This is a genomic window from Weissella thailandensis (assembly GCF_001932615.1).
GTDB lineage: Bacteria > Bacillota > Bacilli > Lactobacillales > Lactobacillaceae > Weissella > Weissella thailandensis.
The window spans coordinates 805,579-1,266,951 of record NZ_CP014332.1; the positions used below are offsets into that span (position 1 = coordinate 805,579).

A 461,373-nucleotide genomic window follows, 5' to 3' on the forward strand; every position below is an offset into this window, starting at 1 on the left:
GGTTCAGCAGGTGATCAGGATAATTGAAAAAGACTTGTTAAGGTAAAGGAATGGTAAAATAAATTGAATATTATACTTCCTGAAATTATCTTAAGAGACAACAAATTTTAATAGTGGATACTAAAATACTACTTTCATTTTCAGCTTGAGGCGTGTACCTCAATTCATGAAATGAAAGTAGTATTTTTTTAGGCCATTATAAAATTTTGGCTGGTACAACAATTTTTTGTGTATCAATGGGTTCTTTATTCAATTGTTTTAACATTAATTCTGCTGAAATACTGCCCATTAGAAATGGATTTTGTGTGATTAATTTTGAGTTTGGGTTAATCGCATGTGCAGTCTTAGTGTCCGCAAATCCTGTTACAGCAACATTGTCATTATCAATGAGCCCATCGAAGGTTAATAATGATACAAACTCTAAGAACCAGCGTTCCTTTAGTGAAAAAATCAAAGTTTTTTCATTGCTGTTTGTTAAAAGATTTTTGATGTTATTATAAATTTTCTTTTTGTTGTAATTTTCTTCAGGAATTTCAACAATTTCAACGTTAGAAATGATTGATTGGATACCTAAAAAACGATCTCGTCTAGTTGAAACACTGTCAATTGGTGACGTTAGAATAATGACACGTGAATAACCAGCATTTTTAAATAGAAGAGTTGCATTTTTAGCACTCTCATAATTGTCAGTTAAGACTTGTGGCCAGATTGATGTGTCAATATTACGGTCAACAATTACGACTGGGGTGTCTGCATTAACATCTGCAAAAATATGCGACATATCACTGTCGTTTGGCTGAAAAATGATGCCATCAAAGTTGTATGTACTTGTTGTTTTAATTATTTCACGCTCTTTTTCTATGCTAGCATTACTATCAAAAAGTACAGCCATATATCCTTTTGATTCTAGAAATGAACTGGCACCTTTGAATAACTCTGTAGAGAAGTAATCGTCAATATTAGAAACTAATACAGCAATTAATTTGCTTGAGTTAGTGACCATTTGTCTTGCAGCAGCATTGGGAATGTAGTGCAATTTCTCAATTGCATTTTTTATATTATTCGCAGTCTGTTCAGACATCTTTTTAAGATTGCCATTTAAATAACGCGAAATAGTAGTTGTAGAAACGCCGGCCAAGTGAGCGACATCTTTCATGTTAGCTTTTCTTTTTCTTTTTTCGTCGACCATAGTTCCCTCCATTAGTCTCATTAATCCTAATTATAAACCAATTTAAAAATAGGTTAAAAAAGGATTTTAATGATATAAACATATCACAATTTATAGCAATTGAGGAAAAAGAAAAAAATAACCAGAATTAATTTAATAAATAAAAGTATTGAAAATGATAATTTTATTTTTGAACAATTAGGTCGTTTTAGGCAAACGTTAAACCAAAAATACATATTTTTTCAATTATTTAATAAAAATTGCTTTTAAATAGCATATTTGAAGCGCTTGCAATTTTTAGGTATAACGTTTACCATAGTGCTTGTAAGGCAAACGTTAAACCAAAAAGAGAGGGCGAGCCTATGGTGTGAAGTATTTGTGTTGATGTTGATAAAAGAGGGTAAATAAATATTTAGATACAAAAAATGGGGGCTATTATGACAGTAATTTTAAATACATGGATTTTTGAGAAAGACGTTAAGCAAGGAACAAACCAAGCGCAACTAGTTAGTCGTGTCAAAGCATTGGGGGCTGATGGTATTGAAGTTCGTCGCGAATATTTTAAAGATTTGGATAGGGAATTTGCACAGGTTGGACAAACTGCTAAAGAAGCTGGCTTAATCGTCAACTACAGTGTGCCAGATGTAGTCTTTTCAGAAGATGGTTCGATTAATCCAAAATTAATGAACTACTTTGAAGAAGGTAAAATTCTGGGAATATCAAAAATTAAGTTTAACACTGGGCATTTTGATAAATTTGATGGTGATTTACAATCAGCATTTAGTGAATTACCACTAGATCAAATTGAAATGAACGTCGAAAATGATCAGACAATTCTGAGTGGTAAAGTTGCGCCGATTAAAACATTTTTGGAGGCAGCTCATGAAGCTGGATATCCTGGAATAGGTTATGTGTATGACCTTGGTAATTGGGCATTTACTCATGGGGATGCTATCGCTAGTGCAGATGCGTTGCGTGAGTCGACAAATTATATCCATTTGAAGAACACAATTAATGTAAATGGTGAATTAAGTACATCAGATGATTTAGATGAAGGCGTTTATGATTGGCGTGATATTTTAACGCATTTACCGCGTGAAGTTTCGTTTGCATTGGAGTATCCAATGGATTCAGACGAGCAGATTAAACAACAAATTAACTTATTGAAAGCCGAGATAGGTGATTAATATGAGTTCGACAATTATTTCAATACTATTATTGATTTCATTTGCCATCTTTATTTTCTACATTTTAAAAGGTGGAAATTTAGTAATTGGCTTCTTCGTAATGGCTATCCTATGGTCAATTATTGGGCTAGTACCTTTCAATACAGCAATTCAAAAAGTTTTTGCTGAACCAGCATTAAACTATGGACCAACAATTATCTATATTGTGTTTGGTTCATGGTTTGGAAGAGTATTGGTTGAAAGTGGCATTGCACCAGCGATATCGGAAGCAACTAACAAGGTCGGAAAAAAGAGACCATTGATTGCCGCAATTTTGGTTATCATCGTAACGGCCTTTATCTTTGTTAGTGCCTACGGTGTTGGATCGGTTATCGCAATTGGTGTTATTTTACTACCAATTCTATTGTCTGTTGGTGTGCCACGTGAAATTGCTTTAATAGCTTTTTCATTGGCTATTGGAGCACCGATGTATGTCAACGTTGTTTTGTACAATCAAATTAAAGCATTCTTTCCAGATGCAGTTTATGGAGGTAAGTATCTGCAATTTGGTTGGACTGCGGCTTTAGTTCAGTTAGCTATTGTGATTATCTTCTTAATCGTGATGAGTAAGAAGTTTAAGCCACAAAACGCAGAAGAAAATTTGAAAGTGATAGGTGCTAGTTTTGGCGATGATGGTCAAGAGACTAAGAAAGTACCTTATATTGCCTACATCGTACCGATTATTCCAGTTGCAATGAATATGTTATTCAAGTGGGATGCAATTCCATCACTTGTACTTTCTGTCATTGTTGCCATGATTTTAACCGGTAAGATGAAGAGCTACAAGGAAACAGTAAACTTCATCAATAGTACTGTCGCACAAGCAATTAGTGACATTTCAGGATTGATTATTTTCTTGATGGCATTAATCATGTTCAGTGGTGCTGCAACATTAAATGCACAACACTTCGAACCACTATTTAACGCAATATTGCCGCATAGTCATTTAATTTTGGCAATTGCACTTGGTGTATTAGCACCGTTAGCTTTGTTCCGTGGTCCATTACATGTTTGGGGAGCTGGTGCTGCAACAGCGGCTGTTTTGACTGGTACCGGATTGTTCAGTGATGCATTCCTGCTTCCATTGTTATATGTACCAACTTTGATGGCTGTTTCAACAGATATCACACAATCATGGAATGTTTGGGGATTAGACTACATGAAGGTTAAGTCAAAAGACTTCTTGAAGTATGGTGTTCCAGTGATGTGGTTAGTTTCAATTATCAATGAAGTACTTGTATACGTATTCTTTGGCTAATTAGAGAGAAAAAGAGGGAAAAAAGATGAGTGAATTTATTACAATTGGTGAACCGTTAGTGACATTTGCGTCAAAGGATGCTGATATTTCATTAGCTGACGCAATTAACTTTCATAAAATTATGGGTGGTGCAGAATTAAATGTCGCAATTGGTGTTTCACGTTTAGGTCATAGTTCAGAATATGTCTCACAAGTGGGTGCGGATCCATTTGGACAATTTGTGAAGAAAACAATTTTAAGTCATAATGTTGGTACAACTTATATTTCCGAGGATGCTGATCATTTTACGGGCCATCAGTTGAAGCAATTAGTAACACAGGGTGATCCAGCAACGTTTAATTATCGTAAAGACTCAGCTGCATGCCACTTAACAGATGAAGTGATTGAACAAGTTGATTTATCTGATGTAAAAATTGCTCATATGTCGGGAATTTTTCCAGCAATTTCAGATGTTGCTGAAAATACTTTTCGCACATTGTTCAAGCGACTAATTGATAAAAACATACTAACGACTTTTGATCCTAATTTACGCCCAACATTGTGGTCATCTAAAGAAAAGATGATTTCAACAATTAACGAACTGGCTGGTATGGCAGATATTGTATTGCCTGGTATGGAAGAAGGTAAAATTCTGATGGGTTCAGATGATCCTGAAAAAATTGCTGATTTCTATCTAAAGGGTGAACGTACTAAGACAGTTATTGTTAAAATTGGTCCATCTGGTGCATATGTGAAGGCGCAGGATGGTGAAAGCTATACTGTTAGTGGATTTAAAGTTGAAAAGGTCGTTGATACTGTTGGTGCAGGTGACGGATTTGCATTAGGTGTAATTACTGCGCTATTAGAAGGAAAATCATTAAAGTCGGCTGTATTGCGTGGTAATGCGGTTGGTGCATTACAAGTACAAACACTTGGTGATAATGATGGTTACCCAACACCAACTGAATTAAAAGAGTTTTATATTAAAGAAGGAGTGTCCGAGGAGTAATGAAATTACAAGTAGCAATTGATAGGGTGTCATTAGATAGAGCGATAGAAATTGCGCGTAGTCTAGATGGTAAGGTAGATATTATTGAGTTGGGGACTTCTATTGTAAAAGATTATGGTCTAGAAGCACTTAAGCAAGCAGATTTTCATCTTGATAGTTCAGAACTTCTCATTGATTTAAAGACAATTGATGAAGGAGAGTATGAATTTAATAAGGGATTTGAAACTTCAGCTGACATTCTAACCGTTATGGGTAGTTCATCAAACGGCACTTTAAAACAAACTTATCAGATTGCACAAGATGTAAAAAAAGATATTTTTATAGATTTGATGGAAATTTCTGATGATAAATTAAATCAAATGCCAGCGCTACCGAATGCTATTTTTGGATTGCACCATTCGAAAGATTCTGTTGAATCATTTGATGCAGTAGATACGATTAAGCAATTTCATAATGAACATTCACAAATTAGCCGTCTAGCCGTTGCTGGTGGTATTGATATTGAACAAGCCAAGAAAATTGCTGAACAAGGTATTGCAGATATTATTATTGTTGGCGGTAAAATCACTGGTACATCTGATCCTGTTAGTGCAGCACAAAAATTTATGGAGGCAATCAAATGAAGTTGATTGAAGAAGTAGTTAGTGAAGTTAATGAAGTTATGTCACTAGTTGATGAAAATCAATTAGAACAAGCGGAAAAATTGATTGATAAAGATAAGCGTATCTTTATTTTAGGAGCTGGACGCTCAGGATTGATGGCAAAAGGTTTTGCGATGCGTCTTATGCATATTGGATATACTGTCTTTGTTATCGGTGAAACAATTACACCATCAATTCAGGCGGGCGATGTGCTAGTCTCAGTTTCAGGATCTGGGAAAACTGGCAGTGTTTTAAATCCAAGTAAGAAAGCTAAGGAAACTGGAGCTACTTTAATATCAGTAACAAGTGACCAGCAATCACCTTTGGGACAGATTGGGGATGCAACAATTGTTGTTCCTGGTGCAACCAAAACAGGTGATGGTCTGAAATCTATTCAGCTATTAAGTACATTATTTGATCAAAGCGTTCACATTACGTTAGATGTTTTGTGCTTAATGGTTAGTCGCCGAGATAATATTTCTAATGATTCAGCTAAAGCAACTCACAGTAATATGGAATAGTAAAGACTAGCCAAAGGGGGGATAGTATGCAAAAAGTTGATACATTATCACGTTTGGGGAATGCTGGTGTTATATCAGTCGTGCGTGGTGAAACAAAAGAAATGGCTTATAAAACGGCATTAGCTTGTATTAAAGGTGGTGTTAAAGCCATTGAGCTGACTTTTACTGCACCATCAGCGGATGAATTAATTAAACAAATTAATGCTGAATTTAGCGATGACCCAGAAGTTATTGTTGGTGCGGGAACAGTGCTTGATGCTATTACTGCTAGAGTAGCTATTATGGCTGGTGCGAAGTTTATCGTTAGCCCGGCATTTGATCGTGAGACTGCTTTTATATGTAATGAATATCAGATACCGTATTTACCAGGTTGTATGACGATTAACGAAATTAAAACGGCATTGCGTTATGGTGCTGATATCGTGAAAGTCTTTCCCGGTAGTTCTGTTGGTAAGAATTTTGTTAAGGCAATAAAAGCACCGCTCCCATTTGTTAATGTCATGCCAACAGGTGGCGTTAACTTAGACAATATGCACGAATGGTTTGATTTAGGCGTTGTAGCAGTTGGAGCAGGCAATGATTTGACAGGAGCCGCATCAATAGGCGATTTCGAAAGTGTAACAAACCGCGCGAAGGATTATCACAAGGTATATTTACAAATTAAAAACTAAACTAGGCAGAATACTAATCTCTTGATAAAAAACAACTTTCCACTTATATAGTAGAAAGTTGTTTTTTTACTATAGAATAACAGTCATCTGTATGGATTTCTCCAAGCAAAACATATTTTATGCTATACTAAAAGTAAGTGGGGGTTCTATGCAGAAAGACGACAAAAAAATAAAAATAAAATTAACCGAACAATTTGAACAATCAGCACTGGTTGGTGGTACACTATGGTCAATCGGATTTTTGAGTAGACGGATTATTAGTCAACAAAAATACCGACAACTAAGAGTGAATGATATTTTTACAGTGGGTAAAGATATCAAAATAAGTGCGGATAGAGTGCTAATGTCGAGGGTTAATTACTTGGTTTGTGATGCTGATCGAACAACCGTAACGTTGATGAAGCTAGATCATGCCGATTACCAACGATTTGTGGTAACAAAAAAATCAATTAAACGCACGTTAATTCGAAAGGATTGGTGAGTTATATGATAAAGAAAAATGTGATTATTACAGGTGCATCCGACGGAATTGGTGCAGCAGCAGCTCGTGGACTGAATAAAGCAGAGTACAATCTCTACTTAGTTGGTCGTAATAAGGTGAAGACCGCTAAAGTTGCTAACGAAGTGGATGCGCCATATTTCACTGCTGATTTTTCACAACTTGATCAGGTTCGACATTTAGCAGAATTATTGCAACGAACTTTAGGTGATCAGAAAATTGATATTTTAGTTAATAATGCTGGTGGTTTGTTTGGGACACATGCATTAACAAATGATGGTTTTGAGCGAACTATCCAAGTGGATTATCTTGCGCCATTTTTATTGACCCAATTATTAATGCCAAACTTTAATTCAGATCAAGCAGTTGTCCTCAATACTTCAAGTATTGCGCATCAGCTGTTTGGTCACATCAATTTGAATGATTTGAATAATAGTCATAAAAAATATAAAGGGAGCAAGGCCTATGGCGATGCCAAACTAGCAAATATTTTGTTTGCCAATGAATTGGATCGACGTTTCCATAAAAATGGTTTATCAGCCGTTTCGTTCCATCCTGGTATGATTCGCACAAACTTTGCTAATGATAAAAAGAGTTGGATGTATCGCATTTATCATACAATGTTGAATAAGGTTGTCATGCAAAGTGCACAAGAAGGAGGCGACACGTTGCGTTTCTTTATTGAAGGCACACCTGGTGAGACCTGGGAGTCAGGGGCTTATTACAATAAACGTAAAAAAGCAAAGAAGGTTAACCCACAGGTCAATGATTTGACCTTGCAACAGCAATTATGGGATAAAACGGAAAAGCTTTTACAGGGTTATATGCAATAAATTTTAGTACAAAAAGTAGTTGAGACATGCGTTGTCTTAACTACTTTTTTAATGTGCGCAAGACTACGGATAGTTTATTATGATAAAATAGAAAAATGTTTTTGTGGCAAAAGTTTGTGAGGTGATTGGGTAAATATGAAATATTTAAAAACATTATTGGCTTTTAGCACGTTCTTTGTGATGGCATTTTGCGTACCTAATCACGCCATTTATGGGCAGACTAATAATACAGTTGTCAGCATGGATTTGAAACAGAATATTCAATTACAAACTGGTAGTGATCAAATCAAAGGGACGATTTATGATGACAATGAGAAAGGGGCGGTTGCCTACACACTCATTGTGAAAAACCAAAAAGACACTTTATTAAAGAAGTCCGTCATTTTAAATCAAGCTTTTACGGCAAAACTATCACGTTCTTTACGCAAAAATGATCATATAACAGTAAGTTTACAAGATAAGTCAGGTCATGCTGTGGCAAATACAAAGTGGATGAAACAAGCTCAGTGGCAAGTTTTAAGTAAGCCGAAGGGAAAAGTTAAGACTAGTAACTGGTCGAATATTTTCAAAAATAGCCGAATTGCGCCCAAAAAGTACCGGGTTGTACAGGCACCAGATACTGGCATGTCCTATTTAAAAAAGCCAAAGTATACTACGGCTAAAAGTAAGTTTTCTACTTTACAAGCAAATGACCGCTCAGTATCACCTATTAAAGGTTATCAGACAGCCTTATTGTTACCGACCGTGTCAACAAAGTTAGTTAACTGGCAATTACCACAGGGTAGTGTCATGCACGGACGTTATTTGTATGTGATGTATGAGTCAGAGAAGCGAAAAAACTATGGCCGCATAGTCCGGTATGATATCCAACAACTGCAAGCACTTGGTGTCTGGCAAAGTGGTCAGGCAGACCGGCTTAGAAGCCTAGAGAAACGAATCAATCAAAACCGTTTTGCGACAACAAATGATGATCGTTTGATTCAGGCAATTAAGGTTGGACCAGAATTTCATATGGGTCATGGTCAGGCGGTTGCCTATAATGCTAAAGATAATCACCTGTGGTTGATAACGTTAGCTAAAAAGTCACGCCAACAACGTCTTGTCAGAATTAAATTAGATACGCTATATCCGAGTGATCAGCACAAATTTACTTTCCGCGACCCTAAGAATCATCAATCATTTCATGGTGAACAAACATTCAGTATGGATGATGATGGTAATGTGGCGATTGTTAGCATGATTTCTAATAAGACGAAGAAGCAGTTAGCTGCTAAGAATATTAAGGCTGGAGATTTAATGTTGTACCGTGGAAACATACGTCACGGTAAACTACAAATGTATATGTCACGGACGGTTGTCAGAAATAAGCCAGGTTACTTTGGTCAATTTTTATCTGTTAATAATCAAGCAGATCAGTTATTTTATCTGACCGATGGCGCTTATTATGCACTTCCTGCTTCGAAGTGGGCGCGCGGTGAATTAAATAAGTCAGATATTAAGAGTGGTGTCTATGTATCGCCAAAGCAAGCAACTAGAGAGTTTGAATCACAATTCTGGGATCAGAATGGTCGTTCTTATTTAATTGTTAATCGTGGTGCAGAAATAATGCATGAAATCCGTTAATTTCATCAGAAATTGCATGATTACGCTTCGCCAATAACATATTTTTGTTATACTTGAAATATTAAACTTAGGGCAGAGGGCAATGGTGTAATATGGGTCGAGCACAAAAAATTAAAAATCGTATCAAAAATTCATCCTTTTTTGGAGGTGCGTACCTGATTACTGTCGGGGCTTTCGTTAAAATTCTACAATTATTTATTAGACCGAACGAAAAACAAATTTTGTTTATCTCTTATAGTGGTCGTCAATATTCAGATACACCAAAAGAAGCCTATAACATGCTGCGCAATGATCCGGCATTTAAGGACTATGAACTTGTCTGGGCAATGAATAAACCAAAAATCTATGTGCAACCAGAATTAGGACGTAAAGTTTCATCTAATTCACCGACCTTTTTCTACCATTTATTAAGGTCTAAATATTGGGTAGCAAATTCTAGTATTGATCGTTTAATTCCATTTAGTCATAAACGAAACATTTATATTCAATTTTGGCATGGTGTACCACTGAAGAGTTTAGGTCATGCCGAAATTGGATTATCTAGATTAGTGCAATATTGGTATGATCATGTACAATTTGATTTTATGTTTACATATGGTGACTATGACCTAGAAAAATTCAAAGAGGTCTTCCCAAAAACAAAAAGATTTGTGGAGCATGGCCAGTTACGTAAAAACATCGTGACCCGTTATCGAGAAAACATAACACCAGAACGGGTAAAATATCAGCTGGGTATTAAATCAGAGAAACCAGTTTTACTTTATGTACCAACATTTAGAGGCTATCAAGCCCGTGAGCAGACAACATTAACGCAGGCAACTTTAGAAAAATTGTCTGAGACCTATACGGTGATTTACCGGGGTCATTATTTTTCAGAGGCTGTTAAAAAAGGTAAAATCATTACGGCAGATAATTATTCACTGTACAAGTTATTTATGATTACTGATGTGTTGATTACTGATTTTTCAAGTGTGTTCTTTGATTTTGCTGTCTATGGCAAGAAAATTTTTCTCTTTCAACCGGACTTTAATGAATATCATGTCCGGCGAGGTGTTTATTTAGATGCCCAAGAAGATCTAGGATTACCTGTTGCATATTCTGAGGCAGAATTGATGACGCTATTACAAGCAGATGAGTATGATTATCAAGTATTAGCAGATATCAGCCAACAGTATAATTCACATAGTGGTGAAGAAGCAGCAACTGCATTAAAGAGTATTTTGATGCATTTATCGTGATACAATGACAAGGACGCTATCAAACTGTTAAAGTTAATAGCGCCCTTTAATTTTAAAAAACAGATAATGATTAAGGAGTAAAAAAATGCATGCTAGTGCAATAAAGAAGGGATGTTATTACCTTATTCCAGGCTTAGTTTTCGCAATTATCTTAGCCTATGTCGGCCGGTTTGGCTTTTTATATGCAGGAGCGGATTTACAATTCCATGCCAGTCGAATATTTGAATTTTATCAACATATCAAAAATGGTAATTTGATACCAGTTATCTCAACATTTTCTGCTAATCAAATGGGTAGTATCGTACCAACTATGTATCCGTCATTCCCGGTTTATATCGGGGCGGTATTGCAATTCATTTTCCCACCAGTCACAGCAATGTATGTGTTGATGTGGGTGCAACTAATGACCCAATTCAGTATTGCTAAGTGGGTCAGTAAAGAATTAGGACTGTCATTAACAGAAAGTACCATGGCAGCGTTCATTTATACCATGGCAACGCCAACGTTATCTCAAGTTATTCAACAATGGTTATTTGGTGAAGTTTGGGCAATGTCGTTTATGCCACTAGTGCTACTGGGATTAATTAGATTGGCCAAGACAACGACTGATAATGTGGTTAAGTTAGACAAAAAAACTATTTCATTGTTAGTCATTGGTTTTACTTTGGTTATCTTATCTCACGTGCTATCATTTGCAATCGTTGCTGGCTATACAGCAATTTTTACGTTATTTTTATTGATTTTCCGAAAAAATCGTTGGAATGTGTTAGCTAATTTATCAGTTGCAGCTGTGATTACGATTCTAATGTCACTGGTATTCTTAATACCATTCATTATTGCCATGTTAGGGAATACATTAGCAACTCCAGCAGCAACAGAGTTAACTATCTGGGCAGCACCAGATTGGCATGAGTTCGTGAAAGCAACCTTTACCATTGCTGCTGATGCCCGTTTTAAAACCAACACAGTTGGGATTATTGCTTTCCTAGCCATCTTCGGCGTGGTATTAACTTGGCGTAAACAGGATCGTTTTACAAAAATTGCGACATTGGTGTCAGTCGCTGTCATTTTTAGTGGCTCAAGTTATGTTTGGAATTATTTATATGATACGAAGCTAGGGGTCATACAATTCCCACACCGTGTCTTCATTATTGCTATCTTCTTGCTTAGTGTCAGCGCAATTTTGGCAATTCGCAACGTCATTGGTAAGAGATGGCTCCAACAAACGATATATATCGGATTAGCATTATTTTCATTCGCTTTTGCCGTATTTAACATCAAATATGGCTTTGTCGATCGGGTCAATGCCTTGGCTGTGCAAACTGATTATAAATCAACAGCGAAGCATCCAGTCAGTTATGCACCCATGGCGAACTTTAAAGTAAACAATGACGACTTCGAAAACTTGATGGGTTATTGGAATACTTATGGTGCATTTGACTACCTGCCTGAGAATGTCGATTTTAATAAATCATTACAGAAAAAGGCAATCGTTCAGAACCATGAGTTACTACAGACCAAAGCAACCTCTGAACCTAATGGCCTGACGTATCAGGCAAAGTTAGCTAAGAATACAAAAACGACCATTCCGATGGTTGGCTATCAGAGTCTAAACTATGAAATTACTGACCAAAATAATCACCAGTATCAATACAAGATAAACAAGAATAAGCAACTGGTTATTAAGACAACGAATCATCAAGTTAGTGAGTTGACCGTTCATGCAAAGACGCCAGTAACGACTTATGTTGCTTGGGTAATTAGTTTAGCAACTGGTGCTGGCTTGATCATTTATATTATCTGGGATAAACGTCGTAAAGCATAATCATAGTATTTTTAGTATAAGCAAGAAAGATTTTTTGTCTTTCTTGCTTTTTTCTTTGCTAGCGCAAGTTTTGTCAGACTAGAAGTGGTAAAGTATAGATATAATTTACAAAAAATTAAGGGAGTAACGGGCATGGAAAATCATAATAATTTGTACCGAACGATGCTATTCGGACTAAGTATATTAGCAGGTGGACAACTGGGTTATGCCACAATTTCTGCTGATGATACCTCATCATCGCAGGCAACAACTAGTGAGCAGGTAACGACTAGTGAAGTGAGTTCCGAATCACCGGAACAAGCAAGTCAAAGTATTCCTGAAACGACGGCACCAGTAAGTCAAAGTACGACGACTGTTAGTTCTAGTCAGGTAGACGAAGCGGGACCGTCTTCAAGTAAAACTGAGTCGACAGACGAACAAGGCGGTTTAAGTAGTCGTGCAATCACACCATCGACGAAAGTTGACCACAGATCAGGTTATGTCTATGCACCAGAAGTTTCGCAAGCTAACGGTGGTTGGAACTGGTTAGAAGATGGCCAGCCATATACAGGCTTTAGAAAATATCAAGGTGCCTATTACTGGTTCCAAAATGGTGTTCGTCAGAATAACCAATGGGAAACAGCTTGGGGTCACAAATATTACGTTGGTGCTAATGGCCGGGCTGTGCAAGGCAAGCAATGGATCAATGGTAAGCGATATAACTTTGGAACTAATGGGACATTTTATTTACGAAATGATGACGTCTCAGGATATATTAACGTACCAGGTGTTGGTTGGCGTTGGTTAGAAAAGGGACAACTTTACTCAGGATTCCGTTATTATATGGGTGCCTATTACTGGTTCCAAAACGGTGTTCGCCAGAATAACCAATGGGAAACTGCCTGGGGCAACAAATACTATGTTGGTGCTGATGGTCGAGCTGTGCAAGGTTTGCGGGTCATTAATAATCAGATTTATAATTTTGGAACTAATAAGACATTTTATCAACGAGCATTACCTTCTGGATACGTCAATGTTTCTGGCTTAGGTTGGCGTTGGATCGAAAATGAACAACTATTCACCGGATTCCGTCATTATAAAGGTTCATACTACTGGTTTGAGAAGGGTGTTCGTCAGAATAATCAGTGGGAGACTGCCTGGGGTAATAAGTACTACGTTGGTGCTGATGGCCGGGCTGTCCAAGGTATTGTGACTATTAATGGTGTGAAACATAATTTTGGTACCAACGGGACCTTTTATGAACGAGATATGCCTAAAAAAGTGGCAAAACCATATTATTATTCACAGTGGGATAAACGATGGTCAAATACTTGGTTAAGTGGTGGTACTTTCGGCGCAACTGGGTGTGTGCCAACTAGTGTAGCCATGGTCCTAAAGGGTTCATATGGTGTTAATGTGACGCCACGTCAAGTTGGAAATCAAGTGAGTCAGTTTCACGAGTCGTATGGTGCTTCGGGACTCGATCTAAAAACAATGGTTAATGCGTATGGACATCAAGCACAAAGTTTAAGTACAGCTAATGCAGTGAAATCAGCCTTGAAACAAGGTAAACCAGTTATTTTCTTCGTGAACGTTGGAATTGGGCATGCTGTTGTAGGTTATGGCTATAATCAAGGAAACACGGAGATTTTTGATCCATATAATCACCAATTTTATAGTGGTTGGAATAGTGTTGATGGCATTTTGAGTAAATTATCAAAGGACTCACAGGATTGGGATGCAGGAACTCCTGCATTTGCAATTAATTAGAGGTGATTAATATGAAACGTAAACATATTTTTTGGAGCATAACTATCGTTGTTATTGTGATTGCCATTTTTGCAATGTATTTTATGTTTAACCAATCAGCGGATGAGGGTTCGCAGGATAATGGGCCTTCCTCAAATACGTCAAGTGTAAAATCTTCTAGTCAATCACAAGGATCAAGCGTTAGTAGTACATCGTTGTCCGGGGATGAAAGCCTGACGTTAGAGACTAGTTCAGAGACAACCAACGGTACTGATGATGAGCAATCAACGGATGATTCTCAAGTCGTAAATGTTCGTGAAGCTCGTATTAAACTTTATGAGGCAGGAATAGATTCTTCAAGCCTCGATGATGCGACGATTACTCAGTATTGGCAAGCAGCCAAGGAACAACAGACTGATTTCCCAGCATATGTTAAAAATCAGTTGAATCAGTAAGCTGACTATTTTTTTAATACATGTAAAATAACTGGTCTTATTTAGATTACCAAATATTGTAATATGATTAGGCACTTACAAAAGGTGTAATTATACAAAATATGAGGTAATTTTTTGATGCACTATTTTAAACAACTGATACTAATTTTAATAATTAGTATCCTCGGTATTGCGGTTTTAGTACATCATGTCTATGCGAATGGTGTGCCAGGCATTACGGCTGGACAAGAAGGGACGCCACGGATGGACTTTGTGGATGTGTCATCATGGAATGGTCGTTTAACAACAGCAGATTTTGACAAGATGAAACAGCATGGTGTTAAAGGAGCCGTTGTTAAATTAACGGAAGGCACTTACTATGTGAATCCAAGTGCTCGAGACCAAATTGCGAGTGCCCAAGCAGCTGGATTGCGCATTGCGGTTTATCATTATTCTAAGTATCAAACACCGGCTAGTGCAGTCAGTGAGGCTGATTACTTTACGACACAGGTCAAAAATTATCAACTACCGAATCATACAGTGTTAGTTGATGACTTAGAGGATGTTGCCACTCGGCAAGGGGATGTCACACAAAATGCGCGATCATTTCGTGACCGTTTAGCAGCTAATGGGTATCAACGCTATATGTTGTATACGTCGCCAAGTTATATTGCAGAAACGCAATTAAAGCCTTACCAATTTGGCTTGCGAAATATTTGGATGGCGTCATATCCATACCAACCAACTGCGAATAATCTTTGGCATACACAGTACGGCGCGTGGCAATGGAACTCAAAAACAAGTTTTCCTGGCGTTGTCGGATTGTTTGATGTGAGTGTTGATTATGGCTCACCATTTTTACAACAAGGTACCAGTACAACAACGACTAGTAAGCAAACAGTAAATAATATTTTCTACTCAACAGGTAAACCAGCAAAGGGCTATCTAAATGATGGTACAGGTTGGTATTGGTTTGAAGGTGGTAAACGTTATACTGGTTTCCGTTACTATAAGGGCACTTATTACTGGTTTAATAAGGGTGTAAGGCAAGGTAATAAATGGCAAACGGCTTGGGGCAAGCGCTATTACGTTGGTGCTGACGGCCGAGCAGTGCAAGGTATTCGTCAAATTGGCGAGTATAAGTATTACTTTGGTAATAACGGGACGCACTTTTTACGCACGAGCCAGCAGATTAAGCTAGGTAAGCAAACGTATTATGCTAACGCGCAAGGCCAATTGACACCGTGGCAAGGTTATGTTCAGTTTAATCGTGGCTGGCAATGGTTCGAGAAAGGATTACCATATACTGGTTTCCGTTTTTACATGGGAACATATTACTGGTTTACGCATGGTTTCCGCCAACATAATCAATGGCAAACAGCTTGGGGACATCGGTACTATGTTGGTGCTGATGGTCGAGCAGTGCAAGGACACCAGAAGATAAATAATCGTGACTATTATTTTGGTAATGATGGGACCTTTTATCTGCGATAAAGTAACTGATAATGGCTATTTTCAGAAGTTTTGAAAATGGCCATTTTTTTATGGATAATAAGAAAAGTTCGCAAGAATTGTTAAAGTAAGCGTATAATGTTACTAGTTAAACTGAATTTAGAAAAGCAGGTTAGAATATAAATGATTACAATTAAGTCACAACGTGAAATAGATGGCATGAAAAAATCCGGTGAAATTATTGCTGGTATGCATAAAGGACTTCGTGAATTAATCAAACCAGGACTTTCAACTTGGGAAATTGAAAAATTTAGTCGTCACTATATTGAAAGCCATGGTGGTCGTGCAGCTCAAATCGGCTTTGAAGGCTTTGAGTATGCTACAACTGTTTCGGTGAATGATGAAGTGGCACACGCTTTTCCACGTAAAAAATTAATTTTAAAAGACGGTGATATCGTTAAAGTTGATACGGTTGTCGATTTAGACGGTTACTACTCTGACTCTGCATGGTCATACGCTGTTGGTAATGTATCAGATGAAGTGAAGCGTCTAATGGCTGTTACTAAAAAAGCACTTTACCTAGGTATTGATCAAGCACAAGTGGGTAACCGTATCGGTGATATCGGTGCAGCTATTGATAAATATGTTACCGATGAAAATGGTTATGGTAATGTCCGTGAGTATATCGGACATGGTATTCAACCAACTATGCATGAAGAACCAGCTGTACCTCATTATGGAACGGCCGGCCATGGTTTGCGTTTAAAGCCTGGTATGACCATAACGATTGAACCAATGGTCAATCTTGGTGGTTGGAAAGTAGAGACCTCTAAGGAAGACGGTTGGACTGTTACGACTGAGGATGGTTCTTGGTCAGCACAATATGAACATGTTGTTGCGATAACCAATGATGGACCAAAGATTTTGACGTCACAAGACCCTGAATATGACGCAAAATATCTATAAAACATTAGCAAACAAGAAGGAGGTTTCGCTGTGTCAGAAACCGGATACTTATTTACCAAACGATTTTTAGATATTTCTGTTTCACTATTTGCATTAATTATTTTATCGCCAATTTTTCTGGTAGTATCAGTATTCTATTTTTTTGGTGAAAATCGTGGACCTATTTTCTATCAACAAAAGCGAATTGGACAGAATCATCATGAGTTTGGTATTTATAAATTTCGCTCAATGGTAGTGGGAGCTGAGGAAAAGCTGTATGCCAACAAAGAACTTTATGCGAAATTTGTTGAAAATGGGTATAAATTACCAACAGAAGAAGATCCTAGAATTACCAAATTTGGTGCCTTTCTACGTAAAACTTCCATTGATGAATTACCCCAGTTTATAAACATTTTGAAGGGTGAAATGAGTATTGTGGGACCACGTCCTGTGGTTGCTAAAGAATTGGTAGAATATGGTCAAGATGTTGACAAATTTTTATCAGTCAAACCAGGTGCAATGGGACTTTGGCAAGCAAGTGGTCGAAGTGAAATTCAATATCCAGAACGCGCGCAACTAGAAATTGGCTATGTTGATCAAGCTGATTTGTGGTTCGATTTCAAAATTTTATTTATGACAGTCATTGCGGTCTTTAGGGGAAAAGGTGCGATGTAAATTTTAAGAATTTATGATAAAACTATAAAACTCGCTACATCTCCTGTATACTGAAACGTAGCGAGTTTTCGCATTTAACTGATTATACTTTAAGTCAGAAATTTTATACTAAGAGGAAATAGTGAAATGGACAATCAATTTACTATAACTGATTTGATCAAGCATTTATTACGCAACGCCTGGTGGATTATTGTATTAGGTATTATTTGTGGTGGTGTGATGTATGCTATGAACAAACAGCCAGCTGTGACGAGTGTTAGTGCTTCACGGGATATGTACGTTGGTAAGGATGATACCAATGCTAAGGATCCAAATTCACGTGTCATGGGAAATTCTTGGATGCTAAAAACGTATCGTTCTATCGGTAAGGATCAGCAAATTATTGATCCCGCTGTGAAACAGTTAAAAAAGCAACATGTTAAAATTACTGCTGGCGAGTTACGTCAAGCAGTGACATTATCAACACCTGATAGCACACTGTTAATCAAGGCAGAAGTACGCGGTGTTAAAAAGGGCAATCAAGCAGTTAAAATGGTGAATGCCTATACGGATTCTTATGCTGCTAACGCGCCTAAGCTAATTTCAACTATGCCACAACCAGAATTGATGTCAGCGCCTAAGAAAGCTCATGTTGATTCGATTGTGTCAGGATCACCTAAAAAGTCAGCTGTCTTTGGTTTGGCTGCTGGTCTGGCAGTAGGGATTGTATTAGCTTTCTTCACGGGTATTTTCAAAAATTTTAAAGCAACAAAAGCTTAAAAAGGGGTGAAATATGGTTAGTTGGTTAATGCCTTTTGCGATTTTGCCAAAAACATATACATTCTTTTTCTTTGATTTATTTTCTCAAATTGCTGTTGTTGTATTTGGTCTGTTTATATTAGTTAAACTATACTTACAGCCTGCACGTTTAGAGGATGTTTTACCGAAAACGACCACTTTACGTATTTGGGGTGTGTTTATTGTTGCTCAACTAATTTTAATGACCTATCAATCATTTGCAGTAGGGTCGACGACACGCATATATGGCTTATTACATGGATTAATGATGTTTATTCAAGTCATCTTGTCGATTTGGATTGCTTATACGATTCAAAAAATGCTTATTCGTAGCTATGCAGATGCCGTAAAGTTTATGAAATCTGTCTTCATTACAATGGCCGTTTATCTTGGCTTAATTGTTTTGCCACAGATTCTCTATCTATTTGGTTTGACATCATTATCTCATTGGGTCAACCCAATTGCGCATCTGTTTGAACGTCATTGGGCAAATCGTGATTTCTATGACAGTGGTAGTTATGTTGCAACCTCAATGCGTGTCAATGGTTTTGAGCCAGAGGCGGCCTATTTAGCATTGTTGGTGGGAATTGCATTCAGTCCATTTTTGTTGATGTTGATACAAGAACCATTGAAAGCATTTAAGAATCGTTGGATTTACTGGACGGCACTGATATTAGGTGCTGCCAGTTTAGGTGTATTGTTGTTAGCAAAGACAACCACGGGTTTCTTATTAATTGGTATTCTAGCGTTAGTATACTGGTTAGCGGCACCCAAAAAACAAAAGATCAGTTTATTTTTCCTAGGAATAATTGCGCTATTAGGCGTAGTGGTTGCATATGTTGCTGTACCAAGTATCCATAGTTTGTTGAATACTTGGATTTTCCAAAAAGGTGGTACGGATAACCGTCTTGGTGGAACAATTGCTTTGATTAAAACATGGCTACAGCATCCATTATTTGGTGTTGGTTATGGCTATGAAGGACAATATATTGTAGATAACTTGCCAGAGTGGTCAAAAAACAATTTTGAGTATATGCAAGTTTATCGCAAGCAAGCTTATCCAATTTTGAATGATCTTTTCGGTTGGCTAGCAAGATATGGTCTTGTCTTCTGCTTAACTTTTGCTTGGCTATTGTTTAGTCTAATTAAGCGTTCCTTAGTTATTTTGAAAAAAATAACCGGTCAATTTGACGAGCGTAGCATGTTCTACCGTATTTCAATTAAGGCATTTTATATGACTGTTGTTGTGGTTGTGGTAGTTAGTGCAGTCACACCATCAAATGTGATGTCATGGCCGATTTTCTTAATGTTGTTCTTTTACTGGCGGGTGGTTCATATCGCTGAGAATGATGTGTTTGCAAAGGAGTCAGAAGAATGAAGATTTTAATTGCAACCCATAAACCATATCAAATTCCTGAAGTTGCAGGATATCAACCGATTATGGTTGGGTCGGCTTTACGTGATGAAGTGCCAACAGGGTATTTGCGTGATGATCAAGGTGAGAATATTTCAGAGTTAAATCCATTTTTTAATGAATTAACCGCATTATATTGGGCAAAGTATAACTTGCAGTACGAAGATGTTATTGGCCTAGCACATTATCGGCGGTATTTTGGTACAAAATCTGGTCATGATTTAGCTGATATTCTGGATCAAGAACAAATATACGCTGCATTAGAACAAGCCGATGTCTTGTTACCAAAACAACGTGATTACTACATTGAATCACAAGAAAAGCATTATTTAAATGCTCATAAAAATGAGCCTTATTTTGCCATGCAGGATGTCATTAAGGAGCAATTCCCTGAATATCTACCTGCTTTTCAACAAATGGGACAGAGTAAGAAGGCGCATCTATTTAACATGGCTATTATGAAACAGGCTGATTTTCAGTCATATACGGATTTTATGTTTGGCGTGTTAGATCAAGTTGCCCGACGGATTCCTTATGAATCATATGAGGGTCAGGACCGGCGAGTGTTCGGCTTCTTGTCAGAACGTTTGATGGATACTTGGTTATATACAAATAAAAAAACGTTCCGTGAGTTCCCGTTGGTAACAACGGAAAAGACGAATTGGCTCGACAAAGGGACCCAATTTTTAAAGCGTAAGTTTTTTAAAGATACAAATAAGAAGGTTCACTTTTAAAACACAATATCCTGGATTTATGGTAAAGTAAGTTCAGGATATTTTTTTATAGATATGTAGAGGAAATGAATAAATGACTTTAAATGATAAAAATTATGATTACTTAGTTGTTGGAGCCGGTCCGTTTGGAGCAATCTTTGCTTACGAGGCTGCGAAACGTGGTAAGCGTTCACTTATCATCGAAAAGCGCTCACACATCGCCGGAAACACTTATACACATACTGATCATGGGATTACTGTCCACGATTTCGGTGCTCATATTTTCCACACGGATAATAAAGAGGTTTGGGAGTACATCAATCAGTTTGCTGAATTCAATGGTTACCAAAACCAAGTGGTGGCTAACTATAAAGGTGAACTTTATAACTTGCCATTTAACATGAACACCTTCTATGAAATGTGGGGAACGAAGACACCCGCTGAAGCTAAGGCTAAGATTGAAGAACAAAAACAAGCTGCTTTAGCTGAATTAGGTGACCGCGAGCCACGTAATTTAGAAGAACAAGCCATTTCATTAATTGGTACAGATATTTACCAAAAACTAGTGAAAGGTTATACAGAAAAGCAATGGGGACGTAAAGCAACAGAACTGCCTGCATTCATCATTAAGCGTTTGCCTGTTCGTTTTATCTATGACAATAACTACTTCAACCATCGTTACCAAGGAATTCCGGTAGGTGGTTATACACAAATCTTTGAAAAGATGTTGGACAACGATTTGATCGATGTTCGTGTCAATGAAGATTTCTTTGATCACAAAGACGAATATATTGCCGAGTTCCCTCGTATCGTTTATACCGGTATGATTGATCAATTCTTTGGTTACAAGTTTGGTGAGTTGGAATACCGTTCAGTTCGCTTTGAATCTGAACTAAAGCAAACAGATAACTACCAAGGTAATTCGGTGATCAATTATACAGATGCAGAAACACCATATACACGTGTAATGGAGTGGAAGCACTTTGATGGTTTGTCAGATGATGGCGTAACGATCATTACCAAGGAGTACCCACAAGAATGGGATCGTTCTAAGGAAGCTTATTACCCTGTTAACGATGAAAAGAATACAAATCTGTATAAGGAATATGCAAAGGAAGCACGTCAGCATAAGGAACAATTTATTTTTGGTGGTCGCTTAGGCCAATATCGTTATTACGATATGGATCAAGTGTTCAATGCTGCCTTCAATACAGTACGTAAAGAGTTTGATATTCCATCAGATTTTAACTTCGCACATGATGAAGAACATTAATTTTTGATAGATTAATAGATAATCAAGGCGCAATCACTCTCAGTGTATTGTGCCTTGTTTTGTTTATAAGAGTTTGATATACAATGACGGGAGTGACATGGAAAATCCAGTTAACGTAAGGAAACAGCATTATTATTATTTGGACATTTTAAATATTGTTGCAACATTTGCAGTGGTATGGTTGCATACATCGGGTTACGCTTTTAATTTTTCACCAAGTGATTCAAAATGGTATCTTAGTGTATTCATTCAGGTACTATTTATTTGGGCAGTGCCAATATTCTTTATGATATCGGGTGCTAACCTACTAAATTATCGTGAACGTTATGATACCAGGACATTTTTGAAGAAAAGAGGGTGGCGAGTATTATTACCGTTCATTATCTGGTCGACTATTTGGTATGCTTGGAATCATTTTATAATGGGGAATCCCGATTGGTCATTTAAGGGACTGATTAATGGCATCGAACAGGACCAGATTCAGCCTATTTTTTGGTTCTTTTACTATATTATTCCAGTGTATATCGCTATGCCGTTTCTATCACTTTTAGCAACGAAAGCTAATAAAAAAGTCGTTGAATATATTATCTGGCTGTATATAATCGGAACTGGCATCATCAACTATGGGTATAGCTTGATACATCGACCATTTAGTCAACTTGTATCAAATATTCCTTTAGCGTTGAGTATGGGAATTGGTATCTTTTTCGTTGGTTGGTATCTGCATAATTTTAAGACATCGGATAAACAACGGCGGATAATATACGGTCTATCTTGCTTGAGTGTGTTATTTATGTTCTTATTGACAGTTTTCCTTTCAATCAGGCATGGTGAAACTGCTCGTGAGGTGTATAACATCTTTTCAATCGGTGGGTTTATCTTGCCGTTAGGTATCTGGTTATTTTTCCAACACCATTTTCCAATGACGTGGCAACCAAATCTTAGAATAGGCTTATGGTTGAAACGTCTTTCTGGAGCTTCTCTTGGCGTATATGTTGTTCACGAATTTATCATTCAAATAGTGACTCATTTTCTACATATCAATCCGGATTCATTATTTCACTTACTGGGATTACCGTTGATTGTCTGGATTATTTGTCTCATTATTATACTTATATTTAAAAAAGTCCCAGTCTTAAACAAAATTATTCCGTAATCAAAAGAAATGATTACAAACAGAGGATGGAACCATGCAAGTCGTTAAAAATTATTTATATAATGTGTTTTATCAGCTGCTAGTTGTTTTAGCGCCCTTAATCACGATGACCTATCTGTCGCACGTATTGGGTGCCGAAGGGATGGGGGTCCAAGCCTGGACTAACTCAATCGTCAGCTATTTTCTGTTGTTTGCGACTTTAGGAATTACACTCTATGGTCAACGTGAAATTGCTTATGTGCGCGATGACATTGACTTGCGTAACAAACGTTTTTGGGAAATTCAATTGTTGCACACCTGTGTTAGTGTGGTTGCGATTATTGTTTATATTGTGTTTGTGTTTTCAATGCGCCATGTTTCGGGTGAATTTAGTCAGAATACCCATCAACTTTATTTACAAACATGGGTCATTGTTTCTGGTTTATTAGATATCTCATGGTACTTCATGGGGTTAGAAGATTTTAGAAAAACGGTTATTCGTAATTCTTTGGTAAAAATTGCGATGGTTATTCTAATCTTTTTGGTTGTTAAATCACCTGACGATGTAAATAACTACATTTTGCTATTGGCGCTGACTCAGGTGGCTGGTAACATTACCATGTGGTTTTATATTCCGGGCCAAGTTAAATTCCCTAAGTTTAAAACATTAGAATTTAAGCAGCATATGTTGCCAACTTTGGGTTTGTTTATGCCGACAATTGCCACGCAGATTTATTTACAATTAAACAAAACCATGTTGCCATTATTCCAGCCAGACTCAATTGGATTATCGGCATTCTATGAAAACGCGGATAAGATTATTAAAGTTTCATTGGCACTAGTGACAGCATTAGGAACGGTTATGTTGCCACGTGTTGCCAATTATTTTTCAAAGGGTAATCTTGCAGCAGTGAATAAAGCCATTTATAAGTCGATGGACTTTGTCACCGCGTTATCTGTACCGTTAATGTTTGGTATGATGGCTTTAGGTCCTAAAATGACCATTTGGTATATGGGACCATCTTTCCTACCAGCTGGTTGGACAATTTCGATTTTGTCACCGATTATTGTCCTGATTGCATGGAGTAACGTTTTAGGAACCCAATATTTAATGCCCATTAGTCGGACAAAGGATTTTACAATGTCAGTGACGATCGGTGCATTAGTAAATATCTTGCTTAATTTTGTGACTATTCCACTTTGGAGTTTGTATGGTGCTGCGGTTGCAACTGTTTTGTCAGAAGGTGTCGTGACCTTATATCAGCTGATAGTCGTTCGTCATGACTTATCGATTAGCACGTTATTCTCCGGAACATGGAAGTATCTGGTTGCTGGGGCAATTATGTTTGCCGTTATTGTACCTATGACAATAAGGCTACAGGCAAATCCGACTGGTACGGTAGTATGTATTCTGGTCGGTGCAATTATTTATTTCGCCATCATTTTCATATTACGTGCCAAACTCGTTACGGAAAGTATTGGTTTTGTAAAAAAATTTATAAAAGATAGGAAATAAGCGGAATTTTGCTATAATAGAATGCAGTAAGATTTCGAAAAGGGGAAGAAATGGCTAAATTATCTTTGATTGTACCGGTCTTTAATGAACAAGACACAGTAAAATTATTTTATGATGCAATAGAAGAGGAACATAAGAATTTTGCCGATTATGAATTAGAATATTGGTTCATTGATGACGGATCTACGGATAACACAATGGACGCTGTGGACAACTTGATTGCAGCAGATAGTCATGTTCACACAGTATCGTTTTCCCGTAATTTCGGTAAAGAATCAGCTTTGTATGCTGGTCTTGAACATGCAACTGGTGAATATGTTGCTGTGATGGATGTTGATTTGCAAGATCCACCATCAATGTTACCGGAAATGTTAGCTGGTGTTTCGTCTGGTGAATGGGATGCAGTTGGTGCCCGTCGTACAAGTCGCGAAGGGGAACCGGTGGTTCGTTCGTGGTTCTCAAATCTGTTTTATAAATTGATCAACTCAATGTCTGATACACACATTGTTGAAGGCGCTCGTGATTTCCGTGTCATGGGTCGACCAATGGTAGATGCTATTTTGAGCATGCAAGAGTACAATCGTTTTTCAAAGGGAATCTTCTCATGGGTTGGTTTTAAGCAAAAATATTTGAATTATGAAAACCAAGACCGTGTTGCCGGTAAGACTTCTTGGTCTTTCTGGGGACTATTTAGATATTCTATTGAAGGATTTATTGACTTTTCACGGGCACCATTGTTGCTTGTGTCTGTTCTAGGTGGTATTGCTTTCGTTTTGGCATTGCTTGGCGCAATCCTTGTTTTCATTCGTGCACTACTATATCCTGATACGTCAGTCTTTGGTTGGCCATCAATGGTCGTTATTATCTTAGCCTTGGGTGGTATCCAACTATTGAGTCTTGGTATCGTTGGTCGTTATATTTCAAATATTTATTTAGAAGTGAAAAAGCGTCCAATCTATGTTGCTAGAAAAGTGAAGTAATCTAAGCATATTTTTAGGTCGCAAATGTATAAATGTAATTGAGCTTTTAAAATAGGTTCTTTTATAAAAATAGTAATAGTTGGGAGACTATCTGATATGACTGTGAGTGCGGTTGTGGTAACGTATAATCGGCTACCAATGTTAAAAGAGGTCATCGAAGCCTTACAAAATTCTGAGACGAAGGTAGATAATATCATCGTCGTTGATAACAATAGTAAAGAAGATACGCAAGAATATCTAACAAGTTTGGGCGATGCTATTCGGTATGTCCGCCTAAAGGAAAATATTGGTGGATCTGGTGGCTTTAATAAAGGTATTCGTTACTTTATGGAAGAAACAACGGATGATTATGTCTGGTTGATGGATGATGACACTGTGCCAACATCAACAGCCTTGACTGAATTGGTCAATTCAGCTAAGAAGATTAACAATCAATTTGGTTTCTTAGCTTCTGATGTTCGCTGGACAGATAATTCACGTGCGTTAATGAATTTGCCATCACCTAAGAAGCGTTTCCATAAAATTTCATTGCATGCAACGGAATTAGAACCACTACGAAATGCAACTTTCGTGTCGGTGATGTTCAGCCGTGAAATGGTTGCAAATATTGGCTTGCCAATTACGGAGTTCTTTATTTGGGGTGACGACATTGAGTATACTGAGCGTTCAGCGCGTGTATTGCCTGGATATATGGTGCCAACTTCACGTGTCATCCATAAGATGGCAAATAACATTGCCTCAAATGTTTCATTAGACACAATCAATCGTGTTCCTCGTTATTTCTATGCATTTAGAAATCAAATGTACTTTAGTCGCCAACGTGGCTTCTTATTGTATATGAGAACACATTTAAAGGTTTTGTATGAAATTTTGAGAGTATTTCTTAACCACAAGCCAAATATGCGTTTGCGTTTGAAGATGATTGTTAAGGGTACTGTTACAGGTTGGTTCTTCCGTCCAAAGGTTGAATTTGCTAAAAATAAAAAAGTTAATCATTAATTAGTTACAGTAGTTAACGCCGTATTTTGACGTTAACTACTGTTTTTTTAACGCTTAATTTTACTGATAAAAAGGCCAATAATATCCATTAGTATAGAAATAATGAATATCATGAGGTATTTACAATGTTAGGAATAAAAACAATTTTAGCGATTGTCGTATGTTTATTAGGAATCAATCATGAACATAACGTGATGGCACACGCGTTGTCTTTTCATACTGGCCATCCAAAACAATATCGTGTATTGACTGCTGTGCGAAAAAAGGATGAACAGTCGAATTTGCCACAATGAACTGAACCCCGTAAGTTGGAGTAATTTCCAAAACTTACGGGGTTTTACTATGTTTTCAAAAGAAGTACAAATTGAAGCAGTCACGATGTACCTACAAGGTATTCCGCCTTATAAAATACGGAAAAAGTTTGGTATTAAAGGAACAGACACCATTCGTAACTGGGTTACTAATATCAAGGAACTTGGTGTCTATGGATTAAACAACGCTAGTCAAAGTAAGACAAATTATCAATATTCCTTTAAAATCAAGGTAATTCAATGGCGACTTGAGCACAAAGCTTCGCTTCCGGTAACTGCTAAGAAATTTCATATTCGTACCCCATCTACCATTTGGCAATGGGAAAGAGCACTGGAATCTGGGCGCCTGAAATCTAATAAGCAAAGGCGGAAGAAAATTATGACTAAGCAAGAAGATAATAAAATTAAGAAACTTGAAGAAGAGAATGAATTACTGCGTATTAAGGTAGCCTATCTGGAAAAACTCGAGGCCTTAGCACAGGAGAAAAAGAAATTACAAACCAAGACAAGGCGGTAGTAATTACTGTGTTAAGGCAAGAATTGAAATGTAAATTGAAGTTAATTCTTCAAGTAGCTGAAATGTCTAGTAGTAGCTACTATGATGCTTGCAAGCGAGCATATAAAGAATATCCTCGTGATTTGATTAATGCCATTACTGCAGTTCGTAATGAAAATCCCGATTATGGTTACCGTCGTGTCACTCAGGAATTGCATAACCAAGGGTTTAATACCAACCATAAGGTTGTATTGAAAATCATGAAAATGAACGGTATTCTTTGTACTGCATTTAACCGAATAACTCGTAAGTACAATTCATATGTTGGCACAGTTGGTCGTATTGCACCCAATCGTGTTAATCGTCGATTTATAACAGACCGCCCTTATCAGAAAGTGCTCACAGATGTTACTGAAATGCGTTGGGGTTCTGGAACAGTAGATGAATGAGCATATTTTACGGCCTATATTGATGTTTATAGTGGTGAGATTCTCACTTGGAATATTGATCTTCATCCAACCGTTGATTTCGTTACGAAACCACTAGATGAACTATTAAATACTAGACCCAAATTAAATTACCGTTTAACAATCCACTCTGACCAGGGATTCCAGTATCAAAATTATGAATATGTCTCACGTTTGCAGAACAACCATGTGTTTCAAAGTATGAGTCGCAAAGCGACCTGTCTAGATAATGCTATGGCGGAGAGCTTCTTTCATCTCTTGAAGGTAGGAACTGTCCATAATAACCATTATCAAAACTATGACGAGCTGAAGTCTGCCGTCAATAATTATATCTATTACTACAACAATAAACGGATTAAAACAAAGCTGGCCGGAAAAACTCCGGTTCAATACCGAAGTCTTTCCGACCAGCTAGTTGCTTAAACTTCTCTCCAATTTTTGGGGTTCAGTTCACAATTACTTTATTTTCAGAATAAAAAAATTTGGATAGTTGGTGACTCGTTGATGGTCGGGTGGGATGGCACAAAGTTATTAAAAGAGAATTGCCCGAAATTTATTTCCCAAGTCAGCCACGCAAGAGTTAATAATGACTACTCTTTTTCTGGTGCGCAAATTAGTGGTAATCAACAGATGCGTACATTCGATCTAACCAATAACGTTTCGAAAATTATTCTGGATCCACAATTCCAGTCTGCAGATATTCTATTGTTGTCGTTAGGTGTTAATGATTTAAATTACAGTGATAATAATATTGGTTATGTGCAGCAACGACTGCAAACGAATATTATGCGATTACATTCAGCTAATTTAAATGTAAAAATTATGGGTTTATTGCCGTTTGAATCATATATGAAAGATAAAAGAAGTTATTATAGATTAGCAGAACTACGAATGGCTCTGACAGAAGTTTACCAATCTTTTGGCATACCGGTCTTGAATTGGCGACAGGCAGGATTTTCGTATGACTATTTTTCTATCAAAGATGGTGTTCATCCAAATAGTATGACTTACAAACTAATGAGCACTACTATTGTAAATTTTATGGTTTTAAACAGATCTGTCATGCCGCTGGATATATCAAATCAGTCATTATTTGTTTCGAATGGTTGGCAAACGAATGAACAAGGACAGCGACAGTATGCCAAAAACAATATTCTGTTGACCGATTGGCAAATAATCGATCAGACTGCTTACTATTTTGATCCAATTACTAAAGCGCTGAAATAAAAAATGGACAGATGGTGACAATCAACGTCTTTGTATAGGCACTGACAAAGTAGTAATAAGGCAACGGATACGCAAGATTTTGCGTAGTTCATTTTCTACAATTAGCACTTAATAATAAAGAGTGCTAAAAAGTGTTGACAAGTTAATATAAGGCGTGTACTATAATAACTGTTAGCACGAAGTAGTTGAGAGTGCTAAGAAAGGTGACGCGTATGTTAACGGAGAGACAGCGGCTAATATTAGCCACAATAATTCGCGATTACGCAAAAACCGGCAAAGCTGTTGGATCTAAAACACTGTTAAGTGAATTAGATCTAGCAGTCAGCTCAGCAACTGTGCGAAATGAAATGGCACTACTAGAGGAATTGGGCTTGCTACAAAAAGAGCACACTTCATCGGGTCGCGTGCCTTCACAACGGGGCTACCGCTATTATGTTGATGAATTAATGCATCAACATCATCTATCAAGAGTTGTTCAAAAATCATTAGAACGTGTATTTAATCGAAATTTCGAAGAGATTGACGATTTGATGCAGACGATGGTAGATGAGTTAGCGAGTCTGACAGGCTATACGGTTGTTGCCCTTAAACCTGAATCAGTTGATATTCGGCTTTCAGGGTTCCGCTTAGTACCCATAAATGGCCAGCAAATCATGGCTATTATTGTTACTAATGATGGACAAGTTACGAGTCAAAGTTTTAGATTACCAGAGGGGATGTCTATTAGAAATCTTGATGATATGGTTGATTATATTAATCGAACGTTAGTTAATCAGCCCATTGTCGAAGTGTTAAGGACATTAACTGGTGATTTACCTTGGCAAATGGAGCGAGTTATTCGTACACCAGTTGCATTTTTACAATTGTTTGGTGACGTATTAGCACGATCGATTCATGATAACGTGTTTATCGGTGGTTATTTAAATGTTCTTGACTTCACCGTTGATTCAAGCTTGCAAGATGTTAAGCAACTATACCAGTTACTTGATTCGGCGCAAGATATGAGACGGGTTGTTGGAACGGCTAATGATGGGGTGATCGTACAAATTGGTGATGAAAATGGTAATAATTTATTATCACCATATAGTCTTGTGTCAGCCACATATCGTGTTGCACAGTATGGTGTTGGTGCCATTGCTATTTTAGGGCCAACATCGATGCGCTATGCTGACATGGTTAGTTTGGTTGATGCGTTCCGCAGTGCTTTATCGCAACAGTTATTAGAATATTATCGTTAGTTAGAAAAGAGGTGTTGACATGTCAGAAGAAAAGAAGACTCCTGAAGAAGAAGTTGAGGTCGTCAATGAAGAAGCGGATGTTGACACTGAAGCTAAAGCTACTGAGGCTGAAGAGCCAAAGACAGAGGCAGACCAAATTTCTGAACTAGAGACAAAGGTTGCCGAAGCCGAAGACAGGTATCTACGTGCCGAAGCTGAGATGCGAAACATGCAATCTCGTTATGCGAAGGAACAAACACAAGCGGTTAAGTTTGCAAATCAAAAGTTAGCTGCTTCAGTTTTGCCAGCTGTAGATAACTTGGAGCGTGCGCTACAAGTTGAAGTCGAAGATGGTGCAGCTAAGCAAATTAAGGATGGGGTTGAGATGGTTTACAAAACGCTAATCTCAGCACTTGAAGAACATGATGTTAAGGCAGTTGGTGAAACTGGCGAAGCATTTGATCCGAACTTCCACCAAGCAATTCAATCAGTACCTGCAGATGATGATCATCCTGCCGATACAATTGCGACGGTTCTTCAAAAGGGTTATGTTTTAGCTGATCGAGTAATTCGACCAGCAATGGTAGCTGTTTATAATTAAACAACTAGTTATTAATTAATATATAAAAAATCTGATCAATAAGAGGTAAATTATTATGTCAAAGATCATTGGAATTGATTTAGGAACTACAAATTCTGCTGTTGCTGTTATGGAAGGTGGATCTCCAAAGATTATCACTAACCCAAACGGTGGTCGTACAACGCCATCAGCTGTTTCATTTAAGAACGGTGAGACACAAGTTGGTGACACTGCTAAGCGTCAAGCAATTACCAACCCAGACACTGTGTTGTCAATCAAGTCACACATGGGTGAAGCTGGTTACAAGGTAACGATTGATGGTAAGGATTACACACCACAAGAAATTTCAGCAATGATTCTACAATACATCAAGAAGTATGCTGAAGATTACTTAGGTGAGACAGTTGATAAGGCTGTTATTACTGTACCTGCATACTTTAACGATGCCCAACGTCAAGCTACTAAGGATGCTGGTAAGATTGCTGGTTTGCAAGTTGAACGTATCGTTAACGAGCCAACTGCTTCATCATTGGCATATGGTCTAGATAAGCTTGACCAAGACCAAAAGATTTTGGTTTACGATTTGGGTGGTGGAACATTTGATGTTTCTGTTCTTGAATTAGGTGATGGTGTGTTCGAAGTACTATCAACCAATGGTGATACACACCTTGGTGGTGACGACTTTGACCAAAAGGTTATTGATTGGTTAGCCGATGGCTTTAAGAAAGAAAACGGCATTGACTTAAAGAATGATAAATTAGCATTACAACGTTTGAAGGATGCTGCTGAAACTGCAAAGAAGACTTTGTCATCAGCTACTGAAGCTCAAATTGATTTGCCATTTATTACAGCTACTAACGAAGGCCCATTGCACTTGCAAACAACTTTGTCACGTGCTCAATTCAACCAATTGACAGCTGACCTGGTAAAGCGTGCTGAAGCACCTGTTCGTAGCGCTTTGAAGGATGCTGATCTTTCAATGGGTGACATTGATAAGGTTATCCTAAACGGTGGTTCAACTCGTATCCCAGCCGTTCAAGAGTCAGTTAAGGAGTTGACTGGTAAGGAACCAGATCACTCAATCAACCCTGATGAAGCTGTTGCTCTTGGTGCAGCTGTTCAAGGTGGTGTGATTACTGGTGACGTTAAGGACGTTGTTTTGCTTGATGTTACGCCATTATCATTGGGTATCGAAACAATGGGTGGTGTCTTCACAAAGTTGATTGATCGTAACACAACGATCCCAACATCAAAGTCACAAACATTCTCAACTGCTGCTGATAACCAACCAGCCGTTGATATCCATGTTTTGCAAGGTGAGCGTTCAATGGCTGCCGATAACAAGACATTGGGTCGTTTCCAATTAGCTGATATTCCTGCAGCTCCTCGTGGTGTACCACAGATCGAAGTTAAGTTCGACATTGACCGTAACGGTATTGTATCTGTTTCTGCTAAGGATTTGGGTACGAACAAGGAACAAAAGATTACCATCCAAAGTTCAGGTTCATTGTCAGAAGATGAAATTGAGCGTATGATGAATGACGCGAAGGCCAACGAAGAAGCTGACCAAAAGCGTAAGGAAGAAGCTGACTTGCGTAACGAAGTTGACCAATTGATTTTCCAATCAGAAAAGACATTGGAAGAAGCAGGCGACAAGTTGTCAGATGATGATAAGAAGCCAGTTGAAGACGGCGTTGCTGATTTGAAGGCAGCCAAGGAAGCTGACGACTTAGAAGATATGAAGGCAAAGAAGGAAGCTTTGGAGAAGGTTTCTCAAGAATTAGCCGTTAAATTGTATCAACAAGCACAACCAGAAGGAGGCAATGACGGAGCCGCACAAGACGGTCAATCAGGTAATGATGATACTGTTGATGGTGACTTTGAAGATGTCTCAGATGATGACAAAAAGTAAAAATTAACGATCTGATCTAAACAACCCTACGTTACGGATCATACGCCCTTGTGAGGATAGCAGCTCACGGGGCGATACATATTTAAATTTTTAGGAGGACTTGCCTCATGAATAATACTGAATTATATGAGCGTTTAGGTATTGATAAAAATGCCTCACAAGATGAAATTAAGAAAGCTTACCGTAAGTTATCTAAGAAATATCACCCCGATATTAACCATGAGGCAGGTGCCGAGGAAAAATATAAGGAAGTTCAAGAAGCTTATGAGACGCTAGGTGATGAGCAAAAACGTGCCATGTACGACCAATATGGTGCTACTGATGGCCAACCTGGTGGCGGCCAAGGTGGTTTCGGCGGCTTTGGCGGTTTCGGTGGCGGTAGTGCCCAATATGGTGACTTCTCTGACCTTGGTGATATCTTTAGCCAAATGTTTGGTGGTGGCTTCCAAAATCCAAATCGCCCTCGTAAAGGACAAGATTTACAATATCGTATGAACTTGACGTTCGAAGAGGCGGTCTTTGGTAAAGATACGACAATTTCGTACACTCGTTCTACTGATGATGGTAAGCAAGAAAGTAAAGAGTTGAAGGTTACTGTGCCAGCGGGAGTTGAAAATGGTCAACAAATGCGCTTATCTGGTCAAGGTGAAGCTGGCTTTAACGGCGGACCTTACGGTGATTTGTTTGTTGTATTCCATGTTGCACCATCTAAGGATGGTTTCGAGCGTGAAGGTGCTACGGTTTATTCACGAATGGGTATTGACTTTGCTACTGCAACATTGGGTGGTGAAATTTCCGTTAAAACAGTAAACGGTGAGGTTAAACTTAAGGTACCAGCTGGAACAGCAACGGAGACTAATTTCCGGTTGCGTGGTAAGGGTGCTCCTCACATGCGTAATAACAACAACAATGGTGATCACATCGTGACATTATATGTTGAAGTGCCAAAGAAATTGAACAAGGAGCAAAAGAAGGCCCTTGAAGCTTTCCGTGAGACAATGACTGGCGAGCATAAAAAAGGATTTTTCGGTTAATAAATAACCACAAGTGACCTTTGTTTAAGGTTGCTTGTTTTTTTATATGTCATAATATACTGATGGATAGGGGTGTGCGACATGCAATTAGGGGAATTAAAAGTATCAGTAAATGGTATGTCTTTAAGTCGTCCAATTGCAACCCGCCTATTTGTCCCTAATTTTGAATCAATTAGAATCGTTGGCAAAGATGGGCACTATTTGATTTTAGAAATAGATAAGAATCAAGTAACAACAGTCAGTGATTTACAGCAGTATCAAGATGATAACTTAGAAATAGTTGTTCGTGATCGTGATCAAGTGTTACACAAAATTTACGGCTACCGCATTATTCAAGATGTTATTGTGTTGGGCTGATTGAGGAAGGAAAGTATGCAAAGACGAATCGGATGGCTTTTAGCAACAATTATCGGCATCGTTGCCATTATTGTTGTCTTAGTATTATATCGTAGTAATGAGCAGCCTACCCGTGTTCGAACGATGGCTGAGGTAAACCTAAAACATAATAAACAACCTTTTGCAAAAAAAGGTAGTGATGATGGTAAGTATGAACCAACGAAAAAAGATTTAGCCAACAAAAACTTTGTCCAAACTGGGCAAATTAAAAAAGTCGGCCAATATCAGATTACCGAGAACGGTCTTGTTCAGAAGTGGGTCGATAGTAAAAAAGTAAATCAAACAATTACTAACGGTACGCTTGACTACAAGATTGAACAAATTAATGTCATCAAAAATACGGCTAGGACACAAAATGCTTTAGTATCTGCTAGACATACATTAAATGATCGAAATATTTCTGATAAGTTTACGACTTTGGTAATTAATTACCGAGTGACTAATAATAACGCAGTGACGGCTATAACACCGGGCATTACAGCGGTTAAGTACCCTGGTAGTACAACGATGTCAGCATTGAGTGGTATTTACAATGATGGTCAGTTAAATACGGCTGGTGTTGTGCCATATAGTACGGTTGTTACAACAACAACCGTTTTGGTACCGAAAAAGGACGTTGCGAACTTAAAGTCACTTAATGTGCAGTTTGCCACGGTAAAAGATTCTGCCGGTAACGAAATTGAAAAACCTTCTGCAGTTAATACAATTACGTTTTAACAAATTGAAACAGCTGTATTAAACCGTTGAAAAATGATAATATTATAAGTAGTATTGACCGTCGTTTTAGGCGGTTTTCTTTTTGAATAAGTTTGATACTTATCCATGAACAGACATTTAAAAAAAGATAAGGAGTTCCTAACTATGCAAATTGAGTTTCTGGGAACTGGCGCTGGTTCACCAGCACACTTTCGTAATGTAACTGGTATTGCGTTACGTTTACTTGAAGAAATTAATGAAGTATGGCTGTTTGACGTTGGTGAAGGAACCCAACGTCAAATGCTACGATCGACCATTCGTCCCCGCAAGGTAACAAAAATATTCATTACACACTTACATGGTGATCATATTTATGGCTTGCCAGGATTACTTTCGTCACGCTCATTTCAGGGTGGTGAAGATGAATTAACAATTTACGGTCCCAAAGGTATTCGACAGTTTGTTGAAGTTAGTTTACGTGTATCACAGACACGTCTAACTTATCCAATTAAATTCGTTGAATTATCAGAAACTGGTGGGGATGTTTTACAGACAGAGAAATTTACAGTGTCTGCATTACCACTAGATCACCGTATCACTTCGTTTGGTTACCGGGTAACTGAACATGCACATCCAGGTGAGCTATTAGTTGAACGCTTGCGAGAATTAAATGTACCCGCTGGTCCGTTGTACGGACAGTTAAAGCAGGGTAAAGATGTAACGTTGGCCGATGGGCGTACGATTCACGGTGCAGATGTTATTGGGGATCCACAACCAGGTCGTTGTGTCGCCATTATGGGTGATACTCGCAAAACAGATAATACGATGACCCTTGCAAGGAATGCCGATGTTTTGGTACATGAATCAACATATGGTAAGGGGGAAGGTAAGCAAGCCCGTAATCACTTCCATACAACGAGTGTACAAGCAGCCGCTATTGCTGATCAAGCGCAGGTGGGTCGATTGCTATTAACGCATATTTCGGCGCGCTATGCTGGTAAGGCTGCTAATGAATTGGCCTATCAAGCGCGAGCTATTTTTTCTAATACCCGTGTAGTCAATGATTTTGACGTTTTTGATGTGCCATTTGGTAAGCAAGGAAATACGAAACCGATGAAATTAACCATAACAAATGAGGTTGAGTAGCAAGGAGGCAGTATGATTAATTCACGTTATCAATGGCATTTTCCTGAGGTAAACAATCAAAAGGCAATTAAAACGCTCAGTGAAACATTCGGCATCACTGAATTGATTGCAAAGATTTTAGTTAATCGAGGTTATGATACCGTTGAAGCTGCGAATGCCTTTTTACGACCTGAGTTGTCAGGCCTACATGATCCATTTTTACTCCATGATATGGATAAAGCGATTGAACGGTTGATGCAAGCCATTGATAGTGGTCAAAAGATTATCGTCTATGGTGATTATGATGTCGATGGTATGACGAGTACGGCCATTATGACTTGGGCATTAGAGTTAATGGGCGCTAACGTTGATTATTTTGTGCCAAGTCGTTTTAGCGATGGCTATGGGCCTAACTTAGCTAATTATCAGAAGTTAGCTGCTGAAGGGATGCAGTTATTAGTGACTGTTGATAATGGGGTTTCAGGAAAAGACGAAATCGCTTGGTTAATGGCACAAGGTATTGATGTTATTGTCACTGACCATCATGAGTTGCCTGAAGAATTGCCAGTAGCGACAGCCATTGTCCATCCACGGCATCCAGAAGGTTCATATCCATTTGGTGGCCTTTCAGGAGCAGGCGTTGCTTTTAAAGTGGTGTCTGCCTTACTTGAAGAGCCTGCCGATGAGGTCTTAGACTTAGCTGCCTTAGGTACTGTTGCTGATGTCATGTCATTGACAGATGAAAATCGTATTATTGTTAAGCAAGGACTTGAAAGTCTAAAGTTAGACCCACGGCCAGGTGTGGCAGCATTACTAGCCGCTGCTGGTACTCAGTTATCGGATATTGATTCTTCAACAATTGGTTTTACAATTGCGCCTCGATTGAATGCACTCGGTCGATTAGAGAATGCAACAACTGGTGTCCAATTACTATTAATGGATGAGCTTGAAGAAGCAAAGCCTTTGGCTGATCATGTCAATGCTTTAAATCAGGAACGACAACAATTAGTCACAAAAATTACGACTGCTGCCCAAGAACAAGCGACGCAGCTAAGCGAAGATCCTGTCCTTGTGGTTGCTGGTGAAAACTGGCATGAAGGGGTATTAGGAATTGTTGCTAGTAAATTGGTCGAACAGACTGGTAAACCAACGATTGTCTTAAATGTGAATGGTGATGAGATGAAAGGTTCTGGTCGTTCAGTGGCTGCCTTTGATTTGTTTACGGCCCTAGACGGACATCGAGATATAATGACGACCTTTGGTGGCCACGCCAGTGCAGCGGGGATGACCGTACCAACCAATAATTTAACAGCTTTAAGAGCTGCTTTACATGATGAGGCAGCACAACAACAGTTAGCTACAGCGCAAAAAGCAGACATGCAAATCGCAACAACGGTAACAGCTGCCGACTTTACCAAGGAAAATTTTGATAATTTACAAGTATTAGCTCCATTTGGTGAAGGTAATCCAGAACCATTATTTATGTTGGACTTACGTGGTGTGAACCAAGTCAAGACCATGAGTGAGGGGAAGCACCTACGTTTTATTGCGCAGACAGATACTGATCAATTACCTGTCGTTGCCTTCGGCTGGGGGAACCAAGCTAGTGCACTTGCCGGTCATTTTTCTTCATTACAGATTGTTGGTACGATGAGCCAAAATTCGTATCGAGGAAATATATCATATCAATTAATGCTACGGGATATGTCAGCAAAAGGGGCGGCTATTTTAGATTGGCGAACAAGCCATCTGACTAAACAAACATTTAGTAAGCCAGTGACTTATGTCTTTTTCAAAGAAAAACATTTACAGCAGCTGGCAGCGTATGTTGATCCTGCAGCTCAGGCGTTGATGTGGCAAGATGCATTGCAAATGTCAAATATACAGACCATGGTACTAGTGGATTTGCCGGATTCATTAGATCAACTGCAAACTTTATTACAAACAAGTACACCTGGCCGACTTGCACCGATGTTTTATGTGCAATCACCAGTTTATCTCCAGAAAGTACCAAGTAAGCAAGTGTTCTCGAATGTCTATAAGTTTGTGCTTTCTTTCAAGGATATTAATTTGCAAACGCAATTTGATGCGATGGTTAAGCATCTGAAAATCTCTAATATGACACTAAAACTAATTTTAAAGGTGTTTTTAGAGGCAAAATTTGTTACAATTGACAATGGTGTTTTGAATGCTGTGCCAAATCCGACACCGATGAAGTTAACACAGACTCAGACGTTTCAGCGATTTATGGCTCAGCGAGATCTTGAACAACAATTAATTTACAGTACAACAGCTGAATTAGAAACTTTATTAATGAAATTAAGTAAGCAGGAGAGCTAGACTGATGTTGGATTTGAATGACTATATTGCCTCTATTCCGGATTTTCCAGAAAAGGGTATAATTTTCCGTGATATCACACCACTATGGGGAAATGCAGAAGCATATGCAGAGGCAACACATCGCATTGCGCATTTTGCAAAGATGCGTGATGTCAACGTTGTGGTTGGTCCAGAATCACGCGGCTTTTTAGTTGGGGCGCCAGTAGCTCATGAATTGGGAACTGGGATTGTCTTAGCTCGTAAGCCAGGCAAATTGCCACGGGAAACAGTTAGTGAAAAATATTCTCTAGAGTATGGTGAAGCTTCTTTGGAAATGCATAAAGATGCGATTAAACCAGGAGAGAAAGTCTTAATTACTGATGATTTACTTGCTACGGGTGGTACAATTGCTGCTACCATTAAGTTGGTTGAATCATTAGGTGGTGAAGTTGCAGGGCTAGCATTTATGATTGAATTGAATGACTTACATGGTCGTGAAAAGCTTGCAGGTTATGATATTTTGTCATTAATGGATTACTAAAATAAGAAAAATTTATGTTTGGTTTTTGGAATATAATTTATAATACTTTTAAGTAATTAAGGGAGCCGGGTTTATATTTATCCGACTCCTTTATGTTTCTATATGGGAGCATCTGGAATGGTGATGAATAGTAAAGATAAAGATAGAACGGTACAAATACTGGCAGGTTTGGCAATTATAATGTTGATTTTTATTAGCATTATCAATCCACAAGATCATAGTATTTTGTATAATTTTTTCACATGGTTAACTTGGCCAACAATTTTCTTTATTGCTGGTTATTATATCAATATTAATTTAAAAATTGGACAATCTATTGTCTTAGCGATTAAACGTTATTTAATACCGTATCTGGTGGTTGGTTTATTAATGATCGTTATTAATAAAGTAGTTCAGCTCCTGCAATTAAACACATGGATCAATGCACCATTCCCGGCAATGCGTACTGGGTTGAAGGCTCTCTTATATGGTAATGGCACACCTGTTACAACTATTTTCGGCTTTTTTGATACAGGAATTGGGTTACTTTGGTTACTAATGGCGTTGTTTGTCGGTACGATTTTAACGGTTCTTATTGCTAAAGTTAAAAAAGTGCCATTGGCAATTTTAATTGTTATTTTGTTAGCTGGTGTTGGGTTTTACCTTGCAACTTTCATTCAAATCCCTTGGTCACTAGAACCAGCATTTATTGCTTTGCCTTTTATGTTGTTTGGTCTTTATTATCATAGATTAGTTAATTGGTCAGCGGGTACTGCAACTATTTTGGCGGCATTGCTAGTCAATCTGACAATGTCAGCTTCAACAGGATTGACCATGGAAGTTGCCTACACACCATTTTGGATTTTGGGTACGTTAACTGCCTTGATCAGCTTGGCTGGATTAGTTGTGATAGCTAATAAACTTGTAAATAGTACTCTACTAGCTAAACTAGCAAACTTATTTATCAATATTGGTAGCTACTTTAGTTTAAGCCTCGCTGTGTTCATATTTATTAAAACAATGATACCGATGAATAATTACATTGGTCGTATATTACCTGCCGGAATGATTAGCTTTATCATTATCTGGTTACTCATGTTAATTATTAGCTTCGTCATTAAGCTCGGTATTGTTAAGACCGTAAATGTCGTTTGTGATCAAAAAGGTGATTGATATGAAAAAGTTTTTAAGTAAGCAACAGTTTAATGGTCCAACATTCAATAATTGGATGAAATTTTTACTTATTGGGCTGTCTTTAAGTGTCTTAACGACTGTTGTTTTACAGTTTGCAATGTATTTTCAAGTGTGGGGGCGTTTTGATCAGACCTTAGATTTGGGCCAAGCTATTTGGACATCTCTTAAGTTTCTAATACGCCCACAAGCATTATTTACGATTCTTGCTTGTTTGATTTTATTTGTATTTATTGTCGTTTTGGTAAACCGTTTATTTGTCGGGATAGCCATTTACTTGACGCTAGCAGTTGTGACATTTGTGGCGGAATACATGAAGATGAAGTCACGAAATGAACCGATTTTATTTAGTGATATGTCAGAAGTTACTGCTGTTGGTGGCTTGACACAAATGGTTGATAAGAACCTATTAATCATTGCGATTGTTGGCATCGTTATTGTTTTTGTTGGTGCTGGGTTACTCGAATTTTGGGTTCATCGTAAAAAGGCTGGCCGTTTCGCGGCATCTATTCAGCGAATGATGATTAAACAAACAGGTACACGTATCGCGGTACTATTAGCAACATTTCTAACGTTGGCAGCGCCTTTTGTCGCCAATGCCGATCAGAATCGTGCGATATTGGATCATTTTAAATATCAGTGGCAGAGTTTTAATACTGGTGAAGATGCGATGCTGAATGGACCTGTCATGACTTTTGTATCTAACATTTCAAGTGTTATTATGCGAGAACCAGCTGGTTATTCAGAAAAATCAATGGCTGCATTAGAAAAGAAATATACAAAATATTCTGACTCGTTAAATAAAACTAGGCAGGATAATCTTAAGGGACAAACGGTGGCTTATGTCTTAAGTGAGTCACTGACAAATCCTGATGAAGTTCCTGGATTAAAATATAAAGGGACTGATGTATTTAAAAATATTAAACAAATACAAAAGGATTCGGTTTTCTCTGGTAGAATGTTGTCTTCAGGTTACGGTGGTGGAACTGCGAATATCGAGTATATGACTTTGGCAGGCTTCCCGTTAGCAACCTTTGCACCAGAAATGGTGGTACCTTATACGCAATTAGTACCAGTTGCTAATGAAATACCAACGATTACCAACTTGTTCCAAAATCGTGAAGTGATTCATCCTTATGTTGGAACATTTTATAATCGTCGTGATGCTTATAAAAAGATTGGTATTCAAAAATTCTATACAACTGATGGTAAGCAATATAAGTATCCAGACAAGTATACGAAGTCTGTTGGTTCTAAGGATAATTATCCTGCCGATAAATCTTCTTATGCCTACTTAACAAAGAAAATTACATCAGCTAATAAGAACAAATCACAGTTCTTACAGTTGATGACAATGCAGAATCATATGCCTTATTCTGCTAATCAGTATCCTGATAGTAATTACAAGATGTCAGAACCAGCGGTTTCAGGTAATACAAAGGAAACTGTCGAGAGTTATATTGCAGGTGTTCATTACACCGATGTAGCCACTAAGAATTTGGTTAATAAACTAGAAAATATTTCTCGTCCAGTGACGCTAGTCTTTTATGGTGATCATTGGCCAGGCGTGTTCACATTTGTTAATCAAGATAAGCAACTAGAGCGTTCTCATGAGACAGACTACTTTATCTACCAAAATAAGGCTGCTCGTGAAAAGAGTAAGGCAAAGACGAATCAAAATCAGCGTGCCTATGCGTCACCAAGTGATTTCCCAGCATTGGCATTAGCAGCAACGAATAGTAAATTAACACCATTCTATGCTTTGCAAACCAAGGTAACGAAAGAATTGCCGGCATTCGCAAACTATACACGTGGTAAATTTGTTGATAATAATGGTCATACCTTAAAAACAAAAGATTTAACTAAGAAGCAGAAAAAGTTACTACATGAATTTAAGTTAGTGCAATATGACTTGAGCTCAGGTGAACATTATCTGTCAAAGAGTTTTACTAAGAAATAAAATAAAGCATCTTGTCAAAAACGCAAGCTACATAAAGTAGGGCGCGTTTGAGACAAGATGCTTTTTATTTTTAGGCTTTTTGAAGTGGGAAGTTACGGTCGACTAATAAGTTATAAATAAACTTTATTTTGAGTAAAATCCATGTGAAACATGTTGTATATAGAATTCTTAATAGCATTAATCCTAGGTAAGCAAATAGACTGTAATCTGAGAACCAGGCTTGTGACGCTAAAAAGTTCATGGCTTCAGTGTCTAATAAGCCAATATCAAGAGAATGGACACATAGTAGAACTAATGAATACTGACCGACATAACTAAGACCTTTAGCAATTTGATGCCAATGCTTTTCAATAAAAAATGCGATACCTAATAGCACGATGGCGCTTCCAAAACCACCAAGGACTGCGATAAACATATTATCAGCCAAACCACGGTTTAATTCATAGCTACCGCTCGTTGCACTCAGCATCCAGCAAATCAGTGAAACTAATAGTATGTATGGATTAGCAAAGATAGTTTTTTGTGAATGGTGCTTAATAAGTTTTGCTAACCAGTAACCAAATAGGTAATAAATTGGAACTTCCAAGGCTGCTTGTAGTGACCAGGGAAAGTAAGCGACCTGAGCTAATGAATAACCCAATCCAAATAGTATAATAACAATCATGAAACGGATGATTTCTTTATTAGACTTCATTAGCCAATGGAAAATAATGTTGGCAAGGAACATGGTTGGTAAGAACCAAACAGCGCCGGCGTGAGACCTCAGTTCAAAACCAAATGGCGATTGACCTGTTGCGCCATTACCATATATAAGTGGAATCAGTGTTTGAAAGTTTAGATAGTGAACGTGTTGGACGATTTCGCCCAAAGCTGTTCGTAAGGTTATATAGAGTAAGGTAACGATGAAAAAGGGAATCAGCAGTGTATTAACACCCGTTTGAACAACATCTTTGATCCTTTTTGAATGATAGAAGTAACCTGAAATGATAAAGAATATCGGCAAATTGGCTGCAAATATAAAATTAGATTGCCAGGTGTCCCATAGACCAGTCATTGAATGACCGATAATCACGAGATAAATCGCTATGGCGCGCGCAATATCAAAGGAGAGATTTCTTTTAGAGGCTGTCATATAATTACCTTTCTGAAATAAAATTACCAAAAATAATATTATCATTTAACTGCTTGATTCAGGGGTGCGGAATCGTGGCCTAGAGTTTGGTAAGCCAATTACCATTGGAGATAATGTTTGGATTGGCGCTAATGTCTTTATTGGGCCAGGTGTCACTATCGGCGATAATGCTATTATTGGTGGCGGTGCTGTGGTTGTGAAAGATATCCCAGCCAATGCAGTCGCCGTCGGGAATCCGGCAAAAGTTATGCGTGACATTACATCCGATGATAAAGACTATTGGGAACAACAAGAACAAGCTTATTATGATAATCGTGACAAGTAAATTTTAGGACTCTGGTGATAGTGACATACTGTTACCAGAGTCTTTTTTTCACAAATAAGTACTTTTTTGGTTTAATAAAAAGTATGTAGTAAATAGCATAAAAATATTAGTTATTGTGTAGCTGGTATTTGGAATGGAGGAGAAAATGACAACCAATGAACTATTGATTCGTTTGTTATTAGCAACACTGGCAGGATTGCTAATTGGGATTGAACGGCAGACTAGGTCAAAATCTGCGGGCCTCCGAACGCATGCCATTGTCAGTTTAGGGGCCGCCCTAATGATGATTGTGTCGCAGTATGGCTTTGCTGCTGTCTTAGGAAATGCTAATGTGAATTTGGATCCATCGCGTATTGCGGCCCAAATCGTTAGTGGAATCAGTTTTCTGGGTGCCGGCATGATTATTGTGCGTAGCCCAGACTTTAATGTAATCGGTGGTCTAACCACGGCAGCGGGAATTTGGACAACTGCTGGTGTGGGGATGGCAATTGGTGCTGGTTTATACGAGGTGGGATTTGCTGCAACATTTATTATTGTTGTTTTGCAGTTAGCATTTCATTATTTTAATGACTTTAATTTACGCCAATCTTTTTCTATTCGAGTTTATTTAACAACAATTGACGACGTCAAAAAGTTACGTGATTATTTGACATCAGAAAATATTTCCAGCAAAGTATCGCGACTAAAAAAGTCGGAAACCGGTTTGACGATTGACTTGACTGTCACGACGCCGCGAAATTTTTCATTAGAGGATATTGGTCAGATAATGGCAGCTACTGACATTGATTTGAGTTGGGAGCTGGGATTATAGACAGGATAAAGGCTAATTAACATAATCACGATAGACGCCAATGACACGGCCGATAATGGTTGGGTTTGCCATCGTAACGGGTTTTAGATTACTATTCTCCGGCTGTAATCGACAATGATTACCTTCTTTAAAGTAGCGGTATACATTTGTTTCATCATTGATTTTAACAACGACGATATCACCATCAAAGGCAGTTTGTTGTTTTTTAACCATCAAATAGTCATTATTTAAAATACCAATATTAAGCATGCTATTACTGCGTTGTTGCTGGATAAAAACATCTTCGTCAAAAGAAAACAAATGTTGGGCCGTTTTTTCAGTGATTGATAGATCCATTTCAGGATCATGATGACCATGTTTTAATAAGGCGATGCCTTGCGGAGTAACTTTGATTGCTCGCGTTTTCTCGGCATCTTTTGTAATCAGACCTTTCTTTTGTAGACGCTCTAAGTGTCCATGGACTGTTGAAGATGACGCTAAACCAACTTTTGCACCAATTTCACGAATAGTAGGCGGATAACCATTGGTTAGTTGTTTGTCATAAATGAATTGCAATATTTCTAATTGTTTTCTTGGCTTCTGTGTCATATGTGGGTAGCTCCTTTGTCATTAAAGAATATTGTACGATAAATATCTGGTTGCGGAAACATTAGTTAACCTGAATATTCTTCAGTAAAATATGTTAAAATGGTAACATTAAATTCAAAAAAAGGTGGAAATAACATGGCTGAGACAGATCACATGATGGCTGTTCGTTCACGAATTAACGAACTAGCCGCAAAAGCAAAATCTCCAGAGGGATTAACAGAGGATGAAGTTGCGGAACGTGCGGATTTGCGGGCTGAATTTTTGGATAATTTTAGAAAGTCTTTCCGTTCTCAAGTAGAAATGCTACAAGTTTATGATGAGAATGGTAAAGAAGTAACCCCTGAAAAGGTGAAAAAGATTCAGCGTGATAAGGGATTACGCGGTAATTAATTGTTCAGGCAGCTAGTCAAATAGCGGATAGTTCGCTATAATGGTACTTGAATATAATTTTGGAGTAATAAAATGAGCACAACAGTTTGGATTTTTATTGTCGTTCTTGCCGCGATAGTTGGCGCTGTCGCTGGTTTCTTCATCGCACGTCGCTCAATGGAGACGTACATTAAGAACAATCCGCCAATTTCAGAAGAAATGATGAAATCTATGATGTCATCAATGGGTCAAAAGCCTTCACAAAAGCGCTTGAACCAAATGATGGCACAAATGAAGAATCAAGCACAAACTTCTTCAAAAAAGAAGTAAGTGGCGATAAAAAGTTGAGTTATAAATGCTCAGCTTTTTTTATTATTATAATTAATAAATAAGTAACGGGGCTGGAACAAAATCAGTGTTCCAGCCCCGTTACTTATTTATTGAAATTTTTACTTAATTTCAGTTTTTTTCTTTGGATTTGGATCAACGTAAACCCAATCAGGATCAATTTCATCATCCAACTTATCAAAGGCAGTTTGTAAATTATCACCTAACTCAGCTGTGGTTTCTTCGTTTATCTTGACACGTTTATCAACATAAATGGGGTCACCAAATGCCATCGTGACATTTTTACGCTTGAATAAGCCTGAAAACTTTACCGGTCCTTGGTAGACAATTGGTACTAAAGGTGCACCAGAAAGCTTTGCAATCATTAGTGCGCCACCTTTCATTTCTTCGGAATGGCGACTACCAGATGGGAACATGATTAGACTTAGTTCGGTCTTCTTTAGGTTCTTTACTGGTGTTTTGATTGCTGATGGACCTGGATGGTCACGATCGACCGAAAAAGCATTGGCATGGACAAGAATCCAGCGTAAAATAGGGTTCTTGAAAAGCTCTTTTTTAGCCATAAAACTAAATTTACGTGGCCGACCTGCCAGAGCGAAGAATAAGGGTTCCCACCAAGTACGGTGTGGACCCACTAAAATATAGTTGCCCTCAGGTAGTTTGTCTGTGCCCAGCAGTTTGTAACGACCGTTGATCAGCCAAACGATTCCTGCAACGACATAACGTATGAATGAATAGAACATGTTGTTCATCCTCCCTAATAATAACGCCTTATTATCCCACACAGTAGGCGCTTTTGGCAAACGGAGACAACATAAGGAGAAGAAATTATGAAAGTTGAACTGTTACCTGACGAACGTATCGATATGTTATATAACGATGACGTACATATTATTCAAAGTAAATCGGTCTTTTCATTTTCACTGGATGCCGTATTACTAGCTAACTTTGCTGAACCACGTAAGAATGGCCGGGGGTTAACCGTTGATCTTGGTGCTGGCAATGGCGCTGTGTCATTGTTTATGGCGCACAAGCTTGCTGGTCAAATTGTTGGCGTAGAAATTCAGGAACGTCTAGCCGATATGGCGCAGCGATCGGTTAAAATGAACGATTTGACTGATAAAATTCAAATTATGAATGCTGACATGCGGGATATTTTTAGTGATATTCGTCCAGGGTCAGCAGATATGGTGGTATCAAATCCGCCTTACTTTACGGTAGATAATGATCATACGGTCATGCACGAAAATAAACATTATGCCATTGCCCGGCATGAATTGATGGCAGATTTGGACCTGGTCACATATACGGCAAAAAAGTTGTTGAAGAACAAAGCCCATTTTTTTATGGTTCATCGACCAGATCGCTTATTTGAAATTTTAGCGTCATTACAGAAAAATCATTTATCACCTAAACAGATTCAATTTGTTTATCCTAAAGTGGGTGAAGCAGCCAATATTGTATTGATTGATGCAATCAAAGATGGCAAGTTGACTGGGGCCAAAATTTTACCACCAATTGTGACGCATAATGCCGATGATACTTATACAGATGCCGTCTGGTCAATCTATGAAGGGCGTCAGCAGCATGAATAAACCTTACTACATGTATGTCCTGTTAACAGCAGATAATATGTTGTATTGTGGTTTTACGGACGATGTCGGTAAAAGACTTGCAACGCATGAAGTAGGTAAGGGTGCTAAATTTACGAGGCCCGCTAAACGGCATCCATTAACACTTGTTTACGCTGAAGCATTTACCACGAAACACGATGCGTTACATGCAGAAGCGATGTTTAAAAAATTAACTCGTAAGCAGAAAGAACACTTTTTGCAAAATCATGGTGTATCACTTGCTAAGAAAACTTTTAATTGACATATTGCGTGAAAGTGAGTAACATTAGTTATTGGTTTTATACCAAAAAAATACGCACTAGTTCTCAATAGTTTGACGGGTGCCCCTTTACCGGGTCGCCAGGCTACATGCGAGGCTAGGTGGAAAAAACATTTGGAGGCAGATACTCATGGCAGTAATCTCAATGAAGCAATTGCTTGAAGCTGGTGTACACTTCGGACACCAAACTCGTCGCTGGAACCCAAAGATGTCAGATTACATCTTTACGGAACGTAACGGCATTTACATTATCGATTTGCAAAAGACAGTTAAGTTGGTTGACCAAGCATATAACTATGTTCGCGATGCAGCTGCTGATGGTGCAACGGTATTGTTCGTTGGTACTAAGAAGCAAGCACAAGACTCAATTGCTGAAGAAGCAACTCGTGCAAACATGTTCTACGTTAACCACCGTTGGTTAGGTGGAACTTTGACTAACTGGAAGACTATCCAAGCTCGTATTGCCCGTCTAAAGGAATTGCGTGCAATGGAAGACGACGGTACTTTCGAACGTTTGCCAAAGAAGGAAGTTTCTTTGCTAATCAAGCAACGTGAGAAGTTGGACAAGTTCTTGGGTGGTATTGCTGATATGCCTAAGATTCCTGATTTGATGTTCATCGTTGATCCTCACAAGGAACAATTGGCTGTGCAAGAAGCACACAAGTTGAACATTCCTATCGTGGCTATGGTCGACACTAATGCTGACCCTGATCAAATTGACGTTAAGATTCCATCAAACGATGATGCAATCCGTGCCGTACGTTTGATTACTTCAAAGATGGCAGATGCTATCATCGAAGGTAACCAAGGTGAAGATTCTGTTGATGAAGCTGAATTTGCAGCTGAAGGTGACAAGCCTGCATCAATCGAAGAATTAACTGACCTTGTAGAAGGTAAGAAGAACTAATTATCTTTTGCTAAGTGACAAAAAGCTTATTCCTATTATGGGAATAAGCTTTTTTTGCGCTCTAGGCAAAACTCATGTAAAATGGTACTAGATATCTAATAAGTGTATAGAAAATCAACATATTTTCGTGTATACTAGTTGAGATAAGATTTAGCATATACAAGGAGACCATAAAATGGCTATTACTGCTTCACAAGTTAAAGAATTACGTGACAAGACCGGCGTTGGTATGATGGATGCCAAGAAGGCATTGGTTCAAACTGAAGGTGACATGGACAAGGCTATCGATGCTTTGCGTGAAAAGGGAATGGCAAAGGCTGCTAAGAAGGCCGATGCTGTTGCTGCTGAAGGTATGACTTACGTTGTTTCAAAGGACAACAAGGCTGCCATCATTGAATTGAACTCACAAACTGACTTTGTTGCTGGCAATGCAGAATTTAACGAGTTGCTACATGCTGTTGCAAATGCAATTGTTGAATTTGCACCTGCAAATGTTGAAGAAGCTTTGGCATTGAAGGTATCTGATGATCAAACTGTTAACGACATGATTATTCACACGACACAAATTACTGGTGAGAAGATCACACTACGTCGCTTTGCAGTTGTTGAAAAGGCCGAGGGCCAAGTATTCGGAACATACTCACACATGGGTGGTCGTATTTCATCACTTGTTTTGATGGATGGTTCTGATGAACAAGTTGCTAAGGATGTTGCTATGCACGTTGCTGCTATTGCACCAAAGTACGTTTCATCTGAAGATGTTCCTGCTGAAGTTGTGGAGCACGAAAAGGCTGTGCAATTGAAGTCAGATGATCTAGCAGGTAAGCCAGATAACATCAAGGAAAAGATGGTCGAAGGTCGTTTGCACAAGTTCTTGGCCGAAATTGCATTGGTTGACCAACCATTCGTTAAGGGTGACGGTAAGGAAACTGTCGCTAAGTACGTTGAGAGCAAGAACAGCAAGGTAGTTTCATTCGTTCGTTACGAAGTTGGTGAAGGAATCGAAAAGGCTGCTAATGATTTTGCTGCTGAAGTTGCAGCACAAATGGGCTAATAGAGACCGAGGCGATTAGAATAATGGCAGATGTAAAGTACAAACGAGTATTGTTGAAGTTATCAGGAGAAGCATTGTCTGGTGAACGCGGCTATGGCATTGATCCAGAAACGGTTAACAATATCGCAGCGGAAATCAAAGAAGTTTATGGACTAGGTGTTGAAATTGCAATCGTTGTTGGCGGTGGTAATTTATGGCGTGGTGAAGCAGGTGCAAAGTTGGGAATGGAACGTGCACAAGCTGACTATGTTGGTATGTTAGGAACCACCATGAACGCCTTGGCATTGCAAGATGCACTTGAATCACACGATGTTCCAACACGTGTACAAACTGCTATTGAAATGCGTCAAGTTGCTGAACCCTATGTCCGTCGTAAGGCAGTTCGTCACTTGGAAAAGGGACGCGTTGTGATTTTTGGTGCCGGTACTGGTTCACCATACTTCTCAACGGATACAACGGCTGCTTTGCGTGCCGCCGAGATTAATGCTGAGGCTATTCTAATGGCTAAAAATGGTGTTGATGGTGTATACAGTGATGATCCTCGTAAGAATCCAGAAGCAACAATGTTTGAAAAGCTAACGCATAAAGAGATTATTGCTAAGGGTCTTAAGGTAATGGACTCTACTGCATCAACATTATCAATGGACAACGATATTAATCTGGTGATTTTTAATATGAACACATCTGGCAACATTAAACGTGTTGTCTTAGGTGAGAATATCGGAACGACCGTGGAGGTAGATTAGAATTATGGCTAATGCAATTATTGAATCAGCAAAAGAACGTATGGACAAAGCTGGCGATGCATTACGTCGTGAGTTAGGTAACATCCGTGCAGGTGTTGCTAATCCATCAATTCTACGTAATATTACGGCAGAATACTATGGGGCAGAGACACCACTTAATCAATTAGCATCGGTAACGGTACCTGAAGCACGTGTATTGTTGATCACACCTTTTGATAAGACAGCTTTAAAAGGAATTGAGCAAGCTATTTTTGCTTCTGATTTGGGATTAACACCAGCAAACGATGGTTCAGTCATTCGTCTGGTTATTCCTGCATTAACTGAGGAAACTCGTAAAGACTTAGCTAAAGAAGTTAAAGCAGAATCAGAAAAAGCAAAGGTTGCCGTTCGAAATGTTCGTCGTGATGCGATGGATGATGCTAAAAAGGCATTAAAGAACAACGACTTGTCTGAAGATGAAGCACATAGCGTTGAAGATAACATTCAAAAAGCAACCGATGCTGCTATTAAGAATGTTGACGAGATTGCTGCTGATAAAGAAAAAGAATTGTTGACGATTTAGTTAATAATTAATTTCCAAAAAGAATTGGGGACAATTGTTCTCAATTCTTTTTTATTTCTTAATAAATTCATTGCTTATTTAACGATTTATTTGTGTATAATGCTTTATAGGTGGAATATACTACACAAAATAACGCCTGTTTTCAGGAGTAGGAATGCCAGCAATTTTTATAGGTGGCAATTAGGGAGGATAGCTCATGGATGACGAGCAAAAAGTATCTCGCTCAACACGTAATAATAAAAAAGGCAAAAAGAAATCGCATAAGGTACGAAATACGATTCTAAGCATTTTGTTATTATTGATATTAGCGGTAGCTGGTTTATTTGGTTATGCATACATGCAAACCAAAGGTGCTGTTGATAAGGCCTATGTTGCGCCGAATATCAAAAAAGCACGTGACGTTTCAGGTGTTCTTAAGAAGGGTAAGCCCATTTCAATTTTGTTATTGGGTACCGATACGGGGGAATTAAATCGTAATTATAAAGGTCGTACCGATTCTATGATGGTTTTGACAATCAATCCAAAAACAAATAAAACAACGATTATGTCAATTCCTCGTGATACGTTGATTGCGATTGATGGTTATGAAAATACATTCCCACAAAAAATCAACTCGGCTTATTCATATGGCTCAGCAGCCACAACGATTAAGACTGTTCAGAAGTGGCTAAATGTCCCAATTGATTATTATGCTTTGGTCAACATGGGTGGTATGGAGAAGGTTGTTAACAAAATTGGTGGTGTAAAAGTAAATTCACCATTAACCTTTGATTTTAACCCAGACACAGCCCATGCTACTGGTAACAATGTTTACAGCTTTACTGAGGGATCAAGTACTTATTCGCATAATGGGCAAACATACTCAAAGATGAATGGTAAGGCAGCGCTAGCATTTTCGCGTATGCGTTATGATGATCCGAAGGGCGACTATGGTCGCCAAACTCGTCAGCGATTAGTTCTTCAGGGAATTACCGAAGCTGCCAAGGATAATCCAACAAAGTTATTGGACTCTGGCTTCTTAAATTCAGTTTCTTCATCAACGCAAACTGACTTAACTTACAATGATATGATTACCATTGCTCGTAAGTATGCGAAGGCAGCTGGCAATATCTCTAATGATAATATTCAAGGAGATAGTTACAGTTTGTCATCTGGTTCGACTGAAGTTGTATCGAGTGATGAGAAACAACGGGCAACAAATGTCTTACGTAAATCATTGGATCTAAAATCCGCTAAAACTGGACCATTATATGGTGGTAATGTTTCAGTGTCTGAAATGAATTCACTTGGTGTACCAACAAATTAATATATTTTAGTGCGAGACAAAGTAGTTGGAACAAAACAATGTTCCAACTACTTTTTTATTTGTCTATACCACTGAATGTTAGCATTCTTAACATAATTCATGACGACCTTTCGATATGTGCTTATACTGATGTTATTATTTCAAGAAAGCGCAGGTGATAAAAATGAATGGTGCAGACGTTGCATGGGTATTAATTAGCGCAGGGTTAGTTTGGTTGATGGTGCCAGGATTGGCATTGTTTTATGGTGGCTTGTCAGAAACACGGACAACAGTTAACACATTGGCGATGGTGATGATTGCAATTGCCGTTGGTGGCGTCATTTGGTTTACAGTCGGTTACTCATTAGCATTTAGTGGGTCAGGCCCAATTATTGGTAACCTAGATGCAGCATTTTTACATGATGTTTCGATGACCAAGAGTACACGTGATTTAGGAATATCTGACGGCCTATTTGCTCTCTTCCAGGGGATGTTCCCGATGATTACCATGGCCATTATTGCTGGCTCAGTAGTTGGTCGGATGAACTTTAAGTCATTTATCCTATTTCTAATTGCCTGGATGTTACTTGTTTATATACCTTTGGCACACATGATTTGGGGTGGTGGTATTCTAGCCCAACATGGCGCCCTTGATTTTGCTGGTGGTGATGTGGTTCATATTTCATCAGGTGTATCTGGTTTGGTGTTAGCCCTGATGATTGGCAAGCGGCGGGTAAATACTGACACAACTGGTAATAACCTAATGGCAACGGTTATCGGCGGTGGATTGCTTTGGTTTGGATGGTTCGGATTTAATGCTGGATCAGCTTTAGCTGCGGATGGGGTAGCCATTGTTGCTTTTACTAATACTAATATCGCAGCAGCGTTTGCAATGTTGACATGGGTTATTCTTGATTTTATTTTATTCAAGCGTGTTCGAATTTCCGGGGCAATTTCCGGTGGTGTTGCTGGACTAGTTGTTATTACACCAGGTGCTGGCTTTGTACAACCAGTTGGTGCCATGTTTATGGGCGTGCTAGTTGCTATTGGTGCTTACTTTGCAACAACCGTTATGAAATATCGATTGGGTTATGATGATACCCTTGATGCATTTGGGTTGCATGGTGTCGGTGGTGTCATTGGTGGTATCTTAACAGGTGTCTTTGCTTCGAAGCCCTTGGCCGGTGTATCAGTTAGTTGGCAAGTCATGGGAACACAACTTGGGGCTATCTTAGTAACGATTATTGCCGTTGTCATCCTAACGTTCATTATTGCTAAGTTGGTGAATTTGATAACACCGTTACGAGTTGATGAAGCTATTGAGGAAGATGGACTGGATTATGACCTGCATGGTGAAGTTAATGCTTAATTTATTGACTTTTTAAGGTAAATAGTTTAGTATTAGTCCACAAGTTAATATTACAGAAATGTAAAGACTATCTTTACATGGAATAAATACTAAGGGAGGTAAATTTATGTTTGGAATTAATATGTTGAACAAAAAAGTTGATCGCGCTGTTCGTGCATATAAAAACATGGATATTCAGCGCCACCCGGATAAGTGCCATCATCATCATGATATGCACTAATTAGGCGATGATTAACTGAGCTCTGACCACTATTGGTCACTTGAGCTGAATATTTAAGAGACTGGAACAACAGGTAATGTTCCAGTTTTTTTATGTCTAAAAATCTTCGGCTATAATTAAGGGAGATTTAAGCATAAATAATTCAAGAATCAAAGACTATACCAATTTATACCAAAAGACAATGTTAAACGTTATAAAGTCATTGACGGATATTAAGCAACGCGTGATAATGGTCATTGAACTTAAAATAATAAACAAAAAAATACTATACCATTAGTGAAAACGTTGTATTAGTAGTATAAGGAGAAAAACATGTTCTGTGGAATTGTTGGATTTACGGGAAATAATTACCAATCAGCACCTATTCTATTAAAGGGATTACAAAAGTTAGAATATCGTGGCTATGATTCTGCTGGGTTATACGTGGCAGATCAGGCTGATGGCACGGATCAACTCGTGAAAGAGAATGGTCGTGTTTCAGAATTAGTAAAATTGGTTTCAGAAAAAAACGTTAAAGGAACTGCTGGGATTGCCCACACTCGTTGGGCAACCCATGGTAGTCCCTCGGTTGCCAATGCTCATCCACACGTTTCTGCAGACGGTCGCTTTTACTTAGTCCATAATGGTGTGATTGAAAATTACCTTGAATTAAAAGATGACTATCTAGCCAACGTGACTTTCCAATCAGATACGGATACTGAAGTTGCTGTCCAATTGATTGATAAGTTTGTTAAGGAAGGGGCAACCACTTTTGAAGCTTTGAAAAAGTTGATTGCTTTGTTAGATAGTAATTCTGCTTATGGTTTCCTATTGATGGATCGTGAAGAGCCTGAGCGGATGTACGTTGCTAAGCAAAAGTCACCTTTGTTGATTGGTATTGGGGCTGATTTTAATGTCGTGACGTCCGATGCTGTAGCGATGCTTGACCAAACCCATGACTTTATTGAATTACATGACGGGGAAGTGGCTATCGTTGATCCAGATAATGTGCAATTATTTAGTGCTGCTGGTGAAGCGATGGATCGTGAACCTTTCCATTTGGATATTGATGCAACCGAGACTGATAAGGGTGCTTATCCATTCTATATGTTAAAAGAAATTGATGAACAACCAGTGGTGATTCGTCACTTGATCTCACGTTACTTACCTAAGGATGGTCAGCCACAAATTGGTGAAGGTATTGTGAAGGATATGCGAGCTGCCGACCGCATTTATATTGTTGCTGCTGGTACGTCTTATCATGCTGGATTAGTGGGTGCTCGTTTGTTCGAACGTTGGTCAGGTATTCCAACTGAAGTACATGTGTCATCAGAATTCGCCTACGAGCAACCATTATTATCAGAAAAGCCATTCTTTATTTTCTTATCACAATCGGGTGAAACTGCCGATTCACGTGAGGTTTTGCAAAATATCAATGCCCAAGGCTTTAAGTCATTGACCTTAACGAACGTTGAAAAGTCAACGCTTTGGCGTGAAGCAACGTATGCGTTACCTTTGATTGCTGGTCCCGAAATTGCAGTGGCTTCAACGAAGGCATATGTTGCGCAAATAACGGTCGAAGCTATTTTGGCCTATGCTTTGGCTTATCGTGAGCAATTAGATGTTGATTTAGAACAAGAATTATCAAAGATTGCGATTGCCATCCAAGGGATCATTGATGACAAAGAGCAAATTCAAGCAGTTGCCCAAGAGATGTTGGTGCCGGCACATCATGCCTTTTATATTGGTCGTGGGGTTGATTCAGCCGTCGTCCTAGAAGCTGCTTTGAAATTAAAAGAAATTTCATATGTTCAAACGGAAGGCTTCGCTGCTGGTGAGTTGAAGCACGGAACATTAGCTTTGATCGAGGAAGATACACCCGTGATTGCGATGATGACGCAACCACGCTTGGCTGGTTTGGTTCGTGGTAACTTAGCTGAAACGCAAGCACGTGGCGCTAAGACTTATACAATTGTGACCCAAGCAGTCGCTAAGCCTGAAGATGACTTGGTTTTGCCAGATATCAATGAATTATTGACACCATTGGTTAGTGTTGTGCCAACACAATTATTGGCGTACTATACATCACTAGGACGTGGCTTGGATGTTGATCATCCACGTAATTTGGCTAAGTCAGTTACTGTTCAATAGAAAAATTATTAAACGTTGATTTGTTTAGACAAATCAGCGTTTTTTATCATTGTATGACGTGTACAATAGAGAATAGGAAAAATGGTTTGGAGGACTAACAATGTATAAAAATTTAGTTACACATAATGGGAAGTTTCATGCTGATGATGTCTTTGCGAGTGTCATTATGACACGTCTTTTCCCGACGCTAACAATTGTTAGAACTCGTGATGAAACAATGACTGGTGATCAAAGCAATTTTGTGTACGACGTTGGTGGTGGTGAGTTTGACCATCATGGGATTGATGATACACGTCAGCATGCTAACGGTGTACCCATGGCTGCTTTTGGTTTGATTTGGCAACAATTTGGGAAACAATACATTGCTGATTTAAATCCAGACTTGGCACCGACAATAACGCAAGCAGTGTACGAGAAAATTGATAGTCATTTCATTGTTGGTATCGATGCCTTAGACAATGGCGTATCAGCATATCAAAGTGAGGTATTCACCGTACCCGATATCATTAATGATTTTTATGAAGAAGATGATGAAGCCAATAGTTTTGACCGTGCGTTGGCTTTCGCAAAAATGATTTTAGAGAACCGTGTGAAGAAAACGATTGCCAAAGAAATTGCCCAACAAGATGTGATTGCACAAGCGACTTTTGCATCGGACCAAATTTTATTCGTCCCAATTTCAGGCCCATGGAAAGACTACGCAGAACAGTTTGATCAATTAGTATTTGCTGTTTTGCCTCGTAAGGACGGTAATTGGATGATTCAAGGTGTTCCAGTTGCTCATGGTAGCTTTGAAGTGAAGCACGCAATTCCTCAAATAAAAGAAGAGGGCATTGTTTTTATTCATCGGACAGGGTTCATGGCCGTGGTAGACACAGCGGAACACGCGTTACAATTGGCTAAAGATGTTTTGAACGGTCGTGAATCTTAATGGATAAATGAATGCTTATTCATTTATAAAAAGTGACTACTTACGGTACAAGTCGTAAAAAAGTTAGGGTGTCTGGTATACTTAGTAATAGTAGAAAAGAGGAGGCCAAACATGAAAATAAATAAGATGCCATCGGAATTTATTGATGCCTTACCGATTTTGGAAACAATCGAAAAGGCAGGTTATGAGGCATATTTTGTTGGTGGATCGGTGCGAGACACAATGCTCAGTAAACCAATTCATGACGTTGATATTGCGACCTCGGCTTACCCTGAAGAAATTAAGAAGATATTTAAACGTACGGTAGATACCGGTATTGAGCATGGTACAGTGATGATCTTAGACCATGGTACCGGCTATGAAACAACGACCTTTCGAACAGAATCAACTTACACCGATTTTCGTCGACCAGATGAGGTGAAATTTGTCAGGTCTTTAGATGAGGATTTAAAGCGCCGTGATTTTACGGTCAATGCTTTAGCCTTAACAAAAGACGGCGAAGTGATCGATTTGTTTGGCGGTGTTCAAGACATGTCAGCACAGGTACTACGTGCGGTTGGTAAACCAGAGGAACGCTTTCATGAGGATGCACTTCGGATGATGCGCGCTGTTAGGTTTGCTGCTCAGTTAGATTTTAAAATTGATGATGCAACACAAAAAGCGATTGCAGAAAATGCGCCTTTGTTAGCAAATATTGCCGTAGAACGGACCAATGTAGAATTTACAAAACTTATGCAGGGAACTTCAGCTAGTTATGGCTTAATTGAGATGATTAAGAGTGGTTTGGTTAATTTTATGCCTGGCTTAGCAAATACTGATCAGGACCTAGCTGCATATGCTGAATTATTACAAAATGCGCAACCTACCGATGATAACCAAGCTTGGTCATTATTGTCATTTGAGTTAGGATTAAGCCCCAAGGATACTGGTGAGTTTTTAAAGCTATGGAAGCAACCAAATGATATGATTCAAACGGCCAAATCAGTCATTACGTTGATGAACAAGTTACGATTAGGTGATGTTAGTGATTGGGATCTATACCAAACGCAAGATGCTATTACGACAGCACTAGCAACGATTAGGCTAAGTGAAGTTACAGCTAACGTTGAAGACTTATCTGTCCGTTATCAGGCACTACCTATTAAGCATAAAAAAGAGTTAGCAATCAATGGTGGCGAATTAATGAAAAACTTGCACCTGACACCGGGACCACTGTTTGGTAAGATCTTGGCAGATTTAGAACACTTGGTTGTTATTGGCGAACAGGTGAATGACAAAGCAGCCTTGCTACAGGCTGCGGCTGACATTGTAGAGAAAGAGAAGAAATAATATAAAATGAAGCAATTAAGGGCAACAAATCTGCATAGTGTTTATGGTGAAAAAACACTGTTAGACAAAGTGTCATTTTTGGTGGAGACTGGCGATCGCGTCGGCATTGTTGGTGTAAATGGGACTGGTAAAACAACCCTATTAAATGCGATTGCAGAAATTGTACCAGCAGATAATGGGAACATAGATACACCGAAGGATTACACAATTGGTTACTTACAACAAGAGCCACCGCTAGATGACAATAAAAAGGTGATGGATGCTATTTTTAGTGGTGCGCAACCGGTTTTCCAACTAATTCGTGATTATCAATCGGCATTAGCCGAATATTCAGAAAATCCAACAGACGAAAAGAAATTGTCTTGTTATACCAAATTAGAGCAGCAGATGACCCAGCAAGATGCTTGGTTGGCTGAGTCAGAAGTGAAAAATATCCTGACACAATTGCATTTACCTAACTTAGACTTGCAAATTTCAGCACTTTCAGGTGGGCAGCGTAAACGTGTTGGTCTGGCACAAGTGCTGATTCAAGCACCTGATTTATTGTTGTTAGACGAGCCAACTAATCACCTTGATTTTGACTCAATCGCTTGGTTGGAAAAGTATCTGGCTAATTATCGTGGTGCTGTAATGACAGTGACTCATGATCGTTACTTTTTAGATAGCGTCACTAATCGTATTTTTGAATTATCATTTGGTAAGTTGTATGAGTATCAGGGTAATTATGAAAAGTATGTCACTGCTAAGGCTGAACGTGTCAGTGCGGAAGCAGTTGCTGAGCATAAGTCAGCACAACTGTATAAAAAAGAATTAGCTTGGATGCATGCAGGGGCCAAAGCGCGTTCGACTAAACAAAAAGCACGTGAAAATGCCTTTGCAGAATTGGAAGACCAACAAGGCACCCGTCAAGTTGAAGGCGAAGTTTCGGTCAATCTTGGTCAAACGCGTTTAGGTAAAAAAGTCATTAACATTGAAAATGCTAATTTAGCCTTTGATCAATTGACTATTTTAAAAGATTTTAGTGAGCTAGTGCAGGGAAATGAACGGATTGGTATTACGGGTCCTAACGGATCTGGTAAATCAACGCTTTTAAATGCGATTGCGGGACAGCAGCCGTTAGATAGTGGTGTGATTGAAATAGGTGAAACAGTTAAAATGGCTTACTACACCCAAATTACCGAACCAATTCCCGAAGATAAGCGTGTGCTTGCTTATTTGAGTGAAGTTGCTGAAGAAGTGGTGGATCAGGACGGTAACCATATCTCAGCAGCCGAGTTATTGGAGCAGTTCTTGTTCCCACCATTTATGCATGGGACACTGATTCGTCAACTTTCTGGTGGTGAAAAGCGACGCCTATATTTGTTGAAATTATTGATTCAACAGCCTAATGTGTTACTACTTGATGAGCCAACAAATGACTTGGATATTGGGACATTAACGGTGTTAGAAGATTATCTACAATCATTTTCTGGAACTGTTATTACAGTTTCCCACGATCGCTATTTCTTAGATAAGATTGCTGACAAGCTTTGGATTTTTAAAGGTCAAGGTGACATCGATCGATATAATGGTCGTTTTAGCGATTATTTGGCCACGTATGGGGCGCCTACGCTTGCAACAACAAAAGAGAGCAAATCGTCTGTTGTTACGGAAGACAAAGCTGATAAAGTTCCAACGCCTAAGAAGAAAAAATTAACTTGGAACGAAAAGAAAGAATGGTCAACGATTGAGGATGATATTGCTCAGTTAGAGACGAAGGTCAGTGATATTGAAGAAGAAATGAATGTGAGCGGTGATGATTTCACAAAACTGGCTGATTTACAAAAAGAATTAGATGAAACTAATGATGCATTAGAAGCAAAGATGACACGATGGGAAGAATTATCTGAACTTGTAGAAGGTGGTGCATAAAATGGCTGAACAAAACTTGATTTGGGCACAAACTTTAGACGGTACAATTGCAATTGATGGACAGGTTCCTTGGCATCAAAAAGCAGATTTGCATTTTTTTAAACAAGCAACGGTGCATGAGGTGGCTTTGATGGGACGTCATACGATGGCTAGTTTTCATGGGCGTCCATTACCGGACCGCTTAAACGTTGTCTTAACGCACAATCAAGGTTTGGAAGTGCCAGAAGGGTTTCGAAAGGTTTACAGTATCGCTGAGGCCGAAAAGCTTGCTGATGATGCTGGCTTGAAATTACAAGTTATTGGCGGTAAGCCTATTTATGAGAGCTTTATGGCCACAGCAGATGCCTTATATGTGACATATTTACAAACCGATTTATCTGGGGATGTTAAGATGCCATCAGTCGATTCAACTGTATGGCAGGGTGAGGTCATTGACCAAGGGCCTGCTGATGATGCTAATGATTATGATTGGCAGTTGGTTAAATATACGCGACGTTAGTTCACTGTGAATTAATTAACATGTGACAAACTAACCATGGGGGCGTAAAATAAGGGTGTAAAACATTTTGGCGGTATGCTAAGAGGTGTCAATATGAAGTATATTGTAGTTTTTGTTTGGACATTTATTTTGGGAGAAGTTCTTGGCTACATTGGTAGTGCGCTTGAAAGTGCAACTTATGATGCAACCATGACTTCTTTGTTCTCAGTGGTTATCGGTATGATTGGAACAATTGCTTATGTGGCAATTTCAAAATCTGCTGCACCGCATGCAGACAAATAATGATCATTAACAAATAAGTAAGAAGGAGATCACTGTCACAGGTGGTCTTTTTTATTTTTAATGGCTATAATGAAATTAAGTTAAAATAAACATTCATCAATTGGAAGTTTTAGAGAAGGAGGCTATTATGGTACCACTGCAAACCATGACGGCATTTAGTTTGTTGCGGAGCCCGATGACCCCTCAACAATTGATAAAGGCTGCCCAAGAAAAAGGCTATCAGGCAGTTGCCTTGACGGATTATAACGTGTTGTATGGTATGTATGATTTCTATCAAGCGGCAAAAAAGGCTGGCATGCAACCGATTTTAGGTTTGACTGCAGAACTGGTTGGCATGCAGTCTTCACAAACGTATCCAATCGTTTTTCTAGTTGAAAACCAAATTGGTTATCACAATTTATTGCAGATTAGTAGTGTCATTAATACACAAGATAATCAGCCAACGTTAACGGATTTAAAGCCATATTTGGCTGGATTATATATTATCTTGCCAAGTATGGGTGAACTAACGGTCGTGCTCGGCACTGAACCAGACAGAGCGACAACTTTAGTTGAAAAGGTGATTTCATTAACTGATGAGACACACGTTTTCTTAGGTATTTCATTGAACATGCGTGAAGAGACCGTGCAATCAATAAAAGAACTAGCAGACCATACCGGCACCCGAATAGTTGCCAATGAGACGGTTTTATATCCTAATGCGTCTGATCAATTTTCAGCCCAAGTGATTCAAAAATTGGGTCAGGGAGAGATTATTGCTAATGTTGGCTTGGCGCAAAAGCAGGCAGCAACAGCTTATTTAAAAGACAGTATTGATTGGTCTAACGAATATGAACGTCGCGGGTTATCTGAAGCAGTCACGAACACAGATTGGATAGCAGCGCATAGCAAGGTCACACTCGAACAGTCAGCAGTGACTGTACCAAAGTATGCCACACCACAGGGTCAATCTTCTAAAGATTATTTGGCTGAATTAGCCACAACGGGACTAACGAATCGATTACATAATTTGGATATTGATCCGGTGCCATACGAAGCGCGATTAAAAGAAGAACTACGAATTATTAATGAACTGGGCTTTGCGGATTATTTCTTGATTATTTGGGATGTTTTAAATTATGCGCACAAAAAATCGATTCGTACTGGTCCGGGACGTGGTTCAGCTGCTGGATCGTTGGTCGCTTATGTGTTATGGATTACGGACGTCGATCCGATTGCTTATGATTTGCTTTTTGAACGTTTTCTTAATCCAGAACGTCATCAAATGCCAGATATTGATATTGATATTCCCGATAATCGCCGTGAAGAGATTTTGGAATACTTACATGAACATTATGGTCATGAACGAGTGGCGCAAATTATTACTTTTTCAACCATGGCTCAGCGGGCGGTGATTCGTGATGTTGCCCGAGTTTTTGGCTTGAATCCTACACAAATCGATAATCTATCAAAGGCAATGCCAAGAGGGACGGCAAATTTACAGGCTTCATACGAAGATTCTTTACCATTCCGTAATGCCTTATTAGATTTGCCCGTTGACGGTGAATTGTTGTATCAAACAGCTTTAAAACTAGAAGGTTTACCACGCAACGCGTCATTACATGCGGCCGGAGTTGTGTTATCTGCTGAACCGCTGGCGAATTACATGCCGGTGCAGATTGGTGATGATGGGCGCCTAGTCACACAACTTCCCAAAGGGCCAGTTGAGGCGCTTGGCTTGTTGAAAATGGATTTTTTGGCATTGTCTAATTTGAATATATTGGATATTGCTATTCGTGAAATCCAAAAGATTCCTGATCATGAGTCGTTTAACATTGCAACGGTCTCGTTGGATGATTCGGCCACATTAAAGCTATTTCAAAATGGTTTGACTAATGGTGTTTTTCAATTTGAATCAGGTGGTATGAAGAATATTTTACGTCAGTTACTTCCTGACAGTTTTGAGGATATTGTGGCCGCAAATGCGCTGTTTAGACCGGGTCCCATGCAAAATATTCCACATTTCGTTGCGCGTAAGCATCAAAAAGAAAAACAAGATGTGCCTGATGCCAGTATGGCCGAAATTTTAGCGCCTACTTATGGCATCATTGTTTATCAAGAACAAGTTATGCGTGTTGCTGAGCGTTTTGCTGGTTTCTCATTGGGTGAAGCCGATTTGCTCCGACGTGCTATGTCAAAAAAAGATCATGATAAAATTGCTGCCATGAAGTCGAATTTTATTGATGGTGCGATGGCGTTACATCATGAGCAACAGGTTGCTGAGCAAGTATTTAGCTATATTGAAACCTTTGCACAATACGGTTTTAATCGTTCACACGCGGTTGCTTACTCGAAGCTGGCTTTTCAATTGGCATATATTAAGGCCCATTTCCCAGCCGCTTTTTATAAGGCAGTGTTAAATGATTCAATTGCTGATCATAAAAAAATTGGTATCTATATTTCTGAGGCGAAATTGCGTCAGGTGACTATTTTGCGCCCTAGTTTGAATCATTCTTGGCAAGGGTACAGTATGAACAAGCAAGGTGAACTCCAAATGGGTTTGGCCTCGATTAGTGGCTTGCGGCGCGACTTTCGGGAGGCACTGATTCAAGAACGACAAGAGGGTGGTCAGTATCGTGATTTAACGAATTTTATTGGCCGTTTACCAAGCAAATATCGTAAAGTTTCTCAGTTAGAACCATTGATTTATGCAGGTGCTTTAGATGGTTTTGGCTTTAACCGCAAAACCCTCTTAGGTTCTATGCAAGGCTATATTGATGCCATTGGACTTGCTGGTGAATCGATGTCATTATTCGAATCACTAACACCGAAAATGCATGAAGTTGATGAATTTCCATTGAATGAGAAGTTAGGTTATGAGCATGATTATTTAGGGGTGTATTTGAGTGGTCATCCGATTGAACCCTATTTAGCTGCCTTGCCTGACTCTCAAAGGACTGATGTTGCTAATTTGACAGTGGGGATGCCTGCAGCCACAGTTATCATTTATATTCAAAATGTTAAGAAAATTCGGACCAAAAAGGGTGATCCGATGGCGTTTGTAGATGGTATCGACTTAACGGGAACACTATCGATTACCATTTTCCCAAAATTATTCAAAGAAATTTCACCATTGTTAGTTAATGAAAAAGTCTTATTAATTACTGGAAAAATTGAACAGCAGCGTGGTCGGGATGCTTTACAGATGATTGCTAATCGTATCGTGAGTGGTGATGAACTTTTGGCACGGACACCAAATTCTGCGGCAATGACGCCAACTGGTCAATGGTACTTGAGGATTATGGCATCGGCTGAAGATGCTGGTGTGATGTCCATATTGCAAACTAACTTGCAACAACACCACGGTGTGAACCCGGTATTACTTGTTTTTGAACGCAATCACCGTAAAATTGCTCTGGATGAAACGTACTGGTTAGCTGATGACGAAAAAACGACAGCGGCGATGCAGGCACTTTTGGGGAAAAATAATGTTGTATTTAAAAAAACACCCTAATTTTTTGGAGAATTATTAAAATTTAAAGCAAAATACAATACAAACAGCTATGAAATGCGTTAGAATAAATTAACTATTCAGAGTGGTAGATGAAAGATACGATGCTGCGGGTATGAATCCCAATCGGCGTGAATCTAAAAACAAAGGATGATTTTTATGGCAGAAGCAAAAAAATTAACGGCACAGGATGTGCATGACTTAATCGCAGATTATATGAACGATGAGCATGTTAAGAAAGTTGATAAGGCTTATCAGTTTGCCTTCCACTTGCATCAAGAACAGAAGCGTAAATCTGGTGAACCATACATTATTCATCCAATTCAGGTAGCAGGGATATTGGCTGAATTACATATGGATCCTGATACGGTAGTTGCAGGTTACCTGCATGATGTCGTTGAAGACACTACGGCAACGCTGGCGGATGTTGAACAGGCTTTTGGGCATGATGTTGCCGTTATTGTTGACGGTGTTTCGAAATTATCACGAATTAAATATAAGTCTTCACGAGAACAATTAGCTGAAAATCATCGTAAATTGTTACTCGCAATGTCACATGATATTCGTGTCATCATTGTTAAATTGGCTGATCGTTTGCATAATATGCGAACCTTATCTGCATTAAGAGAAGAGAAGCAGCGAAGAATTGCCGCTGAGACACTTGAAATTTATGCGCCATTGGCTGATCGGCTTGGAATTATGACCATCAAGTGGGAGTTAGAGGATATGGCCTTACGCTATCTTAACTTTGATGCCTACCATGATATTGCCAAGTCGATGGACTTGCGTCGTCAGGAACGTTTGGAAATTGTTGATGAAGCGGTTGATGAAATTAAACATTCGATTACCGACTTACATTTAGCAAATACCGAAGTTTATGGTCGACCAAAACATATTTATTCAATTTACCGGAAGATGGTTGATAAGAATAAACGCTTCGAAGAAATTTATGATTTATTAGCTATTCGTGTATTAGTTGATACGATTCCTGAAACGTATGCGGTATTAGGGGCAATTCATGCTCGCTGGACACCGATGCCTGGTAGATTTAAGGACTATATTGCGTTACCAAAGGCGAATGGGTACCAATCATTGCACACTTCAGTAATTGGCCCAGGTGGTCGGCCACTGGAAGTACAAATTCGTACGTACAAAATGCATGAAATTGCTGAATATGGTATTGCGGCACATTGGGCTTACAAAGAAGGTAACTTTGCTGGTGCCGATGTGCAAAATGCTGACCAGCAGAAGTTGAATGTGATCCAAGGTATTTTAGAATTACAAGATGATGCCCAAGATGCTGATGACTTTATGGAGTCAGTGAAGGGGGATTTATTTACTGATCGTATCTTCGTGTTCACGCCTAAAGGGGATGTTATCGAAATGCCTAAGGACGCTGGTCCACTAGATATGGCATATACGATTCATACAAATGTTGGTAATCATACCGTGGGTGCGAAAGTGAATGATCGAATGGTCCCATTAGATTTTCCAATCAAGACGGGTGATATCGTGGAAATTTTGACCTCACCCAATGCGCAGCCCAATCGTGATTGGTTGACGATGGTTTCTACGCGGCGTGCCCGTAACAAAATTAGACAATACTTCCGTAAGCAAGATAAAGCCGACAATATTGCAGCTGGTAAAAAGATGGTGGCTGACTGGTTAGAGGATGAAGGTTATAATGTTGAAGAATTAATGCAGCCTGAGAATGAGACCCGTGCCGCTGAGAAGTTACATTATTTAGCTGTTGATGACATGTATGCATCACTAGGATTTGGTGATATCAAACCACAAGGGGTGGCTAATCGTTTTTCTGAAGAGAAACGTGCTGCTGTAGAAGCTGCTCGTCAAGAAGCTGAACAAAAAGCTATTTTAGAGCACCATCAAACCCTTGAGAAGGAAACAAAAGCAGCTAAGAACCAGTCACATCGTGAAGATCGAATCGTGATTCAAGGTGTTGATAATATGTTGGTCCGTTTGGGGCATTGTTGTACACCAATACCTGGTGATGAAGTCATTGGCTATGTTACCAAGGGACGTGGTGTGTCAGTTCACCGCTTGAGCTGCCCTAATTTAAAAGCCGCTGAAGTTCAAGGTAACCGTTTGGTTGATGTGGCGTGGGAGAATCCTGAAGGTAACAATAAAACCGAATATGATGCCGACCTACAAGTTTCAGCGACAAATCGCAATCGATTGCTGAATGATGTGATTCGGATGGTCAATAATACGACCCGTTCACTAAATTCTGTGAATGGTCGGGTCGATCATAACGATGATGTGCGTATTTCGCTTAGTATTGGTGTCAGGAATTTAGAGCAACTTGAATCAATTATGACCAATATTCGAGATGTTAAAGATGTTTACGAAGTAAAGCGAGTATTCAAGTAATGAAAGTAGTACTACAAAGAGCAAAATCTGCTAGTGTATCGATTAATGAGGCTGTTGTTGGTCAAATTGGTGCGGGATACGTATTGTTAGTTGGTATCGCCGATAGTGATACCGAGGCTGAATTAGATTACCTAGTGAGAAAAATAACGAAATTAAGGGTTTTTGAAGATGAAGCTGGTAAGATGAACTTGTCGATTGGAGATGTTGGTGGTCAAATTCTATCAATATCACAATTTACATTGTACGCTGACACAAAGAAGGGAAATCGCCCTAGTTTTACTAAGGCGGGTGCTCCTGATTTTGCTGATAAGATGTACCAGTTATTTAATAAAAAGCTTGCCGATACCGGGCTGACCGTAGCAACCGGTGAGTTTGGTGCAAATATGCAAGTTCAATTAATAAATGATGGGCCAGTCACAATCATCTTTGATACTGAAAATAAGTGAAATGCGTGAATTTAAATAGAAAATACTAGCAAAAAGGAATAAAAACGTGTAGTATTTGTTTCATATTTAAGGTACATGTAAACTGTGCTATGGTATAATATTTATATAAAAAGTAACTATTGTGAAGGGAGTAACATTATGGCAGAAAAGTTAATCCAATTGCGCGTTGAGGACAACGTCAAAGACAAAGCAGATGAAATTTTCAAGTCACAAGGTTTAACCACGCAGACGGCAATTAAAATCTTCTTGACACAGGTTGCGAACACTGGTGAATCACCATTTAGCAATTTGTTTTCACGTAATTTATCAAAGTAAAAAGTAAATAGAATTTCGGTTGGGCGTATGCTTCAAGTTCCTGGGTGGGTAACCAGTTAGGATTGAGGTATACGCTTTTTTTGGAGGTTGATATGGGAATAGTGGTACAATTGATCATCTTAATTGTCGGGACTATTATTTTAGGTCGTGTTGGTCAAAAATTGGGTTTTGCAGAAGTTGTTGGACAATTGGTTGCGGGAATCATTATGGGACCCGCAATATTGCATTGGGTGGCAACAGGTGAAGTTATTTCTTCTTTATCAGAATTAGGTGTCCTATTACTGATGTTCACAGCAGGGCTAGAAACCGATGTTGGTCAGTTACGACGTAATTTAACAGGGGCGACATTAACAGCTGTGATGGGTGTAGTGGTGCCATTGTTATTATTTACAGTTGTTACCTTGATATTAGGTTATCATTACGATATTGCGATCTTTTGGGGGATTGTTTTTGCAGCGACATCGATTTCAATAACCATTAGTGTTCTTGGTGAAGCTGGCCAACTGGGGTCACAAGTTGGGGCAGTCGTATTGGGTGCTGCTGTTTTGGATGATATGCTGGCTTTATTATTAGTTGGTGCCTATGTATTAGTATTTGGTGGTGAAGGATTAAGTATATCGACTTTATTACCAATTATTGTGTTTATTATTGGACTTATAGTCAATCGCTTGGCCAGTTCCGGAAAAATTTTGAAATATTCAAATTTATTAGGCGTTTGGTTCTTCTTCCCAATCTTTTTTGGCTCAATTGGTTTGAACATCTCATTGAATGGTCTGCAGAAAACTTGGCCACTAATCATCGTGTTAACGGTGTTAGCAGTGGCGACAAAGTATTATGGTGCACAATGGGGGGCAAGAATTGCTAAATTAGATAAACCAGCTGCACGAGCAGTCGGTGCAGGAATGGTTTCTCGAGGAGAAATGGCCTTGGTTGTTGCGCAAATTGGGTTAAGTGCAAACCTAATTGCCAAAAATATTTTTGGTGATATGGTCATCGTGATTATTGTTTCAACAATTATTGCTCCGTTGATGCTACGACCATTGTTGAAAAGAATATAGAAATATAAAAATCCGAGACATTTTTTGTCTCGGATTTTTATGCTTTTATATTAAAGCGGATCAATATCATAGCGCTTTGCCCGTAATTCACGCTTTTGTGCTTTGGTTGGCATATACAGGAAGTCAAAATAAGCAGCACGCCAATCATCAAATGATGCCGCTAATGTTGCAATATCTTCAGGGATTTCTTGGCGAGGCACACGATCAAGATCAGGATGCTCGGTAAAATAATTGTCTAACCAGCTGTTGATTTTTTCATGTCCCGCATTTTCAGCCTCAACATTAAACCAATTTGTTGGTTCAGGCTTGATCAGTTGGTCATCAACATCAAATAATTCCATTGTGCCGTGCACTTTAAATGGGCGAATCAAGGTAACTTCCGGATTGAATTTCCAAACAAAGTTACCAGGTGCAGTTTCTTCAACATCTTCCAATTGTACAACGGCACCAGCCATGTTTGATGGCAATCCGGCTTCCTTCAGAGCATATGACGTGACTACTAAATCACCTCGGTGTTCAGTACCAAATGAATAGACGACACCAACTTTGGCTCCCACAAGAATATCGATCAATACCTGGGGTTCCATACCAATTGCTTTCATAAATGATTAAACTCACTTTCAAATTATTAATAACTATTTTAGCAAAAAATATCATTTTTGGTGAGATAAGTAAGAGAATCTAGTTTACATATATCATATCGATGACATATCTGTTAAGATAATTAGATATAGTGAGCAAGATTACTGGCGCTATGATGCTGGTTATGAATAACCTTTACCAGTGCTGTGGCATCGGACTTATAAAATATAGATGCAACTGATGTAAAAGGATGGAGAAAAAATGACACATAAACTTGGTGACGTCGTTACAGCTAAAGTAACTGACGAGAATGATCGTTATTACTATGCACAAATTGACGGTGAAACGTACGAAATTGACAAAACAGAACTAAAAAAGCCATTAAAGGTTGGCGGTTTGGTTTCAGGATTTGCCTATGAAAATGAAAAACACCAATTAGAAATAACCAAGAATCTACCAGAAGTTCGATTAGGACATTATGCTTGGGGAACGGTTACGGATATTCGTCGTGATTTGGGAGTCTTTGTTGACATTGGTTTGCCTAATAAAGATGTTGTGGTTTCATTAGATGAATTACCAACAATTAAGGAACTATGGCCACAACGTGGTGATAAGTTGATGGTTACACTTCGCATTGATAAAAAAGACCGTCTTTGGGGTGAACTGGTGACTTCAGATATTTTGCAGGCGGTGCGAATCCCAGCAAAGCCAGATATGCATAACAAGCAAGTACAAGCAACCGCCTATCGTTTGAAAAAGGTGGGTACATTGGTTGTGACATCGGATTACCACTTTGGCTTTATTCATCCGGATGAGCGTCAACGTGAACCACGCTTGGGTGAGGTTGTATCAGCACGAGTGATCGGTGTACGACCAGATGGTGTGTTAAACCTATCGTTACGTCCTCGCGCATATGAAGCTATTCCTGAAGACGCTCAGATGTTACTTACGTTGTTAGAGCGTTCAACCACGCATAGCCTACCATTCACAGACAAGTCTGATCCAAAGGCCATCAAGAAGTACTTTGGTATGTCAAAGTCACAATTTAAACGTGCAGTTGGTCGTTTATACAAGGAACGTCGAATTACACAAAATGAAAATGGACTTTTCTTAGTAGAAGAAAGTGAAGGCGAATAGGATGAAAGTGCAGGTAGGACCATTTGAAGATGTTTTGGTTGACTACCTTCATTATTTAACCGTTGAACGTGGTTTATCAGCCAATACGAAACATTCGTATCAACAAGATCTTGTGCAATTTTTCGAATACTTAATGGCTGAGAAGTACGATAATTTAGCATCGGTTGACCGTTTTATAATCATGACATTCCTAGGGCAGTTAGAACAAAAGGGTAAGTCGCGTAACACGGTTATTCGGATGGTGTCCACGTTACGTAAATTTTTTGAATTTGCGCAACTGAACAAATTGATAACCAGTAATCCAATGGAACAAGTTGATTCGCCGAAAAAGGCACAACACTTACCTGCCGTATTGACTTTGGAAGAGGTTGAAGCTCTGTTACAAGTACCTGATATAAAGACGCCACTTGGTTTGCGCAATCGAACCATTCTTGAGGTCATGTATGCAACCGGACTACGTGTCAGTGAGCTAGTTAATTTGCGCTTAGATAACTTACATTTGGATTTGGGACTTATTCAAACGGTTGGTAAGGGTGATAAAGAGCGTATCGTTCCTATTGGGGATGTTGCTGTTAAATGGTTAGAAGACTATTTAAATAATAGTCGGCCATTGTTAGGTAAACAACAAGATTCACATATCATTTTTCTAAATGACCATGGTCATCAATTAACACGGCAAGGCGTTTGGAAATTAATTAAGCAATGGGTCAAACAGGCGGGCATTACAAAAGATGTTTCGCCGCATACGTTGCGCCATTCATTTGCTACCCACATCTTAGAAAATGGTGCAGATTTACGAATTGTCCAAGAATTATTAGGTCATGCTGATATTTCGACGACACAGATTTATACTCATATCTCAAACAAAAGATTAACTGAGGTATATGAGAAAGCACATCCTCGTGCTTAATTTAGATTGATTGGAGGAAATGATGTTAATTATTGTACGTAAAGATCAATCGAAAATTGTTATGGGTTTGCTATCCTATAGTCCAAATTTGGCAGATATTGTCGCCGTGCAACGTGAATACGATTGGTATCAATCTGATGATAGCCGGGATATTTTACTGTGGCGTGATGAAAATACACATCACTTCACGGTATTGCTCGGGGTTGCGAGTGTTTACAATTCAGTTGTGATTCGGCGGATTGTGTTTAGTCCGGAAGTACGACCTGACCAAAAGTTAGAACTTGGTAGTAAGATATATCAAGCATTGCAATATCAATACCCAGATCAAGTAATTATGGGATCAATTGCGACGCAAAAATATGTGACGAAATGGCGAGACATGCAATGAGTGAAGAACTAACATATCATTTGGCGGATTTTGATGGTCCATTGGATCTATTACTACATCTTATCCGTGTGAATGAAATGGATATCATGGATATTCCGATTGTGGAAATTACGGCACAGTATTTGGTGTTCTTACATGCAGAACAAGAGCGTAATTTAGATGTTGCTGGTGAGTTTTTAGTGATGGCTGCGACGTTAATGTCAATTAAGGCCAGTTACTTACTACCTAAGACTGATACCTTTCAATATGATGAAGAATTAGCGGAATTTGTTACTGAAGAAGATCCACGAGAGGCATTAATGATGCAATTGATTGAGTATCAACGATACCAACAAGCGGCCGGTGATTTACGTGTTCGGGAAGAAGAGCGCCAGCTACAGTTTTCTAGAGCACCTATGCCAATTCCAGATGATATCGAAGGGGCCCCTTTGCCAGAAGGGTTAGAGTTACATGACTTACAGGATGCGTTTAATCGTCTGGTAAAGAAGCGCTACCGAAAGCAAGTACAGCCACGTTCGGTGAAAAGTGATAATTGGTCAGTTCAACAACAAATGACTAAAATTATGGTACAAATAGACAACAATCAGGTTGTGACGTTTGAGCAGCTTTTTGCGGAGGATGCAGGAAAAGATGAGTTAGTGACAACGTTTATGGCAATGTTAGAACTTGTTCGCCATCAGCATTTGGCTATTATGCAAAATAAATTATTTGGTAATATTGATATTTCACGAGGTAATATACCTTATCATCAAGAAAATAGAGAGGATGAAGAAGCTGATGCAGAATAGCTTACAGCAAATTGAAGGGTTATTATTTGTTGCAGGGGATGAAGGCATTTCGGTGGCCGAGCTGTCAGCAGCTACACAATTCCAAAAACCAGCAGTGACTGGATTATTAGAAGAATTAGCAACTAAGTACGCTGAGGATGATAGTTGTGCATTTCAAATTCTCAAAACAGATGATCGTTATCAAATAGTAACAAAGGCCAATTTATCAGAAACTATTCATCGGTTTTTTACAGCACCGTTGACGACCGCATTATCACAAGCCTCACTGGAAGTATTAGCAATCATTGCCTATAAACAGCCAGTGACGCGTATTGAAGTAGATGAAATTCGTGGTGTCCAATCACAGTCAACGATTCAAAAATTGGTTCTGCGTAATTTAGTTACTGGCAAAGGACGTGCTGACGAGCCTGGTCGGCCGATTTTATATGTTACAACAAGTTATTTCCTAAATTATTTTGGATTAACAAGTTTGGATGAGCTGCCACCATTGGTTACAGCGAAGGCACTAGAAGATTTAGAAAGTCAGCAAGGAGTTACCATACCGTTATTACCATCAGAAGAACAACAATCTTCATTTGATATCACAATTGCTGAATTAACAGATCAATCAGAAAGTAATGAGGAAAAATAATGGCAGAACGATTACAAAAGGTCATGGCTCAGGCAGGGGTGGCATCACGACGCGCTTCTGAGAAGTTGATTACTGAGGGTCAAGTGACCGTTAATGGACAGGTAATTCGAGAACTAGGTACAAAAGTAGAACCCAGCGATCATATTGAAGTGAATGGCACCCCCATTGATTCAAAAGAGAAATTAGTTTATTTCTTATTGGATAAACCACGTGGTGTTGTCACAACTAATTCCGATGATAAAGGTCGTCAAACGGTAACAGATATTGTCGATGAACCAGAACGTGTTTATCCAGTAGGTCGTTTGGACTATGATACAACGGGTGCTTTGTTGCTGACGAATGATGGTGACTTGGCCAACAAGTTGATGCATCCAAAGTATCGCATTGATAAAGTCTATGTTGCTAAAGTCAAGGGAATTCCAACAAATGACGAGTTAGAGAAATTACGACACGGTGTGACAGTGAAAACGGTCCAAAAAGGTCGTCATTATACCTTTAAAGCAGCCCCAGCTTATGCAGAAATTTTATCAAGTGATAAGAAAAAGCATACAGCTATCGTGAAGTTAACAATTCATGAAGGAAAGTATCATCAAGTAAAAGAGATGTTAAGAACTGTCGGTCATGAGGTGATTAAGTTAACTCGTGAGCGTTACGGTATGCTTGACTTAACTGGTTTGACGCCAGGGGAGTATCGACCATTACGGCATGAAGAAGTGCAGGCCTTAAAGTCTGGTCGGCAATTCCGTAAGTCGGCGGGACGTTGGTAAAAGGCTGATTGAATGTCTATTGACATTTATATATTAGAAAGTTAATATAATATTATAACTAAATATCTTCAGGGCAGGGTGTAATTCCCGACCGGCGGTAATTTCGTTTTGACGAAAAAGTCCGCGACCCACAGTTTTGTGGTTGATATGGTGTGAATCCATAACCGACAGTAAAGTCTGGTATGCAGAAGAATTAATGAATTTGACTGATAGAGTCGGTTTTATTTGTGTCGCCCTGGCATAAATGAAACCGTCTTTTTTTCAGTGCGGAGGATTAGGTAGTAATATGAATAAAACGCGTCACTTAACGATCATTGCTTTATTGTCGGCAATATCATTTGTTTTAATGATTTTCCCACAATTTCCAATCTTGCCCGGAGCAAGCTTTTTGAAAATTGACTTTTCGATTGTTCCTGTATTGCTGGGAACTTTACTCTTAGGATTGAAACAGGGCTATACGATTTTAATTCTAAGATCCGTTTTGAAGTTACTGCTTAATAACGAGGGCCCTGGCGATTTGATTGGTATACCAATGAATATTATGGGGATGGCTGTCTTTATGACGATAATCGTGCTAGTCATGCGACGTACGAAATTGTCAAAAGGGCAATTTATGTGGGGGAGCGTATTAGGAACAATTGGCTTAACCCTTGTAATGGTCATTTTAAACTATATTTATGCGGTGCCACTATATGCCATATTTGCAAATTTTGATATTAAAGCAACGATTGGTATGGGACGTTATCTTCTTTGGATGGTCGTGCCTTTCAACTTAATTGAAGGGATTCTTCTGGGTGTGGTCTCAGGTGCTGTCTTTTTCTCATTCCAACGTGTATTAAGTAGTATGCATTCACAATTAAATTAAAGCATGTGGCTTGCACTTATAACGCTATTTTCTTAAACTAGTCTTTAGTAATAGCGAGAGGTGGACCATGTTGTGATAACTGATTTCTTGATCACCCTATTTTCGTCGGTACAACCACGGCGACATCGGGTGATTTTTGGTTTATTAAGGCGTCGTTTAACAGTGTCAACAGAATACTGGGGATTACGCTACCAATTGTTGCCATTTGTTGGTCTGTTTCCTCAATTAGAAAAGACAACTTTTGATGAACAAATTGTAACGCTTATTAAGAATGGTTTGCTTATTGAACAGCAGCCAAATTCCGGGCAGTTATTGTTGACAGATAAGGGGGTAGTTGCCCAGCAGGAATATCATAAGTACCACTATCAAGTGCAGTATATGCCATTAACGACGCAACCTTTAGCAAATATTCGCCAGTTTCGGGAAGCTTTTTGGTTGGCAAATCAAATTATTTCGGAAACAGCTTATCATAATAAGCGCTACTATCCGTTACAAATTGATGTCAAAACCAAAATGTTAGTCAAAAAATGGTATCGTCAGACTGATAAATCGCATTTGATCGATAACTGGTTGATGGCTCTAACCCAATTTTTAAAGCAATTAGATCAGCAAACTGCCAATCAATTTGTGGCGACTTGGGTGGGTCATCAAGTGCCAGGGCGGAATGCTGATCAATTGGGATTACCAGCAACATGGACAACTACCGACTTTTATCTGTGGGAATTTGATTTGTTTATTTTTTGGAGTCAAACCTTACTTCAGTCCAATAGTAACAGTGAGCTAAAACAATTGTGGCAACTGACACAACAGCAGCAGAATTTGTCGCCAAGTGTGCAACTAACATGTCAACAGGTTCACCAGGGATTATCAATGGCAACAATTAGTAAGCAACGGCGCTTGAAAATCGGTACGGTACGAGAACATTTATTAACGGCAGCGGTGTGGTTACCTAAAACAGACTTCCCGTATGACCTATTTTTAACATCGGAAACGTTGCGATATTTACAAGAACATTTAACTGGTAATATTGATGATTGGCAGTTTGCTGATATTCGAACCTCAGATAATCCGGATGAATTTTTCGTTTTTCGATTATATGAAATTTATTTGACCAAGCAGGGAGCGTAAACCATGGCAATGATTAACTTAGATAAAATTTTACAAGCTAAGTTTGGTTTTAAAACTTTTAAAACTGGTCAAAAAGAAATTTTAACTGCCTTGTTAGCCAAACAATCGACACTAGCAATTTTACCAACAGGCGGTGGTAAAACACTGATTTATCAAATGATGGGTGCTGTTCGAGACGGTTTAGTGATTATTGTGACGCCACTACTGTCTTTAATGCAGGATCAAGTGGCCCGTTTGAATTATCTTGGTGAAAAAAATGTGATTGCTTTGAACTCAACATTGACGTTTGAAAATAAAAAGAATGTCTTAAAGCACTTAAAACAATACCATTTCTTGTTCATTTCGCCTGAAATGTTAAATCAAGAGCAGGTGCAAATATCATTAAAACAAGTGCCAATTAATTTGATGGTTATTGACGAGGTCCATACCATGGTGACGTGGGGACAAGATTTTCGACCGGACTATCTTGCATTACCAGCCATTCATAAGCAACTTGATCAGCCGCAGTTACTGTTACTAACGGCTACGGCAACGCCAAGTATGATAACTGCAATTATTGAAAATTTTCGTTCTGTACCGGAAAAGTGGTTTGTCTATCAACAACCTGTTGATCGGCCGAATATATTTTTGCATACTGAGCAATTGCCAAATGAGTTGGAGAAAAAACAACGATTAAAGGATTTGCTACAGACAACGAGTGGACCAGGGGTCGTTTATTTTACTTCACGTAAATTAGCAACAAGTATGGCTGAATGGTTAACTAATGAGACTGGGCAGCGTGTTGTTGCCTATCATGCGGGGATGAGCACGATGGCTAGATACCGTGTGCAACAACAGTTTATGCAAGGTGAAATCGATGTTATTACAGCGACTTCAGCATTTGGTATGGGAATCGATAAAGAAAATATTCGCTTTGTCATTCATTATCATTTGAGTAATGACCTTTCAAATTATTTGCAAGAAATTGGTCGTGCGGGTCGTGATGGTCAACAATCGGCGGCAATTCTTTTATATGTTCCTGGCGATGAAAGCATTCAGTTTAATTTGATTGATCAAACGATTCCAGATTCATATGCAATCAAAAGTTATGTTGAGCAGTCTGAGGTGACCATATTAAACCCTGAACAGATAAGGCTATTAGATTTTTATAAATCTAATCAGCTCACAACGATTGAAATTAGTCGGATTTTTGATAATCGGCGGCGCATCAGACAGAATAATTTGTTATCAATGATCAATTATGCAAAATCTGATGGTCAGTTGCGTCATCAAATCAGCGATTATTTTGGTAATGAAACAGATGGTTTATCGCAAACTGACGAAAGTGTGGGTGTGACAGACTGGCATTCAAAAGAATTGCACTTAGAAAGAAAAGAAGATGGCAAACATCAGTTAAAGGTGTTAAATTGGTCTAAACAGTTAAAAAAACTATTTAATTTACAGTAAAGATTAGGTGTGACACTAACTATTTTAAGGCGGTTAGTGTATTATTAGAGATAGTAAAAAAAGATAGTAAGGAGAGCCACCAATCATGACCGAAAAAAAGGATAAACAACAGCCATGGGAGGCATCTTTTAAAGATGATACAACCAAGCAGTATTCAAGAACGCAAAACCGGCGTAAGTCGCAACGTGTTAGTATGGTTGTCGGGATTTTGGTATTGATTGTTATTGTGTTGTCTTTTGTTCCTGTATATAAATATCTACAAGAATTAAATAAGCCTGCTGATAACACAACAAATACTGAGCTGCCAGTTGCTTCATCAACAAAAACAACAACATCAACGAATAAAGTAACTGATACAGCGAAGTCAGAATCAAAGGCTAAAGTTGCCGCATCTAAGTCATCGAGTGAGGCAGCAGCTAAATCTTCATCCGAAGCAGCGGCTGCAAAGTCTTCATCCGAAGCGGCCGAGGCAGCATCATCGAGTGAGGCGGCAGCAGCCAAATCTTCATCAGAGGCAGAAGCAGCAGCAAAGTCTTCATCCGAAGCAGCGGCATCATCTGAAGAAGAAGGGCAAACAGTATCATTTGATTCTGGTACCTTATATAGCTTTGCCCGTGCCAATAATACAACTCCTGAAGAGTTATATAGTTTGAATCCCGGGTTAACATCAAGCAATTATGCGACTTTCTACGGTAAGGGCTTGAAGGTCAAGTAGAAGTTTTCAAGTACAATAATAAATTTTAAATATAATCGAGTTGGGACATAGTAAATGTCGCAACTTTTTTTATTAAATATGCCTAGTGTTTCCACCGAATTAGGCGTAAAATAGAATAGTAATAAATTGAATAAGGATGTGAATCATGAACCCAATTCAGATTGCAATTGATGGACCAGCTTCGGCTGGCAAGTCAACGATTGCTAAAATCTTGGCTACTGACTTGAATTTTGTATATGTTGATACAGGAGCGATGTATAGAACTGTTACCCTTGCTGCCATTAGAGCAGGTATTAAGTTGACCGATGAGGCAGCGGTCGTCGCATTATTGCCAGAGATTGATATTTCATTTAAGCCAGGTAACCCAGTACAGCGTGTCTTCTTAAATGATGAAGAAGTAACCGATGATATTCGATCAGTTGAAGTGACAGCAAATGTCTCAGCTGTTTCAGCCTATGGGGATGTCCGTACGGCAATGACAGACTTACAGCGTGATATAGCGGCCGCTGGTGGTGTTGTCATGGATGGTCGTGATATTGGTACAACGGTATTGCCGGATGCTGAAGTGAAGATTTTCTTAATTGCTTCTGTCCATGAGCGAGCAGTTCGTCGCTTTAAGGAAAATCAAGCAAAAGGGATGGCTACCACATTAGAAGAATTGGAAACGGCGATTGAGAAAAGAGATTATTTAGATTCTCATCGCGAAATATCGCCGTTGCAGAAAGCATCTGATGCGACAGAATTAGATACTACTGGATTGTCAATTCAAGAAGTAGTAGCTGAAGTAAAGCGCATTATTGAAAATAAATTACGAAATTAATAATCACAACTCAAAAAGATGTAAAAAACACTGGTAATATATATCAAGATTAGGTATAATAACCATTAGAGTCGTGTGACCAGGAGGATATATTGTAATGAACGAAGAGAACAACGAGCTATTGGCAGCTCTTGACAGCGTAGCCGAAGTTAAAGTTGGCGATGTAGTTAAGGGTGAAGTCTTGGCAATTGATGATAATCGTCAAGTTATCGTAGGTATTGAAGGTGCCGGTGTTGAAGGTGTAATTCCTTTGCGCGAATTGACAACTGACCGCGATGCGGACGTAAATGACCTTGTCAAGGTCGGAGACGTGTTGGATTTGGTAGTAGTATCTACTATCGGTTCTGACAAGGAAGGTGGATCATACCTATTGTCAAAGCGTCGTCTTGAAGCTCGTCGTGCTTGGGAAGAAATCGCAAGCAAGCACAGTGTTGACGACATTGTGGAAGCACCAGTAACGCAAGCCGTTAAGGGTGGTTTGGTTGTTGATGTTGAAGGTGTACGTGGATTCGTACCTGCTTCAATGATTGAGAACCGTTTCGTGCAAGATTTGAACCAATACAAGGGTCAAACTATCCGTGCAAAGATTATTGAAATCAACGCAGCAGATAGCCGTTTGATCTTGTCACGTCGTGAAGTTTTGAATGAAGAGCGTTCAGCTGCTTTGGCACGCATCTTTGATGAACTTTCAGTTGGTGATGTAATTGAAGGTAAAGTTGCTCGTATGACTAACTTTGGTGCATTTATTGACCTTGGTGGTGTTGATGGATTGGTACACGTATCTGAAATCTCACACGAACGCGTTTCACAACCTTCAGACGTTTTGTCAGTTGGTGAAGAAGTTAAGGTTAAGGTTTTGGGCTTGGATCCAGAACGTGAGCGTATCTCATTGTCAATTAAGGCTACTCAACCAGGACCTTGGGATACAGCAGCTGAAAAAGCACCAGCTGGTACAGTTCTAGAGGGAACTGTTAAGCGTGTGGTTGACTTTGGTGCATTCGTTGAAGTGTTCCCAGGCGTTGAAGGTTTGGTTCACGTTTCACAAATCTCACACAAGCACATTGCTAACCCTAGTGATGTATTGACAGCCGGTGACAAGGTTCAAGTTAAGGTTTTGGATGTTAACCCAGAACGTCAACGTTTGTCATTGTCAATCAAGGCTTTGGAAGAAGCACCTGCACGCGAGGAAAATGATCGCCCTCGTCGTTCACGTCGCCCTCGCCAATCAGCACCAACTAACTACTCAACTTCTGAAGAAGAAGGTTCAGCAACGTTAGGTGATGCATTTGGTGACATCTTCAAAGATTTCGACTAAGCATTAGAATAGTTTAAAACAGTTAGAGGCTGGGACAGATGTTGTCTCAGCCTCTAATTTTTGTTTCGTATTAATTCATGTTAATATTAAACATAGAGTATACAAATTAACGCGAATTACAATAAATTATGTAATTCAGAAAAGAGGATAATATGGGATTTCCTGTTGTGGCTGTTGTTGGTCGTCCAAATGTTGGTAAATCAACAATTTTTAACCGCATCGCGGGTGACCGAATTTCAATTGTCGAGGATACGCCAGGTATTACACGTGATCGTATTTATACACGTGCGGAATGGTTGACTAATGAATTTCGGTTAATTGATACCGGTGGAATTGACATGGGCGATGAACCATTTATGTCACAAATTGTTCAACAAGCTGAAATTGCGATTGATGAAGCAGATGTTATTGTTTTCATGGTTTCGGCTCGCGAAGGATTAACTGAAGCTGATGAACGTGTGGCTAAAATGTTGTATCGATCAAAAAAGCCAGTTGTTTTGGCAGCTAATAAGGTTGATAATATTGAACAGCGTTCAGAAATTTATGAGTTTTACGCATTAGGATTTGGTGATCCATATCCAATTTCTGGTGCACATGGTACCGGATTAGGTGATTTGTTGGATCAAGTTGTGGCTAATTTCCCAGATGTAGAAGCACCAGAAGAAGATGATGCGGTACGCTTTTCATTTATTGGTCGTCCAAATGTCGGGAAGTCATCATTAGTGAATGCGATGTTAGGTGAGGAACGGGTTATCGTGTCAGACATTTCTGGTACAACGCGTGATGCCATCGATACCCGATTTACTTCAGAAGATGGTGACGAATTTGTTATGGTCGATACGGCGGGAATTCGTAAACGTGGGAAGGTTTACGAATCTACTGAAAAGTACTCAGTCATGCGTGCAATGCGTGCAATTGACGATTCAAATGTCGTGTTAGTTGTCTTAAATGCGGAAGAAGGTATTCGTGAGCAAGATAAGCACGTGGCCGGTTATGCGCATGAAGCAGGTCGAGCCGTTATTATTGTTGTAAATAAGTGGGATACGCTTGAAAAGGATAATCACACAATGACGGATTTTGAAAATCAAATTCGTCAAGAATTCCAATATCTATCATATGCGCCGATTGTCTTTGTGTCAGCTTTGACAAAGCAACGTTTGAATAAATTACCAGCACTAATTAAGCAAGTAAATGATAACCATCGAAAGAGAATTCAATCGGCTACGTTGAACGAAGTTATTTCAGATGCTTTGGCATTAAATCCAACATCAACAGTTAATGGTAAGCGTTTGCGTGTTTATTATGCAACGCAAGTAGCTATCCAACCGCCAACTTTTGTTGTTTTTGTCAATAATCCTGAGTTAATGCATTTTTCATATGAACGTTTCTTAGAGAATCAAATCCGTAAATCATTTGACTTTACTGGAACGCCAATTCACTTGATTAAAAGAGCACGTAAATAAAAATAAACTTAATATTGCATACTTTGCCTTAAATTTTATAAAAATATTTAAGGATATGACAAAAACCTTGCTATATCAACGTTTAAAGGCATTTTTTACTTGTAAGAACCACATAATTATGATATTCTAAGTATCGAAATCTAATTACAGATTCAATTTTAATTTATTGGCAAAACGCCAATATACCTATGCAGGAGGAAAACTAAATGGCTAACAAGCAAGAATTAGTAACTGATGTTGCAACTGCAACTGGTTTGACAAAGAAGGATGCAACTGCTGCAGTGGATGCAGTATTTGCTTCAATCCAAGATACTTTGGCAAAGGGTGAAAAGGTCCAATTAATTGGCTTTGGTAACTTTGAAGTACGTTCTCGTGCAGCTCGTAAGGGTCGCAACCCACAAACTGGTGAGGAAATCGAGATTGCTGCATCAAAGATTCCTGCATTCAAGCCTGGTAAGGCATTGAAGGATGCAATCAAATAAGTTGTATTGAAAAAGAAGTGGTGTTTAACACTACTTCTTTTTTTGTTGTTTTTAGATTAAATCCTCAGTTTTTTGAAACACGTTTATGCTTTCAAATAAAGCTACGCATTCAATATGTATGTGTTTACCGTCGTTAATTTGTGCTAAACTTAAATTTAATTAATTATTGTAAAAGAGGTATTGCGATGGGAGTAGGGAAAATTATAACAATCGCTGGTTCGGATATTTTAGCTGGTGGTGGGGTCCAAGCTGATTTAGCAACATTTAATGAATATGGGTTGTTTGGTTTAAGTGCCATTACAAGTATTGTGACAGTTAATCAAGCTGATTTTGATATTTATGATGTGCCAGTATCTGTGTTGGCCAAACAATTAACATCTCTGAGTCAATTTACAGATATTAAGGGTATCAAAGTGGGATTGTTACCGTCTGTTGATCATATTGATCTAGTCAGCCAATTTATCAAACAATATGCTGGCCAAGTACCGGTCGTTATTGATCCGGTGATGGCGTTTAAAGAAACTGATTCAGTTAATGCGGCAAAATTAGCCACTGCCATCAAGCAAAAATTATTACCACTGGCAACAGTCGTGACACCCAACTTGATTGAAGCTGAGTTATTAACGGAACAATCAATTCGTTCTGGAGCAGATTTATTAACAGCTGCTAAGATGCTCCATACAATGGGACCACAAACCGTGGTGGTCAAGGGTGGTGTGCGTTTACTTGGTGATATGGCAATCGATGCGGTTGTTTCTAATAATACGGAAAAGATGATGCAATTACCAAAAATTTCGCAACCATATAATAATGGGGCTGGCTGTACATTTTCAGCAGCCATTGCCAGTCAGATATCACAAGATGTACCAGTAATAACGGCAATTGACGATGCCAAGGATTTTGTACATGATGGTATTTTGCACGGAGTTCGTTTGAATGATGATTTTAAAGTAGGTAATGTTTGGCAGGCAGCGCGCCGCCATAAGGGGTAGATGAAATGAAAACAAAGCAAATTACTATCGGAGCGGTGTTGATTGCTATCAACATTGTATTAAGTTATGTCGCCAAATTACCAACGCCAACAGGATTCGTTTCTTTAGTAGAAACTGGTATTTTTATTGGTGCTTGGCATTTTGGTCCTAAAATGGGATTAGCCGTTGGTGGTTTAACTGGATTTTTACTAGACTTATTTGCTGGCTATCCACAATGGATGCTTTTTTCATTACTTATCCATGGTGGAGAAGGTTGGATCATTGGACATTATAACGTTGATAAAACAGTGGGTATCCGTGTTTTAGGTAACATCTTAGGTGGTATTACCATGGTTGTGGGTTACTGGGTAGCTGGTAGCTTCTTACTATGGGTCACTGGTGGGTCAAAAATGTCATTACAGGCTGCAACGTTGGCTGGCCTTACAGATGTGCCAGCAAATATTTTCCAAGTTTTGGTTGGATTTATCTTAGCACTTATTGTAAGCGTACCATTACGAAAGTGGATACGTTAATTTAATTATTAAGCGTAATAGGCTGGGTTATTTCCCAGTCTGTTTTTGTTTTCGACAAAATAGTCATTAATTGTTAGATTAGAGGGAATTTTGATTATGAAATTTTTACATACAGCCGATTGGCATATTGGTAAAGAGTTAGGGGGCTATTCACTATTAGCCGAACAGCAAGTTGCTTATCAACAAATTAGGGATTTAGCAATTCAAGAAAAAGTTGATGGTGTGATTATTGCTGGTGACTTATATGACCGCGGTATTGCGCCAATTTCAGCAGTTAATAGTTTAGAGAGCATGCTGAAAGATTTAAATATAACATTTAAAATGCCGGTCTATGCTGTTTCCGGAAATCATGATGGTGCCACACGATTGGGTGCTGGGCGAGAATGGCGGGAAAAGAGTCAATTATATTTAAATACAACGCTGGCTGATGCTTTTACACCTATTGAAACAAAAGATACACAAGTATTCTTGTTACCATTTATTGAGCCTTCAACTGCTCGGGTGCATTACGGCATAACAGAAGATGAAACAGCACAGTATCAAACAATCAATCAAGTCATGCCCCGTATTGTTAACGAAATGGTTGCTAAATTTAAACCAGCAATGAATCATGTGCTGGTGACCCACTATTATGTTGTGGGTAGTAAAAATCAGGATTATGAATTCACTAGTGAAACTAACTCACAAGTTGGTGGTTTACGTGGCTTGGATGATCAATTATTTAAGGATTTTGACTATGTTGCATTGGGTCATCTACATTTAAAACAAGCGAGTCCTAGTGATGTTGTGCAATATTCGGGTTCACCAATCAAATTTAATACGAAAGAAGCCCAATCAGAAAAGGGCGTTTATCTTGTTGAAATCAACGATCATCAAGTGAAAACAAAGTGGCAACCATTAGTCCCTAAGAAGGATTTGATTTTACTGACTGGAACCTTTGATGAATTAGTGACACCAAGTTTTTATCAACAGTATGAACGAGCACATAAAAACTACTTTAGTATTAAGATTAAAGGACCGGTCACATCACCCAATGCGCGGGCAATGCTGGCTGAAATTTATGGTGATGTTGTCGAAGTGCAATATGACTTACCTAAGTTAATGCAGAGTGAAACAAGTATTCCAGAAATTAGTGATGATAATGAATCTGATGATAAAATGATTGCTAATTTTTATGAGTTTGTGACTGGTGAACAACTGAATGATAATCAAAAGAAGCTTATTGATGAGACCTTGAGTGACTTACACCAACAGGAGGAAGATAATTAATATGCGTCCTATCAAATTACAATTAAACAATTTCGGACCTTATGATCATGCCACGATTGATTTTTCAAATTTCACTGAATCTAAACTATTTTTAATTACTGGCGATACGGGTGCTGGTAAGACAACTATTTTTGACGGTATGACCTATGCCTTGTTTGGTGAAGGAACTGGTGAACGACGTCCGGAAGATATGCGTAGTGAATTTGCTGATACGAATTCAGAAACTAAGGTCGTTTTTTGGTTTGAACATAATGGCCGTTTCTATGAAATTAAGCGTACGCCCACACAGTCATTAAAAAAGAAGCGTGGTGCAAAATCAGATTTTGATTTAACCGAACATAAAGCAACGGTTTCTTTGATGGAAGTTGATGATGTCCTCGCAACACCAATTGCTGCACTCGGCGATAAAGCAACCGTTGTTAATGACCACGTCAAAGAATTACTACACTTAAATGCTGAACAGTTTCGTAAAATAATTTTATTACCACAAGATAAGTTTCGAGAATTTTTAAGTGCCCAAAGTGATGATAAAAAGGTCATTTTACGTCAACTATTTGGAACGGCAATCTTTGACCAGTTTACGGATAAATTGAAACAACAACAAAAAACATCTGATAGTCAACTGGAACAACTTGCTTTCCAACGTGACGATAAGTTAAAACAAATTGACTGGCAACAGGATGATATTGATACTATTGCACCAACTGCAGCAGAAAAGTTGACGCTTTTATCTCAGATGAATCAAGCAATGCGCATTGATTTAACTGAACAAGAGAACGACTTGACGAAAGCACGTGAGGAATTAAAAGTTCTACAGCAACGGCAACAAGAAGGTCAACGCGTTGAAAATTTATATACACAATTAACGCAAAAGAATCAGTTATTGCAAGAAAAATATACACAGAAACCGGTCATTGAAAAAAAGAAAACTTGGTGGCAAACTTTGCGTTGGGCCGAATCGCAACGTGAAATCGTTGATAAGCAACAACGACTTACTAAACAATTAGCTGATGAATCAGATAGTAAGCAACAAGTGACAACAGCAAGCAATCAGCTAAAACATAGCCAAACTGTATTGGTAGATCAACAAACAACACTGTATAAACAAAAGGAAAGTATCGCTAACAAGCGCATTGTTTTACAACAAATTCAAAATGATTTACTACCTAAATCTCGTCAATTGACTAAAGCTCAAGATAAGCAAGCACAAGTTATTGCGAAAATTGCATCAGCTGAACAAACTAATCAAAAACTAAATGATCAATTACAAGTAACTGAAAACGAATTAACAGATAAACAAAAGAAGTTGGCTGATAAACAGCAAATTATCGTTAATGAAATTAGTCTGACAAAGCTAACTTCGCAGATACAAAATATGGCAGAGCGGGTCAGTGACTATGAGTCACGGCAATCAGCCTTAGAGTTAGCAGAATTACAAGCAGCAAAATTAGCAGAACAAGTTACAAAGTCAAAAGAGCATCAATCGTTACAATTGCAAAAATTAAAAGAGCAAGAATCATTACGTCGTGATATCTTGATTCAGCAATTAAAACAAGAGTTAAAGGTTGGTGAGCCTTGCTTGATTTGTGGTCAAATTTATCAAGGTCAGCAGCATGAGCATAATCAAGCAGCAACGACAACCTACGCAGATTTAAAAACGGCTATTCAAGCGGTTGAAAAGACAGAGCGTTCAGTTAGAGATGCTGCTGCAGATCTATCTAAAGTAACGACGGCTTATGAAACGAAATTGGCTGATATTAAAAGTGAAAAGGAATGGTTAGATTCACGACAAAGTGAAATTAATCAGACTTATGAACAGATAAAGGCCGATTGGGAATCAGTGTTCGCTTCTTTTAATGAAGCTTTTAGTGAATTGCCAACGATATTTGATAAAGTACAGGTTAACAAAAAAGCACAACTGGCTTTAGTTTTCATGCGTGATACTAAAAAGCAAGTGACATCCTTAGAAAAAGAAGTTGTCAATAAACAACAACAGCTCCAAGCAGCTAAAGAAGATTTGGTCGAAAATAAGCAAATTCTTGTATCGCAACAACAAAATAAGCAAGAATTGACTGATGAAATTACGCAATTAACAGCATCGACCGGGCAATTATTGTCAGTGACCGAGTATGAGCAGAAGGTTCAGCAACTTCAGCATGAGATTAAAAAATATGAAGAAACTGACAATGAGCTACGTGAGCAATTGTTAAGAAATGAAAATAGTCAACAGGAGAAACAGCAACAGTTAGCAAGCATCCAACAAAAATTGGCGCAAATTCAAGCTGATTTAACGCAAGAACAGCAACGTTTAGCAACGGTTATTAGTGAGGGACCAGTTGCAGACCAAGCTGGATTTGATGAATTAATGGGACGTTTAGACCAAGATCCCGATGAAATCAATCAGTTGCATGATGCCGTTATGGCTTACCAGACAAGTATCAAAAGCTTAACGGCAGAAGTCGACGATTTGAAAAAACAAATTGGTAATAAAACCTTGCCGGATTTAGAGAAGTTGCAAATGCTGGTTAATGAACAGCAAGCTTCTGTTGAACAACAAGTGGCTGACTATACGGCAAAGGAAGCTCAGTTAACGCAACAGGTACAGATTGAATATTCTGTACAAACACTACAAGAGCAATGGGCAGCTCAACAATCTGCAGGTAGAGATTTGTTTACCTTAAAAGAAGCCGTTGATGGTAATAATGATAAACGGCTACGCCTTGAAACCTTTATTTTGCGACGCTTTTTATATGACGTATTAGAGTATGCTAATGCCCATTATATAGGTGTCTTGTCGGCTGGAAGATATCAATTTATTTTGTCAAATCGACAGGCTGGCCGAGCCAATCAAAACGGTTTGGATATTGATATTTATGACCAAGATGGTGGCAAAATTAGGGCAACTAGTACGCTATCAGGTGGTGAATCATTCATTGCCGCACTTTCGATTGCACTTTCGATGGCTGAAATCGTGCAGCATCGTGCGGGTGGTGCCAAAATCGATGCACTCTTTATTGATGAAGGGTTCGGCTCATTGGATGAACAGACACTTTCGCAAGCGATGGAAGCCTTAAGTATGGTTGAGCAAAGTGGCCGATTGGTAGGAATTATTTCTCATGTTAGTTCCATGAAACAGCAGATACCACAACAATTATCAGTTAAGAAACTTGGTAATGGTCGTAGTAAATTAACATTGCATATTCTTTAATTAAATTGTAGTTATACAAAAGGTGGTTGAGACAAGATAAATGTCTCAACCACCTTTTGTGCTAAAAATACCAACCATAGGGGACTTCTTTACGAATTTGGTCAATTGCTAATTGGTGTTGCTGATTGTACATTTTAGGTTGTTTAGCTAGTGGTACGAATTCTAATGATAGTGTTTCGTCGCCATCAGCAATTAGCTTGCCACCAGTTTTTTCAACTTCGAACAGGAACATTGGAATTTGGGCTTTGTCACCTGATGGAAAGGTGTGGTGAAAATTGGTATCGACACCAATCAAGGCGGTAATCTTAACGTCAATGCCAGCTTCTTCCTTAAATTCACGAATGAGTGATGTCGGAGCTGATTCGCCTAAATTTTGCATACCACCAACGAGACTCCAACCAACCTCGCCATCACCACGTTGTTCCATTAATACTTTTTGACGCGTATCGTCAAATAAAATACCAGCCACACCGGGCATAATAATTTCTTCATGACCAATTTTGTGACGTAAGTCCTTAAAGTAGTCTTCCATAACCATATAAAATAATGCCCCCTGAATGCTTTGTTGTGCTCATCATAGCATACCGAGGGGAAACTTAAAAAAGCCTGACGTTATGGTACAATTAAGTTATCTATTTTTTATGAGGAGAAATGCATGATTACATCATTTTTAGTTCTGGAAATTACAGCGATTGCGACATTTCTATGGGCAAAAAAACTAAAACTTAGCAAACTGGATTGGTTGGCAGTTGGTATTGTCACCATTATCAATGTTATTTTTATTTATTGGTGGATGCCGGTACCAACACTATCACAATTAGTGATCCCAGTAGCGCTTGAAACCACATTGGTTAGTATTTGGGCGGTTATTACAGGCGCATCATCAGTATTGGTTGAACGCGTAGTAAATGGTAAACGTTCTTTTAGCTTACAAGGGATAAACTTCTGGCCATTTGTTATTCCGCTTATTGCTATTGGTATATCTGTATCTGCCGGTGTCTCAAAGGCACTGACTGTACGACCAATGTATCATTCTGTACAAGCAAAGCATCATAAAGAAGCCCCTTTGACTAAGGATGATCAACCAATTGCTCTGTCAGCACAAGCTGCCGAAAATATGATGAAAAAGGCATTTTCACAAGTACCAGATTCATCAATGTATGAATTGGGTGATTTATCAGCACAATATATTAAAGGTAAGCCTTACTATGTGGCTCCGGTAGAATTTAATGGTTTTGTATCATGGTTTATGAATCGCGAATTACCGGGTTACTTTGTGACATCAGCAACCGATATTAACGACACGGCCCATTTTGTGAAGAAGGATATGGCTTATTCTGAAACCAGTTGGTTTTCACATAGTATTGCTCGTAAAATTTATATGGCAAACCCACGTTATCAACAAGTAGGTGAGCCGATTTTAGAAGTTGATAATAATGGCAAAACTTATTGGGTACAAACACTATTGCGTGTCCGCTGGGCTGGTCAATTGTTATTTGATAATATTCACGTATCAATTACTAGTGCAGATACTGGAAAAACAAAAGTGTATAAAACGAGCGACTTACCAAAATGGGTCGATGTTGGTGTTTCACCAGAGGCAGCGACATTAATGAATCGAACTTATGGTAATCCATATGCCTTTAACTTCCGTCATAAAAATCAAATCAAGCCAACTGAAAATGGGTCTGAAAGTGGTGTGACACCAATGTTTAATGTTAATGGCTCATTATCATATTTTGATGATTTTACAACGGTACGTTCAAATGCCGATTCAGATAAGGGTTATTCATTAGTGGATACGCGAACTGGTCAATTACGCTTCTACACTGGTAAAAATGTTGGTATCATGGATTCTGAAGGGGCAATGAAGGTTGCCAAACAGCTGCATCCCCAAAATAAGTGGCATGGTTCAAATCCTGTGATTATGAACGTTGATGGTACGCCAACTTGGGTCATTTCAATGATGGATAATAATGAACGTTTCCGTGAATATGCCTATATCAAGGGAGCTGACCAAAACATTATTGGTGAAGGTGCGAATGCATCAGATGCACTGGCAGCTTACCGTAATGCACTTGCCGGTAGTGCTCAAACAGCAGCGGCTAGTGATGCAAAAGCCAAAGTCAAAAAGGCTAGCGGCAAGGTTGCACGAGTGAATACCAATGCAACGTTAGATAATAAGCAAGTTGTTGTCTTTAAGCTGGTTGATGATGATATACTATATACTTTGGATCCGTCACAGAAGCAAACAGCTTTGTTGATGCAAACAGGTGATCAGGTTAATTTAAAGGCTAAATCTGTTAAGGGAGCCACGGTAGCGAATGTGGTCTCACTTAAAAATGAGTCACTGAAATAGAAAGAACATGACATTATGGGAAAAGGAACAATTAAATCAAATGATTTTGCTCGTGGTGCGGCAAAAAAAGGTCAGGTAACGGCTGATCAAAAGAAATCAGCACGACAGGCTTTGCTTGCACAAGCAAAGAAAAAGGCTCAAGCAAACAAACATTAATTTTTAAGAAAGGATGGTGTTATGGTAAGTTTTGCAGAACGAATGCTTGATGAATTATCAAGTGGACAATTAGAGGCGGCAAAGAAATCTTTTGCCTCTGCTTTGCGTTATGATGATGACGATACGATTTATTCATTGGCTGAGGAGCTTTATGGGTTAGGATTTTCTAACCAAGCCCAGCGTGCATATAAAAAATTATTAGCTAAATACCCGGATGAGGATCAATTACGGACGTCTTTGGCTGACATTGCCATTGATGAAGATGATACGGACCAGGCACTCATGTACCTATCAGAGATTTCAGAGGATTCAACAGCTTATATTGAATCCTTATTAGTCGCTGCAGATTTGTATCAGTCAGAAGGGCTGGTAGAAGCTGCGGAAGGTAAGTTATTGGCTGCATACCAGCAGGATTCAGAAGAACCAATCATTCAATTTGCACTTGCAGAATTTTATTTTGCCACTGCAAAATATCAAGTGGCCATCCCATATTATCGACAACTAATTAAAAATGGTGAACGGTATTTCTCTGGCTTGGATATTGTGTCGCGAATCGGTGTGGCTTACGCATTAGTGGGAAACTTCGACAATGCGCTGGGTTACCTTGAACAAATCAAAGATGCAGATATGACGCCAGATGTGCGTTTCCAACTTGGTTTAACTTATGCAACAAATCCAGAGAATCAGCAAAAAGCGATTAAAACTTTTACTGAGTTACGTGAAATTGATTCATCATATGCTGGTTTGTATGAACCACTGGCGCAGTTATATTTGAATACGCATGAGCCTAAAAAAGCATTGGTGACATATCAAGAAGGCATTGCGGTCGACCCATTTAATGCTAAGTTCTATCAAGAAGGTGCTAAAATCGCTGCTGAGCTCGATGAAAATGAACAAGCGAATGCCCTTTATAAAGAGGGATTGGAAAATAATCCAGCCGACTCTATTCTGGTTACCAGCTATTCTGATTTCTTGGTGAAAACTGGAAATGATATTGATAACATTAATCTATTGAATGATTTCTTTGACAATGATGATACGGATGTGAATCCACAACTTTATTGGAATTTGGCCCAAAGTTACACAGCCTTAGAAGATTTTGAAATGGCTACTAAGTATTGGCGTGCTGCATTGCCATTCTTTATGGATCAACCAGACTTTTTGAAACCAGCTTATTATTATTTCAGAGGTGAAGGTGAACGTGAGCTTGCCTTACAAGCGTTGCAACAATACGTCAAATTAGTACCTGAGGATTACGACATGGTCGCTACTTTACAAGACGAATTTTAACAAAATAGCATACAGTTCTAATGGGATTATAGACATTAGAACTGTATGCTATTTTTATATGTTTTAGGCTGTTTGTCACGGTGTGTTTAACAATGTATAATATGATTATTAGAAATTAATAAGATATAGAAATGAGGACGGACAATGGACGCTTGGCATTTGTCAAAACGTTTAGCAGCAGTAGCGGATTTTGTACCCGATGGCGCTAGAATTGCAGACATTGGGTCAGATCATGCTTATCTGCCTGCAAATTTATTATTAAATAAACATATTTCATTTGCCATTGCTGGGGAAGTTGCACCTGGTCCCTTGGCAAATGTTGAAAACGAAATAGCACGTCATGGTTTACATGATGTATTGATGCCACGGCTTGCCAATGGTTTAGCGGCAATTAAAACTAGTGATTTAGTTGATACCGTCGTTATTGCCGGTATGGGTGGTCGTTTGATTTGTCAAATTTTAACCGAGGGTGAATTAGATAAATTCCGCTATCATCGGCTCGTTTTGCAACCAAACATTGATATCGATTTGGTTAGATCATGGTTATCTGAAAATGGTTATCAACTAGTCGATGAGGCGGTCGTTACAGATGATGGCCATTACTATGAAATATTGGTTGCAGAACCGGGAAACGTCACTTATTCACTGCGCGAATTGAAGTTTGGTCCCTATAATTTAACTGAACCGTCATCAGTTTGGTTAGAAAAATGGCAGCGTGAAGCCATGCGTATTCGAAATATTATGCGCAAGCTTGAGTCCGCTGATCAATCAGAAAGTGACGCTTACCAAGAATATGCAAAAGAATTGCAAACGATAATGGAGGCAATTGCTTATGCTAGCATGTGATTTAATAGCAAAGATTGAGGACTATGCACCAAAGTCTTTAGCTTGGGAAAAAGATCCAATTGGATTACAGTTAGGTAATCCGAAAAAAGAAATTCATCGGGTGATGACAACGTTAGATGTTCGCCCGGAGGTGGTGCAGGAGGCGATTGATCAGCAAGTCGATTTTATTTTTGCTCACCATCCAATGATGTTTCATCCTGCTAAAAATTTAGACTTATCAGTTCCGCAGAATGCGATGTATGCTGATTTGATTAAACATGACGTTGTTGTTTATGCTGCGCATACAAACTTAGATGCTGCCGTGAATGGCATGAATGACTGGTTGGCGGCAGCATTACAATTAAATGATGTGCAACCCCTCATCCCTAATGATGATGGTCAGACTGGCTTAGGTAGAATCGGCCAGTTGACCGAACCGCAAACTGTGGCCACATATGCGGGTTTTGTGCGTGATTTATTCCAGGTGAAAGCGGTGCGTGTCATCGCTAATGATTTACAACGACCAATCCAAAGAATTGCCGTCTTAGGTGGCGATGGTGGTGATGAATATCCACAAGCATTGGCTGCTGGTGCAGATGCTTACGTCACAGCGGATTTTTACTACCATACAGCTCATGATGTTTTAGCAGATGATTTTGTTGTGATTGATCCAGATCACCACATGGAGGCCATTGCTAAACAACACATGGTTAACTTAATTAAAGATTGGCAAACAGAGAATAGCTGGCATTTAGAAACAGTGTTTGCATCAACGACTAATACCGATCCATATACTTATATTTAATAACAGAGGTGTAACATGACAGAAGAACTTTATCCTAATTTAGTTGATCGTTTTATCGATTACGTTAAAATTAATACCCAATCAAATGAAAATTCAACAACGATTCCATCTGATCCAAAAGAAGTGGCTTTTCTAAAAGATTTAGCTGCTGAGTTAAAGACGATTGGTTTGGAAAATGTCCGGACAATGCCTGATGGTTATGTTTTTGCCGAACTAGCTAGCAATATAGCTAAGGAAGTACCAACAATTGGTTTTATTTCACATGTTGATACAGCAGACTTTAATTCGGAAAATGTGCAACCACAATTTGTGACTGATTATGATGGTCAATCGGAAATCAAGCTGAATGACGATTATTCATTAACAACAGCAGATTTCCCATCATTAAAGAAGTATGCGGGACATACCTTGATTACATCAGATGGTACAACCCTTTTGGGAGCAGACGATAAAGCGGGAGTTGCAGAGATTGTCTCAGCAGCTGAACACTTTATTGCTCATCCAGAATTAGAACATGGTAAGCTGGTCTTTGCTTTTGGGCCTGACGAGGAAATCGGTGTTGGGGCTGATAATTTCCACGTCGCAGAGTTTGGGGCTGATTTTGCCTATACCGTTGATGGTGGACCGCTTGGTGAACTTGAGTGGGAAACTTTTTCAGCTGCGTCAGCAGTTGTTGAAATTCAAGGACGTAATGTTCATCCTGGAACAGCTAAAGATACGATGGTCAATGCCTTGCAAGTTGCTATTGATGTTCATAACGCTTTGCCAGCGGGGGATCGTCCTGAATTAACGGCTGGACGTGAAGGGTTCTTCCATTTACTAAATCTAGCAGGTACGCCTGAAGATGCTCGTATGGATTACATCATTCGTGACCATGATCGTCAACAATTTGAAGCGCGTAAAACATTAATGACCGAGATTGTTGATCGGTTGAATAACCAACTGGGTGTTGATCGTATTAAGTTGACACTAAAGGACCAATACTACAATATGGGAGAGATTCTTAAGGACGATATGACGCCGGTTGATTTGGCGGCTGAAGCCATGCGTGATTTGAAGATTGATCCAATTATTGAGCCGGTTCGTGGTGGGACTGATGGTTCAAAGATTACATTCCTAGGGCTACCAACACCTAACTTGTTTGCTGGTGGTGAAAATATGCACGGTCGTTACGAGTACGTTTCGACGACGGTGATGGCGCAGGCAACTGATACAATTATTAAAATTGCTACTTTGAACGCTGAAAAATAAGCTAAGTAAACTTTAAGTTATCAATGATAGACTCTTACTTACAAGATTGGGGGTTTTAGATGCTTTTTTTAATTATTATGTTAATCATTGGCCTTTGGTGGTGGAAGAGTTCACGTCGAATAAAGCAAACTATCGCTAAAGTGCAAGAACAATCATCTGTTCAGGGTAAACAACAAGCAACGCATGGTGCAAATGTTTTCGATGGTGAATTTGAAGAAATTAAGACGAATCACCGTCCATAAATATTAAAATGAAATTAGTGAAACATGGATTGCTATTAATAAAATAAGAATAATTTAGGCGTCATATACTATATTTTGTGGTATATGGCGCTTTTTTCTGCTACACTAAATGATAAACATCATTATTTTAAATGAGATGTTTATCATAAATCAGGGTGTTAAGGGGAGTTCAATCAAATGGAAAAGTTGTTGATTGCAAACCGAGGTGAAATTGCCGTCCGCTTAATACGTGCAGCAAAAGAACTCGGAATCAAGACAGTTGCTATCTTTGCAAAAGAAGATGAATTTGCTGTTCATCGTTTCAAAGCTGATGAAGCTTATCAAGTTGGTGCGGGTAAAGCACCAATTGCAGCCTATTTAGATATTGCTGATATTATCCGCATTGCAAAGCAAGCAGGTGTAGATGCAATCCATCCTGGATATGGTTTTCTATCTGAAAACGACGAATTTGCTGCTGCTGTGGAAGCAGCTGGCATTAAATTTGTTGGTCCTAAGTCTGAGCATTTAAAGATGTTTGGTGACAAAATCGTTGCTAAACAAATTGCAGCTAAGGCTGATGTGCCAACAGTACCAGGTACAGATCATCCAGTAGCTGACGTGCAAGAAGCGTTAGCCTTTGGTAAGGAGCATGGTTATCCACTATTTGTTAAGTCAGCGGCCGGTGGTGGTGGTCGTGGGATGCGTGTTGTTGACCATGAGGAAGAATTAAAAGAGGCCTTTGAGCGCGCAGCATCTGAAGCCAAACAAAGTTTTGGTAAGCCAGATATTTATTTGGAAAAGTATTTGCGCGATCCGCAACACGTCGAAATTCAAATTTTGGCGGACGAACAAGGTGAAGTGATGCATTTGTTTGAGCGTGATTCATCTATTCAACGTCGTCACCAAAAGATTATTGAATTTGCCCCAGCTGTTTCAGTTTCAGTGGCTATGCGACAACGCATTCAAAATGCTGCCTTACGGTTGATGCGCAGTGTTGATTATCAAAGTGCTGGTACCGTTGAATTCTTAGTTGAGGGTGATGACTTTTACTTTATTGAAGTTAACCCACGTGTTCAAGTTGAACACACAGTCACTGAAGAAGTGACAGGCGTTGATATTGTGAAGTCACAATTATTGATTGCCCAAGGTTATGGTTTGCATGAAACACCGGTAAACATCCCTGAACAGGATCAATTACAAGCAGTTGGTGTGGCTATTCAGTCACGTATTACTACTGAAGATCCAGCCAATAATTTCATGCCTGATACTGGAAAAATTGATTGGTATCGTTCACCCGGTGGAACAGGTGTTCGTCTAGATGCTGGTAATGTTTATGCCGGCGCTACAGTAACGCCTTATTTCGATTCATTGCTAGTTAAGCTAGTGACACATGGTTCGGACTTTGCAGCTGCAGTTGATAAAATGAAGCGCGCATTGAGCGAATTTGTTATTCGTGGTGTTAAAACGAATATTCCATTCCTAAAGAACGTTTTTGCTCATCCAACATTTAGAGCAGCAGCGGCACCAACGACATTCGTTGACAATCATGCCGAATTATTTGAAATTTTGCCAGATAAGGATCCTGAACGTAAGGTCTTGCGGTATGTTGCTGAAACAACGGTTAATGGATTCCCAGGATTGGATCATGATCGACCAAAGATTTATACGTCAACCCATTATGAGCCAACTCAGGCAACGACATTACCTAATGACTTAGTAACCGCCAAGGATGTTTTGGATGCTAAAGGTCCTGATGGCGTGGTTGATTGGTTAAAGCAACAAGATAAAGTATTGCTGACTGATACAACGATGCGTGATGCACATCAATCATTATTTGCGACACGCTTACGAACGAAAGATATGGCGTCAATTGCAGCAGATTCACAGTTAGCCTTACCAAATCTATTCTCAAGTGAGATGTGGGGTGGTGCAACTTTCGATACTGCTTACCGTTTCTTGGGTGAGGATCCTTGGGAGCGTTTGCGCATATTACGTAAGAAAATGCCTCGAACATTAACTCAAATGTTGTTCCGTGGTTCAAATGCGGTTGGTTATCAAAATTATCCAGATAATGTTTTGGAAGAATTCATTAAATTATCTGCTACGAATGGTATGGATGTTTTCCGTATTTTCGATAGTCTTAACTGGCTGCCACAAATGGAAAAGTCAATCCAATACGTACGTGATAATAATAAACTTGCCGAAGTTGCGATGGCTTACACGGGTGATATTTTAGATACCTCAAGAACGAAATACAACTTGAAGTACTATACAGATTTTGCTCAAGAATTAGTGGCACAAGGGGCCCATATTATTGCTATTAAGGATATGGCTGCATTGTTAAAGCCTGAAGCAGCCTATCAATTAGTTAGTGCGCTAAAGGATAAAGTCGATGTACCAATTCATCTACACACCCACGATACTACTGGTAATGGTATTTATACTTATGCCCGTGCGGTTGATGCGGGGGTAGATGTTGTGGATGTTGCAATGTCAACATTTTCTGGTGCAACATCACAACCTTCTATGGGTGCATTGTACTATTCACTAACTGGACATGATCGTCAACCAGAGTTAGATATTCATGCAGCTAATCGAATCAATGACTATTGGGCTGGTGTACGTCCATACTACCGTGACTTCATGAGTGAAACGTCTGGTACTCAGACAGATATTTTTGAGGTTGAAATGCCAGGTGGTCAATATTCTAATTTGCAACAGCAAGCCCAAGCATTACGTTTAGGTGACCGTTGGAATGAAGTGAAGAAGATGTATGTGACAGTCAATAAGATGTTTGGCGATATTATCAAGGTAACTCCTTCATCTAAGGTCGTTGGTGACATGGCATTGTTCATGGTACAAAATGATCTAACACCTGAAAAGGTATTAGCAGATGGTCAATCAATTGATTTCCCACAATCTGTCGTTGACTTCTTTGCTGGTGACTTGGGTCAACCAGTTGGTGGTTTCCCAGAAGATTTGCAGAAGGTTGTTTTGAAAGGTCGTAAGCCAATTACGGTACGCCCTGGTAAGTTAACCGCACCGGCTGACTTTGCAACCAAAGAGGCCACGTTGAAGGAAAAGTTACATCGACAGCCAACGGCTGAAGAAGTTATTTCATATATTCTTTATCCAAAGGTATTTTTGGATTATATGGCTAACAATGATAAGTTCGGCCCAGTGACGGTGCTAGATACACCAACATTCTTCCAAGGTATGCGTCTGGGAGAACGCATTGATGTTAAGATGGGCGAAGGTCAAACGGTTATCTTCCAGCTTGAAGAAATCGGGGAACCAAACGTTGATGGTGTCCGGACCTTATACTTTGATGTTAATGGTACGCCACTAGAAATTGACGTACAGGATGCTAGTGTGCAAACGACAACGGTTGTTCGTCGTAAGGCAGAACCATCAAATGAACATGAACTTGGTGCAACCATGGCCGGAAGTGTCGTCTCAGTTAATGTAGAAAATGGTCAAGCGGTTAAACAAGGTGATACGTTACTTGTTACTGAAGCGATGAAGATGGAGACATCTATTCAAGCACCATTTAATGGAACAATCAAGCATATTTATGTGACTGCCGAAGATATGGTTGACGGTGGTGATCTATTATTGGAGATTGAACCAAACTAAAATTTAATCATGATGAAGAGTGAAAAGTACCCATTAGTAACTAACGGAAACAGGCTTGCTGCTTGGCAAGAAATTCGTTATATTGGTGTTAGGGCTTTTTGCTCTTTTTATTTATCAAAAATTAGCAAATTAAGGAGATAATCATGCAGCCGTGGTGGCAGAAAAAAATTACTGTAGGTGCGGGGATGGTTGGTAGCCTACTATTAATCCTACAGAGCGTTTTAGGAACAATTGTTTGGCCAACGTATAAAATCAGCCAATTTCCTTTAGCCATGTTAACGGCCAAGGGGACTTCTTACGAATATGCGTTTAAAACGTTACAATTAGTGGCTGGTAGTTTAGTATTAGTTACGTTAATCGCACTGATTAAATATGCGGTAGCAACAGAGAAAGTCATGTTTAGTCGAGATTTAAAGCTGTTAGCTATCGTTTGGTTACTTTGGTTACTCGTTCAGTTTCTTTGGCCAATTACCTTAGATGTTGCGATTACAACGACACCAGTATCAATGCGTGATATTGTTTCTGGTCTATTAATTATTGTCATGGCACTGGCGCTGATTCAATTGGGTAGATCTGCTAGGAAAAATAATTTTGAATCATTGCGCAATGCACTGACCTTACTGGGTATATTATATGTTCTGTTTAATTTCCTAGCATACGTCGTTACGGTCATTGGCTGGCCAATATATGGCTTTTTAGACGTTATTGCAAATGATATTTTGGCAGTTGCGATGGGATTTTTGAGTTGGTACTTTATGCGACTCGCTGAGTCTTAATGTTAGCAGGCAGGTTTAAATTTTTTAGGATAAAATACTTGCTATTTACCGAAAAAGTGTGTAATATAAATATTTGTAATTTACTAGCTATATTGTAACGGCGCAAGCTTGGGGATTAGCCCAATGCAGCTAATCCTGTCGTTCAAATTAGTGGTGGGGGGCACCCCGCAAATAAATTCAAGGAGTTATGTTAATGCGCATTAACATTTTATTAGAAGCCGCCGAAACTGGTGAGCGTATCTACTTGACTTCTAAGAACCGTCGTAACACGCCAGATCGTTTGGAGTTAAAGAAGTATTCTCCAAAGTTGCGTCGTGTTACTGTGTTCAAGGAGGTAAAGTAATCATGGCTAAAAAGTCAAAGATCGCTAAGGAAATGAAGATTGAAGCAACTGTAGAGAAGTACGCTGCAAAGCGTGCCGAACTAAAGGCTGCTGGTGATTACGTTGGGTTGTCAAAGTTGCCTCGCAACGCTTCACCTGTTCGTATCCACCGTCGTGACAAAATTGATGGTCGTCCACGTGCCTACATGCGTGACTTTGGTATGTCACGTTTGAAGTTCCGTGAATTGGCACACAAGGGTCAAATTCCTGGTGTTAAGAAGGCTTCATGGTAAAATTTTTACCATAAAGCATTAAAAGAGTATCACTTTATTGTGATGCTCTTTTTTTTGTGTATTCATAAATATTTTTAAGCAAGTGGCCAGCAAAACTTGACAATAAGGTATACAATGGAGATATATTTTTATTGTGAGGTGTGAAAGGAATGTTACAAAAAAAGGTTTTAAATAAACTTCTTGCAAGTGCGTTTGATGTGCCAGTAATGGTGACATACTGGGACGGTAAGACTGAAAATTATGGTGAAGGTCTACCACAAATTCATATCACATTTAATAAGAAACTTGATTTAAAACGTATGGCTAAGGTGCCAACATTAGAATTAGCTGAAGCCTATATGAAGCGTGATATTGAAATCGATGGTAGCATTCAGGAACTGGTTACCGCGGCATATCGTCAGGCGGATAGTTTTTTGACGGATCAAAGTGGTTTTACCGGTTCTTTGATTAGCAAATTTACATCTTCGCATGATAAAGAAACATCAAAAGAAGATATTCAAAGCCACTATGACATAGGGAATGATTTTTATAAAAAGTGGTTAGACAGCACAATGACTTATTCATGTGCTTATTGGGCGCATGATGATATGACGCTTGAAGAAGCACAAATTGCCAAGGTGCATCATATTTTAGATAAATTACATGCTGAGCCCGGTAAAACATTGCTTGATATCGGTTCTGGATGGGGAACACTGATTATTACAGCTGCCCAAGAGTATGGATTGGATAGTTATGGTGTCACATTATCTCAGGAACAATATGATTATACAATGACATGTGTGAAGGAATTGGGCTTGGAAGATAAAGTACACGTGCTGTTACAGGATTATCGTGATATTGACCAACAATTTGACTACATAACGTCAGTTGGTATGTTTGAGCACGTTGGTAAAGATAATCTAGCAGAGTACTTTAAAGACGTTGAAAAATACTTAGTTCCAAATGGTCGTGCACTAATCCACGGTATCACTGGCCAACATTATGGGGCAGGTGTAGATCCATTTATTGAAAAGTACATTTTCCCAGGTGGCTATATTCCGAATGTTGTTGAAAATGTTACCCATGTCTTGGATGCAGGCTTGCAATTGGATGATCTTGAGCCACTACGTCGTCACTATCAAAAAACACTTGAACATTGGGCTGATAATTATCATAAAGTGTTTGATGAAACCGTTAGTGAATATGGTGAAGAGTTTGCACGCATGTGGGATCTATACTTACAAGCTTGTGCAGCATCATTTGAGGCCGGTAACATTGACGTTATGCAGTTCTTGCTAACAAAGGGTGCGTCAGGTCATGATTTGCCAATGAACCGTGCCTTTATGACGGCTAGAGATTAAATATATAGTAAAATAGTTTAAAATAAGTGATTAGTGTATAAAATGATAACTAATCACTTATTTTTATTGGAAAATTCCACGATCGATGTATAAAAATGATAAGGAAAACAACGTATGAAAACACTTGTTTATAAAATTATTAACGATCGCACTTTGTGGGTAACAACAGTCTTGCTCATTTTGGCGTTGTTTGTGGGCCATGTTCAGCTTAACGATATTGATATGCAGACAATTCTTTCATTACTTTCATTGATGATTTTAATCAGTTTATATGAAGGGGAAGGATTGCTAAAGTACGTTGCGCTGACGATTATTAAGAAGTGTCAAACAACTCGTCAGGTGCAGCTCACAGTTTTTCTATTGGTGTTTTTTAGTGCAATGTTTTTAACGAATGATGTGGCTATCATAACTTTTATTCCGATATTTGTTGTCATTGCTCAAAAAATACATGTTAACGCCGTCTTACCAATTATCCTGTTAACTGTATTTGCTAATCTGGGTAGTGCAGTAACACCATTTGGTAATCCACAAAACATCTACTTAGCTAGCCATTATCAGCTACAAATGGGTGATTTTTTTCAGATGTCATGGCCGCTAGGATTAATTAGTTTCTTATTTGTTCTGCTTAGTAGTCTATTTTTTCGATCATCAAATCTGGAACAATTAACACTTGATTTGCCAACTATACGTCCCAAACAGACTAAGTTGTTGATTGCAGGTAGTTTTGTTGTTCTAGCCGGATTGCTGCATTTATTGCCAATTATGATTTCATTAGTTGTTAGTATTCTATTAACATTAGTTATTAACAAAAAACGCTTTTTACAAGTAGACTATGGCATTATCATTTTGTTTGTTGAGCTATTTTTAATAGTCGGTGTATTGAGCCGCATACCAAGCGTAGTATCACTATTTGAAGAATTGACTACAACGGATAATGGCTCATTTATTTCAGGAATTGTCCTTAGTCAATTTATTAGTAATGTGCCAGCGGCTGTCTTATTAAGTGCTTTTACTAGTCGGGTGAATGCTGTGTATTTGGGTGTTTCGATTGGGGGATTGGGAACGATTATTGCATCATTGGCCAATTTATTGGCTTGGCGACAATATCAACGCCAAATTGAAGAAATTAATTACAGCTTTCCGATTAAGTTAATGGTCATTAACTTATTATTATTGTTAATTTTTATCGCGTTAGGCTATGCCATATTAACGGTTGCATAAAAAAGGACATCAACTAACCATTTGAATATGGTTGATTGATGTCCTTTATTTGTATTTATTAGCCATTTGTTACGATAAAACGTTCTTGCTTGTGAGCAGGTGTGATTATTTCGTCAACAATAGCCTTAGCCATTGTGTCGCTAGTTGTTTGTGAACGTCCTTGTTCATCAAATAGCATATCATCTTTACCATAAAGCACCTTATCAGCTAATTCACCAGGCACAAATAATTGACCAGGAGAAACACCCGTCCAGCTAACATTTTTAACATCCTTTAGGAAATTAAATTCGTAAAGTTGGTTTTCGGGAATACTTTGCCAAGCAGCATTGTTTGGGTCAGCTTTGATATCTTCATAAGCAAAATGACGTTGATCACCTGTGCCAACAAATGTACTACCAGCACCTAAGATAAAGATTAAACGTGGTGATTCTGTTTCACGAAGCGTAGCAACTAAATGGGTTGCTAGATCTGTATGTAGATAAGCCTTTTCTGGTGCCGTTGCAAAAGCATCAACGACGACGTCAAATTGTTCTAAATCAGACTTGGTTAAATTGAAAGCATCAGATTCAATCAACTGAATATTTGCACCGAGATTTTGCTTTGCCTTATCTGCATTACGGACAATTGCAGTGACATCAAGGCCTGCTTCTTGCGCTGCCTTGAATGTGGCTGAGCCTGCCATTCCGGTAGCACCGATAATACCAACTTTAGTCATAAAAAACCTCCTGTTTGATAATCATATTTAATTACATTTTATAAGTAAAAAAACGAAAAAGCAAATTATACCCATAATGGTTATGAAAAAATCTCATAATAAGCTAAAATAGTGAGTAGACATTTTATGGTACAAGTATAAAAATGAATAGTTTAGACATAAATATAATGACAAGATTAAGAATAAAGTGAGGAAAATATATGCGTGCATATTTCAATTTAGATGCTAATGATTTTCCGGTCACGGTTGAACATATAGGTGCTGAATGGCCCCAGGACCAAATCATTAGATATCAAGGGTTTCCGCATTTTCATTGGTTGCAAACGGAAAAAGGAGTTGGCAATTTTTGGATTGGCGAAAAGCACCTAATTTTGCCGGAAAAGGCGGGGGTACTAGTATCGCCAGGTGTTCCTCATCGGTACGAATCAGCTAATGTTAATGATAAATGGGAAGTTATATTTGTGACATTCCAGGGGAAATTTGCCGATGATTTCAATCTGCAAATGATGAATCATGATTATGTTTATATTCCCCCTGAAAGAGGGGTTGAGTTTGTTAATCAAGTAGAACAGATTATTGCAACTTTAGAATCAAATCCTGTAGATCATGAATGGGTATCAGCACTATCGTATTACCTATTATTATCGCTTGGACGTGAAGAATCTTATCATGTCAATGTTAACCATCCTGATTTTATTCGCTATGTTAAGCCGGCTATGAACTATATGTCAGAAAATTTTGCAACCAATTTAACGATTACATCGGTTGCTAAGCATTTAAATATGACGCCACAGTATTTAGATCGTTTGTTTCAAAAAATTATGCATTTAAGTCCCCAGGAATACTTGCTCCAAGTTAGGATAAGTCATGCTAAAAAACTATTAGTTTCGCAGAAGCATTTACGAGTGGTTGCAGTTGCCAATGAAAGTGGCTTTCGTGATGCAGCGTACTTTAGCCGTATTTTTAAACGTGAAACAGGGGTTACTCCCATAAATTTTAGAAAATGGCAAACATAAATGCCAAAAAACAGCTTGATACGACTTGAGCATACTTTCAATTTGTCCTTTTTTTTGGTTTAAAATAAGCAAATATACGTTTGAAAGCGCTTTATCATTAATATTGTAGATATGCACAGACGTGCTTTGGAGGAATTATATTATGAAAATGGTAAAACAGTACTTGTCGTACGCGGCAGGAGCGTTTGGTCACGATGCATTTTATGCAACATTAAGTACATACTTTATGATGTTCGTGACAAGTCAGTTATTCAACACCTCGGATGCAGGGTTTAATGACAAAATGATTGGTTGGGTAACTGGTCTGATTGTTGCCTTGCGTGTTGTCGAAATTATCTTCGACCCAGTTATTGGTGGTGTGGTTGATAACACTCGTACTCGTTGGGGAAAGTTCAAGCCATGGTTGGTGGTCGCTGGATTAATTAGTTCAGTACTGTTGATTGTCATCTTTACTGACTTTGGTGGTTTAAATGTTAGCCACCCAGTGCTATACATTATCTTGTTTGGAATTGTATTTATTACACTGGATGGTTTCTATTCATTCAAGGATGTGGCTTTCTGGTCAATGTTACCCGCTTTGTCTTTGGATAGTAAAAAGCGTGAGAAATTCGGAACAATTGCGCGTTTCGGATCAACCTTAGGTCAACAAGGTGTTCAAATTGTTGTTATCCCATTGGTAACATTCTTCTCATTAATCTTTCTTGGATCACATGCTGAAACAAAGACTGGTTGGTTCTGGTTTGCCGTTGTTATTGCGGTAGTTGCATACGGTGGTGTTTTGCTAACTGTATTTGGAACGAAAGAAGAAGATAACATTGTTCGTCAGAATACTGAAAAAGCTGGCATCAAGGCTATCTTTACAGCTGTTGCCAAGAATGACCAATTAATGTGGCAAGCATTGTCATACTTCTTGTTTGCACTAGCTTATGTTTCTACAAATTCAATGTTGTTGTACTACTTCAAGTATGTCATGGGGGCCGGAGATAAGTTCTACTTAGTTGGAATCTTTACCGCCATTGAAGGAATTGTCGCAGTTTCAATTTTCCCAACATTGTCAAAGTTTTTCTCACGTCGTACGATCTTTACGACAGGTGCAATTATCATGTTGATTGGTTATGCACTGTTCCTATTCTCAGCAAATAGCTTACCATTAGTATTAACAGCGATTACGTTGTTCTTCTCACCATATCCAATCTTGTTCTTGGTTGTTTTAATGACAATTACTGATTCTGTTGAGTATGGACAATGGAAGTTGGGAATTCGTAATGAATCAGTGACATTATCATTGCGTCCATTGATTGATAAGTTAGCTGGTGCTTTCGCTAATGGTATCGTTGGTGTCGCTGCTGTTGCTGCTGGTATGACTGGTTCAGCAAAGCCTGAGGATATTACTGATGCTGGTATGCAGTCATTTAACTTGTTTATGTTCTACATCCCAATCGCTTTGATTATTATTTCAGTTCTTATTTACTGGTTTAAGGTAACACTAACTGAAAAGAAGCACGCTGAGATCGTTCGTCAACTTGAGGAACGTTTGCGTAAGGAAGAAGCAGAAAAGAAATAATTTAAAAAAGGAATTTTAAAGGTATTTAATTATGACTCTTACAAAAGAATTAGGTGAATCATTCCAACGTCGTTTTGGACATGCTGCAGAGCACTTTTTCTTCTCACCAGGACGTGTTAATTTGATCGGTGAGCACACTGATTATAATGGTGGTCATGTGTTCCCAGCCGCAATTAGTGTTGGAACATATGCTGCAGTATCATTACGTGATGATGATGAAATCCATGCATTCTCAGCAAACTTTAAAGATGCTGGGATGGTTACTTTCAAAACAGATGATTTGGAACTTCGCCAATATGATAGCTGGGTAAAGTATGTACGTGGTGTTATTAGTGAAATGGGCAAATTAGGCCATGAAGTACCACGTGGGTTTAACTTGGCTATTGTTGGTGATATGCCAACAGCATCAGGTTTGTCTTCATCGGCATCATTAGAATTGTTGATCGGTGTTATGTTGAATGATTTATTTGATTACGGTATGGATACCTTATCATTAGTAAAGCTTGGTCAAGCCGTAGAAAATGATTATCTTGGTTTGCAAACAGGGATTATGGATCAATTTGCGGTTGCCTTTGGTCAAGAAAAGCAAGCTATTTTCTTAGATACAAACACAATGGACTATGAAATGGTCCCATCTGACTTTGGTGATTATGACTTAGTAATCATGACAACAAACAAAAAGCGTGAATTGGTTGATTCAAAGTACAATGAACGTCGTGCCGAGACGCAAAAGGCGCTTGAAGAATTACAAGCAGTGACTGATATCAAATCATTAGGTGACTTAACAACTGATGAATTTGAAAAAATCGTTGATCACATTAGTAGTTCAGTAAATCAACGTCGTGCTCGTCATGCAGTTGCTGAAAATGAACGAACTGTTTTGGCTAAAAAGGCCTTATCAGATCACGATATGAAGCGCTTTGGTGAATTATTGACAGAATCACATAATTCATTGCGTGATGATTATGAAGTGACGGGTGTTGAATTAGATACATTGGTTTCAGCTGCTATGGCACAACCAGGTGTCTTAGGTGCTCGTATGACTGGTGCTGGCTTTGGTGGTAGTGCGATTGCCTTAGTTGCCAAGTCTGAAGCTGATAATTTTGCTGCAGCCGTTGGTAAAGTTTACAACGAAAAGATTGGTTACCAAGCATCATTCTTTGTAGCTGATATTGTTGATGGTACACATGCCTTGTAGGAGGCCGAAGTTTTAAAATGAAGTCATTGAATGAAGAACAAAGTCAAGCCGTAATGAATTTCGTTGCATGGGGAGTTGCCATGCATGCTTATTCAGAAGCCGAAACAGTTTATCGAACAAATTTGGTACTAGCTAAGTTAGGTGTTACGACTATTACGCAGGGCCTAACGGGTAATACGGATACTAATTTAAGCGACTTAGCTGATCAATTGATTGCAATCCAAGACGTTAAGTTTGAAATGGGCTGGCAAGCAGCCATTAATCGTACGGAATTGCTAAACATTGTGACGCCGACACCAGATGTTTTGGCAACTGAGTTTGAACGCTTGTACAAGGTTGATCCTGAACAAGCGGTTAAATATTATTATTTTGTTAGCGAATCAGTTGAAAATGTTAAAGTGAAAGACATTGCTCGAAACATTGCTTTTACCCATAACTCAAAGTACGGGGACATTGAGATTACAATCAATTTGTCAAAGCCGGAAAAGACGACTGCTGAAATTAAGGCCGCTGCTAGTGCGCCGAAAGCTACGTATCCGCCAACTGCATTAGATTATACTAATGAAGGTTATCTTGGTACAGTGACAGCAGCGCCACGTTTGACACACCGTTTTATTCGTGAGAATTTCAGTAATGAAACTTGGGGTTGGCATTATTCTCCATATGCATATTTTGAAGAACACGCCATTTTTGTTAACTTTAAACGACAACCAATGCAGATGGGTCTACGGACATTTACACGTCTAATGCAAATTGTTACGCGGTATCCAATGTACATGGTTGGTTCAAATGCGGATTTGCCAATTGTTGGTGGATCAATTTTGTCACAAGAGCATTATCAAGCAGGTCGTCATGCATTTCCAATGATGAAGGCAGAGGTCAAGCAACACGTTGCTTTGCCTGAATATGAAAATGTTTCAGTTGATGTATTGAATTGGCCAATGACTGCTTTCCGAGTATCCGCAACTGATGCAGCTGATGTTGTGGCAGCTGGTGAATTTATTCGTCGGGCTTGGGAAAAGTATTCTGATGAAAAACTAATGATTTCTGCAACTAGTGATGAAGGTGATCGTCAACATACGGTCACACCAATTGCGCAGTTTAAAGATGGTAAGTACGAGTTGTACTTAGTTCTTCGTGACAATGGGACTTCAGCAGAGTATCCAATGGGAATTTTCCATCCCCATGCCGATGTCCAACACATTAAGCAAGAAAATATCGGTTTGATTGAAGTGATGGGCTTGGCTATTTTGCCAGCACGCTTATTAAAGGAATTGCAGAAGGTTGAAGAATTCTTAATTGATCGTGCATCACTTGATGAAATTGCCGAAGGTCATCGTGATTGGGCACAACAAATTAAGCAAAGTCGACAAGTCAGTCCAGCTACGGTAACAGAAATTGTTCAAGAAGAAGTTGGTAAAGTATTCGTTCGCGTGCTTGAAGATGCTGGTGTCTATAAGGGTGATGCAGAGGGACAAGCAGGCTTGGATCGCTTTATTAAATATTTAGCAAGTATTAAATAATTAGTATTTCTAAAATAAAATCATAAGAGTGACCTTAATTTAAAGGTTCACTCTTATTTTTTTTGATTAAACAGGCTAAAATAGAATCATGAGACAACGAGATGAAAATAAAATATCAGCTTTATCCGAGGCAGCTATTGATTTAGTTGCAGAACAGGGAATTATCAATTTAAGTATTAATAAAATGGCTAAGCGAGCTGGTGTCTCAGTTGCAACGGCGTATGTTTATTATGATAATAAAGCAGATTTGTTGGGGAAATTATTCCAGCAGGTACAAAATTTGCTAATCAACAATATGACAATGCCCGCGGCAGATTTACCAATTAAGGAACAATTTGCGGATATCCTCAGACAGTATGCGGCACGCTTTAAAAATAATGTGAAGGAGGTTGAATTTCTAGCAGCAATGCTAGCAAATCCACAATTTTTACCAGCAGAATTACAGAACAGTGGTTCATTATTAAATAATGAGTTATTGGCCGTTATTACACAGGCATACCGACAACGTTTATTAGTAACAGGTAGTGTTGATTTGATTGTTGCGCAAACGATTCAGCCTATGCAGTGGTTATTACAATCACGTATCCAAAATGGCCTGACAGTTTCTGATGCTGAGGTTGAAGAATTTATTGTGATGGCAACTGGAGCAATTTTTAAGTAATGCAAAAAATTAAGCTAAAATAAATGCACGTTTGATACTTTTCTTATATACTAGGTGTAACGGTTGATTTAAGAGATATCAGCTGATTGAGAACTTTTAGTAAAATTCCACGGGAGGAAGAAACAGAATGACAGCATATGATTATGATGTATTGTATATCGGTAGTGGTCATGGGACGTTTGATGGTGCAGCACCATTAGCAGCTAAAGGTAAGAAAGTAGCTGTTGTCGAGCAAGATCTTATTGGAGGAACTTGCCCAAATCGTGGATGTAATGCCAAAATTGCTTTGGATTCACCTGTCGCTTTGAAGCGTCACTTAGAAGAAGTCCATGGTATTGTCGATGGTGATATTAAAATTAATTGGTCTGAAAACCAAGCACATAAGCACGAAATTATCGCTGGTTTGCCAGATTTCATTCAAGGATTGTTGGATTCTTCAGATATTGATATCCTATTTGGTCGCGGTACCCTTGTTGATAACCATACCGTTAAAGTAAACGGTGAGGAAAAGACGGCTGAAAACATTGTCTTGTCAACAGGTCTACGTCCACATCGCTTGGATATTCCTGGTGATGACCTAGCTCATGATTCAGAAGAGTTTATGAATTTGAGTGAGATGCCTAAGCGAGTAACGATTATTGGTGCTGGTTATATTGCAATGGAATTTGCAACAATGGCTCAAGCAGCTGGCTCAGAAGTAACAGTTGTTTTGCATGGTGACAAGGCCTTACGTGCTTACCACCAACCATACGTTGAAACGGTTATCTCTGACCTAGAATCAAAGGGCGTTAAGTTTGTCCGTGAAATTGAAGTAGAAGCAATCGTCGGTGGTGCAAATGGCTTGGTTGTTCGTGGCAGTGATTTAAATATTGACACTGATTGGGTATTAGATGCTACTGGTCGAATTCCAAACGTTGAAAACTTAGGTCTTGAAGAACTTGGTATCAAGTTTAATGAAAAGGGTATTGAAGTAGATGATCATCTACGTACTTCAGTACCAAATATTTACGCTTCTGGTGATGTGATTGATAAAGAGCAACCAAAGTTGACACCAACAGCAATTTTTGAATCAACATATTTGATGCACACATTTGCTGGTGAAACAACTGACGCTATTCAATATCCAGTAATTCCATCAGTTGTGTTCACTTCACCTCGTATCGCTAAGGCTGGTGTGACTGTTGCTGAAGCTCAAGCAGATCCAGACAAGTACACGATCGTTGAAAATGACTTGTCAGGGGACTGGTATCGTCAAGTTGACAAAGAGCAAATCGGTCATAATACATTGATTTTTGATGCTGATCACAAGCTAGTGGGGGCAACAGAGGTTTCTAACAAGGCAGAAGATGTCATCGATGCTTTGTTGCCAGCTATTGAGTTTAAGTTTGGTCCAGCTGAACTAGAACGCATGGTTTACTTGTTCCCATCAATTGCTTCACAAGCATGGGGTCAATTGTAAGCATACATTTGATTATTGACTAAAATAAGACAATGCCTGAAATTGAAACTTTCGGGATTGTCTTATTTTTTTATGCTGTTTTATTTTTGATAATGATGAATATCATTAATTATTGAATTGTATATAGTTTTACCATAATATGTTTTGAGTAGCACTAGTGTTTTGTGATAAAATCACTTGTGAAGGAGAAAACAAACATGTATCCCAAAAGATTTATTCAGTTATTTATTATATTTTTTATCACAATTTTTATATCATTAGGCATCGTTAGTTTATTTAATGTGAGCGGTTTTTGGCTACAGGGTATTTTGATAACTATTATCGGTTATATTGTTTTAATTATCCCATTAACAACGTTGACCATCTTAAAACAACGGAAGAAGTTTAGTAGCAATACTGATAGTAATAGTGATGAAGTGTTTAACAATACATTAGCTAAAGTAGAAAATGTTTTTGTCCTTGCGACAAAGTCAGAAACGGGGAATTTAACGGCAAGCATTGTCACCTTCAAGCAATCCGCAAGTGATGACAATGTTTTCTTTGTCGTTACTGGTTCGGATACAGAACGTACAGCCAATATTGCTCGTAATGGTGTGGCTGCGGTCACTACTTGGTATGATGAAAAGACAGGCGCACGGTTTAGTTCAAAGCATGTTGCCGCATCTGTCATCGCTGACGATCAAGTGCAAGCAACTTTACAAAAACACCCAGAGATTAAAGCATTAGATGATAATTTTAACAACCATGTCATTATTCAATTAACGCTTGATTCAGCTTTAGTTGAATCATTCCGTGATCAGCCAATTGCCGTATCTTTCTAATCTATACAGGTAGTTGCAATTATTATTTGATAGTGCTATTTTAAATAACAGTGGTTCGTAACCATCCCACTCAAAAAAACTAGGAGTAGAAAATATGGCACAAAAAACTCATCAAATTAGTTCAACAAGAAATATGACAATAACAGCTGTTATCGCCGCACTCTACGTGGTGGCAACTGTGGCACTACCGTTTGCTTCATATGGACCGGTTCAATTGCGCTTTTCTGAAGCCTTTAATCATTTAGCAGTGTTTAATAAACGCTATATCGTGGCTATCACGCTGGGTGTATTTATTGCTAATATTTGGTCGCCATACGGGATTGTTGACATGATTGTTGGTACCTTGCAGACATTGTTGATGTTATCAATTTCTTACTATTTGGCTAAGCATGTTAAAAGTATTGTGGCACGTCTGGCTATTAGTACTGTGGTTGACACTTTGATGATGTGGGTGATTGCTGCTGAACTATACTATATTGCTAAGACACCATTCTGGGCAACATATGCTTGGACCGCATTGGGTGAATTTGGTGCTTTAGTTATCGGAGCAATTATTGTTTACATCATTAGTCGAACGATTGATTTAGAAAAATAATTAAAAAACGAAACCCGTTCATTTTGATGAGCGGGTTTCGTTTTTAATTACTATTCATTTGTAAAACAGCATCAAAGACGGATTGTGGTAATTCAATATCACTCTTTTTCACACCTTGACGACGCATCTGTTGTTGTTTCTTTGATACTTTCGTACCTGAAGCTTGAGCTTTACGCAAAGGCGGCACATCAGCGCGAGCAATTGCTCGTCCTTCAACAATAGCCTGTACTGGCATTGCTTGTAGTTTACGAGGAATTAAATCTTTCAGTTTGTCAACCAGTTCGATACCCATACGATTAGCTTTTAATCGATGGACAACGAAAGTTAGTGCGTCAATTTTGGCATAATCGATAGCAACGTCAATTCTAACTAAATCTGATGGTTGGTATTGATCAAACGTTGTTGAAAGGGTGGCGAAACCATGCGAAACAGACTTTAACTCATTAAAGAAATCATAGGCAATTTCTGAAATTGGCATCCGATAAGTAACTAAGAGCATAGCACCAATGGTTTCCAAGTCAACCAATTCACCACGTCGACCTTCTGCCAAACGCATGACGTCATTTAACATCTCATTAGGCATGGTCATTTTAGCTAACATATAAGGTTCCTCTACTAAAACAATTTGTCCATAATCTGGGAACTGGGTTGGATTTTCAACATAAATTGGTTCGTCTTCATTTTTAACAGTAACGCGATAGGTCGAATTAGGCATAGTGGTCAATACATCTAAGCCAAATTCTTCTTTCAAACGTTCACGAATAATTTGCAAATGGAAGATACCTAAAAAACCACCACGAAATCCCATACCAAGGGCTTCGGATTGTTCGGGTTCGTACTGAAAAGCAGCATCATTCAGAGCAAGTTTTTCAATGCCAACTTTTAAATCTTTAAATTCACTGCCGCGAGGGTAAAGACCAGCATAAACCATGGGCTCCACGTCTTGATAACCAGGTAGGGCGGCCGCAACAGGTTGTTTAGCTAGGGTAATTGTATCTCCAACTTTCACAGCTTCAGGGTCTTTGATACCAGTGACGATAAAACCGACATCACCAGCTCTTAATTGTTTAACTGGCGTCATCAATGGCGCGAATACACCCATTTCCTTAATGCCTGATTTAATTTCGTTGGCCATAAATAATACTTGATCATTGTTATTTAACATTCCTTGAACGAGTCGCGCCTGAACAATGATACCTTTATAAGGATCAAATTTTGAGTCGAAAACTAGGGCTTGTAAAGCTGAGTTTTCATCACCGGCTGGTGCAGGGATGCGGTCACGAATAGTTGTTAAGACTGCTTCAACATTAAGGCCACTTTTAGCAGAAATTTTAATGATGTTTTCTGGCGTAAAGGCATCATCCAAATCACCCAGTTGATTAATAGTTGCTTCAACCTCAGCTGCAGCGGTATCAATTTTGTTGACAATGGGGATGATAACTAGGTTAGCTTCTTTTGCAAGGCGATAGTTAGCAACGGTTTGGGCTTGCACACCTTTTGTCGCATCGACCAGTAATAGAACACCATCGGTAGCTGATAAACTACGTGAGACTTCATAGTTGAAGTCCACGTGACCAGGGGTATCAATCAAGTTATATTGATATTCATCACCGTGATCATCAATGAAATAGTTCCGAACAGTTCGTGATTTGACAGTCACACCATGTGCTTTTTCAACGCTTAAATCATCAAGTAGTTGGTCTTCAGCTTCTCGTTCTGAGATGGTACTAGTCATTTCCATAATACGGTCAGCAAGGGTTGATTTACCGTGATCAATATGGGCAACAATGGCAAAATTGCGAATAAATTTTTGACGTGTAGACATTTTAGCTCCTTAAAATCTATAGTGCTCATATTATACCATTTTCATGAAATGTTACGATTTGATATTTTACTTATTTGGCTTGTTAAATGAAATAGAAATATTTTTTAGTAGACTTTATCTATCTTTCTCTGTTATGATATTAAAATTGGTCTCAAATAAAAATAAAGTTTTAGCTAATGGTTGAGAATTATGAATTCAATGAACTGGTGGTTATAACATTAAGGAGGAAGGGAATTGTCAAAAACAGTTAAAAAGGCTCTGTTTATTTTAATTTTTAGTGAATTTTTAGTTTGTTTAGGGATTTCTATTGTTATTCCCGTCATGCCTTTTTTAAGGAATGAATTAAATTTGTCTGGGTTTGATATGGGGGTCATGAATGCGCTGTTTGCTTTTGCGCAGTTCATTGCTTCTCCAATTATTGGGCGAATTTCTGATCAAATAGGGCGTAAACCGATTATACTATTGGGGTTGTTTTTGTTTACTGTCTCAGAGTATTTATTCGCAATCACCAATCAATTATTGGTTTTTGATGTTTCGAGAATCATCGGGGGTATTTCAGCAGCAATGATTGTGCCAACTGAAATGGCTTTGGCTGCTGATATTACAACAAAAAAGTATCGTGCACGTGCCATTGGTTGGCTATCGGCTGCCTTTTCAGGTGGTCTGATCTTAGGCCCTGGTTTAGGAGGTTTACTAGCCAATATTGATTATAAGTTACCTTTCTGGTTTGCAGGTACTTTAGGAATCATCAGTATGATTGCGATGTATTTCATGTTACCTAAGGAACTTGAACAACAAAATCTGGCTGAATATGAAGTTGATGTGCAAGACAACCTTGAACAGCATGACAATATGATGCAAATATTGGGTAAGTCGGGCATTATATTATTTGTTTTGATACTTGTTTCGTCATTTGGATTGCAAGGCTTTGAAAGTATTTATAGTCTATTCGTTAACCAGGTTCATCATTTTAGTTTGAATAATATCGCTTTGGTCTTGACCTTGAACGGGGCACTATCTTTGTTCTTACAGGTTGCGATGTTCGACTGGTTAGTATCTAAGTTTGGCGAAAAGAATATCATTAAATATTGTTTCTTGTTTTCTTTGATTGGTACGATTTGGATCCTAGTTGCACAGTCAAAGGTGGGTGTCATTTTAGCAACCTTGTTGGTCTTTGAAGCATTTGATTTGATTCGTCCTGCAATCACGACTATATTGACTAAAATTAGCCCACATAATCAGGGTGTTATTAATGGGTTGAATATGTCACTAACTAGTGTTGGTAATGTGATTGGTCCATTAGTTGCCGGTGCATTGTTGGATCTTCACCCAAGTTATCCATATATGATTGTCGCTGTTTTCTTGGCGGTTTCGTTCTTAATCACTTTTATGCTTAAGTTCCCCAGAGAAACAAATGAAAAGACAGTACGTCCGTAGAGTAAATGTTATGAGAGATATCCTTTGTAAAGGATATCTCTTTTTTATTATTTTCTTTTAACTGGTCTAACGAGTGTTTTATTATACGTAATTTTTTACGTCGTTTATGCATAATAAGCGAACTTTATTTTTAATATTTAAAAATAATTAAGCATAAATCTAAAAAATACGAATTAAAATTTAAAGTTAAACTATTAAAGTTAGCTTTATTTTGTTTAATAAAAGTGTTAATATATTTTCCATAGGAGTTGTTGTTGATATTTTTAACCTGGTAATTGGGAGGAAAAGTACAATGGATTTTGCAACTGGAGCAATGGGACCAAGTCGTTTACATTATAGTTTTGAGAAGACAGATGTCACTAATTTTGTTGCTGGGGAATCACAAACAGCGACGCAACCACAGGTCAATGACAAACTGATTGCCCATTTTCATGATCTATGTGAGCGCCACCCAACGTGGACATTTGGTCAAATAGCGAGTGGCTTGCATGTTGATGCAGCAACGTTACGACAAATTGAAATTGTGACAAATAGTCGGTTACGTTCGGCGAGAGCTCGTTAAATAATTACTGAATAATTTATGGGATGTGTTAACCAGTTTAATAACATCCAAAACCCATGACTTTCTGTTTTAAAGGAAGGTCGTGGGCTTTTTTAATCATTTGTTACTTTTTAAGTAAGCGGTTACAATATTAATAGAAGTTTATTTATTAATTTAGTGATAAAAGAAGGATGAGCCGCAGCTATGGAGAATTATATGGAAAAAGCAGTCATCACGTTTGATAAAGCGCAACGGACGTTCCATTTGAGAAATGAAAAAATTTCATATTTAATGTCGATTGAAGAAGGCGGTATTTTAAGTCATTTATATTTTGGTAAACGGGTGACGGGATATCATGGCTCTCGTCATTATCCAAGATATGAACGGAAATTATCTCCTAATCTGGCAGGTCGGCCTGGGGCAGTCGATCGGCATTACTCCAAGGATGTGTTGCCACAAGAATTTGCTGGTAATCAAACCGGTGATTTTAGAAGTCCCGCAATTGTCATTAAATCTGCAGACGGTGTCTTGGCAACTGATTTTCGTTATGATTCATATGAAATTTTCCCAGGGAAACCATCATTGACAGGATTGCCGCAAACATATGTCAAACAAGAGGAAGAAGCACAGACCTTAGCTATTAAATTAAAAGATGCGACGTTAAATGCATCGGTCGTGCTTTACTATACAATTTATGCTAATCGGGCCGTGATTACACGATCAACGCAGGTTTTCAATGAAAGTGAATACTCATTTAGTATTGAAAAAGTCGCTTCGTTACAACTTGATTCTCCAAAACAAGCTATGGAGGTTATTTCGTTCCCTGGCTCACAATTCCATGAGCGCCAGGTTGAGCGAGCACCTTTACGCCAAGACATTACAACATTTAGTAGTCGTCGTGGAGCCAGTTCACATCACATGAATCCATTTGTTATTGCAGTTGACCCTAATACTACAGAACAAACTGGTGAGGCGGTGGGAATTCAACTAGTCTATTCAGGAAATCATCAATTTACTTTTGAAAAAGACTATATTGATCAAGTACGTCTCGTGACGGGGATCAATGAAGCTGGCTTTAGCTGGCAATTAGCACCAAACGAAAGTTTTCAATCTCCAGAAGCGATTTTAGTCTATTCAGATGCAGGCTTGAATGGTATGTCACAGACTTATCATCATTTGTTACGTGAACGGGTTGCTCGTGGTACTCATCAATATCAAGATCGACCAATTGTCATTAACAACTGGGAAGCTACCTATTTTGACTTTAGTGCTAAAAAAATTGAAGCAATTTTAGACGAAGCAGCACCATTAGGAATTGAAATGTTTGTTTTGGATGATGGTTGGTTTGGTCAACGTGATGACGATCGTCGTTCATTGGGTGATTGGTATGAATATACAAGTAAGTTAGCCAGCGGTGGTGGTTTACGTGGTTTAGCTGAAAAGGTACATGCTAAGAATATGGCGTTTGGCTTATGGTTTGAGCCCGAAATGATTTCAGAAAATTCAGATTTGTATCGTCAGCATCCAGATTATGCGATTCGCATTCCTAATCGGCCAATGTCGTTATCAAGAGATCAATATGTGTTGGATTTTTCTCGACCAGAAGTTGTCGACAATATTTACGAACAAATGATTGCGATTCTTGATCGGGTACCGATTGATTATATTAAATGGGATATGAATCGTCATATGACTGAGGTTTATTCTGCTGTTTTGAACAGTGAACAACAAGGAGAAGTTTCTCACCGGTATATACTTGGCGTTTATGACTTAGTAGATCGTTTGACAAAACGTTATCCCGATATTTTATTTGAGGGTTGTTCAAGTGGTGGTGGCCGCTTTGATGCGGGGATGCTTTATTATTTCCCACAAACTTGGACATCAGATAGTACTGATGCTGCTGAACGTATTAAAATTCAATATGGGACAACATTTGGCTATCCGGTTTCTAGTATGACGGCGCATGTCGCAGCAGTGCCAAATCCGCAAACACAACGGACTATTTCATTGCAAACACGAGGAGACGTTGCCAGTTCCGGCGTGTTTGGTTATGAACTTGATGTGCAAAAAATGACCGTCGCAGAGAAGCAATTAGTGAAAGAACAAGTTGCATTTTATAAGGCACACCGGCATCTCATTCAATTTGGTGATTTTTATCGTTTGAAGGATCCATTCCAAAGCAATGAAGCGGCATGGGAATTCGTTAGTCCAGACGGTCATGACGTTTTGGTTTATCATTTTAGACTTTTGGCGTCGTCACAACAGAATTTCACTATCACCAAGCTTGTTGGGCTATTACCAGAAGGAATTTATGTTGATCAAGCAACAGGGGAGCAATTCTCAGGTGATGAATTAATGAATATAGGCCGTTATGATGACCCAACCCAAGCAGGAGACTTTACTTCCCAAGTCAGGTCTTATTATTTAGAAAATTAGCATAACAGGGATGTTCTAAATAGTAGTTATCTATTGTATGATTAAGGTGTATTAAAAAATATTTTTTTGGAGGGTGTCCTAAAATGTTTAATGCGAGCCTAGCGCAGGATGTTTGGAAAGATCCAGGTAAGAATGTATCATTTATTGTTTTGGCATTGAATCGCCAAGATTTGACTGATGAACAAGAGCAAGTTGCAAATTTTGCTGATATGTCACAGGCTATCATCCGTTCAATGCGTATTCGCAAACCAGAAGCAGGTTTACAGGTTGCTATCGGGTTTAGTAATCAGGCATGGGACTACCTGTTTCCAAATGCGAAAAAGCCGCAGGAACTAGAGACCTATCAAACATTAACTGGGGCAGAATATAGCATGCCAGCTAGTGATGGCGACATTTTTTTGCATATTCGCGCGAGTGAAGAAGCGGTCGTCTATGAAATTGTTCGTCAATTTATGAAGCTATTGGCACCAGTTACAACAGTTATCGATGAGACCAAGGGTTTTCGCTACCTAGAAGGGCGTGCGATTATCGGGTTTATTGATGGTACTGAGGCACCAGCCCCTGAGGATGCTGCTGATTATGCAATTATTGGTGACGAGGACTCTGATTTTATAAATGGATCTTATGCATTTGCGCAAAAATGGCAGCATGATATGGCATTTTGGGAAAATCTATCCGTTGAACATCAAGAAAAGGCTGTTGGTCGTCATAAATTTGATGATATGGAATTAGATGATGATGATAAATTGGAAAATGCGCACAACGTTGCTTCTAAATTAGAAATTGATGGCGAAGAACAGAAAATTATTCGTATGAATGTCCCATTTTCTGATCCGGCCATGGATTATACCGGTACTTATTTCATTGGTTATGCTCGCCACTGGCAGGTTACAAAGCAGATGTTAGAGCAAATGCTAGAGAAGTCAGATTTTCTACTAACATTCTCAACATTGTTGAGCGGTCAGTTATTCTTTATTCCTTCAAGAGATACATTGGCGGACATTGCAGATGGTAATTTTTTTAATTAATTAGCATAAAATAAAAAAATAGGTTTGAAGCTGATTCCCAGGTGCTACAGTATGGGTGAAGTTTCAAACCTATTTTTATTTAGCGTAATTTTTCTTGTTTTTTATCAGTTGCGGTATTTTGTTCTGAAAAATCAACAGACACAGTTCCGTTAGCACCACCATTTGTGTTATGCCAAACGGCATTAGTTTGGACTTTACCATTAATCCGGGCAAGGGTTAACGAAGCTGGCTTACCATACTTATTAGTTAAGCTATCTAATGAATCACCATCATGTTCATTACTATCTTTGTCTTCAAGTGTGATGGCGTTGTAGTTAGACATCGTCCATTTTTTAGCCAAATTGATGGTTTTCGAATCTAATATGGTCTTAGAAGTTAATTTGGCAGTTTTAGTTGTATCTTTTTGACTTAAGAAGGTTAGCGTGACACCAGTATAATCGCCAGCTATGTTCTTCCAAGAAACAACAGTTATTGTATAGCCATTAGTCTTTGATTTTGACTTTTTGTCTGGTCGACCATATTTAGCGATAACTTCTTCGTAGCTTGCGCCACCTTGGCCATTTTTATTGAAATCACCAATTTTTAGTTTGTCAAAGGATTTTTTGGTCCATTTACTAGCACTGACATTGCTGTCATGATGACTAGTCGTATTTTGAGAGTGTTCTGAGACAACGACGATTAGGATAATTGCAAGTATTCCCGCAACAACGGTAATAATTTTCTTTTTCATAATTTTATTTATCTTTCTTTTTTGAAATAATCTTAATTAAGAATATCATAAAAGTGATACCCTGTAACGTGTCCTTATTTGTTGTATGATTTAGTAGTCTTCTAGCCGGTCTTTTTGTATAATTTTCATATGTGTTAAACATGATTATAGGAGGTATGGCGGAAATGACTATGATAAATGGTGTCGCTAGTGTGCCGTTGATTCTATTGCTGATATTAACTGTGACTTGTATCACCGCATTAGTGTTAAGTATGCGTCAAAATAAGTTTCGATTATTAAATGGGGTTTTGGCAAATTTTTCAGTAATACTACTTGGAATTACACTAATGTTTTTGGTTGAGCTAATGGATATCCAATGGTTAAGAGTAATTTTTTATGTTGGTGTTATCCTTATTTTGATTCCATTAGCAATTTTATATTCGTTGTTAGGGGTTCTATTACTTTGGAATGCTTGGACGGTATGGCGTCGTGAAAGTCATACATTGGGCAATATGCTTACCTTACTCCTAGGTATTTTAATCATTGTCATTTTACCAATTGTACGGTCTATTGATAGTAGATTACTCAGCAATCAGGCAGTTGGCTTATATGTCACGTTGGTTGAACCAGTTATTCTATATTTGGCTTTTTGGTTCTTGGCATTTATTACGTCGTTTATTTTGACCAGATTATATCGACCGAAATATAATCAAGAATATATTATTGTACTAGGACCAGGGTTACTTAATGGTAAAGAAGTTTCACCATTATTGGCTTCACGGATTCAAATTGCTTTGGATTTTGCTAATAAACAGCAATCCAAAACAGGTCACTATCCCTGGTTAATTTTTTCAGGTGGTCAAGGTGGTGACGAGGAATTACCGGAAGGTGTTGCCATGGCTGATTACGCTAATCATCACGGGGCACAAACGAGCCGAGTTTTAATTGAAGATCAGTCAAAAACGACATACGAAAACATGTTGTTTTCAAAGAAAATATTGCAATCACATGGATTGAATTTAGCGCAAGGTCTATTTGCGACGAGTGATTATCATACGTTTAGGGCAGCTGGTTATGCTCGCTTAGTCGGTTTACAAATAGATGGGTTAGGTGCAAAAACCAGTCGGTTCTTTATTCCTAACGCCTTTATTAGAGAGTATATTGCGCTATTAGCTAATCATAAGGTATTTCATGCTATTTGCTTATCAATTATTCTGTTGATTTCAATTGTGAGTTTTATTGTGGGTAATGGTATTTTCTTCTAAAACTTATGGGGAAGTTGGACTGGCATATTTATAAAGTTGACTTATCAATAATTTGGATGATTAACTAATTAGAGATACATTTTTCATGCTGCCCGGTGTCATCAGTTACTTTGTTAAGTGACTGATGTTTTTTTATTTGGATGGGTTCCGTGTTAGTAACACGGTTTTATTTCAATAAATCACTAATCATTGCGATAGCTTTACGTTTTGGTATTATTAGTTTTTTATGTACACAGAACGTCATCATACGCCATATAAATAATCCCATTAGGTGAATTATAGGCGTAATATATCAGACCTAAAACGGTTTGATATAGATTGTTTAGTATTAGAAACTATTATATATAGTGTCGATATTTACGAGTTTGTTAAATGAAACTTAAATTAATTTGTGTGTTGAGGTATAATACCATTGGATATAAATTAATATACATAGGAGTATTGGGCAGATGGGTAAACAACCAGAAAAAAAGATTTTGAGTACGATTGCGATTATTTTAGGAGTGGTGGCATTAGTGTTATCATGGATTCCGTTCATTAACAACTTTGCTGCAATTGTAGCGGTAATTGGATTTATTTTTGCAATCATAGCATTAGTTGTAAATCGGAAACATAAAAAAGTGTTTGCATGGATAGGGTTAGCAATATCAGTGTTAGCATTTGCATTGGTATTAGGTATTCAATCAACATATGAAGATTCATTTAATGACGTTGAGGAAGAGGCAACGGGTACAGCCTCATCAACTGCTTCATCTGAAAACAAAAAATCAAATGATAAAACAGTTACTGTTGATGGTTTGAAATATGATTATAAGGATTCTAAAACATACAAAGTTAATTATTCTGATTCAAGTTGGAATATTGCAAAAATGACTGTTAATTCTGTAACAGTATACAAGTTAGATGATGGATATGAATATGATTCAGCGAATGATGGTGAATTTGATATTGATGGTTTTGTATCAATAAATATGACTATTAATGCTAATCAGGATGTGAATGCTTATCCTACACAATCTACTGTAAGTTTTGATAATGGGGAACAACACGAGAGCGATACAGGAACATGGGATGGCGAAATTGCTAGTGGTGTTACAAAGTCAGGTAACGTTGTTGTTCCAATTACTTCGCTAGATAAGTCTGATTCTATTTCAACTATGCGTTTAAAGTTCGATGCTGATATTTTAACGGAGGATAGTACTGATGCTGAATACGAAGACGAAAATTCAGAACATAGCTATGACATGACGATTGATCTAAATAAATAGGCAAAATGAGCATTTAGTTAAATAGACTAGGTGCTTTTTTAATGGACGATTATCAAATGAAATGGCTTCAAGATAGTTAATCATGCTGGGGTGCCTCGAATTAAAATTCACGGCTTTCTTTATATACTTACGCCGCGCTTGCTATTCGAGCAGACATGAACGTTAAGCAGCTTCAGTATCAACTAGATCATGATGATATACAGACAACGCTGTCAATTTATACCAACATTAGCTCAGTCAGGCAAGGCGAGAACTGCTGATATATTCACGTCTTTGGTTAATTTCTAGACACCTTTTGCGATAGTTTTTTGACCTTACGCAGATACGTTCTCAACAAATTAACGCATTTAGTATGATATACTGAGCATGTAGATTTATAACCAATGGGGGGTATTATGAAAATTGTTGTGTTAGATGGGTTAAGTTTAAACCCAGGGGATTTAGATTGGCATATTTTAGATCAATTTGGTGACGTTGAAGTTTATGATGCAACACCATATGATGATCAAGATGAAATTATCAAACGTTTAGCAGGAGCAGAGGTTGCTTTGGTGAATAAGGTACCAGTGACGTCGGCAATTCTAGATGCTGTACCTGATTTGAAGGTCATTGCTGAAACGGCCACAGGTTATGACAATATTGATGTGGATTATGCGAAAACAAAAGGTGTTGCCGTCGTGAATGTACCGACCTACGGTACTGATGCTGTAGCCCAATTTACTTTTGCACTGTTACTAGCTGTCACGAGTCGTGTTAAGCAACATGATGATTTGGTTCATGCAGGTGAATGGGCCAAAGCGGGTCGTTTTTCATTTTGGGATGCACCATTAATGGAATTAAAAGGAAAAACACTTGGTTTAGTTGGCTTTGGAAAGATTGCGCAAGCAGTTGCTAAGATGGCCTTGGCATTTAATATGCAAGTTATTTTTTATAACCATCGACCACGTGAAGTATTTGATGATAGCATCAAGCAGGTAGATTTAGAAACCTTGTATGCGGAGTCAGATATTATTAGCCTACACATTCCATTTACACCAGAAATGTCAGAATTCATTAATGCGGAAACGCTTGGCAAGATGAAGGATACAGCAATCTTAATCAATACTGCTCGTGGTAAGTTAATTAACGATGCAGACTTAGCCGCTGCCTTAAATAGTAATAAAATTGCTTATGCTGCATTAGATGTTGCAACGCAAGAACCAATTGATGATGATAGTCCTTTGCTAACCGCGAAGCACTGTTATTTGACACCACATATTGCCTGGGCACCATTAGAGACGAGACAACGTCTGTTAGACATCGTTGTTGCAAATATTCAAAGTTATTTGGATCATAAACCACAAAACGTAGTTAATGATTAATTGAAAATATTGAGAAAAGTGATATACAAAAAAGTATGTCACTTTTTTATTTTTATCCAATAAAACCGTTGGAAGCGGTTACAAATTATGGTAAAGTGGATTTTGTACCTTTGGTGGTGTTGAAAATAGGATAGGCAATATCGATTACTAAACACATACGAGATACATAAAATAGGTGATAACCCTTTAAAGTTTTTGTGAATTTTAGAGGATGCCATAAATAAAAAGCTTTTCTTTGTCTTGACCTTTAATTGTGAAAAATAGTACAATTGTAGGTTGCTAAATTTCACAAATTTTTCGTTTTAAAAGCTAAGAAAAGTGGTATATTATAATTATATATTGTACAACTTTAGGAGGTAGGTTAGTTTTATGTCTACGGTGGAGGATTTAAAGGCCATTGTCGGTAGCCGCAATATTGTGACTAACGCGGCCAAATCATTGCGTTATCGTCAAGGATATCGTTCAGGTTACGGAGAGGCACTAGCAGTTGTTATGCCAGGAACTCTTGTTGAAATGTGGAAGGTTTTGCAAGTTTTGCATAGAGATAATATTATCATTCTTATGCAAGCTTCAAATACTAGTTTGACAGAGGGTTCAACACCTACAGAAGGTTATGATCGTGATGTTGTTATCGTTAAAGGTAGCCGCATGAAAGACTTGCAATTGATCAACCAAGGAAAGCAAGTTATTGCCTTCCCAGGAACAACTTTGTTCAACTTGGAAAAGTCATTGAAGCCATTAAATCGTGAGCCACATTCTGTTATCGGTTCATCAACATTAGGTGCATCAGTTATTGGTGGAATTAACAACAATTCAGGTGGCGCGTTGATTCAACGTGGACCAGCTTATACTGAGTTGGCTTTGTATGCACGAATTGATGAAAATGATGAATTACACTTGGTAAATCACTTGGGTATTGATCTTGGTGACACACCAGAAGAAATTTTGGATAACCTTGCAAACCGTCGTTTTGATTTGAACAAGGTGCCAAGTTCTGATGAGCGTGTTGGACACAACCGTGATTATGAGAAGCGTGTTCGTGATGTGGATTCAGATATGCCAACGCGTTATAATGCAGATCCTAAGGGATTGTACGAAGCATCAGGTGCTGCTGGAAAGGTCGCAACATTTGCTGTTCGTTTGGATACTTATCCATCAGCAGGTCAATCACAAGTGTTCTACATTGGAACTAATTCACCAGCTGTTCTAGAAAAGATGCGTCGTCACATTTTGGCTGAATTTAAGAACTTACCAGTATCAGGTGAGTACATGCACAAAACAGCCTATGAATTGGCCAAGATTTATGGTAAGGATTCATTAATGGTTATCGACAAGCTAGGAACAGGTATGTTACCTACAATGTTCGGTATGAAGGCATCTGCTGAGCGTATGCTTGGTCATGTACCGTTCTTTAAGCCATACTTCCCAGATCGTTTCTTGCAAAAGGCTGGACATTTGTTCCCTAACCAATTGCCAAAGCGTATTGAGGATTATGCGAACCGTTTTGATCACTACGTGCAATTGAAGATGTCAGGAGCAGGTATTGACGAAGCTCGTGCATACTTGACTGAATTCTTCAAGGAAGAAGAAGGTGATTTCTTTGAGGCTAATGCCGATGAGACAAACAAGGCTTCATTGCACCGTTACGTAACGGCATCAGTTCCTATTCGTTACCAAGAATTAAAGCAAGATTCAATTGATATTTTGCCAATTGACGTTGCGCTACGTCGTAATGATGATGACTGGTTCGAGCACCTACCAAAGGAAATTGATGACAAGATCGAATACAAGTTGTACTACGGTCACTTCCTTGATCACGTTATGCACCAAGACTACATTTTGAAGCCAGGTGTTGATGGTCATGAGTTAAAGAAGGAAATGTTGAAGTTGTTTGATAAGCGTGGTGCGATCTACCCAGCTGAGCACAACGTTGGTCACTTGTATGAAGCAGCTCCTGCATTGCTTGAGCACTACAAGAAGAACGATCCAACGAACAGTTTCAACCCTGGACTTGGAAAGTCTTCAAAGAAGAAGTGGTGGGAAATCTACTAATAGCTGAATCTATTAGTTCAGACACTACTGAAATAAAAAATGAAGCAATAGTTGTTATCTCTGTTGAGATGACAGCTATTGCTTTTTTCACTGATTAATATGAGTGATTTTTCATTTTATTTAATCGTATTTTCCTTTTTGTACTTGACAACTCATAAAACTTTGCCTAAACTTAAGGCAATCAATAAGTAGAAAGGACGAAAGAGAATGCAAAAGTCAGTTAATAACAGTTTGAATATGGCTTGGCAAAGCCGACACTTAAGGTCGTAATTCCGATAATGGGTACGATCTGGCAAACAGTTTGTATCCGTGTCGACTTCTTTTTCGTTTGTCAAAGTCTGCATGGTCCAACATAGCAGGCTTTGGCGTAACCATTTTTAGGGTAAACCAGAGTATGCTGGTTTGCCCTTATTTTTTTGTCAAATTTACCTAATAATCTATGAATTGGAGTGAATGAAATGAAACGAATGATTACGTTTATCGGGGCAATCTTAGTTTTCTTAGGGTTTGCCTTGGTAACTCAGCCAGCACAAAATGCAAATAATAAGTTAGCCCAGCACAAAGTAATCAAGGTTGGTATTTTACAATTAGTCAGTCATCCAGCTTTGAATCAGATCCACCAGGGAATTATCAGTGGTTTGAAAGACGAAGGTTTTAAAGAGGGGAAAAACATCAAAGTTAAATTTCAAAATGCTCAGGGAGATCAAAGTAATCTGAAGACGATGGCACAACAATTGGCAAATCGTGATGATATTTTATTTGGTATCGCAACGCCAGCCGCTCAGTCACTGGTAAACGCAGCTAATAAGACAACACCTGTTATGATGGCCGGAATTAGTAATCCAGTTGGCGGGGGGCTAGTTGAGTCAGAAAAGCGTCCTGGTGCGAACGTAACGGGTTCTTGACTCTCCCTTAGATAAACAGTTGCAATTGATACGAGACGTCATGCCACAAGCCAAAAAAATCGGTGTGGTCTACACGTCTTCTGATTCTGGTGGTCAGAGTAATGCAAAAAAGTTTGAAAAGCTCGTTAAAAAAGCCGGCTTACAGCCAAAAATGTATACGATTGCTAATACTAATGATATGCAACAAATTAGCCAACAGATGGCCAGTGATGTTGATGTCATTTATGCACCGCAAGATAACGGTGTTGCTTCATCGATGAAGACATTGGTTAACAATGCAAATCAAGCTGGCAAAGCGGTTTTCCCTGCCGCTGATACCATGGTTGCTGACGGCGGTACTGCTTCTTACGCCATCGACCAACATGACTTAGGTCGTACAGCAGGACATATGGCCGCTAAAGTGATACATGGTAAAAAGCCTGCGAACTATCCAGTCGAATATGTTGTTAAAGGTAAATACGTGATCAATCAAAAACAAGTTGATAAATTAAACATTCAAATACCAGAAAAAATCATGCAACAAGCACACAAAAATGGGAGGGTAATCAAATGAGTTTAATCACATCAAGTATCGGACAAGGGTTACTCTGGGCCATTTTAGGGGTCGCTTTATTTTTGACCTTCAGAATCTTGGATTTTCCAGATATGACGGTTGAAGGAACTTTTCCCCTTGGGGCTGCTGTCACTGTTACTGCCATTACCAACGGGGCTTCGCCTATGTTAGCGACACTGTACGGCTTTCTAGCCGGAGCTGCTGGGGGTCTAATTACGGGTTTGCTATATACCAAAGGTAAGATTCCCATTTTGTTGGCTGGAATTTTAGTTATGACTGGTTCTTTATCGGTCAACTTGCGTATCATGGGCGGATCTAATGTTTCTTTGATTGGGAAAACGACTTTCTTCTCAGCTAACTTTTTCCAAACTTTGCCTAAGTATTTTGACAGCATTATTATTGGTGGCATTACCATTATTAGCATTACTATTTTAGTGATATTGTTTTTAGCAACGAATCTTGGCCAGGCTTTCATTGTAACGGGTGATAATAAGAAGATGGCACGTTCACAGGGAATCAATACTGACAACATGACCATCTTAGGTTTGACATTATCTAATGGTTTAGTTGGGTTATGTGGTGCTTTGATTTCACAAAGTAATGGCTATGCCGATGCCAACATGGGAATTGGTATCATTGTAGTCGCATTAGCTTCGATTATTATCGGTGAAGTAGTATTCGGTGAATTGACCTTAAATCAACGTTTAGTTGCCGTTGCACTTGGTAGTATTATCTACCGTTTTGTACTGTTGTTGGTCTTGCAACTTGGTTTTTCAACCAACGATTTAAACTTAATTTCTGCAATCATCTTAGCACTCAGTATGATGTTACCTAATTTACGCAATGCGTTGCATTTAAATGATATTTTACGAAAGGGGCTCAGTACAAATGACAAGTAGTAATCAAGCAGTTCTAGAATTGAAGGATGTTTCCACGATTGTAAATCGTCATACACCCAATCAAACGAAAATATTAAAGGGCCTAAATTTAACTGTTTATCCTGGTGATTTTATTACCGTCATCGGATCAAATGGGGCTGGTAAATCTACCTTATTCAATACCATTTCAGGTGACATTTTACCAGCTGCAGGCCAAGTCTTGCATAATGAGCAAGATATCAGTCGGACTTCAGTTGAAAAACGGACAAAGTTTTTAAGCCGTGTTTTCCAAGATCCAAAGATGGGGACTGCTCCAAGAATGTCAGTTGCTGAAAATCTACTATTAGCTACAAAACGTGGTCAAAGACGCAACTTACAGTTCCGTAATTTACGTGGGAATAAGGAGCGTTTTAAAAAATTAGCAGCCGGCATGGGAAATGGGTTAGCACAACGCCTGGATACCCCGACTGAGAATTTATCTGGTGGACAACGTCAAGCTTTAAGTTTTTTAATGGCCACATTAAATCGTCCAGATATTTTGTTGCTGGATGAACATACAGCAGCACTTGACCCAAAAACGAGTGCTGCCTTAATGGAACAAACAAGTCAAACAGTCGCTGAACAAAAGTTAACTTGCTTAATGATCACTCATCATATGGAAGATGCCCTAAAATACGGTAACCGTTTAGTAGTATTGCATGATGGGCAGATCACTTTAGATGTTAGAGGCGCTGACAAAGATCAATTGACGATTCAACAGATTATGAATCTTTTCGTGGATTAGCAAATAATAAAAGGATTTTAATAAGGCAGACTAGCTCCAACTGGTCTGCCTTTTGTTTGTTGTTTTTTAAATAAGTTATAGGTAATTTGAAAGCGCTATGCAAGTAGCGTGATGTATTCTATTATTAATATAAACTAATGATGGGGTTGAAAAATTGAGGAGTATTTATGAAACTAAAAAACATCATACAAGGGTTAGTTATCGTTGTGTTGTTAATTGCGGCGGTATATAGTTTGCTTCCTGATAAGCCAAAACACAATCAGCGCTTATCAATTGATGATGGCGGTATTATTTATCAGGGCAGTATGTTTAAACAAAAATTTAACGGGCAGGGAACCGTTAAATTTAAAAATGACGATACCTACGTGGGTCATTTTACTAATGGGCAATTTAATGGGCAAGGTAGATTTATTTCTCATAATCATTGGGAATTTAAGGGCCAGTTTAAAAAGAATTTACCGCATGGGCAAGGCGTTTTAAAAATGAACAAGCAAAGTTATCAAGCAACCTTCAAAAAGGGGGAATTGATCAATGCGCATTAAATGGTTTAGTTTTGTCCGTATTGCCGGTTTGTTAGCAGTATTGTCTTATCACTTCTTTTCGAACGCTTATTCAGGTGGCTTCATTGGTGTTGATATATTCTTTACTTTTTCAGGATTTTTGATTACGGCTTTGATGATTGATGAGTTTGCCAAATCACGTCAGTTCAAATTAATAAAGTTTTACCAACGCCGATTTAATCGCATCGTGCCTCCATTATTGTTATCAATTTTGGTGGTGATACCATTTACATATTTTGTGAGTCCGGATTATATTACTGGTTTAGGTAAACAGGTGGCAGCAGCTATCGGATTTACGACAAATTATTTTGAAATTGCAACTGGTGGTAGCTACGAAAGTAAGTTTATTCCTCATCTATTTGTGCATACTTGGTCTTTAGCGGTTGAAATGCATTTTTATATTTTATGGGGATTAGTAGTTGCGCTGATTGCTAAAAGGCTTCGTCATTCGCAGTTGAGCCAAGGTGAAGCACTGAAGACTTTTCGGGTTCGGTTATCAATGTTGTCGATGATTGTCATTATTATTAGTGTTAGCGTCATGGGGTTGCGGAGCTTCGGTCTAACGGATTACTCGGCCGTCTATTTTTCAAGTTTGACGCATTGTTTTCCCTTTTTTGTTGGTGCACTTACTGCGACATTGACTGGAATTCAATCAATACCACGACGGTTCATGAAACAGTTGAAGCACGCAAAACCATTGACAACAGTCATTGAAATATCGGGAGCATTCATTATTTTGGGTGTACTGGGATACGTGATGACATTTGATAGCCACTTCACTTATTTAGGTGGTCTATTATTGGCAAGTGTTATATCTGCTTTTGCAATTGTCAAAGCACGTACGTTACACCAAGTCACACCAAATATCGATGAGCCTAAGTGGGCGACGTTTATTGCTGATATCAGTTATAGTATGTATTTGTACCATTGGCCGTTATTTGTTATTTTTTCACAAATGACCAGTGTATTTTGGGCAGTTATCTTGACTGTTGCGATTGGAGTGCCTTGCTCAGCAATTTCGTATTATATTATTGAGCCAATTTTGGCTGGTAAGCATCCCCATGCTATCAAAAAAGTGAACACACTACCTAAAGTGAAATCGTTGATGTTATTAGTCACCATTGTTTTATTAGGTGTTACCGGGTATACCATCTATCAAGCGCCAAACTTAACGAGTCTGGAACAACGTTTGTGGACGGGGAGCCTTTATCAAGCACGAGATAATTTGAATACAACGAAAGATGTTGTTGCGGCATCTATTAAGCAACAAAAATTAGCTAAAGAAAATAAAAAAGCGGCCACAATTCCTAAAGGCGTCTCTGTTATTGGCGATAGCGTCACATTAGGTACCCGTGATTATCTACAAAAAAATGTTGCGGATAGCACGGTCGATGCTGCTGGCGAACGTACGATGGATTTGGCCTATCAAGTGATGATGCGAGCACAATCTAATAAAATCTTGCGGCAAAATGTTGTTATCTGTATTGGCACAAATGCCTTAGCGGGTAGTCAAGAACAATTAAATAAATTGGTTCATGACTTAGCGCCTGGTCATCGCTTGATCATTGTAACACCATATGATCGTCGTGCAGATGATACTTGGAATTCTTCAAAATTAGCAGATTTTGAACGGTCGTTACCTCAAAAATATGATTATGTGACGGTTGCTGATTGGCAAAAGAAGGCGCAAAAACATCCAGAGGTCTTTGAAGGTACTGATGGGGTCCATTTTGCAGGTAGACATGCCGGTGATGTTATCTATGCAGAAACTATTAACGAAGGATTACAAACGGCCGTCAAGGGACCAGTAAAGAAATAATGTTTGAAAGGGTCGTAAAAAATGACAAAAAGAATTGCTTTATTATCGGATATTCATGGCAATCAGACCGCGTTAAAAGCAGTGATTGCAGATTTATCTAAGCAAGCTATTGACGACTGCTGGTTTTTAGGTGATCTTGTCATGCCTGGACCGGCAACTAATGAAGTGTTTGAGCTATTAGAAAACATTAATACGTCTGTTTATATTAGGGGGAACTGGGATGATTGCTTTTTAGATGTCCAGCAGAAAAAAGTGGGGGTCCATTTTGATGATCCATCGGACGTTTATATTGGATTACTTGGCCAATATGTGGCTGAACATTTGAAAGTTGACTACCAAAACAAACTAAAATCATTGCCGATTCATACAACCAAAGAGGTTAATGGCTTGTCAATCAACCTGTCACATAATTTGAATACGCTTAATTCAGGACCAGCATTATTAGCAGATGCAGCTACGAGTCATTTTGATGAGTTATTTTTAAACCAGACAACTGATATTGCGGTATATGGGCATGTCCATCATCAAATGTTACGTTATAGTAGCCAAGACCAAATGGTTATTAACCCAGGGTCTGTCGGACAACCATTTTTTAAATATGGACGTTTGAATGCTGATCGACGAGCACAATACGCAATTTTGGAAATTGATGATGCTGGTTTGGCAGAAGTGACTTTCCGCAAAGTGGGTTATGATTTGACCCAAGAATTAGATTATGCGAAAGAATCAGTTTTACCATATTTGAATTTGTATCAAGAAATATTATTTGATGGGGTAGCGCATACTCATGATGATGAGTTATTAGGAAAAATAAACCAACAATATGGTTATGTGGAGTTATTGCAACAGTTAATTAATAAGTAGTAAAAAAGCAAGCGCACAACTTTGTGCGCTTGCTTTTTAGTTTTAAACTGATTGACTAGTCAATCGTAATCTGTTGCTTGTCGCTGTTTTCTGACTTTGGTAATGTAATTTTTAACACACCATCATCAACTTGTGCCTTGATTTTATCTAGCGCAACCTCAGGTAAATAATAACTCCGTTGTACACGACCTTCCGTACGTTCGTGGGTTATGATATTGCCTTTGTCGTCTTTTTCAGTATTAGAAGAGTGTCTTGTAGCGGTAACCGTTAACGTATCACCTTGATAGCTTAAATTAATATCTTTCTTATTAATTCCAGGAACATCTACTGATACTTCATAATGATCATCTAAATCTACAACATCACTCTTCAACTGCTGACTCTCAGCACTAAATGCAGGCATTAGATGATTAAAATCATTAAAGAAGTGATCCCAATCATGAAACATACCATTAAAACGATCTGATAATTCGTTTGCCATAATAACTTCCTCCTAAACTGTGTGATTTAGAGATTGATAAATTTATCACTATCTCTACTTTTATTGTAGGAGTGACATTTTTAGATTGCAAATAATTACACTTTGAGACAGCTAGTTAAGAAATATCAGTCATGCAGAAAAGCTATGTTACAATAAAAAGTATTGAAAATTGATGTACAACGAAGAAGGCTTTTAAAAATGGTAGAAAAAGATGGTGGACTAATGGCTAATCATATGCAAATTCCTTGGAAGGAACTTGCTGATAAAGAAGCCAATCAGTTAGTCATTAATGCATCGCTGAAAGAAAAGACCATTATTGTTGGTCGAGTAGGATTAATCATGCTGTCTTGTGGAACGGGAGCTTGGCGTGTCCGTGAAGCAATGAACACAATGGCACGGATTTTAAAAATATATTGTTCAGCAGATATTGGCTTGATTTCCATTTCATATACATGTTTTGATGGCGTGAATAGTTACACGGAGTCGTTATCATTAAAATCTAGTGGCGTAAATACCGATAAGCTGACTAATATGCAACAGTTTGTGACCATGTTTCAAAACGAAGGGGCTTTCCTGAAAGTAAAAGATGTTCATCGACTGCTGGATCAAATTAATGCCAAAAAAGGTAATTATACACCAGTCTTGCTGGGGTTAGCTGCGGCATTGGCCTGTTGTTCCTTCGTGTTCTTACTAGGTGGTGGTCCTGTAGAAATGTTGTGTAGCTTTTTCGGTGCCGGATTAGGTAATTATACGCGAGCCAAAATGAACGGTAAGCATTTAACTTTGTTTGCCGGTTTAGCTGCGGGTGTTGCAGTGGCTTGTTTAACGTACTTGATCTTTTCACGAGGACTTGAGTTACTTTTCAACATCAATGTGGGTCATGAAGCTGGTTATATTGGGGCAATGTTATTTGCGATTCCAGGATTTCCTTTTATTACTAGTGGGTTAGATTTAGCTAAGTCAGATATGCGGTCGGGTATTGAGCGATTGGTACATGCCGTATCTATCATTGTTATTGCAACACTAGTCGGCTGGTTAGTGGCGTTAGCTAGTGATTTAAAGCCAGACAGTTTTTTACCATTAGGACTAGGTCCATGGTTGATTTGCCTATTTAGAATTCCAGCGAGTTTTTGTGGGGTATTTGGTTTCTCGATTATGTTTAACAGTCCAGTTAAGATGGCTGCAACGGCCGGCTTGATTGGAGCGGTTGCTAACACCCTTCGTCTTGAATTAGTTGACTTAACATCACTTCCTGCGGCAGCAGCGGCTTTCATTGGTGCATTAACTGCGGGTATCTTAGCATCATTATTCCATAAACGAATGGGATATCCCCGTATTTCATTGACCGTACCGGCTATTGTGATTATGGTGCCTGGGTTATACATGTACCGGGCGATGTATTATATTGGTGTGGGAAGTATTGCCAATGGTGCTCAATGGTTCGTTTCGGCTATGATGATTGTTTTGTGCCTGCCACTTGGATTAATTGTGGCTCGCATGATAATGGATCCTGATTGGCGGCATGCCAAATAACTAAGTCATCAATAAATGGGGGGAGCTTATGACAAAACAAAATGATATTAGTGATAATTTAGCAAGTTGGGAAGATCGCGCAAATGTTCACGCAAATGGGGGTTATGGTGACTTAGATGAGTTTGTTAATGATTCATCGGCCATTACTGGTACAGTTAAGCGTGATTTAGATGTGCTACAGCCATTTTTACCACAGCAGTCGCTGACAGGGCAACGATTATTGCACCTACAATGCCATATTGGTAATGATACGATTAGTTGGTGGCGACTAGGCGCACAAGCGGTTTATGGGCTTGACTTTTCACCACGTTCATTAGAATATGCACGTCGGTTAACGAAACAGGCAGGCGCTGCTGTTACCTATGTTGAAAGGGATGCACGTTTCGCATCCACTGCTTTACCAGATAAATTAGGACAATTTGATGTCGTGATAACTAGTGCAGGCACGATTACATGGTTACCTGATTTAAAAGATTGGGCAGAATCAATTGCTGATTTATTAGCGCCCAACGGAATCTTTATGATTCGCGATAACCATCCATTATTATTTGCCCTTGATAATGAGGGGATGACCATAAAGAACGATTATTTTAGTGGTACTGAGTCTTCATATGATGCCGATACTTCATATACAGTTGTGACGGATAGTTCTGAAAAACAAACCTTAACTCATCAACGTAATCATAATTGGGCACATGATTTTCAAGAAATTATTTCAGCATTACGGGAAGCTGGTTTAGTAATTGAATCATTGGGGGAACATCGAGAAACAGATTGGCAAGCACTACCAATGCTTACTTTTGATCGTGATAAAGAAGGATGGGTATTGCCAGCAGGCTATCCACAAATTCCATTAACATTTTCGATAGTTGCTCGAAAAAATTAAGTTGTCATAAAGAAAAAACAGTGTCGAACGTATGATCGTTCGGCACTGTTTTGTGTTACAACTAATTAATTCTTCTTTGCCATGTGATGGATGGCTGTTTCCAACGCTCTTCTTTGAATAAATGATGGATGTTGTTGGGCAGCAATGTGTAGCCCATTGTTAAATTCAACCATCAAGTGCCACTTATGACCATCGGCGATATCTTTAGGAGCACCTTCCGGCAGCAAAACACCTAATTTGATTTTCATACCGTCTTCTGTACCTGTTAGTTGGTGCATTCCCAACATCTTAGTATCCAAGCCAGTGTTCTTTAAGAATGTGTTTCCAGCCATGACGATATCAGCATTTTCTTTAGGTTTTACTGAAAAATCAGGTTCAATCTTGCCGGGCTTTAAGTCAAGATATGAAGGATCCTTATACATACCAAATGTTTCGATAATGACTTGCTTACCAGACTTGTCAGCATCAAAATAGTAATGTTCTGGGTGAATCATTGAAGGCATGTATAGATTGTTTTCTTTGGCTAATTTCTGATTAAACATCATGAATTGTACTAAGGTAATACCATGTACTTCAACGTCAACGTAGGCTTCTTGCATGTTGACACCTTCACGTGAATTATTAGCAATTTCAGTCCACATGTCATCACCACGCACGATTTCAGGTTTAAATAATTCCAAAGTCTTTTCTTTACCAATATCTTCACGAGTTTGTGCTAAAGCTTCTTTTGCTTCAGACAAAGGTAGTCTTAACAAATCCTCGTAGGGGATGACTGTATTATCTTTTTTAATATCAATATTCTTGTCATTGAATATTTTAAAAACATGATGGTACCGACTTAACTCCATATCAAGAATTTCTTCTTCACTAACAGGTTGTCCATCAACAGAAAAGTTAACTGTGTAGTTATCCATAATTATCATGCTCCTTTGTGTTGTTGTGCGATTACTTATTATTTTGTTTATTAATTTATAAGTAAAGTATATAAATTAAGACGATTAATTAACACGTCAACATTTTAAATAGTGTATAATAAAACAACAGTTGTAGAATAAAAGTGGGGGGGATTGTATATGGATTTAAGATTTTTAAGAACTGAAACAATGATAAAGGAAAAATTCATCGAACAATTGTTGGTGATGCCATTTCATGATATGACAGTAACTAAGTTGGCTAAGATAAGTATGATTGATCGAACGACATTTTATACACACTATTCAAGTACATTTGAATTAGCTTCTGCACTAATCGCAGATTACTTAGCACCATTTAAGAGTGCTTTTGAACAAGGGGAAAAGCAAAGGCATTTACAAAGTAGTTTTGATAGTTATAGCTTCTTCTCCGATGAGTTGGTTGATTATTTATTAGACAATAAACAAACCATTCAGTTATTACGAGAAATTTCTTTAGGGAAAATGAGTTTTGATCCGCAACTTCGACAATTATTTGTTGATATTTATTCAAAGATATTTAACCGTAAACAGTCTGATTTTGTGATTTATTTAGTGGTCAGTTTAGCGATGAGTAATGTTGACTTTATTTTGAATGAAGGGCGGTTACCAAAACGTGAAGAGCTGCAGGATGGCATTGATTTAATGTCGGCAGCTATTAATAAATAAAACTCTCAAAGAATTTTTTCTTTGAGAGTTTTTTATATAATATATAGTTAGTAGTAATTAGACGGCATAAACGGCAATTGCTAACAATAATAGGAATACAACCGTTACAAAGGTTGCATTTTGGTATTCTTTAAACTTTAAATGTGTAAAGAAGGCTCCTAGCATAATGATCATCAAGCCAATAGCTGCCCACATCGTTAATACGGGTAGAATACTTGTTGCTTTAGGCAAAATTAGTCCTAAAGCCCCTAACATTTCTGCCGTTCCGATGAACATAATGAGACCTTTTGATTCGAGATGGTCCATTTTTTTCAATTCGGCTTCCTTTTTATTGTATTGAAAAGTCTTAGAATAGCCGGAACTTAAGAACAGTAACGCTAGTAAAATTTGTAAAATCCAAAGTACGATTACCATGGGGATGTATCTCCTTATAAATTATTCATCAATTGTTTTACCGAAGTACATTAATTCCCAGATACCATCGGGATTAACAGCCTCATCAACAATTTTATTGTCTGCATATTTTGTTACCTTGATGGTACCAGTAAAACGTAAATAAGCGCCATCAAAGCCGCTTAACTTGGCTAATAGTTTTTTAATACCGGTCATTTCATCAATCATTTTGAAACCAGAGATAATGTTGTCCATGTTATAAGTCACAACATAGGTATTTTTTTCGCCTTTAACAGTATACTTCAAGTTTTTTTGCACGGGCTTTTTAGTATGCTCATCAATGAAAACATCAGAATCTTCAACGACCATATTACTTTCATCACCACTAATGATTTCACCATGGTCAGCAATCATCATAACGGGGAGTTTGCTATAACCATATGCTTTTTCTGCGGTTGTTTCTGTTGAAATAACTTTATAATCACCAACATCCGCACGACCCCAATACCAATGATGCATCATCTTTATCATCAGTTCATCACCCCAGTTGTGGTCGTGATAGCCTTTACCAGTTATGTCGCTTGTTTGACCATTTGTAGTTAGTGTACCAGTAACGTCAGCGGCAGGGACGGCAGGTAACCAACTAAATTGTTTATCACCAAATAAATTGGCACCAGCAGCAGGACGCCATGAAGAAAGGATGTTTTTAATGGTTAAATCAGCTACGAAACCGTTCTTTTCAAAGTGTAAAGTATATGTTTTTAAATCACCAGTTAGGTAATTTTTGCCGATATGGACATCGCAATAATCAGTACGCGCAGAAAACTCTTGTGCGGTGACATCTTCACGATAACTTGTTGTTTTGCCATCAGTATCAGTTACTTCAAACGATACCCAAGGTTTTAATTCGGTACTTAAATTAAAAGGATCTTTCGTCATAAAGGTGGCAACAACATTACGACCATCTGTTAAGTTAGCGTCAAAATACCACCATTCGAAGTTCTTTTCATCAGCTTTTGTACGCATACCATCTTCTCTAGGAAGAATCGTATTTGGTGTCACATTAAAGCGAGTGTAATCTTCGGGTTTATTTGCTGCACGAGCAATCATCTTTGCCATAAATACTCTCCTTATCAATATCTCTTATTATATGATATCCTTAGAGTAAACGCAGGCTTTACATGTGTCAACTTTTACGTGTTAAGTTTGTCAGAAAACAGAAAGTGTCAAGTTTATGTACGAAGGAAATAACCCAACTGCCCTGCAATCAAAGCAGATGATTGTCAGTGCCATGTTTGAATTACTGCAAGAAGAGAGTTATCAGAATATATCAGTTAAAAAGTTAGCTGACCGCGCAGGATTATCACGACAGACTTTTTATGCGAATTTTGCCAATCGTGAAGAAGTGATTCGTAGTGAATTGAATCGTATCTTTATTGATTATAAGCAAGCAATTGATAAATCCGATAATTCGTCGTCGCAATTGATCTACTTATTTTTTAAATTCTATAAAATGCATGAACAAGAAATTGATGTGTTACTCGCTAACCACCTGGAACCATTATTGACTGAAGTCGCTCGTGAATGCATGAATAGTTTACAAATTTCAGGTGAGAACAATAGGCAATATGTCTATGGTTTTGTTGCCGGTGGATTAACGCAAATTTTGTCTGATTGGAATAAGCAAAATAAAGATTTACCGATTGAAAAGTTGGCAGACCTAACAGTAAGTTTGTTAGATACGTCTACTAGTTAAATAGCATAAAACGTCCCGCTGGTTATTAGAATTTAACCAGCGGGACGTTTTATTCAATAAATAGTCATTAAAAAGCTACTTACCCCATAAGTAATCAGTTAATTTATCGTTAACAACAGGGTTGTTGATGTGTAGGCGACTATGTTGACCACCTTCACCAGTAACCTCAAATTCTTGATATGAACGGGCGCGATCTGAGACCAAGTAGCGTAGCGCTCTTGTTGATTGAACGGTTACCAGTCCATCGGAGCTGGTACCATCCTTTAAATCACCATAGATATTCAGTACTTGGGTATTGATGGGGAAGTTATTTTTGCGTGCAAGTAAGGTGTTATATTCTTCGTGAATAATTTTAGGACGGCCATTCTTATCTAATGAATTTTCATGAGGGGTATCATCCCAAAGACCTGCTAAAGCACCATTTTTGGGTTGATTGGCATGTCCTTTGTCTAAAATACCATTATAAGGACCGGCTAAGACGACCATTTTATTCAGTCTGGGAAGGTTGGGGTCAGCGCCCCAGTGCATCCCGTAGTACACCCATGCATAAGCTCCCATTGAATGGCCAACGGCATTAAAATCTTTGATATTGTACTTATCCTTCAAATAACTAACGATGCGACGTAAACCTTGAGCATAGCGTATTTCACCAACACGGTTATTATCAAACTGTACCAAAATGACCGGATTATCATTGTTACCAGTTAAGCGTCCTTGCACTTGCAATTTATTATCACGTGTCACATGAATGATCATTTCTTCAGTGACAATATTCTGTTCAGTCCCAACCTTAATGAATGATTGTTCAGCACGTAAATTACTTGACCAACCATGCATAAAAATAGTGGGGGTCGTTGACATAACGTAATTTTTAGACGTTTGTGATTGTTGTTGGTATGAAGAAAATGCCCACACAGCACCAACAGCAGATAAGCCAATTGTCACTGGCAAAGCAATCTTTACGCGTTCTGATTTCTTTTCTTCTGCAAGTTGTTGCCTTCTATGATAGAAGTTAGTATTTTTGAATTTGCGGAGCAACCAGGCTAGCAAAATAGGGGCTGCCAAACCAATGATAATTCTAAAATACCAATTATCCGTGAAGACAGTCAACGTCGTTATATCAAAGGCTGCACGATGGTAAAACATGATTATTTCGGTATTTTTTCCAATAAAAGTAATTGGTGCAAAATTACCAAGATGTTCAAGACCTTCGCAAGCAATAAAAACAACAAGACATAGAATTGGTGGAATCACAAAAGCTTGTAGCGCATTGTGGATGTTAGAAGACTTTAACCAAAGGACAAAGTCAAGATTATCCGTGGCATACAAATAAATTAAACCAATGAAGGTTAGCGTACCAACGAAGGCAAACAGTTGCTTGTGATGCCAGTTGATTTTTGGGAATAGTTTAAACACATAATAGCCAAGCAACATCCAAAAGACTGCTAACAAGGCTATTTGTGCATCCCATGGGAAATCAGCACTACCGAAAAATGTAATATCTTGCAGTGCGACACCAAGAGCGAATGAACCAATGGCAATCGCAAATTGTAGCCAAACTTTTTTAACATAAGATATAAGTAAGGTTGTCATGAAAATTGCGAGCATGTAGGTGGTCATATACCAGAAAACACTGAGGTAATTATCAAGCGTACTACCACCATATATTAAACGTCCAAAATAAGAAAAAGTGTATTCCCAAGACTGCTGTCTAAAGAAGTGACTTAAAATAATTAAAATTGCACCATTTAGAAAGTAGGCAATTAATAGGGGTTTAATACGGTGGCCAAATAAATAAGACCAACCTTTAAAGTCATGGCTGATTTTTTTTAGGAAAAAACCACCGATCATGAAAAATAGTGGCATATGCCACCAATAGATGGCGTTGTAGGTAACATCTAAGCCTTTTCCTGCCACATCATTGATAGCATGACCAGTTACGACAGCGATAATTCCAAAACACTTTGCATAATCAGCCCATAAAACTCTTTTCTTTTTTGTTGTTTTGTTTGTATCAATTGTTTCTGTATTCATAAAAAGTTATTTATCCATCCCCTTAAGGCGACTTTTTTACCTAGCAACTAAAATACCGTACTTTTCCAAAAAAAACATTAAAAAAGACTTACATTAGTATCACAGACTGTCAAAAGTATATTATTTTGAAGAAAAATTGATATATTTAGAACCAAAAGATTTGATAAGAAGAATAATATATTTCTTTAGTGTTACGTTGAAAGATCATTTGTTTTCTATATGATTGGACAAATGCGTCGACGAAATTATGTTACATATTTAACAAACTGGGGTTTACGTTTATAATGGAATCATTATGGTAATGAATGATAATTGCACAATAAATTAAGGAGGCTGCCCATGGTTAAATTAATATTGATGCGTCATGGTGAGAGTACGGCAAATATGCAAAATACTTTTACTGGTTGGACAGACGCAGCACTAACAGATACAGGACGTGCACAAGCTAAAGCAGCTGGCCAATTGCTTAAAAAAGAACATATTGAGATAGATGATGTTCACACGTCATTTTTGAAAAGAACCATTACCACAGCTTATATTGTTTGCGATGAACTGATGATTAATTGGATTCCCATCTTTAAAACATGGCGTTTGAACGAACGCCATTATGGGGCATTAGCTGGTTTAGATAAAGATGAAGCACGCCGCCAATTTGGTAAACCACAAGTTGAGCGTTGGCGACGAGGATTTAAAGATTTACCGCCGCAATTATCAGTTAGAGACCACCAGCCCGCCTATGATCGTATTGGTGTTGATGTGCCATTATCGGAAAGTTTAGAGATGACACTGACGAGAGTTCGTGCTTATTGGGATAAAAATGTTGCACCAAGGCTGCAAGCGGGAAACAATGAATTGATTGTTGCCCATGGTAGCAGTTTACGTGTCTTGGTTAAATATCTTGACCAGGTTGCCGATGATGAATTAGATCAAATTGCTGTCCCAAATGCAAAACCAATTATTTATACACTGGATGATCAGTTACAAGTTATTAATAAACAAGTGTTTGACTAAACTGTTAGGTTGTAAGAATAGGGTGACTGGGATGAAATGTATTGAAACGGTTGATGGTAGCGAACTTCATATCCGTGAAGGCGTACTGCATTTGATGGGTAAGCGACGACGTATTGCTAAGGATGTTTGGATTATAGTTGGGGATGAATCTCAAACTAAGGAAGAATATTACGAAACTGATACGCCGAACCGTTTAGGCTTTACGAAGTTTTTGATCATTCCGCGAAATGATCAAAGATTAATTGCCATAATCGAAGAAGTAGGTCTGGATAGAGCAAGTCAGTCAGGTAAGCAACAGTTAATGATTGTTGAACGATAAAGACATAAAAAATGCGAGTGTCATTTATTCATGACACTCGCATTTTTATTTTTCATCTAATTTGAAGGTTGTAATACAACTGGTTGGACCTTGTTTTTATTCTCTTGAATTTCAAGTTCAGCTTGTTGTTTTTGTGCATCATTTAATGTGTCAAAGTAGCCGGCTAGGGTTAATACCATATAAGGTATGGTATAAAAACCAGCTAGACCCAGTGTAACCACTGTCAATAGTACCCACCAGAAGAAACTTAGATGCATAACAAATATCTCCCAGCGATGACCAACCATTAACTGACGTGATTTCGCAATTAATTGGAATCCTTTTAGTGACGGTTCATTGTAACCGATAAATGGGACTAAGATGTACTTATATAATTTCAGGAGATAAACAATAGCGAATACTACGATTAGAGTAATCCCAACTGTTAATAACCAATAAACAAAGCTAGGAACTGGTGTGTAAGTCAAGCTAGAAATAATAATGAGTAAAAACGAAGCTTGCGTGACTAATTGGCCAACAAATACCAGTGCGCCCCAACCAATTAGGAATAAGGTTACCATCCAGACACTTAGCCATAATGTTCTTTGCCAATGTTTTGTCAAATAGGTTTTAAACCATGACTGCATTGGCTGGGCTAGTTCAGAATCATCACGTAATTGTTTAAGTGATTGGTATGATTGTACATACTGTACATAGGTAATAATAAGAATGGCGGCAATTGCCACTACTAGGTTGGTAATTGCTAAGGCTGTTGATGAACTGTGTTCGTCTGCTACATAAGAGACAAAAAGCTCTAAATAAAAAATTAGAATAATTGGGGCTGTTAAACCAACATTTCCCCATAGATCTCTATGTAAAGTCGTTTTTGCTTTCTGTTTTATTTTTTTTCGAATGGCTTTTCTGTCATATGATTCATCCATTTATTTGTCCTCCTGGATTATTTATAGTACCAGGGTAACATAATTCAATTAATTCGTAATATCACTTCTGTTATTCCAAAATATGTGGCATTAGTAAGTGACGATAGCATTAGTCTTAAATGATAAAACGCTAATTTACTTATTGACTTTTAATTTTGTATTAAATATAATAAATGCAACGAAGAAGAGGTAAGTAGTTAAAACTAAGTTGTTCAGAGAGTTGCGTTAGGTGGGAAGCAGCCAATGTTAGTTAATGAAAATGGCCTTGGAGTTTAAGAATTGGCGAGTTATGTGATTAGCCGATTCCGGTAGCGCCCGTTATTGTGCTAGAGTATTACCGCAGCTTTGCGCGTACTCAAATTGAGTGTTCATTTATTTGGACAGAACTCGGGTGGTAACACGATAATTAATCGTCCCGTTGTATTACATCATGTAGTACGACGGGATTTTTTATTTGGAGGAGAAAATTATGAGAAGTGAAATTAAATTTGGACTTGTTTTGGCAACCACTGCATTAGCAACAACGGCTGCCTTACCGGTAGTCAACGCAAATGCTGATACAAAAAAGACCGTGACTGTTGGTGTTGTTGGCGACACATCACGTGAACTTTGGGAAGATATTGGTCAAAGGGCTCAAAAAAAGTATGGCATTAAAATTAAGTTAAAGGAATTCAATGATTATGTAAAACCTAATCAGGCTTTAGCTGATGGTAGCTTGGATCTAAACGCTTTCCAAACAAAAATTTTCTTTGATGACCAAAACAAGAAATTAGGGAATAAACTGAAGTCAATTGGTAAGACCGTCATTGTGCCGATGCGTTTATACTCATTAAAGGCTGACAAAATTAGTGATATTAAGAAGGGGGCAACGATTGTTGTCCCTAACGATGCAACTAATGAGGAGCGTGCCTTAAATGTTATGGTGCAAGCAAAGCTCATCAAATACAACAAGCATGTTACTGATCCAACAGCAAAGAATATTACATCTAATCCTAAAAATTTGAAGATTAAGGAAGTTGATGCTGGACAAGCCGTTTCAGCTTTGCAAACAGCAGATGCAGGGGTTATTAATGGAAACTTTGCCCATGATGCCAACCTAAAAGACAAGGATATTTTACTGACACAAAATTTGAAAAAAGGTGTTGATCCATATGTTAATTTGATTGCAGCACGTAAGGATGAAGCTAATAAGAAAGTTTATAAGCAAATTGTTAAACTTTACCAGACAAAAGAAACGAAAAATGATATTAAAAAGTTATTTGGTAACTCACAATATGCTGCTTGGAATTTAAAGTAAGTTATTTACCAATAAAGACTAGTCGCTGTGAGTCTGAACGGTCCGCATCAAAAGTGTATGTTTCTGATTGAAATTGTTTAAGTTGTGCGACTGTCGTTAAGCTATTTTCTACAATAAATCGAACCATTTCGCCACGTGCTATTTTAGCCAACGTGGCTTTTGTTTTGAGCTGCCCATTTATGAGATGGGCAAAGATAATATCAATGAATTGATCATCATCTTGTAAGTAGGGGGTAATCGTTTTAGCATACTCTTTCGATGCCAGATTGATAATCGGCCCTTGATTACGAACTGCTTGGTATAAACGGTCACCCCAAAACTTATATAGATTCTTAGCACCAGCGACTGGTAAATGGGCACCCATCTCTAATCGATAAGGTACAATCCCATCAAAAGGTCGTAGTGCGCCATAGAATCCAGATAGGATCCATAGTGTTTTTTGCAGGTAGTTTAGCGCAGCTTGGCTCAGAACATTTGGTGCCATATATTGATATTGAATGCCTGAATAGCTTAGGATGGCAGGGGTCAAAGGCTGCTGCAAATCCATGTTTTGCAAATTCTGGTAATTTTCTTGTGTCAGTTTATCGCTAGTTTGCCATAGCTTTTGGGCTTCATCATAGGTCAGATTTTGTAGCGCTTGGAAAATCTGTTCCGTATAATTTAAATAAAGTGGCGTATGAAGCGGTAGAAAATTTGCATCATCGGTAATCATTTTCTTTGCGGGTGCAATAATAATTTGCATGGTAAATTACCTCCAGTTAGTAATTATTTGGTGGCATCAGCATTAACAGTTATTTTAATTTTACTTTATACTTATTATATAAAATATTTTCTATAATCAATATTTATAGAAAAGGTTTAAAATAAAAGAAATCAATCAGGCTGACAGATAAGGTTTGCATAAATTTATCTGTTGCTTTAATCATAACGGATGAGGGAGAAAAATGGCGAGTATTCAAGAAATTGCTAAATTAGCAGGGGTTTCTAAGGCGACTGTGTCGAGAATTTTAAATGAGGATACGTCATTTTCTGTTTCTGAAGCAACTAGAAACCGCGTGTGGCAGATTGCTAATAAATTACAGTACAAATTGTCAGACGTTGCGGTGAGAGATAATTCAGAAAAGCTACACTTAGCATTGGTAAGTGCCGTTTCAGTTGAGCAGGAACTGAGTGACTCGTATTTTCAACAAATCAAACTAGGGTTAACGCAACAAGCAAGCTTATGGGGAATGAAGATTGCTAATGAAATCAGATTGCCTACTAGCGCTGATATTCAATGGGAACGGCTTTCAATATACGGTGCAGTACTTGTTGTGGGCGTTTTAACAGAGGACTTACTGGCCAAAATCTATCAGTATAACCAAAATATTGTGATAATTGATGATTATCGTGATTTTGAAAACTACGATGTTGTGCATAATGATTTCGGCAGACGGACAAAGTCCATTCTAGATTTATTATATCAACGTGGCCATCAAGATATTGCCTTTATTGGTGGTAATAAAAAGTTAATGGCGCAAACGGGCTTATCCGAGATTGATGCTGTTGATGAACGCCAAAGAGCTTATATTGAGTGGATGAAAATCAATAATTTATTAGAGCAAGTTAACCAACAGATTACAGGTTGGGATACAGAAGATGCGGTTGCTGCAACAAAGAAGATATTTCTGAGTGGTAAGCAACCAACAGCAATCGTGACGGGGAATGATCTACAGGCCGTTGGTGTATACCGGGTTATTCAAGAAAAAGGTTACAAAATTCCAGAAGATATTGCTGTTGTCAGTTTTGACGATATTGATATGTCACAGTATTTGTTCCCATCTCTGACGACTGTTCGGCCAAATTCTCGCGAATTAGGCAAGGTGGCCATTAATTTAGTTCGGGATAAGATTGTTGGTGATAGAATGGCAGCAGTACAGGTGACTGTCAATTCAACTTTAGAGATTAGGGAAAGTATTTAGAAAATAATAAATGAGTAAAAAAGTAAACAATCATATATTGTATATACTCGAAACATAATTAAAACAACCAGAAGATAGTTAGTAATCGCATACTAACTATCTTTTTTTGCAGTTTTATCGAAGAAAACAATCTTGCAAATAATAAAGTAAGCGGTTACAATAGTTTTGCGGTTTGGTAAACAAGTAAACACGCTCACTTTACTGCTTTAATTTCGTTAGTTTGTTCGTGGAGGGAACATTATGCAAAATATTAATGGGCAAGAACAACAGAGTGCCTTAAAGAAAATGATATCTCGAACGTCCTATGCTTTTGGGGCATTCGGGAATGACGTTTTTTATGGTACGATTTCAACGTACTTTATCATGTTTGTTACCACACATTTATTTAATTCGGGTGACAAGGTACATGATGACCGGATGATTATGTATATTACAGCAATCATCGCCATGTTAAGAATTGTGGAATTGGTCATTGATCCATTTATTGGAAATTGGATTGATCGTACAAAAACACGTTTTGGGCAATTTAAACCATGGGTGGTTATTGGTGGGACAATCACTTCAATTACCTTGATGATACTATTTACTGATTTAGGTGGATTAAACCAATCACATCCATTTATCTATTTAGTTCTATTTGCTATTTTATATATCACCATGGATGTTTTTTATTCCTTTAAAGACGTTGCTTTTTGGTCAATGATTCCGGCGTTATCATTCAGTTCTAAAGAAAGAGAACGGACTTCATCGTTTGCCAGAATTGGTTCAACACTTGGTGGTGGTTTAGTTGGTGTTGTTGTGATGCCACTTGTACTGTTCTTCTCTGTTAATCCAGCAAATGGTACCGGGGATGCACGTGGTTGGTTTATTTTTGGACTCGTTGTGGCATTAGTTGGTATTGCAACATCTTGGATCGTTGGTTTAGGTACGAAAGAAGTACAATCAGATTTGCGTAAAAACGACTCAGATACGATTGGGTTTAAGCAAATTTTCTCTTCACTAGCTAAAAACGATCAATTGATGTGGATTGCTCTGACCTATGGTATTTATGCCATTGGAATCAATATTGAGAATTCGCTAGTTCTTTATTACTTCACATTTATTTTGGGAAAGTCTACTTTGTTCTCTGTTTTCCAGGGAGTAAATATTGTCATTAGTTTAGTATCCGTTTCAATCTTTCCTAAGTTAGTTGATAAATTCAATCGTCGCCGTGTCTTTGCCGCTTGTATTGGAATTATGCTAGCCGGGTTACTGATTTTTGCATTAGCAGGTCAAAACTTTGCTATGGTTATGGTTGCTGCTGAAATGTTCCAAGTACCCCAAGCAGTTATTTTCTTGGTTGTATTAATGATTATTTCTGACTCGGTGGAATATGGTCAATTGAAATTAGGGCATCGTGATGAGTCATTAACTTTGTCAATTCGTCCACTGTTAGATAAATTAGGTGGTGCTTTGTCAAATGGAATTGTTGGACAAGTTGCGGTTATTGCCGGCATGACAACTGGTGCAACAGCTGCTTCAATTACAGCGGCTGGTCAGTTGAAATTCAAAATTATGATGTTTGCCGTACCAGCATTGCTACTTATCATTGCTTTTGTTATCTTTTGGCGTAAGTCAACACTAACGGAAGCAAGACACGCAGCAATTGTCGAAGAACTTGCTAAGACATGGGGAAAGACAGTTTCTGCTGAAGATAATTCAGTAACGACTGATAATGCTCAAGTGATTGCCATGACATCACCAATTATGGGAACGGTGGTTGATTTGGAGACAGTATCAGACAAAACATTTGCTAGTGGTCAGGTTGGTCAAGGGTTCGCGATTAAGCCACTTGATGGTAAAGTTTATGCCCCCTTTGATGCAACGGTGAAGCGAGTCTTCCCAACGAAGCATGCGATAGGGTTAGTCACTAAAGACGGTGTTGCCGTATTAATTCATATTGGCTTTGGAACGGTTGATATGCATGGTACCGGATTCGTTTCTTATGTAATTGAAGGCCAGGAAATCAAGCAGGGCACGAAGTTGATTGAATTCTGGGATCCAGCGATTAAGAAAGCTGGTTTAGATGATACAGTGGCAGTGGTTGTTACAAATCAAACAGAATTTACGGACTTTGAACAGATACAACCAGCAAACACTAATGTAGAAGCTAACTCGCAAGTCGTCTTGCAGTTTCGTAAAAGTAAAGACTAGTTATTCAGGGGGAAAGTGATGAGTAAAACAGACTTAATAACATTTGATGACAAACAACAAACGTTTCACTTACACAATGATCAGATTTCTTATGTCTTAGGAATTGACGAGGGTGGTGTTTTAGCACATCTCTATTATGGTCAGCGAATTAATCACTATCATGGCCAGTTGAAAAATCCACGGTTAGATCGCGGCTTTTCGGGAAATTTACCCGGTTCGGATGATCGGACATACTCATTAGATGCCATCCTGCGTGAATATAGTTCAGCTGGAGATAGTGATTATCGTGTGCCAGCGATGATTGTTCGTCAGAGTGATGGTAGCCGTTCAGCAATGTTCACTTATGATCAACACACAATTATGATGGGTAAGCCAAAGCTCGAGGGGTTACCAGCTGCCTATACGCAAACTGATGATGAAGCCCAGACACTTGTGATTGAGTTGATTGATAAAGTTAGTCAGCTGAAATTATCACTGAGCTATACAATTTATCGTAATCGGCCAGTGGTCACGCGTTCTGTTCAAGTGATTAATAGAGGTACCGAGAGCGTCCATCTAGAAAAAATTGCTTCAATGGCAATTGACTTACCAGCTGGTGATAAGCAGGTTATTTCTCTACCTGGTTCACATGTGAATGAACGTCACGTTGATCGGCAAGATATTAGTTTTGGGACGAAAGTGTTCCAAAGTCGTCGAGGGACAACTAGCCATCACATGAATAACTTTATTGCACTAGTGGATCGTCAAACAACTGAACAACAAAGTAGTGCCATTGGGTTAAGTTTGGTCTATTCGGGAAATCATAAAGAAGAAGTTAGCAAGGATCCATTTGGTACGTATCGTATTAATATGGGAATTAATGATGATCAGTTTGACTGGTTATTGGCGCCAAATGAAAGTTTCCAAGCACCAGAAGTTATCATGACTTACTCTAATACGGGGCTCAATGGTATGAGCCAAGCCTTGGCTGATTTGCTACAAAATAGGGTGGCTCGAGGAAAGCATCAGAAAGCTTTGCGACCAATTGTTGTTAATAATTGGGAAGCCACGTTTATGGATTTTGATGAAGAACGGTTACAACCACTGGTGGATGAAGCCAAAGATATGGGATTAGAAATGTTTGTCTTAGATGACGGCTGGTTTGGTCATCGTGATAATGATGATTCATCTCTGGGTGATTGGCAGGTATACCAACAAAAGTTTCCTAAAGGCTTACAGCATTTTTCAGATTATATCCATCAGGAAGGATTAAAGTTTGGTATTTGGTTTGAACCAGAAATGATTTCCATAGATTCAGATCTATATCGACAACATCCAGAATATATGTTGCGTGTCCCTAATCGTGAGCCAAGTCCAGCACGTAGTCAATTTGTTTTGGATATGGGTCGGAAGGAAGTCCGTGAAAACATCCATCAACAAATGAAGCAAGTATTAGATAATTGCCCAATTGATTACATTAAGTGGGATATGAATCGAAATTTGTCTGATATTTATTCGAATGATCTACCAGCTGATCAACAGGGTGAAGTCATGCATCGGTATGTACTGGGATTGTATGAACTGTTGGAGGAGCTCACGACCGAGTATCCAGATATTCTATGGGAAGGTTGCTCTGGTGGTGGTGGCCGTTTTGATACCGGTATGCTATATTACATGCCGCAATCATGGACAAGTGATAATACGGATGCTGTTGCTAGAATGCAAATTCAGTACGGTACATCATTGGCTTACCCAATTTCATCAATGACGTCACACGTTTCTGTATCGCCAAATCAACAAACTGGTCGTTTTACTTCATTAGAAACTCGTGGTGCGGTTGCAATGAGTGGGGTGTTTGGTTATGAATTGGATCTAACCCAGATGACTGAAGATGAAAAGCAAGCGGTTAAAGAGCAAATTGCATTTTATAAAGAGATTCGACCAATTATCCAATATGGTAAGTTTAGTCGGTTACTGAATCCAGAAGAAACAAACTATGCCGCTTGGATGTTTGTCAGTGAGAATCAGCAAGATGTCGTCGCATTCTCTTTCAAGATTTTATCAGAAGCACAACCAGCGTATCATGTATTAAAGTTAACGGGGTTGATGCCAAATAAGGATTATCAAAATGTTGAGACTGGTCAGATTATTGGTGGTGATGAACTAATGAATACTGGTTTCTACGAAGAAGTATCGTTTGAGGACTTTGCTTCAAAAATCTATCGATTCAAAATGGTTACGGACTAACAGAACATAAATATATTTCATAATAACGAGAACGGCATCCCCTGAGTTGGAAATACTCGGGGGATGCCGTTCGTTTTTGTAGATAAACTAGTTTTGGTAACTATTTTTCCCATTCATTCTTAAGTAAAGTCCAAATATTGCCATCATGGAAACCATCCGCCAGTAGTTCATTGGCACGAATACAACCATCCAAATGGAAGCCAGCCTGTTGCGCAACATGATTACTGCGCTCATTATCAATAGCTGCGTGGATTTCTATTTTGTTTACGCGATAGTTAATAAATCCTATGTGACACATACCAGACACGGCCCGATGCATGATACCTTTACCAACAAATTTCGTCCCTAACCAGTAGCCGATTTCGGCACTTTTATCCATGCTCCGAAATCGATTAAAACTGATCATACCAGCAGGTTGATCCTTGTAAAGGATAATTGTTGACATAGAATCACCAGTCCCAAATTCTGCTAATGTATCGGATAAAAACTTTTCTTCATCTGCAACAGTTTTAGTATTGTCCACCCATGGTAACCATGTTTTTAATTCATCACGACTTTCATCCATCAAGTGGAATACAGCTTCAGCGTCGATTTTTGGTCTCGGTAAAGCTAGACTAACTTCATTATCAATTTTAAATGTAAACATATTTTTCCTCCGTTGCGATAATTTCCCTGATTAAAATAAAAATAGATTGCGTAACTAATTCTCTTGTACGTAATCACTTTAAAATGCTGTGAACTATTTAGAAATTATTTTATCCATTCGGAACGTAAGACACCATATTTAACTGAATCCCAGTATTGATTTTTCCAAAATCTGACTTGGCGGATTTCAGCTTCTTTTTTAAGTTCTAAACTTTCTGCTAAACCAATCATACGATAGTTGCCTGACCAAGTTGTTAAACCGATGTGGGGGAGAGACGTGTTTTCAAATAATTCATCTATCCATTGTTTTAAAGCCAATTTTCCAATGCCCCGATGCCATTTATCCTGTTTATAAACGACAATGCCTACATCCAACCATTGGTTGAGTGGTTCATCTTCATAATAGGCTGATACCATACCGATCATAGGCTGATACCATACCGATCATTTGATTATCAACCCAGATTATTTTACGCAGGGGGTTTTGTAAGTATTTATTATCTTGATTTAAATTAATAAATGCTTGCTTTTCAGGCAATTTATCATGAAAGTAGGGTCCGTTCCATTTTGTCCACTCGGCGTTAGGATTACTGAAGGCTAGGTTCCAAAAATCTATTAGTTCATCTTGCTTTAGTTCTTTTAATTGTAATTCCATATTGTTCCTTAGATGCTTTATTATTTAAACTGTTTAGTACTAGGTAGCTATTTTTTCCGTAAGTTTATTTCTGCTTTTAATAAGTGGCTAGTATATTTAATAATAAGAATACCATTAATCATTATAATTTTCTTTTAATTGTGTGCCTATTTTTGTAAATAAAAAACCATTTAGAAAATATGGTCAAATACCACAATTTTCTGAATGGTTCAGTTTATCTAGATTTAATTATTCGATTAGTACATGACTGGCTTGATATTAGCAAATTCATAGATACCCCAGTCGCTTAATTCACGGCCATATCCAGAATCTTTAACACCACCAAATGGTACCTCAGCTTGAGAACTTAAAATAGAGTTTATTGTGACTTGACCAGTTTCAATCTGTGAAGCAATTTTCCTACCACGTGCAATATCCTTTGTGTAGATGGCGCCACCTAGACCGTGACGGGAATTGTTTGCAATCTTAACGATTTCATCATCTGTTTGGGCTTGATAAATCTGTGCTACGGGACCAAATAGTTCTTCCTCGTACATTGGATTATCGTCACTCATACCAGTCAAAATTAATGGTGAGAAGCCAGCACCTTCGCCAGGAACTGGCGTTGGGTCACCATACAAAATTTCAGCACCGCCAGCAATCACCTTATCGACTTGATCTTGTAACTGTTGTTGGGCGCTTTTAGATGAAAGTGGGGCTAGTGTCGTCTTTTCATTTAATGGATCCCCTAATTGGTATTTAGCAAATTCTTCTTTTAATGCTTTCAGAAATTCCGGATAAATTTTGGCGGATACAATATAGCGCTTTGCAGCCGTGCAGACTTGTCCAGCATTGGTTAAGCGTGCTTTGGTAGCATCCTTAGCTGCTACAGGAACGTCGACATCATCTAAGACGACAAAAATATCAGTTCCACCTAATTCCATCGTTGACTTTTTCAAATTTTGACCAGCTACCGAAGCAATTTTACGACCAGCATTTTCGGAACCAGTTAAAGCAACGCCTTGTACACGAGGGTCCGCAATAATGTGGTTGATTTGGTCATAATCGGCAAATATATTGGTGAAGGCACCTTCCGGCATGCCAGCATTTTCACAGGCTTCTTGGAAGGCTAACGCGGCTTCTGGCACAATGCTAGCGTGCTTTAAGATGACTGGATTTCCTAAAATGAAATTAGGAGCGAACATACGCATGACCTGAGTATATGGGAAGTTCCATGGTTCAACTGCTAAAACGATGCCAGTACCAGAGAATTCAACTTGCGCTTGCCCATTTGGTAGGTCATTGTATGGTTTTGGTTGCATGAACTTAACGCCATTTTTCGCATAATAACGTGCAAAAGAGCTTGTCTTTGCGACCTCTTGACCTGCTTCTGTTAATAATTTACCCATATTAGTTGAGAGTATACGGGCGTATTTTTCGGTGTTTTTTTCGAATTCATCGGCTAGTTTATTTAGGAGTTTCGTTCGTTCTTGAATGTCTTGTTTTTGTGATTTGTCATAAAAAGCTTGGGCTTTGTCTAAAACAATTGATAGTTGTTGATCGGTTATGTTGTCAAAATCGCGAATTTTTTGTCCATTATATGGATTTACTGCGGTATAACTCATTTATAAATTACCTCCTAAGCGGGGAACTTTTGACTACGACTTCATGATAAAGTTTCTCCTACCTATAATGCCAATTTTTTGCTTATGGGTAGGAGAAAATAAAAAAGGATTATCGTCCTACGAAATAGTAGAACGATAATCCCGTTATATATTAAATAGCAGTTCACTAATACTTTGTTTTAAAATCACGTAATAATACTAAAGATAATACAACAACCAAGTGCAGAATAAAAATGCTGAAAAATGTCGTATTAAAATTAAAACTAGTAATCATAAAACCACCAATTAATGGTCCAAGGGCACGGCCAATTGATCCAGAAAGACTACCAATAGCTTGGATTGTGCCACGATTAGTATCAGTCGCGTAGTGGTTTAATAAACTTGGAATAGCAGTCAAAGCAAGAATTTCACCGATAGAGACAAGCGTAATACCGGTGACAAAACGCCAATAGTCATCAGTGTTAATGATTACCAGATATGACAAAGCAAAAGTTAAAACACCTAAAATAACACGTAATTTATCTGCATTGAACGTCTTTGGGAACAGACGTACGATAAATGGTTGTAAAGCAACAATCTTAATTGTACTGATTGTGAATAGGATGCTGTATTTTTTGACTGAAATACCATTATCGGTCATCAGAACAGAAACATTACTATTCCATTGTTCATAACAAGCCCAAATAATAATCATCGTTAAACTCAGTAACGCAATGTAACCGATTATATGCTTATTAAGTGGACTGTGAACCATAGTGTCTGTTTTAGAATTACGTAAAGTATCAATCGAAACAAATTGCAATTTGATAATAAGTAAAGCCACTAAAAATAGAATTGCTGAGCCACCAAAAACCAACTTAATATTAATACTAAAAAGAATACCCGATAGAAATGTGGCCAGACCCATACCAATATTTGCAGCCCAGTAGCCATTATTGAAGATATTAGCATCATACTTTTGTAAAAAAGCTAAATAACTATTAACCGAGGCGTTTAAAATTCCTAAGCCAGCGCCATATAACGTTAATAAAATTGGATATAACGGCCAATAAGGATAGAGCGCCAAGAGAAATAGTGAAGCGACAATGATCATCCCGCTAATGTACATGAGTGGTTTCGTGTGCCATTTATCAAATAAGCGACCGCCTACCAGATTGCCCAGCGCCATTGCTCCAGAAAAAAGTAAAAGTGTGTAACCGGCAATGACTAAGCTCATGTGGAGCACATTGTGAATATAAAGGGTAGTGACGGGCATAATTAAGCCAATTCCCATATTTACCAACATATTGGTAAATAAAATGTATTTATTTTTCAAGTGAACAACACGACCTTTCGTGACAAAACATGGCTAATGTTTTTTGGTTATCATATTATCATAATTAATGACTGATTCTAACTTAGGAAGTTTATTAAACTTAATGATAAAACGCCAACTAGAACAATCAACAAAAGACTTTTTGTCAGGATCGCTGTAATAACTGTCGGAATTGATGCTAGTAAGTTAGGCAAGTCAATACTTGGTAAATGACCAATATGTTGGATAAATGAACTTTCGAACCATAAGCTAGACATAATAGCAATCGGAACAAAACTTAAAAATTCGATGACTTTTTTTGATAGTGTCATATTTTTTAAAATAACCAAAGGCAGGATTCGCGATAGCCAAGTAGCCAAACCACAGCCAACGATTGTATAAAGGATATAATTAGTTGAAGGCATTTTTAATCACCGCCCCAAAATAACAAGCTAGAATTGTTGATAACAGAATAACCAAATTTGCAGGAATAAAAATGAGACCAAGATAAACGACTACAAGTGTAAAGAGAATCACGATTAATTGGACATTTATTTTTATTGATCGATCCGAGATTATTTGTAAATACAATAAACCAATGAACATTGCTGTGATGGCAAAGTTAAAACCTAATTTTTCAGGATTCGTAATGAGGTTACTCAATGTCGCTCCGAGCAGTGTACCTATTATCCAAGTGACATAGGCAACAATATTTACTGTGTGAAACCAGCGAAAGTTCAGGTGGCTGTCAGTGTAGTTTAATTTGTTCATCCCCAGTGCAAAGCTTTCATCGGTTAGAAAAGTACCAATTAGAATGTTTTTAATCAATGACTCTTTTTTAAAGTAGGGTGCAAGGGTGGCACTCATTAAAATCAAACGTGAATTTACTAAAAGTACAGATAAAATAATTGATAGAATGGGGCTGTGCGTCAATAACATGGTGACGACGACAAATTGGGCAGCCCCCGCATAAACAATGATTGAGATAAGTAAAATAATAAAGACACTTAAACCAGACGATTGGCCAATAATACCAAAAGCAGCACCAATCCCAATATAGCCAAAAATAGTAGGTAATGCTTCTCTCAAAGCTGCTTTGGGTGTTAACGAATTATTCACCGTAAAATCCCCCTTTACTTCTAGTTTGTTCTTTTTATTATTCGTATTGTATAATATAAAAAAACACAATATAAATCCAAATTGACCTAAATGACACGGAGGTTGTTTTATATGGATATTAATAAAGTGATTGCTAACAATTTAATACGAATTAGACAGGAAAAAAATTTAAGCGTTAGTAAGTTAGCGGTATTATCAGGCGTTAGCAAGGGCATACTTTCTCAGATAGAAAATCAAACAACTAATCCTACGATTAATACGATTTGGAAAATTAGTTCAGGACTTAATGTTCCTTATACGGAACTGATGAATGATAGTAGTGATTTCGCAAAAGTCATCACAGAAGATCACACGCTTTTCCAATCTTCTGATGATGGTACGTATCGTATTTTTGGTTATTTTCAAACTAATATACGTAGAGATTTTGAGTTATTCCGAGTTGAATTAGATGCCGGAAAAAAGCATGACTCTGTCGGTCATTCAACGACGAGGGCAGGTTCAAAAGCGGAAGAGTACATATTAGTCGTTCAGGGTGAGTTAACGTTAATAGTTGATGGAGAGACTTTTGTTGTTAAACAAAATGAGGCGATATCCTTCGATGCCACCACAGAGCATCTATATAAAAGCACAGGAAAAGACATGCTAGTCATGACAATGATCAACTATTATTAAACCTTATTAGTCAAAAAGTGATGTTTCGTATGATATTATTTTGGATAACCAATGATTTATCAGAGGAGGTTAATAGATGTTATATCAAGTTGTTTCAAGTGCGAAGATTGAAAATCTTGAAGAAAAAGTTAATGCACTTCTTAAAGATGGTTGGAGAGTTCAAGGCGGTTTTTGTCGCTCATCTGGTAACAATTATCAAGCGATGGTAAAAGAATAAATATAGATTGAATATGAAATAATGATTTGAAAAATGTACTAGCCAAAAGCCACCTGTCAGACAGATGGCTTTTTTAGTTAGTTATGCTTTTTTATCTAAAGATACCTAAAGAGACATGAAACCAGTGATAACAGTTGTGCAGCCGATAATTCATGGTATCTGAGCTGCAAAGGAAGCTAGACATTTTCATAAGATACGATTAGTCTATTAATACCCCTTTATGATATGATTTATTTATATACAAACTTTGGGAAGTACAGTGAAACAATTAAGTTGGGAAGAGTTACTAAAACATAGTTAAGAAGGGAAGGCTTTTGTGCAGAATAAAGTAGAGATTAATGGTGATCAATTAGTTGTCACACCGCAAGGAATAAACAAATTAGCTTCATTCCAAGGTAGTATGACAGTGCCATTAAAACATGTAAAAAGCGCTATTATCGACAACGAAATTTTAAATCAGTATAAGGGATTTAGAGGACCTGGTACGTCAATATCTGGCTATTGGGCAGGTACTTTCACTAAAGAGAAGGAAAAGACTTTTTTTAATATCAAAAAGGGTAATAAACCGGTTGTTATTAACCTAGAAAAAGAAAAATTTACGCGGCTAGTTTTAGGGGTAGATCAACCTGAAAGCTTTGTAGATTTAATTAACAATCAGATAAATTAGTGAGGAAAGTGATTGTTATAGTTTACTTTATCTAATTGTATGCCATTCAACGCATATGGTAATATCTAAGATTAAGATGTTTAAGTACAGTAATCGAGAAAAAAGGTAAATTAAAAAGACTCGTGTGACAACGAGTCTTTTTGTTTATAAGTAGACAAGGTATATGTATCCTAACTCTATGTCGAAGTTAGGAATCTTAACACATTCAGTGGTTTGTCGTATCAATGAATAACGCAAGGAGGGTGTCAAGGCGATCTTTAAGGCGGCCACATTCCAATTTCTTCAAGTTACTGTTACTATATCATTTTCTAGTGTTTAATTGTTGAAAGGCCTTTTACATGTAAAGGGCTAATTATTTGTACGTTAGGAAGATAGACGTTAACTGTTGATATGCTAGAGACATTAAAGAGCGTTGACTAAGTCATCTTCTTCAAAATGAACAATGAAGTATAAACGGTAATCTTTTAAAAGTAAGTTCAAATGGCCAATTACTAATACATGCGTCTGTTTAAAAAAACTTTGAGCAATTAATTAGCCATCTACTTTTCATATTTGTTAAACTGTTATTAGTGAAACAAATCACAATAGGGACAGTCATTTGATATGGGGGATATTAATATGGTTAAAGCATTTGCAAGTCCATCGTACTATGTTCAGGGAAACGGGATACTAGATCATCCCAATAAACACCTCGAGAATCTTGGAGAAAAACCGATATTATTGTGTGATGACATTGTTTGGTCAATTATTGGTAAAAAATTAAATCAAACTTTGGCAACTGATTTCACAGTGACGCATGTGACATTTGGTGGTGAAGCGTCAGAGAAAGAAATTGATCGCGTTGTTGCAATTGGTCAAAAGAATAGCAATGATTTTATCATTGGCCTAGGTGGAGGGAAGACATTAGATACCTCAAAGGATATTGCTGATAAATTGCAAGTCCCTGTTGCTATCTTGCCAACGGTCGCTTCGACTGATGCACCATGTTCAGCGCTATCGGTACTTTATACACCTGAAGGACAATTTACCAATTATGCTTTTTATGATAAAAATCCGGATATTGTTCTAGTTGATACCAAGGTTGTTGCTAATGCACCCGTTCGAAATCTTATTGCTGGTATTGGTGATGCAATGGCTACCAATATTGAGGCACAAGATGTTGCTAGAGGTTATAATAAGTCAATGATTGGACAATCGCCGACGCTTGCATCATTAGCAATTGCACAAACGTGTGAAGATAATTTGTTCGCGCATGCCCATGAGGCCGTTGCCGCAGCAAAAGCTAATGTTGTGACACCAGCATTAGAGACAGTCGTAGAAGCCAATACGTTATTAAGCGGTATCGGCTTTGAGAGTTCAGGATTAGCTGCTGCTCATGCCATTTACAATGGATTTACTGTTCTTTCTGGTGAAAGTGAAAAGATGATGCATGGTGAAAAAGTTTCCTACGGTTATCTTTGTGAATTGGTGTTGGATAATGTGCCGACTGAGGTTTTAAATGAATATATTGATTTTAATCAATCGTTAGGCTTACCAACCACTTTGGCTGACTTGCATTTGGAGAAAGCAACCTATGACGATTTCCTGAAGGTTGGGCAACAAGCAACTATTCCAACGGAAACAATTCATCAAATGCCATTTGATGTAACGGCGGAAGATGTTGCAAATGCGATTATGACAGTCGATAGTTATGTTAGAAATCGGAAGTAGAATAAGTTAGCCGATATAGTGAGACTGAAAATAGATAAATAAATTAGCATATATACTGGTTAAAAAGTCGTTAAATCCGTTGATATAACAAGGGTTTAACGACTTTTATGATATAATAAATTTATGGGTTAAAAGGCGGTGGCTAATCTTTCCGAAAGGGGTTGATGCCTATGGACAAGTGTTCGTAGACTTCAAAATCTAATGAAAGGAGGATTAGCTGAACATGTTTGTTCACGATGCAATATCTTTAATGATATTGTTCGGGAGCTTTTTGTTGGCATTGTTGACATATATCGACAATCACAACAAAAAGTAAGACAAACTAAAAACCGCCCTTAACTTTAGCGAGTGAGGCGGTTTAAAATATATATTTTATACAGCCACCGTTGAAGTAGCCCAGGCCTCGTGTTGGTAGCACGGGGCTTTTTTGTTTACAACTAAATTATAGCATGACTTGTTTTATTGACCAAATAATAGCCTATATTAAGACTAAAGTAATATGTAGCCTAACTCTATGTCGAAGTTAGGAACCTTAACACATTCAATAGTTTGTCGTATCAATAGCGCAAGGAAGGTGTCAAGACGATCCTAATGACCAATAGGGGAAAAGTGAAACTGATCAACCATTTAAAAAAGATAAGCATGGTAATTTTGAAAAAATCCGTCATGCTAATGGTATTATAATAAATCCAAGGATAATCAATAAAGAAATGACGTAACAAGGAAAACAAGAGATTAAACAAATGCATCGGAAGGTACAAGACATGGATGATTTGATTTCACAAAATATCAGTGATGAGTCATTATCTCGGCACATTTAAAATTGCTAGATATATTCGTTAAAGTTAATGATGGAAGCGTTCGCAAATTTATTCCAAGGCATTTTTGACATGAAATGAAAATGATGTAATATATAAATTACAAAGGTAACATATATATTACTTTAGAAAGAGGATTTGATGAAAAATAATGTAAAACAAATTCGAATATCCTCGTCTATTACACAGAAAGATTTAGCAAAAATGGTTGGCATAACAAGACAGACATTAAGCTTAATAGAAAAAGGACAATATAATCCGACTTTGAAGTTAGCTATTGGTATTGCGAAGTCTTTAAATGTAACACTTGACGATTTATTTTGGAATTAGGGGGGAACTATGAATAGAAGGAAAATGGATGAACGCTTAAAAGTTAGAAAAACTAAACTAATCTATTATGTTGCTATAATTCAAAATATAATACTAGCTGCAGAACTGATTTATGAAGCAGTGTCTGAAAGTAAGCCGTTGCGGGAGGTAGTTACTTTTGATAACCCTATGGCAGTTATATTCTTAATTTTTTTCATTCCAGTTTTGGTTATTTCACTAGTCTATGGTGTAAAAAATGACGATGATGATAGAATTGGCCATTTACCTATAATAATTTCAACAATTATTTTGACTGGTCTATTTGCCGTTATTATGTTCCTAATTGATGGATCAATCAGTGCTAGTATGGGCTTAGTGATTTTGATTGTGGGTATCTTTTTATTTCTTTTTTCTGAATTCATTAATTTTTATAGGGAAAATTAATTGATTAGATGTCGTGCAAAATAAGCTAGGAGTAACTAGACTAGCACAATCTAAAGTCTTAATATATACAAATTAAAAATGCGTTGGCTAATTTTCCGAAAAGGGGTTGATGCTATGGACAAGTGTTGTAAGCTTCAAAATCTAATGAATGGAGGATGAGCTGAACATGTCTGTTCACGATGCAATATCTTTAATGATATTGTTCGGGAGCTTTTTGTTGGCATTGATTGATAATCACAAGAAGAAAGGCAAATTAAAAACCGCCCTTAACTTTGACGAGTGAGGCGGCTTAAAACTTATTTTGAATCAGCCACTGTTAAAATAGCTGGGCCTCGTGTTGGTAGCATGAGGCTTTTTCTTTACGTTCAATATAGCATGTTAAGCTAAATCTGATTAAAACTTGGCTAATTTATTGAATCTAGTTTTGAAATCCAATGGTTTATTTAAATAGTTGTGACTGTATGTACATGGTCTATTTTTATACCCACGTATATATTAGTCAAAATATAAGTCTAGTAATTATTTAGTTTTTATTGATAATTAAACTAAGCAACTAAAAGGGGAGTCTAGTTTGATGACAATATTGATTCAAGAAAAACACTATCTTAAACGGTTAGCCAAGTATATTCATAATCGAAAAAACAAATTAATAGCCGAATTTGCTGACAGAAACCAAAAGACAATTAATGATAAACGTGATATTTATCAAACTATAAGTACAAATGATTTAGCCGACTTAGCATTTAGACGAACTGAAAATGAAAAGTCTATTATCAGAATGGAAGATAACCAAAAAGAAATATTAAAGTTGCAAGCAATTGAAGATTCACCTTATTTTGGTTATGTTGAATTTTGTGAAGATGGAGAATCTGAAACGGAGAGTATTCATATAGGATTTCAAGGAATTACGACATCACAATACGAATTTTTAATTTATGATTGGCGCACACCAATTGCATCACTTTATTACGATTATCCAGTTGGTAGAGCAAGCTTTTTTGTGCCAAGTGTTAATAATAAAATAAGCGGATTAAACAAGTATAAAGCGCAAATTATCATTAAAGATCAAATTATTCAAAAAATTTTACCCACTACTGATACGCCGAATGAAGATGCTTTGTTATATGAATTACAACACTCAACTTCTTCAAAAATGAAGAATATTGTTTCTACCATTCAAAAAGAACAAAATGATATTATTCGTTTAGAAACAGGTAAGGATATAGTTATCCAAGGTGTTGCAGGATCTGGTAAGACATCTGTGGCGCTACACCGTATAGCATATCTGCTATTTAAAAAAAGAGGTACTCTAAATGCCGAAAACTTTTTGTTACTAGCACCTTCAAAAGATTTTACCGAGTATATTAATAATGTCTTACCTGAAATGGGTGAAGATATGATACCTGTTAAACAGTTAGATGATATTGCTCTTGATAATCTGACTAACTCTTGGAAAAAGAAAAGTGAGGCAAAATCAGAGTATATCTATCGTATAAATCATGATCGACAGTATAGAAAACGATACATTGGTAAAAGTAACCAAGACGTCATTAAGATTATGAAACAATTTAAAGAAACAATTGATGAAATTAATTTTAATCCACAAGAGATAAAAACACCAACTGGTATGATAGATATTGATCAAATAAATTATCTACATAATCAAGTAAAAGGTTTGCCAATTAGAGAAAGAATCAAGGTATTGACTAACATTCTATTTGAGAAAACAAAAATGAATTATCCAAAGTCGAAACATGCTGAGTCACGTGCACAGTTAAAGTAAGTGATAACAAACATGTTTGTAAATCATAATTTAGAGCAATTATGGCAGAGTTTTAAAAGTTATGCAGGTCAATTTGGGGTGGAATTTGTTAATAAAAAAATTGAGTACGGGGATATCTTCCTGTTAGCGATTTTACAATTAATGTTAACTGATGCCAAAAAGTATTCGGATAGTATTAAGTACTTGATTATCGATGAAATGCAGGACTACTCGGTTGTTCAATACTGGTATATTAATCAAATTTTTTCTAAAGAACAAAAAATGATTCTAGGAGATGAGAATCAACAGTTACTTCCAGGTGGAAGTGATGTCATGCAGATACTCTCAATATTTACTTCGGCTGAAAAGATGACGTTGGAGACTAGTTATAGATCTACTAAAGAAATTATTAATTTTGCTAACGCGTTTACCAATCATAAATTACAAGCTATTAATCGTTCAGGTGAAAAGGTTCAAAAGATAGGTAACCTAAACGAGTTGAAAAAACATCTTTTAAAATTAGATGTTAAGAATCAAACAATTGCTATTGTTTATCCTATCAGTTGGTCAACGGCAAATGTAAATCATTTAGAGCACATGATTAATTCTAATAATGGTAATATCAGTATTATAGATACTGCTGTTGCCAAAGGTTTAGAGTTTGATTGTGTTTTTATGGTGGGGTATTTTGATGACTCGAAGGAGACGTTAGTTAGTCATAACGAAATTTATGTAGCTGCTACCAGAGCTACAAAAGCACTTTATTGGATACCAAATGAAAGTGATTATGAATAAATTTAATATGATTCCTCAAAGAAAAGTTTGCAATGAAATTAAGATCCTCATACTACGGTATGAGGCTTTTTATGTTAATCATGAATAAGATTATTTGATATAACGCATAAATAATTGATTTACAGAAAATGATATTAGGCTTAAACTAACATTGTTAGGAAATAATAAATTATCTAATGAGGTATTGTGATGGATGTACAACAAGTGACAAGCAATGAACTAAGACGAAAAGTGATGGCTATTGATTCCAAAAGCTTTTATGCCAGTGTTGAAAGTGTTGATTGGGGCTTAAACCCGCTGACTTCGTTGTTAATCGTGATGAGTCAACAGGAAAATACCAATGGTGGGTTGGTTTTAGCCGCGTCACCACGGGCAAAAAAGAACTGGGTGTTAAAAATGTGATGCGTCAACGTGATGTACCAGTTGATGATCAGCTATTAATTGTGCAGCCACGGATGAATCGATATATTGCGATGAATAAGAAAGTTGATGAATAAGAAAGTTAATGATATAAAGTATTTGGTCATTGGGAAATGGACGGGGTTGAAGGGCCAATTAATGATTCATTATTAGTGACGTTCGTCGAGCGAAAAACCCGGTTTCAAGTGGCTTTAAAAGCGAAATCCAAACGAGCAGTCGACATTTTAAAAGTGGTGATGCAATTTAAAGACCGTTTTGGCCCTTATGTGAAATCAATCACATGCGATAATGGCTGGGAATTTGTGAATGGTTTGGTCACCAAATATATTCGCCAGTATTTAGGTGATTTGTATATTGCGAATAGTTACGCACCGTATGAACGTGGCACTAACGAGCGCACCAATCGTAATCTACGTGCCAAATGGTATTTTCCCAAAGGCACACGCTTTAGTGATGTTAGTCAACAGCGTGTGGATCAGGTGGTTAAGGAAATCAATAGCAAACCGCTAACACACGCTAATAAACAACAAAAATCACCACAATATTTGTTTAAACGGGCAACTAAGCATTTAAGACAACGCGGACAACGGCCAAGTCAATTAGTGGCTAGTTAATCAAAAACGACTCAGAACGTAGCTAAAACAACACTAAGATAAAGAACGCCTGATTAAAAACTGCATTTTGATAAGGTGGTATTTGGTGTGTCTTAAAATAGTTTCTGGCGAGTCGCAATTAAAAAGCGTACCGAAATTAGGTTTAAAAAGAAAAAAAGCGCATTAAAGAGAAAAAATACCAGTAAAGATTCAAAAAAGACTCAAAAAATGTTGCAAAATGACTTTTGTTATAAAAATGTAAAAAAATGCCGGTAAAACTGGTGCGATAACGTTTACAGTACATAGAAAAAGCCATCAAACAAAGCAACGTTGCATCAAATGCTTGACAGTATTACGTTTATATTTAAGGCAACAAGAGACATGGAACCCTTGGTATTACAGGGTTTGTAATCTTGCTGCCAGTGAAAAAAGTGGAGCAGTTAATGCTTCTACATAACTGATAGCAAAGTCCCTTGTTAAATCATAGGGGCTTTTTTATATGTCCTGATGCCGATGTGTTCGGTTTATTTTTTGGGCTGAACGTATCGAATACAATACTTATAGAAAGGAGGCTTGCCGATGAGCTATGTTGATGAAAAGACGTTAGCTAAGGCATTTCGAGAGTGGCGACGAGAAAATCAATATTCGATGAGAGCAGCTGCTAAAGCGGCTAACATGACCGTACCAGCCGTTCAACGAATTGAACAAGGCGCAATTCCTGAATTAAGAAATCTGCAACGAGTTGGGGCAGTGTTTCATATGACAGGTGGTCAAGTATTTGATAAATACTTTAGCGATATACAAAAAGATCAATAACCTAAGATAACATCACATCGACCAAAATGTAGGATGTTATCAAAAGCTATTGATCTTTCAAATTTAAATAAAATACCCTCTGTTGTTAATGGTACTGGCATACCGTTTGGAACAGATAGTACAAATTGCATTTTTGTAAAAACGATAAAAATGTAGTTGGTTTTAGTGCGCTCTTTTTGACTAAACCATACGTTTATCAGTATAGCATCTTTTGTGTTACTTGTGAAGATATGACCCAAGCCATATCTTGTGGCCATAAGCATTCGGGAATGCCATTACTAATGTCCACAGAGGGGGTGTAGTAACGTTTTTTTATTACACCAACATTAGCCCGAAATAGTTACACAATGCGACGTCGTAATCCTGTATGGGCAGTTGGAGTTCGCATCGCTCACACGTCGTCAGAAGGGTGCCTGAGAACGACGTAGCGGGCGTTTAAAGTAATGTGAAGTTAATGATATTCACTGGTGGTGACAACCATGTAAATGCACAAAAAGGTCAGGGTGGACGTACTGAAAATGGCGTCACACGGCAATCACAATTGATTCATGGTGCTTAGTTCATAATTCGACCGTTTAACTCGAAATGATGTTGTGATTGTGGCTGGGCAGTGCTGGCTTTAAACGTGTGCCAATTCTTGTAATTGGACGACAAAACAGTGATTTTGATCACTCTGATCGAGGTTAGTGTTTTGTTGGGATAGCTCGCTTTAAGGGCGAACTCTCCTAACTAACGCTACGCGTTGTTTTGATGAGTTAAGCACCGGTAGATAACATGAAATGCTTCACCAAATAATGAAAGCTTTGTCGTTAAAGTGAGTAGTTAAAGAGGAGAACAAGGATGTTAGCAAATGATTTTTTATTGAGTCAAAGAGTAAACAAGAGATATGACAAATTAGTAGATATTTTGTGGAGTAAGTGGTTGCTAATTGGTTTATGGCAACGGACTTTCATGAAATGTCAGAAGGGGGCTGTATTAAGTGGGTTTAACGCAGCAGAGCCAGGGAGGTAACGAGGATGGATTTTAAATACATTGCAGTTGATCTAGTGCGTCAACGTATTTTAATAGTAGCTAATTCAATGGCAGAGCTTAATCGATTTATTTTGTCTCAAAGAGGTCAAACGGTTATTCAAAAGCAGGCAGTTTGGATCTATCGAATTGATAGTCAAACGTTAAATCAAGTTCAACAAAAGATGGCACAAACCGGTGCATCATTTGGTCAGTTAGTGCGTCCGACCGAATAAACGGGGGTAGTTTATGTGGGAACAAATGGAGTTGCCGTTGTTTGTTGATGAACCTGAAACCAATATTTATTTTGCTAGGTGTTTGCAAAGTGATGGTTTAGTTGGTGTGGGGCATTTTGTCAGCGTACTAGATAAAGATGAGATACTTGTGGGGCAAGTAATGGTAGCAAAAGATGGTCAATTATTTGTTATTGAAGATGCAGCAGTTGATGAACAGATTTCGTATAAAGATTGCTTAGTTAAGGTAATAAAAACATCACAAAATTTGGAACAGTTTCTAGTAGAAAAGTTGCAAGGTGGTTGCGATGATTTAGAGCATCTTTTTAATAAGTAGGAAGAAAGCAGGGGTAAGTTATGCAAACAAATATTCATGTTGGTCGGCTTGTAAAAGAGTTTGAACTACAAATAGTTGGTGAACAACAAGACATTAAAATGGTGCGATTTGGTTTAGCAGTACAACGTTATTTAAGTAAAAAAGCTCGTACGGATTTTATTTATTATGTGGCATTTGGTAAGACTGCTGAGATGCTTTATCAATATGCAAATAAAAAGGGTGTGCCAATCGAAGTACAGTTCAATATACAGAGTGAAGTGTATGAAATAACAGAGGGACAATCACAATATCGGGCAACTAATGTGGTCACGTCATTCATGCCGTGGACGACGAAACAATCTGAAAAAGAGATAGCTAAAAATGACGGTATGGTTGATGGAAATGAGTCGACTTTGCAAGGACTAAATGGTTTAACAGATGAAGATTTAGAGATTAGGTAGGAGGCTTTAATGCAACATGTCAAAGTGAAGTATAGCGAAAAGCCACACTTGAAAGAAGGGGCTGGATGGTGGAGTAGAACTTGGTATAACTGGCGAGTATGGCGTGGTAACCACAAATATAATCGGTATGATCAACAGCGAAAATCAGTGACAATTAGGTTGCTTGGTTTACTTGGAATTGGTGTTGCAATCATTGCTTATTCAATGATCATGCCGCGTCCATCAGGTACCGTTTCAACTAAGCTTAATCAGGAAATGGCATTCGGCAATCAAGGGGCAAATGTACAGCTGACAGAGAAAAGTTTTAATGAAGATTCTGGGTTACTTGAACTCCATTTTAAGTTTACTGGTAATAACAATGAATCAACTTTATCAGGTATTAACATGAAGCGTTATAAGCTTTCATTTGCAGGTGATCGTTATATTCAATCAGGCCAATCTGAGTATCATATTATCCCAACGTCAGCGAATACAATGGTTGTTCAGTTTGAAAAATTAAAGACGAATTTCCAGGATGTTCGGGTCTTGTTTGAGGATAAAACAGTTGATACTGCGGACATAAATATTGCAACTAATGAGAGTGATAGCTCAGTGAAAAAGACACAATCAAGTGATCAATTAGCAACAGTGATTGTTAATAACGATGATCAATTGCACATGAATAACAAGCTCGATGTAAAGAGTAAAAAGCAGTTAGTAATCGCACAAACGAGTGACAATATTCAAGAACAACAGCGACACATTAAGAAAGATAAAGCAGCAATTAAAAAGTGGCAAACAGCTATTGATGAACAGGAAGAAAATGTTAAATCAATCCGTGTACAAATGAAAGATATGACAGATGATGAACAAGATCAAGCAAGCGAATCAATTGAAACTTATGAGTCGAAAATAACAGACTTTAAGAAAAATATTTCTAACGCTAAAGAAGATATTTCAGACGAAAGAAATAAGATTCAACAATTGGAAAAACAAAAAACAAAGCAACAAAATGGACAGTTAAATGTCCCCAAGTTATCTGAATAAAAGCTTGCGGAATTGACTAATAAAAATGACAATTCCGCAACATTTTTACCTAAATCAGGAGGGTATCACTAGGGTAGCCAGAGGGTTACCAAAGGTGTAGCTATGAGGGTAGCTTTAGGATAGGCGAGGGGTTACCACTAGGGTAGCCAATGACAATGTTTCCAAGGTTTATGAATCCCCGCACAGCGGGACTCCAGAACAACGTCCTGGGATTACCCCTTAACCTGTTAATTATTATTGGTTTATTTTATTTATTATTTTGTCTTGGAAAACAATTCTAATATGCGCATTGAAGCGGAGGTATAGTTTATGGCAAACATTATTCAAGTAGAAGGATTATCTGAACATATAATTAAAGTGTTAAACGATGAATCAGAACGCAATAATGTTTCACGTAATGCACTTTTACAAATTATTATAGATAACTTTGTACAGAACTTAGAACAAGCAAATGCTACTGAGATTTTATTAGAACCATTGCAGGATGTTACTAAACAGTTAAATACGTTGACTCATGCAACGACTGAATCACAACATGCCATTTCAAAAGATTTAATGACATTAAACGATTCAATTAATCGAATGATCCAATATATGTACGACGATTCTTACGGCAGATAGGGAGGTCAGCATGTACAGTTTTCATCATCGTTGGATTCGTCGATTTAGTATCATTTTTGTGATTGTTTTGGCACTGATCATTTTTATAAAACGTGATGCAATTTTAGATAAAATTTTTAATCGCGTTGGAGAATCTAGTGCTGCACCTGTTGCTAAAAATATTGATAATCAATCTAATGACTTAGCTGCAAAAGATTACACGAACCAACAAACAATTCCAGTTGCAAATAATCAACCCGACTTTAAACAAAGTGAATTAGAAACACAAAAAGGGGGTTGGTTAGACCTATCACGACGAGATTGGTTAGGTCGACCAAATCAAGCTAATGCCATGTTAGATAAATCGCGAATGCCAACCGAAAAAAGAAAACGATTAACAGTTAAAACGCCTGGCTATCATGTTTATAAATTTAACCAGACCGGGCAGGAAAACTATCTTTATAATCGGTCACATTTAATTGGTTATCAGTTATCTGGTTTAAATAACGATGCCCGCAATTTAGTTACTGGAACGATGGCATTTAATGCGACTCATCAATATGATCAACAACAGTCAATGGAGGATTACGAGAACGCAGTTGCTGATTATTTGAAACAATCATCTAAACATTTTGTTCGTTATCAAGTAACAGCATTGTATCGAAATGTGGAACGTGTCCCACGTGGTATAGAAATGCAGGCTCAGTCAACTGGTGATGATAGTATCAAGTTCCATGTGTATGTATTTAACAGTCAACCAGGTTGGCAGATTAATTATTATACTGGAACTGCCTTACAAGAAAATGGGGAGAGTAAATAATGCAAACATTAAGTGAATTTCGACAAAAATTAAAGCGTAAAAATCAGAATCGTTTAAAGTATTTAAAAAAGAAATTTAAAAATTATTCGGATGAAGATTTAGATCAACAAGTAGCAGATGAAGTCCATGGCATTATCAATGTTTCGGAAATTTTAGATTACAATCCTACTGACGAAAAGTTATTAAAAAGACAGATTGCTATTAAAACTAGCCGTCAGGAAGTGTGGTATCGCAATGCAATGTCTACTTGGTTATCACAGCATCCAGAGGTCGGGGTAAGTGGTGAAAATAATGCGGGCATGTATCGCTTTGCCTTTACTTTTTTTGTTAATCAAGTCATTCTAAATCCAAAGAATAATAATCTATCGTACGGTGACTTACTGAAAGCAATGGACGAAATAAATGATGTCGATCCAATGCTGAATGAAATTAATTACCAGATGAAAGATTTAAAGGAAATTGCATCGTTTACAGCAGCGATGGAGTATTTAGAAAATGTCACGTCATTTGGCCCAGCTCGTCAACTTGATGATGTTATACAAACAGATATTCGATCAGAGTTAGATGATTCTAATCAATATGCGAAAGACTTTGCTGCTTATCAAGAACGTCGTAAGCAGGATCTAGCTCATAAACAAAAACGTCGTAGTAATGAAGGATTGGAGTTTAAACATGACTAAAACATCATTTGATTTACAAGCAGCGTTGGAAAAGTTACATGAAGAAGATTGGTTGCATCCAGAAGAAAAGGCTTTTAATGATGCTGATGATATTATTGAATCAGAAAAAGATAAAAAATATCAACAAAAGTATTATTGGGTGGCACAATTTTCACACATACTGATTAATCAATTTGACCAAAGTAGCCGTGCTTGTTCACGTATTTTACGGCAGTCGGATCATAAATATATTGCACGTGCGATGGAACGCTTTCCAGAAAGTGACTTTGATAATTTATCAGACATTCAAGAAGCTTTGGATACGTACTGCAAGGAGCAGGGGGTGAAATAACATGGCAAAAACGGGGGGCTTTGCTAATTTTGCAACCGGCGAAAAAAAGATCGGTGCTGTATTGTTACCCACACACTTTACAACGGCATCACAAGCAAATAAAGAAGGTAAACAATTTGGTAATTTAGTTCGAACGTATGCGGCAAAAAGTTCTAAAGTCATGGATGAAAATAATCAGTCACTGGTGGATGTTACTGATGCGGAAATGACCTTAACAGCTAATGATAGCTTTGGATACAGTTCTCGCTTTTCGGCAACGGGTGACGAACACCCATTATTTGATGGGCAGACATTGAACATGACTGACGAGCAGATGGATCGTCTAGAAGATCGTTTAAATACCGCACAGAAAAATGGCAATGTCTTACATGAAATGGCTTTTTCGATGCGTGGTGATTGGTTAGTTGAAAATGGCTTATATGATCCAGAAACTAAGCAATTAGACCAAGATCGATTAAAGCGTGCGGAACAGCATATTGTACAAGATTTATTTGATAAAGGTGGGGCGCAGCCGTTAGGTGAAAGTCCAGATGATGTTATTTGGTTTGGCGCTGTCCATCAAGATACAGATCACTTAAATATGCACATTTGGTATGTTAAAGAATCTAAAGAAACACGACCTAGTATGTTGCATCAATCCGGTGAACCCAAAGGGGTGATAGACTTTAATGTTAAGAAACAAGCAGAGAGTAAATTTCGCTATGAATTAGAATCAGATGCTACTAAAATTAAACGCGCTGATGTCTATGAAGCGGTGGGCAATTATCGTAGCAGCATTAAAAACGATACGTTATCTAAGTTAGATGAAATACATCGTTACACGGCCGACCTTCAGAAAATTTTTGAGGTGTTACCACAAGACTTACGGGGCCGTTGGAAGGCTGGAAATACTGACAGTTTAGTAACTGATGACTCTAGCCGAATGGCACCAGCTAATCGGCAAATGAATCAATTAATTAGTAAGATGCTAGAACATGAATTAAAAGATGAATATCAAGCTTTTCAAGCAACAGCACAAAAGATGGATTCAATGATGACGGAAACACATGGTCAACAGCATCAAGGTCAGCTAAAGTGGTCAGAAAAACAAGACAATCGCTTACGAAAAGAATTAGCTAACGCGATTTATCATCAATTCAACGAAAATTTTAAAGAAAATCCTAATGACCAACAAAGAAAAATTGCCACTGATCAACCATTTCAAAAAGATAAACGCGGTAATTTTGAAAAAATTCGTCACGCTAATGGTATTGATAATGAATCCAAGAATAATCAACAAAAAAATGATGGTAACAAGAAACGGATGGTGCATGACAAAGCAGTCGCCCCTATGGGAAAGATGAATAAAATTGCCAAGAAAATGACGCAACAAGGAAAACAAGAGATTAAACAAATGCATCGGATGTTAGAGGAGATGGATGATTCGATGTCACAAAGTATTAGCGATGAATCATTATCTCGACACATCTAAAATTGTTATATATTTACTTAAAAATCTTTTTCGAAAGTGTTGATGTGTTCGTAGACCTCAAAATTTAACGAGAGTAAGGTAAGCTAAATACGTCTGTTTTTCCAAGTAATTTCCTTGATAGTACTATTTGGGAACTTCTTGTTGACGAATATTGGTAATCACCATAAAAAGTAAAACAAATGAAAAGCCGCCCTTTGCTTTGATGGATTGGGGTACACCTCAGGTATGGCGGTTTTAATAATTAATATAATATATTAAGTTAGCTATCGTTTCAGTAGCCAAAGCCTTGTGTTGGTAGCATGAGGCTTTTTGTTTACAAGTAAATTATTTTAATAACAAAGGTTGCAGACTATTTTTGTGCTTTTAACCTTTATCGGTTGCTAATCAATTATAATTTGGGGTGATGCACACGGTGATGTTCGATGCAGGTCTGCATTTTAATATTTCAGATGCCCGTTCAGTTGATCATGACGGTGGTATCTTACCTTATTCACAATTAAAGATATGACGATTCAAGCTTGGTCACCATTCCAATACGGTATGTTTGAAGGTCACTTTGTGGATAATGACAAGTTTCCCGAGTTGAATGCAAAATTACAAGAAATTGCGGATAATCATCAGTCAACTAAGAATGGGATTGCTGTTGCATTCATTTTGACAATGCCGGCAAATATGCAGGTTGTTTTGGGTTCAATGACACCAAGTCGATTGACAGAAATGATTGATGGTCGTGATGTCCAATTGACGCACCAAGAGTGGTATGACATTTACTTTGCAGCAGGGAATGATTTACCATAAAAACGGGCTATAACTATAATATAATATAATAGAAAATATAATATCGGAAAACCAGATGCTCGTCACAGCATCTGGTTTTTATTAATCATATTTAATATGCAGAGAAAAATTTTTTCTTTTTAATGGGTGTTTCGTTAAATCTGACTAATGGATCACCATTGATTAATGCTTTGGCATTGTCATCAAATGCATGACTACGACGTGAACCATATTCTTTTTTTAATTTAGCAAAGGCATCACCCATTTCATAAGTTCTATCAGGTAAGTGGTGGGCATCAGAAGCAATTATCTGAGCCAGTCCATTATCTAAAATATCTTCTGAAAATCGTTGAACAGCTTTACCAAAGGTACCAACATATGAACTAGCAGTTACCTGGGAATAGGCACCATTATTAATCATGTCGTAAAGCAGTTCAGGATGGGCCATTAATTCCGTGTTGCGTTCGGGATGAACAATCACCGGTGTTAAACCACGTTCCTGTAAGTTAAATAACATTTTTTTTGTGAAAGCAGGTACATCATGAGATGGAAACTCAATGAGGATATATTGCCCCTGCTCATCCGTGGTTAAGATATCATGGTTATCAATTAATGATAGTAAATTTCCATTAATACGGACTTCTTGCGAAGGAAATACAGTGAGAGGGATTTGATTTTTATCTAATTCAGCTTGAAACCAGTCCGTTAAATCTATGACATTGTTGGCATGATTAATGTAGTGTCCATTCATATGATGTGGCGTTAATAAAGCGTGCGTAATGCCATCGGCCACTGCATCACGTGCCATTTGTAGCGAAGTGTCTAAGTTTTCAGATCCATCATCAATACCGGGTAATAGATGGCAATGAATATCAATCATAGTAATAATCCCTTCCTTTTTGTTATTAAGATTAGTATAGCGTATTTGAAGTCCTTAAAATATAAAATTTCATAAATTTGGCTGTGTCAAATTTATTTAACCTTAACTTAAAAAATAGTATACTTAATTTTGAACTTATACTAAACTAAGATAATAGATATAAGAATAATGGATAGGTGGATGTTTTATGGATAACATAATCGATATTAAGCGACTATGGTTAATTTTACGAAAAAATATGCTATTGATGATTGTATGGGGAGTTGTTTTTGCTGGTGCAGCCTTTGGTATTTCAAAGTTTGTTATTCAACCAGAATATAGTTCATCCGTAGCGTTATTGGTTAATCGGAAACAGGACCAGAACGATGGGGCACAATTTCAGAATCAACAAGCTGACGTACAGATGATTAATACATACAAAGATATCATTACTCGTCCGGTTATTCTGGGAACAGTTGTCAAAAATTTAACAACAACTAATAAACAATTAATCTCAAAAGCGCAGCCTGCAACGTATAAAAAGTTAGCTGATGGATCAGAGGTTATTGATAAGCAAGCCAAGCCAGCCGAATATAAGGTGGTTGATGCGAAGTATGATAAGTCCGAAATCAATAAAGAGAACTTGTCTAAAAATATTTCAGTTTCTAATCAAGAAAATTCTCAAATATTTACAGTTAATGTAACCTTGGAAGATAGTAAATTAGCACGTGATGCTGCTAATGAAATAGCGGAGGTTTTCAAGCAAAAGGTTTCATCAATTATGAGTGTGTCTAATGTTTCGGTTGTCTCAAAGGCAGTCAATAATAAAACTCCAGTATCACCAAACGTTAAGTTGATAACTTTAGTTGGCTTGATTGTTGGAATTTTTGTCGGTTTTGTTTGGGGTCTAATTAAAGAATTGACAGATCGTACGATAAAAGAGGTTAGTTTCTTAACAGATGAATTGAAATTAACTAATCTCGGACAGGTTAACTCAATTGGAAAAATTAAGAATATCGATGAAGTTGTTAACACCGTTCCGAAGAATGAAAAATCAAGTCGTTCACGTAGTAGTCGTCGAATTTAAAAAAATTAAGAGGTTGTTATGGGGTTATTTAGGAAAAAAGATGGTAACAAAGATACCAGGACACAAGATAAAGGTGCATCGTTAGTTACGGTTGTTGAACCTAAGAATGTTATTTCTGAACAATTTAGGACATTGCGAACTAACATTGAATTTGCAGGTGCATCGTTAGAGACATTACAAGTTGTCATGTTTACTTCTGCAGAAATTTCTGATGGAAAAACGACAGTATCAACAAATACGGCAGTTACCTGGGCACAAGCTGGTAAGAATGTACTATATGTGGATGCCGATATGCGGCGTTCAACAGCACAGTCAACATTTAAGGTTTCCAATGGTCATGGGTTAAGTACAATTTTATCATCTGCTGAACAGCCTAAGGATGTTGTCCAAACGACTTTTGTTAAGAATTTAGAGGTATTAACGGCGGGACCTACACCACCTAATCCAGCGGAATTGCTTAATTCAAAACGTATGGCATCCTTAATTGAATGGATGCGTAATAATTATGACATTGTTGTTTTAGATGTACCTCCAATTATGGCAGTGTCAGATGCACAAGTATTGTTGCCGTTGATTGATGGTGCCGTTTTAGTTACGATGATGGGCAAAACTATGAAGGCCTCTATAAAGCGAACGGTTGAAACACTTAGGTTAGGGGAAACCAAGATTTTGGGTGTTGTTGAACGTATTAAGAACGATAAAGATGATATTGGATATGGTTATGGGTACGGGTATGACGGGTACGTAGGTACGAAAGATAAATAATCATACAAGAGGAGTATGTATGTATAAAGGTATTAAGGTGATAATAGATCAATCCTCAGCTTTATGCTTAGGAATTATTTTGTTATTGCCTATGGGCATAATTGCAATATTAGTAAAGGTAACGTCTAAGGGACCAATTTTATTTAAGCAAGAGAGATACGGTGTTTACTCTAAAAAATTCGTGATTTATAAATTCAGAACAATGTATGTGGAGGCTCCAGAGGTATCCAATCAGGAATTTAAAAATCGTAATGATTTTTTAACTCCAATTGGAAGGATATTAAGACATCTATCCTTAGATGAACTACCACAAATTTTTAATGTGATTAAAGGCGATATGAGTTTTATAGGTCCCAGGCCTTTAGCAGAAAGTGATGTAAACGTCATTAAAATGCGTGAAAAAAATGGAGCTAGTCAGGTTAGACCGGGTATAACGGGGTTAGCCCAAGTTAATGGTCGCAACAATATTACGGATGAAGACAAGGCAGCTTTCGATGGAACTTATGCAGAAGGGCTTTCTTTAAATACTGATTTAAAAATTTTGTTTCGTACAATTTGTAATGTTTTGTTAGAAAAGGATATTGATAAGGACTCAATTGACTTAAAGAATAAGGGTGAACGTAAATTATGAATAAAGAACCTTTAGTTAGTATTATAATGCCTCTATTTGAGACTGAAGAATATTTACAAGAAACAATAGATTCAGTATTGGACCAAGTATATAAAAATTGGGAACTTATTATAATTGATGATTGTTCAAGTGATAATTCTTTCAAAATAGCATTAGATAATTCAAAAAAGGATGAACGAGTTAAAGTATGTCGGCAGAAGAACAATTCAGGTGCTGCCGAGGCTAGAAATAAAGGGGTGAAAATTGCTCAAGGTAGCTACTTGGCGTTTTTAGACAGTGATGACATTTGGGAGAAAGACAAATTAAATAGACAAATTCATTTTATGATGGAAAATAATGTTTATTTTACTTGTTCATATTATGGAAAAATTGATGAAAATAGTCAAAACTTAGGTATTATAAAGAAAACTCCTAGTGAAATGGACTACAATCAATTATTGATTGATTGTCCAGGTAATTCTACTGTGGTATACAATGTAGCAAAATTAGGGAAAACATATATACCAAATATAAAAAAAAGAAATGACTACTTAATGTGGTTAAAAGTTATAAAAAAAGTAGAATTAATTTATACTTTACCGGATGTACTGGCATATCATAGAGTTAGGTCAGGATCTATCTCTCGGAATAAGTTAAGTTTAATAAAATATCATTGGTATATATACACGAAGCTGGAAAAAATTGGGTACATCAAGTCTTTTTGGGTATTGAGTATACTAATCTTACGGGGTATTAAGTTTAAACTGATTAAATAAAAAAGGAAAGAATATCAATGCAGGTTTTTGTAGCAATTTGTATTTTAATATTGATGTTTATTAGCATCATAATCAACAGAAAAATTTTGCATAGTAGTTTTATGGAACCTACTTTTCTGTTTTCAAATATATGGTTATTTTTTTTGTTTTCCAGTTTGGCTTTTGTTAAATTTGAATACAATTACCATGGAGTTTTTTATATAACGTCACTTTGTTTGGTTGGGTTTGTATTAAATTTATATATAGGGAAAGTAGTTGGTGAAAATGTAAAAAAGAAAAACTTTATAGGATTTAATATACATAAAAGTAATTTTATTTTACTTGGTGTCGTTTCTTTAGGGATGTTAGTACCCTTCTTAAATATTCGATTAAATGGGTTTTCAATCAGCAGTTTTTTAAGCTTTGATGATTTTTTAGAAATGAATAACCAAATGGCCGTAAATAGGTATAACGGAGCGCATAAAACCAGCACTGTTATGCAAATTTTGATGGTATTCGAATATCTATCCCCTATAATCGGAGGGTATCATTTTGCATCTGTAAATAATAAAAAAAATAAGCTATTAGGTTTATTAGGATTTTTGCCTGCATTATCGAATATTTTGGTTCAGAATACAAAGAGTGAATTTTTGAGTAGTATGTTCTTCTTTGTGTCATCGATGATGATTGCTAATGTTTATTTAGGTAAAGATTTTCGTATAAAATTTAGCAGTTTGGTTAAATGGACTTTAACACTTTTGGGTGCATTGTCAGGTTTGATTCTAACAATGCTATTTAGAATTGGAGAGATAACTTCACAGAATGTTCATACTGTATTAAATAAATTTCTAATATATGCTTTTGGCCATGTTCCCACATTTGATTATTGGTTAGGAAATTACCATGAAACATTTGGTCATGGACTAGGAATAAATACCTTTATAGGTATTTTTAATTTTTTGGGTATTTCAACAAGGATAAGAGGGGTATACTCTGAATATATTATAGTCGAAGGATTCCCAGCAAATATTTACACAGTATTTAGGGGATTGATTGAAGATTTTGGCGTGATAGGGTCCTTTATATTTTTTTCGTTTATTATGGGAATTGTAATATTTTCGTACTACTCATTGATTAAAAGAAATAACATATACTTATCATCGTTTATATTATTGAATGGTTATTTTTTTGTTTTTTATGGGTTTATTATTAGTCCATGGAGTTATATGAGCTATATATTGGCGATGTTTTTATTTTTACCCTATTTAATTATTGTGAGGTCGTCTAAGTGAATAATGTAAAAGATAGTAGTTTTATTAAGGATATAATTATTACGTTTTCGGGGCAGATTTTTGTTCTATTATCTAATTTTTTAATCAATAAAATGGTGGCTATTTTTGTTGGAGTAAACGAATTTGGAGTATTCAATATTGCCAAGAGATCTGCAACAGTTATCGGTTTCTTCATTTTGCTAGAATTGGGGATCAGTATTCCAAGATATTATTCGTTGTATTTAAAAAATAACCCTAAAAAAGCCTACGAATACTATCAATTAGGTATCTATATACTACTAACTATGGCTGTTTTTATTTCGGCTATAATATTTTTTAATCAGGAATTGGTGGCTTCCTATATTTTTGGAAGTAGAGTTTTTTCAAAGTATATAATTCCATTATTAATTTATTCTATTGGAATAGCTGCCAATACTTTTATTTTTTCTGCTTACCGTGGAGAGGAACGCTTCTATACTTATACTGTTATACAATTATTGACTCAAGTTATAAATGTCATAATAGTTTATATCGCTAAAGATGATGGGATTGAAACTATATTAACGGCTTGGGGGTCTTCAAATATATTATTAAGTATAGTATTTATGTGTTTATTTACTCGTCTGAATTCAGAATTTAAAACATTTAAAATTGTTAATTTATATAGCAAAATAAAAGAATTATTGATTTATGGAATTCCTAGAATTCCAGGTGAGATTATACAATTTTCTTATTATTTAATTCCATTAATGATAATAAATCAAAGGTTTGGAAAGCTTTCTTCAGGATTTTTTGCTGCATCTACAGGTATACTTCAAGCATTTTTACCATTGTTTAGTTATGTAGGAATCGTTTTACTACCAAAGGTTAGTAAAGCATTGATGGAGAAAAAAATGGGGTTAGTGAAAAAACAAGTTAGATATCTATCTATTTTATACCTGTTATTTTCATTCATTGTAGTTTTTTTTGGAATCATCTTTTCAAAGCAAATAATGCAGATACTATACTCAAATGAGTATACAGAACAATTAAATATAGCGAAGATTTTATTAATAACATTAATTCCAAGAGCCCAATTCTTATTATTGCGCAATCCAATAGATGCGATTTCCGTTAGGCCAGTCAATACAATTAGTTTATGCTTATCATTTCTTATAATGCTATTGATAATGTTCTTTTCGAATAGCGTTACATTAATGGCATGGTCTTTTGTAATTTCAGATTTAGTACTTGCGGTATTGAGTATGATTTTTTGGAGTTTTATGGTAAATAGAAAATCGGGAGCAGAAAATGAGTAATAAGGCAATTGTGTTTATAGTTTTGGTTTATGGTAATTATTCGGATTTAGAAAGATTTAATTCATCGATCCCCTTTCAGTCTAATGACTTTAAAGTTATTGTTGTTGATAGCTTTAAAGATATGAAATCAACAGAGGAAGGGGAAAAAATTGCTCATAAAATTGGAGCAGATTTTATTAAAGTACCTAATAAAGGGTATGGAGCTGGTAATAATGCGGGAATAAATTATTCACAACAATTTCAATATGATTATTTATTTATTTCTAATCCAGATATTGAAATAAATAACTTATCGCTTAATGAAATCGGTGATGATGAGATTGTAGGTCCTAAGGTAGTAACGGATTCGGGAAAGAACCAGAATCCATATTATTATAAGAAAGAAAAAATAGGATTTAGGCTATTGAAAAGGTATGCTTATTATGACAGGTCGTTGTGGTACTATACGTATTTGATAAGCAATAAAATTTCAAAGAAGGTTCAATCTCTATACTCTAAGAGAAAACAGGGAAAATTACCTGTTTATGCATTACATGGTTCCTTCTATGGTATGAAGAAGGAAACGTTGCACAAATTGATGCCAGTTTTTGATGAACGTATGTTTTTGTATTCTGAAGAAGATCACATTGCAGAACTGGCAAAGAGTAAAGATGTTACGATGATGTACAATACTAATTGGAGTGTATATCATCATGAGGATGGAAGTGGCACTGTAAAGAACAAAGCAAAAAACAAACTGATACGTGAGTCATTAAAAGTTTTTTTTGAAAATTGGGATTAATATTATAATAAGGAGTTAAAAATGAATATTACAATTGCTGGTACGGGCTATGTGGGGTTGTCGTTGGCTACATTGTTAGCACAACATAATAAAGTGATTGCTAAAGATATAATACCTGAAAAGGTCGATTTAATTAATAATAAAATTTCACCAATTGTTGATGCGGAAATTTCCAATTTTTTAAAAAATAAAAATCTGGATTTGACCGCAACATTAGATTCAACTTTTGCTTATAAAAATGCAGATTTAGTTATTATAGCTACACCTACAAACTATGATGAAAAAGTAAATTATTTTGATACATCTAGTGTCGAAGAGGTAATTGACGAAGTGTTAAGTTTGAATCATGATGCTTTAATTATTATAAAGTCAACTATACCTGTTGGATTTACCGAATCTATGAAATCTAAGTTTGGAACAGATCGTATTATGTTTTCCCCAGAATTTTTGAGAGAGGGTAAAGCGTTATATGATAATTTGTATCCTTCAAGAATTGTTGTGGGTGAAAGTGTTGAAAAGGGAGGCATTTTTGTAAAATTACTACGCGATGCAGCCATTAAAGAGGATATACCTGAGTTTTATTTAACGAGTACAGAAGCAGAAGCTGTAAAGTTATTTTCTAATACCTATTTAGCTATGCGAGTGTCATATTTTAATGAATTAGATTCTTATGCTGAAGTGAAGAACATGAATAGTAAAAATATTATTGATGCTATTAGTGCTGATCCAAGAATTGCAAAAGGGTATAATAATCCATCGTTTGGGTATGGGGGTTACTGCCTTCCTAAGGATACAAAACAATTATTGGCAAATTACAAAGAAGTTCCTAACAATTTAATTAAGGCTATTGTTGATAGTAACAGTACTCGTAAAGATTTTATTACTAAACAAATTTTGGAAAGGAAGCCTGATGTTGTTGGTATTTATAGATTAACTATGAAGGCAGATTCTGATAATTTCAGATATTCTGCAATTCAAGGGGTAATGAATCGACTTGATGCAGCTGGAATTACAATGATTATTTATGAACCAACATTAACAGAGAATCATTTTAATGGAATAGATGTTATTTCTGATTTAGTAGAGTTTAAGCAGAAATCAGATGTCATCTTAGCAAACAGATTTTCAGAGGATTTGGAAGATTCGAGAGAAAAGGTGTATACAAGAGATATTTATCGATATGAATAAAAATTTCATATTTTTAACAACTAGTTTTTTAGGATTACGATTTGTAATCTATATTTCAAGTCGTGCATTAGTACAATAATAGGAGTCTACTATGAAGGGGATTATTTTAGCTGGAGGATCAGGCTCTCGGTTATATCCAATAACGAAAGCAACCAGTAAACAATTAGTGCCAATATATGATAAACCAATGATTTATTATCCAATGTCAGTTTTGATGTTGGCAGGTATTAAAGATATATTAGTGATTTCTACTCCTGAGTACCTTGGACAATTTAAAGACTTATTTGATAATGGTCAGGAACTTGGATTGAATATTCAATACGCTGTACAAATGAAGCCACGTGGATTGGCAGATGCCTTTATTGTCGGAGCTGATTTCATTGGTGATGAGACGGTTGCTTTGGTACTAGGTGACAATATTTTTTATGGTGCAGGTTTGTCCCAACAATTACAAGATGCCGCCTCTAAAGAAAAAGGGGCAACGGTTTTTGGCTATCAGGTTAAGGATCCGGAGCGTTTTGGAGTTGTTGAGTTTGATGAAGATGGTAAAGCACTGTCAATTGTTGAAAAACCAGAACAACCAAAGTCTAATTATGCTGTAACGGGGCTTTATTTTTATGATAATGATGTTGTGGATATTGCTGCAAACATAACACCATCAGCTCGTGGGGAAATAGAAATTTCCGATATCAATCAGGCCTATCTTGATCGTGGCGACCTAGATGTTCAAGTAATGGGACGGGGTTATGCGTGGCTGGATACTGGGACGCATGATTCGTTATTGGAAGCTTCTTCTTTTATTGCTACTATTCAAAAGCAACAAAATTTAAAAGTAGCTTCACTAGAAGAAATTTCTTACCGTATGGGTTATATTGATGTCGAGCAATTAGAGGCTCTAGCACAATCATTAAAGAAAAATGATTATGGTCAGTATTTATTGCGTATTGTTGCTGAAGAGAGGGAAGTATAAAACGTATGTCTGAAGACTTTTTTGAAAAGGAATTAGTTGCTCGAACAATTACGGATATCCCGGGTATGGTGGAATTCGACATTCCAGTTCACGGTGACAATCGTGGTTGGTTTAAAGAAAACTTTCAAAAGGAAAAGATGTTACCTTTAGGATTCCCAACAGAGTTCTTCAAAGATGACAAATTGCAGAATAATGTATCACTATCACGTAAAGGTGTATTACGTGGTTTGCATGCAGAACCTTGGGATAAATATATTTCAGTAGCTGACAGTGGCAAAGTACTGGGTGCTTGGGTAGATTTACGCGAAGGTGGTTCATTTGGGAATGTTTACCAAACAATCATTGACGCTAGTAAGGGAATTTATGTACCTCGCGGTGTTGCCAACGGTTTTCAAGTACTAAGTGACACAGTTTCATATTCCTATTTAGTGAATGACTATTGGGCTTTAGAATTGAAGCCAAAGTATGCTTTTGTTAACTATGCTGATCCTACATTAGGAATCACATGGGATGATGTGGAGCATGCAGAAGTGAGTGAAGCCGATAAAAATCATCCCTTATTGAAAGATGTTGAACCACTGACAAAAGAGCAATTAAAATAGGAGTTCATTCATGACTGAGTATAAAAATATATTAGTAACTGGTGGAGCTGGGTTCATTGGTGCAAATTTTGTTCGTTATATTGTTGAGGAACATCCCGAGGTTAATGTTACTGTACTTGATAAGTTAACATATGCCGGCAACAAGGAAAATCTAGCTGGCTTACCTGAAGACCGTGTTAAGTTGGTAGTTGGTGATATTGCGGATGCACCATTAGTTGATAAGCTTGTTTCAGAAACAGATGCTATTGTTCATTACGCTGCTGAAAGCCATAATGATAATTCATTAAAAGATCCTTCACCATTTATTCAAACTAATATTATGGGAACCTATACCTTAATTGAAGCTGCTCGTAAGTACAATAAGCGTTTCCACCATGTTTCTACGGATGAAGTTTATGGTGATTTACCATTGCGTGAAGATTTACCTGGCCATGGCGAGGGAGAAGGGGAAAAATTTACTCCTGAATCCCAATATCGTCCATCAAGTCCATATTCTTCAACTAAGGCTAGTTCAGATTTATTAGTACGTGCTTGGGTAAGGTCATTTGGCTTGAAGGCAACGATTTCAAATACATCAAATAATTATGGCCCATACCAACATATTGAAAAGTTCATTCCTCGCCAAGTGACTAATATTATTTCTGGAATCAAACCAAAGTTATATGGTTCAGGCAAGAATGTTCGCGACTGGGTTCATACTTATGATCATGCAACTGCCGTATGGGCGATTCTTACTAAGGGTAGGATTGGTGAAACCTACTTAGTTGGAGCAGATGGTGAGAAAGATAATATCACGGTACTACGTACTATTCTAAAAGATATGGGCAAGGATGAAGATGATTTTGATTTTGTCCAGGATCGTTCAGGGCATGATTTACGTTATGCAATTGATGCGACAAAAATTCGTGAAGAGTTGGGATGGCAACCAAAGTACACTGATTTTGCAACAGGTTTGAAAGATACGATTAAATGGTATGAAAATCATCAATCATGGTGGCAACCCGAAAAAGAATCTGTTGAAGCAAAATATGCTCAAAATAATCAATAATAATAAAGTCAGCGAAAGCTGGCTTTTTTCGGAGGAATTATGAAGTACTTAGTTACGGGAGCTAACGGCCAACTTGGACGAGAGTTACAAAAACTTTTATCGGAGCGACAATTGAGTTTTGTCGCATTTGACTCACAGCAACTAGATATTACGGATAGGAAAAAAGTAATGTCAGTGTTTGAACAAGAAAAGCCAGATGTTGTGCTACATGCAGCTGCTTATACAAAGGTTGATGCAGCAGAAGATGAAGCCCGTGAAATAAATTGGCAGGTCAATGTTGAAGGTACAAAAAATATTGCTGACGCAGCGAAAAAATTTGATACTAAATTAGTAGCAGTGTCAACAGATTATGTCTTCGATGGTACAAATTCAGGGGAATATCAAGAAGATGCGGCGGTTAATCCTAAAAATGCCTATGGGCGTGCAAAATTGGCTGGTGAGTTAGCTGTTACTGAGAGTGAGGCTGATGCTTATATTGTCAGAACTAGCTGGGTATTCGGTGAGTTTGGTGGTAATTTTGTTTACACTATGCAATACCTTGCTGAAAGTCATTCTAAACTAACAGTAGTTGATGATCAATTAGGTCGCCCTACATGGACAAGGACTTTAGCAGAATTCATGTTACATCTAATTGATACTAAATCTGAATATGGGATTTATCATTTATCAAATGAAGGTACAGCAACATGGTATGAATTTGCTGAGGAAATTTTAAAAGATACTTCTGTAGAGGTGATGCCAGTGACAAGTGAGGAATTTCCACAAAAGGCTTACAGACCGAGACATTCGGTTATGAGTTTGGAAAAAGCTAAGTCAACGGATTTTGAAATCCTTACATGGCAAGACGCGTTAAAGAAGTTCTTATTATCTATTAAGTAAAACATTTTATTATATATAATATTATATAGTTTTAGTTTGTTTGATTAATGATAAACACAATGGTCAAAATAATAGATAAATTAAGAAAATTGAATATGGCGTTACATGTTATAGTATATATTGATTAGCAGATAAATTATTACAAATTTTAATTTTATGTTAGTCAAACGCCATGAAAAATTAGGAAATCTATTCAAAGTTTTTTAAAACATAGTTTGCGACTCTGATAGTTTTGTTGGTCTCATAGACTTTTTTGATTGGTAGATTTATATCCTAATAATTAGATTAACCCTATATAAGGGATAATGACGTTCATTAATCCTTTGAAATTGATTTTACATTAAGATAGAAAATTTAATATAATTTATGGTACAATAACCTTGTGCTAGGGGCGCCGATATGGCTGAGAAGAACCCTTTGAACCTGAACTGATTAATATCAGCGTAGGAAAGTGTTACATATTGTTCATGTAGCATTTTTCTCCAGGTGAGAAAAATGCTTTTTTATTTGCACGAAATAGTTTGTTGAAGAAGTTTTTAAAATTGAATGATAATCACTAGGGGCGTCGTAAAGACTGAGATGATGTATATCGGTCCCTTTGAACCTGATCTGGTTAATACTGGCGTAGGAAAGTGACCAATCATAGTTAGCAACATTGTCAACGGTTGTTATTAAGTGTCCTTTTTTATGTATCTAAGGACACTTTTTTTATTGGGAAAGGAATGTTTATTATTATGGTCACAAAAGATAATCGTATAGTTGCGCATGGCTTAGCAGGTATACAACATGTGTTTGTTTCTAATGTATGGTTAGATCCAATCTATGTTGCAGCGGCCGCAGGACTTTCGTTGAGCTCATCAACTAATTTGGTAAACACTATTTTTATTGTCTCGGGTATAGTTACGCTGACACAGGCAACAAGGCTAGTAAAGTTACCTATTATTCAAGGCCCATCTGCCTACTTTGATGCATTAATGATTAGTGCGGGTAAAACTGGCCAACTAGCAACAGCAGGCGGTTCGATTTTGCTAAGTGCATTGATTGTATTTATGTTGTCCGTTACAGGACTTATAAATAAATTAATAAAATTATTAACACCAGCAATTACAGGAACCCTTATTTTTTTGGTAGGTATTTCTTTGTCTGAATTCACAATGTCTGAGTTTTTAGGTGGTTCTCCAGGAGATGAAGGTTTTTCTTCATTATCGACACTTACTTTATCAATCACAACAGCTGCTATTGTGATTTTATTGTCGATATTTGGTAAAGGATTTTGGAAACATTTTTCATTTTTAATCGCTTTGATTATTGGGGATTTGTTAGCCGTTTGGTTAGGCGTTGTGGATTATAGTGTATTATCAACGAAATCGTGGTTTGGGTTACCGCAACTATTACCTTATGGCGCATGGATGTAAGCTGATTCCTGAGACAACTTTTAAGAGAGCGTATAATGAATAAATCGTCTCTCAAAAGGAAGGAATTTTTACATGCCAACTCGTTACGACAAAGAATTCAAACAAAACATCATCAACCTATATAAACAAGGCGAATCAGCCGCCCAACTGGCCAGAGAATATGGCATTGGCTATTCAACCGTTCATAAGTGGATCCAGGGCCAAGCCAAAACTCAATCCGATAAATCGCCAGATGAAATTAAAGCGATGGAAAAGCGGCTGGCTTCCCTGTCTGAGGAGAACGAAATCCTAAAAAAAGCCCTGGGCTTCCTTGCGCAGAAGTAACCAATATTTTTGATTATATTCACCAAGAAAGCCATAACCACCAGGTAACTAAGATGTGCCGAATCCTCGGTGTTTCCAGAGCTCACTATTATCGTTATCGATCCCCAAAGCCTTCAAAACGCCGGGCCGAAGATGAGGACTTAAAACAACGGATTCTGCGGATCTTTGCGGAATTCAAGCAGCGATACGGCGTTATGAAGATCCACCATGAATTGAATCTGGAACTTCAACCACTGTAGCGTCGGTGCAGCCCAAGACGGATTTCCCGGCTCATGAAGGAACTGGATATCCACTCCGTTACCGTCAATAAATGGAAAGCGGCTTCGGCTTCCAAAACTAAGGTTGAACAGCGTCCCAACTTGCTTAAGCAGGATTTCTCGACCACTAGTTTAAATAAAAAATGGCCCGCTGATATGACCTATATTCAAACGAAGCGTAATGGCTGGTGTTACTTATCAACCATCATGGATCTGCACTCAAGACGAATTATCGGCTATTCATTCTCAAAAAAGATGGATACTGATTTAGTCTTAAAGACCCTGGAAAGCGCGGTTAAAAATCGAACCATTACTGGGGACCTGATTATCCACACAGACTTAGGATCACAGTACACCAGCGATGATTACAACCAACGGTTAACAGAACTACATATCCGCCACTCTTACAGCCGTAAGGGGTGTCCATACGATAATGCACCAATGGAATCTTTTCATGCTTCCCTCAAAAAGGAATGTGTTTATCCAGTGCCGGTCTTTAAGAATTATGAAACTGCCGCTGCTGTCCTTTTTGAATATGTGCATGCTTTCTACAATAGGAAGAGAATTCATAGTTCACTGGGCTACCAGACCCCCTTACAAGTTGAAATCGCAACACTTACGAGCCAAATGGCCGCCTGATTTAATGCTTTCCATGGTTCAAATAAGTTATTAATCACGATTAATGATTTATTTGAGCTGTGGAAGGTAAACGCAGTTCTGAATGTCTCTTAAAACCTGTCTCAAATATTGACTTCAATCCAATTTAGACTATGGTTGAAAATAATGAACACAAATGCTGAGTTATCTTTAACACAATTACGTCAACTACCTAAGCAGGTGCGTAATGAATCTTGGTGGAATAAATTTTACAATGATAATACACACAAAAAATATAAAAGGATTCTTGGTTCAATTTATAGATAAAAAGCCTGGGTATGAGGTGATTATTTATGCGAGTTAAAACAATTAAACAAGCAAACCTAACATTAAGGTATACCCCGAAAGTTAAATCTTTACTTTAACTTTCGGGGTATTTTTGTAATTATTTAATTATCAAGTATGAACACAAAAATTAATCATTTATGAGTCTTACGTCAACTAAACCAATCCAATTTAACATATCATGGTTATAGTTAGTTATTGATTTACCGGGCTTTTCAATGATTTGTGCAATTCATCAAATTCACAAATCTTTTTCACTGCCAGCATATTTCACAAAGTAGACCAGTTTATAAATTAGGAGTTATTTGGATGGAATTGTTGCCATTTACTTCGCAGATAACTCCACATATAACCACCACAAAAAGCAATCCCACAGAGCAACCAAATTCCTGCGGTTTTAAATACCCACCAACTGACAGATAAAATCAAAAGCACTACCCAACGAATAATTCGCCAGGCCCAACCAATGGTGAGACCAAAAAGATAACAGACGAGAAATAACAGCAGGTAAAGAATAAAGTAAGGCATGGTCAGACTCCTTTCTGTAGGCGCTAAAATATTATGTATCCTAACCCATATGAGTTAGGGAATCTGACAAACAGGTGTTTAGTATCTTATTGGAGAATTTAATTTTTTTCGTAAAGGAGGTTTTGTCAGAGCAATCTTTTCGGCAGCCACGTTCCATAGGTTTAATATATCATTTTTACGATGCTAACAACTGGCTATAAGTATTGATAACCCGATTGCCAATTTTTTAATTCATGTATAATGATTTTTTGTAATTGTGATAAAAAGTTTGCATCAGACATAGCTTGTTGAAAAGTCATTGCTAGGATGGTCCCTAAGTAATTGACGAAGTAATGTGCTATATCAGCGTCATTGACGTTTAATTGAAAGGTGGCCGCCGTTAAATTAGTGGCACTAGCCGTAATTCCAAACGAAACTTGATTGTGTTGTTGTAGCTGTAATTGATAAGTGGTGACAGGTGTTGTGACAGTTGTTTGTATCATAGCTGGTCTCCTAAAATTTTTCTGGTGGTCAATTGCCTTTCAGCAACTAACCAAACTTTCATTTTGACGGGAGAAGTGTGATACAGGCGGTGTCCGATGACAAGGGCAGCGTAGCTGTGCTATTTACCCTTGTCATCGGGCCTAGTGTTGCTTAGTGCCTGGCACTTAGCAACACTGCCTGTATTAGAGTTTGGATGGCAAAAATAAAGGATAGGTGGTGAAAGGACGGTTGCGCCAAGCGGAAACGTTTGGCCCCGGTGGGGTCGGGGGTTGTAAGGGAGCCCCGCTTGCGGGGACTGGGGTATGCAGAGAAGGGCGCACTGCGCCCCTGGTTTTTAGATTATTGTCCAGTCGCCAAACGGTGTCTGAACCTCAAATTGCGTATATTGTAAGTCGGAACTATCCAGGACGATTTTTTCGTCTAGGTAAGCTTGTCGGGCTTGTTTATCAATATCTTCTTCGTCGTCAACTGTTAGGGTAACTGTTCGTACTAACGTTTCTTCATAAGTTACTGGTATATCTTTTTTCATGGTTACCTTATTTACCTTTCAAAATCGTTTTTAACGTGGAAATGAACTGATTGCATATCGTCGGGGGTTAGAACGATTTGGCCGTTATCATACATTGTCATGGCTTTTTCGTCTAGGTCGTCAATATTCATTTCTGGGGTCATTTCAAGTTCGACTTCTTTTTTGCGATACTCTTCAAATACTACGCGACATTTCATGTTTAATTCTCCTTAGTTGTTAAAGTGGTAGGTTGTGCCGTTTAATAGCACGTCATTAAAATCTTCATACGTTTGAGCATTTAGCATGCGTGCTTTTTTGTTTTGCTCAAAATCGTCTGATACAAGTGATAAGGCTTGATATTGTTGTGCCGACATGGTACTTGGCCTTAATGCCCATATCAAGCAGTACAAGCGCTTGGTAGAACAATCGGGGCTTTCTTTTTGCAAGCCATTCAACATGTTATAAATGGTTTCAACCAGCTTTACGCTGACGTTGGCGGAAACTATTTCTTCATAATCAGCTGATGGGGCTTTTTTGTAGTGCTCCTTGGGGACTTGGGTTTCTTCATAACCATAAGTAATATCTGACATGGCTTGTGCCATTTTGCTTAAATGCAACTTGGTAAAATCATCATAATAAGTTTTTGTCATTTTTAGCTCCTATACTAATTTAAAATCTTGAAATTCGTCATTAGCTAATCTGATAGTAATTTGTTCATCTCTAGCTTGTGCAACGATTAAATGAAAAATAAAATCATCAACTTCTTCGGCTGATAAATCAACGTCAGAATAACTTTCGTCATATTCAGGAAAAGGGACTGGCGTTGGACGGTCTCCACGCCATGAAAAAATAGACAATGAAAGGTCTGTTGTGTTTTTTGACATACTAAAACTCCTTGCTTAGGCCAGGTAACCTATGAAAATTTTTCTGTCAGCGACCACCTGTTGTCGCTGGGTTTGTCGTTGTGACGGGAAATTTTTTGCAGGTACCGGGGCAAAGTACAAGGGCGGCGTAGCCGTACTATTTACCCTTGTACTTCGTCCTAGTTGTCCTTAGTCGCTTGGCGACTTAGGACAAACTGGTGCCTGCTATAAATGATAGGCACATAAGGCAGACCCAGTGTCATCAGGTGGTTGGCAGGCGTAAGACTGCTTAGACCCCCGCTGGCGGGGACTGGGGTACGTAGTAAAGACTTGAACATATCTTATTATTTCGATAGCATACGGATTATAGATGCATTATTAAGTTGAATTTTTAATGACTGGAAAGGGGAAAACTATCTTATTCAAAAACGATCAAATATACAATAATCTGTCACCAAAAGGAAAATTAGCTTATTTGAAAGAGATTCAAAAAGGCAATCAAGTTGATCCAGATGAATTTAATAATATTGAGCAAGCATATGTTGAACCAGAGGGAACCTATGATTTAGGAAAAACAATGATTCAGCTAACTAATGATAAAAAAAATGAGGAAAAAGTATTAGCATATATTGATAAGCAAAATAATCCGAAGCCAATTCCAGAAGTCGTACAGGATTTGCGTCGAGTATTGGACACAAATATAACAGATGATGAGGGCAGGTGGATTTTGTCATGTGTTATAGGCTATTCAGATGAGTATCATCAAAAGGCCATACAGTTAATTGCTAGTTAATATGAATGAAATAGCTCCACAAGTATTGGAAAAATAGCCAATACTTGTGGAGCTTTATTTTGTTTATTTTTGTATTAAATCATTGATTTTAATGGTTATAAAAGGGGTGGGGCGTTTTTACATCGTCCCTTTAAATTCAGTTACGATAACCATAGTTAATAAAAACAAAAAAGTAATGGGGGAATTGACGCATGGTATCAAAGAAATTAGCAGCACGTTTAGCAAAGAAACAGGACGAATTAGAAAATGCCCAAGAAAAGGTGACAACACTTAAAGGTGAAGTAGCCGACCTTAAGAAACAGGTGGAGTTAGAGTTAGTGCAAAAGCTACAACAACATTTGCAAACAGAAGATTTAGTAGATGTCGAAAAGTTTATCGAGCAAGTTTCACCAATCGAATTACAAACTGACAATGAAGGTGGTGAGTTGAATGACGATTAATCGTGAAGCGATGAAAGCTTTACCTATCCAAGGATACTTAGATTATAAAGGCATTGATTATACCACTGAACATAATCGTTTACGGTTGGTAGATCATGATAGTTGCATCATTAACACTGATAAAAACGTCTTTTTTTGGAATTCTAAGCAGTTATCCGGTGATTTAGGGGACTTTATTAGTGCTTTTGAAGATGTCACGCCAAAGGAGGCTTGGGTGCGCTGGTCTGACTATAAAAACCATTATGATAATCAAGACGAACAGGCACAAGACAAATATAAGCAAAAAAGCGCAACAAATAATTATCAATTTGATTGGAAAAGGTGGCGTACCTCGCAATCAACTAACAATACTGAAAATTATTTAGTGAATGAACGAGGCTTTGATAAAACCTTTGTGCAGCGTTTGACAGCATCGGAATTTATTAAACAGGGGAAGCCTCGCCAAGACTGGCAGACAAAAGAATGGCAAAAGCCGGCCATCTTATTTCCTTGGCATGATGAAAAAGGCGAAGTTGTCGGATTAGATCAACAAGGAACTGAAATTGATTATGAGAAATATGGTAAGCGTGGTACGCAAAAGAAAGTTGCCGCTGGCTCAGATTCTAATTACGGGTATAACTTCCATACAGGGAATGGTGCTGACCAACTATTAGTATTTGAATCACCAATTGATGCTTTATCGTACGCACAACAACACTTTCCAGAATTGGCGCATGAAAATGCGACATTTTTATCATTATCAGGAACCGACCATCAAAAGGTGCTATCACAATTAGATCGTATGAATCAATTGAACGGTCATTTGCCTAACAAATTGGTATTAGCAACTGATAATGATTTAGCAGGTTTTCAAGCAGCTGATCAATTTAGTGTTTTGCAATTTGAAGGCATGGAAAATATCCGTCAGGTACCACCCAAGGGAAAAGATTGGAATGACCAACTAAAAGCAAATGATCCTGGTATTAAAACAATGACAATGGAAGAAAGTCATAAACGATTAGAGGCATTGGAGACTTTCAGTAAACAAGCTAAGCAACCATCGAATAAGTCGATGAAAGTTCAGGATGATAAACAAGTCGTCAATGCTAATCCGGGACGATTAGCACGTGAACAACGACGGACTGACCGAAAGGGCAAAAGTCGTGAAAAGAATGAAGAGATTATCAAAGATGCTTTGCAACGTATGAAGAATTATCAAAATGATCCGAAAGAAGCCCAAAACTATTTGGATTTTGTGGCACAAGGGCAAAACTATTCACCACGAAACACGATGCTGATTTATGGCCAACGTCAAGACGCCACTATCGTGAAGGGATATAAGCAATTTGCCGAACAGGACATTCAAGTTAATAAGGGCGAACAAGGTATGAAAATATACGGCGCCCCTAAAAACTTGCAAAGTGTGATCACGCCAGATGGTAAGCAAGTTTATTGGCGTGATGCAACCGCAGAGCAGCGTCAACAAGCTAAAACTGGTGACCTAGAAATTCGGTCTGTTAAACATTATCCAATTCAAACAGTGTTTGATATTAAACAAACAAATGCCTCACTTGATGATTTACCCAAATTGCTGCCTAATCGACCAGTTAATTTATTAACTGATCAATCCGATGAACAGTTACAAACGGTGTATGACACGTTGAAAGAATACGCAACTGAACAACAACATGTGAAGGTGATTGATCAAGATAAAGGGGCAATGAAATTTTTAGCAGATCACAAGCCAATGACAAGTAATGGTATTGCGAAAGGTGCGACTGTCATTAATCGTAAAGATCCAAAAGATAGAAGTATCGTCTTACGACCTGATTTACCAGTCACCGACCGAATTGCGACACTGGCACATGAAATGGGACATACAGCGTTGCATCAACAGAGTGACGCTAATACATCAACTGCTGAGAAGGAATTACAAGCAGAAATGACCAGTTATGTTGTTTTAAAAAATATTGGTGTTGAACCGGGTGATCTTAGTGAAAAGTACATGAGTGATTGGACGAAAAGCCTTGAAAAAGTCGCTGATATGAAAGATAGAAATCCTAATTTAATGGCTGATGTGACCAAAGCGAGTACGTCGATCACTAATTATTTGTCAGACCGCTTATCTGATGGCCAAACAATAACCAATGAGAGACGGGCGGCGCCTAATATACAACCAACGGCTGTACAAATGGCCACGAATCAAGCAATACAAGATCAAGCACAAGAGGAAAAAAGAGAACGAACAAGATGAGCAGCATGACAATACAAGGAAAATTAGTTCAAGTTGCACGCGGTAATGGGTTATATATGTTGTCAGTTGAAACCGGTCGGGCAGACGGTTTACTGGTATTACCAGCAACGGCCGAGCAATATCACCTGTTATTTCCAGCCGGTGACCCCGTACTAAATGACCATTATGAAATAACTTTTGAACAAATACCTGAACAAATAAAACTACTCAGTGTATTTGATTTAGCTGATGAAGTGGTACCAGCGGAATTAGTTCCCACTTTAATCACGACACAAGATTTTGACTTACAAGGAGAAGAGTTTATGGATACAAAAAAGGAAGCTGCTGCTTTAGATAAACGTTTAGCGGCCATCCGACAAGATGAATCATTGATGCAAGATATTCAAGCGGAAGTCGATCAAGAAGAAAAGCAACGATTAGCAAATATTAAAGCACGGCAAGAAGGACAAGGTATTGAGCAATTATTTACCGAAGAAGAAATTGCCAATATGAACGCCTATAAGCCAAAAACACAACCACAAGGTGCCTCATTATCGGCACGAACGCAAGTTGCCACCGATGTAAATGATTTACCAATGGAAGGAGATTAATCAAATGACCAATACACCATATTTAGATCGTTTTACTACTAGCTTGAATCAAATCATTAGCGCTCAACCGGATGAATATGGTGCCTTTGGACGTGATGTTGAATTAGGACGATTAGTGCGCATCTTGAATCAACATAAAAAGAATAGTGCTGCTATTTTGGGTGAAGCGGGTGTTGGTAAAACGGCGTTAGTCGAGGAATTGGTGAAGCGAATCATAACGCAAGATGATATTTTGCATGAGACGTTATTAGACCGACAGGTAATTTCTCTAGAGTTAGCTAGTTTAATGGAATCAACAGCTGGTAGTGGCTTTGCCTCAAATTTGCATCATATCGTCGATGAAGTGAAAGCCAATCCGAAGATTCTATTATTTATTGATGAAATGCACGAATTGATTGGTACAGGTGCTGAGGGTGGCTCAGGTATGGATGCCGGTAATATTTTAAAGCCAGCAATTGGTCGTGGTGAAATTCAAGTGATTGGGGCAACGACTAATAATGAGTTTCGTCAATATATTGAGTCAGATAACGCGATGGAACGTCGTTTTGATAAAGTGCTGCTGGATGAATTTACACCAAGTCAAACGCGAGCAACTTTAAAAAGGATTGTCGATGATTTACCAGCAAGTGCTGAGGTACCGGATGAGGCATTAGATACAATCATTAATTTTTCTGACCGCTACATTACAACCCACTTTTTCCCCGAAAAGGCGATTACCTTACTAGATAATGCGCTAGTTGAATCAAAAATGAACAACCATTCGGTAATGATGGAGAGTGATATTGCTAGTATTATCCATGAAAGGTATCACGTCCCTATGTCTGTCTTAACCGAAGAAGATGATGAACGGTTATTTCAACTATATGAACGGATGCAAACGCAAGTAATTGGCCAAGATGCTGCTTTAAAAAAGATTGTCACCAGTATTCGCGTTCGTGCAGCTGGTTTAGGTGATATGACGAAACCATTATCATTTCTACTGGCAGGCACACCTGGTGTTGGTAAAACTGAGACAGCCAAGGCAATTGCAACACATTACTTTGGTGATGAACGACAATTAATTCGTTTTGATATGTCAGAGTTCAAGTTTGCTAAGCAATCTATGGCCAGATTTGCGGAACGGGCAGCAGAGGCCGTTAAGTTTAATCCCTATTCAGTTTTATTATTAGATGAGATCGAAAAAGCCGATCCAATGGTGCTGGACTTGCTACTACAAATTTTGGATGATGGTCGATTAACAAATGAACGTGGCCAAACGATTAACTTTAAGGACTTAATCGTTGTTATGACGACTAATATTGGGCATCAATTAATCATTGAGCGGGCAGCAAAAAGTGAAGCTTATCGGCATGATCCGCAGCATCAAGAAACCTTTGGTAAAAATTTTGAAAATGCGTTATTAGGAGCCGATTTACGACAAGAATTTATTAGTCGTATTGGTGCCACTATTATCTTTGAACCGCTAGAAATACCAAATGTTAAGAAGATCATTGATTTAAAACTCAGTCGGTTAAATAAACAAGCGCAGCGACAAGGTTATCACTTAATCTACCGTGATCAAGATGTGATTGATTTAATCCCTAGTTTTTCTGACAGCCTTGAATATGTGAATGAACAAGTGGTTGAATCTCATTCATTAATTGATTTTTTGGTTGATAAGGGCTATCGCAAAAGCTTGGGAGTTCGTCCATTGGACGATAGCATTATGGATTTCGTGCAAGCGAGAATGGCCGAATCTATTTTGAATGAACGACGGACAGGAAAAGCCAATTGTCACACATTTGTTTTCCGTGCTTGGGGAGCGCCACCAGATGAAACGCATCCTAAAGGTAGCTGGCAGTCAGTGGTGACGCAAGTTGAATTAGATACGCAGAAAGTAGGTATTCATGAGTAAAGAATGGTTCGGGAATCGTTATGAGCAATCGCGTGCTTATGAAAAAAGTAGCCAAATCAGGTTACGTGGCCGTTGGTGGTTTCAATTAATGGTTTTTCTATTATATTGCTTGATTGGAGTAATTTTTGCGATCCTGTTAGGAACCCTATCAGAGGTCATTTGGTACATTATTCGTTCAGGCCTTGGCAACATGGCATTAAACATGTTCAATGTATACTTTCAACCAGCATTTAGCTGGGAATACTTGCAACAATACGCAACATTTACTTTAACTGGCGGCGTTTTGCATGAAAATTCTTTTGTTGTTTGGATTATCATGCTCCTTGCTTTTGGGATTTTCTTACGGTTAGGAATTAAAAATTGGTATGACTGGGTACAGAAATTCGGTGATCGTACCACTAACCAAAATCGTTGGACAACCTTAAAAGAAATAGATCGTACTTATGTTTTAATCCCTGATCGCAATAAGTTTTATAAAGGTGCATCCGGACAACCAATTAGTCATATATCGGGCTATTCCTATGAATTTCTTCGATTGCATCCAATCCTTTGGTTAAAGCAAATTGGTAAAGCAATTTTTGGACTGAATCATGAAACCTTTCCAGGCTATTATCAGAAATGGCGTCCAAAACTGATGAGTTTGGGGTTCACCAAGTGTTGGTTTAAAGGTCAAGAAACAGTTGAAGGTGGTTTTACAGGTTTTTACTGGATTGACCCTAAGCCAACACATGCCATCACAACTGGAGCGACACGTTCAGGTAAAGACCAACGTCGAGGTTATATCTTTATTGATATTATGCGGCGTGCAGAAATCCAACCAAATATTATTGATACCGATGCAAAAAACGAAGATGCCAAAATGTCATTTATCCCTTTGCAAAAGGCAGGTTATGAAGTACAGCTATTAAATATTGCCGATACCGATTGGTCAGAATCATGGAATCCATTTCAAGTTGCTTTGAACTATGCAATGGATGGTGAACTTGATAAAGCCCGTGATGAAGCAATGGTTATCGTACAGATTATTGGTTCTTCTAGTTCAGCAGAAGGTGGTAATGATATTTGGGATAAGACCGCCGAAGATACACAATTAGCAATTATTTTAATTCTCTTGTGGTTAGCAATGGAAAATCAAGATCAAACCCTAGCAACACCTGCTGGTGTCCCACAATTTATTAATTCAGTTAATCAATTTAATGATCCAAAAGATAAAAACATGGATGGTTTAACGCAATACTTTAATATGTTGCGTAAACTTAATCCGATGCCGCCAATTATTAATGAGGCGATCCTAAAAGCGGGTTCTTATCTAGGAGCAACTGGGGACACGAAGTCATCAGTTATGTTCACCTTGCAAAGTCGTTCAAGCTTGTTTGCCTCTGAAACAGTCGCACGACTTACCTCACGGTCAACCATTCAAATTGCAGACTATGGTTTTCCAAGAATGTTAAAGGTCAATGTACCAACGAGTTACGCAGGTACAACGGCCAAGGTGGAATTATATAAACGTGAAGATAAAGAGGCAAAAGGCAGTTATTTGGAACAGGATGCCGTCAAGGTTAGTCGAGCTGGTGTTATTCAATATCCATTTCATAAAGTATTTCCTGATGAGTGGTTAATCAAGGTACACTTTTCAGATAAAGGAAATCCCAAACACCTAAGAGAATCATGGATACAAATCAGTGGTGAAAAACGTGTGCAACGTAATTTAAACCATACGATTAAGATTAATCCGCATAGCAAACAACCGGTTAAAAAAATTGTGACGTATCCATTGGAACAACACTTAACTAATGATAACAAGGCAACGTTTAGCTTGCGTTATTCAGAGGCACCAAAGGCAGTGTTCATTGTGACGCCTCAAAGCAACGATAACTATGCCGCAATTGCCTCGTTATTCTTAGGACAAGTCTTTTCAGTTAATACACAAATTGCCTCAGAAATTACTCGCCGTAAGATGGATCGTCAGATTATCTATAAGCTAAATGAGTTTTCAATGTTTCCAAGAATCCCTGGGTTTGATAACTTCCTAACTCGTGGACTAACTTATGGCCACATTGTTGATATGTATGTTCAAGATGATGTGCAGGTTGCTAAACAATATTCTGAATCAGAGGCTAAAGAGATCATGAATAACATGTTGACGCAATTTCATATTCAAACCAAAGATAGCGATACTAACCAGGCTGTTTCTGAACGGCTAGGTGAAATTGAAGTTCAAAAAGAAATTGTTAATTCTCAAATGGGTGAACAGCAACAAGATAGAGGAAACCGGCAAATATCTATTGATAAAATGCCGTTACTTTCTGCTAAAGAACTGGAAGAATTGAATGATGGTGAAATGGTCATTATGCGTACTGCTAAACGTAATGATAAGAAATGGCGCCGTATCCGACCACTGCCAATCTTTGATACTGGTAAGACGTTGATGCCAAATGCGCGTGATTTAATTGGACAAAGTTATCATTTGGATTACTACACAACGGACTTACGGATTAAAAACAATACCAAGAACCTCAGTTATCAAGACATTTTCCAAGATTACAGTGGTTATTATCAACAATTAGCAACACAAGTTAATCCAGAAACCGAACCGGCAGAAGAAAAGACTCAGGAACCAGTGAATGTAGCAAGCACAGAGACAAATCTAGATACAACGGCATCAGAACCAATTGGTAACCATGACGATGATAAATTTCCAGAACAAAAGATATTAGCATCGACAGCTCAACCATTCATTGCAGCAGAATCAACACCTGTTAATACAATAGAACCGCTTGTATCTGAATCCAATGAAGAAAATGATGATGAAGTTGACGACTTTATATTTTGGCAGCGTAATTTTGATAAGTATTCTGGTAAAGAATTAGTTTCACTGATAGAAACAGCAGATATTGACTTAGTGAATCAGGTTGAAGATGCTATTGCTGATGTATTAAATAAACAAGATCAACTGAACGAAAATGAAGAGAAGATGAAGGTATATGCTGATGCAACACAGCATGTATTCTTTAAGAAACATGATGATCTAAACAATCAAGAAAGTATGCGTAACTTTATTAATGATGATGAAGTCATGTTTGATTTATTGATACGAATTGATGATATTCGTGATTCATCAGAAGAAAATTAATCTATGAAAGAGAGGAAAAGCGATGTTTGGGTTAATAACTCTACCAGCTGGTGGCGTGAATAATGCCTTTTACGAATCGTGGGCGGATTATTTACAACCAAAATCACGGATGTTTCTGTCTGTTTTACAAACAATGTTTCAAGGACTGGCAGATATTTTCTATGACCTGGCCAATGCTGTTTTAACAGCTTGGAGCGCTGCCTGGAAATTGGTTGATTTTAGCAGTTTATTTATAGATGCCAAAGAAGCTAATGATATGACTGGTTATCAATTAGTACAATATACGGGTTTATTTTTCACGATAGGCCTTATCATTATGTCAATCATGATGGCCGTTCAACTAGTGCAATTTAATTTAACTTCCGGTAGGCGTGGTAAGGAATGGCCAGCTGGAATCGTCACCGCTGTGATCATTATCGCTTTAGTGCCTATGTTAATTTCAGGCGGTACTGCGGTTGCTAAGAGTATGAACTCAACCCTTCTAGGTGATAATACGGATACGGCTCAGAATGGTGGCCATAGTATTCTAACGGATGTCTGGAAAAATAATTCTGTTGACTTAAAAAAGGTGGCACAAGCCAATTTTAATGTTGATGAAAAGCATATCCACGATTACAGTCCGGTCAAAGACAGTTCATCGAATGCGATTGTTAAATCATCTATTTTTACTAGCGTGATTGATGATGATGATAAAAAGTACATAAAAAATCCAAAGGCTAGAAAAGTATTTGAAAGTAAACAAGGTGATGAAGATGCAGAAAAAATGGATAAAGGAGGTTGGATAAAAGGAAGTGAGGATGCTTATCCACGAGTTAAGGTTAATTGGATGGGAATCATTGCTGCTGAGATTGTTTTTGCGATTGTTGGTTTCTTGGCAATCATTGAATTAATCGTACGTTTCTTCCGACTAGCTTATTATTCACTAACCCTACTTGCATTGGCTTTTCGTGATATGGAAGGCAAGAAAGCGATGCAAATATTGCACCTTATGGAAGGTAGTATTCTAGGCCTTGCTTTGTTACCGCTAAATGTTATTTTATTTTTTGCCTTCGTGCAATGGGGTATGAATGCCATCAATGACCAAAGTCTATCCTGGGGGCCTTATACAGTTGTTAGCGTTGCCTTACTGCTAGCCGCTGGAAAAGGTTTATTATCAGGATTTGCATTGCTTGATGATTGGACAGGTACGCCTTCCGGACATGGAGGTACAGTTACTAGCCTGATTGGCGCTGGTGCCGCAGTAGCCGGTGTTGGTCGTAGCGCTAAAGGTGCAGTAGCCGGTGTTGGTCGTAGCGCTAAAGGTGCAGTAGCAGCGCCTTTCCATGGTGCCGCTAAAGTTGGCCGTGGTGCCACTAAAGCTGGGGAAAAGACTGTCAACGGTGCCAAATCAATTAAGGATAAGGTGGCACGAGCACGTAAACGTGGTGATGATACTCAAAATGATGTCCAAGGTGGCAAACAGAAGAAGTCCGATCCAATTGATGTAGGAGCAGGTAGCACTTCGTCAAACTCAGGTGCTGGACAACAAGTTGGTAAATCCAGCTCATCTGGTACTGGTAATAAGTCCACAACAAATAATGATGCTCATCAATCAAAGAATGCCACAGGTATTCCAAAAACTAGTACAAATCAATCAGCTAACCAAGAAATTCATGACAATGATACAAGACAATCAGGTGCAGTGAACGAGTCTGGTAATCAGCAAACAGGATCTAGAACACCAGCGGATGCACATAATCCAGGTATTCAGCCTGGTAGAACATTGACGAGTGGCAGTAATCTATCTGGTAGTCAGGCAAGTTCTAAAAATGGTGGATCACAAGCAATTAGTCAAACGGCTGGTTCATCTTTGAGTAATGAATCACCTAAATCATCAATGTCTCCAAGTACGGGTTCAAGCGATAATAGTACAGTACCAGTTGGTATGAGTATTCCAACGAATACGCCTGGTTCGTCGTCAGGTAATCCTTCTGGGGCAATGAGCAGCAACACCAGCAATAAGCCAAGACCATCAAGTAACTCGCCAAAGACCACACAACCTACGGCAGTTGGTAATACTGGTAATCGAGTTACAAATTCTGTAACGCACACAATGAGTCAGCAACCAAATAGGTCAACGGATATTCCAAATGCTAATCCAAGTAATAGATCGACAAATAGTAATTATCAAAGCTTTAATCCACAATCAAATCCAAGGCCTGCTGGAAATCCAGGGGTAACACAAGATTCAAGATTTAGTCAATCGAGACAATCGCAAAATAATTCACAGAGTCAATATTCTAGGTTACAAAAAGAGTTACAAAACGACTTTAAGAAAGCCTATCCCAAAACAGATACTAATCAACAAAGAACGAAAAAGTCATGATAAAGTTGAATAGGATTAGGAAATAAATTAGTAACAAGGAGATTTGCATGAGTGTAAAGTTGAAATGGCTAGTTGGTGCGATTATTGCATTAATCGTTGTTGCCGGTGGGACGTCTTACGGGATTTATCAGCATAATAAGCCACTGACAGACCAAGAATTTAAAGCATTAGAAATTAATGAACAATTTGATAAAGCACCTGCTGGTCATTATGTGCATTTACGTAAAGATGATGCCACATTATATAGAACTACTTGGTTAGAAAAAAAGATAAAAAATTATTTAATATACGATTACGTTAAAAATAATAAGGCGCATAGAGATGGTAGTACAGATGCTAAAAATAACTTAGGAACTAATTATCAATTTAATGATAAGCATTTAGTTGATACACAAGCTGGTGAAGGTGAATTAGGTATACTTTATAGCGAATTGTTTGATAATAGCAAGTTTAATTCTGATACTAGTTATGATTCAGACTATGTCTATAATTGGTACTTTAACAGTCCACAACAAGCACAAAAAGACTCGGATGTTCAAGACAATGTCACTCAGATCATTCGATAATATCAAGTATATGATTACGTATAATTAAGCGTATACTTATAAGTATATGCAAAAATATAATGATAAATATACGCATAGAAAAAGGCACCGCGTTACACAACGTGATGCCTTTTTGTGTACTGAATATTTTATTTTTCTTGGTCAAGTAGTGCTTGGAAAACATCGACGGCAAAACTTGATAAACCATTGTAGCCGTTCTTTTTAGCCAACTTAACGAGATCTTGTTTCATGCTAGGCAACATTGTAATGGAAACGGATTGTTTGCGCTCAGTTGCCTTTTTTTGATTTAAGTCCAACCCAGCGACCAAATTTGCTGCCGGATTGTCACGGACAGGATTATTGGCAAAAGCATCTTTCATTTGTGATTCAGAAGAAGATTGATTTTGTTTTGAATTAAATGACATGGTTAAGCCTCCGATTCATTTTGAATAGTCTGTGTCATTTGGGTAAATTGATTGATTAAGTGTTCTTTGAAGCCAGGATATTTTTTAATTTCACTATCAGGCATATCGACCACAGCCTGTTTTTGCGCAGTCGACTTTCGCATGATTTCACGGGCATTAATTTGGGCAATAACGTCAGGCATATTATCTAACGCTTGTCTAAATTCACGACTTTCTGTTGTGTTATGTTGTATTTTATTACCAAGAAAATAGACTTTCGCATCAATGTCACTAACACCGGTGCGTGGATCAACGCTATCTTTTCGATAATCAGCCATGCGTAAATCAAACTGAGTTTTTAGTTGTTGAAAGCCATATTCACTAGGTTCAAGTGGCACGATTACAATATCACTGACTGCAATCATGTTTTTCGTTAATAAACCAAACTCTGGATGGGTATCAATTAAAACAAAATCATAGCTTTGGATTTTTTTAGCGTTAGCATTCATCCATTGCATTAGTAAATATTCACGATACATTTTGGTTTGGATTAAACCTTCCACACGATCTAAATTAGGTGAAGCGGGTAATAAATCAATATTTTTCGTTGCGTTTCTTATCTCAGGGTCACCATCAATGAACACATCTAACAAAGTATGCTCATTGGTAATTAAGTTATACGAAGAACTTAAATTAGCTTGAAAATCACCGTCGATTAGTAAGACTTTATAGTTGCTTTTTGCTAACCAAGCAGCGTAATTAAAGATAATGGTAGTTTTACCAACGCCACCTTTTGAACCTGTAAACGTCATAATTTGCATCTTATTTTCCTCGCTGTTTCTTTTATTCTTGTCAAAATGAAATAAACATTAGTTAATCAAAGGAACATTAGCTTAATGACTATAAATAGTATAACACCGGGGTTAATAACTAAGTATACTTAATAGTATACTTTTAAACATACTTAACAATATACTGCTGAACATACATATAAATATACGCATTCCCCAAGTGACTTAAGTTGCTTGGCTTTTTTATTTATCACTGACTAAAAGAGGGGTGGGGCGTTTTTACATTGCCCTTTTAAATTCAGTTACGATAGCCATAGTTAATCAAAAGAACAACGATGGACTTACCAAAAAGGAGATATAAAATGAACGGCTATAATTATCGTGAATTTTCACCAGGTAACAATATTTGGCAAAAACCCCCACGATTTCTATTTTTAAATTTTGAACGTTTGGCAGTGTTAGGCGGGTTCTTTCTATTCACCTATATCATGTTATCGCAAGCTTTTTCCTACCAGCTAACTTTTTCTAAAGTGGCCTTTGTTTGCGTGATGATTTTTGCAGCTGTCTACGCAATTCTACCAGCACCAAGTAACCCAAACAGTTTAGTGTTAGATGAAGTTTTTGTTCGTGGGCCAAAAACAGTTAGCTCACAAAGCTTACATGGGTCTATGAAATGTATACCGCTAGAAAAGGAGGATTAGATGGGATTTAAGCAAAAGAAAAAGAATAAGTTATCCGTTAAGCAGCTGGCAGAGTTACAACGGCCGCAAGTCTCGCTATTAGATTTATTACCTTTCAAGCGATTTGAAGGAAAAGATAATTTGTTGGTGTTGTCCGGTGAAGATAAAAAGGATGCTGGCTATATGGATATGCTTACCATCTATGGGAAAGATTTAGATTTCGTGTATGGTGTGGGTTCAGAAGGCGCCTCAAATATTATCCGTGATTATCATTTGCTCTTGAACACGTTCACGAGTGATTTTGATATTATCATCACTCGTATGTCAGCTGAAACAACGATCCAGCAACGGGCTTGGTTAGCGACTCGTGCAACTATTGATAAAGAAATGGCCGCCACTACTGATAACCATCGTTATCGTCAGTTACAAATCCGTTATCAATTAGTTAATCGCCAATTAGAAAGCTTACGGAACGTAGCAGAAAACGTCAAACATCAATCATATACCGCATTTATTTATGGTGATTCAGCGGCAGAAGCTCGTACCGCTAGAGAAATATTTATTAGTTCTGGTGGTCGTGCTATTACAGCACAGCCGATGTCACTGAGCCAGAAGAAAACGATGTTAAAGATCCTGCAAGATCCAACACAACAACTTAACCAATAACTGTTAAAAGGGGGAGCCTATGAAACGCAGTACCGCTGCAAAGTTACGTAACCAAGGATATGACTTGGATTTAATTTGGGAAGTACAAAATCCAAGTCCAACAATTTATCATTCAGATTTTATTCATTTTGGTAATGGTGTCGGTACCATTGTCACCATTTACGATTATCCAAAAGAAGTCCAACAACAAATGTGGTTTCGTAATTTACTTGATACGGATAACACCATTACGATGTTGAAGGTGGGTACAGAAAGTCGTGATAAGGTCGAAAAAGCCTTACAAGACGCTGCAAATGCCAATAACGCGATCTTAGGTGACAAATGGCAAAATGATCAACGAAAAATGCTGGCAGGTAATGAATACCAACAAAATATGGCCGATTTAAATGATGCGTTGAATGGGCAAGAAGTTTATAAACGTTTATATGTCCGTGTGTTGTTTACGGAGCGCACAATTGAACAATTGCGAACAAAACTAGATGATTTTCGGCAACGGCTAAGTAACTATAAGTCAATGGTCTACGCAGGTGAAATGGCCAATCATTTACGACAATTCTTTGTACCGGCTATGAAAGTACAAAATTTAGCTTTGAAGGATAAAGGTTTTCCAATGAAGGCTTATTCTTTAGCTGGTACATATGCGTTTAACCAAACATTCTTGGCAGATTCTCGTGGTGCTAACTTGGCGACAACCTTCCAAGGTGGTGAAGTCACCTTTGATCCTAGTCATTCTGATAGTAAGCATCGTACGACCGCCTATAACTTGATTATTGGAGACGCGGGTTCAGGGAAATCAACGTGGATGCATCAACAATTAGATCCACTATTTGCCCGTGGTGACACGATTTGGTTATTTGATCGTACCCGCCGATATTTTCCACATGTTAATCAGTTAGGTGGCCTGATTCTAACGATGGATGGCTCACAAAACTGCGTTAATATTTTTCATGTCTTTGGAACAGTCCTAGACGAAAACGGACATATTGATAAGATTAATTCATTTTTGCAACATGTCGAAAAGGTCAAAACATATTATGCTACGTTGAATCCAGAGGCTAACGTTGGTGAACTGAATTTGTTTATGGATGAATTGCGACGATTCTACATTGAAGATCAAGAAATGTGGTCATATTCACCCGAAGATCACCCCGAAGAACTACGAATAATTGGTTTAGATGCTAATGCTTATCCAACCTTGGAAACCTTTATCAGTTATCTACAAGCCCGTGCTTTAAACTCACGTGATTTTACAGCAGACAACCGTTCTCGTTTGGAAAATATCATTATGGTCTTAAAAAACCTACTCAATCAATATGTATCTAAAGTTAATGGTCATACCAATGTGCCGGATCTATCTGACGAACAATTAATTATGTTTGATACTTCCGGTATGGCAGAATGGGACGCCAAAGTTTATGCGGCGCAATATTTTAGTATCATGTCGCTGATGAACTCATACGTTGTTATGAATGGGTACCATCAATTAAAGCGTGAACAAGCGGGAGAATTTAATAAACAAACGGTTGCTGATGGAACAGCTGCTCCTAAATACTTTTGGTGGATTCAGGATGAGGCAGATGATGTGATTAATTATACCAATCCGTTAGGAATCTCCTTTGCAGATAAGATGATGCAGCAGCAACGTAAGAACTACTTTGGTTTGTTTATGATTTTCCCTGGATTAAAGAACGTGTTACCGACGGGTCAACAACAAGATAGTGAGGAGGCACGAGCTATGGCTGACTTCTTTAATCGTTTCCAAAATCATCATATCGGTCGTTTGCCAGAGGATGATAAAAACAGATACGCCAGTGTTACCAGCAGTTCAGATGCAACTGCTGATCAGTTAAATACTTTACCAATGCTACAAGTTGGTCAATTCTTGTTGATTTTACGTGGTTTTCAGTCAATATTTATCACGGCTTACCGACCAACAGATGAAGAATTGAAGATGTACGGAGGAGGTATTTAGGATGGGGTTTAAGCAAGCGCAAGAACCACAACAAGAGGAAAAGCAATCAAAGCCTATCAAAGAGAAAATAGACCGTTATAAGCCAAAAAATATTCGGTCTGAGGCCGAAAACGATTATCAAACTTATAAAGAGACCGGTGATTGGCCACAACGTGATCCCACAGTGGTCAGTCGAACAATCCGATTATTAATAGCTGTGGTGATTATTTTCCTAATCTTAGGCATTTTGCTATTAGTACAAGCAATTGGAGGATAGTTAATGAATGAGGAGGAACTCGACCTAAAGAAATCAGGCCAGCAAGTCGTTAAAACAGCTAAAGCGGTTAAAACTGGAGTGCGTTGGTTGGTTTGGGCGAAATATATCGTGCCAATCATCTTAATATTGGGTGGTTTATTTTTCTTCTTCCTGGTGATTATTAGTCTATTATCTGGTGGTGGTGATGATGGCAATGTTTGCTACACCGAAAACAATGAGACACCATCAGGAGAAGGCTTTGGGGGTGACTGGCAAGACAGTAGGTCAGACAAACACAAAGCGATGCAAAAAGCTGCCGATAAATTTAAAAATGATTTACATATGAGTGGTGACAATATCGCTGCCGCATTGGCTGTTGGTTTACGTGAAAGCCAATTTAATCCCAAAGCCGTCAATCCTAGTGGTCAAGTTAAGGGAATTTGGCAATGGGGAGCTGGTAGTATCAATGGAAATCGTTACAAAGACACAAAAGATAATGTGGATTCTCAGGTTGATTTAGCTATCAAAGAGCTGAAAACAACGCATACAGCCACCCTATCACACATGCACAACGCAGATTTATCACATTCTTTGGAGGCCTGGGATGTGAACTTTGAAGGACTAACAGCTTCTGATCCGCAACGAAAACAAACACAAACATTGGCCACTGCACAAAAAGTTAAGTCGGTTTTTAAACTAGATTTTTCTGGTAGCTTAACTGATTTAACGGGTGGTGATGCTAGTACCGCTAACGGGGGTGCAACATTAAATCCTAATAATTGCCCACCTTCAACAGGAACCAGTTCTGGTTTACCAATTAAAGGGAAATATAATATCACGGGTGGCTATCCTAATTATCAGGGAGCTGGTGGTAGTCCACACTACGGTGTTGATTTTCAAACCGTTGGGGCTAAAGAAAGTGGTGAAGCTAGTAATGTTTATGCCGTTACTGATGGCAAGGTCTATGCCAAAACCTCAGATTCAACGGGTGGTAATTATGTAGTGATTAAAAATAATGATGGGAGCTATACCTATTACGGCCACGCGCCCTCACAAAGTGCCATTGTTGTTAGCAAAGGTGATACGGTTCATAAAGGGCAACATATCTCGCATCAAGGTCAAACAGGTTTAGCAACTGGTGTTCACGTTCATTTTGGGGTCAATAAGAAGAAACCAGCCTTTGCGCCACAATCAGATGGTTTAGTCAGTGGTGGTGATTACTTATCAAAAGTACCTCGTCAAGCGGTTCCTTCTAAAGGTCAAACGATACCAGCCGGGCCATTTTCAACTGATCAAGAGGACAAAGACAAAAAGTAGAGGTGAAATAGATGATTGTCAAAAAATATGCAAAAGAAATTGTCATTTTATTGGTCAGTTTAGGTGTGGCTATTGGTGGTTACTGGACGTGGCAAAATTATACGTATCATGACACGAGACGACCACAACAGGTATTAGAAACTAAAGAAAAAACCAATGATGATGTGGTGTTAATTTTTCATAAAACAGGTTGTTCGGATTGTAAGCAAGTTATACGTCAAATCAATCAAGCGATTAAACAAGGACAAGCAGATGAATATGTAGTTGTTGATACTAAAGATTCTGAACTATATAAAAAGTACAATATTATTGAGGTACCAACTGCTATCCACTTACGTGATGGTAAAGAAATTGTTCGTCAGGCTGGTATTAATAATTTAAATAAGTTAGAGAAAGTCATTCACGCAGCAAAGGAGTAAATCATGAAACGACAGACCGTGCAGAAAAGTTTAGCCGGATTGATTGTTATATTGAGTGTGACTTTTGCCGTTTTGGCAACCGTTTACCGGCAGCAACAGGTGAACCGGCAAGAAACAACCAAACAGCAAGTTAAACAAATTAATGGTCAGCAACAACAGGTGAAACAACAAGCACAAAGTAACGAAAAACTAATCAATGATCAAGCTTATCAAAAACGGACGTTAGATTTTCTCAACCGGGCGTTAGATAAAGCAACGGCTAGTGGTGACATATCTGAAACAGATGAACGCTATGGGAATGAAGATGCTTACGAGGCTGTAACTGGTATGGCAGGCATGAATAGTGCACTAAAATTGAAAAATCATGAGTTGCATTTTAATAAAATGGCATCCGGTGAAGTTGTGGGCGACGGACAGATTGAAATTGAGGCAAGCGGTATTTCAGATGACAAAAAAGTGAAAACACGTCATTCGAATCAAAAGTTTACGATTTTAGTCACTTTAACCACCTATCAGAAACAACTCCGTGTGGAAACCATTCAATTAGGGGAAGTGAAAGAAAATGAGAACGCCAATGACACGATCTACTAAGTGGTTTTACGGTATTTGTGGTGGCTTGAGTACCCTTGCTATTCTATTTGGTAGCATCATGGCGTACACTGGCGCATCACATAAACAAGCGCAAGTCCACCAAGAAACGCAATTAAAAAAGACACAAGCTCAAGTTGCTATTTCTAAATTTGAACGTCAACGGCCTTTATATAGTCAAACAGAAAAGAAACTGGATACTTTCATGAGTGCCTTCTTTAATTATGATAACCAACAAGGTTATGATCACCGACGTCAAGGCACGAAGAAAGTGGTTAGTCAGTCAGTTTATGATGATAAAAAGCTATTTAAAGATGATAAGTACAAAAAGACGAAACAATTGGGCTTGCAATCAACATTTGTGAAGAATCAAATCGTACCAACTAAGATTAATGATAGCCAATTAGAGGCAACGGTTTATACAACACAAAAACTTAATTATGAGGATGAAGAAGGCAAAGATACTGTGAAAGTTTTTAAAATCACTTATGATGGCCAGACTGATAAATTGTCAAAGATCAAGCAACAAGGCGTGTTTGAGATGGCAATCGACAGTACGATTTCATTTGATTAACTGACGGTTATAGAGAGGGGATTATATGAATTGGATACCAGAGATTATGGCGGCTGGTCAAGGAGATTTAAATAGTCCAGCTGCGCAAGAACTTGGTCGAAAGTTATGGCTAACTTCTAGTCAAGGTAAATATATTGTTGATCAGGTCAAGTATTTTAAAAATTTGGGTACCTTATCTAGGTACTTGGATGCCAATCAAAATAAACTACAATTGTTGTTGCGTCGAGCTGATAAATATAAGCAACAAGAGATCATTATGGCCAATCATCACGTACGGCTTAATGTAGAGAATGGTTATAAATCATTTGTACGTTAAACATGTATACTTATAAAACATACTTATAAGTATACTGATGATTATAATTATAGTTATATTTATAAGTATAATGTTGCGTATAATTATGTTGAGTTGAAAAATTTATTAAAAATTGACGGACTGGTATACTGCAATCAGCAATTAGATTTACAAAAATAAGTTCTTACTGGGTTGTGTGCACTGCCAGTGAGGACTTATTTTTTGTCTAAAAAAGGGGTGGGGCGTTTTTACATCGCCCTAATTATTTCAGTTAATATAAAGATGCACTAGGATTAGTGACAAAATTTTGGAGGTCAACACATGACAATGATTAAGAATAAATGGCGGACACGTGGGCTGTCAGCAGTCGCAGTGACCATGGGAACAGCTTTATTAGTGAATAGTCAAGCAACTATCGTCCATGCAGCTGCTTTGGAGGAAACAGCTAAGAATACTGGTACGAAGGTAATTACCTTTTTGATTCTTCTAACAGTGGTTTTGGGAGCTATTGGTGCCGCTTTAGGGATTGCGATGATGGCGTCAGGTAACCAAATGCTACATGCTTCAGGTACAAAGAAAGTCATGATTGGATTAGCAAGTATTGTTGGTATTCTTTGCTTGGGATTAGGCGTGACTTGGATTGTTCAAACCGTTACGGGAGCCGGTGGTGGCTTTAACTGGCAGTGGCCATTCTAAACGACTAAACAATATATGAAAGGAGGTAACAAATGAGTTGGTTTAAGTCGGAGAAAAAAGGTAAAAAGCATACTGACCTGTCTTATCAAGCGCAGTTTGGGAACCCGAAGTTGGATCGAGAAAATCCAATCATTCAACAAATTATTAGTGAAACTGGTGATTTGAATCAGACGTGGCCAAATATTCAACTGGATGAATTGAAGCTGCTGACAGAAAAGTTACAACAAGATGTTGCGATTACTACTGGTGAAGTGGTCAGGCTAGGCAGTATTACTTTTCTAACACCTAATCCTGCTAACCCTAAAAAATTGATTGAAACAGGTTTAACATGGGAAAATGCCACAGTAAAAGCTAATATGGAAAATTTTGTCATTGAAACCGTGAACCAAGTGTTAAATGATGAGAGTACGCGCCTGGACGATCAAATCGCTTATGACGAGTTGGCAGATGCTTTATCAGAGTTCTTGGCAGCCAGCCAAGATGTTGCTGGTTTTAAATATGGCGATATGCCTGAGTTACCATCTAGCGATGAATATGTTAATGCTGTTGAAACCAATCAAATGTTTGATTTACTACCACAACGACTTATTGTTAAGGAAGTTAAAGTGAGTGATCAAAATCAACAGGGTAAAAAAGAGATTCCTTCTGTTGAAGAAAAGGCTGCTGCTGAGGTTAAAGCACCAGCTAAACAACCAACTGCACATAAAGCGGCTACTAAAACAGCACCAAAACAATCTGTTAATAATCTGTCAGAAAAGCAACCAGTTCCAGCGCCAGAAAAGAATGTCGTGATTGAAAATAATACGGTCGTGATTGCTGATTTAATTAAAGCATTTAAGGTACAACCACGATTTTTTAAGACAAAATCAGTTGACCCTAAACAAATTGTCGTCCCAGAAAGTGATAATTATGTTGATGTGATGATGGCACGAGAAACCCTTGAAGCTAATACATTTATTCAGCAAGCAGCGGATAAAGTTGCAGATAGTTATCGCGAGACTTTATCGCAAAATGTTGCGGATGTTCGAGAAGATACAAAGCCACTGAATGACTTATTGGCCACGGATTGGCAAACACCAGTTAAAGACCAGATTAAACAGCGACACACGAAAGATTATGGCGAACGTTTAGATAAATCTATCCAAGCGTTGGATTCTGATTATAAGCAAGCCGTTGCGGATGAAGAACAACGTCATGAACAAACGCTAACGAAATTAGAAAAGCAGTTAAAGCGTGATAAGGAAAAAACAACTGTTAAATTAACGGTTGATCGTGATCACATTATCCAAAACGAGATTGCCCAAATTATTACGACACAAAAGCAATATATCGAGCAAGAAGTGCAACAATTGCGCTATAATCGAGCTGAATTTAAGCGTCATAAGGTCATTGATGAGAATATCTCTGATCAAAAAGAGGCAAACGAATTGTTGACTAACAATTATCGCAGCCTCGCTAATGGCTTAGAAGAACGTCGACAAAGCTTTATCAAAGAACATGAACAGGCTTTAGTTACACGGCAAGCATCAGATGAAGCACAAGCGGAAAAAGAACGCTACAAGCTAGAAAATGCGAATGTGCTTAATCTTGAAGAACGTCGTGATCATTTAGAAAAGATGAAGCTTGACCTGGAAGGACAGGTTGGCCAATTGCAAGCTGATGCTTCAAAGTGGCAGTTTCGAGCTGAAACGGCACAAGAAGATTTGGATCGCATGAAACAACAAGTTGCTGATCTTAATAAGCAATATGAGCAACGCCTCAAAAGCGACCAAATTGACTTAGAAAAACACCAACGATTGACACAACAAGTGCGTCAGGCAAAACTAGATAAGTGGTTGCATCCATTTAAGTTCAGACACCAAAATACAGGCGAATCAGTTGGAAAATAATAGGTTAACCATATAGATTATGAAAGAAAATAAAAGTAGGCCAATCTATATTTTTGAACTGAAAGGATTTAAGTTAAGCAAGACTGTAAAATAGTTTAGTGCTAAACTGATTCTAAGGGCTGGTAAATTAGCTTTTAAATTTCAATAGTTTCTTTCTTGGTCGGCTAATGTCGGCCTTTTTTGTTTACCCAAAGAGCGGTTGTGCTCAGGCATATTCTATGAGTACTTTTAGTTGATCAGGTAGATGATTGTCCAGAAATGCTTCACAGAATGTGCCGTGTTGGTAATCATGTATAATTTAATTAAGTAGGGAGGGGTTGGTTACATGTTAATTACTTATGAAACACGTATCAAAATTGAATTATTACTCAAGGAAGGTTATTCGCTGGCAAATATTGCTCGGCGCTTAAATTTTAGTCGATCTACTATTACTCGTGAAATCAGACGAGGAACGCAGGATTCACCTAAAAATAATCTGAATTATCCTACTAATTTGATTAAGTCAATGTATCGGGCACGTGATGCTCAGTTTAGAGCGAACAATCGGCGACACCATGCTGGTCGGCCAACGTCACTCACGCCCTATAAACAACAAGTTTTAAAAAAAGAAATACATGATCACCACTATACACCGGGTCAAGTTGTTGCTAAACATCAACGCTTATTTTCAAACACGACAATTATTTATACCTGGATTAACCATAATCAAATTCCCGGTGTTACGGAAAAAGATTTACCGATGCAAGGTCGTCGATTTAAACGAAGTATCAACCGACAGCTAAATAGATATAAAGTACGGCTACACAAAACATATAGTCGTAAAAAACGTCATTTTTATCCAGCAGAATGGAACAAAATACAATTTAAAGAAAGTTATAAATACATCGGCAAACGACAAAGCATTAATGATAGACCTGCCAAAGTTAATCAAAGAAAAGCATTCGGTCATTGGGAAATGGATGGTGTGGAAGGAAAGAAAAGGAATGATTCCTTGCTAGTGACCTTTGTTGAGCGTAAAACACGTTTTCAAGTTGCTTTGAAAGCAAAGTCCAAAAGTGCCTTGAATATTCTTAAAGTGTTAGTCCAGTTTAAAAAATTGTTTGGTCAATACGTGAAATCAATCACATGTGATAATGGACAAGAATTTGTTAATAGTGTCGTTACTAAATTCATCTTACATCATTTAGGCGATCTCTATATCGCTAATAGTTATGCCCCGTATGAACGTGGGACAAATGAACGTACCAATCGTAATTTACGTGCTAGATGGTATTTCCCTAAGGGAACGCAATTAAGCGATGTCAGCCAACAACGAGTCAATCAAGTGGTCGCTGAAATTAATAGTAAGCCATTAACGCACGTTAATAAGCAGCAGAAATCACCACAATATCTGTTTAAGCGTGCGACTAGGCGTCTACGGCAACGTACCCAGCATAACGGTCAATTAGTAGCTAGCTAATTGAAAAATGGTTAAACAACATACATAACAACAGTACAGCAATTTGATTAATCGCAAAAAGTTCAGGAACACCTGATTAAAATTGTATTTTGATGAGGTGCATTTTGATGTGTCTTAAAATGCTAGTCTAACTTAAACAATCGTACATAGATTGTGTTAAAAAGTATAAAGCGTTAATTATAAGAGTTAATTAAAGTAGAAATATAAATAAAGACAAAAAATTTTGCCAAAATGACTTTTGTTATAAAAATGTAAAAAAATGCCACTAAAACTGGTGCGATAACGTTTACAGTACATGTAAAAAACGGCAATAAAAATAATGTTGCATCAAATACTTGACAGTACCTTTGTCATATAACTTTCGATAATATATATTATGTAAACTAGAATAACTAATTTTTTTGACGAATAAATAGTTCTTACTGCCCCTTTATTTATACTGACAAATTAAGGTTCTATCAACAAAACCAGACAATTTTTTGTTTATCGTTGCTTTTTGTATAAAAAATGTGACTCGTAATTTTTTAAAATATTAATTACGAGTCACATTTTCAGTTTATATTTTGGCATTTAGGTTTAAAACACTGTCACGTTGAATTAATTCTGTTGGAATGTAAATCACTTGAGGATCTTTGTTTGAAGAATCTGAATTCAAGAAAAGCTGCATAGCCACACGTCCAATTTCCGGAAAGTTTTGCTGAATAGTAGTTAATTTTGGACGAGCTATTTCAGTCTGCTGGAGTCCGTCAATAGTTACTATGGATAAATCATCAGGGACTTTTTTGCCATGATCAAGCATTGCGTTTGCTAGTCCTTGGCCAACTAGGTCGGCAGTTGCGACGGCAGCTGTAAATGGCAGATGATTGATATCATAGTCGGTTGTCACACTGTTATAACCAGTCTCGTAAGTATGATCAGTTCCATAGAGAAACATATTATCATCTGTTAAGCCATGCGCATGCATTAACTTAATAAAGTTAGTACGACGTGTGTTTGATATAATCGTTGTCAATTTTGTATCACCAATTAAAGCAATATTTTTATGGCCCATAGTTACTAAATAGTCAATAATTGTGTTCATCATTTCGGATTCATCTGAGGTAACTGCCGATACTTGATCGTTTAGCAAAGCTGTTAATGAAATGACAGATATTTTTTCTTCTAAAAGCGTATTGACCATCCATGATGGAATATCCAAAGACAACATAAAAACAGCCCCTACTTGCCTTGATAGCAATGTTTGGAACACTTGATATTGATGATCTTCGTTTTCATCAAGGTATGTAATTAATAGTTCATAACCAGATGAGATCGTCGCCTCATAAAGTCCTTTGATTACTTCATCGGCGAAATTTGTATGTATTAGTGGCACAACAACCCCAACAGCGCGACTTTTTTTACTAGATAAATCAGCTGCATTTTGATTTTTATAATAACCCATTTTCTGAGCTAATTCTCTGACGCGCTTTGCTGTGACTTCGCTGTAGCGACCACGATTTGTCAGTATACGCGAAACTGATGCAACTGATAAATTAGCAGCATCAGCAACGTCTTTTAATGTGACTTTCATGAGCAACTCCTAACTTGTATCCTGTGTATTTATTATACACGGTCTTGCCAATGACTCCATACAAATTACAACAAATTCATAAATTATTACAAATTTAAAACAACTTGACAGAATATTTGGAAACGCTTACAATGAATTGCGTAAACGTTTGTACAAGTTTTACGAAATATTTTATATTCTATTTGATTTGTGAGGGGATTTTTATGGATAAGTCAACAAACGTAGTAGATGATAATCTGAGAGAAACAGAGTCATCTGTAAAAGTGAAAAATAAACTACCAAATTTGACAAAAGTTCAAATGTTTATGATGACTTTTGGATATTTTGGTACACAGGTCGCATTTTCGATGCAAACCGGTAGTATGGGACGTATTTTCCAAACCATTGGTGCAGATCCAAATAACTTAGGTTTCTTCTTCATCTTGCCTCCATTGGCTGGAATGATCATGCAGCCTTTAGTTGGTTATTTTTCTGATAAAACATGGATACCAAAATTAGGACGACGGATGCCCTATTTGATTGGTGGATCAGTTGTTTCATTTATTGTTATGTTAATGCTTCCTAATGCAGGGTCATTTGGATTTGGATATGGCTCTGCGGCTGCGCTTTGGTTCGGAGCTGTTACCGTGTTGTTTATGGATTTGGCATCTAACGTTTCACAACAACCATTCAAGATGATTATTCCTGATATGGCGAATGAAAAGCAGTCAAATTCATTATGGTCAATGCAGAATGTTTGGGGAAGCTTAGGAGGTTTGGTCGCCTTTGTCTTTCCGTTCATATTGACGGCTGCAGGAGTTGCAAATACTGCACCACGTGGTGAAGTGCCTCTTTCTGTTAAAATTTCATTTTATGCATCAGCAATCATCTTGGCACTTTCGGCAATCTTTACTATTGCGAATGTTAAAGAATACACACCGGAAGAAATGGCCAAGTATCATGAAATTTCAAAAGAAGAACAAAATGAAAAAGCTTCAATTCTAAATGTGCTAAAAAGTGCACCAAAGGAATTTTGGTTACTAGGAATTGTCGAATTCTTTGTTTGGTTTGCTATTCCTTACATGTGGACTTATTCTACAGGTGCCCTAGCTGAAAACATCTGGCATGTTACTGACCCATCTACTGCTGGTTATCAAGAGGCAGGAAATTGGTTCGGTATTGTACAAGCAGTTTACTCAGTTGTTGCGATTGTTGTTGGTTTGTTCTTTGCAAGATTGACTAAGAAGACACGTCGACCTGCATATACAGTTAGTTTAATTTTGGGTGGTATTGGATTCCTAATGGTCGCCTTTGGGACAACAAAGTTAACATCAATCATTGCCTTCGCCCTATTTGGTATCGCTTGGATTGCTTTGATTACAATTCCATTTACTATCCTAACGAATTCATTAGATGGTAAGCATGATGGTATTATTTTAGGATTGTTCAATTGCTTCATTTGTATTCCACAAATCGTTGCATCATCAGTTAGCTTCCTAATCTTGCCTGCTATCGGTGGTTCAATGGCTAACATGTTTATCGTTGCAGCTATTGCCTTCTTTATTGGTGGATGTGCTATCTGGTTGGTTCGTGATGATATTTAACACAATTAAATAAAAACAAGTTACTCAGTATTAAGAAATAGATTGGAGAGAATAATAATGGCAGAAGAAGATATTAAGTGGTGGCAAAAAGCGGTTGTTTATCAAATCTACCCTCGCTCATTCCAAGATTCAAATAACGATGGTATCGGAGATTTGAAAGGTGTTGAGCAACACTTAGATTATGTTAAAAAGTTAGGTGCCGATGTCATTTGGCTAAACCCCGTTTACAACTCACCTAATAAGGATAATGGTTATGATATTTCCGACTATCAAAGTATTAACCCAGAGTTTGGAGATATGGAACAATTTGACCACCTGCTTGCCGCAGCGCATGAACGTGGCTTGAAAATTGTGATGGACTTGGTTGTTAACCACTCTTCTGATCAACACAAGTGGTTTATTGAAAGTCGTTCATCAAAGGATAATGACAAACGTGACTTCTACATTTGGCGTGATCCAGTGGATGGTCATGAACCAAATAATTGGGGTTCATTCTTCTCAGGATCAGCTTGGAAGTTTGACGAGAAAACTGGTCAATACTACCTACACCTATTTGCCGAGGGGCAACCAGATCTCAACTGGGAGAATCCTAAGTTACGTGATACTATCTGGAATATGATGAACTGGTGGGTCGATAAAGGAATTGATGGTTTCCGTATGGATGTTATCTCATTGATTTCTAAGCCAGATGGTTTGCCAGATGGTAAGGTCCCTGAAGGTGATATCTATGGTAATTCAAACCGTGCAGTTGCGAATGGTCCCCGCGTTCACCAATACTTGCAAGAAATGCGCGATAAGGTCCTAAATAATGCGGATATGATGACTGTTGGTGAAGCATCTGGTGTTGATATTGAAAACGCTAAAGAGTATGCCTCAAATGACGGTAAAGAATTAAATATGGTGTTCCAATTTGAACACGTTGAATTAGATGGTAATCCTGATGATGCTTTAGGTAAGTGGTATGATAAACGTGTTTCTCTACCTAAGTTGAAGGAAAACCTAAGTAAGTGGCAATATGAACTTGATGGTAAAGCATGGAATTCACTATACTGGAATAACCACGATCAGCCACGTGCGGTTAGTCGTTATGGTAGTGATAAGCCAGAGTTCCGTGTCGTTTCTGCTAAGATGGCAGCTACCCTACTACACTTTATGCAAGGAACCCCTTACATCTATCAAGGTGAAGAAATTGGAATGACTAATGCTTATAATCTAGGCTGGGATGACTTTAATGACATTGAGATTTTAAATGCTCGTGAGTATCTAGTTAATAAAGATCATTTGATAGATGATGATACATTATTGCGCTATGTTCATTATAAGGGTCGTGATAACGCTCGTACTCCTATGCAATGGGATGCAAGTAAAAATGCCGGCTTTACGCAAGGAACACCATGGCTTAAGATGAACGATAATTTTGATACGATCAACGTTGAAGAAGCCTTAGCAGATAAGGATTCAGTATTCTACTACTATCAAAAGTTGATTCAACTACGCCATGAGTTGCCTATCATTACAACAGGACATTACCAACTTTTGGACCCTGAAGATGAAGAAGTTTATACTTACAAGCGTATTGGTGATAATGAGGAATTGTTGGTTATCAATAACTTTACTGCAGATGAACAAACTCGTGATTATCAAGTACCTGATAATGCAGAAGTTTTGATTAGTAATTATAAAGATGACCAAGGTTCAGTATTACGACCATTTGAAGCAAAAGTTTATCGTTACGCAAAGTAATTTTTAGAACATGAAAAGAGCACACCCCTTCTTGAGCGGTGTGCTCTTTTTGTATGTCATATTTTTTAGTATAACCAAGCTGCAAGTGCATATAAGAAAATGATATGGGCTGGATAGAAAATATAGAAGAAATACTTCATGCCATGCCCTTTTGCGCCATTGTATAAGGCGATTGGAATGATTGCAAAAAGCATCATCCATTGTGTAGAACCGAAGAATCCATAGATAGCTGCAACAACTAGGATACTTACTAGCTGTGCCCAACGGACCTTACGGAATATATACATGATTGGAATGAGTAAGACCATTAGACCGTTCTCAGCAAGTAAAATAGCTGGGTTAATGGCTAATAATGCTTGCATTGCTAGCCTGTGTCCAAAGGAGATTGAACCACCTGTGGTCAATAATGGCAACATGACTAGTGACAGTAAGAATGGTAACAAGAATAAGAAAATTCCAAGTGTTATATGTTTACCAGCATGACCATCAGGTACCTTCTCAAACTGGTCAACCGCTGCCATAAAAATTGTACCAATAAATAAATCACGGAATATGTTATTAATTAATTGGACCTGATCAAAATTGATAAGTTGTTGTGTCAGACTCATGAGCACTGCCATAACGACCATACTAATGTACAAACGTAACATATAAGATTTTTTACTATGGGTATGGGAAAATCCAACTACAGCGGTAAAAAAGAATATGGTTGCTACTGGACGGCCAAACCAATCCAACCATGTTGGTGCACCAAAGGGTACGAAGGTTTGATGAAAGTGATCAATAACCATCAAGACTATCCCGATGATTTTAAGATCAAAAGTTGTTAGTTGTAAGAAATGTCCTGATTGTGTTTTCATAAAAATCCTCTCACTCGGGGTTATGCATTTGATTTATAAAATTGCCCCAAATGATATTATACAGAAAATAGTATTAAAAAAGCTACTAATTTATACAAAATTAGTAGCTAAAATTTTTCTATTTATAAAATAAATTATTTTTTGTAAACGGGTTTCTTAATAAATATCCAAATCAATAATGAAACAACCAACATGACCAAATAGATATTGAAGACAACTGATAAGTTACCGCCAGCTAGTGACAAGATAACCGCACCAGCTAAACTTCCGAACCCAAAACCTTGGTAAATTAGTGAGTAGTTCTGGCTATGGTTCTTCAAACCGAAATAATCACCGACCATTGTTGGATAGACAGTAATCGTACCACCGAAGAAGAAGCCCACAGCAATCATTGCAGCGTAAAATGCTGATACACTTAAGTGACTACTAAAGGCTAAAGTTGCGACCGCAATAAATGTGACGACATATGACAGAATGAACATTGACTTACGGCCGAATTTGTCTGAAAGTGATCCAATTAAGAAACGACCAATCGTGTTGGCAATTGCAACAACGGCAACAATATTGGTAGCTTGGGCAATGTCTAATCCAGCAAGGTTTGTTCCCAAGTTTGATGCGATTCCAGTTAAGTACACTGACAAAGAAATGGTTAGTAAAGCAATAAAGAGCAAGTAAGCTTGTGGTTTACGTAACATTTCACGTGTCGTGAATTCATGATGAGTTGGATCATCAACAACATTCTCTTCTTTGGCTTCCGGAGCATCATGAATGAAAAAGGCCCCACCAACGATTAGAAGCATTGATAAGAATCCCCAAGTCATTAAAGCATATGGTAGATTGTGTACAATATTAGTACCTAAAACTGCTGAATCAATATATTTAAAAACAAATGAACCTAAACCATAGAATGCGACAGAAATACCAGAGATTAGACCTGTTTTCTCGGGGAACCATTTGATGGCGTTTGACAAAGTTGCCATATATGCGATACCATCAGCAACTCCTAGCATGACACCTGCTGATAAGTAATATAACCATAATTGATCAATAGAACTAACGCGAGAAGCAATGAAAATTGCAATACCGAATAAAATACCTGCTGACATGGTCACTTTTCGTACACCGAATTTTTTGACCAATGCACCAACAAAGATTGTTGATAATGATAAAGAAAGTGCTCCGATTGAAAAAATCAATGAAACAGAACCTAAATGAGGTTGAACAGCTGCAGTTTTACCTGTAGCTGGGTCTATTACCAATTGATGAAACATTTTCAGAATTGGTGTGTTAAAAATACTCCATGCGTAAAAGGTTCCCACACCCAATTGCACCAGAGCAGTACCAAAGATTACCAGCCAGCGGTTTACAACCTTTGGCTGACCCTTTGATGATAATGCGGTTTGCATAATAATATCTCCTTAAAAAACCTAAATTAACTACAAGCATCTTGAAAACGCTTGCGACATTTAATATAGTCCTATTTACGGGATTTGTCTATATTAAATATTATAATAATTAGGAACTTATTTCATTTGGATTCTTTTTGACAGAAAAAAAGATTGAAACACGTCTTATGCTTCAATCTATTTAGTCTTGAATTTATTAATGATAGGATTGTTTTTTGTCTATAAAAGAAAGTTGTTATCTTTCTAGCTTATGATCAAGTTTTTGCAGTTTCGTTTCAATCGTATTAGTATGACCAGGACGAATATCGGCATTCAGTGAAACATAAGCACGAATACCCTTATCGGTTAATGTCTGAATGGCTTTTTGGACAGTAGTCATGACCTCTGACCATTCCCCTTCAATTTCTGTCCCCATTGCCGTTGTTTTGTAGGTTAGGCCTGACTCTTCAATTACGCCAATAATATCATTCACATAACCGCTTAATTCATCACCAACACCAAAGGGTGCAATTGCAACTGAAATTAATGTATTCATTTTTATTCCCTCTCTTTAATACATAGTCTATGACTATTGTAACATTATAGATAACAATCAGTGCTTTGCGGCATGCTCCCAAAAGGTCAGTTCATAGCGATAAGAAGTTAGGTAGGTTGCTAAATAAGTTTGTTGTATTTCATGAGACAACTGTTGCCAGTCAGGTACCTGCTGATCGATTACTTGCCAACTCCATTGTGTGAAAGCCTGGTATTCAGGGCTTGTATAATATGATAACCATGGCTCATAAGTATTATTTGGCGTTGCCTTAAGGAAGTGTTTACCAATTAGATGATACGATTCGGTACATGGTAGCAACGCGAGCATTGCATTGGTTGCATCGCCTGCCGTAATGGCCGTTTCCATATGCTTTAGATAGGCTAAGTTATGTTGATCTGGCGTAATGTTCGACATTGCCGGACTAGCTAAGAGCGCATCATGGGCATCTTGTTCATCGGTAGCTGATGGCTTAGATGCTTGTTGTAACGGTGTTAATTTTGCCGTTGTTAAATCAAACAATTTACTAAAATAATCAGTATAATAGCTATCTTGTGCAACATAATAGTCTCGTTGTGCTTGTGATAGATTGTTGTATCCAATGCCTTGCACGAACGATGACTGATAAATATCATCTAGGATTGGTGCGGATTGTTGTAATAAAAATTCGTGAAAACTCATTGATTATCCTCCGTCTCCATAGTTACTTTTACCCAATGGTTTAATGGCCCATGACCATGACCGACATTAATCGTTTGACGGATAGCTTCATAGGTGAATTCCTTGGCTTGCGGCATGATACTTTTTAGATTGTATCCTTTAGCTAAATTGGCAGTTATAAATGATGACAACGTATCACCAGTTCCATGTGTTCGATTAGTTTTTATGCCGGGGGTTGTCAGCCATTCTGACGAACCATCTTCATATAAAATATAATCAGCATATTCATTATTTGTACTAGCACGATGACCACCCTTTATTAAAACATTGTCAGCCCCCATTTTTTGTATTTTAATAGCCGCATTTATAATGTCACTATTTGTTTCCAATGAGTTACCAACAAGTACTTCAGCTTCGGGCAAATTTGGAGTGATTAAAAATGCTAATGGGATAAGCTCATTCTTTAAGGCCTCAATGGCTGGGTCACTTAATAAATGTGCACCACCTTTTGCGACCATGACGGGATCAATGATCAGTTTACCAAGGTTATATGCTTGCCATCCTTGAGCAACAGCATGAACACGTGTTTCATCTAATAATGCGCCGGTTTTGGCAGCTTTAATATCTAAATCATCCGCAATGCTTTTAAATTCTTCTAGGATAAAATTTGCTGGAATTGGGTGTTGATCTTGTACACCATAGGTATTTTGAGCAGTGATGCCAACAACAATCGTTGCTGCATATACTCCTTGATTATGGAATGTCTTTAAATCAGCGTTAATACCAGCCCCACCACTGGCATCAGTTGAAGCAATTGTAATAACTTGTGGTACGTCTATCATGATTCCTCCCAAATATATGGCAAATTAAAAAGCACAGAAAACCAGGAAATCGGTTTTCTGTGCTTTGAAATCGCATTGACCATTACTTTCCTTCGTTAGTCCTAACTAAACAGGTTCAAAGGGTCCGTTGTTTAACGTCTCAGCCTAAAAGAGGCTCCCCTAGTAAATATTAAATTATATATTAATTATCACATGTATCGCTTTGAAGGTCAATATGATAATAATTCATTTAAAGGTTGTCTGATAAAGCAAGAATTTCCGCTATTAAAAGCTTCATACCGCTTTCATAATTTGACAAATTGAATGATTCATTAGCTCCGTGAGCTGTTGAAGGTTCATCAGTTGGAATAACCCCAAATCCGACACCACTCGACATTAAACGACCGAATGAAGCTCCACCGTTGACGCCTTGGTCTGGTGCTTTACCAGTAACTGATTCATAGGCATCTGCTAATAATTTAACCAATTGATTATCTTTACCGACATAATGTGGTACAACACCTGCGGGATCACGAATAATTTTCGTTAGCCAAGGTTCATCTGAAAGAATTTGTGAAACCGTGTCTGCTTCATCAAAAGCTAATGAGTGACGGAAATTAAGATTGATATGACCAGTTTTATTGACAATGAAGTCGGTAATACCAATATTTTGACTTGTTTTGCCAAGTTTTGGTTCTGCTTTACCATATCCAGATTGTTCCCCATAGGGATCCTTGTGTAGTTTCTGCCCAATGAATTGTAAGAAGTTAGCCGCATTTCCCTCAAAATCGTATTGTGTCAAAAAGTTAGCTAGATAAGTAGCGGCATTTTTACCAGTTTCTGGTCGCGCAGCATGGGTTGCAACTCCCTGCACAGTAAGGGTGGTTTGATTATCTTTTTGTTTTAGTTCACCCGTAATGTTTTCTGTTTGACAATATTGCTCAAAGCTTTCTTGTAAGCTATTGGTAGGAATACCAGAGAATGTGGCTTCAGCAAAACCAGGTAAAACATTCGTTGCTGAACCACTTTTAAAATTAATTAGTTGAATGGTCGTATTTTCAGGATTAGTTGCATCAAAATACAAGTCGAGTTGGCTAATACCTTTTTCACCGTATGATAAATCTGCTGCGCCGTCTGGTGAAAAGCCATACTGTAGTGCCCCTTCTTCAGCAAAGTATTGGTGCATATCTGCCCATTCGCTTTCTTCGTCTGTACCAATGATAAAGCGAATTTGATGTTTCAATGGGAGATGAGCGTCTTGAATGGCTTTAATTGCATAGTAAGTCAACATAACGGCAGACTTCATGTCATCAGCACCACGTGCATAAATATGGTTATCTGCTTTAATAACTGGTGTAAAGGGGTCCGTTTGCCATTGATCAATGTCATTAACCGGCACGACGTCAACGTGGACAATAACGCCAATTGGTTCGGGATCATCTTCTGGACCAATATAGATGTAACCAGCTCGATTACCTACTGTCCCTATTTTTTCAAAACCATCACGTTTTGCGATTGACATCATGAAGTCAAGGGCAGCCTTGGGACCGGGACCATATGGTGCTTCCGTTGAAGCCAAGGCATCTTCACGGACTGAAGGAATTTTTAGTAATTCTGTTAAATCATTAAGCCAAGCATCATGATAAGTTGCGACATTTATTGTACCCATTTAAGCAATCCTCCCAAAAACAATTCCATATATTAACATATATATTAGCAATAAATGAAATAATATGCAACATAAACAATATAATACGAATAAATAAACAAAAAAGCGTGTTGCAAAGAATCGAAACCTTTTGCAACACGCATATATATATTAAGTTTTAAAGTCTAAACCAAGTCACGACGAATGATTTCTTGATAAAGAGCAATTGTTGGTGTATTTGCAAGGCGCTTTGGACGCTTGGCTACTGAAATTTTTTTAACACCATCTGCTTTCAATGTTTGTTTAGCCCAAGCCTTCGTACCAAATAATGTCATGAATAATCCTCCCAGTTATTTTAAATACATGGTTATATGATAACCACCACCCCTACCCTAATACGAGTAACGGGGGTAATGCAAGAGGAAATTTATATAATTTAAAACGTGAGGCTAACTAATGATGAACATCAAAATAGGTATGACTAATAACATTAATAACGTTGTTTGCGTGATACTAATAGATGCAAATTTATAATCTGCTTTATACTCGAGCGCCATAACTGCGGCATTGGTCATTGCTGGCATAGCCGCTTGAATGATAAAGACTTGTTTTAATAATGATGGCAAATCAAAAGGCATCATTATTAGTGCCATTGTTAGTGGTGCTAATACAAAACGGCTTAATGACAGGGTAACAGTCTCCTTATTTGGTAACAATTCTTTACGAGAAGTCTTGGCAATGGCAAAGCCAATAAAAATTAGGGCTAAGGGAACGTTGGTATCCCCCAGTTCTGTTAAATCAGTGACTAAAAATGACGGTAGTTTCACATTTATAAAAACTAATATCAATGAAATGACCAGAGCAATCATTGGTGGATTAAACACACCAGCTAATGTTTTCTTCAAATTAAAGTGTTTATTATTATGGTTACCATCAATTGAAATCATATAAACACCGATTGTCCAAAAAACGGTTGTATTAGCCATGTAATAAATAAGGACATAAGGTAAACTATTTGTCCCAAATAACGCCATATTCACCGGTAAACCAACGGTTATCGTGTTTGAATTGAAAAGCAACGACTGAAAAAGGCCTTTATGTTTTGGATCAACATGAATAATTCGAGCAATAAAAAATGACAAGACTAACAATAACACCATGCTAGCTAAGGGAAACAATATATTTGTCCCCATAGCAAGTAATGTTTTGGGTGTAAAATCTTGTGGGATATGAACGATTAAATATGCTGGTAATGCAACTTTTGAAATAAAACCAGATAAAAAGCGACTTATTTTACCATCAGAATCATCAAAAACATTTCCTTTAATTAAGATAAAACCGATGGCTACTAAGCCTAGAATCATTAATACGCCAGTGATACTGTGGGTTAACGCGGTCATATAATATAAACGTCCCCTTTCTAAAATAACTAAAAAAAGATGGCTAATTTCGCCATCTTTTATGCAACAGGATTAATTAAAATTATGGCTTTTGTTTGCTAGGTGCAGTGTTGCCATCACTAATTCTAATTCTTTATCATTTGTTTGATACGCATCAAGAAATTCTTGATGGTATAGTATACCCGCTAATGCGCCAACAAGTGGCATAATGCGTTCTGACTCGCCTGGTAAAGTTTTTGTAAGTGATATTGCACTTTCAAAGCTTGTACTATTTAGTATAACCCAAATAGTCGCTTCTAATGTATCAACAACATAACCTGATGTACGCAATGAATCTGCAGACTCACTCTTTAAGTCAGGCTTATTAAGAGCTTGGAAAGCTGGTAAAAATTGTGCAAAGATTTGATGCTGTGAGTAATATTCATATGAACCACTGACAGCTTGATCCACTGCTTCAATAAGTGGCATATTTTGTAACAAATTATTGACAAGCATCGCATATAAGCCACTGGCAATCAGTGACTGGGGATGATTATGGGTCAAACCAGTAACTTGGTGTAACATTAACATCGCCGGTGCGTGAGAGACAAAGTCTTCACCGTACTGTGCACGTAAGTATAGTACGACGGGAGTAATGTGCATCAACGCACCGTTACCATTGTCTGACATTTCACGTCCTCCAGAATTAAAGGGGTCACTTGTCCGTTCATACTTATCTAACGCAAATGTTGTTGTACTACCGACTGCAACTGGTTTTTCAGCGTGGTTAGTGTATTCACCAGACTGATACCAACTCAGGTACCGATCCATCATATCAGTTAAATTATATCCATATGACAAACTACTGATTGTTGCTAAAGTTAAAGCGGAGTCTCCACTCCATGATGTTCGCTGACCATCAACTTGCCGTTGTGCTATTAAATCACCAGTAACTAAACCTAGTGTACTGTTATTTAGTGGACTATACGGTAAAACCATGTAAAACTCCATCCTTTCAAGAACATAATTGTAACACTCATGTAAACTGTTGGCAAATTAAGCTGGAATACACTATAATTGTCTTTGAACGTTAAAAGGAGTAAAAAATGACAGAATCACGACAAGACCAGGAATTTGACATCTTTTCACTAGTATTATTACGCGATCATCTACTACCTGAATTATTACAAGAAGATCAATCCGAGATTACATATTGGGCCGGTAAATCAATTGCAAGTGAGTTTCAACTTGCAGGAATTAATGAAATCCAAAATTTCTTCATGTCAGCGGGATTTGGTTATCTTACCAATACTGAGCAAAAATCGTCTGAGCAAAAATGGTTACTAAATGGTCCTGTTATTGATGAAAGATTGCGTAAGCATCCGGATGCAGTTTTTGCACTAGAGGCTGGATTTTTGGCACAAGCAATTCAGCAATTAACGAATACTGGTGCAGAGGCCCAATGGGATGCTAGCAAAGATTCAGTTACGATTACTGTTATGACAGAGGAACCTGTCGAGATGCCAAATTAATGAATAAAATTAAAAGACCCATGATTAACGTAGATTATTAAACATCGAGTTAGTCATAGGTCTTTTTATTATGTCATTATTTAAATGAACCAACAAATTTGTAAATTGGATAACCTTGAGATGCAAATTTGTGTTCATATTCGGTTTCAACATTATCAGCCATCTTATCGTCATCTTCATGCAAGTTTAAAGATATACTGGTTGGCTCAAAATGAATACCAAAGTTAGCGAAGGAATAAAGTGAATATTCAAAAAGGCCTCGATTATCGGTCTTAAATTCAACTTCACCGCCTTCAGGAAGCACAGCCTGATAGCTTTTTAGGAATGATTTATACGTGAGACGTCGAGATTCGTGACGCTTTTTTGGCCAAGGATCAGAAAAATTCAAAAATAGCTTACTGACTTCACCCTTAGCAAAGTAGGTATCTACTCCTGCCCCATCACCATAGATAAATTTTAAGTTTGGTAATGTGTCTTCATCTTCATCGGCTTTTCGACCAGCAACGGCGATTGCTGCTTCTTGGATTTCCATACCGATAAAATTTATCTCTGGGTATTTTTTAGCCATACCGATAATGAATTGACCCTTACCAGTTCCGATTTCAATTTGTAAAGGCTGCTCTTTTTCAAAAACGCTTTGCCAATTTCCCTTTAATGAGACAGCTCGGTCTTGATCTATTACAAGGTTTGTATGATTTTCTAACCAGGGTTGTGCCCATTTTTTATTTCGTAAACGCACGAGTATTTCTCCTTTGTGTGCTTTTATTTATTTTTTGTTTCGTATACCAGAATACCAAAACGCCCCCTATTACGACAAGGCAAATTAGGTTTTGTAACAACAAATTAATGCTAGTAGTAGCCATAAAAGCAATGATTAGCCAGATTAACTGTGTTATTGCTAGCCATGGCAAGATAGCGTACTGGAATGCTTGTATGCGTTGGCGACTTGTGATTGGATATAGAAAATTAAAAACGATATGTTTGTGCACATTGCTTAGTGGTATTAACTGCAATACTAGTAAGTAAAATAATATGATCAATAGAATGGTTTGCAGCCAGCCAGTAGTAAACCATGCAGCAAACCCACCGAAAATGGTCAGGCGGAACCATAACTTAATATATTGTGTGCGGCGGATAAATGCTGTGACATAGAGTTTAATGAGTGGATTATGAACATGTTTACCCCACATTTTAATGAATGAATCAGCCCAAGATTGCCGCTTAATTTTTGGAGTAATTCCCGGTACATCAATAAATAGGTTATAAAATGATAAGACGATGAACTGATGATTTTCTTCTGTCATAACCAGATGACGCCAATTGATTAATTTTGAATCCGTTGTATCTGGAAATAGGCGCTGCTTACTTGCAATAATATAGGTAAGCAACATTTTTAATGCAATTAAAATCACAGTGGAAATTAAAATTAACGCCAGTGAGTTTGTTAGTAAGTGAAACATCATCGGCCACAGTGCGACTAACAAAATTCCTTCAACGATACCGTTAACAATCATACTATATATTGTTGCTTGTTTTAGTAGTGTACGTAGAACTGCTTCGTCTCCTAACAAGGCCGTTGGATCTGCCTGTTTTATTAAGTTGGTTGGGTTTTTGAAAAAAACGAAAGTCACTAAAATAACAATAAGCAGTATGCTTTTGGTCCAGATATTAATAGGTGCATTTTGCCATAATGATTGATATGCTAGACCACCTGCTCCTGCTAAAATAAACAATGCTAATACAGCATGGTCATTAAAAACATATCTGAGGTACTTGAGATACTGTTGCCACCTCTTCGCAAGGCGATCTTTAAATAGATAAGTTAATTTCATTGACATTATTCCTTACTTACAGCTAATTCTGGTACGAGTTTCGTAAATTCACTTGCTGCACCTGCAGCAGCTACTTGACCATCCTTAAGATAGACAAATTGGTCAGCATGATCTGCAATCGTGTCTAAAACATGTGTTGTAAGTAAAAAACTAGTCCCTTCTTTTTTTCGACTATCAATTAGTTTTAACAAATCATTGACTGCAATGACGTCCAATCCTAAAAATGGTTCATCAATGATGAATAATTTTGCATCTGTAATAAAGGCCATGACAATCATTACTTTTTGACGCATACCTTTTGAAAAATGTGTTGGGAACCATGTTAATTTATCATTTAGTCGAAAGATATTTAATAGTTTTTCGGCCCTTTGCCAAGCGACTTTTTCATCTAAATGATAAGCAGCAATTGTTAATTCAAGATGTTCTTTTAAGGTTAGTTCTTCATATACGATTGGTTGCTCAGGAATGTACGCAAGTTGTGATTTATAGGCAACAGGCTCTTGGTCCAATAGCAAATTATTTAGGACAATACTACCCTGCTTCGGTTGTAGTAGCCCAATAATATGATTGATCGTTGTTGATTTTCCAGAGCCATTTAGACCGACTAATGCAGTCAATGTACCATCGGAAACGGTAAATGAAATGTCCTTCAAAACGGTTAATTTGCCATATCCGCCAGATAAGTTTTTAATTTCTAAGCTCATGATATATACCTGTATTTCTATTGTTTATTCTATTTTACCAAAAAACATATCATTATTTATACCAGACAGAAATTATAATTAACTGTATAATGAAAGTAAAGTTAGAGGAGGGATATAAGATGTCAGATGTATTTGATAAGATAATTAATGGTGAGATTCCTTCATATAAGGTATATGAAGATGATGATGTATTAGCATTTTTAGATTTGACGCAAGCAACCCCTGGTCATACGTTGGTTGTTCCTAAGAAACATGTTGCTGATATTTATGAATATGATGAAGAACTAGCTGCGCGTGTATTAGGTGTTCTTCCTAAAATTGCCCGTGCAATTAAAGCAAGTGATGACAGAATTATTGGATTAAATATCATTAATAATAATGGTGAAGCAGCTGGTCAATCAGTCTTCCATTCACATTTTCATTTATTACCACGTTATGTTGATGATGGTTATGATATCCCTGTACTGGATAATAGTGATAAGATGACAGAAGAAATCTATCAAGAAAGAGCACAAAAAATTGCTGAACAATTTGAAAGGGATTAATTTATGTTTGAAAAAGCAAAAATACGATTTCATGATTTGAAAAATGCAGTTAAAGGTGAAAAAGATGCTGTTAATGCGATAAAAAAGTCAGTATCAGATATTCAAGATTCTGTTAATGATATTAATGAGTTGGCAAGCGATTTACAAGTTCAACTTAAAAAATTGGATTTTAAAAACAAACCACATCTTGATCGTATTGATGAAGCACAAACACGAATTACAGAAACCTTAGCTGCTTTTCCAAAAAATAAAAAATAAATACGTTGGACAGGCTGGGACAAAAAATATCCCAGCCTTTTTCCTATTTTGAGGGGTTAAATTTCAAAGTAATTATGACCCGCCACATGGTTAATTATGCAATTGATTTTCATTTTGAATGAGCGTAAAATTACAAACGTTCGTTTTTTAGAATAAATATGCACATTTTTTAATGTGAAGTGAGGTTTTTTTGATGAATCAGAAAGATAGCGCCTCATTTTTTGGTCAACCACGAGGTTTAATGACTTTGTTCTTTACTGAAATGTGGGAGCGCTTTTCATATTACGGTATGCGAGCCATACTGTTATTTTATATGATATATGCTGCCGATAAGGGTGGCCTAGGATTTAACGCGGTTACTGGTGCAGCAATTATGTCCATTTATGGATCGATGGTTTACCTATCTGGTATAATTGGTGGCTATTTGGCAGATCGTGTCTTAGGCTCTTGGCGGACAGTATTTTACGGTGGTGTGCTCATTATGTTTGGTCACATTGCTTTATCAATGCCACTTGGAGCACCTGGCCTCTTTGGTTCGATTGTCCTAATTACTTTAGGGACAGGATTATTGAAGCCAAATGTTGCCACGATGGTTGGAAATCTTTATGATAAGGATGATGAACGTCGAGACGCAGGATTTTCTATTTATGTTTTTGGTATTAATTTAGGATCTTTTGTCTCACCTATTTTGGTGGGTTGGTTCCAAGTCAACGTTAACTTTCATGTTGCCTTTTCATTAGCAGCCATTGGTATGTTTATTGGTTTAGTTCAATATACGGTTGATGGACGTAAGCATTTAAGTAATGTTTCAAGAAAAGCGCCATCACCATTACAACCTGAAGAAATGAAATCATTAGGTTGGAAACTTGGCCTGATACTTATTGCAATTATTTTAATCTTATTTACTTTAAAGGGTACAAACTCGTTAAACATTGACTCGATTATTAATGTGTTAACGGCTGTGGCTATTTTGGTACCAGTTGTTTACTTTGTCGTCATGCTTACGTCAAGTAAGACAACGAAATTTGAACGTCGTAAAGTCATTGCTTATATTCCGTTGTTTATTGCTGCTATGTTATTCTGGATTATTGAAGAACAAGGCTCAGTTGTTTTGGCACTCTTTGCAGCAAATCAAACGGCTCTACATGGCATCCCAGCTTCTTGGTTCCAGTCACTAAATCCATTGTTTATTATGCTATTCACACCTTTCTTCGTTTGGCTTTGGTCAAAGAAGTTACGTGATAGACAACCAGCAACTGGCGTAAAATTCGCCTTGGGTCTAGTATTCGCAGGATTATCATACGTATGGATGGCATTCCCAGGGATGTTATTCGGTGTAAATAATCATTTCAATCCACTTTGGTTAGTTGCCTCTTGGGCACTAGTTGAGGTTGGAGAAATGTTGATTTCACCAGTTGGTTTATCAGCATCAGCTAAAATGGCACCAGTTGCATTCCAAGCGCAAATGTTAACAGTTTGGAATTTGTCAGATGCTACTGCACAAGCTGCTAATGCACAATTAGTTAAGCTTTATTCACCTGATACAGAGGTTACCTACTTTTTGATAATTGGTTTTATTACTGTGTTGGCCGGCCTGTTGTTATGGGTTGCAACTAAGAAAATAAAAATTTTGAATGACAGTTTAAGTGAAACTAATTAAATAAAAATACACATTTATATAAAACGCCCCATAAGTATTAGATTTTTATCGCTAATACTTATGGGGCGTTTTAATTAATTTAAATATGCTATTTGCCTATTTGTAATTTTAGTTCCATGACTGCATCACGTAGATTGGCAGCATCTTCGAAATCAAGGCGCTTGGCAGCAGCGCGCATTTGATCTTCAAGATTGGCAATCATCGCATTTTGATCATCACGTGCCATGTCTTTAAAGGCAACATCAGTAAAGCTACCCTCTTCTTTTGAATCATTATCCACTTCATGGCTAACAGAAATCAAGTCTCGAATATCTTTCTTAATGGTATGTGGTGTAATGTTATGTTCTTCGTTATATTGCATTTGTATATTACGACGGCGAGATGTCTCATCCATAGCCGATTGCATTGAAGCGGTAACGGAATCTGCATACATAATCACATGACCATTTTCATTACGTGCTGCACGACCAATTGTTTGAATCAATGACCGGGTATTACGTAAGAAGCCCTCTTTATCCGCATCTAGAATAGCAATTAATGATACTTCGGGAACGTCAATTCCTTCACGTAATAGATTAATCCCAACCAACACATCAAATTTACCAATTCGTAAATCACGAATAATTTCGGTACGTTCTAAAGTTTTAATGTCTGAATGTAGATACTTAACTTTAATACCAACATCTTCTAGGTAGTCAGTTAGGTCTTCAGCCATTTTTTTAGTTAAGGTAGTTACAAAAACACGTTCTTCATTCGCCACACGTTTATTGATTTCCCCAATTAGATCATCGATTTGACCCATAACCGGCCGAACTTCAATTTCAGGATCAAGTAGTCCAGTTGGACGGATGATTTGTTGAGCGACGTTCTCTTTTGGTACGCGTTCATTTTCATAGTCACCTGGCGTAGCCGACATGTAAATAATTTGGTTAACATGGTTTTCAAACTCTTCGAGCCGTAATGGCCGATTATCAAGAGCTGATGGTAGTCGAAAACCATAATTAATTAAGGTTTCTTTTCGAGCACGGTCACCTTTATACATACCACGAACTTGTGGCATCGTTACGTGTGACTCATCAACGATAATAATAAAATCATCTGGGAAGAAGTCTAACAGTGTGAATGGTGGTTCGCCAGGTTTACGACCATCCATATGACGTGAGTAATTCTCAATACCGGTGGTGAAACCCATTTCTCGAATCATTTCAATATCATATTCAGTGCGTTGCTTAAGTCGCTGTGCTTCAAGTAATTTGCCATCTTTTTCAAGACTTTGCAACTGGTCATCTAATTCGGCTTGAATTGTTTTTAAAGCACGCTCACGAATTGCGTCATTTGTCATAAAGTGCGTTGCTGGGAAAATTGTGGCCAAATCTAATTCGGACGTTATTTCTCCCGTTAGCGCATCAATTTCACGAATACGATCTACCTCGTCCCCAAAAAATTCAATTCGCAGTGCTTTAGAATCAGATGATGCCGGGAATACCTCTAAAACATCACCTCTAGCACGAAAACGCCCACGTTGAAAATCAATATCATTACGCTGGAATTGAATATCTATTAACCGATGCATGAAATCATTTCTTTCTAAAATGTCTCCAACACGGACATTAATAACATGGTCATAATATTGTTCTGGACTACCTAAACCAAAGATTGACGAAACTGAGGAAACCACAATTGTGTCGTTCCGCGCTAGTAGCGAGGCAGTTGCAGAATTTCGGAGCTTATCAATCTCATCATTAATAGATGAATCCTTTTCAATATAAGTATCTGATGAAGGAACATACGCCTCAGGTTGATAGTAATCATAGTAAGAAACAAAATACTCAACAGCATTATTCGGGAAAAATTCTTTGAATTCACCGTATAATTGTCCCGCCAAGGTTTTGTTGTGTGATAATACTAAAACTGGCTTATTTGCTTGTGCAATGACATTTGAAATAGTAAATGTCTTCCCTGTTCCGGTAGCACCTAGTAAGACTTGTTCTTTGATACCATTTTTTAAACCGTTGACTAATTTTGTAATCGCCTCAGGTTGATCACCGGTGGGTTGGTATTTCGAAACTAAATCGTATTCATTATCAGTATCACGATTAAACATTTATGCTATCCTACTTTCTTGCTTGCTAAAAATAAAAGAGCAGCTGAATTAGTTCATATTCTGTAGCTGCTCTTATTAATTCTAATTTGCAAACTACTAACGTCATTATAACAAACTAGTCAGCATTAAAAATACCGATATAAATACGTTGTAATTTTTCAGAACCAGGAAAATGTTCATTTAGTAATTCAGGTAATACTTCTTTGATGAAGTAAGCGACACTGGGCATATCCCGGAAAGCGAAAATCGTTTCAAGACTTTCTTTATAGATTTCTGTAAATACAGGTTCGGGGTTCCCTTTTTGTAATTCACCAAATGCTTCATATAGCAAATCAACTTTATCTGCAACTGAAAGAATGCGGCCTTCTAGGGTATCGTCTTTACCTTCATGCAATCGACGAGTGTAGACATCTTGTAGCTCTTCAGGTATTTCGGTATTAATGAAATTATCAGACAACGTGTCTTCAACATCGGCAAGCATATGTCGTAAAGTAGATGATGCATATTTAACGGGTGTTCTGATATCACCGATAAAACGTTCTGTAATATCGTGATTCAATGCCTTTTCATATAACATACGCCAATCAACGTCTTTGCCATGTGCCTCTTCAATATCTCCAAGAAATTGAGCTGCCTCAGTTACTTTCCAAGAATGAGCTGCAACCGAATGTGGTTGGTATTTAAAATATCCTGGTGCACGAGTAATCATCTCTAACTCATTCAAGCCTGATAAATATTGATGCATTCCCATTAGTATATGCCTCCTCATAAAATATACATTTGTATCATATTACTGTTAAGTGTATAGAAAAGCAAGAAAAAAAGCCACATCGCTGTGACTCTTTTCATTGTATTAATATGAGTTTAGGATAGTAACCTTGTATTTACTATCATCTGATCCCTGAATTAAGTATGCCTGCATACCAGTTGAAGCTTCTATCTTAATCTTGACAGGCACGCCTGTTGGTAGATAATTAGGTGCACTCTGCGCGATATAATTAGCAAAACTTTCTATTTCAGTTGCTGAATAGAATTGTGTTGAAACGTCAACCACCAATCCCTTTAAGTTATTACCTTCGTATGATGCTTGTCCGGTAACTGAAGATAGATTAGGGAAGAAACTTTGAATATTTTCTGAGAAGCTAGTGAAACTTTTATTTAGCTTTTTTGCGACAGACTTCTCATCGCCAGTGCCAGTTTGCATAGGTAATACAACAGTTTGATCTTTAATATCTGTCCAACTACCAAGGTTGTTACCTGACTTTGAAACATTCCAACTGTAGAAGCTACCACCTGCCAATGAATCATCCTTTGATTGCGAATACATGGCAACATAAATAGGAATATCATTGCTGATACCACTCATGTTACGGTACCGTTTAACAACTTCATTGGCCATTTGCTTACCTTGTTGAATACGATCAGCATTGCTGATGTCCTGCGTATAATTTGAGCCGTATTGCTCTTTTTGATAGGTGTCCTGTGTATTCATAGCAAGTCCAAGAACAATTCCGTTTAACTTCAAATTATTACCATCTTTAGTCATAAAGTCTTGTTCTTCAATCGTTTGTAAGTAGATTGGATTACGACTATTATCAGTTTTACCATTATCTTCAGGGTTCAAACCGGTTGGGTTATCGTTTGATTTACGATCCAACCAGTTATTCGCTGTATCAGTTGTTAGATATTGTCCTTCTTGGAAAATATATTTAGAAGTACTGAAGTGTTCCTTTGCAAAGTCCTGTAGACCATTTTCAAAACTAACTTGGTTATAGGTGTTGTTTTGTTGGGTTGCAGAAACACCTCTGGCTTTACTTGTCAAATAACGACCATTTTTAATCACCGTTTGATAAGACGAATCGTTATTCTTTTCGGTTATCTGAATTCCCTTTTTTGAACTACTTGATTTTGTTGCTGTGGTTGTTGTCTTTCCACTATTACTTGAATTTGAAACTGAGGAAGAATTCTTAGAGAAGAAGTTTCCAAAGAAGACTAGTGCTGCAATCAACACCGCAACAACACCAATGGTAGAAAGCCATTTTACTGCACGCATACGTGTTCTCCTTTAATCTAAACCGCGTTTCGCTTAGAAATTTATTGATTACTATCCATAGTATCACGCAATTGTTTTTCTGACCAAATTTCAATGCCCAAATCTTGGGCTTTTGTGAGTTTAGAACCAGCATTCTCACCCACAATCAACAAGTCTGTTTTTTTAGAAACTGAACTTGCTACAGTAGCCCCTTGTGACTCTAGCCATGCTGACGCATCACGTCTTGAAAATAGAGATAATGCACCAGTTAATACAATTTTTTTACCTGAAAACAATGGATTATCGATAGTTGCTGTTTGAGAAGTAAATTCTAGGTTAACATTAAGATTTACAAAATCATTTAGTAATTGTTTTGCTTGCTCTGTTGCAAAATATTGCGCAATGCTGTCTCCTATGGTTAATCCCATACCTGGCAATTGGGCAATATCGTCAGCGGTTGCTTCAGATACTGCAGTTAAATTACCAAATTTTGCCGCAATTGTTTTAGCAGCCTTTGCACCAACGTTTCGAATACCTAAGCCAAATAATAAACGTTCTACAGAATTGTTTTTAGACGAATCGATGGCATTTAATAAGTTATTTGCAGCTGTGTCACCGAATTTGTCTAAGTTGATCAAATCATCATAGCGTAAGCGATATAAATCGGTTATTTTCGTAATCAATCCATGTGCTAATAATTGTGAAATGATTTTTGGACCTAGTCCATCGATATTCATAGCGTTTCGCGAAGCAAAATGAGTCAATGATTCTTGTACTTGTGCAGGACAAGCTGGATTAATACACCTTAACGCAACTTCACCATCAACATGCACAAGTGGTTGGTGACAAGCTGGGCAATCGTTAGGCAATTCATATACGACACTTGTTTCTGGTCGTTGGTTGATAATAACTTTTCCGACCTCGGGAATAATGTCACCTGCTTTATGGAGCGTCACGGTATCACCAATACGAATATCTTTTAGTTGCAGATAATCAGCATTGTGTAGTGAAGCTCGAGAAACTGTTGTTCCTGCGAGCTGGACTGGATCCATGACTGCAGTCGGTGTAACCGCACCGGTACGTCCAACGGTCCATTCAATATTTCGAATCACTGTCTCTGACTCTTCAGGTGGGAATTTGTATGCAATCGCCCATTTTGGCACTTTAACGGTGTTTCCTAACTCTTCATGATAATCTAAGCGATTAACTTTAATTACAATGCCATCAATACCATATGATAGTGAGTCACGGTTATTGGTTTGTGACACGATATAATTTTCAACATCTTCTATATTGGTCACTACAGCATTTGTATTATTTGTCGGTAATCCTAAATCACGCAGTCGTGCTAGCAATTCAGATTGCGTTGTAACATTCAAAACTTGTGTTGCGTCGATTGCTTGATAAAGAAATGCTGACAATTTACGTTGCTTTGTGATGAGTGGATCCAATTGGCGCAGTGAACCAGCTGCCGCATTACGTGGATTTGCAAATGTTGGCAATCCTTCGCGTTCACGACTTTCATTTAAGATAACAAAAGCCTGTTTTGGCATGTATATTTCACCACGAACTTCAATGGACAATGGTTCGTTTAACTGTTTAGGGATGTCATCAACGTATTTAATGTTTTTAGTGACATCTTCTCCAATGTTTCCGTCACCACGTGTAGAAGCTTGTACCAGCTTACCATTTTCATATACCAAACTTATTGCCAAACCATCGATTTTTAACTCTGCATTATAGCTTAGCTTTTCGATAAATGATTTTTGAGTGGCTACCATCCAGTTAGTCAATTCATCAAATGAAAAGACATCTCCCAAAGAGAGCATGGGGACTTCATGTACAACTTTGGGTAGTTCCGACTTTGTTTTATGTCCACCAACTTGTTGTGTTATAGAATTCGGACTGACTAATCCTGGGAAGGCTGTCTCAAGCTCTTGTAAATGCTTATAAGCTTGGTCATACTCAGAATCTTCAACAGTTGGCGCATCATTTTCATAATATTCTTTCGCCCATTGTTGTAACTGCTTTTGTAATTTCTTTATTTGCTCAGCAGCTTCAGTTAAGTCCATTTGCGCAACCTCTGTCATGATCAATCTCCTGTCTATTTTTCAACTTTATTGATTGGTGCGAAGGCAGCTAATAGACGCTTAATACCTTGATCTGGAAAAGCGATATCTAATTCTTTATCTTCGCCCTCACCTGTAATTTTAATAACGTGACCAATACCCCACTTTTTGTGTTGCACTGCATCGCCGATTACCCAATCCTTTTTCTCAGCGCCAGTATTTGTAACGTTGGGCTTTGATTGACTGGTACGTTGCAATGGTTGCTGACGCTTACGACCACTAAAAGTGACACCTTGTGCAGGCACAGAACGTTTGTTAAATGGCAAATCTCTTTCACGATTAGTAGGTTGGAACCCAGTACCATCATATTTTTCATTGATTAATTGTGCATCGATTTCATCAATAAATCTAGAAGCTGGGTTACTTGTTGTTCGACCATAAAGTAATCTCGAATAAGCATTTGTTAAAAATAGCTTTTCTTTGGCGCGGGTAATTCCCACGTAGGCCAACCGACGTTCTTCTTCAAGTTGTTCATCGTCCGCAGCTGCTCTTGATAATGGGAAAATATTTTCTTCCATACCAACAAGAAAGACGACAGGGAATTCCAATCCTTTTGCAGCATGCAGGGTCATCAACGTGATCTGATTATTACTATTTTCATCGACATTGTCTAAATCAGAGACTAAGGCTAATTCACCTAAGAAATCAACATATTTTGAGATGCTTTCATCAGTTGGTTCATAATTTTTATCAAATTCTTCAGTAACTGACAAAAATTCAGACAAGTTCTCGAGACGCCCTTCATTTTCTGGTGTTGGTGACTTCTTGAGTTGTGCTTCATAGCCGGATTTTTCTAAAATAGATTTTGTTAAATCAGTCAAACTCAAATCAAATGACATTTGTTCGATAAATGTCGCCATCATTGTAGCAAAATTAGTTAATTTATTGGCTGCTCTTGCAGAAAGACTAGGAATTAAAGTGGCGTTAGCTGCACTATCTAATAACGTCCAACCTTTTTCCAAAGAAAAGCGGCGTAGCTTCTCTAGAGAAGTTTGTCCAATACCACGTTTAGGTTCATTAACAATACGCAAGAAATTTTCGTTATCTGCTGGATTTGTGGCTAATGACAAATAGGCCAAAATATCGCGAATTTCTTTACGGTCATAGAACTTAGAACCACCAATAACGGTATAAGGCATATTTGCTTTAACTAGTGCCTCTTCGACACCACGTGATTGCGCATTAGTTCGATATAGAATGGCAAAATCTTTGTAGTCATATTTTTGCGCATTAACCGCATCACGAATTTCTTTGATAACAAATAGTGCTTCTGATCGATCGGATTGACCACGATAATAGGTGATTTTTTCACCCTCACCATTATCTGTCCAAAGCTTTTTGGCAATTCGTTCATTATTATGACGAATCACAGCATTAGCAGCATCCAGAATTGTTTGCGTTGATCGATAATTTTGTTCTAGCATGACTGTTTTGGCGTCAGGATATTCTTTGCTGAAATTCAAAATGATTTGCATGTTCGCACCACGCCAGCCATAAATTGATTGATCAGAATCACCAACAACTGCCAAATTACGGTGCTTAGCGGCAAGTAGCGTCACTAATTCATACTGCGCATCGTTAGTATCCTGGTACTCATCAACATGCACATAAAGAAATTTTTCTTGATAGTAGCTAAGTACCTCTTGGTCTTTGTGTAGTAACTCAATTGTTAGCATAATCAAATCATCAAAGTCTAATGACTGGGCTAAAGCTAAACGATGTTGATATTCTTTGTATGTTTTGCCAACAATTTCTTCAAATGGACCAGATGCTTTTTTAGCATACTCTTCAGGTGTTTCCATGACATTTTTAGCATTAGAAATAGCACCCAGAACTGAACGTGGCGTGTATTTTTCAATATCTACGTTAAGGTCCTTTAGAATGCGCTTTATTAAAGTACGCTGGGCACTAGCATCAATAATAGAAAAGTCTTTTTTATATCCTAATTTATCAATGTCTCGGCGCAAGATACGAACTGCCAAGGCGTGAAAAGTTGACACCCAAACAGCATTAGCGTCGTTTTCATCAACCAGTTGCCCAATACGTTCCTTCATTTCACGGGCAGCTTTATTGGTAAATGTAATCGCTAAAATACGCCATGGCAAAACATCTAAATCCTGTATCAGATGAGCTACGCGATGGGTTAACACACGTGTTTTTCCAGAACCCGCACCAGCCATAATTAACAATGGCCCTTCTGTTGTTTTAACAGCTTCAGCTTGCTTATCATTCATACCCGCAAGTAACGGATTCATAGTCTGTCTCCTCTCGAATTGCAAATATCGCTTGATTAATTACGAATTTTTTTACCCCAATATTGGTATAAATCAACTTTTAAAGCACCGTTGTACAACTTACGCTTTTTAGTTGCTTTTTTACCAAAGGCAGTTTCAAATTCTTCGTCTGATGTCAAAATATATTTAGACCATGTTGGCATCTTGTTATAAATATAGCCCATTTGGCTATAAAGTTGACGGGCAGCATCTTCATCACCAAGTCGTTCCCCATAAGGTGGATTAGCAACTAAGACACCATTGATTTTGTCAGTTGACCAATCTGCTGCGGCTAATTGCTTGAATGTTACATCCTCACCGACGCCAGCGGCTTCAGCGTTAGCTTGTGCAATCTCAATCATATTTTCGTCGATATCATAACCGGTTATATCTAAGGGCTCATCAAAATTAATCATACTGCGTGCTTGTGCCTTTAGCGTCTGACCAATATTTTTATCAAACCAGTCCCAATCAGTAATATCAAACTCACGGTTTAAACCAGGAGCGATATTACGACCTATCAAAGCAGCTTCAATGGCAATCGTCCCTGATCCAGCTGTTGGATCAACAAATGGGTTATCGGTGAACCAATGGGCTAATTTGACTAATGCGGCCGCCATGGTTTCTTTTAATGGGGCCCCACCCTTTTCGGTACGATAACCACGCTTAAACAATGAGTCACCAGTCGTATCTAGGGTAATCATGACATGATTTTTGTCGATTGCCGTTTCCAAAACATAGCGTTGACCAGTTTCTGGCAGATAACTGTGAGCATGATAAGCTTCAGACAAGCGCTTAACAATTGCTTTTTTAGTAATTGCTTGCACAGTTGGTACAGAGTGTAGGATAGAGTGCTTTGAACGACCATTTACTGGGAAATTGGCATCATAAGGTAATAAATCTTCCCATGGGAAAGCTTTTGTTTTTTCGAATAATTGGTCAAAAGTTTTGGCATCAAATTCTTGCACAACTATTTTAATACGATCAGCCACACGTAGCCATAAGTTTGTGCGATAAATATCTTCAACTGTGCCATCAAAGAAAACACGTCCATTTTCTGTTTCGGTAGCATAGCCCATTTCTTTCAGCTCACGGGCTACTAGTGATTCCATACCAGCACCCATTGTTGCCATTAATTTAAAGTTTTTCATATTCAGTTCTCTTTTCAAGTTGATACTTTTCATTATAAATGAGATTAAAAATTTGGGCAAAAAGAAAACCGACGCCACAAGGACGCCGGCTGCCTGATGTATTAGCTATAAGCCATGTTTTGTTCCAAATAAAAATTGGCAATCTTTATTTGGTGGTAATCATCTATCTCAAACATTTCTGTTTCCCCGACCATCACTTCTTTTCGCTAGGTCAAGCGCCCCTACCAAAGTTTGGGTTGCCCGCTCGTGGGGTTTACCGCGTTCCATCCATCGCATTTCTTTGATGGTTCGTCACTGTGGCACCTTAGCAGCTTACTAAATCATAGATAAAATCCTTAGATCTTTGGCTGGCCATCATTCAAATCATTGAATGCCTAGCCTTATTTTTTCAGCTAGCGCGAACACTACTAACATCACAGTTAGTGCGAGCATGGACTTTCCTCATGCAGCATAAGCCACACGCAATCACCCACTAACACATCACGAATAACCATTATACACTTATTCAGCAGATTGTGTACTATTTTCTTTAACAATTACATCTTCCACTTCTTCTGCCTTATCATTATCTGCTTCTTTATTCTTCTTAAATTGTTCAGATGAAGCACCAAATACGCGGCGTTCCAAATTCGAAAGACGCTTTAAAATGTCCATATTTGTATTAACAGCAGGAGCTGGCGAAGCTTTTGGCGTTGACGATGTCGTTGGAGCTGCTGAAACTTGCTTTGTTAATTCAGCAACTTGATCCTTTAGTTTTTGGTTTTGATTATTTAATTCACTAATATTAGTTTGAAAAGCTTGATAGTCAGAGATAATCTCATCTAAATAAGCATCTACATCCGTTATATCGTAACCGGTACCAATACGTGTTTTCTTAAAATCCTTGTTTAGAATTTCTTCACGAGTATGTTGCACGTTTTCCATCACTTGCACTCCTTAGTTTTCTTCTTACTTTAGTTTACCAGCTTTCTCTATAGATGACAAAGTTAGTTATGCAAAAAATAATATTTCTTATTCCAAATAATCAGAATTTCTCATTTGATATTCGTCGGCATAATCTTGTAAGCGATCTAAATCAATTAACATAACTGGATAGTTGTGTTCTGAAGCATAGTTTTTCATTGCTTGGTAGTCAAAACGAGCTCGCGCATTCTCAGCCTCTCGGTCATAGAAAATAATTGCTCTGTCTGTATGATCTAGCATAAATTGCTGGTAAGCTTTTAGTTGTTTTGGTCCTTCATAAGGGGTGTTAAATACAGAACTACTAAAATCAACAGATTGCTTTAATTTAGTTAATTTTTCTTGCTTATCTGTTTTCCAGTTTTTTCCAAAATCGACAAATGGTGTCATTAAAGCAATTTGAAAGTCTGGAAATGTTGTTTGTTTTAAATTTAGCGCTTCTTCAATTGCCCACTGCTCAATACCAAGCTGACCACCAGTAATAAGCCAATTACAATCGTCATAAATGGCATTTGTCAAAAGTTTGTTTATTGCAAAATTTATAATGGTTAATTTTGGATCCTTATTGTTAAAAATACCCAATTCATAATTTCGAAAACCAGTTATCCAAATACGATCCATTAAATTGTATACCTCTTTCCCTATTTTATATTTTTAGTCAGTTTACGAGAACTGTTACTATTGCGCGACTTTTGTTATAATGACAAAGATAAAGTTTAATTATAGGAGTATGTCATGGCTTTTAATTATCCCAATGGACATTCCTTTAACGGCAAATCTTTCAAACAACCAAGAGTAAGCCAAGGTGTTTCGCAAAGTAAGCGAGGAATGTCATTAGAGGCTGATATAAATGCTGCGAATAGCTACTACTTAACAACTGGACAAGCGGTCATCCATAAGAAACCAACGCCTATTCGAATTGTTAATGTGAATTATCCGGCTCGTTCTGCAGCTAAAATTACAGAAGCATATTTTAGTCAAGCTTCAACAACAGATTACAATGGCATCTACAAAGGATATTATATTGATTTTGATGCTAAGGAAACAAGTCATAAACGTTCGTTTCCTTTAAATAATATCCATGACCATCAAGTCAAACATTTGAAAGCCATTGCTGCACAACATGGATTAGCATTTATGATAATTAGATTTTCAGTTTTAAAAGAAACTTACGTTGTGTGGGCAGACCTTATTTTCCAATACTGGGATAATCAGGCTACTGGTAGAAAGTCTATTCCATATGAAACGATTGTTAAATCAGGTGAGTTGATTGAGCAAAGAATCAGCCCGACTACCCCTTATTTAGCGGCAGTGGATAAACTTCTTGCACGACGTGAACAAAAAGGAGATAACTTAGTATGACAGAAGAGATGTCACGTGTTGAACGGGGACGTAACAGCACGAAAAATAATAAACGGCCATCTCAGCCAAATCCTAAAAAGTCTGGTTCCAAATGGAAGCGTATTTTAAAGTATACATTTTGGACGATAGTTATTTTAATTGTAGTTGGTGGCTTTGTGGGTGCCGGACTATTTGCATATTATGCTTCTTCGGCTCCTAAAGTTACTAATTCTGCGCTAGTTGGTACATCACAAACGAAATTCTTAGATAAAGATGGTGATGTCTTCTATTCAACAGGATCAAAACGAGAAACGGCAAAGCAAAATGAAATTCCAAAGAAGATGCGTATGGCAGTTGTTTCAATTGAGGACCGTCGTTTTTACAAGCATCATGGTGTAGACCCTCGTCGTATTTTGGGTGCTGCCTTTGCTAACGTGACAGGTTCTTCCTTAGGTCTCCAAGGTGGATCAACGTTAACGCAACAATTAATTAAATTGACGGTATTTTCAACTAATTCTAGTGATCAAACGTTTAAGCGTAAAGCACAAGAAGCTTGGTTGGCTACTAAATTAGAGAAACAATATTCGAAAAATCAGATACTAACCCTCTATATGAATAAGGTATATATGGGTAACGGTGTATACGGCATGAAAACCGCTGCGGAATATTACTTTAATAAGGATATTTCTGAATTGACAGTACCACAGATGGCATTACTTGCGGGACTACCTCAGTCACCATCCGGTTATGACCCCTACTCTAATCCTAAGGGTGCCACTTCTCGTCGTAACGATGTACTAAAAGCTATGGCAAATAATGATGTCATTTCTCAGTCAGATGCCACAAAATATAGTCAGACATCGATTAAAACCGGTTTGACTTCTGATCATGATACAGTTGATTCAGAAAGTGAAGATGCCAAGGTTGATGATGCGTATATTACATCTGTACGAAACAAGTTGAGTAGCTTAGGTTACGACTTAAATAAAGATGGCTTAGTCGTACAAACTAATCTAGATTCTGATGTGCAACAACGGGCATACGATGTTGCTAATACAGATGATTATGTGGCATGGAAAGACGATTTGATGCAAGTAGGCTTGACTGTAACCAATCCAAACAATGGCCAAGTGATGGCGCAAATTGGTGGTCGTAAGCAAAATGGTCTCCAGGGTTCAAACCGTGCAACGAATACAAATCGTTCATCGGGATCAACAGCTAAGCCATTGGTTGATTACGGACCAGCAGTCGAAAACTTGAGTTGGTCAACTAACCATTCTGTTGATGACTCAGCATATACGTATCCTGGTACCAATACACCAGTCTACGATGCTGATCGTTCTTATCTTGGTAAGATAACCATGCGTAAGGCACTTGCCCAATCACGAAACATACCAGCTATCAAGACATTGCAAGAAGTTGGCTATGACAATTCTTCTGCATTTCTAAAGAAACTAGGAATTCCGATTAATAGTGATAAATTAGTTGCTTCAAGTGCTATTGGTATTGATGTATCAAGTGAGCAAGAAGCTGCCGCCTTTTCTGCTTTTGGTAATGGTGGTGAGTATTATAAGCCACAATATATCTCAAAGATTACTGATCAGAGTGGTGCTGTAAAAGAGTTTAAAAATTCAGGCAGTACAGCGATGAAATCATCAACTGCATTTATGTTGACGAACATGATGAAGTCAGTAATTACGGATTCATATGCTAAGATTATTAACACGTCTGATTATGCGCAAGCTGGTAAAACTGGTGTTACAGCCTATGATGATTCATTGAACATGCCAGACAAATCTGCTTCAGACGCTTGGTTTACTGGTTTTACCAAGACGGCTGCAATTTCCGTTTGGACAGGTTACGATGAACCTAATGAAGAAGGACATTCATTAGCATCTGGTGAGCAACAGTTTACCCCTCTTCGTGTATACAAGGCATTAATGGATTACATTATGTCTGGTGCTGGTGCAGATGGTTCTGATTGGGACATGCCAGATACGGTAAAGAGTTCAACCGTTAATGGTGTCAAAGAGTATTCAGTTGTTGGTGCAGATACTTCTTCGGAAAAGACAATTAACCAAGCGGTTAGAAAGTCCTCATCAAGGTCTACACCATCAAGAAGTTCATCTAGTGCGCAACCAAGCAGTAGTTCAGAGGAATCAACACCTAGTTCCGAAGAACCAAGTAGTAGTTCAGAAGAATCAGAGGAATCAGAAACAACGGAGTCTTCTGATGATCAAACTTCTTCTTCTGAAGAGCCAGAAAGCAGTAGTACTTCTGAAGAACCAAGTGAGTCAAGTGAATCAAGCCAACCATCCACAGACAATGGTGGCGGAGATAACGCGCAATAAGAATAATTTAAAAATATGAACTTACGTTAATAGACTGACGTAAAGTTTGAAAGACTTAACTGGTCGGAAAAGTTTCAGTATTAAACTGAAATATTTCCGACCAGTTTTTATTTTGTAACCAAATAAAAAGTCCCGTAAGTTTAGGAAATTACGCTAACTTACGGGACCAGTTCAATATTTGTGTTTATGAACAATTTTTTATTTAAATTTATTCCAATCAACATTTAAAATGTCAACATTTGTCGGGATATCAACAACTTCATCATCTTGTAATTGTTTGTACTGTCGGTGTTGTTGCCTCTCATTTTTAATATCATTGAGAGAGTGATAATTCTTTTTTTGCCACGAAACAAGAATGGTTTCAATATATCTTAAGTTGAGTGCTGCATTCAAAACGGCTTCTTGAACAGCAGCTTTAATAAATTTTGGATCAAAATGGTCAATGTCAAACCATTGTTTGATAGTTTCCATTTCAATTTGACTTAAAGGCCGTCCAAATTCTTGTTCAATCAAATTATAAATATCTGCCCGTTCTGTTTGTTCCTTCTCCAAATTAGGCATACCTTGATTAGCAACACGTTCATTAGCACTATTACCACCTGATTTTATATTTAATAAGGCAATATATAACGGATTAAAGTCTAATTCAGTAGTCACTTTTCCATCACTGGCATGACGACTCTTGAAGTTCACTAACCCCTTTTTACGCATCGAATCTAAATATGAAAAAACCTTTTTAGCTGGCCAACCAATCGCTTGGCTAATCAATTCAGTACTAGGTTCGCGATTACCTTGATCGATACCCACCTTAGTTTGGATATATACAAGCAATTCTTCATTGTTCATACCGATTTCTCGGTAATGTAAGAGTAGAAAATTATCTAATGTCGTATGACCATTATTTAAAAATGCTAATACGTTATCTTGATCAACTGTCATTTTTGTCGGCCACCTTTTCATAAATATCAATTATAAGCATAACATAGTCAAAAGTCACAATGAATACTGAGTTTCATAGTGTATTAAAATATCAGAACAAACAAAAACCGCCACAAACATTGATTTAACAACATTCATAGCGGTCTAACAGTATTTATATTTAGTTTATGGCCATAGACGGTTCATAGTACGTGGGAACGGAATTGCTTCACGAATATGCTCTTCACCAGTAATCCAAGTGACTGCACGTTCGAGACCTAGACCGAATCCTGAATGTGGTACAGAACCATACTTTCGTAAGTCTAGATACCAAGAATATTCTTCAACATCGAGTCCTTGTTCTTTAACTCGCTTCTCCAGGTAATCAAAGTCAGTATCACGCTCTGACCCACCAATGATTTCACCGTAGCCCTCTGGTGCTAGTAAATCAGCTGAAATAACAACGTCATCACGATCAGGGTGTCGCTTCATGTAGAATGCCTTGATTTCCTTAGGGAAGTTCGTGATAAAGACAGGCTTAGCAAAATGATTAGCTAAGAAAGTTTCCTCAGGAGAACCAAAATCAACACCCCATTTTACATCGAAGGCATTTTCTTGCAATAGTTCAACGGCATCATCGTAAGATACACGTGGATATGGTAATTGTGTATATGACTTTAGTAAGTCTTTATCACGACCAAGTAGGTCCAATTCATACTCATTCCGATCCAACACTGATTGGATTAGGTATGAAATATAACGCTCTTGTATCTTAAGTGAATCTTCTTGGTCCATCCAAGCCATTTCTGGTTCAATCATCCAGAATTCAGTTAAATGGCGACGTGTTTTAGATTTTTCAGCTCTAAACGTTGGACCGAAGGTAAATACACGACCGAAAGCCATCGCACCAGCCTCTGCATACAACTGACCTGTTTGAGATAGATAAGCATCTTCATCAAAATACTCAGTATGGAACAGTTCGGTTGTTCCCTCAGGAGCTGAGCCAGTCAAAAGTGGTGAGTCGATTTTAATGAATCCTTCTTTATTAAAGAACTCATAAGTTGCGGCAATCAATGTATTTCGAATGCGCAGTACTGCAAATGGTTGGATATGACGCAGATAAAGATGACGATGATCCATCAAGAAATCTGTTCCATGTTCCTTAGGTGTGATTGGATAATTTTCTGAAGCGCCAACGACTGTAAGATCCTTAACCTGTAACTCGTATCCAAATGGTGAGCGTTCATCGGCAACGATTGTTCCGATCAAGTACATGCTCGTTTCCTGTGAAAGTGCTTTTGCCTTAGCAAAAATCTCCTCCCCAACTACAGATTTAACAACAACTCCTTGAAAAAAAGCCGTTCCGTCACGTAATTGCAAAAATTGCATTTTACCTGATCCACGTTTGTTTCTTAACCAGGCACCTAGACGTACCTCTTGGCCAACATAATTTTTCGCGTCTTCAATGCGAATTGTCTCCATCGTTTTGAGCTCCCTTATTATTTATTTTTATAAATGACGAATTGACTGAACTTGTTTACCATCTGAGAACTGATAAGTAATGAAGTTTAAATTATCGTCCTTATCAACAAAAGTTAATTGCCAAACTGGCACTTTTTTATAAAGTGCTAAGCCAATGCTTGTTATCTTTTTCGGATGCAATTGCTTGTTTAGTAAGTTTCTAACTTGTTTTTCAGATAAACCATCCGTCATGTTAATAGTTGTTAGTTTATCCGATTTTCCTTGAACAATAACACCGATTTTCTGATTCTTTTTATTTTCTCCAACAGCACTGTAGTAAACTTTCTGTCTAGAGATACGATAAAATTTTGATACTGTAGTCAACTTGCCTGATTGCTTTGCAATTTTTGTGACACGGTCTTTTGCTGTATCAACAGGTTTCTGTGCTTCACCTAATACTGATACACCAATCAAAATAATGACTAAAAATATCAGAATACCAAGTAACCAGCGTCGAAGCCGCTTACCACGGCGTCCGTGTACCGTTGAGCGCATCTCCATATTACTAAGCTCCTTTGCTGTGAATAGTTTCTGCCCACTGTAAAAATAAACCACTTACTACTTTACCAAAATTCGCCGTCTTATTAAAGATATTTATGATGTGTATCAAAGAAATCTTTTAGTTCTTGTACTATTTCAGAATCTTTTAATTCTTTTTGTGGCAAGTTTGATGGCAACATTTTTCGTAATGTCTTTCCATATGATTTAGTCAAAATACGTGCATCATATATAATGACCGCACCGTAGTCCGTAGGTGTTCGAATTAACCTACCGATGCCTTGGCGTAATCTCAAAACTGCTTTAGGTAAAGTGCTTTGGTAGAACGGATGTTTACCTTCTGAACTTATGACTGCCTCTTCTGCTTTTTGTAATACTGTATTGGGACGATCAAATGGTAGCCGAGCAATAACGAGCAGTCGCAGCTGATCACCAGGTAAATCGATACCCTCCCAAAAACTTGCAGCACCCAGTACGACAAGTCCGTCTTCAGACTGCATTCGCTTTTTTATTTTATCACGGGTACCCGTAATTCCTTGAGCTAATAACGTTAGTGAACTACGTTGAAATTTTTGATTTGATTGTATTTGAGTATAGACTTGCTGGATAGTGTCTAACGAATTAAACAAAACAAGTGTGTTTTGATTGACAGAGGTTGTGATATCTACTAATTGCCTTGCTAGATAATTTGAAAAATCTTTACTGGTTGGCAAGGGTGCGTTTTTCACCATAATTAAATCAGCTTGATTTTTAAAATCAAAAATATCAGGATAATGACGTACTGTGGCCGTTTCTTTATCCAAATTTAAACGATCATATAAATATCCAGATTTTGTTGATGTGAATAACGTTGCCCCAATAATTGTGGGTGACATAAAATGTGGATAAACTTGTTCTTCGAAATAATTCAACGTGTGTAACAATCCCCCACTCAATTTTAGGTTACTGCTATCGTGACTTTGCGTTTCTGTTATCCAAAAAATGCTTGCATCTGGAAAATCGACTAAATCCTGCTGGAAGGTGGTTAGTTGTTTTTCATACTGACTAATGTTATCTAACAACCGTCGAAAATCAGCTAGTTGTTGCCGCTCTCCTAATGAGAACACCCCTTTTGCGTCACTGAATTGGGTCAACAATGATTGCAATGAGTCTTCAAGATTAAAAACAGCTTTGTGGATACTTTTAACATGATTAGCCTGATCGACCCAAAATTGTGCAAAATCATTGTTCGACAAGGCTATTTCATAACTGCTTTGTGTTGCAGGTGCTTTTTTGTTTAGTAAAAAGCGACGGTATAGAGAGACTTGTATTTGTGGTATTTCAGCTGACAGTGTTTCTAAAGAACGTAGTAGACGGTTTTTTAGCTGTTCACCACCAATTATGTGTCGCAAAATGTCGCCAATAGCAGGTTTGGCATCTTGCAGGATTAAATTAATAGCAGTTTGCACGCGGGCAAGCCAAGTCTGGATTGGTAATTGATGACGACTTTGATTTAAAACAGCGCCTGGCAAATTTTGTGCTTCATCAATAACGAGATAAGGCTTGTTTTGCGAAGTACCTAATTCGTTGGCATACTCTGCTAAATAATTGTGATTAACAATTAAAAATTGTGCATTTTCTGCAAGCACATACTGTCGCTCAAAAAATTCATAACCATAGAACGGTGAACCTGTCGGATTGTTGGCATTCTGAGATAACTTTGCAATAAATTTATCTTGCGCATTCATTAAATGCAATTCATCGAAATCTCCTCTAACTGTTTCTGTTAACCAAACCAAAATTTGGGCTTTGATAAATTGTAATGAGGTTGTTCCTTCATCAATTTGTAGTGAACGTTTAAAACTCTGTAAATTCAAATATTGTCGACGTCCTTTGAGGCTAACAGCACGGACTTCAAACGGTAGAATATCATGCAGTGTTGAATTGACGGTTTCCGTCACTTGCGTTTGGAGTGTGATAGTTGGCTCTGTAACAATTACTTTCTTTTGGGTTTGATTAGCAAGATAAGCAAATGGTAGTAAGAAGCCTATCGTCTTCCCCATACCGGTTGGTGCTTCAGCTATAAAGGCTGATTCACCAGGATTTTCTGATAATGAATCGCTAGTATAATGCTTATTAATAGCATTCATTAATTTTGCTTGTTGTTCTCGATAGACTAACTTTTTACCATATAATTGTTGCTTAGCTGCTCGTTTTGCCGGATAAGCCATATTGGACTTACTTACCAGTGGCTCTGGATTGCTAAAACGTCGAATTGCTAAACCATCAATGACTTGTAATTGTTTTGGTAGTGGCTCCCGCAACGTCTTTGCTTTGAAAAGTGCCTTTTCGAACACAATTTTTGTGTTCTGAGGTAATACTAACGGTAAATCGGCCAGTGACTGTAGCGTGACCATTGGTAATTTTTCGAGGCGCGTAAAAATTTCAACCAGTAGCGTACCTGTAGCTAAAGCGTCACTATCTGCTTGATGTGGCCGTCCATGTGTTAATGATAAGTAGGACGTCAGGTCAACCAATCGAAATCCCGGTGCAGTTGGCCAAACAATTTGGCTCAGCGTGACAGTATCGATGGCTATAACGTCTAAAGCGGGCATACCAACCCGCTGAAATTCTGCGTTCAAAAATGGTAAATCAAAATTGACATTATGGGCAACAAAAATAGTACCAGATAACATCGTATGAATTGATTCAGCAACATCTTCAAATGCAGGCGCTCCCATTACCATTTCTGAATCAATACCTGTTAGTTGGACAACATTACGAGGAATAGACTCATGAGGATTTATTAGTGTTGAAAATTGATTAATTATTTTGTTGTTTTGTACGAACGCTATCGCAATTTGAATAATGCGACCTGATTCGCTCGTTGTACGGGTTGTTTCTAGATCGACAACCGCATAGATGTCCTTATTTAGCATCGAGACGTACCACGACTTTCTCTTAGTAATCTTATGTAGATTATAGCATATTAATCTAATGAAATTTAGATAGACTGTCACTATGTGATTTTCTAAACATATAAAACATATCAAAGATTAACTGTTAAGAATATTTTAAAACTAACGATTATAATAATTTTTAAGTTTGGAATCGTAATATCTAGGGTGTAATTAATCACTTAATTTGGTATGATTAAGAAAGCTAAAATAAAGAATAGAATGGATTGGTAATTTCAAAGTGAAAAAACCAGGAATTGGCGTAAGCCATGCCAAAGTTATTTTACTTGGCGAACATGCGGTCGTTTACGGCCAGCCAGCTATTGCACTTCCTTTAACGGATTTGGCAATGACTGTGAAAATCGAATCACGTGAAGCCGGACAAGTTGTATTGTCAAAGGCCTATCAGGGACCATTAGTAGCAATGGCCGAAGTCTACGAAGGTATTCGCCAACTTATTAATCGGTTATTGAAGCATTTTAGAGCAGATGAAATGCCCTTTACAATGACAATTACTTCAAATATTCCTCAAGAACGTGGAATGGGCTCATCAGCGGCAACGGCAATTGCCATTGTTCGAGCATTTTTTAATTTTTTTGATGAGCCATTACCCAAGCAAGATTTGCAACGTTGGGCAAGTATTGAAGAGTCTATTACACATGGATCACCTTCTGGCTTAGATACTGCTACAGCAGCACATGATGAAGCGGTTTGGTTTATTAAAGGGCAACAACCTGAAAAGATTGATATGTCACTAGATGGTACGCTAATTTTAGCTGATACTGGTATTCAAGGACAAACTGGATTAGCTATTTCAGTTGTTCGTGAAAATTTGACAAATGACCCTGAAACTGGACAACACCATATTGATCAAATTGGTGAAATCGCTAAAAGTACGCGAACAGCAATTGCTGAAAATAACTTAGTTAAAATAGGTAATTATATGAATGAAGCGCAAAGCCATTTATCTGCCCTAGGTATTTCTCATCCAAAATTAGATGAACTTATTAATGCGGCACGTCATGCAGGTGCTCTCGGAGCCAAATTAACTGGTGGCGGTGTTGGTGGCACTATGATTGCGCTTACGACGAATGGTGAGCAAACCACTCGCGTAATTAAGGCGTTAGAAGATGCTGGTGCACAAGAAGTTTGGACACAAAATTATACCAATAACAAATAGTTTGAGGAGCATTTATCATGCATTACACTGCTCGGGCGCATACAAATATTGCATTATTAAAGTATTGGGGCAAAGTAGATGAAGCAATTATTACACCTACAACGACTTCAATTTCATTAACTCTAAATGAGTTTTATACAGATACAACTGTCTGGTTTGATAAAACGTTAGCAAGTGATCAATTAGTTCTTGACGGTGAAACGATTTCTGGTACTGCAGCTCAAAAAGTTAGTCGATTTTTAAATATCGTCCGAGATATGGCTGGCTTTAATGATAAAGCGTATATTATTTCTACTAATAATGTCCCTACCGCAGCCGGATTAGCATCATCTGCCTCTGCCTTTGCCGCTTTAGCGGGTGCGGCTAGTAAAGCTGCGGGATTAGATTTAAGTGTGACAGAGTTATCAAGATTAGCGCGTCATGGTTCTGGTTCGGCAACAAGATCAATATTTGGTGGTTTCGCAAATTGGGTGCCTGGTGATGATCGAACCTCGTTCGCAACACCAATATTTGAGAAAGTCGACTGGCCGATTCAATTAATGACGGTGATAATTAACGATCAACCTAAAAAAGTTGGGTCACGTTTAGGGATGCAACATGCCAAAAATACTGCTCCTTTTTACAAGGTATGGGTAAAACTGGCAAATAGTCAGGTAGCTGACATGATTTCAGCAATTCAGCAACATGATTTAGTAAAATTGGGTGAACTTGCCGAAGCAAATGCTTTGCAGATGCATGCTATGAATGCGACGTCTGTTCCCCCTTTCAACTACTTAACTGATAAAAGTTGGCAAGTTATTATGATTGCTCAAGAATTAAGAAACCAAGGCATACCTGTCTATGCAACTATGGATGCAGGACCTAATGTAAAATTAATTTCTCGACCTGAAGATACCTCAATTATAAAGAAAGCACTCACCGACGTCGTGACAAGTTCACAGATTATTATTGCTAGTCCCGGACCGGGAATCAAAGTTACTTCAGGAGATAAAATATGATAGCAACTGCTCAAGCGCCAGGTAAATTATACCTTGCTGGTGAATACGCAATTACTCTACCTAATCAAAGTGCAATTGTTTTTGCCGTTGATAAGTACGTTACAGCCACGGTTGAAGCTCTTGATATTCAGGAAATTCAATTAAATAGTGATCATTTAGGAAAATTTACTGTTTCAGTAGAGCAATTGGAACAAGTGTCTTGTCCAGATGACTGGGAATTGGTTGTACGGACAATTCAAGTACTGTATAAATGCCATATGAATGACGTCAAGAACTTATCTGGTATTAAAGTAACTCTCACAAGTGACCTTACTTTTGAGGGCAAAAAACTAGGATTAGGTTCTTCAGCTGCTGTCGTCATGTCGATTATTAAGGCGTTTCATAAGTTGTTTGATATTAGTATGACTAAGGAACAACAATTTAAACTTGGTGCGATAATTATGTTAAGTCTCCCCCACTTTGATAAGGGTTCAATGGGAGATATAGCTGTCGCAACTTATGGTGGGATAATCGCCTATCGTAAGTTTGATGATAATTTTGTGAAGCAGTTGCTACAACAGCATACTGATTATCAGACAATAGTCAATACATCTTGGCCATATTTAGAAGTTAAACAATTAACTTGGCCTTCAGAATGGCAACTTTTGGTTGGCTGGACTGGGGAAGCCGCCGATACTCAGAAATTGCTTAATGAAGTATCTTCGGAAGAAAAAGCGAAAGCTAAAGAAATGCTAGCGTTAAATACGAAAGACGTGATTGCGGAAATTAGCCTGGGTATCAGTAATAAAGATTATTCGTTAATTGATGCCAACATTTTTTATAATCTAACGTTCTTAATGGATTATACGCAACGTGTGGGTATTAACTATTTGACGGAGAATTTATCAAACGCTATTTTTACAGCCACACTTGTTGGTATCCCAGCAAAGGTTTCAGGAGCTGGTGGTGGCGATAATGTTATCGCTGTCACAGACGATGCTGAAAAAGCTGACCAGCTTCGCCAAAATTGGCGTGATGAAGGAATCATTCCTTTGCCATTAAAAATTGCATCATTAGGAGAATAAAGTATTATGGAATCAGCGCACGCACATCGTAAAGATGAACATCTGGCATTGGCTGAAGCAGAATATCGCAGGCAGCAACCGGTGTCATCATTAGAACAAGTTCGCCTGATTCACCAAAGCTTACCAGAGATAAAAATTAGTGATGTTTCAACAACGATTAGGGATGCAAAATTTAATTTTGCTACCCCTTTTTACATTGAAGCAATGACTGGTGGTAGTACTCGTACCGGTCGAATTAATGAACAACTGGCAGAGGCAGCTAAGGAAACAGGTATCGCAATGGCCGTTGGTTCTCAGAGCGTGGCTTTAAAAGATCCTCATGCTATCGAAACCTTCACCATCGCCCGTAAAGTAAATCCCGATGGATTTATTATGGCCAATATTGGTGCAGGTCATACAGCACGGTCAGCGCAACAAGTTGTTGAGATGATTGGTGCTAATGCCCTTGAAGTCCATGTTAACGTGGCGCAGGAAGTTGTTATGCCCGAGGGTGATCAAAACTTCTTATGGCTTGATAACATCATTGACATTATTCAAACAGTTTCAGTGCCCGTTATTATTAAAGAAGTCGGTTTTGGTATGGACGCGGCAACTATTAAAAAATTGTATAATTGTGGTGCAAAATACGTTAACTTAGGCGGACGCTCAGGTACAAATTTTGCTGTTATTGAAAATCGTCGGTACCGAGATAAAGATTTTAACTATGACTTCCTATATGATTGGGGTCAAACAACGGCCGAAAGTTTATTGGAAGCACAGTCTCTCAAACAAAAACCAACTATTTTTGCAACTGGTGGTATTCAAAACCCATTAGATATACTTAAAGCACAGATATTAGGTGCTAAAGCCGTTGGAATTGCGGGACACTTTCTTCACACAACTCTTCAAGATGGTACAGCTGGTCTAGTCAATGAAATTACACATTGGCAACAGCAATTGACTGAATTGTATGCGCTTGTTGGGGCACGTTCTGCAGATGATTTGGTCAATGTCCCCTATGTTCTCTCAACAGAACTTCAAAATTACAAAAATCAACGGAAATTATAAATTTAACGTTTTGGTAGTGTTTGCAAAGGTTTTCTTAAACCTTTAAAATGAATCTTCAATTTATCTAATCTGTCACCTAATTTACATGCAAAGGCGTAGAATTAAGATATGAAAAATATGTTAACAGAAAGCATTCGTCAAAAAACTGACGAACAAATCATTGACGCAACGCTGACATTGTTGCAAAGTCAATCCTATGACCAACTTGCGGTTACCGAGATCACCCGTAAGGCAGGCGTGTCACGGATGGCTTTCTATCGCCACTTTGGTACAAAAGAAGCAGTCATTAAAGCTATTGTTGTCCAATTAACGCAAGATTTTGAAACAGAGGCTGCTTCATTACCCCTAGATACTAATGAAATTTCACGAGCATTTTTTGGCTTTGTCAAAGCGAATGGTATCGCTATCGCTGTCTTGCTTAATGCTGGTTTACGTGAACAGTTCTACCCACCATTACGTGATATTCTACACGGATTATATGCCGAATTACTGCAAAGTAAGGTTTCTTTCAATCGTTCAATTGATTACGTTTCTGACTTTACTGCATCTGGTATGCTTGCATTAGCTATTCGTTGGATTGCAACTGGTGCCCATGAATCGATTGATCAAATGGTAGAAATCGCCAATGAAATGACAACTGCGCAACATGCAAATATTCAACCATAATAAAAAGACTTGATGAATGTATGCCATCAAGTCTTTTTATTATGTTATTTTCGTTGTTGTTTACCAGCGTTACGACCGCCTTTTGAGTTACTCTGACGCTCTTGCGCTGATTTAGTAATATCCTTACGATCAGCACCCTGTTGTTGCTGTTGCTGTTGTTGCTGCTCTTGAGCAGCTTGCATGGCTTCAGCAAACTTTCCTGTGGGCTTTGACTTAATCTTGCCAGCTAAAGCATCATCAGCGACATCTTTAACTTCAAATGTTTCAGCAACTTGTGCTTTTAGCTTTGGACGCCAAACAATGATAATCAATGTTTGCAAAATCATAACTAATGCACCAGCAAAGAAGTATAGCGCAATACCAGCGTTAGTTACCCAAGTCATGAACAACATCATAATTGGCATAACATACATCATCATTTGCATCTGTTTCTTTTGCTCTGCAGGAATACCAATCATCGATAGATATGCTTGGACACCATATGCAATAGCCGTAGCAATTGCTAGGACAGGCGCATGTGATGAAAGGCTAATACCAAAGAATGACGCATTAGCAATGTCATTAGAAGTTCTAATGGCTGCATATAGACCCATAAATACTGGCCATTGAATAATCAATGTTGCAAAGTTCATACCACCTAGCAAAGAGACATTATTTTCACGATAGATTGTCATCATTGCTTGTGAAGCTAACATTTGTTCTTCTTGCGTTTGCGCATTTTTTTGTGCATCTTGCACCTTTTTTAGTTGTGGTTGCAGTAAACGCATCTTTTCTTGCTGAATCGTGGCATTACGTTGTTGATGTACCATCATTGGTAACAAAATCAATCGTACTACCAAAGTCAAAATAATAATTGACCAGCCAACTGCATTTACTCCCCCAATTGTTGATTCTGACCAGCTCATAAAGTCAGCCAAAGGACCCTTCAGGAAATCTGCGTGTCCCGTAACGAACAAAACGACTAGCACGATTAATAATATTGGTGTTAAACCTTTAATTTTCATGGAGTATGTCATCCTACCTATTTCATTTTTTCAAGTAATAATTATATCACGAAACATAATATATGTTGTAATTCTTTAATTAGTCCTAAAATTTAGGATAAAATTATGAGCTAAATTTATTAATAACTGATTCAATGTCTTTAATAACTAGCGACATCGTACCATCTGGTTTGTTAATAAATTCAACTTTGTTTTTGTCTTGATAAATATCCATTGGAATAGATATTTCAATACCTGAATCAAGTTTAAAACGTTGTAAGCGGTATTTCTTTTCAATTTTCTCAGTGTTTGGCACACTAATATCTGTGTTCAAATGTTTATTATCGATAATCTCTTGATATGCCTGCTGCGCTGAAGTATTCCCGTTAAAGACCGATTCAGCAATCGCAGCAGTATTAATTTCACCATCATCTTGAACAGTATCAAAAATGGAGTTTTGTGTATCCGCTAAGACTTCATGTTCAGGTAGATCAAACTTACCAGCCACTGATTTAACAGCCTGTTTAATCACCTGGATATTATCTTTGGTTGAATTTTCTGGTGAAAGTTGCAAAAACTTTTCTGAAAAATAATTAACACGATGGCCGTCAATCAAATAACGTTTCTCGATTAATCTATAAGTACCAGACATTAAATTAATGATGACACCCTCATCGACTGTCTGAGTAGCAGCCGGTAACACCGCTTGATTTAATACCAGATTATTGATTAACTTATCATCCTGATATTCAACAGCATGCGTGTATCTTGGCGTGAAATTTAATTTCAAGATACCGAAAAAGTCATCTTCTCCTTCTGAAAATTCAACAACTAGTAAATCACCAGCAGGGATCGATTCGCTTGGAGAAATAATATCAAACAACTGTTCAGCTAAGAATGTTGCTTTTTCAGAAAACGAACGTGGGTCGTTATCTGATACAATCGAACCAATTGCATCATTGTCGGTCAATTGACCGACTTTGTAGTCACTATTTCCAAATTTTTCAATTAACTTTTCAATGTATTCATGTAAATTGGGTTGATTTAAATCCAATTCATTTTGAGAAGCAATCAAATTACCGCTATTTTTATCTAAAACGTGTAAAATGACGTGTTTTATAATCATATTAGTTATCCTTCACAATAAAAAAGTAGGTTAAATAGAGATAAGAAATCTTGCTTCTGTCACTATCCTGCCCTACTTTTTTCTTTAATTTTGATCTTTTTGCTTTATTGGTAACGTAATTCTGAAAATTGAACCTTGTCCAATTGCTGATTCAAGTTGAATATGACCACCATAGCCTTCAACCAGTTTTTGAGCAATACTCAACCCCAAACCATTACCACCTTGTTTACGAGATCGTGCTTTATCAACACGATAGAATCTGTCAAAGACATGGCTTGCATCTTCAGGGTTGATTCCTTCACCAAAGTCCTGCACAGCTAGCTCAACAACATTTCCTGAACGAGATGCAGCAAAATGAATTTCTTTGCGTTCCTGACTATATTTCACAGCATTATCCGACAAAATAATCAATATTTGCTCAAGATGATCGCGATTCATGTTAACAATTGTGGGGCCTTTTAAGTCATCATCAATTAGAAATGTGAAATCTGGATGAATCATCTTAAAGTTAGTATAAATACCATTTATCAATTCTTGTGCATCAGTGTCACCATCGCGGAAAGTTAATTCTACTTGGTCAGCACGAGTTAAGTCTAACATCTCAGATACGAGAACTTCCATTCTGCTAATCTCTTTCAACGATGCAGTGATTGACTCATCTAATACCTTTGGATCATCTTTTCCCCAACGGTTTAGTAACTCCATATGACCTTTTACAATGGCAACAGGTGTTCGCAATTCATGAGAAACATCTTCCACGAATTGATGCTGCTGTAAGATAAATCGTTGCATGCGATCTAGCATCGTATTTAACAAATTTGATAGATCGGTTAGTTCGTCAGGTGTACGTTCTTCATTTACCACACGTACCTGAGCTTGTGGGTCACGGTTGATTGTGTCGACGGTCTTTTTGATATTGTCAATTGGCCGTAAGAAGAAACCAGATAACCAGTACCCCCATAATGCTATGAGAAATAGCCCTAATACAATTAGAATGGCGATTATTGCATAGACTCGGTTAAAGGTTTTATGGTAGCCAGTTAAATGATTTTCAACAGTAACGTGCCCGATAATCTGATGATTATCATCACGCAATTCCTCACGACCGACTAACATCTTTACACCTTGAACACGCTCTGTTTTAATAACTCGTTTCTTTGTTTCATGAAACGCTATTTTGGCCCCTTTTTCTGGGTATATTTGGGCACCATTTTCATTGTACACACGGACTGTATAATCTTTTCGAGCAATTTGCTGAAGGACAGGATCGTTGACTACCTGATCAAAATTAGTACTGTCTGGACGTAACAATTTATCAATTTCAGCAGGCAACATCTGAGATTCATTAATGTGTTCTAGTCGATTAGTTACAGCATTTAGCGAACTCGAGACTTGCTGTTTTTCAGTGTCCATCATTTGTGTAGCGAACGCCTGCATCACAAACCATGTAAATATAATAAATATTAAAAAAACACCAGCAACAGATCCGAGCGCCCACTTCCACTTTAAAGAAAGGCCTCTACGTTGTGGTGTTTTTTTAATAACGGATGATTGCCTATCCATTAAAGTCCCTCCAAATTACTGGCGCATAACGTATCCAGTACCACGAACTGTTTGGATATATGATGCTCTTGAATCAGGTTGATCAATTTTGTTACGAAGATAACGGATATAAACATCGACAACGTTAGTCTCGATTTCTGAATCATATCCCCAAACCTTCTTAAGTAACTCTTCACGTGATTGAACAACATTAATGTTTTCCATTAGGATCAACAATAGTTCATATTCACGTTTCGTCAAGTTAATGATTTCATTGCCTCGACGAGCAATACGGTTTTCTTTTTCAACTGTTAAATCACGATAACGAACAACACTTTGATGTGTGCTGTGTTCTTCGGTTTCAATGTCAATGCGACGAAGTAGTGCACGAACACGTGCTAATAGTTCTTCTATTGCAAATGGCTTAACAACATAATCGTCTGCACCATAATCTAATCCTGATACGCGATCAATAACAGAATCACGCGCTGTCATCATGATAATTGGTGTATTTTTTTCTTCACGTAAACGACGAGCAACTTCTAAACCACTTAATTCTGGCAACATTAAGTCAAGCAAAATCAAATCAAAATCATTTGCTAAGGCGATGTCTAACCCACTACGTCCATTATCTTCAACATGGGTATCATATCCCTCATGTTGTAGCTCTAGCTCAACAAAACGAGCCAAGTTTTCTTCATCTTCAATCACAAGCACACTACTCATACGTTATACCTCTGGTTACTTTCTTACAGGCTATCATGTCATTTATTATCCTGACATATTTACTCCAATCATACCATGATTTTCTAATAAATCATAGCTCTTCCCTATTATAATCGACTTTTTGGTGTTTTTGATACAGCAAAAAGATACCGATTGTGATTGGTAGCGTAATGATGACACCTAGTAACGCATACAAAAGTGACAACATTGATGACGTAAATAATTTTGAGTTGATAACTTCAACGAAACTGTACTTCAATTTACTAAACAATACCGCTAAACTCAGAAAGTCTGCTAAAAATCCAAAGAGTACGGTATTAACAGCAGTACCGATTATTTGCTTCCCAAGTATCTGCCCGACATTAATTAATTCTTTATTCTTAAGCGATGGCTTACTATTTAGTAATTCACCAATACCTGTTGCAATGGCAACCGATGCCTCGGCAATTGCACCCAAAGTAGCTAATAGCGCAGCAACTATCCCTAACGTACCAAAGTCAATATTAATTGCTAGCGACAAGCCTTCTAAATCCTCGGAGTTTTCTTCTGAAAAGCCTTGTGCAATTGTGATTTGCTCAGTGGGTAAAATGACAGCTAATAAGATGAACATCACGATAAGACTGGCAATTAGGGCAATTGCAGTCGTTCGTTCATCAGCACTGGCACTTAAAACAGTTACTGTCAATAAGCTGGCACCGCCAATAAGCAGAACCCAGAAAGCATTAAACTGGAAACTGATCAATACGATCATCACGACCATAATTGCAAAACTAATCCACAAGCTAATAAAGACACCAATTCCCTTAATGCCACCGATAGCTAACATTAAGACAAATAAAATAACTGATAACATCATCAAAACACTCATGATTGGATACCTGCCTTTTTTTGTTGTCGTTTATGAAGAATCCAGACCCAAAAAATACCGGCTGGTACTGTTAGAACAATACCAATGGCACTAATTAATGTTTGAATCATCCCCAACGAAAGATTCATCGTATAAGTGAATCCCCAGTTATTACCATTTCTAAGATACAAAACGGCCATCGGAATTTGCTCGGCGATAAAGATTAAGAACAATGTATTACTTAAGGCACCAAAAATCTCTTGACCGACATGACGTCCTGTAACTAGTAATTCCTTTAGTCCCATATTGGGATGTTCACGCTCGACACTGAATAAAGTTGCAATCATGTCTGTTGCTTCATCCATGACGGCACCAAGAACACCAACAAGTGTCATTGATAAGAACATTGGCTGTGGCAACTGAGTAATAAAGGACATCAGTTCAAAATGAAGCCCCTTTCCATTTGTAACATTAAATACTAACACACCGATTAACATCGCGACTGTAGTTGATGTCATTACAGTCAATAGCACAGTCCAGGTTAGGCGATTCTTGGCTCCCATAACAAACATCAGGGTGACTGCCGATGCAATAAGACTAAACAGGATAAATAGCCAAAAAATATTCGCATCCTTCGTTATGAGGTTTAGATATATCGTGATGATGAACAAAGCGACATTTACAAAAAGTGAGATGGTCATCATCATACCAGCTTTTCCTGTCGTAATGAGTAGCACACCAATCACTAAAATTAAAATAGGTATCCAAAAAGTATCCCGCTTAAAGTTTTTTAGTCCCCAAGAGTTTTCTGACTTGGATAGGAATACTTGATCATGGCGATGTAATGGTTGTGTAATGGCCATGGCATCGTCATAAGTATTTTTAAATGAGATACTTTGGTCCTTTTTCTCAGTATTTAATATTTTGACTCGCACACGTTCATCATGCTGCTTAATTTTATTACCATATTGGTCTTGTAGTGTTTGAGACGACAATTGCTTAACACTCGTGACTTCTCCGATGGGCTCTTGATACCAACTTGCATTGTTCCTTAAGAGGAAGAAGCTGGCAACCATTAAAATGAACACAACGAGAAATTTCAGAATAATATGACTTGTGTTCTTTTGTTGCATTAATCAAACTCCCGTCGATTTTCTCCTGCCATTTGCACTTCTTTTGATAGAAACTTAACTCGTTGCATTAACCGTTCTGCTTTAACCGGTTCTGCCCCATCTTTTGTGACAGTAAAATGCTCATTTTCAAGTTGTTGCATAGAGAAATTGGAAGTAAAGAAAGTCGTTAGCTCATTCTGCATACGATACTCTAAAATAACGCCTAAGATATCATCTCGAACCCAAGCAGTTAACGATTCGGCTCCAATATCATCTAGTACAAGAATAGGCACTTGTTTAATCGTATTGATCATCTCTTGTGGTTGTTGGTTCGTACCGATTGCCCCACGAATTTCGACAACAAAGCTTGGTAAATGTACAAGCGTAACCGGAATACCCTCTAGTGCTAACTCATTTGCCATAGCACCCATGAGGTGTGTCTTACCAACACCATATGAGCCATGTATATAAAGGCCTCGATGATAATCATCCGGTGCTTGTGTGTAGTTGTTGATAAAATTTAGCACACCAGTGAGTGCTGCAAGACGTTCCTCATCATTATCAGAAAAATCATCTAGACGTGCCTTTTTAATTAACTTTGGCATACCGATTGATTTAACTAGATGCGCCTGCATACTCATGCGTTGGGCTAAAAGTGTTTCTTCATCTGGCTCATAAATAATGACAATTCGGCCTTCTGCAACTGTTAATGCAGGTGTATATCCTTTGTGTACCACGGGTTTACCGTTTTTGGCATTATTTCGTTGTGAGTAGTATTCATAAAGGACTGCAAAATCACGCGAGATTATTTGACGTGATAGTTTTTCCTTGTATTCATTAAAAAATTGGCGAATTTCTGAGTCCTTAAAAACCTCATGTTGTAAAGCCTCATAGCGGCTATTTAATTGCTTTCGATCCATAAAGTCACGTAAAGCATCCCCCACATTCATTGGAGATGCGTCTGACGTTTCCTTTTCAAAGTCTTTTTCACTCATCGTTTAGTTCTCCTCTGAATTATTTTGCTTACGACGAGCCCTCATTGCTGCTAGCGCTTCGCGTGCTGAAGCAGCATCCGCTTTGGATATTGAAGTACCGTGTTGATTTTCCCAATCAGGTCGTGTTTCTTGCTTACTTGCATTATTTTGACGCGACCACTTTTTAGGTGATTGCTTTGTCTGTCGAGATTGTTGCTTCTTCGATCGACGTTGTAGATATTGTAACGCGCTAAGGGCATCAGTGACATGATTTTGTGACCAATCATTCACAAGGGTTTGTAAAATCGTTTTATTTAACGTTGTTTTCTTCTCAATAACCGTTAATTCGTATAATACGATGTTGAGTACCTCAGATGTCACAATGTTCATTTTCGCAATATCTGAAATAGCCTTCACCTCATTATCAGCTACAAACCCATTATCTTTTTGCCGCATATTCTTTAGGAATTGTAGCGGTGACATAGTTTGCGCAGTGTGAATCAAACGTGTAGCCGGATCGTCGTCATTACTTTGCGGTTGTTCCGCTGTGCCTGGCTGAGGATTTGTTTCAACAGTCTTTGCTCTAATCTGTGATTGTTTAAAGTTACCCTCTAACGCCCTTTTGATAGCAACTAAATCAATTTGTTTATTTGGTGATGTTGTTGCCTGGATAACTCTAACTAGTTCAAGATCAGATAGCCCATATAATGTTTTTTGAATCATTAAATCAACTTCATTATCACGTAACGTTCTTTGCTTGATACCATATGATTGCAACATATCTGCCATTAGTCCTAAATTCAAAGGTTGCGCAGCCTCACGAATATCATGTGGCAATTTTTTATCATGATCAGCCATTGTTAAAGGTGCATGATTACGATGAATAAAGTTTTCCTGACCTACTAAGTCAAAGAATGTCTTTGATACATTGTCACCAGAAATTTGACGTGACTCTGGTAATTCGTCTGTTACTAAGTCATTGAACAACTCATCACCCAGATAATGCGCTAAGAGACTAGAAAGCAAGGCATCAGATAGGAAAGTCCGCACTGCCATGGGTGGAAAAAGCTGATAAACCCATTGCGTGCCAAAATTAGTCGTCTGTTTATATGATCGAACTAATCCCATCCCCTCTAACTTACTACGAGCAACCATAAATGATTGTTGACTCATTGCTAATTGATCTAAAAGATCAACGTGTCTATTTTTGGCTTCTGTTGTTTCACCAACAGTTCCCCATGCTAAATAAAGGGTATATGCGTCACGACCAATTATTGGTAAGTAAACCTTAGTTAATGACCGTACAGCTGTCATATCAATTGATTCATCATATATTAATCGATAGCGCTGCTGTATAGAAAAATCTGCCATGATTCACTGCCTCCCTGACTAAAATGACTGTCTAATTTTCTGAATGACCTTCTCCACTTGCTTTTGCGTATTTGAAATTGTTCCTGAATTATCAATAACAAAATCAGCTAATTTTTCCTTTTCAACGAGTGGCATCTGAGCTGAAATCCGGGCATGAGCCTCTTTTTCAGTTAGATTATTCCGTTGCATTAATCGCGTTAATTGTAATGATTCTGGTATCGACACCACCATGACGGCATCTGCCCCAGCCACATTATTATTTTCTAACAAGAGCGGAATATCCAAAATAACTAAAGGTGTTTGTTGTTCAGCTAGGCGATGTAGTTCATCCGCCATCATCTGTTGAATACGCGGATGTGTGATATCGTTTAATGTTTGACGTGCTGACGAATCGTTAAATACAATTTGTCCTAAAAGTTTTCGATTTAAAGAACCGTCCGGCTGTAAAATTTGCTCGCCAAAAGTATTGGTGATTTCAGCTAATCCAGGGGTTCCTGGTTCCACAACCTTTCTGGCATACTCATCAGCATCTAATACCGGAATATTGATTGACTTTAAATAATTTGAAATCGTTGTTTTTCCGGTAGCAATACCACCTGTAAGACCTAATTTAAACATTATTTTGTCCTTTCAACCTGACAAACTGGGCAATAGGTCGTACCTCGTTGCGCAACCTTAGTTTTAATTAATGGTGTTCCACAACGTAGGCAAGGTTCGCCGACACGACCATATACCTGTAATTCATTTTGGAATTCACCAGCATTACCAAACACATTTGTAAAACTGTGTACAGTCGTTCCATGATGTTCAGTTGCTCTGGCTAGTTCAGCAATGATGTTCTTACGTAAAATTGTTAACTCTTCTACTGTTAATTGATTAGCTGCTGTGAGGGGATGGATTTTTGACTGCCAAAGAGTCTCATCTACGTATATATTCCCCAGTCCAGCAATATGATTTTGGTTTAATAGAAAAGGCTTCACGTGCATTTTTGACTTGCCAAATTCAGAAATCATATAATTTATCGTCAAATCTGACTCTGTTGGTTCAGGACCGATTGTTGCTAACCCTGCAACTGTCATGACCTGATCATTTGGTACAACGTTCATTCGACCAAACTTACGTGTGTCTCTGTAAAATAAATCAACACCATGATCTAAATGGAAAGTTACTAAGTCATGCTTACCGGGTTCTGTCCCAGCAGGTACGGTGTAGTATGATCCTTCCATTCTAAGATGTGAGACCATCGTGATGTCACCAGTAAATCTAAATAATAAATATTTCCCACGACGATCAATTTTTAGAATTGTTTGGTTGCATAACGCTTGGTCAAACTCCTCTGCGGTCAAACCGCCAACAATTTTTTCCCATCTAACTTCTGTACTTTCAACTGTGCGACCTGCAACTAAATTGGTCAATCCACGGCGAACAGTTTCAACTTCTGGTAGCTCTGGCATATCTCTTTTAAACCCCGTTGTATCAATATTTATATTTTAATCAATCACTTTGTCAATCACTATTATTTTATTAGTAATAGTAGTGTTAAGTTTAACCTTATCTGTTTTAGTCCTACACAATATTATACTATCTTATCCGAAACATGAAAAAAAGCCCACTAAGTTATGCAATTTAGCATAGCTCAGTGGGCTTGATTTTATTTAACTTCAGTTAGTAACTGTTACACTTTGCCATGTTTCATAACTAGTGCTGAATTTCATGATACTAGTTGCACTAGCTTTAATTTTATCTAATTCGGATTAGAAGATTAAAACCATAAAAGCTAAAAAAGCAGGTAATCCTTGTATGATGAGTATTTTTTTAGCAGCTGTTAGACTACCATAAATCGCTACTAGTACCACAAACAACATTTCTAATTCCAACATTGTTGTTTGCTGTGGCCCTTTTAAAAATACGAGTGTACCAATAATCAATGCACCAAAAAGGCCATTATATATTCCTTGATTGGCTAATAAAGTTTTAACTTCAGGCATTTTAACAAAAGATTCATCTAATTCAAATGCATTTGCTTGTTGTTTAGGCGCTCCAAACATTTCTAAAATCATAATACCTATTGCCTCAATGCTCACAATAGCTATCAAAATAGTTTCAATCATAAATTTTTTCTCCTGTGACAGAAATTACGTGCATCATTTTATCTTAACAATAACTTTTCCACGAGCATGATGTGTTTCACTACGCTTTTGGGCAGATTGTATTCCCTCAGTTGTAAGCGGATATGTGCTATCAATCACAATCTTCAAATTATTATTTCTAATTTGTTTGCCTAAGAAACTAAGGTCTTCACCATTTGGCTGTAACCAGCCAGTCATTATATGCTTATCTGACATCTCTTTTTGTTCTTCAGTCAACGCACCGGAAATCGTTACAAAACTTCCACCAGTTTTAAGAATACTAATACCACCCTCTATATCATTAACCGTGTCTAAAACAGCATCATAATCAGATAGTACTTCAGTGATTGTATTTTCATGATAGTCTATTACTAAATCCGCACCTAACGACTTCACAAATTCAGTGTTATTTTCACTAGCAGTAGTAGCAACAAAAGCGCCAAATATTTTTGCTAATTGGATTGCAAAGATACCTACGCCACCTGCACCACCCTGGATAAGTATTTTTTGACCAGCTTCTAAATTGAGTTGTCTTAACATTTGTAAAGCTGTTAAGCCTGCCAGAGGAACTGCAGCTGCTTCTTCGAAACTAATATTTTCAGGCTTCAACGCTAGTTTATCCTCTTTTACAGCCGTATATTCTGCATAAGATCCGTTCGTACCAATAGGATCTATATCTGGCCGAGCAAATACCTCATCTCCAATTTTAAAGCCTTGTACTTTATCTCCCAAAGCAACAATTTTTCCAGCTAAGTCCCAACCTAATACTACTGGAAATTGCCATTTAAATATTGATTGAAGTAAACCTTGACGAGCTTTATAATCAATCGGATTTATACTACTAGCAAAATTTTTTACTAACACCTCATCCTCTTTTAGGATAGGCCTATCTATATCAGTAACCTCAAGTTGAGTTACATCACCATATTCTTTAATAATGGCTGCTTTCATTATTATTCTCCTAAGCTAAATACTGGGCAATCATAGGCAACAAGATACCAGAATGTGTCGGAAAGGCAAAAATTTGATTTTGAATATCTTCAGAAGTGTATTGATGATTTATTACCTGAACAAGATCATTAATGATCTCTGGCGCGAAATCGCCAATTATCGAAGCACCTACTAATCTTTTGTCTTTATTGAGAATAATTTTTATCTTGGCATTTTCATCATTCAAAGTCTGAAAACGCATAAGTTTACCATATGGTATTTCGTATATCTTTAATTGTTGGTCATTTTTTGCCATACCAACTGTGACACCAACTTGAGCTAATCGCGGCAGGGTAAACGCAACCGATGGCACAACAGGATATTTTATAGGATTAGAATCACCTAATAAAATTCTAGCAATGTAGTTTGATTCAAACGTTGCAGTTGGTGTAAGGCGTGGTATTAATTTATCTATAACGTCGCCACTAGCATAAATATTTACATTAGACGTTTGTAGATAGTCGTTAACAACGACACCATGATTATTATATTCAACGTTAGCAGCATCTAATCCAAGATTTTCAATATTAGGTATACGTCCAGTTGTATCCATCACGTATTCAGTCGTGTACTTTTTTCCTTGAGCTGTTTCAAGAATATACTGATTATTTTCTGTCGAAATTACTTGAGAAACACGTTGATTAAAGTCAAATTTAATACCCCTATTAATCATATCTCTCACAACTTCTTGCGAATATTCACTATCAAAACCAGAAAGTGCATGCTCACTATATTCAACTATAGTCACCTCACTACCGGCAGCACGAGCAATTGATGCAAATTCCATTGCAATATACCCTGCACCGATAAACACAATTGAATGTGGCATTTCTGATAATTCCAAAAAATCAGTACTATCATGTAATAATTCATTACCAGGAATAGGTAATTTTGCAGGTTTTTGTCCTGTAGCAATAACAAATTTATCTGCTTGGTATGTTATATCATTTACCATCAATGTTTTTACATCCGTAAATTTGGCATGTCCTGAAATAATATCAATACCATCTACTGAAAGCATATGTGCAAGGCCTTCGGACAACGGATCAATTACCTTATGTTTGTATGCCATTAATTCTGGCCAAGTAATATTTGGTGTTTCATCAATTCCTATTCCATGATAGTGATGCAAATGATGGATTAATTCTGCTGGACCATCTAGCAAGATTTTAGCGTTACATCCAAAGTTGGTACAAGTACCAGCAACTTTATTTTCTTCTACCAAGGCAACTCTTTTACCAGCTCTTGATAAGGTTTGTGCTCCGTGCCATGCTGCATGACCACTCCCAATAAATATTACATCATAGTTATCCATTTAATTGATTCTCCCATTTACGTGCTAAAATCATTTTCTGTAATGTCTCGTTTAAAACTTTATTTTCAGAAATAATTGTAGATACTGGTTTGGTACTAGTTGCAATCAATTCATCTCGTATAATTGCAATATTCAATAATATTTGTTCAAAAACTAAACGCTTTGATTCTGATATTTTTAAATATTTTACACGTCGATCTACTTCACTAGGTACCTTGATAAGCCATTTTTTACTAACCAATCTATCAATTACTGGTGTAAGTGTATTACTTGATAGATCTAATGCTTTACCGACATCCATTAACTTAGCAGATTTATTTTTATAGACGATAAGCAATGACATATACTGCAAGTAAGACAAGTCATAATCTCCTAGAACCTCTCCATATAAATGATGAAAATAACGATTTGTAGTATATACAGACAAACACAATTCATCATACAGTGTATCTTTATTAGACATATATGATCTCCTTTCTGATAATTATATCGTACACGACATAATCGTCAATATCAACTTTGTAACAAACCGTTCTTATAATTATTTAAAATGCTTATCTGATTTCTTCTAAAAATACTGATATTTAATATCTTCTTATAAAAAAAAGCCCACTAAGTCATTCTTTCAGAATAACCTAGTGGGCTTGATTTTATTTAACTTCAGTTAATGTTCCTGCATCCTCCGACACGTTGCCATAACGTGTGCCAAATGCAATTCCGTTCTTATCAACACCAAGTACTTCAATCCGATCAGAATGTAGTCGGAAATAAATCTAAAGCATCGTCATTTTCCCATCAATTATCTGATAAACTCTGTCCGCTATATCCTTTAACCTTAAATCATGAGTAACAACAATAATAATTTTATTTCTTTTGTGTGCTAAATTCTTCAACAATTCGATCACTTTCATAGATCTTTCTGTGTCTAAGGCAGCTGTTGGTTCATCTGCCAAAATATATTCAGGATCAGTATATAAGGCTCTAGCAATTGCCACACGTTGTTTCTGACCACCAGACAATTGATTAGGGTACTTTTTTAATAACTGTAAAAGTTCTAAATCTTCAAGAAGTTCATGCATTTTATTTTCTGTAAGATTATTTTGATTTATTTTGTCTACGAATTTAAATTGTTCTTCAACAGTTAAAAATGGCACTAAGTTATAAGATTGTAAAACAAAACCTATTTTTTTAAGCCGTAGATTGGTTTGTTGTCTTTTCGATAAATTTGTAATGTTAGTATTGTTGATTTTTACATTACCTTCAGTCGGAGTTTGTAGTCCACCAGCTATCGTTAAAAAAGTTGTTTTCCCAGAACCGGATGGTCCCACAACCAGAATAAGTTGTCCACTTTCTGCTTCGAAATTAATATTATCTAGTGCTACGTACTCGCTACTTCCTTCTCCAAAAACTTTTGTTACCGAATCAAAAATCAATTTTGACATCAAGTTAACCTCCAATAATCTTGTAAGGGTCAATCTTTGCAATTTGTCGGATAGGTATTAGAGCACCTAATAACGACATAAAAACAATACCTAATCCAGTAACAACTACATTGTTCGTATCAATGACAATTGGCACTTCACTTGGAAGACTCATAGCTGTTATTTCACCAAGTGTAATTGCTATGATAACACCCACAACTGACATAACAAGTGACTGAAATAAAGTACTCAAAATAAGATATTGTGTAGAAACACCCTGTGCCTTCAAAACTCCTAAGTTGGGTAACTTTTGAACAGTGAGAATGTATAAAAAAATAGAAATAACAATCAAAATAATAATATACAAGAAACCAATCATAAAGTTAAAGGTAAGTTGTTGTGCACTATAACCTGGCAATTTATTAATAAATGTCTCGATATTTAATTGTTTTAAACCGTTTGGTATCTTTGAATTTTTTAACTTATCTTTGAATAACACTGCATTTGTTACCCCCTTATTAAGGGGTTGAATTGTGTCTGATGAAATATAAATAACAGGTAATGCACTTAAAGTTGCATTGGAAGTAAAACCTGTAATTTTAATTTTCATTGTGGAATTAGCAACTGTCAGGTAATCTCCAATCTTAAATCCATCATCTTTTAGTTTATCTGATACTAAACCAAAATTTTTGCTAATGTTTTTACTACCACTTGTTGATTTAAGGTTTTTATATACGAATGATTGTGGGTCAACCGCTATTAATTGAGCATTCTCTTTTAACCCGCCTTTTGACTTTACAAGCATACTATATTGTGAAATTTTTGTTCCATTTTTAGGTAACCTGTTAATATTATCTTGTGAAAGGAACGACTGGGGTAACCGACCCTCAGAATCACTATTTAAGACAATGCTTGACGCATGCCATTCATTAACTGCAGATTTGTTTAACGTAGATAGCCCAGTAGCTAATCCAGTAAGAATTATCAACAGATAACTAACTAAAAATATTAGTACAATAATTAAGCTATAACGTAACTTTTCATGTAGCATTTCTTTAATGGCTAAAAACATAGTAATCTCCTAATTGTTAAATTGTATTTTGTATGTTACATAAATCGTTACAGATAGAAAGGTTTTATTATTTTAATAAAAATTTAAATGGAAACAAGAAACTGAATAGGTATTACATAATATACAGTTAATTTTAACATAAATTTTCACCACATAAATAACTACCTTGCATCATGACTAATAAGACTTAATTCTGCGACCAATATTAATGTTGGTCATTTATTTTAAAACAGTCAATTTTAACCAGTTTAACTACTTAACTTCAGTTAATGTTCCTGCATCCTCCCACACGTTGCCATAACGTGTGCCAAATGCAATACCGTTCTTATCAACACCAAGTACTTCAATCCGATCAGAATGTAGTCGGAAATAATCGCCAACTGCCAATTTTTGATCAGCAGTTTTCTTACCATTCTTGTCGACCTTATCGACTGATGCAACGCCTAGTCCATTAGTGATCCAATTGATATCCTTACCGCCAGCAAGTTCATAGTTAACAACCTGCCACATACCATTGACATATTTCATGGCATCTACTCGATATGCAGGACGACCCTTGAAATGCTCACCAACATGTAAGACCTGATCGGGCTGATTCACAGTTGGCTTAGTACCTGGTTTTGTAGTCGCTTGCGCCTGAACAGTTTTTTCTGACCAATCAAGCAGCAATGTTGAACCGTCCAGTCCTAATGACTTCCAATTGTTAGTGTATTGCCAAGCAATCACCCCGTCTACTAGATGGAAAGTAGTTAAAATCTGGATATGACGTGCCAGGATAACCAGCTATCCAAGTTACATTAGGAAATGCTTTATTAACGGCAGCATGGTTAACATGTGCATTGATGAAGTACTTACCAGTGTAGAACCATGGAATAAAGCCAGCATTCTTAACGTCTTGCATAAAAGCAATAATTGCATTGGCATTGGCGTTCTTATTGGTACCGGTTGTGGCAGCATCTTCATAATCTAATGCTAAGATTGAGCCCTTAGCTAGTCGTGCCTTTGCTTGTGTAAGGAAATACTTAGCTTCAGCATGAGCATTTGCAACATTGCCACCAAACATTGCGTAATGATAACCGGCAGTTTTTAGTCCTGCTTGATCAGCGTGATTCACTTGATTAGTTGCTTTAGGGTTAATGTAGACTGTCCCCTGTGTAATTTTGACAATTGCTGCACCAGAGCCCTTAGCTTTCAATCCTTGGAAGTAAGCCAATGTATCGGGTTGATAATTTGCCACATCATTAAATTCAAATTTAGTCATTAGTCTTACCTCCATGTAACGTTGAAACTGCCAATTCAATTACTGCATCCAATTGCTTACTATCAAATTTTAATCCTAGCTTATTAGCATTCAGTTTGTTAGTTAAGAAATTCAAAGCAGATTGTTTCTTTTCTGCTGATCCTTGTAAATGTGTTTCTGCATATTGCACCGCCTGCATTGCCCACTCGTTCAATAGTAACAAATTTTTATTTTTCGTATGGGAAACAAAAAAACGGCTTGCTGCGTGTGCAACTGCCGTTAATACTCCCGTGCTCCAAAGAGCTAACACCCATTCACTAATATGATTAATGTTCATTTTCTAACTTATCCTCCAATTCTTTAATGCGTTGCGTCAATTTTTCAATAGATGCATGTGCTTTTTGCAATTCTGCTGTTAGTTCAGCATTTTGTTCAATCAGCTTATTGTTTGATTTCATCAACTCGTTATACATCGTAATAAAATCTTTATCAGCTGAGACAGTTTTAGCGACATTCATTTTCCAAATGGCCAACACTCCAGCCACTGAGGCGGAAAGAAAGCCCAATAAAGCTGTCCAAGTAGCTTGACTCATTAACCTACCTCCGTACTTTAAACAATGTATTGTCAGTCAACAAATCAATCAGTATTCTAGCTAATAGAAACATCAAACCAAGCGGAACCAATGTAATGTGAAGTGTATTCAGATCACTCAACAAAAATGCACTCATCATCATGCCCACGACGCCTGCTGCAGCTAAACGTGTCACTTCACGAATGTAGTACCAAGTAATATCCCAAACTGATTGAACAATCATGGTGACACCATCAGCAATGACGAGCAATCTGAAACTAGGATGAGCAACTAACTGAAACGAAGCTGGTACATGAATGTCAATAACTGAAAAACCGATACTGAACATAAACGCAATCGTTATCAGTTCAGCACCGGTTATTATCCAGAACTTATTCTTAATTATGTGTTTAATCAAAGTAAACCCTCCTTAATATCTACTAATGCTCCTATGTCAATAAATGGCACATATTTTTCTAAACACTCGTTCTAATTCTGTCGGAATTAAACCAACTGATGTAATTTGAGGTTCGGATTACCAAGTCCTCAAAATTGGAAAAAGTTGTTTGAAAGGCAAACTCTCTCTTTAACAATGAGTGAAAAGCTTCAATTGGCCCATTATCATAAGGATAACCTTGTTTTGAGTATGAGTGGCTAATCTGATGCCGTTCAAGTAAAGTTTCAACTTCGTTGCTGGTGTACTGTGAACCCATGTCAGAGTGAAAATATTGTGGCTTTTGATGACATTCAAGCGCCTGATTAATCGTTTCTACAACTAACGTCGCCTCCATCTGACGACCAATCTTGAAAGCAAGAACTTGATGAACCTTTGGTTCGTAAATAGAACTGAGATAAACCCAGGTTCCTGGACGTAATTCCAAATAAGTAATGTCAGCACGCCATATCCTTGCATTGGGCTGATGCTTGATTAAATTGGGGCGTTGTGAATGATCTACATGAGTGCCAGGTTTTTTAAATCGCCGATTCATTAAAGAGTGAATCTCCATTTCCCTCATTAATCGTAAAATTCGTTTTGACCCAACACAGATGCCTGACTTGCGAAGCACCATCGTTATTCGTGGATAACCATAGGCACGATAATTATTTTCCCAAATCAATTTAATTTTTTCTTTGAGCTGATTATCAACACGTTCGTGTTGACTAGGTTGATATCTTTTCCAATGGTAATAGGTGCTGCGCGGTAATTTCAGTGCCGAAAGAATAATTGATAAGCGGTGTCGCAATAACTGATCTTCTATGAAGACAAGGCAATTAATTCGTCCTAATGCTTTCCCAGTAACACCGCCGCAGCTTTTAAAATTTCAAGTTCCTCCTTTAATCGCTGATTTTCCTTTTGAAGTTGTTTGAATTCTTTGGACGTTACTTCAGTACCGTCTTCTAGCTCAACTGATTTAGCGCCTTTAACCCAGTTATGAATTGCGGCTGGAGAAACACCGTATTCCTCGGAAAGCGAGCGAATAGATCTTTTCTCTTCACGATGCATCTTCACAATGCTGGCTTTAAAATCATCTTGATATCGTTTCATTGGAATGCTCCTATCTTGTTTTATTAATTATGGCACAACTGTTCAGAAATTTATGTACCAAATACTAGGATAGGAGCATAATGTCTATGCAAATATTTATGATATGAACTATAATAACCTTACCATTTATAATAGTGTACTTCTGAATCATGTGAACTCGATAGCATTCGTAGCCCCTTTATTTATTTTCATTGAATTAGCAGTTTTTGAAGTACATTATTTAATAGATTATATAGACAAAAAGAAAACTCAAAAAACTTAACAAAAATATTAGTAGTAGTAACCAATTTACTTCTAGCCTTTTATTTCTCAATAGAACTAATGGCACAACCATGGAAAATTATAGAACCAATTATAACTGTGTGCACAGCAATATTTATCCCGTATATTGCTTGGTTACTCAAAAAATATGGATCTGAAAAAAATAAAAAAAATCCGTCTCCCGCAGATGAACTATTAAAATATAAAGAACTTCTCGATAAAGGAGCAATAACTCAAAAAGAGTTTGATAATCAAAAAGCTAACTTATTACCAAAATAAAAAGTTAACCGACCGATTATATAACATCAACGCGCAGGAAGGAATCACGTTAAAAGCTATCTAGGAGTAATGAAATGGGACCAGAAAGAAAGTTCGGTCGAGCATCATTTTTTGATGGCGGATTATTACCTCTAATCGGCTGGACAATTTTAGGGTTTTTAGTCACAATTTTTTCGGTTGGTATTTTATACCCTTGGTCATTAGTTATGGTCTACGGCTGGAAAATAAATCATACTGTTATTGATGGTCATCGGATGCAATTCAGTGGTTCAGCTGTTGGACTATTTGGTAATTGGATTAAGTGGCTATTTCTAATGATCATCACAGTGGGCATTTATAGTTTTTGGGTCGGTATAAAGCTAAGAATACCAGTTTTATTAACTAACACACTATTACTAAATAAGATTAAATTAACCCCCGTAAACTTTGCATACACGCTAGCTTACGGGGGTTAATTTAATTTCATTGTTAAATATTACTTCTCACGTACTACTCGTAAGAAAGCAAAATATTCATAGGCAGCTAACATAACAAATAGTAGCAAACCAATGTAAATAGATGCGTATACTGAAACAACAGAAACGATGGTCAAACCAATAGCTGATGTTGTCACAATAAGTGAAACCTTTTGCCATTTCGTTAATTTATCAGTGTCACCTTGAAAAGAAACAGCAGACATCACTGCGCCTACAACGATCATGACTCCAAAAAACACATGTAATCCAATCATATTAAAATACCTCCTCATTTTTAACAACTACTAGTATACGATAGAATCGCTGTTAATGATATGAAAAATAGTATTTAAAGTATATTTATCTAAAAATGCTAAACTAAAATAAAAGAAAACACCTTAAATTCATTTTAAAGTGTCTCCTGATTTCACTATTACTCTTTATAAACCGACAAGCAGTAGGATAATAATACCTACAATTATCAATCAATTATTCCTAGCTAATTATCATAAATCTTATCTTGTAATTGGTCACCAGCACGGTCTACTTTCTTTAATATAAAAATAGTTGTCAGAGCAGCAATGCTACCTGCTATAAAAACAGTTGATAATATAACTTTCAAAATTTTTCCCATTATATTCTCCTAAATATCAAGATTACTTGTTATGTTTACGTTGTGAATGCCTTTTAAACTTACCATACAGATTTGAAATAAATTGAAATACAGTAATTGCTAGCATGATCTTTTGCCAAAGGCTTGATTTTGATTTTTCTTTACCTTTTTTCATAGATATTCCCCCTACTATATTATTTAATAAGCTCATCATCTGCTTATAGGTACATTGTAACATGGTTTATATGAAACTACCTGACGATAGCATTACCTATTTATTATTTATTGAAACTGCTAACTATTATTATCATCATGATTACAACCAGCTCTTTGTTATTTAGTATTGAAAACTAGCATTCCTGATGTTAATATTATGGGTGTAATAGAGTCCCAATTCTAATTACGTAACGTCTGCTTCACAGCCAAGGAGTAGGCGTTTTTTTGTAAAAAAATATACCTATCTCCGCCATTGAAGCCAAGATAGGTACACTTGTAGTAAAAATATAGGCAGCATCTCACTACCTACAATGATTAATTATAATATGCAAAAGTTAAAGCTGCCTAAAATTAATTAGTCTTAGGCTTACTCCAAATCGACCAGAAACGGCCATACAATGCTGTTGCTAGATAGAAGGCCATTGTCAACAACATTGGTAATGAGCTGGCTGAATAGCCTGCAAATAGGGCTGTGACCCAAAGCAAAATGTTTACCGCATCAGATAATAACCAAAGCGTATATGAGTCACCATATCCAACGAACACATATAGCGAGGCTGTGCCACCAATAATTAAGACAAGCGCATCCCAAACTGGATTAGTATCGCCTAATTGTGTATAAATCCAAAAGACTGGCCACCATAGCAATAACATACATATAATCGTTAACACCCATCCTCGCAAACGCAAGAATTTGACACCATCAACAATACGATGTCCCCATGATTTCCATGTGATAATCAAAGGAATATCAATTAACAAGATGAACACGAATTGGTCAAGAACAGATGCATAATGTCCGGCTTGCCAATTAATGTAAATATAGCCTAGTGCACTAATTAATCCTAATAAACCATTAATTGGTTTACCAATCATCATATAAACAGTGCAAGCTGAGCCGATTAAAGTCGCTAATAGCGTAATCGCAGATAGTAGTGTGATTGGGCTACTCAAAAATAATGCTAACTGCACACCAAAAATAAATGCCAGCATGACACTACCAGCCGTATTAATTGATGTAATTTCTCTATAAAGCCATTTAAAATATGCCAATCTTTTATACCTCTTTCTTTTTTGAACACAAGGATATATTCTATCAGAATTTTGGTATAATTGTTAGAAATTTCAAGAAATTAAAAACTTCATGCCAAATTTAATCAGCATGAAGTTTATTAACTTTATTTATTATTTTGTTGGTTGAATTGTAAAATCAAATGTGTGATCAGTTTCTGCTGAGATATGATATGGCGGTTGTACATCTGTTCCCCAGCTATCAATACCACCAACTCCACGTACCTCACCATATACGGTAACAACTGTTCTTCTTGGAACTGGTAGTTCTTCGATATGCGTGGCATTTTCTATGTCAATCGCCGTATATGGCAATGCAGAGAATGCAAAAGGTTCGTTTAACTGCTTAAAGGTCAATAGTCCCGCCTCTGTCGACGTATCAGCATTATTCAAGCTAGTTGAACGACTAACCGTTAAACTTGAGGTTTGCATATGCATCCCCATTTCTTGCGGCACGATGTAAGGCGTTAATGGTAAGCCTGATACCTCATAAGTACCAATTTGACCACCAGTCATCCGGTCGGGATACGTTTCACCAGATAATCCTGAATAGCTATAACCATCCGCAACTGTTGGCATCACAAAGCGTAATCCTAATGTCGGCAGCTCCGGTAAGCCGGCTTTTCCAGTATAATCAACTTGGATATTGAGTTGTCCATTGGCAACAATTGTGTAAATAACCTTAACTGTCGTTTCTGGCGTTGTCGCTGTTAAAAACGTATAGGTCAATGAAACTGAATCAGCATGTTCATTGGCTGAAAAACGATTGTTTTCTGGTGCAATTGGCAATCCAAGTTCTTCACCATCAACGGCCACTGTTACTGAAGTAGCTTCAGTAAACATATCCGCACCAAACCAGGCTGCTGATTTGGTTGAAAAATGACTACCGCGATCATTATCAGTTGTTGCTCGCCAGAAAGTTAATTTGGGTACACGATATAACCATTCTTTACCGTTAACATTTAATGATTCAAGACCACCCTTTTCATAACTGAATAAATAATGGAAATTTTCGCCTTGTACACCTAGGGATCCGTCACCATATACAATTTGTAACTGATTAGTTATCGTAGCGTCCATAATAATAGCTTACCTCCTGTATTGCTGGCTTAGGTTGGCGATTGGCAAAGACAATCCCATCCCCTGAAAATTCATAGTCTGAATGGCGCTCATCAAAGTCACCACCATAACGAAGCACCTGCTTACCAGTTACTTCATCGGTTACATACAAAGCTTGGTCAATGTAATCCCAAATAAAGCCACCTAGATAGGTATCAAATTCATCATATAGTTGGACATATTCGTCAAAGCCACCCACTGAATTTCCCATACTATGCATGTATTCACAGTTTAGGTATGGCTTTTTCGGATTATTTGATAAATAGTCTTTAATATCCGCAGGTGATGCATACATACGACTTTCAACATCTGACATACGGTCCTCGTCGACACGATTTTGGAAGATACCTTCATAATGTGTCAAACGTGAATCATCAACAGACTTAAAGTATTGATCCATGGCAACAGTATTATCACCAGTATATGATTCATTTCCTAATGACCAGAACAAAATAGATGGATGATTCTTAAATTGTTCAAAGTTTGACTTTGCACGGTCCAAAACAACATCTAACCACTCTGGTATTGAACCAGGGATATTATAAGATGGTTCAACTGCACCCATTTTTTGCCAACTACCATGGGATTCTAAATTAGTTTCAGCCATCATATAAATACCGGCCTCGTCACACATACCATACCAAGGAATTTGGTTAGGATAATGTGATGTGCGTACAGCATTGATATTGTTTTCTTTAAATATTTCAATATCAGTTTCCATCTCATCAAGCGTAACGTTACGGCCACCGACAGGACTCCATTCATGACGATTAACACCATTTAGGTGCAAAGGCACCCCATTGATCGTCACACGATTATCATCGTCTTTAACCAAACGACGGAAACCAAAATTGTATGGTACCACCGCAATAATTTGCTTATCTGAATCAAAAATAGTAATCGTTAATTCATATAAATCAGGTTGTCGGTGTGACCAAAGTGCAATATCATCAAAAGCTTCACTAAGATGAATGTGTTGCTCTGCTGTTACTGTTCGATCGAGTACTGTTTCCCCGCGTGGATTGTTAACAGTAATTTGGGCAGTCGTATCAGTTAAATCACCCGCTAATGTTAAACCAATCGATAAGTCTCCTGAATGTAAGTCAGCAGCCACAACCGGCTTAAGATGGACATCGACCACGTTAACTTGTGGGATAGCAATTAAATTAACACTACGGAAAATACCTGAAAAGCGGAACATATCCTGATCTTCAATAAAAGCAGCTGTACTATACTTAAATACCTCAACTGCCAATTTATTTTCACCAGCTACTAAGTAAGGTGTTAAATCAAACTCTGCACGTGAGAAACTATCTTCAGAATAACCAATAAACTGACCATTTAACCAAATGTACATGGCTTCTTCGACACCATCGAATTGAATATGCACATCATGCCCATTAAAGTTTTCTGGCAGGTTGAACGTTTTGACATATTGACCAACCGTATTATCACTGGCATCACTAAAAATACCTGGGTATGTCTTATCGGGACCTAATGCATAAGGTGGTCGACGATAAATTTTTCCTTCCCACGGATACAAGGTATTAATATATTGAATTTGACCAAAGTTTTGAAGCTCAATATGACCTGGCACTTGAATATCATCAAAATTTTCAGTATTAAAATTTATATCTTCAAAATTAAGTAATCGTTCGGCAGGTGTTTTTGCAAAATGGAACCGCCACGTTCCATCCAAACTACTAATCAAACTTGATTCACCTTGCGTTATTTCAGCTGCTGAGCGATAGACTGTGTGATCACTATGCGCAGGCAATTTACCTACTCTAAACACAGTTGGATCATCTAACCATTCTAACTTTGCTGTCATAGTATCCCCCTAAAATAAATACAACGTTGTTGGAAACGTTTTCAATTATTATTGTAACTTAAATTAAGTGCATTGTCTGTTAATTTTCCTAAATTGTATCATAAGACATTATCAATAAAAAAAGATGCTACTCACTTGAAAAGCAAATGAATAACATCTATAAATCTTAAATTATTTAGCATCATACCATGAAGCACCAACATGAGAAGAAACCAATAGCGGAACATCTAATGTTACGGCACTGTCCATAACATTTCGTACAAGCTCTTCTAGGTCGGCCATTTCACTTTCAGGTGCTTCAAAAATCAATTCATCATGAACCTGTAATAGCATATGAGCTTGTAGCCCTGCTTTTGCAATCGCTTCCTGAACTTTGATCATTGCAATCTTAATAATGTCAGCGGCTGAACCTTGAATTGGCGAATTCATCGCTGTGCGTTCTGCAAATGACCGGGCATTAAATCTTTTTGCCTTGATATCGGGTAGATAACGACGGCGATGAGCAATTGTTTCGACGTAGCCCTTTTCACGAGCAGAAGCAATAATATCATCTGACCACTTTTTAACATCTGGGTATTGGTCAAAATAGGTTTCAATGATGGCTTTGGCTTCTTTACGTGATACACCAATATTTTTTGAAAGCCCAAAATCAGAAATACCATACACGATTCCAAAATTAACGGCTTTTGCTTGGCGACGAATATTACCTTCCACTGGTTCGTCGTCCTTAATACCAAAGATACGACGTGCCGTCGCTGCGTGGATATCTTCGCCATTTATAAATGCAGCTTGTAGGTTTTTATCACCCGTAATATGGGCCAAAACGCGCAATTCGATTTGTGAATAATCAGCACTAAGAATTTGCCAATCAGCTTGACTTGGAACAAACGCTTTACGAATCTGGCGTCCTTCTTCAATGCGTACCGGAATATTTTGCAAATTAGGGTCCACTGAAGACAAACGACCAGTCTGAGTTAAGGTTTGCAAGTATCGGGTATGAACCTTCGAATCAGATCCATGAATCACACGCAACAGTCCTTCAACATAAGTTGATTGAATCTTTGCCACTTGTCGATAAGCCAAAATAGAAGCAACGATTGATACATCGCCCATCTTTTCTAACACCTCGACACTCGTCGAATAGCCAGTTTTTGTTTTCTTAATGGGAGTATATTTCATTTCTTCAAACAAAACGACTCCAAGCTGCTTAGGTGACTGCACATTAAACTCATGGCCAGCTTGTTGATAAATTTTTTGTTCAAGTTCACTTAACCGCTCAGTTAGCTTACTGCGCATTTGCAATAGTTGTTCTGAATCAACGGTGATACCGGTTGACTCCATATCTGCTAAGATTTTGGTTAATGGTAACTCGATTTCTTCATACAACTTAGTTTGCTCATGCTTTGACAACAGTTCTAATAATGGCTCTCGCAATAAGTTAATCGCCATGGCTTTGCGACCAAGGTGTTCAAATAAGTCTGCGTCAGCTTCGGGGATGGCAAATTTTGCACCCTTGCCATAAACCTCTTCATCAGTCATAACAGCATAATAATCATTGTCATGCGCCAATGCACCCAGGTCATTATTATTATCGTTCGTATCTAATAAGTACGAAACAAGTAATAGGTCGAAGTTAACGCCTTTCAAGGCAACATCTAGTCGTTTTAAGCTGACATATAATTCTTTTGCATTAAAGACGTTTTTCAGAATCGTCTGGTCTTCAAGAATTTTTTTAACTGGTGAATTTTGCGTTAGTAGTTCCATATCACGACTAGCAAAATAACCATTCTCTTGATTTCCAATAACAAAGCCAACTGGATTAGCTGTATGATAATTTTCATCATCTAATTCAAGGTAAAAGCTCACTGTCCCTTGCAATTGAGAAACATGGGTTAAGCTAGCCGGTGTAATCTCAGATACTGCTAGCTCTGTATTATTCAAGTCGAATTCTGCATCTTCATTATGCCCGCTCGTTGGCACTGTGTAACCTTGATTGGCAAGCTTAACTAATTGTGCTTTGAAATCCAAATGTTGATAAAACGGAATAATATTTTCGTAGTCCGGACCCTTATACTCTAAATCAGACAATGAAATTGTCACTGGCGCATCCGTCAAAATCTCAGCCAAGTCACGTGACAGCAAAGCATCCTGCTTACCATTAATAAGCTTTTCTTTTTGCTTAGATGCCTTCATGTCATCGATTTGCTCGTACATTTCAGAAATTGAATGATACTTTTTAATAAGCTTTAAGGCCGTTTTAGGACCAATTCCTGCAATTCCAGGGTAATTATCACTAGTATCTCCCTGAAGCCCTTTAATGTCGACGATTTGCTTTGGCTCTAAGCCGTCATAAAGCTCCGCAATCATTGCTGGTGTATAGTGATCAATTTCTGAAATTCCCTTTTTGGTCACCCAAACAGTTATATCATCAGATACTAATTGTGTCAGATCGCGATCACCGGTAACAATAGTCACTGAATAACCATCTGCTTCACCAATACGGGCCATCGTACCAATAATATCATCGGCTTCATAACCAGATAATTCATATGATTTGATACCATGCAGTGAAACCATTTGTCGTAATGGTTCGAATTGTTCGACCAATTCTTGTGGTGTGTTATCACGGTTTCCCTTATAGTTATCAAATTTTCCTGTACGGAAAGTGGTTTTGCCTGCATCCCATGCTACTAGCGCTAAATCAGGATTAAAAGGTTCAATAATACCATCTAGCAGATTATTAAATCCAACTAGCGCGTTTGTGTGTAGACCTTCGTGGTTAACAAAACGATCGACTTGGTTAATCAACGCATAAAACGCACGAAAAGCCAAAGAATTACCATCAATTAAAAGTAAAGTTGGTTTTGCCATATTTATCTCGTTTCTGGGTACAAGACCCCTTTTTATCTATTAATAGTTTATCAGAGTTCAAATAGGGATAACAAGCTCAACAAAAAAGCATTATCTCGTTATAACGAGATAATGCTATCAAATGATTAATCACGTGAACCAAAAGCCGTAAATAATTGAAGAATGTAAATGAACATATTAATGAAGTCCATATACAAGTTTAAAGCACCTGATACGGCGATTCCTTGGGTGAGTTGTGCATTCGTCTCACCATGTTCATAGTACATTGCCTTTAAGCGATTCATATCGTAAGCTGTCATAACAGCGAAGACAAGCACTCCTAAAATTGATAGGAAGAAGTATACAACACTGTTAAAGAAGAATAGGTTAATAATTCCCCCAATAATCAAAGCAATCAATGAGCCAAATAAAATTGATGACAATGAAGCTAGTGACTTTTTAGTGAAGTATCCATATGCTGCCATACCTGCAAATAGAAAAGCTGTCGTTAAGAATGCTAATGCGATCATCCCCATGTTTACTGTGAGGCCAATTACTGTAAATGTAAATCCATTAAGGACTGCAAATCCCATTAACATCCCAAAAGCTTGAGCCGGATTTTTGTATACCCGACTTGAAAATAACCAAACAAACCCCATCATGATACCAAAAATAATCAATGATGAAATTGGGCTACTAAAAATTCGAACAATTGGGCCAGCAAAGAATGTTGTACCCAAATATGCTGTCACAGCTGTTACCAGCAGTGCCAATGCCATGTATGAATAAACTTTTTTGAAAAAGTTATTTAAACCACTGGCATCCGGATTGACGATCCGTGGTTCTTGATTTTGAAAATTATCCATTTGTACCTCCTACGTTGTCAATGGTGACAAGGGTTCGGTGAACCGTCCCACTGACCTTAGTATAACAGAAAGTTTATCCAAAAAATTAACTTTTAGCAAAAAAATTAACTTTTTTACTGCAAATTTGTTTGTGTGTTCGCTAATAGTGTTTCAAAAGCAAATTCAGTCATTTGTAAATCACCAGCACCCATAAAGATGAACACCCCTTCTTCATCTTCCAAAAGAGGTGCCACATCACTTGGTGAAACAATTCCCTCAAACTTAGAAATCTTCTTACCTAAGTCAGCAGAACAAATTTCACCAACTTGTTCACGGGCAGAAGCGAAAATTTCTGTTAAGAAAACGTTATCTGCTAAATCTAATGCTTTTGCAAAATCATCTTGATAGGCAATCGTACGTGAAAATGTATGTGGTTGGAAAACGGCAATCAGTTTACGATCTGGATATTTTTGACGGACCGCGTCAATCGTTGCAGTGATTTCTGATGGATGATGTGCATAATCATCAATGATTGTCACTGGCCCGATATATTTTTCCGTGAAGCGTCTTTTCACCCCTTGAAACGTTAACAATTCTTCTTGAATCAAAGATGTCTCTATCTCTTCGAAGTATGACACGGCAACAACAGCCAATGTATTCAGGACACCGTGTTGGCCAAACAAGGGCACTTTAAAATTACCTAGGAATTTTTCATGGAAGTAAGCATCAAAACTTGATCCCTTGGTTGAACGCTTAATATTAGTTGCATAGAAATCATCAGTCTCAGGATTAGTACCATAATAATAAACAGGTACAGAAACATTGATCTTGCGTAGCTGTTCGTCATCACCCCAAGCAAAAATACCCTTTTTAACATTATTACCAAAGTCCTCAAAGGCGCTCCGCACGTCGTCGATACCCGTGTAATAATCTGGATGATCAAAATCGATGTTCGTCATAATTGCATAATCGGGTGTGTAGTCTTCAAAGTGTCGACGATATTCATCAGCTTCGAAAATAAAGAAACGTGCGTTAGGCACACCTTTACCAGTACCATCACCGATTAAGTATGATGTTGGCGCAATCCCTGATAGCACATGTGAAAGCAAACCGGTCGTAGAAGTCTTCCCGTGCGCACCAGCAACCCCAATTGAGGTGTACTGGGTAATTAATTGTTCGACCATATCAGGATAAGTAAAAATCGTTAATTCATCCGCCATTGCCAAAGCCGCAGCAACTTCAACGTGGTCATTTTCAAAGGAATTACCACGAATAACCGTCATGCCTGGCTTAATATTTGCGGCATCGAATGAATAAATGTCGATTTCTGCTTCCTCAAGTGGCTTTTGAGTAAATGTATATTCATCAATATCTGATCCCGAAACTTGGTAGCCCTGATCATGTAAGATTAATGCTAATGCACTCATTCCTGAGCCTTTGATACCAATAAAGTAATAATTAGGATTTTTGTCCATATCTCTCATCCATTCCAACGTAAATATTATTCGTTAAATTTTATTAAATCTATCTTATCAGAAAAAAACATCTGCCGACATAGTTTCGACAAATGTTTTCAAAGAGTTAGTGCCCTTTAAAGTAGCCATTGTTATCTCGAGCAGCTGAACTGTCCTCTTCTGAAAGGATGTCATCCAAGCTAAGTCCTAATCCAGTTTTTATAGATTTAGGCTTGTTTACCTTCGATACTTTATCGACAACTTTTTTGGCCTTTGTTGCGGTACTTTTCTTTGTGTTTTTTGATTGCTGAGGCTTTAAAGTCTCAACAGTCACATGTTGTTTTGTTGCCTTTTTAGGAAATTCCCCATCATCTGTTGCCAAGAAAATATACTCTGTCTTGGCAGCTAACAATTCTGCAACCTGTTGATCATAGGTATGCATAAGGTTTTCATAAAAAACAATTGGTCGCTGCAAAGCCATTAAATCACCACCTTTTTATTCAAATAGTGATTGAGCAGCGGCAGAGTTGACATCAAACGGTGTACCAACTGGTGCAAAGTCATCTGGCAAAATTAACGCACCTGGCACTTGTGGTGCATTTGGTAGATGTAATTCACGTCCGGAAGAAATCATACCATTAGATGCAACGCCACGTAGCTCACCTGGCCAAATAATAAGTCCTGATGGCATCATTGCCCCAACCTTGGCGACCACGACCTTGATACCTTGCTGCATGTTTGGTGATCCTGAAACAATTTGAACACGTTGATCATTATCAATCACAGTTGTTGTCACTTGAAGATGATCTGAATCCGGATGTGGTTCTGCCGTTTCAACATACCCCACAACAAATTTTGGGTCTTCATCAACAACTAGTTTTTCTGAGAAACCTGATTTCTCAATCAGTTTATTTAATTCTGCAACTTGTTCTTTAGACAAGAACACTTGGCCAGAAACATTCGATAAGTCTAACGTTTCACTAATATTGATAAAATTGTATCCAATTAATTCACTATTATCAGTTATAAACTGAATCACATTTCCCTGGTGGTTAATATGAAAACTTTCTGTTTGATTATTAGTTAATACGATTAGGTTATCGCCCATTCCTGCCGGATTATAGCTGGCAATTAGCATACTGTCAGTGCTCCTTTTAATTAATTTAGTTTTTTAATATTTAGTCGCCATAGATAATATCATTTACGGTTGTGGCGTCTAATTTTTGTGCTAGTGTCTCTACCAATGCCTGAGCAGCTTCAAAATCAGCCACTGACCAAACTGTTTGGTGAGTATGTATATAACGTGATGCGACACCTAGCGCAACAGATGGAATACCTTGATTCTGTGACTGTGCCCCATGAGCATCAGTACCACCCTTAGCAACAAAGTATTGTAGCGGAATACCAGCATCATGTGCTGTATCTAATACAAATTCTTTTAGTCGTAATGGCATAATAACACCAGGATCAAATACCCGTAGTAATGCCCCTTGATCCATTTGTCCTTGACCCTCAGCAGAACGGGTATCATCTGCTGTTGATGAGTCTAAGGCAAAGAAGATATCAGGCTTTAATTGATTGACAGCAGGTCCAACACCTCTTAAGCCAACTTCTTCTTGCGTATTAGCACCCATAATTAGCGTATTTGGTAATGCTTTATTTTCCAGGTTTTCCAAAGCGTTTAAAATTGTGACTAACCCAAAACGGTTATCCCAACTTTTTGAGACCACACGCTTACCATTGGCCAACATTTTTGTCGTCACATCAGGCACAATAAAATCACCTGGATGTATATCATAAGCTGCGACATCATCAGCAGATGTAAAACCACCATCAAACAAAATGTCTTGAATTTGTGGTGTCCCATTCACATTTCCTTGACGTAACAAATGGGGTGCAACTGAAGACGAAACAACCGGATAGGCATTATCACGTGTAAAAAGAGTAAAACGCTCAGCGGATACTGTATATGGATTCCAACCACCTACTGGAGCAACGACTAACATACCCCGCGACGTAACCTGAGTCACGACAAACCCAACTTCATCCATATGGGCACCAAACATGATCCGGGGTGCTGTAGCATCTTGGTTATGTCGAATACCGTACAATCCACCTAGACCATTTTGAACGACTTCATCAACTAATGGTGACAAATCTTTTCTAAATGCTTGTCTAACGAAATGCTCTTGACCAGAGGTTCCTTGTAATTCCGTGTATTTCACAATACGATTCCAAATTCGTTCTTCCAATATTTTCACGCTTTCTTTAGGAATTTATTTATGCCTTGTTTCGACTTAAAATAGCTCGAATTTGAGCTTCTAACATCCCGATACCGACCGCATTTGCACCGCCTTCTGGCAGAATAATATCAGCATAACGCTTGGTAGGTTCCACAAACTGGTGGTACATCGGTTTAACGGTTTCCATATATTGATTAACCACTGAATCAACAGTCCGGCCACGTTCAACGATATCACGCTGCATACGTCGTATAAAGCGTAAATCGTCATCAGTATCAACATAAACCTTAATATCTAGCAAATCACGCAACTTTTGCTCTGTAAATAATAGGACACCTTCCAAAATAATCACATCAGCTGGCTCAACCGTGATTGTTTCGCTTGACCGAGTGTGATTTGTATAATCATAGGTCGGTTGCTCAATTGTCTCGCGATTTAATAGTTGCTTTAATTGTGAAATCAATAGCTCATTATCCAATGAATCAGGATGATCATAGTTGGTCATACGTCGTTCAGCCATACTTTTTTCACTTTGATCTTGATAGTATGCATCTTGCGGCACCATCACAACTGACTCACCAGCCAAACGTTTGATAATATCCTGGCTAACCGTTGTTTTACCGGATCCAGATCCTCCCGTAACACCGATTACCATAGGGCGTGATGTAGACATGCTAAACCTCTTTCTTTTTTATTAAATAATTTTTATTGTAATGGTAGTGTAACTGTAATTGTCGTCCCAACACCAACTTGACTGGTTAATTCAATTTTACCCTGGGCTTGCTCAACTAGATCATTTACAATTGCCAAACCTAGGCCAGTTCCTGGAATTGATTTTGTGCGCGACTTATCAACGCGATAAAACCGTTCAAAAATACGGTTCTGTTCATCACTTGGAATGCCCAGTCCAGTATCCTTAACGGCAAATGCTAATTCACTCGCAGTAACCATCGCTGAAACTTTGACTGCCCCATCTTGACGATTATATTTCATAGCGTTCCCAATCAAGTTTGTCAAAATTTGCTCAAAATTACTCTTATTTTGATGAACGACCAGTGTGTCATTAACTTCATTTTTTAGTGTTAAATTCAGGTTATCCTTCAAATCAGCTTTCGCTTTAAAAATTTTTTCAACCATCTCAGACATGTTGAATTGCTGTAGTGACCTTGCTCTTTCAGGTACTTTTGCCAATGTCAAAATATCATCGGTCAAGTCCAACAAGCGCTTTGTCTCAGACTGAATAATTTCCAAAAATTGTTGTCGATCTGCTGGGTCTTCTTGTGCACCATTTAATAGTGTTTCCGTGAAACCAGCAATTGATGTCAAAGGTGTGCGCAACTCATGAGAAGCATTAGCAACAAACGCTGTTTGCATATCCTTCATTTGGATAACCTCTGTCATATCATACATTAGAACTAATAACTCAAAATGACGTTCACGTGTTTCATAATAAACAACAGAAACATCCACTGTTTTATCATCTATTTTGACTAACTCACGTAATTTCTTTTTTTGCTTAAGCGCTTGCTCAAATAGCTCCATCAGACGATGGTACTTAATGACATTATCGTAGTGTTGACCATTCAAATTTTGCTGTGCATCAAGCAATTGACTTGCTTGATCATTTGCTTGAATTATTTTACGTTCAGTAGTAATTTGTAACACACCTAAAGGCATATTATCCATCAATGTTTCCATCGTACTGCTCTGTTCTTGCATGATTTTAATGCGTCTACTATTCAGATGTTGGACATTATTGATGGCAGCCGCCAACGGTGCTAGTGTATCGTCTGGATGCATTAACACATGAGCTGTATGCGTATGCGTTGTTTCTAAATCTTGTAACTTTTCAATGAATAATGTGAGGTGTGCATCACGCCGTTGTTTCTGTATTTCTAAAGCTAACGTTGTTGCACCAGCTAAAATCATTGAAAGTAAAATCAAAACGTGCCATTTCAAAGTCACGTTCTGATCCCCTGTTAGAGAAGTTAGCCATAATATTAGCCAAATAATGGCTGCATAGAGAAACCAGAAAAGGACAAATCGCTTTGCTGATTGGATTAATTCATCAATATTCATCATTCACCCCCTGAATCTTGTTCATTACGTGAACTGTCGAAACGGTACCCAAAGCCACGCACTGTTTTTAAATAAACTGGATGTTTCGGGTCTAACTCAATTTTATCCCGCAAATGCGATAAGTGCATATCGACCATCCGTGTATCTGGTCCCGAGAATTCATAGCCCCAAACGCCGTCTAAAATCGTTTCACGACTGAGAACGCGACCTTCACGTTCAGCCATGTATGCCAATAACTCATACTCTTTTGGTGTTAATTTAACGATTTCATCGTCAAACTGCACAACCATTTTATTAAAATCAATCGTTAAGCGACCATATGATTGATTGTGTTTCACACTCTCTTCTTTTTGCGCTTGTGTTTTTTGACTAAAGCGTCGTAATACAGCGTGAACACGCGCAATAACTTCCCTTGGACTAAAGGGTTTTGTCACGTAATCATCAGCACCAATCTCTAAACCAACAACCTTATCAATTTCATCATCTAAGGCTGTTAGCATAATAATTGGAATTTGATTTTTTTCAGCACGTAATTCACGAGTGACATCAACACCACTTTTTTCAGGCAACATAATATCTAATAAAACAATATCAATTTTTTGTTCGTGAATAATGTCGAGTGCTTGCTGACCATCTTCGGCTGAGACCACATCAAAGCCAGATTTTTTTAAGTTATATGTTAGTAGAGTTTGTAATGATGGTTCGTCATCAACGACCAAAACTTTTGTCATAACTGAAAACTCCTATTTATATATATTAACTACAAGTTTACCACGAAAAATAGGTAAATTGCCTACCTATGTTAAGGATTAATCGCTGCTTTTAATTAACTGAACGTTCATTCATTTATAGCTAATTTCTGTTTGTGTCGCTTACTAATAAATTTAATAACGAGCATACCCACAATCAGTAATGTACCTAGTAAGAAAATCGTCCATTCACCCATGAGAGCGACACCATAACCTAGAGCGATGGTAATAATTGGTGAAAACAAATCGGTTGCAAAGAAAGATATACCAAATACCCGACCTAAGTATTCCGGCGCACTAGCCTCTTGGCGAACAGTATTAATCTTAATGACAAAAGCTGAACGAGCAAATCCATATAAAATGACCAAGACAATAAATACCCAGAGATATTTAAAGAACGTTGCCAGCAGAAAGGCCCCACCTAATAGATAGAAATCTCGGTACATGGAATTCATCGTATTATATTGTGGTAACTTTGCTAAAAGTAGACTGACAAAAATTCCTGCGATTGCTGCTAACGTTAGCGCCGTTGAATAACTAGTTGCAGTACCATGATAGTTGTGTTGAATAAGATATGGCATGGCTAAAATGAAACCTTCGAAAAAGAAGTTCGTCCAAATAGTCAATAGCATAGATTCAAACAACCTTGGCGATTGTTGGACATACTTGAAGCCCGCCGTTAAGCTTTGTAAAAATGGCTCAATAATTTGTGTTTCTTTCCGAGGTGCTGGTTGATACTTAATAGCTAGGTTAAACATAACCGTCACAAATAGCATCATACCAAGTATTTGCAAAAATGTTCGTAAGTCAATCCAATCAAAGTGTAGTAATAAGCCACCAACTAACGGCCCTAGAGCTTGTCCAGTTGAAAAGGCAGCACTAGCCCACGCATTAAATCCTGCCAGTGATTTTTTCTTGATCACATCCGGTAAGATAGAGCGTGTTGCTGGATATGAATACGAGACATCCACGTTTAAAATAAATGTCAGTACAAATAAAATCCATATTTGTGGTTTATCTGGATTAATCAAGAAAGATAATCCTAAAGCTCCCAAGGCTCCTAATAAATCAGCTGCAAGCAAAACCTTTTTCCGATTAAAGCGGTCTAAAATCGAACCGACAAAAATATCGTTAATAACATAGACAATGAAGCCAAATCCAGTCAACATGCCAAGAATTTCAGCATTTCCATAACTCGCCACCAGGAACCAATTCAATCCGAAACGATAAACACCATCACCAAAGACTGAGGCAAAGTTTGATACCAATAATGGCAAACTGAAATTTGCTAATTTAGATTGATGCTCTTCCATACACCATACCCCTTTTTAATTATAGAAATTTAATAATCATGGCACCTACCGCCATAATAATCACACCAATAATTTGTATGAAATTGATTGCCGACCTTGCTGATCGCCACCAACCAAATTGTTGTACCAACATTGACCCGGTAATGGAACCAATTAAGTTCATTGTAATTGTCAGACCGGCTCCTATTTTGAGGACGGTAAGTACTGTCGAAGGAAATGCCCCATCATCTGTTTACTTCCTTCTCATATAAATAGTTTTTTATGTAAAAAGAGTGGTTTTAACTACTATTTGATAGTTAAACCACTCTATAATTGTTGGTTTTGTTCCTTAGTCCATGAAATCACGTAATTGCTTTGAACGTGATGGATGGCGTAATTTACGCAACGCTTTTGCTTCAATTTGACGGATTCGTTCACGAGTAACCCCGAATACTTTGCCGACTTCCTCCAATGTGCGTGTACGTCCATCTTCAAGACCAAAACGTAGGCGTAACACATTTTCTTCACGATCAGTTAGTGTATCAAGCACTGATTCTAGTTGTTCTTTCAACATTTGGTACGCTGCTGAATCAGCTGGTGAAACAGCTTCATTATCTTCAATGAAATCTCCCAAGTGAGAGTCATCCTCTTCACCGATTGGTGTCTCCAAAGAAACAGGCTCTTGCGCAATTTTTAGAATATCACGAACTTTGTCAGTAGCAACATCCATCTCTGCACCAATCTCTTCAGGTGTTGGTTCACGTCCTAAGTCTTGCAGCAAATTACGTTGAATACGAATCAACTTGTTAATTGTCTCAACCATGTGCACTGGAATACGAATTGTACGTGCTTGATCAGCGATGGCACGAGTAATTGCCTGACGAATCCACCAAGTAGCGTATGTTGAGAATTTAAATCCTTTACGGTAATCAAACTTCTCAACAGCCTTCATCAATCCCATGTTTCCTTCTTGGATCAAATCAAGGAATTGCATACCACGACCAACATATCGCTTGGCAATCGAAACAACCAAACGTAAGTTAGCTTCTGCTAATTCTTGTTTAGCAGTTTCATCACCAGATTCGATTCTCTCGGCTAATGCAACTTCTTCTTTTCCAGTTAGCAAAGAAACACGGCCAATTTCCTTTAGATACATACGAACTGGATCATTGATTTTCATACCAGTTGGTGCATCCGCTGCCTGCTTCAATTCCTTTTCAGACAACTTGGTCTTTTTGTTTTCTAATGCACGAGCAGTTGGCTCACCGTTTTCATCAACAACAGAAATACCTGCTGATTCAATTTGATCATACAAATCATCAATCTGATCAGCATTCAAAGACATTGGCTTAACAACTGCCTTTTGCAAATCAGTTTCCTTAATTTGCTTGTCCTTTTTAAATTCTTTGATGATACCCTTAACCGCTTTATCAAAGTCAGTTTTACTAAACTTAGTAGCGTTTCCCTCGGTTTTCTTTGCAGCCATAGTAAACTCCTTAATTATTTAAATTCTTTGTTTGCTTTTGTTTTAAAACAGTCATATATTCAACACTTAATTGTGCAATTCGTGCATGGTCATGCAACTGATTAGCTTCTTTAATATCACGTGATAATTGACGGATTTTTTCCTCTAAAGGCGCTTCATCACTAATTACACGAATGTATGCTGATACTTGTTCGCGATCTTCAAATAACTGTGAATCAATACCTTCTAATGAAGCTAATATTCTAGTTAATTCAGGTTTTTGAACATAATCCATAAATGCTGCCATATCTGTTATAGGTTGTTGCTGATGTTCTTCACGATAGGCCATTGCAATCATATATAATGTTTCATATGGTACATCCTGAAAAGAAAAGTCAGCCTGATTGGTAACTTGCAACCAAACATCATTATCACGTAACATCCATGCCAACAGTATTTGTTCGGCTTTTTCAACGCGCGTTAGATTACTTTTAACAACCTGATTACCATTAAAGGATGGCTGATGAGACTGTTGTCGAGCACCTTGATGCGTATTAGTAGATGGCTTCTGTGCTTGCTTTTGTAGCAAAAGCGGGCGAATTTGATCTTGCAAAGCGTCATAGCTCAAGTCAAATTCATTAGCAAGTTGACGTAAAAATTGTTCACGTATTACTGGTTCCTTGACTGTCGCAATTACCGTAAGCGCATCACTAATGTAAGCGAACATCTCAGTTTGATTATTTAAATTACGATCAATTTGTAGATATCGCAAATTAAAAGTAACCGGATCTTCAACATTATGCACTAATACTTGATTAAATGCCGTTGCGTCATTTGAACGTAGATATTCGTCAGGGTCTTGATTATCAGGAATATGAATAATCTGGGCAGATAAACGGCCTTGTTGGGTAATTAAATCCAATGCCCGTTTTGTTGCTTTTTGACCCGCCATATCGGAATCATAGCTAATACTAATGCCATCAGCCATGCGAGACAAACGTTGCACTTGTTCAGTCGTTAATGACGTTCCCATCGAGGCAACACCATTTTGAACGCCCGCTTGGAATGCTGCAATAACATCCATAAACCCTTCAAATAGAATCACATGTTTTTGCTTTTTAATCGTATCCTTGGCTAAATCTAAGTTAAATAGCTCTGCAGATTTATTAAATAGCAGACTTTCAGGGGAATTGATATACTTCGGTTCATCATCATTCTGAGTTAACTTTCTCCCGGAAAAAGCGATAGGATGACCAGTACTATCCCTGATAGTAAATAAGACACGATTGGCAAAACGATCATGGAGACTACCATCAGACCATTCAACAAATAATTCAGATTTACGTAATAACTGATAATCAACTTTTTGCGTCTGGAAGTAATCATACAAAATATTACCTTCAGGGGCATAACCCAACATAAACGCATCGATCGTCTTTTCGTCTAACCCACGAGAAGTCAGATAAGTAAGTGCTTCTTCACCTGAAGCAGTATTGACTAATAGATGATGATAAAGTTTGGTGGCCTCTGCGTATAACTCACGTAAGGCCTTTACTTCTGGATCAACCTGTACATCCTGGTCATTATCCAGATACGATTCATCTAAATCAACACCAGCTTGTGGCGCAATTTTGGCAACAGCCTGAGGAAATGAAAGATTTTCAATTTCCATTAGAAAACTAAAAGCATTTCCTCCTCGACCACATGAAAAACAATGAAAAATTTGTTTCTCTTCATTAACGGAAAATGAAGGCGTCCGTTCTTCATGAAATGGACATTTTCCAAACAAATTACGTCCTTGTTTTTTTAACTGTACATATGGTGAAACAACATCAACAATATTAACGTGTTCACGAATTTCTTCAACAAGATTCTGCGGAATTCGTGCCATAATATTTCACCTCCGTTCCAATCAAAATGAACTTTTCCAGCTCTTATAATTATACGCTTGAATATTTAATATGCAAGCATCTTGTCAACCCCTATGAAAACTCATAAGTCTTGTTATGACAACATTCTTATTTTAAGGTAGTTGTATTATGTAAACTAGACTTTTACGGGAATTGTCAAGTTATTAGCTATCAATTTTCCAAAAAATTTTTTAACGACTAGCCGTGCATGCCTTGCCAGCAACCTTTACCCGCTTTATTACATTTTTGTATCTTTTTTTGGTTTGTTTGCTCTGGTTGTCTGCCCATGTTGTGGTTGTCACAATAATTTTTAAAATATAATTATTTACTCACACACTAAAACGACTTGTATTGATTGCTATAAAATACAAGTTCAAATAGTAAAAATTAGAATTTTAATTAAGCTAATTGTGACCGATGTTGGCGTTTCTTCTGACGTGCCCGTTGACTTTGCAAAAATTGGCGATAACACTGTTGTGGCGTTTGCCAATTTAAGACAGCTTTTGGATAATGGTTAATAATGTCTTGCACCGCTCTTAGTGCCACTAACGTGGTTTTAGTCAGACTTTGCCCTTTGGGAAAGAAACGCCGAATGTCACGATTAATACGTTCAATTCCCCCTTTTTCGGCAGGACTATACGCATGCGTAAAATAAACAGTTACTTGCCATTTTTCAAATAGCATCATGACATCAAGGTTGGTAAACTCATGACCACGGTCCGTAGTGACTGACTGCACTTGATTTGGATGCCGGGTTAAAAATTGTTCAATGGCATCATGCATGGCACTCACGCGTTTACTGTCCAATTTCATTAGCTCCATGTAGCGACTTTTACGTTCATAAAATACCAATAAACTGGCTTTCACCCCTTGAGGTGAATCAATACAATCCATTTCCCAGTGACCAAAATTACGGCGTTGATTAATCGCCTGGGGACGTTGGTCAATACTATGCGCTTGCATAAAATCACTTTCATGATGTGAACGCATCGCTTCGCGCATAGAAACAGGCCGTATATGGTACTTACGTTTTTTATAATTCAAAAGCGCCGGTACTCTTTTTTTTAAATAGCGATATAAAGTGGTTGCTGAAGGCACATTTTTCAAACTGTGCGCAATCATCGGAATGGTCCAGTGTTTTTCTTCAACAGCTTTTTGAACCCGTTTTAAAGCCCCATTTGATGCGTGAAGTTTACCATAGTTGCGATTAATGCGATTCTGGGCAGCTAACCAATCAGCATATTCCGGATCATACGGAATTTTATCTAATGAAACATCAGGTCGCCGCCGATTGTGATGCACTTCATCATAAATTGTCTTGGGCGTTCGCTGCAAACGTAAGGCAATTTGGCGTAAACTAATCTTTTGTTCATAATACCATACATAAATGTAATAACGTTCAGAGCGACTTAAGCGTTTATAAGATTTCATCCGTTTATCTCCTTAACAGGTCAGCTATTTACCCAAATAACAAAAATCTTCTAATTTTATTGATATGAATGTATCACAATTATTTAATTAATGCATAATTGGTAACGTTATTAAAAAAAACGGCCATAGAATGCGTTTCACAGCAATTAAATTTTGCCAAATTAAAAAGACCAGCAGACGCTAGTCCTAATTTACTGATGTTTTAGTTATAACTAGTGTTAGTGTCGTGCAACATATAAAATATCACACATTGGAAATCGGCGTTGATGACCTGAAAGAATCACATCATCATCTTGAAATCCTAGCACTTTGCCATGATAAAACGGACTCACCACCCCTTCATCATTGTGATTCCGTAATTGCAAAGTAACTGGGAAATGTTGATCAAAAGCTTTCATTAAATACCGACCAATGGCTTCTTGTGTCATTTCTTGCTGGTCCTGGCGCGCTATATTTTTAGCTCTGTTATTTGAGTAGCTAGCCACATCTGCTGTGTGATCACTAAGAAAGAACCCTTGCCATTTCACCATTCCTCTATCTTGGTAATCATGTTTAAAAAAATGTGCTGCTCGCTTTAATTGTGCCTGTAATTCTTCATCTTGATTCATCATGAGTGTTACCTCGCCACTTAATTGTTAGTTTTAACTGTATATCGTTAATTTTAAACTAATTAACAATTTAATCAATTCCTATTTTGAAGAAACCATTTTGCTGACCCTACTAAAAAAGACCAGTAGCTTACTGGCCTTAAATATTTTCGCAAATCAAAGAATTTTTGAAAAAGATGAAACAAACGAAAAAATAAGATGTAGTAAAAATAAGTTAATAGGTACCTATTGTTAATACCTATCACCTATATTGTACGAATTTTACGACACCCCTGTAATTAATATTAATCAGAGGATAAATACCGATTAATTTTTAAACAAATGATCAAAAGGTGATTCACCTGTATGCGCAACTTGTGTTAAAAACATTTTGATTGCTGACTGTGTCGTTAGCCCTTGTGCCTTAAAAATGGCATCTGCTTTATCCTTAACATCTTCTTCGACTCGTAATTGAATTAACTTTTCACTCATAACCATAATATAGTTCCCCTTTATGTCTGTATATTAGCGTCATGTTACTGAATATTATACAGCATATTATTACTTACCAAAATCAAAAGCTAGTTGGCCATTCTTTAACTGCAATTTTGCTTGAAACGACTTGCCCGTTTTCTTTGATTTAAACCCCTTCAACTTAGTGGTCGTCCCTTTCATTAGTAAAGTTTTGACAATGGTTGGTGTCAGTGCTTTACTACTCCATTTTTTAGGTAACGTAAATTGGCATGATTGTTCAGCTTTATAATTCGTACAGCCGTAAAACTTGCCTTTGTCCACGATTTGTCCTTGCTGACAGACCGGGCATTGCCCTAAGTTAGCTACTGCTTGTTGCTTAGCTTCAGCCTCTTTTTGTAAGTTAATTTGCTGTTGCATAGTTGCTGATTGGCCTAATTGGTCCGGTACTTCGTCAACTAATTTCTGCACAAATTTTTGAATTTGGCCAAGAAAGTTGTTCGGTGTCCGTTGCTGTTGTCCAATTTGTTTCAAAGCGGTTTCCCATTTTGCCGTCATAGTTGGGCTTGTTAATAGTGGCTGTAATGAAACAGCTTGACATAAGGTTTGTCCACTTGCCGATACATGTAACTGATTCTTTGCCGTCACTAAATACTGCCGCTTTTTAAGCACTTCCAAAATATTAGCCCGGGTGGCTTCAGTCCCAATTCCTTCAGCTTCTTTTAAAATAGCTTGTTCGTCGGCATCCTCCAATGTTTTACCAGCTGTTTTCATAGCTGTAATTAACGTTCCTTCCGTGAAAGGTATCGGCGCTTTGGTTAGTTTCTTAGTGGCAGCTAACTTCACTTGTACGCGTTGTCCCTGGGTAACTTTGGGCAAAACAGCCGGTTCTTTTGATTCTTTTTTTCTTTCAATGGTTGTTTTAATAATACCTGCCAGCCTGGATTAGTAGGAACTTTACCCGTGGCTTTAAATAGGGCTTGGCCGACTTGCGTTATAATGACGGTTTCTTGGTACTCATACGGCTGGGCAAACATGGCCAACGTCGTTCGTAGGACCAAATCATAAATTTGTTGTGCCAAAGGAGTGAGCTTTTGTAACTGCGCTGGTGTAGGTATAGTTTTGGTCATAATGATGGCGTGATGTTCTTGCACCTTAGCCCCATTAATATAACGTTTATTGGCGGTCAGATGATCTAAAACAACTTCTTCTGGAATCAAGGCTTGGTAAGCCGTCAGGTTATCCAGCAAATAATCAAATTCTTGATCCGTAATATACTGACAATCCGTTCGTGGATAAGTTAATAATTTCGCTTCATACAAGGCTTGCACCGCTTTTAACGTTTCACTAGCACTGACGTGCGCTTGTTTATTCATGGTACTTTGCAAACTCGACAACGAAAACAAACGCGGACTAGCGGTTTGCTTAGCCGTTGTATCAACACCCGCAATGAAACCGTCCTGTAAACCAATTTGCACGGTTTTAGACGCCATGTAGGTATTAAGCTGATTTTGATCATCAAAACGCTGATATGGCTCTAATTTTGCTTGAAATGTTTGCTGTTCAACTTGGACTTGTGCTTGTAACTCTAAATAAGGTGTCGGGTGAAAGTTTTTAATCGCTAAATCACGTTCATAAACCATATACAGCGTTGGGGTTTGCACACGCCCAATGGAATAAACGCTGTGGACACCTGCTTGTCGTAATAATAACGTGTATAGCGGACTCGCATTCATGCCGACTAACCAATCACTAATCTGGCGCGTTTGTGCTTCGTAATAAGCCGGTAGATCACTAGCGCCTGTACGTAAATGTTGCAAACCTTCTCGAATAGCTGCTTTTTCTAAACTATTAATCCACAAACGTTGATAGGTTTTGTTCTTTGTATAAGCTCCAGCTTGCTTAATAATGCTCCAAGCAATGTTACTGCCTTCACGGTCACTATCTGTGGCGATAATAATGGTATCGGCAGCTTGTAATAGCTTTTTAACAATCTTGAATTGCTTTTGTTTATCTGCCCCAACCACAAAGTGGTATTTTTCCGGAAAAATCGGCAAATTGTCCAACGACCAGTGCTTAAATTTGGCATCGTAATCATCAGGTGGTGCCAGTTCAACTAAATGACCAAACCCAAACGTGATGGTTGTATCTGACGGCAAAATCGGGTCACTGACCTCGTAGTAACCCGATTGTTTGGTATTCTGTTGCAAAGCATCCACATAAGCTCGTGCTTGGCTCGGCTTCTCTGCTAGAATAACCGTGCTCATTTAGTCACCTCGCTTTTCTAATTGGTCAAATTTTGCATAAAGTCCCGCAAATTCATGACGAACTTCATGGTAGTATTTTTGGTCTTTACGACTGGCAACAAAAAATAAAATACTCATCAGGTAACCTGTACCTAGCATCAAAAAGGCGATATAATCCTCGCCCTGTTCAAAAAGATCAGCTGTTAGTAGGCTAGGTGCTACATAGAAAAGAACTGAATACATATACCCAAAGTAATAGCGACAACGTCTTTTAAATTGTTTTAATTGAAATATCATATATTCCCCCCATTTTTGATATTAGTATTTAGAAATTATTTGCTGATAATTCAGCAATCATCATGATCAGGAATCGAACCTCATCCAGTCTAGAACTGACCACCAGGCATGACGTGATTCGTCTCACGGCTGTGAGACATGCTTCGTTTCTTTTTGCCGATTTTTAAATGGATGTAACCACTTAGCTAACTTAGCTTGGCGGGCTTGTTGTGCCAATTCTTGGTGTTGGGCTAAATCGACTTGATCACTCTGTAAACGATGCTCATATTGTTGATTAACTTCAACCAATTGTTGCTTAACGCGTTCCAAATCTTCTTGGGCCGTTTCCGCACGGAATTGCCACTTAGATGATTCGGCTTGCAGTTGACCAATTTGACCTTCTAGGTCCATTTTAACTGATTTCAATTGGTCATGGCGTTTCTCAAGATTGAGTACTTCCGCATTAGCGAATTGGAGACGTTCCTTTTCAGCTTGGGCTTTATCTGAATCCTCACGGATGCCTAAGGCATGTTCATGTTCCTTAATAAAATCTTGGCGGCGTACTTCTAAATCACTCGATAACTGCCGATAAGCTTTCGTCATTAAGTCATTAGCTTCCTTTTGCCCAGCCACAATTTGGTCAATCACTTTGTGGCGTTTAAATTCGGCTTGGTTATAGCGTAATTGTTGCACTTCTTGCTCGATATATTGCTTTTGCGTGGTAATAATTTGGGCAATTTCATGTTGAATAATTTGGTCACGATCACCCGTTAATTTAGCCGTTGTTTTGGCTTTATCAATGGTTAATTGTTGTTCAAGCTTGGTTAACGTTTGTTCATGATGTTGTTCTTCTTCGGCAACAGCCTGTTGATAATCATTATCTAAAGCTGCTAACGAATTGTCCAAACGATTGCCATAATCTTTCGTATGGCGTTGCGTTACCTGTTGTTTAATTGGTGTTTGCCAATCTGTTGTTAGCAAGTCATCAATGGCTTGCGTATCTTCATGCACATCGGCAATGTTTTGCGTCAGTGTCTCACGGTAAGCATCGGCCACCTTATCGGCGGTTTGTTGCATGAAGGCATTTGCTTCTTTAGTTTCGCGTACCATCATCACGTCAACATAATCATCGCTTTCCGGTACCACCGTTTGTTTTTCATCCAACGGTTTCGTTTTAAAAAACGAAGTTTTAACTTGAAAGGCTTGAATAAGTTTGGCAATGGTTAAAGTGCTATCGGCGGTAGCTGCAGCTGGCATTACCGGTTGCGTGGCAACCGAAGCAGCATCTGCGACAGCTGTTGCAGCTTGACTAACCGCACTAGCTGGTTCAGCATCGTTAGCTGCTTGTGATGAAGCTTCTGATAAGGTTGTTTCAGATTGTGGTTGGCTTGATTTAACCGTCTGTTCAGGTTGATCAGTCGTGGGTTCATCACGAACCACTAACCGTTGTGGTAACCGGTTAAAGAGCTCATTATGCTCAACGGCTTCAATATATTCGTCTTCACTGGGCAAGGTCGGTAACTCTTGATCGGTAAAGCCTCCTAGCTCATGACTGGCAGTTAAAAAGGCTGTCAATGCGTCTGTTAATTCTTGATACGTCAAATCATCGGCCAGACGTACTTGTTCATCGTTCAATACTTGATTGACTGTTTCCACGACAAAATTTTCCATGTCGCCTCTTACCACAGCGTTTTCCCAGGTTAAGCCCGTTTCCACCGTTTTCTTCGGGTTTTTCGGGTCCACCGTTAAAAAGCTGATGTCACCTAACGGCACCAATTCACCGGTAGCAATCGCCACGTTTTGTTGTATTTTTTCTGTCAGCGTTTTTAACTCATCTAGTTTCAGATTAGGCCAGGTTTGCGTCACTTGACCCGTATCAGCCAGCAATTGTTTAATCAACGGATTGTCACGATCTAACGTACTTTTAACCACTTGGGCGCGATAATCGCCTAAATCAACCGGCGGTTGTCGTTTCTTTGCTTTTAACCAATGCATATGTCCCTCCTTTCAAATTAAATACAGCCGCTTAAAATGGCCAAGTCCAGTTAAAGCCACCACCGGCACTGGTAACGGTATTAACGATCCAAGTCACCCCAAGACTTAAGCATAGGATCCCTACGATACTTGCTAAACCAATCATGATTTTTTTCGTACCAAATGCATGCAGCATTTGATTACCTGATGCCATCATGGCAATCCCTAAAGCAGCCCCAATTGCTCCTAAAACAACGGTTAGCAGAATCAAAAAGGTAATCACTTTACTACCAGTGTTTTTAGCCGTTTCTTCTAAAGCAGCCGCGTGAACTAAAGTGGCTTGACTGCTGATCAATAAAGCTGTCCCAGCACTAAGCGTTGCCGTCACGAATCCGCGTGACCACGGTTTTGTATATGTTGTCATTGTCTGACCTCCAAAAAAATTATTGTCACTATCTCTAGTGCAACCCTATCGTAACGAATTTTTACAGGCCTATGTAAAAGTGTCCCAAAGAAATTTTTAAGTCATTAAAAAAAAGAACAACCGCTCAGCTTGGCAGTGCACGGCACCAAGTGAATAGTTGTTCTTGAAATCTAATTACCAAAGTTAGTATAGCACATTAACTAATTGTCACGAACGATAATTTTAAGTATACGTATCGTATACGATTGCGTATGATATACCGTATACTTACTCGTATGTTAATGCGTATACGTTTATGATTGGGGCTTCAAAAATGATTGATAGCCCTCATTGTTATTAAAGCGAATAATATGATCATTCATCGTGAATTGATGACTATGACGTTCGTCAGCCTTGATCATTGCTAATCGCAATTGGACTTGGGTGACGCGTAAATACCGACTGAGTTCAATTAAACTACTAAAGTACTTGGCATAATCAACAATATAATGTCCTTGTGCCGACGTTTGCCAATATTTGTGGCCCAACTCTTGCGCTGCTGGACTACTTAAATCCCCCTGACCAGCAGCCATAATGTGTGGTATCCAATTCATATGACGCCCTCCTCTTAATTTGGGATACTTTTATTAATCAACAGTTTCCGTACTATCAACAGCGATATTGTAGACACCTTGTTGATCAATTTTAACTAGTTTATCAGTTTTACCATCATACGTAACCTGAAAGACTTTGATGGTATCTTGCCCTTCTTCATCTTCAAAGTTTAACTCTTGCGTTGTATAAACGGTTGCTTCTAGTTGCTGATCGGTAATTTTGGTTGGCACAACTTGATTTTTGACAAACGTCGATTGTAAGCCTAACTGCCGGGTTTTACTGTACTTATCTTCTTTAAATAACCGTCGGTTATCATAAACTGCGGGACTCACCACTTTTTTAGCAGCTTGACGGCGCTGATTATAGGCTTTTTGATCATCATAATTAAAGTAAGCACTCATAAACGTATCTAACCGTTCTTCCGTTCGACTATAAAGTGGCCGTTCTCGTTCAAATTTTGACAATTTACGTTGCGTCTGTTGTTGCTTGAGGTGTGCTTGCTGTTGCTGACGTTCAGTTTGGTGATTAGCCCCGTTAAGCATGAAGGCACAACCCATCACGATGGCCACAACACTTAACCCGCTAGTAATCAAATAGAACCACTTAGTAGACGGTATCTTTGGCGTTTTCACTTGCTTTCACCTCCCCTAACTTGATGCTTTCAACGCGTAAATGACCTTGATATTGTTCTAAGGTTAATAAGACGGTAAATTTTGATTTGATATGGCGCGTCTTAGCCTCTTTATCATCCGAAATACCAAAGGCTTTAATCTCAATCTGACCCTCACCGACAATTTCCCCATCGGCCATTTTATTAAAATGTAAGTCGTGCTGGGTTAATTTCATACCACTATTCATACCGGCCATGGCTTGTATGGCGGTATAAGCATCTGCCTTCCCATAAGTTTCATCCTTAGCACTAATATCACCTGATTTCGTGGCACGCGCTAACGCACGATTCAAAAACGCCACCGCCCGCTTTTGATAAACGGCATCAGTAACTAATTTTTCTTGGGTTTGGCGTTTCTGCTGAATATTTTTTTGTTGGTGTTTGACTTGTTGGACTTGCTGTTGGGTTACCTGTTGTTGTTGAGACTGCTTTTGGTCGTAAACAAAGGCCAGACCCGCAAAAATTATACTTAACCCTAACACTAGTTTCAGTAGCCCTTTCGTAACTTTTTGTTTGTCCATGCCTTACTCCTTCGTGGCTTTAATGACGTTAACTAAACGATCCGGATTATTGGCGCCTACATGCCGGGCCACTTCCTGACCGGCCTTTAAATGAATGGCAGTGGGCACTTCAATCACATTATATTTTTGATATAAGTTTGAATCTTTGGTATCCACCATCACGTAGTGATCGGCTTGGCCTGCTTGCACGGCTTGATTCACCTGCCGGACCACTTGCTGACAATCCGGACAACCCGTTTTATGAAAAATTAACACGACGTCATCCTGTGTTTTCTGTTGTTGCTGTAAGATTTGTTGGGGTTGCTTGGTGTCATGGTACGTATAATTACGCCAGGTCCAGTAACCGCCAACGGCAATCGCAATACTCACTAACAAAGCGAGTATGGTAGTTGCATATTGTTTAACTTTCATGTTTAATCCCTACTTTTTATCTTTGTCTTGATCAGTTGAAAATGGTCCGGCAGGTACGGTTTGCCCCTTTTCCGGAACTGCTTTACGGGGCACTTTTGATAGATAATCGCCACCACTTACGAGCCCATCTGATTGAGGTGCGAAAGCGGGCTTCTTCTTATTAACCCCAAAGTGCACATGCACACCCGTTGCGAGACCGGTTTGGCCTTGGTGTGAGATATGTTGTCCTTTATGGACGGTATCCCCTTTATTCACAACAATTGATTCTTGTGAAGGAGCATGCCCATAATAGGTATAATTACCATCGTTATTTTTGATAATGACATTGTTACCACCCGTTGCATCAGAGGCTTTGGCATAGACTTTACCGTCGGCAACAGCATAAACATTGCTGGCATCACCACTTTCCTTGGCGCCCACCGTTTGAAAGTCCACGCCGTAATGTGGGCTACCACCGGCGCCTTGGTAATTTGGATAACCACCCGTGATATTGTACTGGCCTTTAATGGGTAACCTAGAACTCGTTCCGGTTGCGGGTGGACAATTATTGGGGTTCAATGTCGCACCACCTTGGGCTGTGTTGGCATCACCGCCGGTGAGGTCGGTTAAACTACCAGAAAAGTCTAACTTAAACACCTGCTTAACCTTTTGCGCTGTCGCTAAGGTTTGTGTTGACTTACGTTGTGGGTCCGAGGCAGCGACACCTTCAAAATGCACGTCCCATGCTTCTAACGAATGCGTTAAGTCGGCATTATACATATGCGTTAAGGTGGCTGCATGACTAGACTTTAATTCTTTAATTGCTAAATTAACTTGGCTATCAACATTGTCTTGCGTGTCTTTATATCGATTACCATTCACACCACCAGCACCCCATTGCCAAATCCCTTTCACTTGTCCGCTTGGATTTTCAGCTTTAGGATTAAATTGACTTTCACGTAAACCAATTGCTAATGCTGCGGCAATGTTATCGCCGCTCATATGTAACTCATTTTTAAATTTATCAGCTGCTGCTTGCATCGCTTTGTGGGTTTTGGAATGACTATCTTTCCAATCACCACCAATCCCGGCACCAGCAGAAGTGTCGTTATTACTGGGGTAGCAAACTTGACTATCATCACTACCGCCACCGGCTAACAGATTAATCACTACCAGAAAGAAAAATAATAAACCAATTAACACTAGCAATATTGGTACTAAGATTTTGACCCAAAACCAGACTGTAATGGCTTTTTTCATGGCCTAACCTCCTATCGCTTGTAATAGCAACATGATGGCAAGCATTAAGAAAATCACGACGGTGATTAAGACTAACCGTAACGTGCGTTTCACCACTGCCGGGTCCTTTTTGGGCCATTCACCTGTTGCTTTATAATGTTCATAATCCCGTTGTGCATCCGCTCGAATGGTACTCGGTTTATAACGATTCAAGCGATTTTTGTTATTGTTTTGTTGTTGACTCATAGGCTTAAATACCTCCACCATACATCCGTAATTGGTCATCGGTTGGCCGATAAGCCGTGATAAAGATTGACTGGAACCCGCGCAAGATCAACAAGAATTGTCCCACTTGCAGCATCGGTAACGTGTCTAATTGATCTGGCGTGGCATCTGAACGACTCGTGACACTGGCATAACGATTTTTGTCATCTTCCGGTAGCCGGCCAATATGATGATTTTGGAAACGGTTGAAAAAGTCGGTCATGGCGCGCGCTTCTTCTGAATCTTGTTGTTGACCAGTGGGTAACACGTTCTTTAAACCAGGGAAAATCATAAACAGCCCAAAGTAATTCTTACGCTGTTGCTGCATCATCTTGTCGGCAAATGAAATCCCTAACGGGTTCGTATAGTTAATGACGTCATCGGCCTCATCCTGGATCCACCAGAAGTATTTAGGCGCTGCCGTTCCGTTGGCAACCGTTTGCTTGGTAAATTCACCATGTTGCTCTCTTGCTAACTGTTGGTATCCATTCATGACCACATAAGCATTCATCAATGACATAATACTAAAATATTGCGCAGCGTAAACTTTTGGTTCCCATTCGGCCATACCTGACGTATCAAACATGATCAATTGTTCGTCTGACAAATCAGGCACATCCGTATGACCGTTCACTTTTGAGCCATATTGATTCAAAAGATTATTTAACACCATCACAATATTGTCTAAGCGATCTCGGTTATTACCAGTAAAGTCACGGGCATTTAATTGACGAGCTTGTAGATAACTAATAAATGTTTCCAAAGTTGGATAAGCGTTCGCATCTAAACCGATAATTCGTAATTCTTCTGGGTGATCTTCAGGTGAATACAACCACATTTCTTGATCTTCAATATAAAAGCGCCGTAATTCATCCATAAACAAATTTAATTCACCCACACCAGCTTCTGGATTTAAAGTGGCATAATACGTTTTAACCTTTTCCAGATGTTGTAAAAAGGAATTAATGACATCAATTTGACCATGTTCATCTAGCACTGTACCAAAGACATGCAAGATATTTACCCGGTTTTGGGAACCATCCATGGTTAGAATTAGGCCCCCTAACTGTTGAATGTGGGGAAAGTACCGGCGGGTACGATCGAATAACCAAATCGTGTCGCCACGAGCAAATAACGGATCCAATTGCTGGTGCATCCAGGTTGATTTACCTGAACCAGAATCACCAATAATTAAGTTATAGGCCGTAGTACGATGTTTACCATCCGAATGACTGGGGTCAAAGGTGACCTCACCCCCTTGAAAAGTCGTGGCCAAATTGGCACCTCGTGGATCAGCCAAAAATGTTTGGTTAAAGGCATACGTGCCGGCCAATGAATAAGATTTCATGGGAAAGCCTTTATCTTTGAGCGCAATATCTTGTACCTTCATCGCTGGAATAAAGAATTGGCGCATATGATTAGCCATTTCGCCAGCATAGACCATCGACTTGTAATTACTTAAACGTTGTCGAAAATCATCTAGTTTCATACGCAGTTTTTCAATCGTGCGTTCGGTAAATAATACGCGGACATATAGACGTTTATAGATTTCTTGCCCATTTAAGGCATCATTCAAATCGGCCATGTTTTGTTGGTACTCATTACCAGCCAACAACTTGCGTTGATCGTTTTGCCACTTATCCCCTAAAATCGCGTTATTGGCATTCGCCGCATCTTGTAAAGCTTTTTCCACTTTGGCCCGTGATTCAGTTCCAACCTTCAAAATTGTAATCGTGTTATCCGTATCCAGCAAGTTACGGAACCACATTTGTTGTTGAGTTTCTTTGGGATAATCATAGATCGTGACAATCGTACCGACCCCATTACCGAAATGAATATAATCAGAATGATAAATGGTAGGACTCGGATTTTGAACCTGCCAGATTAAATCTAAATCATAGCCTTGATTGCGTAGTTTTGCTGCCACACTTTTTTTCATGTTTACGCCTCCTTTAATTTATTGCTTGTTTATTGATTTAATTGTTGCGTCGGATCTTGTAAGATCTGCAACATCGTTTGCTTTTGTTTTAATGACATCGGTTGGGCTGTGATGGCACGGCCACCAGAACTAATAAAGATTTCTCTGGCGGTCCGGGCTTCTGCTGCTGATTCACCATAAATAAAAGCCGTATAGCTTTGGTGCTTCACGTTTTCGGCCACGTGGCGTAAACTGGCGATTTGATCCGTGACTAATCGATGGCGTAGTTGTAATTGCCGATAACGGCGTTCATCTGTGGTTTGGGTCATTTCTGCATCAATTGCTTGCCGATTAGCCAACCAAGCCCGTTGTTGGATGGTAGTTTCAGCAGCCATCCGGGTAATGATAATATCAAAATCACTGGTAAACGTATTTAGTAACAAATGGTAGTCACGAATGATATTTGAGGCTCCTTCGGAACCGACACCATAGACGAAATCTAAGTCTTTACCATAAATCGTTAACATATCCATATAACCCGCATCTTGTTTATCATTACCGGCTAACACTAATAAATTATCCTCACCTTCAAATCGTTTAAACGGTAATAAATCCAACAGATCAACTTTTGGTCGCCTTAATTCGGCTACTTGTTTTAGCGATAGTTGGTGCTTTTTTTGTTGTTTAAACCCCATTTAATCCTCCTTTTCCAACGGCATGCATTTCATTGAGCCGTGCAGACTTTGTGAACTGACCGTTTTCGGCCCGCGTACAAAAACTTCATCAATCACTAAACTATTCGGATTGCTGGGTGCTGGTAAGATGGCGTAAATTGCTGTCACCACCATGACCACCAGAAAAAAGCCTTTTGAAAACGTCAATTGATATGAAAACGCTTTGGATAGCATGATATAGGTAAACATGAAAAAGTCTCCTAATACCGCTAGTCGTTCAAAATTTAAAAATAAAAGTCGTGGTTGCTTTTGCCAGATGTTGTTACCTGGTGAAAACTCACGATAGTTATAACCTTGCATAAAAATGCCACCTTTCAATAATTTATTTCTTTGATTAACTACCGTTATCGTAACGAATTTTTTAAGGCCTATGTAAAAGTGTCCCAAAGAAAACATCAAGCATGTAACGTTATACTTAACCGTATACGCTTAATAAAAGCCTGGTGTTATACTGTTTACAGCGTTACATTATTTCTTTGATTAACTAACCAAACTTTCATTTTGACAAATAAACAAGCGAGGAAATAATGATGCAAATTATGACATTTACTGGATCAAATGGTGGCGTTGGTAAAACCACGCTGGTCTTTAATTACGCTACCTGGCTGGCACAACACAATTATCACGTCCTATTAATCGATGGTGATTTTCAGGCTAACTTAAGTGCCACATATGATTTAATTACCAACGAAAATACGTTATTAGATGTGTTTATTGGTGGTGAACCCGTCATCCGACCAGTTACCCAAAATATTGATTTATTGCCAGCTTCGCCCAATTTGGATCGCGTTGAAGGCTTAATTCAAACGAAAATGTATCGTGAATATTTATTGATGCAGTGGATGCGTCTACACGTCGATACTATCCAGTCTTACGACTACATTTTGATTGGTACCCATCCAGAATTTGGTTTACTCACGAAAAATATGATTGCAGTTAGTGATGCCGTCATCGTGCCGTTGGAACCCAGTGAGTATGGTTTTAAACAGCTCAAAACCCAATTTGAACTCCGCATGACCGAATACCAACAAGACAGTATTGACCCCCGGACGGGCGTCAGTGATATTGATGCCCAAGTTTATTATGTTGGTAATAAAATCCAACATAATACCATTGAAAGTCGCCAGTTTCGTGAAGCATTAGCAACGATGCCAAATGTCATTGCCCAAATTGACGCCCGTGAAATCATGCGCAAATCAACCGCTCAAAAACAAGCCGTCGTTGAGATGCCCGCTAGTATCTTAAGGCAGTACCCCGGTTTTAAAGAGCAGTTAATAACCCAATTCACACGCATGACGCAAACTTTGCAAGATAATCAACACAGTTAGGAGTATATTTATGTCATTTAATTCAAAACAATCCACTAGTGACCAACAGATGAAAGAGGCCTTTGCTCAAAACCCCGTTCGCCAACACAACACTGCTGATTTAGTAGCTAGTCTTAATATCAATACCAAACCCACGAGTGAACGCAAGCAATCTGTATCAATTACAATGACCCCTACGATGAAAGGGGAATTAACAGCTCTTGCGAAGCAAAACGGTTATACCGGTTTATCAAGTTTTGCCGTTGAAATTTTTCAAGCCGTCTTAGACCAACAATCAAAAGATTAATTAAGTGCATAATGAAAGGCGTTCAACGCAAAATTCATGTTGGACGCCTTTTTCATATGGCTAAGTATGGCTCCTATGATGGAACTACGGACAAACTGTTCGATATAATACATCATAAAGGAGCTTTTTATTATGGCAATTAAATATTCAAATGAATTTAAAGAATCGATTGTTAGCTTAAGCCAGACTGGCCGTTCGGCCAACTCACTGGCTAAAGAATACAACGTCAGTGTTTCAACGGTCACTAAGTGGATGAAACAAGCTGATCCTAACAACACTAAAGTGCTATCATCAAATGAACGTGCTCTGATTAAAGAAAATAAACGGTTAAAAGAAGAACTTGATATTTTAAAACGAGCGGCGGTGCTCATGGCAAAAAGCTAATTATTAAAGGGCGTGCCCTCGTGTTAGAAGTCGTCAACGCTAATTTACTTGTTGGGCACCGCATTACGCGTATCTTATCAGTACTCAAAATTCCGCGCTCAACCTACTATGATTATCTACATTGGCAGCCAAGTAGAACTGAACGCCGCCGGCATTTAATTAAACAAGAAGTGTTAACGGCTTGGTTAAGATATCCAATGTATGGCTACCCACGATTAACGATCTTACTAAATCAACAGTCTGATATTCACGTTAGTCAGTGTCTGGTCTATCAACAAATGTGTGAATTAGAGATTAGATCTAGAATGGTTAAACGAATCAATAAGCCAACCACTCAGACTGATTATGATCAGCGACCAAACTTGATTAAGCAGTTAACTGATCAATCTGGTATTTTATTGACTGATATTACGTACATTCCCCTTAACCATACTTGGTGTTACTTAGCTAGTGTCTATAATCCAGTAACCCGACGGGTTATTGCTTACCAACTTAATACGCAGATGGCTAAAGAACTAGCGACTAACGTTATTACCCAAGTCATGGCGCAAGCAGTTAAACCACAAATTATTCATAGTGATATGGGAAGCCAATACACAAGTGACTTATTTGAAAACACTTTATCGAAGTATGGTATCAAGCATTCTTACTCCCGAAAGGGTCAGCCCGGCGATAACGCGCGAATTGAAAGTTTTCATTCAATTTTGAAACGTGAATACGTTAATTTCCAAGATTTTAAGACAATTCATGAAGCAATCGCCGGAATTGATAACTATATTCGTTGGTATAACAGTGATCGTATTTCACTTGTAGCGTAGCTACAGGCTATTAAATTCAATAATGTTGGGGCTTATTTAATATACTCTAAAGCGTTTTTAAAATCTGAACGGGACTAAAACTTCGGCCTCCGAAAATTAAATTAAGTAATTTAAATTGAAAGTCAAATTTGTTCGTACTTTTATGTCCGGATTCTTGACATAGGAGCCTATACGTAATCGTATAACACTACGTATACTTATAATTATACTTAAACGTATACGCTTAAGTATATTGTATCATTAACGAATCAAATCATTGACGTTCTCTTTAACATCGGGATCTTTTTGTGCTTGCTCGGGACTATTAAAGTACCAATTAAAAGCTAAATCAGAATCATAGGACATATTTTCATTGAACTTACTGTTGTCAAAAAGTGCCGTATGAATCTGACCTAATATACCGTCACCTTTCACTTTATCGATCAAGCGTTTATCGTTGAATAATTGATTAGTTCCTAATTTAGTTTTTTCATTATAGTTACCTTCTGGCAGATGATTCTTTGCTTTACCATTTTTATAAATAAAATAATGTTTTATTTGTTTTGCCGACCAAGTCGTCCGATACAGCGTTGGATCGTCCTTCCTCAAATGCACATAATGGCCCGCCGGCGCTTTTTCAAATTGTTCATCAATTTCCAGTTTGCTAAACGCTTCGTCTGATAAGGGTTGGTTATGTTTATAAATACCGTATGACACACCACCCGTTATAACCATGAGTGCTGCGATGATGCTAATAAGCCATTTCATTTTGTTACTCATTTTAATCCTCCATCATGCCCTGACTATGATCGTTGCGGATTATCTTTTTTCGGATAAGCCTGACGCAAATCATTTTGTACTTCCTTTTCAAGTCTATTATACACAGCATTTGATGATTGCCGGGTAGCTGACGTCTGTCTAGTTGGTTGATCACTACTTTGACTACCAGTACTTGCTGGTGTTGGTCTAGGTGGTGTCACAGCTGGCTTGGCTGCATTTTGCGGGCTACCACTAGGGTTTGTGTTACCCTGTGATGCTGTTTGACTGCTACTATTCATCGCATTATTGGGTACTTTAAGTCCCGGTTGGTTATTAGTACTTGTACCTGCACTCGTACCATTAGTTGTACGAGTTGTTTGCCCGGTCGTTTGACTTGACTGACTCGTGGTTGCTGATTGACTACTACCGCTGCTACTGTTACTTAATGAGTTACTTGGTTGTGTGCCAGGATTATGCGCTTGGGCGGGTGTCCGCAGGCCATTAGGGCCAGTCATTTGACCAGCCTTTCGAGATTCTGCACCAGGCGCTTGTTGTCCGTTATCTTCACCTTTGTTCATAGTCTCATGAGCACCACCAGTTGCTTGTGCTTGACTGGCAGCTGCATTAATGGGCAAGCCAGTTGCGCTGTTTTCTGAACGTGAGGTCGTGTTATTTTTTTGAGTACCTAGGCCTTTACCAGCACTAGCAGATTTTGCATTGGACCCTGCTTGTTGCGTCGCTTGATTATTCTTACCTGCTTGGGCAATCTTAGCTTTCATCGACTGGGCACTACCCACCATTTTTTTACCACCTTTTGCAGCACCACGCGTAGCACCACCAACCATATGTGCTGCGGCACCCGTGACGCCCTTAGTGGCTCGACCCACGGTTGCACCTGTGGCAGCTGCCCCAATTAAACCACTGGCAGTATTACCATGACCCGTTGGCATACCAGTCCAGTCATCAATCAAAGCAAAACCAGAAAGTATCCCTTTACCAGCAGCTAATAGTAACGCCACACTGATAATCGTGTAAGGTCCCCATGATAGGTTTTGGTCATTAATGGCTGTCATACCCCATTGCACAAATGCAAAGAATAGAATAAGGTTCAACGGCAACAGTGCCATGCCTAAAATGCTGCCTTCCATCACGTGTAATATCTGCATCGCTTTTTTACCCTCCATGTCACGAAAAGCTAAAGCAAGTAGAGTTAGTGAATAGTAAGCCAGTCGGAAGAATCGGACAATTAATTCAATAATTGCCAAAAATCCGACAATGGCAAAGACAATCTCGGCAGCGATAATGCCAATCCAATTCACTTTTACTCGTGGATAAACTTCCTCGGTTCCTTTCAACCAGCCACCTTTATCAACTTTTTCAGGTGTACTTTCTCCCTGTTTCTTTGCGAAAACATCCTTTGCCTGCTTATTTTTGATACCTTTTTTGGCCTTATCGTCCATTGTATCTGTAAAGATAGACGATTTAACAATGGCGTTCGAGGATGTTTTTTTAATCGGACTGTAATCGTGAATATTACCTTCTTTGACCTTAAAGTCGACTTGCGCCACCTTTTTGAGATCAACCGAATTATTCTGCCAAATATCAGTTAGAATACTATGGCCGCCTTTTTGTGCCGACGAGGTATTTGTCCCTAACATGGACTGATTCATACTTTTCGCAACCTTAGTTCCTCCTGAAATCAGTAGCGGCACCATGGCAATGATAATAATGGCCGTGACAATACCAGATGGCCATTCTTTACCTCGTCGACCTGATGTTAAATTAAATTGGATTAATTGAATCGCCATCATGACTGCTAAAATAATAATGCCAATCATGAAAAATGTGCCAATGTACTGAGTTAAGCTATACCCTGAAATATCTTGCCCCGTCCCATCTGACTTGGTAAAAATTGTACTAAACTGGGCTAGTTTCCAAGCAGCATTCCACGCTGTTAAAACCGCGTTGGCTAAGTCATAACATAAATCGGCAATTCCTTGGCACATCATTTGTAAAACCGACAAAAACATCCGGGATTTCGGTTGTAAATAGTCGGCCCATGACTCATAAAACGCATTAGTGGGCCCATTTGCTGGCAGTGGTACCAATCCTATCATGTGTTTTTCCTCGCTTTCTTAATTTTCTGCTCCTTGTGCATCACGTAATTCGGCAATGGTCATCATTAAATTAAAACAACGGTCATCATCAACCAGAAAATCACGCATCGCTGCTTGTTGGTTTAATTGCTCATGGCGCTTAAAGAATTTATGTGCTACGGCATCTGCTTGCACTGCTACCTTATCGGTATCAGCCGTTATGGCCGGCGTATCTAAAGCGTCGGCAATGGCATCTTCTACTTGCTGAACAAACGCCCAATTTGCTACTTCCATTTTCGATATTAAAGGATCATTAGCATGTTGTGCAAATTCACGTTGCCAGACAGTAAAATCGTCAATTTCTTCATCATCAGCAGCGTTAGATTCATTAGTTGCAGTTTCCTGGCTTTCAGCCACCTCGTTAGTTTCACCAATTTTATCGTTGCTTGTAGTATCAGCTAACGTTTGATTTTGTGGTTCAGGTATAGTCGTTTGTGTTTGCTCTGTTAACTTATCGTCCTCGTCCGTCACAATTTTTTCCGGATTAACTTGCGCAGCTAATTGTTGATAGTAACCACTGTAATCTTGGAAAATATCTTGATAACTTAAATGCTTGGTGTTGTTCTTAATCCGCAAGTCAGTGGTGTAATAATCCAAACAATAAGTCTGACCAATGAGATCACGCGCATTGGGCATCAACGTTTTCCCAGTATCAAAAATTGGTAGTGGTCGGATACGGCGCCACTTTTTATCGTTACGTTTAGCCGTTCGCATAATCACCATTTCTCCATCGTTCAACTCCTCTAACTCTTTGGCTGATAACAACGGCATTTTATCAATGGAAACCTGACGATTACCTTTATCTTGTTGCTGTTCACCCATCTGTGAGTTCACAATTTCCTTTTGCACCTCAATCTCACCTAGACGATCCGAAACGGCTTGGTTGGTATCCCGGTCCTTGGTTTGAATATGGAATTGCGTCAACATATTGTTCATGATTTCTTTAGCTTCTGACTCTGAATAATGTTTAGCGACTTGGACGTCATCTTGCACATACATATCAACGATATGACCGTAGGTTAGACCACGGGTTAAGAAATTATCAAACCCCGGAATCCGGGGGAACATAGAAAACTCATTTAACTTGTAGATAATCTGTCGGTCCATTTTTCTTCTTGTGATTTCTGAGGCAATTTGTGTATTCACGGAGAAAACTTGTCCTAGGAACAAGGACGCAATTGCAGCATAGTTATCATTACTTTGTGGCGTGACGATAAACACGGCTTTAGGTTTTTCTGAATACCGTAAGCTAAAGGTAGCTGGTATCTCATCATTGATTAAATGTTGTTGCAACGGATAACTGACGACTTGCTTAACCGGCCGTTGACTCTGTGGATCCACTTTAATTTGGTGATTCAACTGGCGTTTAATTCGCTTTTCACCACTAATTTGCAACCATGATTTTTGTAGATGCTTGGGATTACCTTTATCCGCAAAATGAATCTTGATTAACCAGTCATCCGGAAAGACATGCTGGAACGGATATTGAATAACCCCCGCTCGACTAACCTTCACGGCATCTTGTTCTAGGTAATGTCCTTGCGCTTGATCATCTTGTCGTTTGTAAAGTTCCACCATGGCGGTTGCCCCAGCATAATCTGTTGGCACATTAACCTTTAACATGCGGGGAAAACCGTAATCTGAAATTTGGATGGTTGAACGTGACGTTAAACGCGCCACCGTTTCTGACGCAAACAAACTTGATCGACTTTGTAAGGTAAACATGACGGATGATTTGGTATCACCTGTTGCGCCTAAGTAAGACCCGGCCTTTAGGATAGCTTCATTAATAATCGGTGGCATCGGATCTAGTTTGCGTAGCATATTGAAATACTGCGTCAAGCCATCCAAATTTTTATCCTTTGGATCATTAAATTGATTAACTGAATTAATAAATTGTGGCACACCGGCTGGCGTGGCTAACGTTTGATCATCCTGCTCCATCGCTAACCATAAGAGAATCAAAATAATCGCTAGTTGCGTATCCTCAGCGGTTTTATCCCAAATATCATTCCCATCTTCAGATGAACTCGATGAGCCAATAATTTGTACAATCACCATTGCCTCGTCTCGGGCCTTATCTAATTCACCCGCCATTGCATAATTCAAAGCAACTTGAAACGGGTTCCACGATTCAGACCAATCCGTGTCGGCAATGTTGAGTAATTGCACTTCATACCCGGCTTTTTGTAGCGGAATAAATGACATCTTGGCATCTTCATTTTTTGCATCGGTATCAATGATATTGGGTTGAATTTCGGCTCGACGCATAATATCAATAAAAATATAGCCTCGCCGTTGGTCCTTACCAGAACGGGTTGCCCCGGTGGTAATCGCGTGTGTCGGTTTTGGATCAATCCAGTAAAAGCCTTGAAAACCACCTTCAACCGTGCGTTGGGCATCAAAATACTTGCTTAATAGTGGTAGTTGCATCAACCGTGGTCGCACTTGTTGGTACCATTTGGGAAAGCTTTCGCGATTTAAGCCCAGTGGGGCTTTGACCACTTGTTTTAGCCAAAGGAGCGGGTGTAATTTGAAAAAAGCAAACGCATATCCCGAAATATGACTAATTGGTTGACCTGCTGGCCCCTTGTAAAACTTGTTCCGATCGGGAATTAAAACATAAGTGCGTTCAATTTCATTTAGTGTCGCCCAACGGTTTTGATTAGTGGTGCGATCACCAAATTTTTGCACCCAGTCATACCAATTTTTAACCCCTAACCGACAGAAAATGGCAAACACTAGCAACATAATCGCCCAAATGATGTAAGAATGTTCATGTAAAACTCCACCAGATAAGGAAAACATCACGTATTGTTGTAAGTAATCCCAGCTAAAAGCCGGTTTAAAATAAACATTGAATAGATTTAAGGCCATATTACCGAGACCTGATCGAATGATATACCAAAGCGCCCCGGCTAATGTGCCAACGAGTAGCGCCATCACGATTCCTACTGCACAATAACCAATAAAGATTATGAGTTGAAACCAAAATTGCCCGCGCAAACGAATTTGGCTTTGTTTTTCATACGACCGGGCTTTCTCATAACGATTCCCAAACCATTCTCTAATCATGTACCAACCTCCTCTTGTGTGATGGGTAATTCTGCTTGTGTGACGACGGCTTGCCAACTACCACGTGGATGCGTCGCATCCGGTGGATTCCCCCAGGCACGAAAGACAAAGGAATGTCCGTTCACTTGGCCGGTTCGTCGTTCATGTAAGATCGCCGTTGCCATTTGTGATTCGACAAATTCCATGATGGCATCATCTAATGGCCGTACACCTAGGCTTTTGCGATACCCCTTATCCACTAAGAAATCAATTAATGGATGCGTTTCAACCACTCGATCATTAACAAATTCTTGCCCACTGGCAAAACTTGGAATTAATTGACTGACATCTTGTGGCCGATAAACCAATTGATAGCCTTGTCGTTGCGCTTGACGATTAAGTTTGGTTAATTTCAAGTCAATAATTCGCTTCACGTCTGGCACTTCTAACGGTTCAAAAATAATGGTCGCCCCAATACGACTGATAAATTCTTGTCTTAAATCGGCACCTAACAAGGCATTTTCAAAGTTTTTACTGAAGGTCACTTGGTGTTGTGGATCATGGCGGTAACTATCGCTTTTGGCAGCTCGTTCGATAATTAATTGATGACCAATATTGGTGGTCATGACGACAATTAAATCTTTAAAGTTAATCGTTTGGCCGCGTTCGTTAGTTAAGCGCCCATCATCAAGAATTTGTAGCAATAAGTCCAACACCATCGGGTCCGCTTTTTCAATCTCATCCAGTAGCAAAACTGAATAGGGATTAAATTTAACCGCTTCAGCGGCTCGTTCAGCAAACCGCGCCATTGATTGCTTGGCAAATTTAAATTCCGACATATCAAAGCGAATTAATTGCCGTTCGTCTCCAAAATAATGCACGGCTAAAGCTTTAGCCGTTTCCGTTTTTCCCACACCGGGTGTACCGGCCAGCAGAAATGATAATGGCTTACTCATATCACCTAATCCAGCCGCACGCACGCGAATACTCGTGACAATTTTCTTTAAAGCGGCATTTTGCCCCATCACTTGCCCTTGCAGCCGTTCATATAACTGGAATAACCGGTCATTATCTTGTTCAGTTAAAACAGACATTGGCACCCGGTAACGTTCATTGATGATACTGGCCACATCTTGGGTTGTTAAGACCGAACGGTCATTCATTTTTGCCTCAACTAAAGTATTATCTAGTAAGGTAATGGCCTTTTCCGGAAAGAAATGCGTGGTAATATAGCGATCAGAAAACTGAATGATCGTCTCAATTACCTCATCCGGTACGGTCAGATGATCTGGATTAACCGCAATAATGCGTTGTAAAGTCGTCCGGGTTTGTGCTGGTGTAAATTCATCCAGCATGACTTTGTCAAACCGACGTTCCATGGCATTATCCGCTTCAATATATTGTTTAAATTCATGATTAGTGGTTGCCCCAATGACTTGGATCTCACCACGACCGATGGCAGGCTTTAAAATATTGGCTGCATCCATACCGGAACTACCTTCTGCACCCGTCCCAATGAGTTCGTGCATCTCATCAATGAATAATAAGATCTGCGGATTGGCTTTGACTTCCGCCACCAAATGATGCAAATTAGCTGCAAAATTATTGCCCGTAGTATTTGACATTAAACTGGCTAACTCTAATGAATGCACCTCGCGATTAACTAATGTGCCATGTAAGCTGGCATCATTGGTTAAAATCCGTTTAACCAGTTCTTCAACTAGCGCCGTTTTACCAACACCCGCTTCACCTAATACAGCGGCACTATTTTTCTTATGTTGATTTAAAATTCGGACCAAACGACCCAGTTCAACATCACGGCCAAATGCACCGTATTCAGTTGGATCTGCCGCAATTACTTGGTTTAAATTCGTAGTAAAGACGTCTAAATAACTGGTTGTCATGCGTCATCATCTCCTCCCAAGGGTAAATCACCATCCTGACCCGCAACGCGGGTTTGTTCTGACAGTGAAACGGTTTTGGTTGGTTGTTGTTGCTTTTGTTGCAGCTGCGCTAATTCTTCAGCCGTAAAGAGTTGTTCAATCCCTTGTCCTTGTTGACGGGCTTTAATATTAGCTAAGCGTTGTTGCGCTTCTTGATCCAGTTCGGTTTGAATATCTTGCATCAATGAGTAATCTTGTCGAATAGCATCTAGGCGTTTTTCTAACGCTGCACTAGCTTTCTGTGTATCCATAAAATGCTCTCCTTGTAATTCCATGTTTTGGGTTGCTGTTAAAGTCGGGACTAAATCTGCTGGAATGACTTCTGCATCAACAGGGAAAACATTAACTAATGTCATTTGTTGATCAGCAGGTTGCATCGTAAATTCATAGATTTCATTTAAAACTGGATCACCAGCTGGAAATAACACATGATAATGTTCAGCCGTGACGGGTAATTCTAGTAATCCGTCCGCTGCTTGTTCAGTATCAACGCTTAACATATACAGTCCGTTGCCTTGGGCAATTTGGACTAACTTACCTTGTATTGTGGTCATCTTGCTTGTCCTCGTGTTTTCGTTTCATTGGCTTGATCTTGGGTAACCTGGTTTGTGGCCATTTGTACAGCGGTTGGCTGGATGTTAGGCACCGCCCGCCGGGCATTCGTTATTTGTTGGCCATTTGTGAGGCAATCTGATAAATAATTTGTGATTGACGTACTCGCTCTGGTCACATCGGTTATTAGATTAGGTGATTTCTCTTTTAGGTCGGAAAATTCCTTTAAGTGATTAGTTCAATCACTCATATATTTTTCACTAATATCACCAGGTTCCACGCCGACATTTTTTAAGACCACATAACTGGTCATTTCAGCTTGTAACTCTTGCACCCCGTTAGGGATCTTGTCATCACTTTGTTGATGTAACGCCGTATGGCCCATTTCATGTGCTAACGTAGCAATCCGATCCGTCACGGGTAAATCTGGGCGTAAAATAATTGTTGGTTCATCCGGTTTTTGCTGATTAATCACTGTCGCCCCCTTGGCTACTCCGTGACTCGTCATCGGCTTATGATCCGCTAAGAATTTAATCGCCCCTTGGTCTTGGTCAACCACCCGGGCATGCTGTTCATCTTGCGCATACTTTTTAAGTGTTTGATAAACGGTTTCCAGGTGTTCCGATGATTGATCAGTGGCTAAATTAACCGGCCGGTTGGGTAACAACTTCGGTAAGTCATCCAATTTCGCATTGGTTTGTTTGACATCAAACACCGTTTCAATTGGATAGTGCTTGACCGTGCGCGTTTCTAAATCACCGGCTTTGGCTTGTTGGCGTTGTTCAGCAGTGGCATCACGCCAGTACACACGATCACCTTCGGGAGTCACAATACTTTGCAAATTTTTAGGGGCGCCATAAATCTTCATTCCCTTTTCGCCCTTATTCACTTGAATGCCCCGTTCAGCAAATTGTTTATAACCCATCACAATCGTGGCATCTTGCCGTTGCCCATAAATTAGTAATGTATTTCGGGGTGAATAGTTTTGGCCCTGGGCCACAAAATCCAAATAGTTTTGCACTTCTTTGGGATCATTCTGATAATTTTGCACACGCGTCAACGCATCTTTAATAATTTCTTCATTCCGTTCACGACTCTTGCCCTTACGGTCATCACGCCGTTGTTCACGCGTCTTGCGTTGTGGTTGTGCAACTTGCTTGTCATCAGTTGCCGGTGCTTTAGCAGCCGGCTTAGCTTGTTGTGTAAACGTTTCTAGTGCGGCTAATTGTTGTTGGTTTTCAGCCATTGTGAGTGTTTTAATAGCGAGGTCATGTGCCTTTAATTGATCGTTCCAATCTTTACCTTGTGTTGGGATTTGCCTAATATTTGTCATACCTTCAAATTGCAACATATCAAAGGGTGCTGCTGCTTTAAACCCGGCTAAATCATTATCCGTTGCTAAAACGAGTTGCTTGGGTAAATGGCCGTTTAATTGCTTCATGCGATCTAGTTGAGACAATACCTTTTGGTGATCCGTCCCCGATAGTGATAAGAAAGTTGTATTTTTATTTTGAGGTTCCGTAAAATGCATCTGTGCATATGAGAGTGCATCAATCGGTGATTCAAAAACAATCAACTGATCAGCCCCATTTCCAGTGCGAAAGTTATACCCGTAACGGGTATCGGATCCAGCGGCGACCTTCTTTTGCGTTCCACGCTTGCCATATTTTTCAAAATTAATTTCAGTCCCTTGTTGATCTAAACCGACGACTTGGTCATTTTCATCGTGCCATGGAAATAAAATGGCTGGTTTTTGCCATTCTTTTGTCTGGCGGTCCTGTCTTGGCTTGCCTTGTTTGATAAAATCAGCGTTTGCCAGACGTTGCACAAATGTGGCATCAAAGCCTCGTTCATTTACCAAATAATTTTCTGAATTATTCGTTGTTTGCGCGGTACACCATCTTTGCCAATTAAATTGATAATTGTCTGTTGTTGCGGGTGTTTCGTACTTCGCTTTATCAGCTGCATCTTGCCCATTGTAATGGCGCCCATACTCTGACCAACGGACCCATGCTTCTTTAGGGGTTACCTCCTCATAAGCGGCAATAAAATCACCTAAATCGCCTGATAATTGCTTTGAGTTCCAAAAAAAGACGTTTTTATCAGTATTAATAACACAACTATCGTGATCAACCAGCCGCACACGATTGTGTTCGGTGGTGTAATCAATCCCTTTATAATCTAAATACCCTTGAATGGGTAACGCCTTCATGGCAGCACGATTAATGGCCATCTAATTCACCTCCATCCGTTGTTGTCGACGTTATGGTGTCAGTCGGTGCGACTTGCTCAATCGTTCCTAAATCATCAGTGTGTAGATTATCTTGTAACTTTTTAACTAATTCTAGTTGGACTTGTTGCTTTAATTCGGCCACTTCGCCTTTTAAGACCTTAACTTTGGCCTCGGCATTGGCTAATTCAGTTTGTTTCTTGTCTAAACGCATTGCTAATTTCTTTGATACCATGTGCAATCTTCCTTAAAAATTTTTTTAATTTCTTGATTCTAGGGTTATCGTAACGAATTTTTACAGGCCTATGTAAAAGTGTCCCAAAGAAATTTTTAACAGTTATACAAAGAAGATTTATTAATAACCCCAGTCCCCGCAAGCGGGGGTCCAAGCAGGCTTACGCCTGCCACCACCTGATGTCACTGGGCCTGCCTTATGTGCCTATCATTTATAGCATGACAGCAGTTAGTCCTAAGTCGCCAGCGACTAAGGACAACTAGGACCAAGCACAAGGGTAAATAGCACGGCTACGCCGCCCTTGTGCTTGGTCCCGCTATCTGCTAAAAATTTCCCGTCACAACGACAAACCCAGCAACAACAGGTGGTTGCCGGCAGAAAAAATTTTCGTCACACCTAGTCAACATTAAAGGAGTTTTACTATGTCTCAAAATTTAACCGATTTTTCATTAACGTTTTTAGCATGGCGTGGTTTTCGACCCACACCGCTACCTTTTGAAAATGATAATTTTGCTGATATTGATTTATCAACTGCAGAAATTGATAACTTAATAACCGCTTTACAATTAGCAAAAGCGCATCATGAACAAGTAACCATTCGTTTAAGTAATGCCGACTATGAAAAAGATGTTTAAAGTTTAAAAACATTGCTTAAATACGCTGAACAAGGAGAATAACCATGACAAAAACTTATTATGATGATTTTACAAAACTCCCCATTGCTAAAATGGCACAAGCTATGGCAGATATAACCTACGGTTATCAAGAAACCAAAGTCCCAAAAGAACACTACAAAAAAGCTTTAGGAACTGGTTATGAAGAAATGGTATCGGCAAACGTCAGTGTGAAACTGGTTGAAACGATTTACAACATGTTAATTGGCTTACAAAAAGAAAGCCCCCGATTATTCTTTCAAGCCTTAGTTTTAATTGATACCGGCGTTAAACCCAGTACTATGTCAGCTAGTCAGTATCAAGCGTTATCCGTTGCCACTGATGAATTTGAGCAAACAAAAAAGGCGCATATGTTAAATGAACAAACACATACAACCTTTAATGAAGTATTAGAAAATGGCACATTGTATCACTTTAAAAATAAAGGAGACAACTAATGAAAGTCCGTGTTTTATTTGAAGAATATCGTCAAAAAGAAGTGACCCTTGAATTAACTCCTGAAATGAACATTGATGATTTAAGTCAACAAGCTATGGATATGTACGACAACGGCGAGATTAGCCTAACCCCAGATGACACCCAATCAGTTCATCTACATGTAAAAAACGATTTTGAAAGGTAAGAGAAACCATGAAAAAAGAAATTTACGTCACATTTGAAGAAACACTAACCCGTACCGTTGCGCTAACAGTCGATAGTGAAAACGAGCTTGACCAACAAGTACGACAAGCCTACAAGAACGAACAAGTTGTGTTATCCGCTAACGACTTAACAAATGCCCAATATCTCATCAATACGCCAACCACTGACACCGGTTGGGTTGAAATCTAAATCACCGGGGCGCACTGCGCCCTTCCCTGTGTGCCCCAGTCCCCGCAAGCGGGGCTCCCTTTTACCCCCGACCCCACCGGGGGCCAAACGGTTTCGCTCGGCGCAACCGTCTTAGATTACTGCACCTTTCTTTTTGCCATCCAAACTCTAATATAGGCAGTGATTGCTAAGGGCTAATGCCCTAAGCAACACTACGACCAATGACAAGGGTAAATAGCACAGCTCTGCTGCCCTTGTCATTGCCCAGTGCCTATATCACACTTCTCCTGTCAAAATGAAAGTTTGGTTAGTTAATCAAAGCCAATTGACCAACAGAAAAATTTTTAGGGAGGCAACTACATGATAAAGACAACCGTTACAACACCAGCAAACACCTACCAATTATGTATTCAACAACATCTCAACCAAGTTTCGGTTGATATTGACGCCAACACCCCCAATTTAGCAGTAGCAACCTTTCGGTTAACGGTCAGTGATACCACTATCGCCCACTATTTTGTAAATTATTTAGGTGGTATCCTAGCGATGGCATTTCAATCCACCATGTCTGATGCCCATTTTCTATCAAATTTACAACAAATCATTAATCAAGAACTGCCTAATTGGCAACGCAGCTATTAAAACCTAACAACTACTGCAAAAACTGAATCATGTTATATTAAATTTAGGAACGTGGCTGCCTTAAAAGATCGCTCTGGCAAAAAAATGCTCCTTTAATGCATGACAATTAACTTGAAAACAAATTGTTGACACCTGTGTGCCAGAACCCCTGACTCATGGTTGAGTTGGGATACATATGTCATTAAGAACCGACAGAAAGGAGGCCCCTGATGCCCTACTTCATTTTAATTATCTTCTTTGCCATCTTTTGGATGTTGCTTGGCTGGACAGCCAAACTCGTTGCCTATATTTTTGGTATTATTTTAAGCATTGCTAAATTAGTATTAGGACTATTAGGTAAGTTGTTCATGATTTTGTTAACATGGTTCCTTTGTGGCATCGCCTTTTGTCTTGGTTGGTCATGGCGGTACATACGCAATAAATGGCAACAATATCATCTGAATCAATCCTAAATTTGCTGAATGGTCTAGATTGTGAAATTTTATAAATTTTCTGCTTGTGAACTTGGCTGCCAGCGTAAAAATAAGTTTGTGAATTGACGTGATTGCACAAACCATTGACAAGCCCGTCAAATCAACAACTAACTATAACCCGTATTATGTTAACTTACATTGGTATAGGTAATTGAAGAAAGCTATTTAGGGATTTTTAAAGCCTGTGTTATAATTTATTTGTAAACAAAAAGCCCCGTGCTACTGACACGGAGCCCAGGTTACTTTAACGGTGACTGACTTAAATATATTTATTTAAACCGCCAAACTCGTCAAAGCTTAGGGCGGTTTTTAATTTGTCTTACTTCTTGTTGTGGTTGTCGATATACGTCAACAACGCCAACAAGAAAGTCGCAAACAATATCACTAAGGACATTGCATCGTGAAAAGACATTTCTGGCTAATCCTCCTTTCGTTAGATTCTGGTGTCCATGAATAACATTCATAGGCATCACCCTCTTTCTAATAGAAAGTCAGCCACCGCCTTTAACCTGCACAACTATTATAATATAAAAAATGCTCTAAACAGGATAGCACCAATGTTTGGAGCACTTTTTGTATTGATTAATTAATACTTACCATTCACCATTTTAAGCATATCAGATGCATTACTGCTTGTTTACGTAACACCTTATTATTTCTTTGAGAGCCTTATTTATTTTTCAACTTACTAGATTGTTAATTTCATCCACAATCTTTTGCGGATTATCGACCCCACAAGCTAACAGAGTATAACTTTCCCTAGCTAGTTAAATAACAACAGATAAATTTCTTTTTTTATATCTTAAATTGTCAAATTAAGTGCAACACAGTTTTATAAAAGATTTCATAAGGTGTTTTCCAATTCAAACATTTTTTGGGACGTGTAAAAATGTTTAAGAAAATGAGTTTATTAGTAGCAACAGTTATAGGGCTATTATTCACCTTTGGCAGTGAAGATTCGTATAAAACGACTGTAGGTGCTGATTCTGGTGGCCAAACAGTGACTCTAGCAACTGTGAATTGGGAGTCTGAAATAGCTTCAACAAATGTCCTGGCACAGGTGCTAAAAGAAGCAGGGTTCAACGTACAAATTACAACAGTAGACCCGGCCATCATGTTTAGTTCGGTTGCAGAAGGGCAGTTGGATGCTATGGTCGGCGGTTGGGTGCCTACAACGCACCAGGCCTATGCAGAGGAATATGGTGACTCGATGGTTGATTTAGGGGCTAACCTAGAAGGTGCTATTTCAGCATTAACTGTTCCAACATATATGGAAGATATCAATTCGATTACCGACCTCACGGATGAAAATGATTCAACTATTACAGCAATTGAACCAGGGGCAGGTGTTACCAACAGTGCCCAAAATGCTGTTAAGGAGTATGACAATCTATCCGATTGGGAGGTTTCTGTGAGTTCAACAGGTGCTATGATTGCTGAATTAGATCAGGCTATCAATAATGAAGAGGATATAGTTGTGGTTGGTTGGAAGCCGCATTGGATGTTCATGGATTATGATCTTAAGATGCTTGACGATCCAGAAAATGTCTTTGGTGGCTACGAGGAAATTCATTCATACGCAAGAGAAGGGCTAAAGGAAGATAATCCAGAAGCCTATAAGATTATTGATAACTTCTACTGGGAAGTTGAAGATATGTCTTCTGTTATGGAAGAATTAGCGACAGATGTAGAACCAGAAGAAGCAGCAGATAATTGGATTGAAGCCAATCGTGAAACAGTTGATGGTTGGTTAGAGTAAAAATTAGAGGTGTGACAAAAGTCGCTAAGACTCGGCGCGCTGGAGCAAAAGCCGAACAAGTACTGCTAAGTAATTGGCGTATTTTGGGAAGTGTTGGAAGAGTTTGACCTTTGGAACCGGATATCGTGAGCTACATAATAGAAGAAAAAGACAGGCGAGTAGATTAAATGAGAGTCTACCGCCTGTCTTTTATTTGTTATAAAGAATGTTATATATCTGTAGTGAAAAAGTGGCTTTCGTTTGGATTAGAAAAGCATTGTGTCTGCGCCGTATGGTTGACCTTGAGCTTCTTGCGCTAAGACATTTAAGAAGTTCCAAGGACGGCTGAATTCTGGTTGGAAGAAGAAATCAGCTTGCGCTAATTGGTCTACAGTCCATTCAGCTTCAATCGCAACAGATACAGCATTAATAGCTTGAAGAATGTCATAAGTTGACATTAATTGAGCACCTAATATACGACCGTTATCTGCATCGTAATGAAGCTTCATTAAAACTTTTTCTTCGTCATGCATAAATGAAGGACGGATTAAGTCTTCTTTGTAAACAGATTTCACATTTCCTTGGTAAGAGTTTGCGTTAGCATCCTTGATACCAGTAGTAGCGAATTTGTAGTCAAATACAGCAAGACCTGATGTACCGTTTACGCGACCAATTTTAGCGTCTGCATCACCACTTGCGTGACGAGCCATGATGACACCTTGGCGACGAGCGTTAGTTGCTAAAGCAATGTAAGCTTTGTCGTTTGTAGGTGCAAAAGGAATAGCAGTTGCATCACCTGCAGCGTAAACATCTTTAACTGAAGTTTCCATGTGTTCGTTGACTTCAACAAAGCCGCGACCATCAAGGGTTAAAGTGTCTTTCAACCATTGTGTGTTTGGACGAACCCCAACACTGATAATAACTGTATCTGCTTCGTAAGTGCCTTTGTCAGTGACAACAGCAGTTACTTCGTTGTTTTCGTTGACTTTAAATTCTTTTACACCTTCGCCAGTTTTAATCTTCATACCTTTTTCTTCCACATGTTTTGTTAGAAGACTAGTGAATTCACTGTCAAGGTAAGTTGGTAAGATTGAATCAACAAAGTCGACAACTGTTACGTCGATGCCAGCTTGTGCGTAAGCAGTTGCTGCTTCGATACCGATGTAACCAGCACCAACAACTACAGCTTTTTTAGCTGAAGACATACGATTTTTCACTTTATCTGCCCAGTTTCTACCACGTAAGTAGAAGATGTTTTCGTGTTGGTCATCTACATTCGGGATTGTACCTGGTACACCACCTGGAGAAAGCAATAGTTTGTCGTAACTTTCTGTAGCTTCCACACCGTCAGTAGTGCGTGTTGTAATTTCTTTTGTGTCTGGGTTGATGGCAATCACACTTGTGTTCATGCGGATATCAACGCCTTGTTCTTTATATGATGCTTCATTTGCGTAGTGTAATTCATCCAAAGATTTTGAAATGTCTTCTAGATAGGACTGAATACCACATGATAAGAAAGAAGCGGTTGATCCAGCTTCAAATACAACGATTTCTGCATCTGAGTCTTTTTTCAATAGAGTTTGCACAGCTTCAAAACCAGCATGCGAAGTTCCTACTATAACGTATTTCATTCGTATTACCTCCAAAGGTCAATGTTTATCGTAAATAGAATTTATTTACCCAACTAAGTATACACTTCTTTGTCTTAAATTATCAAATTAGTCTTAAATTATCAAATTAAGTGCAACACAGTTTTATAAAAGATTTCATAAGGTGTTTTCCAATTCAAACATTTTTTGGGACGTGTATTTAATTTCGTTGCCCAACCTTGTATCTCTTCATCAGTTGCATCTGTCAAATCAACACCTTTCGGTGAGTACTCTCTAAGGAGTCCATTTGTATTCTCATTAGATCCTCTTTGCCAAGGGGCATGAGGATATGGAAAATAAATTTGCGTATTATTTAATTCCTTAGTCAATCGGGCGTGTTGACTGAATTCTTTACCACGGTCAAGTGTAATGGTTTTACAAAAATTAGAATCAATACCTTGTAGTAATTTAATCATTTGGTCAACTACCGGCTTAGAAGCTTTCTTCTCAGATTTACCGATTAGTAATAACCTAGATTTTCTATCAACTAGCGTTACTAAGCACGCTTTACCAGTTTGACCTGCAACTGTATCTGCTTCCCAATGACCAATCTCAGTTCGTTCATTAGCGCTATCTGGTCGTTCATGAATCGTATTGGAGATAGGGATCTTTTCTCTTCTCTCTACGCGATTTTTAGAATGGCGTGTTTTACCTCTGTGTCTTAATTTACGGATAGCGCCTCGATTAACGGTTGATAAACCAGGCTCATCGAAGTCGCCACGATAAATTGCACGATAGATAGTATTATAACTGATTTTATTTTTGGAATTTTCAAGGTTCAAACGACCAGAAATTTGTTCTGGAGACCATTGTTCGTTGAGAAATAGTCGTTTGACCAACTGGAAAATAGAGTCTTTATCTAGCGTGCGATGTCTGCCACATAGTTGTTTTCTACGTTTATACTCTCCATGAGCAGTTGACGGTGAATAACTGCCATCCTTGTTTGAATTACGATGTAATTCTCTTGAGATAGTCGATTTAGAACGGTCCAGGGTCTCGGATATATGCCCGATAGTTTCGCCTTGTTCATACATTAGGAATATTGTTTCTCGCTCATTCATGGTAAGATGTGTGTATGGATTCATAGCTTTCTCCTTCTAATAGTTGGTTGGTACATCTATTTTATAGGAAAACTATGGATCTTTTTTTATTTTATTATTGTTGTTGCACTTAAATTGTAAATTCGTCTTCAACATTTTTAACAAAAGTACCTGACCAATATTTATGAAATGTACCCGGTGTTCTTATCCCCTTACTTCCATTCAATATCTCACTATCTATCGTCGCACCACATACATGTTGAAAGGAAATTGTTGTCTAACTCTACAGTTGACTAAGACAAATCATAGACTTTAATGCAATAATTAAGATTATATTTCAAACAAACAAATTATTAAAAGCATTTTTCACTTACATTTAGTATATTAAACCAAATATAATTAATTTTGTAATACACATGTTACTATTTAATTAGAAAATTTTATTTTCAAGCTACCCATAATTGGAACAAAAGGCATATAAAATAATAATATATTAGTCAACAATGTCATTTGCAAAGACCTTGATATAACACCGGCTATAGTGGCTAGTAACATACTAATAGTCAGTAATATCAATACTGTTTCAAATATTGCTTGTAATTTTTTTAAAAAAGTATCAGCTTTCTTAGATAATCCTTGAAATATAAATAAATTAATAATTATAAATAGTGCAGTGTAGATGGGTATAACAAATGATAATACTATTAAAAGAGCTGCATCTGGATTTTTAAGTCCTTGCACAATATCTTGTATTATAGTTTGCTCCTATCCTAGTATTTGGTACATAAATTTCTGAACAGTTGTGCCATAATTAATAAAACAAGATAGGAGCATTCCAATGAAACGATATCAAGATGATTTTAAAGCCAGCATTGTGAAGATGCATCGTGAAGAGAAAAGATCTATTCGCTCGCTTTCCGAGGAATACGGTGTTTCTCCAGCCGCAATTCATAACTGGGTTAAAGGCGCTAAATCAGTTGAGCTAGAAGACGGTACTGAAGTAACGTCCAAAGAATTCAAACAACTTCAAAAGGAAAATCAGCGATTAAAGGAGGAACTTGAAATTTTAAAAGTTGCGGCGGTGTTACTGGGAAAGCATTAGGACGAATTAATTGCCTTGTCTTCATAGAAGATCAGTTATTGCGACACCGCTTATCAATTATTCTTTCGGCACTGAAATTACCGCGCAGCACCTATTACCATTGGAAAAGATATCAACCTAGTCAACACGAACGTGTTGATAATCAGCTCAAAGAAAAAATTAAATTAATTTGGGAAAATAATTATCGTGCCTATGGTTATCCACGAATAACGATGGTGCTTCGCAAGTCAGGCATCTGTGTTGGGTCAAAACGAATTTTACGATTAATGAGAGAAATGGAAATTCACTCTTTAATGAATCGGCGATTTAAAAAACCTGGCACTCATGTGGATCATTCACAACGCCCCAATTTAATCAAGCACCAGCCCAATGCAAGGATATGGCGTGCTGACATTACTTATTTGGAATTACGTCCAGGAACCTGGGTTTATCTCAGTTCTATTTACGAACCAAAGGTTCATCAAGTTCTTGCTTTCAAGATTGGTCGTCAGATGGAGGCGACGTTAGTTGTAGAAACGATTAATCAGGCGCTTGAATGTCATCAAAAGCCACAATATTTTCACTCTGACATGGGTTCACAGTACACCAGCAACGAAGTTGAAACTTTACTTGAACGGCACCAGATTAGCCACTCATACTCAAAACAAGGTTATCCTTATGATAATGGGCCAATTGAAGCTTTTCACTCATTGTTGAAGAGAGAGTTTGCCTTTCAAACAACTTTTTCCAATTTTGAGGACTTGGTAATCCGAACCTCAAATTACATCAGTTGGTTTAATTCCGACAGAATTAGAACGAGTGTTTAGAAAAAGATGTGCCATTTATTGACATAGGAGCAGGTTTTGGTTCGATCAAAAATTGACCCATGTAACCTATTTCATCAGCATAATTTTTCGCTAATTTAAAGAAGGCCGCAATATGGTCTAATTCACGTTTAGTATCTGTGTTCAATAAAAAATCATACCCTTCACGTCCCCCCCAGAAAACATATGATTCCGAACCTAGACGCTTAGCAATATCAAGTGAATGCTTAATTTGACCAGCAGAATAGGCAAATACTTCCGCAAACGGTGTTGTTGCTCCGCCGGCCAAAAAACACTTGTTTGTAAACAACGATGCGGTATTCCATAACAACTTCTTACCTGTCTCTTGCATTCTGTTTTCAATTTTATCGATTACTTGGTCTAAATTAGCATTCGTTTCAGCTAAAGTGTTGCCTTCTGGCGCTAAATCACGATCATGAAAAGCAAAGTATTCAATACCTGTTTTATCCAAAAATTCAAATAAATAATCGACCTTAGCTAAAGCCGCTGTCATAGTATTAGCATCACCTGCTATGTCCCAAGGACGTATTGCAGTCCCTTCACCGAATGGATCCGTCAAACGTTGATCCATTGTATGCCAATAGGCAACTGAAAACTTAAGCCATTCGCTCATTTTTTTACCAGCTACAATTTCATCAGCATTATAGTAATGATAACCATCACCAGCTTGTAAGGATTGTTTTCCTACAAATTCAACTTTTGGAAATGAAAATAATTCAGACATTTTATACACTCCTTCTGGACATTTTTGTCCTAACCACATTATATTTCATGTAAGTTGGTTTAAGCAACCAACTTACATTTATTGTTGTATACGGTTTCATTAAATAGTGCAACGTTTTTATGTAGTGATATCCAATTTTTCGCACCCTAACTTAGATTTTTACAATAAAAAAGAACCTTTCTAGGTTCTTTACTTAGTGTTTAAATTTTAAATCAACATCATCTAAATCAAGTATTTTACGTGTGACCCCGGCAGCTCCACCCAGTAACGTGGCTTCATAAACCGAACGATTAGCAAATAAAATTTCGCTCTCACTTGTTGGGTTCATTTGTTGATATGCAACTATAACGCGACCAAGTAATTCCGGCATTTCAGCAATAAAACGGGAATGAATAAATAAAACTTGTGGTGCGGCAGTTTGGATAATATTATACGCCACCTGTGCAACTCCCATCACCCAGTCATCTAATAATTTGGTGACAACTGCACTTTTTTGATTCGCAAAGGTTACAAACGCATCACGATTGGCAACCTTCTGTCCGGTCAATGTCGCCAAACGCTCAAACATAGCATCTTCAGAATATAAATCTTCGACACGGACAGGCTCGTTATTTGTCATGTTCACAATACTTCTACCAACTTCTCCTGCACGTCCTTGCATACCACGATAAAGTTAGCCTTGAATAATAATGCCAGCACCAATGCCATAATGGATATTTAGGGCGACTAAACTATCATATTGATCAGTACTTAAGTAGTCATGATAGTCTCGAATATAGACAGCAGCTGAGTTAGCTTCATTTTCTAAAGTAACCTTTACGTCACTTACTTTCTCGAGTTGCTGGGTAACATCCACTTGGCTGTAATCAAAGAATGGTGAATAGACAACACGATTGTTATCAACAACACCATGAATCCCAACAGCAATACCCATAAGGCCTTCTTTTGTCCCATGTTTTTTGTGTTTATTATCTTTGACATGTTGATTCATCAATTCTAGCACTTCCAAAACTGACATATCTTTCACGGAGTCCGAACTTTGAAAAATTACCTCACCGCTCAAGCGCACCAAGGCCATCCGTAAATGATGTCGACCCATATCAAAACTCATGACATAGCCATACTTACGGTTAAAACGAATCATTTTAGCCTTACGTCCACCAGTTTCTGTTGTCACCCCTTCACCCAGATCCTCAATAAATTCCAACTTATCTAAATCTCGATAGATTGAACTAATAGTAGATTTATGTAGATTTAAATCAACAGCTATTTGTGCTCGCGATGTTTCTTTCGCATTAAATAACGCTTGTAACACTAAACGTTGGTTATGATCTCTCATTGTGATTTGATCTGACTTATTCATTTTTCTTCTTATCGATTCTCCAATTATGATGACTAACGATATTGATAAACGATAACTTCTTGACGTGTTTCGCCAACTTTTAGCGTTACATCCCCAAACTCATGAATATTCTCACTATTTGGTAAAGTCTGTGGTTCTAGTGCCACTGCTACCCACCGATGTCCATTACCATGGTTATTTGGCATATTTGATGTCATTGAATTAGCTGTGAAAACAACAAGACCATTTCTATTCGACATTATTTCTATTGTACGCGAACTGACTGTATCCTTCAAGATAGCGATTAAATTTTTCACACGCTTATTCATCACAAATACATCATCAAAACCTTGTTCACTTGTCGTGTGCGCCATTTTAGTGAGCGCTTGTCGCAAAGTGGAATCATGTGCTAAATCAAATGGCCCACTATTTGGCAACAGTGTACCAGTTGGAACCTTATCTTCAGCCAACGCCAAATGACTATTCGAAGCTAATTGTAAAGTATGATCTAAAATATCATGGGTTGTACCTAAATTAAAATAAGCGTGGACTGTTGGATTAAAGACACCATCAACCACACTTTGTGTTCCTGTCATCTGAACAATCACTTGATCATCTGAGGTCAACGTGTATTGAATGCCACTTGTCAAATCACCAGGAAACCCATCTTGTTTTGACGTGATTTTCGCGGTTAACATAATGCTATCTGATGTCATCGTCACATTAAAAAATGTGTCAGACCAACCTCTTCCTCCACCGTGTAGCGTGTTTTTCCCTTCATTGTTTGGTACTACAACATTCTGACCCTGATAATGATACGTAGCATCTTTAATACGACCGGCAACGCGACCAATAACACGATTAATATAATAAGGATTGTCCGTATAGCCAGCAATAGTTGGTGATGAGAGCAATAAATTTACTCGCGCACCATTATCTAACACGCTAAATTCATGCCAAATGCCAGCAAAATTTAATACACTCAGGCGTGTTCCATGCTGATTTGTTAGTGTATACATCAAAACTGTTTGTCCAGCGTGTTGACCAAATTTCATGACACTTGATTTCATACTAATCTCCTTTAGATTATGACTACAACAAAAGCGAACCTTAATTCAAGGTTCGCCTACAAGTTACCTGTTTAGTAGAAACGCAATTCTGACTTCTGCCATGAAAATGATCCGTTGGTTTCTTTATAATCACCCAACTCTTTGTAATCAAAATTATCAAATTCAGCTGTGGAATTATAACCTGAATAGTCAACCACTGCCAAACCAACATAGGCTCCAGTGAAAAAACCACCATATTCGCGCACAACGTAGTCATCTGACAAAACTGCGGCATCCAAAGTAATACCAGTTGTCACCCAATTGTCACCATCAAACGAGTAGAGGTAAGTGTAGGATTCCTTACGATTTTCAGACTTAAAGTAAACATACTCTATACCATCTGGAATCACAGGTGCATGGTCACGCAAGTAGGACGTGTAAGAACCATTACGCAAACCACCCTTATTTTCGCCCACTTCAATTACGTTTTGACCGTCATCGTTTTTTGTAATGAAAATCCATGACCAGTGTGAGTGATTGTAGTAGTTTGTTAAGCCAGCCATTGATTGGTATGAGTAAGGATTGAATTTAACCTTTGTTTCGGCATCGAAATAAAATGCTTGCCAACGACGCGCAACCAATGATAAATCAAAAGTGTTTGCTAATGAACCCTGCCCAATCAAAGTCAACTTGCCATTACCAGTTGAACCCATTTTCTCATTGAATGGAACACGTAATGTATTCCAGTTGATACCAAGTGTGGCATCATCAAATTCATCATGTTGTGAATGGTCAGCAGGTGCCTTTGTAAAAATGGCGTCCTTAGGTGCTTCAACAAATGTTTGCCCTCCGTGACCACCAACAATGCGTGGCCAACCACCACCATCCCACTCTACTTTTTGGATAGATGTTTCACGTCCCAAAGTTGACCAACCACGTGGATCAATTGAACTTTCGTTATCGTGGTGCCACGGACGTGCTGTTAATGACGCATAATACCATTCGCCACCTGGTGTTGATACTAACGCACCGTGCCCTTGCTTTTGTAAATATGAGTCTGGTGTGTCAAAGTTTGTGATGAATGGGCCATCGGGTTCAACGACAAAAGATAATTCGTCCAATGACTTTGAGCGTGCCACAACTTCTTGGTGTGTAAATATCGTGCCACCTTGAGCAGCGAATAAGAAATATTCGCCGTTAATCTTGTATAAATGAGGACCTTCTACCAACCTCACATCTGTACCCGAAAATATTGTACGGGCCGTGTTAGGTTTCAATTTCATAGTACCTGTGTCAAATTCTGTCAATGTGATACCATCAAATGGATGATGATATTCTCGGTGATCCCAAGTTTGTTGAACAAGATATTTGTGACCATCTTCATCATGAAACAATGAGGCATCGAAGCCGACACCATTAACAAGTATAGGTTCTGACCAAGGCCCTTCAATTGTCTCAGCGGTCGTCAAATAATTCTTCAAGTCTTTGAAATTACCATCAGTAATCTTAACGTCTGTGAAAATTAACCAAAATTTGCCATCAGCATATGACAAATCTGGTGCCCAGATACCCCCAGATGAGGGACTTCCTTTCATATCAAGCATCGTCGTCGTGTCCAAAACATTCTTAACAAGATTCCAGTGAACCAAGTCTTGTGACGCATGGATACGAACGCCTGGGAACCATTCAAATGTTGATGTGGCAATGTAGTATGTGTTCTCCACACGGATGATTGACGGATCTGAGTTGAAGCCGGGTAATACAGGGTTTTGTATTTGCATTATTTTTCTCCTATCGATTTGAGTTTTTACAAAATTATTTATTTATTTCTTTTAACGTGTGATTCATTTTATCAACGTAAGCATCAGATAAGGGATAACGACTAATCACAAACATTGCTAAGAATGCCATGATTATAGGCAACCAAATCATTGACCACTCAATACCTGTCTGTGCAGACGCTGATTGTGTCAATGCACCTGATTTAAAGTGCATCAGTTGCAATAAATAACCGGGAATAACGCCACCTAAAGCCAATCCTATCTTGAAGAAAAGACCCATAATAGCATTGATAATACCTGCCACACGCTTACCTGAAATATATTCACCATTTGATACAACTTCGGGCACTAATGCCCACATAAATCCTGTCGCTGAGGTTAATCCCCATTGTTGGAAAAAGCGGCCGGCAAATCCGAGCCAATCAGCAGTCGGATTTTTTGACCAAGCAAAGAGCAACACTTGTCCTACAACGAAGATACCGAGGAATGTGTAGAAGAAACCTTTCTTACCCAAAGTAGCACGTAATTTTGGCCAAATCACAACCAAGAAGATACCAGGAATGGAACCAATCAAACCAATTGATGCCATTAAGGCTGATTTCCCCCCCTCAATACCAAAATTATACTGCATGAAGTATGGCCACACTGTATTACCAAAAAACATGAGAGTGAAACCTACCAAAAAGAATAGACCTAGAATCTGTAATGCTTTATTTCGCTTTAATTCAGCAAATAATTCTGTATATTTAACCTGATCTGCCGCCTCTTCTGAAGAAAGCACGCGCTCTTTTGTATTCCGGTATGTCAGGAATAACAACACGGCACCCAATAACATGTAAATACCATAAACTTTAAACCAAGCACCAGCTGCTGATGGCGTCGCATAATTACCCAATCTTAGTTTCAAGCCAAACAAACCAGTGTCAGTGAGTTTAGCATTTGGAGAGGCTAATTGTACAAATAATGGAAATAAAGTATACACCAATAAGTTACCAATATTTGCAAGCATCATCCGCGTCGACGTTAACTTACCAATCTCTGTTTCGTCACGTGTTAATGACGCATTTAATGAACCATAAGGAATATTAACAAAAGAGTACACTAACGCGGTTGCCATGTAAGATACTGTTGCATAACCAGTTGTTGCAATCGTGCCAGCACCAAGTACTTTAGCCACTGGTAAAAACTGTAACGCTGCGAGAATAACAAGAGGAATACCAAAATTTATTAAAAATGGTCGATATTTTCCATTTTTTGTTATCTTTGCTTTATCAACAACTGTACCGACCCACGGATCCCAAACAACATTAATCCAACGTACAATAAGAAATATTGTTGCACCAACACCAGCCGAAATACCGTTGATATTCGTTAAGTAGAATAGCAAAAAGCCACCAATAGTACCAAAAACCAAATTTTGAGCGAGATCACCGAATCCATAGCTCACACGATCCCATGTTGTGAGCTTGGCAAACTGATCATTTTTCTGAACATTCACGTCCATGATTATTCTCCTTCTACTTTTAACAGATCATTATATTTACCTGTTGTAAGCTTTCAAAAAAAACTGTCAATGTTTTGAAAGCGGTAACATTTCTTTTAACAATGACTACTATATCACGGTTGGTTTGTTAGCGCAACCAACTAATTTAAAATATTTACATTTTTTTGTTTGTGAAATTAGAAGGCTATCTGCTACAACATTATTCACATGCATATTGAACCCATCTCTTAAACAAAGATATCATAATGTTACCCTTTATTGATAAAAAAAAGATAGCTAAGCTACCTTCATTAATTACTGATTATCTCTAATAACTGTAGCAAAATCCTCATGATAGATATCAAATTTTTTCTCTCCCACACCGGAAATAGCTAAAAATTCCTCATCAGTTTTAGGTCGTAAAATTGCCATATTCATTAACGTTTTATCCGAAAAAATCAAAAACGGTGGTAAGCCAGATGCCCGTGCTAATTCCAGACGCTTTTTTTTTAGTTGCGCAAAAAGACGGTTATCTGCGTCAGACATTTTAAGTCCTGTTGCAGCTGATGTTACTTTTTGTTGCGCAATCACGCGACGATTTAAACGCTTTTCCACAACTAACTGTCCTTTCAAAACGCGTGCACCTATTTCTGTCACCTTTAAAACCGGGAACTCACCGCCCAATGACTTAACTTTACCAGTGGCATCATTTAAGACGGCTGTGGCTGGGTTCTTATAGTATCGACCACTATTTTCATAGATAGCCCCAACGTCCTTGATATTTTCATAGGCTTCACGCATAACACTGTAATTGATACAAAATGCTTCAAGTGTTGACTTGTCAGCTACTGTGATATAGCCCAATTTATTCAACGCTGGTACTAAGGTAGTCCACAAACGACTAGCCACGCCTGTTAAATGCTTAGGCGCTGTCTTAGGTAACTGTTTGATGTCTGCGTTAGCCTCTTTCAAGGCTTCAGTGCGTTGTCTTTGGTAACTCTCGTCATTAATCGAAGTTGTTATTTTAGCTTTTCTAGGCATCTTTACCTCCTTTTTAATTTGATATATGTACGCAAACAGGGTGAACGACTCCCTGCCTGCCGTAGGTGAACAAAAAACGAAAAAATAACTCGTTATTTAAACGAAGAAGCCACCTATGTGTGTTGACCCCCCTCTGGGTATTTACCCGGGGGATAATTTTGATGTCGTTCAAAATTTAAAACGGAAAATGAAAGAGAATAAAAAATATGATTCGAACATTAACGATTCAAATGAAATCCCACCCACCTGATATGCACAGGACATCACCCAATCGAAGTTAAACCACGATGCTTCACGTACCCACCCTCCAACCATGTACGCAATAAAAAAAGAACTGACCGCAATCAATTCTTCAAAACTTTCTTCCACCAATCACGGCTTAAATGTCTTAATTTGTTATCCGACATCTTTTGTTCTATAAACGTTTTGTGACTATGCCTTGCTCTGCTCAGCAACCACAAATTTGATATGTTGCTCCTATGCTATTAGTTTACAGGGCAGAAGAAAATCTGTCCGTAAATCTAGCATAAGAGCACTACGCGCTTGTGCTAAAAGTTGGTTAACTAGCGGCAATCCCACATTACGGACTATTTTTTGGCTAGTAAGATGGCCGCTCAATGCCTGTCAGGCTATGCGTGATAAAATTTCGTTTTCTTCCTCCAAAATAGCGAGGCGCTTCTCTAGTTGCTTGACGTCTTTTAACGTCTTTGACTGACCCTTGATCATGATTGGGGTAGCTTGTTTAACCCAAATAGCAATAGAATCTTTCGACGGACCAAATTCTTCTGCTAATGATTTAAGTGAACGGCCTTCTTGGTGAAGTTTAACCAATGAATCTTTGAAATCTTGTGAATAACGAATTGACATAAAAATACTCCTATACTTTCATTTTACGGACTGAATAAAAATAGTCCATTTTTTAGTATAAGAGCATCATATAATCCTGTGGGAAAAACATAATTTCTCGATCATGGTTAGCTGTTTTCTCACCAGACCAAATGATTCTGAAATCATCAGTTTGACTACTTTCATTTAAAGTAAACATTTTAACACCGTCATTCGTCTTTTGTAAGAACACATCGTTGTTAATAGTTTTGGCAATTGTATTTGTTAATGTAGACTTTCCGTTTGAGCGTCCACCGATAATGGCGTTTAAATTGGGGTTGAAATACACTTCTTTTAAATGTCCATTCTGTGTAAACTCTACATGATCAATTACATAGTATGGTTCCTTATAGTCCGGAGCTGTATCTTGTATCTTGACCCTAGACTCAGGCTCGAAAATAATTTGGCGTAATCCTTCTAAGGTTGGCTCAGCCTTAATCCATGTAAATTGATCTCCAATACCTGTCCCTTCATTTTCCCTTACAAGTCGGTGAGCATCACTCGCACTAATAACAGCTTTAGGTATGGAAATAGAATAACGGTGGCTGATTTCCCCTTTACCATCAATATCAAGATAATAATTCGTATTAGTGACGCTTCCAAATAAAAAATCAGCTTTTTTTCTAGTTCATCTGACAGAAGGTTATTTCGCATTGCACCATTCGATCTTATTCCACCATGACCACCAGCAGTACGGCTTTTCATTACCAAAAATTTCTTTCAATTTTTTTCAATCTCATCAAACTTAATAGTTGCACCATCAAACTCGTGCTCTGATATGCTACTCATTTTACGGTAAGTATTATTATCATTTGTCTGAGTTAGATACAAAGAATCAGCAAAATTATTCAATTGTTTTTCTGTTGGATCGAACAGTAGGTGTACATTTGCATGTCCTGCATTTTCAGTACTAACATTCAAATCTAATCTAAACTCAATATTAACAAAGAACTTCTTCTCCGAATCCGGAAATTTTTTTTGAAACTTTTCTATCGTTTCCAACTGAGTCTCTACATTGAAGTAATCCGTTATTCCAAAAACCTTTATGTCAGAATTTTCTAAAGTTTGAAGGTACTAATCAAATGTCACTGTACCATATTGATTATTCATCTTCGTATTGTAAGAATGAACATGTAAATCCCATTTTCTCCATTCAGATCCTCTAGTCATATTTTTCTCCTTCTACGTATGTTGTGTCTAAATGTTCTGATTCCCTTAAATTATGTACGTTCAATCGTATGTCAACCTCCTCTTTCTAGCCCTCTACATTGTAGGAAATTTCTTACAACTGTAATATCTTCTTCAAATTTATACACCCATATTCGAAACATGGGACAAACAACAAAAAAGTCAGATAACGAGGATTGGCCTCGTTATCTAACTATGTTCGAACACTCCTCACTATGCCTGCATACATTATTATGTGAAGTGCCACTTTTCTTAAGTTACAATTTGCTTTTATTTTTTGTACTCACTACAAATCAATATTTTTATTATTATTTATAACATTCACTTAAAATTCATTTTATTCAATGTAGTCGTTATCAAGGCATTAATCTTATTAGATTCGGCACTGTTTCTACAATCTTTTTCCAGATCTATTAATCTAAATAGAATTGTTTCTAAGGTTCCATAATTTCTCTTTAAAACTGCCGAAGGTCCATTTTGATATAAAGTTACAATAATAGTTACAGCCATTGTTACAACAACGGTTATTAATGTAGCCGTATTTATTGTATCAGTCCGGTTTCCCCATAAAACAGAAAAAATAATTACACCAACACTTACAGCATATACAATAAGGAGAGTGTAGATTAAACGCCAGGCATTTTTATTTGTTTTTTGTAAATCTATCTTAATAACAATTTCATTGTAATGGCAGACCATTTTGCTAATATAGTCCTCCATAGTACTGGCTTTATCACATTTACCATTATTATCTCTCTCACACATAAGTTAATTTACCTTCCCTGATAATATAAGAATTTATCTTTACAAAATCAAATATATATCATCTTTTTATATTGTTTGTCAAATATTATCTGCTAAATACTGTCAATATATTAATTTATTTAAAATCAATGTACATATTGTAAGAATCACAAATAATATTACTTTTTCATTTTATTGCATATCTAGCTCACAAAATTTAAAGATGACGAGATAACGACTCATCGCTAATACTTTGTGCTTGATTTAACATAGTATCTTGTAACATCCGATGCATTTGTTGTATTTCCTGTCGACTTTGTTTCGTCATTTGTTTCGCAATTTTATTTAATTTACCGACAGGTGCAGTTTTGTGTTGCGTCACCATTTTAGAATTTTCAGGTTGCTCATGACGTTGTTTAACCTTTTCAAAATTTCCTTTTGCCTGTTTGTGAAACTTACCATCGTTAATCTTCTGATCTGCATTCAACTGTTCATTAAATTGTCGATAAATCCCATTAGCTAACTCTTTACGTAGTCGTTTATCTTGTGCTTCTGACCATTTCTCTTGGCCTTTGTGTTGATTTCCATGCGTTTCTGTCATCATGCCATCCATTTTTTGCGCAGTTGCTAGAAATCCGTGGTAATCATCTTTTAATTCATTCGTTAATAACTTATCAATCAAGCCATTCATTTGTCGATTAGCTGGCGCCATTCGGCTTGTATCATCTGTCACTAACGTATCAGTGTTACCAACTTTCCAACGCCCCCGTAAATCTTGTGGTAATTCGTCATAAATTTTCTGCAGGTCCGCCGTGTACTTGTGTGTCCGATCCAGCTTTGTCAAAGAATCTTGTTTAATTTGTGTGCGATAATTTCCCACCGCTTCATAAACATTTGCCCGTATAAAGCAAGACTATTTTAGCAAATCAGCCCACCAATGTTCCAAATATCGAAATAATTTGATTGAACAGGACCACCGATTCATTAAACGTCATCGTGTCCGCTCAGCAAGCTTTCAAAGCATTCGAACCGCTAGTGCAACGTTGAGCGGTGTGGAAATTGTTCACGCAATACGCAAAAGAACCCGACGAGAGTTAAGTCTCATCGGGTTCTCAGTCGTGGACGAATTAGAAGCATTGTTAGCTGCATAACCTTCAACATAGGATCAATAGCTGGTTAGATGGTCATCTCTCACACTGTTTGCACCAGATCCACTTAGATTACTCTTTATTGAATCTTGGCCTATATATGAATCATACTGCGAAAAACCTTCTCTAATAAAAGATCATAATTAGTTGTAAGAATCATTTGGGGCGTAACTCCTTGTAGCGCTTTTATTTCAGGGTTATTCCAAAGACTATCGCTGTTCAATTGTGCATCATGTTTCTCTATGATTTTGCTAATTGAGTATTTTAAAAAAATATCTTTATTCTCTGTTTCAGAGAATAAATAACCAGGATACTCTTTTTTGTGTTCGGCGAATTGTCAAACTAAGTGCAACGGTTTGTCAAAAAATACTTCATATGGGGTTTCATAGTTTAACACTTTGCGAGGACGTTGATTTAATTCAACCACACATTAATACAAATATTGTAAGTCACTAGCCGGCGTTGGGTAAGCCAATACCAACCGTTGTAAATCTGGTAAAGTCACGTGTTTTTCAATTAATAACGTGAAGTAGTTAATCATCTCGTCGGCAACATCACTTAGAAGGGTAGCACCCACAACCTGCCCACTCGCTTTAGCAACCACTACTTTAGCTTGGGCTTGTTGTGCGCCAAAGCGGTAATAAGTGAACCACTTCGTCATATCAAGTGTATTAACACGATACTCATCTGGATGCTCAGTCGCCGCGGCCGCTCTGATACCGACTTGCGCTAACCTGGGCGCTGCAAAAACCTGCGTTGGCACAACGGGATACTTTATGGCTGCGCCGGGATGCGTCAACTCACCGACCAGATAACGCGCTTCAAAACCTGCAACTGGCGTTAACTTCGGTACCGGTGTATCGCTGACATCCCCAATGGCATAAATGTGCGGGTTGGCCGTCTGCAAATGATCGTTGACTTGAATCCCATGCCGATCAAAGGTAACGCCCACGTTGGCTAGACCTAACTGGTCCGCGTTCGGAATCCGTCCCGCTGAGCTGATGACCAGATCCGTTGTCAGCTCGAAATTATCAGCTGTCAATTGTAGACCGGTCGCCGTTTTAGTAATTGCTTGAACATCCGTATTCAAGTCAAACGTGATTCCATCAGCCGTCATTGCGGCCATCAAATCCTTAACCAAATCTGCATCAAAAGCTTTTAACGGGCGGTCATTATGATGAATCACGTGCACATCAGCGCCAGCGGCATTTGCAATCGTCGCCAATTCAAAGCCTACGTAGCCACCACCTACGAATGTCACGCGTTTAGGCATCTGGTCCAAATCTAAGAAGTCAGTGCTCGTCTTAAAGTATTCGTGCCCGGTAATCGGTAGAATCGCCGGACGCTGACCAGTGGCAATCACGTAATCAGTCGCACTGACTACTCGATCCCCGACCGCTAACTGATTGTCGGATTGAAAGTGCGCTTGACCATGTAACGTCGTAATATCTTGCCTCTTTAGTCCGTTCAACGTCCCATCGTTGATGCCATCCGTATAGCCTCGTTTATGCGCCATCAGTGCTGGCCAATCAATTTTGGGCGCACCAATCAGGCCCTGCCCTTGTAAATGTTGCGCTGCTTGTCGCGCTTCGACGGCGCTTAATAGGATTTTCTTAGGGTCACAACCGCGGTTAGGACAAGTGCCGCCCCACAGATCCGCTTCAACGATCAACACTGTCTTGCCCTGAGCCTTTAATCCGCTAGCCATGGCATTGCCGGCTGGTCCGCCACCAATCACAACAACATCGTACTGTTCCGCCATTCGAAATTCCTCCTTAAATTCATTAGCGACCATCAATTATCACAACCTAGTGTAACTGATCCATCCTTAATTGACGATTAAGATACTTCTTCATGTTGACTCAAGTAAGCCACGATTCGTTGGCTATCCAAATATCCAACAACCCGATTTTCTTCCGTGACCGCCACATAATCGTGATCTGTCAATGCCGTAAAGGCGGTGCGTAACGTGGCTTGAACGTCTAACGATTGAATCCGACCACTCGCAACACTGGGTTTTTCTGTGAGATAACCCTGAATAAGCCCTACACGCCCAACGTAGACATCATAGACATTTTTAGCTCGGCTCGCGCCAAAGAAGTTCCGCACAAAGTCGTTCACTGGATGCTGAGCCAGAGCAGCCGGCGTATCGACTTGTATTAACTGACCGTGTTGCATGACACCGATCCGGTCACCCAACTTCAACGCCTCATTCATATCATGCGTCACGAAGACGATCGTGTTGTGATAGCGGGCGTGTAGCCGTAAGACCAAGTCTTGCAATTGTTGCCGCGAGATGGGGTCTAACGCACTAAATGGTTCATCCATCAAAACAATATCTGGTTGCGCCGCAATCGCCCGTAAGATACCGATGCGTTGCTGCTCACCACCGGATAATTCTGACGGCATCCGGTCACGGTATTCCTTTGGATCGAGGCCAACTTCCGCCAATAGCTCATCAATCGTTTGATTAATTTCCTTCTTAGCTGTCCCTTTCATTTCTGGAATCACGGCGATATTTTGCGCCACCGTCATCGTTGGGAACAAGGCAATTTGCTGTAAGACATACCCCATTTGCCACCGTAGACTCCGGACTGGTATCGTGGTTGTATCAGTACCATTAACTAGGATTTTACCAGCCGTCAATGGCTCTAAGCAGTTGATCATTTTAAGTGACGTCGTTTTGCCACTCCCAGAAGTCCCTACCAAAACAAATAGCTCACCCTGGTCAATCGTTAAATTAAGGTCGGGAATCACGGTCTGCTCATTAAAGTCTTTCTGGACGTGTTGAAATTCAATTGCCGTTGTCATTTAACGTCCCTCCTTCAATAAACCGTGCTTCACAAGATAGCGATGTGCAACCGTCGAAGCAGACTGCTTCTTAACATTGACTTCATAGTTCATTTCTTGCATATCAGTTTCTGAAATCCTTCCTGCTAACTTATTCAACGCTTTAACGACCTTAGGATGTTTGTTGGCAAAGCTCGTCTTCATCAACGGTGCCCCTTGATACGTTGGGAAGAAGTGCTTGTTATCCTTCAATAAGGCCAAGTGATACTGCCGTAATTCACTATCCGTCGCATAGGCATCTACCAAGTTGATTTTCCCCTTACTGATAGCTTCATAGCGTAGCGCCGGCTCCATCGACTTTGCAGTCACGTCTAACCCATAAGTCTTCTTGATTCCTTTTAAGCCATCATTACGATCAATAAACTCTAGGGTCATTCCGGGCTTCAGAATCGATTCAACTTGCGTTAAGTCGCTGATTGTCTTCAAATGATGTTCTTGTTGAAATTTCTTAGTCACTGCCAATGCGTACGTATTGTTATACTGCATCGGCTTCAAGTAAGTCATTTGTTCCTGTTTAGCGAGGCGCTGTTTGGCGAGCTGATAGGTCTGGTTAGCTGTTTGACCAGCTGGGTTATTTCCCTTAACTAAGGTCTCCAGCACCGAGCCAGTAAATTCAGGATAAATATCAACCTGATTATCCTTTAACGCGCTGAATAAGAACGTGGTCTTGCCAAAGTTAGGCTTGAGCGTCACATGAACATGCTCATCTTCAGCTTCAATCAGCTGCTTATACATATTAATCAAGATTTCTGGTTCAGAACCGAGTTTACCTGCAATCGTAATTGTTTCAACTCGATTGGCATAAACACTATAAGCCCCGCCACCACCTAGTAAAGCTAAAATACCGACAAAGACAATTAAGGCATGGCGTGGTTTAGCCGTTTGAAACCACCGAACGAGCGCACTCAGCAGAATTGCTAACAATGCTGATGAGATAGCCCCAATCAATAATAACGAGGTATCATTACGGTCAATACCGAGCATGATAAAGGTCCCGAGACCCCCAGCACCAATCAAAGCGGCCAAAGTAGCCGTCCCAATAATTAAGACGAGCGCGGTCCGAATCCCAGCAATGATCTGTGGTAGGGCAATGGGTAGTTCAACTTTAAACAACTTACGCATTCGTGACATCCCAAAGGCATCGGCGGCCTCTTCAATTGAGGCGTCAATTTCTGAGATACCCAAATAAGTATTTTGAAAAATTGGCAGTAAAGCATAGATCACCAGCGCAATTACTGCTGGCACCGTTCCAATCCCAACTAACGGAATCAATAACCCTAACAGTGCCAAAGACGGAATCGTCTGTAAGACACTCGTGAGCTGTAATAATCCCTCGGCCCACCGTGGTCGTCGAACGACCCAAATAGCCAACGGAATCGCAATTACCATTGCGATGACTAATGATGCTAATGAAATCCCCAAGTGTTGCCATAGTGCAGTCAGCAAATCCCCGCGTCGATCTATAAACGTCTGTATTAATGTCTGCATGCTAACCTCCAGTGCTCACCTTTATTGCTTAATAACTTCTTAATTATCCATGTATTTAATCGTAGCATAATGCGCCAAAAATCATAGTAATACGCACCGGCAATTCACTAAATTTTGTAACTATTGTAGTTTCACGTTAAAATTATTCATTAATTTAAAATGGGTATTCGGATTTTATGGTGGAAAAGGGCTTATAAATCACCCTTCTCCAAATTCTTAATAAGTGTGGAAAAATCGACACCAAAGTTGTCTGTAATGTCGTGATCATTCACTTCATACCAATTGAAAGTATCGTATAACATAGCTTTATTGAAAGCACTTGAATTAAATCGTGGCTTACGCTTTTTATGGAGCTTCTCATTGAAAAGGATTTTGGCTCGTAAGGCATCAAACGAGTAACCTCTACCCATTCGCTCTACCTGCCTAATAATGTTGTTAATTGACTCCGTATAAGCATTAGTGAGCCTTTTATCAAAGTAGTTGAATATTTCGACATGCCAGTTGTCTACGGCTCTCACGAGGTCTTTATATGCGTCTTTAGAGTTGCTGGACATACAACGGTGTCTCCATTGACTATAACGAAGATGACCTTCATCTGGATCAGGAGTATCCCATATCCAGTAAAACTCTTCTTTGAGTTCATAGGCTTCTTTTAAAGCAGGAAGATTACCTAACCAAGTATCTAAGAGGAATGATTCACGTTCATTTAAATCGTGTTTACGCTTTAGAAGGATAAACCTTTCACGCATAAGGGTACGTCTTTCTTTTTGGCTCATATGGGCTTTCAAAGACTTCCTGACGTTATCTAAGGCTTGATTAGCCATTCTAACTACATGAAACTTATCTACGACAACTTTAGCGTGTGGAAGGATAGGGTTCACTGCGTCTTTGTAGGGCTTCCACATATCCATTGTGACGTACTCAATGTAAGTCCTGTCACTGATTTCTGAAAGACGTTGGATGACTGTTTCCTTGTTACGGTTAGGCTTGATGTCATAAATAGTCCTGCGTTCAATATTAGTCAATACAAGCCGAGGTCTACGGATAATATGTATCTCGTCTATCCCAAGCCACTTAGGAGTTTCAAACTGGTATTCACGTTCTTTGAGTGCCACATAGTCCTTAAAAACGTTCCTAATGGTTTTCTCGTCAACACCAACGCTTTCTGCGACTTCTACAAAGGTCTTAGACATGGATTGCTCTTGAATGGACTTTAAAAGCCTTTTGGTCATACTACGCTTTTCATCTACAGATATTAGGCGTTCCCAGAAGGTAGATCCGCATTCACGACACTTGTATCGTCTACGGTTCAATTGTAAGCCCACTCGCTTTAAACGAATGGGTAAATCCATAATTAGTTGATTTCTTGAACTGTGTTTGTACAACTTGTCAAAACCACATTCAGGACAACGTTCAGGTGGTCCGACTGCTTCAACTTTAAACATCATATCGGTTTCATTTTCTTGTGGCGGCTCTATTGTTTTAATGTCTGGTAGGGATAATAAGTCTGACATATTATTCATCCTTTATTACTCTGCGGTGTTAAGGTATCAATTATAGATTTGATGTCGAAATCATCAGTGTTAAATTATTTTTGTGACCACAAATGCACTTAGAAAATCCCTTAAAGCATTAGCTGGTTCACTTGAATAGGGAGTTGTAAAAAAGTTCCCTTAGCCTGCACAGCAAGATAATTTCGAAACATCTTTATCAAAAGTTAGGACAGCCAGCCTCAATCCTTCTGCCATTGTTAGATATGGAGCCATCGTTTCTCTCAGATCTCCAACAGTTAAACCGAATTTCACAGCTAATGTTGCTGCATAAATTACGTCTCCTGCGTTTTCTGCCACTACATGCGCCCCTAACACTTTCAATGTTTTCGCGTCTGCCACTAATTTGAAAACACCTGTTGTTTCCCGATTAACGAGCGCTCTTGGAACAGCATCCAACGGCAATACCGATGTTTTCACTTCATATCCTTTTTCTTTTGCCTGTTGCTCCGTTAAACCAACCGTTGCAATCGATGGAGAAGTAAACGTAACGCCTGGAACCACTTCTAAATTGACCTTTTGATTTAGTCCTCCGATTGCATTACGAGCAGCAAGTCCACCTTCATAAGCAGCTACATAAACAAATTGGGGACCGAGAGTGACATCTCCAGCTGAATAAATTCGGGAATTGGTCGTTTTAAGATAATCATCAATGACAATTTCACCACGGGAACCAACTTCAACGCCTGCTGCATGTAAGTTTAATGATTCTGTATTTGGTTTTCTTCCAGTGGCAATTAGCAATTGTTCTGCTTCAATAATTCGCTTTTTACCATTTATCTCAACATGAACTTTTTTAATGTCTCCATCTTGCTCAACTCGTTCATAGGTTGCACCTGTTACTAAATTAATTCCTTGTTCTGTTAAGGCCTTAGTAATGGCTTCTGAAATTTCAGGATCGTATTCTTTTAATAGACGCTCGCTTCTTTGAATCAAAGTGACTTCTGACCCGAGGTTATGAAATAGTTGTCCTAATTCCATGCCGATATATCCTGAACCAATTACGGTAAGACGATTTGGAACCTTCTTTAATTCCAATAAGCTAGTGCTTGTTAAATAATCCACTTCATCTAATCCGGGAATATTAGGTGCAGTTGAAGAAGCACCTGTAGCTATTAAAAATCTTTTGGCTGTGATTTGATTGCCATTTACTTCAACTGTATTTTCGTTTACGAATTTTGCTTCACCTTTTATTAATTCAAAACCATAATCATCAATTAAATTCACATATTTTTCATTTCGCATCTCGGTTAGTAAATCATTCTTTTATTTTACTAATAGCGCTAAATCAACATTTGAAGCCGAAGTGTGTAATCCCACAAATGGATTATTTTTTGCTAGATGATTGATTTCCCCTGCTCTTAATAAGGTCTTAGAAGGAACGCATCCGACATTAACGCAAGTTCCACCCACCGTTCCACGCTCAATCATAGCCACTTTTGCGTTCAAAGTAACGGCTTCAATGGCAGATGAAAATGCAGCTCCACCAGAACCGATGATGATGTAATCATAATCATAGTTACCTTCATCATTTAAACTTACATCTGTCCTTTTTTCCGATTGCACTTGTATTTCTTCTGCTTCGCCCGGTTGATATTGTGCGTCAGTAATCGCTGTTTTCGCGATATCAATGTCTACATCATACGGTAGTTCAAACAGTGCTTCTCCGCGACGAAAGTCTACTTCAATCCCTTTTGCACCTGCATTTTCAAGAGCAACCGCAATATGTTCTTCACAACCAGTGCAGGTCATTCCTTCAACGTTTAGCCGATATTTTTTCAATAAATTCGTCTTTTGTTCCGATTGAAATTCTTCTGCTTCGCCCGGGTGATAGTTTGCGTCAGCAATCGCCTTTATTGCACTTTCAACCTCAATATCATCGGGCAGTTCAAATACTGCTTCACCACGACGATAACTAGACTCAATATTTTTAGCACCTATCTTTTCAAGTGCTGATTCTACGTGTTTTTCACAACCCGTACAAGTCATTCCTGAAATGTTTACCTTAAATTTATTCATAAAAAAGCTCCTTTCGTTAATTAATCTCTCATGTTAATGTTTCTATTATTGGACACGAATGTAATTGCTTTTCATCTGGACATCGTTGTTTTAAGTCGTCTAACATAGTTTCAATTCGTTTTAAATCCTCTATTTGTTTTTGCACTTCCTTTTGTTTTTTAGAAACAAATTCGAACATATCTTGACAACGAACTTCATCTTTATCTACAACACCAAGTAATTTATAAATCTCGCTTAAAGAAAAACCAAGTTCCTGTATTCGTTTAATAAACCCAACACGCTTAACGTCATCATATGAATATATCCGATAACCAGCTTCCGTTCGGTGAGGTTCTTGTAATAAATTTTTTCGCTCGTAATATCTGATCTTTTCTTTATTAACTCCACATTTATCTGCAAACTCACTAATGTGATAAATCATCTTATTTCACCCCATGAATATTATAAACCATGTACCATAGTACACGTTCAAGTAAATTGGACTATTTTATTTTTTCCCAAAGTATCACTCGTATGTGATTGATACTTTTATATAATACTATTGATTATCCTAACATCCCACCAGAAAATCCGATTTAAACACCAGTTGTTTTTAAACTATTAAGAAAGTAATTCCACTATATATTCCGAAGACCCTTTAAAATGAGGCTGGCTAGTTTTTACAAAGCTATTAGATGAACCACTCAATGGATTATCATTACCACTAAGGAGGCCCCAACAATGGCTACGCGCTTGTGCTAAAAATTGGTTAACGAGCGGCAATCCCACATTACGGACTATTTTTTGGCTAGTAAGATGGCCGCTCAATGCCTGTCAGGCTATGCGTGATAAAATTTCGTTTTCTTCCTCCAAAATAGCGAGACGCTTTTCTAATTGCTTGACATCCTTTAACGTCTTTGACCTACCCTGAATCATGACTGGGGTAGCTTGCTTGACCCAAATAGCAATAGAATCTTTTGAAGGTCCAGATTCCTCTGCCAATGATTTAAGCGAACGTCCTTCTTGGTGAAGTTTAACCAGTGAATCTTTAAAATCTTGTGAATAACGAATTGACATAAAAATACTCCTATACTTTCATTTTACGGACTGAATAAAAATAGTCCGTTTTTTTAGTATAAGAGCAAACAGACGGGTTTACTCATTACGACAATCAATATGATGAAATTGACAAAAATAGGAACTTGAACTACTCAAAATGAATAAAAAAACAAGAAGCACTCGAAAAATCTCATGATTTCCAAATGCTCCTTGTTTTTTGGAGAGCGTAACTAGGTAACTTATGTCACGACTGGTTCTGTTGCAAAGTTTTAGATAAAGAATAAAATCCCTTACGGTATCTATGATTTCAGCTGGAATTCCCAATATTACCTTGATTTCAGTACAGACCGAAAACCCGAAGAGAGTGCCTTCTTTTCGGGTTTTCTTATATAATCCTCGAATGGCTTCCATGCCTTTAATCGTGGTAGAGGCAGTGCGTAAACTTCGATAGAATTTATTGCGTCTCTTTACTGGACGGTGGTCTTGTTCAATCAAATTATTCAGGTATTTAATGGTATGATGTTCTGTCCCTTGATAAAAGCCGTATTCTTTTATTTTCTTAAAGGCACTTGTAATAGAGGGGGCTTTATCTGTAACTACAACCTTCGGTTCATCAAACTGCTTCACTAACCGCTTAAGAAAAGCATAGGCTGCTTGTGTGTCCCGTTTTTTACGTAACCAAATATCCAAGGTTAAACCATCTGCATCGATGGCTCGATACAAATAATGCCATTTTCCTTTAATTTTGATGTACGTTTCATCCATTTTCCATGAATAAAAGGATTTTTTATTTTTCTTTTTCCAAATTTGATAGAGTAGTTTTCCATATTCTTGCACCCAACGATAAATCGTCGTATGAGAAACGTTAATGCCACGATCATATAAGATTTCTTGAACTTCACGATAGCTAAGGTTATAACGAAGATAGTAGCCCACTGCTACAATAATCACATCCTGCTGAAATTGCTTTCCTTTAAAATGATTCATCGTCATTCCTCCTGCTATCTTTTTCTATTATTCTACCTTATTTGATAGTAGATTTAAAACTTTGCAACAGAACCATAATAACCATGCTATTTCTTTTTTGTTGTTATTTCCTATCAACAATCGTCATACATAGCTGGTTATTCGTGGGATTGAAATTTGCAAAAAACAAAAAAATCTTTAAGTTTGATTATCCTCTAATTTTGACTCTTTATAAGTACTAATAAGAAATAAGATAGCTCCACTAACTAAAAATACATCCGCAGTATTAAAAATTGGATAATTAATAAATGTAACTTCGAACATATCTGTTACTTCCCCAAAAATTAAACGGTCTATAACATTTCCCATTGCACCTCCGATAAAAAAGCCAAAGGCTATACGCGTTAGCTTATCAGTTACTTTACGAGAATAAATAAGACCAACGACTATAACAATAATGGCAATGCTAATTAAGAATATTTTTTGTCCTGAAAAAATTCCCCAAGCAGCACCTGCATTTCGATGAGATGTTAATTGGAAAAAACCATTGATAATGGGAATGGATTGCCCGTAGTCCATAAAATTTCTAACTAAATATTTAACAAACTGATCAATACTTAGTGTGAGAATAATGATCCAATACAAAGTCGTCACCTCAAAGTTTATTTTCTATAAAGATTTATACTCATTACTTTAAAAGGAAAGGGGATATAACAATAAAATTTTTGAACTATTACGGTTAATTAGGAATTTAAATTTACGAAGTCAGACCACAGGTTAGAAAATATATTATTTTCTGCCATGATATAAAATCCTAATCCTATAAACACAATTGGAATAACCCATCGGCCGTATTTCTCAAGTGTTTCAGAAACATATCTAAATCTTGCTAGACGATAGCCGATTAAACACCAAACCGCAACCATTATAAAGAAAGTAACAACTGTAATGACCAGTTGGTTGTTATTTAAAGTAGAAAAGAATGGAACATAAATTCCAATATTGTCTCCACCATTGGCAAATGTGATAAATGCTACACTTAAATAGAACTTATTAAATTTATTAAAACTAGAAAGAATAGCACCTTCATCTTCATCTTCACCCTTTATAAACAGTTTAACTCCTAAATAGATCGGGATTAGTCCTAATAAACCCACCCATTGATCAGGAATGAGTGTTACTCCAAATGTAGCTAAAAGACTGATTAAAACTAAAAGTGCAAAACCAAGATATTGACCAATGACTATATCTTTAGGATAAATACGATTTCCCTTCACCGTTCGTCCATTACTTGCTTTAGCTTGTGAACTTGCCTGAGAGAACAGCAACATCAAGACAAAAATGTCATCAATATTGGTTACTATAAAAGACCCTAAAGCAGAGAGAATGGTTAAAATTAAATTCATAAAAAAATCCTTTTTAAATTGCTCCATAAACGGAATAATAGATATTTAGTTATGTTAGTTTGTTACACATTCTATTATTCTACCTTATTTGATAGTAGATTTAAAACTTTGCAACAGAACCTCACGACTCCTTTAACTTATTTTAACCTTGACTTCAAATAGCTTAGTTCACTACTTAAGATATCATTTTGCTCTTTTAAATTTTCAAGATCCTGTTTCAATTGTTCGTCATCTTTTTCATTATGCGATCCTGAGTGCATACCCCTCATCATAAATATCATCATTATCGGACATAATAAAAGTAATAACCACTGCATTGTCATCGCTCCTTAACTAAGTTCTTTAGAGTAGCAACTTCTTCTTTTAATTGCTCAGTTTGGATTTTTAAACTTGCTATATCATTTTCGGAACCAGTGTGTTTTGAATGATCTTCTCCATGCATATGATGATGCCCAGCATGTCCGTGCCCTTTATGCATAAACATCATTGAGATAGGGCAAATTAGTAGTAATAGTAGTGGTAAGAGATTAAGTAATGCTTCCATGTGAATCTTCCTCCTTAGATTTTTTGAGATAGATGTAAGTTAATATAGAGCCAATTAATAGGACTATGGACAGGACTTGAGCCATTCACAAGTTTGCTGTTAGCATTAAACTGTCGGTCCGTAATCCTTCAATCCAGAATCTCCCGACGGAATATAGTGAAACATAAATTAAAATTATTTTCCCAAATCAATTTAATTTTTTCTTTGAGCTGATTATCAACACGTTCGTGTTGCCTAGGTTGATATCTTTTCCAATGGTAATAGGTGCTGCGCGGTAATTTCAGTGCCGAAAGAATAATTGATAAGCGGTGTCGCAATAACTGATCTTCTATGAAGACAAAGCAATTAATTCGTCCTAATGCTTTCCCAGTAACACCGCCGCAGCTTTTAAAATTTCAAGTTCCTCCTTTAATCGCTGATTTTCCTTTTGAAGTTGTTTGAATTCTTTGGACGTTACTTCAGTACCGTCTTCTAGCTCAACTAATTTAGCGCCTTTAACCCAGTTATGAATTGCGGCCGGAGAAACACCGTATTCCTCGGAAAGCGAGCGAATAAATCTTTTCTCTTCACGATGCATCTTCACAATGCTGGCTTTAAAATCATCTTGATATCGTTTCATTGGAATGCTCCTATCTTGTTTTATTAATTATGGCACAACTGTTCAGAAATTTATGTACCAAATACTAGGATAGGAGCACTATGAAAAGTTTGATAACTTAAACGAAGAACTTACAGACGTCATTGACCAAGTACTGATAATTTGTAGTCAATACGACATTGACCCCACATCCTAGCGAGCGGAAGCTAAATAAACGTTTCGAATTAAATCAAGGTGCTTAATGGAAAGTTGCTACGGTAGGCATCAGACTCATTTGACCCTCCCTACTCACTTTTTTGTTATAATAAAGTTATACAAACGAAGGGAGCGTGACATAAATGACAAAACTAATTACACTGAAAAACTTGCCGAAGGCACTGACTCCGAATGAAGATGTACTCACCTTGAGTATTAATTTAAATAAATTAAAATACCAACAAGATGAGCGTCTGCACTTAAAGAGTGCGCTTACAGAAATTAAAAAATATTCTATGGAACACCCTGAATTAAACTATAAAGAGCTTGAACGTCAGGTAGACAACTTGATTGATCAGAACCTACCATACCAAGGGATAACGTTATTCATTCAAGGTAATACTTTAGAGTTGTTCGTTTTACCACGGACAACTGTTGACGAAGTAAAGTTAACAATTAGCAAATCTCCCGACTTACTATCTATTTTACGTGAGCAACCAAACAAGATGTATTACTTGTTAGCGTTAGAGGGAACATCATTCAGACTATTCAAAATTGTTGATAAAACAGTTGCACCCGTGAAATTAGATGCAGACGCCCCAACCGACCTAGTGGAAACATTAGGATCAGAAAGACGTGGTGGTGAACTTAACTTTATTGGTCAAGGTGGTTCAACAACTTTCCATGGCCACAATGAAACAAGCAAGGAAAAACAGATTGATTTAGAGCGTTACTACCGCGAAATCAATAAGTATCTGGTTGAAACTATTGACTTAACTGTTCCAATCGTCTTAATGGGATTACCTAAAAATCTGGCATTATTCAAACGAATTTCAGAAAAGCTGTCTCTATCTGAAATTCAAATTAGCAAATCCCCAACGGACTTAACAAATGCCCGAATTGAAAAGACCACTAGCAACGAAATCAGTGAACAAGAGGTTGAAACAATCACTGACGATGTTGCTGCCATTAATAACAAGCGGGTATTAACTGACACAGCTGAAATTGACCAAGCAATTGATACAAACCAACTAAACAAGCTGATTGTTAACGTTGGTAACCTATCCAATAGCGTCGATGACCACCTATACAATGACATCAACCGAATTATCTCTCGTGCCTTAAAGATTAACAGTCAGGTGGTTGTTCTTAAACAAGAAGAACCACAATCACCAGCCTTATTGGAAGCAACAACTTATTAATCGAAAAGCTCACAGAGCACGCCTAAACGGGGCTGTTCTGCGAGCTTTTTGATGATTTGCGAAAACCACCAAAAAATAATAAACTAAGGGTCTATTATTTTTTGGAGAGTCGATAATGAAAAAGCTGATATTTTCAATCTGGGCAATTGCCCTGTTAATCATCGCAGTTACCCTAACTGTACTCGCAAGTAAAACAAATTCCGACACTCAGTCTAACCAACAATTAGCACACCAAACTCAAACCAAGCTAATCAATATCGCAGATAAAGCATTAACAAAACGCGAGGCAAAGCAAACTCGAATCGTCTATGTTGGCGAAGTAGTCAGACATCACCAGAAGTTCTATTTACTTGCTGGGATCAAACGCCAGACTGGTAAACGTGTCTCAACAAAACCTGGATGTAAGCTGATTCCTGAGACAACTTTTAAGAGAGCGTATAATGAATAAATCGTCTCTCAAAAGGAAGGAATTTTTACATGCCAACTCGTTACGACAAAGAATTCAAACAAAACATCATCAACCTATATAAACAAGTCGAATCAGCCGACCAACTGGCCAGAGAATATGGTATTGGCTTTTCAACCGTTCATAAGTGGATCCAGGGCCAAGACAAAACTCAATCCGGTAAATCGCCAGACGAAATTAAAGCGATGGAAAAGCGGCTGGCTTCCCTGTCTGAGGAGAACGAAATTCTAAAAAAAGCCCTGGGCTTCCTTGCGCAGAAGTAACCAATATTTTTGATTACATTCACCAAGAAAGCCATCACCACCAGGTAACTAAGATGTGCCGAATCCTCGGTGTTTCCAGAGCTCAGTATTATCGTTATCGATATCCAAAGCCTTCAAAACGCCGGGCCGAAGATGCGGACTTGAAACAACGGATTCTGCGGATCTTTGCGGAATTCAAGCAGCGATACGGCGTTATGAAGATCCACCATGAATTGAATCTGGAACTTCAACCACTGCAGCGTCGGTGCAGCCCAAGACGGATTTCCCGGCTCATGAAGGAACTGGATATCCACTCCGTTACCGTCAATAAATGGAAAGCGGCTTCCAAAACCAAGGTTGAACAGCGTCTTAACTTGCTTAAGCAGGATTTCTCGACCACTGGTTTAAATCAAAAATGGACCGCTGATATGACCTATATTCAAACGAAGCGTAATGGCTGGTGTTACTTATCAACCATCATGGATCTGCACTCAAGACGAATTATCGGCTATTCATTCTCAAAAAAGATGGATACTGATTTAGTCTTAAAGACCCTGGAAAGCGCGGTTAAAAATCGAACCATTACTGGGGACCTGATTATCCACACAGACTTAGGATCACAGTACACCAGCGATGATTACAACCAACGGTTAACAGAACTACATATCCGCCACTCTTACAGCCGTAAGGGGTGTCCATACGATAATGCACCAATGGAATCTTTTCATGCTTCCCTCAAAAAGGAATGTGTTTATCCAGTGCCGGTCTTTGAGAATTATGAAACTGCCGCTGCCGTCCCTTTTGAATAGGTGCATGCTTTCTACAATAGGAAGAGAATTCATAGTTCACTGGGCTACCAGACCCCCTTACAAGTTGAAATCGCAACGCTTACGAGCCAAATGGCCGCCTGATTTAATGCTTTCCATGGTTCAAATAAGTTATTAATCACGATTAATGATTTATTTGAGCTGTGGAAGTTAAACGCGGTTCTGAATGTCTCTTAAAACCTGTCTCAAATATTGACTTCAATCCAAAAATTTGCATTTTCCCATTGCAACCACGTTTTATACACAGACTGCCCCCAAAGCAGGCAACCCAATCCGATACAGACAGATAGAATCATGACAGAAAGTCTTGAAAAATTAAAGCTTCTTTGCAAACCCCAAATTATTAATGTAGGGACACCGCTTGTTGCCACCAAGATACTAAGACTAGTGATTCCCTGAACCAATAATCCGTATTTTAATTTTGGAAATTTCTTGGATGTTTTTTTCAAATACCAGTTAATATTTTGAAAAATCATGTACTTTTCTTGTTTTGCTTGCATCCTCAACCCTCCTTGATTTTAGCTGACTAATAGGATCCGTTCCCAATCAAGGCGCTGCTTACTCTGTAATGACATTAAAGTCAAAACAATCCCACCTGAACCGTTTAACAAACCAATATCGTTAAAATAACCAGGTGTATCATATCTCTTTCCTCGGAAAACCATATCGTATTCCATAAATACTAGTTTTTTTCAAAATCAGCTACAGATAGTAACCTCGCCAAAATTCTTTGTTTAATTAATCCAATCTCTCTTAATCCGGTATCTCGCTCCATTGCATTTAAAATTAAGAGAAGTCCGGAGATTCCGTGACAAATTGTGGGTGATTTTAGTTGAAGGTCATCAAAATCTAACGATTTTAAACTTAAAAAATAATTCACAGCCGTTTCCATTAGCAGCTGATTATTTTGAAGTTTGGCACCTTCAAAAACTGCACGAGCAATTCCAGGATTTCCATATACGTTGCAAAATATAAGATAATGCCTAGCTTAAAGATCTTCCGAAAATAAAAGCAGCCATTAATTAGAGAGTACCCCGGTTTTAAGAACGAACCATCAATTTTCTCACAAGTTAAGTCCCAACCCGCAAGTACTAGTGGAAACAATATAAAGTGTAGCCATACAGGGCCATAAGGCAGTGCGGGAGACGAGTTGAACAAATAGTGCCCGACATATATTAGATAGCCAATCCAAACCAAAAATTCAGCAATGGCAGCTTTAATCCAAAACTTGCCTGTCATTGCCGCTCCTATATGGGTTAAGCAATAAACATGCCAATTATAGTAAACTCTAAAAAAGCGTCTTTTAAGCTCAATCATTTTGTATTATATCGCCCTTCTACAAACTTTTTCTTTCTTTATCAGCCACCATCATCAATGTTTGGGCTTATCTAACTGTCATATTCTCTAACTGTCGCTTACCTTTTCTTAACTCCACAATAGTTTGTCATGGCATCTTTCAATCCATAGATTCTGCGGCGTTCTCAATTCGATAAGCACTCACCTTATCTTTATCATCAATTAGCTTAGCGATAATATCAGTATCAATTAACAATTTGATTTACCTGATTTTTATTTCATGATAGATTAGTTGGGATCTTAGGTGGTCGTGTTGATAGTAGTGGGAAAAATAAGCAGGGATTATATTTGTAACATCTACCTTTATTAGCTTTTTCGTTTGATCCCGTATTTTTTGCGATATCGAATAAAGGTAGTTCGTTTAATGCCCGTATTTCTGGCCACATCAATGTCACTCATACCGGTTTGATAAAGATTAAATGCATGTTGCAAATGAGGATCATCTTCAACGTATTGAGGCTTGCGACCATGATATTTACCTTGCTGTTTGGCCAGGGAAATCCCTTGTTGCTGACGCTCAATAATTCGCTTACGTTCACTTTCAGCCTGGTACTTATACAGTTCAATAATGAGGTTGGTCATGAGTTGATGTAAATTGGGGTCAGCAATCCCCGTCATGGACGGCAAATTTAACACATCTAGGGTGGCCCCCTTATTTTGAATGGTGTTCATAATCTTAGTTAAGTCCTGATTATTTCTACCTAAGCGATCTAATTCAGTGACCAAGACCACATCACCTTCCCGAATATAGGCCAACATATTCTGAAGCTCCGGCCGTTTGGTGTTGGCTCCACTTAATTTATCCGTAAATAATTTATCGACGTCTTTTAAAGCCGCTAACTGTCGATCTAAATGTTGCTCCTTGGAACTCACGCGCGCATAACCGATTTTAGCCACTTTTAGCTCTCCTTTTGGACAGTTCTAATGAACATTTGTAATTCCTAGTATATCACAGAAATAAAAAAGGCCATTAGGGTATACCCTAGTGGCCTTTAAGCTTAGTACGAATTATTAATTGAATTTATCGTTTCCCTGTATTTACCATCAAATGTTTTTTCATCTGAAAACAAGGTTTCTCGTGAATATCCTAGTTGTCTTAATTTTTTTTGGATTAATCTTTAACTTATCACGGAAACACGAGTTACATCACGGTATTTATAGTCCTGTTGTCTTCGTTAATAGCTTGGCTATTTATGGCTCGAAGATTAAAGAAAGCTGATTATGCATAGACATTATTCTATCCCCATTTCCCTGTATAATAGATTAAGCAAGAAGCTTTAATGGCAATGTTTGTCTTTTCCCTTGCGAGGTGAGGTTCATGGGAACATGGAATAATCTTCAGGAAGGCTTCACAGTCAATGAGCGTCTTTCAGACACTCTCGTTGATGTTGCTGTTTGGCACGTTTTTAATCGCGCTACTCCGCTATATCGACAAGCACCACAAATGAAAAAGCCGCCCCACATAACTTTGACCGGTTATGGGGCGAACTAGTGTTGTTTTAATATCTGCCACCGTCTTTAACGGATCTACACGGGAAGTCCTGTTCACGTGGGACTTCCTTTTTCTTTTTTATTATAGCATGACTATGAAAAATTGGGTAGCAAGGCATTTGCAGCTTATTATTTATCTTTGTATTTTTCAAAAATAGGTTCAACTAATTCTTTTTCAGCGTTTTTCGTACTTCGCCGTATTTGTATATAGTTTCCCAATATGTTTATGTCTGGCAACGGCCCCACTTAATCTAATATTTATTATTATGATAGACCAATTTGCCTATTAACTTAGTCTCGGTGTTTTTTTTCTAAAGTTGCTAATAATGCATCAATCCGTTGTTTAACTCGGGTTCGTTGGGTTGTATCAGTTAACAGTACTAACGTATCACCTTCATGAATCAAGGTGTCACCATGTGGAATCACTTCTTGTTCACCACGCCGGATTCCAATGAGCAGTGCTTCTTTAGGCCATGGCATGTCTCGGACCATTTTGCCGTTTAAGGGACTGCCAAAGAAAACTGGTATTTCCAAATGATCAGGTCGATGAAGTTGCTGAACAGTTTTAGGAATTGTCATCTGCTTAAGCAATGCTTCATAGATTGGTGCACCGCCTAATAAATCAACAACAAGGTAAGCAGTTAACGATATGACCGCTAATGGCATTAAATGTGTTAAATTGCCAACCATTTCTGTTACCAGCAAGATAGCTGTGAAGGGAGCTTTTCCAATTCCAGCAAAGTAACCGGCCATGGAAAAAATGATTAGGTTCATGATATAGACATGCGATAATAATCCTAATTGATTCATTAAGACGCCATAAACCGCACCAATCACAGCACCTAAAGAAAGAATCGGCAAAAAAATACCGCCAGGTAATCCGGAACCATATGAAATCATTGAAAAGACGAATCGTATAATAAAAATTGCAATTAGTACAAACAAAGGTGGAACATACTGGCCAAATCCAACAATTAATCCATTACCACCACCGAGTAAATTCGGCGAAAAGTAACCAACTAAGATTACCAGCAGAAATGGTACGATACCTTGTATTGGGCGTGGCAAATGTGTCAGTTGATGATACCACCGAGGCATAACTAACAAGACCCGTTGATATAAGTAACCAAACAATCCCAAAACAATGCCGAGTAAAATTAAGTGCCAATAATTTGATACTGCTAAACTACGTGAATAATTTAAATGTAACACGGGAACAAGTCCGAAAACATTCAGTGAGATAAAATTTGAACCAATTGCTCCGGCTAATGCTGTTAACCAAACCAGCGGTGAAAAATTATGGTAAATCTCTTCTAAGACAAATAGAGTTCCAGCAATGGGAGCATTAAACGCCGCTGCTAATCCAGCAGCGGCGCCTGATGCAATTAGCAGTCGGCGATCAGTTCCTGATAACTTAAACCCAGCAGCGAAACCTTGACCAACTGACGCACCTAATTGAATCGACGGTCCTTCTCGTCCGAGAAATAATCCAGGTCCCAATGCCAGAATACCACCGATAAATTTTCGCCAAAGAATTGACCACCAGTGCATTTCCAATTCGCCAGCCAATTGACCTTCAACTTGCGGAATTCCGGAACCAGAGATATAAGGTTCTCTCTTGAGAAGTCGAGCCACAATTAATGCTAAACCAAGGTTGATGCCAATCAACAATGCCCATTCCCACCAAACAAACGGCGCGATTCGTAAGTACCTATATACCAATCGACTATAGTGCAGCCCTATCTCAATACAATAACGAAATAAGCTAACAACGGTGCCACTCATTAAACCCACAAGCAGGCCGAATAAAACAAATCTCAAACGAGTAACGTCAAATTTTTCTTTTACAAGCTGTATCAAATAACTAATCCTCCTTTATAACCAATATTATATAATTTAGTGCTTAATTAAACTAGGCAATATCTCGATGAAATCTAGTAGTTATTTTTCACAGAGAAGGGGTGTCATACCGCTAAGATGTTTTAGTAGTTTACATGACGAGCCGCATGTTTGAGTAGTAATGGTGGATTGCTCCTATGTCAATAAATGGCACATCTTTTTCTAAACACTCGTTCTAATTCTGTCGGAATTAAACCAACTGATGTAATTTGAGGTTCGGATTACCAAGTCCTCAAAATTGGAAAAAGTTGTTTGAAAGGCAAACTCTCTCTTCAACAATGAGTGAAAAGCTTCAATTGGCCCATTATCATAAGGATAACCTTGTTTTGAGTATGAGTGGCTAATCTGATGCCGTTCAAGTAAAGTTTCAACTTCGTTGCTGGTGTACTGTGAACCCATGTCAGAGTGAAAATATTGTGGCTTTTGATGACATTCAAGCGCCTGATTAATCGTTTCTACAACTAGCGTCGCCTCCATCTGACGACCAATCTTGAAAGCAAGGACTTGATGAACCTTTGGTTCGTAAATAGAACTGAGATAAACCCAGGTTCCTGGACGTAATTCCAAATAAGTAATGTCAGCACGCCATATCCTTGCATTGGGCTGGTGCTTGATTAAATTGGGGCGTTGTGAATGATCCACATGAGTGCCAGGTTTTTTAAATCGCCGATTCATTAAAGAGTGAATCTCCATTTCCCTCATTAATTGTAAAATTCGTTTTGACCCAACACAGATGCCTGACTTGCGAAGCACCATCGTTATTCGTGGATAACCATAGGCACGATAATTATTTTCCCAAATCAATTTAATTTTTTTCTTTGAGCTGATTATCAACACGTTCGTGTTGACTAGGTTGATATCTTTTCCAATGGTAATAGGTGCTGCGCGGTAATTTCAGTGCCGAAAGAATAATTGATAAGCGGTGTCGCAATAACTGATCTTCTATGAAGACAAGGCAATTAATTCGTCCTAATGCTTTCCCAGTAACACCGCCGCAGCTTTTAAAATTTCAAGTTCCTCTTTTAATCGCTGATTTTCCTTTTGAAGTTGTTTGAATTCTTTGGACGTTACTTCAGTACCGTCTTCTAGCTCAACTGATTTAGCGCCTTTAACCCAGTTATGAATTGCGGCTGGAGAAACACCGTATTCCTCGGAAAGCGAGCGAATAGATCTTTTCTCTTCACGATGCATCTTCACAATGCTGGCTTTAAAATCATCTTGATATCGCTTCATTGGAATGCTCCTATCTTGTTTTATTAATTATGGCACAACTGTTCAGAAATTTATGTACCAAATACTAGGATAGGAGCACTATGCCCACGAGGACCAACGACTGTATCTAGTTCAAAATCGCCGATGCGATTACGTTGATTAATCATCATGGGACGCTGTTCAATTGATCGCCCCAAAGATTGATTATATTTGGATCGTTGGTCAACGTTACGCCGTTGGCGTACGCCATGTTCAGGTAAATCATTCAAGGAGAAACCAATTCTCCCCTGATTTAGCCAATTATAAATAGATTTAGTAGCTAGTTTAAATTCGTGAGCAATCACTCCTGGTGACCAGCTTAGACGTAAATGGTGAGAATTTTTTTGCTTTAACTCATCGCTCAGCTTAGTTTTCCGACCACATCGTGATCGCTTGTATTCGGCATCTGTTTGTGCTAATTCAGACTGATAAGGTTGACATCGAGATAATTCATAAGAAATTTTTGACGGTGATCGGTTCAGCCGAACGCCCATTTGGATATTGGACAGCCCTAGTTCACAAAAGGTTTCGATTTTAATTCGTTCGGAATAGGTTATACTAGACAAAAGACCATCTCCTAAAAGATGGGTTTGTGGTAAACACCATTTTAAAGGAAGCTGATCTTTTTTGTCCGAACAGCGTTCGGATTAATTTTACAATCTACCATAACTGCTATACTAAAAGTGAAAAGAAGAGGAGTGATCATTTTGAAATTGTATCAAAGCCTTACCCAAGTCCAAATCAACGAACAATTCGCTGGTCAAGCAACCAACTACAAGCTTTCCACGACCCTTGATAAGCCGCTGAACTACGATCCAACGATTCCCTATTAGTATTTGGATACCGTCCTGAAACCGGGCAGTCGCCACGACGAAAACAACTTGCGCTACGTGACTGATCCGGGCTATATCGGCGAAAACTTTAATTACCAAGGCGTCCCGTTTACTTCGCATTACTTCGCGCATGACCGAATTCGACGAGAAGATGGCCTTCGCACGCAAACTGGTGGCCGACCTTAATCGTCATTTATCTGTCAACGTCAAACCGGAAGATGAAACTATCGAACTGGTCTTTGTTGACTAAAGCAACCGTGTTACCCTCCTTTCCTAGTCGCGATGCTTCTCTCCTGATCATTTGCGGCTAAGTACCCAGTCAAGCATGCTTAGTTGCAACAAAAATGACCGTCTACTTTTTGGTAGGCGGTCATTTTTGTAGATGTAAAGCACGAATCCGCAGCTATACCGCTTTCTTCGCGACTTCCTTTGGTAACGTCAACGCCAACAGCAAGCCAATCAGGCCCACGCCAGCAAACACAGCGAAGGTAACAGCAAAACCGCCAGCATGACTTCGCAGCGTGGTCTGCATGCCATCCAACAACACTGTGGCGAACATGACACCGGCAGAACCAAATAACTGACGAGCCGTCGTTGTAACCGCAGTGCCGTCTGCCACGAGCTCATTCGGCAAAGCATTCGCGCCAGCCGTCACTGAAGGCATCATCACAAAGGCATTGCCGGCTTCAGTCGCCATCGCCAACATAATTGCCCAAATCAGCGGTAAATGATGGGCAAAGACTGCTAACAGACCAAAGCCGCCAGTAATCAACAACATGCCAATCATGGCCACGACACGCGGTCCAAAGCGATCCAGTAGGCGCCCGCTAATTGGATTCAAAATACTCAGCAACACCGCAGCTGGCACTAAGGACAAGCCAGAAATCAACGGTGACAAACCAAGTAGCGTTTGAAAGTAAAGCGGCATCAGGATAGTGGTGACAATCAAACCGACGTATGAAATTCCGGTCAGAAACATCGCTTTAGTAAACATACCAGTGGCAAAAACTCGCATTTGCAACATTGGTGGTTGGCGATTCAATTGCCGAACAACGAAAATACCAGCTGCCAGGACGCCTAAAATCAACAAACCAACCACGCCAACAGTTAAGCCTTTTTTCGACAAAGCACCCAAGGCATAAAGTAGAATTGGAAAACTTGCGGATAAAAGGAAGGACACCCAGTCCAGTTGCGTCGGTTGCAATGGCATGACAGACGCAATGGTCACCGTTGAAACGGCCAGCACAAGCAGCGAAACGACCAAGAAGAACAAGAATAAAGTCTGCCAAGGGAACCATGTCAGCAAAACACCGGAAATAATCGGACCGACTGCCAAGGCTGAGCCCATGACCAATCCCGCCGTGCCCATCACCCGACCACGCTCCCTATGCGGCGTAATCGTCAGCAACACGGTCTGGAAACTCGGGAAAATAATCCCGACCGCAATCGCTTCAAGCAACCGGCCAATCATGAGCACGGTAAAACTCGGTGCCCAGATACATAAGCCTGTCCCAATGGCAAAAATGAGTTCAATCGCTTGGAAAAGCCGTTGGAAAGTAACATTATGCAACAGCCATGGGCTAACCGGAATCATCAAGGTCATCACAAACATAAAGCCGGTTGTCAGCCAAGCAACTGTATCCGCTCCTAAACCAAAAGCTTTCATAAAAGCAGGATAAGCGGTGCTTAAAGAAGACTGAGAAATTGACATCGAAAAGGTGCCTGTCAGTAACGTGGCGACAAAAGCCCCGCGATGTTTGATCGTTGGAGAGTGCATATTAAAACCATCTTTTTCTATATTAGTATTGTGGGACGTTTACATTTTCATTCCCATTTTTTCATAAGACTGCATACCGCCCATCCAAATCTCAGATGGTTTGACGCCACGTTCTTTAGCCAAGGCCATCATTAACGTATCCATATCCATCAATTTATATTCTTGCTTTGGCTTGGCTGGATCGAATGTTTCAATCTGTGCCATCATTCCGCCATCTTCGTGCTCAATGATATGGCAGTGATACATATAAACCCCTGGCAAATCAAAGCGAACCAGCAGCCGAACCGTTTCACCAGGATTCACGCCAACGGTATCTTTGAAACCATGTTCATTTGGATACGGCGCATGCCCATTCCGCGACAAGACTAAGAATTGGGTTCCATGCACATGGAATGGATGAACCATTCCAGGCGCATCATTGCTATTGGTAACATCCCAGTACTGGGATTTGCCAATTGGTTGCGTGGCATCAATCCGCTGCATGGCAAACTTTTTTCCATCAATCGCAACACCTTCGTCCATCCCCTGCATCACAACGTGGCGAACTGGCAAAGCCGGGTCAACCACTGGTGCCTTCACATCGAACAACTTATCAGGCAAGGTAGTCTGATCCGGTTTGAACGCATGAATGCGGAACTTTAGCAATGGCACATCATCCGTATATAAGGTGACCTCGTCGCCTTCATGGTATTGGCCAAAATCAACAATCACTTCGGCACGCTCAGCACAAGTCAGCATCAAATGGGTAAATTTGACCGGCTCCGGTAACAGTGAGCCATCCCCGCCAATTTGCGTAAATGGTAGGTCATCGGAAAAATGCAACCGCCATTCACGGCGATTAGAACCATCCAGAAAACGCAACCGGACCTTTTGCGTGGTGACATCAAAATAGGGATTGATTGTACCGTTAATCATTGCAGTTGGCCCAGCAACACCGTCAGGATCATAATCAGCCCGGTAGTCCCACTGGTTGTTCTCATGAAAACGCCGGTCTTGCAAAATGACCGGAATATCGTCAACGCCATAGTTCCTTGGCAATGGCAGGCTGACTTCATGGTCGTCTTTGACAATCACCATAGCAGCCAAACCATGCCAAACCTGCTCGGCTGTGGATGGGCACGGATGCGCGTGCAGCCACAAAGTCGTCGCCGGTTGTTCCAATGTGAAGTCGATATGCTTACTTTCACCCGGATAAACCGGCGCATGGCATCCGCCATCAACATAAGGGCCACTGACATTAGCCCCATGCCAATGAAAAGTGGTCAACTCAGGCAGGGTGTTTTTCAGTGTCACATGCGTATGTTGACCACGGCGATACACAATCGTCTGACCTAACAGACTGGTATTATAGCCCCACGTCTTGGTCTTCGCCCCAGGTAACAGTTGCGTTTCCCCAGCCTCTGCTGTCACCGTGTAATAAACGTCGGTCGCCGTCTCTTTATCCGGTTTCAACAACGGCGGCACATTTAAGGGCTTCTCAGGCGCATCACTGACCTCAAGCGGCACGTAGCCGCCATCGTGGAGATCAAACGCTGGCTCATCAAAGAAATAGTTCATATAGGTTTTCATCGTGATTTCCCCCTCTGACAAGAATTTTAACACTTTTTAGAGTTGCCATAAACATAATTTAGAATTAATCTAAAGTAGTATCGAAAAATGGTATAGGTCTTATCCATACACTTGAGGAGGATTTTCATGCAACAAATGTTATCAAAAAGTTGACTTTTTCCTACCGATTATGTGCAATTAAATCATGTAACTATTTAAAATCAGGGATAAGATCATAAGCATGAGTTTTGACTTCCATGACCGCGTTTATTTGTTGTTTAATCCTCTCGTTATCTTCCTTATCGGTATAACTAACCCAGTTGATATGCTCTAGCCAATCAAAGTAAGCGTGCTTTCCTTTTCCATAACTATTTCCAAATAATAAGCAAGGTGTTCCTGTTAGAACGGAAAATACCATTGCATGCCAGCGATCTGTAATAATTATTTTTTGGTGCGAGAATAGTTCTAGTTCTGAATCAAATAATGCCTCCCGAGTAATAGGTGTTATCTTTTGTGGTTCGTCTAGAACGGTATCAACTCATTTTATAGGGCGTTCATTTCCTAAAATATCTTTTATATTGTCAATCGTATTGTCAATCGTACTTTTTTTAACAACTTTTTCTGAATCATGCCGTAAAACGAATAAAGCCCCATTTCGATTGAAATTCCAGTTAACAGGTTTCATATATAAAACCATGTCAGGTGTAAAAATGACTGGGTTATCAAACGTTGATTGCATACGATGAAAACTTTGAGCATCACGTGCCACTAACACGAGATTAGGATTTTTCCGGTAAGCCTCTTGACTCTTTTGTTTTTCAATCTCACCATCTTCATTGTTTTCAAAATGTATTGATTGAGGTGATCAAAAATATTTTCTTCATCATTAGATTTAGGATCATCCTTTTTATTTTGCTATGATCAAAATTCCCCTTTTATTTCAATGTTTGATTCGAGTTGTGATCCAAGAAACAATAATTACTAGAATAACTGCTCCTATGATAGAAGGCACTAATGCCATGCCAGCAAGACTAGGCCCCCAGTTACCTAACAAACTTTCGCCTAACCATGAGCCAATTAATCCAGCAAGTATATTGCTAATCCAACCCATAGCAGCACCTCGACTAGTAAGCACTCCGACTACTGCTCCAATTATTGCACCGACTATTAAGGTCCAAATAATTCCCATTTTCTATTCTCCTTTTTGCTTTTAAAATATTCTAGTTATATCACTTACTAGATAATATAGTTTAATAATGCTTACAAAAATTAATACAGGATATTTTCAAAGTTTTTAATGCTCTTATACTAAAAAAATGAAATTAGAAGTGACAGTGAAAGTAGATGACCTGTGTGAAACTCTGGTGTTGAACCAACGTGAATTTGCTAGTTTAATCCACAATTGTACGCGTTGAAAATGGCTCTATAAACGCATCAACAAGCATACTTTCCGAGATAGTCCAAGCTACTCATTAACGCTTAACCGTTCAATCTATTCCTGCGTTTTAAGGCTCATTATATCGTTAATAAAAACAGTCCCATTATCTAGCAATTTGATAATGGGGCTGTTTTAATATATCTGTAAGGGGTTATTTAAAAATGAACCCTATTAGAAGGTTATCCTCTAGTCATGAACGATTGTTTGCATTTAGAATCTCACGTCAGTGATCATATAATCGATCAACCGTCACACCAAAATAATCTGTGGGATGCTCATAGCTCTTACTCTTTAACCTTTCAATCGCAGTCGGTTTAAATTCATTTTTTTCCACCCCGGTTCCTTCTTTTTTTTAGATAGACATTCACGTGGTGAACAGTGACATTAAGTAAGGTGCTCTTATGCTAGATTTACAGGGCAGAAGAAAATCTGTCTCAAATATTAACTTCAATCTATTAAGCTTTTGACAGAATATGAAGGCGATTTCAAATACGAATTCGTTAAAAAAACCGGTATGAAACTTGAATTCAAAGTAACCCCTGATAACGATTTGGATGCCGCTGCTAAATTTGCCAAGAACTTAATTAAAGGTGAAACTTGGGGTACCGTACTTTTCTTTCAAGCAATTGCTGAGTAATGTTCATATAAATAAAGCCCGGGGAGTGCAATAATCCCGGTCTTTTTGTTTACTTAATTTTCGAAGATCACCTTATTTTTCTACAAACAAACTTCTGAAAAATTCTCCCCGTTGCTGATTAGCTTTAGCTGCCACGGCATCACGTTGATTCAATTGAAAAACGTGTTCGCGCGGATCACTTTCCGTACCGAAACTGGCAAATCGATGTGCCAGGTGATGGTCCAATAGAAATTGATCAAAGCGCACGCCCTCATCATGTAAAAAGTCATGATTGGCGGTCAGTACAAAAACTGGTGGAAAATCAGGCGTCACATAGTTTTCTGTATGCAGTTCCTGATCATATTTATGCATCATTTCTGGTATAAAATAGGTGCTCATCAAACTGTCCGGTGTTATGGCACCAGGACGTTTTACAAAATAAAAGCCACTATTCAGTGCTCCACCTCGGACAACAAGTTGCCCACTAGAGACTAATCCCAGCGCCTTACGATATTTAGGATTCGCATATGCTGTCAAATACTGATAGGCGAGCGTGCCACCCGCACTATCGCCAATGATGAAAACATTATTTGTATCTAAATGATAGTCTTGCCCGTGATCAGCAACCCATTTTGCGACGAGTGCCGTATCTTTCAGTGCGCCTGGAAAAATGGATTGAGGTGCCAGCCGATAATTGAAATTAACAACGCCAAATCCATGTCTCGCCCAACCAAGGCAGTAATGCTGATAAAGCTCTTTGGACCCGTATACGTTCCCCCCACCATGAATATCGATAATGGTAGGCACACTTTGTGTCACATCTTTAGGTGTATAAACATCTAACAAATTTTCTTCACCAGCTGGACCATAACTGATGTTGTCATATCGTTTGACATCCGGAAACTCCGTTGGTAGTCCTGCATCTCATTTCTCATCTGAAGCGCGCCCCTGATCTGTTGTGCGTTTAATATCGTCTAGTACTGCTTGTGTCACTTTCATTATGAATTTCCCCTTTACGTTCAAAATTGAAACTCATGGGCCTAATTAAGGTGTCAATCGTCTCTGGTTATGTCATACACCTTTAATATAAGCCTTACCACAGAAATATCAAATCTTATTAAAACAGACACATAATTCACTCTTTCGAATGATTCATGTGCCTGAATTATTTTATTTATACCCAATCGCAATCGTATCTCAAATGTTGCCTAAGTAACTGAATAAAAATAGTCCAATTTATTGACTTCTGAGCAAAAAGGAAGAGATGATTTTTTAAATTATTTCATCTCTTCCTTTCCTGTGAAACTATTGTATTTTTACACGATAAGGTTATTCAATTATTTCATGTGCCAAATAACTGTTTATTTTGGCTCTAATTTCAATGTCACAGCATTGATGGCAACAATTACAGTCGAAAGTGACATCAAGACGGCACCGACTGCTGGACTTAATGTTATGCCAATTGGTGCTAGTATTCCTGCAGCTATTGGGATCGCGATAAAGTTATACCCTGCTCCCCAAACAAGATTTTCTTTCATCTTACGTGTGGTCTTCTGAGCCAATTCGATAAAGGATTCAATGTCGCCAGGGTCTGACTGTGTCAAGATGACATCGGCTGAATCCAATGCTACTTGAGTTCCGGCACCAACAGCTATACCAACGTCTGCTAATGCAAGAGAAGGTGCATCGTTGACCCCGTCACCGACCATGATAACTTTTTTTTCTTCTGCTTTAAGTTTTTCAACTAATTCATATTTGTCTTGAGGAGATTGATTAGCTAGATAATCAATACCTAAAATTTCTGCAGCCCCTTGAGCCGCTTTTTCATTGTCACCCGTTGCCATAATCGGCTGAATCTTGTTCTTTTTAAGGGCTTGTATTAAGGCTTTACTTGTCGGTTTTAATTCGTCCCCTAAAGCTACAGCACCGATTGCTTCGTCGTTTTCTACTAAGACACTGAGGGTTGCTCCTTTTGGAATATCCATATCCAGATTACGTCCATATGCTTTTTGACTGATTAATTGATAACGATGTCCGTTAGCTTGACCTTCTACACCAGCGCCAGAAATAACATCAATCGAATCAAAACTTACTGGACGTATCTCTTGCTGTTCTGCGTAACTAATAATTGACTGAGCGATAGGGTGACTAGATCCACCTTCGATACCTGACAATAAGGCAACGATTTCATCTTTCGTATATTTATCATTAAGGAGTTCAACATCTAATACTTTAAACTCACCAGTTGTTAAAGTTCCAGTTTTATCTAAAACCATAACATCTGCGTTTGTAGTCAACTCCAAAGCGTACCGGTCCTTCACTAATAATCCCCGACTGGCCCCTAAGCTGGTACTACGAGCAGTCACCAATGGAATAGCCAGACCCAGGGCATGCGGACAAGCAATAACTAATGTGGTGACTGTAAAAATAACTGCCGTTGGTACATCAGCTATAACCATCCATATGACAAAGGTAATAAGAGCTACAATAACCGCAATATAAAAGAGCCATCCTGCAACTTTTTGTGCAAGATTTTCTGTTCGAGAAGGTTGGCTTTGAGCTTGACTGATTAATGTCTGAACCTGAGAAATGAAGGACTTATCGCCCGTCTGCTTTATTTCCACATAGAGGACTCCGCCACCATTGGTTGATCCACCGATGACCTCATCTCCAGGATTTTTTTCAATTGGTTTCGATTCCCCAGTCACAAGCGCTTCGTTTACACGTGATTCGCCACGCTGGATCGTTCCATCTGCTGGAACATTTTCTCCGGCTTGAACACGAATCAAATCACCTACTTGCAAGTCAGCAACTGGACGAGTCTCAATCGAATCGTCTTCTAAAACAACATGAGCATCTTTCGGCACCAACTCAGCCAATGATTTTTGCGCGTCCCCTGCTTCACCCAATGCCTTCATTTCAATCCAGTGTCCTAATAACATGATTAAAATTAACGTTGTAAACTCAAAGAAGAAGTCCATGACATGTTCTCCGGTCACATATCGAGCGGCCACTGCGTAAACACTATAGGCATAAGAAACCGTTATTCCCAAAGTAATCAAGGACATCATGCCTGGAGCTTTTGAATTAAACTCATCTTTCGCACCCATTAAGAATGGTTTTCCGCCAAAAATGTATAGAATTGTTGCCAATACAGCTGCTACAACGTCTGCATAAGGAAAGATAATTTGGAAAGGCAACTGAATATCCATCAAAGGAGTAATGAGTAAGATTGAAATTCCTAATGGGAGTGACTTCAAGAAAATCTCCTTAAAGCTACCGTGATGGTGGTGGGCATGCCCTCCCATTGCGCCATGATCCATTTCACTGTGATCCATCGCACTATGATTCATCTTGCTGTGATCCATCTGACTATGTTCCATTTCATTATGGTCGTGTTTTGAGTGATCCATGTCGCCGTGATTATGATGACTATGTGACGAATGTTTTTTGTTATTCCTCATTTTTAATTCCTCCTTATTATATTAGAGACTGATTTTAAAGTTTTAGAACTTTCTCATCTAACACTGCATATAATTCTCATGAAAAGGGTTCTATACTTTATCTCTATCTACTATCTATGAATAAATGGTATTCGTACTTTATGCACTTAATACTGAATAGTTAGTTTCTGCTAAAGCAGCATTGAGCGTTTCGGTATCAATCTCTGTTTGACTTTCAAGTACTGCTTTTTTAGTCGCTAAATCAACCTCTACAGATTCAACCCCTTCAATTGCAAAGGTTTGCGTCTTTCCCTCTTGGGCAATCAGTTCATACCCTGAATTATCCACCGCTTTTTGTAGATTTTCTACCGAAAAAGTTGGTTCATTGTATTCTATACTCAACTTTTCTGTTGCTAGGTTCACGGAAGCCTGTGTGACCCCACGTACTTTTTTTGCCACTTTTTCTACTGTCTGCGCACAAGACGCACAGGTCATACCTTCTATGGCAAACGATTTATTCTCCAATTTTTTCGCCACTTATTCTCCATGATGATGTAAATGGCAATCGCATTGCCCTTCTGTACACTGACAATCCACTTCTTCTACTGCGAAAGCTTTTTTCATCTCTAATATTTCTTCTAGTCGCTGGATATCATCGAAGCTTAAGACATGATCTTCAATGATACTCCCTACTACATTCCCGACATTCTTTCGACAAATACGGTTGAAAATATCGTCTGTATAATTTCCTACGGCTTCTTTCTCTTCAATATTGGTAGTATAAATAAATTTTCTACCTTCTTGCTCTGTATTTAGTACGCCTTTTTCAACCAGTCGACCTAAGAGCGTTTTGATAGTGGCTTGTTTCCAGTCCATTTTTTCTTTCAATATGGAGATGATTTCTTTACTAGTCACTCGACCATTCGCCCAGACTACACGCATAACTTCCCATTCAGCATTTGTGATATGAGGGTTAACTACTATTGTACTCATTCTCTTTACCTCCTCATTGTCTACATACGTAAACGTAAATGCTTGAGATAAATTTACTATTGTAAACCATTCTTGTCAAGTCTTTTTTAAATAAATGTAACCAGCTATTATTGCCTTTGTTTTCCTATCTTTACCTAATACTAATTATAAGGTTACCATTGATTTACTTCTTAAATTGATTGAATGTTTATTTTTCTCCGTTTTCTTCTATATCTTCAATTAATTGTTCCATCTCAGCAATTTCTTCTTCTTGGGCTTGGATAATTTCTTCGCTTAATTGCTGTACCCGTGAATCTGTGAGATTGGCATTTTCACTCGTCATAATAGCGGTAGAATGGTGTGGAATCATAGCTCTCATCCAAGCAGTATCATCTACGCCAACTTGGTTTTGAATAAGCCCAAACGATCCCAGCACGAGTAAGACTGAAAGCCCCATTATAACGGCGTTTAATTTTTTATTATCATACATTTTCCACATAAAAGCCATCATAATAATATCCACAACTGCGCCCATCAAAATAGCCATATAAACACGGGTTTGACTCAAGTCAATGTGCGCAAATTCATTGACATTCACAAACATTAGAAAGTACATAATGACTGTTGAGGTTAAAATCATGAGGGCAAATTTTAGGTATTTTAATGTACCACTAGTGATTATTGAGCTAATTCTTCTTCAACAAACCATTTATGATTGCGAACAACTGCTCCGCCATCTGTTGGCTGGTAATCCACCATATAAACATTCGTAGTTACAGCGTCATCAATTATTGCAGTTGCTCCTTCCATACCTTCCATATGGTTGGCTTCTAATGTCACTTCTTCTCCAGGTTGAAATGCGCCTTTGGTTGACTCAGAAATTTCTTCGTGGATAACCCAGCGATGATTTTCCTCTCGTTCTCCACCATTGGTTGGATTGAAAGAAACTTCATAAGCCGTCGTAGCAAATACGCCAGAAACAGTTGCTTCGGCACCTTCCATTCCAGGCATATGACCGTGCTGAAGAATAACAGATTCTCCTACTTTGTACATCGGATTTTAATCTCCTTCCAAGCCTTCTGTAATTTCTCCCGACTCATCATGCTTCATATCTCCCATATTATCCATATCTCTTGTTTTTTTGGACTCGCTAATTATCTGGTTCTCATAGCTATCTTCTAATGATGGTTGATTTTCAAGTGTGTAGTTAGCAAATATTAAATCAGCGTTTTTAATATTAAATGCTTCAGTTAAATCGTCTACTGAAAAATTAGTACTTTGAGAAATCGCCCAGAGAGTATCTCCCCCAACCACTTCGTAATTTTGAAGTTCTTCTAATATATCGTATTGGGAAACATCTGCTTGTACTTCTTCTACTGTACGCGCTCTCCAAAATTGGCTTGAGTCTTGTTCTTCTTCCCCTAATTCTTCTTCTGTTAGCCATTTATGATTTTCAACAGTATCGTCTGTTTCTGTATCCGTGTACGTGACCATATAAACAGTGGTGTCTTCTACCGAATCAATGGTTGCGGTCACCCCTTGCATACCGGGCATATGGCTAGCTTCTAGAACGACTTTGTCACCTACTTGGTAAGGCTCGTCTTGGGCATTTTCAACTTCCTCGTGTACAACCCATTTGTGATTGGCGATTTCCTCTCCTGTTTTGGTATCGTTATAGGTGATTTCATAGGCAATTGAATCAAAGGCACCTACAACCTCACCTGTAGCTCCCATCATTCCTGGCATGTGATCGGTTTGAATCGTTACTTCGCTTCCTTCTGGATAAGTTGGATTTTCTGCCTCTACCAATCCTTCTGGAATTTTCCCAGATTCATCATGTTTCATACCTTCGTGGCCTGTTTGAGATTTATCCGTTGCTTCGCTAGCCACCGTTTTCGAGCCAGCTTGAGCAGCATTATCTGCATCATCAAGTGTATTCGCGCCTACCTTATTCACTAGTGGATAAGAACTTAATAATGCTACAGATAAAAGACCACTTATAATTGTTTTTTTCATACGATTTCTCTCCTTTTTGTAATACAACCTTCGTCTACAAATGTAGTTTAATGAACTTACATGTCGTTTATAATTACCCCTTATCATTGTCAAGCACTTTGATTTTTATCAATTACAAATGAAGACTAATGATCATGGATTAATAAACATTACCTAATCACTTTTTGCCATATTCATTTCTTATAACTATAGGTTGCAACATAAATCTTAACGAAAGATATGGGCTTGATTGAATGCTCAGAAGTCAATAAATTGGACTATTTTTGTTCAGTTAATTAGGCGACATTTGAGATACGATTGGGATTATAAAAATTGATATACCAACCAATGGCTGCTTGGACTTCTGAGCAACCCAGACTGATGTCGACTATTTAGTGAAACCAAAACAATTTTAATCCAAATAACATAGTATTAGTATTTTCAGAAATAGCTTTTGAATCAAAGCCCTTTCAATCCCTTTAAAAGCCGCTTTAAGACATAATAACTTTGCATGGTCTATTGATACACAAAATCTTAAAAAGCGCCTCAAATGAGAGCGTAAAATATCTTGTGTAAATGCATAAAAGATTTTTGAATTGTATAGAAATAGGGAATGCCTTCCCTTATGATATTTAGTAATCACAGAAAACATCACAGGAGGCATTCCCCATGAATGAACTTACCACAGAAATTATCGCTGCACTAGCCCAAAAGCAAGATTTGGACGAAGTTTTTCGTCACCACCTAGAAATTGCGATTAACCAGCTGCTTCAAACCGAACTGGCAGAGTTTTTAGGTTACGAACGCTACTCATACGCTGGGATTAACACTGGTAATAACCGCAACGGCAGTTATGAGCGCTCGTTTGATACGAAGTACGGCCAACTTAACTTAACCATTCCTCGAGATCGCAATGGCCGGTTTGAAAATCATACCTTGCCAGCCTACGGTCGGCACAGTGATAATTTAGAAACAACGGTCATTCAGTTGTATACCAAGGGAATTACCACTGCTGAAATTGCCGAACTCATTGAGAAAATGTACGGTGCTCACTACTCCAAAGCCACGGTTTCCAACATGACTAAAGCCGTCAATGAACAGGTTCAAGCTTTCCAGCAACGTCGACTGGCTTCACAATATGCGGCCATCTTCTTAGATGCCACTTACTTGCCGTTAAAGCGGGATACCGTTCAAAAAGAAGCCGTTCATATTGCGATTGGCATTCGTCCAGATGGTACGAAAGAAGCGCTGAACTACCAAGTGGCGCCAACGGAATCGACTGGAATCTGGACTGAACTGCTGGGAACCTTGATCAAGCAGGGCGTTAAAGATGTGCTGTTGTTTGTGGCCGATGGGTTAGTTGGTTTGGATGAAGGCTTGAATCGGCATTTCCCTAAAGCCAAACGACAACGTTGCCTGGTTCATGTTGGGCGGAATCTGGTGAACAAAGTTCGCGTAAAAGACCGCAAGGCCGTGATCAGTGACTTTAAACAAGTTTATCGGGCCGCCAACCGTGAAGCAGCCGAACTGAAACTGAATGAGTTCGCCAACAACTGGCATCAGACCTATCCCAAATTAATCAAAGATCTGCTTAAAATGCCGAATTTACTCACTTTCATGGACTTTCCACCAGCTATCCGGCAATCACTATACTCCACTAACCTGATTGAGAACTTTAATAAGCATCTCAAGCGCACCACCCACCACAAAGAACAATTTCCAACGGAAGATTCCCTGGATCGCTTCCTGGTTTCTCAGTTTAATGTTTATAACGAGAAGTCTCTGAAGCGGATCCACCGAGGGTTCAAAGGACTCCAGGACACCTTGGAAGCATCATTTATTTAAGTTAGAGGGCATTTCATTTACACAAGATTCTTGACGCTACCAGAAATTATTGTAAGTGCTAAATAAATATACTACTCATTAAATAACATTCGGCTCCTATGATGGAATTACGGACAAACTGTTCGATATAATACATCATAAAGGAGCTTTTTATTATGACAATTAAATATTCAAATGAATTTAAAGAATTGATTGTTAGCTTAAGTCAGACTGGCCGTTCGGCCAACTCACTGGCTAAAGAATACAACGTCAGTGTTTCAACGGTCACTAAGTGGATTAAACAAGCTGATCCTAACAACACTAAAGTGCTATCATCAAATGAACGTGCTCTGATTAAAGAAAATAAACGGTTAAAAGAAGAACTTGATATTTTAAAACGAGCGGCGGTGCTCATGGCAAAAAACTAATTATTAAAGGGCGTGCCCTCGTGTTAGAAGTCGTCAACGCTAATTTACTTGTTGGGCACCGCATTACGCGTATCTTACCAGTACTCAAAATTCCGCGCTCAACCTATTATGATTATCTACATTGGCAGCCAAGTAGAACTGAACGCCGCCGGCATTTAATTAAACAAGAAGTGTTAACGGCTTGGTTAAGATATCCAATGTATGGCTACCCACGATTAACGATCTTACTAAATCAACAGTCTGATATTCACGTTAGTCAGCATCTGGTCTATCAACAAATGTGTGAATTAGGGATTAGATCTAGAATGGTTAAACGAATCAATAAGCCAACCACTTAGACTGATTATGATCAGCGACCAAACTTGATTAAGCAGTTAACTGATCAATCTGGTATTTTATTGACTGATATTACGTACATTCCCCTTAACCATACTTGGTGTTACCTAGCTAGTGTCTATAATCCAGTAACCCGACGGGTTATTGCTTACCAACTTAATACGCAGATGACTAAAGAACTAGCGACTAACGTTATTACCCAAGTCATGGCGCAAGCAGTTAAACCACAAATTATTCATAGTGATATGGGAAGCCAATACACAAGTGACTTATTTAAAAACACTTTATCGAAGTATGGTATCAAGCATTCTTACTCCCGAAAGGGTCAGCCCGGCGATAACGCGCGAATTGAAAGTTTTCATTCAATTTTGAAACGTGAATACGTTAATTTCCAAGATTTTAAGACAATTCATGAAGCAATCGCCGGAATTGATAACTATATTCGTTGGTATAACAGTGATCGTATTTCACTTGTAGCGTAGCTACAGGCTATTAAATTCAATAATGTTGGGGCTTATTTAATATACTCTAAAGCGTTTTTAAAATCTGAACGGGACTAAAACTTTGGCCTCCGAAAATTAAATTAAGTAATTTAAATTGAAAGTCATATTTGTTCGTACTTTTATGTCCGGATTCTTGACATAGGAGCCCACCTCTCAGTATAGAGGTGTCCTTTTTCATTTTCTAGGTACCTTTCTATTAGGCGCTTACGTTACTCTAACAATTACCGTTATCAATGGAATTTAAAAAAGATGACCCCTATTCAATATAGGAGGCATCTTCAAGCAGCTTAATCTCTTGTTTTATTGTGTCCTTGACATGGGTACCATTTTATCGGGAGCTCTCTACCAAACTTTTATTTTTAAATCATTCTTTAAACAACAATGCTTTACTATTTGGATACGTAGGAAATTGGTTCATTGGAACGGTCCAGTCTTGTTCGGGAATACTAAAGTTATATTTATTTACTAATTGGTCAGAAAAGACACGCATACTGTGAAGAGTAATCCATTCTCCTGCACAACGGTGCATATTTCTAAATTCTCCTCCACCTTGCGCAATCATTTCGTATTCTTCTTCATAAGAAATTTCTTTTGTTTTTCCAATATATCTTTTGATATCAAATTTTTCTGGATGATCAATCGTACGAGCGTCATGGTTTGTACCATAAATATCTAAGACAACCCAGCTATCTTTTGGTATTTCGTAACCATCAATTTCTACATCACGAAGAGCGATTGCTGGTAACATAGGAAAGAATGGATAGTAGCGACGCATTTCTTGAATAAAGGAATCTTGTAGGGTATCAAAGTCTTCTTTTAATTGGTCATACAAGTTCGTTTTACTGAAAAGCGCATGCCCCATTAAGGCCATCCAAACCGTCAGTGCTACAGTAGGACGAATGATGTTTAGCAATTCAACTGCTGCAACCTCTACTGGTAATAACTCTCCTTCTAGGTCTTCTGCTTGTGCGAATGTATAGAGGGCAAGATTTTCTTTGCCTGGTACAGGATTTTTGCGAGCTTCTTTTATTAATGATTGAGCCCATCCCTCTGATTCGTTACGGTCTTTTACTCCTTTCAAGTGGTCCGTTGGAGAAGTGATGGCTCCGCTAATCATGGATATTTGATTACTAGCAAGCTTATCGATTTCTTTCGGATCATACTGTGCTAGATTAATTCCAGCCCATTCACAAATAGAGTTAAAGAGAACTCTTTTAGAAAGGTCGAATAACTCAAAAGTGCCATGTTGCTGATCGAGTTCGGTTGCAAGATTTTGATCTAGAATAGCTCTATAGTCTTCCATACGTTCTGGAGTCATCAAATCCATGAAATAATTTTTACGTTGATGGTGTTTCTTTCCATCTATCGTCTGTACGCCGTCTTCACCAAATAAAGTTTTCAATACTGCTTTTGGCATAGACCCTTCCCGCTTGAAGTCTTCAGGATTATAAAATTTACGCGCTGCCTCTTCTCCATAAACGGTTGTAATTTCTTCTGTCAGAAATTCTGCTTTTGCTACTGGAGCATCTGCTTCTTCACGAAGCTCACCTAAAAGGTTATACCCTTTATTAATCAACTCCTTTACATCCGTTAGTTTGATTTTTGTTTCTGGTACTTGTTTCATTATTTCATCTCCTATTTGTTTTATTTCTACTAATAAAAACGTACTATTTAAACAACTCAGTGTCAAAAATACTGCTCACTGGGTCTATACTAATATCCTTCCAGAATACTCCATATAAAACAGTTCATTTTTTAAGCGTCCAAAAAGAACCTATACACCACTGCCTTAACTGGTTTCTATTCAATAGCCCAGCATTCGGACTTTCCCAGAATAAGCTTGTTCATATTCAAGATAATGAAAAACCGCCATCTGTTATTCTTTTAAAATAAGTTTCTTTTAGAATAAATTACGTTGTACCATTTTTTGTGAAAATAACTAGCATCGAAATAAGCCGTAGGCTTCCTTATTTGTAAAATAGCGGAAAGTAGTCAGTTCATTCCATGGTTTGTGTAAAAAAAGTGTCTGTTTTTTTACTCCGCTTTTATTTTTGCGTACGTCAAACAAACGATCCCTTCTAATTTTAAAAAAATTAAGCTACCCAAGCAGTTAGATAAGCTAGATGGTTTTTACTGATCTTATCTTTCGCAAAGGCTAACATAATGAGATAACTCTAGTTAGAGTAATCAAGTATATATTTGGCTCCTATGATGGAATTACGGACAAACTGTTCGATATAATACATCATAAAGGAGCTTTTTATTATGGCAATTAAATATTCAAATGAATTTAAAGAATCGATTGTTAGCTTAAGTCAGACTGGCCGTTCGGCCAACTCACTGGCTAAAGAATACAACGTCAGTGTTTCAACGGTCACTAAGTGGATTAAACAAGCTGATCCTAACAACACTAAAGTGCTATCATCAAATGAACGTGCTCTGATTAAAGAAAATAAACGGTTAAAAGAAGAACTTGATATTTTAAAACGAGCGGCGGTGCTCATGGCAAAAAGCTAATTATTAAAGGGCGTGCCCTCGTGTTAGAAGTCGTCAACGCTAATTTACTTGTTGGGCACCGCATTACGCGTATCTTATCAGTACTCAAAATTCCGCGCTCAACCTACTATGATTATCTACATTGGCAGCCAAGTAGAACTGAACGCCGCCGGCATTTAATTAAACAAGAAGTGTTAACGGCTTGGTTAAGATATCCAATGTATGGCTACCCACGATTAACGATCTTACTAAATCAACAGTCTGATATTCACGTTAGTCAGCGTCTGGTCTATCAACAAATGTGTGAATTAGGGATTAGATCTAGAATGGTTAAACGAATCAATAAGCCAACCACTCAGACTGATTATGATCAGCGACCAAACTTGATTAAGCAGTTAACTGATCAATCTGGTATTTTATTGACTGATATTACGTACATTCCCCTTAACCATACTTGGTGTTACCTAGCTAGTGTCTATAATCCAGTAACCCGACGGGTTATTGCTTACCAACTTAATACGCAGATGACTAAAGAACTAGCGACTAACGTTATTACCCAAGTCATGGCGCAAGCAGTTAAACCACAAATTATTCATAGTGATATGGGAAGCCAATACACAAGTGACTTATTTAAAAACACTTTATCGAAGTATGGTATCAAGCATTCTTACTCCCGAAAGGGTCAGCCCGGCGATAACGCGCGAATTGAAAGTTTTCATTCAATTTTGAAACGTGAATACGTTAATTTCCAAGATTTTAAGACAATTCATGAAGCAATCGCCGGAATTGATAACTATATTCGTTGGTATAACAGTGATCGTATTTCACTTGTAGCGTAGCTACAGGCTATTAAATTCAATAATGTTGGGGCTTATTTAATATACTCTAAAGCGTTTTTAAAATCTGAACGGGACTAAAACTTCGGCCTCCGAAAATTAAATTAAGTAATTTAAATTGAAAGTCAAATTTGTTCGTACTTTTATGTCCGGATTCTTGACATAGGAGCCTTCTCATAAAACTTTTTTTACTATTGAATCAATTTGTGACTATATTTTTGTTTTGAAAATTAACAATTAGCACGTTATTCAACAAACCATACTGACTAAATCTCTGTGCATGTATAATCTCTCATAATTTTGTTGTTTTCATGACTCAGAACCTTTGGTGTAACATACATGCCACTGTATGCACACATCGCATCGATACTGAGGTTTTTTCTAACGGAGTAACAAAATTACTTAGATTTTAGTAACTGTCCTAGACTGTTCTCTCTACACTCTTTTAGAGGCTCCGAGTTAGCTAATTAACAGCTAACCATGATTGCTATAATTCACAAAATACTTTACAATTATCATATTGAAGATTAGTTAAGTAAATTTGATTTTTGAATAAGGTTGTCGAGACATTATTTTATAGTAATCAATTTTTATATCTAGTTTTCAAAGTACATAATCGACTAGCCACTGGTTGGTCTTTTTTTTCGTGCTTATTTTCATTTTTTAGGTTTTCTTAATAAATTAAGCCTTTTTGACAAAAATATAAGCACAAGGTATGTTACAGAAGTATTTCAACTTCCATATCAAACCTTATGCTTATTATTCTACAGACTCCGGACACCTTAAAATTTGGGGATTTTTCATAGCTATGGTATAATTTATTTGTAAACAAAAAGCCCCGTGCTACCAACACGAGGCCCAGGTTACCTTGACGGTAGCTGCTTTAAATAATTTTAAAACCGCCTTGCCAGTCAAAGCATAGGGCGGTTTTTAGTTTGTCCTACTTCTTGTTGTGGTTGTCGATATACGTCAACAACGCCAACAAGAAAGTCGCGAACAATATCACTAAGGACATTGCGTCGTGAACAGACATTTCTGGCTGATCCTCCTTTCGTTAGATTCTGGTGTCCATGAAAAACATTCATAGGCATCACCCTCTTTCTACTAGAAAGTCAGCCACCGCCTTTAACCTGTGCAACTATTATAACATAAAAGAATGCCACAAGCACTAATATAACAGTGTTTGTGGCACTTTTTGTATTGATTAATAATTTAATCTTATTTTTTAAAATTACCAATTATCATCGTTATTTAGCCATGCAGCTACTTCCTCAGGTGTTCTTAGTTCAACAGTTGGTACAAATTGTGAATAAAATTGAATATCTTTTATGGCTTGCTCTGCTTGTCTTCGTTCTTTTGCTTTTCTTAATTTTCTTTGTTCTCGTGACTCCTTCTTACTCATATAACCTCTGTCCTGAAAGCAATCTGTTATCTGATTATATCCGTAAATTAATCATACATCTTTGTCGATGACTAAGCTGGTGTTAACTCCGTAAAACTTTATAGATGCCGTGTAAGTGATTCATCACTGACATCCTGGCTTTGTTCTGCCATCGTCTCTTGCAACATTCGTTCCACTTGTTGCATTTCTTGCCGACTTTGTTTCGTCATCCGTTTAGCAATCTTATTTAATTTACCTAAGGGTACCGCTTTATGTTGCTTAAGTTGTGGCTTTTCTGCTGGTTGCTGTTTTTGCTTCGCTTTTTCAAAATTACCATTAGCTTGTTTATGGAATTTATCATCATTTTCATGACTGCCTGGTTTAAACTGTTCGTTAAACTGCCGATAAATCCCATTTGCCAACTCTTTACGTAATCGTTGATCCTGTGTCTCTGACCATTTCGCTTGACCTTGATGTTGTTGACCATGTGTTGCCGTCATTATGGCATCCATCTTTTGAGCCGTCGTCTTAAATGCTTGATAGTCGTCTTTTAATTCGTGCGTCAATAATTTATCAATTAATGTGTTCATCTGACGATTAGCTGGTGCCATTCGGCTTTTGTCATTCGTCACTAACGTATCAGTGTTACCGACTTTCCAACGTCCTCGTAAATCTTGCGGTAAAATGTCATAAATTTTCTGCAGGTCCGGCGTATATTTATGAGCTTGATCCAGTTTGGTGAGTGAATCTTGCTTAATTTGACCTCGGTAATTACCGACGGCTTCATACACATTTGCCCGTTGCATTTTGGTCGCTTCCGACTCTAGTTCATAACGGAATTTACTTTCAGCTTGATGTTTCGCTTTGAAATCAATGACCCCCTTAGGTTCACCATTTTTGTGCAACATACTAGGGCGGGTTTCAGGTGAAACCTTGGCATACCAAATGTGCATATTTAAGTGATCAGTGTCTTGATGTACTGCGGCAAACCAAACCACATCATCGGGTCCTTCTCCTAAGGGTTGTGGGCCACCTTTTTCGAACAAATCTTTCACGATATGTTGTTCAGCACGTTTCAATTTATCTTGATCTAACTGTTTCGTTTCAGGATCATACAAGCCATTTTCAACTAACCAATCACCCCGCATCGAGAAGGCCATCTCATGTAAAATATTGCCATTGTCCTGTGCTAAATTTAGTGTATCTTCTAGTTTGTTCATTTGCTCATCGGTCATATTTAACGTATCACTATCAAACAACGGGTGTTCATCACCGGTAGCAGAAAAGCGGGAACTATAACCAAAACTATCACTAGCGCGTCGCCCTTGTTCAGCGTCAGTCATATCCTCTAAGGATTGGTTATTTTCATCTATTACCTTTGAACTTTTAGCCGCATAAGTGCGCACTAGATTACCAAATTGTTTACCGGCTTTAGTTGCTTGTGCTGCTGTCGTAAAATGTGTTGGTAATAACACAGCACCTGTTTTCTTTTCCCCCGTTGCAAAATTCGCAAAGCCCCCTGTTTTAGCCATCTGTTTTCACTCCTTGTTGTCGTGCATAAGCTGTTAAACTTTCCTGAACGTCCGTTAAAGTTGCAAAATCTGATTCCGGATAACGGGCAACAGCTCGCGTAATATTTTTATGACTTGTTTGATGCAAAATCCTAGCACATGCATGACTACTTTGTTGATACTGGTTCATTAATAAATGAGAAAATTGCGCTACCCAATAATTTTTTTGCCGATACTTCTTCTCCATTTCAACTTCTTGAACCATCATATTATCTTGAAAGGCAGCTTGACCCGGGTGCAACCAATCTTCTTCATGTAATTTCTCTAAGGCTGCTTGTAAATCAAAATTTTGATTAGTCATGTTTAAACTCCATTCCTTCACCGCGACGGCGCTGACGTTTGTTTGCGAGATCATTTTTACGACGTTTCTGGTAGGCATCATAGTCTTTCGCATACTGACTACTCTCGTCAATTTCTGAACGAATATCCGTTTGAATTATTTCATCAATTTGTCGCGTTGGACCAAAGACTTGCATATTTTCTAAGTAATCCATTGCGGCAATAAATGAGGTCATTTCTTTTAAATCGTTCATCTGTAAATTGATTTGATTTAACATTGGATCTGGGTCATTGATTTCGTCCATACCCTTTAATAACTCACCATACGACAACGTATTATTTTTAGGATTTAAAACGACTTGATTCACAAAAAAAGTTAAGGCAAAGCGATACATCCCACCATTATTATCACCACTAACCCCGACTTCAGGATGCTGACCTAACCAATCTTTTAATGCATCACGGTACCAGGCTTCTTGTTGACTAGTTTTAACAGCGACTTGTCGACGACGGCTATTTTCTTCGGTTGGTTCATGATTCAAAATTTCGGTGATGTTGATCAACCCTCTTAGTTCATCGGAAACTTTTTCATCCAAATCCTCATCGGCAAAATTTTTAAATTTTGCTCGTAAATACTTGATACGATTATGGTTTTTCCGCTGCAATTTTTGACGAAATTCACTTAATGTTTGCATAATTATTTCTCCTCATTTTGTTGTAAAGCTGTGCCTGTATAGTAATTAATTTGCCAACCTGGTTGACTGTTGAAAATATAAACATGAAATTTAATCACATCATCACCAATCGAATGACCAGCCAATTCAATACCCCGTGGTATACGTTCAACGTTTCGATATAATGGCGTCACTTGATAACGAACATAATGCTTTGATGATTGCCGTAAATAAGTTGCAATTTGATTCTCATAAGTTTCCATTGAGGCTTGATTATCTTGTTCATGAATGGCATTCATGGCACGCGTACCTGTCACTAAATTACGAACATCATTGTTCAAGCCAGTCAGCTGATAACCAATTAAATGTGACCGATTGTATAAATAAACTTGTTGATTATTTTGCTTAAATTGATAGACATGATACCCCGGTGTTTTCACCGTTAATGCTTTGCGTTTTGTAGTTGGCATTTGCTGTTTGTTCAACAACGCATTGGCTTGTCTAGGTCGTCCTAACCAATCACGATGAGATAATTTTTGCCAGGGTCCTTCGTCCGTTTTTAAATCATTCGTTGTAAAGTTAGGTTGATTATCATTAACTGCAATCACTTGTTGATTTGTAAAATCTTGTGTGGCTAATTTTTTCTGTGGGTCCTCTTTTTGCGGTGTCTTAGGTGCAACTGTTGACTGACTAAATTGATTAAAAAGATGATCTAAAATAACATCTCGTTTAACAAAAATTAAGATTGCTACCACTGTCATTACTATCACCATTAATCGACGCAACCATCGTCGCTGGTAACCATACATTTTGTTTCTCCTTTTATTCAAATGTATCGTCGTACATGTACTTAATGATTTGTCGAATGCTGTTGGTTAGTGCTGTTAGATCATGCGAAATAGCTGCTTGTGATTCGGTTGTTGCATGCGTTAACGTATTTAATTGTTTTGTCACATCTTGCAAAGGTTCCAACAAAATTTCGTTAGCATTGGCTTGTTCTAAGTTATTCGCAAAGTTCTCAATCACAATCTGTAACAAAGCATTTCGTGAAATATTATTTCGTTCAGCTTCTTCGTCAATAATTTTCAAAGTATGATCAGATAAGTCCCGCATAGTAATTCGATTTACCATTAAATTAAACCTCCATCGTTAAGTCAAAATTCAAATTTCTTATCGTACCTAAATTAAAGTTCAAGTACATCAATAATAAATAACAGGTTAAGGGGAAATGATGTCACGTTGTTCCATAGTCCCGCTGTGCGGGCATTTATTGTGACGTCACCAGTTTTTAAAAACTACCCCATGAATACCCCGGTGGCTACCCCATAACTACACCTCTAAATACCCCACTGCTACACCTAGGGCTACCCCATAGCTAAACCAACCATTAGGAAAAAAACATTGCGGAATCACTGATTTTTTGCAGCAATTCCGCAAAAGTTATTGCGCTAATTTAGGAACATTCAGTTGCCCATGTCGTTGCTTGGTTTTTTGTTTTTCTAAATGTGTAATTTTGTCTTTTTCACTCTGAATATCAGTCTTGGCATCACTAATATTTTTCTTGAGATCGGTCATTTTTGATTCATAAGACGCAATTGTTTCGTTAGCTTGTGACCGTTCTTTATCAGTCATATCTTCCATTTGTTGACGCGTTACCCGCACGTTTTCAGTTTGCTCTTTAATGGCTACTTGCCACTCTTTAATCGCAGCACGATTTTCTTTAATATTGTGTTCATGTTCTTGAATATTTGTCCAAGTTTGGGCCACAACTAGTTGCTTTTTGCTTAATACCTTACGTTGTTGATTAGTTGGTAATTTATCATCATTGTTAATGATAATTGTCGCCAATTGATCACTTGCTTTGGCTTGTTTATTGGCAGCACTTTCGTCATCATTAGCCGCCGTTTTGATACTTTCCGTATCAATTGTTTTGTCTGCAAAACTAACGCGTACATCTTGAAAATTAGTCTTTAATTTCTCAAATTGAACGACCATCGTATTAGGTGAAGTGGCCACAATATGATACTCGGATTGCCCATTTTGAATGTACCGATCACCAGCAAATGACAACTTAAACCGTTTCATATTAATGCCTGTGGTAATCGAATCATCAACGTTCCCGGTGAACTTAAAATGTAATTCTAATAGTCCCGTTTCATCATTAAAAATTTTCTTTGTTAAGGCAACATTAGTGCCTTGATTACCAAACGCCATCTCTTGATTTAATTTGGTTGAAACAGTACTTGACGGCCGTGGCATTACCATAGAATAAATCAAAATAGCCGCAGCTATTCCGAGTAAACTTAGGAAACGTAACGTGACGGTTCTGCGTTGCTGATCGTAGTGATTATATTGCCGATTATCATGCTTAACACGTCTGCGATACCACCAACGACTGAACCAACCAGTACCTTTTTTTAGATACGGTTTTTCACTATATTTAACTTTGACATGCTGCATGAAAACCTCCTATCTAATTTCTAAATCATCTGCAACTAGGCCGGCTAATGCTTGTAAAACATCTGCCTCTGTTTCGTCATTTGCAGCTGCCAGTTCATCATCCGTCACACCAGATTTATCTTGATTATTAGTTGACCAGGACATGAATGAGGTGATCACATTAGTGGTTTGATATTTACGCTGACCGTCGGTCGTTTCATAGTGATGACTTTGAATATTAAAATGAACTTCAAGTGGTAGTCCTTGCTTATTGGCATACTGATATAACATATCCGCCGTCTTACCAAACGCCACATAATAAATGAAATCAGTTTGGGATTTCTGGCTCAAATACCGTTTAACTGCCAAACCTAAACGCACCATTTTAATGTCTTTTTTCTCACCCACCATTTGCACATTAAATGTTTTTAACAGACGTCCCACATGAATATTTGTTTGCATGATTTTTTCTCCTTTTCATGACTTTAACTATTAAACAATTCATCTATTTGCTGACAACTTTGCGCTATTGTCAGTAATAAATATTCTTCTAACAACTGTTCTTTAATCTGCACTTTCAAAACAATATCAGGCGCAATCTTGACTAATTCTTTAGCTAAAACACGACGTTCAATAACTAACAATTCGTGCTGATTAGTTTCAACAAGTTGTCCCTTCGATAAATATTTTTTCTGATTAATTTGAACTAATTCAATTGTTTGATTAATACGTTGTGCTGATACACGATATGCATAATAAACTGAATAGTGTTCATTAGAATGATTATCATTATCTGTTGCCTGCTGATCAAATAAATCTAATTGCTCCCACATAACCTACCTCCACAATTACCTAATGATCAGGTCGTACTAATTGACTAAAAGCGACCCCAGTTCGATTAATTTCTTGTACTACTTTGCCAAATACTTCTGCTTCAATCCGATATATCCAAACAGCTTGTTGGTGAATTAATGTTTGCCCTTTTTCAGATAAAATTAAGCGATTTAAACTCGCCATTGATTCGGCACTTAATAAGATATGACGTCGTTGCCAATCCACTGCAATGTACTGGTAATTCATTTCATTCACCTCCGCCCACGCACTGTTTCTAACACAATACAATCTTGCAATCTAACCCCCTTTTGCCAATGCTGCATCACATCATCCCAGGCTGCTTTAGACAATCGTCCTAACCAAAAAATCTCTACCTTTTGTGCTTGCATTGCCAAGACTTGCTTATGTAAATCGGCTTGCTTATCGGCATAAGCTCTAATAGTTGAAAAGGTCTTATCGAAAGCAACATACACATACGCTGTTGGTTGATGCTCTATGCGTTCGATCGTTTTTAATTTATCAATTTCTAACATATTCTTTATCCGTTCTGTCCAACTTGCTGGACAACAAAACGACATACTTCATGTAGTTAATCATTAATTAGACTGATGCTTAACAACTCATCAACAACGCGTAGCGTTAGTTAGGAGAGTTCGCCCTTGAGCGAGCTATTCCAACAAAACACTAACTGCGATCAGAGTGTTCAAAATCACTGTTTTGTCGTCCAATTACAAGAATTGGCACACGTTTAAAGCCAGCACTGCCCAGCTACCATCACAACATCATTTCGAGTTAAACGGTCGAATTATGAACTAAGCACCATGAAGCCATTGTGATTGCCGTGTGACGCCATTTTCAGTACGTCCACCCTGACCTTTTGACGCATTTGTCTGGTTGTCACCACCCGTAGCTATCAATGACACCACATTACTTTAAACGTTCGCTACAACGTTCTCTGGCACCTTTCTGACGACGTGTGGGCGATGCGAACCCCGTTTGCTCATACAAGTTACAACGTCGCATTCTGTAACTGCCTAAAAGCCATCTTGGTATAGTCAAAAACCGCTACTATACCCCCTCTGTGGCTCTTAGTAACGTCTTATACACCAGTAATGACCTTCAGTAATGAACTTTTCATTCATGACTTCACATGATATGCTATAGTATGTTATACTAATTTACATGTTAGGTTCGGTGCTAAAAAATGTCGCACTAAAACCAGCTCATTTTCTTCATTTTTTGAAAATGATACTTGTACTTTCTGTTTTAAAAAGTATTACCAGTACTAATCGCAACAGAGGGTATTTATTAAGTTTTGGGAGATCAATAACGGTTGATAACATCATTCATTTGTGAGATGCGATGTTATCTTCAGTTATTGATCTTTTTGTTTGTCATCATTAAACCAACGCATAATGACTTCATCCGTGGACATACCTAACGTTCGAGCAATCAATGCTAAATTTTTTATACGTGGTGTGCCTTGATCATATTCAATACGTTGAAAGCTTGCATATGGAATTTTTGCTACATTAGCTGCATCACCCATGCGATAATGATGATCTGCACGCCAAGCTTTAACTGCTTGCCCCAATGTTTCTTTTTCTTTATAATCCATTAATTCTCACCTCCTTACTCTTTAATATCGATAATGGAAGTTCTTACCAAAAAATTAACCGAACTAAGTCCGGTGACTAGCTATATACTTGATTAAAAATCAGTCTGTCATTATTTTGTAACCAATGTAATAAAAAAACTATACACGTCTCTAAACGCCTTTATATCAACGTTTATAGTACTGTGTATAGTTAAGAATAAAGTTCATACAACTAGACTTTTACAAGAAAAATAAAAAAGATGATTACCTTAGTATCTGTATTCTCAGTTGTTTTGGAAGATACAGTTACATGTAGCATAGGTGTAGCTATTAACTCATAAAGCTACACCTATGCTCGCTGCCACTAACTGGCCACCTGCCCGACATTTATTATTACTCATTATCATTTGTTATTCTCCAAAAATTCTGTCACTAATCTTATTAACTGACTTTAAAAGTGTCCCACTCCTTTTAAACAAAAAACAGACTGGTTGTCATCTGTATACTAGCAGTTATGATTTAACTGGGGACATACACCTTACAATCAGTCTATTTTACAATTCTTTTTGAAAAAGATAATTACATTTTTATTAGTTCTTAATTTTATTTTTCAATGTCTCGGAACCGATAGATCCAACGATAATAAGAGCAAGTGGCACAATATTCTTCAGTATGCTACCCATGCCTGCAAATGTAGTCAATTCAAAATCGAAAAGTTTAATCAAAATGGCTAAAATTAATTTAATGAGCATTAACAAAACACCCACAATTAAAATAATGTCAAAAGTTAATTTCCATTTGGGATGCGCCAGTGGCTTACTATCACGAATAACTTTCTTTTTCAATTCAGCATCACTTCGTAAGAGTTCATCTACTGTGATATGTAAAAGATCACTAATCTCAATTAGAATCTCCATGCTTGGTAAACCTTTGTTGTTTTCCCATTTTGAAACTGATTGCCTCGTAACATTTAGCTTATTGGCCAACTGATCCTGCGACCAATGTCGTTTTTCTCGTTCCTGTTTTAGATGTTCACTTAATATCATTGTTACCATTCTCCTTAATATGCTTACATCTTAATATAAACAAGCTTAACCGTAAAGAAACTGACGGTAGCAACACGTAGCAACTAATAGTTGCAGCATATGTCACAGGCCAGTAGTTTATATAAACTACAACATTTGATTATTCCACAACTAGGTAGTTAACCATTAAACTTATCTGTGGGTCATTTTCCCATCATATCGTCGGAAAATGATATTATCAAAGTAATCTGGGTATTTTAGAAAGTGTCTGACATAAAGATAGCCTTGATACCCTCTTTGCATTATATGTTAATGTAAAAATCTAGCTACATAATACTTAGGATTTTGGAAGGATTATTTAAAATGATTAGAAAAGACAACCAAGAGACAACCGAAGAACAGCAAAGAGAACAAGATATAAAAGCTCTTCAAGATTATTCGAAGTTTGTTCCCGCAGAACATCTAGATACACCAGAAAAATTAGCAGAGTGGTTAAACGATGATGATTGGGAATAAGTCAATCGACCGTGGCGTTTTATTTTCAGCTCATCTGACAGGACATGCCGAAAGTTTTCAAACTGAATAATATGTGCCGAGATATAGATTCATCACCGACACTTTACAACATCTAATCATCCGTTATCTTGTATTTTTTAGACTAAGCATTTTAAACATATTCAAAAAACGGAACTATCGTAAAAAATGCAAACATAATTAATGTTCTCTAAAATAATTATCAAATTGCTTAATCTATATAGAAAATTTAGTCATAAAAATACCCCGGAAGTAAAAAATTATCTTCCGGGGAACTTAACATTTTTCGGATTATTTTAGAAAATAGCTTATTCTACAAAGTTACCTAATTTTCTAACTCACTTTTATAGATATTGTTTACAGGCTTCAACACAGTAGTCCCAAATTTGTTTTTGCCCGCTCTCTGAATACCATTTAGGTGATATATTTTTTTCTTTTTTGTTACCATAGAACTTTCCAGAAACACCTGCTACTTCTGGCGAAGTAATTACATATAATCCCGTTGCAGCTGCGTCAGAAATTGACCAAGAATATTGCTGGTATTCATCCATTAACTTTTTCATTTCAGGAATTTTACCTGATATTCTTTGTAGGCCAGTGGATAGCGCCGTCCCTGGTTCTACAGTATTGACCGTAACATTAGAAATGTTTTTTTCCGTTAATCTCTTATCAAACTCGCGCATTAGCCACCAAACGTAAAGTTTCGATAGACCGTACGCATCGCTAAAGTTATAATGACTCTCAAGTTCAATATCATTCAATTTTGGCTCAGCATGTTGATAGCTTTCTGAAGATTGTGTCACTATTTGTGCAGCATCACTTTTCTGTAACAATGGCAGAAGTAACTGCGTAAGCAAAAAAGGAGCAAGCATATTGATGGCAAAGGTTTTTTCATGGCCTTCAGCTGTTACTTCTCTTTCTTCACCAAATTGTCCACCAGCATTATTATAAAGCACATCTAAGTGATCAACTTGTGACTTTACTTTATCAGCAAATTTGGCGACTTCTGACAGTAAAGAAAAATCGGCCGTGATCATGCTGACGTCAGAATTGCCTAATGCAACAATTTCATCATAAACTGCCTTGGTTCTCTCATAATTCCTACCATGAATGATTAATTGATAATTTTCTTTTGCCAACTCTAAAGCTGTTACTTTACCGATTCCGTTAGATGCACCAGTGATTAAAATAATTTTTTTATCCATTTTTATGACCTTCCTTTATTATTGATTGTTCGACGATTTAACTACTGATAGTGCTACCACCGTCAACATGAAATGTCCTACCGGTTAGATAGTGTGCTTTACGACTAGCAAGGAATACACATAGACCACTAATATTCCCTTCCCGCCGGAATCTTCAATTATTATCCTTATATTTGCTATCTTTACTAGAAATAACCTTTTATGTGTCGTTTATTTAAGATATGGCTTAACAAGCTTCATGCAATAGTCCCACAACTGTTGTTCTTTTTCAGGTGTATGTTCTTTAATCTGTGGTTTCTCATATTGTTTTTTATTATTAAAGAATTTACCTGTAACGCCTTTGACTTCATCAGATGAAGCAAGATAAACATTGGTCACCGCTCCTTTCTCAGGTGCAGGCATTAAGCGTAAAGCAATTTTATAAATTAAATTATTTAAAAAGCCATTATCACTATCTTGACCAAAATTAGTACCAACAGCACCTGGATGTGAGCAGTTAACCGTGATGTTGTTAATAACTTGCTTTTGTAATTCTGTCACCTGGGTGAATAAATTTATGCTCATTAATTTCTTCTTTTTCCATTAATTCTCCCTATTTTCAAAATTCCTATTTACTGCATGGTTATCCATAATATAGCGCAATACTAAGTTTTCTATTTTCACTAATCAGTGAAATAACTTTTTGCTTCCATATGTGTATAGTAACTAATTAGTCAGTTAAAATCAAATAAAAGTTACTACATTTTCTGCCATTACCTCATGATTATTATTACAACAAGCCATTAATTTGGCGAAACTGTTCAATTCACAAGCTCTTTAGATCCATTTTATTGTCACGCTATTGGGCAAAATAATGTCATCCGTCAAACACAAGTATTCTTTATTTACCACAACATATTGCATTCAACGATTTTCAAATAGTTTCTACTCACAAAGCTATACACAAAAGGCAGCCAAATTTATGAAAAATTCAGCCGCCTAATGTTTAATCTATTCAATTAAATAACTCTTCTATAAATAAAATTTGACGAATATCCAGTTTAGCTTGTCTGCTTTTTAATTTAATCGAAACTGTCTTTATTCCCGCTCGTTTACTATTATGCACCTTCTGTTTGAATAGATGTCATATTTTTACGGTTTAGAATTAAATTCAAAACAATTGCTGTAATAGCAGCAACAGCAATTGGTGATCCAATTAAATATTGTAGCATCTGTGGCGCAGCTTCCTTAAATTTATCAGGTAACAAGGCCAAAGCCATTGTGACTGAAATTGGAATACCAATAATGTAACTTTGATTACCAGCTGTTTTCAAATCACCAATGGTGTTTAGTCCATTTAGCATGATAATAACCAAGACAACAGCTCCGATACCACCAATTACCGAGGATGGAATAGCAGCTAAAGCGATATTTTCAAAGTCATTTCCAGCAGCATGAAAAATATTACTGTTCATCATATTAGGTAAGTGACCTAACCCAACGCAAGTGATGATAGTGCCACCCAAAAGATGGTTGATAATCTTTTCGTACCAACCAGATATTCCTATAATATTAGGAATAAGGCACCGATCAAACATGAGGTTAAGACAACGGACATTCCACCGTTGTTCCCGCCATTGGCAAAATAAATTCCAACGATGTACTTTGCAAGCATGAAACCAAAAATTTCATGCTTTTTAGTTTGTCCCTCTTACAAATAAATTACATCATTGTTTGTAGATATAAACTATAAAAGATATTCAACATATATTTTCAATGTCTATTTTTACATCCTAATAACATTTTTTGCAAAATAACAACATTTTTATAATTAATATATTTTATTTTTGTAGATAAAAAGCATTAAATTATATGAAGATATGTTAATTAATGGATTAATAGACATCTACCGACACAATCGGGTCTTACTTATAACAAGAACCCAGAACAAAAGATTGCATTATAATTGAATTTGTAATTATAAAACCTATTACAATCTATATTATTTTATTACAAAGGCTGGACATTCTCTATTTTTTTCGCTACACTTAGGTCACTTACTTTTTAAAAGGAGTATTTTTATGGTTAAATGGTTACGTTCATCTAAAACAAGCATGGTGATTAGTACAATCATTCGTTTATATGTAGGTGTTGTCTGGTTTTTGTCTGGGTTTGGAAAGATTTCTTCTGGAAACTTCTCAGCAAGTAGTATGATTGATATGGCAATTAAGAATCCCGTTACGGATGCTAATGGACAACCAGCTTATGATTTCTACACTTCATTCTTAAAATCAGTCGTCCAACCTAATATCGAAGTTTTCAATTTCTTGGTTGAATACGGTGAATTGTTCATCGGTTTGGGCTTGATTTTCGGAACGTTAACAACTGCAGCTACTTTCTTTGCTATGGGATTAAACTTCAACTACCTACTAGCAGGAATGATTTCTACTAATCCATTGCTATTATTCTTAGAACTTATTATTCTTGTCGCAGGATTTAACGCTGGAAAAATCGGGTTAGACCGTTGGGTTGTTCCCTTTATGCGTGAAAAATTACCATTTTTAAAGAAATCGGTTGAATAGATTATCTCTTGTTTTAAACAATTTATTGAGATATATCAAAAAATAAATAACTTATCTTTTGCTAGGCGGTAAATGATTGAAAGCTTTTCAGTCACTTACCGCCTATTTTTTTATAGGTTATGAACTATATTTATAGGCATCATTCACTATCAGTTGTTGTACGTAGATTGCTGCTAAAAAAACATTGCCCTAACCCTGGAGGAAAGCTGATGCAAACACCACTAATATTATTTATAATAATGAGCTTGTCGATTATGCAATTGAAGATATTTTCGATTCAACCAAATATAATAAACTCACTGCTGTAACCTTCTCTGCCTCACCAAAATTTATTAACCAATACCTATCTAACTTTGATAGTATCAACATGGTTGTTGGTATTCCCGAAGAACGGGTTCAGGCAGCTACCAATGATGAATTACTAAAGCAAACCTTGAAGTCTTCATTTAAAAGTAAGCTTACTAACGAATCACTGCAATTTCTTAGCGAATTAGATACGCCTGTTAAAAAACAAGTAATTGATAAAAAATTCAAGTTAAAGTTCCCAAACCCGGGAATGTTATTCACTCAAAATTTTATTTACTTAGCAATGACACAACCAAAGAGACCCGCTTAATTATTGGGTCGGCTAATTTATCTAGTCAAGCATTTGAGCCACAATACAATCAATTTGAAGAAGTTTTGATTTACGATAACTCACCCCTATTCGACCTCTATCAACGCCGCTATTTTTATGATTTAGAGCCAATTTTGACAGATTACATTTCTAAAAACACATTTAAAATTATTCAACAACGCATAAGTGATGACTCTAAATTGTCGGAACAAGATAAATTGATCACTGCAACAATATTCACTGCCAATGATTTAGATAATATTCAAACGAGTGATTTAAGTGATGTGGTGCAAACTTTGCGTGAGGACATGAAGATTGGCCTTATTCCTGAAAACACAGGAGAACTGGTCAATCAAATTAATAACGAAAATATCGCCGGCACTCAGGAATTTGAAGACAAACAAAACGACAATCTTAAATCTGATCAGGTTTTTGAATTAATGAGTAACATCATTAGCAAGAATAAAGGTAATCATAGATTAGTAACGAAACAAACGGCAAAAAAGAAAGCTAATAAAGTCCTTTCGGTTAAACTCCATGCAAATGATAACAATGGTATAGCTATCAAACGTCCCCTTTTAACTTTTAGTAGCGCCAATATTGATATCAATAATAACCAGTCAGGACTTTTTACCGTAGATCCGCTAAATAAAAATCGATTATTGCCGTTTGGAAAGCGTATCTCCCCTGATGTATTAAAAGAAAGTTTGCATACTATCGATCAATTAATTGAAAGTTACCATAAATTCACCCTAGATTATTCAGATGAATATGGTCAGCGGATTTATGAAGCTATTTTATTTGCCTTTAGCTCTCCGTTCATTTCCATTATTAGAAGTAATAGTGGTCGTCCAGATGACGAAGAATCACGAGACATCCCACAAATTCTATTCATTGGTGGTGCTGCCAACTCAGGTAAATCAAGTCTTTTAAGAGTCATTTCGAAAATGGTGAAATTTAATCAGAAACAAGATGATTTTATAGCTTATGATTTAATTTATCAAAACGATTATCAAAAAGGATCTAATACGGTTAAAATCTTACAAGACTGGTTGAGTGAAGCAAATGTCACACCTCTGTTGGTTGATGAGTTACCCAATGATTTTTTTACCAATGTTAAGCGTGGTGAAGAGTTAGTGATGACACTGAACAATAATGTAGCCACGCAACATACGAGTTACCCGGCAATGATTGCAACAACTAATAGTGAAGATTATACCTTAAATGAACGTGCACGCCGTAGAAGCTATTATTTAAAGCATGACGCTGTGTTTAATGATGACTTTAAAGAAGCATCATTAAAAACCTACCATGATATTATCGATAAAACGAATAATGAACTATTCCAAGATTTTGTATTGCGGTTCGCTGAAAAGATATCTGATGATAAAACTAATTGGAACACTTATCGTAATGGTAATAAAAATGACTTTTTAGCACTCACACGAGCTATTTTTAAAGAATATTACCAAGAAATCGATGAGCCAATACCAAAATATTTTCCCTTGGATAGATATGATGACGCCAATGAATCTGGTCAAGAAAAGTGGCGCAAGTTATTCGACTATGACAGAGAAAATTTTGTTTATAATAAAAAGACGGATCGCCTACTTTACCGCATGTCGAAATTAGATGAAAATGTGAACCGTTATGGTACCAAACCATCCATTGCATATGTTAATGCCTTATCACCCAAGGTTAAGGCTAGTTCAGATAATAGTATTGATCAGGAATTAAAAGGCGCGGCGTTCTTTAAGTGGATTGGTGAGGACAATCCATTTTTGAAAGGAACTTTTTTAAGCAGATTGAAAAGAAATTAAACTTATTCGATCGTTATATAAAAGGAGCCATGTCATTAACCTTGAATGACATGGCTCCTTTTTGCCTAAATATTTGTTTTATTACTGAATGGATATTTACTTAAACCAAGCATCCACTTCTGATTGATGCTCTTTAATCCATTTGTTTGCTGCCTGTTTAGCTGACTTTCCATTAGACATATCTAGCATAACGCTCGACATATCATCTTTACTCCAATGGAACTTATCGACAGCCTTATAAGCATCAGGCTTATCTTCCTTCATACCTTTACGAGACATCGTATAAATGTTTTCTGAACTACCCATTGTCTTCTTAGGATCTTTTAGATACTTCAAATCATACTTTTGGAACATCCAATGTGGTTGCCATCCAGTTACGATAATTGGCTTCTTTTCCTTAATGGCCTTACCCAATGCAACTGTCATAGCTCCCGTTGATGACTCTGATAACTTCCAACCCTTTTGGTCCAATCCATAGTCCTTAATAGTATTCTTAGCCATCTTTGAAATACCAGCACCAGGTTCAATTCCAGTAATCTTCTTACCTGCCTGATCTTGCAAATCTTCAATACTATTGACATCAGTCATATAAGTTGGCACCGTTAGACCGTTGGTTGCCCCCTTCAAGTTTGGTCCCATCATATCAATTTGGCTCTTATACTTATTATATTGTGCCTTATGAGTTGTTGGTAACCAAGCTGAGACTGAAACGTCTGCTTGTCCATTGGCAATTGACTGCCACATAATTGAATTATCTAATGACGTCATTTCAACTTCATAACCATGTTGACGTAAGGCTTGTGCAAGAACAGTACTTGAAGCCTTCTCTGAATCCCATGGTGTCGTCGCAATCTTCACCGTCTCCTCTTGTGATTTTGCAGATGTGATTGCGTTTGCCACACCGCTTCCAATCATTGCAAGTGCAACGACGATTGCTGTCCAAGTCTTCCAATGGTATTTCGAATGCTCGGATTGCTGATCAGTTTTCTGATTAGGCGTTTCATTCATCTTTTGTGTTAATCGATCAATGATAATAGCCAGAATAACTAATGCGATACCATTAACAAATCCCTTACCAATATCAGCATCCTGTACGGCGGCTAACACACCACGTCCAAGACCAGGTGCACCAATCATTGATGCGACCACAACCATTGACAAGGCAAGCATCAACGTTTGATTGATTCCTGAGAAAATGGTTTTCTTAGCTAATGGTAATTCAATTTTAAATAACTTCTGCGTACCCGTTGACCCAAAAGAGTCAGCTGCTTCAACTAAATCAGTTGGCACTTGACGAATTCCTAAATTCGCCATTCGAACTGTTGGTGGTAACGCGAAGATAACCGACGCAAATACACCTGGTACCACACCAATTCCAAAAAAGGCTACCGCAGGAATCAAATAAACGAACGCTGGCATTGTCTGCATAAAGTCCAAAATCGGTTGCACGATTTTATTAACAACGTCATTCTTAGCCATCCAAATACCTAATGGCACACCAATAATAACTGAAATCAAACTTGCCATCAAAACCAACGTAAATGTGTTCATCATGTTTGACCACAAGTCTTGGTTCTCAACAATTATCAATCCAATAAACGTGAAGAGTGGGAACCCCCACTTTTTACCAAACATTAAAGCAGTAAAAATGGTCAATCCGATGATGAATAACCAAGTTGGAATACCCGTTAATGCATTAGTCATGGTATCCATCACGACATTTCCACCATTTTGAATAGCATCAAATAATCCGCTTAAATGCTTTGTTAACCAATCAACACCACTATCGACCCAAGGACCAAATGGTATTTTTGGTATTAAATTTGCTAAAACAAACATATTATACTTCTCCTCCTGCTTGTTTAGTAAAAATCAAGCTCCTTTAAAAAGTGACAACTTAATTATAAACATAAAGTTGTCACTTTAGTCAAATATAATATTTTTTAATTTCATATTAATGTTTTTCTGGACACCTGTTTTTCAAAAATAAAGGCCGGAACATCATGTCCCGACCTTTTTCAAAAATATTCTTACTATTTGACTATTTCACAAAATTCAACGATTACCCCATCTGGTCCTTGTACATTAAAAAATTTAATACCTTTATCCCAGAATGGCAGTTTTTGTACTTCATCACTAAGCAATGATAATCCTTCATCCTTGGCAGCAATAAATGCAGCATCAGCGTTTGAAGTATCCATCGAAATATGATTGATTGCACCCGGCTTGCCAACTATTTCATCACCAGTCCAAGTTTCAATCACCAGGTTCTCACGTTGCATAAAAATAACATTACCAGCCGGGAAATCTCCAACTTTTTCAAATCCTAGTTTTTCCCAAAAGCGTTCTGATGCTTGCAATGATGAAGCTGGAATACCAACATGTTGTAAGCCTGAATAATAATCCGCAAAAGCCATCTTTAACTCCTTTAAATTTAGTTACCCACATCAACTGCTTGATGTTTTAGATTTCGAAATACATAACGATCAGCAAGGCCTGTTATACCACCCTGGAAAAGAAAGGCAAATAATGTTCCAATCCCAAAATTATAAAGTGAAGGGAAAGTAATAATAAATGCAATCAATGCAAAGATGGTTGGTGGGATATAAGATGCCCACATTGCTTTAAATGCTGACCCCTTGAAATATTTAAATCGTAGAATTTGCATCAAGTCATCAGCAGGATGCAACACTAAGTTTACTCGTTGATAAATCGAGATTGCCGTGGCAATAAAGCCAACCCCAATAAAATTGATCAATGTGTACAAAATAACCATTGGCAATGTCGTTGCATCTGGCATGATTTGGTTAAAAATATTAGAAAACCATTGAATGAAGATTGAGAACGGCAACATGAAAATAAAATTACCAAAGATTCGTTTCCAATCAAGTTGCTTCATTAGTAAGGCATTTAAAAATGAAACCAACATACCTAAGACTAAAAACGCCCAAAACAATGCTAATGAGTTGTCCCCTAAAATTGCATTACCTAAATTAGCTTCACCAGCTGTCCAATAAGCTGATCCAAGAAAAGATGGATGAACATGAGCTGATGTGACTAAGGTCAACACATTCCCAAAAGAGTTAAAGATTAGGGAAATTATAAAATAAGCAATTGAAGAACTCATAGATAGGCTTCTCTGCGCCTTTTTATCCCCCACATTTTCCATTTTTATGCCTCTTCACCGCCAACTTTAACAACTGCCTTTGATACAACGCCCAATTTACCATTAACGAAATCATCAACGGTCTTGTAATCGAGCTCATGTGACATTAAGGCTTCAACATTCAGCTTTCCTGATGATAGCAATGCTAGTGAATCTTCAAAACTATTTGGGTTGATAAATGATCCTTGAATTGTTAATTGCTTTTGGAAAATTTCATAAGTGTTCATTTCAAATGTTGCATCTGGACCACCTACCCCAAACATCAGTACTTGGGCACCACGAGCAGCTGACGCAATGGCTTCTTCCTGTGTTTGTGGCATACCAACTGCTTCAATAACAACATCGTATTCTTCCGCAGGAATTTGATCACCATTATTAGTATTAAATGTGTTTTTAACCCCAAACTTTGATTTATTCATGGTCAATTTTTCATCAACAATACCGGCCAAATCCACTTGGTGAATACCATAAGCTTGTAAGATTTGAACAAATAGTTCACCCATGAAGCCATCCCCAATAACTAATGCCTTTTGGTATGGTGATAACTTTAATAACTTAATACCGTGTACTGCACATGAAATTGGCTCTACAACAGAAGCTGATTTCAACGATACGTTATCTGGAATTGGATATACAACTGATGCAGGAGCTGTGAAATATTCTTCAAAGCCACCATCACGAGTGACACCAACTGCTGATAAGTTCTCACATAATTCGGGACGGCCTGTTCGACAGTACTTGCATTGTCCACAATAAATATTAGGATCAACGGTCACCCGGTCCCCTACTTTAACATTAGTGACTGCATCCCCAACTTCTGCAACGACTCCCGAATTCTCATGTCCTAACACGATTGGTGGCACAGCATCTGCAGACCCGGGTAATCCTGCATATAATGCATGATCAGTTCCACAAATACCGGCAAATGCCGTATGAACCAATACTTCATTAGGCAAAACCTCTGGACGATCAATGTCCTTAACGTTCAACTCTTTCTTGCCAGTTAAAACAAGTGCTTCCATGATAAAATCTCCTTTATATAAAAAATAACCCTCGCCAATATTGTAAACGTTTACGCGAATAGTCGCAAGCCTTCTTTTTGTAAATACATATTAGTTATATTTAACAAAAAAACTTAACATTTACACAATATATATATCGGTTAAGTCTTTACATAACCGCTTACGGTTTTTTAGTATACTCTCTATGATTAAAAAAATAAATAGTGATTTTATGAACAATTAAAAAGGCTCGAAAAATCGTATGACATCCGAAAATAAGTGGATAATAACCCCTTTTTACAAAAAACATTTAACAAAAAATCCTTTAAACGCATCATTTTTGTGATATAATTCACATATACACATATTATAAAAACTTTGGGGTATTTAAAAATGAGCGAGCGTTTGAAAGGTAAAGTTGCAATTGTTACTGGTGGTTCTGTAGGAATTGGTTGGTCGATTGCCAATAGATTCGTGCAAGAAAGTGCTAAAGTCGTTATCACTGGTCGTCGTGCGCAAGTTGGGGAAGATGCTGCAAAAAAGATTGGTACACCCGACGTTATTCGTTTCATTCAACATGATTCATCTGATGAAGATGGTTGGGTAGATTTATTTGATCAAACCGAAAAAGCATTTGGACCTGTTTCAACATTAGTTAATAATGCTGGTATTGCCGTGGATAATAGTATTGAGAATACGACAACTGAAGAATGGCGCAAGGTCATGTCTGTTAACTTGGATGGTGTCTTCTTTGGTACTCGCCTAGCTATCCAACGCATGAAAAATAAAGATCTTGGTGCATCTATTATAAATATGTCATCAATTGAAGGATTTGTTGGTGATTCTAATCTAGGTGCTTATAACGCCTCAAAGGGAGCCGTTCGACTAATGTCTAAGTCAGCAGCTGTTGACTGTGCACTGAAAGATTATGATATTCGCATCAACTCAGTTCACCCAGGATATATCAAAACACCAATGGTTGAGAACGCCGATGGGATGGTTGAAATCATGTCACAACGTTCTAAGACACCAATGGGACATTTGGGAGATCCAGACGACATTGCTTATATGTGTGTGTTCTTAGCTTCAAATGAATCAAAGTTTGCGACAGGATCAGAATTCGTTGTTGATGGTGGTTATACCGCTCAATAGCATTCATCTTAAAAAATAAAAATAAATATCGGGGTCAAAACAATACCTTTTGTTCTGACCCCGATATTTTTGTCTTACTCGTTCATTTCATCTATATATTTTGCTACTTGTTTACCAGCTTGCCGTCCAAAAATAACGGCTTCAGCAATTGAATTACCACCAATACGATTATCTCCGTGCAATCCGCCGGCAACCTCACCAGCGGCATATAATCCACTAACCTTATCACCAGTTTCGTTAAGGGTTTCTGTCAATTTATTTATTTTAATGCCCCCCATTGTGTAATGAATCGCTGGTTTGATATGAATCGCATAATAAGGTGGTAAAGCCAAGCTACGTGCCATGGCAGTTTCACGCCCAAAGTCTGCATCGATTCCCTTTACCTGGCTATCATTCCACTTCGCAACAGTGGCGACCAATTTCTCACTATCCAAGTGCGCCTTCTTAGCCAAATCCGTTAAGTTTTCAGCCGTCATCACAAGTCCAACCGCATCATAAAAGTTAATCGCTGGAAATGCGTCTCGAATACCTTGATCAAAAACCAGTGTCGCCCCGTCTTCTTGTAAGTTATCAATAGCAGCTGTTACTTTGTCACGTGTCGTCATTTCATTAACAAATCGTTGCCCGGTTTGATTTACCAAAATAGCGCCTTCACCACGCACACCCTCACCAATCAAATAAACATGATTCGTATCTTGTTGTACCGTTGGATGCACTTGAATTTTATGCATATCAACCAACGTTGCGCCTGCCGCAACAGCTAACTTCATGCCATCACCTGTAGCCCCTGGGTGGTTGGTGGTTTTCAACTGTAATAATTCAGGGGCATATTCCTTCAACATGTTTTTATTTTGTGAAAAGCCTCCGGTTGCAATTAAAACAGCTTTAGTTGCAATAGTTTTTTCACCAATCTCACGGTTATTAATTTTTAAACCAATCACCTGTTCGCCTTGTTTCATAATCTTAATAGCCGTCGTTTCTGAAAACAAAGGTATTTTTTTAGTCAATAATTGTTTTTGTAGACCTTTCACCAAGTAACTTCCAACAGCTGACTTATTATCGGGTCGATGAGCTCTTTTTTGTGACATGCCACCAGTGGCTGTTAAATCTGTTAAATGAATATCGTGTTTTTCTAACCAATTGATTGCTGATTCAGAATGAGTCACAAAATATGATAACAATTCTTGATCATTAGTTTTGCCACCACCTTGCCATGTATCTTCATAGAAACTGTCCTGGTCATCAATCACATGATTTGCCAATTGCACCACAGTTTCCGTAGCATTCATACCAGTTGATGCACGATTAGAATTACCACCCAAAGTATTTAGTTTTTCAAAAATAGCAACATGCAAACCTAATTCTTGTGCCTGAATTGCTGCCGTCATACCTGCTGCCCCTGAACCAACCACGATTAAATCATAGCTCTCTTTTAAATCGTTAATATTTGTTACTGGAAAAACAAATTTTGCCATTACTTTACTCCCACCTCAAGACTTAATTATATGTTTCACAAATAATAGCACACCTATCTGTTAGTTTTAACCCTCAAATAATAGTTAATCGTTTTACAATAATAAAAAAGGTAGAGGTTGGAGCATCTACTTTTGTTCCAACCTCTACTTCATTTAAAACTGTTCATTTCATCTATTACTCAACGACTAAGACATCACAATTAGAATGGCCAACGATATAACCACTATGTGATCCTTGCAGCATCTTTTCAAGGGCATTAGCACCTGTCTTACCGACGATAATCAAGTCAATATTATTTTCTTCAGGCAAATCTTTCGTTAATACCATTTTAATATTACCAACGACAGTATGACCAACAACTTCAACGCCTTCTTCTCGCGCCTTTTTAATATATGGCGTCATTTTTTGATCAACCCGTTCTGCCATATCTTGATAAAAATCTTCGTTAACACCAAACGATGCATCCATGCCACGATCACGACTAACCACCCATGCAAGATGCAGGTCAGCAGACAAAACTTTTGCTAAGGAAAGCCCCGTTGCAAAGGCACGCTTTGCTTGGTCAGAACCATCTAAGCCAACTAAAATACTTTTATAGGTCATTTGTTTTCTCCTTGCTTTTAAAACTTTGTGTCAGCATGACGTTTACCATAACCAAAGTATAGCACCATTCCAAGAGCCAACCAAACGAGGAAACGCAACCATGTTTCCCAATTCAAACCAGCAATCAAAACAACACAAAAGACAATGGCAATGACCGGTGTGACTGGCACCCAAGGAGCCTTAAAACCTCGATGTAAGTTAGGCTTTGTACGACGCATAATCATAATACCTGCAGATACTAAGATAAATGCTGTTAATGTTCCAATGTTGACCAATTCTGACAAAATATTTAAGTTAATGAATCCACCAGCTAAAGCAGTGATAATACCAAAGAACCACGTTCCTTTAAACGGTGTTTGGTGTTTTTCATCAACGTGACCAAAGAATTCTGGGAAAAGACCATCTCGCGCCATTGAATAACTGATACGTGATTGCCCATAAAGCTGAACCAAAATAACAGTTGTCATACCGAGAATAGCTCCCAAGCTAACAATAATTGATAGCCATGTTTGCCCTGTCTTGGCCAAAATAGCCAAAATAGGAGCATTCAAATATTTTGAAAATACAGTGTACTTCACAACACCCGTCATAATTAATGTCATGATAATGTAAAGGACTGTTGAAATTAGTAGTGAATATAGAATACCTCTTGGTAACGTCTTGCTAGGATTAACCGTTTCCTCAGCACTTGAAGAAACTGAATCAAAACCGATAAATGAGAAGAAAACAATCGATGCTGCGGGAATAATTCCGGTTGCCACCCCGTCAGTATGCGAATAAAGACCGAATGGACTAAACGGCTGCCAGTTTTCAGGTTTGATGAACCAAACCGTGCAGACAACGAATAAAACAATCACTGCTAACTTAATGATGACCATCGTATCATTAACTCGCTTGGTTTGCGTAATCCCCACCGAAATAATCCATGTAATGATTAAAACAATAACAAACGCTGGCAGATTAAAAAAGGTCTGAACACCCGGCGTCGTTCCGGCAGCAGCAGTTAGAGCCGTTGGTATATGGATACCCATATTATCTAATAGATTAACAAAGTACCCAGACCATCCAACTGAAACCGTTGCAGCTCCGAGGGCGTACTCAAGTATCAAATCCCACCCCATAATAAACGCAATAATTTCACCAAATGCAATATATGAATAAGTATAGGCAGAACCAGCTACGGGCGCCATTGAGGCAAATTCAGCGTAACATAAACCAGCAAAACCACAACAGATAGCAGCAATTAAAAACGATACAGACAAAGCTGGACCAGCGGTCAAAGCTCCTTTACCAGTTAAAACAAAGATTCCTGTACCAATGATGGCTCCAATCCCTAAAAAGGTCAGATCCCAAGTATGTAAGGTTCTTTTTAACGGCGAAGCATTTTCCGTTAGTCTATTAATATCTTTCTTTCGAAATAATGATGACATAATTCTTTTCCTTTCTCATTTGATTTTAATGATTCTATCACCACGGAAAATATTTGTAAATAAAAAGCACCATCGATCAATCAAATAAAGTGATGCTTTCATGACAAATTTGCGTATTTTCATTATTTTAACGAAACCGCTTTCTTATGAAAAATTGCTTAATTAAAGGCTTATTGAATGTATATAGCATTTAATTTAATGCAATTAGAAATATTATCAAATCTATGAGTATGCCAAATAGAAACAAGATAATATCGTCAAATAAATTTTAAAACTTGCAACTATCTTTCGTGAAAAACATGTTGGAACCAAAATACGGCAAATATTAAATTAGAAAAAGATTAGAAAAATCGAAACGTATGTCAGATAACCTAACGAATTTGAGACAAATCAGCCCTAAAAATGTATATAATTATTGTGTTAGGGAAATTTTCCTACCATACTAAGTAAATTAAACTTTGCCAAACTAAAAGTGGCTAATTTTGATTGTTAACCAAAATTAGCCACTTTTTAATTTTTTTATTTGCTATCCAAAGCTACTTTTATTGCATTTAATGTCACATCATCTGTTTTGTCAAAGTTCACATCGGCTTCGACTAAAACATTTGCATCCCCAATCCCAACACTAATTTCGCCAGCACCATTAATACTCTGAATACCAGCTGCGGAATCTTCTAACCCAATAACCTGTTCAGGTTCTAAGTTTAAAACCTTAGCCGCTGCTGCAAAGATAGCTGGATCGGGCTTACCAGCAGCCACTGATGCCGGATCCACAACCGCCTCAAAGTAATCAGCCAAACCAAGCCGTTCAATAATAAATGGCGCATTTTTGGAAGCTGAAGCAACGCTCAGTTGATAGCTTGCTGCTTTAATTCATCTAAGAATTGCTGCATACCTGGTAAAATATCATCGGGTGTCAATGTGGAAATTAATTCACGATAATTGGTATTCTTTTTCTCAGCTAATGCCTCACGTGCTGATTGATCATATTCATCGTCATGTCCTCCAGCTGATATGATCAACGCCAAACTTCCCATGCGATCAATACCTTTGAGACCCTCTTCTAACTCTTTGGTCCAAGTTGTCCCTACTTCATCCGCAATTTTACGCCAGGCAATGGTATGAAAACGAGCTGTGTCAGCTAAAACACCATCCATATCAAAAGCAAATCCTTTAATTACATCAAATTCACTCATTTGTGTTAACCTCCTGAAACTTGTTGTTCCTCATTGGCATGTAAATTAATAGTCTTATTGTAAATAGTTACCGTAATATCCTTATCAGCTACGACTTTCACGTAATTAGGATAAATATCTAACGAAATTAAAACACCACGGAACTTTTGCTTAAATGACAGCCTACGCCAACCATTAGGTAAACTTGGATTGATGACAATATGACCGTCTCGCAATGAAACCCCTCCAAATTCATTTTGAATGACTTCCAGTGTTTCGCCCATGACACCAATATGAATACCTTCTGCCGTTGTACCACCTTGAATATCATAATAATCTGAACCAATAGCCGTCTTTAAATATTCTAATGCCTTTTCTTTATTACCTAATGTAATATCAATACCAGCAAAAACAGGTCGTGAAGTCGTTGAACCATGAACCGTTCGGGCTAGATAATAATCAGTATTTTTCTGTAACCAATCTGTTGGCAGAGTATACCCAAGCTGATTAACTAGTTTTACAAAGTGATTTGCACCTAAGTTATACAACGTCATCAAATTATCGGTCTGTTTGGCAACCTGGTAATCATCCGGTGATAATCCTTCCGCTTTCATCAAACGATCAATTCGATGAATATCGTCATATTTTTGTCGATATGCCTCAAAATCGACTGTTTTCAAATCAAAATAACCAGCATATTGGGCAATGATACCTGCATCGCTAATTTCTAATGATAACCGGGTTGAGACATCTTGTGCTTTTTCTAGCAATACGTCATCAATGGCTGGCAAATTTTCGTGTTGACTAAGTTCTTGTAGCCAATTCAATGCCCAAGTTAACATCAAATTTGTATAAGCATTATCGGTGATGCCACCAGTATCAGCATTTGGATAAGCTTCATGGAATTCATCTGGTCCCATCACACCTGCTAAGTGATAATGGCCGTCATCTCCTAGAGTCACTTTGTTTAACCAGAACTTTGAAGTCTCAACAACGACATCGAGGCCACCATCCTGAAGAATGCTTTCATCACCTGTTAACTGCACATATATCCATAAATTATAAACAATCGCTAAGGATACATGACGTTGGAGCCTTGAATTATCAGGATCCCACTCATTATTAACCGTATTTAAATGAATAACTTGCGCTTGTTCATCACCAGTCATTCCAGATTGCCAAGGATACATGGCACCACTTTCACCATCAATCTTGGCATTGGCTTGGGCACCCTCTAAACGATTAATACGATATTTCAAAATATCCTTAGCAGTCTGCGGATCATTAGCTGCTAGATAAGGGACAACAAAAATTTCATCCCAAAAAATATGACCTCGGTAACCTTCACCAGTTAGACCACGTGAACCGACAGAAGCATCTAGGTACTGATTAGCGTAGTGCTGTGCTGATTGTCGAAGATGAAAAACATTCATTCGAATCATTCGTTGCAAATCAGGAGCATCACTATCTAGGATGATATCTGCTTCAGACCACACATCCTGCCAATACTTAACAGAATCAGCAACAATTTCTTTAAATGTGGCATTAGTCAATTGTTCATCAACAACCTGCTCTGGATCAGCCTCTTCGTAACTTGTAGCAATACCGATAACTCGTTCAATATTAATCGTGTCCCCAGGGGTTAACTTAAAATCACCCGTAGCAACTATCTGGTCTTGTCCTGTTGTCACTGAAAATTCAGCTGCATCACTATTTGTTTTTGCACCTACGACCAATTTGATGCCTGACTGTCGGGTTTCAGCGACTAATTTATCTGTCGTTAAAGCAGTCACATCAAATTCTCTTGATTCAAAATCACGATAGCGTTTAACATTTTTATTTTCAACACGACCATCAATAATAGTTTGGACAGTTACATCGGCAGTAAAATCACCACTAATCGCAATAGATAGGCCGATTTGATGCATCTTAAATGGATTGACTGCTTTCTGAGTTTTTAATGTCAATTCCCCTTTAACAGTTGGTATTGTATAGCTCTCTGAGAGAATACCGCTATCAAAATTGAGTACTGATTCCCGTGTTGTAGGATCAAATACGACTGGTTCACCATCGACAGCCAACTTTAATAACTGTGGATTGGGCAAGTTGACCATATCCTCATTAATAACATCACGACCAGCAACTGGTGTTGACGTTTGATTAAAGACCCCCGCAACATAGAGTCCTGGATAATGATCATCACTATAAGATGTCATAATCGGGGCACCACGCCAACCAAGATACCCATTCCCTAAAGTAAGTAATGATTCTTCACCATAAGCACGAACACCATGCGAGACCGTGTCGTAACTTAATTGCCAATTATTTGAATTCATCAAAAGCTCCCTTCCTCAAAATTAGTCGTTAACAGCATCCTTAAATACGTTTTTCTTTTCAGCATTCTTGGCATTCTTTACATCAGAATCCTTGAATCCCCAGAAGTAGACCGCAATGAATGAAACAACTGTGGTTACTGTAGCGGCGATGACGAAGTACCAAATGTTATTTGGATCTGTCTTTGAGAAGAATGATGGGAATCCAATCCATGAACCGGTGAACCCAAACATATCAACATGTAACAGTCCAGCAATCAGTCCACCGACAGCACCACCAATATTAGCCATCCAGAATACGCGACCATACTTCAAGTTAATTCCATACATTGCCGGCTCAGTTACACCAGCAAATCCCGACAAGGCACCAGCGAATGCCAAACTCTTAATATTTGTAATCTTTGTTTTTGCCCAAACGGCTAGTGCCCCAGCACCTTGCGCAATCATCGTGAAATTAATCAATCCGTTCAAAACTGAATGACCGGTTTGTGCAATATCGTTGGAAATAATCGGAATGATCATCCAGTGCAATCCGAAAATCACAAGTACCTGATAAAGACCACCAATGAGTAATCCAGCAATAGCTTGATTCAATGTTACTAGCCAATTGATAAACGTTGCCAATCCAGATGAGATTAGCGTAATCACAGGTCCAACAACAACTAGCACGACAACTGAAACGATGAATAATGTGAATAGTGGTTGGAAGATTGAACGTAGACTCAAAGGTAAGACCTTTTTAAACCAGTTACCAACTGGTCGTGCAAGCCACGCCGCAAAGATGATTGGGAAAATTGAATACGTATATGAGGGAATATGAATTGGTAAACCAAAGAAGCTCGCATTCATAGTTACCCCAAGGAATTCAACAAAGTTCTTTGAAGTTTTTTCTCCCAATTCCACCATCGTTGGATGAACTAATACACCAGCAATAGCAGCAACGATAATTGGATCTGACTTTAGTTGCTTAGCAGCAGTATACCCAACGAGAATCGGCAAGAAATAGAATGTTGAGTCGGCAATTGTATTAATAATTTGATACGTTGCCGAAGACTCATTGATCCACCCCAAGTTAAACGTAAATAACGTTAAAACACCTTTTAAAATACCTGAAGCAGCTAACAAACCAATAATTGGCATCATTGATCCAGTAATTGTTCCAATCAATAATTGGAAACCATATTTAATCATGCCAAAGAATCCATCCGGCTTATTTGATTGCTTGCCACCTGTTGCTTCAACGGCAGCATCAGTTGCCTCTTCGTCAATGACATCATCACCCAGTTGTTCAATCACTTTATCGTAGACATCTTCCACTGCTTGTCCGATAACCACTTGATACTGGCCTAATTGCGCATTATAGACAGCACCAGCAACGCCATCTAGGTCTTGAATTGCATCCGTATCTGCCTTTTTCTCATCATTCAAATAAAATCGCAAACGTGTAATACAGTGAATGACCTTATCAACGTTATCTTTACCACCGACATTTTTAATAATGTTCTGTGCTAATTCATCATAGTTTTGTTTTGCCATCTCAATTTCCCCCGTTTAACCTATGGCAACTGCTTGCCCAATCTGACTACCAGCTGATGAATTTCCTACTTCTACAGACAAAGTATCTAATTTTTCAGCCGAATTAGTAATGAGCACCATCGTTGTCTTTGGTAATTTCGCATTATCAACCTGTTGCCAGTCCACCGTTGCTAGAGTATCGCCGCCATCGACAACATCTCCAACTTTCACATTTGGTGTAAATGGCGCACCGTTTAGCGAAACTGTATCAATACCTATGTGTACAAGTATTTCCAACCCATCGGCCCGTTCTAAACCAACGGCATGTTCTTGCTGAATAGTTACTTTACCAGCAACTGGAGAAACAATTGTGCCATCCGTAGGCTCCACAGCAAAACCATCCCCCATCATTTTCCCAGCAAATACAGGATCAGAAACATTTTCTAATTGAATAACCTCACCTGTTACTGGCGTGTACAATTTGTTGTCATCAGCAACTGTTTTTTTCTTTCCAAACCCAAACATATATAGCCCTCCTATTTATGACGTCTTGCAAATTCAACACTTGTAAAGCGATCTGCACGATGTCGCGATTCAGTATAAGATAAGATGCGATTATCCGATAAACGGGTTTCACTCCGAATAACCACCATAGACATCCCCTCATCAATATGAAGTAACTGTCGATCTTTGACATTTCCTTTTTCAACTGTCATTCGTTTAACCGCATAATCAATTTGTAAACCTAACTGATTTTCAAAGTAATCAAACAATGAATTCTTAGCCGCCGTATGCGGAACATGATCAATAACAGCTTGATTAATATAATCGTAATCTAAGACCATCTCTTCACCATCAACCCAACGCCGACGTACGACCAATGTGCTTAATACTGGCGAGTCACCTCCTGTTAATTTTTCCGGAACAGGCACATTCTGCTTAATAACGATGACATCATTACTAGCATCTAGGTGCGCTTGCGCAACCATTTCACGATAACTTTCAAGTGTTGAAACCGGGAATACAAAATGCTTTCGATCCAAAACAACTGAACCTCGGCCAGGTAACCTTTGCACATAGCCATCATTAGCCAATGTTTTAACAGCTTTACGCACCGTCTCACGAGATACTTGGTAACGTATAACCAGCTGCCCGTCACTCGGTAAGTAATCACCTGGTTGGTAGACATTATCTTGTAATGCTTTCAAGGGGTCAGAATATATTTTTTGATATTTTTCCATTTCAATATCCCCTTTCAACACGTTCAGTGTACATGACTATGAAAACGGTTTCAATTCATTTGTATCAAGCTTTACATAACCAGACTAGTCAGGTTTTAGCTAACCATGCAGGGGCAAGCATTTCTAGACTAGTCAGGTTTTTTTAGATTTTAAACAATTCTTGCTTACTTTTCTTACCTGAAAGTACCTTAATATGTCTGAGGCTTTCTTAGATTATCATGTTAGAAGCCAGTCGGCTGACTTATTTTTGCACAAAAAAATACAGTTTTGAAAATAAAAAACACTTCATTTCAAAACTGTATTTGTCTATTAAATTTATACTGTGCCACCATGATACAAAGAGACTGGTAAAATAAAATCACTCTCTTCAAGTTTATCTTCACGATTTGTGATACGATTGATCAAACTTTCAACAAGCATCATCACGATGTCATCCATTGGCTGTACCACTGTGCTCAATTCAGGAAAGTATGTTCTAATAAAATTGCTGCCATCGTAACCAATGATTTTCAAATCATTTGGTACTTGAATGTTCAACTCACGGGCCGTTTGTAATACAAGAATAGCCGTTAAATCATCACTACAAATAATACCATCAGCTTGCTTTTTCTTTAAAAATTGTTGAATAGAGACTTGTTTGATTTTTGGAGTTTCATCAAAGAAAATCGGAAAAACATGATTTTCCAAGCCTAATTTAGCCATTTGTTGTCGATACCCCTGCAAGCGTCTATCGGTGGGATTACCTTTTTGGTTGGGATTTCCCATAAAGTAAATATTTTTCGCACCTGCCTGATATAAGGTATCCGTTGCCAAAATACCTCCTTGCAAGTTATCACTACTAATCATTGGCATACCATCCGTATACCGTCGATCAAAGGCAACAATGGGCAAATTTGTATTTTGATATTCTTCAATCCCTAAATTATGTGCGCCAGTTATAATGCCATCAACTTGATTAGCAATTAACATTTGTAAATAATTACGTTCTTTCGCAACATCATCAGCAGAATTACACAAAATAACCTTGTAACCTTGCAAGAATAACTGTTTTTCTAGTTTTTCAATCAATTCTGCAAAAAAAGGATTTGTAATACCAGGGAAAATAAGACCAATTATATGCGACTTTTTTCCCTTCAAAGATCTTGCTAAAGAATTGGGCTGATAGTTCAACGTCGCCATTGCATCATAAACTTTTTGTTTTGTTGCCGCACTCAAATAACCATGATTGTTAATAACACGAGAGACAGTTGTTGGTGATACACCTGCTTCTTCAGCAACATCAGATAACTTTGGTTTCACAATGGCACATCCTTTTTTCAATACAAATTTCTAATAATTTCATGTAATATTAGCTATCACATATCACTTAATAAGATATAGCTACCTGAATATTTTAGCGTATTTTGTTCAGAAAACGCAATCATTGTCTGTGTTTGCGGTGCAAAGAAACGTAACGTCATGACCTGCTCACCACCATTTATAAAAATCTCACAAATTGAATGATCAACGAAAATATCTAATGATAACTTTTTATGAGGGTTGACGTTTACTTTGCGTGTTTCACCATACTTTGTTGCAAATTTCTCACCGACATTTGATCGATCAACAATTAGATAACCCTCATTGTTTGTGTCAAATTGTAATTGTAAGCCGTTATCACTAGTGCCATCGCTAGCTAATAATAAATTGCCTGTTTGATTAGAATCCAAGTCCAGTTTTAACTCGTATTGTTGCTTTGTATCAGTGACTAATACTTGTTGATTTTGGGGTAATGTTTGTTCTGCAACAGCCAATGTAGACATAGCTGTTACTGGTATTTGATAAAGTTTATTGTCGACCACTTTTAATCGCTTCACTAAACTAAGGCAATGAGCCCAATTTTCCTTATCCGATGGATAGTTTATTTCAGGTAGTCCGACCCAACTTATCAAATAGGCCTGTCCATCTGGTGCATTAAATGCCTGACTCGCATAAACATCAAAACCAGCATCTAATTGCATTAACGTTGATGTGTCAGAATACCAAGTACCAGTTTTAAAATCCAAATTACTACCAACCGTATAAACATTTGGATAAATATTGTCTGTTGGTAATATATTCTGCGGCAATCCTTGTGGGCAAAAAATTAGTACAGGCTTATCATCAACATAAACTAGGTTTGGACACTCAACCATATAGCCCATATCACCAAGATTATGCTTTATATACCCCATATCTTCCCAATTTTTTAAATCCTGAGTTTTATATAATGAAAATTCACCACGTAAATTTTGTTTATCCTGTGAACCAATTAAAGCAAAATATTCATCATTCACCTTTAACAATTGTGGATCTCTAAAATGCTCAGTCACATAATCAGGCGCTGTAATGAGCGGTTGGTTTACTTTTGTGATTTGGTTATTTTCATCCATCCAAGCACCAAGTTGATAACTACGACGTTGCCAATTTTTGTCTCGTACATTACCTGTATACATAAGGAATAATTTATCATTGATCACTTGTGCTGACCCAGAATAAGCACCATGCGAATCATATTGATTTCCTGGGTTTAATGCAATACCTAAATTATGCCAATGAACTAAATCATCTGAAACACAATGTACCCATGATTTTAGACCGTGAACTGGTCCAAAAGGAAAAGCTTGATAAAATATATGCCATTGACCATTAAAATAAGAAAATCCATTAGGATCATTCAGTAATCCTGAAGTCGGATGTATATGAAACGCCGGCTTGTACACTGACGATGATACTTGTTCTGCTAGAGTTTCTTTATCTGCTTCTGAATATGCGCTGTAAGGTTGGTATCTTTTTTCTCTAGTCCAAATCATATGAATTAATCCCCTATTAAATTGGCAGTGTTTCTAAATTAGAAAATCATCACTTCTAAGATAGATTATGTTGCACAATATGTCAAACGTTTGACATATAGAAAAACTATCAATAATTTAAAAAATATAAACTTATTAAAGAAGGTATGTCAGACGTTTGACATATAACCAAAATAAGGTATCCTAATAAGTGTAATAAAAAGAAAACGTTTTCATTAACAAGGAGTAGACAAATGGATCATAAAAAAGTCGCTAATGAGATTGTCTCAGCGGTTGGTAAGGATAATTTTGCTGCTGCTGCACATTGTGCAACACGACTACGATTAGTTATCAAAGATGAAAGTAAACTAGATCAAGATGCTCTAGACAATAACGATGACGTTAAAGGAACATTCAAAACAAATGGCCAATATCAAATCATCATCGGTCCTGGGGATGTCAATAATGTCTATGACGAACTCATAAATATTGCAGATGTGACCCCAGTTTCAACTGAAGAACTTAAAAATGTCACCCAAGATGGTAAAAAGAAAAATCCAATCATGGCTTTTATTAAATTACTATCTGATATTTTTGTGCCAATCATTCCAGCCTTAGTCGCTGGTGGTTTGTTAATGGCGCTAAATAACTTCCTAACTTCACCTGACTTGTTTGGGCCAAAGGCCTTAGTAGACAGTTTCCCAGTTATTAAGGGATTCTCAGCAATGATTCAAGTCATGTCAGCTGCTCCCTTCATATTCATGCCCATCTTGGTCGGTATTTCAGCTGCTAAACGCTTTGGTGCTAACCAATACCTAGGTGCAGCTTTAGCTATGATTATGGTCTCGCCAGGCTTAATAGCCAACCAATCCTGGGACATTTTCGGTTTAGCTGTTTCACAAAATAACTACTATTATCAAGTTATTCCTGTGCTAGCTGCCGTTTGTATTTTGTCGTTAATTGAAAAATACTTACATAAAAGATTACCATCTGCCGTTGATTTTACTTTTACACCTCTAATTTCATTAATGGTGACTGGGTTTCTAACATTTGTTATCGTTGGACCAGTCATGCGCCTACTTTCAGACGGAGTTACTAATGGTATTGTCTTTATTTATCAAACATTAGGCTTTGTTGGAACGGGTATTTTTGGACTATTATACTCACCAATCGTATTAACCGGACTTCATCAAAGTTTTCCAGCTATTGAAACACAATTGGTTACGGCATTCACACAAAATCACAGTGGTTACGGCGACTTTATATTTGTTGTTGCTTCAATGGCAAATGTCGCACAAGGTGCTGCGACATTTGGCGTATTTGCTCTAACAAAAAACAAAAAGATGAAAGGATTATCATCTTCTGCCACTGTATCTGCCCTATTGGGTATTACCGAACCAGCTTTATTTGGAGTTAACCTAAAATATAAGTTCCCATTCTGCTGTGCGCTTATCGGTTCCGGTGTAGCCGCAGCATTAGCCGGTTTAATGCATGTCATCGCCGTATCGCTTGGATCAGCAGGGTTCCTTGGCTTCTTGTCAATTAATGCAAAATCAATTCCCGCATATCTATTATGTGAAGTGATTTCATTTGTAATTGCCTTTACACTGACCTATCTATACGGTAAGAAAAATGCAGCGAAGTTCGCCGTTATCGATGGTGGTAATAAAAACGATGCTCCTAAGCCAGCTGCCAATACACCAGTTGAAACTAACTTAGCCGATGAAATTGTTAACACACCCGTTTCTGGTCAAGCCATTAAATTAGAAGACGTCAATGACCAGGTCTTTTCTTCTAAATTAATGGGTAATGGTGCCGCAATTGTACCAAGTGATACAACAATCTACGCACCCGTTTCTGGTACAATTACAGTTGCCTATGAAACCAAACATGCTTATGGTATTAAATCAGACAATGGTGCAGAAATTTTAATTCACCTAGGAATTGATACTGTTAATTTAAAAGGACAATATTTTGATTCTAAAGTTTCTCAAGGCCAACATGTTACTGCAGGTGAAGCATTAGGTAGTTTTGAAATTGAAAAAATTATCGATGCCGGTTATGATCCAACACTAATTATGGCAATTACGAATACCGCAGACTTCGCCAACGTTGAACCGATTGAAACTGACCAGGTCAAAAACGGTGATCCATTAGTTGCTGTAACAGCTTAAAATTTTAATAATCAAGAATATGCACAAAAAAGGCAACCCGTTTTTTAATAAATCGGGTTGCCTTTTTGTGCTAATTATTCAAAATGATTAATCTTGCCATAAATACTTGGCATCGCCAACTGGATCTTGGGATGTCAAAATTTTAGGTCCATCATTGGTAATCGCAATTGTATGCTCATACTGTGCTGACAAGCTACCATCTCCTGAGACATAATACTCCCATCCAGTTTCGGGAACGACTTCAGTATTAATTTCCCAGTCACCACCTGCATTGACCATCGGCTCAATGGTAATGACCATACCAGCTTTTAGACGTAACCCTTTATGTGCGACACCATAGTGGAACACATCTGGCTTTTCATGCATCGTTGGACCAATACCATGACCAATCAAATCACGGACGTCACCCATATGGTTTTCATTTTCCACATAGTCTTGAATGGCAAAACCAATATCACCTAAACGATTACCAACTTGCGCTTGATCGATTGCTAAGTACAAAGCCGTGTGAGTCACATCCATTAAATGATCGATTTCGGGTGTACTTTCACCAACAACATAAGTCCAAGCAGAATCACTTTCATAACCATGCCAATTAACACAAAAGTCCACTGTCACAACATCATGATTTTTTAATTTTAATCCCTTACGTGGTGTTGCGTGTGCTACTTCATCATTAATACTAATGCAAGTGGCATATTTATATCCTTCAAAGCCCTTTTCTGAAGGTTTTGCATCATGCTCAAGAATATATTGGTTAACAATTTCCTCAATTTCCCAAGTATCCATGCCAACATATATTTTATCTCGTAATGCAAGATGGGCACCCGCTAGAATTTTACCAGAGTGTGCCATGCCTGAAATTTCTCTGTTTGATTTTAAAGTGATCAACTTTTTCTCTCCTATAGGTAATTATGATATTTTGTTCGTCAAAACACTGGATTGTTGCTTAATAATTTGAAGCATTTCCTGATTAAACTTTTGGCGTTTAACTGGACGATATTTTTTCAAAAAATTCAAATGTAATCCATAGATGGCGAAATGTAATAATACGCCTGGAATGAAATTAAGCATACGTTGCTTATCGTACACCATTCCAGGATAAACAGCTACAAATCGATTATCCAACTTTTCGACACCGTAATCAATAACCTCTTCTTTTGCTTTCATATAATTTTTAAGCGGCCACGGTGCATTATTAGCAGCAATAAAGACAAATCTTGTTTGCGTTGTCTTGGCCATTAGCTCGTCAATGACCTTTTTTGCAGGATCAATACTGTTTTTCTGATAACTCGTATTTTTCCGTTTACTAGGTAAAAAGATTCCCACACAATCAACGACAACATCTGAACTATCAATGACCGTCTGCCAATGACCTGGCTTAGTCAAATCAACAGCCAAATAAGTCACAGAATCAACTAAGTTTGTATGATTTTGGGCACCAGACCGAGATAAACTAGTCAGTTCGTAATTATTTCTATCCTGGACGAGTGCAGATAGAATCCCCTGACCAATATAACCGGTTCCACCCATAATTGTTATTTTCATTTTCATTGTCCCCTTCTTTACTTAATTGAGAATCGTCATTGTTCATATATGATATTTCTATATATTTTAACATTAATTAAAAGGCGTTAATGGATTTAAATAACAAAACAGGCTGGAACATTTACTATGTTCCAGCCTATTGCGTTACTATAAAATATTTAATTTAGTGTTTAACAGCATACTTAAAGTTAAATGGTGCGCCAGTCGGATTGGCCACAACACCCTTAACCTTAGGATTCAATAATGACGCCGTTGAACGGTAGTACAAAGGCGCAACACCAGCTTCCTTCTCAAGAATTTGTTCGGCCTTCTTGAAGTCAGCATATTGGGCCTTCTTGTCATTAGCATTCTTACCTTCGGCACTCTCCAAAGCAGCATTGTAGTCTTCATTCTGCCACTTACCATAATTGTATGATGCATCAGCCTTATACAAATCTAAGAATGATGAGGCATCCGGATAATCAGCCAACCAACCAAAGTTTAGCATTTGGAAATCACCATCAGTACTCAACTTCAAACGTTGCTTCTTTGGGACTGTTTTAATTGAGACATCCATACCGTCTAAGTTCTTTTCTAGTTGCTCTTGTAAGAATTGGGCAACACGCTTTGAGGTATCATCATCGTCAGTTAACAATTGGACCGATAGCTTTGACTTATCAACTTCCTTAAGGCCCGCCTTGAACAACTTAGCTGCCTTCTTCTTATCATAACCAACTGCCCCCTTTACTTCAGCATCGGTTGCAAAATCCTTGTTATTATTAGGATTTTTTACTAAGCCTTTAGGTGTATAGGTAGTTGCCGGAATAGCTGACCCAGTAACAATTTGATTTGATAATGCCTTACGGTTGACAGCATAAGAAATGGCTTGACGAATCTTAGTATTCTTGAATTCAGGTACCTTTTCTTGATTCATTTGCAAGGCTTGTGTTGCACCAGACTTAATCTCCTTATAACCCTTCTTGCTCTTTGAAGCCTTCACCTGATCTGGCGACAATGGTGTGAAATCAAGTTTCTTTCCTTGATACAAGTTATAACCAGTATTTTGGTCCTTAATGGTTTGCACAGCAATTTTCTTAGTTTTGACCTTATCCGCATCATAGTATTTATTATTCTTTACATATGAATACTTATTATTTGAACCTGACCAGCCTTTAAATTTATAAGGCCCTGCTGACAAATAGTTGGCAGCTGAAGTTCCAAACTTGTTTCCCTTTTCTTCCACAAATTTTTGGTTCTCTGGGAAGAACACGGGCATTGTTAATTCTTGTAAGAAATATGATGCAGGCGATTCCAAAGTCACCTTCAAAGTCTGGTCGTCCACTGCTTCGATACCTAATTCTGAAGGCTTCTTATTACCATCCTGAATGGCCTTTGCATTTTTAACACTATCAAACAAGTAAGCATATTCTGATGCCGTCTTAGGGTCGATTGAACGTTGCCAACCATAGACAAAATCTTTTGCTGTCAAATCATCCCCATTTTCCCACTTTAATCCAGAACGTAAATGGAAAGTGTAAGTTAGACCATCATCTGACTTTTCATAACTCTTGGCTGCTTCATTTTCAAGTTTGCTGCCCTTACCAAACTGTACCAAAGGTAAACTCGTTGCCCCCAATGCATCTGCCGATACAGTATCGGTAGACTTGGCTGGATCCATGGTTGGTAATGCTGCAATTTCTGACCAATTAATTGTCTTGCCCGTAGACGCTGCCGATGCCGAAACTGCCGGCAAGGCAACACTCCCAACCATTGTCACTGACGCAGCAACTGCAGCAACTTTTCCAAATTTTTTCATACCTAATTCCCCTTTGTGAACGGTTTAATTTTAATAGTGTTATTATAATAGCACGCACTTTCTCATTTGTCTAATTGTTTTTTAATTTATTTAATGAAGCATAAAAAAAGATGTCTAGACTTCGTAGCCTAAACATCTAATTTTTAACTATACACATCGTGAAAAGTTATGTTACTAAAGACATACTTAACTAAATTTTTTAATAAACCCTAGCACAACTTGGTTAAATTCATCCGGAAATTCCAAATGTGGGATATGACCTGCGCCGTCAAAGACGTGCATTGCCGAACCTGTAATTCCTTGTAAATCAAGGGCATGTTTTGCATGATTTACTGGATACATTGGGGATGCACCACCCGCCAAAAATAGATGTGGTATCCGTTCATGACGAACAACATCACGCCAATCTTGGACAATCCCATCAATCATCAATGGGCGATTTTTTTCAAAGTCAAACGGCACATAACCGTCTGAGACTTGACGTTTCAGCTCTTTTGGAATGGCTTGTTTAACTAGTTTTGTTGTCGGGAAACTATCAGAAATTTGACTAATACGGGCAAAGGAGGAATCTTTAACACCATATTGCCAGCCATCTTCGTTCAACATTTTGGGTGTCTGATCTTCAGTCACAATAACATTTACTTGGCGATCACCAAATAGTGAAATATACTGACTGGCAACCATCGCTCCCATTGAATGACCAATCAAGGTAAATTGGTTTACATGTAAGTAATCCAATAAATTGGCCAAATCCATCGCTAACCGAGAAATACGTAAGCTTTTGTCCGTCTGTTCACTCTGGCCATGATTACGATACTCAAAACGCAGTACGCGAAAGCCTGCAGCTTTAAATGCTTCAACTTGCGCCACCCATGTCGTTATCATACTTGTATAGCCACCGAGAAAGACGACGACTGGATGATCACTGTTACCATCGAATTGATAATGTAATCGCACACCGTCATTTGTTTTAAAGAAAGACATTACCTACCCACCTCTGCATCGTTATTTTAATCTATTATACATGAATACCTAGACCATCTGCCACTTCGGCAGCATCCATAATAGCCTCACCCAAAGTTGGGTGTGGGTGGATTGTTAACGAAATATCTTCAGATGTTAAGCCATTTTCAATCGCTAATGAAAGTTCAGAAATCAAGTCAGATGCTGACGGTCCAACAATCTGTGCACCCAACATGGCATTACTATCCTTATCAGTAATCAGACGAATAAAGCCCACGCCCGCATCCATTGCTAAGGCACGTCCATTACCAGCAAATGGGAATTTACTGATTTTAGCGTTTAAGTCCTTTGCCTTAACTGATTCTGGTGTTTCACCAGTTGTTGCCAATTCATATTGCGTATAAGCAACAGCTGGTAGTGAATAGTGAAGGTCATGTGCATTGCTTGCACCACTAATGGCAGCTGCGGCAACTTTACCTTCAAACATTGCTTTATGGGCCAAAGCAGGTCCAGCAACAATATCACCAAGTGCATAGATGTGTGACACACTCGTCTTCATTTGGTTATCCACTTCAATCAAGCCATGATCACCAACTTTAACATCTGTATTATTTAGTCCTAATGTATCCGAGTTAGCACGACGACCAACTGAAACTAACAAGTAATCACCTGTCACTGTTTGTTCCTTGCCATCAACTTCATAAGTCAATGTAACATCTTTGTCGGTCTGTGTTGCACCTTTAGCCATAGCTGAAGTTACAATTTCACCACCATGCTTCTTAAAGTCATTCAAAACAGGCTTTGTCATTTCCTTGTCGAAGCCATTCAATGTATGATCTAACCCTTCAACAATGGTTACCTTCGATCCCAAGTTTGAATAAGCTCCACCAAGTTCAGAACCGATGACACCACCACCAACAACGATGAGGTGTTCAGGTACTTCTGGTAAACTCAACACACCAGTTGAATCAACGATACGACCACCAAATTTCAAACTAGGAATTTCTACTGGACGTGAACCAGCAGCCACAATGGCATTTTCAAAACGCAATAACTGGTGACCATCTTCTTGAACCACATTTAATGTTTCATTATCATTGAATGTTGCTTCACCTTTAATAATTTTCACGTGATGTTTCTTCAACAACATTGCAACACCACCAGTCAATTGATCAACAACTTTATGTTGCTTCCAATCTTGCGCTTTATCCCAATCTAACTTACCAGTCATGGACAAACCAAAGGGATTCTCCTCTTGACTGTCACGATAATGATGACCAACATTGATTAAAGCCTTTGATGGAATACAGCCAATGTTTAAACAAACTCCACCAATATCGTCTCGTTCAATCAAAGTTACATCTTGACCTAGTTCGGCAGCACGAATAGCTGCAACATATCCCCCAGGTCCTGAACCAATGATAACTGTACCAACATCAGTCGCTTCTGCTCCAACAACCATTTTCTATACCTCCATCAACATATAGCTAGGATCAGCCAACAATTTCTTTAAGTAATTCATTGATTGTTGACCTAACATACCATCAATCAAACGGTGGTCATAACTTAGTGATAGCTTCATGTTTTGTCCAACAGCCAATTCACCATTTTCATCAACGATTGGTTCCTTCAAAATTGAACCTAAGCCTAGAATAGCTGATTCCTTACCATTAATAATTGGTGTGAACCAGGTACCACGAGCTGAACCTAAGTTAGAAATTGTAATCGTTGCCCCTTGCATTTGGGCAGGCTTAATCGTTCCCTCACGGACAGCACTAGCTAAGTCAGCAATTTCAGTGGCAATTGTCATAATCGACTTACTCTCAGCATGAGCAACGACTGGTACGTACAATCCTGAAGGTGCATTAACAGCCACACCAACATTAACCGTATCATGGTAAATAACTTCATGACTATCCATATCGATAGAAGCATTGATTTCAGGGAACTTCTTACCAACAGCAGCCAATGCCTTTACTGCATAAGCTAAGTAAGTCAACTTAACACCTTGCTCTTTAGCTGGCTCCTTGAAGTTTGAGCGGTGAGCAACAAGCTTTGACACTTCAACACTATCAAAGTTGGTAACTGTAGGAATTGTTGAATTCTGTACAGACATTGCATTTGCAATTGCCTTACGAACACCAGACATTGGTTGCCGTCCTGACTTCGTATCAGCTACTTCAACCTTCTTTTCTGGTGCTGGCTTCTCATCTGGAACACTAGCCTCAGGTGCAACAGGTGCTGCTTGTGGTTCAGGTGTTGGTGCTTCAGGCGCTGCTGGTGCCCCATTAAATCCAGTCACATCAGTCATTGTAATGTGACCATGACGTCCTGATGCAGGAACCTGTGACAAATCAATGTTCTTTTCAAATGCGTAGTGACGCACTGATGGCATGGCTAAGATTTGTCCATTGGTTGCAACAACATTACCAGCAGGAGCTGCAGGTGCTTCAGAAGTTTCTGGCTCATCAGCAGGTGTCTCTTCCTCCTTTGGTGCAGGGGCTGCTTCACCAGCTCCAGTACCACTACCATCACCATCAAACTCAATCAATGGATCACCGACTTCAACCGTTGTATCAGGATCCACGAACAACTTTGTAACAGTTCCGGCGTATGGTGACACAATTTCTTGAACTAACTTATCGTTTTGCACTTCAGCAACAGAATCATCAACCTTAACTGTATCACCAACCTTAACTAACCAGTTTGTGATATCCCCTTCGGCCATTCCTTCACCGATATCAGGCATCGTAAAAATCTCAGTCATAGTTCACAACCTCCTTGGCCTTAGCAACAACGTCATCAGCCTTCATCATCCAATCATTTTCTGCTTGAGCGAATGGGTATACTGTATCAGGTGCAGCTACACGGCCAATTGGTGCTTTCAAACTCAAGATAAAGCGTTCTGAAATCTCAGCCATCACTGTAGCTGCAACTCCAGCCATACGTTGTGCTTCTTGTACCACGACAACACGACCTGTCTTCTTAACCGATTCGCCAATTGTTTCAATGTCAATTGGTGACACCGTACGAAGGTCAACAACTTCTGCTTCAATGCCTTCCTTGGCTAGCTCATCAGCAGCCTTTAAGGATACAGGCACCGCACCACCATATGAAACGATGGTTACATCAGAACCTTCACGAGCAATCGCTGCTTTATCCAATGGTGTTGTATAATAACCATCAGCAACTTCACCCTTCATTGAACGGTACAAATGCAAATTCTCTAAGTAAACAACCGGATCATCAGATTCAATTGAACTTAATAGCAAACCTTTTGCATCAGCTGGGTTAGCTGGCATAACAACACGAAGTCCAGGAACTTGCGCCACAATACCCTCCAAATTATCCGCGTGCATTTCAGGTGTCTTAGTACCACCACCATATGGTGAACGAACAACGATTGGCATATTACGTGTACCGTTGAAACGAAAACGTGCACGTGACATTTGACCAGCAATTGAATCCATTACTTCGAATAAGAAACCAAAGAATTGAATCTCCATAATTGGTCGGTAATCTGTGGCTGCTAACCCAATCGCCAAACCACCAATTCCTGATTCTGCCAAAGGCGTATTAAATACGCGATCTTCACTATACTTTGCTTGCAGACCATCAGTAGCACGGAACACACCACCATTTTCTCCAACATCTTCACCAAAAATTAGGGTGTTCTCATCTTTGTCCAAAGCTAAATCTAAAGCATCCTGAATTGCTGCAATATATGTTTTATTAGCCATAATTACTTACCCTCGCTCTCGAAGTGCTCAATTTGTTCCTTCATTACTTGTCCTGGAACTTCCAAAGTATTCTTTAGGAAATCAGAGATCTTTTGCTTGTCAATGTTATCAGCAATCTTAATTTGATCGTCGATATAACTATCTACTTCAGCAATATAGTCATCTTCCTTCTCGTCGTCCCAGATACCCTTTTCACTCATAAACTTACGCATACGAATCAATGGCTCTTTCTTCCACCACTCAGCAATGTCTTCCTTAGTACGATAACGTAGTGGATCATCACCAGCTGTTGAATGTGGCTCCAAACGGTTAGTCAATGTCTCAATCAAAACAGGACCATTACCAGCAGCAGCCCAAGCACGAGCTTCTTTAGATGCCAAGTACATTGCCAATGGATCCATTCCATCAACAACTAAACTAGGAATACCTGATCCCCAACCCTTAGCTACCAAATGTGGTGCAGCCGTTTGCAACTCACGAGGCGTTGAAATAGCGTAACCATTATTTTGTACGAAGAACACAGCGTTTGCCTTGTAAGCTGAGGCGAAGTTCACACCTTCATAGAAGTCTCCTTGTGAAGTTCCACCATCACCTGTATATGCATAGGCAACAGCATCTTCCTTACGCTTCTTCAAGCCTAAGGCAACACCAGCTGCTTCAACATATTGTGCACCAATAATGATTTGTGGCATCCATGAGTTAACTGGTTCACCATCTTCTGTAGTAAATTCATTTCCTTTAGCATGGCCACGTGACCAAAGAATCGCCTTCCATACTGGCCATCCCTTATCAACAATTTCAGGAATATCACGATAGCCTGGGAATAGCCAATCTTCCTTACCGAAAGCATAAGCTGAAGCCATTTGTGAAGCTTCCTGTCCAGCAGTTGGCGCAAAGAATCCAAAACGACCTTGCTTAGCCAATTTCGTTGAACGAATATCTAGTTGACGACTGAATAACATTTTCTTCATAATTTCAACTAGATCTTCATCTGTTAATTCAGAACGCTTGTAAGCTGCCTTATCCAACAATTTTCCATCATTATCCAACAGTTTTAATGTTGGAAAAAATTCATCTTGCGCTTCTAGTTGCTCATCAAAATCTAAAACCTTCTTGTTTGCATCTGCGATACTTGCCATTGCATGTAGCCCCTTTCTACTTATCACTGTCTCCAGTAAACAATACCGCTAACTCATCGTTGGTAATACCACCAAAGTATTGGCCATCCGAATTAGAATTCAAGACTTTAAGGATTGCCTCAGGTGAAAATACCTGACCAATGAACTTATCTTTAATTTCACGCCAATCACGAACACCTAAGAAATCCCCTGTAAAATCAATATCTTGAATTTTACCTTCCTTAACATTCGCTTTAACGTCAACACTACCGCCATCGTATTTCGCGTGATTCGTGAAATCAAACACAGGACTCTTACCATAATTCCAGTCCCAAGTTGAGAATCGCTCGTCACGCCAACGTTTAATGTCAGCGATTTGTTCATCGGTCAGTACCAATTCACCATCTTTCCCCTCGTCGGTCAGATAGTAACGTAAAGCTTCCATAAAGTCTTCTAAAGTTTGACCTCCTGGCGCATAGTTCTTAATGTTCCCTACCCGTGCACGCACGGACTTTGCTGCCTTTGAAATGAATTTTTCATCGGCAACATTTAACGACCGAACCATGGCCTCTACGTCAGTGTCCCACATCAACGTACCGTGGTGCATAAGATAACCACCTGCGTAACGTTGTGCATTACCTGAGACTTTCTTACCATCTACTTCTAAGTCATTTCGACCAGTAATCTTGGCATCAATACCAATTGCGTGTAGTGCATCATACATTGGCTCAACGAATTGTTTAAAGTTGACCTCACTACTACTTTCAACTGGCACATAGAACGTGAAGCAAATATTCCCTAAGTCGTGATAAACAGCGCCACCACCTGACATTCGGCGAACAACTTGCACACCCTCTTGATCAACATACTCCTGATTAACTTCCCCAAAAGTATTTTGATTTTGTCCCACAATGACAGCTTTTTTATTCTGCCATAGTGTGAATACTGGTTCCTTTGGCTTAAGGTTGTATAACAACCAACTATCCATAGCAATATTCTGATAGGCATCTGTGCCTAAATAATTAATATACCTCAATACATATGTCCCCCTCCAAGAAAGCGCTTACATCTTTCTACATGTTTCATTATATCACTATTTACCTATCCTACAAAAGAGGCTTGTGATATTATAAACAAGTTGATAATTCATTTATATAGTATTTTTATTTATGTTATAAACCGTATATAAAATATTTTTTTAAATAAAAAAAGTCACTATTAACACATGCAAATGTGTTATCATAGCGACATTTTTTTATTTATTTTTATATTTAATGTGTACCGTATATGCAACTACTTCTAATTTAGTGAGTGCGTAAATATGTTAGTGCATCTGAAAATGTTTTAACTGGCACTACTTTCATATTAGGTGCATATTTTTTAGCCGCCTTAACGGCTTCTTGATAATTTGTTTTACCATCAGGTTCATACTTCAGATTTTGCTTAGTCGGTTTAATATAAGGTGCAAAGAATACTTTAGCCCCAGCATCATGAGCGACAATAACTTTTTTATCAATGCCGCCAATTTCACCAACACGACCATTTTTATCAATGGTACCAGTTCCCGCAATCTTACGACCATTAGCCAAATTTTCTGAAGCCAGGCCATCATACATCTGCAAGGCAAACATCAAGCCACCAGAAGGACCACTGATTTCTCCCATGTTTGCTGAAATTTGGCGTGGTGAGGAAACGTCAACCGAATCAGTCAAAGCAATACCAATACCTGGCAGCTTTTTTGTACCAGTTAAAGCCACTGACTTACCTGTAGCGGTTTTAGGTTTGTCATTTTGCTTATAAGTAATCGTCATCGAGGTTCCGACCTTATTCGATCGAATATACTTTTGAAAACCTTTAGCAGAGCTGAATTGCTTATCATCAACAGCGGTCACCGTATCACCGACACGTAGCTTATTCTTAAAATTCGAATTTTCCTGAACAGACATCACGTAAATACCGTTAAACGTCCTTTTATAAGGTACCTTTGCTTCTTTGTAAGCAACTGCTTTAGCCTCATTTACAGCTGAATCCATATATATTTTATTAATGGCTTGACTATCCGATGCACTTGAACCACCATTGGCCTCACGGCTAGTCATCAATGTTGTCGTTGGATTAAGAGCAGCAATGATTGCACCCAGACCGTTAACTTTAGACAAATAAACGGCAGTAATCATATATTTCCCATCAGCCTTGGGCTTTTTACCATCTATTTTAATATATGATTTTAAATCATCTGCCTCACCCGGTGATTCCGCATATAGTGGTAATGGTATAACTAACCCAATTAAAACCAAGACCAGACTAATTATCCCAACTATTTTTAAACGTTTATACTTCTTATTTACTTTTTTTGTTCCCATATTATTTACCTAACTTTTCATTCAAAGCTTTTTCTATATTGTTAGGTACATATTTTGAAATATCCGTACCAGTGCTAGCCACCTCTTTTAGTAACGAGCTCGATAAGAATTGGTGATCTGGTTTAGCTAAGAGAAATACGGTTTCAACATCGCCTAACTCCTGATTCATTTGCGCAATATCTCGTTCATATTGGTAATCCTTTTCGTTTCTGAGACCCCGAATTAATACATTTGCATTAATCTTTGTCATGAAATCTACGGTTAAACCAGACATCTCAACAACCGACACATTCTTTAAATGAGCAGTTGCCTGTTCAATTAGTGCAATCTTTTCAGAAGTTTGAAAAAGATACTGCTTACTCAAATTGGTACCAACGCCAATAATAACCTCATCAAAAAGTCCTGCCGAACGATAGGCAATATCCAAGTGGCCGTTCGTAAATGGATCAAAGCTACCTGGAAACAATGCTTTTACCATATTTTACCTCCCTGTGTAACGATATAAAGTAATTACCGTAATGCCATAATCTTTCTGCTTAATTAGCTCAAAACCGGGTAAATTTTCTGGTAAATCAGCGAATTGGTCTGTTTCTGCTACGACTAAGGCTTGTGCTGCAACAAGATCCGCGTTAACCAACGCTTCAAGATCCTTAACGATTGTTTGTTTTGCATATGGTGGATCAAAATACAAAATATCAAAGGGTATCGTGTTTTGTAATCGATGAATGGCTGCTTCGGCAGTACTTTTAATCACATGAAATTTCTCTGGCTGTTTTGTTACAGCAATATTTTCTTTGATCGTTTTGATTGCAGCATATTGTCTATCAACTAAAACGGCCTCATCAATTCCTCTAGACACACCTTCGATGCTTAATCCACCTGAACCTGCATATAGATCCAAAGAACGGCCACCATCAAAATAGGGACCAATCATATTAAACAGCGCTTCTTTGACTTTGTCAGTTGTTGGTCTTGTTGCATTACCTGGAACAGCTTTTAAAGGTCGTCCACCAAAATCACCACTTACTATTCGCATCACAATTCCTCTTCATCAATCGGTTCATCTGATAATTCATCGGGGTCAATCATCAATTCAAATGATTCACCATCACTACCCACAGTGGTATCAACTTCAGGCCAGTGTGACAAACTAACAGAAGAGACGAAGCCCAATCTTTCAATTAGCTTTGTCTTTGTCTCAATATCATCTTCATCCATATAAATAACTGCATATTTCATTTTTTCGGATATATAATTAACGACACCAAAACGACGTAACTGGCGCGCTTGCCGAACATTTTTTAAATAGACAATAACGCTGCGCCTTGGCTTTACAACAAATGTCATTTAATTCACCTCTTCTAACTCAGTACTGTACTTTATCTGGCCAACAATATTTAGAGCCACACCAAATGTTATTCCCCAAGAAATCAAAGAAGATCCACCATAAGAAACTAACGGGAATGTTACCCCTGTAATCGGTAGAATACCAACGACACCACCTAGATTGATCAATATCTGGACAACAACATATGTCCCAATACCATAGAGTACTAGTCTTTGTTGCATATGGCGTGCACGAATTCCCATGACTATCAGTCGGCAAATGATAACGGCAAATACGATTAGAACAGCCCAAATTGTAATTGCACCAAGTTCTTCACCAACTACTGCCATAATAAAATCCGTATTTGGTTCCGGTAAATAACCCGTTTTTTGAATACTATTTCCTAAGCCACGGCCAAACAAACCACCATTACTAATGGCATAATATGAATTAATTAATTGGTGACCAGAATCACTAGCCACCCATGGATTAACATACGCTTCAAATCGAGCAATTTGATATTGGAAAAATGGTAATTTCCCTAATAATGGTAATGAAAATGGAATTGCAATATAAGATGCTAAAACAAATCCTACTAAAGTTAAAAGACTGCGCATTCTAACACCAGCCATCATTAGAACTATCAAAAAGATTAACAATAAAATAACAATTCCACCAAAATCAGGCATCAAAAAGACTAGTGTCATTCCTGCAAAAGGAATCAACAAATCCTGCATTTTAATTTTAGGAAACCAACTATTTTTATCTGGTTTCTTTCTAGAAAAACGATGAGCAATATATAAAATCATACTTATCTTAAAGTACTCAACTGGTTGAATACCAAAAGAACCAATATAAATCCAACCCTTTGCTCCTGAAGTGACTTGACCGAATAACAGTGCATATGCCAAACTTATCAACAAAATAACATTAATACCCAAAATAGATCGAATCACAAATTTTGATTGCCAATTAATTTTCAATGCAAAAATAACCAGCATGATGATTAAGCTCATGAGACCAAATACAGCTTGTTTAATTAGAAAGCTACTAGCAGACCCAATGGCCATATTGGTACTTGCAGTGTAAACCATTGCATCGCCAAAAATCATTATGGCGATAATTGGTATTAATAACCATAAATCTAAATAACGAAACTTATTTTTTATTCGTCCCATTAAGCTCAGATGTTTTTTCCCACCACTATGCTGATGAGTATCTATTGCTTCCATATCATTGAGCTCCTTTTATAAATAGCTTTTTCCATTTTATCACATCTAATTACCTGAAGACCTTATTCTTAAGGCAGATTATTTTATTTTTCAGCATAAGTAATAAAAACGGTTGTTCCCCATAATTGGGCAACAACCGTTTTATTAAAAATAATTTTTTATATTAACCTTGTGTTGACATCTTGCGACGCTTAGCAAACTTTTCACGCTCACTTGTATTCAAAATTTGCTTACGAATACGAACGTTTTCTGGCGTTACCTCAGCGTATTCATCATCATCCAAGAATTCCATTGATTCTTCAAGCGTCATATCACGTGGCGTCTTGATTGAAGCTGTTTGGTCCTTGTTAGATGAACGCACGTTAGTTTGGTTCTTAGCCTTAGTAACATTAACTGAAATATCATTGTCACGGCTATTCATACCAACAACCATACCTTCATAAATGTCATCAGTAGGATGGATGAACATCGTTCCACGATCTTCAACACCCATGATTGCATATGTTGTGGCTTGGCCTTGGTTAATTGAAACAAGTGTTCCATTACGACGACCAGGATTCCAGTTCTTAACAACAGGACCATATGCCTCATATGTGTGGTTGTAGATACCATATCCACGAGTCAATGACATAAACTCAGTTGAGTAACCAATTAGACCACGTGAAGGTACAATGAAGTCCAAACGTGTAGTTCCTGTACCAGTTGGTTCCATATTACGCATTTCACCCTTACGTTGGTTCAATGAATCAATCACTGCTCCAGAATACTCATCAGGTGTATCTATTTGAACGGCCTCAAATGGCTCTGATTGTACGCCATCAATTTCCTTCATAATAACCTTTGGACGTGAAACTTGAAGCTCAAAGCCTTCACGACGTAAGTTTTCAATTAAGATTGATAAGTGTAACTCACCACGTCCTGAGACCAGCCAAACACCGGCTTCATCAGTTTCAGCAACACGCAATGACACATCAGTATGTAATTCACGATTCAAACGGTCTTGAATCTGACGAGCTGTCACAAACTTACCTTCACGTCCGGCAAATGGTGAATCATTGATACGGAAAGTCATTTGTAAGGTTGGCTCATCAATACGAAGTAATGGTAATGCTTCAGGATGTGCAGGGTCAACAACTGTCTCACCAACAGAGATGTCTTCCATTCCTGAAATAGCAATCAAATCACCAGCTTGAGCTTCTTCGATTTCAATACGATCCAATCCAATGTAACCAAATAACTTTGTTACACGGAAGTTCTTCACTGATCCATCAACCTTCATAACGGCAACTGAATCACCGACTTTGATTCTTCCATTAAACACACGACCAATTCCAATACGACCCACAAAGTCATTGTAGTCTAGTAGTGAAACTTGGAATTGTAGTGGTTCTTCAGCAGTATCAACAGGAGCAGGAATTGTCTCAAAGACAGTCTTAAAGACAGGTTCCATAGTGTGCTCTTGTGTTTCAACTTCTGGCTCATATGATGATGTTCCATTCATAGCTGAAGCATAGATAACTGGGAAGTCCAATTGTTCTTCATCGGCACCAAGCTCGATAAACAAGTCCAAAACCTCATCAACAACTTCTGATGGACGGGCACCTGGACGGTCAACCTTGTTGACAATAACGATTGGTGTCAAGTTTTGTTCAAAGGCTTTCTTCAAAACAAAACGAGTTTGTGGCATTGTACCTTCAAAGGCATCAACCACAAGCAAAACACCATCAACCATTCCCATAATACGCTCAACTTCACCACCGAAGTCAGCGTGTCCTGGGGTATCCATGATGTTGATTTGCTTGTCTCCAACCTTGACAGCTGTATTCTTTGACAAGATTGTGATACCACGTTCTTTTTCTAGATCGTTTGTGTCCATCGCACGGTCGCCTAGTTCTGTACGCAAATCTAGCGTATCAGACTGCTTTAATAATTCGTTAACCAACGTTGTCTTTCCGTGATCGACGTGAGCAATAATTGCAATATTGCGGATGTTTTCGCGTTTTGCCAAAATTCTATTCTCCTTGACGCATACGTCACTTGTTTCTGTAATCGGTGTAACAATCGACAATCAATCCAACAACATTAAGTCCATTCCTTTTGAATTTCTTTAATATCATCGTATGTCTTCTCTGTTGCCACAAGCACTGAACCTGATACTAACATATTCAAAGGGTGTTCGTCAATTGTTCCAACCTTTAATCCTAAAGATTTTGCCAGAACAACACCAGCAGCAAAATCCCATGGTCGCATACGACTGAGGTAAGCAACCGCTTTCCCTGTTAGCACATGTAAATATGAAATTCCTGCTGAGCCGTAAACGCGATATCCAATCGCCGATTTAGCTAACTCTGGAAAGCCCTTTTCTTCATATAATAGTCGGGCACCTGATAGAATAATAAGACCATCTTTCAATGGCACATCTGCTGGTGCCTGCAATGGTTCATCATTATGAAAAACACCAAAATCAGGCCCACCATGAACGACATCATGATTGGTGATATCCATAATCCATGCCATAACAGGTTCACCATCTTCATAGACAGCTATCATGGTAGCAAATTCATCTTGTTGTTTGACAAAGTTCATCGTACCATCAATCGGGTCAACATACCAAATCCGACCTTCTGTCGATTTTACAGCATCCCCAAATCCTTCTTCGCCTAGAATCTGTGCTTCCGGATCAAATGTTCTAATATGTTGCACATAATACTGTTCAACTTCTCGATCAACATTGGTAACTAAATCTCGATGACCAGACTTTGTCTCGATTTGCATTCGTTGGCAAACTCGTTTCATGACAATGTCACTTACATCATCTAGCCAACCGAGCACCGTTTCATCCATCTTTTGTAATTGTGCCTGACTCATAAACGCTAGTCCTCCATTTTTAGATGATGGCTCTCCGTCTGACGCGCTAATTTCACAGTTTTGTAAATACTGTAGCCTGATGTGCTTTCGAATTCACGTCCAATTTGTTTTTCTTCACTTTTACTAGGAACGACTGTCTTAAAAGCAGCGTAGGCGTCCAATAAGGTTTGGCGATCAACACTAATTTCATAGGCATTAGCCACCGCCGAATATAACTTACTGGCATTGATAATATCATCTTTATTCCAACCAGATAGAATTGGGTAAGTAAAATTTTTATCTGAGTTTGCCATATAAATCACCCTAAATAACGTGTATTGTCAGTTTCGGCCCATGGATCAGTTTTATTAATATGGTCATAATACAATGTACCGTGCAAATGGTCGATTTCATGTTGGAATACAATCGCAGGATAACCCTCAAGACGCAACTCTTGCTTTTCGCCGGTTTCATCTTGAAACTTTACGGTAATTCGGTATGATCGTGCAACATAACCAGGTAAGTCATTATCCACAGATAAGCAACCCTCACCCATTGATAAAGCGCCCTTTTTTACTGATTGACGGGTAATAACTGGATTGTAAATCGTTCCTTTAAAGAAGTAATCATCACCAGTTTCTTTTTGATCTTGTAGTTCTTCTACATCATCCGTAGGAATTAAGATTGATGAAAATTGTTGTGAAATACCTACTTGAGGTGCAGCTAAGCCAACACCTGGTCGTAAACCATATTTCTCATTCCTTTTTTCGTCCTGGCTGACAACCAGGTACTCCATCATATTTTTTGACGCTTCTTTTACTTCATCAGACAAAGGAAATTCAACCTTAGCTGCACGCTCACGTAAAACTTCATTACCATCACGTGTAATTTCATTCATCAAATACATCTTCAGAATCTCCTATTTTTTAAGTTAATTTTAGTATACCAAATTCTAAACGGGTTGATTCAATTTCCTTAAATCTCTAATATAAGCGGCCGTTTCTTGGTTAATAATGTGTGCAATATCAATATGTAATTCCGGTATACGTGTATCATACCAAACGTCTGTTACTAATAATGCCATATCTGTTTCTGAAGCACTCTGCAAATTATTTTTTTCAGCATATTCTCTTAAAGCATTGTTAACTGCTTGTCTCACCACAACAACTTCTTGCACTCCCGATACTGGTAAAACAAACTCAAAAGCCATCACTTCATGACCCCAAATATTGGCTACCAAGGTTGAAGAAATATATTTATCAGAATTCAAGTAAAGTGCATCCCCTAAATCACCCAGAGCATAAGTTAAACCTTTATTCACTATTTGTTGTGATGCAATAATTTGTCGTTCAGTCAGACGCCGCCCATATCGCCGATAAATTGTTACTGCAATAATAACACTTATTATAACTATCAGAACCCATAGAATCCACATTATAGTCTCCCTTCAAAAAAATTACATATTTCTTTAATAATCATTATATTTAGTGTACCTGAATTCCAAGTAAAAAACGATTGATTAGACGGCAATACTGCAACATTTATTAATAACCGAAATACGCGCGAATGTTATACCTTATGTATAACATTGTAAAGGAGAACTTTTACGTTAGTAGCAGATAATACCATTTTCTGCTAAACTAGCTATATACAAAGAATCGGAATAAAAAATAAGGAGATACTTTATTACTATGATTTTTAAAGTTTACTATCAACCTAACACCTTCCAAAGTCCTGAACGTGAAAATACACATTCTCTATACTTGGATGCAACAGATTTACCAGCTGCTCGTTTAGCTGTTGAATCAAATACTGATTACAATGTCGAACATATTGAACAACTATCAGAAAAGGCTCTTGCATACGAGCAACAGAGCCCAGATTTTAAGTTGACGGAGTTTTAATATATGAAAACTGATTTAACTATTCGGCCTGAGGAGACAGCAGTCTATGCTTTGGGTGGTTTAGGTGAAATCGGAAAGAACACTTACGGTATTGAATTTGGCGATGAAATTATCGTCGTTGATGCTGGTGTTAAATTCCCCGAAGATGATCTTCTCGGAGTTGACTACGTTATTCCCGATTATACCTACCTCAAAGAAAATAAAGACAAAATTAAAGCACTCGTCATTACTCATGGGCACGAAGATCACATTGGTGCCATTCACTTCTTTTTGAATGCTGTCAATGTTCCTGTATATGCTGGACCATTAGCAATGGCCCTGATCAAAAATAAATTAGACGAACACGGTCTTTTAAATAGTACAGAGCTACATGAAATAAATGAAGATACCGTTCTTAAATTCGATAAAATGAGTGTTGAATTTTTCCGTACAACTCATTCTATCCCCGACACTTTTGGTGTGGCCGTCCATACCCCTTCTGGAACCATTGTTGAAACAGGTGATTTTAAATTTGATTTAACACCAACAACTAAACAAGCACCTAATCTACAAAAGATGGCTCGCATTGGTTCTGAAGGTGTACTATTACTGATGTCAGATTCAACCAATGCTGAACGTCCAGAATTTTCAAAGTCTGAACGTTGGGTTGGGAAAACCATTGACAAATTATTCAACGAAATTGATGGCAGAATTATTTTTGCAACCTTTGCATCAAATATGTCTCGAATTCAAATGGCAACCAAAGCGGCAATTGAACATGGTCGCAAAATTGCCATCTTTGGTCGTTCAATGGAAAGCGCCGTCACTAATGGCCTAGCCCTTGGATACCTTGATATTCCTGAGGATATGTTAGTAGATGCTCACGAGATCAATCGTTTACCACCAGAAGAAGTTCTCATTATGTCAACTGGTTCTCAAGGTGAACCAATGGCTGCCCTAGCCCGGATTGCCAACGGTACCCACCGACAGATATCAATCCAGCCAAATGATACGGTCATCTTTTCTAGTTCACCAATTCCTGGTAACACACAATCTGTGAACCGCGTTATTAATGAATTAGAAGAAGCTGGTGCAAATGTTATTCATGGTAAAATCAATAACATCCACGCCTCGGGTCACGGTGGTCAGGAAGAACAAAAGTTAATGCTTTCACTCATGAAGCCGAAATTCTTTATGCCAATTCACGGTGAATACAGAATGTTGAAGGTTCATGAAGGACTTGGTCATGATGTTGGCGTTCCTGCAGAGAACACTTTTGTTTTGGACAATGGTGACGTACTTGCGGTATCACCAGATGAAGCCAGAGTTGCTGGTCATGTACCAGCCCAAGATACTTATGTTGATGGCAACGGTATCGGTGATGTTGGTACGGCTGTATTACGCGACCGACAAATGCTTTCTGAAGATGGTCTAGTCGTTGTTGTTGCAACGATCGATCTAAAGAATAAAGAAATCACTGCCGGACCAGATATATTATCACGTGGTTTTATCTATATGCGTGAGTCTGAAGAATTAATAAACGAAGGTCGCAAGGTAATATTCCACGCAATCTTATCTGCCATGCACGAAACAACTGCTAACGAACATAGTATTCGAAACGCAGTTGTTTCACAATTACAACGTTTCTTATTCGAACAGACAAAACGTCGACCACTGATTTTACCTATGTTCATTATGATTTAAAATATAAAAAAATAAGACTCCACCTTAATCTCAGGTGGAGTCTTATTTTTTATATATAGAAAGGATATTTTATAGTGCTTAGGTATAGGAGATTTTTTCTAGCCGGAATGACCTCGCCATCTAAATGACTATATTCTTTTGTCTCGGATCTTAATCCAATCCGCGCTGACTTCAAATGATGTACCTCCGAATATCGATAATGATTACCTCTTAACAAGGCACCAATCAACCAAATTAAACGACCTAAGCTTTTCGGACGATCCACCAAAATAATATCAAAGAGACCATCAACTGAACTAGCATCAGGCAATATTTTAATTCCCCCGCCAAAATACGGCTGATTCGACACTGTTATTAAAAAGGCATTATTAGTACAATAACTTTCCTTTTGATCCTGTAACACCACTTCAGCACCAAAAGCATCTTGTTGCTGCAAGCTTTGAAAAATGGCTAAAAAATAACTGAATCCACCTAGATGATATCGATTCAACCACCGCTTAATTTTTGACTGATTAGCAAAGGCAACGGTCGTAGCATCGATACCGATACCAAGATTGTTGACAAAATAGGATACTTCACTAGTTTGTTCATCAAGACATTTGCCAATATCTAATAATATTACGTTATTTTGCTCTATCTGACGATTAATCCGTTTAAACGCTTGAATTGGATCATCTGATAATTGATGGCTTCTAGCAAAATCGTTACCAGATCCAGCCGAAATATAGGCAATAGGCCTAGTCTGGTTTAGTGTCTTATTTTTTAGCAAACCATTCAACGCTTCATGAAGTGTTCCATCACCACCAATAATAACCACCGGTACTTGATCATGTGTGCTTTGAAATAGTTGATTTTCAATAGCTCCTGGACCATCAGAATAAAACACACGGTAAGCAATTGATTGTTCATTTAGGTAGCTTTGTAACTTTTGCCATTTTTGTTTCGCAACGCCATTACCAGCAATTGGGTTAACCCAAAAACTATATGCCATTTTGACAGTCACCCCTTCATACAATCGTTAACTATCAGTATAACGAGTTAAGTGAATTTTTCCTATAGCGCTCTTATTTTTTATTAATTCCCCAATATTCTGCTTTGTAGGCATCACGCGCCTGCTTTTCTTCTGCATAAGTCTCAGCATGTTTTTTATAAAACTGTTGGTGCTCATCTTCAGCATCCCAGAAAACACCAGCTTTTTCAATTTTCGTGACAATCGGATCATCTCCAAAAATACCTGATGATGCCAATGCTTCTTTAGACTCGTTAGCAATCTTTGCTTGCTCTTCAGAATTCACAAAAATAACTGGCCGGTAATTATCACCGCGATCTTGAAACTGTCCCATAGCATCTGTTGGGTCAGCTGTTTGCCAATATAAATCAACAAGGTTTTTATAAGTCACGACGTCAGTATCAAACCACACTTTAACTGCTTCAGTGTGCCCCGTTTTATGGGCCTTTACTTGTTCGTAAGTTGGATTATCTACAAATCCACCCGTATATCCTGAACGAACTTTTAAAATACCAGGAAGCGTTTCGAATGGTTCAACCATGCACCAAAAACATCCCCCTGCAAAAATTGCTGTCTCTTCAACCATAATCATATCTCCTTATTTTAGTTTAATGTCCCAAGCTGCCTTTTCAGCCGAACCATATAAATCTTTCATATGTGCTTTCGTCTTATCTGTTTGATAAGTTTTTACAACTTGACGGTATATCTTTTTATTCTGTTTATCTTTTCGTGAAACAATAATATTGATATAACCCTTGTTTGCCTTATTAATTGGTTCTGTATACAACGCTTTATCAATATCTAACTTTGCATCCAATGCATAATTCGTATTGACTACCCCAGCATCGACCCCCTTTAACGCCGATGCTGTTTGTTCAGAATTCACTTCTTTTACCTTAAAATTCTTCTTATTGGTGGTAATGTCCTTAACACCAGGGACTTTCTTATCATGATTGTATTTGATCAATTTTGCAGACTCTAGAACATCTAATGCTCTTTTTTCGTTAGAACCATCATTTGGTACAATAATGGTTGCATTTTTAGGTAAATCATCTAAGTTTTTGTATTTTTCGGAATAAATCCTAATTGGTGTCACATAAGTTTTACCAATTGGCACCAATTTTTTACCCAAGTGTTTATTCTGTTCTTTAAAATAATCAATTGTTTGCATGGCATTTAAATCAATTGATTTATCTACCAAGGCTTGATTAGGTTTTACATAGTCAGTAAATACCTTTAATTTGACATTAATATTATATTTCTTAGCCGCATCTTTTTTAACATACTCCCAGAGTTGTCGATCAGAATCCCCCACAAGTCCAACTGTGACAGTCTTAGCCTTACTATTTGCTGAGACTTCTGGGCCAACTGTATTCGTCACCAACACAGATACACTCAATGCACCTATAATTGTCGATACAAGCCGTATTTTTCTTTTATTCATATTTTCCTCCATAAAAAAAGTCGTTCCTAGGATCTAAACCTAGAAACGACTACTCGTGTTACCATTCTAATTTTTTCTAATGATTACTCAATAAAAACTCTGAACGTGCAAGCAGGGTGCGAAATGATGCATTGCTTATACGTGTGTCTAATAACGAAGACCATCCCGTGTACTATTCATGAACTTGCCATTTATAATACCCAATCACAGGCCATTTTCCATCATCTTCCTCAGACTGCTTTTCAGCTAACTGCAGCTCTCTATACATCGGATTATCATGTACTTCCCTGATCAACTTGTTTAAAAATGTTTTACGTATGAAATATATATTAGATGATTCTAATTTTTAAGTCAATAGGTTTTATAAATCTTACGCTAATCATCACTATCATTGACGGCTTGCAAAGCTGTTGCACCAACAAAATTTATCGGTTGTGTAAAATTAGGTTGGAAAAAGAAGTCAGCCATTGCCAAATCATCAATCGTCATATTATTTTGAATTGCCAAAGAAACAACGTTAGCAGCTTGGGAAATATCATGTTTTGACATAAACGCTGCACCAACGATACGCCGTGTTTTCTTTTCCCAAGTTAAGGTTGATAATACTGGTGTGGTTGATAGCATAAATTCAGGCCGATAATTCTCTTCGTAGATTGTTTCCTCAACTTCCAAACCACGTTGTTCTGCAGTTGCCTTATTCAAACCAGTTGCTGACATGGCAAATCCATATAATTCAACGGCTGACGTACCCTGAGTACCACTATAAGGTAAATGATGACCATCAATATTCTTACCAACTAACATGCCTTGACGAATCGCATTTGTAGCTAGTGGTAAGTAATCATATTCGTGTGTTGGATTGTAATAAACAGTCGTTGCATCTCCAGCAGCATAAACATCAGGCATGCTGGTTTCCATATATTTGTTAGTAATGATAGCCCCATTATCAAGCATATCAATCTGCCCGGCAAACAACTGTGTATTAGGCAAAAATCCAATCCCTAAGACAGCAATATCAGCTTCATAACTACCTTTATCCGTATTGACTCGAATGCCGCCATCAGGCAAATCCTCGAATGAGGTCACCATCTGATTGAGAGCCAGCTTCACACCATGTTCTTGAAATGATTGCGCCAAACGATTTGAAATGACTGGGCTAAAGTTTTTCGGCAATACACGGTCAAAGCCATCAACTAAAGTCACCTGTTTGTCTGTCACCGAAAACTGCTCGGCAATTTCAGCACCAATATAGCCAGCACCAATCACAATCGCACGTTTTACATCACTAGCAACAGCTTTTATTTTCTGAGCATCTTCCCATGACTTAACCATATAGATACGGTCACTGTCGATGCCACTAATCTTAGGAAGTAACGGTTTTGATCCAGTCGTGATAACAATTTTGTCAAATATTTCTGAAGATATTTCTCCAGTTAATAAGTCTTTAACCTGCACAGATTTTTCAGCTAGGTTCGCGGCAACCACTTCATGTTGCATCTTCATAATGATACCTTTATCTGTCATCGTCGCTGGTGTTTCATAGAACATACGTTGTTCGTCAGAAACATGGTCACCCAACCACAATGCGATACCACATGATAAAAACGAGACGGTTGTATGTTGTTCGAATACCGTTACTTCAGCATCTGGATGTTGTTGTTTAACTTGAATCGCTGAAAATGTACCTGCATGAGTACTACCAATAATTGCAACTTTCATGATAACTTCACCAAAATTCCTCTCATATGACACTTGCTAATTAAAAAATATTCTATTCACAAATTAAAAACACTGTTAAATTAATATTTATAAGCTAAATAAATCATTTAACGGTAGTTATTAGTTACACGTTTCACAATTAATATTGTAACTTATTTCACAATAAAGTCAATAAAAATGGCTCTATACTTTCTAGCGTGAAACTAAAAATTTCACGCTTTTTATTTCGCCTTTTTCACAAACAAAAAGACACCAATAAGATACCGGCGTAAAATGTAATCGACGAAAAAAACAGATACGAGGTATTTATTGATGTCCATTAATGATTCTATCCTAAATTCAGTTGGTTTAACAGACAAAAATATTAAATTTATAATTTCTGAAGATGGTAATTTCAATGAGTTAGTCCCTTACGGGCATTATCATCATTTAGTTTTACTATATAAAGCCAGTCTAGCTACTCCTCCTGAATACTGCCCACAATGCGGTTTTAGTTTAACTGATCATTTATACTTATCGGGTACTGATAGCGCTAAGTATAAATTACCTACCACTAATGGTTATCAACAAATTTTATATTTAACGAAACAACGTTACCAATGTCGTCGTTGCCGGAGTACCTTTGTTGCACAATCACCAGATTTTATGGAAAGGTCATCAATCTCACGACCCTTACTACACCAAATCATTGATTTGGCTAAACGTGATATTTCCGAAAAAAATATTGCCTATATTTTACATTTATCAACAAGTAAAGTGAATCAGTTAATGCATCACGCAGCCAAGGCCTACCAAACAAATTACACTAAAAAATTACCAACGGTTATTTGTGTTGATGAATTTCATTACGCTAAGTATCAATATAGTTTTGAAATGATCGATGGTCGTACTAGTGAACTAATTGAGCTTTTCCCAAATAGAACAAGCACAAATATCCGAAAGTACTTGTCGAATTATGCTTTAACTAATCGACAACGAGTAGAGTACGTTGTCACAGACATGAACGCTAACTATAGTACTCCTCTAAGACAGATGTTTCCCAATGCTCAAATAATTATTGATCGTTTCCACATTATTCAACTGGCAATGAAAGCTGTGCAATCTACAAGAATCACTATCCAACGAGCCATTAACAATAAACACAGTCGTGTTTACAAATTACTGAAATCAAATTGGCAGTTCTTCATTACCAACCTTACCAAACTGGATTTAAACCAAACTCGTTGGTTCAAAGGCATTAATGAATACATGTACCCTCAGGATGCTTTACAACTAGTGTTTGGTTTATCGCATCACTTTAAGCAAGCTTATGAAGTTTATCAAGCAATATTAACATCCCAGCAGAATCATTCCTTTGATGACTTCTCCGCAATTGTAGCTCAGTATAAACCAAACCATTCTGCAATGGATCAGGTTATTTTAAGCTACAAGAAAAACTATAAAGGTATTAAGAATGCCTTTTCAAATCCTGCTTCCAATGGACGTATTGAAGGAACAAATCGTCGTATTAAACAGATTGGCCGGACGGCCTACGGCTATGGTAACCCACATAATTACTTTTTCAGAATTCGTCTACAACTATTTAATCGTCACCAAATTAAAGTAAACTTCATGAACTTATTAACACAAAAAACGACCATGAATCTGACATAATCTGTCAGATTCACAGTCGCTTTTCACAAACCTAATTAATCGATTTTACTGTTTTTCACGCTATTTGACACAGAGCCATAAAAATTCAAATTTAGGCCATAAAAAAACCATGGTGACTATAAATCACCATGGTTACAACCTCATCAATTGTTTCGCCACTGCTTTACTAACATGACTGTACCAGTAATTGTACCCAGCATCAGCATGATTTGAGCAAATAACGATTTGTCTGCCATAATCGTCACACTAACAACAAGCGCTAATACGATGACTATGAAATAAATACAGGCATCTTCAATTTGTTCGGTCAACATATACTATATTTTCTCCCTTACTTGAACCAAGAATCAACCTGTGATTGGTTATTCTTAATCCAAGTGTTTGCAGCCTTCTTGGCTGACTTACCATTTTCGATATCAAGCATAACTTCACCCATGTCTTCCTTGGTCCACTTAAAGTTCTTTAGAACCTTGTATGCATCAGGCTTGTCCTGCTTCAAATCTTTACGAGTCATTGTCTTTAATGATTCGGTACTACCGAATGATTGCTTTGAATCCTTCAAGTACTTCAAATCATACTTTTGGAACATCCAGTGTGGTTCCCAACCAGTAACAACAATATCTTGCTTTGCTTTAATTGCTTTACCTAAGGCAACAGTCATTGCACCAGATGATGAAGGCGTAACTTGCCAACCTTGATCACCGATGCCGTAATCCTTAAGTGCTTTTTCAGCACCCTTAGTAACACCAGCTCCTGGCTCAATAGCTGTAATCTTCTTACCGGCTTGATCTTGCAAATCAGCAATTGAATCAACATCCATATACTTTGGTACAACTAATCCAGTTTTTGCACCCTTCAAGTTAGTACCAACTATATCAATGTCATTCTTATATTTCTTATATTGCGCACCGTGAGTTGTTGGTAACCAAGCAGATACAGAGGCATCAGCTTGACCATTAGCAACTGATTGCCACATGATCGAATTATCAAGTGGTGTCAAATCAACTTCATAACCATGTTGACGCATTGCTTGGGCCAAGACATTGCTTGATGCAACCTCTGAATCCCATTGCACATAAACCAACTTGACTGATTCCTTCTGTGAATTACCAGAAGTTAATGATGTAACCACACCACCACCAATCATAGCGACCACTACGGCAAGGGCAGTCCAACCCTTCCAGTGATGCTTGGCTGGTTCCGCTGCGGCCTTATCTGCAGGTGTACGGTTAAGTTTTTGTGTAAAGCGATCAATAATAATTGCCAAAACAACTAATGAGAACCCATTAACAAATCCTTTACCAATATCAGCGTTTTGTACGGCTGATAGAACACCACGTCCTAGTCCTGGTGCACCGATCATTGACGCGATAACAACCATTGAAAGTGCTAGCATCAACGTTTGGTTAATTCCAGAGAAGATAGTTCCTTGTGCAAGTGGTAACTCGACCTTAAATAACTTTTGCTTTCCAGTTGATCCAAATGAATCAGCTGCTTCAACTAAGTCATTAGGTACTTGACGGATACCCAAGTTTGACATACGAACTGTTGGTGGCAATGCGAAGATAACTGACGCAAATACACCAGGAACAACTCCGATACCAAAGAATGCAACCGCCGGAATCAAATAAACAAAGGCGGGCATTGTTTGCATAAAGTCTAAGATTGGCTGAATGATTTTATTAACCGTTTCATTCTTAGCCATCCAAATTCCAAGTGGGACACCAATAATAACTGATATCAAACTAGAAATAATAACCAAGGTAAACGTACTCATCAAGTCTGACCAGAGACCTTGATTTTCAACAATCAACAAACCGATGAATGTAAAGAATGGCACTCCCCACTTCTTACCAAACATCAAGATTGAAAAGATTGTCACACCAATAATGAATAGCCAAACTGGAATTGCTGATAGCGCACCAGTCATTGTATCCATCACAACATTTCCACCGCTTTGAATAGCATCGAACAGACCACTCAGATGATCCGTTAGCCAATCAATTCCTGAGTCAACCCAAGGACCTAAAGGCAACTTAGGAAATAAATCTGCTAGAACAAACATTTTATACTTCCTCCTTTGCGTCTACTTGCTTTGACTCGGATTCAGCATGTTTCTTTTCGATCTCAGCTTCAACAGCTTCAGCTTCATCTGATTGCCCATTTGCAGCCAAGGCTTCAAGCACACGACCACGAATTAAGATACCACGTAAACGACCATTCTCAACAACAGCCAATGGCGTTGGTGAGTCATAAATCAGTGGCATAATATCCATGACTAACATATCTGGCTCAACAGTTGGAATCTGCTTAGCAACATCTGCTAACTTTAATCCTTCTGTACGTGCCCGGATAGCATCCTCACTGGTAATGTAACCCTGGAATTGACGGCGACGATCAACAGCAATCAATCCTGAAACCTCTTCAGTACGCATCTTCTTCAATGCAACGTTAGGTCCATCAACTTCAATATTAGTGAAGAATGGATTGATCATGATGTTTTCAGCCGTCAAAACCTTTGAACGATCAACATCTTCAACGAAGGCACGAACATAATCGTTAGCAGGTTGCGTAACGATTTCTTCTCCAGTACCTACTTGAACAACTTCCCCGTCCTTCATAATAGCGATACGATCACCAATACGAAGAGCCTCATTCAAGTCGTGGGAAATAAAGATAATCGTCTTTTGGTATTGCTCTTGCAAATCTAATAACTCATCTTGCATATCACGACGAATCAATGGATCTAAGGCTGAGAAGGCCTCATCCATTAGTAGTATTTCCGGATCGTTGGCCAATGCACGCGCTAACCCAACACGCTGTTGCATACCTCCAGATAACTGACTTGGATATTGATCCTTAAACGCTAACAAATCGGCATTATCTAATGCCTTTTCAGCTTTTTCACGTCTTTCAGACTTAGGTACACCCTTTACTTCAAGACCATATTCGGTATTTTGTAAAATAGTGCGGTGTGGAAATAATCCAAAACTTTGGAAAACCATGCTCATTTTTTTCCGTCGAACATCAAGCAATTTTTCCTTATTGAGTCCCGAAACATCTTCGTCGTCAATATAAATATGACCTGATGTTGGTTCAATTAACCGATTCAATAGTCGAATCAACGTTGATTTACCTGAACCAGAAAGTCCCATGATAACAAAGATTTCACCCTCTTCGACAGATAAGTTAGCGTCATATACACCAACAGTTGATCCTGTCTTCTTTAAGATTTCAGTCTTTGATTCATGTTGTTCAACCAACTGTAGTGCTGGCTTAACACGCTTTCCGAAAACCTTAGTCAGGTGTTCAATTTTTACCTTTGACATATATTTTCTCCTCCTACTTGTTCGAAAGACATACTGCTCTCGCTAAGTGACAATTCTATTTTAAACATAAGGTTGTCACTTTGGTCAAATTATACCATCTATACCAATGTTATGCAAATGTTAAGGTTATTGTGCTATTATTTAATTAAACAACCGTACCAATTATTTTTTTAATTGCTAAAAGCGGACGTTTAGCGCATTATATGGTATTCTGTAAGTATATGACTAATTTTAGGAGGATTTTATGCCAACCATTAAGCAACCTCGCTATCGAAGAATCGCTTTACGAATTGCTGAACAGATTAGTAATGGTCAACTACAAGTCGGTAAAAAAATTCATGCGCGATCAACACTCGCAACTAATTATGGCGTATCTTCAGAAACTGCTCGTCGGTCAATTAGTATTTTAGAAGATTTAGGTATTGTCGAAACCCATCATGGCAGTGGTGCTATCATCATTTCTCGCGAAAAAGCACAAGAATTTATTAATTCAGAAAGCGATGCACAAAACCTACAAAACTTACAGACTGATTTGGTTAAGCAAATTGCGAATCAAGAGGCAGGATTAGAAACCCTAACACAATCACTAAATGCCTTTATTGAACAAACCCAATATTATAAAGAGCACAATCCATTTAGGCCTTATGAATTAAAGTTAAACAATGATTCGCCAATGTTTGATAAAACTGTTAGTGAATTAAACTTTTGGCATCAAACTGGTACAACTCTAGTTGGTATTCTCCATGAAAACCGCTTGACACTATCACCTGGTCCATACGCCAAAATAGAAAAAGATGACACACTTTACTTTGTTGGTAACGAATTAAGCGTACAAAATGTCTATAATCTTTTTTATGAATGAGTGTTCAGTTAAAAATATACAAAAAAGAATTGCTGATTCAAATTCCTAACTAGTAGAAATTTGTTATTCAGCAATTCTTTTTTATTATCCTTCAAAGGCTGTTGTTAATGGTGGCACAACCTGCTTCTTACGTGAAACAACACCTGGTAATGATGCACGACCGTCGGTTAATGTTACCCCAAATGCAGCTGCTACCTTGTCTTGGTTTTCACCCAAAACAAGAATGTCTGAGTCTGAATCCAAGATATTAGTAACAACGAATACAAATGTGCTATAACCATCTTCTGCTAATTCAGTTTCAATTGCAGCTGCGATTTCATCGCGGCGAGCAAACACATCATTAACATCCACTGTGTTAACTTGACCAATACGTACAGTTTGTCCAGCTAGCTCAAATGACTTAGCATCCCCATCAATTAAGTCCTTTGCTGACTTAGTTGATAGATCCGTTCCGGCCTTCAACATTTCCAAACCATAAGCCTCATAATCGTCCAAACCAGCAATCTTGGCTAGTCCTTCTAATGCTGGCTTATCGGCAGATGTTGTCGTTGGGCTCTTTAGCAAAAGCGTGTCAGAAATAATTGCTGAAAGCATTAAACCAGCAATCTTGGCTGGAATTTCAATACCAGCGTCTTTGTATTCATAATAAAGCAAAGTGGCAACTGAACCTAATGGCTTATTAATGAACCATAATGGGGCAGCTGAAGTGAAATTGATCTTGTGGTGATCATATACACCAGCTACGGTAACATCAGCTAAATTAGCAACTGATTGGCTTGCCTCATTGTGGTCAACCAAAACGACTTCTTCTGTGTCGGCTTGCTCAATAACACGAGGTGCTTCTAATTTAAAATAGTTTAATGCATATTCAGTCTCTGCATTGGGTGTTCCCAAAGCAGCAGCTTCTGTATCAACTTGATAAGCTTTATTTAAAAAGTAAGCTGCAGAAACAGCAGATGCAATTGTGTCTGTATCAGGATTTTGGTGTCCAAAAACCAACGTCTTAGTCATCAGATAATTCTCCAATTCATTATTTCTTTATCATTATTATTAATAATACACCATTTTTAATGATGAAACATCCAGAAAACTTTAATTTTCTACTTTTGTTTCATCATATAAACGGATACTTACGGGTTGTCCATCAGTTGCAACATCAATAATAAAACTACCATTACTGTATCGTTGACTCAAACCGTGATCCTTAGGTGACACGTCAAACTGTTTGCCACGGCTCGTAAAAATCGATAATGGTGCTGGTGCCTGCTGATCAACAATGATAGTTGCCACGATTTCATGGGAATCCTTCTTTAACTCCCTCATGATAGCAACCCCTTTGCGAGCACGACTCGTCACGGGTATTTCATCAACTGACATCCATTTAAAGGCACCCCGGTGCGTAATGATAGCCAATGCTTGCTTTGCCGTTACCGTTGCCATACCAACGATGATATCATCAGCAGCTAGGTTCATTGCCTTTACACCTGCCGTACGATTACCAGACGTTGGTACTTCATTGACATCATAACGCAAGCCAACTGCATGTCTTGTTGTTAGGACGACAGTACGATTACTTGTTGCTCCTACAGGTAGATACTCCAGACCAACTATGACTGCATCATCAGCCTTCAACTTCATATAGACGGTACTTCGCTTTTTGTACGTACTTCGAGGCGTTAAATCTTCAAAACTAAATTGTTTAATATAACCATCGTTTGTCGCACTTAGCCAAGTACCTTCTAATGAATTAATATCGTCCACAACCTCAACACGGATAATCTCCTCATCAGCAACAAAACCACTTATTGATTGTGATAAATGTTCACCAGGTTCTTTCCACTTGAATTCAGGTAACTCGTGAATAGGGCGATAAATAACATGTCCCTTGTTAGTAAAGATAAACATATGTTGTAGCGTATTGACACGATCGACAAATAACGTCTGATCATCATCACGCAGCCCGTTTTCATCTCCTGACGCTTTATACGAACGCAATGATGAGCGCTTAACATATCCCATTTTCGATACAAGCACGGCAACATCTTCGTCAGCAACGGTCACAGTCGAATCATACTTCAATTCTTGAACATCTGTTTCAATAGCTGTTAGTCGCGGTGTACTATAATTCTTTTTAATGGTCTTTAGTTCTTGACGCAATTCTTGGCGTAATACTTTAGGTTCTGACAAAATAGCATTAAAGTGCATGATTTGGTTAGATAATTCTTCAAATTCTGCTTGTAATTGTGTCACATCAGTATTCGTTAATCGATACAATTGCAAAGTAACGATTGCTTCCGCCTGCTCGAGAGAAAAATCATATTGATCAACTAAATTCTGCTTAGCACTTTTACGATTTTCCGAACTACGAATCGTTGCAATCACTTCATCAAGGATTGACAGTGCTTTGATTAAACCAGTAACAATATGTTGACGTTCCTTCGCTTTACGTAAATCATACTCTGTTCGCTTAGTAATAATTTCAACTTGATGGTCTAAAAATGCCTGTAAAGCGGTTTTTAGTCCCACTCGTTCTGGACGTAGATCATGAATCGCTACCATATTAAAATTATAAGTAACTTGCAAATCAGTTTTCTTTAACAAATAAGCTAAAATACCTTGGGCATTTGCATCTTTACTTAATTCAATAGCAATTGATAACCCATCACGATCAGATTCATCACGAACTTCAACGATTCCTGATACATCTTTATTTAAGCGCAACTCATCAATCTTTTTAACTAAGTTTGCTTTGTTGACTTCATACGGAATCTCGCTAACTTGAATTTGTGATTTACCACCCTTTAAACTAACGATTTCAGTTTTTGAGCGGACAACAATGCGACCACGACCATTTTTATAGGCGGATTTAATTCCATCCACACCTTCTATAATCCCCCCAGTGGGGAAATCAGGTCCCTGAACAAAGCCCATCAAATCTTCTAAACTCGCTTTTGGATGTGCCAATAGATAAATCAATGCATCAATTACTTCACCTAGGTTATGAGGTGGGATATCTGTTGCATAGCCGGCAGAAATGCCAGTTGCTCCGTTTACTAACAGGTTAGGAAAATGTGCTGGTAAGACTGTTGGTTCATATTCAGTATCGTCAAAGTTCAATACCATATCAACAGTATCTTTTTCCAAATCACGTAACATTTCACCAGCTAATTTCGACAAACGTGCCTCTGTATAACGCATAGCTGCTGGTGGATCATTATCGATTGATCCATTGTTTCCATGCATTTCAACGAGAGGTGCCCGTAATTTCCAGTCCTGAGACATGCGTACGAGTGCTTCATAAATTGAAGAGTCACCGTGTGGATGGAAGTTACCCATAACATTTCCAACTGATTTTGCAGATTTACGGAATTGTTTATCAAAAGTATTACCATCCTTATTCATGGCGTACAAAATACGGCGTTGTACGGGCTTCAACCCATCACGAATATCTGGTAATGCACGCTCTTGAATGATGTACTTCGAATAACGCCCAAAGCGGTCACCCATAACCGCCTCAAGACTTAATTCTTGAATATTGCCAATTTCTACCATTCAATCTTACTCCTTTTTATCTTGCCAACTTTCAATAATTGGCGTGACAAATTCTTTACTTTGTGAACTGAGCTCTTCATTTTGAACCGCCTCCTCAAGGAGGGTATCACCCTCTTCGACTAAGTTAAAGGCAACATTACTTTCAATCCATTTACGACGAGGTTCAACCTTGTCACCCATCAACGTGGTAACCCGTTTTTCAGCTAGCATTGCATCGTCAACTTTAACCCGAATCAAGGTACGCTGTGTTGGGTCCATTGTTGTCGCCCAAAGTTGCTCAGCATTCATCTCACCAAGCCCCTTAAAGCGTTGTAATGTGTATCCTCGACCAATTTCTTCTTCAGCTTCAACTAGTTGATCATCGGTCCAGGCATACTCAATTTGTTGTTGTTTGCCCTTACCTTTACGTAACATGTACAACGGTGGCAAAGCAATATAAACTTTACCCTCATCAATTAATGGACGCATATACTTATAAAAGAAAGTCAGTAACAGCGTTTGAATATGGGCCCCATCATCGTCCGCATCGGTCATAATAATAATTTTATCGTAATTTGCATCGGCTACTTTAAACTCAGGTCCAACACCAGCACCAATGGTATAAATAATTGTCGATATCTCTTCATTCTTCATAATATCGGGCAATTTGGCCTTTTCAGTATTCAACACTTTACCACGTAAAGGTAAGATTGCTTGGAATTTACGATTACGACCTTGTTTAGCAGAACCACCAGCGGAATCACCCTCCACCAAGAAAAGTTCATTTTTATTAGCATTTTTCGATTGGGCAGGCGTTAATTTTCCAGATAATAGGCGTTCACTTTTACCTTTCTTTTTACCAGAACGAGCCTCATCCCGGGCCTTTCTGGCTGCCTCACGCGCTTCCCTAGCACGAAGAGACTTGCGAATTAAGTTCTGAGAAAATTCACCATTTTCCATTAAATAGAAACCAAGTTGCTCAGTGATAATGTTATCAACAATTGTCCTGGCCTCAGGTGTTCCTAGTTTCTCCTTTGTTTGACCTTCAAACTGAAGAATATTTTCTGGAATTCGCAATGAAATAACCGCTGACAATCCTTCGCGAACATCCGAGCCCTCAAGATTCTTGTCCTTATCTTTTAGCAGGTTTACGCGTCGAGCATAGTCATTAAATGCTTTAGTCCAGGCTGCTCTCAAACCCGCTTCGTGGGTACCACCATCTGGCGTTCGCACATTGTTAACGAAAGACATCATCGTTTCCGAAAAACCGTCATTATATTGTGCGGATACTTCGACTTCAACTCCTTGCGCAGTGCCATCAAAATACATGATGTCACCTAAAGTATCCTTATCTTCGTTCAAATAAGTGACAAAAGCCTTAATCCCTTCCGGAAAATGATACGTTTCGGTTTGTTCTTGCCCTGACCGTTCATCAGTTAAGGTGATTTTGACATCACTAAGCAGAAATGCCGACTCACGTAATCTTTCGGCCAACGTATTAAAATTATAAATCGTTGTTGAAAAAACTTGAGGATCTGGTTTAAAAGTAATCGTCGTCCCAGAAGCTTCCTTTGTTTTACCAATCTTCTTTAATGTGCCATCAGGATGACCACCGTTTATAAAATGCTCCTGATACTTCACACCATCTCGTACAATCGTAACAACTAAGTCACTAGATAGTGCATTAACAACCGAAGAGCCAACACCATGTAGGCCTCCTGACGTCTTATAACCACCCTGGCCAAATTTTCCACCAGCATGCAAAACTGTCAAAATAACCTCTGGTGTTGGTTTACCAGATGAATGCATGCCCACGGGCATACCACGACCATGATCTACCACTGTAATGGCGTTATTTTCATGAATGGTTACATTGATTTCATCACCGTAACCGGCCAATGCCTCATCAACAGCATTATCAAAAATCTCATACACTAAATGATGGAGACCTTTTCCATCTGTTGATCCAATATACATCCCCGGTCGTTTACGAACTGCCTCGAGTCCTTCTAAAACTGTAATGGAATCATCCGAATAATCATTTTTCTTTGCCATGGACGTTTCCCTTTCATATAATTTAACTTGCAATTTAATACGTTTCAGATTTCATAATAGCTCAAAACTAACCTCTGACGCAATACTATTAAAAAAATTTAAAGTCTCAACCTTTAGAAACATGCTAGAATAGATATCGTTCTGTAATTCAATAGAACCATGCAATTATTAAAATACATTTAAGGAGATATCGTTGTGACGATTTTTCATTTTATTATTAGTTTTATTTTGGCTTACTTATTTGGGTCTATTCCAACAGGATATTGGATTGGAAAGATCTTTTATAAGAAGAATATATTAGAATTAGGTTCGGGAAATATTGGTACCACTAATACCTTTAGAACATTAGGTCCAATACCCGGCACAATCGTCTTAATTATCGACTTATGCAAGGGAATACTAGGTGCTTTGATGGCCAGTATCTGGGGGCCAACACCCCAATGGGCTTTCATGGTTATCGGTTTAGGTGCTATCTTAGGTCATACATTTTCTATGTGGATTGGCTTTAAAGGTGGTAAAGCAGTTGCCACCTCTGTTGGTGTCTTGTTACTATATAGTCCTTCTATGTTCCTAGCTGCCGTCATTGCCTTTATTTCATCCATTTTGCTTACTAGTATGGTCTCAATTGGTTCAATGCTTGGCTTTACTATCGTTACCTTACTATCAGCATTTTGGTTGCATGATTGGTTATTAACAACGATTGCCCTCATACTAACCATATTCGTCTTTTACCGACACCGTGGTAATATTAAGCGAATTTTTAATGGTACTGAATCAAAGGTCCCATTTGGACTGGGCTATTGGTTATCAAAAAAATAATAAATAAAACTCTCTCAGAATGTTAGTGGCGATAACTTTTCCAGTTTATCTACATCTAACTTACTCTGAGAGAGTTTTTTTATTTATTATCTTTTTAATTTTAAAAGAAGGATAGTGAGTATGAACCAGTAAATGTTTGTGCTGGCGCTAAATTATTAATTGCATACTTATGATTGATAATGCCATCAGCATCGACAGTATCAGCGATTCCCCACCAAGGCTCTAAGCAGACAAAGGGCGCATCTTTACCATAAGGTGTCCAAATACCCAAATACTTTGCATCCTGTACGTGCATGGTGATTCCGTGAGACTCATGTAGCTTAGCCAAGACAACTGATACAGGGTTGCTATCTAGTCGTAAGATAATAGCATCATTTTTATAATCATCATAACGTAAACGTAAAGGAATGTCCGAATTAAACGTCGTGTCTAAATTATTATCTAGATATGGTCCGACTAACTTTGAGCGTGAATATTTACGAGTTGGATCGACATTGACATAATAGTCGGTAAATTTCTCCCCTTCTTCAAGTGGGACACGGAAACCCGGGTGACCACCAACAGAGAAATAAATGTCATGCGTATCAGTATTGGTAACAACGTAAGTGATTCCCAACATATCTTGATCAGTCAATCGATAAATAATATCAAACTGAAAATGGAATGGATAGATTGATTGTGTTTCTTCTGAATCTACTAAGCGAAGCCTAGCCATTGTACTAGTTTTCTCTACCAAATCAAATTCATTATCACGGGCAAAACCATGTTGTGTCATAAAATAGGTCTTATCACGGTATTTATAGCGATCCCCTTTTAGACGACCAACAATTGGAAACAAATTAGGCGCATGGCGACCCCAAAAATTTGGGTCTGCCGTCCACATATATTCCAGACCGGTGTCACGTCTCGTAACACTTGTAAGTTCCGCACCCATTTCCGATATCTTAACAATTATATTTTCATTTTCAAGTTTAACTGACATAACCCCTCCAAAATAACTAGATACTACCATAATAATAGCAAATAAAATTGGTCTTTACCAATTTTATTGTATGCTAGTCTGAAGCTCTTGGAAAAAAATTACGATAACTTTTCTGCAAATTTTCCGTTGTTACGTGTGTATAAATTTGGGTCGTGCTTAAACTGCTATGTCCTAACAACTGTTGTACGGTTCTTAAATCAGCCTGATTGTTTAACAGATCGGTCGCAAATGTATGTCTAAACATGTGGGCAGTCACCTCTTGGGTCAAACCTGCTTTTTTACCAATTTGTTTCAAAATATACTCAATCCCTGCCGTAGTGACTGGTGCCCCACGTTGATTCAAGAATAATTTATTAGAAGGTTCATCCTGCTTACTTGCTAATACAGGTCTACCCGCCTCTAAGTAAGTTGCTAAGGCATCAGCCGCATAACGCCCAAATGGTACAATACGTGTCTTGTTACCTTTTCCAGTAATTGTCGCAACACGCGCCTTACTATCAACGTTCTGCAAGGTCATATTGGCGATTTCTGAAACACGAGCCCCTGTGCCGTAAAGCATTTCTAGTAACAATTGATTT

General features: G+C 38.1%; 440 protein-coding genes, 1 other RNA gene, 27 pseudogenes, 5 riboswitches and 2 other annotated features (2 of these 475 cut by a window edge). Of the genes and pseudogenes, 234 read left to right on the top strand and 234 right to left on the bottom strand.

The window, feature by feature from the left end:
- Nucleotides 1-46 carry the 3' end of an alpha/beta hydrolase gene (locus FOL01_RS03895; protein ID WP_075269432.1) on the top strand. Its footprint begins 701 nt before the window's first position, so only the last 46 of its 747 coding nucleotides appear in the window; its start codon lies beyond the left edge, outside the window; its stop codon occupies nucleotides 44-46.
- A gap of 150 nt (nucleotides 47-196) precedes the next feature.
- Here the strand turns inward: FOL01_RS03895 and FOL01_RS03900 are convergent, their stop codons facing one another.
- Entirely contained in the window at nucleotides 197-1,189 is a 993-nt protein-coding gene (locus tag FOL01_RS03900) for a LacI family DNA-binding transcriptional regulator (RefSeq protein ID WP_075269433.1), read from the bottom strand.
- Between the two features lie 416 nt (nucleotides 1,190-1,605).
- On the opposite strand from FOL01_RS03900, the gene FOL01_RS03905 reads away from it, so the two are divergent.
- The 40 genes and pseudogenes from FOL01_RS03905 (at nucleotide 1,606) to FOL01_RS04090 (ending at nucleotide 41,983) form a co-directional block, all read left to right on the top strand.
- The gene (locus FOL01_RS03905) at nucleotides 1,606-2,355 is read left to right on the top strand and encodes a sugar phosphate isomerase/epimerase family protein (RefSeq protein ID WP_075269434.1); all 750 of its coding nucleotides are present in this window, start codon (nucleotides 1,606-1,608) and stop codon (nucleotides 2,353-2,355) included.
- Between the two features lies 1 nt (nucleotide 2,356).
- A complete protein-coding gene (locus FOL01_RS03910) occupies nucleotides 2,357-3,652 on the top strand; it encodes a transporter permease (RefSeq protein WP_075269435.1) in 1,296 nt (431 codons plus the stop codon).
- Between the two features lie 25 nt (nucleotides 3,653-3,677).
- A complete protein-coding gene (locus FOL01_RS03915) occupies nucleotides 3,678-4,640 on the top strand; it encodes a sugar kinase (protein WP_075269436.1) in 963 nt (320 codons plus the stop codon).
- Nucleotides 4,640-5,263: an orotidine 5'-phosphate decarboxylase / HUMPS family protein gene (locus FOL01_RS03920; RefSeq protein ID WP_075269437.1), complete on the top strand. Its 624-nt coding sequence runs from the start codon at nucleotides 4,640-4,642 to the stop codon at nucleotides 5,261-5,263. The genes FOL01_RS03915 and FOL01_RS03920 overlap by 1 nt, the downstream gene beginning before the upstream one ends.
- Nucleotides 5,260-5,802: a 6-phospho-3-hexuloisomerase gene (gene hxlB, locus FOL01_RS03925; protein ID WP_075269438.1), complete on the top strand. Its 543-nt coding sequence runs from the start codon at nucleotides 5,260-5,262 to the stop codon at nucleotides 5,800-5,802. Before FOL01_RS03920 ends, hxlB begins: the two co-directional genes overlap by 4 nt.
- A gap of 26 nt (nucleotides 5,803-5,828) precedes the next feature.
- Nucleotides 5,829-6,473, top strand: coding sequence for a bifunctional 4-hydroxy-2-oxoglutarate aldolase/2-dehydro-3-deoxy-phosphogluconate aldolase (locus tag FOL01_RS03930; RefSeq protein ID WP_075269439.1), 645 nt, complete (start codon nucleotides 5,829-5,831; stop codon nucleotides 6,471-6,473).
- Between the two features lie 148 nt (nucleotides 6,474-6,621).
- Nucleotides 6,622-6,954 (top strand): hypothetical protein, encoded by a 333-nt coding sequence (locus FOL01_RS03935; protein WP_075269440.1) that lies wholly within the window; start codon nucleotides 6,622-6,624, stop codon nucleotides 6,952-6,954.
- 5 nt (nucleotides 6,955-6,959) lie between these two features.
- A complete protein-coding gene (locus FOL01_RS03940) occupies nucleotides 6,960-7,805 on the top strand; it encodes an SDR family NAD(P)-dependent oxidoreductase (RefSeq protein WP_075269441.1) in 846 nt (281 codons plus the stop codon).
- A gap of 135 nt (nucleotides 7,806-7,940) precedes the next feature.
- Nucleotides 7,941-9,428, top strand: a complete 1,488-nt coding sequence (locus tag FOL01_RS03945; protein ID WP_075269442.1) for a hypothetical protein — start codon at nucleotides 7,941-7,943, stop codon at nucleotides 9,426-9,428.
- Nucleotides 9,429-9,520: 92 nt separating this feature from the next.
- On the top strand, nucleotides 9,521-10,666 hold the full coding sequence (locus FOL01_RS03950; protein ID WP_083603425.1) for a CDP-glycerol glycerophosphotransferase family protein: 1,146 nt from the start codon (nucleotides 9,521-9,523) through the stop codon (nucleotides 10,664-10,666).
- An 85-nt stretch (nucleotides 10,667-10,751) separates the two neighbouring features.
- Nucleotides 10,752-12,491: a putative glycosyltransferase family protein gene (locus FOL01_RS03955; protein WP_075269443.1), complete on the top strand. Its 1,740-nt coding sequence runs from the start codon at nucleotides 10,752-10,754 to the stop codon at nucleotides 12,489-12,491.
- A 132-nt stretch (nucleotides 12,492-12,623) separates the two neighbouring features.
- Nucleotides 12,624-14,240: a C39 family peptidase gene (locus FOL01_RS03960; RefSeq protein WP_075269444.1), complete on the top strand. Its 1,617-nt coding sequence runs from the start codon at nucleotides 12,624-12,626 to the stop codon at nucleotides 14,238-14,240.
- Between the two features lie 11 nt (nucleotides 14,241-14,251).
- Complete coding sequence (locus tag FOL01_RS03965; protein ID WP_075269445.1) at nucleotides 14,252-14,674, top strand: hypothetical protein; 423 nt, start codon at nucleotides 14,252-14,254, stop codon at nucleotides 14,672-14,674.
- A gap of 117 nt (nucleotides 14,675-14,791) precedes the next feature.
- The gene (locus FOL01_RS03970; protein WP_075269446.1) at nucleotides 14,792-16,147 is read left to right on the top strand and encodes a GH25 family lysozyme; all 1,356 of its coding nucleotides are present in this window, start codon (nucleotides 14,792-14,794) and stop codon (nucleotides 16,145-16,147) included.
- A 141-nt stretch (nucleotides 16,148-16,288) separates the two neighbouring features.
- Nucleotides 16,289-17,071 carry a type I methionyl aminopeptidase gene (gene map / locus FOL01_RS03975; protein WP_075269447.1) on the top strand — a complete coding sequence of 261 codons (783 nt, stop codon included), beginning with the start codon at nucleotides 16,289-16,291 and terminating at the stop codon, nucleotides 17,069-17,071.
- Between the two features lie 30 nt (nucleotides 17,072-17,101).
- A complete protein-coding gene (locus FOL01_RS03980; protein ID WP_075269448.1) occupies nucleotides 17,102-17,725 on the top strand; it encodes a sugar transferase in 624 nt (207 codons plus the stop codon).
- Nucleotides 17,726-17,851: 126 nt separating this feature from the next.
- Nucleotides 17,852-18,484 carry a YveK family protein gene (locus tag FOL01_RS03985; RefSeq protein WP_075269449.1) on the top strand — a complete coding sequence of 211 codons (633 nt, stop codon included), beginning with the start codon at nucleotides 17,852-17,854 and terminating at the stop codon, nucleotides 18,482-18,484.
- A 13-nt stretch (nucleotides 18,485-18,497) separates the two neighbouring features.
- Nucleotides 18,498-19,880 carry an O-antigen ligase family protein gene (locus FOL01_RS03990; protein ID WP_075269450.1) on the top strand — a complete coding sequence of 461 codons (1,383 nt, stop codon included), beginning with the start codon at nucleotides 18,498-18,500 and terminating at the stop codon, nucleotides 19,878-19,880.
- The gene (locus FOL01_RS03995; RefSeq protein WP_075269451.1) at nucleotides 19,877-20,650 is read left to right on the top strand and encodes a DUF4422 domain-containing protein; all 774 of its coding nucleotides are present in this window, start codon (nucleotides 19,877-19,879) and stop codon (nucleotides 20,648-20,650) included. The genes FOL01_RS03990 and FOL01_RS03995 overlap by 4 nt, the downstream gene beginning before the upstream one ends.
- A 73-nt stretch (nucleotides 20,651-20,723) precedes the next feature.
- Nucleotides 20,724-21,902: a UDP-galactopyranose mutase gene (gene glf / locus FOL01_RS04000; RefSeq protein ID WP_075269452.1), complete on the top strand. Its 1,179-nt coding sequence runs from the start codon at nucleotides 20,724-20,726 to the stop codon at nucleotides 21,900-21,902.
- Nucleotides 21,903-21,999: 97 nt separating this feature from the next.
- Nucleotides 22,000-23,058, top strand: a complete 1,059-nt coding sequence (locus FOL01_RS04005; protein ID WP_075269453.1) for an acyltransferase — start codon at nucleotides 22,000-22,002, stop codon at nucleotides 23,056-23,058.
- A gap of 34 nt (nucleotides 23,059-23,092) precedes the next feature.
- Nucleotides 23,093-24,553, top strand: a complete 1,461-nt coding sequence (locus FOL01_RS04010; protein ID WP_075269454.1) for a flippase — start codon at nucleotides 23,093-23,095, stop codon at nucleotides 24,551-24,553.
- 50 nt (nucleotides 24,554-24,603) lie between these two features.
- A complete protein-coding gene (locus FOL01_RS04015) occupies nucleotides 24,604-25,533 on the top strand; it encodes a glycosyltransferase family 2 protein (protein ID WP_075269455.1) in 930 nt (309 codons plus the stop codon).
- A gap of 96 nt (nucleotides 25,534-25,629) precedes the next feature.
- Nucleotides 25,630-26,532, top strand: a complete 903-nt coding sequence (locus FOL01_RS04020) for a glycosyltransferase family 2 protein (RefSeq protein WP_075269456.1) — start codon at nucleotides 25,630-25,632, stop codon at nucleotides 26,530-26,532.
- A gap of 125 nt (nucleotides 26,533-26,657) precedes the next feature.
- Nucleotides 26,658-26,825, top strand: a complete 168-nt coding sequence (locus FOL01_RS11015) for a hypothetical protein (RefSeq protein WP_156834987.1) — start codon at nucleotides 26,658-26,660, stop codon at nucleotides 26,823-26,825.
- Nucleotides 26,826-26,874: 49 nt separating this feature from the next.
- A complete protein-coding gene (locus FOL01_RS04025; RefSeq protein WP_075269457.1) occupies nucleotides 26,875-27,360 on the top strand; it encodes a helix-turn-helix domain-containing protein in 486 nt (161 codons plus the stop codon).
- A gap of 35 nt (nucleotides 27,361-27,395) precedes the next feature.
- Nucleotides 27,396-27,788 (top strand): IS3 family transposase, encoded by a 393-nt coding sequence (locus FOL01_RS10865; RefSeq protein WP_156834988.1) that lies wholly within the window; start codon nucleotides 27,396-27,398, stop codon nucleotides 27,786-27,788.
- 15 nt (nucleotides 27,789-27,803) lie between these two features.
- Nucleotides 27,804-28,229, top strand: a pseudogene (locus tag FOL01_RS11510) (transposase); the annotation flags it as partial.
- 15 nt (nucleotides 28,230-28,244) lie between these two features.
- Complete coding sequence (locus tag FOL01_RS04035) at nucleotides 28,245-29,033, top strand: SGNH/GDSL hydrolase family protein (RefSeq protein WP_307722223.1); 789 nt, start codon at nucleotides 28,245-28,247, stop codon at nucleotides 29,031-29,033.
- Nucleotides 29,034-29,245: 212 nt separating this feature from the next.
- Nucleotides 29,246-30,271 carry a heat-inducible transcriptional repressor HrcA gene (gene hrcA / locus FOL01_RS04040; RefSeq protein ID WP_075269459.1) on the top strand — a complete coding sequence of 342 codons (1,026 nt, stop codon included), beginning with the start codon at nucleotides 29,246-29,248 and terminating at the stop codon, nucleotides 30,269-30,271.
- A 19-nt stretch (nucleotides 30,272-30,290) separates the two neighbouring features.
- Nucleotides 30,291-30,851: a nucleotide exchange factor GrpE gene (gene grpE, locus FOL01_RS04045; protein ID WP_075269460.1), complete on the top strand. Its 561-nt coding sequence runs from the start codon at nucleotides 30,291-30,293 to the stop codon at nucleotides 30,849-30,851.
- Nucleotides 30,852-30,906: 55 nt separating this feature from the next.
- Nucleotides 30,907-32,742, top strand: coding sequence for a molecular chaperone DnaK (gene dnaK / locus FOL01_RS04050; protein WP_075269461.1), 1,836 nt, complete (start codon nucleotides 30,907-30,909; stop codon nucleotides 32,740-32,742).
- Between the two features lie 107 nt (nucleotides 32,743-32,849).
- Nucleotides 32,850-33,776 carry a DnaJ C-terminal domain-containing protein gene (locus FOL01_RS04055; protein ID WP_075269462.1) on the top strand — a complete coding sequence of 309 codons (927 nt, stop codon included), beginning with the start codon at nucleotides 32,850-32,852 and terminating at the stop codon, nucleotides 33,774-33,776.
- A gap of 81 nt (nucleotides 33,777-33,857) precedes the next feature.
- Entirely contained in the window at nucleotides 33,858-34,133 is a 276-nt protein-coding gene (locus FOL01_RS04060) for a hypothetical protein (protein WP_075269463.1), read from the top strand.
- Nucleotides 34,134-34,148: 15 nt separating this feature from the next.
- The gene (locus FOL01_RS04065; protein WP_075269464.1) at nucleotides 34,149-34,889 is read left to right on the top strand and encodes a hypothetical protein; all 741 of its coding nucleotides are present in this window, start codon (nucleotides 34,149-34,151) and stop codon (nucleotides 34,887-34,889) included.
- Nucleotides 34,890-35,033: 144 nt separating this feature from the next.
- On the top strand, nucleotides 35,034-36,014 hold the full coding sequence (gene rnz / locus FOL01_RS04070; RefSeq protein WP_075269465.1) for a ribonuclease Z: 981 nt from the start codon (nucleotides 35,034-35,036) through the stop codon (nucleotides 36,012-36,014).
- Nucleotides 36,015-36,026: 12 nt separating this feature from the next.
- The gene (recJ, locus tag FOL01_RS04075) at nucleotides 36,027-38,333 is read left to right on the top strand and encodes a single-stranded-DNA-specific exonuclease RecJ (protein ID WP_075269466.1); all 2,307 of its coding nucleotides are present in this window, start codon (nucleotides 36,027-36,029) and stop codon (nucleotides 38,331-38,333) included.
- A gap of 1 nt (nucleotide 38,334) precedes the next feature.
- The gene (locus FOL01_RS04080) at nucleotides 38,335-38,853 is read left to right on the top strand and encodes an adenine phosphoribosyltransferase (protein WP_075269467.1); all 519 of its coding nucleotides are present in this window, start codon (nucleotides 38,335-38,337) and stop codon (nucleotides 38,851-38,853) included.
- A gap of 117 nt (nucleotides 38,854-38,970) precedes the next feature.
- Nucleotides 38,971-40,005: an acyltransferase family protein gene (locus FOL01_RS04085; RefSeq protein ID WP_075269468.1), complete on the top strand. Its 1,035-nt coding sequence runs from the start codon at nucleotides 38,971-38,973 to the stop codon at nucleotides 40,003-40,005.
- 1 nt (nucleotide 40,006) lies between these two features.
- Entirely contained in the window at nucleotides 40,007-41,983 is a 1,977-nt protein-coding gene (locus FOL01_RS04090) for an LTA synthase family protein (RefSeq protein ID WP_075269469.1), read from the top strand.
- Between the two features lie 70 nt (nucleotides 41,984-42,053).
- Here FOL01_RS04090 and FOL01_RS04095 read toward each other — a convergent pair whose 3' ends face one another.
- A complete protein-coding gene (locus FOL01_RS04095; RefSeq protein ID WP_075269470.1) occupies nucleotides 42,054-43,115 on the bottom strand; it encodes an acyltransferase family protein in 1,062 nt (353 codons plus the stop codon).
- A 52-nt stretch (nucleotides 43,116-43,167) separates the two neighbouring features.
- On the opposite strand from FOL01_RS04095, the pseudogene FOL01_RS04100 reads away from it, so the two are divergent.
- Together FOL01_RS04100 and FOL01_RS11500 are read left to right on the top strand one after the other, a co-directional pair.
- Nucleotides 43,168-43,440: pseudogene (locus tag FOL01_RS04100) on the top strand (DapH/DapD/GlmU-related protein); the annotation flags it as partial.
- 145 nt (nucleotides 43,441-43,585) lie between these two features.
- Nucleotides 43,586-44,251, top strand: coding sequence for an MgtC/SapB family protein (locus tag FOL01_RS11500; RefSeq protein WP_307722222.1), 666 nt, complete (start codon nucleotides 43,586-43,588; stop codon nucleotides 44,249-44,251).
- Nucleotides 44,252-44,263: 12 nt separating this feature from the next.
- Here the strand turns inward: FOL01_RS11500 and lexA are convergent, their stop codons facing one another.
- Nucleotides 44,264-44,839 (bottom strand): transcriptional repressor LexA, encoded by a 576-nt coding sequence (gene lexA, locus FOL01_RS04110; RefSeq protein WP_075269473.1) that lies wholly within the window; start codon nucleotides 44,837-44,839, stop codon nucleotides 44,264-44,266.
- Between the two features lie 135 nt (nucleotides 44,840-44,974).
- Between lexA and FOL01_RS04115 the strand changes: the two genes are divergently transcribed.
- A complete protein-coding gene (locus tag FOL01_RS04115; RefSeq protein ID WP_075269474.1) occupies nucleotides 44,975-45,229 on the top strand; it encodes a DUF896 domain-containing protein in 255 nt (84 codons plus the stop codon).
- Nucleotides 45,230-45,301: 72 nt separating this feature from the next.
- A complete protein-coding gene (locus FOL01_RS04120; protein ID WP_075269475.1) occupies nucleotides 45,302-45,538 on the top strand; it encodes a YneF family protein in 237 nt (78 codons plus the stop codon).
- 119 nt (nucleotides 45,539-45,657) lie between these two features.
- On the opposite strand, the gene FOL01_RS04125 is transcribed toward FOL01_RS04120, so the two are convergent.
- Entirely contained in the window at nucleotides 45,658-46,299 is a 642-nt protein-coding gene (locus tag FOL01_RS04125) for a lysophospholipid acyltransferase family protein (protein WP_075269476.1), read from the bottom strand.
- 87 nt (nucleotides 46,300-46,386) lie between these two features.
- Here FOL01_RS04125 and FOL01_RS04130 point away from each other — a divergent pair, with 87 nt between their 5' ends.
- From FOL01_RS04130 to FOL01_RS04220, 19 genes are all read left to right on the top strand, one after another.
- Nucleotides 46,387-47,151, top strand: coding sequence for a tRNA1(Val) (adenine(37)-N6)-methyltransferase (locus FOL01_RS04130; RefSeq protein ID WP_075269477.1), 765 nt, complete (start codon nucleotides 46,387-46,389; stop codon nucleotides 47,149-47,151).
- Nucleotides 47,144-47,431 carry a GIY-YIG nuclease family protein gene (locus FOL01_RS04135; RefSeq protein ID WP_075269478.1) on the top strand — a complete coding sequence of 96 codons (288 nt, stop codon included), beginning with the start codon at nucleotides 47,144-47,146 and terminating at the stop codon, nucleotides 47,429-47,431. The genes FOL01_RS04130 and FOL01_RS04135 overlap by 8 nt, the downstream gene beginning before the upstream one ends.
- Nucleotides 47,432-47,579: 148 nt before the next feature.
- Nucleotides 47,580-48,356: a 30S ribosomal protein S2 gene (gene rpsB, locus FOL01_RS04140; RefSeq protein WP_075269479.1), complete on the top strand. Its 777-nt coding sequence runs from the start codon at nucleotides 47,580-47,582 to the stop codon at nucleotides 48,354-48,356.
- A gap of 175 nt (nucleotides 48,357-48,531) precedes the next feature.
- Nucleotides 48,532-49,410, top strand: coding sequence for a translation elongation factor Ts (gene tsf, locus FOL01_RS04145; protein WP_075269480.1), 879 nt, complete (start codon nucleotides 48,532-48,534; stop codon nucleotides 49,408-49,410).
- A 23-nt stretch (nucleotides 49,411-49,433) separates the two neighbouring features.
- A complete protein-coding gene (pyrH, locus tag FOL01_RS04150) occupies nucleotides 49,434-50,156 on the top strand; it encodes a UMP kinase (RefSeq protein ID WP_075269481.1) in 723 nt (240 codons plus the stop codon).
- A gap of 4 nt (nucleotides 50,157-50,160) precedes the next feature.
- A complete protein-coding gene (frr, locus tag FOL01_RS04155; RefSeq protein ID WP_075269482.1) occupies nucleotides 50,161-50,718 on the top strand; it encodes a ribosome recycling factor in 558 nt (185 codons plus the stop codon).
- Between the two features lie 196 nt (nucleotides 50,719-50,914).
- Nucleotides 50,915-52,024 carry an LCP family protein gene (locus tag FOL01_RS04160; protein ID WP_075269483.1) on the top strand — a complete coding sequence of 370 codons (1,110 nt, stop codon included), beginning with the start codon at nucleotides 50,915-50,917 and terminating at the stop codon, nucleotides 52,022-52,024.
- A gap of 163 nt (nucleotides 52,025-52,187) precedes the next feature.
- Nucleotides 52,188-53,372 carry an ammonium transporter gene (locus FOL01_RS04165; RefSeq protein WP_075269484.1) on the top strand — a complete coding sequence of 395 codons (1,185 nt, stop codon included), beginning with the start codon at nucleotides 52,188-52,190 and terminating at the stop codon, nucleotides 53,370-53,372.
- A 532-nt stretch (nucleotides 53,373-53,904) separates the two neighbouring features.
- Nucleotides 53,905-55,722 carry a glutamine--fructose-6-phosphate transaminase (isomerizing) gene (gene glmS, locus FOL01_RS04170; RefSeq protein WP_075269485.1) on the top strand — a complete coding sequence of 606 codons (1,818 nt, stop codon included), beginning with the start codon at nucleotides 53,905-53,907 and terminating at the stop codon, nucleotides 55,720-55,722.
- A gap of 100 nt (nucleotides 55,723-55,822) precedes the next feature.
- Nucleotides 55,823-56,653 carry an MYG1 family protein gene (locus FOL01_RS04175; protein WP_075269486.1) on the top strand — a complete coding sequence of 277 codons (831 nt, stop codon included), beginning with the start codon at nucleotides 55,823-55,825 and terminating at the stop codon, nucleotides 56,651-56,653.
- 111 nt (nucleotides 56,654-56,764) lie between these two features.
- Entirely contained in the window at nucleotides 56,765-57,982 is a 1,218-nt protein-coding gene (locus tag FOL01_RS04180; protein ID WP_075269487.1) for a CCA tRNA nucleotidyltransferase, read from the top strand.
- 6 nt (nucleotides 57,983-57,988) lie between these two features.
- Nucleotides 57,989-59,893 (top strand): ABC-F family ATP-binding cassette domain-containing protein, encoded by a 1,905-nt coding sequence (locus FOL01_RS04185; protein WP_075269488.1) that lies wholly within the window; start codon nucleotides 57,989-57,991, stop codon nucleotides 59,891-59,893.
- Nucleotide 59,894: 1 nt separating this feature from the next.
- A complete protein-coding gene (locus FOL01_RS04190) occupies nucleotides 59,895-60,392 on the top strand; it encodes a dihydrofolate reductase (RefSeq protein ID WP_075269489.1) in 498 nt (165 codons plus the stop codon).
- Nucleotides 60,393-60,485: 93 nt separating this feature from the next.
- Entirely contained in the window at nucleotides 60,486-60,674 is a 189-nt protein-coding gene (locus FOL01_RS04195) for a YjzD family protein (protein ID WP_075269490.1), read from the top strand.
- A gap of 127 nt (nucleotides 60,675-60,801) precedes the next feature.
- Complete coding sequence (locus FOL01_RS04200; protein ID WP_075269491.1) at nucleotides 60,802-64,167, top strand: DNA polymerase III subunit alpha; 3,366 nt, start codon at nucleotides 60,802-60,804, stop codon at nucleotides 64,165-64,167.
- A 156-nt stretch (nucleotides 64,168-64,323) separates the two neighbouring features.
- Nucleotides 64,324-66,555, top strand: a complete 2,232-nt coding sequence (locus FOL01_RS04205) for a RelA/SpoT family protein (protein WP_075269492.1) — start codon at nucleotides 64,324-64,326, stop codon at nucleotides 66,553-66,555.
- Nucleotides 66,555-67,001 (top strand): D-aminoacyl-tRNA deacylase, encoded by a 447-nt coding sequence (dtd, locus tag FOL01_RS04210; protein WP_075269493.1) that lies wholly within the window; start codon nucleotides 66,555-66,557, stop codon nucleotides 66,999-67,001. Before FOL01_RS04205 ends, dtd begins: the two co-directional genes overlap by 1 nt.
- A 138-nt stretch (nucleotides 67,002-67,139) precedes the next feature.
- Entirely contained in the window at nucleotides 67,140-67,316 is a 177-nt protein-coding gene (locus FOL01_RS04215; RefSeq protein ID WP_002827374.1) for a type II toxin-antitoxin system RelB/DinJ family antitoxin, read from the top strand.
- A 92-nt stretch (nucleotides 67,317-67,408) separates the two neighbouring features.
- Complete coding sequence (locus FOL01_RS04220; protein WP_075269494.1) at nucleotides 67,409-68,374, top strand: cation:proton antiporter; 966 nt, start codon at nucleotides 67,409-67,411, stop codon at nucleotides 68,372-68,374.
- A gap of 50 nt (nucleotides 68,375-68,424) precedes the next feature.
- Here the strand turns inward: FOL01_RS04220 and FOL01_RS04225 are convergent, their stop codons facing one another.
- A complete protein-coding gene (locus FOL01_RS04225) occupies nucleotides 68,425-68,976 on the bottom strand; it encodes a hypothetical protein (RefSeq protein WP_075269495.1) in 552 nt (183 codons plus the stop codon).
- Nucleotides 68,977-69,217: 241 nt separating this feature from the next.
- On the opposite strand from FOL01_RS04225, the gene FOL01_RS04230 reads away from it, so the two are divergent.
- The 18 genes from FOL01_RS04230 (at nucleotide 69,218) to FOL01_RS04315 (ending at nucleotide 87,792) form a co-directional block, all read left to right on the top strand.
- On the top strand, nucleotides 69,218-70,093 hold the full coding sequence (locus FOL01_RS04230) for a CvfB family protein (protein WP_075269496.1): 876 nt from the start codon (nucleotides 69,218-69,220) through the stop codon (nucleotides 70,091-70,093).
- A 1-nt stretch (nucleotide 70,094) separates the two neighbouring features.
- The gene (gene xerD / locus FOL01_RS04235) at nucleotides 70,095-71,003 is read left to right on the top strand and encodes a site-specific tyrosine recombinase XerD (protein ID WP_075269497.1); all 909 of its coding nucleotides are present in this window, start codon (nucleotides 70,095-70,097) and stop codon (nucleotides 71,001-71,003) included.
- A gap of 22 nt (nucleotides 71,004-71,025) precedes the next feature.
- Nucleotides 71,026-71,391: a reductase gene (locus FOL01_RS04240; protein WP_075269498.1), complete on the top strand. Its 366-nt coding sequence runs from the start codon at nucleotides 71,026-71,028 to the stop codon at nucleotides 71,389-71,391.
- Nucleotides 71,388-72,179 (top strand): segregation and condensation protein A, encoded by a 792-nt coding sequence (locus tag FOL01_RS04245; protein WP_083603430.1) that lies wholly within the window; start codon nucleotides 71,388-71,390, stop codon nucleotides 72,177-72,179. The genes FOL01_RS04240 and FOL01_RS04245 overlap by 4 nt, the downstream gene beginning before the upstream one ends.
- Nucleotides 72,169-72,810: an SMC-Scp complex subunit ScpB gene (gene scpB, locus FOL01_RS04250; RefSeq protein WP_075269500.1), complete on the top strand. Its 642-nt coding sequence runs from the start codon at nucleotides 72,169-72,171 to the stop codon at nucleotides 72,808-72,810. The genes FOL01_RS04245 and scpB overlap by 11 nt, the downstream gene beginning before the upstream one ends.
- The gene (locus FOL01_RS04255) at nucleotides 72,810-73,577 is read left to right on the top strand and encodes a pseudouridine synthase (RefSeq protein WP_075269501.1); all 768 of its coding nucleotides are present in this window, start codon (nucleotides 72,810-72,812) and stop codon (nucleotides 73,575-73,577) included. The genes scpB and FOL01_RS04255 overlap by 1 nt, the downstream gene beginning before the upstream one ends.
- A gap of 60 nt (nucleotides 73,578-73,637) precedes the next feature.
- A riboswitch (FMN riboswitch) is annotated at nucleotides 73,638-73,774 on the top strand.
- 89 nt (nucleotides 73,775-73,863) lie between these two features.
- On the top strand, nucleotides 73,864-74,442 hold the full coding sequence (locus tag FOL01_RS04260; RefSeq protein ID WP_075269502.1) for an ECF transporter S component: 579 nt from the start codon (nucleotides 73,864-73,866) through the stop codon (nucleotides 74,440-74,442).
- 72 nt (nucleotides 74,443-74,514) lie between these two features.
- Nucleotides 74,515-75,570 (top strand): helix-turn-helix domain-containing protein, encoded by a 1,056-nt coding sequence (locus FOL01_RS04265; protein WP_075269503.1) that lies wholly within the window; start codon nucleotides 74,515-74,517, stop codon nucleotides 75,568-75,570.
- Between the two features lie 3 nt (nucleotides 75,571-75,573).
- Nucleotides 75,574-77,016, top strand: a complete 1,443-nt coding sequence (locus tag FOL01_RS04270) for a RecQ family ATP-dependent DNA helicase (RefSeq protein ID WP_083603432.1) — start codon at nucleotides 75,574-75,576, stop codon at nucleotides 77,014-77,016.
- A gap of 85 nt (nucleotides 77,017-77,101) precedes the next feature.
- On the top strand, nucleotides 77,102-77,731 hold the full coding sequence (locus tag FOL01_RS04275) for a LysM peptidoglycan-binding domain-containing protein (protein WP_075269504.1): 630 nt from the start codon (nucleotides 77,102-77,104) through the stop codon (nucleotides 77,729-77,731).
- A gap of 145 nt (nucleotides 77,732-77,876) precedes the next feature.
- Nucleotides 77,877-78,551, top strand: coding sequence for a (d)CMP kinase (cmk, locus tag FOL01_RS04280; protein WP_075269505.1), 675 nt, complete (start codon nucleotides 77,877-77,879; stop codon nucleotides 78,549-78,551).
- A gap of 97 nt (nucleotides 78,552-78,648) precedes the next feature.
- Nucleotides 78,649-79,866 carry a 30S ribosomal protein S1 gene (gene rpsA, locus FOL01_RS04285; RefSeq protein WP_075269506.1) on the top strand — a complete coding sequence of 406 codons (1,218 nt, stop codon included), beginning with the start codon at nucleotides 78,649-78,651 and terminating at the stop codon, nucleotides 79,864-79,866.
- A 152-nt stretch (nucleotides 79,867-80,018) separates the two neighbouring features.
- On the top strand, nucleotides 80,019-81,329 hold the full coding sequence (gene der / locus FOL01_RS04290; RefSeq protein ID WP_075269507.1) for a ribosome biogenesis GTPase Der: 1,311 nt from the start codon (nucleotides 80,019-80,021) through the stop codon (nucleotides 81,327-81,329).
- A 206-nt stretch (nucleotides 81,330-81,535) separates the two neighbouring features.
- Nucleotides 81,536-81,811 (top strand): non-specific DNA-binding protein Hbs, encoded by a 276-nt coding sequence (locus tag FOL01_RS04295; RefSeq protein WP_042493879.1) that lies wholly within the window; start codon nucleotides 81,536-81,538, stop codon nucleotides 81,809-81,811.
- A gap of 185 nt (nucleotides 81,812-81,996) precedes the next feature.
- Nucleotides 81,997-82,803, top strand: a complete 807-nt coding sequence (locus FOL01_RS04300) for a bifunctional hydroxymethylpyrimidine kinase/phosphomethylpyrimidine kinase (protein ID WP_075269508.1) — start codon at nucleotides 81,997-81,999, stop codon at nucleotides 82,801-82,803.
- A gap of 5 nt (nucleotides 82,804-82,808) precedes the next feature.
- Nucleotides 82,809-83,315, top strand: a complete 507-nt coding sequence (locus FOL01_RS04305; RefSeq protein WP_075269509.1) for an ECF transporter S component — start codon at nucleotides 82,809-82,811, stop codon at nucleotides 83,313-83,315.
- Between the two features lie 96 nt (nucleotides 83,316-83,411).
- Nucleotides 83,412-84,584, top strand: a complete 1,173-nt coding sequence (locus FOL01_RS04310) for an exonuclease SbcCD subunit D (protein WP_075269510.1) — start codon at nucleotides 83,412-83,414, stop codon at nucleotides 84,582-84,584.
- 1 nt (nucleotide 84,585) lies between these two features.
- The gene (locus tag FOL01_RS04315; RefSeq protein WP_075269511.1) at nucleotides 84,586-87,792 is read left to right on the top strand and encodes an AAA family ATPase; all 3,207 of its coding nucleotides are present in this window, start codon (nucleotides 84,586-84,588) and stop codon (nucleotides 87,790-87,792) included.
- A gap of 61 nt (nucleotides 87,793-87,853) precedes the next feature.
- On the opposite strand, the gene FOL01_RS04320 is transcribed toward FOL01_RS04315, so the two are convergent.
- The gene (locus FOL01_RS04320; protein WP_083603433.1) at nucleotides 87,854-88,330 is read right to left on the bottom strand and encodes an NUDIX domain-containing protein; all 477 of its coding nucleotides are present in this window, start codon (nucleotides 88,328-88,330) and stop codon (nucleotides 87,854-87,856) included.
- 117 nt (nucleotides 88,331-88,447) lie between these two features.
- Here FOL01_RS04320 and FOL01_RS04325 point away from each other — a divergent pair, with 117 nt between their 5' ends.
- From FOL01_RS04325 to FOL01_RS04380, 13 genes are all read left to right on the top strand, one after another.
- Nucleotides 88,448-90,151: a hypothetical protein gene (locus FOL01_RS04325; RefSeq protein WP_075269512.1), complete on the top strand. Its 1,704-nt coding sequence runs from the start codon at nucleotides 88,448-88,450 to the stop codon at nucleotides 90,149-90,151.
- 15 nt (nucleotides 90,152-90,166) lie between these two features.
- On the top strand, nucleotides 90,167-90,307 hold the full coding sequence (locus FOL01_RS11190) for a hypothetical protein (protein WP_165845866.1): 141 nt from the start codon (nucleotides 90,167-90,169) through the stop codon (nucleotides 90,305-90,307).
- Nucleotides 90,308-90,328: 21 nt separating this feature from the next.
- Nucleotides 90,329-91,597 (top strand): tetratricopeptide repeat protein, encoded by a 1,269-nt coding sequence (locus FOL01_RS04330; RefSeq protein ID WP_075269513.1) that lies wholly within the window; start codon nucleotides 90,329-90,331, stop codon nucleotides 91,595-91,597.
- Between the two features lie 144 nt (nucleotides 91,598-91,741).
- The gene (locus FOL01_RS04335) at nucleotides 91,742-92,443 is read left to right on the top strand and encodes a tRNA (adenine(22)-N(1))-methyltransferase (RefSeq protein WP_075269514.1); all 702 of its coding nucleotides are present in this window, start codon (nucleotides 91,742-91,744) and stop codon (nucleotides 92,441-92,443) included.
- Nucleotides 92,430-93,227 (top strand): Nif3-like dinuclear metal center hexameric protein, encoded by a 798-nt coding sequence (locus FOL01_RS04340; RefSeq protein WP_075269515.1) that lies wholly within the window; start codon nucleotides 92,430-92,432, stop codon nucleotides 93,225-93,227. Before FOL01_RS04335 ends, FOL01_RS04340 begins: the two co-directional genes overlap by 14 nt.
- A 15-nt stretch (nucleotides 93,228-93,242) precedes the next feature.
- Nucleotides 93,243-94,478, top strand: a complete 1,236-nt coding sequence (pepT, locus tag FOL01_RS04345; protein ID WP_075269516.1) for a peptidase T — start codon at nucleotides 93,243-93,245, stop codon at nucleotides 94,476-94,478.
- 59 nt (nucleotides 94,479-94,537) lie between these two features.
- Complete coding sequence (locus FOL01_RS04350) at nucleotides 94,538-94,720, top strand: hypothetical protein (protein ID WP_075269517.1); 183 nt, start codon at nucleotides 94,538-94,540, stop codon at nucleotides 94,718-94,720.
- Between the two features lie 177 nt (nucleotides 94,721-94,897).
- Entirely contained in the window at nucleotides 94,898-98,335 is a 3,438-nt protein-coding gene (locus tag FOL01_RS04355; protein ID WP_075269518.1) for a pyruvate carboxylase, read from the top strand.
- A gap of 143 nt (nucleotides 98,336-98,478) precedes the next feature.
- A complete protein-coding gene (locus FOL01_RS04360; RefSeq protein WP_075269519.1) occupies nucleotides 98,479-99,111 on the top strand; it encodes a hypothetical protein in 633 nt (210 codons plus the stop codon).
- Nucleotides 99,112-99,304: 193 nt separating this feature from the next.
- The gene (gene rpmG / locus FOL01_RS04365) at nucleotides 99,305-99,454 is read left to right on the top strand and encodes a 50S ribosomal protein L33 (RefSeq protein WP_002827335.1); all 150 of its coding nucleotides are present in this window, start codon (nucleotides 99,305-99,307) and stop codon (nucleotides 99,452-99,454) included.
- Nucleotides 99,455-99,456: 2 nt separating this feature from the next.
- Nucleotides 99,457-99,726 (top strand): 30S ribosomal protein S14, encoded by a 270-nt coding sequence (gene rpsN / locus FOL01_RS04370; RefSeq protein WP_075269520.1) that lies wholly within the window; start codon nucleotides 99,457-99,459, stop codon nucleotides 99,724-99,726.
- Nucleotides 99,727-99,875: 149 nt separating this feature from the next.
- Nucleotides 99,876-101,066 (top strand): SAM-dependent methyltransferase, encoded by a 1,191-nt coding sequence (locus FOL01_RS04375; protein WP_075269521.1) that lies wholly within the window; start codon nucleotides 99,876-99,878, stop codon nucleotides 101,064-101,066.
- A gap of 114 nt (nucleotides 101,067-101,180) precedes the next feature.
- Nucleotides 101,181-102,287, top strand: coding sequence for an SLC13 family permease (locus tag FOL01_RS04380; RefSeq protein WP_075269522.1), 1,107 nt, complete (start codon nucleotides 101,181-101,183; stop codon nucleotides 102,285-102,287).
- 58 nt (nucleotides 102,288-102,345) lie between these two features.
- On the opposite strand, the gene FOL01_RS04385 is transcribed toward FOL01_RS04380, so the two are convergent.
- Complete coding sequence (locus FOL01_RS04385) at nucleotides 102,346-103,002, bottom strand: NAD(P)H-binding protein (RefSeq protein WP_075269523.1); 657 nt, start codon at nucleotides 103,000-103,002, stop codon at nucleotides 102,346-102,348.
- A gap of 200 nt (nucleotides 103,003-103,202) precedes the next feature.
- On the opposite strand from FOL01_RS04385, the gene FOL01_RS04390 reads away from it, so the two are divergent.
- From FOL01_RS04390 to FOL01_RS04425, 8 genes are all read left to right on the top strand, one after another.
- Complete coding sequence (locus tag FOL01_RS04390; protein WP_075269524.1) at nucleotides 103,203-104,018, top strand: AraC family transcriptional regulator; 816 nt, start codon at nucleotides 103,203-103,205, stop codon at nucleotides 104,016-104,018.
- 142 nt (nucleotides 104,019-104,160) lie between these two features.
- On the top strand, nucleotides 104,161-105,582 hold the full coding sequence (locus FOL01_RS04395) for a glycoside-pentoside-hexuronide (GPH):cation symporter (RefSeq protein ID WP_075269525.1): 1,422 nt from the start codon (nucleotides 104,161-104,163) through the stop codon (nucleotides 105,580-105,582).
- A 31-nt stretch (nucleotides 105,583-105,613) separates the two neighbouring features.
- The gene (locus tag FOL01_RS04400) at nucleotides 105,614-106,780 is read left to right on the top strand and encodes a galactokinase (RefSeq protein ID WP_075269526.1); all 1,167 of its coding nucleotides are present in this window, start codon (nucleotides 105,614-105,616) and stop codon (nucleotides 106,778-106,780) included.
- A 17-nt stretch (nucleotides 106,781-106,797) separates the two neighbouring features.
- Nucleotides 106,798-108,303: a UDP-glucose--hexose-1-phosphate uridylyltransferase gene (locus tag FOL01_RS04405; protein ID WP_075269527.1), complete on the top strand. Its 1,506-nt coding sequence runs from the start codon at nucleotides 106,798-106,800 to the stop codon at nucleotides 108,301-108,303.
- An 88-nt stretch (nucleotides 108,304-108,391) separates the two neighbouring features.
- Nucleotides 108,392-108,964 (top strand): TetR/AcrR family transcriptional regulator, encoded by a 573-nt coding sequence (locus FOL01_RS04410; RefSeq protein WP_075269528.1) that lies wholly within the window; start codon nucleotides 108,392-108,394, stop codon nucleotides 108,962-108,964.
- A 127-nt stretch (nucleotides 108,965-109,091) separates the two neighbouring features.
- Nucleotides 109,092-110,423, top strand: a complete 1,332-nt coding sequence (locus FOL01_RS04415) for a dihydrolipoyl dehydrogenase family protein (protein WP_075269529.1) — start codon at nucleotides 109,092-109,094, stop codon at nucleotides 110,421-110,423.
- 197 nt (nucleotides 110,424-110,620) lie between these two features.
- The gene (locus FOL01_RS04420) at nucleotides 110,621-111,244 is read left to right on the top strand and encodes a pyridoxamine 5'-phosphate oxidase family protein (protein WP_075269530.1); all 624 of its coding nucleotides are present in this window, start codon (nucleotides 110,621-110,623) and stop codon (nucleotides 111,242-111,244) included.
- A 44-nt stretch (nucleotides 111,245-111,288) separates the two neighbouring features.
- A riboswitch (PreQ1 riboswitch) is annotated at nucleotides 111,289-111,333 on the top strand.
- 5 nt (nucleotides 111,334-111,338) lie between these two features.
- Nucleotides 111,339-111,839 carry a QueT transporter family protein gene (locus tag FOL01_RS04425; protein ID WP_075269531.1) on the top strand — a complete coding sequence of 167 codons (501 nt, stop codon included), beginning with the start codon at nucleotides 111,339-111,341 and terminating at the stop codon, nucleotides 111,837-111,839.
- Nucleotides 111,840-111,882: 43 nt separating this feature from the next.
- Here FOL01_RS04425 and lepA read toward each other — a convergent pair whose 3' ends face one another.
- Nucleotides 111,883-113,664, bottom strand: coding sequence for a translation elongation factor 4 (gene lepA, locus FOL01_RS04430; RefSeq protein ID WP_075269532.1), 1,782 nt, complete (start codon nucleotides 113,662-113,664; stop codon nucleotides 111,883-111,885).
- Between the two features lie 234 nt (nucleotides 113,665-113,898).
- On the opposite strand from lepA, the gene FOL01_RS04435 reads away from it, so the two are divergent.
- The 4 genes from FOL01_RS04435 (at nucleotide 113,899) to FOL01_RS04450 (ending at nucleotide 119,106) form a co-directional block, all read left to right on the top strand.
- The gene (locus FOL01_RS04435; RefSeq protein WP_075269533.1) at nucleotides 113,899-115,101 is read left to right on the top strand and encodes an MFS transporter; all 1,203 of its coding nucleotides are present in this window, start codon (nucleotides 113,899-113,901) and stop codon (nucleotides 115,099-115,101) included.
- 292 nt (nucleotides 115,102-115,393) lie between these two features.
- Nucleotides 115,394-115,663 (top strand): hypothetical protein, encoded by a 270-nt coding sequence (locus FOL01_RS04440; RefSeq protein ID WP_075269534.1) that lies wholly within the window; start codon nucleotides 115,394-115,396, stop codon nucleotides 115,661-115,663.
- A 195-nt stretch (nucleotides 115,664-115,858) separates the two neighbouring features.
- Nucleotides 115,859-118,078, top strand: a complete 2,220-nt coding sequence (locus tag FOL01_RS04445) for an alpha-galactosidase (protein ID WP_075269535.1) — start codon at nucleotides 115,859-115,861, stop codon at nucleotides 118,076-118,078.
- 83 nt (nucleotides 118,079-118,161) lie between these two features.
- Nucleotides 118,162-119,106: a Dyp-type peroxidase gene (locus FOL01_RS04450; RefSeq protein WP_075269536.1), complete on the top strand. Its 945-nt coding sequence runs from the start codon at nucleotides 118,162-118,164 to the stop codon at nucleotides 119,104-119,106.
- A gap of 79 nt (nucleotides 119,107-119,185) precedes the next feature.
- On the opposite strand, the gene FOL01_RS04455 is transcribed toward FOL01_RS04450, so the two are convergent.
- Nucleotides 119,186-119,836, bottom strand: a complete 651-nt coding sequence (locus tag FOL01_RS04455; RefSeq protein ID WP_075269537.1) for a DUF3862 domain-containing protein — start codon at nucleotides 119,834-119,836, stop codon at nucleotides 119,186-119,188.
- Between the two features lie 164 nt (nucleotides 119,837-120,000).
- On the opposite strand from FOL01_RS04455, the gene FOL01_RS04460 reads away from it, so the two are divergent.
- The 10 genes and pseudogenes from FOL01_RS04460 (at nucleotide 120,001) to FOL01_RS04505 (ending at nucleotide 132,124) form a co-directional block, all read left to right on the top strand.
- Entirely contained in the window at nucleotides 120,001-121,080 is a 1,080-nt protein-coding gene (locus FOL01_RS04460; protein WP_083603434.1) for a YdcF family protein, read from the top strand.
- 449 nt (nucleotides 121,081-121,529) lie between these two features.
- The gene (locus tag FOL01_RS04465) at nucleotides 121,530-122,348 is read left to right on the top strand and encodes a DUF308 domain-containing protein (protein ID WP_083603435.1); all 819 of its coding nucleotides are present in this window, start codon (nucleotides 121,530-121,532) and stop codon (nucleotides 122,346-122,348) included.
- Between the two features lie 395 nt (nucleotides 122,349-122,743).
- On the top strand, nucleotides 122,744-123,709 hold the full coding sequence (locus FOL01_RS04470; RefSeq protein WP_075269539.1) for a D-2-hydroxyacid dehydrogenase: 966 nt from the start codon (nucleotides 122,744-122,746) through the stop codon (nucleotides 123,707-123,709).
- A gap of 369 nt (nucleotides 123,710-124,078) precedes the next feature.
- The gene (gene dld / locus FOL01_RS04475; RefSeq protein WP_075269540.1) at nucleotides 124,079-125,761 is read left to right on the top strand and encodes a D-lactate dehydrogenase; all 1,683 of its coding nucleotides are present in this window, start codon (nucleotides 124,079-124,081) and stop codon (nucleotides 125,759-125,761) included.
- Between the two features lie 458 nt (nucleotides 125,762-126,219).
- Nucleotides 126,220-127,219 (top strand): annotated as a pseudogene (trpX, locus tag FOL01_RS04480) (tryptophan ABC transporter substrate-binding protein).
- Entirely contained in the window at nucleotides 127,216-128,118 is a 903-nt protein-coding gene (locus FOL01_RS04485; RefSeq protein ID WP_075269541.1) for an ABC transporter permease, read from the top strand. Before trpX ends, FOL01_RS04485 begins: the two are co-directional and overlap by 4 nt.
- A complete protein-coding gene (locus FOL01_RS04490) occupies nucleotides 128,108-128,881 on the top strand; it encodes an ABC transporter ATP-binding protein (RefSeq protein WP_075269542.1) in 774 nt (257 codons plus the stop codon). Before FOL01_RS04485 ends, FOL01_RS04490 begins: the two co-directional genes overlap by 11 nt.
- Before the next feature lie 167 nt (nucleotides 128,882-129,048).
- Nucleotides 129,049-129,423, top strand: a complete 375-nt coding sequence (locus tag FOL01_RS04495) for an MORN repeat-containing protein (protein WP_075269543.1) — start codon at nucleotides 129,049-129,051, stop codon at nucleotides 129,421-129,423.
- Nucleotides 129,413-131,260: an acyltransferase family protein gene (locus FOL01_RS04500; RefSeq protein WP_075269544.1), complete on the top strand. Its 1,848-nt coding sequence runs from the start codon at nucleotides 129,413-129,415 to the stop codon at nucleotides 131,258-131,260. The genes FOL01_RS04495 and FOL01_RS04500 overlap by 11 nt, the downstream gene beginning before the upstream one ends.
- 21 nt (nucleotides 131,261-131,281) lie before the next feature.
- Nucleotides 131,282-132,124: a metallophosphoesterase family protein gene (locus FOL01_RS04505; RefSeq protein WP_075269545.1), complete on the top strand. Its 843-nt coding sequence runs from the start codon at nucleotides 131,282-131,284 to the stop codon at nucleotides 132,122-132,124.
- 55 nt (nucleotides 132,125-132,179) lie between these two features.
- Here FOL01_RS04505 and FOL01_RS04510 read toward each other — a convergent pair whose 3' ends face one another.
- The gene (locus FOL01_RS04510) at nucleotides 132,180-132,605 is read right to left on the bottom strand and encodes an Hsp20/alpha crystallin family protein (protein WP_075269546.1); all 426 of its coding nucleotides are present in this window, start codon (nucleotides 132,603-132,605) and stop codon (nucleotides 132,180-132,182) included.
- Nucleotides 132,606-132,803: 198 nt separating this feature from the next.
- Here FOL01_RS04510 and FOL01_RS04515 point away from each other — a divergent pair, with 198 nt between their 5' ends.
- Together FOL01_RS04515 and FOL01_RS04520 are read left to right on the top strand one after the other, a co-directional pair.
- Nucleotides 132,804-134,138: a threonine/serine exporter family protein gene (locus FOL01_RS04515; protein WP_075269547.1), complete on the top strand. Its 1,335-nt coding sequence runs from the start codon at nucleotides 132,804-132,806 to the stop codon at nucleotides 134,136-134,138.
- 28 nt (nucleotides 134,139-134,166) lie between these two features.
- The gene (locus FOL01_RS04520; protein ID WP_075269548.1) at nucleotides 134,167-135,024 is read left to right on the top strand and encodes a class I SAM-dependent methyltransferase; all 858 of its coding nucleotides are present in this window, start codon (nucleotides 134,167-134,169) and stop codon (nucleotides 135,022-135,024) included.
- A 65-nt stretch (nucleotides 135,025-135,089) separates the two neighbouring features.
- Here the strand turns inward: FOL01_RS04520 and FOL01_RS04525 are convergent, their stop codons facing one another.
- Nucleotides 135,090-135,938 (bottom strand): hypothetical protein, encoded by an 849-nt coding sequence (locus FOL01_RS04525; protein ID WP_075269549.1) that lies wholly within the window; start codon nucleotides 135,936-135,938, stop codon nucleotides 135,090-135,092.
- Nucleotides 135,939-136,097: 159 nt separating this feature from the next.
- Here FOL01_RS04525 and FOL01_RS04530 point away from each other — a divergent pair, with 159 nt between their 5' ends.
- Complete coding sequence (locus FOL01_RS04530; RefSeq protein WP_075269550.1) at nucleotides 136,098-136,643, top strand: TetR/AcrR family transcriptional regulator; 546 nt, start codon at nucleotides 136,098-136,100, stop codon at nucleotides 136,641-136,643.
- 57 nt (nucleotides 136,644-136,700) lie between these two features.
- On the opposite strand, the gene FOL01_RS04535 is transcribed toward FOL01_RS04530, so the two are convergent.
- Entirely contained in the window at nucleotides 136,701-137,057 is a 357-nt protein-coding gene (locus tag FOL01_RS04535; protein WP_075269551.1) for a DoxX family protein, read from the bottom strand.
- A gap of 21 nt (nucleotides 137,058-137,078) precedes the next feature.
- Nucleotides 137,079-138,155, bottom strand: a complete 1,077-nt coding sequence (locus FOL01_RS04540; RefSeq protein WP_075269552.1) for a lipocalin-like domain-containing protein — start codon at nucleotides 138,153-138,155, stop codon at nucleotides 137,079-137,081.
- A 115-nt stretch (nucleotides 138,156-138,270) separates the two neighbouring features.
- Here FOL01_RS04540 and FOL01_RS04545 point away from each other — a divergent pair, with 115 nt between their 5' ends.
- Nucleotides 138,271-138,792, top strand: a complete 522-nt coding sequence (locus tag FOL01_RS04545) for a TetR/AcrR family transcriptional regulator (RefSeq protein WP_075269553.1) — start codon at nucleotides 138,271-138,273, stop codon at nucleotides 138,790-138,792.
- Nucleotides 138,793-138,867: 75 nt separating this feature from the next.
- Here FOL01_RS04545 and FOL01_RS10875 read toward each other — a convergent pair whose 3' ends face one another.
- Nucleotides 138,868-140,826, bottom strand: coding sequence for an alpha/beta hydrolase (locus tag FOL01_RS10875; protein ID WP_083603436.1), 1,959 nt, complete (start codon nucleotides 140,824-140,826; stop codon nucleotides 138,868-138,870).
- Nucleotides 140,827-141,165: 339 nt separating this feature from the next.
- Here FOL01_RS10875 and FOL01_RS04560 point away from each other — a divergent pair, with 339 nt between their 5' ends.
- Both FOL01_RS04560 and FOL01_RS04565 read left to right on the top strand, forming a co-directional pair.
- On the top strand, nucleotides 141,166-141,837 hold the full coding sequence (locus FOL01_RS04560) for a 2,3-bisphosphoglycerate-dependent phosphoglycerate mutase (protein ID WP_075269554.1): 672 nt from the start codon (nucleotides 141,166-141,168) through the stop codon (nucleotides 141,835-141,837).
- Between the two features lie 31 nt (nucleotides 141,838-141,868).
- A complete protein-coding gene (locus FOL01_RS04565) occupies nucleotides 141,869-142,156 on the top strand; it encodes a hypothetical protein (protein ID WP_075269555.1) in 288 nt (95 codons plus the stop codon).
- A gap of 56 nt (nucleotides 142,157-142,212) precedes the next feature.
- Here the strand turns inward: FOL01_RS04565 and FOL01_RS04570 are convergent, their stop codons facing one another.
- Nucleotides 142,213-143,076 carry a DUF975 family protein gene (locus FOL01_RS04570; protein ID WP_075269556.1) on the bottom strand — a complete coding sequence of 288 codons (864 nt, stop codon included), beginning with the start codon at nucleotides 143,074-143,076 and terminating at the stop codon, nucleotides 142,213-142,215.
- A 172-nt stretch (nucleotides 143,077-143,248) separates the two neighbouring features.
- Nucleotides 143,249-143,497, top strand: a binding site (T-box leader).
- A 48-nt stretch (nucleotides 143,498-143,545) separates the two neighbouring features.
- Here FOL01_RS04570 and FOL01_RS04575 point away from each other — a divergent pair.
- On the top strand, nucleotides 143,546-144,373 hold the full coding sequence (locus FOL01_RS04575) for a MetQ/NlpA family ABC transporter substrate-binding protein (RefSeq protein ID WP_075269557.1): 828 nt from the start codon (nucleotides 143,546-143,548) through the stop codon (nucleotides 144,371-144,373).
- Nucleotide 144,374: 1 nt separating this feature from the next.
- Here the strand turns inward: FOL01_RS04575 and yaaA are convergent, their stop codons facing one another.
- Nucleotides 144,375-145,115 (bottom strand): peroxide stress protein YaaA, encoded by a 741-nt coding sequence (gene yaaA, locus FOL01_RS04580; protein ID WP_075269558.1) that lies wholly within the window; start codon nucleotides 145,113-145,115, stop codon nucleotides 144,375-144,377.
- Nucleotides 145,116-145,317: 202 nt separating this feature from the next.
- Between yaaA and FOL01_RS04585 the strand changes: the two genes are divergently transcribed.
- The 3 genes from FOL01_RS04585 to FOL01_RS04595 all read left to right on the top strand — a co-directional run bounded on the left by FOL01_RS04585 (nucleotide 145,318) and on the right by FOL01_RS04595 (nucleotide 150,753).
- On the top strand, nucleotides 145,318-146,334 hold the full coding sequence (locus FOL01_RS04585) for a LacI family DNA-binding transcriptional regulator (RefSeq protein ID WP_075269559.1): 1,017 nt from the start codon (nucleotides 145,318-145,320) through the stop codon (nucleotides 146,332-146,334).
- A 240-nt stretch (nucleotides 146,335-146,574) separates the two neighbouring features.
- Nucleotides 146,575-148,527, top strand: coding sequence for a sugar MFS transporter (locus tag FOL01_RS04590; protein WP_075269560.1), 1,953 nt, complete (start codon nucleotides 146,575-146,577; stop codon nucleotides 148,525-148,527).
- Between the two features lie 18 nt (nucleotides 148,528-148,545).
- Entirely contained in the window at nucleotides 148,546-150,753 is a 2,208-nt protein-coding gene (locus FOL01_RS04595) for an alpha-galactosidase (RefSeq protein ID WP_075269561.1), read from the top strand.
- A 100-nt stretch (nucleotides 150,754-150,853) separates the two neighbouring features.
- Here the strand turns inward: FOL01_RS04595 and FOL01_RS04600 are convergent, their stop codons facing one another.
- The 6 genes and pseudogenes from FOL01_RS04600 to FOL01_RS04625 form a co-directional block, all read right to left on the bottom strand.
- Nucleotides 150,854-151,399: a GNAT family N-acetyltransferase gene (locus FOL01_RS04600; RefSeq protein ID WP_075269562.1), complete on the bottom strand. Its 546-nt coding sequence runs from the start codon at nucleotides 151,397-151,399 to the stop codon at nucleotides 150,854-150,856.
- Nucleotides 151,400-151,503: 104 nt separating this feature from the next.
- Nucleotides 151,504-152,053, bottom strand: a pseudogene (locus FOL01_RS04605) (GNAT family N-acetyltransferase).
- A gap of 236 nt (nucleotides 152,054-152,289) precedes the next feature.
- On the bottom strand, nucleotides 152,290-153,657 hold the full coding sequence (locus FOL01_RS04610; protein ID WP_075269563.1) for an aldehyde dehydrogenase family protein: 1,368 nt from the start codon (nucleotides 153,655-153,657) through the stop codon (nucleotides 152,290-152,292).
- A gap of 166 nt (nucleotides 153,658-153,823) precedes the next feature.
- On the bottom strand, nucleotides 153,824-154,942 hold the full coding sequence (locus FOL01_RS04615; protein ID WP_083603500.1) for an MFS transporter: 1,119 nt from the start codon (nucleotides 154,940-154,942) through the stop codon (nucleotides 153,824-153,826).
- 107 nt (nucleotides 154,943-155,049) lie between these two features.
- A complete protein-coding gene (locus FOL01_RS04620) occupies nucleotides 155,050-155,376 on the bottom strand; it encodes a branched-chain amino acid transport AzlD family protein (protein ID WP_075269565.1) in 327 nt (108 codons plus the stop codon).
- Complete coding sequence (locus FOL01_RS04625; protein WP_075269566.1) at nucleotides 155,363-156,070, bottom strand: AzlC family ABC transporter permease; 708 nt, start codon at nucleotides 156,068-156,070, stop codon at nucleotides 155,363-155,365. The genes FOL01_RS04620 and FOL01_RS04625 overlap by 14 nt, the downstream gene beginning before the upstream one ends.
- 111 nt (nucleotides 156,071-156,181) lie before the next feature.
- Between FOL01_RS04625 and FOL01_RS04630 the strand changes: the two genes are divergently transcribed.
- The 23 genes and pseudogenes from FOL01_RS04630 to FOL01_RS04735 form a co-directional block, all read left to right on the top strand.
- Nucleotides 156,182-156,742, top strand: a complete 561-nt coding sequence (locus FOL01_RS04630) for a helix-turn-helix domain-containing protein (protein WP_075269567.1) — start codon at nucleotides 156,182-156,184, stop codon at nucleotides 156,740-156,742.
- Between the two features lie 76 nt (nucleotides 156,743-156,818).
- The gene (locus FOL01_RS04635; RefSeq protein ID WP_083603437.1) at nucleotides 156,819-156,959 is read left to right on the top strand and encodes a DUF1737 domain-containing protein; all 141 of its coding nucleotides are present in this window, start codon (nucleotides 156,819-156,821) and stop codon (nucleotides 156,957-156,959) included.
- A 316-nt stretch (nucleotides 156,960-157,275) separates the two neighbouring features.
- Nucleotides 157,276-157,626 carry a hypothetical protein gene (locus FOL01_RS04640; protein WP_075269568.1) on the top strand — a complete coding sequence of 117 codons (351 nt, stop codon included), beginning with the start codon at nucleotides 157,276-157,278 and terminating at the stop codon, nucleotides 157,624-157,626.
- Between the two features lie 618 nt (nucleotides 157,627-158,244).
- Nucleotides 158,245-159,336, top strand: coding sequence for a glycerol dehydrogenase (locus FOL01_RS04645; RefSeq protein WP_075269569.1), 1,092 nt, complete (start codon nucleotides 158,245-158,247; stop codon nucleotides 159,334-159,336).
- A 223-nt stretch (nucleotides 159,337-159,559) separates the two neighbouring features.
- Nucleotides 159,560-159,652, top strand: a complete 93-nt coding sequence (locus FOL01_RS11315) for a putative holin-like toxin (protein WP_257787098.1) — start codon at nucleotides 159,560-159,562, stop codon at nucleotides 159,650-159,652.
- A 643-nt stretch (nucleotides 159,653-160,295) separates the two neighbouring features.
- Nucleotides 160,296-160,484, top strand: a complete 189-nt coding sequence (locus FOL01_RS04650) for a helix-turn-helix transcriptional regulator (RefSeq protein ID WP_075269570.1) — start codon at nucleotides 160,296-160,298, stop codon at nucleotides 160,482-160,484.
- Nucleotides 160,485-160,493: 9 nt separating this feature from the next.
- A complete protein-coding gene (locus tag FOL01_RS04655; protein ID WP_156834989.1) occupies nucleotides 160,494-160,907 on the top strand; it encodes a hypothetical protein in 414 nt (137 codons plus the stop codon).
- A 166-nt stretch (nucleotides 160,908-161,073) separates the two neighbouring features.
- Complete coding sequence (locus FOL01_RS11515; protein ID WP_222610182.1) at nucleotides 161,074-161,190, top strand: putative holin-like toxin; 117 nt, start codon at nucleotides 161,074-161,076, stop codon at nucleotides 161,188-161,190.
- Nucleotides 161,191-161,481: 291 nt separating this feature from the next.
- The gene (locus FOL01_RS04660) at nucleotides 161,482-162,690 is read left to right on the top strand and encodes a UvrD-helicase domain-containing protein (RefSeq protein WP_075269572.1); all 1,209 of its coding nucleotides are present in this window, start codon (nucleotides 161,482-161,484) and stop codon (nucleotides 162,688-162,690) included.
- Nucleotides 162,691-162,702: 12 nt separating this feature from the next.
- Entirely contained in the window at nucleotides 162,703-163,464 is a 762-nt protein-coding gene (locus tag FOL01_RS04665) for a 3'-5' exonuclease (protein WP_075269573.1), read from the top strand.
- 189 nt (nucleotides 163,465-163,653) lie between these two features.
- Nucleotides 163,654-163,958: pseudogene (locus FOL01_RS04670) on the top strand (Y-family DNA polymerase); the annotation flags it as partial.
- Nucleotides 163,959-163,976: 18 nt separating this feature from the next.
- A pseudogene (locus FOL01_RS04675) lies at nucleotides 163,977-164,498 on the top strand (IS30 family transposase); the annotation flags it as partial.
- A 558-nt stretch (nucleotides 164,499-165,056) separates the two neighbouring features.
- Nucleotides 165,057-165,293, top strand: coding sequence for a helix-turn-helix domain-containing protein (locus FOL01_RS04680; RefSeq protein WP_075269576.1), 237 nt, complete (start codon nucleotides 165,057-165,059; stop codon nucleotides 165,291-165,293).
- Between the two features lie 1,016 nt (nucleotides 165,294-166,309).
- Nucleotides 166,310-166,537 (top strand): hypothetical protein, encoded by a 228-nt coding sequence (locus FOL01_RS04690; protein WP_075269578.1) that lies wholly within the window; start codon nucleotides 166,310-166,312, stop codon nucleotides 166,535-166,537.
- 13 nt (nucleotides 166,538-166,550) lie between these two features.
- Nucleotides 166,551-166,871, top strand: a complete 321-nt coding sequence (locus tag FOL01_RS04695; protein WP_075269579.1) for a hypothetical protein — start codon at nucleotides 166,551-166,553, stop codon at nucleotides 166,869-166,871.
- A 20-nt stretch (nucleotides 166,872-166,891) separates the two neighbouring features.
- A complete protein-coding gene (locus tag FOL01_RS04700) occupies nucleotides 166,892-167,311 on the top strand; it encodes a single-stranded DNA-binding protein (protein WP_075269580.1) in 420 nt (139 codons plus the stop codon).
- Nucleotides 167,312-167,320: 9 nt separating this feature from the next.
- The gene (locus tag FOL01_RS04705) at nucleotides 167,321-168,337 is read left to right on the top strand and encodes a hypothetical protein (RefSeq protein WP_075269581.1); all 1,017 of its coding nucleotides are present in this window, start codon (nucleotides 167,321-167,323) and stop codon (nucleotides 168,335-168,337) included.
- 309 nt (nucleotides 168,338-168,646) lie between these two features.
- Nucleotides 168,647-168,958 (top strand): hypothetical protein, encoded by a 312-nt coding sequence (locus FOL01_RS04710; RefSeq protein WP_075269582.1) that lies wholly within the window; start codon nucleotides 168,647-168,649, stop codon nucleotides 168,956-168,958.
- A 10-nt stretch (nucleotides 168,959-168,968) separates the two neighbouring features.
- Nucleotides 168,969-169,757: a DNA/RNA non-specific endonuclease gene (locus FOL01_RS04715; protein ID WP_075269583.1), complete on the top strand. Its 789-nt coding sequence runs from the start codon at nucleotides 168,969-168,971 to the stop codon at nucleotides 169,755-169,757.
- Nucleotides 169,757-170,437, top strand: a complete 681-nt coding sequence (locus tag FOL01_RS04720; RefSeq protein WP_075269584.1) for a hypothetical protein — start codon at nucleotides 169,757-169,759, stop codon at nucleotides 170,435-170,437. The genes FOL01_RS04715 and FOL01_RS04720 overlap by 1 nt, the downstream gene beginning before the upstream one ends.
- On the top strand, nucleotides 170,430-170,768 hold the full coding sequence (locus FOL01_RS04725) for a hypothetical protein (RefSeq protein ID WP_075269585.1): 339 nt from the start codon (nucleotides 170,430-170,432) through the stop codon (nucleotides 170,766-170,768). Before FOL01_RS04720 ends, FOL01_RS04725 begins: the two co-directional genes overlap by 8 nt.
- Nucleotide 170,769: 1 nt before the next feature.
- Nucleotides 170,770-172,239: a MobP2 family relaxase gene (gene mobP2, locus FOL01_RS04730; RefSeq protein ID WP_075269586.1), complete on the top strand. Its 1,470-nt coding sequence runs from the start codon at nucleotides 170,770-170,772 to the stop codon at nucleotides 172,237-172,239.
- 394 nt (nucleotides 172,240-172,633) lie between these two features.
- Nucleotides 172,634-173,037 (top strand): annotated as a pseudogene (locus FOL01_RS04735) (aldo/keto reductase); the annotation flags it as partial.
- A gap of 91 nt (nucleotides 173,038-173,128) precedes the next feature.
- On the opposite strand, the gene FOL01_RS04740 reads toward FOL01_RS04735, so the two are convergent.
- On the bottom strand, nucleotides 173,129-173,896 hold the full coding sequence (locus FOL01_RS04740) for a tyrosine-protein phosphatase (protein WP_075269587.1): 768 nt from the start codon (nucleotides 173,894-173,896) through the stop codon (nucleotides 173,129-173,131).
- Nucleotides 173,897-174,083: 187 nt separating this feature from the next.
- On the opposite strand from FOL01_RS04740, the gene FOL01_RS04745 reads away from it, so the two are divergent.
- The 16 genes and pseudogenes from FOL01_RS04745 to FOL01_RS11025 form a co-directional block, all read left to right on the top strand.
- Entirely contained in the window at nucleotides 174,084-174,962 is an 879-nt protein-coding gene (locus FOL01_RS04745) for a YveK family protein (RefSeq protein WP_075269588.1), read from the top strand.
- 18 nt (nucleotides 174,963-174,980) lie between these two features.
- Nucleotides 174,981-175,727 carry a CpsD/CapB family tyrosine-protein kinase gene (locus tag FOL01_RS04750; protein ID WP_075269589.1) on the top strand — a complete coding sequence of 249 codons (747 nt, stop codon included), beginning with the start codon at nucleotides 174,981-174,983 and terminating at the stop codon, nucleotides 175,725-175,727.
- 19 nt (nucleotides 175,728-175,746) lie between these two features.
- Nucleotides 175,747-176,358, top strand: a complete 612-nt coding sequence (locus FOL01_RS04755) for a sugar transferase (protein WP_075269590.1) — start codon at nucleotides 175,747-175,749, stop codon at nucleotides 176,356-176,358.
- Nucleotides 176,355-177,113, top strand: a complete 759-nt coding sequence (locus tag FOL01_RS04760) for a glycosyltransferase family 2 protein (protein WP_075269591.1) — start codon at nucleotides 176,355-176,357, stop codon at nucleotides 177,111-177,113. The genes FOL01_RS04755 and FOL01_RS04760 overlap by 4 nt, the downstream gene beginning before the upstream one ends.
- A 101-nt stretch (nucleotides 177,114-177,214) precedes the next feature.
- On the top strand, nucleotides 177,215-178,384 hold the full coding sequence (locus FOL01_RS04765; RefSeq protein ID WP_237342657.1) for an O-antigen polymerase: 1,170 nt from the start codon (nucleotides 177,215-177,217) through the stop codon (nucleotides 178,382-178,384).
- Nucleotides 178,381-179,661 (top strand): lipopolysaccharide biosynthesis protein, encoded by a 1,281-nt coding sequence (locus FOL01_RS04770; RefSeq protein WP_075269593.1) that lies wholly within the window; start codon nucleotides 178,381-178,383, stop codon nucleotides 179,659-179,661. The genes FOL01_RS04765 and FOL01_RS04770 overlap by 4 nt, the downstream gene beginning before the upstream one ends.
- Nucleotides 179,654-180,442 carry a glycosyltransferase family 2 protein gene (locus FOL01_RS04775; RefSeq protein ID WP_075269594.1) on the top strand — a complete coding sequence of 263 codons (789 nt, stop codon included), beginning with the start codon at nucleotides 179,654-179,656 and terminating at the stop codon, nucleotides 180,440-180,442. The genes FOL01_RS04770 and FOL01_RS04775 overlap by 8 nt, the downstream gene beginning before the upstream one ends.
- A gap of 21 nt (nucleotides 180,443-180,463) precedes the next feature.
- Nucleotides 180,464-181,630 (top strand): nucleotide sugar dehydrogenase, encoded by a 1,167-nt coding sequence (locus FOL01_RS04780; RefSeq protein ID WP_075269595.1) that lies wholly within the window; start codon nucleotides 180,464-180,466, stop codon nucleotides 181,628-181,630.
- A gap of 91 nt (nucleotides 181,631-181,721) precedes the next feature.
- Nucleotides 181,722-182,600 (top strand): glucose-1-phosphate thymidylyltransferase RfbA, encoded by an 879-nt coding sequence (rfbA, locus tag FOL01_RS04785; protein WP_075269596.1) that lies wholly within the window; start codon nucleotides 181,722-181,724, stop codon nucleotides 182,598-182,600.
- Nucleotides 182,601-182,605: 5 nt separating this feature from the next.
- The gene (locus FOL01_RS04790; RefSeq protein ID WP_075269597.1) at nucleotides 182,606-183,202 is read left to right on the top strand and encodes a dTDP-4-dehydrorhamnose 3,5-epimerase family protein; all 597 of its coding nucleotides are present in this window, start codon (nucleotides 182,606-182,608) and stop codon (nucleotides 183,200-183,202) included.
- Between the two features lie 10 nt (nucleotides 183,203-183,212).
- A complete protein-coding gene (gene rfbB, locus FOL01_RS04795; RefSeq protein ID WP_075269598.1) occupies nucleotides 183,213-184,250 on the top strand; it encodes a dTDP-glucose 4,6-dehydratase in 1,038 nt (345 codons plus the stop codon).
- A 39-nt stretch (nucleotides 184,251-184,289) separates the two neighbouring features.
- The gene (rfbD, locus tag FOL01_RS04800) at nucleotides 184,290-185,129 is read left to right on the top strand and encodes a dTDP-4-dehydrorhamnose reductase (RefSeq protein WP_075269599.1); all 840 of its coding nucleotides are present in this window, start codon (nucleotides 184,290-184,292) and stop codon (nucleotides 185,127-185,129) included.
- 377 nt (nucleotides 185,130-185,506) lie between these two features.
- Nucleotides 185,507-185,596, top strand: a riboswitch (TPP riboswitch).
- 81 nt (nucleotides 185,597-185,677) lie between these two features.
- Nucleotides 185,678-185,777: riboswitch (TPP riboswitch) on the top strand.
- Between the two features lie 86 nt (nucleotides 185,778-185,863).
- Complete coding sequence (locus FOL01_RS04805) at nucleotides 185,864-186,544, top strand: solute carrier family 23 protein (RefSeq protein WP_237342646.1); 681 nt, start codon at nucleotides 185,864-185,866, stop codon at nucleotides 186,542-186,544.
- Nucleotides 186,545-186,616: 72 nt separating this feature from the next.
- On the top strand, nucleotides 186,617-186,868 hold the full coding sequence (locus tag FOL01_RS11320) for a transposase (protein ID WP_075269600.1): 252 nt from the start codon (nucleotides 186,617-186,619) through the stop codon (nucleotides 186,866-186,868).
- Between the two features lie 53 nt (nucleotides 186,869-186,921).
- A complete protein-coding gene (locus FOL01_RS11520; protein ID WP_075269601.1) occupies nucleotides 186,922-187,107 on the top strand; it encodes an IS3 family transposase in 186 nt (61 codons plus the stop codon).
- Nucleotides 187,108-187,122: 15 nt separating this feature from the next.
- Nucleotides 187,123-187,764: pseudogene (locus FOL01_RS11025) on the top strand (IS3 family transposase); the annotation flags it as partial.
- A 597-nt stretch (nucleotides 187,765-188,361) separates the two neighbouring features.
- On the opposite strand, the gene FOL01_RS04825 reads toward FOL01_RS11025, so the two are convergent.
- From FOL01_RS04825 to FOL01_RS04850, 6 genes are all read right to left on the bottom strand, one after another.
- Complete coding sequence (locus FOL01_RS04825; protein ID WP_075269603.1) at nucleotides 188,362-188,595, bottom strand: hypothetical protein; 234 nt, start codon at nucleotides 188,593-188,595, stop codon at nucleotides 188,362-188,364.
- A 194-nt stretch (nucleotides 188,596-188,789) separates the two neighbouring features.
- On the bottom strand, nucleotides 188,790-189,077 hold the full coding sequence (locus tag FOL01_RS04830) for a hypothetical protein (protein ID WP_075269604.1): 288 nt from the start codon (nucleotides 189,075-189,077) through the stop codon (nucleotides 188,790-188,792).
- Nucleotides 189,078-189,412: 335 nt separating this feature from the next.
- Nucleotides 189,413-189,607 carry a DpnD/PcfM family protein gene (locus FOL01_RS04835; RefSeq protein ID WP_075269605.1) on the bottom strand — a complete coding sequence of 65 codons (195 nt, stop codon included), beginning with the start codon at nucleotides 189,605-189,607 and terminating at the stop codon, nucleotides 189,413-189,415.
- 11 nt (nucleotides 189,608-189,618) lie between these two features.
- A complete protein-coding gene (locus tag FOL01_RS04840; protein ID WP_075269606.1) occupies nucleotides 189,619-189,804 on the bottom strand; it encodes a hypothetical protein in 186 nt (61 codons plus the stop codon).
- A gap of 12 nt (nucleotides 189,805-189,816) precedes the next feature.
- On the bottom strand, nucleotides 189,817-190,236 hold the full coding sequence (locus FOL01_RS04845) for a hypothetical protein (protein WP_075269607.1): 420 nt from the start codon (nucleotides 190,234-190,236) through the stop codon (nucleotides 189,817-189,819).
- Between the two features lie 9 nt (nucleotides 190,237-190,245).
- Complete coding sequence (locus FOL01_RS04850) at nucleotides 190,246-190,470, bottom strand: hypothetical protein (protein ID WP_075269608.1); 225 nt, start codon at nucleotides 190,468-190,470, stop codon at nucleotides 190,246-190,248.
- 373 nt (nucleotides 190,471-190,843) lie between these two features.
- Here FOL01_RS04850 and FOL01_RS04855 point away from each other — a divergent pair, with 373 nt between their 5' ends.
- From FOL01_RS04855 to FOL01_RS04890, 8 genes are all read left to right on the top strand, one after another.
- Nucleotides 190,844-191,242 carry a hypothetical protein gene (locus FOL01_RS04855; protein WP_075269609.1) on the top strand — a complete coding sequence of 133 codons (399 nt, stop codon included), beginning with the start codon at nucleotides 190,844-190,846 and terminating at the stop codon, nucleotides 191,240-191,242.
- A gap of 191 nt (nucleotides 191,243-191,433) precedes the next feature.
- On the top strand, nucleotides 191,434-191,682 hold the full coding sequence (locus FOL01_RS04860) for a hypothetical protein (RefSeq protein WP_075269610.1): 249 nt from the start codon (nucleotides 191,434-191,436) through the stop codon (nucleotides 191,680-191,682).
- Nucleotides 191,672-193,915 (top strand): toprim domain-containing protein, encoded by a 2,244-nt coding sequence (locus FOL01_RS04865; RefSeq protein ID WP_075269611.1) that lies wholly within the window; start codon nucleotides 191,672-191,674, stop codon nucleotides 193,913-193,915. Before FOL01_RS04860 ends, FOL01_RS04865 begins: the two co-directional genes overlap by 11 nt.
- Before the next feature lie 5 nt (nucleotides 193,916-193,920).
- Entirely contained in the window at nucleotides 193,921-194,505 is a 585-nt protein-coding gene (locus FOL01_RS04870; RefSeq protein ID WP_156834990.1) for a hypothetical protein, read from the top strand.
- Between the two features lie 4 nt (nucleotides 194,506-194,509).
- Nucleotides 194,510-196,399, top strand: a complete 1,890-nt coding sequence (locus FOL01_RS04875; RefSeq protein ID WP_169823040.1) for an AAA family ATPase — start codon at nucleotides 194,510-194,512, stop codon at nucleotides 196,397-196,399.
- Complete coding sequence (locus tag FOL01_RS04880; RefSeq protein WP_075269614.1) at nucleotides 196,392-199,532, top strand: type IV secretory system conjugative DNA transfer family protein; 3,141 nt, start codon at nucleotides 196,392-196,394, stop codon at nucleotides 199,530-199,532. The genes FOL01_RS04875 and FOL01_RS04880 overlap by 8 nt, the downstream gene beginning before the upstream one ends.
- 22 nt (nucleotides 199,533-199,554) lie before the next feature.
- A complete protein-coding gene (locus tag FOL01_RS04885; protein WP_075269615.1) occupies nucleotides 199,555-201,897 on the top strand; it encodes a pLS20_p028 family conjugation system transmembrane protein in 2,343 nt (780 codons plus the stop codon).
- Between the two features lie 47 nt (nucleotides 201,898-201,944).
- Complete coding sequence (locus tag FOL01_RS04890) at nucleotides 201,945-202,463, top strand: hypothetical protein (protein WP_075269616.1); 519 nt, start codon at nucleotides 201,945-201,947, stop codon at nucleotides 202,461-202,463.
- Between the two features lie 128 nt (nucleotides 202,464-202,591).
- Here the strand turns inward: FOL01_RS04890 and FOL01_RS04895 are convergent, their stop codons facing one another.
- Complete coding sequence (locus tag FOL01_RS04895; RefSeq protein WP_075269617.1) at nucleotides 202,592-202,867, bottom strand: hypothetical protein; 276 nt, start codon at nucleotides 202,865-202,867, stop codon at nucleotides 202,592-202,594.
- A 2-nt stretch (nucleotides 202,868-202,869) separates the two neighbouring features.
- Nucleotides 202,870-203,667, bottom strand: a complete 798-nt coding sequence (locus FOL01_RS04900) for a ParA family protein (protein ID WP_075269618.1) — start codon at nucleotides 203,665-203,667, stop codon at nucleotides 202,870-202,872.
- Between the two features lie 332 nt (nucleotides 203,668-203,999).
- On the opposite strand from FOL01_RS04900, the gene FOL01_RS04905 reads away from it, so the two are divergent.
- The 12 genes from FOL01_RS04905 (at nucleotide 204,000) to FOL01_RS04960 (ending at nucleotide 214,427) form a co-directional block, all read left to right on the top strand.
- A complete protein-coding gene (locus FOL01_RS04905) occupies nucleotides 204,000-204,338 on the top strand; it encodes a hypothetical protein (RefSeq protein ID WP_075269619.1) in 339 nt (112 codons plus the stop codon).
- Nucleotides 204,339-204,983 carry a hypothetical protein gene (locus tag FOL01_RS04910; RefSeq protein WP_075269620.1) on the top strand — a complete coding sequence of 215 codons (645 nt, stop codon included), beginning with the start codon at nucleotides 204,339-204,341 and terminating at the stop codon, nucleotides 204,981-204,983. It begins immediately after the preceding gene.
- Between the two features lie 19 nt (nucleotides 204,984-205,002).
- Entirely contained in the window at nucleotides 205,003-206,955 is a 1,953-nt protein-coding gene (locus FOL01_RS04915; RefSeq protein ID WP_075269621.1) for a putative type IV secretion/conjugal transfer ATPase, read from the top strand.
- A gap of 1 nt (nucleotide 206,956) precedes the next feature.
- Nucleotides 206,957-207,211, top strand: coding sequence for a hypothetical protein (locus tag FOL01_RS04920; RefSeq protein WP_075269622.1), 255 nt, complete (start codon nucleotides 206,957-206,959; stop codon nucleotides 207,209-207,211).
- Between the two features lie 3 nt (nucleotides 207,212-207,214).
- Complete coding sequence (locus FOL01_RS04925; RefSeq protein WP_075269623.1) at nucleotides 207,215-208,507, top strand: phage tail tip lysozyme; 1,293 nt, start codon at nucleotides 207,215-207,217, stop codon at nucleotides 208,505-208,507.
- Between the two features lie 11 nt (nucleotides 208,508-208,518).
- Entirely contained in the window at nucleotides 208,519-208,926 is a 408-nt protein-coding gene (locus FOL01_RS04930; RefSeq protein WP_075269624.1) for a thioredoxin family protein, read from the top strand.
- A 3-nt stretch (nucleotides 208,927-208,929) separates the two neighbouring features.
- A complete protein-coding gene (locus FOL01_RS04935) occupies nucleotides 208,930-209,517 on the top strand; it encodes a hypothetical protein (RefSeq protein ID WP_075269625.1) in 588 nt (195 codons plus the stop codon).
- The gene (locus FOL01_RS04940; RefSeq protein WP_075269626.1) at nucleotides 209,501-210,088 is read left to right on the top strand and encodes a hypothetical protein; all 588 of its coding nucleotides are present in this window, start codon (nucleotides 209,501-209,503) and stop codon (nucleotides 210,086-210,088) included. Before FOL01_RS04935 ends, FOL01_RS04940 begins: the two co-directional genes overlap by 17 nt.
- Before the next feature lie 25 nt (nucleotides 210,089-210,113).
- Nucleotides 210,114-210,404 carry a hypothetical protein gene (locus FOL01_RS04945; RefSeq protein WP_075269627.1) on the top strand — a complete coding sequence of 97 codons (291 nt, stop codon included), beginning with the start codon at nucleotides 210,114-210,116 and terminating at the stop codon, nucleotides 210,402-210,404.
- Nucleotides 210,405-210,704: 300 nt separating this feature from the next.
- Nucleotides 210,705-211,079 (top strand): hypothetical protein, encoded by a 375-nt coding sequence (locus FOL01_RS04950; protein WP_075269628.1) that lies wholly within the window; start codon nucleotides 210,705-210,707, stop codon nucleotides 211,077-211,079.
- Between the two features lie 32 nt (nucleotides 211,080-211,111).
- The gene (locus FOL01_RS04955; protein WP_075269629.1) at nucleotides 211,112-212,968 is read left to right on the top strand and encodes a hypothetical protein; all 1,857 of its coding nucleotides are present in this window, start codon (nucleotides 211,112-211,114) and stop codon (nucleotides 212,966-212,968) included.
- A gap of 325 nt (nucleotides 212,969-213,293) precedes the next feature.
- Nucleotides 213,294-214,427: an IS30 family transposase gene (locus FOL01_RS04960; protein WP_075269630.1), complete on the top strand. Its 1,134-nt coding sequence runs from the start codon at nucleotides 213,294-213,296 to the stop codon at nucleotides 214,425-214,427.
- A 556-nt stretch (nucleotides 214,428-214,983) separates the two neighbouring features.
- On the opposite strand, the gene FOL01_RS04965 is transcribed toward FOL01_RS04960, so the two are convergent.
- A complete protein-coding gene (locus FOL01_RS04965; protein ID WP_075269631.1) occupies nucleotides 214,984-215,997 on the bottom strand; it encodes a LacI family DNA-binding transcriptional regulator in 1,014 nt (337 codons plus the stop codon).
- A 203-nt stretch (nucleotides 215,998-216,200) separates the two neighbouring features.
- On the opposite strand from FOL01_RS04965, the gene FOL01_RS04970 reads away from it, so the two are divergent.
- Both FOL01_RS04970 and FOL01_RS04975 read left to right on the top strand, forming a co-directional pair.
- Nucleotides 216,201-217,580: an SLC45 family MFS transporter gene (locus FOL01_RS04970; protein WP_075269632.1), complete on the top strand. Its 1,380-nt coding sequence runs from the start codon at nucleotides 216,201-216,203 to the stop codon at nucleotides 217,578-217,580.
- A gap of 57 nt (nucleotides 217,581-217,637) precedes the next feature.
- Nucleotides 217,638-219,323 carry a glycoside hydrolase family 13 protein gene (locus FOL01_RS04975; RefSeq protein WP_075269633.1) on the top strand — a complete coding sequence of 562 codons (1,686 nt, stop codon included), beginning with the start codon at nucleotides 217,638-217,640 and terminating at the stop codon, nucleotides 219,321-219,323.
- Between the two features lie 65 nt (nucleotides 219,324-219,388).
- Here FOL01_RS04975 and FOL01_RS04980 read toward each other — a convergent pair whose 3' ends face one another.
- The 9 genes from FOL01_RS04980 to FOL01_RS05015 all read right to left on the bottom strand — a co-directional run bounded on the left by FOL01_RS04980 (nucleotide 219,389) and on the right by FOL01_RS05015 (nucleotide 227,628).
- The gene (locus tag FOL01_RS04980; protein ID WP_075269634.1) at nucleotides 219,389-220,183 is read right to left on the bottom strand and encodes a TraX family protein; all 795 of its coding nucleotides are present in this window, start codon (nucleotides 220,181-220,183) and stop codon (nucleotides 219,389-219,391) included.
- Nucleotides 220,184-220,317: 134 nt separating this feature from the next.
- Nucleotides 220,318-221,589 carry an OFA family MFS transporter gene (locus FOL01_RS04985; RefSeq protein WP_075269635.1) on the bottom strand — a complete coding sequence of 424 codons (1,272 nt, stop codon included), beginning with the start codon at nucleotides 221,587-221,589 and terminating at the stop codon, nucleotides 220,318-220,320.
- Between the two features lie 235 nt (nucleotides 221,590-221,824).
- The gene (locus tag FOL01_RS04990; RefSeq protein ID WP_075269636.1) at nucleotides 221,825-222,124 is read right to left on the bottom strand and encodes an MTH1187 family thiamine-binding protein; all 300 of its coding nucleotides are present in this window, start codon (nucleotides 222,122-222,124) and stop codon (nucleotides 221,825-221,827) included.
- 57 nt (nucleotides 222,125-222,181) lie between these two features.
- The gene (locus FOL01_RS04995) at nucleotides 222,182-222,802 is read right to left on the bottom strand and encodes a TenA family protein (RefSeq protein ID WP_075269637.1); all 621 of its coding nucleotides are present in this window, start codon (nucleotides 222,800-222,802) and stop codon (nucleotides 222,182-222,184) included.
- On the bottom strand, nucleotides 222,799-223,623 hold the full coding sequence (thiD, locus tag FOL01_RS05000) for a bifunctional hydroxymethylpyrimidine kinase/phosphomethylpyrimidine kinase (RefSeq protein WP_075269638.1): 825 nt from the start codon (nucleotides 223,621-223,623) through the stop codon (nucleotides 222,799-222,801). Before thiD ends, FOL01_RS04995 begins: the two co-directional genes overlap by 4 nt.
- Before the next feature lie 70 nt (nucleotides 223,624-223,693).
- Nucleotides 223,694-223,794, bottom strand: a riboswitch (TPP riboswitch).
- Between the two features lie 58 nt (nucleotides 223,795-223,852).
- On the bottom strand, nucleotides 223,853-225,271 hold the full coding sequence (locus FOL01_RS05005; protein ID WP_075269639.1) for a Sapep family Mn(2+)-dependent dipeptidase: 1,419 nt from the start codon (nucleotides 225,269-225,271) through the stop codon (nucleotides 223,853-223,855).
- 164 nt (nucleotides 225,272-225,435) lie between these two features.
- On the bottom strand, nucleotides 225,436-225,585 hold the full coding sequence (locus FOL01_RS11195; protein WP_165845859.1) for a hypothetical protein: 150 nt from the start codon (nucleotides 225,583-225,585) through the stop codon (nucleotides 225,436-225,438).
- Nucleotides 225,586-225,699: 114 nt separating this feature from the next.
- Nucleotides 225,700-226,650 carry an AEC family transporter gene (locus FOL01_RS05010; RefSeq protein ID WP_075269640.1) on the bottom strand — a complete coding sequence of 317 codons (951 nt, stop codon included), beginning with the start codon at nucleotides 226,648-226,650 and terminating at the stop codon, nucleotides 225,700-225,702.
- Between the two features lie 72 nt (nucleotides 226,651-226,722).
- Entirely contained in the window at nucleotides 226,723-227,628 is a 906-nt protein-coding gene (locus FOL01_RS05015) for an ADP-ribosylglycohydrolase family protein (protein WP_237342647.1), read from the bottom strand.
- A gap of 107 nt (nucleotides 227,629-227,735) precedes the next feature.
- Between FOL01_RS05015 and FOL01_RS05020 the strand changes: the two genes are divergently transcribed.
- On the top strand, nucleotides 227,736-228,161 hold the full coding sequence (locus FOL01_RS05020) for a DUF2507 domain-containing protein (RefSeq protein ID WP_075269642.1): 426 nt from the start codon (nucleotides 227,736-227,738) through the stop codon (nucleotides 228,159-228,161).
- Nucleotides 228,162-228,237: 76 nt separating this feature from the next.
- Here FOL01_RS05020 and trmB read toward each other — a convergent pair whose 3' ends face one another.
- The 3 genes from trmB to FOL01_RS05035 are packed head-to-tail and all read right to left on the bottom strand — an operon-like array spanning nucleotide 228,238 to nucleotide 230,697.
- Nucleotides 228,238-228,900 (bottom strand): tRNA (guanosine(46)-N7)-methyltransferase TrmB, encoded by a 663-nt coding sequence (trmB, locus tag FOL01_RS05025; RefSeq protein ID WP_075269643.1) that lies wholly within the window; start codon nucleotides 228,898-228,900, stop codon nucleotides 228,238-228,240.
- A complete protein-coding gene (locus FOL01_RS05030; protein ID WP_075269644.1) occupies nucleotides 228,884-229,993 on the bottom strand; it encodes an ABC transporter permease in 1,110 nt (369 codons plus the stop codon). Before FOL01_RS05030 ends, trmB begins: the two co-directional genes overlap by 17 nt.
- A gap of 5 nt (nucleotides 229,994-229,998) precedes the next feature.
- Nucleotides 229,999-230,697, bottom strand: coding sequence for an ABC transporter ATP-binding protein (locus FOL01_RS05035; RefSeq protein WP_075269645.1), 699 nt, complete (start codon nucleotides 230,695-230,697; stop codon nucleotides 229,999-230,001).
- A gap of 119 nt (nucleotides 230,698-230,816) precedes the next feature.
- On the opposite strand from FOL01_RS05035, the gene FOL01_RS05040 reads away from it, so the two are divergent.
- The 3 genes from FOL01_RS05040 to FOL01_RS05050 all read left to right on the top strand — a co-directional run bounded on the left by FOL01_RS05040 (nucleotide 230,817) and on the right by FOL01_RS05050 (nucleotide 233,160).
- Entirely contained in the window at nucleotides 230,817-231,242 is a 426-nt protein-coding gene (locus FOL01_RS05040) for an HIT family protein (RefSeq protein WP_075269646.1), read from the top strand.
- Between the two features lie 3 nt (nucleotides 231,243-231,245).
- Complete coding sequence (locus tag FOL01_RS05045) at nucleotides 231,246-231,500, top strand: hypothetical protein (protein ID WP_075269647.1); 255 nt, start codon at nucleotides 231,246-231,248, stop codon at nucleotides 231,498-231,500.
- A gap of 193 nt (nucleotides 231,501-231,693) precedes the next feature.
- Nucleotides 231,694-233,160, top strand: coding sequence for a peptide MFS transporter (locus FOL01_RS05050; RefSeq protein ID WP_075269648.1), 1,467 nt, complete (start codon nucleotides 231,694-231,696; stop codon nucleotides 233,158-233,160).
- Between the two features lie 88 nt (nucleotides 233,161-233,248).
- Here the strand turns inward: FOL01_RS05050 and uvrB are convergent, their stop codons facing one another.
- From uvrB to FOL01_RS05095, 9 genes are all read right to left on the bottom strand, one after another.
- On the bottom strand, nucleotides 233,249-235,264 hold the full coding sequence (uvrB, locus tag FOL01_RS05055; protein WP_075269649.1) for an excinuclease ABC subunit UvrB: 2,016 nt from the start codon (nucleotides 235,262-235,264) through the stop codon (nucleotides 233,249-233,251).
- Nucleotides 235,265-235,379: 115 nt separating this feature from the next.
- A complete protein-coding gene (locus FOL01_RS05060; RefSeq protein WP_075269650.1) occupies nucleotides 235,380-236,015 on the bottom strand; it encodes a YfbR-like 5'-deoxynucleotidase in 636 nt (211 codons plus the stop codon).
- Between the two features lie 102 nt (nucleotides 236,016-236,117).
- Entirely contained in the window at nucleotides 236,118-237,317 is a 1,200-nt protein-coding gene (locus FOL01_RS05065) for a CamS family sex pheromone protein (RefSeq protein WP_075269651.1), read from the bottom strand.
- Nucleotides 237,318-237,358: 41 nt separating this feature from the next.
- The gene (gene ligA, locus FOL01_RS05070; RefSeq protein WP_075269652.1) at nucleotides 237,359-239,386 is read right to left on the bottom strand and encodes an NAD-dependent DNA ligase LigA; all 2,028 of its coding nucleotides are present in this window, start codon (nucleotides 239,384-239,386) and stop codon (nucleotides 237,359-237,361) included.
- 14 nt (nucleotides 239,387-239,400) lie between these two features.
- On the bottom strand, nucleotides 239,401-241,680 hold the full coding sequence (pcrA, locus tag FOL01_RS05075; RefSeq protein ID WP_075269653.1) for a DNA helicase PcrA: 2,280 nt from the start codon (nucleotides 241,678-241,680) through the stop codon (nucleotides 239,401-239,403).
- 35 nt (nucleotides 241,681-241,715) lie between these two features.
- The gene (locus tag FOL01_RS05080; protein WP_075269654.1) at nucleotides 241,716-242,849 is read right to left on the bottom strand and encodes a THUMP domain-containing class I SAM-dependent RNA methyltransferase; all 1,134 of its coding nucleotides are present in this window, start codon (nucleotides 242,847-242,849) and stop codon (nucleotides 241,716-241,718) included.
- A 103-nt stretch (nucleotides 242,850-242,952) separates the two neighbouring features.
- Nucleotides 242,953-243,326: RNase P RNA component class B (gene rnpB / locus FOL01_RS05085), an RNA gene on the bottom strand.
- Nucleotides 243,327-243,350: 24 nt separating this feature from the next.
- On the bottom strand, nucleotides 243,351-243,773 hold the full coding sequence (gene gpsB, locus FOL01_RS05090) for a cell division regulator GpsB (RefSeq protein ID WP_075269655.1): 423 nt from the start codon (nucleotides 243,771-243,773) through the stop codon (nucleotides 243,351-243,353).
- Between the two features lie 87 nt (nucleotides 243,774-243,860).
- A complete protein-coding gene (locus FOL01_RS05095) occupies nucleotides 243,861-244,430 on the bottom strand; it encodes an SLOG family protein (RefSeq protein WP_075269656.1) in 570 nt (189 codons plus the stop codon).
- Between the two features lie 114 nt (nucleotides 244,431-244,544).
- Between FOL01_RS05095 and recU the strand changes: the two genes are divergently transcribed.
- Both recU and FOL01_RS05105 read left to right on the top strand, forming a co-directional pair.
- Nucleotides 244,545-245,171 (top strand): Holliday junction resolvase RecU, encoded by a 627-nt coding sequence (gene recU / locus FOL01_RS05100; RefSeq protein WP_075269657.1) that lies wholly within the window; start codon nucleotides 244,545-244,547, stop codon nucleotides 245,169-245,171.
- Entirely contained in the window at nucleotides 245,168-247,501 is a 2,334-nt protein-coding gene (locus FOL01_RS05105) for a PBP1A family penicillin-binding protein (RefSeq protein ID WP_075269658.1), read from the top strand. Before recU ends, FOL01_RS05105 begins: the two co-directional genes overlap by 4 nt.
- 198 nt (nucleotides 247,502-247,699) lie before the next feature.
- Here FOL01_RS05105 and FOL01_RS05110 read toward each other — a convergent pair whose 3' ends face one another.
- From FOL01_RS05110 to FOL01_RS05125, 4 genes are all read right to left on the bottom strand, one after another.
- Entirely contained in the window at nucleotides 247,700-248,440 is a 741-nt protein-coding gene (locus tag FOL01_RS05110) for a DnaD domain-containing protein (protein ID WP_075269659.1), read from the bottom strand.
- A gap of 165 nt (nucleotides 248,441-248,605) precedes the next feature.
- Nucleotides 248,606-249,901 (bottom strand): asparagine--tRNA ligase, encoded by a 1,296-nt coding sequence (gene asnS, locus FOL01_RS05115; RefSeq protein ID WP_075269660.1) that lies wholly within the window; start codon nucleotides 249,899-249,901, stop codon nucleotides 248,606-248,608.
- Between the two features lie 27 nt (nucleotides 249,902-249,928).
- Nucleotides 249,929-250,441 (bottom strand): cell wall elongation regulator TseB-like domain-containing protein, encoded by a 513-nt coding sequence (locus FOL01_RS05120; RefSeq protein WP_075269661.1) that lies wholly within the window; start codon nucleotides 250,439-250,441, stop codon nucleotides 249,929-249,931.
- An 83-nt stretch (nucleotides 250,442-250,524) separates the two neighbouring features.
- Nucleotides 250,525-253,356, bottom strand: a complete 2,832-nt coding sequence (locus FOL01_RS05125; RefSeq protein WP_075269662.1) for an ATP-dependent DNA helicase DinG, 3'-5' exoribonuclease type — start codon at nucleotides 253,354-253,356, stop codon at nucleotides 250,525-250,527.
- Between the two features lie 259 nt (nucleotides 253,357-253,615).
- Between FOL01_RS05125 and mvk the strand changes: the two genes are divergently transcribed.
- The 5 genes from mvk to FOL01_RS05150 all read left to right on the top strand — a co-directional run bounded on the left by mvk (nucleotide 253,616) and on the right by FOL01_RS05150 (nucleotide 258,329).
- A complete protein-coding gene (mvk, locus tag FOL01_RS05130) occupies nucleotides 253,616-254,554 on the top strand; it encodes a mevalonate kinase (RefSeq protein ID WP_075269663.1) in 939 nt (312 codons plus the stop codon).
- 17 nt (nucleotides 254,555-254,571) lie between these two features.
- A complete protein-coding gene (mvaD, locus tag FOL01_RS05135) occupies nucleotides 254,572-255,552 on the top strand; it encodes a diphosphomevalonate decarboxylase (RefSeq protein ID WP_075269664.1) in 981 nt (326 codons plus the stop codon).
- On the top strand, nucleotides 255,549-256,616 hold the full coding sequence (locus FOL01_RS05140) for a phosphomevalonate kinase (RefSeq protein ID WP_083603441.1): 1,068 nt from the start codon (nucleotides 255,549-255,551) through the stop codon (nucleotides 256,614-256,616). Before mvaD ends, FOL01_RS05140 begins: the two co-directional genes overlap by 4 nt.
- A gap of 6 nt (nucleotides 256,617-256,622) precedes the next feature.
- Nucleotides 256,623-257,663 (top strand): type 2 isopentenyl-diphosphate Delta-isomerase, encoded by a 1,041-nt coding sequence (gene fni, locus FOL01_RS05145; RefSeq protein ID WP_075269665.1) that lies wholly within the window; start codon nucleotides 256,623-256,625, stop codon nucleotides 257,661-257,663.
- Between the two features lie 108 nt (nucleotides 257,664-257,771).
- Nucleotides 257,772-258,329 (top strand): TetR/AcrR family transcriptional regulator, encoded by a 558-nt coding sequence (locus FOL01_RS05150; protein ID WP_237342611.1) that lies wholly within the window; start codon nucleotides 257,772-257,774, stop codon nucleotides 258,327-258,329.
- Nucleotides 258,330-258,373: 44 nt separating this feature from the next.
- Here FOL01_RS05150 and yidC read toward each other — a convergent pair whose 3' ends face one another.
- From yidC to FOL01_RS05260, 22 genes are all read right to left on the bottom strand, one after another.
- Nucleotides 258,374-259,333, bottom strand: coding sequence for a membrane protein insertase YidC (gene yidC / locus FOL01_RS05155; protein ID WP_075269666.1), 960 nt, complete (start codon nucleotides 259,331-259,333; stop codon nucleotides 258,374-258,376).
- 103 nt (nucleotides 259,334-259,436) lie between these two features.
- Nucleotides 259,437-260,438 (bottom strand): nucleoid-associated protein, encoded by a 1,002-nt coding sequence (locus FOL01_RS05160; RefSeq protein ID WP_075269667.1) that lies wholly within the window; start codon nucleotides 260,436-260,438, stop codon nucleotides 259,437-259,439.
- Between the two features lie 84 nt (nucleotides 260,439-260,522).
- On the bottom strand, nucleotides 260,523-262,001 hold the full coding sequence (locus tag FOL01_RS05165; RefSeq protein ID WP_075269668.1) for a HAMP domain-containing sensor histidine kinase: 1,479 nt from the start codon (nucleotides 261,999-262,001) through the stop codon (nucleotides 260,523-260,525).
- Nucleotides 262,002-262,016: 15 nt separating this feature from the next.
- Nucleotides 262,017-262,706, bottom strand: coding sequence for a response regulator transcription factor (locus FOL01_RS05170; RefSeq protein WP_075269669.1), 690 nt, complete (start codon nucleotides 262,704-262,706; stop codon nucleotides 262,017-262,019).
- 91 nt (nucleotides 262,707-262,797) lie between these two features.
- Nucleotides 262,798-263,574: a YibE/F family protein gene (locus FOL01_RS05175; RefSeq protein WP_075269670.1), complete on the bottom strand. Its 777-nt coding sequence runs from the start codon at nucleotides 263,572-263,574 to the stop codon at nucleotides 262,798-262,800.
- Entirely contained in the window at nucleotides 263,571-264,686 is a 1,116-nt protein-coding gene (locus FOL01_RS05180; RefSeq protein WP_075269671.1) for a YibE/F family protein, read from the bottom strand. Before FOL01_RS05180 ends, FOL01_RS05175 begins: the two co-directional genes overlap by 4 nt.
- Entirely contained in the window at nucleotides 264,686-265,660 is a 975-nt protein-coding gene (gene dnaI / locus FOL01_RS05185) for a primosomal protein DnaI (RefSeq protein WP_075269672.1), read from the bottom strand. Before dnaI ends, FOL01_RS05180 begins: the two co-directional genes overlap by 1 nt.
- A gap of 3 nt (nucleotides 265,661-265,663) precedes the next feature.
- Entirely contained in the window at nucleotides 265,664-267,010 is a 1,347-nt protein-coding gene (locus tag FOL01_RS05190; protein WP_075269673.1) for a replication initiation and membrane attachment family protein, read from the bottom strand.
- An 18-nt stretch (nucleotides 267,011-267,028) separates the two neighbouring features.
- Nucleotides 267,029-267,628 carry a dephospho-CoA kinase gene (coaE, locus tag FOL01_RS05195; RefSeq protein ID WP_075269674.1) on the bottom strand — a complete coding sequence of 200 codons (600 nt, stop codon included), beginning with the start codon at nucleotides 267,626-267,628 and terminating at the stop codon, nucleotides 267,029-267,031.
- Entirely contained in the window at nucleotides 267,628-268,464 is an 837-nt protein-coding gene (mutM, locus tag FOL01_RS05200) for a DNA-formamidopyrimidine glycosylase (RefSeq protein ID WP_075269675.1), read from the bottom strand. The genes coaE and mutM overlap by 1 nt, the downstream gene beginning before the upstream one ends.
- A 300-nt stretch (nucleotides 268,465-268,764) precedes the next feature.
- Nucleotides 268,765-269,121, bottom strand: a complete 357-nt coding sequence (locus FOL01_RS05205; protein ID WP_042493117.1) for a DUF1304 domain-containing protein — start codon at nucleotides 269,119-269,121, stop codon at nucleotides 268,765-268,767.
- Nucleotides 269,122-269,154: 33 nt separating this feature from the next.
- Complete coding sequence (locus tag FOL01_RS05210; RefSeq protein ID WP_075268883.1) at nucleotides 269,155-270,090, bottom strand: NADP-dependent oxidoreductase; 936 nt, start codon at nucleotides 270,088-270,090, stop codon at nucleotides 269,155-269,157.
- A 10-nt stretch (nucleotides 270,091-270,100) separates the two neighbouring features.
- Nucleotides 270,101-271,444: a dihydrolipoyl dehydrogenase family protein gene (locus tag FOL01_RS05215; protein WP_075268882.1), complete on the bottom strand. Its 1,344-nt coding sequence runs from the start codon at nucleotides 271,442-271,444 to the stop codon at nucleotides 270,101-270,103.
- Entirely contained in the window at nucleotides 271,437-271,907 is a 471-nt protein-coding gene (locus tag FOL01_RS05220) for a MarR family winged helix-turn-helix transcriptional regulator (RefSeq protein ID WP_075269676.1), read from the bottom strand. The genes FOL01_RS05215 and FOL01_RS05220 overlap by 8 nt, the downstream gene beginning before the upstream one ends.
- 310 nt (nucleotides 271,908-272,217) lie before the next feature.
- Complete coding sequence (locus FOL01_RS05225) at nucleotides 272,218-272,886, bottom strand: ABC transporter ATP-binding protein (RefSeq protein WP_075269677.1); 669 nt, start codon at nucleotides 272,884-272,886, stop codon at nucleotides 272,218-272,220.
- 4 nt (nucleotides 272,887-272,890) lie between these two features.
- The gene (locus tag FOL01_RS05230) at nucleotides 272,891-273,937 is read right to left on the bottom strand and encodes an ABC transporter permease (RefSeq protein WP_075269678.1); all 1,047 of its coding nucleotides are present in this window, start codon (nucleotides 273,935-273,937) and stop codon (nucleotides 272,891-272,893) included.
- A 252-nt stretch (nucleotides 273,938-274,189) separates the two neighbouring features.
- The gene (locus FOL01_RS05235) at nucleotides 274,190-274,663 is read right to left on the bottom strand and encodes a lytic exoenzyme target recognition domain-containing protein (protein ID WP_075269679.1); all 474 of its coding nucleotides are present in this window, start codon (nucleotides 274,661-274,663) and stop codon (nucleotides 274,190-274,192) included.
- Nucleotides 274,641-275,198 carry a GH25 family lysozyme gene (locus FOL01_RS05240; RefSeq protein ID WP_075269680.1) on the bottom strand — a complete coding sequence of 186 codons (558 nt, stop codon included), beginning with the start codon at nucleotides 275,196-275,198 and terminating at the stop codon, nucleotides 274,641-274,643. Before FOL01_RS05240 ends, FOL01_RS05235 begins: the two co-directional genes overlap by 23 nt.
- Complete coding sequence (locus FOL01_RS05245) at nucleotides 275,191-275,514, bottom strand: phage holin, LLH family (protein WP_075269681.1); 324 nt, start codon at nucleotides 275,512-275,514, stop codon at nucleotides 275,191-275,193. Before FOL01_RS05245 ends, FOL01_RS05240 begins: the two co-directional genes overlap by 8 nt.
- Nucleotides 275,504-275,770 (bottom strand): hypothetical protein, encoded by a 267-nt coding sequence (locus FOL01_RS05250; protein WP_042493126.1) that lies wholly within the window; start codon nucleotides 275,768-275,770, stop codon nucleotides 275,504-275,506. The genes FOL01_RS05245 and FOL01_RS05250 overlap by 11 nt, the downstream gene beginning before the upstream one ends.
- Nucleotides 275,771-275,774: 4 nt before the next feature.
- Nucleotides 275,775-276,167: a hypothetical protein gene (locus tag FOL01_RS05255; protein WP_075269682.1), complete on the bottom strand. Its 393-nt coding sequence runs from the start codon at nucleotides 276,165-276,167 to the stop codon at nucleotides 275,775-275,777.
- 58 nt (nucleotides 276,168-276,225) lie between these two features.
- Nucleotides 276,226-277,295 (bottom strand): IS3-like element IS1163 family transposase gene (locus tag FOL01_RS05260; RefSeq protein WP_100078221.1). Its coding sequence is split into 2 segments (ribosomal slippage): nucleotides 276,226-277,067 and nucleotides 277,067-277,295, totalling 1,071 coding nucleotides; the frame shifts between segments, so codons are not numbered across the junction.
- A gap of 321 nt (nucleotides 277,296-277,616) precedes the next feature.
- Between FOL01_RS05260 and FOL01_RS05270 the strand changes: the two genes are divergently transcribed.
- Nucleotides 277,617-277,835: an SHOCT domain-containing protein gene (locus tag FOL01_RS05270; RefSeq protein WP_075269683.1), complete on the top strand. Its 219-nt coding sequence runs from the start codon at nucleotides 277,617-277,619 to the stop codon at nucleotides 277,833-277,835.
- A gap of 74 nt (nucleotides 277,836-277,909) precedes the next feature.
- Nucleotides 277,910-278,290 carry a YjgN family protein gene (locus tag FOL01_RS05275; RefSeq protein ID WP_075269684.1) on the top strand — a complete coding sequence of 127 codons (381 nt, stop codon included), beginning with the start codon at nucleotides 277,910-277,912 and terminating at the stop codon, nucleotides 278,288-278,290.
- 20 nt (nucleotides 278,291-278,310) lie between these two features.
- Here the strand turns inward: FOL01_RS05275 and FOL01_RS05280 are convergent, their stop codons facing one another.
- The 35 genes and pseudogenes from FOL01_RS05280 to FOL01_RS05440 form a co-directional block, all read right to left on the bottom strand.
- Nucleotides 278,311-278,565, bottom strand: a complete 255-nt coding sequence (locus tag FOL01_RS05280) for a hypothetical protein (protein WP_075269685.1) — start codon at nucleotides 278,563-278,565, stop codon at nucleotides 278,311-278,313.
- A gap of 224 nt (nucleotides 278,566-278,789) precedes the next feature.
- On the bottom strand, nucleotides 278,790-278,924 hold the full coding sequence (locus tag FOL01_RS11465; protein WP_257787089.1) for a hypothetical protein: 135 nt from the start codon (nucleotides 278,922-278,924) through the stop codon (nucleotides 278,790-278,792).
- Nucleotides 278,925-278,946: 22 nt separating this feature from the next.
- The gene (locus FOL01_RS11470; protein WP_257787090.1) at nucleotides 278,947-279,078 is read right to left on the bottom strand and encodes a hypothetical protein; all 132 of its coding nucleotides are present in this window, start codon (nucleotides 279,076-279,078) and stop codon (nucleotides 278,947-278,949) included.
- A gap of 392 nt (nucleotides 279,079-279,470) precedes the next feature.
- Complete coding sequence (pnuC, locus tag FOL01_RS05285; RefSeq protein ID WP_237342658.1) at nucleotides 279,471-280,112, bottom strand: nicotinamide riboside transporter PnuC; 642 nt, start codon at nucleotides 280,110-280,112, stop codon at nucleotides 279,471-279,473.
- Between the two features lie 192 nt (nucleotides 280,113-280,304).
- On the bottom strand, nucleotides 280,305-281,270 hold the full coding sequence (locus FOL01_RS05290; protein WP_075269687.1) for a beta-galactosidase small subunit: 966 nt from the start codon (nucleotides 281,268-281,270) through the stop codon (nucleotides 280,305-280,307).
- Nucleotides 281,251-283,140, bottom strand: a complete 1,890-nt coding sequence (locus tag FOL01_RS05295; RefSeq protein WP_075269688.1) for a glycoside hydrolase family 2 TIM barrel-domain containing protein — start codon at nucleotides 283,138-283,140, stop codon at nucleotides 281,251-281,253. Before FOL01_RS05295 ends, FOL01_RS05290 begins: the two co-directional genes overlap by 20 nt.
- Before the next feature lie 171 nt (nucleotides 283,141-283,311).
- Nucleotides 283,312-286,011 carry a DNA polymerase I gene (gene polA / locus FOL01_RS05300; RefSeq protein ID WP_075269689.1) on the bottom strand — a complete coding sequence of 900 codons (2,700 nt, stop codon included), beginning with the start codon at nucleotides 286,009-286,011 and terminating at the stop codon, nucleotides 283,312-283,314.
- Between the two features lie 125 nt (nucleotides 286,012-286,136).
- Entirely contained in the window at nucleotides 286,137-286,856 is a 720-nt protein-coding gene (locus FOL01_RS05305; RefSeq protein ID WP_075269690.1) for a Bax inhibitor-1/YccA family protein, read from the bottom strand.
- Nucleotides 286,857-286,969: 113 nt separating this feature from the next.
- Nucleotides 286,970-288,310, bottom strand: a complete 1,341-nt coding sequence (gene murC / locus FOL01_RS05310) for a UDP-N-acetylmuramate--L-alanine ligase (RefSeq protein WP_075269691.1) — start codon at nucleotides 288,308-288,310, stop codon at nucleotides 286,970-286,972.
- Nucleotides 288,311-288,416: 106 nt separating this feature from the next.
- Complete coding sequence (locus FOL01_RS05315) at nucleotides 288,417-288,770, bottom strand: hypothetical protein (RefSeq protein WP_075269692.1); 354 nt, start codon at nucleotides 288,768-288,770, stop codon at nucleotides 288,417-288,419.
- Nucleotides 288,771-288,785: 15 nt separating this feature from the next.
- Nucleotides 288,786-289,427, bottom strand: coding sequence for a YtpR family tRNA-binding protein (gene ytpR / locus FOL01_RS05320; RefSeq protein WP_075269693.1), 642 nt, complete (start codon nucleotides 289,425-289,427; stop codon nucleotides 288,786-288,788).
- 40 nt (nucleotides 289,428-289,467) lie between these two features.
- Nucleotides 289,468-290,541: a glutamyl aminopeptidase gene (gene pepA / locus FOL01_RS05325; protein WP_075269694.1), complete on the bottom strand. Its 1,074-nt coding sequence runs from the start codon at nucleotides 290,539-290,541 to the stop codon at nucleotides 289,468-289,470.
- Nucleotides 290,542-290,569: 28 nt separating this feature from the next.
- Complete coding sequence (gene udk, locus FOL01_RS05330; RefSeq protein WP_075269695.1) at nucleotides 290,570-291,205, bottom strand: uridine kinase; 636 nt, start codon at nucleotides 291,203-291,205, stop codon at nucleotides 290,570-290,572.
- A gap of 32 nt (nucleotides 291,206-291,237) precedes the next feature.
- Entirely contained in the window at nucleotides 291,238-292,614 is a 1,377-nt protein-coding gene (locus FOL01_RS05335; protein WP_075269696.1) for a sensor histidine kinase, read from the bottom strand.
- A complete protein-coding gene (locus tag FOL01_RS05340; RefSeq protein ID WP_075269697.1) occupies nucleotides 292,611-293,342 on the bottom strand; it encodes a response regulator transcription factor in 732 nt (243 codons plus the stop codon). The genes FOL01_RS05335 and FOL01_RS05340 overlap by 4 nt, the downstream gene beginning before the upstream one ends.
- 107 nt (nucleotides 293,343-293,449) lie before the next feature.
- Nucleotides 293,450-294,673 carry an MFS transporter gene (locus FOL01_RS05345; RefSeq protein WP_075269698.1) on the bottom strand — a complete coding sequence of 408 codons (1,224 nt, stop codon included), beginning with the start codon at nucleotides 294,671-294,673 and terminating at the stop codon, nucleotides 293,450-293,452.
- 19 nt (nucleotides 294,674-294,692) lie between these two features.
- A pseudogene (locus FOL01_RS05350) lies at nucleotides 294,693-294,884 on the bottom strand (DMT family transporter); the annotation flags it as partial.
- A gap of 117 nt (nucleotides 294,885-295,001) precedes the next feature.
- Complete coding sequence (gene rpoD / locus FOL01_RS05355) at nucleotides 295,002-296,138, bottom strand: RNA polymerase sigma factor RpoD (RefSeq protein WP_075269699.1); 1,137 nt, start codon at nucleotides 296,136-296,138, stop codon at nucleotides 295,002-295,004.
- A 10-nt stretch (nucleotides 296,139-296,148) separates the two neighbouring features.
- Complete coding sequence (gene dnaG / locus FOL01_RS05360) at nucleotides 296,149-298,008, bottom strand: DNA primase (RefSeq protein ID WP_075269700.1); 1,860 nt, start codon at nucleotides 298,006-298,008, stop codon at nucleotides 296,149-296,151.
- Between the two features lie 418 nt (nucleotides 298,009-298,426).
- A complete protein-coding gene (locus FOL01_RS05365; RefSeq protein WP_014974276.1) occupies nucleotides 298,427-299,458 on the bottom strand; it encodes an IS30 family transposase in 1,032 nt (343 codons plus the stop codon).
- A 218-nt stretch (nucleotides 299,459-299,676) separates the two neighbouring features.
- Nucleotides 299,677-300,069, bottom strand: coding sequence for a hypothetical protein (locus FOL01_RS05370; RefSeq protein WP_083603443.1), 393 nt, complete (start codon nucleotides 300,067-300,069; stop codon nucleotides 299,677-299,679).
- 303 nt (nucleotides 300,070-300,372) lie between these two features.
- On the bottom strand, nucleotides 300,373-300,537 hold the full coding sequence (locus FOL01_RS05375) for a type II toxin-antitoxin system RelB/DinJ family antitoxin (RefSeq protein WP_043941736.1): 165 nt from the start codon (nucleotides 300,535-300,537) through the stop codon (nucleotides 300,373-300,375).
- A 69-nt stretch (nucleotides 300,538-300,606) separates the two neighbouring features.
- A pseudogene (locus FOL01_RS05380) lies at nucleotides 300,607-302,783 on the bottom strand (type IA DNA topoisomerase).
- On the bottom strand, nucleotides 302,784-303,059 hold the full coding sequence (locus FOL01_RS05385) for a hypothetical protein (RefSeq protein WP_075269701.1): 276 nt from the start codon (nucleotides 303,057-303,059) through the stop codon (nucleotides 302,784-302,786).
- A 123-nt stretch (nucleotides 303,060-303,182) separates the two neighbouring features.
- Nucleotides 303,183-305,033, bottom strand: a complete 1,851-nt coding sequence (locus tag FOL01_RS05390) for a hypothetical protein (RefSeq protein ID WP_075269702.1) — start codon at nucleotides 305,031-305,033, stop codon at nucleotides 303,183-303,185.
- 31 nt (nucleotides 305,034-305,064) lie between these two features.
- Nucleotides 305,065-305,436 (bottom strand): hypothetical protein, encoded by a 372-nt coding sequence (locus FOL01_RS05395; RefSeq protein WP_075269703.1) that lies wholly within the window; start codon nucleotides 305,434-305,436, stop codon nucleotides 305,065-305,067.
- Between the two features lie 293 nt (nucleotides 305,437-305,729).
- On the bottom strand, nucleotides 305,730-306,029 hold the full coding sequence (locus FOL01_RS05400) for a hypothetical protein (protein ID WP_075269704.1): 300 nt from the start codon (nucleotides 306,027-306,029) through the stop codon (nucleotides 305,730-305,732).
- Nucleotides 306,030-306,062: 33 nt separating this feature from the next.
- Nucleotides 306,063-306,662 carry a hypothetical protein gene (locus tag FOL01_RS05405; protein WP_075269705.1) on the bottom strand — a complete coding sequence of 200 codons (600 nt, stop codon included), beginning with the start codon at nucleotides 306,660-306,662 and terminating at the stop codon, nucleotides 306,063-306,065.
- The gene (locus tag FOL01_RS05410) at nucleotides 306,634-307,221 is read right to left on the bottom strand and encodes a hypothetical protein (RefSeq protein ID WP_075269706.1); all 588 of its coding nucleotides are present in this window, start codon (nucleotides 307,219-307,221) and stop codon (nucleotides 306,634-306,636) included. Before FOL01_RS05410 ends, FOL01_RS05405 begins: the two co-directional genes overlap by 29 nt.
- 3 nt (nucleotides 307,222-307,224) lie before the next feature.
- Entirely contained in the window at nucleotides 307,225-307,632 is a 408-nt protein-coding gene (locus FOL01_RS05415) for a thioredoxin family protein (RefSeq protein ID WP_075269707.1), read from the bottom strand.
- A gap of 9 nt (nucleotides 307,633-307,641) precedes the next feature.
- Nucleotides 307,642-308,871: a phage tail tip lysozyme gene (locus FOL01_RS05420; RefSeq protein WP_075269708.1), complete on the bottom strand. Its 1,230-nt coding sequence runs from the start codon at nucleotides 308,869-308,871 to the stop codon at nucleotides 307,642-307,644.
- A gap of 3 nt (nucleotides 308,872-308,874) precedes the next feature.
- Complete coding sequence (locus tag FOL01_RS05425) at nucleotides 308,875-309,096, bottom strand: hypothetical protein (protein ID WP_075269709.1); 222 nt, start codon at nucleotides 309,094-309,096, stop codon at nucleotides 308,875-308,877.
- 4 nt (nucleotides 309,097-309,100) lie between these two features.
- Nucleotides 309,101-311,053, bottom strand: coding sequence for a putative type IV secretion/conjugal transfer ATPase (locus FOL01_RS05430; protein ID WP_083603444.1), 1,953 nt, complete (start codon nucleotides 311,051-311,053; stop codon nucleotides 309,101-309,103).
- A gap of 29 nt (nucleotides 311,054-311,082) precedes the next feature.
- Nucleotides 311,083-311,727: a hypothetical protein gene (locus tag FOL01_RS05435; RefSeq protein WP_075269711.1), complete on the bottom strand. Its 645-nt coding sequence runs from the start codon at nucleotides 311,725-311,727 to the stop codon at nucleotides 311,083-311,085.
- Complete coding sequence (locus FOL01_RS05440; RefSeq protein WP_075269712.1) at nucleotides 311,728-312,066, bottom strand: hypothetical protein; 339 nt, start codon at nucleotides 312,064-312,066, stop codon at nucleotides 311,728-311,730.
- Between the two features lie 227 nt (nucleotides 312,067-312,293).
- On the opposite strand from FOL01_RS05440, the gene FOL01_RS05445 reads away from it, so the two are divergent.
- The 3 genes from FOL01_RS05445 to FOL01_RS05460 all read left to right on the top strand — a co-directional run bounded on the left by FOL01_RS05445 (nucleotide 312,294) and on the right by FOL01_RS05460 (nucleotide 314,582).
- Complete coding sequence (locus FOL01_RS05445) at nucleotides 312,294-313,094, top strand: ParA family protein (RefSeq protein WP_075269713.1); 801 nt, start codon at nucleotides 312,294-312,296, stop codon at nucleotides 313,092-313,094.
- Nucleotides 313,095-313,104: 10 nt separating this feature from the next.
- Nucleotides 313,105-313,380, top strand: coding sequence for a hypothetical protein (locus FOL01_RS05450; RefSeq protein WP_075269714.1), 276 nt, complete (start codon nucleotides 313,105-313,107; stop codon nucleotides 313,378-313,380).
- A gap of 132 nt (nucleotides 313,381-313,512) precedes the next feature.
- Nucleotides 313,513-314,582 (top strand): IS3-like element IS1520 family transposase gene (locus FOL01_RS05460; RefSeq protein ID WP_156834992.1). Its coding sequence is split into 2 segments (ribosomal slippage): nucleotides 313,513-313,729 and nucleotides 313,729-314,582, totalling 1,071 coding nucleotides; the frame shifts between segments, so codons are not numbered across the junction.
- A 240-nt stretch (nucleotides 314,583-314,822) separates the two neighbouring features.
- On the opposite strand, the gene FOL01_RS05465 is transcribed toward FOL01_RS05460, so the two are convergent.
- The 7 genes from FOL01_RS05465 to FOL01_RS05495 all read right to left on the bottom strand — a co-directional run bounded on the left by FOL01_RS05465 (nucleotide 314,823) and on the right by FOL01_RS05495 (nucleotide 325,490).
- The gene (locus tag FOL01_RS05465; RefSeq protein WP_075269717.1) at nucleotides 314,823-315,341 is read right to left on the bottom strand and encodes a hypothetical protein; all 519 of its coding nucleotides are present in this window, start codon (nucleotides 315,339-315,341) and stop codon (nucleotides 314,823-314,825) included.
- A gap of 23 nt (nucleotides 315,342-315,364) precedes the next feature.
- Nucleotides 315,365-317,437, bottom strand: coding sequence for a pLS20_p028 family conjugation system transmembrane protein (locus tag FOL01_RS05470; RefSeq protein WP_075269718.1), 2,073 nt, complete (start codon nucleotides 317,435-317,437; stop codon nucleotides 315,365-315,367).
- A gap of 18 nt (nucleotides 317,438-317,455) precedes the next feature.
- A complete protein-coding gene (locus FOL01_RS05475) occupies nucleotides 317,456-320,551 on the bottom strand; it encodes a type IV secretory system conjugative DNA transfer family protein (RefSeq protein ID WP_075269719.1) in 3,096 nt (1,031 codons plus the stop codon).
- A complete protein-coding gene (locus FOL01_RS05480; RefSeq protein WP_075269720.1) occupies nucleotides 320,548-322,434 on the bottom strand; it encodes an AAA family ATPase in 1,887 nt (628 codons plus the stop codon). The genes FOL01_RS05475 and FOL01_RS05480 overlap by 4 nt, the downstream gene beginning before the upstream one ends.
- Complete coding sequence (locus tag FOL01_RS05485) at nucleotides 322,431-323,027, bottom strand: hypothetical protein (protein ID WP_075269721.1); 597 nt, start codon at nucleotides 323,025-323,027, stop codon at nucleotides 322,431-322,433. Before FOL01_RS05485 ends, FOL01_RS05480 begins: the two co-directional genes overlap by 4 nt.
- Before the next feature lie 236 nt (nucleotides 323,028-323,263).
- The gene (locus FOL01_RS05490; protein WP_075269722.1) at nucleotides 323,264-325,258 is read right to left on the bottom strand and encodes a toprim domain-containing protein; all 1,995 of its coding nucleotides are present in this window, start codon (nucleotides 325,256-325,258) and stop codon (nucleotides 323,264-323,266) included.
- Nucleotides 325,248-325,490: a hypothetical protein gene (locus FOL01_RS05495; protein ID WP_075269723.1), complete on the bottom strand. Its 243-nt coding sequence runs from the start codon at nucleotides 325,488-325,490 to the stop codon at nucleotides 325,248-325,250. Before FOL01_RS05495 ends, FOL01_RS05490 begins: the two co-directional genes overlap by 11 nt.
- Before the next feature lie 422 nt (nucleotides 325,491-325,912).
- Between FOL01_RS05495 and FOL01_RS05500 the strand changes: the two genes are divergently transcribed.
- The 6 genes from FOL01_RS05500 to FOL01_RS05525 all read left to right on the top strand — a co-directional run bounded on the left by FOL01_RS05500 (nucleotide 325,913) and on the right by FOL01_RS05525 (nucleotide 328,068).
- Nucleotides 325,913-326,125 (top strand): hypothetical protein, encoded by a 213-nt coding sequence (locus tag FOL01_RS05500; protein ID WP_075269724.1) that lies wholly within the window; start codon nucleotides 325,913-325,915, stop codon nucleotides 326,123-326,125.
- 44 nt (nucleotides 326,126-326,169) lie between these two features.
- Nucleotides 326,170-326,601 (top strand): hypothetical protein, encoded by a 432-nt coding sequence (locus tag FOL01_RS05505; protein WP_075269725.1) that lies wholly within the window; start codon nucleotides 326,170-326,172, stop codon nucleotides 326,599-326,601.
- Entirely contained in the window at nucleotides 326,601-326,786 is a 186-nt protein-coding gene (locus tag FOL01_RS05510; protein ID WP_075269726.1) for a hypothetical protein, read from the top strand. Before FOL01_RS05505 ends, FOL01_RS05510 begins: the two co-directional genes overlap by 1 nt.
- Nucleotides 326,787-326,794: 8 nt before the next feature.
- Entirely contained in the window at nucleotides 326,795-326,995 is a 201-nt protein-coding gene (locus FOL01_RS05515) for a DpnD/PcfM family protein (RefSeq protein ID WP_075269727.1), read from the top strand.
- Between the two features lie 339 nt (nucleotides 326,996-327,334).
- Nucleotides 327,335-327,616 (top strand): hypothetical protein, encoded by a 282-nt coding sequence (locus tag FOL01_RS05520; RefSeq protein ID WP_075269728.1) that lies wholly within the window; start codon nucleotides 327,335-327,337, stop codon nucleotides 327,614-327,616.
- A 209-nt stretch (nucleotides 327,617-327,825) separates the two neighbouring features.
- Nucleotides 327,826-328,068, top strand: a complete 243-nt coding sequence (locus FOL01_RS05525) for a hypothetical protein (protein ID WP_075269729.1) — start codon at nucleotides 327,826-327,828, stop codon at nucleotides 328,066-328,068.
- Nucleotides 328,069-328,408: 340 nt separating this feature from the next.
- On the opposite strand, the gene FOL01_RS11325 is transcribed toward FOL01_RS05525, so the two are convergent.
- The gene (locus FOL01_RS11325) at nucleotides 328,409-328,501 is read right to left on the bottom strand and encodes a putative holin-like toxin (protein ID WP_228179853.1); all 93 of its coding nucleotides are present in this window, start codon (nucleotides 328,499-328,501) and stop codon (nucleotides 328,409-328,411) included.
- Between the two features lie 477 nt (nucleotides 328,502-328,978).
- Between FOL01_RS11325 and FOL01_RS05530 the strand changes: the two genes are divergently transcribed.
- Nucleotides 328,979-329,848 carry a glycine betaine ABC transporter substrate-binding protein gene (locus tag FOL01_RS05530; protein ID WP_042494241.1) on the top strand — a complete coding sequence of 290 codons (870 nt, stop codon included), beginning with the start codon at nucleotides 328,979-328,981 and terminating at the stop codon, nucleotides 329,846-329,848.
- A 245-nt stretch (nucleotides 329,849-330,093) separates the two neighbouring features.
- Here the strand turns inward: FOL01_RS05530 and FOL01_RS05535 are convergent, their stop codons facing one another.
- From FOL01_RS05535 to FOL01_RS11235, 3 genes are all read right to left on the bottom strand, one after another.
- Nucleotides 330,094-331,458, bottom strand: a complete 1,365-nt coding sequence (locus tag FOL01_RS05535; protein WP_042494243.1) for an FAD-dependent oxidoreductase — start codon at nucleotides 331,456-331,458, stop codon at nucleotides 330,094-330,096.
- Nucleotides 331,459-331,559: 101 nt separating this feature from the next.
- Nucleotides 331,560-332,561 carry an IS30 family transposase gene (locus FOL01_RS05540; RefSeq protein ID WP_075269730.1) on the bottom strand — a complete coding sequence of 334 codons (1,002 nt, stop codon included), beginning with the start codon at nucleotides 332,559-332,561 and terminating at the stop codon, nucleotides 331,560-331,562.
- Nucleotides 332,562-332,942: 381 nt separating this feature from the next.
- Nucleotides 332,943-333,257, bottom strand: coding sequence for a hypothetical protein (locus FOL01_RS11235; protein WP_075269731.1), 315 nt, complete (start codon nucleotides 333,255-333,257; stop codon nucleotides 332,943-332,945).
- A 97-nt stretch (nucleotides 333,258-333,354) separates the two neighbouring features.
- On the opposite strand from FOL01_RS11235, the gene FOL01_RS05555 reads away from it, so the two are divergent.
- A protein-coding gene (locus FOL01_RS05555) for an IS3-like element IS1163 family transposase (protein WP_100078221.1) occupies nucleotides 333,355-334,424 on the top strand; the annotation gives its coding sequence in 2 pieces (ribosomal slippage) (nucleotides 333,355-333,583 and nucleotides 333,583-334,424; 1,071 coding nt in all).
- A 31-nt stretch (nucleotides 334,425-334,455) separates the two neighbouring features.
- On the opposite strand, the pseudogene FOL01_RS05560 reads toward FOL01_RS05555, so the two are convergent.
- From FOL01_RS05560 to FOL01_RS05615, 13 genes and pseudogenes are all read right to left on the bottom strand, one after another.
- Nucleotides 334,456-335,166: pseudogene (locus tag FOL01_RS05560) on the bottom strand (apurinic/apyrimidinic endonuclease family protein); the annotation flags it as partial.
- Between the two features lie 193 nt (nucleotides 335,167-335,359).
- Nucleotides 335,360-336,529, bottom strand: a pseudogene (locus FOL01_RS05565) (ROK family protein).
- 32 nt (nucleotides 336,530-336,561) lie between these two features.
- Entirely contained in the window at nucleotides 336,562-337,578 is a 1,017-nt protein-coding gene (locus FOL01_RS05570) for an aldose epimerase family protein (RefSeq protein ID WP_075269732.1), read from the bottom strand.
- Nucleotides 337,579-337,649: 71 nt separating this feature from the next.
- Complete coding sequence (locus FOL01_RS05575) at nucleotides 337,650-339,338, bottom strand: glycoside hydrolase family 43 protein (protein ID WP_075269733.1); 1,689 nt, start codon at nucleotides 339,336-339,338, stop codon at nucleotides 337,650-337,652.
- A 34-nt stretch (nucleotides 339,339-339,372) separates the two neighbouring features.
- On the bottom strand, nucleotides 339,373-340,842 hold the full coding sequence (locus FOL01_RS05580; RefSeq protein ID WP_075269734.1) for an MFS transporter: 1,470 nt from the start codon (nucleotides 340,840-340,842) through the stop codon (nucleotides 339,373-339,375).
- A gap of 294 nt (nucleotides 340,843-341,136) precedes the next feature.
- A pseudogene (locus FOL01_RS11240) lies at nucleotides 341,137-341,511 on the bottom strand (HRDC domain-containing protein); the annotation flags it as partial.
- Between the two features lie 39 nt (nucleotides 341,512-341,550).
- Nucleotides 341,551-341,862 (bottom strand): annotated as a pseudogene (locus tag FOL01_RS11245) (P27 family phage terminase small subunit); the annotation flags it as partial.
- Between the two features lie 624 nt (nucleotides 341,863-342,486).
- Nucleotides 342,487-342,729, bottom strand: a complete 243-nt coding sequence (locus FOL01_RS05590; RefSeq protein WP_004912700.1) for a transposase — start codon at nucleotides 342,727-342,729, stop codon at nucleotides 342,487-342,489.
- Between the two features lie 52 nt (nucleotides 342,730-342,781).
- Nucleotides 342,782-343,036, bottom strand: coding sequence for a hypothetical protein (locus FOL01_RS05595; RefSeq protein WP_075269736.1), 255 nt, complete (start codon nucleotides 343,034-343,036; stop codon nucleotides 342,782-342,784).
- Nucleotides 343,037-343,227: 191 nt separating this feature from the next.
- Nucleotides 343,228-343,452 (bottom strand): hypothetical protein, encoded by a 225-nt coding sequence (locus FOL01_RS11250; RefSeq protein ID WP_075269737.1) that lies wholly within the window; start codon nucleotides 343,450-343,452, stop codon nucleotides 343,228-343,230.
- Between the two features lie 15 nt (nucleotides 343,453-343,467).
- Nucleotides 343,468-343,749, bottom strand: coding sequence for a hypothetical protein (locus FOL01_RS05605; protein ID WP_075269738.1), 282 nt, complete (start codon nucleotides 343,747-343,749; stop codon nucleotides 343,468-343,470).
- Nucleotides 343,750-344,256: 507 nt separating this feature from the next.
- On the bottom strand, nucleotides 344,257-344,700 hold the full coding sequence (locus FOL01_RS05610) for a hypothetical protein (RefSeq protein ID WP_075269739.1): 444 nt from the start codon (nucleotides 344,698-344,700) through the stop codon (nucleotides 344,257-344,259).
- A gap of 196 nt (nucleotides 344,701-344,896) precedes the next feature.
- Nucleotides 344,897-345,559 (bottom strand): hypothetical protein, encoded by a 663-nt coding sequence (locus tag FOL01_RS05615; RefSeq protein WP_075269740.1) that lies wholly within the window; start codon nucleotides 345,557-345,559, stop codon nucleotides 344,897-344,899.
- A gap of 22 nt (nucleotides 345,560-345,581) precedes the next feature.
- Between FOL01_RS05615 and FOL01_RS05620 the strand changes: the two are divergent.
- Nucleotides 345,582-345,830: pseudogene (locus FOL01_RS05620) on the top strand (DDE-type integrase/transposase/recombinase); the annotation flags it as partial.
- Nucleotides 345,831-346,257: 427 nt separating this feature from the next.
- On the opposite strand, the gene FOL01_RS05625 reads toward FOL01_RS05620, so the two are convergent.
- The 14 genes and pseudogenes from FOL01_RS05625 to FOL01_RS11040 form a co-directional block, all read right to left on the bottom strand.
- A complete protein-coding gene (locus FOL01_RS05625) occupies nucleotides 346,258-347,589 on the bottom strand; it encodes a dihydrolipoyl dehydrogenase family protein (RefSeq protein WP_075269741.1) in 1,332 nt (443 codons plus the stop codon).
- 77 nt (nucleotides 347,590-347,666) lie between these two features.
- Nucleotides 347,667-348,638, bottom strand: a complete 972-nt coding sequence (locus FOL01_RS05630) for an ABC transporter ATP-binding protein (RefSeq protein ID WP_075269742.1) — start codon at nucleotides 348,636-348,638, stop codon at nucleotides 347,667-347,669.
- The gene (locus tag FOL01_RS05635; protein WP_075269743.1) at nucleotides 348,639-350,165 is read right to left on the bottom strand and encodes an ABC transporter permease/substrate-binding protein; all 1,527 of its coding nucleotides are present in this window, start codon (nucleotides 350,163-350,165) and stop codon (nucleotides 348,639-348,641) included.
- A gap of 191 nt (nucleotides 350,166-350,356) precedes the next feature.
- Nucleotides 350,357-351,679 (bottom strand): ISL3 family transposase, encoded by a 1,323-nt coding sequence (locus FOL01_RS05640; RefSeq protein WP_075269744.1) that lies wholly within the window; start codon nucleotides 351,677-351,679, stop codon nucleotides 350,357-350,359.
- A gap of 159 nt (nucleotides 351,680-351,838) precedes the next feature.
- Nucleotides 351,839-353,734, bottom strand: a pseudogene (gene merA, locus FOL01_RS05645) (mercury(II) reductase).
- Nucleotides 353,735-353,762: 28 nt separating this feature from the next.
- Nucleotides 353,763-354,155, bottom strand: a complete 393-nt coding sequence (merR, locus tag FOL01_RS05650; RefSeq protein WP_075269745.1) for a mercury resistance transcriptional regulator MerR — start codon at nucleotides 354,153-354,155, stop codon at nucleotides 353,763-353,765.
- Nucleotides 354,156-354,547: 392 nt separating this feature from the next.
- Nucleotides 354,548-354,790, bottom strand: coding sequence for a transposase (locus FOL01_RS05655; RefSeq protein ID WP_075269746.1), 243 nt, complete (start codon nucleotides 354,788-354,790; stop codon nucleotides 354,548-354,550).
- Nucleotides 354,791-355,081: 291 nt separating this feature from the next.
- Nucleotides 355,082-355,759: pseudogene (locus FOL01_RS05660) on the bottom strand (IS6 family transposase); the annotation flags it as partial.
- Between the two features lie 177 nt (nucleotides 355,760-355,936).
- Nucleotides 355,937-356,392, bottom strand: a complete 456-nt coding sequence (gene lspA, locus FOL01_RS05665) for a signal peptidase II (protein ID WP_225968976.1) — start codon at nucleotides 356,390-356,392, stop codon at nucleotides 355,937-355,939.
- 89 nt (nucleotides 356,393-356,481) lie between these two features.
- Nucleotides 356,482-357,171 (bottom strand): CadD family cadmium resistance transporter, encoded by a 690-nt coding sequence (locus FOL01_RS05670; RefSeq protein WP_237342613.1) that lies wholly within the window; start codon nucleotides 357,169-357,171, stop codon nucleotides 356,482-356,484.
- Nucleotides 357,172-357,281: 110 nt separating this feature from the next.
- Complete coding sequence (locus tag FOL01_RS05675) at nucleotides 357,282-357,467, bottom strand: DUF2933 domain-containing protein (RefSeq protein WP_075269748.1); 186 nt, start codon at nucleotides 357,465-357,467, stop codon at nucleotides 357,282-357,284.
- Nucleotides 357,464-357,688, bottom strand: coding sequence for a DUF2933 domain-containing protein (locus FOL01_RS05680; RefSeq protein ID WP_002307648.1), 225 nt, complete (start codon nucleotides 357,686-357,688; stop codon nucleotides 357,464-357,466). The genes FOL01_RS05675 and FOL01_RS05680 overlap by 4 nt, the downstream gene beginning before the upstream one ends.
- Nucleotides 357,672-357,875: pseudogene (locus FOL01_RS11525) on the bottom strand (prolipoprotein diacylglyceryl transferase family protein); the annotation flags it as partial. The pseudogene FOL01_RS11525 and the gene FOL01_RS05680, both read right to left, overlap by 17 nt.
- A pseudogene (locus FOL01_RS11040) lies at nucleotides 357,859-358,307 on the bottom strand (transposase); the annotation flags it as partial. The pseudogenes FOL01_RS11525 and FOL01_RS11040, both read right to left, overlap by 17 nt.
- Nucleotides 358,308-358,624: 317 nt before the next feature.
- Here FOL01_RS11040 and FOL01_RS05695 point away from each other — a divergent pair.
- The 4 genes from FOL01_RS05695 to FOL01_RS05710 all read left to right on the top strand — a co-directional run bounded on the left by FOL01_RS05695 (nucleotide 358,625) and on the right by FOL01_RS05710 (nucleotide 361,200).
- Nucleotides 358,625-359,683, top strand: coding sequence for a baeRF6 domain-containing protein (locus FOL01_RS05695; RefSeq protein ID WP_075269750.1), 1,059 nt, complete (start codon nucleotides 358,625-358,627; stop codon nucleotides 359,681-359,683).
- Between the two features lie 115 nt (nucleotides 359,684-359,798).
- Nucleotides 359,799-360,131 carry a hypothetical protein gene (locus FOL01_RS05700; protein WP_075269751.1) on the top strand — a complete coding sequence of 111 codons (333 nt, stop codon included), beginning with the start codon at nucleotides 359,799-359,801 and terminating at the stop codon, nucleotides 360,129-360,131.
- A 29-nt stretch (nucleotides 360,132-360,160) separates the two neighbouring features.
- Nucleotides 360,161-360,412, top strand: a complete 252-nt coding sequence (locus tag FOL01_RS05705; protein WP_075269752.1) for a transposase — start codon at nucleotides 360,161-360,163, stop codon at nucleotides 360,410-360,412.
- 17 nt (nucleotides 360,413-360,429) lie between these two features.
- Nucleotides 360,430-361,200 (top strand): IS3 family transposase, encoded by a 771-nt coding sequence (locus FOL01_RS05710; protein ID WP_257787101.1) that lies wholly within the window; start codon nucleotides 360,430-360,432, stop codon nucleotides 361,198-361,200.
- A 203-nt stretch (nucleotides 361,201-361,403) separates the two neighbouring features.
- Here the strand turns inward: FOL01_RS05710 and FOL01_RS05715 are convergent, their stop codons facing one another.
- The 4 genes from FOL01_RS05715 to FOL01_RS05730 form a co-directional block, all read right to left on the bottom strand.
- Nucleotides 361,404-361,718: a hypothetical protein gene (locus tag FOL01_RS05715; protein WP_075269754.1), complete on the bottom strand. Its 315-nt coding sequence runs from the start codon at nucleotides 361,716-361,718 to the stop codon at nucleotides 361,404-361,406.
- Nucleotides 361,719-361,736: 18 nt separating this feature from the next.
- Nucleotides 361,737-361,895 (bottom strand): hypothetical protein, encoded by a 159-nt coding sequence (locus FOL01_RS11045; protein WP_156834993.1) that lies wholly within the window; start codon nucleotides 361,893-361,895, stop codon nucleotides 361,737-361,739.
- 5 nt (nucleotides 361,896-361,900) lie between these two features.
- Nucleotides 361,901-362,191 (bottom strand): lanthionine synthetase LanC family protein, encoded by a 291-nt coding sequence (locus FOL01_RS11530; protein WP_083603446.1) that lies wholly within the window; start codon nucleotides 362,189-362,191, stop codon nucleotides 361,901-361,903.
- A 689-nt stretch (nucleotides 362,192-362,880) separates the two neighbouring features.
- A complete protein-coding gene (locus tag FOL01_RS05730; RefSeq protein ID WP_075269757.1) occupies nucleotides 362,881-363,471 on the bottom strand; it encodes a recombinase family protein in 591 nt (196 codons plus the stop codon).
- A gap of 488 nt (nucleotides 363,472-363,959) precedes the next feature.
- Between FOL01_RS05730 and FOL01_RS11055 the strand changes: the two genes are divergently transcribed.
- Nucleotides 363,960-364,022, top strand: coding sequence for a putative holin-like toxin (locus FOL01_RS11055; RefSeq protein ID WP_237342659.1), 63 nt, complete (start codon nucleotides 363,960-363,962; stop codon nucleotides 364,020-364,022).
- Between the two features lie 334 nt (nucleotides 364,023-364,356).
- On the opposite strand, the gene FOL01_RS05740 is transcribed toward FOL01_RS11055, so the two are convergent.
- The 3 genes and pseudogenes from FOL01_RS05740 to FOL01_RS05755 all read right to left on the bottom strand — a co-directional run.
- Complete coding sequence (locus FOL01_RS05740) at nucleotides 364,357-365,925, bottom strand: H(+)/Cl(-) exchange transporter ClcA (protein ID WP_075269758.1); 1,569 nt, start codon at nucleotides 365,923-365,925, stop codon at nucleotides 364,357-364,359.
- 201 nt (nucleotides 365,926-366,126) lie between these two features.
- Nucleotides 366,127-367,197: pseudogene (locus FOL01_RS05745) on the bottom strand (IS3-like element IS1163 family transposase).
- A 62-nt stretch (nucleotides 367,198-367,259) separates the two neighbouring features.
- Nucleotides 367,260-367,781, bottom strand: a pseudogene (locus FOL01_RS05755) (IS30 family transposase); the annotation flags it as partial.
- A gap of 141 nt (nucleotides 367,782-367,922) precedes the next feature.
- Between FOL01_RS05755 and FOL01_RS11060 the strand changes: the two are divergent.
- Nucleotides 367,923-368,298, top strand: a pseudogene (locus FOL01_RS11060) (hypothetical protein).
- 153 nt (nucleotides 368,299-368,451) lie between these two features.
- Here FOL01_RS11060 and FOL01_RS05770 read toward each other — a convergent pair.
- From FOL01_RS05770 to FOL01_RS05785, 4 genes and pseudogenes are all read right to left on the bottom strand, one after another.
- A complete protein-coding gene (locus tag FOL01_RS05770) occupies nucleotides 368,452-369,825 on the bottom strand; it encodes an MFS transporter (protein ID WP_075269761.1) in 1,374 nt (457 codons plus the stop codon).
- 39 nt (nucleotides 369,826-369,864) lie between these two features.
- Nucleotides 369,865-371,394, bottom strand: a complete 1,530-nt coding sequence (locus FOL01_RS05775) for a multicopper oxidase family protein (protein WP_075269762.1) — start codon at nucleotides 371,392-371,394, stop codon at nucleotides 369,865-369,867.
- A 190-nt stretch (nucleotides 371,395-371,584) separates the two neighbouring features.
- Nucleotides 371,585-372,235: pseudogene (locus FOL01_RS05780) on the bottom strand (polysaccharide pyruvyl transferase family protein); the annotation flags it as partial.
- A 78-nt stretch (nucleotides 372,236-372,313) separates the two neighbouring features.
- Nucleotides 372,314-372,562, bottom strand: coding sequence for a GlsB/YeaQ/YmgE family stress response membrane protein (locus FOL01_RS05785; protein WP_075269763.1), 249 nt, complete (start codon nucleotides 372,560-372,562; stop codon nucleotides 372,314-372,316).
- A gap of 712 nt (nucleotides 372,563-373,274) precedes the next feature.
- Between FOL01_RS05785 and FOL01_RS05790 the strand changes: the two genes are divergently transcribed.
- On the top strand, nucleotides 373,275-373,448 hold the full coding sequence (locus FOL01_RS05790) for a hypothetical protein (RefSeq protein ID WP_002827238.1): 174 nt from the start codon (nucleotides 373,275-373,277) through the stop codon (nucleotides 373,446-373,448).
- Between the two features lie 72 nt (nucleotides 373,449-373,520).
- Here FOL01_RS05790 and FOL01_RS05795 read toward each other — a convergent pair whose 3' ends face one another.
- The 8 genes and pseudogenes from FOL01_RS05795 to FOL01_RS11260 form a co-directional block, all read right to left on the bottom strand.
- Nucleotides 373,521-374,273, bottom strand: coding sequence for an alpha/beta hydrolase (locus FOL01_RS05795; protein WP_169823041.1), 753 nt, complete (start codon nucleotides 374,271-374,273; stop codon nucleotides 373,521-373,523).
- Between the two features lie 515 nt (nucleotides 374,274-374,788).
- Complete coding sequence (gene tcrB, locus FOL01_RS05800; RefSeq protein WP_075269764.1) at nucleotides 374,789-376,891, bottom strand: copper-translocating P-type ATPase TcrB; 2,103 nt, start codon at nucleotides 376,889-376,891, stop codon at nucleotides 374,789-374,791.
- A gap of 138 nt (nucleotides 376,892-377,029) precedes the next feature.
- Nucleotides 377,030-377,164 (bottom strand): annotated as a pseudogene (gene tcrZ / locus FOL01_RS11255) (copper chaperone TcrZ); the annotation flags it as partial.
- 90 nt (nucleotides 377,165-377,254) lie between these two features.
- Nucleotides 377,255-377,365: pseudogene (locus tag FOL01_RS11330) on the bottom strand (cation transporter); the annotation flags it as partial.
- 42 nt (nucleotides 377,366-377,407) lie between these two features.
- Nucleotides 377,408-377,863: a CopY/TcrY family copper transport repressor gene (locus tag FOL01_RS05810; protein WP_075269766.1), complete on the bottom strand. Its 456-nt coding sequence runs from the start codon at nucleotides 377,861-377,863 to the stop codon at nucleotides 377,408-377,410.
- A 187-nt stretch (nucleotides 377,864-378,050) separates the two neighbouring features.
- Nucleotides 378,051-378,446, bottom strand: a complete 396-nt coding sequence (locus FOL01_RS05815) for a DUF305 domain-containing protein (RefSeq protein ID WP_237342614.1) — start codon at nucleotides 378,444-378,446, stop codon at nucleotides 378,051-378,053.
- 74 nt (nucleotides 378,447-378,520) lie between these two features.
- Nucleotides 378,521-378,895, bottom strand: coding sequence for a YdhK family protein (locus FOL01_RS10885; protein WP_083603448.1), 375 nt, complete (start codon nucleotides 378,893-378,895; stop codon nucleotides 378,521-378,523).
- A 6-nt stretch (nucleotides 378,896-378,901) separates the two neighbouring features.
- Nucleotides 378,902-379,858, bottom strand: a complete 957-nt coding sequence (locus FOL01_RS11260) for a DUF1541 domain-containing protein (RefSeq protein ID WP_083603449.1) — start codon at nucleotides 379,856-379,858, stop codon at nucleotides 378,902-378,904.
- Nucleotides 379,859-380,506: 648 nt separating this feature from the next.
- On the opposite strand from FOL01_RS11260, the gene FOL01_RS05840 reads away from it, so the two are divergent.
- Entirely contained in the window at nucleotides 380,507-381,682 is a 1,176-nt protein-coding gene (locus FOL01_RS05840; RefSeq protein ID WP_075269769.1) for an IS256 family transposase, read from the top strand.
- Between the two features lie 155 nt (nucleotides 381,683-381,837).
- Nucleotides 381,838-382,907, top strand: a pseudogene (locus FOL01_RS05850) (IS3 family transposase).
- 385 nt (nucleotides 382,908-383,292) lie between these two features.
- Here FOL01_RS05850 and FOL01_RS05855 read toward each other — a convergent pair.
- Complete coding sequence (locus FOL01_RS05855) at nucleotides 383,293-384,552, bottom strand: cytochrome P450 (RefSeq protein ID WP_075269771.1); 1,260 nt, start codon at nucleotides 384,550-384,552, stop codon at nucleotides 383,293-383,295.
- 641 nt (nucleotides 384,553-385,193) lie between these two features.
- Between FOL01_RS05855 and FOL01_RS05865 the strand changes: the two genes are divergently transcribed.
- Nucleotides 385,194-386,263, top strand: a protein-coding gene (locus tag FOL01_RS05865) for an IS3-like element IS1520 family transposase (RefSeq protein ID WP_156834994.1) whose coding sequence is annotated in 2 segments (ribosomal slippage) — nucleotides 385,194-385,410 and nucleotides 385,410-386,263 — 1,071 coding nt in all. Because the reading frame shifts where the segments join, the coding sequence is not laid out codon by codon here.
- A 908-nt stretch (nucleotides 386,264-387,171) separates the two neighbouring features.
- On the opposite strand, the gene FOL01_RS11580 is transcribed toward FOL01_RS05865, so the two are convergent.
- The 14 genes from FOL01_RS11580 to FOL01_RS05925 form a co-directional block, all read right to left on the bottom strand.
- Nucleotides 387,172-387,345, bottom strand: a complete 174-nt coding sequence (locus tag FOL01_RS11580) for a hypothetical protein (RefSeq protein ID WP_156834995.1) — start codon at nucleotides 387,343-387,345, stop codon at nucleotides 387,172-387,174.
- A 146-nt stretch (nucleotides 387,346-387,491) separates the two neighbouring features.
- A complete protein-coding gene (locus FOL01_RS11075) occupies nucleotides 387,492-387,662 on the bottom strand; it encodes a hypothetical protein (protein ID WP_156834996.1) in 171 nt (56 codons plus the stop codon).
- 98 nt (nucleotides 387,663-387,760) lie between these two features.
- Nucleotides 387,761-389,173 (bottom strand): MobP2 family relaxase, encoded by a 1,413-nt coding sequence (mobP2, locus tag FOL01_RS05870; protein WP_075269773.1) that lies wholly within the window; start codon nucleotides 389,171-389,173, stop codon nucleotides 387,761-387,763.
- Nucleotides 389,166-389,513, bottom strand: coding sequence for a hypothetical protein (locus FOL01_RS05875; protein ID WP_075269774.1), 348 nt, complete (start codon nucleotides 389,511-389,513; stop codon nucleotides 389,166-389,168). Before FOL01_RS05875 ends, mobP2 (FOL01_RS05870) begins: the two co-directional genes overlap by 8 nt.
- Nucleotides 389,506-390,186, bottom strand: a complete 681-nt coding sequence (locus tag FOL01_RS05880) for a hypothetical protein (RefSeq protein ID WP_075269775.1) — start codon at nucleotides 390,184-390,186, stop codon at nucleotides 389,506-389,508. The genes FOL01_RS05875 and FOL01_RS05880 overlap by 8 nt, the downstream gene beginning before the upstream one ends.
- A 2-nt stretch (nucleotides 390,187-390,188) precedes the next feature.
- Nucleotides 390,189-390,926, bottom strand: coding sequence for a DNA/RNA non-specific endonuclease (locus FOL01_RS05885; protein WP_207649831.1), 738 nt, complete (start codon nucleotides 390,924-390,926; stop codon nucleotides 390,189-390,191).
- Nucleotides 390,927-390,987: 61 nt separating this feature from the next.
- A complete protein-coding gene (locus tag FOL01_RS05890) occupies nucleotides 390,988-391,296 on the bottom strand; it encodes a hypothetical protein (protein WP_075269777.1) in 309 nt (102 codons plus the stop codon).
- A gap of 309 nt (nucleotides 391,297-391,605) precedes the next feature.
- Nucleotides 391,606-392,625 (bottom strand): hypothetical protein, encoded by a 1,020-nt coding sequence (locus FOL01_RS05895; RefSeq protein ID WP_075269778.1) that lies wholly within the window; start codon nucleotides 392,623-392,625, stop codon nucleotides 391,606-391,608.
- Between the two features lie 9 nt (nucleotides 392,626-392,634).
- Nucleotides 392,635-393,066, bottom strand: coding sequence for a single-stranded DNA-binding protein (locus FOL01_RS05900; RefSeq protein ID WP_075269779.1), 432 nt, complete (start codon nucleotides 393,064-393,066; stop codon nucleotides 392,635-392,637).
- Nucleotides 393,067-393,089: 23 nt separating this feature from the next.
- Nucleotides 393,090-393,437, bottom strand: a complete 348-nt coding sequence (locus tag FOL01_RS05905; protein WP_075269780.1) for a hypothetical protein — start codon at nucleotides 393,435-393,437, stop codon at nucleotides 393,090-393,092.
- Between the two features lie 19 nt (nucleotides 393,438-393,456).
- Entirely contained in the window at nucleotides 393,457-393,684 is a 228-nt protein-coding gene (locus FOL01_RS05910) for a hypothetical protein (protein WP_075269781.1), read from the bottom strand.
- A gap of 5 nt (nucleotides 393,685-393,689) precedes the next feature.
- On the bottom strand, nucleotides 393,690-393,971 hold the full coding sequence (locus FOL01_RS05915) for a hypothetical protein (protein ID WP_075269782.1): 282 nt from the start codon (nucleotides 393,969-393,971) through the stop codon (nucleotides 393,690-393,692).
- Nucleotides 393,972-394,813: 842 nt separating this feature from the next.
- Entirely contained in the window at nucleotides 394,814-395,056 is a 243-nt protein-coding gene (locus FOL01_RS05920; RefSeq protein ID WP_075269783.1) for a helix-turn-helix domain-containing protein, read from the bottom strand.
- A gap of 569 nt (nucleotides 395,057-395,625) precedes the next feature.
- Entirely contained in the window at nucleotides 395,626-396,081 is a 456-nt protein-coding gene (locus FOL01_RS05925) for a helix-turn-helix transcriptional regulator (RefSeq protein WP_075269784.1), read from the bottom strand.
- Nucleotides 396,082-396,405: 324 nt separating this feature from the next.
- Here FOL01_RS05925 and FOL01_RS11080 point away from each other — a divergent pair, with 324 nt between their 5' ends.
- The gene (locus FOL01_RS11080; protein ID WP_207649832.1) at nucleotides 396,406-396,576 is read left to right on the top strand and encodes a hypothetical protein; all 171 of its coding nucleotides are present in this window, start codon (nucleotides 396,406-396,408) and stop codon (nucleotides 396,574-396,576) included.
- Nucleotides 396,577-396,938: 362 nt separating this feature from the next.
- Here the strand turns inward: FOL01_RS11080 and FOL01_RS05930 are convergent, their stop codons facing one another.
- The 3 genes from FOL01_RS05930 to FOL01_RS05945 form a co-directional block, all read right to left on the bottom strand.
- On the bottom strand, nucleotides 396,939-397,799 hold the full coding sequence (locus FOL01_RS05930; protein ID WP_075269785.1) for an SDR family NAD(P)-dependent oxidoreductase: 861 nt from the start codon (nucleotides 397,797-397,799) through the stop codon (nucleotides 396,939-396,941).
- Nucleotides 397,800-398,009: 210 nt separating this feature from the next.
- The gene (locus FOL01_RS05940) at nucleotides 398,010-398,363 is read right to left on the bottom strand and encodes a Rossmann-fold NAD(P)-binding domain-containing protein (protein ID WP_075269786.1); all 354 of its coding nucleotides are present in this window, start codon (nucleotides 398,361-398,363) and stop codon (nucleotides 398,010-398,012) included.
- A 533-nt stretch (nucleotides 398,364-398,896) separates the two neighbouring features.
- Nucleotides 398,897-399,376, bottom strand: coding sequence for a hypothetical protein (locus FOL01_RS05945; protein WP_156834998.1), 480 nt, complete (start codon nucleotides 399,374-399,376; stop codon nucleotides 398,897-398,899).
- Nucleotides 399,377-399,859: 483 nt separating this feature from the next.
- On the opposite strand from FOL01_RS05945, the gene FOL01_RS05950 reads away from it, so the two are divergent.
- The 3 genes from FOL01_RS05950 (at nucleotide 399,860) to FOL01_RS05960 (ending at nucleotide 402,796) form a co-directional block, all read left to right on the top strand.
- Nucleotides 399,860-400,360 carry a DoxX family membrane protein gene (locus FOL01_RS05950; RefSeq protein ID WP_075269788.1) on the top strand — a complete coding sequence of 167 codons (501 nt, stop codon included), beginning with the start codon at nucleotides 399,860-399,862 and terminating at the stop codon, nucleotides 400,358-400,360.
- Between the two features lie 367 nt (nucleotides 400,361-400,727).
- Nucleotides 400,728-400,976 (top strand): hypothetical protein, encoded by a 249-nt coding sequence (locus FOL01_RS05955; RefSeq protein ID WP_075269789.1) that lies wholly within the window; start codon nucleotides 400,728-400,730, stop codon nucleotides 400,974-400,976.
- 134 nt (nucleotides 400,977-401,110) lie between these two features.
- Nucleotides 401,111-402,796: an Aq_aa27 family P-loop NTPase gene (locus tag FOL01_RS05960; RefSeq protein WP_156834999.1), complete on the top strand. Its 1,686-nt coding sequence runs from the start codon at nucleotides 401,111-401,113 to the stop codon at nucleotides 402,794-402,796.
- A gap of 96 nt (nucleotides 402,797-402,892) precedes the next feature.
- Here the strand turns inward: FOL01_RS05960 and FOL01_RS05965 are convergent, their stop codons facing one another.
- The 4 genes from FOL01_RS05965 to FOL01_RS05980 form a co-directional block, all read right to left on the bottom strand.
- Entirely contained in the window at nucleotides 402,893-404,635 is a 1,743-nt protein-coding gene (locus FOL01_RS05965; protein ID WP_075269791.1) for an ABC transporter permease/substrate binding protein, read from the bottom strand.
- A 194-nt stretch (nucleotides 404,636-404,829) separates the two neighbouring features.
- Complete coding sequence (locus FOL01_RS05970) at nucleotides 404,830-405,213, bottom strand: VOC family protein (RefSeq protein WP_075269792.1); 384 nt, start codon at nucleotides 405,211-405,213, stop codon at nucleotides 404,830-404,832.
- Between the two features lie 17 nt (nucleotides 405,214-405,230).
- A complete protein-coding gene (locus FOL01_RS05975; protein WP_075269793.1) occupies nucleotides 405,231-405,965 on the bottom strand; it encodes a DUF6198 family protein in 735 nt (244 codons plus the stop codon).
- Nucleotides 405,966-405,967: 2 nt separating this feature from the next.
- On the bottom strand, nucleotides 405,968-406,984 hold the full coding sequence (locus FOL01_RS05980) for a zinc-dependent alcohol dehydrogenase family protein (RefSeq protein ID WP_075269794.1): 1,017 nt from the start codon (nucleotides 406,982-406,984) through the stop codon (nucleotides 405,968-405,970).
- Nucleotides 406,985-407,356: 372 nt separating this feature from the next.
- Here FOL01_RS05980 and FOL01_RS05985 point away from each other — a divergent pair, with 372 nt between their 5' ends.
- On the top strand, nucleotides 407,357-408,115 hold the full coding sequence (locus FOL01_RS05985; RefSeq protein WP_075269795.1) for an NADP-dependent (R)-specific alcohol dehydrogenase: 759 nt from the start codon (nucleotides 407,357-407,359) through the stop codon (nucleotides 408,113-408,115).
- Nucleotides 408,116-408,189: 74 nt separating this feature from the next.
- Here the strand turns inward: FOL01_RS05985 and FOL01_RS05990 are convergent, their stop codons facing one another.
- From FOL01_RS05990 to FOL01_RS06030, 10 genes and pseudogenes are all read right to left on the bottom strand, one after another.
- Nucleotides 408,190-409,590, bottom strand: coding sequence for a flavocytochrome c (locus tag FOL01_RS05990; protein ID WP_075269796.1), 1,401 nt, complete (start codon nucleotides 409,588-409,590; stop codon nucleotides 408,190-408,192).
- A gap of 175 nt (nucleotides 409,591-409,765) precedes the next feature.
- The gene (locus tag FOL01_RS05995; protein ID WP_075269797.1) at nucleotides 409,766-410,194 is read right to left on the bottom strand and encodes a universal stress protein; all 429 of its coding nucleotides are present in this window, start codon (nucleotides 410,192-410,194) and stop codon (nucleotides 409,766-409,768) included.
- A gap of 17 nt (nucleotides 410,195-410,211) precedes the next feature.
- Entirely contained in the window at nucleotides 410,212-411,624 is a 1,413-nt protein-coding gene (locus tag FOL01_RS06000) for an amino acid permease (protein WP_075269798.1), read from the bottom strand.
- A 519-nt stretch (nucleotides 411,625-412,143) separates the two neighbouring features.
- Nucleotides 412,144-412,820, bottom strand: a pseudogene (gene pgmB / locus FOL01_RS06005) (beta-phosphoglucomutase).
- 5 nt (nucleotides 412,821-412,825) lie between these two features.
- Nucleotides 412,826-415,135, bottom strand: coding sequence for a glycoside hydrolase family 65 protein (locus tag FOL01_RS06010; RefSeq protein WP_075269799.1), 2,310 nt, complete (start codon nucleotides 415,133-415,135; stop codon nucleotides 412,826-412,828).
- Nucleotides 415,136-415,156: 21 nt separating this feature from the next.
- Nucleotides 415,157-416,668 carry a PTS transporter subunit EIIC gene (locus FOL01_RS06015; protein ID WP_207649833.1) on the bottom strand — a complete coding sequence of 504 codons (1,512 nt, stop codon included), beginning with the start codon at nucleotides 416,666-416,668 and terminating at the stop codon, nucleotides 415,157-415,159.
- Nucleotides 416,669-416,683: 15 nt separating this feature from the next.
- Entirely contained in the window at nucleotides 416,684-417,172 is a 489-nt protein-coding gene (locus FOL01_RS11265) for a PTS sugar transporter subunit IIA (protein WP_207649834.1), read from the bottom strand.
- Between the two features lie 11 nt (nucleotides 417,173-417,183).
- Nucleotides 417,184-417,888, bottom strand: a complete 705-nt coding sequence (treR, locus tag FOL01_RS06020) for a trehalose operon repressor (RefSeq protein WP_075269800.1) — start codon at nucleotides 417,886-417,888, stop codon at nucleotides 417,184-417,186.
- 315 nt (nucleotides 417,889-418,203) lie between these two features.
- Nucleotides 418,204-419,187 (bottom strand): LacI family DNA-binding transcriptional regulator, encoded by a 984-nt coding sequence (locus FOL01_RS06025; protein WP_075269801.1) that lies wholly within the window; start codon nucleotides 419,185-419,187, stop codon nucleotides 418,204-418,206.
- Between the two features lie 56 nt (nucleotides 419,188-419,243).
- Nucleotides 419,244-420,719, bottom strand: a complete 1,476-nt coding sequence (locus FOL01_RS06030) for a sucrose-6-phosphate hydrolase (protein ID WP_075269802.1) — start codon at nucleotides 420,717-420,719, stop codon at nucleotides 419,244-419,246.
- Nucleotides 420,720-420,952: 233 nt separating this feature from the next.
- Here FOL01_RS06030 and FOL01_RS06035 point away from each other — a divergent pair, with 233 nt between their 5' ends.
- Nucleotides 420,953-422,872 carry a sucrose-specific PTS transporter subunit IIBC gene (locus FOL01_RS06035; RefSeq protein ID WP_075269803.1) on the top strand — a complete coding sequence of 640 codons (1,920 nt, stop codon included), beginning with the start codon at nucleotides 420,953-420,955 and terminating at the stop codon, nucleotides 422,870-422,872.
- 87 nt (nucleotides 422,873-422,959) lie between these two features.
- On the opposite strand, the gene map (FOL01_RS06040) is transcribed toward FOL01_RS06035, so the two are convergent.
- From map (FOL01_RS06040) to FOL01_RS06130, 19 genes are all read right to left on the bottom strand, one after another.
- The gene (map, locus tag FOL01_RS06040) at nucleotides 422,960-423,763 is read right to left on the bottom strand and encodes a type I methionyl aminopeptidase (RefSeq protein WP_075269804.1); all 804 of its coding nucleotides are present in this window, start codon (nucleotides 423,761-423,763) and stop codon (nucleotides 422,960-422,962) included.
- Nucleotides 423,764-423,784: 21 nt separating this feature from the next.
- Nucleotides 423,785-424,420 (bottom strand): NAD(P)H-binding protein, encoded by a 636-nt coding sequence (locus FOL01_RS06045; protein WP_075269805.1) that lies wholly within the window; start codon nucleotides 424,418-424,420, stop codon nucleotides 423,785-423,787.
- Between the two features lie 163 nt (nucleotides 424,421-424,583).
- A complete protein-coding gene (locus FOL01_RS06050) occupies nucleotides 424,584-426,215 on the bottom strand; it encodes a peptide ABC transporter substrate-binding protein (RefSeq protein WP_075269806.1) in 1,632 nt (543 codons plus the stop codon).
- A gap of 186 nt (nucleotides 426,216-426,401) precedes the next feature.
- Entirely contained in the window at nucleotides 426,402-427,199 is a 798-nt protein-coding gene (locus FOL01_RS06055; RefSeq protein ID WP_075269807.1) for an alpha/beta fold hydrolase, read from the bottom strand.
- 34 nt (nucleotides 427,200-427,233) lie between these two features.
- Nucleotides 427,234-428,640 carry a dihydrolipoyl dehydrogenase gene (gene lpdA / locus FOL01_RS06060; protein ID WP_075269808.1) on the bottom strand — a complete coding sequence of 469 codons (1,407 nt, stop codon included), beginning with the start codon at nucleotides 428,638-428,640 and terminating at the stop codon, nucleotides 427,234-427,236.
- A gap of 3 nt (nucleotides 428,641-428,643) precedes the next feature.
- Nucleotides 428,644-429,945, bottom strand: a complete 1,302-nt coding sequence (locus tag FOL01_RS06065) for a 2-oxo acid dehydrogenase subunit E2 (RefSeq protein WP_075269809.1) — start codon at nucleotides 429,943-429,945, stop codon at nucleotides 428,644-428,646.
- Nucleotides 429,938-430,918 carry an alpha-ketoacid dehydrogenase subunit beta gene (locus tag FOL01_RS06070; RefSeq protein ID WP_075269810.1) on the bottom strand — a complete coding sequence of 327 codons (981 nt, stop codon included), beginning with the start codon at nucleotides 430,916-430,918 and terminating at the stop codon, nucleotides 429,938-429,940. The genes FOL01_RS06065 and FOL01_RS06070 overlap by 8 nt, the downstream gene beginning before the upstream one ends.
- Before the next feature lie 2 nt (nucleotides 430,919-430,920).
- Nucleotides 430,921-432,057 carry a thiamine pyrophosphate-dependent dehydrogenase E1 component subunit alpha gene (locus FOL01_RS06075; RefSeq protein WP_075269811.1) on the bottom strand — a complete coding sequence of 379 codons (1,137 nt, stop codon included), beginning with the start codon at nucleotides 432,055-432,057 and terminating at the stop codon, nucleotides 430,921-430,923.
- A 16-nt stretch (nucleotides 432,058-432,073) separates the two neighbouring features.
- Nucleotides 432,074-433,072 carry a lipoate--protein ligase gene (locus FOL01_RS06080; RefSeq protein ID WP_075269812.1) on the bottom strand — a complete coding sequence of 333 codons (999 nt, stop codon included), beginning with the start codon at nucleotides 433,070-433,072 and terminating at the stop codon, nucleotides 432,074-432,076.
- A 268-nt stretch (nucleotides 433,073-433,340) separates the two neighbouring features.
- Nucleotides 433,341-434,399 (bottom strand): SepM family pheromone-processing serine protease, encoded by a 1,059-nt coding sequence (locus FOL01_RS06085; protein ID WP_075269813.1) that lies wholly within the window; start codon nucleotides 434,397-434,399, stop codon nucleotides 433,341-433,343.
- A 1-nt stretch (nucleotide 434,400) separates the two neighbouring features.
- The gene (coaD, locus tag FOL01_RS06090) at nucleotides 434,401-434,877 is read right to left on the bottom strand and encodes a pantetheine-phosphate adenylyltransferase (RefSeq protein ID WP_075269814.1); all 477 of its coding nucleotides are present in this window, start codon (nucleotides 434,875-434,877) and stop codon (nucleotides 434,401-434,403) included.
- Between the two features lie 3 nt (nucleotides 434,878-434,880).
- On the bottom strand, nucleotides 434,881-435,435 hold the full coding sequence (gene rsmD / locus FOL01_RS06095; RefSeq protein WP_075269815.1) for a 16S rRNA (guanine(966)-N(2))-methyltransferase RsmD: 555 nt from the start codon (nucleotides 435,433-435,435) through the stop codon (nucleotides 434,881-434,883).
- On the bottom strand, nucleotides 435,435-435,746 hold the full coding sequence (locus tag FOL01_RS06100) for a YlbG family protein (protein WP_075269816.1): 312 nt from the start codon (nucleotides 435,744-435,746) through the stop codon (nucleotides 435,435-435,437). Before FOL01_RS06100 ends, rsmD begins: the two co-directional genes overlap by 1 nt.
- Nucleotides 435,747-436,958: an FtsW/RodA/SpoVE family cell cycle protein gene (locus FOL01_RS06105; protein ID WP_083603451.1), complete on the bottom strand. Its 1,212-nt coding sequence runs from the start codon at nucleotides 436,956-436,958 to the stop codon at nucleotides 435,747-435,749. It abuts the gene before it with no gap.
- Nucleotides 436,959-437,121: 163 nt separating this feature from the next.
- Complete coding sequence (gene typA / locus FOL01_RS06110) at nucleotides 437,122-438,966, bottom strand: translational GTPase TypA (RefSeq protein WP_075269817.1); 1,845 nt, start codon at nucleotides 438,964-438,966, stop codon at nucleotides 437,122-437,124.
- Between the two features lie 74 nt (nucleotides 438,967-439,040).
- A complete protein-coding gene (locus FOL01_RS06115) occupies nucleotides 439,041-439,826 on the bottom strand; it encodes an inositol monophosphatase family protein (protein ID WP_075269818.1) in 786 nt (261 codons plus the stop codon).
- Nucleotides 439,827-439,831: 5 nt separating this feature from the next.
- Nucleotides 439,832-440,119, bottom strand: coding sequence for a UPF0223 family protein (locus FOL01_RS06120; protein WP_075269819.1), 288 nt, complete (start codon nucleotides 440,117-440,119; stop codon nucleotides 439,832-439,834).
- A 5-nt stretch (nucleotides 440,120-440,124) separates the two neighbouring features.
- On the bottom strand, nucleotides 440,125-440,712 hold the full coding sequence (def, locus tag FOL01_RS06125) for a peptide deformylase (protein ID WP_075269820.1): 588 nt from the start codon (nucleotides 440,710-440,712) through the stop codon (nucleotides 440,125-440,127).
- A gap of 45 nt (nucleotides 440,713-440,757) precedes the next feature.
- Nucleotides 440,758-441,240 carry a hypothetical protein gene (locus FOL01_RS06130; RefSeq protein WP_075269821.1) on the bottom strand — a complete coding sequence of 161 codons (483 nt, stop codon included), beginning with the start codon at nucleotides 441,238-441,240 and terminating at the stop codon, nucleotides 440,758-440,760.
- Nucleotides 441,241-441,496: 256 nt separating this feature from the next.
- On the opposite strand from FOL01_RS06130, the gene FOL01_RS06135 reads away from it, so the two are divergent.
- Together FOL01_RS06135 and rnjA are read left to right on the top strand one after the other, a co-directional pair.
- Nucleotides 441,497-441,709 carry a DNA-directed RNA polymerase subunit epsilon gene (locus tag FOL01_RS06135; protein WP_075269822.1) on the top strand — a complete coding sequence of 71 codons (213 nt, stop codon included), beginning with the start codon at nucleotides 441,497-441,499 and terminating at the stop codon, nucleotides 441,707-441,709.
- 3 nt (nucleotides 441,710-441,712) lie between these two features.
- Nucleotides 441,713-443,392: a ribonuclease J1 gene (gene rnjA, locus FOL01_RS06140; RefSeq protein WP_075269823.1), complete on the top strand. Its 1,680-nt coding sequence runs from the start codon at nucleotides 441,713-441,715 to the stop codon at nucleotides 443,390-443,392.
- Nucleotides 443,393-443,441: 49 nt separating this feature from the next.
- On the opposite strand, the gene FOL01_RS06145 is transcribed toward rnjA, so the two are convergent.
- From FOL01_RS06145 to FOL01_RS06160, 4 genes are all read right to left on the bottom strand, one after another.
- On the bottom strand, nucleotides 443,442-444,383 hold the full coding sequence (locus FOL01_RS06145; protein ID WP_075269824.1) for a diacylglycerol/lipid kinase family protein: 942 nt from the start codon (nucleotides 444,381-444,383) through the stop codon (nucleotides 443,442-443,444).
- A 73-nt stretch (nucleotides 444,384-444,456) separates the two neighbouring features.
- Nucleotides 444,457-444,987: a peptide-methionine (S)-S-oxide reductase MsrA gene (gene msrA / locus FOL01_RS06150; RefSeq protein WP_075269825.1), complete on the bottom strand. Its 531-nt coding sequence runs from the start codon at nucleotides 444,985-444,987 to the stop codon at nucleotides 444,457-444,459.
- Between the two features lie 12 nt (nucleotides 444,988-444,999).
- On the bottom strand, nucleotides 445,000-445,845 hold the full coding sequence (locus FOL01_RS06155; protein ID WP_075269826.1) for a MetQ/NlpA family ABC transporter substrate-binding protein: 846 nt from the start codon (nucleotides 445,843-445,845) through the stop codon (nucleotides 445,000-445,002).
- Between the two features lie 38 nt (nucleotides 445,846-445,883).
- Nucleotides 445,884-446,149: a binding site (T-box leader), on the bottom strand.
- A gap of 71 nt (nucleotides 446,150-446,220) precedes the next feature.
- Nucleotides 446,221-447,564, bottom strand: a complete 1,344-nt coding sequence (locus tag FOL01_RS06160; protein WP_075269827.1) for an FAD-dependent oxidoreductase — start codon at nucleotides 447,562-447,564, stop codon at nucleotides 446,221-446,223.
- A gap of 312 nt (nucleotides 447,565-447,876) precedes the next feature.
- On the opposite strand from FOL01_RS06160, the gene FOL01_RS06165 reads away from it, so the two are divergent.
- Entirely contained in the window at nucleotides 447,877-449,217 is a 1,341-nt protein-coding gene (locus tag FOL01_RS06165; RefSeq protein ID WP_075269828.1) for an ISL3 family transposase, read from the top strand.
- 143 nt (nucleotides 449,218-449,360) lie between these two features.
- On the opposite strand, the gene FOL01_RS11090 is transcribed toward FOL01_RS06165, so the two are convergent.
- The 3 genes from FOL01_RS11090 to FOL01_RS06175 are packed head-to-tail and all read right to left on the bottom strand — an operon-like array spanning nucleotide 449,361 to nucleotide 452,546.
- Nucleotides 449,361-449,531, bottom strand: coding sequence for a hypothetical protein (locus tag FOL01_RS11090; protein WP_156835000.1), 171 nt, complete (start codon nucleotides 449,529-449,531; stop codon nucleotides 449,361-449,363).
- Between the two features lie 17 nt (nucleotides 449,532-449,548).
- Nucleotides 449,549-451,282, bottom strand: coding sequence for an ABC transporter permease/substrate binding protein (locus FOL01_RS06170; RefSeq protein WP_075269829.1), 1,734 nt, complete (start codon nucleotides 451,280-451,282; stop codon nucleotides 449,549-449,551).
- 1 nt (nucleotide 451,283) lies between these two features.
- Nucleotides 451,284-452,546: a quaternary amine ABC transporter ATP-binding protein gene (locus tag FOL01_RS06175; protein WP_075269830.1), complete on the bottom strand. Its 1,263-nt coding sequence runs from the start codon at nucleotides 452,544-452,546 to the stop codon at nucleotides 451,284-451,286.
- A gap of 244 nt (nucleotides 452,547-452,790) precedes the next feature.
- On the opposite strand from FOL01_RS06175, the gene FOL01_RS06180 reads away from it, so the two are divergent.
- Nucleotides 452,791-453,408: a GntR family transcriptional regulator gene (locus FOL01_RS06180; RefSeq protein WP_075269831.1), complete on the top strand. Its 618-nt coding sequence runs from the start codon at nucleotides 452,791-452,793 to the stop codon at nucleotides 453,406-453,408.
- Nucleotides 453,409-453,492: 84 nt separating this feature from the next.
- Here FOL01_RS06180 and FOL01_RS06185 read toward each other — a convergent pair whose 3' ends face one another.
- The 3 genes from FOL01_RS06185 to parE form a co-directional block, all read right to left on the bottom strand.
- Nucleotides 453,493-454,419 (bottom strand): manganese-dependent inorganic pyrophosphatase, encoded by a 927-nt coding sequence (locus tag FOL01_RS06185; RefSeq protein WP_075269832.1) that lies wholly within the window; start codon nucleotides 454,417-454,419, stop codon nucleotides 453,493-453,495.
- Nucleotides 454,420-454,500: 81 nt separating this feature from the next.
- Nucleotides 454,501-456,960, bottom strand: coding sequence for a DNA topoisomerase IV subunit A (gene parC / locus FOL01_RS06190; RefSeq protein ID WP_075269833.1), 2,460 nt, complete (start codon nucleotides 456,958-456,960; stop codon nucleotides 454,501-454,503).
- Nucleotides 456,961-456,966: 6 nt separating this feature from the next.
- A complete protein-coding gene (gene parE / locus FOL01_RS06195; protein ID WP_075269834.1) occupies nucleotides 456,967-458,994 on the bottom strand; it encodes a DNA topoisomerase IV subunit B in 2,028 nt (675 codons plus the stop codon).
- 195 nt (nucleotides 458,995-459,189) lie between these two features.
- Here parE and plsY point away from each other — a divergent pair, with 195 nt between their 5' ends.
- Complete coding sequence (gene plsY / locus FOL01_RS06200) at nucleotides 459,190-459,813, top strand: glycerol-3-phosphate 1-O-acyltransferase PlsY (RefSeq protein ID WP_075269835.1); 624 nt, start codon at nucleotides 459,190-459,192, stop codon at nucleotides 459,811-459,813.
- A 100-nt stretch (nucleotides 459,814-459,913) separates the two neighbouring features.
- On the opposite strand, the gene FOL01_RS06205 is transcribed toward plsY, so the two are convergent.
- On the bottom strand, nucleotides 459,914-460,795 hold the full coding sequence (locus FOL01_RS06205; RefSeq protein WP_075269836.1) for an aldose 1-epimerase family protein: 882 nt from the start codon (nucleotides 460,793-460,795) through the stop codon (nucleotides 459,914-459,916).
- Between the two features lie 73 nt (nucleotides 460,796-460,868).
- Nucleotides 460,869-461,373: the 3' portion of a tyrosine recombinase XerC gene (gene xerC, locus FOL01_RS06210; RefSeq protein WP_075269837.1), read on the bottom strand. Its footprint extends 422 nt past the window's final position; 505 of the gene's 927 nt are visible here — the last part of the coding sequence; its start codon lies beyond the right edge, outside the window; its stop codon occupies nucleotides 460,869-460,871.

Coding starts and splice junctions, on each gene's coding strand:
- FOL01_RS05410 (WP_075269706.1), bottom strand. CDS start 307,221: ATGGACAAACAAAAAGTTACGAAAGGGCTACTGAAACTAGTGTTAGGG.
- FOL01_RS04860 (WP_075269610.1), top strand. CDS start 191,434: ATGGTATCAAAGAAATTAGCAGCACGTTTAGCAAAGAAACAGGACGAA.
- FOL01_RS05500 (WP_075269724.1), top strand. CDS start 325,913: ATGTCTCAAAATTTAACCGATTTTTCATTAACGTTTTTAGCATGGCGT.
- rpsN (WP_075269520.1), top strand. CDS start 99,457: ATGGCTAAAAAGTCAAAGATCGCTAAGGAAATGAAGATTGAAGCAACT.
- FOL01_RS05220 (WP_075269676.1), bottom strand. CDS start 271,907: ATGTCTAATAAAGATACACTGTATGATGAATTGTGTTTGTCTGTATAT.
- FOL01_RS05770 (WP_075269761.1), bottom strand. CDS start 369,825: ATGCACTCTCCAACGATCAAACATCGCGGGGCTTTTGTCGCCACGTTA.
- FOL01_RS05015 (WP_237342647.1), bottom strand. CDS start 227,628: ATGGTTTTACCGTATAGTCCACTAAATAACAGTACACTAGGTTTAGTT.
- FOL01_RS04300 (WP_075269508.1), top strand. CDS start 81,997: ATGGGAGTAGGGAAAATTATAACAATCGCTGGTTCGGATATTTTAGCT.
- FOL01_RS05270 (WP_075269683.1), top strand. CDS start 277,617: ATGGCACAACCATGGAAAATTATAGAACCAATTATAACTGTGTGCACA.
- FOL01_RS11315 (WP_257787098.1), top strand. CDS start 159,560: ATGTTTGTTCACGATGCAATATCTTTAATGATATTGTTCGGGAGCTTT.
- FOL01_RS03935 (WP_075269440.1), top strand. CDS start 6,622: ATGCAGAAAGACGACAAAAAAATAAAAATAAAATTAACCGAACAATTT.
- FOL01_RS11195 (WP_165845859.1), bottom strand. CDS start 225,585: ATGACATTATTTGGTACGAAGGCTTGGGCTAAACAAACATTGAAAGCA.
- FOL01_RS11580 (WP_156834995.1), bottom strand. CDS start 387,345: ATGAATGTTTTTCATGGACACCAGAATCTAACGAAAGGAGGATCAGCC.
- FOL01_RS05475 (WP_075269719.1), bottom strand. CDS start 320,551: ATGATTAGAGAATGGTTTGGGAATCGTTATGAGAAAGCCCGGTCGTAT.
- FOL01_RS05530 (WP_042494241.1), top strand. CDS start 328,979: ATGTTTAAGAAAATGAGTTTATTAGTAGCAACAGTTATAGGGCTATTA.
- FOL01_RS04680 (WP_075269576.1), top strand. CDS start 165,057: ATGAGCTATGTTGATGAAAAGACGTTAGCTAAGGCATTTCGAGAGTGG.
- FOL01_RS03915 (WP_075269436.1), top strand. CDS start 3,678: ATGAGTGAATTTATTACAATTGGTGAACCGTTAGTGACATTTGCGTCA.
- FOL01_RS04485 (WP_075269541.1), top strand. CDS start 127,216: ATGAGTTTAATCACATCAAGTATCGGACAAGGGTTACTCTGGGCCATT.
- FOL01_RS05590 (WP_004912700.1), bottom strand. CDS start 342,729: ATGTCAATTCGTTATTCACAAGATTTCAAAGATTCATTGGTTAAACTT.
- FOL01_RS04695 (WP_075269579.1), top strand. CDS start 166,551: ATGTGGGAACAAATGGAGTTGCCGTTGTTTGTTGATGAACCTGAAACC.
- FOL01_RS05470 (WP_075269718.1), bottom strand. CDS start 317,437: ATGATAGGATTGGTACCACTGCCAGCAAATGGGCCCACTAATGCGTTT.
- FOL01_RS06185 (WP_075269832.1), bottom strand. CDS start 454,419: ATGACTAAGACGTTGGTTTTTGGACACCAAAATCCTGATACAGACACA.
- FOL01_RS04600 (WP_075269562.1), bottom strand. CDS start 151,399: ATGTTTACATTTAAAATTGATAATGAAGTTAGTCTAGCTTTACCGAGA.
- mobP2 (WP_075269586.1), top strand. CDS start 170,770: ATGGCAAAAACGGGGGGCTTTGCTAATTTTGCAACCGGCGAAAAAAAG.
- FOL01_RS05395 (WP_075269703.1), bottom strand. CDS start 305,436: ATGACAACATATACAAAACCGTGGTCACGCGGATTCGTGACGGCAACG.
- FOL01_RS05505 (WP_075269725.1), top strand. CDS start 326,170: ATGACAAAAACTTATTATGATGATTTTACAAAACTCCCCATTGCTAAA.
- FOL01_RS03985 (WP_075269449.1), top strand. CDS start 17,852: ATGGACAATCAATTTACTATAACTGATTTGATCAAGCATTTATTACGC.
- FOL01_RS05150 (WP_237342611.1), top strand. CDS start 257,772: ATGAAAAATATGTTAACAGAAAGCATTCGTCAAAAAACTGACGAACAA.
- FOL01_RS05515 (WP_075269727.1), top strand. CDS start 326,795: ATGAAAAAAGAAATTTACGTCACATTTGAAGAAACACTAACCCGTACC.
- FOL01_RS04740 (WP_075269587.1), bottom strand. CDS start 173,896: ATGATTGATATTCATTGCCATCTATTACCCGGTATTGATGATGGATCT.
- FOL01_RS05160 (WP_075269667.1), bottom strand. CDS start 260,438: ATGATTATAAAACACGTCATTTTACACGTTTTAGATAAAAATAGCGGT.
- FOL01_RS05880 (WP_075269775.1), bottom strand. CDS start 390,186: ATGCAAACATTAAGTGAATTTCGTCAAAAATTGCAGCGGAAAAACCAT.
- FOL01_RS04015 (WP_075269455.1), top strand. CDS start 24,604: ATGGCTAAATTATCTTTGATTGTACCGGTCTTTAATGAACAAGACACA.
- FOL01_RS04180 (WP_075269487.1), top strand. CDS start 56,765: ATGAAAATAAATAAGATGCCATCGGAATTTATTGATGCCTTACCGATT.
- FOL01_RS06050 (WP_075269806.1), bottom strand. CDS start 426,215: ATGAAAAAATTTGGAAAAGTTGCTGCAGTTGCTGCGTCAGTGACAATG.
- FOL01_RS04425 (WP_075269531.1), top strand. CDS start 111,339: ATGGCACAAAAAACTCATCAAATTAGTTCAACAAGAAATATGACAATA.
- FOL01_RS04540 (WP_075269552.1), bottom strand. CDS start 138,155: ATGGCAAAGATGATTGCTCGTGCAGCAAATAAACCCGAAGATTACACT.
- FOL01_RS04525 (WP_075269549.1), bottom strand. CDS start 135,938: ATGGATAACTACACAGTTAACTTTTCTGTTGATGGACAACCTGTTAGT.
- FOL01_RS05840 (WP_075269769.1), top strand. CDS start 380,507: ATGAATGAACTTACCACAGAAATTATCGCTGCACTAGCCCAAAAGCAA.
- FOL01_RS05385 (WP_075269701.1), bottom strand. CDS start 303,059: ATGATATTTCAATTAAAACAATTTAAAAGACGTTGTCGCTATTACTTT.
- FOL01_RS05080 (WP_075269654.1), bottom strand. CDS start 242,849: ATGAAAAACTTTAAATTAATGGCAACAATGGGTGCTGGTATGGAATCA.
- udk (WP_075269695.1), bottom strand. CDS start 291,205: ATGTCTACATCACGCCCTATGGTAATCGGTGTTACGGGAGGATCTGGA.
- lpdA (WP_075269808.1), bottom strand. CDS start 428,640: ATGGTTGTTGGAGCAGAAGCGACTGATGTTGGTACAGTTATCATTGGT.
- pnuC (WP_237342658.1), bottom strand. CDS start 280,112: ATGCTGGCATTTATTTTTGGTGTGCAGTTAGCATTATTTTTGAGTAGC.
- FOL01_RS05855 (WP_075269771.1), bottom strand. CDS start 384,552: ATGAAACAAGTACCAGAAACAAAAATCAAACTAACGGATGTAAAGGAG.
- FOL01_RS05120 (WP_075269661.1), bottom strand. CDS start 250,441: ATGGAGATGCGCTCAACGGTACACGGACGCCGTGGTAAGCGGCTTCGA.
- FOL01_RS04645 (WP_075269569.1), top strand. CDS start 158,245: ATGGTTAAAGCATTTGCAAGTCCATCGTACTATGTTCAGGGAAACGGG.
- FOL01_RS03990 (WP_075269450.1), top strand. CDS start 18,498: ATGGTTAGTTGGTTAATGCCTTTTGCGATTTTGCCAAAAACATATACA.
- FOL01_RS05225 (WP_075269677.1), bottom strand. CDS start 272,886: ATGTCAAAATTGATTTTTGATTCGGTAACAAAAGTTTTTGGAGAAGGA.
- FOL01_RS04855 (WP_075269609.1), top strand. CDS start 190,844: ATGACTGGAAAGGGGAAAACTATCTTATTCAAAAACGATCAAATATAC.
- FOL01_RS06015 (WP_207649833.1), bottom strand. CDS start 416,668: ATGGCAAAACAAAACTATGATGAATTAGCACAGAACATTATTAAAAAT.
- FOL01_RS04120 (WP_075269475.1), top strand. CDS start 45,302: ATGAGCACAACAGTTTGGATTTTTATTGTCGTTCTTGCCGCGATAGTT.
- FOL01_RS04905 (WP_075269619.1), top strand. CDS start 204,000: ATGAACGGCTATAATTATCGTGAATTTTCACCAGGTAACAATATTTGG.
- uvrB (WP_075269649.1), bottom strand. CDS start 235,264: ATGTTTAATCGTGATACTGATAATGAATACGATTTAGTTTCGAAATAC.
- FOL01_RS05695 (WP_075269750.1), top strand. CDS start 358,625: ATGACAAAACTAATTACACTGAAAAACTTGCCGAAGGCACTGACTCCG.
- FOL01_RS04970 (WP_075269632.1), top strand. CDS start 216,201: ATGGATAAGTCAACAAACGTAGTAGATGATAATCTGAGAGAAACAGAG.
- FOL01_RS04390 (WP_075269524.1), top strand. CDS start 103,203: ATGCGTGCATATTTCAATTTAGATGCTAATGATTTTCCGGTCACGGTT.
- FOL01_RS04585 (WP_075269559.1), top strand. CDS start 145,318: ATGGCGAGTATTCAAGAAATTGCTAAATTAGCAGGGGTTTCTAAGGCG.
- FOL01_RS11015 (WP_156834987.1), top strand. CDS start 26,658: ATGTTAGGAATAAAAACAATTTTAGCGATTGTCGTATGTTTATTAGGA.
- FOL01_RS06075 (WP_075269811.1), bottom strand. CDS start 432,057: ATGGCAAGTATCGCAGATGCAAACAAGAAGGTTTTAGATTTTGATGAG.
- FOL01_RS06010 (WP_075269799.1), bottom strand. CDS start 415,135: ATGAATTCAAATAATTGGCAATTAAGTTACGACACGGTCTCGCATGGT.
- FOL01_RS05030 (WP_075269644.1), bottom strand. CDS start 229,993: ATGAAATTAACTTATCTATTTAAAGATCGCCTTGCGAAGAGGTGGCAA.
- yaaA (WP_075269558.1), bottom strand. CDS start 145,115: ATGCAAATTATTATTGCACCCGCAAAGAAAATGATTACCGATGATGCA.
- FOL01_RS04965 (WP_075269631.1), bottom strand. CDS start 215,997: ATGAAAGTCACATTAAAAGACGTTGCTGATGCTGCTAATTTATCAGTT.
- FOL01_RS04720 (WP_075269584.1), top strand. CDS start 169,757: ATGCAAACATTAAGTGAATTTCGACAAAAATTAAAGCGTAAAAATCAG.
- dld (WP_075269540.1), top strand. CDS start 124,079: ATGTCTACGGTGGAGGATTTAAAGGCCATTGTCGGTAGCCGCAATATT.
- FOL01_RS04380 (WP_075269522.1), top strand. CDS start 101,181: ATGAAAACACTTGTTTATAAAATTATTAACGATCGCACTTTGTGGGTA.
- FOL01_RS05890 (WP_075269777.1), bottom strand. CDS start 391,296: ATGGTAAATCGAATTACTATGCGGGACTTATCTGATCATACTTTGAAA.
- FOL01_RS05280 (WP_075269685.1), bottom strand. CDS start 278,565: ATGATTGGATTACATGTGTTTTTTGGAGTCATGATCGTTGTAGGCGCA.
- FOL01_RS04350 (WP_075269517.1), top strand. CDS start 94,538: ATGCTTTTTTTAATTATTATGTTAATCATTGGCCTTTGGTGGTGGAAG.
- FOL01_RS04460 (WP_083603434.1), top strand. CDS start 120,001: ATGACTATGATAAATGGTGTCGCTAGTGTGCCGTTGATTCTATTGCTG.
- FOL01_RS04570 (WP_075269556.1), bottom strand. CDS start 143,076: ATGGATGAATCATATGACAGAAAAGCCATTCGAAAAAAAATAAAACAG.
- FOL01_RS05580 (WP_075269734.1), bottom strand. CDS start 340,842: ATGGACGTGAATGTTCAGAAAAATGATCAGTTTGCCAAGCTCACAACA.
- dtd (WP_075269493.1), top strand. CDS start 66,555: ATGAAAGTAGTACTACAAAGAGCAAAATCTGCTAGTGTATCGATTAAT.
- FOL01_RS05375 (WP_043941736.1), bottom strand. CDS start 300,537: ATGAGTGAAAAGTTAATTCAATTACGAGTCGAAGAAGATGTTAAGGAT.
- FOL01_RS10875 (WP_083603436.1), bottom strand. CDS start 140,826: ATGAATACAGAAACAATTGATACAAACAAAACAACAAAAAAGAAAAGA.
- FOL01_RS05810 (WP_075269766.1), bottom strand. CDS start 377,863: ATGAGTACAATAGTAGTTAACCCTCATATCACAAATGCTGAATGGGAA.
- msrA (WP_075269825.1), bottom strand. CDS start 444,987: ATGGTTGAAGAGACAGCAATTTTTGCAGGGGGATGTTTTTGGTGCATG.
- FOL01_RS05250 (WP_042493126.1), bottom strand. CDS start 275,770: ATGAGTCAAGCTACTTGGACAGCTTTATTGGGCTTTCTTTCCGCCTCA.
- FOL01_RS04690 (WP_075269578.1), top strand. CDS start 166,310: ATGGATTTTAAATACATTGCAGTTGATCTAGTGCGTCAACGTATTTTA.
- FOL01_RS05630 (WP_075269742.1), bottom strand. CDS start 348,638: ATGACAACGGCAATTGAATTTCAACACGTCCAGAAAGACTTTAATGAG.
- FOL01_RS11250 (WP_075269737.1), bottom strand. CDS start 343,452: ATGAAAAGCCGTACTGCTGGTGGTCATGGTGGAATAAGATCGAATGGT.
- FOL01_RS04875 (WP_169823040.1), top strand. CDS start 194,510: ATGACCAATACACCATATTTAGATCGTTTTACTACTAGCTTGAATCAA.
- FOL01_RS05095 (WP_075269656.1), bottom strand. CDS start 244,430: ATGGATCGTATTTGGATAACTGGTTTTCGAAATTATGAATTGGGTATT.
- FOL01_RS05915 (WP_075269782.1), bottom strand. CDS start 393,971: ATGTTAGAAATTGATAAATTAAAAACGATCGAACGCATAGAGCATCAA.
- rfbD (WP_075269599.1), top strand. CDS start 184,290: ATGAAGTACTTAGTTACGGGAGCTAACGGCCAACTTGGACGAGAGTTA.
- FOL01_RS05245 (WP_075269681.1), bottom strand. CDS start 275,514: ATGAACATTAATCATATTAGTGAATGGGTGTTAGCTCTTTGGAGCACG.
- FOL01_RS04025 (WP_075269457.1), top strand. CDS start 26,875: ATGTTTTCAAAAGAAGTACAAATTGAAGCAGTCACGATGTACCTACAA.
- FOL01_RS04910 (WP_075269620.1), top strand. CDS start 204,339: ATGGGATTTAAGCAAAAGAAAAAGAATAAGTTATCCGTTAAGCAGCTG.
- FOL01_RS11500 (WP_307722222.1), top strand. CDS start 43,586: ATGACAACCAATGAACTATTGATTCGTTTGTTATTAGCAACACTGGCA.
- FOL01_RS04335 (WP_075269514.1), top strand. CDS start 91,742: ATGGACGCTTGGCATTTGTCAAAACGTTTAGCAGCAGTAGCGGATTTT.
- FOL01_RS05105 (WP_075269658.1), top strand. CDS start 245,168: ATGACAGAAGAGATGTCACGTGTTGAACGGGGACGTAACAGCACGAAA.
- FOL01_RS05925 (WP_075269784.1), bottom strand. CDS start 396,081: ATGATATTAAGTGAACATCTAAAACAGGAACGAGAAAAACGACATTGG.
- frr (WP_075269482.1), top strand. CDS start 50,161: ATGGCTAATGCAATTATTGAATCAGCAAAAGAACGTATGGACAAAGCT.
- FOL01_RS04620 (WP_075269565.1), bottom strand. CDS start 155,376: ATGCCTTCAACTAATTATATCCTTTATACAATCGTTGGCTGTGGTTTG.
- FOL01_RS05205 (WP_042493117.1), bottom strand. CDS start 269,121: ATGATTGAAACTATTTTGATAGCTATTGTGAGCATTGAGGCAATAGGT.
- FOL01_RS04575 (WP_075269557.1), top strand. CDS start 143,546: ATGAGAAGTGAAATTAAATTTGGACTTGTTTTGGCAACCACTGCATTA.
- FOL01_RS04985 (WP_075269635.1), bottom strand. CDS start 221,589: ATGCAAACCGCATTATCATCAAAGGGTCAGCCAAAGGTTGTAAACCGC.
- FOL01_RS05190 (WP_075269673.1), bottom strand. CDS start 267,010: ATGGCAGATTTTTCTATACAGCAGCGCTATCGATTAATATATGATGAA.
- FOL01_RS04995 (WP_075269637.1), bottom strand. CDS start 222,802: ATGAGTTTTCACGAATTTTTATTACAACAATCCGCACCAATCCTAGAT.
- def (WP_075269820.1), bottom strand. CDS start 440,712: ATGTATTTGATGAATGAAATTACACGTGATGGTAATGAAGTTTTACGT.
- FOL01_RS03945 (WP_075269442.1), top strand. CDS start 7,941: ATGAAATATTTAAAAACATTATTGGCTTTTAGCACGTTCTTTGTGATG.
- FOL01_RS05625 (WP_075269741.1), bottom strand. CDS start 347,589: ATGGCGGAACAGTACGATGTTGTTGTGATTGGTGGCGGACCAGCCGGC.
- FOL01_RS04935 (WP_075269625.1), top strand. CDS start 208,930: ATGAAACGACAGACCGTGCAGAAAAGTTTAGCCGGATTGATTGTTATA.
- FOL01_RS05895 (WP_075269778.1), bottom strand. CDS start 392,625: ATGCAGCATGTCAAAGTTAAATATAGTGAAAAACCGTATCTAAAAAAA.
- FOL01_RS04410 (WP_075269528.1), top strand. CDS start 108,392: ATGAGACAACGAGATGAAAATAAAATATCAGCTTTATCCGAGGCAGCT.
- FOL01_RS05705 (WP_075269752.1), top strand. CDS start 360,161: ATGCCAACTCGTTACGACAAAGAATTCAAACAAAACATCATCAACCTA.
- FOL01_RS06180 (WP_075269831.1), top strand. CDS start 452,791: ATGCCAACCATTAAGCAACCTCGCTATCGAAGAATCGCTTTACGAATT.
- FOL01_RS05940 (WP_075269786.1), bottom strand. CDS start 398,363: ATGAGCATAAATTTATTCACCCAGGTGACAGAATTACAAAAGCAAGTT.
- FOL01_RS05700 (WP_075269751.1), top strand. CDS start 359,799: ATGAAAAAGCTGATATTTTCAATCTGGGCAATTGCCCTGTTAATCATC.
- FOL01_RS04895 (WP_075269617.1), bottom strand. CDS start 202,867: ATGTCATTTAATTCAAAACAAAATCAATCTTCTTCTGAATCACAAATG.
- FOL01_RS06000 (WP_075269798.1), bottom strand. CDS start 411,624: ATGTCATCATTATTTCGAAAGAAAGATATTAATAGACTAACGGAAAAT.
- FOL01_RS05875 (WP_075269774.1), bottom strand. CDS start 389,513: ATGACTAATCAAAATTTTGATTTACAAGCAGCCTTAGAGAAATTACAT.
- FOL01_RS05490 (WP_075269722.1), bottom strand. CDS start 325,258: ATGGCCATTAATCGTGCTGCCATGAAGGCGTTACCCATTCAAGGGTAT.
- FOL01_RS04055 (WP_075269462.1), top strand. CDS start 32,850: ATGAATAATACTGAATTATATGAGCGTTTAGGTATTGATAAAAATGCC.
- FOL01_RS04400 (WP_075269526.1), top strand. CDS start 105,614: ATGACTCTTACAAAAGAATTAGGTGAATCATTCCAACGTCGTTTTGGA.
- FOL01_RS05365 (WP_014974276.1), bottom strand. CDS start 299,458: ATGAAATCTTATAAACGCTTAAGTCGCTCTGAACGTTATTACATTTAT.
- FOL01_RS04755 (WP_075269590.1), top strand. CDS start 175,747: ATGTATAAAGGTATTAAGGTGATAATAGATCAATCCTCAGCTTTATGC.
- FOL01_RS05020 (WP_075269642.1), top strand. CDS start 227,736: ATGACAGAATCACGACAAGACCAGGAATTTGACATCTTTTCACTAGTA.
- FOL01_RS05485 (WP_075269721.1), bottom strand. CDS start 323,027: ATGACCACAATACAAGGTAAGTTAGTCCAAATTGCCCAAGGCAACGGA.
- FOL01_RS04590 (WP_075269560.1), top strand. CDS start 146,575: ATGCAAAATATTAATGGGCAAGAACAACAGAGTGCCTTAAAGAAAATG.
- FOL01_RS05315 (WP_075269692.1), bottom strand. CDS start 288,770: ATGGCTTTGCAGCGACCAATTGTTTTTTATGAAAACCTTATGCATACC.
- FOL01_RS04660 (WP_075269572.1), top strand. CDS start 161,482: ATGACAATATTGATTCAAGAAAAACACTATCTTAAACGGTTAGCCAAG.
- FOL01_RS04530 (WP_075269550.1), top strand. CDS start 136,098: ATGGATTTAAGATTTTTAAGAACTGAAACAATGATAAAGGAAAAATTC.
- FOL01_RS04360 (WP_075269519.1), top strand. CDS start 98,479: ATGCAGCCGTGGTGGCAGAAAAAAATTACTGTAGGTGCGGGGATGGTT.
- FOL01_RS04725 (WP_075269585.1), top strand. CDS start 170,430: ATGACTAAAACATCATTTGATTTACAAGCAGCGTTGGAAAAGTTACAT.
- FOL01_RS04330 (WP_075269513.1), top strand. CDS start 90,329: ATGGTAAGTTTTGCAGAACGAATGCTTGATGAATTATCAAGTGGACAA.
- FOL01_RS04440 (WP_075269534.1), top strand. CDS start 115,394: ATGGATTTTGCAACTGGAGCAATGGGACCAAGTCGTTTACATTATAGT.
- FOL01_RS05955 (WP_075269789.1), top strand. CDS start 400,728: ATGGTTGTTGGTATTCCCGAAGAACGGGTTCAGGCAGCTACCAATGAT.
- parC (WP_075269833.1), bottom strand. CDS start 456,960: ATGGTAGAAATTGGCAATATTCAAGAATTAAGTCTTGAGGCGGTTATG.
- cmk (WP_075269505.1), top strand. CDS start 77,877: ATGAACCCAATTCAGATTGCAATTGATGGACCAGCTTCGGCTGGCAAG.
- FOL01_RS05415 (WP_075269707.1), bottom strand. CDS start 307,632: ATGAAAGTTAAACAATATGCAACTACCATACTCGCTTTGTTAGTGAGT.
- FOL01_RS04520 (WP_075269548.1), top strand. CDS start 134,167: ATGACAAAACAAAATGATATTAGTGATAATTTAGCAAGTTGGGAAGAT.
- mutM (WP_075269675.1), bottom strand. CDS start 268,464: ATGCCAGAGCTACCAGAAGTTGAAACTGTTCGCCGTGGATTGACCAAT.
- FOL01_RS04385 (WP_075269523.1), bottom strand. CDS start 103,002: ATGACTAAAGTTGGTATTATCGGTGCTACCGGAATGGCAGGCTCAGCC.
- FOL01_RS04320 (WP_083603433.1), bottom strand. CDS start 88,330: ATGGTTATGGAAGACTACTTTAAGGACTTACGTCACAAAATTGGTCAT.
- lepA (WP_075269532.1), bottom strand. CDS start 113,664: ATGTCTACACGTCAAAAATTTATTCGCAATTTTGCCATTGTTGCCCAT.
- tcrB (WP_075269764.1), bottom strand. CDS start 376,891: ATGAGGAATAACAAAAAACATTCGTCACATAGTCATCATAATCACGGC.
- FOL01_RS04650 (WP_075269570.1), top strand. CDS start 160,296: ATGAAAAATAATGTAAAACAAATTCGAATATCCTCGTCTATTACACAG.
- FOL01_RS04065 (WP_075269464.1), top strand. CDS start 34,149: ATGCAAAGACGAATCGGATGGCTTTTAGCAACAATTATCGGCATCGTT.
- FOL01_RS11090 (WP_156835000.1), bottom strand. CDS start 449,531: ATGTTGACCGAACAAATTGAAGATGCCTGTATTTATTTCATAGTCATC.
- FOL01_RS05435 (WP_075269711.1), bottom strand. CDS start 311,727: ATGGGGTTTAAACAACAAAAAAAGCACCAACTATCGCTAAAACAAGTA.
- FOL01_RS04130 (WP_075269477.1), top strand. CDS start 46,387: ATGAAAGTTGAACTGTTACCTGACGAACGTATCGATATGTTATATAAC.
- FOL01_RS05450 (WP_075269714.1), top strand. CDS start 313,105: ATGTCATTTAATTCAAAACAATCCACTAGTGACCAACAGATGAAAGAG.
- FOL01_RS04845 (WP_075269607.1), bottom strand. CDS start 190,236: ATGACAAAAACTTATTATGATGATTTTACCAAGTTGCATTTAAGCAAA.
- FOL01_RS04310 (WP_075269510.1), top strand. CDS start 83,412: ATGAAATTTTTACATACAGCCGATTGGCATATTGGTAAAGAGTTAGGG.
- FOL01_RS11260 (WP_083603449.1), bottom strand. CDS start 379,858: ATGAAAAAAACAATTATAAGTGGTCTTTTATCTGTAGCATTATTAAGT.
- FOL01_RS05445 (WP_075269713.1), top strand. CDS start 312,294: ATGATGCAAATTATGACATTTACTGGATCAAATGGTGGCGTTGGTAAA.
- FOL01_RS06145 (WP_075269824.1), bottom strand. CDS start 444,383: ATGGCATATAGTTTTTGGGTTAACCCAATTGCTGGTAATGGCGTTGCG.
- FOL01_RS04020 (WP_075269456.1), top strand. CDS start 25,630: ATGACTGTGAGTGCGGTTGTGGTAACGTATAATCGGCTACCAATGTTA.
- recJ (WP_075269466.1), top strand. CDS start 36,027: ATGATTAATTCACGTTATCAATGGCATTTTCCTGAGGTAAACAATCAA.
- FOL01_RS11520 (WP_075269601.1), top strand. CDS start 186,922: ATGTGCCGAATCCTCGGTGTTTCCAGAGCTCACTATTATCGTTATCGA.
- parE (WP_075269834.1), bottom strand. CDS start 458,994: ATGGCAAAGAAAAATGATTATTCGGATGATTCCATTACAGTTTTAGAA.
- FOL01_RS04960 (WP_075269630.1), top strand. CDS start 213,294: ATGTTAATTACTTATGAAACACGTATCAAAATTGAATTATTACTCAAG.
- FOL01_RS04355 (WP_075269518.1), top strand. CDS start 94,898: ATGGAAAAGTTGTTGATTGCAAACCGAGGTGAAATTGCCGTCCGCTTA.
- FOL01_RS04945 (WP_075269627.1), top strand. CDS start 210,114: ATGAATTGGATACCAGAGATTATGGCGGCTGGTCAAGGAGATTTAAAT.
- FOL01_RS05440 (WP_075269712.1), bottom strand. CDS start 312,066: ATGCAAGGTTATAACTATCGTGAGTTTTCACCAGGTAACAACATCTGG.
- FOL01_RS04505 (WP_075269545.1), top strand. CDS start 131,282: ATGACAAAAAGAATTGCTTTATTATCGGATATTCATGGCAATCAGACC.
- FOL01_RS05170 (WP_075269669.1), bottom strand. CDS start 262,706: ATGAGTAGTGTGCTTGTGATTGAAGATGAAGAAAACTTGGCTCGTTTT.
- dnaG (WP_075269700.1), bottom strand. CDS start 298,008: ATGGCACGAATTCCGCAGAATCTTGTTGAAGAAATTCGTGAACACGTT.
- FOL01_RS05900 (WP_075269779.1), bottom strand. CDS start 393,066: ATGCAAACAAATATTCATGTGGGACGTCTGTTAAAAACATTTAATGTG.
- FOL01_RS04195 (WP_075269490.1), top strand. CDS start 60,486: ATGAAGTATATTGTAGTTTTTGTTTGGACATTTATTTTGGGAGAAGTT.
- FOL01_RS05165 (WP_075269668.1), bottom strand. CDS start 262,001: ATGGATAGGCAATCATCCGTTATTAAAAAAACACCACAACGTAGAGGC.
- coaD (WP_075269814.1), bottom strand. CDS start 434,877: ATGGTAAAAGCATTGTTTCCAGGTAGCTTTGATCCATTTACGAACGGC.
- glmS (WP_075269485.1), top strand. CDS start 53,905: ATGTTCTGTGGAATTGTTGGATTTACGGGAAATAATTACCAATCAGCA.
- FOL01_RS06165 (WP_075269828.1), top strand. CDS start 447,877: ATGTCCATTAATGATTCTATCCTAAATTCAGTTGGTTTAACAGACAAA.
- FOL01_RS04165 (WP_075269484.1), top strand. CDS start 52,188: ATGAATGGTGCAGACGTTGCATGGGTATTAATTAGCGCAGGGTTAGTT.
- FOL01_RS05290 (WP_075269687.1), bottom strand. CDS start 281,270: ATGGACGCTACGATAACTAATCAGTTACAAATTGTATATGGTGACGGA.
- FOL01_RS04990 (WP_075269636.1), bottom strand. CDS start 222,124: ATGAATACATTAATTTCAGTTGCAATTGCACCCTTTGGTGTTGGTGAT.
- FOL01_RS04950 (WP_075269628.1), top strand. CDS start 210,705: ATGACAATGATTAAGAATAAATGGCGGACACGTGGGCTGTCAGCAGTC.
- FOL01_RS04090 (WP_075269469.1), top strand. CDS start 40,007: ATGAAAAAGTTTTTAAGTAAGCAACAGTTTAATGGTCCAACATTCAAT.
- FOL01_RS11045 (WP_156834993.1), bottom strand. CDS start 361,895: ATGGAATACGATATGGTTTTCCGAGGAAAGAGATATGATACACCTGGT.
- FOL01_RS04955 (WP_075269629.1), top strand. CDS start 211,112: ATGAGTTGGTTTAAGTCGGAGAAAAAAGGTAAAAAGCATACTGACCTG.
- FOL01_RS05520 (WP_075269728.1), top strand. CDS start 327,335: ATGATAAAGACAACCGTTACAACACCAGCAAACACCTACCAATTATGT.
- FOL01_RS04545 (WP_075269553.1), top strand. CDS start 138,271: ATGTACGAAGGAAATAACCCAACTGCCCTGCAATCAAAGCAGATGATT.
- FOL01_RS04835 (WP_075269605.1), bottom strand. CDS start 189,607: ATGAAAAAAGATATACCAGTAACTTATGAAGAAACGTTAGTACGAACA.
- FOL01_RS04245 (WP_083603430.1), top strand. CDS start 71,388: ATGAGTGAAGAACTAACATATCATTTGGCGGATTTTGATGGTCCATTG.
- FOL01_RS11190 (WP_165845866.1), top strand. CDS start 90,167: ATGGGAAAAGGAACAATTAAATCAAATGATTTTGCTCGTGGTGCGGCA.
- FOL01_RS05635 (WP_075269743.1), bottom strand. CDS start 350,165: ATGCAGACATTAATACAGACGTTTATAGATCGACGCGGGGATTTGCTG.
- FOL01_RS04915 (WP_075269621.1), top strand. CDS start 205,003: ATGAAACGCAGTACCGCTGCAAAGTTACGTAACCAAGGATATGACTTG.
- FOL01_RS04840 (WP_075269606.1), bottom strand. CDS start 189,804: ATGAAATGTCGCGTAGTATTTGAAGAGTATCGCAAAAAAGAAGTCGAA.
- rfbB (WP_075269598.1), top strand. CDS start 183,213: ATGACTGAGTATAAAAATATATTAGTAACTGGTGGAGCTGGGTTCATT.
- FOL01_RS05715 (WP_075269754.1), bottom strand. CDS start 361,718: ATGCAAGCAAAACAAGAAAAGTACATGATTTTTCAAAATATTAACTGG.
- FOL01_RS04900 (WP_075269618.1), bottom strand. CDS start 203,667: ATGCAAATTATGACGTTTACAGGTTCAAAAGGTGGCGTTGGTAAAACT.
- FOL01_RS04930 (WP_075269624.1), top strand. CDS start 208,519: ATGATTGTCAAAAAATATGCAAAAGAAATTGTCATTTTATTGGTCAGT.
- grpE (WP_075269460.1), top strand. CDS start 30,291: ATGTCAGAAGAAAAGAAGACTCCTGAAGAAGAAGTTGAGGTCGTCAAT.
- der (WP_075269507.1), top strand. CDS start 80,019: ATGGGATTTCCTGTTGTGGCTGTTGTTGGTCGTCCAAATGTTGGTAAA.
- FOL01_RS04005 (WP_075269453.1), top strand. CDS start 22,000: ATGGAAAATCCAGTTAACGTAAGGAAACAGCATTATTATTATTTGGAC.
- FOL01_RS05945 (WP_156834998.1), bottom strand. CDS start 399,376: ATGTTTGATCGGTGCCTTATTCCTAATATTATAGGAATATCTGGTTGG.
- FOL01_RS04565 (WP_075269555.1), top strand. CDS start 141,869: ATGAAATGTATTGAAACGGTTGATGGTAGCGAACTTCATATCCGTGAA.
- hrcA (WP_075269459.1), top strand. CDS start 29,246: ATGTTAACGGAGAGACAGCGGCTAATATTAGCCACAATAATTCGCGAT.
- FOL01_RS05230 (WP_075269678.1), bottom strand. CDS start 273,937: ATGTTTTTAGCCATTAAAGAAATGCTACATGAAAAGTTACGTTATAGC.
- rpsA (WP_075269506.1), top strand. CDS start 78,649: ATGAACGAAGAGAACAACGAGCTATTGGCAGCTCTTGACAGCGTAGCC.
- FOL01_RS04060 (WP_075269463.1), top strand. CDS start 33,858: ATGCAATTAGGGGAATTAAAAGTATCAGTAAATGGTATGTCTTTAAGT.
- FOL01_RS04375 (WP_075269521.1), top strand. CDS start 99,876: ATGTTACAAAAAAAGGTTTTAAATAAACTTCTTGCAAGTGCGTTTGAT.
- FOL01_RS04745 (WP_075269588.1), top strand. CDS start 174,084: ATGGATAACATAATCGATATTAAGCGACTATGGTTAATTTTACGAAAA.
- FOL01_RS04665 (WP_075269573.1), top strand. CDS start 162,703: ATGTTTGTAAATCATAATTTAGAGCAATTATGGCAGAGTTTTAAAAGT.
- FOL01_RS06170 (WP_075269829.1), bottom strand. CDS start 451,282: ATGTTTGTTCTAGCAGATTTATTTCCTAAGTTGCCTTTAGGTCCTTGG.
- FOL01_RS05575 (WP_075269733.1), bottom strand. CDS start 339,338: ATGCAAATACAAAACCCTGTATTACCCGGCTTCAACTCAGATCCGTCA.
- FOL01_RS04230 (WP_075269496.1), top strand. CDS start 69,218: ATGACACATAAACTTGGTGACGTCGTTACAGCTAAAGTAACTGACGAG.
- FOL01_RS05175 (WP_075269670.1), bottom strand. CDS start 263,574: ATGAGTGTTTTGATGATGTTATCAGTTATTTTATTTGTCTTAATGTTA.
- rfbA (WP_075269596.1), top strand. CDS start 181,722: ATGAAGGGGATTATTTTAGCTGGAGGATCAGGCTCTCGGTTATATCCA.
- FOL01_RS05655 (WP_075269746.1), bottom strand. CDS start 354,790: ATGTCAATTCGTTATTCACAAGATTTTAAAGATTCACTGGTTAAACTT.
- FOL01_RS04765 (WP_237342657.1), top strand. CDS start 177,215: ATGGAACCTACTTTTCTGTTTTCAAATATATGGTTATTTTTTTTGTTT.
- FOL01_RS05640 (WP_075269744.1), bottom strand. CDS start 351,679: ATGTCAGACTTATTATCCCTACCAGACATTAAAACAATAGAGCCGCCA.
- FOL01_RS03965 (WP_075269445.1), top strand. CDS start 14,252: ATGAAACGTAAACATATTTTTTGGAGCATAACTATCGTTGTTATTGTG.
- FOL01_RS04865 (WP_075269611.1), top strand. CDS start 191,672: ATGACGATTAATCGTGAAGCGATGAAAGCTTTACCTATCCAAGGATAC.
- FOL01_RS05050 (WP_075269648.1), top strand. CDS start 231,694: ATGAATCAGAAAGATAGCGCCTCATTTTTTGGTCAACCACGAGGTTTA.
- FOL01_RS11465 (WP_257787089.1), bottom strand. CDS start 278,924: ATGGGAAAAATTTTGAAAGTTATATTATCAACTGTTTTTATAGCAGGT.
- FOL01_RS05990 (WP_075269796.1), bottom strand. CDS start 409,590: ATGGCAAAATTTGTTTTTCCAGTAACAAATATTAACGATTTAAAAGAG.
- FOL01_RS05995 (WP_075269797.1), bottom strand. CDS start 410,194: ATGACCTATAAAAGTATTTTAGTTGGCTTAGATGGTTCTGACCAAGCA.
- FOL01_RS05275 (WP_075269684.1), top strand. CDS start 277,910: ATGGGACCAGAAAGAAAGTTCGGTCGAGCATCATTTTTTGATGGCGGA.
- treR (WP_075269800.1), bottom strand. CDS start 417,888: ATGGAAAAATATCAAAAAATATATTCTGACCCCTTGAAAGCATTACAA.
- FOL01_RS04700 (WP_075269580.1), top strand. CDS start 166,892: ATGCAAACAAATATTCATGTTGGTCGGCTTGTAAAAGAGTTTGAACTA.
- mobP2 (WP_075269773.1), bottom strand. CDS start 389,173: ATGGCTAAAACAGGGGGCTTTGCGAATTTTGCAACGGGGGAAAAGAAA.
- FOL01_RS06135 (WP_075269822.1), top strand. CDS start 441,497: ATGATTTTTAAAGTTTACTATCAACCTAACACCTTCCAAAGTCCTGAA.
- FOL01_RS06100 (WP_075269816.1), bottom strand. CDS start 435,746: ATGACATTTGTTGTAAAGCCAAGGCGCAGCGTTATTGTCTATTTAAAA.
- murC (WP_075269691.1), bottom strand. CDS start 288,310: ATGGACAAAAATCCTAATTATTACTTTATTGGTATCAAAGGCTCAGGA.
- FOL01_RS04825 (WP_075269603.1), bottom strand. CDS start 188,595: ATGCCTTACTTTATTCTTTACCTGCTGTTATTTCTCGTCTGTTATCTT.
- FOL01_RS05370 (WP_083603443.1), bottom strand. CDS start 300,069: ATGATGAATCAAGATGAAGAATTACAGGCACAATTAAAGCGAGCAGCA.
- FOL01_RS06045 (WP_075269805.1), bottom strand. CDS start 424,420: ATGAAAATAACAATTATGGGTGGAACCGGTTATATTGGTCAGGGGATT.
- FOL01_RS05785 (WP_075269763.1), bottom strand. CDS start 372,562: ATGGGAATTATTTGGACCTTAATAGTCGGTGCAATAATTGGAGCAGTA.
- FOL01_RS04715 (WP_075269583.1), top strand. CDS start 168,969: ATGTACAGTTTTCATCATCGTTGGATTCGTCGATTTAGTATCATTTTT.
- FOL01_RS05390 (WP_075269702.1), bottom strand. CDS start 305,033: ATGCATTGGTTAAAAGCAAAGAAACGACAACCGCCGGTTGATTTAGGC.
- pcrA (WP_075269653.1), bottom strand. CDS start 241,680: ATGAATCCGTTACTTGCGGGTATGAATGATAAGCAAGCTGAAGCTGTT.
- FOL01_RS04500 (WP_075269544.1), top strand. CDS start 129,413: ATGCGCATTAAATGGTTTAGTTTTGTCCGTATTGCCGGTTTGTTAGCA.
- FOL01_RS04560 (WP_075269554.1), top strand. CDS start 141,166: ATGGTTAAATTAATATTGATGCGTCATGGTGAGAGTACGGCAAATATG.
- FOL01_RS04315 (WP_075269511.1), top strand. CDS start 84,586: ATGCGTCCTATCAAATTACAATTAAACAATTTCGGACCTTATGATCAT.
- FOL01_RS05815 (WP_237342614.1), bottom strand. CDS start 378,446: ATGTTTGTGAATGTCAATGAATTTGCGCACATTGACTTGAGTCAAACC.
- FOL01_RS05045 (WP_075269647.1), top strand. CDS start 231,246: ATGTTTGAAAAAGCAAAAATACGATTTCATGATTTGAAAAATGCAGTT.
- FOL01_RS04490 (WP_075269542.1), top strand. CDS start 128,108: ATGACAAGTAGTAATCAAGCAGTTCTAGAATTGAAGGATGTTTCCACG.
- yidC (WP_075269666.1), bottom strand. CDS start 259,333: ATGAAAATTAAAGGTTTAACACCAATATTATTAATCGTGCTAGTCGTT.
- FOL01_RS05125 (WP_075269662.1), bottom strand. CDS start 253,356: ATGCTAAATAAGGACATCTATGCGGTTGTCGATCTAGAAACAACCCGT.
- FOL01_RS05535 (WP_042494243.1), bottom strand. CDS start 331,458: ATGAAATACGTTATAGTAGGAACTTCGCATGCTGGTTTTGAAGCTGTG.
- FOL01_RS03920 (WP_075269437.1), top strand. CDS start 4,640: ATGAAATTACAAGTAGCAATTGATAGGGTGTCATTAGATAGAGCGATA.
- FOL01_RS04850 (WP_075269608.1), bottom strand. CDS start 190,470: ATGTCAAAAAACACAACAGACCTTTCATTGTCTATTTTTTCATGGCGT.
- FOL01_RS04805 (WP_237342646.1), top strand. CDS start 185,864: ATGGTCACAAAAGATAATCGTATAGTTGCGCATGGCTTAGCAGGTATA.
- FOL01_RS05610 (WP_075269739.1), bottom strand. CDS start 344,700: ATGTGTGAGAGAGATAATAATGGTAAATGTGATAAAGCCAGTACTATG.
- FOL01_RS06105 (WP_083603451.1), bottom strand. CDS start 436,958: ATGGAAGCAATAGATACTCATCAGCATAGTGGTGGGAAAAAACATCTG.
- FOL01_RS04305 (WP_075269509.1), top strand. CDS start 82,809: ATGAAAACAAAGCAAATTACTATCGGAGCGGTGTTGATTGCTATCAAC.
- rnz (WP_075269465.1), top strand. CDS start 35,034: ATGCAAATTGAGTTTCTGGGAACTGGCGCTGGTTCACCAGCACACTTT.
- FOL01_RS04340 (WP_075269515.1), top strand. CDS start 92,430: ATGCTAGCATGTGATTTAATAGCAAAGATTGAGGACTATGCACCAAAG.
- FOL01_RS04200 (WP_075269491.1), top strand. CDS start 60,802: ATGGTACCACTGCAAACCATGACGGCATTTAGTTTGTTGCGGAGCCCG.
- FOL01_RS05400 (WP_075269704.1), bottom strand. CDS start 306,029: ATGAATTGGATACCACACATTATGGCTGCTGGTCAGGGGGATTTAAGT.
- FOL01_RS06030 (WP_075269802.1), bottom strand. CDS start 420,719: ATGATTTGGACTAGAGAAAAAAGATACCAACCTTACAGCGCATATTCA.
- FOL01_RS05540 (WP_075269730.1), bottom strand. CDS start 332,561: ATGAATCCATACACACATCTTACCATGAATGAGCGAGAAACAATATTC.
- FOL01_RS04455 (WP_075269537.1), bottom strand. CDS start 119,836: ATGAAAAAGAAAATTATTACCGTTGTTGCGGGAATACTTGCAATTATC.
- FOL01_RS04010 (WP_075269454.1), top strand. CDS start 23,093: ATGCAAGTCGTTAAAAATTATTTATATAATGTGTTTTATCAGCTGCTA.
- FOL01_RS11325 (WP_228179853.1), bottom strand. CDS start 328,501: ATGTCTTTTCACGATGCAATGTCCTTAGTGATATTGTTTGCGACTTTC.
- FOL01_RS04215 (WP_002827374.1), top strand. CDS start 67,140: ATGGCAGAAAAGTTAATCCAATTGCGCGTTGAGGACAACGTCAAAGAC.
- FOL01_RS04470 (WP_075269539.1), top strand. CDS start 122,744: ATGAAAATTGTTGTGTTAGATGGGTTAAGTTTAAACCCAGGGGATTTA.
- FOL01_RS05525 (WP_075269729.1), top strand. CDS start 327,826: ATGCCCTACTTCATTTTAATTATCTTCTTTGCCATCTTTTGGATGTTG.
- FOL01_RS04635 (WP_083603437.1), top strand. CDS start 156,819: ATGTTATATCAAGTTGTTTCAAGTGCGAAGATTGAAAATCTTGAAGAA.
- FOL01_RS03995 (WP_075269451.1), top strand. CDS start 19,877: ATGAAGATTTTAATTGCAACCCATAAACCATATCAAATTCCTGAAGTT.
- FOL01_RS04885 (WP_075269615.1), top strand. CDS start 199,555: ATGTTTGGGTTAATAACTCTACCAGCTGGTGGCGTGAATAATGCCTTT.
- FOL01_RS05965 (WP_075269791.1), bottom strand. CDS start 404,635: ATGTTTGTTTTAGCAAATTTAATACCAAAAATACCATTTGGTCCTTGG.
- FOL01_RS05950 (WP_075269788.1), top strand. CDS start 399,860: ATGGTTAAATGGTTACGTTCATCTAAAACAAGCATGGTGATTAGTACA.
- pyrH (WP_075269481.1), top strand. CDS start 49,434: ATGGCAGATGTAAAGTACAAACGAGTATTGTTGAAGTTATCAGGAGAA.
- FOL01_RS05495 (WP_075269723.1), bottom strand. CDS start 325,490: ATGGTATCAAAGAAATTAGCAATGCGTTTAGACAAGAAACAAACTGAA.
- FOL01_RS05980 (WP_075269794.1), bottom strand. CDS start 406,984: ATGGAAGCACTTGTTTTAACTGGCAAGAAAGAGTTGAACGTTAAGGAC.
- FOL01_RS05670 (WP_237342613.1), bottom strand. CDS start 357,171: ATGGAGCAATTTAAAAAGGATTTTTTTATGAATTTAATTTTAACCATT.
- FOL01_RS05910 (WP_075269781.1), bottom strand. CDS start 393,684: ATGAATTACCAGTACATTGCAGTGGATTGGCAACGACGTCATATCTTA.
- FOL01_RS04240 (WP_075269498.1), top strand. CDS start 71,026: ATGTTAATTATTGTACGTAAAGATCAATCGAAAATTGTTATGGGTTTG.
- FOL01_RS05465 (WP_075269717.1), bottom strand. CDS start 315,341: ATGAGTAACAAAATGAAATGGCTTATTAGCATCATCGCAGCACTCATG.
- FOL01_RS05985 (WP_075269795.1), top strand. CDS start 407,357: ATGAGCGAGCGTTTGAAAGGTAAAGTTGCAATTGTTACTGGTGGTTCT.
- map (WP_075269447.1), top strand. CDS start 16,289: ATGATTACAATTAAGTCACAACGTGAAATAGATGGCATGAAAAAATCC.
- FOL01_RS06070 (WP_075269810.1), bottom strand. CDS start 430,918: ATGGCTAATAAAACATATATTGCAGCAATTCAGGATGCTTTAGATTTA.
- FOL01_RS04190 (WP_075269489.1), top strand. CDS start 59,895: ATGGCTGAACAAAACTTGATTTGGGCACAAACTTTAGACGGTACAATT.
- FOL01_RS11515 (WP_222610182.1), top strand. CDS start 161,074: ATGTCTGTTCACGATGCAATATCTTTAATGATATTGTTCGGGAGCTTT.
- FOL01_RS04255 (WP_075269501.1), top strand. CDS start 72,810: ATGGCAGAACGATTACAAAAGGTCATGGCTCAGGCAGGGGTGGCATCA.
- coaE (WP_075269674.1), bottom strand. CDS start 267,628: ATGTTTAAATTAGGTCTTACAGGTGGTATTGCTACCGGAAAAACAACG.
- FOL01_RS06120 (WP_075269819.1), bottom strand. CDS start 440,119: ATGGCAAACTCAGATAAAAATTTTACTTACCCAATTCTATCTGGTTGG.
- FOL01_RS04115 (WP_075269474.1), top strand. CDS start 44,975: ATGGCTGAGACAGATCACATGATGGCTGTTCGTTCACGAATTAACGAA.
- FOL01_RS05040 (WP_075269646.1), top strand. CDS start 230,817: ATGTCAGATGTATTTGATAAGATAATTAATGGTGAGATTCCTTCATAT.
- FOL01_RS05005 (WP_075269639.1), bottom strand. CDS start 225,271: ATGGGTACAATAAATGTCGCAACTTATCATGATGCTTGGCTTAATGAT.
- mvaD (WP_075269664.1), top strand. CDS start 254,572: ATGCATTACACTGCTCGGGCGCATACAAATATTGCATTATTAAAGTAT.
- FOL01_RS03940 (WP_075269441.1), top strand. CDS start 6,960: ATGATAAAGAAAAATGTGATTATTACAGGTGCATCCGACGGAATTGGT.
- FOL01_RS05240 (WP_075269680.1), bottom strand. CDS start 275,198: ATGACTAAATTTGAATTTAATGATGTGGCAAATTATCAACCCGATACA.
- FOL01_RS04515 (WP_075269547.1), top strand. CDS start 132,804: ATGGTAGAAAAAGATGGTGGACTAATGGCTAATCATATGCAAATTCCT.
- FOL01_RS04830 (WP_075269604.1), bottom strand. CDS start 189,077: ATGATACAAACAACTGTCACAACACCTGTCACCACTTATCAATTACAG.
- FOL01_RS04615 (WP_083603500.1), bottom strand. CDS start 154,942: ATGTTGGTAAATATGGGAATTGGCTTAATTATGCCCGTCACTACCCTT.
- FOL01_RS11470 (WP_257787090.1), bottom strand. CDS start 279,078: ATGAAAAAAGGTAAAGAAAAATCAAAATCAAGCCTTTGGCAAAAGATC.
- gpsB (WP_075269655.1), bottom strand. CDS start 243,773: ATGGAAAACGTGCAACATACTCGTGAAGAAATTCTAAACAAGGATTTT.
- FOL01_RS04940 (WP_075269626.1), top strand. CDS start 209,501: ATGACACGATCTACTAAGTGGTTTTACGGTATTTGTGGTGGCTTGAGT.
- FOL01_RS11265 (WP_207649834.1), bottom strand. CDS start 417,172: ATGTTTGGGTTTGGAAAGAAAAAAACAGTTGCTGATGACAACAAATTG.
- FOL01_RS04160 (WP_075269483.1), top strand. CDS start 50,915: ATGGATGACGAGCAAAAAGTATCTCGCTCAACACGTAATAATAAAAAA.
- FOL01_RS04775 (WP_075269594.1), top strand. CDS start 179,654: ATGAGTAATAAGGCAATTGTGTTTATAGTTTTGGTTTATGGTAATTAT.
- fni (WP_075269665.1), top strand. CDS start 256,623: ATGGAATCAGCGCACGCACATCGTAAAGATGAACATCTGGCATTGGCT.
- FOL01_RS10885 (WP_083603448.1), bottom strand. CDS start 378,895: ATGTACAAAGTAGGAGAATCTGTTATTCTTCAGCACGGTCATATGCCT.
- FOL01_RS04870 (WP_156834990.1), top strand. CDS start 193,921: ATGACAATACAAGGAAAATTAGTTCAAGTTGCACGCGGTAATGGGTTA.
- FOL01_RS04510 (WP_075269546.1), bottom strand. CDS start 132,605: ATGGCAAACGAATTATCAGATCGTTTTAATGGTATGTTTCATGATTGG.
- FOL01_RS03960 (WP_075269444.1), top strand. CDS start 12,624: ATGGAAAATCATAATAATTTGTACCGAACGATGCTATTCGGACTAAGT.
- FOL01_RS05110 (WP_075269659.1), bottom strand. CDS start 248,440: ATGACAGTTGATCAAGATAACGTATTAGCATTTTTAAATAATGGTCAT.
- FOL01_RS03930 (WP_075269439.1), top strand. CDS start 5,829: ATGCAAAAAGTTGATACATTATCACGTTTGGGGAATGCTGGTGTTATA.
- FOL01_RS06130 (WP_075269821.1), bottom strand. CDS start 441,240: ATGTGGATTCTATGGGTTCTGATAGTTATAATAAGTGTTATTATTGCA.
- dnaI (WP_075269672.1), bottom strand. CDS start 265,660: ATGAGTGAAAAAGACTTTGAAAAGGAAACGTCAGACGCATCTCCAATG.
- FOL01_RS04125 (WP_075269476.1), bottom strand. CDS start 46,299: ATGTTCTATTCATTCATACGTTATGTCGTTGCAGGAATCGTTTGGCTG.
- FOL01_RS04595 (WP_075269561.1), top strand. CDS start 148,546: ATGAGTAAAACAGACTTAATAACATTTGATGACAAACAACAAACGTTT.
- ligA (WP_075269652.1), bottom strand. CDS start 239,386: ATGACAGAGGTTGCGCAAATGGACTTAACTGAAGCTGCTGAGCAAATA.
- FOL01_RS05430 (WP_083603444.1), bottom strand. CDS start 311,053: ATGAAAAAAAGTGTGGCAGCAAAACTACGCAATCAAGGCTATGATTTA.
- FOL01_RS04185 (WP_075269488.1), top strand. CDS start 57,989: ATGAAGCAATTAAGGGCAACAAATCTGCATAGTGTTTATGGTGAAAAA.
- hxlB (WP_075269438.1), top strand. CDS start 5,260: ATGAAGTTGATTGAAGAAGTAGTTAGTGAAGTTAATGAAGTTATGTCA.
- FOL01_RS04135 (WP_075269478.1), top strand. CDS start 47,144: ATGAATAAACCTTACTACATGTATGTCCTGTTAACAGCAGATAATATG.
- FOL01_RS04450 (WP_075269536.1), top strand. CDS start 118,162: ATGTTTAATGCGAGCCTAGCGCAGGATGTTTGGAAAGATCCAGGTAAG.
- FOL01_RS04920 (WP_075269622.1), top strand. CDS start 206,957: ATGGGGTTTAAGCAAGCGCAAGAACCACAACAAGAGGAAAAGCAATCA.
- FOL01_RS04405 (WP_075269527.1), top strand. CDS start 106,798: ATGAAGTCATTGAATGAAGAACAAAGTCAAGCCGTAATGAATTTCGTT.
- FOL01_RS03900 (WP_075269433.1), bottom strand. CDS start 1,189: ATGGTCGACGAAAAAAGAAAAAGAAAAGCTAACATGAAAGATGTCGCT.
- FOL01_RS05675 (WP_075269748.1), bottom strand. CDS start 357,467: ATGACAATGCAGTGGTTATTACTTTTATTATGTCCGATAATGATGATA.
- tsf (WP_075269480.1), top strand. CDS start 48,532: ATGGCTATTACTGCTTCACAAGTTAAAGAATTACGTGACAAGACCGGC.
- FOL01_RS04220 (WP_075269494.1), top strand. CDS start 67,409: ATGGGAATAGTGGTACAATTGATCATCTTAATTGTCGGGACTATTATT.
- FOL01_RS03970 (WP_075269446.1), top strand. CDS start 14,792: ATGCACTATTTTAAACAACTGATACTAATTTTAATAATTAGTATCCTC.
- FOL01_RS04760 (WP_075269591.1), top strand. CDS start 176,355: ATGAATAAAGAACCTTTAGTTAGTATTATAATGCCTCTATTTGAGACT.
- FOL01_RS06175 (WP_075269830.1), bottom strand. CDS start 452,546: ATGTCAAAGGTAAAAATTGAACACCTGACTAAGGTTTTCGGAAAGCGT.
- FOL01_RS04495 (WP_075269543.1), top strand. CDS start 129,049: ATGAAACTAAAAAACATCATACAAGGGTTAGTTATCGTTGTGTTGTTA.
- FOL01_RS05335 (WP_075269696.1), bottom strand. CDS start 292,614: ATGATGAATATTGATGAATTAATCCAATCAGCAAAGCGATTTGTCCTT.
- FOL01_RS04225 (WP_075269495.1), bottom strand. CDS start 68,976: ATGAAAGCAATTGGTATGGAACCCCAGGTATTGATCGATATTCTTGTG.
- FOL01_RS05775 (WP_075269762.1), bottom strand. CDS start 371,394: ATGAAAACCTATATGAACTATTTCTTTGATGAGCCAGCGTTTGATCTC.
- FOL01_RS04750 (WP_075269589.1), top strand. CDS start 174,981: ATGGGGTTATTTAGGAAAAAAGATGGTAACAAAGATACCAGGACACAA.
- FOL01_RS04705 (WP_075269581.1), top strand. CDS start 167,321: ATGCAACATGTCAAAGTGAAGTATAGCGAAAAGCCACACTTGAAAGAA.
- FOL01_RS06155 (WP_075269826.1), bottom strand. CDS start 445,845: ATGAATAAAAGAAAAATACGGCTTGTATCGACAATTATAGGTGCATTG.
- FOL01_RS05060 (WP_075269650.1), bottom strand. CDS start 236,015: ATGGGAATGCATCAATATTTATCAGGCTTGAATGAGTTAGAGATGATT.
- FOL01_RS05065 (WP_075269651.1), bottom strand. CDS start 237,317: ATGCGTGCAGTAAAATGGCTTTCTACCATTGGTGTTGTTGCGGTGTTG.
- FOL01_RS05140 (WP_083603441.1), top strand. CDS start 255,549: ATGATAGCAACTGCTCAAGCGCCAGGTAAATTATACCTTGCTGGTGAA.
- FOL01_RS05180 (WP_075269671.1), bottom strand. CDS start 264,686: ATGCAACAAAAGAACACAAGTCATATTATTCTGAAATTTCTCGTTGTG.
- FOL01_RS04095 (WP_075269470.1), bottom strand. CDS start 43,115: ATGACAGCCTCTAAAAGAAATCTCTCCTTTGATATTGCGCGCGCCATA.
- rnjA (WP_075269823.1), top strand. CDS start 441,713: ATGAAAACTGATTTAACTATTCGGCCTGAGGAGACAGCAGTCTATGCT.
- FOL01_RS05345 (WP_075269698.1), bottom strand. CDS start 294,673: ATGGAAGAGCATCAATCTAAATTAGCAAATTTCAGTTTGCCATTATTG.
- asnS (WP_075269660.1), bottom strand. CDS start 249,901: ATGGAGACAATTCGCATTGAAGACGCGAAAAATTATGTTGGCCAAGAG.
- rpoD (WP_075269699.1), bottom strand. CDS start 296,138: ATGGCTGCAAAGAAAACCGAGGGAAACGCTACTAAGTTTAGTAAAACT.
- FOL01_RS04445 (WP_075269535.1), top strand. CDS start 115,859: ATGGAAAAAGCAGTCATCACGTTTGATAAAGCGCAACGGACGTTCCAT.
- FOL01_RS04325 (WP_075269512.1), top strand. CDS start 88,448: ATGATTACATCATTTTTAGTTCTGGAAATTACAGCGATTGCGACATTT.
- FOL01_RS04880 (WP_075269614.1), top strand. CDS start 196,392: ATGAGTAAAGAATGGTTCGGGAATCGTTATGAGCAATCGCGTGCTTAT.
- FOL01_RS06205 (WP_075269836.1), bottom strand. CDS start 460,795: ATGTCAGTTAAACTTGAAAATGAAAATATAATTGTTAAGATATCGGAA.
- lexA (WP_075269473.1), bottom strand. CDS start 44,839: ATGACACAGAAGCCAAGAAAACAATTAGAAATATTGCAATTCATTTAT.
- FOL01_RS05305 (WP_075269690.1), bottom strand. CDS start 286,856: ATGGATAATTTTCAAAATCAAGAACCACGGATCGTCAATCCGGATGCC.
- FOL01_RS05970 (WP_075269792.1), bottom strand. CDS start 405,213: ATGGCTTTTGCGGATTATTATTCAGGCTTACAACATGTTGGTATTCCA.
- glf (WP_075269452.1), top strand. CDS start 20,724: ATGACTTTAAATGATAAAAATTATGATTACTTAGTTGTTGGAGCCGGT.
- FOL01_RS04205 (WP_075269492.1), top strand. CDS start 64,324: ATGGCAGAAGCAAAAAAATTAACGGCACAGGATGTGCATGACTTAATC.
- FOL01_RS06115 (WP_075269818.1), bottom strand. CDS start 439,826: ATGAGTCAGGCACAATTACAAAAGATGGATGAAACGGTGCTCGGTTGG.
- polA (WP_075269689.1), bottom strand. CDS start 286,011: ATGGCAAAACCAACTTTACTTTTAATTGATGGTAATTCTTTGGCTTTT.
- FOL01_RS05920 (WP_075269783.1), bottom strand. CDS start 395,056: ATGGATTATAAAGAAAAAGAAACATTGGGGCAAGCAGTTAAAGCTTGG.
- FOL01_RS04295 (WP_042493879.1), top strand. CDS start 81,536: ATGGCTAACAAGCAAGAATTAGTAACTGATGTTGCAACTGCAACTGGT.
- rpsB (WP_075269479.1), top strand. CDS start 47,580: ATGGCAGTAATCTCAATGAAGCAATTGCTTGAAGCTGGTGTACACTTC.
- FOL01_RS03950 (WP_083603425.1), top strand. CDS start 9,521: ATGGGTCGAGCACAAAAAATTAAAAATCGTATCAAAAATTCATCCTTT.
- FOL01_RS06160 (WP_075269827.1), bottom strand. CDS start 447,564: ATGAAAGTTGCAATTATTGGTAGTACTCATGCAGGTACATTTTCAGCG.
- FOL01_RS04275 (WP_075269504.1), top strand. CDS start 77,102: ATGACCGAAAAAAAGGATAAACAACAGCCATGGGAGGCATCTTTTAAA.
- FOL01_RS04085 (WP_075269468.1), top strand. CDS start 38,971: ATGGTGATGAATAGTAAAGATAAAGATAGAACGGTACAAATACTGGCA.
- FOL01_RS05035 (WP_075269645.1), bottom strand. CDS start 230,697: ATGAGCTTAGAAATTAAAAACTTATCTGGCGGATATGGCAAATTAACC.
- FOL01_RS05510 (WP_075269726.1), top strand. CDS start 326,601: ATGAAAGTCCGTGTTTTATTTGAAGAATATCGTCAAAAAGAAGTGACC.
- FOL01_RS05680 (WP_002307648.1), bottom strand. CDS start 357,688: ATGGAAGCATTACTTAATCTCTTACCACTACTATTACTACTAATTTGC.
- FOL01_RS04270 (WP_083603432.1), top strand. CDS start 75,574: ATGGCAATGATTAACTTAGATAAAATTTTACAAGCTAAGTTTGGTTTT.
- FOL01_RS05930 (WP_075269785.1), bottom strand. CDS start 397,799: ATGGATAAAAAAATTATTTTAATCACTGGTGCATCTAACGGAATCGGT.
- FOL01_RS04175 (WP_075269486.1), top strand. CDS start 55,823: ATGTATAAAAATTTAGTTACACATAATGGGAAGTTTCATGCTGATGAT.
- FOL01_RS06035 (WP_075269803.1), top strand. CDS start 420,953: ATGGATCATAAAAAAGTCGCTAATGAGATTGTCTCAGCGGTTGGTAAG.
- thiD (WP_075269638.1), bottom strand. CDS start 223,623: ATGATAGACGTACCACAAGTTATTACAATTGCTTCAACTGATGCCAGT.
- FOL01_RS06055 (WP_075269807.1), bottom strand. CDS start 427,199: ATGTCTTTCTTTAAAACAAATGACGGTGTGCGATTACATTATCAATTC.
- FOL01_RS05340 (WP_075269697.1), bottom strand. CDS start 293,342: ATGACAAAAGTTTTGGTCGTTGATGACGAACCATCATTACAAACTCTA.
- ytpR (WP_075269693.1), bottom strand. CDS start 289,427: ATGCTAATTGCCAGCTATAATCCGGCAGGAATGGGCGATAACCTAATC.
- FOL01_RS05295 (WP_075269688.1), bottom strand. CDS start 283,140: ATGACAGCAAAGTTAGAATGGTTAGATGATCCAACTGTGTTTAGAGTA.
- FOL01_RS04655 (WP_156834989.1), top strand. CDS start 160,494: ATGAATAGAAGGAAAATGGATGAACGCTTAAAAGTTAGAAAAACTAAA.
- FOL01_RS04975 (WP_075269633.1), top strand. CDS start 217,638: ATGGCAGAAGAAGATATTAAGTGGTGGCAAAAAGCGGTTGTTTATCAA.
- FOL01_RS04890 (WP_075269616.1), top strand. CDS start 201,945: ATGAGTGTAAAGTTGAAATGGCTAGTTGGTGCGATTATTGCATTAATC.
- rsmD (WP_075269815.1), bottom strand. CDS start 435,435: ATGCGAATAGTAAGTGGTGATTTTGGTGGACGACCTTTAAAAGCTGTT.
- FOL01_RS03905 (WP_075269434.1), top strand. CDS start 1,606: ATGACAGTAATTTTAAATACATGGATTTTTGAGAAAGACGTTAAGCAA.
- FOL01_RS04415 (WP_075269529.1), top strand. CDS start 109,092: ATGACAGCATATGATTATGATGTATTGTATATCGGTAGTGGTCATGGG.
- merR (WP_075269745.1), bottom strand. CDS start 354,155: ATGATTTATCACATTAGTGAGTTTGCAGATAAATGTGGAGTTAATAAA.
- FOL01_RS04465 (WP_083603435.1), top strand. CDS start 121,530: ATGGGTAAACAACCAGAAAAAAAGATTTTGAGTACGATTGCGATTATT.
- FOL01_RS05010 (WP_075269640.1), bottom strand. CDS start 226,650: ATGACCGCGTTAACCCACAGTATCACTGGCGTATTAATGATTCTAGGC.
- FOL01_RS11075 (WP_156834996.1), bottom strand. CDS start 387,662: ATGAGTAAGAAGGAGTCACGAGAACAAAGAAAATTAAGAAAAGCAAAA.
- FOL01_RS05215 (WP_075268882.1), bottom strand. CDS start 271,444: ATGGATAACTATGATGTAATATTTATTGGGAGTGGTCATGCAGCATGG.
- FOL01_RS04260 (WP_075269502.1), top strand. CDS start 73,864: ATGAATAAAACGCGTCACTTAACGATCATTGCTTTATTGTCGGCAATA.
- FOL01_RS04710 (WP_075269582.1), top strand. CDS start 168,647: ATGGCAAACATTATTCAAGTAGAAGGATTATCTGAACATATAATTAAA.
- FOL01_RS06065 (WP_075269809.1), bottom strand. CDS start 429,945: ATGACTGAGATTTTTACGATGCCTGATATCGGTGAAGGAATGGCCGAA.
- FOL01_RS11320 (WP_075269600.1), top strand. CDS start 186,617: ATGCCAACTCGTTACGACAAAGAATTCAAACAAAACATCATCAACCTA.
- FOL01_RS05975 (WP_075269793.1), bottom strand. CDS start 405,965: ATGGAAAATGTGGGGGATAAAAAGGCGCAGAGAAGCCTATCTATGAGT.
- FOL01_RS04420 (WP_075269530.1), top strand. CDS start 110,621: ATGTATCCCAAAAGATTTATTCAGTTATTTATTATATTTTTTATCACA.
- FOL01_RS04780 (WP_075269595.1), top strand. CDS start 180,464: ATGAATATTACAATTGCTGGTACGGGCTATGTGGGGTTGTCGTTGGCT.
- FOL01_RS05420 (WP_075269708.1), bottom strand. CDS start 308,871: ATGAAAAAAGCCATTACAGTCTGGTTTTGGGTCAAAATCTTAGTACCA.
- FOL01_RS05885 (WP_207649831.1), bottom strand. CDS start 390,926: ATGACAGTGGTAGCAATCTTAATTTTTGTTAAACGAGATGTTATTTTA.
- FOL01_RS05425 (WP_075269709.1), bottom strand. CDS start 309,096: ATGAGTCAACAACAAAACAATAACAAAAATCGCTTGAATCGTTATAAA.
- FOL01_RS06085 (WP_075269813.1), bottom strand. CDS start 434,399: ATGGGAACAAAAAAAGTAAATAAGAAGTATAAACGTTTAAAAATAGTT.
- FOL01_RS04790 (WP_075269597.1), top strand. CDS start 182,606: ATGTCTGAAGACTTTTTTGAAAAGGAATTAGTTGCTCGAACAATTACG.
- FOL01_RS04610 (WP_075269563.1), bottom strand. CDS start 153,657: ATGAGTTATACCGCAGTAAATCCATATAATGGACAAAAAATTCGCGAT.
- FOL01_RS03955 (WP_075269443.1), top strand. CDS start 10,752: ATGCATGCTAGTGCAATAAAGAAGGGATGTTATTACCTTATTCCAGGC.
- FOL01_RS05210 (WP_075268883.1), bottom strand. CDS start 270,090: ATGAAAGCAGCCATTATTAAAGAATATGGTGATGTAACTCAACTTGAG.
- dnaK (WP_075269461.1), top strand. CDS start 30,907: ATGTCAAAGATCATTGGAATTGATTTAGGAACTACAAATTCTGCTGTT.
- recU (WP_075269657.1), top strand. CDS start 244,545: ATGGCTTTTAATTATCCCAATGGACATTCCTTTAACGGCAAATCTTTC.
- FOL01_RS04535 (WP_075269551.1), bottom strand. CDS start 137,057: ATGGTAATCGTACTTTGGATTTTACAAATTTTACTAGCGTTACTGTTC.
- FOL01_RS05480 (WP_075269720.1), bottom strand. CDS start 322,434: ATGACAACCAGTTATTTAGACGTCTTTACTACGAATTTAAACCAAGTA.
- FOL01_RS05905 (WP_075269780.1), bottom strand. CDS start 393,437: ATGTGGGAGCAATTAGATTTATTTGATCAGCAGGCAACAGATAATGAT.
- xerD (WP_075269497.1), top strand. CDS start 70,095: ATGAAAGTGCAGGTAGGACCATTTGAAGATGTTTTGGTTGACTACCTT.
- FOL01_RS05570 (WP_075269732.1), bottom strand. CDS start 337,578: ATGAAATCAAGTGTCATGAAATTTGGTCAACACGCTGGACAAACAGTT.
- FOL01_RS03910 (WP_075269435.1), top strand. CDS start 2,357: ATGAGTTCGACAATTATTTCAATACTATTATTGATTTCATTTGCCATC.
- FOL01_RS04395 (WP_075269525.1), top strand. CDS start 104,161: ATGAAAATGGTAAAACAGTACTTGTCGTACGCGGCAGGAGCGTTTGGT.
- FOL01_RS04630 (WP_075269567.1), top strand. CDS start 156,182: ATGGATATTAATAAAGTGATTGCTAACAATTTAATACGAATTAGACAG.
- rpmG (WP_002827335.1), top strand. CDS start 99,305: ATGCGCATTAACATTTTATTAGAAGCCGCCGAAACTGGTGAGCGTATC.
- FOL01_RS04980 (WP_075269634.1), bottom strand. CDS start 220,183: ATGAAAACACAATCAGGACATTTCTTACAACTAACAACTTTTGATCTT.
- FOL01_RS04925 (WP_075269623.1), top strand. CDS start 207,215: ATGAATGAGGAGGAACTCGACCTAAAGAAATCAGGCCAGCAAGTCGTT.
- pepT (WP_075269516.1), top strand. CDS start 93,243: ATGACAGAAGAACTTTATCCTAATTTAGTTGATCGTTTTATCGATTAC.
- scpB (WP_075269500.1), top strand. CDS start 72,169: ATGCAGAATAGCTTACAGCAAATTGAAGGGTTATTATTTGTTGCAGGG.